General features: G+C 46.4%; 415 protein-coding genes and 10 pseudogenes (1 of these 425 only partly in view). 334 read left to right on the forward strand and 91 right to left on the reverse strand.

The features are described from left to right. Positions 1-331: the 3' end of a serine/threonine-protein kinase gene (locus tag EBB54_RS25790; RefSeq protein WP_125129559.1), read on the forward strand. The gene continues 536 nt to the left of window position 1, outside the view; only the last 331 of its 867 coding nucleotides appear in the window; its start codon lies off the left edge, out of view; its stop codon occupies positions 329-331. Between the two features lie 255 nt (positions 332-586). Here EBB54_RS25790 and EBB54_RS32670 read toward each other — a convergent pair. The 6 genes and pseudogenes from EBB54_RS32670 to EBB54_RS25815 all read right to left on the reverse strand — a co-directional run. After that, positions 587-1040, reverse strand: a pseudogene (locus EBB54_RS32670) (transposase); the annotation flags it as partial. A 177-nt stretch (positions 1041-1217) separates the two neighbouring features. Beyond that, positions 1218-2081 carry an STM4011 family radical SAM protein gene (locus EBB54_RS25795; protein WP_125129560.1) on the reverse strand — a complete coding sequence of 288 codons (864 nt, stop codon included), beginning with the start codon at positions 2079-2081 and terminating at the stop codon, positions 1218-1220. Next, on the reverse strand, positions 2035-3561 hold the full coding sequence (locus EBB54_RS25800; protein ID WP_125129561.1) for a radical SAM protein: 1527 nt from the start codon (positions 3559-3561) through the stop codon (positions 2035-2037). The genes EBB54_RS25795 and EBB54_RS25800 overlap by 47 nt, the downstream gene beginning before the upstream one ends. 8 nt (positions 3562-3569) lie before the next feature. Beyond that, the gene (locus EBB54_RS25805; protein ID WP_125129562.1) at positions 3570-4520 is read right to left on the reverse strand and encodes an STM4013/SEN3800 family hydrolase; all 951 of its coding nucleotides are present in this window, start codon (positions 4518-4520) and stop codon (positions 3570-3572) included. 28 nt (positions 4521-4548) lie between these two features. After that, positions 4549-5748: an STM4014 family protein gene (locus EBB54_RS25810; RefSeq protein WP_125129563.1), complete on the reverse strand. Its 1200-nt coding sequence runs from the start codon at positions 5746-5748 to the stop codon at positions 4549-4551. Next, positions 5745-6602, reverse strand: coding sequence for an STM4015 family protein (locus EBB54_RS25815; protein WP_125129564.1), 858 nt, complete (start codon positions 6600-6602; stop codon positions 5745-5747). The genes EBB54_RS25810 and EBB54_RS25815 overlap by 4 nt, the downstream gene beginning before the upstream one ends. A 307-nt stretch (positions 6603-6909) precedes the next feature. On the opposite strand from EBB54_RS25815, the gene EBB54_RS25820 reads away from it, so the two are divergent. The 5 genes from EBB54_RS25820 to EBB54_RS25840 all read left to right on the forward strand — a co-directional run bounded on the left by EBB54_RS25820 (position 6910) and on the right by EBB54_RS25840 (position 10084). Next, on the forward strand, positions 6910-7401 hold the full coding sequence (locus EBB54_RS25820) for a DUF3990 domain-containing protein (RefSeq protein ID WP_125129565.1): 492 nt from the start codon (positions 6910-6912) through the stop codon (positions 7399-7401). Further along, positions 7401-7640: a hypothetical protein gene (locus EBB54_RS25825; RefSeq protein WP_125129566.1), complete on the forward strand. Its 240-nt coding sequence runs from the start codon at positions 7401-7403 to the stop codon at positions 7638-7640. The genes EBB54_RS25820 and EBB54_RS25825 overlap by 1 nt, the downstream gene beginning before the upstream one ends. A gap of 2 nt (positions 7641-7642) precedes the next feature. Beyond that, a complete protein-coding gene (locus tag EBB54_RS25830; protein WP_205128768.1) occupies positions 7643-7855 on the forward strand; it encodes a DUF3791 domain-containing protein in 213 nt (70 codons plus the stop codon). Positions 7856-8135: 280 nt separating this feature from the next. Continuing rightward, positions 8136-8621 carry an RNA polymerase sigma factor gene (locus EBB54_RS25835; protein WP_004082144.1) on the forward strand — a complete coding sequence of 162 codons (486 nt, stop codon included), beginning with the start codon at positions 8136-8138 and terminating at the stop codon, positions 8619-8621. Then, positions 8618-10084, forward strand: coding sequence for a hypothetical protein (locus tag EBB54_RS25840; protein WP_125129569.1), 1467 nt, complete (start codon positions 8618-8620; stop codon positions 10082-10084). The genes EBB54_RS25835 and EBB54_RS25840 overlap by 4 nt, the downstream gene beginning before the upstream one ends. Positions 10085-10229: 145 nt before the next feature. Here the strand turns inward: EBB54_RS25840 and EBB54_RS25845 are convergent, their stop codons facing one another. After that, entirely contained in the window at positions 10230-11150 is a 921-nt protein-coding gene (locus EBB54_RS25845; protein ID WP_125129570.1) for a hypothetical protein, read from the reverse strand. A 93-nt stretch (positions 11151-11243) separates the two neighbouring features. Then, positions 11244-12341 (reverse strand): helix-turn-helix domain-containing protein, encoded by a 1098-nt coding sequence (locus EBB54_RS25850; RefSeq protein ID WP_125129571.1) that lies wholly within the window; start codon positions 12339-12341, stop codon positions 11244-11246. Positions 12342-12525: 184 nt separating this feature from the next. On the opposite strand from EBB54_RS25850, the gene EBB54_RS25855 reads away from it, so the two are divergent. The 3 genes from EBB54_RS25855 (at position 12526) to EBB54_RS25865 (ending at position 15810) form a co-directional block, all read left to right on the forward strand. After that, positions 12526-13905: an MFS transporter gene (locus tag EBB54_RS25855; protein WP_125129572.1), complete on the forward strand. Its 1380-nt coding sequence runs from the start codon at positions 12526-12528 to the stop codon at positions 13903-13905. Positions 13906-13968: 63 nt separating this feature from the next. Continuing rightward, positions 13969-14355, forward strand: coding sequence for a hypothetical protein (locus EBB54_RS25860; RefSeq protein WP_125129573.1), 387 nt, complete (start codon positions 13969-13971; stop codon positions 14353-14355). 24 nt (positions 14356-14379) lie between these two features. Beyond that, a complete protein-coding gene (locus tag EBB54_RS25865; protein ID WP_125129574.1) occupies positions 14380-15810 on the forward strand; it encodes a family 43 glycosylhydrolase in 1431 nt (476 codons plus the stop codon). Positions 15811-15873: 63 nt separating this feature from the next. On the opposite strand, the gene EBB54_RS25870 is transcribed toward EBB54_RS25865, so the two are convergent. The 4 genes from EBB54_RS25870 to EBB54_RS25880 all read right to left on the reverse strand — a co-directional run bounded on the left by EBB54_RS25870 (position 15874) and on the right by EBB54_RS25880 (position 18755). After that, positions 15874-16677, reverse strand: a complete 804-nt coding sequence (locus EBB54_RS25870) for an SPASM domain-containing protein (protein ID WP_243127814.1) — start codon at positions 16675-16677, stop codon at positions 15874-15876. Positions 16678-17029: 352 nt separating this feature from the next. Then, complete coding sequence (locus tag EBB54_RS30830) at positions 17030-17344, reverse strand: hypothetical protein (protein ID WP_205128786.1); 315 nt, start codon at positions 17342-17344, stop codon at positions 17030-17032. A 4-nt stretch (positions 17345-17348) separates the two neighbouring features. Continuing rightward, positions 17349-17669, reverse strand: a complete 321-nt coding sequence (locus EBB54_RS25875) for a helix-turn-helix domain-containing protein (protein WP_243127815.1) — start codon at positions 17667-17669, stop codon at positions 17349-17351. A 42-nt stretch (positions 17670-17711) separates the two neighbouring features. Next, on the reverse strand, positions 17712-18755 hold the full coding sequence (locus EBB54_RS25880; RefSeq protein ID WP_125129575.1) for a helix-turn-helix transcriptional regulator: 1044 nt from the start codon (positions 18753-18755) through the stop codon (positions 17712-17714). 269 nt (positions 18756-19024) lie between these two features. Here EBB54_RS25880 and EBB54_RS25885 point away from each other — a divergent pair, with 269 nt between their 5' ends. Continuing rightward, the gene (locus EBB54_RS25885) at positions 19025-20404 is read left to right on the forward strand and encodes an MFS transporter (RefSeq protein WP_125129576.1); all 1380 of its coding nucleotides are present in this window, start codon (positions 19025-19027) and stop codon (positions 20402-20404) included. Between the two features lie 70 nt (positions 20405-20474). Then, on the forward strand, positions 20475-21536 hold the full coding sequence (locus EBB54_RS25890; RefSeq protein WP_125129577.1) for a family 43 glycosylhydrolase: 1062 nt from the start codon (positions 20475-20477) through the stop codon (positions 21534-21536). 158 nt (positions 21537-21694) lie between these two features. Here the strand turns inward: EBB54_RS25890 and EBB54_RS25895 are convergent, their stop codons facing one another. Then, positions 21695-22741, reverse strand: a complete 1047-nt coding sequence (locus EBB54_RS25895; protein WP_016297913.1) for a Fic family protein — start codon at positions 22739-22741, stop codon at positions 21695-21697. 308 nt (positions 22742-23049) lie between these two features. Here EBB54_RS25895 and EBB54_RS25900 point away from each other — a divergent pair, with 308 nt between their 5' ends. Continuing rightward, positions 23050-23736: a response regulator transcription factor gene (locus EBB54_RS25900; RefSeq protein ID WP_125129578.1), complete on the forward strand. Its 687-nt coding sequence runs from the start codon at positions 23050-23052 to the stop codon at positions 23734-23736. Between the two features lie 367 nt (positions 23737-24103). On the opposite strand, the gene EBB54_RS25910 is transcribed toward EBB54_RS25900, so the two are convergent. After that, on the reverse strand, positions 24104-25576 hold the full coding sequence (locus EBB54_RS25910) for a DDE-type integrase/transposase/recombinase (RefSeq protein WP_125129068.1): 1473 nt from the start codon (positions 25574-25576) through the stop codon (positions 24104-24106). Between the two features lie 173 nt (positions 25577-25749). Between EBB54_RS25910 and EBB54_RS25915 the strand changes: the two genes are divergently transcribed. Together EBB54_RS25915 and EBB54_RS25920 are read left to right on the forward strand one after the other, a co-directional pair. Continuing rightward, positions 25750-25938, forward strand: a complete 189-nt coding sequence (locus tag EBB54_RS25915) for a hypothetical protein (protein ID WP_004082177.1) — start codon at positions 25750-25752, stop codon at positions 25936-25938. A gap of 132 nt (positions 25939-26070) precedes the next feature. Continuing rightward, positions 26071-27306: a sensor histidine kinase gene (locus EBB54_RS25920; RefSeq protein WP_243127816.1), complete on the forward strand. Its 1236-nt coding sequence runs from the start codon at positions 26071-26073 to the stop codon at positions 27304-27306. A gap of 113 nt (positions 27307-27419) precedes the next feature. Here EBB54_RS25920 and EBB54_RS25925 read toward each other — a convergent pair whose 3' ends face one another. From EBB54_RS25925 to EBB54_RS25945, 4 genes are all read right to left on the reverse strand, one after another. Next, positions 27420-28961, reverse strand: coding sequence for a histidine kinase dimerization/phospho-acceptor domain-containing protein (locus tag EBB54_RS25925; RefSeq protein ID WP_243127817.1), 1542 nt, complete (start codon positions 28959-28961; stop codon positions 27420-27422). Between the two features lie 4 nt (positions 28962-28965). Next, positions 28966-29511 carry a response regulator transcription factor gene (locus EBB54_RS25935; protein WP_243127818.1) on the reverse strand — a complete coding sequence of 182 codons (546 nt, stop codon included), beginning with the start codon at positions 29509-29511 and terminating at the stop codon, positions 28966-28968. 398 nt (positions 29512-29909) lie between these two features. Then, positions 29910-31064, reverse strand: a complete 1155-nt coding sequence (locus tag EBB54_RS25940; protein WP_125128235.1) for an IS91 family transposase — start codon at positions 31062-31064, stop codon at positions 29910-29912. Next, positions 31051-31932, reverse strand: a complete 882-nt coding sequence (locus EBB54_RS25945) for a tyrosine-type recombinase/integrase (RefSeq protein ID WP_125126748.1) — start codon at positions 31930-31932, stop codon at positions 31051-31053. The genes EBB54_RS25940 and EBB54_RS25945 overlap by 14 nt, the downstream gene beginning before the upstream one ends. Positions 31933-32240: 308 nt before the next feature. Here EBB54_RS25945 and EBB54_RS25950 point away from each other — a divergent pair, with 308 nt between their 5' ends. The 9 genes from EBB54_RS25950 to EBB54_RS25990 all read left to right on the forward strand — a co-directional run bounded on the left by EBB54_RS25950 (position 32241) and on the right by EBB54_RS25990 (position 43742). Further along, positions 32241-32432, forward strand: coding sequence for a hypothetical protein (locus tag EBB54_RS25950; RefSeq protein WP_004082253.1), 192 nt, complete (start codon positions 32241-32243; stop codon positions 32430-32432). Positions 32433-32660: 228 nt separating this feature from the next. Next, positions 32661-33344 (forward strand): ABC transporter ATP-binding protein, encoded by a 684-nt coding sequence (locus EBB54_RS25955; RefSeq protein WP_125129580.1) that lies wholly within the window; start codon positions 32661-32663, stop codon positions 33342-33344. Next, positions 33341-35704, forward strand: coding sequence for an ABC transporter permease (locus EBB54_RS25960; RefSeq protein WP_125129581.1), 2364 nt, complete (start codon positions 33341-33343; stop codon positions 35702-35704). The genes EBB54_RS25955 and EBB54_RS25960 overlap by 4 nt, the downstream gene beginning before the upstream one ends. 173 nt (positions 35705-35877) lie before the next feature. Further along, positions 35878-38175 (forward strand): family 78 glycoside hydrolase catalytic domain, encoded by a 2298-nt coding sequence (locus tag EBB54_RS25965; RefSeq protein ID WP_125129582.1) that lies wholly within the window; start codon positions 35878-35880, stop codon positions 38173-38175. Between the two features lie 190 nt (positions 38176-38365). Next, entirely contained in the window at positions 38366-38911 is a 546-nt protein-coding gene (locus EBB54_RS25970; protein WP_004079861.1) for an RNA polymerase sigma factor, read from the forward strand. After that, positions 38901-39821 carry a hypothetical protein gene (locus tag EBB54_RS25975; protein ID WP_125129583.1) on the forward strand — a complete coding sequence of 307 codons (921 nt, stop codon included), beginning with the start codon at positions 38901-38903 and terminating at the stop codon, positions 39819-39821. The genes EBB54_RS25970 and EBB54_RS25975 overlap by 11 nt, the downstream gene beginning before the upstream one ends. A gap of 253 nt (positions 39822-40074) precedes the next feature. Continuing rightward, the gene (locus EBB54_RS25980) at positions 40075-41448 is read left to right on the forward strand and encodes an MFS transporter (protein WP_125129584.1); all 1374 of its coding nucleotides are present in this window, start codon (positions 40075-40077) and stop codon (positions 41446-41448) included. Next, positions 41435-43012: a sulfatase family protein gene (locus EBB54_RS25985; RefSeq protein WP_125129585.1), complete on the forward strand. Its 1578-nt coding sequence runs from the start codon at positions 41435-41437 to the stop codon at positions 43010-43012. Before EBB54_RS25980 ends, EBB54_RS25985 begins: the two co-directional genes overlap by 14 nt. Next, the gene (locus EBB54_RS25990) at positions 42960-43742 is read left to right on the forward strand and encodes a Crp/Fnr family transcriptional regulator (RefSeq protein WP_125129586.1); all 783 of its coding nucleotides are present in this window, start codon (positions 42960-42962) and stop codon (positions 43740-43742) included. The genes EBB54_RS25985 and EBB54_RS25990 overlap by 53 nt, the downstream gene beginning before the upstream one ends. A gap of 59 nt (positions 43743-43801) precedes the next feature. Here the strand turns inward: EBB54_RS25990 and EBB54_RS30285 are convergent, their stop codons facing one another. From EBB54_RS30285 to EBB54_RS26005, 4 genes are all read right to left on the reverse strand, one after another. Continuing rightward, a complete protein-coding gene (locus EBB54_RS30285; protein WP_154677814.1) occupies positions 43802-43948 on the reverse strand; it encodes a hypothetical protein in 147 nt (48 codons plus the stop codon). A gap of 11 nt (positions 43949-43959) precedes the next feature. Continuing rightward, positions 43960-44619, reverse strand: a complete 660-nt coding sequence (deoC, locus tag EBB54_RS25995) for a deoxyribose-phosphate aldolase (RefSeq protein ID WP_125129587.1) — start codon at positions 44617-44619, stop codon at positions 43960-43962. 124 nt (positions 44620-44743) lie between these two features. Then, on the reverse strand, positions 44744-45568 hold the full coding sequence (locus EBB54_RS26000; RefSeq protein ID WP_125129588.1) for a purine-nucleoside phosphorylase: 825 nt from the start codon (positions 45566-45568) through the stop codon (positions 44744-44746). Between the two features lie 30 nt (positions 45569-45598). Beyond that, positions 45599-46960, reverse strand: coding sequence for an MFS transporter (locus tag EBB54_RS26005; protein ID WP_125129589.1), 1362 nt, complete (start codon positions 46958-46960; stop codon positions 45599-45601). 308 nt (positions 46961-47268) lie between these two features. Here EBB54_RS26005 and EBB54_RS26010 point away from each other — a divergent pair, with 308 nt between their 5' ends. Genes EBB54_RS26010 through EBB54_RS26020 form a run of 3 tightly spaced genes read left to right on the forward strand, consistent with a single transcriptional unit; the run spans position 47269 to position 51015 of the window. After that, positions 47269-48009 carry a Crp/Fnr family transcriptional regulator gene (locus EBB54_RS26010; protein ID WP_125129590.1) on the forward strand — a complete coding sequence of 247 codons (741 nt, stop codon included), beginning with the start codon at positions 47269-47271 and terminating at the stop codon, positions 48007-48009. A gap of 33 nt (positions 48010-48042) precedes the next feature. After that, the gene (locus EBB54_RS26015) at positions 48043-49563 is read left to right on the forward strand and encodes a sulfatase-like hydrolase/transferase (RefSeq protein ID WP_125129591.1); all 1521 of its coding nucleotides are present in this window, start codon (positions 48043-48045) and stop codon (positions 49561-49563) included. Between the two features lie 18 nt (positions 49564-49581). After that, complete coding sequence (locus EBB54_RS26020; protein WP_125129592.1) at positions 49582-51015, forward strand: sulfatase family protein; 1434 nt, start codon at positions 49582-49584, stop codon at positions 51013-51015. Positions 51016-51267: 252 nt separating this feature from the next. Here EBB54_RS26020 and EBB54_RS26025 read toward each other — a convergent pair whose 3' ends face one another. Beyond that, on the reverse strand, positions 51268-52854 hold the full coding sequence (locus EBB54_RS26025) for an AAA family ATPase (protein WP_125129593.1): 1587 nt from the start codon (positions 52852-52854) through the stop codon (positions 51268-51270). A gap of 189 nt (positions 52855-53043) precedes the next feature. On the opposite strand from EBB54_RS26025, the gene EBB54_RS26030 reads away from it, so the two are divergent. The 35 genes and pseudogenes from EBB54_RS26030 to EBB54_RS26195 all read left to right on the forward strand — a co-directional run bounded on the left by EBB54_RS26030 (position 53044) and on the right by EBB54_RS26195 (position 88826). Further along, positions 53044-53967: an AraC family transcriptional regulator gene (locus tag EBB54_RS26030; protein ID WP_162307207.1), complete on the forward strand. Its 924-nt coding sequence runs from the start codon at positions 53044-53046 to the stop codon at positions 53965-53967. Positions 53968-54045: 78 nt separating this feature from the next. Continuing rightward, on the forward strand, positions 54046-54909 hold the full coding sequence (locus EBB54_RS26035) for a hypothetical protein (RefSeq protein ID WP_125129595.1): 864 nt from the start codon (positions 54046-54048) through the stop codon (positions 54907-54909). After that, the gene (locus EBB54_RS26040; protein ID WP_125129596.1) at positions 54902-55093 is read left to right on the forward strand and encodes a hypothetical protein; all 192 of its coding nucleotides are present in this window, start codon (positions 54902-54904) and stop codon (positions 55091-55093) included. The genes EBB54_RS26035 and EBB54_RS26040 overlap by 8 nt, the downstream gene beginning before the upstream one ends. Positions 55094-55130: 37 nt before the next feature. Next, entirely contained in the window at positions 55131-56108 is a 978-nt protein-coding gene (locus EBB54_RS26045; protein ID WP_148099406.1) for a ComEC/Rec2 family competence protein, read from the forward strand. Positions 56109-56325: 217 nt separating this feature from the next. Continuing rightward, positions 56326-56793, forward strand: coding sequence for a Na+/H+ antiporter subunit E (locus EBB54_RS26050; RefSeq protein WP_125129597.1), 468 nt, complete (start codon positions 56326-56328; stop codon positions 56791-56793). 1 nt (position 56794) lies between these two features. After that, positions 56795-57334 (forward strand): monovalent cation/H+ antiporter complex subunit F, encoded by a 540-nt coding sequence (locus tag EBB54_RS26055; protein WP_125129598.1) that lies wholly within the window; start codon positions 56795-56797, stop codon positions 57332-57334. Continuing rightward, entirely contained in the window at positions 57321-57860 is a 540-nt protein-coding gene (locus tag EBB54_RS26060) for a monovalent cation/H(+) antiporter subunit G (protein ID WP_125129599.1), read from the forward strand. The genes EBB54_RS26055 and EBB54_RS26060 overlap by 14 nt, the downstream gene beginning before the upstream one ends. Next, a complete protein-coding gene (locus tag EBB54_RS26065; RefSeq protein ID WP_004079880.1) occupies positions 57860-58120 on the forward strand; it encodes a hydrogenase subunit MbhD domain-containing protein in 261 nt (86 codons plus the stop codon). Before EBB54_RS26060 ends, EBB54_RS26065 begins: the two co-directional genes overlap by 1 nt. Continuing rightward, entirely contained in the window at positions 58113-59084 is a 972-nt protein-coding gene (gene mbhE, locus EBB54_RS26070) for a hydrogen gas-evolving membrane-bound hydrogenase subunit E (protein WP_004079881.1), read from the forward strand. The genes EBB54_RS26065 and mbhE overlap by 8 nt, the downstream gene beginning before the upstream one ends. Before the next feature lie 3 nt (positions 59085-59087). Then, on the forward strand, positions 59088-59465 hold the full coding sequence (locus EBB54_RS26075; RefSeq protein WP_004079882.1) for a sodium:proton antiporter: 378 nt from the start codon (positions 59088-59090) through the stop codon (positions 59463-59465). Continuing rightward, positions 59466-60977, forward strand: coding sequence for a complex I subunit 5 family protein (locus tag EBB54_RS26080; RefSeq protein ID WP_125129601.1), 1512 nt, complete (start codon positions 59466-59468; stop codon positions 60975-60977). A 15-nt stretch (positions 60978-60992) separates the two neighbouring features. Next, complete coding sequence (locus tag EBB54_RS26085; RefSeq protein ID WP_125129602.1) at positions 60993-62465, forward strand: complex I subunit 5 family protein; 1473 nt, start codon at positions 60993-60995, stop codon at positions 62463-62465. A gap of 101 nt (positions 62466-62566) precedes the next feature. Continuing rightward, complete coding sequence (locus tag EBB54_RS26090) at positions 62567-64042, forward strand: complex I subunit 5 family protein (protein WP_125129603.1); 1476 nt, start codon at positions 62567-62569, stop codon at positions 64040-64042. A 125-nt stretch (positions 64043-64167) separates the two neighbouring features. Beyond that, the gene (locus tag EBB54_RS26095) at positions 64168-66327 is read left to right on the forward strand and encodes a complex I subunit 5 family protein (RefSeq protein ID WP_125129604.1); all 2160 of its coding nucleotides are present in this window, start codon (positions 64168-64170) and stop codon (positions 66325-66327) included. Between the two features lie 274 nt (positions 66328-66601). Continuing rightward, positions 66602-68284, forward strand: a complete 1683-nt coding sequence (locus tag EBB54_RS26100) for an AAA family ATPase (protein ID WP_125129605.1) — start codon at positions 66602-66604, stop codon at positions 68282-68284. A gap of 101 nt (positions 68285-68385) precedes the next feature. Next, a complete protein-coding gene (locus tag EBB54_RS26105) occupies positions 68386-69513 on the forward strand; it encodes a GTPase (RefSeq protein ID WP_125129606.1) in 1128 nt (375 codons plus the stop codon). Between the two features lie 640 nt (positions 69514-70153). After that, positions 70154-71452 (forward strand): group II intron reverse transcriptase/maturase, encoded by a 1299-nt coding sequence (gene ltrA / locus EBB54_RS26110; RefSeq protein ID WP_004070134.1) that lies wholly within the window; start codon positions 70154-70156, stop codon positions 71450-71452. A 295-nt stretch (positions 71453-71747) separates the two neighbouring features. Beyond that, a pseudogene (locus EBB54_RS26115) lies at positions 71748-72410 on the forward strand (ABC transporter ATP-binding protein); the annotation flags it as partial. 188 nt (positions 72411-72598) lie between these two features. Beyond that, positions 72599-75154 (forward strand): ABC transporter permease, encoded by a 2556-nt coding sequence (locus tag EBB54_RS26120; protein ID WP_125129608.1) that lies wholly within the window; start codon positions 72599-72601, stop codon positions 75152-75154. A gap of 386 nt (positions 75155-75540) precedes the next feature. Further along, a complete protein-coding gene (locus tag EBB54_RS26125; protein WP_125129609.1) occupies positions 75541-76083 on the forward strand; it encodes a GNAT family N-acetyltransferase in 543 nt (180 codons plus the stop codon). A 25-nt stretch (positions 76084-76108) separates the two neighbouring features. Next, complete coding sequence (locus EBB54_RS26130) at positions 76109-77578, forward strand: type I restriction-modification system subunit M (protein WP_125129610.1); 1470 nt, start codon at positions 76109-76111, stop codon at positions 77576-77578. Positions 77579-77665: 87 nt separating this feature from the next. Next, positions 77666-77947, forward strand: a complete 282-nt coding sequence (locus EBB54_RS26135) for a nucleotidyltransferase family protein (RefSeq protein WP_125129611.1) — start codon at positions 77666-77668, stop codon at positions 77945-77947. Beyond that, positions 77937-78140, forward strand: coding sequence for a HepT-like ribonuclease domain-containing protein (locus EBB54_RS31475; protein WP_243127819.1), 204 nt, complete (start codon positions 77937-77939; stop codon positions 78138-78140). The genes EBB54_RS26135 and EBB54_RS31475 overlap by 11 nt, the downstream gene beginning before the upstream one ends. 12 nt (positions 78141-78152) lie before the next feature. Then, positions 78153-78323, forward strand: a pseudogene (locus tag EBB54_RS32575) (HepT-like ribonuclease domain-containing protein); the annotation flags it as partial. Then, entirely contained in the window at positions 78316-78597 is a 282-nt protein-coding gene (locus EBB54_RS26145; RefSeq protein ID WP_125131058.1) for a DUF2442 domain-containing protein, read from the forward strand. The pseudogene EBB54_RS32575 and the gene EBB54_RS26145, both read left to right, overlap by 8 nt. Positions 78598-78622: 25 nt before the next feature. Further along, positions 78623-79744: a restriction endonuclease subunit S gene (locus EBB54_RS26150; protein WP_125129612.1), complete on the forward strand. Its 1122-nt coding sequence runs from the start codon at positions 78623-78625 to the stop codon at positions 79742-79744. Between the two features lie 83 nt (positions 79745-79827). Continuing rightward, positions 79828-79944: pseudogene (locus tag EBB54_RS32385) on the forward strand (DUF3990 domain-containing protein); the annotation flags it as partial. Further along, a pseudogene (locus EBB54_RS32390) lies at positions 79943-80123 on the forward strand (hypothetical protein); the annotation flags it as partial. The pseudogenes EBB54_RS32385 and EBB54_RS32390, both read left to right, overlap by 2 nt. 75 nt (positions 80124-80198) lie before the next feature. After that, complete coding sequence (locus tag EBB54_RS26165; RefSeq protein ID WP_243127820.1) at positions 80199-80492, forward strand: hypothetical protein; 294 nt, start codon at positions 80199-80201, stop codon at positions 80490-80492. Then, on the forward strand, positions 80468-83845 hold the full coding sequence (locus tag EBB54_RS26170) for a DEAD/DEAH box helicase family protein (RefSeq protein ID WP_125129614.1): 3378 nt from the start codon (positions 80468-80470) through the stop codon (positions 83843-83845). Before EBB54_RS26165 ends, EBB54_RS26170 begins: the two co-directional genes overlap by 25 nt. Positions 83846-83964: 119 nt before the next feature. Continuing rightward, on the forward strand, positions 83965-85335 hold the full coding sequence (locus EBB54_RS26175) for a citrate/2-methylcitrate synthase (protein WP_004079903.1): 1371 nt from the start codon (positions 83965-83967) through the stop codon (positions 85333-85335). 36 nt (positions 85336-85371) lie between these two features. Next, a complete protein-coding gene (locus tag EBB54_RS26180; RefSeq protein ID WP_004079904.1) occupies positions 85372-86301 on the forward strand; it encodes an alpha/beta fold hydrolase in 930 nt (309 codons plus the stop codon). Between the two features lie 143 nt (positions 86302-86444). Next, complete coding sequence (locus EBB54_RS26185) at positions 86445-87785, forward strand: sensor histidine kinase (protein ID WP_125129615.1); 1341 nt, start codon at positions 86445-86447, stop codon at positions 87783-87785. After that, positions 87782-88519, forward strand: a complete 738-nt coding sequence (locus EBB54_RS26190) for a LytR/AlgR family response regulator transcription factor (protein WP_125129616.1) — start codon at positions 87782-87784, stop codon at positions 88517-88519. Before EBB54_RS26185 ends, EBB54_RS26190 begins: the two co-directional genes overlap by 4 nt. A 121-nt stretch (positions 88520-88640) precedes the next feature. After that, positions 88641-88826, forward strand: a complete 186-nt coding sequence (locus tag EBB54_RS26195; RefSeq protein WP_125129617.1) for a DUF6440 family protein — start codon at positions 88641-88643, stop codon at positions 88824-88826. Positions 88827-89115: 289 nt separating this feature from the next. On the opposite strand, the gene EBB54_RS26200 is transcribed toward EBB54_RS26195, so the two are convergent. The 3 genes from EBB54_RS26200 to EBB54_RS26210 form a co-directional block, all read right to left on the reverse strand. Continuing rightward, positions 89116-90069, reverse strand: a complete 954-nt coding sequence (locus tag EBB54_RS26200; protein ID WP_125129618.1) for a class B sortase — start codon at positions 90067-90069, stop codon at positions 89116-89118. A 338-nt stretch (positions 90070-90407) separates the two neighbouring features. After that, a complete protein-coding gene (locus EBB54_RS26205) occupies positions 90408-91385 on the reverse strand; it encodes a LysM peptidoglycan-binding domain-containing protein (RefSeq protein WP_125129619.1) in 978 nt (325 codons plus the stop codon). Between the two features lie 249 nt (positions 91386-91634). After that, positions 91635-92180, reverse strand: a complete 546-nt coding sequence (locus tag EBB54_RS26210) for a Uma2 family endonuclease (protein WP_125129620.1) — start codon at positions 92178-92180, stop codon at positions 91635-91637. Positions 92181-92493: 313 nt separating this feature from the next. On the opposite strand from EBB54_RS26210, the gene EBB54_RS26215 reads away from it, so the two are divergent. The 6 genes from EBB54_RS26215 (at position 92494) to EBB54_RS26240 (ending at position 102233) form a co-directional block, all read left to right on the forward strand. Further along, positions 92494-93198 carry a response regulator transcription factor gene (locus EBB54_RS26215; protein ID WP_004079920.1) on the forward strand — a complete coding sequence of 235 codons (705 nt, stop codon included), beginning with the start codon at positions 92494-92496 and terminating at the stop codon, positions 93196-93198. 19 nt (positions 93199-93217) lie between these two features. Continuing rightward, positions 93218-95854 carry a sensor histidine kinase gene (locus EBB54_RS26220; protein ID WP_125129621.1) on the forward strand — a complete coding sequence of 879 codons (2637 nt, stop codon included), beginning with the start codon at positions 93218-93220 and terminating at the stop codon, positions 95852-95854. A gap of 207 nt (positions 95855-96061) precedes the next feature. Continuing rightward, a complete protein-coding gene (locus EBB54_RS26225) occupies positions 96062-96592 on the forward strand; it encodes a DUF6323 family protein (RefSeq protein ID WP_125129622.1) in 531 nt (176 codons plus the stop codon). Between the two features lie 13 nt (positions 96593-96605). Further along, entirely contained in the window at positions 96606-97568 is a 963-nt protein-coding gene (locus tag EBB54_RS26230) for a DUF6179 domain-containing protein (RefSeq protein ID WP_125129623.1), read from the forward strand. 361 nt (positions 97569-97929) lie between these two features. Then, complete coding sequence (locus tag EBB54_RS26235; protein ID WP_125129624.1) at positions 97930-98994, forward strand: helix-turn-helix domain-containing protein; 1065 nt, start codon at positions 97930-97932, stop codon at positions 98992-98994. A 290-nt stretch (positions 98995-99284) separates the two neighbouring features. Continuing rightward, positions 99285-102233, forward strand: coding sequence for a C39 family peptidase (locus EBB54_RS26240; RefSeq protein WP_125129625.1), 2949 nt, complete (start codon positions 99285-99287; stop codon positions 102231-102233). Positions 102234-102416: 183 nt separating this feature from the next. Here the strand turns inward: EBB54_RS26240 and EBB54_RS26245 are convergent, their stop codons facing one another. The 3 genes from EBB54_RS26245 to EBB54_RS26255 form a co-directional block, all read right to left on the reverse strand. Then, positions 102417-102917: a QueT transporter family protein gene (locus tag EBB54_RS26245; protein ID WP_125129626.1), complete on the reverse strand. Its 501-nt coding sequence runs from the start codon at positions 102915-102917 to the stop codon at positions 102417-102419. 180 nt (positions 102918-103097) lie between these two features. Beyond that, positions 103098-103511, reverse strand: a complete 414-nt coding sequence (locus tag EBB54_RS26250) for a type II toxin-antitoxin system HicB family antitoxin (RefSeq protein WP_125129627.1) — start codon at positions 103509-103511, stop codon at positions 103098-103100. Positions 103512-103555: 44 nt separating this feature from the next. Next, positions 103556-103738 (reverse strand): type II toxin-antitoxin system HicA family toxin, encoded by a 183-nt coding sequence (locus tag EBB54_RS26255; RefSeq protein WP_125129628.1) that lies wholly within the window; start codon positions 103736-103738, stop codon positions 103556-103558. Between the two features lie 185 nt (positions 103739-103923). Between EBB54_RS26255 and EBB54_RS26260 the strand changes: the two genes are divergently transcribed. From EBB54_RS26260 to garR, 3 genes are read left to right on the forward strand one after another with little or no spacing between them, the layout of a single operon-like run. Next, positions 103924-104628, forward strand: a complete 705-nt coding sequence (locus EBB54_RS26260) for an amidohydrolase family protein (RefSeq protein WP_125129629.1) — start codon at positions 103924-103926, stop codon at positions 104626-104628. Positions 104629-104639: 11 nt separating this feature from the next. Beyond that, a complete protein-coding gene (locus EBB54_RS26265) occupies positions 104640-105548 on the forward strand; it encodes a dihydrodipicolinate synthase family protein (RefSeq protein ID WP_243127821.1) in 909 nt (302 codons plus the stop codon). Further along, positions 105548-106456, forward strand: a complete 909-nt coding sequence (gene garR / locus EBB54_RS26270; RefSeq protein ID WP_279229983.1) for a 2-hydroxy-3-oxopropionate reductase — start codon at positions 105548-105550, stop codon at positions 106454-106456. The genes EBB54_RS26265 and garR overlap by 1 nt, the downstream gene beginning before the upstream one ends. A gap of 654 nt (positions 106457-107110) precedes the next feature. On the opposite strand, the gene EBB54_RS26275 is transcribed toward garR, so the two are convergent. Beyond that, complete coding sequence (locus EBB54_RS26275) at positions 107111-108874, reverse strand: IS66 family transposase (protein ID WP_125126564.1); 1764 nt, start codon at positions 108872-108874, stop codon at positions 107111-107113. A 24-nt stretch (positions 108875-108898) separates the two neighbouring features. Next, positions 108899-109264, reverse strand: coding sequence for a hypothetical protein (locus EBB54_RS26280; protein ID WP_125126563.1), 366 nt, complete (start codon positions 109262-109264; stop codon positions 108899-108901). Positions 109265-109660: 396 nt separating this feature from the next. Here EBB54_RS26280 and EBB54_RS26285 point away from each other — a divergent pair, with 396 nt between their 5' ends. From EBB54_RS26285 to EBB54_RS26395, 24 genes are all read left to right on the forward strand, one after another. Beyond that, entirely contained in the window at positions 109661-110785 is a 1125-nt protein-coding gene (locus EBB54_RS26285; RefSeq protein WP_162307208.1) for a tyrosine-type recombinase/integrase, read from the forward strand. Positions 110786-110989: 204 nt separating this feature from the next. After that, the gene (locus tag EBB54_RS26290; RefSeq protein ID WP_243127822.1) at positions 110990-112228 is read left to right on the forward strand and encodes a hypothetical protein; all 1239 of its coding nucleotides are present in this window, start codon (positions 110990-110992) and stop codon (positions 112226-112228) included. Between the two features lie 313 nt (positions 112229-112541). Continuing rightward, positions 112542-113963 carry a hypothetical protein gene (locus EBB54_RS26295; RefSeq protein WP_125129632.1) on the forward strand — a complete coding sequence of 474 codons (1422 nt, stop codon included), beginning with the start codon at positions 112542-112544 and terminating at the stop codon, positions 113961-113963. 57 nt (positions 113964-114020) lie between these two features. Then, positions 114021-115118 (forward strand): DegT/DnrJ/EryC1/StrS family aminotransferase, encoded by a 1098-nt coding sequence (locus EBB54_RS26300; protein WP_125129633.1) that lies wholly within the window; start codon positions 114021-114023, stop codon positions 115116-115118. A gap of 12 nt (positions 115119-115130) precedes the next feature. After that, complete coding sequence (locus tag EBB54_RS26305; protein ID WP_125129634.1) at positions 115131-116342, forward strand: ATP-grasp domain-containing protein; 1212 nt, start codon at positions 115131-115133, stop codon at positions 116340-116342. Positions 116343-116372: 30 nt separating this feature from the next. Further along, positions 116373-117323 (forward strand): hypothetical protein, encoded by a 951-nt coding sequence (locus EBB54_RS26310; RefSeq protein ID WP_125129635.1) that lies wholly within the window; start codon positions 116373-116375, stop codon positions 117321-117323. 53 nt (positions 117324-117376) lie between these two features. After that, positions 117377-118441 (forward strand): hypothetical protein, encoded by a 1065-nt coding sequence (locus EBB54_RS26315; protein ID WP_125129636.1) that lies wholly within the window; start codon positions 117377-117379, stop codon positions 118439-118441. A 69-nt stretch (positions 118442-118510) separates the two neighbouring features. Then, positions 118511-119596: an FkbM family methyltransferase gene (locus tag EBB54_RS26320; RefSeq protein WP_125129637.1), complete on the forward strand. Its 1086-nt coding sequence runs from the start codon at positions 118511-118513 to the stop codon at positions 119594-119596. A gap of 63 nt (positions 119597-119659) precedes the next feature. Next, positions 119660-119803: a hypothetical protein gene (locus EBB54_RS30290; RefSeq protein WP_154677815.1), complete on the forward strand. Its 144-nt coding sequence runs from the start codon at positions 119660-119662 to the stop codon at positions 119801-119803. A 105-nt stretch (positions 119804-119908) separates the two neighbouring features. Beyond that, the gene (locus EBB54_RS26325) at positions 119909-120742 is read left to right on the forward strand and encodes an FkbM family methyltransferase (RefSeq protein ID WP_125129638.1); all 834 of its coding nucleotides are present in this window, start codon (positions 119909-119911) and stop codon (positions 120740-120742) included. A 35-nt stretch (positions 120743-120777) separates the two neighbouring features. Beyond that, a complete protein-coding gene (locus tag EBB54_RS26330; protein ID WP_162307209.1) occupies positions 120778-121863 on the forward strand; it encodes an FkbM family methyltransferase in 1086 nt (361 codons plus the stop codon). An 89-nt stretch (positions 121864-121952) separates the two neighbouring features. Beyond that, a complete protein-coding gene (locus EBB54_RS26335) occupies positions 121953-123239 on the forward strand; it encodes a glycosyltransferase family 2 protein (protein ID WP_125129640.1) in 1287 nt (428 codons plus the stop codon). A 34-nt stretch (positions 123240-123273) separates the two neighbouring features. Next, complete coding sequence (locus EBB54_RS26340; protein ID WP_162307210.1) at positions 123274-124452, forward strand: ATP-grasp domain-containing protein; 1179 nt, start codon at positions 123274-123276, stop codon at positions 124450-124452. 15 nt (positions 124453-124467) lie between these two features. After that, on the forward strand, positions 124468-125649 hold the full coding sequence (locus EBB54_RS26345; RefSeq protein ID WP_125129642.1) for a Gfo/Idh/MocA family protein: 1182 nt from the start codon (positions 124468-124470) through the stop codon (positions 125647-125649). A gap of 15 nt (positions 125650-125664) precedes the next feature. Continuing rightward, complete coding sequence (locus EBB54_RS26350; protein WP_125129643.1) at positions 125665-126702, forward strand: 3-deoxy-7-phosphoheptulonate synthase; 1038 nt, start codon at positions 125665-125667, stop codon at positions 126700-126702. A gap of 31 nt (positions 126703-126733) precedes the next feature. After that, positions 126734-128113 (forward strand): radical SAM/SPASM domain-containing protein, encoded by a 1380-nt coding sequence (locus tag EBB54_RS26355; protein WP_125129644.1) that lies wholly within the window; start codon positions 126734-126736, stop codon positions 128111-128113. Beyond that, complete coding sequence (locus EBB54_RS26360; RefSeq protein ID WP_125129645.1) at positions 128114-129247, forward strand: glycosyltransferase family 2 protein; 1134 nt, start codon at positions 128114-128116, stop codon at positions 129245-129247. 5 nt (positions 129248-129252) lie between these two features. Beyond that, positions 129253-130809, forward strand: a complete 1557-nt coding sequence (locus EBB54_RS26365; RefSeq protein WP_125129646.1) for a phosphotransferase — start codon at positions 129253-129255, stop codon at positions 130807-130809. Next, the gene (locus EBB54_RS26370; protein ID WP_125129647.1) at positions 130806-131393 is read left to right on the forward strand and encodes an SIS domain-containing protein; all 588 of its coding nucleotides are present in this window, start codon (positions 130806-130808) and stop codon (positions 131391-131393) included. The genes EBB54_RS26365 and EBB54_RS26370 overlap by 4 nt, the downstream gene beginning before the upstream one ends. Continuing rightward, on the forward strand, positions 131383-131703 hold the full coding sequence (locus tag EBB54_RS26375) for a hypothetical protein (protein ID WP_125129648.1): 321 nt from the start codon (positions 131383-131385) through the stop codon (positions 131701-131703). Before EBB54_RS26370 ends, EBB54_RS26375 begins: the two co-directional genes overlap by 11 nt. A gap of 5 nt (positions 131704-131708) precedes the next feature. Further along, positions 131709-132944 carry a hypothetical protein gene (locus EBB54_RS26380; protein ID WP_125129649.1) on the forward strand — a complete coding sequence of 412 codons (1236 nt, stop codon included), beginning with the start codon at positions 131709-131711 and terminating at the stop codon, positions 132942-132944. Further along, positions 132932-133300, forward strand: coding sequence for a hypothetical protein (locus tag EBB54_RS26385; RefSeq protein ID WP_125129650.1), 369 nt, complete (start codon positions 132932-132934; stop codon positions 133298-133300). Before EBB54_RS26380 ends, EBB54_RS26385 begins: the two co-directional genes overlap by 13 nt. 13 nt (positions 133301-133313) lie before the next feature. After that, positions 133314-133988 (forward strand): ribulose-phosphate 3-epimerase, encoded by a 675-nt coding sequence (locus EBB54_RS26390; protein WP_125129651.1) that lies wholly within the window; start codon positions 133314-133316, stop codon positions 133986-133988. 57 nt (positions 133989-134045) lie between these two features. Then, positions 134046-134783, forward strand: a complete 738-nt coding sequence (locus tag EBB54_RS26395; protein WP_125129652.1) for an IspD/TarI family cytidylyltransferase — start codon at positions 134046-134048, stop codon at positions 134781-134783. 58 nt (positions 134784-134841) lie between these two features. On the opposite strand, the gene EBB54_RS30620 is transcribed toward EBB54_RS26395, so the two are convergent. Next, complete coding sequence (locus tag EBB54_RS30620) at positions 134842-135000, reverse strand: hypothetical protein (RefSeq protein WP_170178108.1); 159 nt, start codon at positions 134998-135000, stop codon at positions 134842-134844. 257 nt (positions 135001-135257) lie between these two features. On the opposite strand from EBB54_RS30620, the gene EBB54_RS26400 reads away from it, so the two are divergent. From EBB54_RS26400 to EBB54_RS26420, 5 genes are all read left to right on the forward strand, one after another. Continuing rightward, positions 135258-136409 carry a PucR family transcriptional regulator gene (locus EBB54_RS26400; RefSeq protein ID WP_004079941.1) on the forward strand — a complete coding sequence of 384 codons (1152 nt, stop codon included), beginning with the start codon at positions 135258-135260 and terminating at the stop codon, positions 136407-136409. 137 nt (positions 136410-136546) lie between these two features. After that, the gene (locus tag EBB54_RS26405) at positions 136547-137260 is read left to right on the forward strand and encodes a FadR/GntR family transcriptional regulator (protein ID WP_125129653.1); all 714 of its coding nucleotides are present in this window, start codon (positions 136547-136549) and stop codon (positions 137258-137260) included. Between the two features lie 288 nt (positions 137261-137548). After that, positions 137549-138907, forward strand: coding sequence for a GntP family permease (locus EBB54_RS26410; RefSeq protein ID WP_004079943.1), 1359 nt, complete (start codon positions 137549-137551; stop codon positions 138905-138907). A gap of 182 nt (positions 138908-139089) precedes the next feature. Then, on the forward strand, positions 139090-140835 hold the full coding sequence (gene ilvD, locus EBB54_RS26415) for a dihydroxy-acid dehydratase (protein WP_125129654.1): 1746 nt from the start codon (positions 139090-139092) through the stop codon (positions 140833-140835). 101 nt (positions 140836-140936) lie between these two features. Further along, complete coding sequence (locus EBB54_RS26420) at positions 140937-142025, forward strand: sugar kinase (RefSeq protein ID WP_125129655.1); 1089 nt, start codon at positions 140937-140939, stop codon at positions 142023-142025. 6 nt (positions 142026-142031) lie between these two features. On the opposite strand, the gene EBB54_RS26425 is transcribed toward EBB54_RS26420, so the two are convergent. Together EBB54_RS26425 and EBB54_RS26440 are read right to left on the reverse strand one after the other, a co-directional pair. Next, positions 142032-142670: a hypothetical protein gene (locus tag EBB54_RS26425; RefSeq protein WP_148099407.1), complete on the reverse strand. Its 639-nt coding sequence runs from the start codon at positions 142668-142670 to the stop codon at positions 142032-142034. A gap of 826 nt (positions 142671-143496) precedes the next feature. After that, complete coding sequence (locus EBB54_RS26440) at positions 143497-144969, reverse strand: DDE-type integrase/transposase/recombinase (protein ID WP_125129657.1); 1473 nt, start codon at positions 144967-144969, stop codon at positions 143497-143499. 173 nt (positions 144970-145142) lie between these two features. Between EBB54_RS26440 and EBB54_RS26445 the strand changes: the two genes are divergently transcribed. Beyond that, the gene (locus EBB54_RS26445; protein WP_125129658.1) at positions 145143-145541 is read left to right on the forward strand and encodes a type II toxin-antitoxin system HicB family antitoxin; all 399 of its coding nucleotides are present in this window, start codon (positions 145143-145145) and stop codon (positions 145539-145541) included. A gap of 98 nt (positions 145542-145639) precedes the next feature. On the opposite strand, the gene EBB54_RS26450 is transcribed toward EBB54_RS26445, so the two are convergent. Further along, positions 145640-147481, reverse strand: coding sequence for a DUF975 family protein (locus EBB54_RS26450; protein ID WP_125129659.1), 1842 nt, complete (start codon positions 147479-147481; stop codon positions 145640-145642). Positions 147482-148145: 664 nt separating this feature from the next. Between EBB54_RS26450 and EBB54_RS26455 the strand changes: the two genes are divergently transcribed. From EBB54_RS26455 to EBB54_RS26560, 22 genes are all read left to right on the forward strand, one after another. Continuing rightward, positions 148146-149273 carry a tyrosine-type recombinase/integrase gene (locus EBB54_RS26455; protein ID WP_016295568.1) on the forward strand — a complete coding sequence of 376 codons (1128 nt, stop codon included), beginning with the start codon at positions 148146-148148 and terminating at the stop codon, positions 149271-149273. Positions 149274-149465: 192 nt separating this feature from the next. After that, complete coding sequence (locus tag EBB54_RS26460; protein WP_125129660.1) at positions 149466-150797, forward strand: zinc ribbon domain-containing protein; 1332 nt, start codon at positions 149466-149468, stop codon at positions 150795-150797. 275 nt (positions 150798-151072) lie between these two features. Then, positions 151073-152521 carry a hypothetical protein gene (locus tag EBB54_RS26465; protein WP_125129661.1) on the forward strand — a complete coding sequence of 483 codons (1449 nt, stop codon included), beginning with the start codon at positions 151073-151075 and terminating at the stop codon, positions 152519-152521. 4 nt (positions 152522-152525) lie between these two features. Continuing rightward, on the forward strand, positions 152526-153896 hold the full coding sequence (locus EBB54_RS26470) for a glycosyltransferase family 2 protein (protein WP_125129662.1): 1371 nt from the start codon (positions 152526-152528) through the stop codon (positions 153894-153896). Between the two features lie 108 nt (positions 153897-154004). After that, complete coding sequence (gene rfbC, locus EBB54_RS26475) at positions 154005-154544, forward strand: dTDP-4-dehydrorhamnose 3,5-epimerase (protein WP_125129663.1); 540 nt, start codon at positions 154005-154007, stop codon at positions 154542-154544. Continuing rightward, positions 154544-155875: a glycosyltransferase family 4 protein gene (locus EBB54_RS26480; RefSeq protein WP_125129664.1), complete on the forward strand. Its 1332-nt coding sequence runs from the start codon at positions 154544-154546 to the stop codon at positions 155873-155875. Before rfbC ends, EBB54_RS26480 begins: the two co-directional genes overlap by 1 nt. Further along, the gene (locus tag EBB54_RS26485) at positions 155872-156876 is read left to right on the forward strand and encodes a radical SAM/SPASM domain-containing protein (protein ID WP_125129665.1); all 1005 of its coding nucleotides are present in this window, start codon (positions 155872-155874) and stop codon (positions 156874-156876) included. The genes EBB54_RS26480 and EBB54_RS26485 overlap by 4 nt, the downstream gene beginning before the upstream one ends. Further along, positions 156876-157892 carry an NAD-dependent epimerase/dehydratase family protein gene (locus EBB54_RS26490; RefSeq protein ID WP_125129666.1) on the forward strand — a complete coding sequence of 339 codons (1017 nt, stop codon included), beginning with the start codon at positions 156876-156878 and terminating at the stop codon, positions 157890-157892. The genes EBB54_RS26485 and EBB54_RS26490 overlap by 1 nt, the downstream gene beginning before the upstream one ends. Continuing rightward, positions 157889-159031, forward strand: coding sequence for a class I SAM-dependent methyltransferase (locus tag EBB54_RS26495; RefSeq protein ID WP_125129667.1), 1143 nt, complete (start codon positions 157889-157891; stop codon positions 159029-159031). The genes EBB54_RS26490 and EBB54_RS26495 overlap by 4 nt, the downstream gene beginning before the upstream one ends. A 13-nt stretch (positions 159032-159044) precedes the next feature. Further along, positions 159045-159947 (forward strand): NAD-dependent epimerase/dehydratase family protein, encoded by a 903-nt coding sequence (locus tag EBB54_RS26500; RefSeq protein WP_125129668.1) that lies wholly within the window; start codon positions 159045-159047, stop codon positions 159945-159947. Then, positions 159944-160681, forward strand: coding sequence for an NTP transferase domain-containing protein (locus tag EBB54_RS26505; RefSeq protein ID WP_125129669.1), 738 nt, complete (start codon positions 159944-159946; stop codon positions 160679-160681). Before EBB54_RS26500 ends, EBB54_RS26505 begins: the two co-directional genes overlap by 4 nt. Beyond that, positions 160678-161463 carry a glucose-1-phosphate cytidylyltransferase gene (gene rfbF, locus EBB54_RS26510; RefSeq protein ID WP_125129670.1) on the forward strand — a complete coding sequence of 262 codons (786 nt, stop codon included), beginning with the start codon at positions 160678-160680 and terminating at the stop codon, positions 161461-161463. Before EBB54_RS26505 ends, rfbF begins: the two co-directional genes overlap by 4 nt. A gap of 95 nt (positions 161464-161558) precedes the next feature. Further along, positions 161559-162899, forward strand: coding sequence for a lipopolysaccharide biosynthesis protein RfbH (gene rfbH, locus EBB54_RS26515; RefSeq protein WP_125129671.1), 1341 nt, complete (start codon positions 161559-161561; stop codon positions 162897-162899). Between the two features lie 27 nt (positions 162900-162926). Next, entirely contained in the window at positions 162927-163982 is a 1056-nt protein-coding gene (gene rfbG, locus EBB54_RS26520; protein ID WP_125129672.1) for a CDP-glucose 4,6-dehydratase, read from the forward strand. Continuing rightward, positions 163982-164923, forward strand: a complete 942-nt coding sequence (locus tag EBB54_RS26525) for a class I SAM-dependent methyltransferase (RefSeq protein ID WP_125129673.1) — start codon at positions 163982-163984, stop codon at positions 164921-164923. Before rfbG ends, EBB54_RS26525 begins: the two co-directional genes overlap by 1 nt. Before the next feature lie 51 nt (positions 164924-164974). Next, positions 164975-166111, forward strand: coding sequence for a glycosyltransferase family 32 protein (locus EBB54_RS26530; protein WP_125129674.1), 1137 nt, complete (start codon positions 164975-164977; stop codon positions 166109-166111). Positions 166112-166188: 77 nt separating this feature from the next. After that, entirely contained in the window at positions 166189-166869 is a 681-nt protein-coding gene (locus EBB54_RS26535; RefSeq protein WP_125129675.1) for a ribulose-phosphate 3-epimerase, read from the forward strand. 77 nt (positions 166870-166946) lie between these two features. Further along, a complete protein-coding gene (locus EBB54_RS26540; RefSeq protein WP_162307211.1) occupies positions 166947-168740 on the forward strand; it encodes a glycosyltransferase family 2 protein in 1794 nt (597 codons plus the stop codon). 42 nt (positions 168741-168782) lie between these two features. Further along, positions 168783-169847 carry a TylF/MycF/NovP-related O-methyltransferase gene (locus tag EBB54_RS26545; protein WP_125129677.1) on the forward strand — a complete coding sequence of 355 codons (1065 nt, stop codon included), beginning with the start codon at positions 168783-168785 and terminating at the stop codon, positions 169845-169847. Between the two features lie 109 nt (positions 169848-169956). Then, positions 169957-171219 carry a hypothetical protein gene (locus tag EBB54_RS26550; RefSeq protein ID WP_125129678.1) on the forward strand — a complete coding sequence of 421 codons (1263 nt, stop codon included), beginning with the start codon at positions 169957-169959 and terminating at the stop codon, positions 171217-171219. 21 nt (positions 171220-171240) lie between these two features. After that, the gene (locus tag EBB54_RS26555) at positions 171241-171540 is read left to right on the forward strand and encodes a glyceraldehyde-3-phosphate dehydrogenase (RefSeq protein WP_125129679.1); all 300 of its coding nucleotides are present in this window, start codon (positions 171241-171243) and stop codon (positions 171538-171540) included. 155 nt (positions 171541-171695) lie between these two features. Further along, a complete protein-coding gene (locus EBB54_RS26560; RefSeq protein WP_125129680.1) occupies positions 171696-172412 on the forward strand; it encodes an IspD/TarI family cytidylyltransferase in 717 nt (238 codons plus the stop codon). Between the two features lie 309 nt (positions 172413-172721). Here the strand turns inward: EBB54_RS26560 and EBB54_RS26565 are convergent, their stop codons facing one another. Next, entirely contained in the window at positions 172722-173690 is a 969-nt protein-coding gene (locus EBB54_RS26565) for an ArsR/SmtB family transcription factor (RefSeq protein ID WP_125129681.1), read from the reverse strand. Between the two features lie 471 nt (positions 173691-174161). Here EBB54_RS26565 and EBB54_RS26570 point away from each other — a divergent pair, with 471 nt between their 5' ends. The 6 genes from EBB54_RS26570 to EBB54_RS26595 all read left to right on the forward strand — a co-directional run bounded on the left by EBB54_RS26570 (position 174162) and on the right by EBB54_RS26595 (position 180846). After that, positions 174162-175940, forward strand: a complete 1779-nt coding sequence (locus EBB54_RS26570) for a glycoside hydrolase family 2 protein (RefSeq protein WP_125129682.1) — start codon at positions 174162-174164, stop codon at positions 175938-175940. 62 nt (positions 175941-176002) lie between these two features. After that, the gene (locus EBB54_RS26575) at positions 176003-176821 is read left to right on the forward strand and encodes an alkaline phosphatase family protein (RefSeq protein ID WP_125129683.1); all 819 of its coding nucleotides are present in this window, start codon (positions 176003-176005) and stop codon (positions 176819-176821) included. A 142-nt stretch (positions 176822-176963) separates the two neighbouring features. After that, the gene (locus tag EBB54_RS26580; protein ID WP_162307212.1) at positions 176964-178124 is read left to right on the forward strand and encodes an extracellular solute-binding protein; all 1161 of its coding nucleotides are present in this window, start codon (positions 176964-176966) and stop codon (positions 178122-178124) included. A gap of 64 nt (positions 178125-178188) precedes the next feature. Then, positions 178189-179043, forward strand: coding sequence for an ABC transporter permease (locus tag EBB54_RS26585; protein WP_004079972.1), 855 nt, complete (start codon positions 178189-178191; stop codon positions 179041-179043). Then, positions 179040-179822, forward strand: a complete 783-nt coding sequence (locus EBB54_RS26590) for an ABC transporter permease (protein WP_004079974.1) — start codon at positions 179040-179042, stop codon at positions 179820-179822. The genes EBB54_RS26585 and EBB54_RS26590 overlap by 4 nt, the downstream gene beginning before the upstream one ends. A gap of 10 nt (positions 179823-179832) precedes the next feature. Further along, positions 179833-180846 (forward strand): ABC transporter ATP-binding protein, encoded by a 1014-nt coding sequence (locus EBB54_RS26595; RefSeq protein ID WP_125129686.1) that lies wholly within the window; start codon positions 179833-179835, stop codon positions 180844-180846. Positions 180847-181136: 290 nt separating this feature from the next. Here EBB54_RS26595 and EBB54_RS26600 read toward each other — a convergent pair whose 3' ends face one another. Then, complete coding sequence (locus tag EBB54_RS26600) at positions 181137-181646, reverse strand: FAD-dependent oxidoreductase (RefSeq protein WP_243127823.1); 510 nt, start codon at positions 181644-181646, stop codon at positions 181137-181139. Positions 181647-181987: 341 nt separating this feature from the next. Between EBB54_RS26600 and purM the strand changes: the two genes are divergently transcribed. From purM to EBB54_RS26635, 7 genes are all read left to right on the forward strand, one after another. Then, positions 181988-183241, forward strand: a complete 1254-nt coding sequence (purM, locus tag EBB54_RS26605; protein ID WP_125129687.1) for a phosphoribosylformylglycinamidine cyclo-ligase — start codon at positions 181988-181990, stop codon at positions 183239-183241. Between the two features lie 66 nt (positions 183242-183307). Next, positions 183308-184237: a helix-turn-helix transcriptional regulator gene (locus EBB54_RS26610; protein WP_125129688.1), complete on the forward strand. Its 930-nt coding sequence runs from the start codon at positions 183308-183310 to the stop codon at positions 184235-184237. Between the two features lie 194 nt (positions 184238-184431). After that, the gene (locus EBB54_RS26615) at positions 184432-184761 is read left to right on the forward strand and encodes a TfoX/Sxy family protein (protein ID WP_125129689.1); all 330 of its coding nucleotides are present in this window, start codon (positions 184432-184434) and stop codon (positions 184759-184761) included. A 35-nt stretch (positions 184762-184796) separates the two neighbouring features. After that, positions 184797-185435 carry a GyrI-like domain-containing protein gene (locus EBB54_RS26620; protein ID WP_125129690.1) on the forward strand — a complete coding sequence of 213 codons (639 nt, stop codon included), beginning with the start codon at positions 184797-184799 and terminating at the stop codon, positions 185433-185435. Between the two features lie 134 nt (positions 185436-185569). Then, positions 185570-185899 (forward strand): hypothetical protein, encoded by a 330-nt coding sequence (locus EBB54_RS26625; protein WP_243127824.1) that lies wholly within the window; start codon positions 185570-185572, stop codon positions 185897-185899. 123 nt (positions 185900-186022) lie between these two features. Beyond that, positions 186023-187054 (forward strand): type II TA system antitoxin MqsA family protein, encoded by a 1032-nt coding sequence (locus EBB54_RS26630; RefSeq protein ID WP_125129691.1) that lies wholly within the window; start codon positions 186023-186025, stop codon positions 187052-187054. A 278-nt stretch (positions 187055-187332) separates the two neighbouring features. After that, complete coding sequence (locus EBB54_RS26635; RefSeq protein ID WP_125129692.1) at positions 187333-189603, forward strand: glycoside hydrolase family 3 C-terminal domain-containing protein; 2271 nt, start codon at positions 187333-187335, stop codon at positions 189601-189603. Between the two features lie 271 nt (positions 189604-189874). On the opposite strand, the pseudogene EBB54_RS32580 reads toward EBB54_RS26635, so the two are convergent. Then, positions 189875-190183 (reverse strand): annotated as a pseudogene (locus EBB54_RS32580) (AAA family ATPase); the annotation flags it as partial. A gap of 285 nt (positions 190184-190468) precedes the next feature. On the opposite strand from EBB54_RS32580, the gene EBB54_RS26645 reads away from it, so the two are divergent. Both EBB54_RS26645 and EBB54_RS26650 read left to right on the forward strand, forming a co-directional pair. Continuing rightward, positions 190469-191932, forward strand: a complete 1464-nt coding sequence (locus EBB54_RS26645) for a sodium-dependent transporter (protein ID WP_125129693.1) — start codon at positions 190469-190471, stop codon at positions 191930-191932. A gap of 398 nt (positions 191933-192330) precedes the next feature. Then, complete coding sequence (locus EBB54_RS26650; protein ID WP_243127825.1) at positions 192331-193974, forward strand: DUF342 domain-containing protein; 1644 nt, start codon at positions 192331-192333, stop codon at positions 193972-193974. 114 nt (positions 193975-194088) lie between these two features. Here EBB54_RS26650 and EBB54_RS26655 read toward each other — a convergent pair whose 3' ends face one another. Genes EBB54_RS26655 through EBB54_RS26665 form a run of 4 tightly spaced genes read right to left on the reverse strand, consistent with a single transcriptional unit; the run spans position 194089 to position 196079 of the window. Next, the gene (locus EBB54_RS26655; protein WP_125129695.1) at positions 194089-194853 is read right to left on the reverse strand and encodes a hypothetical protein; all 765 of its coding nucleotides are present in this window, start codon (positions 194851-194853) and stop codon (positions 194089-194091) included. 2 nt (positions 194854-194855) lie between these two features. Further along, on the reverse strand, positions 194856-195308 hold the full coding sequence (locus EBB54_RS31485) for an ATP-binding cassette domain-containing protein (protein WP_243127826.1): 453 nt from the start codon (positions 195306-195308) through the stop codon (positions 194856-194858). Beyond that, positions 195305-195721 (reverse strand): ATP-binding cassette domain-containing protein, encoded by a 417-nt coding sequence (locus EBB54_RS31490; protein WP_243127827.1) that lies wholly within the window; start codon positions 195719-195721, stop codon positions 195305-195307. The genes EBB54_RS31485 and EBB54_RS31490 overlap by 4 nt, the downstream gene beginning before the upstream one ends. Further along, entirely contained in the window at positions 195693-196079 is a 387-nt protein-coding gene (locus EBB54_RS26665) for a GntR family transcriptional regulator (protein WP_125129696.1), read from the reverse strand. The genes EBB54_RS31490 and EBB54_RS26665 overlap by 29 nt, the downstream gene beginning before the upstream one ends. 275 nt (positions 196080-196354) lie before the next feature. Between EBB54_RS26665 and asnS the strand changes: the two genes are divergently transcribed. From asnS to EBB54_RS26750, 17 genes are all read left to right on the forward strand, one after another. Next, positions 196355-197746 carry an asparagine--tRNA ligase gene (gene asnS / locus EBB54_RS26670; protein ID WP_004074646.1) on the forward strand — a complete coding sequence of 464 codons (1392 nt, stop codon included), beginning with the start codon at positions 196355-196357 and terminating at the stop codon, positions 197744-197746. 94 nt (positions 197747-197840) lie between these two features. Further along, a complete protein-coding gene (locus tag EBB54_RS26675) occupies positions 197841-199175 on the forward strand; it encodes a CCA tRNA nucleotidyltransferase (RefSeq protein ID WP_004074648.1) in 1335 nt (444 codons plus the stop codon). A gap of 181 nt (positions 199176-199356) precedes the next feature. Next, the gene (locus EBB54_RS26680; RefSeq protein WP_125129697.1) at positions 199357-200433 is read left to right on the forward strand and encodes a protein kinase family protein; all 1077 of its coding nucleotides are present in this window, start codon (positions 199357-199359) and stop codon (positions 200431-200433) included. Positions 200434-200512: 79 nt separating this feature from the next. Continuing rightward, positions 200513-202246: a phospho-sugar mutase gene (locus EBB54_RS26685; RefSeq protein ID WP_125131067.1), complete on the forward strand. Its 1734-nt coding sequence runs from the start codon at positions 200513-200515 to the stop codon at positions 202244-202246. Positions 202247-202463: 217 nt separating this feature from the next. After that, on the forward strand, positions 202464-202739 hold the full coding sequence (locus EBB54_RS26690) for an HU family DNA-binding protein (RefSeq protein ID WP_004074654.1): 276 nt from the start codon (positions 202464-202466) through the stop codon (positions 202737-202739). Between the two features lie 110 nt (positions 202740-202849). Beyond that, a complete protein-coding gene (locus EBB54_RS26695; RefSeq protein WP_004074655.1) occupies positions 202850-203089 on the forward strand; it encodes an RNA-binding S4 domain-containing protein in 240 nt (79 codons plus the stop codon). 165 nt (positions 203090-203254) lie between these two features. After that, positions 203255-203539, forward strand: coding sequence for a sporulation protein YabP (gene yabP / locus EBB54_RS26700; protein WP_004074656.1), 285 nt, complete (start codon positions 203255-203257; stop codon positions 203537-203539). Positions 203540-203548: 9 nt separating this feature from the next. After that, a complete protein-coding gene (gene yabQ / locus EBB54_RS26705) occupies positions 203549-203881 on the forward strand; it encodes a spore cortex biosynthesis protein YabQ (RefSeq protein ID WP_004074658.1) in 333 nt (110 codons plus the stop codon). Positions 203882-203935: 54 nt separating this feature from the next. Beyond that, positions 203936-204274: an FtsB family cell division protein gene (locus EBB54_RS26710; RefSeq protein ID WP_004074660.1), complete on the forward strand. Its 339-nt coding sequence runs from the start codon at positions 203936-203938 to the stop codon at positions 204272-204274. A 126-nt stretch (positions 204275-204400) separates the two neighbouring features. Further along, entirely contained in the window at positions 204401-205798 is a 1398-nt protein-coding gene (locus EBB54_RS26715; RefSeq protein ID WP_004074662.1) for a SpoIIE family protein phosphatase, read from the forward strand. After that, positions 205786-206481 (forward strand): hypothetical protein, encoded by a 696-nt coding sequence (locus EBB54_RS26720; RefSeq protein WP_243127828.1) that lies wholly within the window; start codon positions 205786-205788, stop codon positions 206479-206481. Before EBB54_RS26715 ends, EBB54_RS26720 begins: the two co-directional genes overlap by 13 nt. Further along, positions 206462-206878, forward strand: a complete 417-nt coding sequence (locus EBB54_RS26725) for a hypothetical protein (RefSeq protein WP_004074665.1) — start codon at positions 206462-206464, stop codon at positions 206876-206878. Before EBB54_RS26720 ends, EBB54_RS26725 begins: the two co-directional genes overlap by 20 nt. An 85-nt stretch (positions 206879-206963) precedes the next feature. Continuing rightward, entirely contained in the window at positions 206964-207956 is a 993-nt protein-coding gene (locus EBB54_RS26730; RefSeq protein ID WP_125129698.1) for a hypothetical protein, read from the forward strand. Next, on the forward strand, positions 207953-209212 hold the full coding sequence (locus EBB54_RS26735; RefSeq protein ID WP_125129699.1) for an OmpA family protein: 1260 nt from the start codon (positions 207953-207955) through the stop codon (positions 209210-209212). Before EBB54_RS26730 ends, EBB54_RS26735 begins: the two co-directional genes overlap by 4 nt. 219 nt (positions 209213-209431) lie before the next feature. Continuing rightward, positions 209432-209974 (forward strand): phosphodiesterase, encoded by a 543-nt coding sequence (gene yfcE / locus EBB54_RS26740; RefSeq protein ID WP_125129700.1) that lies wholly within the window; start codon positions 209432-209434, stop codon positions 209972-209974. 14 nt (positions 209975-209988) lie between these two features. Continuing rightward, complete coding sequence (locus tag EBB54_RS26745; RefSeq protein WP_125131071.1) at positions 209989-210960, forward strand: NYN domain-containing protein; 972 nt, start codon at positions 209989-209991, stop codon at positions 210958-210960. Positions 210961-211053: 93 nt separating this feature from the next. Next, positions 211054-213099 carry a beta-galactosidase gene (locus tag EBB54_RS26750; protein ID WP_125129701.1) on the forward strand — a complete coding sequence of 682 codons (2046 nt, stop codon included), beginning with the start codon at positions 211054-211056 and terminating at the stop codon, positions 213097-213099. Positions 213100-213194: 95 nt separating this feature from the next. Here EBB54_RS26750 and EBB54_RS26755 read toward each other — a convergent pair whose 3' ends face one another. Then, positions 213195-213458, reverse strand: a complete 264-nt coding sequence (locus EBB54_RS26755; protein ID WP_125129702.1) for a Txe/YoeB family addiction module toxin — start codon at positions 213456-213458, stop codon at positions 213195-213197. After that, positions 213451-213717, reverse strand: a complete 267-nt coding sequence (locus tag EBB54_RS26760; RefSeq protein ID WP_125129703.1) for a type II toxin-antitoxin system Phd/YefM family antitoxin — start codon at positions 213715-213717, stop codon at positions 213451-213453. Before EBB54_RS26760 ends, EBB54_RS26755 begins: the two co-directional genes overlap by 8 nt. A 290-nt stretch (positions 213718-214007) precedes the next feature. Between EBB54_RS26760 and EBB54_RS26765 the strand changes: the two genes are divergently transcribed. The 10 genes from EBB54_RS26765 to EBB54_RS26810 all read left to right on the forward strand — a co-directional run bounded on the left by EBB54_RS26765 (position 214008) and on the right by EBB54_RS26810 (position 227385). Next, the gene (locus tag EBB54_RS26765; protein ID WP_125129704.1) at positions 214008-215201 is read left to right on the forward strand and encodes an MFS transporter; all 1194 of its coding nucleotides are present in this window, start codon (positions 214008-214010) and stop codon (positions 215199-215201) included. Positions 215202-215234: 33 nt separating this feature from the next. Next, a complete protein-coding gene (locus tag EBB54_RS26770; protein WP_125131073.1) occupies positions 215235-216338 on the forward strand; it encodes a Gfo/Idh/MocA family protein in 1104 nt (367 codons plus the stop codon). Positions 216339-216360: 22 nt separating this feature from the next. Continuing rightward, on the forward strand, positions 216361-217815 hold the full coding sequence (locus EBB54_RS26775; RefSeq protein ID WP_125129705.1) for a C-glycoside deglycosidase beta subunit domain-containing protein: 1455 nt from the start codon (positions 216361-216363) through the stop codon (positions 217813-217815). 140 nt (positions 217816-217955) lie between these two features. Then, positions 217956-220364: a GH39 family glycosyl hydrolase gene (locus tag EBB54_RS26780; protein ID WP_125129706.1), complete on the forward strand. Its 2409-nt coding sequence runs from the start codon at positions 217956-217958 to the stop codon at positions 220362-220364. 263 nt (positions 220365-220627) lie between these two features. Then, a complete protein-coding gene (locus EBB54_RS26785; protein WP_125129707.1) occupies positions 220628-221593 on the forward strand; it encodes an ABC transporter permease in 966 nt (321 codons plus the stop codon). Between the two features lie 18 nt (positions 221594-221611). Then, positions 221612-222514, forward strand: a complete 903-nt coding sequence (locus EBB54_RS26790; protein WP_125129708.1) for an ABC transporter permease — start codon at positions 221612-221614, stop codon at positions 222512-222514. Between the two features lie 12 nt (positions 222515-222526). Beyond that, on the forward strand, positions 222527-223522 hold the full coding sequence (locus tag EBB54_RS26795) for an ABC transporter ATP-binding protein (protein WP_125129709.1): 996 nt from the start codon (positions 222527-222529) through the stop codon (positions 223520-223522). After that, a complete protein-coding gene (locus tag EBB54_RS26800) occupies positions 223509-224459 on the forward strand; it encodes an ABC transporter ATP-binding protein (protein WP_243127829.1) in 951 nt (316 codons plus the stop codon). The genes EBB54_RS26795 and EBB54_RS26800 overlap by 14 nt, the downstream gene beginning before the upstream one ends. A 73-nt stretch (positions 224460-224532) precedes the next feature. Next, positions 224533-226140: an ABC transporter substrate-binding protein gene (locus EBB54_RS26805; RefSeq protein ID WP_125129711.1), complete on the forward strand. Its 1608-nt coding sequence runs from the start codon at positions 224533-224535 to the stop codon at positions 226138-226140. An 18-nt stretch (positions 226141-226158) separates the two neighbouring features. Next, on the forward strand, positions 226159-227385 hold the full coding sequence (locus EBB54_RS26810; protein ID WP_125129712.1) for a Gfo/Idh/MocA family protein: 1227 nt from the start codon (positions 226159-226161) through the stop codon (positions 227383-227385). A 134-nt stretch (positions 227386-227519) separates the two neighbouring features. On the opposite strand, the gene EBB54_RS26815 is transcribed toward EBB54_RS26810, so the two are convergent. The 4 genes from EBB54_RS26815 to EBB54_RS26830 all read right to left on the reverse strand — a co-directional run bounded on the left by EBB54_RS26815 (position 227520) and on the right by EBB54_RS26830 (position 231937). Continuing rightward, positions 227520-229418: an ABC transporter permease gene (locus tag EBB54_RS26815; RefSeq protein WP_125129713.1), complete on the reverse strand. Its 1899-nt coding sequence runs from the start codon at positions 229416-229418 to the stop codon at positions 227520-227522. Then, positions 229393-230166 (reverse strand): ABC transporter ATP-binding protein, encoded by a 774-nt coding sequence (locus EBB54_RS26820; RefSeq protein ID WP_125129714.1) that lies wholly within the window; start codon positions 230164-230166, stop codon positions 229393-229395. Before EBB54_RS26820 ends, EBB54_RS26815 begins: the two co-directional genes overlap by 26 nt. An 87-nt stretch (positions 230167-230253) precedes the next feature. Continuing rightward, entirely contained in the window at positions 230254-231252 is a 999-nt protein-coding gene (locus EBB54_RS26825; RefSeq protein WP_125129715.1) for a sensor histidine kinase, read from the reverse strand. After that, a complete protein-coding gene (locus EBB54_RS26830) occupies positions 231233-231937 on the reverse strand; it encodes a response regulator transcription factor (RefSeq protein WP_125129716.1) in 705 nt (234 codons plus the stop codon). The genes EBB54_RS26825 and EBB54_RS26830 overlap by 20 nt, the downstream gene beginning before the upstream one ends. 343 nt (positions 231938-232280) lie before the next feature. On the opposite strand from EBB54_RS26830, the gene EBB54_RS26835 reads away from it, so the two are divergent. The 7 genes from EBB54_RS26835 (at position 232281) to EBB54_RS26870 (ending at position 242733) form a co-directional block, all read left to right on the forward strand. Then, a complete protein-coding gene (locus EBB54_RS26835; RefSeq protein ID WP_125129717.1) occupies positions 232281-234011 on the forward strand; it encodes a phospho-sugar mutase in 1731 nt (576 codons plus the stop codon). Positions 234012-234108: 97 nt separating this feature from the next. Further along, a complete protein-coding gene (locus tag EBB54_RS26840; RefSeq protein ID WP_125129718.1) occupies positions 234109-235839 on the forward strand; it encodes an AAA family ATPase in 1731 nt (576 codons plus the stop codon). A gap of 32 nt (positions 235840-235871) precedes the next feature. Next, positions 235872-238898: an alpha-L-rhamnosidase gene (locus tag EBB54_RS26845; protein ID WP_243127830.1), complete on the forward strand. Its 3027-nt coding sequence runs from the start codon at positions 235872-235874 to the stop codon at positions 238896-238898. A gap of 138 nt (positions 238899-239036) precedes the next feature. After that, on the forward strand, positions 239037-239633 hold the full coding sequence (locus EBB54_RS26855; RefSeq protein WP_004074688.1) for a recombinase family protein: 597 nt from the start codon (positions 239037-239039) through the stop codon (positions 239631-239633). 279 nt (positions 239634-239912) lie between these two features. After that, positions 239913-240359, forward strand: coding sequence for a hypothetical protein (locus EBB54_RS26860; RefSeq protein WP_125129719.1), 447 nt, complete (start codon positions 239913-239915; stop codon positions 240357-240359). Between the two features lie 220 nt (positions 240360-240579). Beyond that, a complete protein-coding gene (locus EBB54_RS26865) occupies positions 240580-240945 on the forward strand; it encodes a hypothetical protein (protein WP_125126563.1) in 366 nt (121 codons plus the stop codon). Between the two features lie 24 nt (positions 240946-240969). Beyond that, positions 240970-242733 (forward strand): IS66 family transposase, encoded by a 1764-nt coding sequence (locus EBB54_RS26870; RefSeq protein ID WP_125126564.1) that lies wholly within the window; start codon positions 240970-240972, stop codon positions 242731-242733. Positions 242734-243031: 298 nt separating this feature from the next. Here EBB54_RS26870 and EBB54_RS26875 read toward each other — a convergent pair whose 3' ends face one another. After that, positions 243032-244357, reverse strand: coding sequence for an IS4 family transposase (locus EBB54_RS26875; RefSeq protein ID WP_125127865.1), 1326 nt, complete (start codon positions 244355-244357; stop codon positions 243032-243034). A 506-nt stretch (positions 244358-244863) separates the two neighbouring features. Here EBB54_RS26875 and EBB54_RS26880 point away from each other — a divergent pair. Both EBB54_RS26880 and EBB54_RS26885 read left to right on the forward strand, forming a co-directional pair. Beyond that, positions 244864-245166 (forward strand): type II toxin-antitoxin system RelB/DinJ family antitoxin, encoded by a 303-nt coding sequence (locus EBB54_RS26880; protein ID WP_125129720.1) that lies wholly within the window; start codon positions 244864-244866, stop codon positions 245164-245166. After that, positions 245163-245579, forward strand: a complete 417-nt coding sequence (locus EBB54_RS26885; RefSeq protein WP_125129721.1) for a putative toxin-antitoxin system toxin component, PIN family — start codon at positions 245163-245165, stop codon at positions 245577-245579. Before EBB54_RS26880 ends, EBB54_RS26885 begins: the two co-directional genes overlap by 4 nt. A gap of 361 nt (positions 245580-245940) precedes the next feature. On the opposite strand, the gene tnpC (EBB54_RS26890) is transcribed toward EBB54_RS26885, so the two are convergent. From tnpC (EBB54_RS26890) to EBB54_RS26910, 4 genes are all read right to left on the reverse strand, one after another. Further along, positions 245941-247599, reverse strand: coding sequence for an IS66 family transposase (gene tnpC, locus EBB54_RS26890; protein ID WP_125129722.1), 1659 nt, complete (start codon positions 247597-247599; stop codon positions 245941-245943). 152 nt (positions 247600-247751) lie between these two features. Beyond that, positions 247752-248105: an IS66 family insertion sequence element accessory protein TnpB gene (tnpB, locus tag EBB54_RS26895; protein ID WP_016294944.1), complete on the reverse strand. Its 354-nt coding sequence runs from the start codon at positions 248103-248105 to the stop codon at positions 247752-247754. Further along, positions 248098-248442, reverse strand: coding sequence for an IS66 family insertion sequence element accessory protein TnpA (gene tnpA / locus EBB54_RS26900; RefSeq protein ID WP_016295406.1), 345 nt, complete (start codon positions 248440-248442; stop codon positions 248098-248100). Before tnpA (EBB54_RS26900) ends, tnpB (EBB54_RS26895) begins: the two co-directional genes overlap by 8 nt. A gap of 390 nt (positions 248443-248832) precedes the next feature. Continuing rightward, positions 248833-250305, reverse strand: a complete 1473-nt coding sequence (locus EBB54_RS26910; protein ID WP_125129068.1) for a DDE-type integrase/transposase/recombinase — start codon at positions 250303-250305, stop codon at positions 248833-248835. A gap of 173 nt (positions 250306-250478) precedes the next feature. On the opposite strand from EBB54_RS26910, the gene EBB54_RS26915 reads away from it, so the two are divergent. The 7 genes from EBB54_RS26915 (at position 250479) to EBB54_RS26945 (ending at position 256159) form a co-directional block, all read left to right on the forward strand. Continuing rightward, positions 250479-250904, forward strand: coding sequence for a UPF0158 family protein (locus EBB54_RS26915; RefSeq protein WP_125129723.1), 426 nt, complete (start codon positions 250479-250481; stop codon positions 250902-250904). Next, on the forward strand, positions 250901-251245 hold the full coding sequence (locus tag EBB54_RS26920) for a hypothetical protein (protein ID WP_125129724.1): 345 nt from the start codon (positions 250901-250903) through the stop codon (positions 251243-251245). The genes EBB54_RS26915 and EBB54_RS26920 overlap by 4 nt, the downstream gene beginning before the upstream one ends. A 261-nt stretch (positions 251246-251506) precedes the next feature. Next, the gene (locus EBB54_RS26925) at positions 251507-252076 is read left to right on the forward strand and encodes a class I SAM-dependent methyltransferase (protein ID WP_162307213.1); all 570 of its coding nucleotides are present in this window, start codon (positions 251507-251509) and stop codon (positions 252074-252076) included. A gap of 75 nt (positions 252077-252151) precedes the next feature. Then, positions 252152-252700, forward strand: coding sequence for a DUF3795 domain-containing protein (locus tag EBB54_RS26930; RefSeq protein ID WP_125129726.1), 549 nt, complete (start codon positions 252152-252154; stop codon positions 252698-252700). A 39-nt stretch (positions 252701-252739) separates the two neighbouring features. Beyond that, entirely contained in the window at positions 252740-253186 is a 447-nt protein-coding gene (locus EBB54_RS26935; RefSeq protein WP_125129727.1) for a GNAT family N-acetyltransferase, read from the forward strand. A gap of 79 nt (positions 253187-253265) precedes the next feature. Next, entirely contained in the window at positions 253266-255791 is a 2526-nt protein-coding gene (locus tag EBB54_RS26940; protein ID WP_125129728.1) for a DUF4268 domain-containing protein, read from the forward strand. Between the two features lie 38 nt (positions 255792-255829). After that, the gene (locus tag EBB54_RS26945) at positions 255830-256159 is read left to right on the forward strand and encodes an alpha/beta fold hydrolase (protein ID WP_125129729.1); all 330 of its coding nucleotides are present in this window, start codon (positions 255830-255832) and stop codon (positions 256157-256159) included. Positions 256160-256286: 127 nt separating this feature from the next. Here the strand turns inward: EBB54_RS26945 and EBB54_RS26950 are convergent, their stop codons facing one another. From EBB54_RS26950 to EBB54_RS26990, 10 genes are all read right to left on the reverse strand, one after another. Then, positions 256287-257219 (reverse strand): HisA/HisF-related TIM barrel protein, encoded by a 933-nt coding sequence (locus EBB54_RS26950; RefSeq protein WP_125129730.1) that lies wholly within the window; start codon positions 257217-257219, stop codon positions 256287-256289. 76 nt (positions 257220-257295) lie between these two features. Beyond that, on the reverse strand, positions 257296-258096 hold the full coding sequence (locus tag EBB54_RS26955; RefSeq protein ID WP_125129731.1) for a hypothetical protein: 801 nt from the start codon (positions 258094-258096) through the stop codon (positions 257296-257298). A gap of 54 nt (positions 258097-258150) precedes the next feature. Beyond that, a complete protein-coding gene (locus tag EBB54_RS26960; protein ID WP_125129732.1) occupies positions 258151-259089 on the reverse strand; it encodes an FMN-binding protein in 939 nt (312 codons plus the stop codon). Further along, complete coding sequence (locus tag EBB54_RS26965; RefSeq protein WP_162307214.1) at positions 259058-260056, reverse strand: FAD:protein FMN transferase; 999 nt, start codon at positions 260054-260056, stop codon at positions 259058-259060. The genes EBB54_RS26960 and EBB54_RS26965 overlap by 32 nt, the downstream gene beginning before the upstream one ends. A gap of 47 nt (positions 260057-260103) precedes the next feature. Continuing rightward, positions 260104-260952 carry an FMN-binding protein gene (locus EBB54_RS30460; RefSeq protein WP_162307215.1) on the reverse strand — a complete coding sequence of 283 codons (849 nt, stop codon included), beginning with the start codon at positions 260950-260952 and terminating at the stop codon, positions 260104-260106. Positions 260953-260958: 6 nt separating this feature from the next. Further along, the gene (locus EBB54_RS26970; protein WP_243127831.1) at positions 260959-261795 is read right to left on the reverse strand and encodes a carbohydrate ABC transporter permease; all 837 of its coding nucleotides are present in this window, start codon (positions 261793-261795) and stop codon (positions 260959-260961) included. Next, on the reverse strand, positions 261792-262715 hold the full coding sequence (locus EBB54_RS26975) for a carbohydrate ABC transporter permease (protein ID WP_125129734.1): 924 nt from the start codon (positions 262713-262715) through the stop codon (positions 261792-261794). The genes EBB54_RS26970 and EBB54_RS26975 overlap by 4 nt, the downstream gene beginning before the upstream one ends. 21 nt (positions 262716-262736) lie before the next feature. Next, a complete protein-coding gene (locus EBB54_RS26980; RefSeq protein ID WP_243127832.1) occupies positions 262737-264119 on the reverse strand; it encodes an ABC transporter substrate-binding protein in 1383 nt (460 codons plus the stop codon). Between the two features lie 415 nt (positions 264120-264534). Next, a complete protein-coding gene (locus EBB54_RS26985) occupies positions 264535-266148 on the reverse strand; it encodes a response regulator (protein ID WP_125129735.1) in 1614 nt (537 codons plus the stop codon). Further along, on the reverse strand, positions 266123-267886 hold the full coding sequence (locus tag EBB54_RS26990; RefSeq protein WP_125129736.1) for a sensor histidine kinase: 1764 nt from the start codon (positions 267884-267886) through the stop codon (positions 266123-266125). The genes EBB54_RS26985 and EBB54_RS26990 overlap by 26 nt, the downstream gene beginning before the upstream one ends. A 944-nt stretch (positions 267887-268830) precedes the next feature. On the opposite strand from EBB54_RS26990, the gene EBB54_RS27005 reads away from it, so the two are divergent. From EBB54_RS27005 to EBB54_RS27285, 57 genes are all read left to right on the forward strand, one after another. Then, the gene (locus tag EBB54_RS27005) at positions 268831-270144 is read left to right on the forward strand and encodes a zinc ribbon domain-containing protein (RefSeq protein WP_125129737.1); all 1314 of its coding nucleotides are present in this window, start codon (positions 268831-268833) and stop codon (positions 270142-270144) included. 307 nt (positions 270145-270451) lie between these two features. Beyond that, positions 270452-271795 carry a hypothetical protein gene (locus EBB54_RS27010; protein ID WP_125129738.1) on the forward strand — a complete coding sequence of 448 codons (1344 nt, stop codon included), beginning with the start codon at positions 270452-270454 and terminating at the stop codon, positions 271793-271795. Positions 271796-271834: 39 nt separating this feature from the next. Continuing rightward, complete coding sequence (locus tag EBB54_RS27015; RefSeq protein WP_162307216.1) at positions 271835-273112, forward strand: glycosyltransferase family 2 protein; 1278 nt, start codon at positions 271835-271837, stop codon at positions 273110-273112. A 9-nt stretch (positions 273113-273121) separates the two neighbouring features. Next, entirely contained in the window at positions 273122-273532 is a 411-nt protein-coding gene (locus EBB54_RS27020; protein ID WP_125129740.1) for a hypothetical protein, read from the forward strand. Between the two features lie 20 nt (positions 273533-273552). Beyond that, positions 273553-274659 carry a CDP-glycerol glycerophosphotransferase family protein gene (locus EBB54_RS27025; RefSeq protein WP_125129741.1) on the forward strand — a complete coding sequence of 369 codons (1107 nt, stop codon included), beginning with the start codon at positions 273553-273555 and terminating at the stop codon, positions 274657-274659. Next, positions 274656-275567 (forward strand): glycosyltransferase family 8 protein, encoded by a 912-nt coding sequence (locus EBB54_RS27030; RefSeq protein WP_125129742.1) that lies wholly within the window; start codon positions 274656-274658, stop codon positions 275565-275567. Before EBB54_RS27025 ends, EBB54_RS27030 begins: the two co-directional genes overlap by 4 nt. Beyond that, positions 275561-276640 (forward strand): nucleoside-diphosphate sugar epimerase/dehydratase, encoded by a 1080-nt coding sequence (locus EBB54_RS27035; protein ID WP_125129743.1) that lies wholly within the window; start codon positions 275561-275563, stop codon positions 276638-276640. Before EBB54_RS27030 ends, EBB54_RS27035 begins: the two co-directional genes overlap by 7 nt. Positions 276641-276686: 46 nt before the next feature. Next, positions 276687-277604 carry a glycosyltransferase family 8 protein gene (locus EBB54_RS27040; RefSeq protein WP_125129744.1) on the forward strand — a complete coding sequence of 306 codons (918 nt, stop codon included), beginning with the start codon at positions 276687-276689 and terminating at the stop codon, positions 277602-277604. Between the two features lie 546 nt (positions 277605-278150). Continuing rightward, complete coding sequence (locus EBB54_RS27045; protein ID WP_162307217.1) at positions 278151-279044, forward strand: 6-hydroxymethylpterin diphosphokinase MptE-like protein; 894 nt, start codon at positions 278151-278153, stop codon at positions 279042-279044. Positions 279045-279075: 31 nt separating this feature from the next. Further along, positions 279076-280242 (forward strand): hypothetical protein, encoded by a 1167-nt coding sequence (locus EBB54_RS27050; RefSeq protein WP_125129746.1) that lies wholly within the window; start codon positions 279076-279078, stop codon positions 280240-280242. A 53-nt stretch (positions 280243-280295) separates the two neighbouring features. After that, the gene (locus tag EBB54_RS27055; protein ID WP_243127833.1) at positions 280296-281351 is read left to right on the forward strand and encodes a nucleotidyltransferase family protein; all 1056 of its coding nucleotides are present in this window, start codon (positions 280296-280298) and stop codon (positions 281349-281351) included. 18 nt (positions 281352-281369) lie between these two features. Beyond that, positions 281370-282245 carry an NAD-dependent epimerase/dehydratase family protein gene (locus EBB54_RS27060; protein ID WP_125129747.1) on the forward strand — a complete coding sequence of 292 codons (876 nt, stop codon included), beginning with the start codon at positions 281370-281372 and terminating at the stop codon, positions 282243-282245. After that, the gene (locus tag EBB54_RS27065) at positions 282242-283309 is read left to right on the forward strand and encodes a radical SAM/SPASM domain-containing protein (protein ID WP_125129748.1); all 1068 of its coding nucleotides are present in this window, start codon (positions 282242-282244) and stop codon (positions 283307-283309) included. Before EBB54_RS27060 ends, EBB54_RS27065 begins: the two co-directional genes overlap by 4 nt. 2 nt (positions 283310-283311) lie before the next feature. Continuing rightward, positions 283312-283998, forward strand: a complete 687-nt coding sequence (locus EBB54_RS27070; protein WP_125129749.1) for a cytidylyltransferase domain-containing protein — start codon at positions 283312-283314, stop codon at positions 283996-283998. A gap of 26 nt (positions 283999-284024) precedes the next feature. Beyond that, positions 284025-284651, forward strand: coding sequence for a PIG-L deacetylase family protein (locus tag EBB54_RS27075; RefSeq protein WP_125129750.1), 627 nt, complete (start codon positions 284025-284027; stop codon positions 284649-284651). A gap of 11 nt (positions 284652-284662) precedes the next feature. Next, on the forward strand, positions 284663-285676 hold the full coding sequence (locus tag EBB54_RS27080) for an N-acetylneuraminate synthase family protein (RefSeq protein WP_125129751.1): 1014 nt from the start codon (positions 284663-284665) through the stop codon (positions 285674-285676). 108 nt (positions 285677-285784) lie between these two features. Continuing rightward, complete coding sequence (locus tag EBB54_RS27085; protein WP_125129752.1) at positions 285785-286765, forward strand: NAD-dependent 4,6-dehydratase LegB; 981 nt, start codon at positions 285785-285787, stop codon at positions 286763-286765. A 67-nt stretch (positions 286766-286832) separates the two neighbouring features. Beyond that, complete coding sequence (locus EBB54_RS27090; RefSeq protein WP_162307218.1) at positions 286833-287753, forward strand: hypothetical protein; 921 nt, start codon at positions 286833-286835, stop codon at positions 287751-287753. Then, positions 287743-288444, forward strand: coding sequence for a WbqC family protein (locus tag EBB54_RS27095; protein WP_125129754.1), 702 nt, complete (start codon positions 287743-287745; stop codon positions 288442-288444). Before EBB54_RS27090 ends, EBB54_RS27095 begins: the two co-directional genes overlap by 11 nt. 1 nt (position 288445) lies before the next feature. Next, positions 288446-288625 carry a hypothetical protein gene (locus EBB54_RS27100; RefSeq protein WP_125129755.1) on the forward strand — a complete coding sequence of 60 codons (180 nt, stop codon included), beginning with the start codon at positions 288446-288448 and terminating at the stop codon, positions 288623-288625. Between the two features lie 97 nt (positions 288626-288722). After that, positions 288723-289385: a class I SAM-dependent methyltransferase gene (locus tag EBB54_RS27105; RefSeq protein WP_162307219.1), complete on the forward strand. Its 663-nt coding sequence runs from the start codon at positions 288723-288725 to the stop codon at positions 289383-289385. Between the two features lie 65 nt (positions 289386-289450). Beyond that, positions 289451-290023, forward strand: coding sequence for an acyltransferase (locus tag EBB54_RS31705; RefSeq protein ID WP_125129757.1), 573 nt, complete (start codon positions 289451-289453; stop codon positions 290021-290023). A gap of 63 nt (positions 290024-290086) precedes the next feature. Continuing rightward, positions 290087-291280, forward strand: coding sequence for an HAD-IIIA family hydrolase (locus EBB54_RS27115; RefSeq protein WP_125129758.1), 1194 nt, complete (start codon positions 290087-290089; stop codon positions 291278-291280). Continuing rightward, positions 291280-292269 (forward strand): GHMP family kinase ATP-binding protein, encoded by a 990-nt coding sequence (locus EBB54_RS27120; RefSeq protein ID WP_125129759.1) that lies wholly within the window; start codon positions 291280-291282, stop codon positions 292267-292269. Before EBB54_RS27115 ends, EBB54_RS27120 begins: the two co-directional genes overlap by 1 nt. A gap of 10 nt (positions 292270-292279) precedes the next feature. Further along, a complete protein-coding gene (locus EBB54_RS27125; RefSeq protein ID WP_125129760.1) occupies positions 292280-293317 on the forward strand; it encodes an NAD-dependent epimerase/dehydratase family protein in 1038 nt (345 codons plus the stop codon). After that, positions 293307-293879 (forward strand): SIS domain-containing protein, encoded by a 573-nt coding sequence (locus EBB54_RS27130; RefSeq protein ID WP_125129761.1) that lies wholly within the window; start codon positions 293307-293309, stop codon positions 293877-293879. The genes EBB54_RS27125 and EBB54_RS27130 overlap by 11 nt, the downstream gene beginning before the upstream one ends. A 25-nt stretch (positions 293880-293904) precedes the next feature. Next, positions 293905-295167: a glycosyltransferase family 2 protein gene (locus EBB54_RS27135; RefSeq protein WP_162307220.1), complete on the forward strand. Its 1263-nt coding sequence runs from the start codon at positions 293905-293907 to the stop codon at positions 295165-295167. A 37-nt stretch (positions 295168-295204) separates the two neighbouring features. Continuing rightward, complete coding sequence (locus EBB54_RS27140) at positions 295205-295867, forward strand: ribulose-phosphate 3-epimerase (RefSeq protein ID WP_125129763.1); 663 nt, start codon at positions 295205-295207, stop codon at positions 295865-295867. Positions 295868-295931: 64 nt separating this feature from the next. Further along, on the forward strand, positions 295932-296657 hold the full coding sequence (locus EBB54_RS27145; RefSeq protein ID WP_125129764.1) for an IspD/TarI family cytidylyltransferase: 726 nt from the start codon (positions 295932-295934) through the stop codon (positions 296655-296657). Between the two features lie 384 nt (positions 296658-297041). Continuing rightward, positions 297042-297341 (forward strand): ATP-binding protein, encoded by a 300-nt coding sequence (locus EBB54_RS27150; protein WP_243127834.1) that lies wholly within the window; start codon positions 297042-297044, stop codon positions 297339-297341. 523 nt (positions 297342-297864) lie between these two features. Further along, positions 297865-298371, forward strand: coding sequence for an antiterminator LoaP (gene loaP / locus EBB54_RS27155; RefSeq protein ID WP_125129765.1), 507 nt, complete (start codon positions 297865-297867; stop codon positions 298369-298371). A 1-nt stretch (position 298372) separates the two neighbouring features. Next, complete coding sequence (gene loaP / locus EBB54_RS27160; RefSeq protein ID WP_125129766.1) at positions 298373-298876, forward strand: antiterminator LoaP; 504 nt, start codon at positions 298373-298375, stop codon at positions 298874-298876. Positions 298877-299249: 373 nt separating this feature from the next. Further along, positions 299250-302084 carry a sugar transferase gene (locus EBB54_RS31500; protein ID WP_243127835.1) on the forward strand — a complete coding sequence of 945 codons (2835 nt, stop codon included), beginning with the start codon at positions 299250-299252 and terminating at the stop codon, positions 302082-302084. A 207-nt stretch (positions 302085-302291) separates the two neighbouring features. Continuing rightward, positions 302292-303098 (forward strand): methyltransferase domain-containing protein, encoded by an 807-nt coding sequence (locus EBB54_RS27170; RefSeq protein WP_162307221.1) that lies wholly within the window; start codon positions 302292-302294, stop codon positions 303096-303098. Positions 303099-303209: 111 nt separating this feature from the next. After that, positions 303210-304172: a CgeB family protein gene (locus EBB54_RS27175; RefSeq protein WP_125129768.1), complete on the forward strand. Its 963-nt coding sequence runs from the start codon at positions 303210-303212 to the stop codon at positions 304170-304172. Beyond that, a complete protein-coding gene (locus tag EBB54_RS27180) occupies positions 304159-305289 on the forward strand; it encodes an EpsG family protein (protein WP_125129769.1) in 1131 nt (376 codons plus the stop codon). The genes EBB54_RS27175 and EBB54_RS27180 overlap by 14 nt, the downstream gene beginning before the upstream one ends. Positions 305290-305298: 9 nt before the next feature. Beyond that, positions 305299-306756, forward strand: a complete 1458-nt coding sequence (locus EBB54_RS27185) for an oligosaccharide flippase family protein (RefSeq protein ID WP_125129770.1) — start codon at positions 305299-305301, stop codon at positions 306754-306756. Further along, on the forward strand, positions 306741-307952 hold the full coding sequence (locus EBB54_RS27190; RefSeq protein ID WP_125129771.1) for a glycosyltransferase family protein: 1212 nt from the start codon (positions 306741-306743) through the stop codon (positions 307950-307952). The genes EBB54_RS27185 and EBB54_RS27190 overlap by 16 nt, the downstream gene beginning before the upstream one ends. A gap of 41 nt (positions 307953-307993) precedes the next feature. Next, a complete protein-coding gene (locus tag EBB54_RS27195) occupies positions 307994-309031 on the forward strand; it encodes an XRE family transcriptional regulator (protein ID WP_125129772.1) in 1038 nt (345 codons plus the stop codon). 81 nt (positions 309032-309112) lie between these two features. After that, a complete protein-coding gene (locus EBB54_RS27200) occupies positions 309113-310270 on the forward strand; it encodes a DegT/DnrJ/EryC1/StrS family aminotransferase (protein WP_125129773.1) in 1158 nt (385 codons plus the stop codon). 8 nt (positions 310271-310278) lie between these two features. Continuing rightward, entirely contained in the window at positions 310279-310812 is a 534-nt protein-coding gene (locus EBB54_RS27205) for a GNAT family N-acetyltransferase (protein ID WP_125129774.1), read from the forward strand. A 34-nt stretch (positions 310813-310846) separates the two neighbouring features. Beyond that, positions 310847-311068, forward strand: a complete 222-nt coding sequence (locus EBB54_RS27210; RefSeq protein WP_125129775.1) for a phosphopantetheine-binding protein — start codon at positions 310847-310849, stop codon at positions 311066-311068. A gap of 21 nt (positions 311069-311089) precedes the next feature. Beyond that, a complete protein-coding gene (locus tag EBB54_RS27215) occupies positions 311090-312715 on the forward strand; it encodes an acetyl-CoA carboxylase carboxyltransferase subunit alpha (protein WP_243127836.1) in 1626 nt (541 codons plus the stop codon). Positions 312716-312779: 64 nt separating this feature from the next. Next, the gene (locus tag EBB54_RS27220) at positions 312780-313001 is read left to right on the forward strand and encodes an acyl carrier protein (RefSeq protein ID WP_125129776.1); all 222 of its coding nucleotides are present in this window, start codon (positions 312780-312782) and stop codon (positions 312999-313001) included. Positions 313002-313005: 4 nt separating this feature from the next. Continuing rightward, positions 313006-313767, forward strand: a complete 762-nt coding sequence (locus tag EBB54_RS27225; RefSeq protein ID WP_125129777.1) for an SDR family NAD(P)-dependent oxidoreductase — start codon at positions 313006-313008, stop codon at positions 313765-313767. A gap of 53 nt (positions 313768-313820) precedes the next feature. Continuing rightward, complete coding sequence (locus tag EBB54_RS27230; RefSeq protein WP_125129778.1) at positions 313821-314696, forward strand: AAC(3) family N-acetyltransferase; 876 nt, start codon at positions 313821-313823, stop codon at positions 314694-314696. Positions 314697-314711: 15 nt separating this feature from the next. Then, positions 314712-316238, forward strand: a complete 1527-nt coding sequence (locus EBB54_RS27235) for an AMP-binding protein (protein WP_125129779.1) — start codon at positions 314712-314714, stop codon at positions 316236-316238. Between the two features lie 11 nt (positions 316239-316249). Next, positions 316250-316480 carry an acyl carrier protein gene (locus tag EBB54_RS27240; protein WP_205128769.1) on the forward strand — a complete coding sequence of 77 codons (231 nt, stop codon included), beginning with the start codon at positions 316250-316252 and terminating at the stop codon, positions 316478-316480. Further along, positions 316480-317550, forward strand: coding sequence for a 3-oxoacyl-[acyl-carrier-protein] synthase III C-terminal domain-containing protein (locus tag EBB54_RS27245; protein WP_125129781.1), 1071 nt, complete (start codon positions 316480-316482; stop codon positions 317548-317550). Before EBB54_RS27240 ends, EBB54_RS27245 begins: the two co-directional genes overlap by 1 nt. 24 nt (positions 317551-317574) lie before the next feature. Further along, positions 317575-318429, forward strand: coding sequence for a formyltransferase family protein (locus EBB54_RS27250; RefSeq protein WP_125129782.1), 855 nt, complete (start codon positions 317575-317577; stop codon positions 318427-318429). A 58-nt stretch (positions 318430-318487) separates the two neighbouring features. After that, positions 318488-319309, forward strand: a complete 822-nt coding sequence (locus tag EBB54_RS27255; protein ID WP_125129783.1) for a GNAT family N-acetyltransferase — start codon at positions 318488-318490, stop codon at positions 319307-319309. Further along, on the forward strand, positions 319293-320042 hold the full coding sequence (locus EBB54_RS27260; protein WP_162307222.1) for an MBL fold metallo-hydrolase: 750 nt from the start codon (positions 319293-319295) through the stop codon (positions 320040-320042). Before EBB54_RS27255 ends, EBB54_RS27260 begins: the two co-directional genes overlap by 17 nt. Continuing rightward, entirely contained in the window at positions 320023-320850 is an 828-nt protein-coding gene (gene fabD / locus EBB54_RS27265; RefSeq protein ID WP_243127837.1) for an ACP S-malonyltransferase, read from the forward strand. The genes EBB54_RS27260 and fabD overlap by 20 nt, the downstream gene beginning before the upstream one ends. A 12-nt stretch (positions 320851-320862) precedes the next feature. Further along, entirely contained in the window at positions 320863-321426 is a 564-nt protein-coding gene (locus EBB54_RS27270) for a GNAT family N-acetyltransferase (protein ID WP_205128770.1), read from the forward strand. 100 nt (positions 321427-321526) lie between these two features. Next, positions 321527-322972 (forward strand): MBOAT family O-acyltransferase, encoded by a 1446-nt coding sequence (locus EBB54_RS27275; RefSeq protein ID WP_125129787.1) that lies wholly within the window; start codon positions 321527-321529, stop codon positions 322970-322972. Positions 322973-322993: 21 nt separating this feature from the next. Beyond that, positions 322994-324196, forward strand: a complete 1203-nt coding sequence (locus EBB54_RS27280) for an alginate O-acetyltransferase AlgX-related protein (RefSeq protein ID WP_125129788.1) — start codon at positions 322994-322996, stop codon at positions 324194-324196. A 59-nt stretch (positions 324197-324255) separates the two neighbouring features. Continuing rightward, positions 324256-325329 carry an NAD-dependent epimerase/dehydratase family protein gene (locus EBB54_RS27285; RefSeq protein ID WP_125129789.1) on the forward strand — a complete coding sequence of 358 codons (1074 nt, stop codon included), beginning with the start codon at positions 324256-324258 and terminating at the stop codon, positions 325327-325329. A 178-nt stretch (positions 325330-325507) separates the two neighbouring features. Here EBB54_RS27285 and EBB54_RS27290 read toward each other — a convergent pair whose 3' ends face one another. Beyond that, positions 325508-325873: a winged helix-turn-helix transcriptional regulator gene (locus tag EBB54_RS27290; RefSeq protein WP_125129790.1), complete on the reverse strand. Its 366-nt coding sequence runs from the start codon at positions 325871-325873 to the stop codon at positions 325508-325510. Between the two features lie 296 nt (positions 325874-326169). Here EBB54_RS27290 and EBB54_RS27295 point away from each other — a divergent pair, with 296 nt between their 5' ends. The 14 genes from EBB54_RS27295 to EBB54_RS27355 all read left to right on the forward strand — a co-directional run bounded on the left by EBB54_RS27295 (position 326170) and on the right by EBB54_RS27355 (position 340159). After that, positions 326170-327069, forward strand: coding sequence for a radical SAM protein (locus EBB54_RS27295; protein ID WP_125129791.1), 900 nt, complete (start codon positions 326170-326172; stop codon positions 327067-327069). 13 nt (positions 327070-327082) lie between these two features. Next, the gene (locus EBB54_RS27300; protein WP_125129792.1) at positions 327083-327970 is read left to right on the forward strand and encodes a radical SAM protein; all 888 of its coding nucleotides are present in this window, start codon (positions 327083-327085) and stop codon (positions 327968-327970) included. A 265-nt stretch (positions 327971-328235) separates the two neighbouring features. Further along, the gene (locus EBB54_RS27305) at positions 328236-328919 is read left to right on the forward strand and encodes a DUF6033 family protein (RefSeq protein WP_125129793.1); all 684 of its coding nucleotides are present in this window, start codon (positions 328236-328238) and stop codon (positions 328917-328919) included. Between the two features lie 105 nt (positions 328920-329024). Beyond that, positions 329025-329303 (forward strand): DUF2164 family protein, encoded by a 279-nt coding sequence (locus tag EBB54_RS27310; RefSeq protein WP_125129794.1) that lies wholly within the window; start codon positions 329025-329027, stop codon positions 329301-329303. A gap of 82 nt (positions 329304-329385) precedes the next feature. After that, a complete protein-coding gene (locus EBB54_RS27315; RefSeq protein WP_125129795.1) occupies positions 329386-329934 on the forward strand; it encodes a prolyl-tRNA synthetase associated domain-containing protein in 549 nt (182 codons plus the stop codon). A gap of 78 nt (positions 329935-330012) precedes the next feature. Beyond that, positions 330013-330297: a helix-hairpin-helix domain-containing protein gene (locus tag EBB54_RS27320; RefSeq protein WP_004079986.1), complete on the forward strand. Its 285-nt coding sequence runs from the start codon at positions 330013-330015 to the stop codon at positions 330295-330297. 387 nt (positions 330298-330684) lie between these two features. After that, a complete protein-coding gene (locus EBB54_RS27325; protein WP_125129796.1) occupies positions 330685-331890 on the forward strand; it encodes an NUDIX domain-containing protein in 1206 nt (401 codons plus the stop codon). A gap of 275 nt (positions 331891-332165) precedes the next feature. Beyond that, a complete protein-coding gene (locus tag EBB54_RS27330) occupies positions 332166-332618 on the forward strand; it encodes a helix-turn-helix domain-containing protein (protein ID WP_125129797.1) in 453 nt (150 codons plus the stop codon). A gap of 201 nt (positions 332619-332819) precedes the next feature. After that, entirely contained in the window at positions 332820-333983 is a 1164-nt protein-coding gene (locus tag EBB54_RS27335) for a substrate-binding domain-containing protein (protein ID WP_125129798.1), read from the forward strand. 10 nt (positions 333984-333993) lie between these two features. Then, complete coding sequence (locus EBB54_RS27340; RefSeq protein ID WP_125129799.1) at positions 333994-337044, forward strand: hybrid sensor histidine kinase/response regulator; 3051 nt, start codon at positions 333994-333996, stop codon at positions 337042-337044. Between the two features lie 33 nt (positions 337045-337077). Continuing rightward, on the forward strand, positions 337078-337461 hold the full coding sequence (locus tag EBB54_RS27345) for a DUF5655 domain-containing protein (RefSeq protein WP_125129800.1): 384 nt from the start codon (positions 337078-337080) through the stop codon (positions 337459-337461). A gap of 115 nt (positions 337462-337576) precedes the next feature. Beyond that, entirely contained in the window at positions 337577-337699 is a 123-nt protein-coding gene (locus tag EBB54_RS31710) for a hypothetical protein (protein WP_279229984.1), read from the forward strand. A gap of 406 nt (positions 337700-338105) precedes the next feature. After that, positions 338106-338834 (forward strand): LytR/AlgR family response regulator transcription factor, encoded by a 729-nt coding sequence (locus EBB54_RS27350; protein WP_125129801.1) that lies wholly within the window; start codon positions 338106-338108, stop codon positions 338832-338834. After that, positions 338831-340159, forward strand: a complete 1329-nt coding sequence (locus EBB54_RS27355; protein ID WP_125129802.1) for a sensor histidine kinase — start codon at positions 338831-338833, stop codon at positions 340157-340159. The genes EBB54_RS27350 and EBB54_RS27355 overlap by 4 nt, the downstream gene beginning before the upstream one ends. Positions 340160-340196: 37 nt before the next feature. Here EBB54_RS27355 and EBB54_RS27360 read toward each other — a convergent pair whose 3' ends face one another. After that, positions 340197-341333: an ROK family transcriptional regulator gene (locus EBB54_RS27360; protein WP_125129803.1), complete on the reverse strand. Its 1137-nt coding sequence runs from the start codon at positions 341331-341333 to the stop codon at positions 340197-340199. A gap of 214 nt (positions 341334-341547) precedes the next feature. Between EBB54_RS27360 and EBB54_RS27365 the strand changes: the two genes are divergently transcribed. From EBB54_RS27365 to EBB54_RS27405, 9 genes are all read left to right on the forward strand, one after another. Continuing rightward, the gene (locus EBB54_RS27365; RefSeq protein WP_125129804.1) at positions 341548-342324 is read left to right on the forward strand and encodes an SDR family oxidoreductase; all 777 of its coding nucleotides are present in this window, start codon (positions 341548-341550) and stop codon (positions 342322-342324) included. Positions 342325-342425: 101 nt separating this feature from the next. Then, entirely contained in the window at positions 342426-344021 is a 1596-nt protein-coding gene (locus tag EBB54_RS27370; protein ID WP_125129805.1) for a xylulokinase, read from the forward strand. An 88-nt stretch (positions 344022-344109) separates the two neighbouring features. Then, a complete protein-coding gene (locus EBB54_RS27375; RefSeq protein ID WP_004080017.1) occupies positions 344110-345450 on the forward strand; it encodes an MFS transporter in 1341 nt (446 codons plus the stop codon). Positions 345451-345483: 33 nt separating this feature from the next. Continuing rightward, positions 345484-346140 carry an HAD family hydrolase gene (locus EBB54_RS27380; RefSeq protein WP_125129806.1) on the forward strand — a complete coding sequence of 219 codons (657 nt, stop codon included), beginning with the start codon at positions 345484-345486 and terminating at the stop codon, positions 346138-346140. Between the two features lie 226 nt (positions 346141-346366). Next, on the forward strand, positions 346367-347410 hold the full coding sequence (locus EBB54_RS27385) for a hypothetical protein (RefSeq protein WP_125129807.1): 1044 nt from the start codon (positions 346367-346369) through the stop codon (positions 347408-347410). A 400-nt stretch (positions 347411-347810) separates the two neighbouring features. Continuing rightward, positions 347811-348665, forward strand: a complete 855-nt coding sequence (gene licT / locus EBB54_RS27390; RefSeq protein ID WP_125129808.1) for a BglG family transcription antiterminator LicT — start codon at positions 347811-347813, stop codon at positions 348663-348665. Then, on the forward strand, positions 348658-349143 hold the full coding sequence (locus tag EBB54_RS27395) for a PTS sugar transporter subunit IIA (protein ID WP_125129809.1): 486 nt from the start codon (positions 348658-348660) through the stop codon (positions 349141-349143). Before licT ends, EBB54_RS27395 begins: the two co-directional genes overlap by 8 nt. A gap of 118 nt (positions 349144-349261) precedes the next feature. Beyond that, entirely contained in the window at positions 349262-350698 is a 1437-nt protein-coding gene (gene nagE, locus EBB54_RS27400; protein ID WP_125129810.1) for an N-acetylglucosamine-specific PTS transporter subunit IIBC, read from the forward strand. A 306-nt stretch (positions 350699-351004) separates the two neighbouring features. Further along, positions 351005-351790 carry a helix-turn-helix domain-containing protein gene (locus tag EBB54_RS27405; RefSeq protein WP_125129811.1) on the forward strand — a complete coding sequence of 262 codons (786 nt, stop codon included), beginning with the start codon at positions 351005-351007 and terminating at the stop codon, positions 351788-351790. A gap of 110 nt (positions 351791-351900) precedes the next feature. On the opposite strand, the gene EBB54_RS27410 is transcribed toward EBB54_RS27405, so the two are convergent. Then, positions 351901-354312, reverse strand: coding sequence for a GH36-type glycosyl hydrolase domain-containing protein (locus EBB54_RS27410; protein ID WP_125129812.1), 2412 nt, complete (start codon positions 354310-354312; stop codon positions 351901-351903). A gap of 29 nt (positions 354313-354341) precedes the next feature. Beyond that, a complete protein-coding gene (locus tag EBB54_RS27415; protein ID WP_125129813.1) occupies positions 354342-357041 on the reverse strand; it encodes a GH36-type glycosyl hydrolase domain-containing protein in 2700 nt (899 codons plus the stop codon). Positions 357042-357322: 281 nt separating this feature from the next. Here EBB54_RS27415 and EBB54_RS27420 point away from each other — a divergent pair, with 281 nt between their 5' ends. The 5 genes from EBB54_RS27420 to EBB54_RS27440 all read left to right on the forward strand — a co-directional run bounded on the left by EBB54_RS27420 (position 357323) and on the right by EBB54_RS27440 (position 365585). Continuing rightward, on the forward strand, positions 357323-358723 hold the full coding sequence (locus tag EBB54_RS27420) for a hypothetical protein (protein WP_016297856.1): 1401 nt from the start codon (positions 357323-357325) through the stop codon (positions 358721-358723). A gap of 60 nt (positions 358724-358783) precedes the next feature. Next, positions 358784-359737 carry a carbohydrate ABC transporter permease gene (locus EBB54_RS27425; protein WP_004080034.1) on the forward strand — a complete coding sequence of 318 codons (954 nt, stop codon included), beginning with the start codon at positions 358784-358786 and terminating at the stop codon, positions 359735-359737. Between the two features lie 4 nt (positions 359738-359741). After that, positions 359742-360587, forward strand: a complete 846-nt coding sequence (locus EBB54_RS27430; RefSeq protein WP_004080036.1) for a carbohydrate ABC transporter permease — start codon at positions 359742-359744, stop codon at positions 360585-360587. A 47-nt stretch (positions 360588-360634) separates the two neighbouring features. After that, positions 360635-363097: a glycoside hydrolase family 3 protein gene (locus EBB54_RS27435; protein ID WP_125129814.1), complete on the forward strand. Its 2463-nt coding sequence runs from the start codon at positions 360635-360637 to the stop codon at positions 363095-363097. Between the two features lie 310 nt (positions 363098-363407). Then, entirely contained in the window at positions 363408-365585 is a 2178-nt protein-coding gene (locus EBB54_RS27440; RefSeq protein ID WP_125129815.1) for a penicillin-binding transpeptidase domain-containing protein, read from the forward strand. Between the two features lie 85 nt (positions 365586-365670). On the opposite strand, the gene EBB54_RS27445 is transcribed toward EBB54_RS27440, so the two are convergent. Continuing rightward, the gene (locus EBB54_RS27445; protein WP_125129816.1) at positions 365671-366102 is read right to left on the reverse strand and encodes a hypothetical protein; all 432 of its coding nucleotides are present in this window, start codon (positions 366100-366102) and stop codon (positions 365671-365673) included. Between the two features lie 371 nt (positions 366103-366473). Continuing rightward, positions 366474-367448 carry a hypothetical protein gene (locus EBB54_RS27450; protein ID WP_125129817.1) on the reverse strand — a complete coding sequence of 325 codons (975 nt, stop codon included), beginning with the start codon at positions 367446-367448 and terminating at the stop codon, positions 366474-366476. A 295-nt stretch (positions 367449-367743) separates the two neighbouring features. Here EBB54_RS27450 and EBB54_RS27455 point away from each other — a divergent pair, with 295 nt between their 5' ends. The 3 genes from EBB54_RS27455 to EBB54_RS27465 all read left to right on the forward strand — a co-directional run bounded on the left by EBB54_RS27455 (position 367744) and on the right by EBB54_RS27465 (position 369885). Next, positions 367744-368502, forward strand: coding sequence for a GNAT family N-acetyltransferase (locus EBB54_RS27455; RefSeq protein WP_125129818.1), 759 nt, complete (start codon positions 367744-367746; stop codon positions 368500-368502). Between the two features lie 82 nt (positions 368503-368584). Further along, positions 368585-369097, forward strand: coding sequence for a P-loop NTPase family protein (locus EBB54_RS27460; protein WP_125129819.1), 513 nt, complete (start codon positions 368585-368587; stop codon positions 369095-369097). Between the two features lie 53 nt (positions 369098-369150). Continuing rightward, positions 369151-369885: a DNA alkylation repair protein gene (locus EBB54_RS27465; RefSeq protein WP_125129820.1), complete on the forward strand. Its 735-nt coding sequence runs from the start codon at positions 369151-369153 to the stop codon at positions 369883-369885. A gap of 199 nt (positions 369886-370084) precedes the next feature. On the opposite strand, the pseudogene EBB54_RS27470 reads toward EBB54_RS27465, so the two are convergent. After that, positions 370085-370408 (reverse strand): annotated as a pseudogene (locus EBB54_RS27470) (DUF4368 domain-containing protein); the annotation flags it as partial. Beyond that, positions 370383-370583, reverse strand: a pseudogene (locus EBB54_RS27475) (relaxase/mobilization nuclease domain-containing protein); the annotation flags it as partial. The pseudogenes EBB54_RS27475 and EBB54_RS27470, both read right to left, overlap by 26 nt. A 198-nt stretch (positions 370584-370781) precedes the next feature. Between EBB54_RS27475 and EBB54_RS30840 the strand changes: the two are divergent. The 4 genes from EBB54_RS30840 (at position 370782) to tnpC (EBB54_RS27495) (ending at position 373582) form a co-directional block, all read left to right on the forward strand. Beyond that, positions 370782-371030 carry a hypothetical protein gene (locus EBB54_RS30840; protein ID WP_125129822.1) on the forward strand — a complete coding sequence of 83 codons (249 nt, stop codon included), beginning with the start codon at positions 370782-370784 and terminating at the stop codon, positions 371028-371030. A gap of 81 nt (positions 371031-371111) precedes the next feature. Continuing rightward, complete coding sequence (gene tnpA / locus EBB54_RS27485) at positions 371112-371450, forward strand: IS66 family insertion sequence element accessory protein TnpA (RefSeq protein ID WP_125126868.1); 339 nt, start codon at positions 371112-371114, stop codon at positions 371448-371450. Then, a complete protein-coding gene (gene tnpB, locus EBB54_RS27490) occupies positions 371444-371821 on the forward strand; it encodes an IS66 family insertion sequence element accessory protein TnpB (protein WP_125128754.1) in 378 nt (125 codons plus the stop codon). Before tnpA (EBB54_RS27485) ends, tnpB (EBB54_RS27490) begins: the two co-directional genes overlap by 7 nt. Positions 371822-371956: 135 nt before the next feature. Then, entirely contained in the window at positions 371957-373582 is a 1626-nt protein-coding gene (gene tnpC / locus EBB54_RS27495) for an IS66 family transposase (RefSeq protein WP_243127744.1), read from the forward strand. Between the two features lie 295 nt (positions 373583-373877). On the opposite strand, the gene EBB54_RS27500 is transcribed toward tnpC (EBB54_RS27495), so the two are convergent. The 7 genes from EBB54_RS27500 to EBB54_RS27530 form a co-directional block, all read right to left on the reverse strand. Further along, complete coding sequence (locus tag EBB54_RS27500; RefSeq protein ID WP_243127838.1) at positions 373878-374405, reverse strand: winged helix-turn-helix domain-containing protein; 528 nt, start codon at positions 374403-374405, stop codon at positions 373878-373880. Between the two features lie 38 nt (positions 374406-374443). Next, positions 374444-375064 (reverse strand): HAD family hydrolase, encoded by a 621-nt coding sequence (locus EBB54_RS27505; RefSeq protein WP_125129823.1) that lies wholly within the window; start codon positions 375062-375064, stop codon positions 374444-374446. After that, the gene (locus tag EBB54_RS27510) at positions 375054-375656 is read right to left on the reverse strand and encodes a sugar O-acetyltransferase (RefSeq protein WP_125129825.1); all 603 of its coding nucleotides are present in this window, start codon (positions 375654-375656) and stop codon (positions 375054-375056) included. The genes EBB54_RS27505 and EBB54_RS27510 overlap by 11 nt, the downstream gene beginning before the upstream one ends. Before the next feature lie 11 nt (positions 375657-375667). Then, positions 375668-376267, reverse strand: coding sequence for an HDOD domain-containing protein (locus tag EBB54_RS27515; protein WP_125129827.1), 600 nt, complete (start codon positions 376265-376267; stop codon positions 375668-375670). A gap of 75 nt (positions 376268-376342) precedes the next feature. Further along, positions 376343-376573: a ribonuclease HII gene (locus EBB54_RS27520; protein WP_125131087.1), complete on the reverse strand. Its 231-nt coding sequence runs from the start codon at positions 376571-376573 to the stop codon at positions 376343-376345. Positions 376574-376670: 97 nt separating this feature from the next. Further along, positions 376671-377582, reverse strand: coding sequence for an AraC family transcriptional regulator (locus tag EBB54_RS27525; protein ID WP_125129829.1), 912 nt, complete (start codon positions 377580-377582; stop codon positions 376671-376673). Between the two features lie 230 nt (positions 377583-377812). Beyond that, positions 377813-378466 (reverse strand): sugar O-acetyltransferase, encoded by a 654-nt coding sequence (locus EBB54_RS27530; RefSeq protein WP_243127840.1) that lies wholly within the window; start codon positions 378464-378466, stop codon positions 377813-377815. 250 nt (positions 378467-378716) lie between these two features. Here EBB54_RS27530 and EBB54_RS27535 point away from each other — a divergent pair, with 250 nt between their 5' ends. Then, a complete protein-coding gene (locus tag EBB54_RS27535) occupies positions 378717-379607 on the forward strand; it encodes an AraC family transcriptional regulator (protein WP_162307223.1) in 891 nt (296 codons plus the stop codon). 149 nt (positions 379608-379756) lie between these two features. On the opposite strand, the gene EBB54_RS27540 is transcribed toward EBB54_RS27535, so the two are convergent. After that, entirely contained in the window at positions 379757-380404 is a 648-nt protein-coding gene (locus EBB54_RS27540) for an L-rhamnose mutarotase (RefSeq protein ID WP_125129836.1), read from the reverse strand. A gap of 398 nt (positions 380405-380802) precedes the next feature. On the opposite strand from EBB54_RS27540, the gene EBB54_RS27545 reads away from it, so the two are divergent. Further along, positions 380803-382074: an L-lactate MFS transporter gene (locus EBB54_RS27545; RefSeq protein WP_125129838.1), complete on the forward strand. Its 1272-nt coding sequence runs from the start codon at positions 380803-380805 to the stop codon at positions 382072-382074. Positions 382075-382130: 56 nt separating this feature from the next. On the opposite strand, the gene EBB54_RS27550 is transcribed toward EBB54_RS27545, so the two are convergent. Together EBB54_RS27550 and EBB54_RS27555 are read right to left on the reverse strand one after the other, a co-directional pair. Beyond that, positions 382131-382814, reverse strand: a complete 684-nt coding sequence (locus tag EBB54_RS27550; RefSeq protein WP_125129840.1) for a P-II family nitrogen regulator — start codon at positions 382812-382814, stop codon at positions 382131-382133. 269 nt (positions 382815-383083) lie between these two features. Beyond that, a complete protein-coding gene (locus EBB54_RS27555) occupies positions 383084-384616 on the reverse strand; it encodes a DUF1538 domain-containing protein (protein ID WP_125129842.1) in 1533 nt (510 codons plus the stop codon). A 381-nt stretch (positions 384617-384997) separates the two neighbouring features. On the opposite strand from EBB54_RS27555, the gene EBB54_RS27560 reads away from it, so the two are divergent. The 4 genes from EBB54_RS27560 (at position 384998) to guaA (ending at position 387697) form a co-directional block, all read left to right on the forward strand. Continuing rightward, complete coding sequence (locus tag EBB54_RS27560) at positions 384998-385285, forward strand: DUF1905 domain-containing protein (protein ID WP_004080059.1); 288 nt, start codon at positions 384998-385000, stop codon at positions 385283-385285. A gap of 64 nt (positions 385286-385349) precedes the next feature. After that, on the forward strand, positions 385350-385781 hold the full coding sequence (locus EBB54_RS27565; RefSeq protein WP_125129844.1) for an iron chaperone: 432 nt from the start codon (positions 385350-385352) through the stop codon (positions 385779-385781). Between the two features lie 101 nt (positions 385782-385882). Beyond that, complete coding sequence (locus EBB54_RS27570) at positions 385883-386233, forward strand: DUF2200 domain-containing protein (RefSeq protein WP_125129846.1); 351 nt, start codon at positions 385883-385885, stop codon at positions 386231-386233. Between the two features lie 171 nt (positions 386234-386404). Beyond that, on the forward strand, positions 386405-387697 hold the full coding sequence (gene guaA / locus EBB54_RS27575; RefSeq protein WP_125129848.1) for a glutamine-hydrolyzing GMP synthase: 1293 nt from the start codon (positions 386405-386407) through the stop codon (positions 387695-387697). A gap of 104 nt (positions 387698-387801) precedes the next feature. Here guaA and EBB54_RS31505 read toward each other — a convergent pair. Further along, a pseudogene (locus EBB54_RS31505) lies at positions 387802-387956 on the reverse strand (ISNCY family transposase); the annotation flags it as partial. Positions 387957-388149: 193 nt separating this feature from the next. Between EBB54_RS31505 and EBB54_RS27580 the strand changes: the two are divergent. The 3 genes from EBB54_RS27580 to EBB54_RS27590 are packed head-to-tail and all read left to right on the forward strand — an operon-like array spanning position 388150 to position 390079. Continuing rightward, positions 388150-389178 (forward strand): SDH family Clp fold serine proteinase, encoded by a 1029-nt coding sequence (locus EBB54_RS27580; protein ID WP_243127841.1) that lies wholly within the window; start codon positions 388150-388152, stop codon positions 389176-389178. Then, positions 389150-389743: a Panacea domain-containing protein gene (locus tag EBB54_RS27585; RefSeq protein ID WP_205128771.1), complete on the forward strand. Its 594-nt coding sequence runs from the start codon at positions 389150-389152 to the stop codon at positions 389741-389743. Before EBB54_RS27580 ends, EBB54_RS27585 begins: the two co-directional genes overlap by 29 nt. Before the next feature lie 18 nt (positions 389744-389761). Then, positions 389762-390079 (forward strand): MAG6450 family protein, encoded by a 318-nt coding sequence (locus EBB54_RS27590; RefSeq protein ID WP_125129852.1) that lies wholly within the window; start codon positions 389762-389764, stop codon positions 390077-390079. A gap of 272 nt (positions 390080-390351) precedes the next feature. Here EBB54_RS27590 and EBB54_RS27595 read toward each other — a convergent pair whose 3' ends face one another. Then, positions 390352-391230 carry a MerR family transcriptional regulator gene (locus tag EBB54_RS27595; protein WP_125129854.1) on the reverse strand — a complete coding sequence of 293 codons (879 nt, stop codon included), beginning with the start codon at positions 391228-391230 and terminating at the stop codon, positions 390352-390354. Between the two features lie 220 nt (positions 391231-391450). Here EBB54_RS27595 and EBB54_RS27600 point away from each other — a divergent pair, with 220 nt between their 5' ends. Both EBB54_RS27600 and EBB54_RS27605 read left to right on the forward strand, forming a co-directional pair. After that, positions 391451-392674: a GNAT family N-acetyltransferase gene (locus EBB54_RS27600; RefSeq protein WP_162307224.1), complete on the forward strand. Its 1224-nt coding sequence runs from the start codon at positions 391451-391453 to the stop codon at positions 392672-392674. A gap of 153 nt (positions 392675-392827) precedes the next feature. After that, positions 392828-393055: pseudogene (locus tag EBB54_RS27605) on the forward strand (type II toxin-antitoxin system HicB family antitoxin); the annotation flags it as partial. 138 nt (positions 393056-393193) lie between these two features. Here the strand turns inward: EBB54_RS27605 and EBB54_RS27610 are convergent. Then, on the reverse strand, positions 393194-394144 hold the full coding sequence (locus tag EBB54_RS27610; RefSeq protein WP_125129860.1) for an EcsC family protein: 951 nt from the start codon (positions 394142-394144) through the stop codon (positions 393194-393196). A gap of 410 nt (positions 394145-394554) precedes the next feature. Between EBB54_RS27610 and EBB54_RS27615 the strand changes: the two genes are divergently transcribed. The 3 genes from EBB54_RS27615 to EBB54_RS27625 all read left to right on the forward strand — a co-directional run bounded on the left by EBB54_RS27615 (position 394555) and on the right by EBB54_RS27625 (position 396192). Continuing rightward, entirely contained in the window at positions 394555-395028 is a 474-nt protein-coding gene (locus tag EBB54_RS27615) for a GNAT family N-acetyltransferase (RefSeq protein ID WP_125129862.1), read from the forward strand. Between the two features lie 192 nt (positions 395029-395220). Then, positions 395221-395649: an NUDIX hydrolase gene (locus EBB54_RS27620; RefSeq protein WP_125129864.1), complete on the forward strand. Its 429-nt coding sequence runs from the start codon at positions 395221-395223 to the stop codon at positions 395647-395649. A 132-nt stretch (positions 395650-395781) separates the two neighbouring features. Continuing rightward, entirely contained in the window at positions 395782-396192 is a 411-nt protein-coding gene (locus tag EBB54_RS27625) for a pyridoxamine 5'-phosphate oxidase family protein (protein WP_125131091.1), read from the forward strand. Positions 396193-396221: 29 nt separating this feature from the next. Here EBB54_RS27625 and EBB54_RS27630 read toward each other — a convergent pair whose 3' ends face one another. The 3 genes from EBB54_RS27630 to EBB54_RS27640 all read right to left on the reverse strand — a co-directional run bounded on the left by EBB54_RS27630 (position 396222) and on the right by EBB54_RS27640 (position 398548). Then, positions 396222-397484 carry a M56 family metallopeptidase gene (locus EBB54_RS27630; RefSeq protein WP_125129866.1) on the reverse strand — a complete coding sequence of 421 codons (1263 nt, stop codon included), beginning with the start codon at positions 397482-397484 and terminating at the stop codon, positions 396222-396224. 109 nt (positions 397485-397593) lie between these two features. Then, on the reverse strand, positions 397594-397959 hold the full coding sequence (locus EBB54_RS27635) for a BlaI/MecI/CopY family transcriptional regulator (protein WP_004080118.1): 366 nt from the start codon (positions 397957-397959) through the stop codon (positions 397594-397596). 118 nt (positions 397960-398077) lie between these two features. Beyond that, positions 398078-398548 carry a flavodoxin domain-containing protein gene (locus EBB54_RS27640; protein WP_162307225.1) on the reverse strand — a complete coding sequence of 157 codons (471 nt, stop codon included), beginning with the start codon at positions 398546-398548 and terminating at the stop codon, positions 398078-398080. A 363-nt stretch (positions 398549-398911) separates the two neighbouring features. Here EBB54_RS27640 and EBB54_RS27645 point away from each other — a divergent pair, with 363 nt between their 5' ends. From EBB54_RS27645 to EBB54_RS27740, 20 genes are all read left to right on the forward strand, one after another. Then, on the forward strand, positions 398912-399709 hold the full coding sequence (locus EBB54_RS27645; RefSeq protein ID WP_125129870.1) for a class I SAM-dependent methyltransferase: 798 nt from the start codon (positions 398912-398914) through the stop codon (positions 399707-399709). Positions 399710-399751: 42 nt separating this feature from the next. After that, positions 399752-401107, forward strand: coding sequence for an MATE family efflux transporter (locus EBB54_RS27650; protein WP_125129873.1), 1356 nt, complete (start codon positions 399752-399754; stop codon positions 401105-401107). Positions 401108-401149: 42 nt separating this feature from the next. Further along, positions 401150-402442 (forward strand): AAA family ATPase, encoded by a 1293-nt coding sequence (locus tag EBB54_RS27655; protein WP_125129875.1) that lies wholly within the window; start codon positions 401150-401152, stop codon positions 402440-402442. After that, complete coding sequence (locus EBB54_RS27660; protein WP_125129877.1) at positions 402426-403094, forward strand: retron system putative HNH endonuclease; 669 nt, start codon at positions 402426-402428, stop codon at positions 403092-403094. The genes EBB54_RS27655 and EBB54_RS27660 overlap by 17 nt, the downstream gene beginning before the upstream one ends. A 224-nt stretch (positions 403095-403318) precedes the next feature. Next, on the forward strand, positions 403319-404698 hold the full coding sequence (locus tag EBB54_RS27665; RefSeq protein ID WP_125129879.1) for a DUF262 domain-containing protein: 1380 nt from the start codon (positions 403319-403321) through the stop codon (positions 404696-404698). A gap of 4 nt (positions 404699-404702) precedes the next feature. Beyond that, positions 404703-405833, forward strand: coding sequence for an AAA family ATPase (locus EBB54_RS27670; protein WP_125129881.1), 1131 nt, complete (start codon positions 404703-404705; stop codon positions 405831-405833). A 130-nt stretch (positions 405834-405963) separates the two neighbouring features. Beyond that, on the forward strand, positions 405964-406809 hold the full coding sequence (locus EBB54_RS27675) for a hypothetical protein (protein WP_125129883.1): 846 nt from the start codon (positions 405964-405966) through the stop codon (positions 406807-406809). 9 nt (positions 406810-406818) lie between these two features. Then, complete coding sequence (locus tag EBB54_RS27680) at positions 406819-407652, forward strand: GNAT family N-acetyltransferase (protein ID WP_125129885.1); 834 nt, start codon at positions 406819-406821, stop codon at positions 407650-407652. Between the two features lie 42 nt (positions 407653-407694). Further along, a complete protein-coding gene (locus EBB54_RS27685) occupies positions 407695-408597 on the forward strand; it encodes an ABC transporter ATP-binding protein (protein WP_125129887.1) in 903 nt (300 codons plus the stop codon). After that, positions 408572-410578: a DUF6449 domain-containing protein gene (locus tag EBB54_RS27690; protein WP_125129889.1), complete on the forward strand. Its 2007-nt coding sequence runs from the start codon at positions 408572-408574 to the stop codon at positions 410576-410578. The genes EBB54_RS27685 and EBB54_RS27690 overlap by 26 nt, the downstream gene beginning before the upstream one ends. 10 nt (positions 410579-410588) lie before the next feature. Further along, positions 410589-411377, forward strand: a complete 789-nt coding sequence (locus EBB54_RS27695; RefSeq protein WP_125129890.1) for a copper homeostasis protein CutC — start codon at positions 410589-410591, stop codon at positions 411375-411377. Positions 411378-411450: 73 nt separating this feature from the next. Continuing rightward, the gene (locus EBB54_RS27700; protein ID WP_125129892.1) at positions 411451-412227 is read left to right on the forward strand and encodes a LytR/AlgR family response regulator transcription factor; all 777 of its coding nucleotides are present in this window, start codon (positions 411451-411453) and stop codon (positions 412225-412227) included. Further along, on the forward strand, positions 412224-413732 hold the full coding sequence (locus EBB54_RS27705) for an ATP-binding protein (protein WP_125129894.1): 1509 nt from the start codon (positions 412224-412226) through the stop codon (positions 413730-413732). Before EBB54_RS27700 ends, EBB54_RS27705 begins: the two co-directional genes overlap by 4 nt. 135 nt (positions 413733-413867) lie before the next feature. Continuing rightward, positions 413868-414557: a response regulator transcription factor gene (locus EBB54_RS27710; RefSeq protein ID WP_125129896.1), complete on the forward strand. Its 690-nt coding sequence runs from the start codon at positions 413868-413870 to the stop codon at positions 414555-414557. A gap of 10 nt (positions 414558-414567) precedes the next feature. Next, the gene (locus EBB54_RS27715; RefSeq protein ID WP_125129898.1) at positions 414568-415524 is read left to right on the forward strand and encodes a sensor histidine kinase; all 957 of its coding nucleotides are present in this window, start codon (positions 414568-414570) and stop codon (positions 415522-415524) included. A gap of 127 nt (positions 415525-415651) precedes the next feature. Continuing rightward, entirely contained in the window at positions 415652-418240 is a 2589-nt protein-coding gene (locus tag EBB54_RS27720; protein ID WP_125129900.1) for an FtsX-like permease family protein, read from the forward strand. Between the two features lie 34 nt (positions 418241-418274). Beyond that, positions 418275-418943: an ABC transporter ATP-binding protein gene (locus tag EBB54_RS27725; protein WP_125129902.1), complete on the forward strand. Its 669-nt coding sequence runs from the start codon at positions 418275-418277 to the stop codon at positions 418941-418943. A 227-nt stretch (positions 418944-419170) separates the two neighbouring features. Further along, positions 419171-419347: a hypothetical protein gene (locus EBB54_RS31510; RefSeq protein WP_243127842.1), complete on the forward strand. Its 177-nt coding sequence runs from the start codon at positions 419171-419173 to the stop codon at positions 419345-419347. A gap of 324 nt (positions 419348-419671) precedes the next feature. After that, the gene (locus EBB54_RS27735) at positions 419672-420571 is read left to right on the forward strand and encodes an RpnC/YadD family protein (protein ID WP_125129904.1); all 900 of its coding nucleotides are present in this window, start codon (positions 419672-419674) and stop codon (positions 420569-420571) included. A 339-nt stretch (positions 420572-420910) separates the two neighbouring features. Continuing rightward, on the forward strand, positions 420911-422329 hold the full coding sequence (locus EBB54_RS27740; protein ID WP_125129906.1) for an MFS transporter: 1419 nt from the start codon (positions 420911-420913) through the stop codon (positions 422327-422329). Positions 422330-422354: 25 nt separating this feature from the next. Here the strand turns inward: EBB54_RS27740 and EBB54_RS27745 are convergent, their stop codons facing one another. Further along, entirely contained in the window at positions 422355-423545 is a 1191-nt protein-coding gene (locus EBB54_RS27745; RefSeq protein ID WP_125129908.1) for a helix-turn-helix domain-containing protein, read from the reverse strand. 116 nt (positions 423546-423661) lie between these two features. Here EBB54_RS27745 and EBB54_RS27750 point away from each other — a divergent pair, with 116 nt between their 5' ends. The 15 genes from EBB54_RS27750 to EBB54_RS27820 all read left to right on the forward strand — a co-directional run bounded on the left by EBB54_RS27750 (position 423662) and on the right by EBB54_RS27820 (position 447228). Beyond that, positions 423662-426145 (forward strand): glycoside hydrolase family 3 N-terminal domain-containing protein, encoded by a 2484-nt coding sequence (locus EBB54_RS27750; protein ID WP_125129910.1) that lies wholly within the window; start codon positions 423662-423664, stop codon positions 426143-426145. 14 nt (positions 426146-426159) lie between these two features. Then, a complete protein-coding gene (locus tag EBB54_RS27755) occupies positions 426160-427962 on the forward strand; it encodes a family 43 glycosylhydrolase (protein WP_125129912.1) in 1803 nt (600 codons plus the stop codon). A gap of 39 nt (positions 427963-428001) precedes the next feature. Beyond that, positions 428002-430521 (forward strand): glycoside hydrolase family 2 protein, encoded by a 2520-nt coding sequence (locus EBB54_RS27760; protein ID WP_125129914.1) that lies wholly within the window; start codon positions 428002-428004, stop codon positions 430519-430521. Positions 430522-430551: 30 nt separating this feature from the next. After that, complete coding sequence (locus EBB54_RS27765) at positions 430552-431880, forward strand: glycoside hydrolase family 1 protein (RefSeq protein ID WP_125129916.1); 1329 nt, start codon at positions 430552-430554, stop codon at positions 431878-431880. Between the two features lie 18 nt (positions 431881-431898). Continuing rightward, positions 431899-433089, forward strand: a complete 1191-nt coding sequence (locus tag EBB54_RS27770; RefSeq protein ID WP_125129918.1) for a GDSL-type esterase/lipase family protein — start codon at positions 431899-431901, stop codon at positions 433087-433089. A gap of 26 nt (positions 433090-433115) precedes the next feature. After that, the gene (locus EBB54_RS27775; protein ID WP_125129920.1) at positions 433116-433460 is read left to right on the forward strand and encodes a hypothetical protein; all 345 of its coding nucleotides are present in this window, start codon (positions 433116-433118) and stop codon (positions 433458-433460) included. A gap of 414 nt (positions 433461-433874) precedes the next feature. Next, complete coding sequence (locus EBB54_RS32395) at positions 433875-434057, forward strand: DUF5597 domain-containing protein (protein ID WP_279230006.1); 183 nt, start codon at positions 433875-433877, stop codon at positions 434055-434057. A gap of 145 nt (positions 434058-434202) precedes the next feature. Then, positions 434203-436632 (forward strand): alpha-amylase family protein, encoded by a 2430-nt coding sequence (locus EBB54_RS27790; protein ID WP_243127843.1) that lies wholly within the window; start codon positions 434203-434205, stop codon positions 436630-436632. A 19-nt stretch (positions 436633-436651) separates the two neighbouring features. Further along, complete coding sequence (locus tag EBB54_RS27795) at positions 436652-438082, forward strand: MFS transporter (RefSeq protein WP_125129924.1); 1431 nt, start codon at positions 436652-436654, stop codon at positions 438080-438082. A 97-nt stretch (positions 438083-438179) separates the two neighbouring features. Continuing rightward, on the forward strand, positions 438180-440501 hold the full coding sequence (locus tag EBB54_RS27800; RefSeq protein WP_125129927.1) for a GH36-type glycosyl hydrolase domain-containing protein: 2322 nt from the start codon (positions 438180-438182) through the stop codon (positions 440499-440501). Between the two features lie 18 nt (positions 440502-440519). Further along, the gene (locus EBB54_RS27805) at positions 440520-443246 is read left to right on the forward strand and encodes a family 78 glycoside hydrolase catalytic domain (RefSeq protein WP_125129929.1); all 2727 of its coding nucleotides are present in this window, start codon (positions 440520-440522) and stop codon (positions 443244-443246) included. A gap of 245 nt (positions 443247-443491) precedes the next feature. Continuing rightward, the gene (locus EBB54_RS30635) at positions 443492-443662 is read left to right on the forward strand and encodes a hypothetical protein (protein ID WP_004080171.1); all 171 of its coding nucleotides are present in this window, start codon (positions 443492-443494) and stop codon (positions 443660-443662) included. A 96-nt stretch (positions 443663-443758) separates the two neighbouring features. Continuing rightward, the gene (locus tag EBB54_RS27810; protein ID WP_125129932.1) at positions 443759-444505 is read left to right on the forward strand and encodes an ATP-binding cassette domain-containing protein; all 747 of its coding nucleotides are present in this window, start codon (positions 443759-443761) and stop codon (positions 444503-444505) included. Next, on the forward strand, positions 444489-445550 hold the full coding sequence (locus EBB54_RS27815) for a hypothetical protein (RefSeq protein WP_125129934.1): 1062 nt from the start codon (positions 444489-444491) through the stop codon (positions 445548-445550). Before EBB54_RS27810 ends, EBB54_RS27815 begins: the two co-directional genes overlap by 17 nt. A gap of 91 nt (positions 445551-445641) precedes the next feature. Beyond that, positions 445642-447228 carry an AAA-like domain-containing protein gene (locus tag EBB54_RS27820; RefSeq protein ID WP_125129936.1) on the forward strand — a complete coding sequence of 529 codons (1587 nt, stop codon included), beginning with the start codon at positions 445642-445644 and terminating at the stop codon, positions 447226-447228. A 91-nt stretch (positions 447229-447319) separates the two neighbouring features. On the opposite strand, the gene EBB54_RS27825 is transcribed toward EBB54_RS27820, so the two are convergent. Next, positions 447320-447775: a hypothetical protein gene (locus EBB54_RS27825; protein WP_004080175.1), complete on the reverse strand. Its 456-nt coding sequence runs from the start codon at positions 447773-447775 to the stop codon at positions 447320-447322. Beyond that, complete coding sequence (locus EBB54_RS27830; RefSeq protein WP_125129938.1) at positions 447772-448233, reverse strand: DUF3990 domain-containing protein; 462 nt, start codon at positions 448231-448233, stop codon at positions 447772-447774. The genes EBB54_RS27825 and EBB54_RS27830 overlap by 4 nt, the downstream gene beginning before the upstream one ends. A gap of 342 nt (positions 448234-448575) precedes the next feature. Here EBB54_RS27830 and EBB54_RS27835 point away from each other — a divergent pair, with 342 nt between their 5' ends. Together EBB54_RS27835 and EBB54_RS27840 are read left to right on the forward strand one after the other, a co-directional pair. Further along, entirely contained in the window at positions 448576-449124 is a 549-nt protein-coding gene (locus tag EBB54_RS27835) for a ferritin-like domain-containing protein (RefSeq protein ID WP_125129940.1), read from the forward strand. Between the two features lie 167 nt (positions 449125-449291). After that, the gene (locus tag EBB54_RS27840; protein ID WP_162307226.1) at positions 449292-449990 is read left to right on the forward strand and encodes a flagellar brake protein; all 699 of its coding nucleotides are present in this window, start codon (positions 449292-449294) and stop codon (positions 449988-449990) included. Between the two features lie 29 nt (positions 449991-450019). Here EBB54_RS27840 and EBB54_RS27845 read toward each other — a convergent pair whose 3' ends face one another. Continuing rightward, positions 450020-450571, reverse strand: a complete 552-nt coding sequence (locus EBB54_RS27845; RefSeq protein WP_125129944.1) for a GNAT family N-acetyltransferase — start codon at positions 450569-450571, stop codon at positions 450020-450022. A gap of 149 nt (positions 450572-450720) precedes the next feature. Here EBB54_RS27845 and EBB54_RS27850 point away from each other — a divergent pair, with 149 nt between their 5' ends. From EBB54_RS27850 to EBB54_RS27900, 11 genes are all read left to right on the forward strand, one after another. Next, a complete protein-coding gene (locus EBB54_RS27850; protein WP_125129946.1) occupies positions 450721-452265 on the forward strand; it encodes a Wadjet anti-phage system protein JetA family protein in 1545 nt (514 codons plus the stop codon). A 126-nt stretch (positions 452266-452391) separates the two neighbouring features. Further along, entirely contained in the window at positions 452392-453027 is a 636-nt protein-coding gene (locus tag EBB54_RS27855) for a DUF4194 domain-containing protein (RefSeq protein ID WP_004080187.1), read from the forward strand. Continuing rightward, positions 452984-456349: an SbcC/MukB-like Walker B domain-containing protein gene (locus tag EBB54_RS27860; RefSeq protein WP_125129948.1), complete on the forward strand. Its 3366-nt coding sequence runs from the start codon at positions 452984-452986 to the stop codon at positions 456347-456349. The genes EBB54_RS27855 and EBB54_RS27860 overlap by 44 nt, the downstream gene beginning before the upstream one ends. A gap of 36 nt (positions 456350-456385) precedes the next feature. After that, positions 456386-456637 carry a hypothetical protein gene (locus EBB54_RS27865; protein ID WP_243127844.1) on the forward strand — a complete coding sequence of 84 codons (252 nt, stop codon included), beginning with the start codon at positions 456386-456388 and terminating at the stop codon, positions 456635-456637. Positions 456638-456697: 60 nt separating this feature from the next. Next, positions 456698-457120, forward strand: coding sequence for a C-GCAxxG-C-C family protein (locus EBB54_RS27870; protein ID WP_125129950.1), 423 nt, complete (start codon positions 456698-456700; stop codon positions 457118-457120). A gap of 53 nt (positions 457121-457173) precedes the next feature. Continuing rightward, positions 457174-457356 (forward strand): hypothetical protein, encoded by a 183-nt coding sequence (locus EBB54_RS27875; protein WP_125129952.1) that lies wholly within the window; start codon positions 457174-457176, stop codon positions 457354-457356. A gap of 438 nt (positions 457357-457794) precedes the next feature. Next, positions 457795-459033 (forward strand): hypothetical protein, encoded by a 1239-nt coding sequence (locus EBB54_RS27880; protein ID WP_125129954.1) that lies wholly within the window; start codon positions 457795-457797, stop codon positions 459031-459033. A 286-nt stretch (positions 459034-459319) separates the two neighbouring features. Beyond that, positions 459320-459691 (forward strand): hypothetical protein, encoded by a 372-nt coding sequence (locus tag EBB54_RS27885; RefSeq protein ID WP_125129956.1) that lies wholly within the window; start codon positions 459320-459322, stop codon positions 459689-459691. After that, entirely contained in the window at positions 459667-459789 is a 123-nt protein-coding gene (locus EBB54_RS32585) for a DUF3795 domain-containing protein (protein ID WP_125129958.1), read from the forward strand. Before EBB54_RS27885 ends, EBB54_RS32585 begins: the two co-directional genes overlap by 25 nt. A gap of 138 nt (positions 459790-459927) precedes the next feature. After that, positions 459928-460317: a cupin domain-containing protein gene (locus tag EBB54_RS27895; protein ID WP_125129960.1), complete on the forward strand. Its 390-nt coding sequence runs from the start codon at positions 459928-459930 to the stop codon at positions 460315-460317. A 49-nt stretch (positions 460318-460366) separates the two neighbouring features. Beyond that, the gene (locus tag EBB54_RS27900) at positions 460367-461257 is read left to right on the forward strand and encodes a helix-turn-helix transcriptional regulator (RefSeq protein WP_243127845.1); all 891 of its coding nucleotides are present in this window, start codon (positions 460367-460369) and stop codon (positions 461255-461257) included. Positions 461258-461373: the final 116 nt, after the last annotated feature.

The following is a 461373-nucleotide window of genomic DNA, read 5'->3' on the forward strand; positions in this document are numbered from 1 at the left end:
GTTTGTGAATGCGGATGAACATTGTGATATAACAGGCGAAAATGAAAAAATTGGTCCTGTTTTTTGGATTAGCCCTGAGGCTGTAAATAAATATTATTTCGGGACGAATAATATAGGCGCATATTCAGATGTTTATCAATTGGGAATGATATTTGCGTTTGTATTAATGAAGAGGTTTCCGGGGGGCATATTGAGTGAGAATGATTTTATAGGGACAGATGAATTTATTGGAAGCGTTATTTTAAAGACTTTAGCTAATGACTATACAAAAAGACCAGAGAATGGTAAAGAATTATTGGAATTGATTAACGATGCAACAATTAATAGATAGTCGTTGAATTGCTTTCACTAAAGGAGCACACAAGTCCCTTTATCTGAATATATAATTTGAATAAGTGTACAGCTTAGCCTGCTTTATAGGAAAATTCGACTTTTTGTGAGGAAGAAAAACGTATCCTTATGGTGGATGATTCATGTATTTTTTTCGTGGCTCCTCTACGGATAGCTGCATGTAAATGTACTCCTTTGTTTTTCTTTTCAGTGTACCACAGACAGAGGAAGCTGTGAAGGAGGCTTGGCATGTAGAAGCCCGCTGATACAGTTCTTCAAAAGAAACTCGCTTATGATTATAATACAGCTCCAGAAGAGCATGGTGGTGCCACAGTCAGGGCATTTTAAAGGGTTGTAGCTGAAAGAAATAAAAATACATTTTCTCCATTCAAGGTAGTCCAGGAAAAAGAGGTGTTTTTCTTTTGAAATGGCATGGTGCAGTTTTTTATCCGATTCACGGTGGCGGGCATAAAGACCGCCATAACGGATCATCTTAAAGTGTTTTTCCGGGATATGTCAGATGAGCCGCTCAAGAAATTCAATAACGGGGAGAGTTTCTTCTACATAAGCATTATCTTCGTGGCGGTTATAATGAAACGTGACAGTCTTCCGTTATAGTGGTCAATGCGTGAGTTGGCGTTGACAGGGCGGCCGAGATATTTAAGAACGGTATTAGGGTCACATTTGTTGGGTTTTGAATAAAGAAAATATGACTCGAAATATCATCAGCCGTTCCATATCTCTGTCATTAGAAATAGAAGAATATATAAAAGTACGGACTAGTTGTATATGGTTTTAAAACAAAAATGTGTAAAAAAATGCCTATCCTGTCTGCAAATGGGATAGGCGGTGTCTGTACCCTGAAAATCAATTCTATTTTCTAAAAATCACTTCATTCTAATACGGAACACCGGATCAGGCCCGAACAGCGCATGATTCACTGCATCCTCCCGTCCCCCGTAAGCCAGATAACAGGAACACCGCTTTCTGCGGCAGGGCATTTCTTCAAAAAGCCCTTGCGGATGTTCATACCAGTTTTTCCCGGAAGCCGCACTGATATTGCATCTGCGGACCGTTCCATCGGCTTCCACAAACAGACGGCTGCGGCACAGGCTTTCATCTGCAGGGACGGGCCTGATCTCCCGGTAAAAATACGGGTCAATGGATGAAAAACGTTGAAACTCATCCTCTGTGTAAGAACGCCCCAGACCGTCCATTGCATTGATCCACAGATAGACTTCCCGGGGAAGCATTTCACGGAGTCTTTGCAGCACTTCCAGATTCTCCGGTACCCCTACGGCGCCGGCGCAGAACAGGATACCTTCCCTTCTGAGCGCGGCACATTTTTCCGCAAATTCCCCGCAGCTTGTCATTTCCGGATGAAATGTGGCCCAGAGACGCAGCTTTTCCCGCACGCCTCCTGCGTGTTCGAAGATTTCCAGGGAACGGACGATGGAAAAGCTCAAGTTGGTCTGGGATCCCGCCGCATCTATGGCATCCAGCTTTGTAAGTGCGCCTAATCCCTCCCAGTACCAGGGGTGGATCAGGGCTTCCCCGTAAGGCACGACCATTAAGGCGCGGATGTTCAGCGCTTCGGCTCTCTCGTTCAGGCTTTCACAGAACCGAAACCAATGCGTCCGGTCTTTTTCCAACTCCCTCTCCGAGCACCGATGCTTGGAAAAAGGACAGTAGCCGCAGTGATAATTACAGCTTTTTAAGCTGCCCCGGTAAAGGATGGTTCGTCTGTCCATGAGCTGCCTCCCATTCCGTCATTTTTTCCCGGATCTGCCGGGACATCAGTTGGGGCCCCAGATAATCAGACAGGCCAAGCCCCGCGTCTGTCAGCGACAGCCAGTCGGCTTCCTTCTTTTCATACGCCAGATATCCCTTCCCAATCCATTCTGAAAGCAGAGGGAAATCTTCCAGCGCATCCGAGCCGAAATGCTTCCGATACCGGTTCGTATCCAGACCCGGACGGATCAGAAGGTGCCGGATCACATATCTGCGCCGCTGTTCCTCGCTGGAAAGTATGATCCCATGGGTGACAGCCGTAAAATCCCGGGTGTTTTCATATGCCCTGAGCTCCTTTAAGCAGTCCTGTCTCGTAATGGCATACGGGGTGCAGAAATGCAGATCGCCCACATAACTCCGCCCGCCGCATCCCAGCGCCAGAGAGCTGCCAAAGCCGCACTCTGAAAATGTCCTGTCGTCGGAACCGCTTTTTGCGCAGCGCTCTGCCAAAGCTCTGTTGCCCGTGCAGTTGTCCGAAAATACGCTGCCGTCTGCGCAGCGCTCTGCCAAAGCTCCGCTGCCCGTGCAGCGATCCGAAAATACACTGCCGTCTGCGCTGCCGCTCTGCCTGCCAACCGATGCCCCTCCCCCAAGACATTTCTCCCGGCGCCGCACAAACCGCCGCATGGAATCCTGCCGGTAACCCTCTGACCGCAGAAAGCTGCTTGCCTCCCGATATTGCAAATAAGCGTTCTCAGGCTCCAGAACCATTCCGGCTCCAAGCTCCTTTTCCAGCCCGGCGCCGTGTTTGATATAAAGGGGATACAGGAAAATCTCCTGGGGCCCGAAGGACACCGCCTTTTTCAAGGATTCCAGAAGAGAACGGGTCTGCTGTCCGGGAATCCCATAGATAAAATCTACATTGACGCACGCAAATCCAAAGGAAAGCAAAAGCTCCAGGGCTTCCAGGGCCTTTTCCGCGCTGTGGCCCCGCCCCAGGGTTTCCAGCTCCCTGCCGCAAAAACTCTGGATTCCCATGCTGACCCTGGTGACGCCTCTGTCCCTTAAAAGACGCAGTTTTTCTTTGTCTGTCTGGTTGGGGGCCGTTTCGATGACAATGCTTCGATTTTCCTCAAAATCCAGATAAGCTTCTGTCATGGAAAAGACCCGCTCCAACTGCGCCGCGGTGAGAAGCAGGGGCGTTCCGCCCCCGATGGTAAAATCCGAAAACCGCGCGCCTGCCGGTTCCAGAATCCGGCGGTACTGGCCGAGCTGACGTTCCACCGCATCCAGATACATTTCCATCTCGTCCGCACCGGCTCCGGTGACGGAAAACAAGTTGCAGTAGCCGCATTTTGTCTGGCAGAACGGGATATGCAGATACACAGAGTGGCCCGGCCCCGAAAACCTGTCGGCATATTCCGAAAGATGAATCCCCGTCAGCGGCCGGTATGCCGTTTTGTGGGGATAACTGTACATATATTGAATATACGGATTCATGGCAGCTCCTACAGAAAGAAATGTTTATAGGGGACCGTGTTGACAATGGGATGATTGATCCCGTGGAACTGGCAGCCATCCTCGCCGTAGCAGGTTCCATGGTCGGAACAGCAGATCACAAAGGCTTCGCCCCGCTTTTCCTTCCAACGGTCAAACAGACGCCCCAGTTCCCCGTCCACATAGCGAAGCGCCGCCCCGTGGCTGGCCGCGGTATCATAAGAACTGCCTTCCAGATAGAAATAGTTGGGATAATGGATGGCATCCACATTGAGGTACATGAAAATATTCTGCTCCGGGTCTGCCCCATCCAGTTTTTTCAATAGAAAGTCTACCTGGTTTTTGGTGCTGTCCTTTACCCCGCAGCCGAAAGACGGGTTCCAGTAGCTTTTCCGGAAATATCCGGGAAATACCTTTCCAAGATCCGACCGTTTATCAAAAAAAGAGACGCCCCCTACACACCATGTATCATAGCCTTCCTTTTCCAGCCCTTCCATGATCGTACCGCCGGAAAAACCGTAAGCTCCCCGGGGGGCTTTTTTGCCCATGCCGATCTGTTTGGGAAAAAAGAGCATCTCCCGGTCAGCCAGATTTTTGGCGTCGCAATCCGCCGGCAGGAACCCGGCAAACATGGCGTGATGGGACGGCCAGGTAAAATTCCCCGGAGCCTGGCATTTTTTCCAGGAGCCATACCGGTTCAGCACCGGAGTCGTTCCCTGGGCTTCCTCCTTAGCAGCCACGTCATACCGCAGGGTATCCAGACAGACCAGCAGGATATCCATCTTCCCCACTACCTGATTCATATCCACGGAAGGCTGTCTCTGCCCCCTGGAAGAGGAAAAGAGCCGAAAAGGAACTTCCCCCGCATTTTCCGCGGCCTTTCCCTGGCCGTTCAAGTATTCTGACTCTTCTGTTTTTGCTGATCCGATTAAGTTTTCTTGAATCTCCATGTTCTTCTCCATCGCTGCTTTCCTAGTTTAGATTAAAGTTCTATATCTGATTTTTATACATCCATTCCTTCATCATCTCCGCCTGATGGCGGTAAATCTTGTTTTTGTCAAAAATATCCTGGTAGATCAGATCCCCCTGGCCGTTCAGCTCAATGATTCTCGGCCGCAGGCTTCCCTTTTCCAGAAGAATATCAATCCCCGCGCTTCTCAGTCCCGGAAAACACTCTGCCGCCCGGATGCACAACTGCTCCACCTCATCCATTATATAGGACGGCAGGCCAAGCTCCTCCCCGCTCAATGGGTGGTTGTTCAAATGCAGATTGGTAATGGGGCCGGAAGAAAGACGGGCCAGAAGAAAATCCATCCGTCCGTCCTGGACGACTGCACGCAGGTCATAAGAAAACCCGTCATGCTCCGCTTTGGCATACCAACGCTCCGCCACACAGTCCAACTCCAGAAGCCGTCCGACCATGGAAAACACCTGATTTTTGTCCGTAAACTTCCGGAGACGTTTTGTATTTACCAAACGCCCTGTCACAGAATCCACCATCCCGCAGGTGTACAGGACCACCCTGCCGGAATGGGGCTGCCAGCGGAAAGCCGCCGCCCCTGCCGCTCCGGAACCGTAAACCGGTTTTAAGAAAACCTGAAAGACACGGTGCCGTTCCATAGCATCCAGAAGCTGCTCCACTCGATTCGCACCCGAAAGTCCGCAGCTATCCGGCATTTCGGCACGTTCTGCACCCGAAAGTCCGTAGCTGCCCGGCATTTCGGCACGTTCTGCTCCTGAAAGTCCCCCGTCCGCATATTTCACTGCCGTATCTGCCTCGGAAACAACGGCATGTTCCGATAGCATTTCCGCCCGGCCCATCCCTTCCAACTCTTCAGTCACCGGAATCCCGGCCATTGCAAGCGTCCGCTTACATCCCCTCTTATCCAGAAGGGCGCGGATCGCTTCCGGCCTGTTGAGAAATGCAATCTGATGCCTGGCCCCCAAATCCGCCAGCCATTGCAGTTTCCCTTCATAATCCCGGGTCAGGGCATTCAATTCGTCCAGACGGCAGCTTTCCCACAGGGGCGGGTCAATTTTCAGAAACAGATTTTCCCATGAAGTTTCCTGCTCAAAGGGAAAATCCTTCCAGTCCAGCAGGCGGAAGACAATCCCTGCCGCCTGTGCGCCTTTTTCCAGATAGACGGTCCGCTTCGTCCCGGGACTGCCGAGAACAACTGCCTGTCTCATTCTGTCAGCATGGCGTTCATCCAGGTCTCGCCCCGATATGTTTCCGGCTCATTGCGCTCCGACGCATCGACCTTGATCGGAAGAGCCTGCAGCTTCTTCACCATGCCCTGTGACAGATAATGATAATGTACGTCCAGCTCTTCCAGGTTTGGACAGGAAGGAAGCTTTTCCAAAAGAAGGGCGCCGCCCTTGTCCGTCAGGGTGCCGTTTGAGAGGTCAAGCACTTTGAGCTGATTCATATATTTGCTGTCCAGCACCGCCTGGGTCAGTTCATCCTGAATCTCGCTGTCCTCAATACCCAGCCACGTAAGGTTCGGAAAATCAGATTTTTCCAGAAGTGTTCTGACTGTATCGGCATCGCCGTCAAATCCATAATATTCGACTCCGATGTACAGGACAAGCTTTTTCAGATTCGGCAGCTTGGCATTCTGGATTTCCTCGAAGATCGACACAGGAAGCCCGCCGCAAATGATGGTGAGGGCTTCCAGCTCCTGATGGCAGATCTCCCCCAGCTTTAAGTCAGTGCTTCCCTTGACCGTCAGCGCCTTTAAATGGGGCAGGGCCTGCCAGAGCCTGCCGTAATCGCCCTGGATGATCCAGGAAACCTCGCATTCCTCGTAGTCCATGTCCCCCACAAACAGGCTCTCGATGTGGGAAAACTCTTCCTTATGCTCCACCATCTGATCCAGGATAGGCTGGCAGCTGCCCTCCCAGGAATCGCCCCAGCATCCGATCACCAGATCCGTTACCTGGGAAAATTCCGGGTCGCTTAAGATATCCTCCACCATGGTTCCGGGTCCCTTGCCGTTTTCAGACTGCTCGTAATCATACACATATTTCTTGCTCCTGCCCATAAAAAAATCCTCCTTGTACCGATTTATAGGATGATTTTATTGTACCAAAATGAAATCATGGTGTAAAGCTTATATTCTCTTATGCAGCAGGCGTGTAAACAGTAACCACAGGTCACCCCCAAATTGACTTTCCTCTGAATTTGAGCAACAATGCATTGATATTATCATCTGTGTTGTGTATGATAAAGATAGGCAGGTAATCGGCTTAAATTTGATATTGCACACAGCCAGGCAAGAAAAGCAAAGGATCGGATATATGCTTGAAAAGTATCAAAGAGAGCTTTCGGATAAAGTAGGAGGGTTCAGTATGATTCTATATCATGGCAGTAATGTAATTGTTTCAAAACCGAAATTGATTGAACAGAATCGGTTTCTTGATTTTGGCTTTGGATTTTATACAACTACAAATAAGGCGCAGGCAATCGGCTTTGCCGGCAAGGTGACAAAACGCCGCAAGGACGGTGAAAAAGCTGTCAGCATTTATGAAATTGATGAAATTCGTGCCTTTGAGGAATGTTCGGTTTTGCATTTTGACAGTGCAAATGAAGCTTGGCTTGATTTTGTGTCGGAGAACCGTTCCGGTAATTATACAGGAAAATCCTACGATTTCATTTTCGGCCCCGTCGCAAATGATGATGTTTATACGACATTCACACTCTATTCTGCCGGTGTACTTACAAAAGAACAGACTTTGGAAGCGCTGAAAATCAAAAAGCTGTATAATCAGCTGGTACTTTCATCTGAAAAGGCGCTTTCCTATCTCAAATTTATCGGGACAGTCCCGCAGGAGGAATTATAATGGGAGAAGAAAAATTTGGTGCTGTTATGGGTGTTCTCGTACCGCAGGTTATCCGCTTGATTACAGAAAATTATTCGTATGATGAAATGACCGCCGCAAATGAATTTTATGGGTCTGATCTGTATGCCTTATTGGAGCAGGAGGACACGAAAATTTGGCATTTCAGCCCGCTTACACTTTTCAATATGTTTGATGAAGAAAAAAAAATGGGTAACTTTGAAATTCCGGAGGAGGCTTGATTATGAGTATTCAAGGCAATTTTATGATATTCTGTGCGGAACAGTACAAAATGGCAAAACACTTGACGGGCAAACAGCTTGCTGAGCTTTTCACCCGTTATCGGGTATGGGAGTATATCTACTCCTGCTATGAAGCCCTGCATACAACGGGTACGAACTATATCATAGAGGATATTGACCTGTATATCGAAGCACGCAAGCCCGCTATGACTTAAAGCAGAGGCAAATTAAAAGTAAGGAACTGCGCAAAAAGGCAAGTTATTTTTGCACAGTTCCTAAGCGGCAGAAAGACGGCGTTACAGACAATCTACCACATACATGGTAAGATCCAGTATAATTACTCAACTGAGTAGTTCCACTGGATCTTTGTATATTATGGTCGGCCATAAGACCGCCCGTACAGTCAAAATTTATTTGTCACCTTTTTCCCCTTCCGTGCATCTAATGAGTATAATAGCTATTATGAATCAAAACAATGACATGGAGACAGTACAAATGATTGAATGGATAAGGCAGGCACAGCAGGGAGATGCCGATGCATACGGCAAACTGATCGGAATTTACCAGGATTGTTTTTACCGGGTTGCGAGAAGCAGGCTGCACAATGACGAAGACGCGGCGGATGCCATTCAGGAAATGCTCCTGACAGGATGGGAAAAGTGCAGCACCCTGAAAGAGCCGAAATACTTTAAAACCTGGATGATTCGGATTCTGATCAACAAGTGCAATAACATACTGCGGAAAAACCGTCCGTTAGAAAGTCTGGATCATATTCCGGAACCCTGTGCGGAAAATATGGAGGACAACATCATGTTTCAGGCGATGATACAGGAGCTAAGCGAGAAAAACCGCATAGTTATGGCGTTATACTACGGCGACAGCTACACGATTCGGGAGATTTCCCAGATCCTTGAGATTTCAGAGGATGCGGTCAAGAACCGGCTTTCGAGAGGACGTAAGGAGGTATTGAAGTTTTTATGAATACAACAGAACAGAACCGTGACCAGAGGATACGTGATATTTACAAAAATGTACAGACACCGGACAGCGTGAAAGAACGGATCAACGAAACGCTGAACGCGATCAAACAGCAGGAAGGCAGCGCTGCAGCGCCGCAGATCAGGAAAAAGCATAAAAAGCCGCTGTCTTTTAGAAAGATAACTGCCATTGCCGCCGCCGCGGCCCTGGGTGTGGGCGGAACGGTATTTGCCGCGGAACGGATCTACCAGATGCATCTGAACCAGAACGGGAAATATCAGAGTGATATCGGCATTTCCACAGAACAGGCTCTGCCGGAGGAGGTCGAAGCGGTGGAAGTGAAAGCCGGTTATATTCCGGAAGGGTTTGCTCTCGACCCGGATAAAGATTATTATGTGAACGAGAGCGAAGACGCCGGTTATTATGTGCATGAGCCTGCGTTAATTGATGAAGCCGACCCGCTTTCTCTGCTCTATGTAACCGATGCAGAAACGATGACCATAGACGGACGTGAAGCCGTTTATCTCAGCATCAGCGAAAGCACCGACAAAGACTGGAGGGGCGACAAGCTGTTTGTCCTGTACGAGGAAATGGATCGGGTGCTTCCGATGGGCATCTGGGGACACGCAGATAAGGACGAGCTTATAAAAATGGCAGAAAATATAGAACTTACCCCCACAGGCAAGAAGACCGCTGTCAGCGGACTGCCCCTTTGGAGCGAGATCGTAAACAGCCCGGAAGGCAAAAAGGCTGCGGAGGAACCGGACGACAGCACTTATTTCAACGAGGCGAGCGAGGAACAGATGGCAAATGTACACCAGGTCGGCGACAGCTTCCAGGCCGAAAGCACCCTCAAAGATGGGGAATCAACGGTAATCCAGTTGGAAGCTTCCGTTAAAAATGTACAGGTGGCGGATGACCTTTCCCTGATCACAAACGAAGAGGCGATCTGGCCGGACACTTATGAATCCTGGAAAGAATTGGTCGGGCCCGACGGCAAGCTGCTCCCGGATACCCTGCTCTATCAGAGGCAGGGGGATGGCGTTGATTCCATGCCGGAGATTGTGCGGACGGAAGAAACGAAGGTGAAACTCGTATATGCTGAAGTGGAATACAAGAACACCGACAGCAAGGCATATCAGGATGTGTGGTACTTTGCGGATCTGATTCCGATCGTAAAGGAAGGCGATACCTATAAGATATTCGACCGCACAGATGAAACCTGTGATTATGTAGACAACAAGAATACCGGTGTAAGACATGAAATGTGCTATGCGGATGTTTCCGGCGGAGGCAGCGGACCGAAAAACTATATACCGGAGCTCCAGCCGGGAGAAAGCGTTACCATCCGCTTTGCATGGCTGGTCAACGAAGATGAGCTGGATAAGCTTTACCTGAATCTGAACGGGAATCTGGTATTTACGGAGAAGGGGCTGGAGATTGGGTTTGTTGATTTGAATTTATAATGGAAAGAGATTCAGATACAGAAAACCTGCCGCTGGCAGCTTTTCGGCATACGATGGTATTCAAAAACTCCGATAATCCTTATTTGGGATTGTCGGAGTTTTTTATGCGGATTTTTCAAGTGCAGACCGCGATTGTTTCTTTAAACTAATGTTTCAGATCCATAACCTGTTCGGGAATTTCGGCTTGGCTCGCTTTATATGCCGCACGAACCTTCGCCCGCTTTACCTTCAGAGCTTCCGGCGTTGTCTCCGCTTCTGCGACGGTGATCCTGCGCTCTTGCAAAACAGCCCTGTCCCTTTGCACGGATTCATGAAGCGAAATCTCCTTTTTGGTATCATCCGGACTCTCTTTCGGCGTACCCTCCGCATGGACTTCCTTCTCGTCATTGTCCGTTTTTCCAATGCTTTCTGCGGAATTGACTTCCTTCTCGTCATTGTCCGTTTTTTCAATGCTTTCTGCGGAATCTTCCATTCCAAGCTCCGCTTCTTTTGCTTCCTTGAGCGTCTTTTCTGCCTCTGCCTTCTCTGCTTCTGTGGGAAGCTGGGCATATCTGCCGCTCTTTACAAATTCCCCAAGGGTCTCTTCCAAAGCCCTGCTTTTCATCAGTTCCTGCCACATGATCCCGAGCTTCGCGCCTTCCGGTATGGCAGGATTATTTTTCACATTGTTCACGGTGCTTAAAGAAGCTGCCGTATGATTCATTTTCACACGCTGGACGTCTTCTTTTGTCCTGCATCTCTTTAGCTCCTCCTCATAGCTTTTCTGCTCTTCTTCGATGGACTTTGCCTTCTGATATGTCTGGGGATCATGCTTCTGCAGATAATCCATTTCCTCCTGCGTTAACTTCTTGCCGGTTGCCAGCTTCGTCCGGATCTGTGCGGAAAGCTTGGATGATCCGTCTGCCTGGGACTTCCGGATCTCTTCCGCCTGACGCGCAATGGAATCACTTATTTTTGTACTTCCGTCAGCAGTGAAATCGCTGTTCGCTTTCTTTCGTTTCCACTTCATCTGCATTTCCATATTTTTTGTATAGTTACCGATTGACTGCATCACAGAAAAATCCAAAACAAACACCTCCTCTATACATTCCGTTCTTTTCTGTTATCATTATATTGCATCCCCGGGAGTAATGCAATACTTGAAATGGGGCGGGTATCTTTACCATTTCCGCCGGGCTGTTCGGTATTCCTGGGGCGGCATGGAAAACCGTTCGATGAAAAGCTTCCGGAAATGGCTGACATTGGAATATCCGACCTGTTCGGAGATCTCACTCACAGACAGTTCACTCCCTTCCAGCAGCGCGGCCGCGTGATTGAGCCGGATCTGCCGGATATTTTTGGAAAAACTCATCCCGGTATAGTCTTGGATCAGCCGGATCAGATGCCGCTCGCTGTAATGGAAAAAATCTGCCATTTCTTTCAGACTGATGCTCTGGTAATTGTGCTCCATATATTTCAGCAGAAACACGAAATCAGGCTCGTCATTTTCTCCGGTTGGATTCGGAATAAATACATCCTTCTCATGGCTGCGGAGCAGAAGGGAAAAGAACAGCTCTGCAATCTGATTTTTTACCGCATTTTTGTATCGTTTATCAGAGCATTCCTCACGATAGAGATATTCCAGGATTCGGAACAGGCTTTCGTCATGCCCTGCATGGAATAAAAGATAGGAATGCTCTTTATTATGATAAAGTGTTTTTCGAAAAAAATCTCCCAGAATCGTTTTGTTGGTCAATGTATTTAAAAATGCCGAGTTAAATGTGCTGGACCGGATCAGAATATTGATCAGCAGGCAGTCGTCATCGGCGGCATGGATGGCATGGATGGTTCCCGGCGCCATGATCAGTATATCCCCCTGAGATAAATGCTGCTGCTGGCCGTTAATGTAGTGACTGCAGGCTCCTTCTACCAGACAGGCAATCTCGAAGAAGTTGTGGGTGTGGAGGAAAGGCGGAAGATAACGCAGATGCCTTGCAATCAGAAGGTCATCCCCGGAAGCGATGAAGGATTCCTCCAGTTTATGGTCAATTTGGAAATGGATGTGAAAGCGCTCCTGAATCTCACGGTTGATCTCTGCCTCATGATTCACCTCCACTTTTTGCCCGGTTTCCGGTGCTTCCGCAATAGAACAGTCCTTATTATGGGACTGCAGATACAATTCTCTGAGATAATCCTCAATTTTAAAATCCATATTGTCCGCACTGCGTGGAGAGTACATAGTGCTGAAGTTGTAGCAGCTCTGTTTATAAGGTTTCATAGCGCGCCCTCCAAAAAAGTTCTGCCTTAATCATACCATGCGTATTCCGGGTTGTCACTTATTTTCGGGCCAATGTCATTTTTCGTGCTGTTTATCGGATGATCAAATTGCTATAGTAATCCTGGGATTTACAGATACATAAAATCCGATACCTGTTTTCTAAAAATGAGAGGAGAGAGAAAGGATGTCAAACAAACCTTTACAGACAACGAAAAAAGAAGCAACCCCGGCATTTACATTTTTTTATGCAACCTCCGCCTACGGCCCGGCAGCTATTATGGCTGCGGTCGCGGCAACTTTTATATCTCCGTTTATGACGGATACGATGCTTCTGCCGGCGGCAAGCTGCTCAGTGATCATGTTTATTTCCAGCTTGTGGGATGCAGTGAATGATCCTATGATGGGCGTGATCGCCGACCGGACCAATACGAAATGGGGGCGTTACCGTCCATGGCTGATTCCGGCACCGGTGCTTCTGACAATCTTTTCCACGCTGATGTGGGTAAACCCAAACCTGCCCACCATGGCAAAGGCTGTTTTTTTCTTAATTGTGTATATGGGCTTCGGCATGACCAGGACCATGTATACCATGCCCCATGTGGCGCTCCTGCCGGCCTGCGTGAAAAGTGACAGTGAGAGAAACCATGTGATCCATTTTGGCGCGATACTGAATACGGCAGCATTTTCTATCGCCTCATCCTTCACTCCGCAGATGAAGGCATTTTTTGAAAATGTATTCCGCATAGATAATGGATATGTACCGATGATGCTTGTATTCGGCCTGATGTCGTGTGTGACCTTCTGGGGATTGTTCAGGACTTCGGAAGAAAAGTATGTCGTGCAGTCGGAAGAAAAAGCAAATGCAAAGGATATCTTCAGAGTGCTGGGGGAAAAAGAACTCTGGCCGCTGCTGATTGTATGGCTTACGTTTTTCATTGGGTACGGACTGAATTTTGGAACAGCGGTATACTATCTCATGTATTATCTGGAAAATCCCGGGTTGATTACCCCGTTTTTTTTAATGCTGACCGTGACCGGATTTATCGCAATCACCTTCCTGTTCCCGCTCATGCTTAAAATCTTCAGGACAGGGCAAAGGGTATATATTTTTACTCTGATTGTAAGCGGAATCCTGTATTTACTGCTGTTTTTCTTTGGAAAATATAATGTGATGCTGATGCTCGTGCTCTCCGGCCTGGTGAATCTGGTGACTACCCCGCAGCTTGCGCTGATGTCAATCCTGACCATTGATGCCATTGACTTTATGCAGTGGAAGACCCGCAGGAGTTCAAACGGAGTGATCGCTTCTATCAAAGGCTTTGCCGAAAAATGCGGAACCACCGTGGTCAATACCGGCATTCTGGCAATCCTGGCCGTATCCGGCTATATACCCAATGCCATCGGGCAGGAACCTGCAAGCGCACTTTTCGCGATCAACGCTACACGATTTGGGATTCCGGTTATTTTCGCAGTAATCCAACTGATCTGTCTGAAAAAGAATCCGGCGGAGGTACACAGGAAAGAGATTGAAGAGATGAAGGCACAGGAAGCTGCCGGGGAATAATACGAACTAAAGTAAAAACCAAAGCGGAGTGCTGCGCCTGAGACTTGTGCAGCACTCCGCTATTTGCTGTTTCTGATCGGGCTGGCAATCGCACCGATGAACCATTTAAAAACAGCGATTTTGGAAAATGTGGGGGGATCGGTTTCAGACCTGGGAATAGACGGGTTCATTTCCGCAATTATCCAGGTGCCTTTTATCGCATGTGCGGATAAGGTGGAAAAGCTTTCGCTCCGGGTCCGTTATCTATTTGTCACGGGGCTGCCGTGTATAGCTTGCCTATTGGCATACTGCGCGGTGTCGCCGGTCATGATTTTTGCGGGTTCCGGCCTGATCAATTCCGGAATCGTGATAGGCATGTTTGGCGTGAAAAATTATGTCATCTTTTATACCGTGTCATGTCAGCTTCTGCACTGCAGTTTTTTTGCGTGGGATGCTATACTATCCTTATGATTACCACAAGGAGGCCGCAAAAAAATGGAACATTTCAAAAACATGAGAAACCCTGTGCTCCCGCCCAAATACCATGTACCGGACAGCGAGGCGCATGTGATGCCGGACGGAAAACTCTATATCTACGGAAGCTTTGACGACCGGGAGGATGTATTCTGCAGTGAAAAATACCACGTAGTATCCACGCCGGACATGGAAAACTGGACGATCCACGAGGTGGCGTTCACCGGGCAGCAGGTTCCCTGGTACAACGATCCCGAAGCGCCCAGATATCCCGGAATCGACTGGTCCAGGCCCACGCCGTTTATTCGGAAAATGCTGGAATCCGCCCGGGAAAACGGAGACGACATGAAAGAAAAATTTGAACAGGAAGGGGAAAAGGAAAAGCCCCCATTGCTGTTTGCACCGGATTGCCTGGAACGCGGCGGAACATATTACCTCTATTTCTGCATGCCGGATGACAGCGAAGGAGTTGCGGTTTCCGACCGGCCGGAGGGGCCCTTTACCGATCCGGTGCAGCTCCCCTGCGGAGGAATCGACCCGGCTGTATTCATTGACGACGACGGGCAGGCTTACTATTACTGGGGGCAGTTATTTTCCCACGGTGTCAAACTGAACGCGGACATGGTGTCATTTGATCCGGAAGAGATCCGGGACAACCTGGTCACGGAGGAGGAGCATTTTTTCCATGAAGGATCTTCCATGAGAAAGATCGGAGATACCTATTATTACGTGTACGCCGATATGGAGCGGGGAAAACCCACGGCCCTCGGCTATTCCACTGGCAAATCGCCCCTCGGGCCTTTTACCTACCGGGGAATTATCATCGACAATGGGGACTGCGATCCCGCAAGCTGGAACAACCATGGTTCGATCGAATGCGTCAACGGGCAGTGGTACGTATTTTACCATCGCTGCAGCCGGGGCGTGCAGCAGCACCGGAGACTTTGTATTGAGCCGATCACGATCCATGCGGACGGAACCATTGACGAGGTGAAAATGACATCCCAGGGGGTCGGAGAACCGTTCGCGCCCGGGGAAACGATATATGGGTATCAGGCATGCGGACTGAAGGGGACGGTGTATATTGGGGTGGAAGATGAGGACGGTAAAACGCAAAACAGCATATCGCCGGAAGGGGCAGCAGTGTCCGGTGGGGTGAAAACAGACGCGTCCCAAGAAAAGCTGACCTGTATTTCACCGGGGGACGAAATCATTTTCCGATATGTGAAACAGGACGCTCCATGGTCTGAGATTGTATGTACCTGCGCCGGAAGCGGCCGGCTTAAGATCCTGCTGGATGATGTGGAAGCGGGAACGCTAGAGACGGCAGGAACACCAGGCAGAATCCGAACGGTGTCTGCCCCAATCTCGGCGCCGGCAGGGGAACGGGAATTGAGATTGAAAGCAGAAGAATCCGACGGGCTGGAAATCATGGAGATCGTGTTGAAGTGATAAAAGTCTTTAAAACCGAACGGGCCAAGCAGCCATGCTTTCATGGGTACTTGGCTCATGAGGTTACACCAATACCGGTTCCTTCCCGTTAAGAATCGTTTTTACTTTTTCAATGCCTTTTTCAGCCACATCCGCAATCGGCTCAAATGTATCCCCTTTGTTCGCAGTATACTGATACTTTTTATCACACAAGACTATTTCCGGCCTGATCGGGCATCCTCCCATACACAGATCCCTCTCCGTACATTCAGGGCAGGACATTTTTAAACGTGAACGGAAATCCTCAAATTCACTGCTCATCCAGGCTTCTTTAATTGTATGGCTTCTTAGATCGACAGCCCACCTCATATCCTCATTGTCGAAGCTGCACGGCATCATTTTCAGATAGGGGGAAATATATGCGGACCACCTGGCTCCTTCACATGTATCAAGACTGTTTAAATCGATATTTCTGGAATTATGAATTAATGCGGGTACTGTACAAGAATCAAATCCTATTTTATATCCTGGATTTCCGGAGCCAGCCAAAGAAATCAATTCTCTGAATTTTATGTTTTCTCCGGTAATCATATTCTCTTCTTTTCCAAGTCCGACTGGTTTATGCAAAAGAAAAACCAATGCATTAATTTCGTCAGGAAAACGGTGAAAAATCAATCCATCCACTGCCTCATCGACAGTATATTTATTCAGGACATAATGTATATTTGTTTTTACTCCCGCATCTGCAAGCCTCTTGATTGCACGCAGTGTATATTCGCTGCGATACCAGCTGATTGCGACTGCTCCGCAGTATTGGCTGCAGAGCGCTGCAAGCTCTTCTGTTATCCCATAGCCAGAGCTTGTAAAATTAGGAACGATGCCTGTCATACGGCAAATTTCAAGGATTTCTCTGAAATGCTCATGCTGATCGGGATCCCCGCAGCCGCCAAGTGCAAACTGATATGTTTTTCCCTGACACTGCTTTGCGATGCTTTCAAAATCCGCCAATGCCATATTGCTATTTTTCTTATATGATCCTCCCTGATAACACTCTATTCCCGCTTTTATGCATAGCCCGGCCTGTCCATGTATGCAGTGCCCCATAATGCCAACGTCCAGCAGTTCCGGAAAAGATGCTGCAAAGGGATCGGCACCTGTCTCCCTGCCATTCTCGATAATACCTGTACGGAGATAATGTCCTGTCTTTTCATCAAATAACGAGATAAAATTCTTTTCTTTCCTAATCTTTAATGTTCTCATTTCTGGCAATAATAAAACTGCTGCTGCTTGAATTTGTTACAAAATCTGTTCTTAACTTCATATAATCCGCTCCTTTCCTCTTACGTTCAGACGGTCCTTTTATCCTGAACAAAGCTGCTGATTTTATTCCTGCGAAGCAATGAGCCAAGTAGCCATGCTTGCATGGACATTTGACTTCATAAAAATTATAATCCATTATCCGGAAATTGTCATTGAATCCAAAATTCAATTTGCTATCCTCCGGAAACAGAATTTCTGCAGGCAATCCACCTCTGAGAGGAAGGAAGCTTCCCACCTATTTAAGCTGCGTCCTTTAATTGTGTGTAATACATCATGAACCGGAATGCTGTTTTGTGCTGAATGGACGTTGATACGATATCCCCATTTCCCACCAGCATGTCGTCAATATTCACCTGAAACAGCCTGCTCAATGCATACAAATGATCCACGCTCGGGATGTTAATGCCCTTGATCCATCGGTATACTGTCTGCACACAAGCCAGTCCAAGATATATCTGGAGGTCTTTTGGCTGCAAATGGTTCCACTTCATAAGTAGTTCAAGACGCTTTTCGGTTTTGTCTTTATTGATCATCGGAAAATATTTCATATTTTTAGTCATTCCTTTCGCTCTGCTCCAGTTTGGCTTTAGATTCCTTGCAGCCTACATCTTCTCCCGGTACTCCGCCGGCGTCATTCCATAATATTTCTTGAAAATATGCCGGAAATTCCCGGAATCCATATATCCCAGTTCTTCCGCTATGGCCGAGACGGACAGATCCGGATTCGTCAGCAGACGGGCGGCCCGGCGCATTTTCAGCTTCTGGACATTCTGGCTGAAACTCATCCCGGTGCAGTTTTTGATGATCCGCTGGATCTGCCGCTCGCTGTAGTTGAAAAAATCCGCCAGATCCTTCAGGGTGATCGACGTATAATTTTCCTGCATATATTTCAGAAGAAATATTACATTTTCATCATGCCCCTGGGAATCCGCCTCCGGTACGATCACGTTGGAGCCGTGGTTGCGGAGCAGAATGATGAAAAACGCGCCCACAATATTATTCAGGAAACGCTCTTTATATTGGTGATTTCTCAAAAATTCCCGGTAAGCATAAAATACAAAATCAAAGACCTCCGGATCGCCGCCTGTACGGAAGAACAGGTAAGGGTGTGTTTTCGAATGATACAAGGTGTGCGTGAAAAAATCAGAGAGTATGTCGTTATCCGAAAGCACGCCGAAAAATACTTTTTCAAACGTACTGGTTCTTAAAACGATGTTGATAATGATGCAGTCATCGGAAAACGCGCTGATGGCATGGACGGTCTCCGGGGCAATGATACAGATGTCGCCCTTGCACATATGCAGCTCCTGTTCCTGAATGTGGTTGACCGCCCGTCCCTCTACCACGCAGACCACCTCCAGAAAAGAATGGGAATGCCAGTTCGCAGGGAGATAGCGCAGATGCCGGTACAGCTCCGTATCAAAGCCGCTGCGGAAGAACAGCTCCTCCTCCAGACGGTTTTCCAGCAGCTTGTCTGGAAAGGAATTGCCGGTTTTTTGCGAGGCCAGCTTTAAAATATCACCTACATATTCACTGGAATGAGGAAGCTGCAGGTTCCGATCCGGAAATTGTTCGTGAAGCTGTTTAAACGTGTTTTCTAAGGGGATCATTTTTATCTGCTGAGAAAACATATCTTTAAATGTCATAGTTCTGCTCCTTTTAACCTGCCTGGGGAATAGTGCAACAATCGATATGCTACAAGTATAAAATACGACATTATAGCTTGTCAATTCTGACATCTGCGGATGTCGCAAAACCCATGTGTACGTGTCGCCGGGAACTCTGTTTTTGGGAGAGATGTCCTGCTATACTTAATCCATCCAAGATAAAACGCAGCACACAGAGAGACGTTTTACAGATTCCATAAGTTAGCTGTATGCTGTGTGATTTAAAAATCAGGAAGAGAGGTAAGAAGATGGAAAAGATGCATAAGGCTACATTAGCTGAAAAACTGGGTTATGGGCTGGGGGAGCTGCCAGGGACAATGAACTCCATCCTGGGAGCAGTGCTGACCATGTTCTATACGGACAGTGCAGGTCTGGCGGCAGGTATGGTAGGAACGATGTTTTTTATTTCTCGTTTATTCGACGGGGTTTCCGACCTGTTGGCGGGAAGCCTGATTGACAGGACGAGAACAAAATGGGGAAAAGCGAGGCCCTGGCTGTTATGGATGAGCGTGCCGACAGGTCTGGCTTTGGCGCTGATCTTCTGGATTCCGGCAAATGGGTCAAACACGATGAAAATGATCTATGCATTTGTTACATATAACCTGTTTATTTCTATTTTGTATACCATTGTAGGTGTGGCGAAAAATGCACTGATGCCGCTGATGACACAGGACGGACCAAGCCGCGGCGCGCTGGCAAGATATTCCCTGATCTTTGGACTGGGCGGTACAATCCTTGGGATTTCCGTGACCTTTCCGTTTTTATTCGCATTAGGCGGAGATATGAAGGCATGGAGGACTATTTTCATCGTTTACGGTATCATTACAACGGTCGGGCTTCTGCTCTCTTTTGCACTGACAAAAGAGCATGTACAGTCTGTAGAATCGGTTGCGGAAAAAGAGGAGAACATGACGTTTGCGGAAAGCGTTAAGAACTTTGTACAGAATAAATATTTTATCTTTGCTCTAGCAATGACTGTGTTTGTAAATTTTGCGGTACAGATTAATTCCGGCTCGCAGACCTATTTTTACACTTATGTGATGAACGATGTCATGCTGACCACGTCACTGAATATGGTCAATCTGATTCCCACGATTCTTGGCATTATGTTCCTCTCCGGCATTTCCTTGAAATTTTTTGGGAAGAAGAAAAGTATCTATATTGGAGCATCGGGGCAGATTATTGGAAATATACTGCGTGGGATTGCAGCGCTGACAGCGAATGTACCGGTGCTTGCAGTAGGAACCGTGATCAGCGCTCTGGCAACAGGCCCTCTGTCTGTACCGATCAATACGCTTGCGGCAGATGCGGTGGACTACGGCGAATATCTGACCAACAAGCGGATTGAAGGAATGGGCTCCGCAATCGTTTCCTTTTCTCAAAAGATCAGCAATGGTCTGGCGGCTGGTATGGTAGGGTGGATTCTTGCCCTGACTGGTTATGTGGCAAATGAAGTGCAGAATTCAGCGACGGTTTTCGGAATTTCATTTATGTTTGCATGGCTTCCGGTTATCCTTCTGGCGTTTGTGATCCTCAGCTTTAAGTTTGTGTACAAGTATGATGAGGAAGAGCCGGAGGTTCTGGCAGAACTGGCAAGAAGAAAAGAAAAAAATGGCCGCGAACAGTAAATGAGGAATCTGTTGATTTTATATCAGGCATCAGGTTTCTGCCAGATGCCGTTATACGAGGAGGAAGTTTATGTATCATTCTATCAAACCCGGCAGGATCTGGCTTGACACAGACGGGAACCGGATTCAGGCGCAAGGGGGCAGTATCATTACCGTAGGGGATACATTTTACTGGTACGGGGAAAATAAGGAAAAGACAACAGGAAAAGATCAAGTATGGCATTGGGGTGTGCGCTGCTATTCCTCAAAGGATCTGTATAACTGGAAAAGTGAGGGGATTATCATTCCGCCGGATACGCTGGACCCGGCATCACCGCTTCATCCTTCAGCTATGATGGATCGTCCCCATATCATCTATAATGAAAAGACAAAAAAATATGCGGCATGGCTGAAGATCATGGGGGAACCTCCGTGTTTTGCAGTATTGACGGCAGATTCTCTTCTGGGACCATATAAAATGGCGAATCCAAAGGTAAATCCCTGCGGGCTGGAGGTGGGGGATTTTGACCTGCAGGCGGACCCTGAGACAAAGAAAGGATATCTCATCAGCCAGAAACCGCATACCTGCATTTATGTTGCGGAGCTCAATGAAGAGTATACAGATGCAGCAGGGACGTATACGGAACATTTCCTTCACACGGCGCCGCCGGATGCACGGGAAGCGCCCGCACATTTTACCCGGAACGGACTGCATTATCTGATTACGTCCGGTACAACCGGATACTATTCCAACCCGTCGGAAGCCGCAAAGGCGGCAGATTGGAACGGCCCTTATGAGATTTTGGGAAATCCCCATGTAAATGACGGCTCAAAAACATCCTTCAATTCCCAGATCACATCCGTGTTCCGTCATCCGGGGAAGAAGGACTTGTACATTGCACTGGCCGATCGCTGGAAGCCGGAGATCGGCCGGATGGAAGGATTCGAAACTGGAGAGTACTCTGACAGGATTCAGGAAAAATTCCGACAGATTTTTGACCCGGAAGTGGAATTTGTATTTACGGCGGAGGATGTGGAAGATATGAACATCAATTCGTCAGTCTCTGATTATGTATGGCTTCCTCTCAAATTCGACGGAGAGCAGGTTCGGATTGAATGGCGGGAGGAATGGACGATAGAAGAATACGAGTAAATGTACGGAAGCAAGGAAAATATCCAAAGGCAAAGCAGGTTTATAACAGTCTGGAGAAATACTAAACAAGAGATAACTGCACCTGACGATTCCCTTAAAAATATATCATTTTTAAGGGAATCGCTGTGCGTTTAAGGGAAAAACTGCTGAGGCAGGACTTATTTTAACCGGATATAGAAGGTTGATTTTCCTGTTCCTTCACGCTTAAATTCACCGGTCTCTACCAATTTCCGCAAAGAGCCTTCAATGGAGCTTACGCTCAAAGCCGGACATAATTCCCGGATATCCTGTTTTGTAAACCTTCCTATCTTATACTGTGCCGCTTTTTTTACCATTTCAATGGCCGGGAGTTTTTCCTCTACAATCGAAAACCGATCTGCAAAATCTTTATATGCCGCAAGGATTGTGCTGAGAATATATTTTATAAATGGGATCACATCCTCGGTTCCTTCGTGCCAGCCGTCCTGCGACCGGCTCAGTGCATCATAGTACAGATCCTTGTCTTTCGCGATTTTTGCTTCCAGTGAGATATACTTTCCTACATAAAATCCGCTGCGGTATAAAAGCAGCGTAGTCAGCAGCCGGCTCATTCTTCCGTTGCCGTCGTTAAAAGGGTGAATACACAGGAAATCATGAATGAACACCGGTATGGCGATCAACGGTTCCAGTTCAAAATTACCGATCACCTTGTTGTATTCTTCGCAGATTTTATCCAGGGCCTCCGGGGTCTCATACGGAGCAAGGGGTGTAAACAAGATTTCCGAATGCCCGTCGGGATAGCTTGCGCTGATATAGTTCTGAACATTTTTCGTCTGTCCGGCCAGAGGATTATTCATATGGCTGTACATGATCTTATGAAGCTGGAGGATATAATTTTTCGTGATCGGAATGGCATCGAAGCTTTCGTGGATGATATTTAAGACATCACGGTAACCGGCAATTTCCTGTTCATCACGGTTTTTCGGGGCAGTCCGTTCTTCCACAAGCTGTTTGATACGTGTATTTGTGGTAATAATCCCCTCGATTGCGTTTGAAGCCTCCGTGCTTTGAATCTTTGCAATCTCCACCAGCTTTTCAAGCTCCTCGGGCCGCTGCTTTAAATATTGCTCCTGCTTTCCGGCTTCCCGGTAGATGGCCGCAATATATCCAAGCATGTCTGAATCCCATTTTTGGTCTTTGATCAATGAGTAATTGAATGGCCTCATTCCCTTAATCACGCTCCTTTCCCTTAAAATATACCACAAATTAAGGGAAAGTTCAACTGATAAGTGAATTTCCCCTTATTTTTGACTGAAAATTAAGGTAAAATATAAAAATCAATGGGATTTGAAGCTATCACATGAAATAAGGTTATTTTTCAGTCTGCACCGATAGAGGAAAGAGTATACCTGTTCTTCCTTACATTTTTGTAAGCCACTATGTTTCAAATATCGTGTATAATAGATTTGAAATACTCAGAATGCGGCAGACATGGTTCAGGTCTGCAGTCAAGTGCACGAAGGGGGCGTTTTATTTGCAGAAATTATTACTTCTCGAGGACGATATCAGCCTGATCGACGGCCTGACCTATTCTTTACAAAAGAATGGATTTGACATCCAGGTAGCCAGGACGGTCTGCGAAGCCGAAAACTTACTTGCGGAAAATACAGATTTCGACCTGTTTCTTTTTGATGTGACACTGCCGGACGGAAATGGATTTACCCTGTGCGAGAGGCTGCGGGAATCCGGGAACCCGGTTCCGATCATATTTCTGACCGCATCCGACGAGGAAACCAGCGTGATCCGCGGCCTGGACTGCGGAGGAGACGATTATATTACAAAGCCGTTCAAGCTGGGGGAGCTGTGTTCCCGCATCCGGGCGCTGCTGCGGCGGAGCAGTATGCGAAATTCCGGAGACGGCATCCTGCGCTCTGGGGAACTGACGGTGAACCTGGCGGAAGGCAGAGTATTCTTAAGCGGGGAGTCCGTAGAATTTACCGGGGCGGAATACCGTCTGCTCTGCCTGCTGCTGAAAAACAGCGGAAGGGTGCTCACCCGCGGGATGATCCTGGATAAGCTGTGGGACGGCGCCGGCAATTTTGTGGATGACAATACACTGTCGGTTTATGTACGCCGCCTCCGGGAAAAGCTGGAAGAAAATCCATCCAGACCGGAACACTTAAAAACGGTTCGGGGGTTCGGATACCAGTGGAAGGAATAAAGTCTTTACACTCATTTTGCCTTTTGATATAATGGAGGTATCTCATAGGACGATATTTTTCATATAGGGTAGTGTCAAGTAATTTATGAAAAACTGAGCTGCAAAAAACAGGCTCAAATGAACCTTGAAAACTGTAGATATCGACTCCGAAAAGCTCTCCGAGGGCTTAGGGCGTTGCCCTAAGAACCCACAAGGGACCAATCCCTTGACCCGGTTTCGGGCTTTGCCCGAACCCATCCTCGCCGGAAGGCAGGAAAAGGGCGCAGTGGCCCCTTTTCTGACAGACAGGATCATCCGTGAGCCTTATGTCAATAGACTTTCGCGGCATATCCTCACCGCCTGACGGCGGCTGCGGTATTCCACGGTTCTATTGACAACAGCTCCGCTCCGGCGCAGAGCCGCCGTTTTTCTGCTGGTTCAGGATGGTCTGCTGGCCAAGGAAGATGAGAAGCTGCCATTTTCCAGGCATGTTGTCAGCGCCCCGCAGCATTTCTACTTCGTTAAGAACTTTGTAGTTCTTGTGTTTATGCGGACGGAGAAAGTTATAGTATGCGACCCAGAGGGCAAGGTCATAGTTGGCACCGTCGATGTGGTCAAAGCCGTTTGTGTGACGGTAAGATGCCTTATAAGTACGGTTGAGCCGTTCAATCATCTGTTTGTAGGGACGGTGTTCTTTGGAAACAGCATCGTCGTTGGTAAGTCCAATCACCTGAGTGATTTTGAATGTAAAATCGTTTCCCAGCTTTTTTACAAATTCCATTGCAGCGAGCGGGTAGGCGCTGTAACCGTCAGCAATGAACTTAAAGTTTTCCGGCAGTTTTGCAAGTCCCCGGAAAGCCATACGCATAGCGAGGATACAGGGGCCGACACCACGGTTATCAGAGATCTGGTAGCCAATGATGGATCGGGATGCGGCATTCATAATGAGCCAGACATAGGATTTGATCCCACGGATTTTGATATAGGTTTCATCGGCAGTAAAAACAGGCCCTTTTTCGTAGGGGTATTGGTCAACAAAAGGTTTCACGCAGATAGCTGCGGTCTTGCAGTAATTAGCGATCTGCTGGTGGGAAATGCCGATGTTGTACAGGTCTCTGAGAGCCTGGGAGGTTTTCCTAAGGGAGAGGCCAAGGTTGACGTGTAGGGTCAGGCACAAGGACATTACGTGGGCATTATGCTTGGTGAATTTCAGGGATGAAGCATTTTTAGGCAGGGTATTGAGATCCATGCTGAAAAAATCCATCGTAAACTCACGGTAGATATAGTGGAGTTTATATTTATTTTTGCCGTAGTCCTGCCTGAGATCTTCTTTATCTACCTTTTTGAGGTTGTAGAGGTAATAAGGACATTTGGGATTGATGCACTTATGGATGATAAAGTGTTTGCGCTCCTTCTTTGGGACCAGGGTATTGCCGCAGTGGGGACAGCGTAGTTTTACAGAGGAGAAGCGGCTTTCATCGGGTGAGAACCTTGCGCTGCAGACTTTGCAGAGAAGCTGTCCTTTGGAACCATTATTTTTATAAAGGAAAGGCTTCGGGGCACCACAGCGGGGGCAGGTACAGCTGTCCGGAATATCGCATTCTGACCGTCGGCTGACAGGGCGTATTTTCTTACCATAACGCTTTTCAAAGTAAGGGATGAGATCTTGATAAGTCCAGTCCTGCCGGAAGTCAGTGACAAGAGGGAGATCGTCAATTTTAAACTTCTGGTACTTTGGAGAATGGGAATCATCAAAAGCCCACTGTTTCAGTGGGATATATCTGCAGATAAAATGAATCAGCCAGCAGTTTTGTTGGTAAAGAGATTGAATGAGAAAGAGTAAATAGGTAATAATATCCATAAGCAATGATTTTCCTTTCAGTGTTTGTGGGATGGTAATAGTATTGACACAAAAAAGGGAGGTCATTGCTTTTTTCTTTGAAAAAGTGGTGAAACCCTTGAAATAATAAGGTTTGTTAAAAAAAATATGGTAGTTAACTTGACACTACCTCATATAGAAGGGAGGGAGATTTTATGAATAATGGCGAAATAATCAAGAATGCCCTTGAAGATTTTGCAAAAGTTCAAAGGCGTATGTTTTTAGCCAAAAAAGAAAATGCGACAGAAACATATGCGGATTTAAGAGAAGATTACATCCTTTTAAAAGCTTTGTTAAATTCTTTAGGTGTGAATCTGACAGAAATTGACAAGATAAAAGAGTAACCATAAATCAGAGTGTAAAGTCTTTATTGAATGATCAAACGGTAATGTTTGATTTTAGAGGCTTTACACTCTTTTAATTCACCGGGGCAGAATACCGTCTGTTCTGTCTACTGCTGAAAAAACGCGGAAGGAGTGAAGATTTTGAAGTTTCTATATGAAAAACAGACCCGGAGGTTTTACTTATTCCTAGTGTGTATCTGCGTGCTGCAGATCTGCATTCTGGGGATCTGCGGGATTTTTCAGGCGCAGGACGTCAGGAGGATTCTGATTCGGCGTGAGCTCGGGGCGGCATCCTATCTGCTGGAGCAGGAAATCCCGCCTGCGCTGGTGGCTTCCGCCTGGAACCACACAGAGGTGACGAAAGCCGGCGAAACGCTCTTGCGGACGATCGGACACACGGAGGATACGCCGGCCTATCTGATGCTCCTTACCGAACAGACGTCCATTCCCCTAATCCTGGTGCTGCTCCTTGCAGGAACCCTGTTTTCCGCAGTCATTCTGACAGGCGCGGCATGTTTTTTTCGGGGCAGGGAGCGTCTATATGAGGACGCGGAAAAGGTGATCCTCCATTATGCGGACAACCGCTTTGAAACGCATCTGCCGTCCGGAGGAACCGGGGCGCTTTACCGGTTGTTCGGCAGTATTGAGCAGCTTGCCCTGTCGCTGCAGGCAAAGAGCGAGATGGAACACCGGGCAAAGGGATTCTTAAAAAATATGATCTCCAACATTTCCCATCAGTTAAAAACGCCCCTTGCGGCGTTAAATATGTATATGGAAATCATCGCAGAGGAGCCAGGGAATGAAGAGGCGGTGCAAGACTTTTCACGGAAATCCATCCAGTCCCTGGAACGGATGGAGCGGCTGATCCAGTCCCTTCTGAAAATGGCCCGCCTGGATACGGGAAGCATAGTCTTCGAGAAACGCCGGTGCTTCGCGTCGGAGCTGGCGGCCCAGGCTGTGGACGATCTGCTGGAACGGGCAAGGCAGGAGGGAAAGAAGATCCTGGTGGAGGGGGATTTAAAGGAGCAGTTGTACTGCGATCAGGAGTGGACCGCGGAGGCGTTGGGAAACCTTGTGAAAAATGCCCTGGATCACACGGAGGCCGGCGGAACCATCCGGATCTCGTGGAAACGATTCCCGGCGGTGTTCCGTCTGAGCGTGGAGGACAATGGGCGGGGCATCGAACAGGAGGATATCCACCATATCTTCAAACAGTTTTACCGAAGCAGCACATCCTGCGACCAGCAGGGCGCGGGGCTGGGGCTTTCGCTGGCAAAATCCATCGCAGAAGGACAGGGAGGAAACCTGTCTGTGGAAAGCAGGCCGGGGGAAGGGAGTATATTTCGGTTGATATTGTTCACGGCTTGATACTGTTCACACGGTGCCGTGCACTTGCTGCACGGCATCCGGTCAATACAGTGATGGGGCGGGTTGGATGCTCAAAGAGCATCCAACCGTACAGGTGGAATTTTTTTACGGATCTATCTTCTGATTTCACTCATGATATTCTCTCTTCCCATCTTCCAGGCAGGGATCATTACTGCCGTCACCGCAATCACCAAATTCAGTACCATAATTCCAACTAAAACCAGATTGGGAACATTGGAAGTCAGATGTAAGAATTGAAGCACATGAGCCATATAATAATCCATCACCCTTCTAAGAACCAGATTATAAAGCAGGAAGATAAACACATCTGCCAGTAATCCATACAGAATACCTGTCTGCAAAATCATTTTATAAAAGCCATTGTCTGTAATTCCCATTGCACGTATGATACCGTATTCCCTTCTTCTGGCGAGAATCGTATGGTTCATACTGTTTACAATATGAAACGAGCTGATGATCAGCAGGATCACTGCAATACTGGAGAAGAATATCTGCTGCTGCCTGAGATAATCTTTCTGTGTTTTGATTGCAGAAGTATAATCTTGCAATACTGCCTTTGGAACATCTCGGATTATCTGCAGCAGCTGATTGCTCACGCTCTCTGAATCCGCACCGTCAGATGGTGACGCATTGATAAAACTGTAATTTTTAATTGTTTCCGGCTGAATCTCTCCCTCCAGAATAAAATCCTGAAGCTGTTCTATCATCGCTTCATCGTAGCCATACACATTATATTTGATTCGATAATTTCCATCTTCCTGCTGATTACAGATCCCATCATATCTCTGGATAAAATACGGTTCCTGATTTTGATATTTGAAGTAATCACTCCAATCTTCTTCTGCCAAAAACTCATTTCTGGAAAGCTGTAATTCTCCCATGGTGTACTTTGTGGCATATACATTTTCTGTTTCCGGCATATTTTGAATCTTATCTGCTGCTGCCTTCGGAATCGTATCTTTCAGCGAATCGGACTTTAAAGAAATACGGTACTCCGAACCAAGTCCGTCATCCGACATCAAAGAAAGTTCTGCATGAACTTTCAAATTCTCTACCATATAAGTAGTACATAAGAAAATACAACCACCGATAGACAAGGATAATAAAATTCCGATCACTTTCCGTTTATGAGAAATCGTATCTACCGCGTCTAAGATCGTCTGCTTTATTCCAATTGCTTTCCCTTCGAAGCCATCGATATTTTGCTCCAACTTTACCATCTTCGATAAAGACTCCACAATCCAGCTCAGTTTGTCAACCTGTCGCTGCATTTTTTCAGAAAACACGGTTTTCCGTTCTGGCGTAATTTCCTCTTTACTCAAAATTTCTGCATAAAGAGAAATATTCGCCAGGGGAGTTTTTAATTGATGAGACATATTGGATACCAAACTTTTCACCTGCTCTTTTTCTTGTTCCGCACTATTCGCGTGCTTGCCAAGCACTTCCTGTATCTGCCTGATTTTACTGACAAGAGCAGAATATTCTCCTTCTTCCAGATCAGAAGCTGCAATCATTTCCCGGCTTAACACACGATCCAACAAACGGTCAATTAAGCGATACGTTTTTCTCTTTTGATATATGTTATTTCCAATCGACAAACACAAAAGCACTGCTAAAATGATCGTAATCCACATCTTTTTATTCCTTCCAGATATATCCGATTCCATGAACTGTTTGAATCCATTTTGGCTTCGATATATCATCCTCTATCTTTGTACGAAGTCTGCTGATATTCACAGACACCGTATTGTTATCTACATACTTCCCATCGCTGTCCCATATTTTCTCTAAAATCTGCTCTTTAGAAAGGATATGGTTCTTATTCTCAACCAAATACAATAACAGACGGTATTCCAATTTGCTAAGTGAAATCTCTTCGCCTCGTTTATATACTTTGCAGACACTCTGATCTATGCTTAATTCTCCTGAGATCATTTTCGTACTTTCAGATTTTTCCTGAAGAATCCGCTTCATTCTTGCCTTTAATACTCCAAGTGAAAATGGTTTTGACAAGTAATCATTTACTCCTAATTCCAAAGCCTTTATCTCATCCAGCTCTGTATCACGAGCTGTCAGCATAATAATCGGAATATTGCTGTAACTCCGAACCTCTTTGCAAAGTTCAAACCCTGTTCCATCCGGCAGGTTACAATCAAGAAGAACCAGATCACTTTCCTTTTTCACGCTTAATCTTCAAAATATCGTTACTGTTCACACCCTTTGGGTGCTCCAGTAACAAATATCTTCTTCGGGAACTCGTGAACAGTAAACATGACTTTACATTCAAAATCCCTTTTGGTATAATTATTAAGTGAAGTATCAGATTCAGAGCAGATTAAAAGAGCAGCTCTGGAAAAACACAGAACTGCTCGGAATCTGATTCTTCGCAATTGTAGCAAGTCGCGGACGTTTAGCCGAAAAAGGTATGGGGATTGTATCCTCCCGGAGAGCCTGAAAATGAAAAAACAATCCGAAAACCTATGAAATCCAACAGGATGCTGAGGGCTCAAAATAAATTTGGGCATGCTTCGCAGACCTTCCCTTGGAAGATCTTAAAAAAACAGTATGGATGGGAAGGCACTTTACCGCGGTTTCGCATAAACCCTTCCCAGGTGCTTCATGTTCATACAGCCGCATTCCGGACAGACCCGTATATCGAAATTCCAGACTGCCTTGAGCAGTTCCGCTATGGACAGATCCTGATACCGGCGTTTAAATCTCTGATATCCTTGCAGCTTGAAGATCAGTTTCAGGTTTTTGGATTTCATCCGGTTGTTGAGAAATCCATAGTATCGGATCCTTTGAAATCCATGAGGAAGCACATGCATCAGGAAACGCCGGATGAATTCCTCATTTTTCAGAGATATCTGCCGCCTGTGTCCTCCGGGGTTCTTTGCCCTGGCGGAAAATGTAGTTTCGGAATCCGTAACAGAAAGGATCCGGCTGTTTGAGATCGCGATTTTATGTGTGTAACGGCCAAGATACTCAAGGGCGTTGCCGAAACCGCGAAAGGTTTCTTTTATAAAAGGGCACCAGTCTTTTCCGTAAAGGAGGTCTTTGAATTCTTTCCATTCGTAAGGATTCCGCAGCTTTTCACAGGAAGCGGAAAACACAAGCTTTCCGCAGCGGTAGTATTCCTCCAGAAGAGAGAGGTATTTCCCTTTGAACTTCTCTCTGAGGACACGTACCGGGATAAAAAATGTGCCCTTTGAAGTTTTGACCTGACGGTTTTTTGTGAGTCCGCCGCCGGAAACAATACAGTGCATATGTACATGGTAGGAAAGCTCCTGGTTCCATGTATGCAGGACCTGGATGATGCCGGGGACTGCCCCGAGGTATTTCGGATTCTGTGACAGATCTAAAAGTGTTTGGGAGCAGCATTTGTGAAAAAGGCTGTATAAAAGTGTCTGGTTACAGTAGAGCAGGGGGTTCAACTCATGAGGAAGTGTAAATACCACATGAAAATATGGGGAATCAATGACCTCCTCCCGGCGCTGATCCACCCAGATCTCGTTTTGTACCGCCTGACAGTTGGGACAGTTCCGATTCCGGCAGGAATTATTGTGGATTTCTATGTGTCCGCAATCCTGGCACCGGGAGACGGAGAATCCCAGGCTGCCGGTCTTGCAGTTCATGATGGCATGTGCTGCCTTCTCCTGAACAGGGAAGGGAGCCGAGGAAGCACAAAAGGATTCCCAGTTTTGCTGAAAGATCTTCTGTATCTTATACTCGGCCACGATATTCACCTGCCAGTCTGTCCAGGGGGCTTACGGCACAGGTTGTACCATTAGAAGCCAGATGGACGTAGATCGTGGTAGAAGTAATAGATTTATGTCCAAGCAGGGCTTTGATGGTAAGCAGATCCGTGCCATTCTCATAGAGGTGGGTACCGAAAGCGTGCCGGAAGGTATGGCAGGAGATCCGGTGTTCCCATCCCAGCCGTTTTTCATGCAGAGCGATATGATGTGGGATATGCTCATGGTTGAGGGGCCTGGTTTTATCCCGCTGCTGTGTGAACAGCCAGTCCCTTGGGCGAGCCCCTGCCGGGAAGGAATACCAGTATTCCAGGATGGTATCCCATGCGGTATCCGAAAGGATGGCATATCTGGAGGAACGGTTTTTGGCCTGCCGTATAAAGATACGCTTGTTGGAATGCTCAATATCAGGGCATTTTAAATTCCGGACTTCGCAGGAACGTAATCCAGCCGAATACAGAAGGGTGACAAAGGCCTTGACCTTAAGATCGGGAATGGTGGAGATAAAAGTCCAGGTGTCTTTCTGGGAGGGGACATAGGGAAGATATTCGTCAAACCTGCGCCTGGGAAGCTGGGAATCATCCCATGTTTTGTGGAGCACATAGATGGTAAAAAAACGGAGCTGTGAGATGACAGCGTTCATGGTTCTGTCCGAAAGGGAACGGACTTTCTGTAGCCAGCGGATAAAATCGCGGAGTTCCTGCCAGGAGACATCTTGAGGGTCTTTGCATAGGAAGACGGAAAGATAATCCAGATAAGCAGAAATATAAGTGGAGTAGGATGTCACTGTGTGGTGTGTAAGGCCGCGTAGGGAAATCATTTCCCGGTAAGAATTCAGATAATTGTCCATAATGGGACCTCCTTTGTAAGATAAAATGTAAAAAGTGACAGTTCATCCAAAGGAGGTGGACGCGAAAAGCAAAAAATGTAGTTGTTAAGAGTAAAGATCCATGATAAACTAAGCATAGCAGTTCCCGTATAATGCGATTGTTTTGGTAGGGGTATCTTAACAATACTACAAAAATATGGAAACTGCTACTTTTTTTGGGAAAATGTGGCGGCTTTATGTAATTGGGGCTAGCCGTCGCGCTAGCGACTTGGTACAATGAAAGCACCTACAGATGGCATTGCTATAGTTCACAAAAGGGAGGTGTCTATATGCCGAACAATCTTGAGATTACGAAAGCTGCAATCGACGATTTCAAAAAGATACAGCGATATATGATTTTGGCTAAAAAGGAAAATGCGACGGAAACATATGCCGAATTGAAAGAAGAATATATTTCTTTAAAAGCAATATTGAATATTGCAGGCGTCAATTTGTCGGAGCTTGACAGGATAAAAGAATAAACATAAAAGGGTGTAAAGTTTTTACCGCATGGATAGGACTTTACACCTTTTTCATACTGCCGTATGCCTTACAGATCTGTAAGCTGCCATTCACCGGATTGTAAGGTGAAGCTGCTATAATGCAATGGATTCGGAACAGCAGACCCGAATCCATTTGACCACGAATGTATGCAGAAAAGCCGCAGCCATCGGTTTTTCCGCACATGGAAGAAAGGCAGGTTATTACAATTGGAAATCTTAAGAGTAGAAAATTTAAGCAGGACCTATGGGCGCGGCGAAGCCCGTGTAGAAGCATTAAAGCAGGCATCCTTCTCCATGCAGAGAGGGGAATTTGGCGCGGTGGTGGGTGTTTCCGGCTCCGGAAAATCCACCCTCCTGAACTGCATCGGCGGGCTGGACAAGGCCGATGCCGGAAACGTATTTATCAACGGGCAGGATGTATTTGCCATGGATGAGAATGAGCGGACCATTTTCCGCAGACAGAATATCGGCTTTATCTTCCAGTCCTTTCATCTGATCCCGGAGCTGAACGTAGAGCAGAACATCATCTTCCCGCTTCTGCTGGATTACAGGAAACCGGATCAGAACCGGGTGGACGAGATCCTGCAGGTGCTGGGGCTGGAAAACCGGCGGAAGCATCTGCCGGGGCAGCTTTCCGGCGGACAGCAGCAGAGGGTGGCCATCGGGCGGGCGCTGATCACGCGGCCGGCGCTTGTCCTGGCTGACGAGCCCACCGGAAATCTGGACTCCCAGAGCAGTCAGGATGTGATGGATCTTCTGTGCCGGGCGGCCCGGCATTACCAGCAGACGGTACTGATGATCACCCACAATATGGATCTGACCGCGGCGGCAGACCGGGTGTTCCGGGTGTCTGACGGCCGGTTGAAGGAGCTGGGAGGTGCGTCAGAATGAAGCATTATCTGGACTTGATCAAAATCTCGGCAAGGCAGAACCGGAAGCAGAACCGGATGACCAGACTGTGCATCGTGCTGGCCGTATTTCTCGTTACTGTGATCTTCGGAATGGCGGACATGGAAATGCGCTCCCAGATGATCCAGGCAGTCAAATCCTATGGAAACTGGCATGCGGCCTTCGTGCTGGATGAAGAGCATGGGACATTGCTGAAAGCACGTCCGGAGGTAAAAAGCAGTGTGCGGTACGGGGTGCTGAATTACCGTTTAGAGGACGGCTATCAGATCCTGGGGGTGGAAACCGCGGTCTGCGGGTTTGACCCGGAGATGATGGAAATGTTTCCGGATGTGGAGATTCTGGAAGGGACGCTTCCGGGGAATGCCGGTGAGGCCGTGCTCAATGAGAGCGCAAAGACCCGCTTTGGGGTGCAGGTAGGAGATACCGTAGAAATGACTATCCCCCAGGGAGACACCCTGCAGTACCGGATTACCGGGATCGTCAAAGAAATGGCATTGATGGCGGAGCATGACGCGTTCGGCATGTTCCTGAACATGGAAGGATTTTCGGCGCTCCGCTCGGAAGAAACCGGGGCGGCCCGGGAAGAGGTTTATTATGTACAGTTTCGTCCCTACTGCAATATCCAGAAAGCAATCGGCGATATCAGCGCGCGGTTCGGCCTGAAGCCGGAGGAGGCGCGGCAGAATGTGCAGGTGCTTGCGCTGATGTTCCAGAGCAGAGATTCCTATATGATGCAGTTTTATTTTGTGGCAGCGGTTCTGGCCGTGCTTGTGATGATCGCCGGGATTCTGATGATCGCCGCAAGCATGAACAGCAACATTGCCCGGCGGACAGAGTTTTTCGGGATGATGCGCTGCCTGGGGGCCACCGGCAGACAGGTGACCCGATTTGTGAGGAGGGAAGCGCTGAGCTGGTGCGGGACCGCAATTCCGGCAGGTGTGATCGCAGGTATCCTGGTAGTCTGGGTACTGTGCGGGATGCTGCGCTTTTTAAGTCCCGGCTATTTTGAAGGACTTCCGGTGTTCGGAATCAGCTTTCCCAGTATGGCTGCCGGGATCCTCGTGGGCCTCCTTACCGTCTTGCTGGCGGCCAGGGCTCCGGCGAAGCGTGCGGCAAAGGTGTCCCCGCTGACCGCCGTTTCCGGAAACGCAGGCACCGTGCAGGCGGCAAAGCATGCGGCGAATACCCGTTTTTTCAAGGTGGATACGGCGTTGGGAATCCATCATGCCTCCGGCAGCCGGAAAAATTTTCTGCTGGTGACAGGCTCCTTTGCGTTCAGTATCATTTTGTTCCTTTCGTTCAGTACGGCTATAGATTTTATGTGCCATGCGATCACGCCGCTGCGTCCGTCGGCGCCGGATATTTATATCGGTAAAGAGGATTACTCGAACCAGATCCCATCAGGACTGGACGAGGAGCTTGTAAACTATCCTGGAGTGAAGCGGGCATTCGGGAGAAGCTACGCGGAGCTTACCATGCCGGCAGACGGGAGGACGCTGGATGTTATTTCCTATGAAGAACAGCAGTTTCAATGGGCAGAGAAATCCATGATGGAGGGCAGTTTGGAGGACGCAATGAATGGAAAAGGAGTGCTGGCCGTGTTCCGGGAGGAATATACGCTGCAGCTCGGAAGCAGTATCCTGGTGTCTGCCGGCGGAAAGGAGCGGGAGGTTCCTGTGGTGGGCGTGCTGGGAGACGTTCCGTTTTCTTACGGAAAATCCGGGGATACGGAAGTATCGGCCGGCATGGTCATCTGTTCGGAGGAATTTTTTCAGAAGCTGACCGGGGAATCGGGTTATGCCGTGATAGACATTCAGCTGGAACAGAACGCGGACGACGCGCAGGTGCAGGAAATCCGGCGGGCATGTGAGCAGGCGTGCGGAGACGGCTTCGTGTATTCTGACAAAAGAATCGGTAACCAGGAGGTCAAAGGAGCCAGCTATTCCATGTCTGTATTCCTCTATGGATTCCTCGGCGTGATCGCCTTGATCTCCTTTTTCAATATCATCAACTGTATCTCCATGGGTGTGTCCGCGCGGCTGAGAGAATACGGCGCCATGCGCGCGATTGGGATGAGCGTCCGGCAGGTGATCCGGATGGTTGCGGGCGAGGCTCTGACCTATACGGCTTTTGGAGTATTGTTGGGCTACGCCGCCGGACTTCCTCTGAACAGGATGCTGTTTACGGCGCTTGTAACTTCCCGCTGGGGGGAGGCGTGGAGCATCCCGGGATGGGAAATGCTGGTCATTTCGGTGATCATGGCCGGCTCGGTGTGCGCGGCGGTTGCGGGGCCGGCCGCGCAGATCCGGAAGATGACGGTGGTGGATACGATCGGGGTGTAGATGCTGCCGGGATTTGGGCCTGACAGATGGCAGGATGTCCGTTACAGTTCGCGGCCGGCCGTGAACTGTAACGCATGTCAGCTTTCCACCTGCCGGATGTCATCTTAGAAACTGTTCATCCGTCCTGGGAAGGTTTATAATGTAGTATCATAATGTACCAGGAGGAAGGAACGATGTTTGAAAAATGGATTACAAATGGAACTGCGAAACCCTTTTACGCAAGAAGGGAGCTGGTGATTGAAAAAACGGTGAAACGCGCCTCGGCAAAGGTCTGCGGGCTGGGGCAGTTTCATTTTTATATCAACGGAAAAAAGGTGAGTGACCACGAGCTGGACCCGGCGTGGACAGATTACCGGAAACTGATCTACTATGTTCTGTTTGATGTGACAGACATGCTGCGCCCCGGGAAAAATGTGATCGGCGCGGAGGTGGGAAACGGCTGGTTTATCAAGTGCGACGAGCATTATACATTTACATTTCCGGGATTTATGCCGCCCAATCCCAACCCCTACCGGCCCTGCGGCGACAGCCTGATCCTGGCAATGGAGCTGTGTCTGGAATATGAAGACGGCACCCGGCAGGTGATCGGCGCGGACGACCGATTTCGGGTGAAGGAGCATCCGGTGGTGATGAGCAATGTCTATGGCTCGGAAAGGATAGACGGCAGACTGGCCCAGCCGGGCTGGTGTGAAACGGGATTTGACGACAGCGCGTGGCAGCAGGCCCTGTACGTGCCGGAGGATGAGGTTCCCCGGGCGGACATCCTGGAGCAGACCATGCCCCCGGTGAAAGTGATCAAATCTTATGAGGGAACGCTGCTCCATCAGGTAAATGGGAAAGACACGGGACAAATCCGGGACATTTACGACTTCGGGCAGAATATGTCCGGCATTCTGGAACTGGAGGTGCGGGGAAACGCAGGCGATACGGTCCGCATCTATCCGGCCGAAAAGCTGGGGAAAAACGGGGATGCGGATCAGGAGGCAAAGGGCTGGTGCACCGTGGATTCCTGTATTACCTGCATCGTCGGCCAGGAAGGTGTCTGGGAAAAATTCCGCATGACCTTTACCTATTTTGCCGGACGGTTCGTGGCCGTGGAGAAGGAGGGCGGAGCCGAGATCCGGAATCTGCGTGCCCACGCCATCACCAGCGCCCACAAGACGGACGGAACCTTTTCCTGCGACGACGAGCGTTACAACCGGATTTACGACATGATCGAAAAGACCGTGGAGGCAAATATGGTGGGCGTGCATACGGACTGCCCGACTATCGAGCGTTTTGCATGGCAGGAGCCCAACCACCTGATGGCGGGTTCTATTTTTTATATGAAGGACGGGAAGCTCCTCTGGGAAAAATTCCTCCGGGATATGCGGTACGCGCAGCATACGAAGGACGATTATTTTCTGAATTACGAGGGGAAAAAGGTCTATCCCGGCGAAGGGCTGATGCCTTCCCAATGCCCCTGTTATATTCCCAACGTGCTGCCGGTGCCGGGAATGGGCAGCTTTTACGACATCATTCCCTGGGGGAGCACCTGCATTCTGGGAACCTATTGGCATTACCTGTTTTACGGGGATGTGAGTATCATTGAGGACAATTACGACGCCGGGATGTCCTATTTCCGGCATTTGCTGACAAAGGTAAATGAGGAGGGCTTTATCAATCACGGACTGGGTGACTGGGGCAATCCGAAAAATGAACTGGCCCGTGAAAATGTCGAGACTGCGTTTCTCTACGCAGACGCGGTGTGCCTTGCGGAATTTGCGGAAGTGCTGAAAAAGCCGGAGGATCGGAGAAGCCTGCTGGAAAAGGCGGAAGAGATCCGGGAAAATTATAATGCAAAGCTGATGGTGCGTCATCCGGAAAAAGGGTTCTGGTGTTACCGGTGCGTTGACAGGGAAGAGACGCTGCTGACCCAGGCGGCGCAGGCCCTTCCGTTGTTCTGGAATATGGTGCCAAAGGAACGGAAAGAGGATGTGATTCAGGCGCTGCGTTATACCCTGGAAAGGGAAGGCGCGTTTATCGCCGGAGAGATCGGGCTGCCGTATATCATCCAGTGCGCAAGGCTCTATGGAATGAATGAGCTGGTCAGCCGCTTTATCCTTCGGGAAACACACCCCAGCTATTATGCATTTATCCTGGACGGGGAAACTACATTGGGAGAATATTGGGAGAGCAATCCGAGAAGCCATTGCCATGACATGATGGGGCATATCATTGAGTGGTATTACAACGGAATCGCAGGAATCATCCCAGAGGAACCAGGTTTCGCCAAAGTCACGATCCGGCCCTGCCTGCCGGAGAGCATACATGAATTTGACTGTACCTACCAGTCGGTGCGGGGGCGGATTCGGGTGCATGTGAAAGAGGCAGAGGAGGAGATCGTGCTGGAGACAGAGGTGCCGGAAGGCGTGGAGATGAGGGTTGATGTGTCTGAGCTGGAGAGAGCGGGGAAGAGAGTGGTGAGCTGAAAACTTTGGAATCATCTTCATAGGTATGTAAAATAAAGTGCGTAATCTGAAACTTTTTCATCCCCCGGATTGTATATAATAGTAAGAGAATACAAAATATATCTTTCCCAATGTACGGACAGGGTGTCGATCCCGCAGCCCTCTGTACTGCATCCGTACAGCGGGACAATATTTGAAAGGGGGATGGGAGATGGCCTGCAGCGAATTGGTGATGCGTTTAAAAAGGAAAGACCAGTCTGCGCTGGAAGAGCTGATCAGAAAATACAACGCCTATGTCGCCGCGATCACTTATACGATTCTCCAGGGGCATTTGCCGGAGATCGACATACAGGGCGTGATCAACCAGGTGTTTTTCCGGCTTTGGGAGCATGCGGAGAACCTTCATATGGAAAAGGACGAGGAAATCAAACCGTACATCGGTGCAATTGCCCGGAACGCCGCGCTCAATGAAAAGAAGAAGATCATTTCCAGTATGCCCCTGGAGGAAGAGATCCTGGGCGAATTTACGGATTCCTTTTCCCAGGTGGAGCTTCGAAAGCTTCTGCTTGACGCACTGAAAGAGCTGAGCACGGAAAACCAGGTTCTGCTTCTGAAATTTTATTTTCAGGGGAAAACGATCCGGCAGATTTCCGAGGAGGAGCAGCAGCCGATATCTACAATAAAAACAAAACTGAGACGGAGCAGAGAAAAACTGCGGTTCATTTTGGAGAAAGGAGGATATACTTATGAAGCTTAGTATGTACGAAGCATTTGACCTGGTTGCGGAGGAAGCGGTCGAATTATTGGCGGAATATGACCGGACGGCAGAAGCGGTTCAGGAATACTCCGCCGAGACAACAATCCGAGCTGTATTAGGCGATGGGAAATCCTTTCCCGGGCATAACAGCAGCATTTCTGACGGAGAATTTTCCGATTTATCCAGATTAGGAATGGGCAAAAAAACAGTGAAAAAGCGTTCACGCAAAATGACCTGGAAGGTACGGCTCCTGGCTGCGGCAATCATTGTCACGGCTTTTTGCTCCGCTTCATTTGCCCGGTTCAGGGGGAATATGCGCAGGATCGACGGCGCCGAGCTGGTGGACGAAACAAACCGGGATCTGGTAGGAAAAGTGGAAACCGGCATTGCGTCCGTTTACGACGCAGACGGGAAGCTCGTCAATGGGGATGAACTGTACGAAGCATACGGCGACCCGGACCCGGATCTGTTCAACTGGAGGATCAGCTCTGTGATACGCCAGGTAGCGGATGGAGTATATATTCCGGCTACTATTGATGAATTTCCTGTCCGGGAAGCGGACGGAGAATACCGAACCCCGGAGGTCATATTCAGAAACGGAGCCATGGTCATTTTTACGAAAGAAGACGGGAGCGGCTGGGATTTGAAAAAAGGGGAGACTCTGAGATTTGAAGTGGAGGAATATCCATCGGAAATCGGATTCGGAAAAGGACAGAATGTGTCATTCGTGTACATTTTTAATGGGCTGATGATGGACGGAGAGGCATATGAAAACCGGGACGAATTGGAAGTGTCCTTTGCGCTGACGGCGGAAAAAGCAGGGGAATACTATGTGGGCGTGATGGGGGTGAGCTCTGATCCGATTACGTTTCGGGAAGGGAAGATACAAGTATCGACTCAGGAGAAGTGAAAAGCTCAGTATCCGCAAGGCAGATACATTCTATTGTTAAATGAAGCCGGAAGCAGCTTACGGAATTTGCGGTAGCAGCGGAACAAAAAATTACTTTGTTGTGCAGGATTCACAAAAAAAGCACATGTAAAATGTGCATTCCGACAAAAATGTATATGCTGTGCCAGATGGCATAGAAAGCATAAACATGGATTGTATATAATGGCATCAATCAATAACTGGCCAGGATATATTCGAAAAAAGGAGAAATGTGATGAACAGCACAAAAAAGGAAAAACCGGATTATTTGAATTTTGGAAAATATGCAATGGGCGGCGCTGGATACAGTATGACCAATATGATCGTACTGACATATCTTACATTTTTTTGCACGGATATTTTTGGAATCAGTTCGCTGACGGTGGCGGGGCTGATGCTTGTTACCAAGGTGATCGATGCCGTGACGGATCCGGTTATGGGATTTATTGCCGACCACACCCGGTCAAAAAAAGGCCGTTACAGACCCTATCTGATCTATGGCTCTCCGGTATTAGGAGTTCTGATTTACCTGCTTTTCAGCGCGCCGCAGCTTTCGGCAGCGATGAAGGTTGTGTTTATTTACGTCGTTTACATTTCGTATTCCTTGGCTTTTACGGTGGTCGGGATTCCGTTTACATCCCTGGTTCCTGTACTGGCAAAGGATTCTACGGAGAGAACCATGGTCGTATCCTGGAAAAACGTGATGATCCAGGTGGGGCGGCTGTTTATTACATCCTTCGCCCTGCCGATCGTGGAGGTGTTCGGCGGCGGCGCTGTCGGCTGGGGACGATTCGGCGCGCTGGTGGGCGTGATCATCACACTGTGCTTCTGGTGCGTTGCATGGGGGCTGAAACCTTATGACACCATCGACATGGCAATCGATAAACCGAAGGTGGATCTGCGGAAAGAAGTGTATCTGATTGCCAAAAACAAGCCGCTGCTCATGCTGATGCTGGCTTTTGGAACGGACATGATCGCAAATTCTACGCTTTTGGCTGTGAATATGTACTATTTTAAATATGTATTGAACCGGGTAGATCTTGTTCCCATTACTTCCATTGCGCTTACGGTGACCGGAGTCTTATCAAACCTTGCGATTCCGTATCTGACAAAAAAAGCAGGGAAAAAGAGGCTCTACTGGTGGGGAAGCCTGCTGTCGATCCTGCCCCTTGCCATTCTGCAGATCAAGCCGGTCGTACCGGGTTCTGCGCTGCTTGTGCTGATTACACTGTTCGGCCTGATTTCAACGGTTCCAAGCGCGCTGGCATGGGCAATGCTTCCGGACTGTGTGGACTATGCGGAATATATAACCGGAGTCAACGGAAACGGTGTGGTCTCCTCTACATTTTCATTTATGAACAAGCTCTGCGGAGCGGTTGGTTCTTTTTTGGCAAGCTACCTACTGGGAATTTTCGGGTTTGTGGCGAATCAGGAACAGACAGAGACCGTGCTGTTTGTAATCGTATGTTTGCGATTCGCAGTTCCGATCCTTGGATACATAGCGTCTTTGATTTCCATGCATTTTTATGAACTGACGGACAAGAGAAATCTGGAGATCCGCAGAGCGCTGGAGGAACGGGCAGGAGGGAAAGAGAATGGATATGCATAAACCCAATATTCTCCTGATCACGACAGATCAGCAGAGATATGATACAATAAGAGCGATGGGGTACGATTTTATGGTCACTCCGAATCTGGATCGGCTGGCGGCGGAAGGGTGCCGCTATCCCAACGCCTATTCCTGCAATCCGGTGTGTATGGCGGCAAGGCATAACATCATCACCGGGCTTCCGGCCAGATATCACGGATTCGATGATAATTATTTTGAGGAAAATCCAAAAGTGATCCCCTATGATCTCCCCACATTTCCGCAGATTCTTTCGGACAGCGGATATGATACGGCCGCGGTTGGAAAGATGCATTTTCAGCCTTGCAGGAGACATAACGGGTTCACGAAGATGGAACTGATGGAGGAGATCCCGAGAAACCTGGACGATGATGAATACGCAAAGTACCTGAAAGAAAATGGATACGGTGATGTGCAGAGTATCCATGGGGTACGCCATCTGCTGTATATGCTGCCCCAGCGTTCTCTGATTGATGAAGCGCATCACGGGAGTTCCTGGGTGTCAGAGCGAAGTATCCATTATCTGAAAGAAAATGCCGGGAAGCGGCCCTTCTTTCTCTGGGCCAGCTTTATAGCGCCCCATCCGCCCTTTGATGTTCCGGACGGCTGGGCGGACCTCTACAAAGGAAAAGAACTGCCTCCCCTGAAGGCGTCGAAGACCCCTGTTTCCACGGCGGCAGAAGGAAAAAAATGTATTGCGGATTATCCGGAGGAAAGGTATTTGCAGAGGGCAAGGGAACTGTACTATGCATCCATCTCATTTGTGGATTATAATATCGGAAAGATTCTCGATTATTTAAAAGAAACCGGTGAATATGACAACACTTTGATCCTGTTTACGAGTGACCATGGGGAGATGCTGGGGGATTATGGGACATTTCAAAAAATGCTCCCCTATGACAGTGCATCCAGAATCCCGTTTATTGCCAGATATCCGAAAAAGCTGGATGCCGGAAGCATAGACGGCCGGTTTGTGGATCTCAACGACCTTCTGCCTACATTTCTGGATATTGCCGGGGCTGTTTATCCCAGACCGGAAATCCTGCCGGGAGAATCTATTTTTATAAAAGGCGGAAAAAAGGAACGTTCGGTTCAATATGTGGAATATGGACATGAAAATAAACGCTGGATCTGTTTAAGGAATAAGCGGTATAAGTATAATTATTATTATGGGGGCGGCCGGGAGGAGCTGTTTGATATGGAGCAGGACCCGGATGAAACGACCAACTTGCTGTATGAGAATCCAGGATCTGAGATCCTCGCGGTAAAAGAGGAACTTCGGTTTTTGCTGACAGAGTATGAAAAACGCTGTGGGTTGGAAGGATATGTTCAGGACGGAAGGTTTGCGGAATTTGAAGAGGGCACGCCGGGCTTTTACCGTGAGAATAATCCTCCGATCTTTCCGGGGAAGCAGGACGGGGAGTACATTAGCCTGGAGGAAGAGGTAAGAAGGGCTGCGGCGAAGGAACCTGTCGTGAATCTGGAAGAGCTGGATGTCTCGTATTTTACGAAACGGGGAACATTGGACGGAAGTATATTGGATTGACGCAGGGGCATTGGAGGAAGCTATGGGAGAAAAAGCATATTCTGATTTGTACCAGATTGTACGTATAGTGGAGGAGAAAAAAGGACGAGCAGACCTGCAGGAGATAGGTCTGCTTCTGAATAGCCAGATGCGTCTCAGGATCGTTCCCAAAGGGGAACGGATCTTCTATATGGAGGATGGAAAAAGCCTGGTATATTTTGTGATCCGTGGGAGCTATATCAATTATCGGATTTCCAGAAATGGAAAGATGAATAATTTGGGGCGGTCAACAGCGCCGGTGTGGAGCGGCGTGGACCGGGCAGTGAATGCATCCAATATCAATTTTACAGAAAACAAAACATTGGAGGAATGCATCGTTTTAGAGATCAAGACAGCATATTTTCTGGAAGCAGTAGAGCATGACGGACGGTTCGGATTATATATGATAAAAAATACGATTGATAAGATGACTGATATCTCAGAGAAATCCGACCGTCTTCTGTTCTATGATGCAAATGAACTTTTTGCCTATTTTATCATAAAATTCTGGGAAGATCATCATGATGCTGCGGGAGACTGCACAATTGAAATGAAAAATGCGAACCTTGCAGAGGAAGCTGGAATCAGCGCAAGGTCTTTATACAGAATTTTAAATGCGTGGCGGAAAGAGGATCTGATCTCTGTAAAGAAGGGAAATATCGCAGTGTCCTCCGGACAGATCAACAGGCTGAAGGAGCGTTTTGATTTTTAGCAGAGGGATCTGCCGGGCGTTCCTTCAGCCTGTGTTTATAGATTTTTTTATCTGATGCCCTAGCACTGCCGAATCCAGATCGGACTGGACCATGCCTGGTGGTCATCCTCCTGGGTGACTCTCAGATAATAGGTATCCTCCTCCTTGCCTGCTTCCCGTGAAAATGTGAAATCACAGGCCCGGCTTCCCGGATCTGGTGGTGGCATATGTAAAGCGGTCATAGAGATTGTTCTGACTTCGCAAGCTTCACAATCCGGCTTGTCCCAAGCCGGGAGGCTCCAAGTTCCATAAACTTTTCGGCATCCTCAAAGGAGCTGATCCCCCCTGCAGCCTTTATTTTCACCTTCGGGCCGACGTGCTTTGAGAATAGCTCCACATCTTCAAAGGTGGCGCCGGATATGGAAAATCCGGTGGATGTCTTGATATAATCCGCACCTGCACTGGTGACAATCTCACACATTTTTATCTTTTCTTCGTCAGTCAGAAGGCAGGTTTCAATAATGACCTTCAAGACCTTCTCTTTGCAGGCAGCCTTGATCTGTCGGACTTCCTCTTCAATCCGGTCATATGCCCTGTCTTTCAGATCACCGATGTTGATGACCATATCGATCTCAGCGGCCCCGTTTGCAATGGCATCCTGTGCTTCAAACACTTTCACTGCGGTGGTCTGGTATCCATTGGGGAATCCGATCACTGTACAGACCGGAATCCTGCCGGCCAGATAATCACTGGCGCGCTTTACATAAGACGGCGGGATGCATACGGATGCCGTCTCATATGTGCAGGCATCGGCGCAGATCTGTTTGATCTCCTCCCAGGTTGCCTCCTGTAATAATAAAGTATGGTCTACTGCAGAAAATATTTTTTTTCTATCCATAGTTTTCTCCTTTGAACTGTTTATGATTGGAGCTGTCTGTCATAGCTTATATCCAAGGGTACCCCATTATGGCCATTCGGCCGTTTCATAGGGTGCCCTTGGGTATGTTTTTTGAAACGATTCCTTACAGCACTTCTGTCAGCGCCGTGTCCAGCACATCTACAAATGCTTTTTTGACGCGGGCCGCCGTCTCCACGACCTCTTCATGATTCAGGGGCTGGTCCAGAATACCGGCGCCGAAGTTGGTGATGCAGGAGATTCCCAATACAGGAATACCGCAGTGCGCGCAGACAATCGCCTCCGGGACAGTGGACATACCAACCGCGTCCGCTCCGAGCGTCCGTGCCATCCGTACCTCGGCCGGAGTCTCATAGCAGGGGCCGGAAAACATCATATAGACGCCCTCTTCCAGGTGAATCCCCTTTGCGCTGGCAGCGGCCTTCAAGCCCTCCCGGTATTCTTTTTTATAGACCTGGCTGACATCCGGGAAACGGGGACCGTCTTCTTCGAAGTTTTCTCCTAGAAGCGGGTTGCTTCCGGAATAATTGATATGATCTTTGAGCATCATCAGGGTCCCGGGTGCAAAATCTTGATTTACGCCGCCGCAGGCGTTAGTGAGTACCATTTTCTTTATACCGAGACGCTTCATAATCCGTACCGGAAGTGTGATCTCTTTCTGACTGTAACCCTCATAATAATGAATACGTCCCTGCATGGCGATGACACAGCGGCCTTTGCACATGCCGATGACAAACTGTCCGGCATGACCTGCTACAGTAGAAACCGGAAAGCCCGGAAGATCACGGTAGGGAATGGCTACCGGATTTTCAATCTGGTCAGCGTAATCCCCCAGGCCGCTCCCTAAGATCAATCCGATCTCCGGTTCGAGACCAGTGCTCTTCCGGATGATTGTCACTGCGTTTGCTATGATTTCCATTTCTTTTTTCATTGTTAACCTCCTACATTTTGCTTGATGGTTTTATTTCTGTGCTACTCCCCGCTTTTCATTCAACTCACTCAAAATTTCAGCATACCGCGTATCCGTCAGTTCATAGAAAGACATGGAGATGACAGAAGCAATATATCCCAGGATCGGTACACCAAAACGGAGGAAGAGGATTGCGCCCAATACGATCTCTGTCTGTTCCTGATTGGCAACAAAACCAACCAAACCTAAAAGGAAACTGGTAAAAAAACCGCCCAGAGCACTTCCCATTTTGTTACAGAACGTAAAAGCTGAAGACACCAGCCCGTTTCCGCGGATTCCGTATTTCCACTCTGCATAATCCACACAGTCCGGAAGCATTGCCCATCCCAGAGCACTCGGAACACTGGAAATCAGTCCGAGGACAGCCATCCATGCGATCAGCATCCAATCGGAAGAATGGGGTTTGATCCACATCAGCGCCAGCGGAATAATGGATAAAAGGCTGGTAAACCAGTAAGTCTGCTTCTTTCCGAATTTTTTGCTGATCAGCGGAATCAGCGGGATGGAAATGATTCCTGTAGCTGTCAGGGCAAACCCGACAACGGCCACCAGATCTTCGCGATGCAGTACATACTTGAAAAAATACATATTGGCAGCTCCCAGAGTCGCGTTTGCGATCATATCCGTGCTGTAGGCAATGACAAGCATGAGAAGCGGTTTGTTTTTCACCAGAAGCCGGATCTCACTTTTGAAATTGACGCGTTCTTTTTTGATTTTCAGATTCATCGTATCATAAGGCTTGCTTCCCCAGGCTGCAATCCAGTAGGAAACGGTCAAAAGTACGCCGATCAGGGCGCCGTAGGCCGCCCAGCCCTGTGCTCCGCTGCCGAAGAGATTGACAAGAGGAAGCGCGAGAACCGTGACAAAAAATTTGCCGGTCTGTGTCATCGCAGATTTCCAGGCGATAATTACGGTACGCTGATAAAAATCATCAGAAAGCACAGGGGTCAGCGCATAATACGGAATATTTACAGCAGTGCTTGCCAGTGAATAGGATATGTAAACAACATAGACATATACCAGCTTCATCGTAGGCGACAGGTTCGGCGCGCTGAAGAGCAGAAAAACAATGACGCCGAGAACCGGAGCCGCAAACATCAGCCAGGGGCGGTAACGTCCGAAGCTGCTGCGGGTATGGTCAGATATCATACCCATGATGGGATCAGTTACCGCGTCAATAAACCGTGAGGCCAGCATAAGCCCGGCTACAGCCATTGAGCTGACTCCGAAGATATCGGTGTAGAAAAATGTTAAATACGACATAACAAGGGTAGATGTCATCTGGACGCCCAGACCGCCGAAAGAGTATTTGAATATGTCCGGGAAAGCTGCTTTTCGTTGCGTTTGTTCCATGATAATGGTCTCCTTTTTCTTTCTTGTAGTAAGTTGTCGGACGAAGTCCACCTGTCTGCGGCCTGACTCACGGCGCCATGAATCATTACGGCCAGGGATCTTTTCATATTTACGTGGACAATTGATGCAGCAATTGATATATTCTATTATAAAGCGGAAATAGTCCCTCCGGCTATGCCATTTGGCACACAATGAAATAAAATGATAAAAATCCGACAGTTGGAAAAAAATATTTTAGATTGTGCCAACTGGCATAGCCTGGAGAAGCCCGGCCCATTATCATAAATATAAGTCTTTGGAGAAAGAAGATGGAAGAGAAAAACAGATTGCTTCAAATTGTATTGCTGGCAAAGGAAAAACAAAAAGAAGGAACATGTTTGAAACAGGAACACGTTGAAAAATTACTGAATGACAGGATGAAGATCCGCAGGGTTTCAAAAAACGAGTACATTACAACTGAATATATGGAAGAGAAAAAAGTGTATTATGTATTGTCAGGATCGTTTTTGATGATGCGCACCTCAAAGGACGGAAAAAACAACGTCATGGATCTGAAACAGGCCCCGCAGTTTCTGGGCATAGACAAAGCAGTCATGCCGGAGGAAGACTATACTTTTTCCGATAATCTGGCAAAAGAAAGCTGTCTGGTATTGGAAATCGACCGGGAATATTTTATCCGGAGCCTGAAGGAAGAGGCCGAATTGGGATTTGAAATCATAAAAGTGCTGTGCCGGCGTTTGGTGAACGCATCATACCGCGCGGACCGTGCACTCTTTTATACAAATGAAGAGCAGTTGATGATCTATCTCATGGTATACTGGTCAAACCATCACGGCGGCCAATCCGAGTGTACGGTCCGGCTGAAGAACTCGTACATTGCGGAGGAAATCGGAATCAGTATCCGCGGCTTTTACCGGACGCTGGATAAGCTGAAAAAGGAAGCGCTTTTGACAGTTGTAAAAGGAAATATCGTGGTGACTCAGGAGCAGATCAAGGAAATGAGCGCACGGTGCGGTGATTTTATGAATTATAAATACCATTTTGAATAGCCCTTGAGATCTTCCCTGAAAAAGGAGGATATCATGTCAAAACAACCCAATATTGTATTTATTTTAAATGATCATCAGGCATATCACGGCCATGAGCGGGCGGGGAGCGCAGGCCCGCTGCGTCCGCATTTTCAAAAGTTTGCGGAAAATGGAATCTCTTTTGAAAATGCCTACTGCGTATCGCCGATGTGCGGCCCGGCAAGAAGAAGCCTTCTTACGGCTCTGTATCCGCATACCCACGGTCAGGTACATAATGAAAATGACCCTGCGTACAGCCACGAAGTGTATCTGGACAATCTTGCGGCAGGCGGATATCAGAACTATTATTTCGGCAAATGGCATGCAGGTCCGGGGTGCGCGTACGACCACCATTGCGAAGGACTGTCAGAGACAGGATACGGCAATCCGTACAATACAAAAGAATATGAGGATTATTTGAAAAAGCGCGGGCTGCCGAGGGCGCAGCACCGGATTGAGAGGGTGTTTGAGCAGGTCGACTTTCAGAAAAAGAACTATTTCCCGAAGCTGAAAGAAGGCGCGCTGTATCAATGCGAAGACTTCTGGTGCGGGGAGCATGCCGTCGGTGTGACGGTGACGCCGAAGGAGACGCATGAATCCTTTTTCCTGGCAAATCTGGCCTGCGAGAAGCTGGAGGAGCTGGCGGCTAAAAAAGACGACCATCCCTTTACCCTGCGGGTAGATTTCTGGGGGCCACACCAGCCCTTTTTCCCGACACAGGAATTTTTGGACATGTACGATCCGAAAGAGATCGCCCAGTATCCGAATTTTGACAACGATCTCCATGACAAGCCCTATACGCTGAAGGAAGAAGCGAACAAGCCGATCGGCGACGGGAAAAATATCATTTATCCAAATCCAATTCCATGGGAGCAGTGGCAGGATATTCTGGCCCATTGCTATGCGCACATTTCCATGCTGGACGCGGCAGGCGGGATGATCGTTGATAAAATAAGAGAGCTGGGGCTGGATGAAAACACTCTGATCATCTGGTCTACAGATCATGGCGATGCTTTGGCCTGCCAGGGCGGACATTTTGACAAGGACTCCCACATGGCGCAGGAGGTGATGCGCATTCCGATGGCAATGAACTGGAAAGACGTGATCCCACCGGGACAGAAGTCGGATAAACTGGTATTTACCTGCGACATTCCCGCCACCATAGCGGACGTATCGGGATGCCCATTCGGAAACCGGGTGGACGGTGAGAGTCTGATGAAGCTAGCAGCTCCAGATGCGCCGGGTGCAGATCACTGGCGAAAATCACTGCTGTGCGAGACTTATGGCCATGGCTACGGGGTGACCATTCTGGGCCGTATGGTGACAGACGGAAGGTGGAAATATGTGGCGACCGAGGATACATTGGATGAACTCTACGATTTGGAAGCAGATCCCTATGAACTGAAAAACCTGGCAGTGCTTCCGGAGTATGACGCGAAAAAGCAGGAAATGCGTAAGCTTTTGACAGAGCAGCAGGAAAATGCAGAGGACCCGGTGCGGCTGGAACAACTGCTGGGCAATCCATCCGCGGAATAAAAAGGGGGCGGAAAGAAAATGAACGGGATGAACGTGCTTTTGATCACGGTGGATGACATGAATTATAATTCCATGGGCTGTATGGGCTGCGAGGTTTCGGATATCACGCCGAATATCGACCGTCTGGCCGCAGAAGGGATGCTGTGCGAAAATTCCTACGTGGCAGTGGGTGTCTGCCAGCCGTCGCGTTCCGTGCTGCTGACAGGAAGATATCCCCACAAAAATGGCGCTCGAGGATTCGAAGAGATTGATTACTGCGTCGAAACACTGACAGAGAGACTGCGGGACTATGGGTATTATAATGGAATTATCGGAAAAGTGGATCATCTGCAGCCAAGAGAAAAATTTGCATGGGATTTTGTGGTCAAGACCTTGAATCCGGAGGAAAACTGGGGGCGCGATCCGGAGAAAATGTATGAGCACACGCGGGATTTTCTGCGTGAGGCGAGAGGACAGGGCAAACCGTTTTTCTTAATGGCAAATTCACATGACCCGCACCGCCCCTTTGCAGGTTCCGTATTTGAGATCCCCTCATATCTCTCCAAATCAGGAAAAAATGTGGATTTTGACCCGTCCATGGAACAGGGGGAATATTATCGTGGAAAATACGTAAAATCCAGCCGGTATTATGAGCCGAAGGAGGTGGACGTACCAGGATTCCTGCCGGATCTGGAGGACGTTCACAGCGAGATCGCAGATTATTATTCCTCCGTCCACCGCGGGGATGAAGCGGTGGGACGGATACTCTGCGCACTGGAAGACGAAGGATTCAGGGAGGACACGCTGGTGATGTTTTTGTCCGATAACGGCGCGGCGCTGCCCTTTGCAAAGACGAACTGTTATGTAAACAGTACAAAAAGCCCGTTTATTTTCCGGCTGCCGGGACAGATACCCGCCGGCAGCCGGACCGGCGCTTTGATCTCATCCATTGATTACACCCCTACGGTACTGGATTATCTGGGGATCAACCCGATCGAAGGCGCTGACGGAACATCTTTGAGAGGGATTTTGTCCGGGGGCCTGCAGCACCAGTATGATACAATTTATACCATGTTCTATAAAACCGCAAGGAACGCAGTAACCGGACGCGAACGGCATTTCCCGATGCGCTGTGTGCAGGGCACGGAGTATTCGTATATATACAATGCATGGGCGGGAAAAGGGGAACCATTTTTGAACGAGTCTACGGCGGGCCTGACGTTCAACGCCATGAAAGCAGCGGGGGAAACGGATGAGGAGATCCGCAAGCGGGTCGAGTTCTTTTTATACCGTACGCCGGAAGAATTTTATGATATCAAACACGATCCGGACTGCCTCCACAACCTGATCGGCAGGAAGGAATATCAGGCGTTGATCGAATCCTACCGGAAGAACCTCTACGGCTATATGATGGAAAGCCAGGACGGGCTGGTGTCTGTGTTTCAGGAAAAGGTTCTGCGTGCATTTTTATAAATAACAAAACGTGGCAGATTTAAGTTTCAATCATGACTATGAGGGGCCGTCGGAAAATAGCTGAATTTCCACAATATATTCCGCAGATCATTGAAGATTTGGCAATAGATTGTGTACAAATCCTATTTACCAATGGCCCCTGTCTACAGTGGTGTATAAACAGGCGTTCATTTAGCTGCCATAAAAAAGCATTCATCTAATTTGTCTGACCATTATAAAGGACTTTTCTAATAAGAATGTAAACGGTTGACTTTACACGTCCTTCGATGCTTCTTCAATCACACAACTATGCCTGCGTACATTCTTTTTCCCATCCTTTTCATAAGAGATCCCGACCAGCAGAATACCGCCGCCGTAACCGGCCAGTGCGGCAGGATATCTTTTTTCTTTAATCTGGTCGATGGCGCCTTTTGCAGACTGATTCCATTTCAATTCAATAACCAGTGCAGGCATGGGGGATGTCTTTTTTGGAAAATAGACAATATCGGCATAACCGTCCCCTGCCGGAAGCTCTTCAAATTTAAGATAATGGTCTTTATAGCTGAAATAGGCCAATTTAATGACACTGCGCAGTGCCTGCTCATCGTTATAATATAGAATGGCGGTTTCCTCGGCATGAATTTTCTGAATTTGCAGGGCAACGGCTTCCGCATTTTTGTGAACCGTATCATAAATAAGCTGCTCGCTTTCACGAACCCGCCGAATTGTATCATCCCGTTTCACTTCCCGGATTGCTTTGGCAAATTCAAGCCGGATCTCTTCATTAGGGATGTGTACCATTTTCGCTGATTCATCATAGGCAAGATAGCCCAGATGAATCAGCAGAGTCAGCACGTCATCCTGATTCCGGAAGGTGACCAGGTCGTTGGAAAATCCGTTGGTATCCACCGGGACATCAATGCCGCCAAGCAGCTTGGCGAGGGCAGACGATAAGCCGTCAAAGCCCAGGTTGATATAGCCCATCAGACTTTTTGCGGCAGAGGTTTCTGTCCAGTAGGAATAAAATTTATTGCTGCGAAGCGCCTTCATGACGGAATTGGGATTATAAACAGATCCAGCAGGATCAAGGGAGTACCCATCATACCACTGCTTCATCAGTGAAAAATCCCGATGATGCTTTGTACAGAGCGTTTGTACATCAGCCTCGGTAAATCCCGCATACTCCGCAAATTCCATTGGACAGACCATGGAAAATTCCTGGAAATCGGAAATTGCGGACTGAGTACCATCTTTTTTTATGGGCAGGATACCGGTTATATATGCGGCAGCAAATATTCTGGCCGTTGTACCGCTGCTTTTAAATAATGTGCGCAGAAAGGAAAGGTATTGCTTCTGAACCGCTGGTGTTTCACGGATCGGTGCATCCCATTCGTCAATGATCACGATGAATTTATTCCCGGTAAGTTTCGTGGCATTGATCAGGGTTGTGGAAAAGGAATCATCTGTTTTCAGCCCGGGATATGCGTCAGAAAGCTCTTCCGTCACTTTGCGTCTGATAAAAGAAGGTAACTCTTCGGTTCCTGCTTCTCCCATGATGTTTGTGATATCCAGGTAAATTACGTCAAATTTATTTCGATATTTTTCATGGCTCTCAATGTCATTCGCGGCAATCTCAAGATCCTCAAAAAGCCCGGATGAATCACAGGTTTTATCATAATATGCACACAACATCTGTGCGGCAAAAGACTTTCCGAAACGGCGCGGCCTGCTGACACAAGTCAGCCTTCGGGGAGTCTCGATCGTGTCGTTGATCAGCCCGATCAGCCCGCTCTTATCTACATAAAGATCATTTCTGATACCGCTGAATCCATGATTTCCGGGGTTCAGATAGGTTCCCATAGGTACTCACCTCCTGGTGACATTATAATATTTCCAGGCAGGTTGCGCAATATAAAAAAGCCTGGATTGTATTCTTCCAGGCGAAAATTTGTTATAAAAAAACAACCAAAAGTGGTAGATTTCAGTCTCAACATTTACTATTATATAGTAAAGATTTATCTTCGACTGACAGACAGGAGGCTTACCCAAATGGATTTTACAGCTCACACAGATCATACCGGCTTTGAAAAAAACCTGCAGGAGGACGTGGACTACGATTCCACCGGAGTTCCGCTGTATATCCGCACCAAGGATCTGAGGGAGTGCCCAAAGAGACGTGTGCCCTGCCACTGGCACGACGATCTGGAGCTGATCTACATCTGGGAGGGGAGGATGCGTTACTGCATCAACGACAGCCACATTGTCCTGCGGGAAAATGATACGCTCCTGGTAAATGCGCGTCAACTGCATTACGGCTATCCCTATGCCGAAAAGGAATGCCGGTTTTCCTGCGTCCGCTTCCACCCGTCCCTGTTTGTGGAAAATAAGCTCCTGCGTGAAAAATACATTACCCCCATTCTGGAAAAAGGGGAACCTCAATACGTCCATTTTCATTCCAGCCAGACTTTGGGCCGGGAGATCTCAGAGCTGATGCGGCAGATCGTGGGCTGCAAGGATTCCGCCGAAACCGCCTATGAAATGGAGGCTGTTGCCGTCATGCATACCCTGTGGTGCAGGTTTCTTCGGTATCAGGAGCTGTTTGCGGACGAGCCTGACAGAGAACCAGGGGAAGCGCGGAATGACAACGACGATCTGGAGATCCAGAAGCAGATGATCACATTTATCCACAGGCATTACGCGGAAAATCTCTCCATTGAGGATATCGCCGTATCCGCCCGCGTCAGCCAGGTCAGATGCCGCCGGATTTTCAAGCAGTATCTGCGGCAGACGCCCCTTCAGTTTTTAAACGCGTACCGGCTGGAGGTCAGCGGAAACCTCCTGCGGGATACGGACCAGACTGTCATGGAGATCGGGGAACGCTGCGGTTATCGCCACAAAAGCCACTTTGCGAAGGCATTTTCAAAATGCTACGGATGCACACCCAGGGAGTATCGGAAGAAATATCAGCATTAAGCTATTAACAAAAAAGCAATAGTAATCGAAGCCCAACTGTGGTACACTGATACTATATTTAACAGGGAGGGCTTCATTGTGACCCGGATAGGTAAAGAAAATAAATACGATATTGTACCAGATCATTTTAAAGCGAACATTTATGATCAGGTAGAGCTGCTTGTTGACTTTCATGGCATTACTAAAAAGGACATTGAGTCTGCCCAGGAAAAAATAAAAAAGATTTTAAACCCGAAAGAGTATAGTATGTCGGAAGAGCCTTTTTCATTGGATGAACTCCAGTATTATGCAGAGCGCCATAATATCAGTATATTTGCACAGAAAAGGATGAAAGACGCGGAGCACGTAATTCGATTTTATTCCAAGGACAGTACGGAATGTATTACAATAAGCCGTCTCTATATTGGGATTACACTTTCATATGAAGCAACGCATAATTTAAAAAGCAATATTATGCTTCTGGCAGAGCTGGTCCGTCTTTTTGCGGAGCAGGAATATTTTGAAGTGGAAAATGTTTATCTTATCAAAAAGGACAGTATTTATTGCAGCTCGTTATACCGTGTATACCAATGCTTTGATAAACAGGCTTTCGGAGATATTGGTTATACGTTAAAGCGAAGACTCCCGGAAGAAATCAGGCCCCTTACTTCAGAGATTTATAATGTATTTGAGTACAATGGGGCAGAAGTGAAATTATATAAGTCTGTAATCCCGGGAACGATTGCCAGGTCGGATGAGGAAATCTACGAAGCAACATTGCTGACAATTGTTGTATTTGATACGACAAATGCAGATGAAGAAATTGATATCGTAAACACACTGGAAAAGCTGAATCAAATTTCTTTTAAAGTGTTCATTCATCATATAACGGAATCATTTGCGGAGGATTTGGTAAAAGGGTTTTCTGATAAAGTGAAGGCTGGGGTGAATAAAAATGAGTAAGTTAAAATCTGCTGTAAAAATGACAAAAAACCAAAGTGCAGTAAAAGCAAGAGGAAGAAAAACAATGACTATGCCGAAGCAAAAGGTGGAATTTCACGCATCTGCCGCGCGCATTTCTACATTTTCACATTTCGAGGAAAGATCTGAAGCGAAAGAGCTGATCCGATTTCACAGGGCGGATTAATATGCTAAAGAGACTGGTAATCAACAAACAGGAAAAGATGAAAATAGCAGTTTATCATATTGGGTATTCCAGCGAAGGGGAGAGCAGCATTTTTATCTTGTATGGAGAAGATAAAGACATATATTACTCGATGGCCATAGACTGCTATGAAGAATCCCAGTGCAATATAACAGATAGTATATTGGAGGAATGGGGAATTGCTGAGAAGAAATTAGATATGCTTATCTGGACACATCCTCACGATGACCATTCGGCTGGCCTTGTTCAGCTTGTTAAAAAATACTGCAGCGCTGAGAAAACTAAGATATGTACTGCTAACATATTTGGCGAGGCAGAAAGAGTTTCAGATGTCTGCAGGGAAAATATCTTCTTTTTGGGTTCTCTGCTTCAGCGTAAAAAAGCAATGAATAGAATAAACCTGCATCCCATGCATTGCTATCCAGATATTATGGATGAGATTGCGTTTTTAGGATATGGAAAATTTGACAGAATGGTGCTCAAATGTATTGCACCAATGCCTAACATAGGCGGGATTCAAGGTATCAATAAAACTTTTGACGGTAATAAAATATGCCTGGGGTGTGTTGTGAAGCTGGAAGGCATTGCCGGTGAGATCAATCTGATGTTTGCCGGTGATGTTGACAATATGACGTTTGAAGAACTGGCCTATGATTCTGATTCCGAGATATCCGCGGCTTATAACTACATAAAAATACCGCATCATGGAAGTGAGAAGGGAAGAAAACTGATGGAACTTCTGCAGAAAAGCGGTGATACAAGCGAGTATGCTTCAACATCGGTGAATCTGAGAAATCATTTACCAAACAGGAAAGTGATGTCAGAATATGGCAAGGTTGTGGAAACTTTGATCTGTACGTCAGATATCGTTGATCACCATTATGGTAAGGGAGTTGTATATCTGGATTTTGATTTGGAGAAAAAAACAATAAAAACACAGCTTTATGGAACTGCAGCAATAATAAATAAAGACAAGCTAAAAAATGACGCTGCCTGACAATCAGTAAAGAAATAAAAAGTTATAAAAAAAATCTGAAAAAAGTCGAAAAATCTGTTATAATAGACAACAGCATTGTTATACTTAAGCTCAGACAAACCTGTCGCTTAGTATAACAGGATGTACACAGCCGTATCAGGATATATGCCGCTTTGCGGCTGCGGCCAGTATTCAGAGCAGCAGGCCGGCCTGTCTGCTGACCAGGGGAGAGAAGATCATGCTGTTGCTGTTTTTTTGTGTATGGATCATATTCAACGGGACAATTACTGCGGAGATTGCCGTGATCGGCGCAGTGATTGTCCTTTTCATGTTTGCGTTTATCTGCAGGTTTATGGATTACAGCGTAAAGCAGGAGATTCTTCTGTATAAAAGGAGCGTCTGCCTGCTGCGTTATACCTTTGTACTGGTTATGGAGATCGTCAAGGCAAATATGGCGGTGATCCGCCTGATTACTTCCAGCAGCGAGGTGGTGGAGCCAGTGATGGTGTGTGTCCGCACGAATCTGAAATCCAGATTCTGCCGGGTGCTTCTGGCCAATTCGATCACCCTGACGCCGGGAACGATCACGGTGTCCATGGACGAGGATGAGTGCGTGGTGCACTGCCTGGACAAGTCTCTGTCCGAGGGGATGGAAGATTCCGTATTTGTAAAAATGCTGGAAAAACTGGAAAGGATTGGTGATTGATATGAGGATTATCTGGGAACATCCGTGGATTTTTATATCCATTTTCATATTTCTTGCCATCCTTCTGCTTTTCTGCCTGATCCGCGCCATCAAGGGCCCGACCATCGCCGACCGGGTCGTGGCGGTGAATATGATGGGAACCATTGTCATGGTCGTGATTGCCATGCTTGCCGTATATATGGGAGAGGGGTATCTGCTGGATATCTGTCTGATCTACGCGATGATCAGTTTTCTTGCGGTAGTGGTGCTGACGAAAATATACAGCGGCGTACACTTAGAGAAGCTTGCCAAGAATAAAAGGCAGCAGCAGAAGGCAGTACAGGCCGAAAGCATCCGGGAAGAAGCCATGACAGGACATAGCGGAGCAGAAACAACAAGAACTGAAGAAGAAAGAACCGAAGAAACAAGAACCGAAGAAATAAGAACAGAGAAAGTAAGAGCACAAGTAATAAGAACAGAAGAAATAAAAACAGAAAGAAATAAAGATACAAATACACAAGAAAAAAACAGGAAAGGAGCGGTGCACCATGATCCTCATTGAATGGCTGCAGTTTATACTTGGCGTTTCGTTTCTGCTGGCAGGGCTTGGAGTCTTTACCGTGCAGGTATTCGGCGTCTTTAAATTTGATTATGTCCTGAACCGGATGCACGCGGCGGCAATGGGGGATACTCTCGGTATCGGGATTTCCCTGGTGGGTCTGATCATCCTGTCGGGATGGAATTTCGCATCCCTGAAAATGGCGCTGATCATAATATTCCTGTGGAACGCGTCGCCTGTGTCCTCCCATCTGATCGCACGTCTGGAGGCCACCACCAACCCCCATCTGGAACGATGCTGTGAGATGGAGGAAGGAATCACGGAGCACCTCTGGGACGAAGACCAGCGGGAAATCATCTATGCAGACCGGGACAAAGCGGATCGCAACAAAACAGATCGGGCTCAAATAGACCGCAGCAAAACAGACCGGGACAAAGCCGATCAGGCTCAAACAGACCGCGGCAAAACAGATCAGCACAAAGTCGATCCAGTGAAATCGAATCGGGACAAAGCAAGGGAGGAATCGTAATGGCCATATTTGAATATATCCTGATGGGGTTTCTGGTGGTCTGCGCGATCTCCGTCAGCTTTTCCAAAAATCTGCTTAATTCGATCCTGATCTTCATGTCCTACAGTCTGGTCATGTCGATCATCTGGATTCTTCTGGAATCTCCGGATCTTGCCATCACGGAAGCTGCGGTGGGGGCCGGGGTGACCAGCGTGCTGTTTTTTGTGACACTGAAGAAGATCCATGCCCTTGGAGAGGAGGACGAGGAGACAGATGAGTAGAAAAATCTCAGAGGAAGAATACAGACGCCAGCGGATCGTCCGCATGAAGCGATGGCTCAGCGGGGAAAAGGATCTCTACCTGGATAATATGGAAGTAATCCCCCGCAGCGAATACAAACCGGACCGGAAGCAGATGGAGCGGTATGAGCATGACCTGGACGAAGTGATGTCGCGGACTTATGATACGGAGCACAACCGGGTATACCGCTTTTTTCAGAGGTTTTATAAAATGGCGGCAGTGCTCTGCTGTATCGTGCTGATCCTGATTCTGATTGTGGAGGTCTCTTACCTACCGCCCGTCGGGTCTGCCAGCAATCCGGCCAGCAATGAGGTGGCGGCAAAATATATCGAGGACGGGATGCAGGACACCGGAGCCGTGAACATCGTGACGGGCATGATTCTGGACTACCGCGCCTTCGATACGTTCGGAGAATCCAACGTGCTCTTCATCGCCACCTGTACGGTGCTGATTCTGATGCGGAATGACAAAAAGAAAGGGAAGGGCAGCGCGGAAGACGAGGAGCGGCGGGACAGCTTCTATGAACCGAAGAAGGACGCCATCCTGCAGATGGGAGCCAGAATCCTGGTGCCGGTCATCATGCTTTTCGGCATTTATATCATTCTCAACGGGCATCTCTCGCCGGGAGGGGGATTTTCCGGCGGAGCCATCATCGGGGCAGGGCTGATCCTGTACCTGAACGCGTTTGGTTTTGAGAAGACGGAACGCTTTTTTACGGAAAAAACCTACAAGACGGTCAGTTTCGGGGCGCTGCTCTTTTACTGCCTGGCAAAAAGCTATTCCTTTTACACCGGGGCACATCATCTGGAAAGCGGGATTCCGCTGGGAACGCCCGGGGCGGTCATCAGCAGCGGGCTGATACTGCCTTTGAACATCTGTGTCGGACTGGTGGTTGCATGCACGATGTACGCGTTTTTCGCGCTGTTTCGAAAAGGAGGATTCTAAAGAATGTTTGGTTCCAATCTGCTCCCCAACCTTGGGGAGGTCGTTGCCATGATTCTGTTTGGGATCGGGTTCGCGAACCTGCTGCTCCAGAAGAATCTGATCAAAAAAATCATCGGCCTGAACATTATGGACACGGCGGTGTACCTGTTTCTGGCGATCAAAGGATACATTGAGGGAAGGACGGCCCCCATCGTGGTAAATGGAGTGCAGGAGGTAGAAGCCTACATCAACCCGATTCCAAGCGGCCTGGTGCTGACCGGCATCGTAGTATCCGTCTCCGTGACGGCTCTGATGCTGTCACTGACGGTGAGGCTGTACAGGCGGTATCACACACTGGATCTGGACGAAATCTCTTCCCGTCTGAAAAAGGAGGGCATCTAAATGGCATTTGTACAAAATGTACCGTTTTTTTCCATTATGCTGTCCATGTTTTCCGGGATCGTGTCCTCCATTCTTCCGGGAAAAGCGGCGAAAAGGCTGAACGCGGCGGTAATCCTGATCATCGGGGCCGCGTCCGCCTGGCTTCTGGCCTGGCTGATGCAGACCGGGGGCAGTTACACCTTTATGATGGGCCATTTTCCCGCGCCCTGGGGAAATGAAATCCGCGCCGGGGCATTGGAAGCGGGAATGGCCCTGTTTTTCTGCATCATTATGCTGCTGTCCATGCTGGGCGGACGCAAAAAACTGTTCGATGAAGTGGAAGTGACAAAGCACAATATTTACTATATTCTGACGGATCTGCTGCTGAGCTCTTTGCTGGCGCTGGTCTACACAAACGACCTTTTTACGGCGTATGTGTTCGTGGAGATCAACACCATCGCCGCCTGCGGATTGATCATGATCCGCCAGAACGGAAGAACCATCGAGGCGGCGGTGCGCTATATGATCATGAGCCTGCTGGGCTCCGGTCTGCTGCTGATGGGGATCTGCATGCTGTACGACCTGACGGGACACCTCCTGATGTCCAACATTAAGGAGAGCGTGGCGGCCATCATGGCGGCGGGGACATACCAGATTCCTCTGACCATCACCATCGGGCTCGTGACGGTCGGCCTGGCCATCAAAAGCGCGCTGTTTCCGTTCCACGCCTGGCTTCCGGACGCATACGGATACTCCACGGTTTCCTCGGCGGCGATGCTGTCCAGCCTGGTGTCCAAGGGATATATTTTCCTGCTGATCAAAATTTTCTACCGGGTGGTAGGGTTTGAGATCATCTGCGCAAGCAAAATTCCGAACGTGCTGTTTCTGTTCGGACTGAGCGGCATGATCTTCGGTTCCATCAGCGCAATCTGGGAAAAGGACATCCGCCGGATGATCGCGTTTTCCTCGGTTGCCCAGATCGGATATATTTATATGGGGTTCGGCCTGGGGACGACGGAGGGAATGGTGGCAAGCATTTTCCATATCCTTGCCCATGCGGCCACAAAATCCCTGCTGTTTGTCTCGGCCATCGGACTGACCGACGTATCGGCGGGAAGCAGGAATTTCTTCGACCTGACGGGGTCCGCCTACCGCAACAAAGCGGCGGGAGTGGGATTTTCCGTAGGGGCCATGTCCATGGTGGGGATTCCGCTGTTTTCCGGATTCGTCAGCAAGCTGCTCTTCGCGGAGGCGGCGGTGGTGCATCCCACCCACAAAATGATGCCCACGCTGATTGTTCTGGCAGTCAGCACCATCCTGAACGCCATTTATTTCCTGAAAACCGTGGTGCGGATCTACGTGCCGGAGAAGCGGGAGACTGAAGCGGAAAAGGGATATTTTCGGATAAAGGCGGGGCAGCAGAGACTGTACACGCTTACGCTTATTTTATTTATTTTCATCAATCTGGTGCTTGGAATGATGTCGGAGCCGATCATCGGCATCATCGAGAGCGGACTGAATCATTTTGCATAGGAAGGAGACGCATACATGAACTCAAATATTTGGCTGCTTTCGGCAGTGTTTTTGCCGATTGCCTGCGGGGCCGGAGTCCTGTTTTTCCCGGGCCTGAAAAAACGGAACGTGCTGCTGGGCGTATCCTTTCTTTCCCTGGTGCTCTCCATGCTCTCTGCCCTCGCCGTGATTGCGGGGGAAGGGGTGGAACTGCATCTTCTGCGGTTCGGAGGCAGCCTGGAGGTGTACTTTCACGTGGATCCGCTGGGAAGGGTATTTGCCGCGGTGATCACGGTGGTGTGGCTGATGGCGGGGATTTTTTCCTGCGAGTATATGAAGCATGAACAGGAAGAAAAACGGTATTTCGGATTCTATGTGCTGGTGTACGGCGTACTGATGGCACTGTGCTTTTCCGGAAATCTGGTGACCTACTATATGTTTTACGAAATGATGACGCTGACCACGCTTCCGCTGATCATGCACAACAAATCCAGGGAAGCGATCATGGCGGGATTGAAGTACCTGTTTTATTCCCTGTGCGGCGCCTATATGGTGCTGTTCGGAATCTATTTTCTGAACCGTTACGCCGGCACGCTGGACTTCATTCCCGGAGGGAGCGGACTGGAAGGGGCAGAAAACCATCTGGGGCTGCTGCTTGTGGTGGTGTTTTTGATGATTCTCGGATTCGGCGTGAAGGCAGGTATGTTTCCCATGCACGCGTGGCTTCCCACGGCCCATCCGGTGGCGCCTGCCCCGGCAAGCGCGGTGCTGTCGGGCCTGGTGGTGAAGATGGGGGTGCTGGGGATCGTCCGTGTGATCTTCTATGTGACGGGGCCGGAAGTGATCCGCGGAACCTGGGTGCAGACGGTCTGGCTGACATTGACGCTGATCACGGTTTTCATGGGTTCCATGCTGGCTTACCGGGAAAAGGTGATGAAGAAACGGCTGGCCTATTCCACAGTCAGCCAGATTTCCTACATTTTGTTTGGGCTGGCTTTATTGAATCCAGAAGCTATGGCCGGATCACTGCTGCATGTAGTATTTCATGCCTGCATCAAGTCCTGCCTGTTTTTGAGCGCAGGCGCGATCATTTATAAAACCGGAAAGACCCGTGTGGACGAGCTGACCGGGATCGGCAAGGAAATGCCGGTGACGATCTGGTGCTACACGTTTGCGTCCCTTGCGCTGGTGGGAATCCCCCCGGCAAGCGGATTTATCAGCAAATGGTATCTGGCGGGCGGTTCGCTGGAATCCGGCATTCCCATATTTTCCTGGCTGGGCCCGGTGATCCTCCTGGTCAGCGCCCTGCTGACGGCGGGATATCTGCTGCCGATCACAATCCGGGGCTTTCTGCCGGGAGCGGATTATGATTACGCGGGACTGGAAAAAAAGGAACCGGTTTTGACTATGCTCATTCCGCTGCTCATCCTGGCCGGACTTTCCCTGTTACTTGGAGTATTCCCCAATCCGCTGACACAGTATCTGAATGAAATTATTCAGAGTTTATAGAAGGAGGAAGGCAAATGCGGAGCATTTTTAAAATGCCTTCCGACGACTTGCCCTCGAACGAAAGTGAGGGGGCGCTACATTATAGTTAGGAGGAAGGCAAGATGAGTCTATATTGGATTGTAGCAGCCATTCTGCTTCCGATACTGGGCGGCGCACTTACGCCGGTGCTTCCGTTCCGTTCCAGAAAAGGGATGCTTTTGTATCTGGAGGCGCTGACTCTGGCGGCTTCCGCCATTGTCCTGTCGCTTCTGGCGCATGGAACTACCGGGACGCTGCATCTGGTCTACTTTGTGCGGGGGCTTTCCATTTCATTCAGAATTGATGGGCTGGCTATGCTTTTCGCGGGACTGGTATCGATTCTCTGGCCCTTTGCCATGCTGTATTCCTTTGAATATATGGAGCATGAGGGGCATGAGAAAATCTTCTTCATGTTTTACAGCATGACTTACGGAGTCACCCTTGGAGTGGCATTTGCGTCGGACATGCTCAGTATGTATCTCTTCTATGAGCTTTTGACGCTGGTGACGGTGCCGTTGATCCTGCACACACTGGTCCGGGAGGCGATTCTTGCGGTGCGGCAGTATCTGTATATGTCGCTGGGCGGCGCGGCCTTTGCCCTGATCGCCATTGTCTTTCTGATGGTTTACGGGGAGACTCTGGAATTTACCCTGGGGGGTGTGCTGAATCCGGCGGTCATCGGCGGGGAAACCAATCTGCTGTTGTTTGTGTATCTGCTGGCGTTTTTCGGATTCGGCGTAAAAGCGGCTATTTTCCCTATGAGCGCATGGCTTCCCCAGGCCGGTGTTGCGCCGACCCCTGTCACGGCGCTGCTGCATGCGGTGGCGGTGGTGAAGGCGGGGGTGTTTGCCATTCTGCGACTGACCTATTACAGCTTTGGCGCGGAATTTCTGAAAGGAACGTGGGTGCAGCCGATTGTGATGGGCTTTGCCATGTTTACGATTGTATACGGATGCAGCCGGGCTGTGAAAGAGCAGCATATCAAACGTCGGCTGGCTTATTCTACGGTCAGCAATCTGTCCTACATTATCCTGGGTGCGTCGATGATGACTCCTGGGGGACTGGTGGGGGCGATGGCCCATATGATCTGCCACGCGTTTATGAAGATCGGCTCGTTTCTCTGTGCAGGCGCCATCATGCATCAGACGGATAAAAAATATATTTACGAACTCAACGGGTTCGGCCGGAAAATGCCGGTGGTATTCGGCTGCTTTACCGTGTCGGCCCTGGGATTGATGGGAGTTCCCGGTCTGGCGGGCTTCATCAGCAAATGGAATCTGGCGAAGGCGGCGGTGGAGAGCGAGAATGTGATGGCATATTTTGGAGTCGGATGCCTTTTGATCTCCGCTTTGCTGACCGCGATCTATATGATGTCGATCGTGATCCGAGCCTTTTTCCCGGGAAGGGAATTTGACGCGCAGAGCGTAGAAGGCGTCAAAGACCCGGGCTGGAAAATGTGCTTCCCGCTGGTCTGTTTTGCGGCAGCGGTCATCGCCATTGGAATGTGTTCTGATCCGCTTATATCCTTTCTGCAGGATATTGCGGCTGGGAGGTATTAGAGGAAGAAGGCAAAAGCGAAGCTTTTCTTAAAATGCCTTCTGACGACATGCACTCGAACGAAGGTGAGGGGGCGCTGCCTTAGAGGAAGAAGGCAAAAGCTACCTTATTGAAGGAGGTAAAGTAGATGGAACAAGAGAGGATGTTACTTGCCGCGGCAGTATTTTTTCCAATGGCTGCCGGTATTGTCTCCTATCTGATCGGAAGAAAACATAAAAAACTCCGGGATCGATTTGTCGGTCTTGCGGCAATGTTCGAATTGATTTTGACAGTGGCAGTGGCGGCCGGGCTCGGCACGGGCGGCGGTGTTTGCACCATTCCCGGTATCTGCGGGCTGGGCCTGCATTTTACGGCGGACGGTTTTCGGGCGCTGTACGGGGTGGTTGCTGCTTTTATGTGGATGATGACGAGCTTCTTTTCCGAAGAGTATTTTGCCCATTACCGAAACAGGAACCGGTACTATCTGTTTCAGCTAATCACGCTGGGAGCGACGGAGGCGGTCTTTCTGTCGGCGGATCTGTATACCACCTTTATTTTCTTTGAGGTGATGTCCTTTGCCTCCTATGTCTGGGTGGCCCAGGATGAGCGGAAGGAGTCGCTGCGGGCGGCGGCCACCTATCTGGCGGTGGCGGTGATCGGCGGACTGGTGATGCTGATGGGGCTTTTTCTGCTGTACCATCAGGCGGGAACCCTCACAATCAGCGAGCTTTACGATGCATGCCGGGGAAAAAATGTGTATCCGGCGGCGGTCTGTCTGTTCTTCGGATTCGGAGCCAAGGCAGGGGCATTTCCGCTCCATATCTGGCTTCCCAAGGCCCATCCGGTAGCTCCGGCTCCGGCCAGCGCACTGCTGTCTGGCATTTTGACGAAAACCGGGGTGTTCGGTATTCTTGTGATCACCTGTCAGATTCTGTTTCACGACGGAGTGTGGGGAACGTTCGTATTGCTGACCGGCGTTCTGACGATGGCAGCAGGGGCGGTGCTTGCCCTGTTTTCCATTGATTTCAAGAGGACGCTGGCATGCTCTTCAGTATCCCAGATCGGATTTATCCTGACAGGCATCGGGATGCAGGGGCTTCTGGGAGAGGAAAATGCGCTGGCGGTGCAGGGAAGCTTCCTGCATATGATGAATCATTCCCTGTTCAAGCTGGTGCTCTTCATGACGGCAGGAGTCATTTACATGAATCTGCACAAACTGGATCTGAATGACATCCGGGGATTCGGGAGAAAGAAACCGCTTCTGATGGGAATTTATCTGTGCGGCGCGCTGGGAATCGGCGGGATTCCGCTTTTTTCAGGATATGTGAGTAAAACGCTGATTCACGAGAGCATCGTAGAATATATAGAACTTCTGAAAGAGGGGGCAGCGGCGCCCGTGCTTCTGGGGGCGGCGGACATGAAGCTGATCGAGTGGGTATTTCTGGTCAGCGGCGGTTTTACCGTGGCCTACATGTGCAAATTATTTTTCGCGGTGTTCATTGAGAAGAACCGTGACCCGAAGGTGCAGGCGGAGTATGACGCCATGGGCGGAAATTATATGAACCGAAAGAGCGCGTTTGCACTGACGGCTGGCGCAGTGCTGTTTCCGGTGATGGGGATTTTTCCGCATTTCACGATGGACAAAGCTGCTGAATTTGTAAAAGGGTTTTTCGGGCTGGAGCATATCCATGAGGTATCCTATTTTAGTTTTGTAAATCTGAAAGGCGGCCTGACTTCGATTGCCATCGGGGCCGTGGTTTATCTGGTGCTGGTCAGGCTCTGGATGATCCGGAAGGAAGAAAACGGAGCTGCGGTCTATGTCAATTGCTGGCCGAACATGCTGGATCTGGAGGATTTTCTGTATCGGCCGATTCTGCTGAGGATGCTTCCGTCCATCTGCGGAGCCATATGCTTTGTGCTGGACCATGCCGTGGATTTTATTGCGAAAATCCTGCCGATTGCGGGAAGCGTGGAAGCCAGCTTTTTCGATACGCTTGTGGATACGATAGTTGTATTTCTGCGCAAAACGATTTATAAGGATAGTCCCCAGCCTCAGGAATTGCTGGAAGGAAATGCACTCACATACCGTCTGGGATGTTTTGCAAACCGGATTGTGTGGGTTTTGAATAAGACGGCCTGGCGGGAACGGCCGGATGAGAAGGATTATACGCATCAGTATGCGCTGGCATATACAAGCTTTAAAGAGAATACAAGTCTGATCGGGCGGAGCCTTTCCTATGGGCTGATTTTGTTCTGCGTGGGACTCCTGGCGACGCTGGTGTATCTGCTGCTGGTGCTGGCGGGGTGAGACATTTTGGGTGACCTGTAACCTTTTTGGTTACAGGTCACGTTGCCTTGTGCCTTGCTGCTGGGCGTCCGGTCAGTAAAATAGAGACTGCGGACATCTGGTCTCTCGCCGTCAGGGGATGTATCAACGGGCTGGATGCGTTACAGTTCGCAGCCGGTCAGGCCGCAGCCTGTAATCCTTTCCGGCGGAAAGATATGTTTAAGGATACGGCGGTATTGATTGAATATCTGCCAAAAGAATGGTAAGATACAGGAAAAGACAGGGAGGTGCAGCGATGCCAAGAACAGTGGGAATCGGCCATCAGGATTTTGAACAAATGATTACAACTGAAAATTTCTATATTGATAAGACCATGTTTATCAAAGAATGGTGGGAAAACAACGATGCTGTAACTCTGATTACCCGCCCCAGGCGTTTCGGAAAGACACTGAATCTGGATATGACAGAACATTTTTTCTCTGTGAGCCATGCGGGAAGAAGTGATTTATTTCAAAATCTGTCTATCTGGCAGGAAGAAAAATACAGGGAACTGCAGGGAACCTATCCTGTCATCTTTCTGAGCTTCGCAGGTGTGAAGGCAACCTCTTTTCCAGAGGCACGAAAAAGTATCTGTCAGATTATAAAAAAATTGTATAATAAATACGATTTTCTTTTAGAAAGCAGCCATTTGAATGAAGATGAAAGAAAAATGTACAATCATATTTCTATCGACATGGAAAATCATATAGCCGCCAATTCCCTGAGCGCATTGTCGGATTATCTGATGCGTTATTACGGAAAAAAAGTGTTGATTCTGCTGGATGAATACGATACCCCGATGCAGGAGGCTTATGTGCATGGCTATTGGGATGAACTGGTTTCCTTTATCCGCAGCCTGTTCAATTCTACGTTTAAAACGAATCCGTTTCTTGAAAGAGCTATTATGACAGGGATTACGAGGGTCAGCAAGGAATCCATATTTTCAGATTTGAATAATCTGACTGTAGTTACAACTACTTCAGACTTGTATGCGGACAGCTTTGGATTTAGTCAGTCGGAGGTTTGGAACGCTCTGGAGGAGTACGGTCTGTCAGACAAAAAGGATGATGTTAGAAGCTGGTATGACGGATTTACATTTGGAAATAAGACAGATATCTACAATCCCTGGTCTATTATAAACTACCTGAAATATGCAAAATTTTCCCCATATTGGGCCAACACCAGCAGCAACAGCCTGATCGGAAAGCTGATCCGTGAAGGAAGCGCGGATACAAAAATGGTGATGGAGGATCTCCTTTCCGGAAAAGTACTCCGCACGCAGATTGACGAGCAGATCGTATTCAGCCAGCTAGGGCACAAAGAGACTGCTATCTGGAGCCTGTTGCTTGCAAGCGGTTATCTGCGGGTGAAGCATTGGAGCATGGACAAAAGAGACCGGATCATCTATGAACTTGTGTTAACCAACCGCGAAGTCTCTCTCATGTTTGAGCAGATGGTAGAGGATTGGTTTTCCGATTTTACACCGGCATATAATCAGTTCATCAAGGCGCTGTTATTAGATGATAAAAAAGCGATGAACCACTATATGAACCGGGTAGCCTTCACCACGTTCAGCTACTTCGACACCGGAAAACAACCGTCCGAAGCAACAGAACCGGAACGCTTTTATCACGGCTTTGTCCTTGGCCTGATGGTGGATCTGGGTGAACGATATACCATCACTTCCAACCGTGAAAGCGGATTCGGAAGATATGATGTGGTTCTGGAACCCCTTTCGGACAGGGATGATGCTATCATTCTGGAATTTAAGGTTCATGATCCGGATGAGGAAGATACGCTTGCAGACACGGTGCAGAAAGCGTTAGATCAGATCGAACGCAAGAAATATTCCGCGGTTCTGGAAGCAAAAGGCATTCCACAGGAACGAATCCGAAGATATGGGTTTGCGTTTGAAGGGAAAAAGGTTTTGATAGGATGAGAGGAATTTTTCAGAATCCGGCGGGGATTGAGGTTTGACTGTGACTATTATTGTGCCATCTGAATTAAAAGGCTTTTAATATAGGGTAGAGGGAAAATGATATGAAAACTAAAGCAAATATATTGGTACTGGGGACTTCAGGAGCCGGAAAATCAACTTTGATTAATTCAGTAATAGGGAAAGAAGTAGCAAAAGTAGGACATGGACAACATGAAACTAAAAAATTGCAACCATATGTATCGGAAGATTTGAACTTTCAGTTAATAGATAGTCGTGGCTTTGAGTACAGTAGTTGGAATACACACAAAGCTGTCAAAGATATGAAAACATGGATAAAAAATGGTTTGAAAGATGAAAAAACAAGAATTCATATGCTGTGGTTTTGTGTAGATGCAACTTCAAAGAGATTTACAAAACAGACAATCAAAACAGTAGAAGATGTGAAAAAGGAATGGAAAGATGTTCCCATTATTGTTATATTAACTAAATCTTTTTTCAGAGCTGAAGATGAAGACAATATTGAAATGGTAAGGAATACTTTTTGTAAAGTAGCAAAGAAAACAGGAATGCCATTGGCAATTATTCCCATTTTGGCACAACCGCCAAAAGGAGAAAATATAGTTCCCAGAGGTATTGAAGAATTAATTCAAGTAACTCAAATTAATCTTGATTCAGCAGTAAGAGCATCTGATGAGGCGGTAAAAAAATACGATTTAAAGTGTAAAAAAATTAAGTCACAGACATTGACAGTTGGTGCGGCGACATCAGGTGTTGTTGTAGGTGCAATCCCAATAGATTTTCCAGATGCTGCTGTCTTAACACCTCTTGAAACAATGCTAATTTCAGGTATTGCGAGAGTTTACAAACTAGATCAATCTGATGAATTGGTAAAAAAGATAATTGCTCGGATATTAGAAGCTGGAACAGTAAGTATGGTAGCTAAGGCAGCAATTAATAAGTTAAAATTAATTCCAGGGATTGCAAATATTGCGGCTGATGTATTGAATGCAATAGTCGCAGGCTTAATTGTTTTTGGGATTGGACAGGCTGCTTCCATAATAATGGAAAAAGTGTATATTGGAGATATGGATTCCTCAGAGTTGGATTGGATCAATGCAATTGTTGAGAGTAGTATGGGGAATGTAATTAGAAAAGTTACAGAGACTATTTCGATGAACCATGGGGAGTATAATGTTAAGGATATTATCAAGGCGCTAGTATCTGAGTAGCTGTGATAATACGAGTATGGGTAATAGGTAAGTTTATAATAGTTAGAGAAGATTAAAATAAATACATTTAAAAATAGTACAGGCACAAATGATAGGTGTAAGAATGCTTCAATACATTTTTCTAAATATAGGGTGCGCCCAGCTAAGGGTTTGGAATTCGGTGGGTGAAAGTCCTACGGTGTAAGGTACAAGCTATACCGCACCAAGCGAGTCTTGGGTGGACAACAGAGATGCTGTCCGCTAAGCGTAGACAGCGAGATTGCAGGGCATAACTGCACATAGCTTCGATATGAAAATGAAAGAGGGAAGGCAGAGGTGCTCCTATACACTGAAAGCAACATAACTGTAGTCATTAAGAGCGAGAATACAGTTGCTTCCCCGGAGTTTTGAGGTTGGTCATGCAATCAAGGATTTCAAGTCAACTGGAGGAGGTCTGTCTGGTTCCAGATGAGTTGCGTACATCTGGTATGCGGAACAACTGTCGAAGGGAGAACCGCAAATGGCCAGCAGAAGTCGGATGGCCGAATAGTACACGGTAAAACATACAGTGGAAGTCGAGAAAATGCCTGTCCTCGCAGGCTAGCCATGCAAAGTCATATCAAAGAGGAAACATAGACTGTACGCAGAGACAGGAGGAGCTATGGAAACGAAATTGGCGAGAATATCACAACTATCAGGCGAACATCCAGACATGGTATTTACGTCCATAGGGCATTTGATAAATAAGGAATTATTAAAAGAGTGCCACAAGGAAATGGACGGAAAGAAAGCAGTAGGAACCGATGGGATAACCAAAGAGGAATACGGGGCAAGGCTGGAGGAAAATCTGGAAGAATTAGAGGAAAAGCTTAAGAAGAAAGCATACAAGCCCAAGCCAGCAAAAAGAGTGGAGATACCGAAAGAAAACGGAAAGACACGGCCGCTCAGTATCTATTGCTATGAAGACAAACTGGTGCAGGAAGCATTGAGACGAGTACTGGAAGCAGTGTTCGAACCGCATTTCTATGATGAAATGATGGGATTCCGACCAGGGAGAAGCTGTCATAAGGCATTAAGAAAGCTGAACGGAATGCTGGAAAAAGAAAAGACAAACTGGGTATTGGATGCGGATGTAAAAGGATTTTTCGACCACTTGGACCATGAATGGATAATAAAGTTCATAGAATCAAGAATAAAAGACCCAAATATCATCAGGCTGGTACGCCGGATGTTAAAAGCCGGAATCATGGAAGATTACAGATATGAAGAGACAGAGGAAGGAGCCGGACAGGGTTCGGTCTGCTCACCAGTAATCGCAAACATATATATGCACTATGTACTGGTGTGGTGGTTCAAGGAGAAAATGCAGCCGATCATGAAAGGGTACGCAGGGCTGGTGGTATATGCGGATGATTTTGTAGTCTGCTTTCAATACAAAACAGACGCAGAGATGTTCTATGAATATTTAAAGCGCAGAATGATGCACTTTGGACTGGAAATGGAGGAGAAAAAGACGAGGCTGATAGAATTCGGCCGATTTGCAGAAAGGAACCGGAAAGAACGTGGAGACGGGAAACCGGAGACCTTTACATTCCTCGGATTCACGCATTACTGTTCGCATGGAAGAACGGGAAAGTTCAGAGTGAAGAGGAAGACCAGTAAGAAAAAGCTAGCAAAGAAAAGCAAGGAAATAAATGCTACGATAAGAGATATGAGATTTCTACGCATAAACCAGATAGTAAAGAAGCTGAATGAAATCTTAACTGGTTACTATCATTACTACGGAATTACTGACAATTCAAGAAGCCTGAACTCATTCTATAATGTAGTATGGTTCCGGTTATTCTACTGGCTGAATAGAAGAAGCCAGAGAAGAAGCTATACAAAGGAAGGATATAAGGAATTGATGAGACAATTCCCACTCGTCCGACCACGTATCTATGTCAGTATATACGGATAGTTGTAGATGTATTAGCTTTGCAGGGAGCCGGATGCGGGAAAGCTGCACGTCCGGTTCTGAGAGGGGTAAGCCCCGTAAGGGGCTTACCTACTTACCAAGATATATAAGCACCGGAGAAAAGCATTCACTGTGAATGCCAGTTGATTTCGATAATTCTTTCTATAAATAATTCCTCCATGGTTTACTTGTAAGATAATTTCAAATAATCACAGGATTGTGACATTGCTGTGAGGAGATTGTTACATTTCTCTGCTACACTGAAAATGAACAAAATCCTATCAGGAGGAATCAAGTCATGAGATCCATTGTTTTAAAGGCCCAGGGCCTGAAAAAATATTACACCTCAGGGGAAAATGTAACAAAAGCCCTGGACGGAATCGACCTGGATATCTATTACGGGGAATTTGCGGCAATCGTGGGCACATCCGGGAGCGGAAAATCCACCCTGCTCCACATGCTGGGCGGCCTGGACACCCCCACCGCGGGAACCGTCCGCGTAGGAGACAAAGAGCTCTCCCGCATGGATGATGAAGCCCTCGCCGTATTCCGCAGGCGCAGTATCGGGTTCGTCTTTCAGCAGTACAACCTGGTGCAGACTCTGAATGTCCGGGAAAATATCGTGCTGCCAATTCTGCTGGACGGGGGAACGATTGACGAGGACTATTGTCGGGAGATCGTCACCCTCTTGAAAATCGAGGAAAAGCTGGAACAGTTTCCGAACCAGCTTTCCGGCGGACAGCAGCAGAGGGTGGCCATCGCCCGGGCGCTTGCCGGCAAACCTTCCATCCTTCTGGCCGACGAGCCTACAGGAAACTTGGACAGCCGTACCAGCCAGGACGTGATCGCATTTTTAAAAGCCAGCAACCAGCGGTTTCAGCAGACCATGGTCATGATCACCCACAATCCCGAGATTGCCCAGATGGCAGACCGCATCATCCGCATCGAAGACGGCCGGATCAAAACCAGCGTCCCCGGATACGCCGAAGATGAACATGCGAAAATGAGCGGTCCAAAGACGGCGGATCAGGAATCTCCCGCAGATATGCAGACGAGATCCACAGCAGCCGGCCGGACCGAAACCAGCCGGACCGAAGCCAGCCGGGGCAAATCCGCGTCCGGCCATTCCATGGAAGGAGGCGCCGAACAATGTTCCAGGTGAGAAATAAAGAGGTCCTCCGCCTTCTTGCGGACCGGCAGATGAAGAAGAGCAGACAGCGAAACGGCATTGCCATCGGCGCCATCGTCCTGACCACGATCCTGTTTTCAGCCCTGTTTACCATCGGCGGCGGCGTTCTGGAACAGATGCAGCAGGCCATGATGCGTATGAACGGAGGTGTGGGCCATGCATATGTCAAATTTCTGTCCATGCCGGAGTACGAGACGCTAAAGGCGGCCGGGGGATATGAGGACATCGGCTATTCCATCATCACCGGAAGCGGAGCGGATGAAAGCCTGCAGAAGCTGAACACGGAAGTGCGGTACGGGGAAGCGTATGCGGCCCGGGATTTTCGGGCATTTCCCACAGAGGGCAGGATGCCGGAAGAGAAAATGGAGATTGCCGCATCACGGCTTGTTCTGGAAGCGATGGGGCTTTCCGATGCGCTTGGAAGCCGGATACCATTTTCCATCCGTGTCAACGGCACGGTATATGAGGACACATTTACCCTGTGCGGCGTGTGGGACGGGGACCCGATCGCCCCCGCGCAGGAAATCTGGGTGTCTAAAGCATACTGCGAAGAAACGGCGCCGACTCTGATGACTGCGTTTGGAGAGGGCGTGCCTTACGAGGGAACTGTGATGGCCGCCATTGATTTTTCCAATACATGGAACATTCAGGGAAAGCTGGATGACCTCCTTGCCCGGGCCAAAATGCCGGGGGACACGAGGGGCGGAGTCAATCCGGTGTACGCCCAGCCTGCGGCGGAGCCCGGCCTGATTCTGACGGCCATGATCCTGCTGGGCGCCACCCTCATTTCCGGATACCTGATCATTTACAATGTATTTTACATTTCCGTGACCCAGGACATTCAGTTTTACGGACTGCTCAAGACCATCGGGGCTTCGGGAAAACAATTGCGCAGGATTGTCCTGCGGCAGGCCATGAAGCTGTCCGCCAGAGGTATTCCTGCGGGGCTGCTGGCCGGATATGCTGTGGGAAAAGGGCTGCTGCCCTTTGTGGTGGGGCAGTTCAGCATTGACGGGTTCGGAGAATACAGCGTATCTCCCCTGGTACTGCCCGGGGCGGCGCTGTTCAGCCTGCTGACAGTTTTCATTAGTTTCCGGTCGCCCGGTCGGACAGCGGCGCGGGTTTCACCTGTTGAAGCAGTGCGCTATACCGGAGAGCATCGGATCAAAAGCAGCAGGCGAAAACCGGGCATTATCAGGAAAATGCGAAAATCGGCCTTCCGTCAGCAGAACAATTGGTCTGTATCAAAAAAAGACGCCCCCAGAACACTGGCCCTCCGCAGCCTGCGCCGGGACGGAAAAAAGGCGGTGCTGGTCATTCTTTCCTTGTTCCTGAGCCTGACCCTTTTGAACACCACCTGCACGATTCTCAGAGGTTTTGACCTGGAGCGATATGTGGAAACACAGACCAACGCCGATTTTGAAGTGACGGACTGGACGGTGGCAGCGGCCGGAGTCTATGAAAAAAACCTGGAAGGCATAGATCCGGAATTTGAGGAGTCAGTCCGCCGGATTCCGGGCCTGACGAGACTGGAAAAGGTCTATTGTGAGGAGGGAATGATGGATCTTTCGGAGGATGCGCTGGAATGGCTTGCGCAGCAGGAGGCGCAGGGCAGAGAACTTCCCGGCATGGGAAGCGAAAACGGCCAGGAGTTTATGCAGGCTTACGCGGCCACGGGTTCGATCCTGGAACACGGGGAATACGATGCAGGCACATTTGATGCGGAAAAATGGGCCGGGGGAGGGTATGTGATCTACAATGACTCTATGGTTGGATACGGACTGCGTTCCGAGCCGATGTACCGGCCCGGCGACTCCATCACGCTGGAAGGCAATGACGGGCAGAAAAAGGAATATACGGTGATGGCACAGGGAGAGCTTCCTTACACCATGACTGCCCGCAAAACCATCAATCTGGGGATCACCGTGATCCTGCCGGAACAGGAATTTGCCTGGCTGTACGGAGAAAAACAACCCCTCTGCGTGGTCTATGATGTGGAAAAATCCCACTGGGAGGAAGCGGAAAAAATCACCGCAGGACTGCTTGAGGATTCCAACAAGGTGTGCATTTCCTTCGAAACGCTGAAAGCAGAATTTCAGCAGACAAAGCGGGCCTGCTCCCTGATCGGCGGGATTTTGAGCCTGATCCTGGGAGCCATTGGAATTTTAAATTTTATCAATCTGGCAGTGACCGGAATCCTTACCCGGCAGAAAGAGCTGGCCATGCTGGGCGCCATCGGCATGGGAGGCCGCCAGATGAAGCGGATGCTGATCTGGGAAAGCACGGCATATGTCGGCAGCGCCGCGCTGCTGAGTGTCACGGCGGGCAACCTGCTGGGCTGGCAGATCTGCCGTGACCCGATGATACGAAACCAATGGGCATTCACGTATCATTTCACCCTTGCGCCTGTGGCGGTCTGCCTGCCCATCCTGCTGCTTGCAGCTTCGGCGGTGCCCCTTGTATTTTATAAGAAACTTTGCAAAAAGAGTATCGTGGAAAGACTGCGGTGCTGCTGATATTGGCCAACAGCTTTGTGCACAGGCCAAAGCCAGCTGCCGTTTCATGGCGAAGGCGCAGTACAGCACCTGTCCGCCGGTGGCAGAGCCGATGGTTTCGGGAAGGAATAGAGCCTTTCCGGCCATCGGCTTTTTGTTCTATAGATTCGGATGCTTCTGATCCTCGTCGACTGTCTGCCCAGATGCCGAAATAAAATAGAGACAAACCTTTGCTGATTATGCTATACTGCATATAGGTTATAATCTAAGAAATCGCCAGAAAAGAATCACCGGATGGCAGTCGGAAGCCATTCGGCAGGCAATCAATTTGCTGCGCAAGTGGCTGCATTCAGTAGGCAATCAATTTGCTGTGCAAATTGGTTACAAAAAGACGGGAGGAATCATTTATGGAATTATACACGCATCGGGTGATACTCCGCCCCTGGCTTTTAAGCGACGCGGAAAATTTGTACCAATATGCCAAAAACCCAAATGTCGGTCCGGTGGCTGGATGGCCGGTACACACAAGCGTTGAAAACAGCCGGGAAATCATTAAGACCGTGTTTTCCGAAAATGAGACATATGCCGTATGCCTGAAAACAGACCATTTGGCCATTGGATGTGTCGCAATTACAATCGGCGCACGAAGCAGTCTGAAACTTCCGGATGACGAAGGCGAAATCGGATATTGGATAGGAGAGCCGTTCTGGGGGCAGGGGCTGATTCCGGAAGCGTGTACAGAATTGATACGCCATGGTTTTGAGGATTTGAAACTGAACAGGCTGTGGTGCGGGTATTTTGAGGGAAATGAAAAGTCCAGGCGCGCACAGGAAAAATGTGGGTTTGTATACCACCATACGAAAAAAGATATGCATTGGGAACTGATGGACGATATCCGTACGGAATATGTCACCGTATTGGAACGGGCGGCTTGGCAGGTTTGCCGCTGAAAAAAATAAAGGAACAAAACAAGAGATGATTACAGGTGAATTAAAGAACAAAGTCGATAAAATATGGGAGGTTTTCTGGACCGGCGGAATCACAAATCCGCTGGAAGTAATCGAGCAGTTTACCTACCTTCTTTTTATCAGGCAGTTGGATGACGTGGAGACAACGAAAGAACATGAGGCCGGCTTTCTGGGGCTGGAATATCAGGGAATATTTCCGCCGGACTGCCAGGAGTACCGCTGGAGCAGGTTCAAAAACCTGGGGGATGCACAGGAGATTTACAACATTGTTTTAAACGGTGTGTTTCCATTCATCAAAAGTCTGCATCAGGACGGAGACTCCGCATACAGCAAATATATGGGCGACGCGATTTTCAAGGTGCCTACCCCGGCCATGCTGACAAAACTGATTGACGGGATTGATGCGCTGGATCTGGGAGACTCAGACAGCAAGGGCGATCTGTATGAATACCTTCTGTCAAAAGTGGCTACGGCAGGTACTAACGGTCAGTTTCGGACACCGCGGCATATCATCAAGATGATGGTGGAGCTGGTCAGGCCGAATCCGACAGACCGGATCTGCGATCCGGCTATGGGCTCCGCCGGCTTTTTGGTTGAGGCACAGACCTATTTACGGGAACACGAAGAAAAATTGTTTTTCGATGCGGAATTGAATCGGCATTTTCACAGGGAAATGTTTACCGGCTTTGATATGGACCGAACCATGCTGCGCATCGGGGCGATGAACATGCTCCTGCATAGGGTGGACAATCCTGTGATCGAGTACCGGGACAGCCTGTCGGAACAAAATACGGACTCTGAGAAATACACGCTGGTACTGGCAAATCCCCCCTTCAAGGGCAGTCTGGATTATGAGGGCGTGTCTGCGGACCTGCTGAAAGTGACCAGAACGAAAAAGACGGAATTACTGTTTCTCGCGCTGTTTCTGCGGATTTTGAAAAGCGGAGGACGGGCAGCGGTCATTGTACCCGACGGCGTTCTGTTCGGCAGCAGCAAGGCACATAAGCAGATTCGGAAAGAATTGGTAGAAAACCACAAGTTAGAGGCTGTGATCTCCATGCCCTCAGGCGTTTTCAAGCCATATGCCGGCGTGTCTACGGCGATTCTGGTATTCACAAAGACAGGTGCGGGCGGAACAGAGAAAGTCTGGTTTTATGATATGAAAGCGGATGGACTCTCTCTTGATGATAAACGCCAGCCCGTACAGGAAAACGACATTCCGGATATCATCCGCAGATACCATAACCAGGAAGAAGAGTCGGACCGAAAACGGACAGAGCAGAGCTTCTTCGTCGATCTTGCAGAGATCCAGGAAAATGACTACGACCTGTCGATCAACAAGTATAAGGAAATTGAGTACGAAGCGGTGCATTATGACCCGCCGCTGGTGATATTGGATCGGATTGAAAAGCTGGAGGAAGAGATACAAAAAGGGATGGCGGAATTGCGGAAGCTGTTGAGTGAGGAGCAGGAGTGAGATGACAGTATTATAAGGACTCTCAGAAAATTGATAAAAAGAAAAATGCGGAAGCTGCCGCATGAAAAATCTGACAGGAGGATGCGGATGACAATAGATAGTTTAAAAAAAGTGATTTTGTCCATTGCAAATAAATATCCGATAAAAAAGGTATTTCTGTTCGGATCAAGGGCAGAAAAAACGGATCATGAAAATAGTGATGTGGATCTGATTATGGAATTTTTCGTTCCTATTTCATTGCTGACGCTTTCAAAGATAAAATTGGAATTAGAAGAAATCTTAAAATTGAAAGTTGATATTGTACATGGGCCTGTTCGAGAGACAGATCTGATTGAAATCGGCAAGGTGGTGGAAGTCTATGCAGCATAGGGATAAAATTATTCTTCAGAAAGTGATTTCGGAGATAGATATTGGCTTTCAAATGTTAGGAGACGCGGCATTAGAAGAATTTTCCTCTGATGAAAAATTAAAGCGTGCAATTAGCATGACGGTTATTAATATTGGGGAATTGATTAAAAATGTTACAGATGACTTTAGAAAAAGTTATCCCGGAGTTCCCTGAAGGGCAGTAGCAGGAATGAGGGACATTGCAGCGCATAAGTATCAAACTTTGAGAATGGAAGATGTATATATCACGGTAAAGGAAGATTTTCCGAGTTTGAGAAAACAGTTGGTATATATATTGGAGATTGAAGCAGCACTGTCAGGTGAAGGAGCAGAAGGGAATAAAAGGGAAGATGAATAGGTTTCTTAAAGTTGTGCGAGTGGTTCCAACAGAGGAATATACGGTATATGTCTATTTTGAAGATGGTAAAATCGTATGTTATGATGCAAAGCCATTATTAGGGAAAGAGGTATTTGCTGCATTGAGAGAGATTACTTTCTTTAAAAAATCTTGTACAATTATGAATGATACTTTGGCGTGGGATGTATCTGGTATGAGGGATAATTCTGAGTGTATTGACATTGATCCAGATACATTGTATGAGTTAGATGCAATTGTAGAGAAAATGGTGTGATTATGCAGATTTGTGAGGATGAATCATGAGTTATTTAAGGTTAGATGAGGTATGCAACTTAAAGATGGGACAGTCTCCGGATTCTGGTTCATATAATCAGGAAAGAGATGGTATTCCCTTTTTTCAAGGAAATGCAGATTTTGGAGAAATGCATCCAGTCACAAGAACATGGTGTAATAATCCTACAAAGGTAGTGGATAAGGGGACTTTACTGATTTCTGTAAGAGCGCCAATAGGCGCACTTAATTTTGCTGTAGAGAAATCATGTATAGGAAGGGGATTGGCTGGCATTACAGCAAAAAATGAGTATGACCTGAAGTATATATATTATGCACTAAAATATAAAAATAGGGAGCTTAAAGATAAAGGAACTGGTAGTACATTTAAGGCCATTTCAAAATCTACTCTTGGAAAAGTTTTAATTAGAGATATGACAATTGAAAACCAAAGAGAATGCATAAAAAGGCTTGATTTGATTTACAAAATTTTTGTGTTGAAAAAGGAAAAAATTAGGCAATATGATGAGTTAATCAAATCACGGTTTGTAGAGATGTTTGGCGATCCCACCGATAATCCCTTGAGATGGGATAAATTTCCTTTGGGAAAACGCTGTAACATTATTACTGGCAATACCCCACCACGAGCAGATGCTGAAAATTACGGGACTTTTATTGAATGGATAAAATCCGATAATATCAACACCCCAGATACATACCTCACTCCTGCAGAAGAATATCTGTCTGAACGAGGATTTGAAAAATGTAGGTATGTTGAAGCAGGTAGTGTATTGATGACCTGCATAGCAGGCAGTATCGGATGTATTGGAAATGTTGCCGTGGCAGATAGGCGAGTAGCATTCAATCAACAGATTAATGCAATCGTTCCAGTAGCTGATGAGACATTATACGTTTTCTGGCTCATGCAACTGTCAAAGCCATATATACAAAGCACTATCAATATGGCTTTAAAGGGTATCTTAAGTAAAGGCCAATTATCTATTTTAGAGTTTCCTTTTCCACCGATACCTAAACAAACAGATTTTGCCGCCTTCGTCCAGGAAATCGACAAATCGAAATTTGCAACCCAAAAAGCTCTCACTGAAACCCAACAGCTTTTCGACAGCCTCATGCAAAAATATTTCGGATAGAGGAATAGCTATGAAAAAAATATAGATATACCACGGAAGTTCACACATTGTCCCAGAGTCGGAAAGCAGAATCGCAAAATTAAAAAATACTCCGCTTCGAGACAATGACGGAGGAATGGCTGGACTTTATCGCAAACTGCCGTACAGGGCATCCTCACATCTACGACATTGTAGAGGGACCAATGGCAAATGACACGATATCGTTACGCAGACATTTTCCATTGCGAACCGATTGAAAAAATAGCGGATGATTTCATTCAAATATACTATTCCGGATTATTGGGATATTGGCGAAGTGTTTGAGCGGCTGATAGAAGATACCTTTGAGGTAAATGATGTCATAGAAGGTATTTTTGAAGTATACCATTCCTGGATAGAATGTAATAAAAAAATATGATTTTTTGTTGCAGGAGATTATTGAATAAATAGACAGTGAGGAAAGAAGGTGCAGGATATGAAGAGAGAAGAATATATGTCTGATGAGACAGTGATCAAGCGTGCGAATGCGGCAGTAAGAATTGAGTTAGAGAAGAACAGAGCATTAGGAGTTCCAGTGGTTATATATGACAGGGAAAGCCAAATCATATATCGGGAAAATGAGGATGGTACCCGAACGGAAGTAGGAAAAAGGATGAGAAAGGAGCGGTATGGTGAAAGAGTTTCAAAAGATTTGAGAAACTGCCATAACATAAATTCCACCACAAAAGAACAGGAGGTCTCCCCATGTCCACGAATTTTGATTTCCTAACCGCCGCCCCCGCATTTTCCTCCTTTTCCACCCAGGCCATTGAAGCAGAAAAAAGTCTGGTCATTTCCCCGGCAACCTCCGCCATCCTTTCCAGGCGGGCCCTGGAGCTGGCGGTGCGTTGGGTCTACGTCAGCGACGACGGCTTGAAACTTCCCTACCGGGACAACCTGTCCGCCCTGATCCACGAAGAAACCTTCCGGGACATTCTGGAGCCCCGTCTTTTTCCTATGCTGAAATACACGGTCAGGCTGGGCAACACTGCCGTGCACACAAACCAGAAGATCAAACGGGACGATGCCATACTGTCCCTGCGCAATTTATTTGAATTTTGCAAATGGATTGAATACTGTTATTCGACCCAATACCAGGACTATGAAGACGCGGTATACGACGAATCCCTCCTCGAATCTGCGGTTTCTGCGGAAATCCGCAGGGAGACGCAGCCCCGTCCGGAGGAGCTCCAGGAGTTATACGCAAAGCTTGGCAGCAGGGATAAAAAGCTGGAAGAGATTCGCCTGGAAAATGAATCCCTGCGGGTGGAGATGACGAAACTGCGGGAGAAAAATACCACCGAAAATACATTTCAAGTGGATGCCTTTACCGAGGCACAGACACGCAGAAAATACATTGATATAGAACTGATGGACGCAGGCTGGAGGATCGGAACCGACTGCCGGGAAGAAGTGACAATTTCAGGAATGCCTACCCCCACGGAAACGGGCCGTGCAGACTATGTCCTGTTCGGCGACAACGGCCTGCCTTTAGCGGTAATCGAGGCGAAAAAGACAGGCACAGATCCAATCGCAGGCAGCCGTCAGGCAAAATTATATGCGGACTGTCTGGAAAAAGAGTATCACCAGCGGCCCTTTATTTTTACGACAAACGGATTTGAAATCGAGTTTACAGACGATTACGGCCAATACCCCAGAAGACGGGTTTCCGGGTTTTTTACGAAAAAAGAACTGCAGTTGAACATGGATCGCCGCAGGAGCCGGAAACCTCTGGATACGATAGAGATCAATGACCAGATCACCAACCGCCCCTATCAGAAAGAGGCGGTGGCGGCAGTCTGCGACGCCATCCGAAAAAAACACCGGAGGATGCTGATCGTGCAGGCCACGGGTTCGGGAAAAACCAGGGTCAGCATCAGCCTGGTGGATGTCCTGCGCCGTCACAATTATGTGAAAAATATCCTGTTTCTGGCAGATCGGAAAGCCCTGGTACGGCAGGCGAAAAAAAGCTACGGAAATCTGCTGCCGGATCTGACGCTGTGCAGCCTGCTGGACAACAAAGACGACCCGGAACAGAGCCGGATGATATTTTCCACCTACCCCACCATGATGAATGCCATTGACGAGACACAGGGAAAAGAAGGCGGCCGGCTGTTTACGCCGGGGCATTTTGACCTGATCATCGTGGATGAGAGCCACCGGAGCATTTACAAAAAATACCAGGATATTTTCGAGTATTTTGATGGAATGCTGCTGGGGATGACGGCCACGCCGAAGGAGGAAATTGACCGCAATACATACAGTATTTTTGATCTGGAGCGGGGCGTTCCCACCTTTGCCTATGAGCTGGATCAGGCGGTTGAGGAAGGGTATCTGGTGGATTACAGCACAAAGGAATATAAGACAAAGATCATGGAGGAGGGCATCCATTACGACCAGCTTTCCGAGGAGGAAAAAGAGGAATTTGAGGAAACCTTCGGTGATGACGAGACGATCGACAAAGACATTTCCGAAAATGCGGTCAATGAATGGCTCTTCAACGAGGATACCATCTGCAGGGTTTTAAGCGCCCTGATGGAAAACGGGCTGAAAGTGGAGGGCGGCGACAAGCTGGGAAAAACAATTATATTTGCAAAAAACAGTCCCCATGCAAAAGCGATCGTAGACTGCTTTCAAAAATATTACCCGGAGTACGGGTCGGATTTTATCTGCCAGATCGACTACAGCATTTCTTATGCGGACACGCTGATCGACGATTTCAGTACAAAGGACAGGCTGCCGCAGATCGCGGTTTCCGTGGACATGCTGGACACCGGGATCGACATTCCGGAGATTTTAAACCTGGTATTTTTCAAAAAAGTTAGAAGCTGTTCCAAATTCTGGCAGATGATCGGCCGGGGAACCCGTCTCTGTAAAGACCTGTTCGGCCCAGGAATGGACAAAGAAGCATTTTTGATTTTTGATTTCTGCAGCAATTTTGAGTATTTCCGCGCAAATAAAAAAGGAAAGGAAACCAAAGCCCAGGAAGCCCCGGCAGAGAAGATCTTTAACTGTAAGGTTCATATTGCCCGGGAGCTGCAGGCGCCGCAATTCCAGCGTGAAGAGAAATATGCGCAGTACCGGGCGGACCTGGTAAACGGACTGAACGGCCAGGTGGCAGAGCTGAATGACGGGAGCTGGCGCGTCCGGCAGCATCTGCGTTATGTGGAAGCCTATCGAGAAAAATCGGCATGGCAGAATCTGGAGACTGCTTCCGTATCGGAGCTGAAAGAGCACATCGCGCCATTGATCGTGCCCGGATGCGAGGATGAGCTGGCAAGGCGGTTTGATTATCTGCTGCTGAGTATGGAGCTGTCCCTGCTGCAAAGTAAAAATATGACCCGGAATATGGGAGTTGTCATGCAGACGGCGGATCAGCTTTCCCGTCTTTATACGATTCCCCAGGTCAGGGCGAAGCAGTCGGTGATCGAACGCGCGCTGTCGGAGGAATTTTGGGAACATGCCGGAATTCTGGATATGGAGCTTGTCCGGGAAGCTTTGCGCGGCCTTTTAAAGTTTATTGAAAAACAGCGGACCGCGATTTATTATACGGATTTTGAGGATCATATTATAGAAGAAAAAGAGGGCGGTGCGATCTACATTTCCCACGATCTGAAAAATTACAGAAAGAAAGTAGAGTACTATCTGAAAGAGCACAAAGACCATCTGGCAGTGTACAAGCTGCGCAGGAACAAACGCCTGACAGCAGAGGAATTTGCGGAGCTGGAACGGATTTTGTGGGAAGAACTGGGAACAAAAGAGGAGTACCAAAAAGAGTACGGAGAGACCCCGGTGGGCCGGCTGGTGAGGAAGATCGTGGGAGTGGACCGGGAGGTGGTCAACGCCGCCTTCAGTGCGTTCATGGGCGAAGAAAAATTAAATCTGAACCAGATGCGTTTCGTGCGTCTGATGATGGATTACATTACGGTTAATGGAAATATCGAGGATAATCAGGTCCTGATGAGAGACCCGTTCCGGAGCGTGGGGAGCATTACAGCGCTGTTTAGGGACGACCTGTCAGTCGCCCAGGAGATCATGAAGGTTGCCGAGGATTTCCGAAAAAATTCCGAAGTGACCGCATAAACATCAGGACAGGAACAGACCATTCATAAATTTTTAATATACATTTCATTGTATAACAGTCGATTTTTTAGTATAATGGAGGGGTATATTATGAGAATTTAGAGAAGGAGGAGAGGTTCATGCGGAAGGATATTGATAACATTTTTTTCGAAAACAGCCCGCGGATTCAGGAGCTGGCCCGCAAGTGTGAAGAGAACAACACGATCGACAAGGAACTTTATACAAAATACGAGGTAAAGCGCGGACTACGTGACTTAAACGGAAAGGGTGTGCTGGCCGGCCTGACCAACATATCCGATGTCTGTGCAAAAAAGGTCGTCAATGGGGAAGAAGTGCCTTGTGCAGGGAGCCTCTACTACCGTGGATATAATATCAAAGACATTGTAAAAGGATTTTTGGATGCGAAGCATCCGGGGTTTGAGGAGACCGCTTACCTGCTCCTGTTCGGGGAGCTGCCCAGTGCACAGGAGCTAAAAGATTTCCAGGTGATGCTGGCGGAGCGGAGGAGACTCCCGCCCAACTTTTTCCGGGACGTCATCATGAAGGCGCCCAGCCAGGACATGATGAACAACATTTCCCGGTGCATTCTGCAGTTATATTCCTACGACCACAAGGCGGATGATACCACCATCCCCAACGTACTGCGTCAGAGCCTGAATCTGATCAGCCAGTTTCCGATGCTGATGGTATACGGATACCATGCGTACAATTACCGGCAGGGCGAGGACTTGTTCATCTATGCGCCGAACCCGGCGCTTTCGGCTGCGGAGAATATTCTGATGATGCTTCGGGAGGACAGAAAGTATACCAAGCTGGAAGCCAGGATACTGGATATGGCCCTGGTGCTCCACATGGATCACGGCGGCGGAAACAACTCCACATTTACAACCCACGTGGTCACATCGTCGGGAACCGATACATACTCCACCATCGCGGCGGCTATGTCATCCTTAAAGGGGCCCAAGCACGGCGGAGCCAATGTCAAGGTGACCCAGATGTTTGAAGATATGAAGAACACGCTGACAGACTGGACGGACGAGCAGCAGATCCGGAAGTATCTGGAAGACCTCCTGGATAAGAAGGCATTTGACAGGAAAGGGCTCATCTATGGAATGGGACACGCCATCTATTCCATTTCCGACCCCCGTGCAGATATCTTCAAGCGGTTTGTGAAGCAGCTTGCAAGAGAAAAAGGACATCAGGACGAATATGCATTGTATGAAAAGGTGGAGCATATGGCTCCCGAGATCATCGGGGAGAAGCGCCGTATGTACAAGGGCGTCAATGCGAACGTAGACTTTTACAGCGGGCTGGTCTACAGCATGCTGGATCTGCCGCCGGCGCTGTACACGCCGATCTTCGCGGCGGCACGTATCGTAGGCTGGAGCGCGCACCGGCTGGAGGAGCTGACGAATGTAGACAAGATCATCCGTCCGGCATACAGGCCGCTTGCGCCGTACCGCAGTTATGTGAAGCTGGAGGACAGATAATCCGTTATTGTCAATGTGGAAGGGATATTCAGGGGCATGAAAAGCGAATTTTATTTTCCGTCAAAGGATGGAAATACGGAGATCCATACGATCGAATGGAAGCCGGAAGGCGAAGTAAAAGCGGTACTTCAGATGTGCCACGGTATGGTGGAGTACATCGAACGCTATGATGAGTTCGCGCAGTACTTATGCGGACAGGGAATCTATGTTGTGGGAAATGACCATCTGGGACATGGGAAGTCCATACAGAGCAAGTCAGAGTACGGGTTTTTCCATGAAAAATACGGCAATGCCTGTGTGCTTTCGGATATCCACACGCTGCGCCAGCGTACCATGAAAAAATACCCGGAGGTTCCATATTTTATGCTGGGGCACAGCATGGGTTCGGTCTTTCTGCGCCAGTATATCCAGACCTACGGCAGCGGGCTGTCGGGCGCGCTGCTGATCGGCGTTGTGGCGGAGCAGCCTCGGGCTGCGCTGCGGTTCGGGCAGTTTCTGTGCCGCGCCATTGCGATGATACGGGGCTGGCATTACCGCAGCAAGCTGGTGGATCAGGTGGTGACGGGTTCTTTCAACAAAAAATACAAACCTGCCCGCACCCGTGCGGATTGGGTGACAGGCGATCAGGATAAGCTGGACGCTTATGTGGCGGACCCGCTTTGCTCCTTTGTATTCACGGTAAACGCATATTACCATTTGCTGGAAGGGATGCTGAAGATGCAGAAAAAAGAGAGCGTTTTCATGATCCCCAAGACGCTGCCGATTCTGTTTGCAGCCGGGACGGACGATCCGGTGGGCGGATTTGGAAAAGGCGTGCGGAAGATCTATGAGAAATATAAAGCGGCCGGGATTCGGGATGTGTCGCTCAGGCTGTACGCAGGCGACCGGCATGAGCTGCTCAACGAACGGGACCGGCAGCAGGTAACAGAAGACCTGTACCACTGGGTAGAGGAGCGGGTGAAGTAATTACACCTGTATAAGACAAGGGGCTTCGAAGCCCCTTGTTCTTCTTATAGGGCGCTTCGTCTCCTATAAGAAGAAAAAACCTTATATTATAGAAGATACAATTGGTACTGAAAAGCAAAACTACTTGAAAAGAGACTTAGAATATGGAGCTTTCATTCAGCAACCTTTTCGTTGGATATTTAGACTACTTGACAGGGAATTTCGCACTGGGGATTTATTTGCTTGCCGTGACAGATGAACGGGCGGTACTGAGGCGGCTGAAAAAATTTCTGCCTTTGTTCCTGTTCCCGATCATTGAAATTCTGCTTGTTATAGGAATGTATTCTGTCCCGGAATTGAGAAGGTTTCAATACTACATCCTCTCGTTTATCATTCTTCTCATGTGCACCTTCTGGGCACGGTGGGCATGGCAGTTCGGGTTTTGGCAGGCATTGGCCGCCACCTGTATGGCTGGTATTTTCCAGGTGTGTGAGTCCACGCTGTCCAGGGTATTGATCTGGGAAAACACACTGGACGAAAGTACCCCGTTTGCGGTGGTAATGCTGCTGTATCTGGGCATCAGCACGGCCGCCGTCCTGCTGCTGTACAGGCTGCAGTTTGGAAGGTGGTTTCGTCTGCTGCTGGACAGCAAATCCGCGGTTCGGCGTACAGCCTTCCTTCTGTTCGCGCTGGAAGTGGTTATGGAGATGCTTCTCCGAATGGTATTCGGCGTTAAGCCCCAATTTCTGGGGTTCTACTACGTGGTGGTGGCGGTGATGGTAATCATGACAGCAATGTTGATGGTCTATCTGGCTCAGCGGTTTGACGCCGCCCGGAAAATGCAGGCGCAGCAGGATGTGATCGCCCAGCAGCGGCTCTACGAGCAGGATCTGGAGGCGATACGCCGTGAGGTGCGCACATTCCGGCACGACTATAAAAATCTTCTGGCAGGCTTGGCCCAACAGGCAGGGGAAGGGGAACTGGAGGGGCTGTGTCATACCCTGTCCGAGCTGGACGCCGGGTTTGACCAGCGGCTGGGAAAGAAAATCCAGGCATCCACCCAAATCGGGAACCTGCAGATTCCCGAAGTCAGGAGCCTCCTTTTAAGCAAACTTACCGCTATGCGGGAGAAGGGAGTGGAATGCCGTCTGGAGGTGCTCTATCCGGTCACAGCGGTGGACATGGATGTATGGGATTTTGTCCGCTGCCTGGGCATTTTGACAGACAATGCCTGGGAGGCCGCGCTGGATCTGGAAGAGCCCTGGGTGGAGATCGTGCTGCTGGCCCAGGAAGGCCGGGTATTTCTTCGGGTATCCAATTCCTACACAAATACCATTGAACCAGGAAACATGTGGAACGATGGCTGGTCCACCAAGGGTACGGGCCGGGGGCTGGGCCTGTCCAGCTATCAGAGGATTCTGGAGGGCTATCCCAATACATCCCATGGAACCAGTTGGGAGAACGGCGTATTTGTTCAGGAGCTGACTGTGGAGGGCAGGCTATGATCGAAATTTATCTTTGCGACGATGAGGACGCCGTCCGCCATCAGATCCAAAAAGCCCTGGAATGGAAGATTTTTGTGGAAAACTACGATATGAAAGTGGTGCAAAGCGCAGCCAGTGCCCGGGAACTGCTGGATGCGGTGGAAAACGGCAGACGGGGCATCTACTTTCTGGATGTGGAGTTAAAAGACGAGAAATGGGACGGTTTCCGGCTGGGGTGTGAGCTTCGGCGGCGGGATCCTCACGGTACGCTGGTCTATATTACCAGCTATGGAGACCTGGCCTGGCGCACATTCCAATATCATCTGGAGGCGTTTGACTACATTGTTAAGGGGCCGGAGCCGATTGGGCCGGCAGCGGCACAGTGCCTGGAGGAGATACACGCGCGTCTGCTGGAGGAGCATCAGGACCCGGCGGAAATGTTCACCCTGCGGATCGGAGAAATGGTGCGCCATGTCCCTATGCGGGATATTCTTTTTTTTGAAACTGCCTCCGCGCCCCACCACGTCTTTCTTCATACGTCCGGCAGCCGGATGGATTTTTTAGGCAGTCTCAAAGAATTGGAAGCTCAGTTGGGAGATTCATTTATCCGTACGCACCGGGCCTATCTGGTGGCGGCGGATAAGATCGAGGCAGTAGATCTAAAACACAATAAGCTGTGGGCCGGCGGCCGCGAGTGCCTGATTTCCCGTGCGGGAAAGGCAAAGCTACGTAAAAAACTGGGAGGGGACCGATGAGGTTCCCTCTCATTCCATTTAGGAAATTTTGCTGCTCATTCAGGAAATTTGCCCCACCGGGCTTTTTTTATGTGGTATAGTTGCAATGTCGAACGGCAGAACAAAAAAAGGAGGTGAGCTTATGGCGAAAGGGAAAGATCGTTTTGTGGAAGTATACTCCCAGGGCATCATGAATGTGGCAAAGATCATTGTTGATACGGAAACTGGTGTGAATTACCTGTTGGCTTCCCATGATCTGAGAGTGGGGACCGGACTGACGGTTATGATGGATCAGGACGGAAAGCCTGTTGTCACCCCCATCAAATAAGAAAAAAATAGTTTTGAATCGCAACAAAAACAGGGGCTGTCTATTTCACGACAGCCCCGTAAATTGCTCAATATCCTTAAAATTTTTCCAGCTGTGCGGTTGCGATTCGATAGGTCATTTTCATGCAATTTATTGCAATGAAAATGACCTGTCGAATCAGCAACCCACTTATTAATGAGCAAAAAGCGGCTGCGTTAGCAGACGTAAGAGTGCGTCAGCACGATTTTTGCGAATGGATAAGTGGGTTGGATGCTCCTTGGAGCATCCAACCGCACAGCTGGAAATTTTTTTACGGCTGAGGAGCTTCCGGCGTGCCTGTATTTCCCGGATTTGCTGCCGGATCTGCCGCAGCGGGGTCCGCTCCTGCCGGGGCTGCGGCTCCTGGATCTGCTGCTGCCGGGTCTGCCGGATTCTCCGCAGGCTGGTCTGCAATCAGCTTTTCATTGACCAGCTTCGCCACGATCAGGCGGCGGTTGTTGGGCCTGTCCCCGATGCAGGTGGACAGGGTGACCAGACGATCCTCGGGAGTCACGGTCATATCCTCCGCAAACTGGTTCTGGGGCTCCGGTATGCCCTGCAGCTCCTGGATAAAGGCCGGCACGGAATCCGGCACTTTCAGGTCATGGGTGGCGGAGATCAGCGTATCGTCATGCACTACCTCCGCAATGATCTTATATTCGAACTGCCGCTCCGGCGTATAAATGTACATGTCACGGTATGTATCAAAAAATCCCCTGTCTATGTAATTTTTCAGATCTCCGAAGTAAGAACCGTCCAGCATGTCATGCCCGTAGATGACGGTGATCGGGTCGGTAAAATCTTTCGCGTTGACCATACGTGAGTAGATGGAGCCGGGCAGCGCGGCCACGCCCTCGAAGGTGACGTTCAGGTAGTAGTCCTCCTCCTGAGTGGAACTCTGCATGACAGGATAATTGACCTGGGTGCCGGGAATCTCGATGAACGCATAGGCATCTGGGTTGATGGCCCACAATCCCTGGAAATCTATTTTCCGCGGTACGGTCTCCAGGACAGGCTCCGGTTCCGGCTGTACTTCGGGTTCATTTACTTTTATGGAGGCTGCCTCCGCTTCTTTTTTCACAGGCTCTTTGACTTTGTCATCTTTGGATTTAAACATTCCAATTCCGATCACAATTCCGATGACACAAAATGCCGCTGCAAGGATGCCGACAAGAACCAAGATTAAAGTTTTATCATTTGTATGTCTTTTTTTGTTCTGATTCATAATTGTATGCTCCTTTCTAAAGAGATATATTATCACTAACGGAGGGAAAAGGCAAATGAAAGTTGCAGTGGGTGCCGGGGACGCTCAGCCGCATATAATTGTTCGCGTCGCCGCGCTTTCGCTTCGCAAAAAACGCAGCGGAACTAAACTCGAAAAGACCTCGTTAAGTGCCGGCGTTTTTTGAGAGGCTCCTTTGAACAATTATATGCGGCTGAGCTGTTTTCCGGGACCGGGGGCCTGCAGGGGAGGGGAGAAAGGGGAGCGCTCCAGCCGGCCTTTTTTGGGGGGCCGGCTGGGGAAGTGGAATAATCGTTAGGGCGTAGCCTTGAGTAGGGGGGTCAGGAGATGCGGAGTTTGTTTCCAGCGTAGATCAGGTTGGGGTCGGAAATGCCGTTGAGGGACATCAGGGTGTTGACGGATGTTCCGAAACGCTGTGCGATCTCGCTTAGGGTGTCTCCGGATTGGATGGTGTAGTATTGGGAGGCGGAGGAGGAATTTTCCGGGATTCGTATGGTCTGGCCGGGGTGGATCAGGTTGGGGTCGGAGATTTGGTTTAAGGAGGCCAGGGTCTGGTAGGTGGTGCCGTAACGTTCTGCGATCTCGCTTAAGGTGTCGCCGGACTGGACCACGTAGGTGATATAGTCGGCGGAAGGCGGAGTGGGTTTCGGCGGGGGCGTGGGTTTGCTGTCCAGGTGGTTCAGGCCGGCTTTGCGGATGACGGAAGCGTAGTCTACATAACCGGTGTCCAGGTCCACATTTCCAGCGATTCCCGGGACGCTTCCGGTGCTGGTATACTGCCAGATCCCATAATCCAGGCCGTCATAGCGGCTGCCGTAGCGGGCGAACCACAGTGCATACTGCTGCGTCATTTCCAGGGGAAGATAGGTCTCCAGGAAATTCTGGTTGCTGTAGTACATTGCATAGTATCCCCGTTCCTGAATCCGGCTGCAGAAGGCTTTGACAATCTGCGTGGCCAGCGCGGGCGTGATCGTGACGCCGTTTTGTTCGGCATAGGTTATGGAGGCTTGCTCAATATCATAGCAGATGGGATATTCCAGGCGGTAGGGAGCGATCACTTCCAGGCATCCGTCCGCCTCCTTTTTGGCGTCCTCCGGGCTGAGGGCGTAGCAGAACCAGTATGCGCCGGCGGGAATACCGACACGGCTGCATTCGGACGCGTTTCTCTGGAACTGCTGGTCCGGCGTCCGGAATCCGTACCCTGCCCGCAGCATGGCGAACTGGTATCCGGCATTTTTCACCTGTGCCCAGTCCACATTTCCTTGAAATTCACTGACATCAAGTCCTTTTATACTCATAGAAGCTCCTCTTTCAAAATAAAAATCTATCAATTTTATTATATGAAAAAAGAGCCGAGCTGCGCATGATATTTATCATTTTATTTTATAAAAAATAAAGATTGCAAGAAGAATGATATAGACCTTGTTTGTAATACCTGGCTTTTGCAGGCCGTCACCAAAGATGATACAATCATTTTGCTTTGTTATAAGGTATCATCTCCGGATGAATCTGAAAGCCGTTCCTATTGGCGCAGGGGCGGTTTTCATTTATTGCAGTAAATCACATATTCTGATAGTCAGGCCGTTAAATATGTGAACCGGTATTTCGTCAATAAAAGAAAGCTGGCTGGAATCTTCTTCGCCGTCAAAAGAATATGTTTGAACAGTTTTTGTTACCGGATTGACGATCCAGTATTCCCGCACCCCGGCAGTACGGTATTTGAACAGTTTTACGGAATAGTCCATTCGCTGTGTGGATGGAGAAACGACTTCCACAATCCAATCCGGAGATCCATGGCATCCCTTATCATCTAGTTTACTTTTATCACAGATAACAGATATATCAGGTTCAACATAGTTTTTATCGTCAGCATTCAAAAACACTGCGTAAGGGGCAAGATAGATTTTACAGGTTCCTTTGTTTTCATCAATATAGTCAGCTATTTTTCTTGACAATGAGAAAATAATGTCCTGATGCCTTGCATTTGGCGGCGCCATCATATAAATCTGGCCGTCGATCAGTTCCGCCCGTTGGCCCTCCGGCAGAGAATAAATATCTTCAATTGTATAAATCTTTTCCTGCAGCAGTGCCATAATATCACTCCTTTTCATGCTACCTTTGAATCATCAATTATGGAGATTTCATGCTGATTTTGGCATCCGGCTTCATATGCCTTGACAATCCCCATCAGTCCGATACTTTACACTACCTGATTGTCTTGATTTTACAACATAAGGTATAATGATGCAAGAAATTTCAGTGGAAATGTCTTAAATAGATAGAAATGTAATTGACAAAAATTAATTGTCCTCCGACCGAAAAAATTTAATAATTTCATAAGAAATTTCCTTCTTCGTTATTAAAATTTCCCCGGTATCATGTATAATACAAGGGAGGTGATAAGGAATGTATAATATTTTAGTATGTGACGATGACAAAGAAATCGTAGAAGCAATCGAAATATATCTGTCCCAGGAAGGCTATCATATCCTGAAGGCTTACGACGGAATGCAGGCATTGAAGATCCTGGAGACGGAGGACGTCCATCTGCTGATCCTGGATGTGATGATGCCCAGGCTGGACGGAATCCATGCCACATTAAAGATCCGGGAGAAGCACAGCATCCCGATCATTATCCTGTCGGCAAAGTCGGAGGACGTAGACAAGATCCTGGGGCTCAACGTGGGAGCCGACGATTATGTAACAAAACCGTTCAACCCGTTGGAGCTGGTGGCCCGGGCAAAATCGCAGCTCAGAAGGTACACCCAGCTGGGCGGCACGGCAAAGGAGGAATCCGAGACCATCTATGAGACAGGCGGCCTGCGGATGAATGACGACCTGAAGGAAGTGACCGTGGACGGGGAACCGGTGAAACTGACCCCCATCGAGTACAATATTTTAAAGCTTCTGATGCGCAACCAGGGAAGGGTATTTTCCATCGGCCAGATCTACGAATCCATCTGGAACGAGGAAGCCATCGGGGCAGACAACACGGTGGCCGTACATATCCGCCATATCCGGGAGAAGATTGAGATCAACCCGAAAGACCCCAGATATTTGAAAGTCGTGTGGGGCGTAGGTTATAAGATAGAAAAGCTGGAAAGGCATTGAGTGAAAGGATGATAGAGTTATGAAGAAATGGTATAGACATCCGATTGTAAAGACACTGCTGATACTGACCGCGCTGGTGACGCCGGTGATTGCGGCGCTGAGCTTTGTACTGCTGGCCGCTTCTCCGGACACCATGTCGGTGGAGGATATGCTCCGAAAAGAGAGAAGACCCTATGAGGAAACAGATACTTTCCAGGGACACATGGTATCCGCGATTGCAGAGAAGCTGAATATGGTGGATGCGGCCCATCTGCTGGAGACCGACGGGGAATATGATCCGGATAAGCTGATTGATGTTCTGGAATATGCCAGGACGGAGGGATATGCTGACAACGATCTGTCCGGCCTCTCCTACAGGCTGGGGGATCTGGTGGAGTGGGGCAGGAAGGCGAACCATGGGGGCCAGCCATATCTTTCGGCTATTTCGAATGGAGGGAGCAGCATCGTTGTCTGCGAGAAAACAGACGGCACCTATCACTACTATACGGTGAAGGAGCTGAAAAAACTGCTGTTGGAAGACAGCCTGCGTGTGGACGGCATGGACGGCAGCACGGACGAGAAGGAACTGTTTTTGGAAGAGCTGGAAAACGGTTATCTTCTGATGGGAGAGAATAGCCGGCTGCGGAACGAGGAAGGGGAACTCATATATACAGAGGTATGGAGCTTTGACGGAGGGCAGTTTGAGGAAAAATATGCCCCTGAAGGCGCAAAGGATATCCTGTCGGTTGTGAACAGCACCCCGGAGCTCAACGGAAAGCTCACAGAGATATATGACTGTCTGCAATATACGATCAACAGCCTGTATTCTGCGGATCTCAATTACAAAGATGAATCCAGCCCCTTCAAAGACGGAAAAACAAACCTGACCTATCTGTTTGTAAATGAGGGCAAAAAAACGGTTTACACAAATCATGACGAGTTTCGGAACTACGAAGACGTGAAAAAGAGTCTCGAGTCCATCAAAAGCGATGGGAATATGCGGTACATGATCCAGAAACCGGATGCAGACGCGTGTGAAGATAATCTGAATCTGGACAGAAGAACCGTGTCATATTGGAGCGCACATGACGAATGGTACACGGAGGTGCTTGGAGAGGACTATCTCATAGCGGCGGCGGTGGATACGTCTTACCCGGTGGATGATATTTTCCGCAGGGCATCGGACAATTATAAGCAATATGCGCCTTATGTCAATAAAGCGGCAAAAGCATTTCCCATATCCATCGTTCTGTTTCTTGGGGCGGTGGTCTGGCTGACCGTGATCGCGGGACGCAGGGCAGAGGAAGGAAATGAACTGTACCTGCATCCCTTCGACCGGTGGAAGACGGAGCTGTCCGCAGCGCTGGCCGTGATTCCCTGGATATTTGCCACCATGCTGCTGAGTGCCGGCTGGCACCGGTTCGATGTGGGAGAATATACTGCTGACGGAAGCTTCTATTCTTATGGAGTTTCCATGACGGCAGGAGAGACGGTTGTCATCTCGGCCTATGCTTTGCTGACGGCCACCTGTTTCCTGGTGGGATATTTGTCCCTGGTACGCCGGATCAAGGGCCGCACCCTCTGGAAGGACAGCATCCTGAGAATGCTGTACCAGTGGAGCAAAGGCGTGATCACAGGAGGCGGCAGAATGGCTCTGGCTTTTTGGCGTCAGCGCCGGGTACTGTGGAAAACCATGGCGGCTTATCTTGCATTTTTAGTGTTTCAGTGGTTTCCTGTTTTGACGTCATGGGGCATAGATAAATTGCCTATATTTCTTATGGCGGCGGCGGACATTGCGGCGGCAGTATTCCTGATCCGGAACGCCCTGGAGAAGCAGCAGATCAAGGACGGGATCAAAGAGATCGCCGGAGGCAGCCTGGACTACAAATTTCCCGTCAAAAAATTCCAGGGGGGGGATTATCAGGATATGTCAAAGAATCTTGAAAATATCGGCAGCGGCCTTCAGAATGCGGTGGAGAAAAGTATGCGGGACGAGCGGCTGAAAACCGACCTGATTACCAACGTGTCCCACGATATCAAGACGCCCCTGACCTCCATCATCAACTATGTGGATCTTTTGAAACGGGAAAATTTTGACGACCCGAAGGTGAAGGGATATCTGGATATCCTGGAAATGAAAGCCCAGAGACTGAAAACGCTGACGGAGGACGTGGTGGAGGCCTCCAAGGTGAGCAGCGGCAGTATTACGCTGGAATTTATGGATGTGGATCTGGTGGAAATGCTGAACCAGACCATTGGGGAACTGTCGGAAAAGATGGAGGCAAGGCAGCTTACGGTTGTGGCGTCCCTGCCCGAGGAACCGGTCATCGTCCATGTGGACGGGCGGCGCATGTGGCGTGTGCTGGAAAATATTTTCAATAATGCCGCAAAATACGCCATGCCGGGAACCCGCGTCTATGCGGATCTGAAAATAGAGGGAAACCAGACCAGCTTTTCCCTGAAAAATGTCTCCGACCAGCCGCTGAATTTTTCTTCGGATGAGCTGACCGAACGCTTTATCCGGGGCGACGTCTCCCGGAGCACCGAGGGCAGCGGTCTGGGGCTCTCCATCGCGAAAAGCCTGACGGAGATGCAGGGCGGGAAGTTCGAGCTGTATCTGGACGGGGATCTGTTCAAAGTGACGATCCTGTTTGAAAAAGTGCAGCCGGTTTCGTGACCGCACCTTATGAAACGGAAATATCAAAAGAGCTCTGCGGAAGCAGAGCTCTTTTTCTGCTATTATAATACCACAAAAATGCCGAAAATTCAAGACTGGTAACTATCCGGGCCGGGTGTTATAGTAATACGTTGTTACTGTTCACACGGTGTCGTGCATTCGCTGCACGACATCCGGCCAGTATTATATATAGTAGGAGGATTGCCCATGGAACAGAACTGGATGGTATTGCTGCAGCAGGAAAATCAGTTGGCAAAGGTCATGGAAACGAATCGGATGACGGAGAAGTACGGGCTGGTCTTAAGCGAAGAGGACGCAAAGCTGATCGTGGCGGAGCGGGCCAATTCCCTGCGGGAACAGAAGCGCGTGGAGTTCGGTGAGGGGATCGTTTCCAGGATCATCGAGACATTTTGCGATTCGGATTTTATTGACCAGAATAACTATGTGGAAACCATGATCCGCCTGCAGGAAATATTTTATCTGTACAAGAACGAGATGCAGGACGAGATCTCAGACGACGAACTTCTCCAACTGATGAAGGAGCAGTTTGAAACCCTCTGTTTTGGGGATCTGGACTACCTGGAGGGAACCTGCCTGAGTATTTTTTCACAGGCCATACGGGCAGGCTACAGAGGGTATAAGACTTCCGGGGGACGGGGGGAAGCCTCCCGGTTCGACGAAGTGAAAAGATGGGATTACGACCTGTATATGGAAGCGTTGAGTGAACTGTTCGGATAAGCGGAGGTAGATTATGCATTATGAAATGGAAGAACTGGTGCCGATCGTCGGCAGGCTGGCGCAAAAATATACGGCCAATGAGAGCACATCCGTAACCTATGAAAAGGCGGAGCAGCTGATGGGGGCCGTTTTGTATTGCATCCATGAGGCAGAGCTTGGGGAACCGCAGGAGCATACATTTGACTGGGACGAAGGCCGTTCCCGGGGGGAACTGGCTGTTTCCGGAAAGAAGCTGTCCGCGGAGCAGGCATATAAAATGGGGGCGGACTGCGTGGAAAAAAAGACCCGGAAGGCGTTGAAGCTCTACCACGAAATTCTGCCCGAATTTTCCTGCTATGAAAATACCTGCCTGCAGGACACCTTTATAAAAGGGCTCCCCGAATTTTTCAAATGGTATGACGTGGTATTTTGCCCGCAGGACACGATATTGACGCTGGACTATCCGGTTTTGAAGGACATTTCCCGGCTCTCCGGCATCGACCGGGTGTATGAATTTATAAACTGCATCCGGCTGGAGCAGGTCTTCTTGAAAAAATTTCCTCAGGACTATGTGGTGGAAATTCTGGAGCAATATACCCGTAGGGTGAGCCGGAGTATGGAATCCGGAGGGACAGACGGGGATTGGGACGGATTTTACGCGTATTCCAGACAGGAAATCATGGAAAACCTCTGTGAAATCGTATTTACTTCGGTCCTCATGCACATTCTGCTTCGGAAACCCCTGTCTCAGCAGGAATTTCAGGAAGAGGAACGTGTCCAGCTGCAGGAACTGTTTTCCCGGGCGGAGGTACCGGAGATCCGGGACCGGCTGAGGGAGGCGGCGGAGGTGCTTTTTCAGCAGTACGACCAGGAGGCGGCGCAGGGACAGGCACGAATGGGCGGGGCATTGTCCGGATATCTGGCCGATTACCTCTCAGGAGCCATTGACGGGCTGGCGGTAAGGCTGAAACAGTTACTGTTCACACCCTTTGGGTGATCCAGTAACAGTATCCAGCCTATTTTAAGTCGCCTTCGGCGAGAGGCTGGATATTATGGCAAATGTTACTTTATTGGCCGGACGACGTGCAGCGGGGTGCACGACGCCGTGTGAACAGTAACCTGAAACATGCAGTTGGGCGCGAAGGAATATAACTCACGGTTATGTTTTATGAATATTTTTTAAATACGGTTCAATTGTGAAACCCTGTGACGCGTGGTATGATGGAGTCAGCAAACGGCCGATGCAGATACAATACACGTTTGGAGCATTTCCCGCGCCGGATTTTGAAGGCGCAGAGAGACTACGGCATACGGGCAGTGTAAAGTATCGTATAAAACAATGACAGGGAGGCTTTATCATGCAGATAGGAGAAGTGATACGGAAACACAGGAAACTCAAAAATCTGACTCAGGAGGAGATGGCCGTGCGTCTCGGCGTGACCGCTCCGGCGGTGAACAAATGGGAGAACGGCAATTCCTTTCCCGATATCATGCTGCTGGCCCCGATTGCCCGGCTGCTGGGGATTACGGTGGATACGCTGCTGTCCTTCCGGGAGGAGCTGACGGCCCAGGAGATCGGGAACATCATATACGAAATGGAGCGTAAACTGAAAGAAGAAAGCTACGAGGACGTATTTCAGTGGGCCAGGAAAAAAATTGAGGAATACCCGAATTGCGAACAGCTCATCTGGCAGACCGCCGTATACCTGGACACCTGCCGTTTCACAAAGCAGGCTGCGGATCAGGAAAAGTATGACGCGTATATTCTGGACTGCTACAACCGGGCGCTGGGCAGCAGGGAGGAAAGCATCCGGAATCAGGCGGCAAATTGCCTGTTCGGATTTTACATGCGGAAGGAACAGTATGAGAAAGCGGAAGAATACCTGCAGTATTTTTCGATCCAGAGCCCGGAGCGAAAGTGGAAGCAGGCGCAGATCTATGAAAAGACCGGCCGCCCCGGGGAAGCTGCCAGGGTGTATGAAGAGATCCTTTATGGGGAATATATGATCCTCAGCGGCGTGCTCCAGGGACTGTGCGGCCTGGCGATGGGGGAGGAGGATATGGAACGTGCGCATATGCTGGTGGATAAGCAGAAAGCGCTGGCCCGGCTGTTTGAAATGGGGAAATATCAGGAGGTATTCTGCGGCCTGGAACTGGCAGCCAGGGAAAAAGATACGGAGGCGGTGCTCGGGATCATGGAAGAGATGCTTGCCGATGTCGGAGAAATGGGAAGCGTCTGCCAGGCCCCGCTCTATGCGCATATGACTTTTAAGGAAGCACGGGAAGAATTTTTGACTGAGATGAAGGAAAATTTGAAAAAAGGGTTCCGGGAGGATGAATGCTTTGCCTTTTTAAAGGAAGAACCCCGGTATAAAAAGATGCTGGATACTGTTACTGGAGCACCCGTAGGGTGTGAACAGTAACTGATTCGGACCTGCTGGAAATTTTAGATGTATTTTTTACCATACTATGTTATACTTGTCCCATATACGCCTGGAGACCCGGGCGGATCAAACGTGCATTGACGCAGTTATGCAATGCACGATCAGGAGTTGTAAAACCGAAGATTGCGTCCCGCTCACCAGTGGACCCAAAACCTTTAGCAGGCGGAAACGTGCGCCGGCACAGGTTTTGCAGACCGGTGGGCAGGCCGGATGATCCCGGGACTATCCGGTCTTGCAGGCGGCAACATTTTTAAGGGGATAGATATAGCATGAAAAAAGATAAGCCAAATGAAACGGGATTGGCGCCGGAGCAACGAAAGCCGGAGAAACCGAAGAAGGAGCGGATAAAAAAGAAACCGCAGAACATAGATGCACCAAAGAAGACACGGGTCTCACAGGACTCGCGGAACATAGATAAAGTGAAGAAATCCAAAAGTGTCAAGTCTCCGAAGGAGGCCGACCAGCCGAAAAAATCCAAGGGCGTCAAGCCCCCGCAGGAGGCCGGCCAGCCGAAGAAATCCAAGGGCGTCAAGTCTCCGAAGGAGGCTGTCCCGTCGAAGAAATCCCAGGCGCCGCAGGATAGATCGGGCGCCGACAAAGCGAAAAGTGCACGGGCGAAGGAGGCCCTGTCGTATATTGACCAGCCCAGGAAAACCCGCTTAAAAAAGGAGCGTTTTATCGACCAGCCGAAGCGGGACAAGTGGAAAAAGGTGGGCATTCTGATCGCGGTATTTGTTCTGGCGATCCTGATCAGCAGCCTGATCTTAAACCAGGGGACCAGGGATATCACGGTGGGATTCAGCGATCCGGCCCTGCCCAGGGTGGCATTTGACGTGAGGAATCAGCGGGTCAATGCGCTGGAAGGCTATGTGGATGAGATGGACATTACCGCCATGCGGGATACCATCACGCCCATCGCGGATAACGGGCGGCTGGACATGTATGTGGAGGCGGACGGGCAGAAAATCGCGGGAATCCGCTATGAAGTATATTCTCTGAACGGAGAGGACGTCTATCTACAGAACGCGGTAAAAGACCTGTCCGGGGAGCAGGTCACGCTGGAGCTGGGCAATGCCCTGCCGGAGGACGTCCAGGAAGGGGTGCTGCGGGTTGCGCTGCGGGTCGGCTCGGATGAGGAAAAGGAGACGTTTTACTATACGAGAATCGAGCGGCAGGACGAACTGTCCGTGAAGGAATGCATGGATTTCGCAAAAGATTTCCACGAAAAAACATTTACCGGGGACGAGGAGCTCGGCTGGTATCTGGAACCGGATGCGACGGCGGACAATACCACCCTGCAGACCGTCAATATCCATTCCAACCTGTTCCATATCTGCTGGGGCGACATGGCGCCGGAGGTGTCCACGGAGGTGGAGTGGAGCATCAAGGAAAGCAACACGGTCTACACGTCCCTGCTGGCCAAATACCAGGTTACTGCCGTTGGGGACCGGGAAGAAACGGAAACCTACAATGTGAGGGAATTTTTCCGGGTCAGGTGCAGCGGCGGCGAAATGTACCTGCTGGATTACAACCGCACCATGAACGAGGTGTTCAACGGGGATCTGAAAGTGCTGGACAAGGACGGGATCGTGCTGGGGCTTTCCGAGTCAGAGGTGGCCTACGAGGCAAATGCAAAGGGCACGGTGGTTTCCTTCGTCCAGGACCGGGATCTGTGGACATACAACCGGAAAACCAACGAACTTTCCCTGGTGTTCAGCTTCGCGAATATGGAAGGCTATGACGCGCGCAGCCGGAACGATGAGCACCAGATCCGGATCATCAGCGTGGATAACAACGGAAATACCACATTTGCGGTTTACGGATATATGAACCGGGGCGAGCATGAAGGCCGGGTGGGCGTAGACGTCTATTACTTCGACATTGCGAAAAATGCGGTTCAGGAGAAGGCGTTTATCCCCAGCACAAAAGCATTCGCCATTGCGGAAGACGAGCTGGGAAAGATGGTGTATTTCAACCAGGAGCAGCAGCTTCTGTATGTGCTTGCGGGCGGCGTGCTCTACCAGGTTGATCTGGAAAAGGACAAGCAGGAGATCCTGGCCGAAAACCTGGAGGAAGGCCAGTATGTGGTATCGGATGACGGCCATTTGATGGCATTTCAGCCCTCCGGGGAGCTGAATACGGCCCAGGAGGTGCGGGTGCTCAACTTGGCAAACGGCGAATCCTACACCGTGAATGCTTCCCGCGAGGAGGATGAGAAGGCGGACAAGGGCTGGCATTTCTCAGGCTTCGGCGGCAGGGGCGATCAGGAGGAAACGCCCGCCGAGGCAGTGCGGCCTCTGGGCTTTATATACAATGATTTTGTGTGCGGATACCTGTACACGGAGGATCAGGGAACGACCATTGCGGGGGACGCGATTTCTCCCATGTATGAGCTGGAGATTCGGGATACCTCCAATAAGGTGAAAAAGAATTATAAACAGGACGGGGTATATATTTCCGATGTGCTTATAGAAAAAGGCTTTATGACGCTGAACCGGCTTTCAAAAACCGACGGCGTTTATACCGGGATTCCCCAGGACTATGTGACCAACAACGAGGAGCGCAAGGAATCCAAAGTGACGGCGGAGGTATTTTCCACGGTGCTTAAGGAAAAACAGATGCGTCTGACATTTGCCGATGAGATCGAGGACTTTTCCCCAAAGATTCTGCGGCCGAAAAAGGTGATGGAAACCCAGCCGATCACCATTTCCTTTGACGACAAGGTGAAGACGGATAAGTTCTATGTATACGGTGTCGGTAAGCTCTCGGCGGTCTATGACAAGGCGGCCTATGCGATTCAGAAGGCCGAGCAGATCTCCGGCGTGGTGATTTCTTCGGAGCAGTCCTACATCTGGGAAAAAGGAAACCGGGATCTGGTGTACTATACGGAGGCGGCGGCATTTCAGAAGGCGGAAGGGCAGTCCTCCACGGAGGCGTGCATGCAGTATATGGAGCAGTATGCCGCGCAGTATGGCGGCGGGGCGAAGAAAATCGACCTGACCGGATGTACGCTGAACCAGGTGCTCTACATTATCAACAAGGGGATGCCGGTGATCACCATGACAGATCCCAGCCATGCAATCCTGCTGACCGGGTACGATTACAATACAGTCACTTACATGGACCCGGACAACGGGCAGGAGCTTACGGTGCCTATGGAGCAGATGGACGCGATTGCCGCCGGAGGCGGGAATACGTTTATCGGATTTGTGAAGTGAGTGTGATGCTTTGGAAAGGGGACAGGTGATCAGGTCGTCTGTCCCCTTTTGCTATACCGCCCTATAGAAAAAGGGCTGCCGCCGGCTGGGGTTATACCATATATGCACAAAAAAAGCTGCCGTCGGCAGCTTTTTTTTGTGTGGTCGTTATGTAAAGGCGTTCAGATCTCTGAAGCCGGGGATTCAGGAAATGGGTTTGAAAATCAGATTCTTATATCTGTACAATGCCATATACAGGATCATTCCAAGGACGCCGCAGGAAATCACTTCCCCGATCCCCACGGTCAGCATCATAAATGGAATCGGGAGCGGCACCTGGTATCCGAATCTCAGGACAAAAGGCACGATCAGGGCATTGGACAGGATCGGCGGAAGCGGCGCCAGGAATCGGTTCTGGCTGCGCAGCATGTAAGTAAATACGGCGCCGATCAGCGTAGCAAGGCTTCCGAAAATAATATCCGGTACAATGCATCCGCCCAGGATGTTGCTGAGCAGGCATCCTACGAAAAGCCCTGGAATCGCCGCCGGGGTAAATACCGGAAGGATGGTCAGCGCTTCTGAGAGACGCACCTGGACTTCTCCGTAAGCAAACGGTGCAAAGACAAGGGTCAGCACCACGTAGATGGCAGCGATCATAGCCGCCTGTGCAAGGAACTGCACATTGAGTGTTTTGTTTTCTTTCATAGTTTTCTTCTCCTTTAGTTTTGTTTTACGTGTGGAAGGTCTCGAACACACGGTATTGATAGTCTGAATATGCCTGATTTACAAGTATTTCAGCCTTTGCTACTATAGCACAAGCCGGGAGAAGATGCAATAGATGTACCAAAAAAGTACCAAATTGGAAAAAGGCAGCAGGGCAAGGGCTTATTGTCTGCCAGACATGGGTATTTGCAGATAATCAATCAGGGCAGTTTCCAAAAGCCGGGAATAGTTTACCTTTTGTTCTTCTGCAATCCTTTTCAGCCATGCCGGGAGAGTGATGTTTGTCTTAATACGTTCGTTGTCACGTTTTGCCCTATAAAGGTCAGGATGAATTGTGATTGGCATAACAACCATACCTTCAATGTCACCTTTTGGGAGTGAGAGTGAGGGTGTCGGGATTTCGTCCCCATCCTGTTCCAGGCCGTAAACATGCAGGCTTGCGGCTTCTGCTGCCATTTGTCCTGCATGTGCGAGATTCTCACCGTAGCTGAAACATCCAGGGAGGTCAGGGAATGAAATGCCATAACTACCATCTTCCCCAGGTTCCAATACTGCGAGATAGGTCATACTTAACATAGTCTGTTGCTCCTTTCTATAATAGCGTTGCAGGTATGGGGCTGTTAAAGCCCAGCCTGCTTCCATATTTTGCTGAGTGTTCCCGGTGGTATGTCCCTATTGCCATGTATTGCAACGGTTACCTTTCCGGGTTTTGAGGGGGGCTTAAGCTGCATGTGCGAGCCTTCCTGGTCAACTTCATACCATCCATCTTTATGAAGTATCTTTAGTACCTCACGCGCTGTCATGTCTTAACCTTACATTATATATTATGCTCCTGTTTTGTGCGTATGTCAATAGGGATGCGTATAAAATGAAAGGCATTGGATAGATAGAAGATTGGTAGCTGTGCGGGTGTATCCATCAGGAAAACCATGATCCGGAGGATTTTCATGAAAGCGAGATCAAAAAAGTATTTCGCAGATATCCAGGTGTGCTGAAGGGACTAAAGGTCAGGATGTGCAGGGAAACACTTGGAGATTGGGGGATAGAGACACTGAAGAGAGCCGTAGAGATTGCTGAGGGGATAGAAGCAGAGGGGTTATTCTGTAAAGTGGCCGTGCATGTCCACGACTTGCCAAATCATGTTACGATTGAAGCTATCCTTAAGACATTAAGGCCAGGAGATATTTTTGTACATGTATTCCAGCCGACAGGGGAGACGGTGTTTGACCAAGATGGTTCGATCCGCCAGTGTGTCAGGGAAGCCAGGGACAGGGAAGTGCTGTTTGACTGTTCAAATGGAAGGCCGCACTGGACATTTGATACGCTAAGGCGGGCGGCAGAAGATGGATTCTATCCGGATATGATTAGTTCAGACGTGATTCGTTTCAGCCAGTTTTTGAGTCCGGGTTTCTCTCTTCTTCATGCGATGGCAGTATGTTCTGCCGCCGGGTGGGATACGTTGGAGATCTTAAAGCTGGTTACGTACAATCCGGCAAAATATCTGGGGATTCTTGACGAGGCGGGAACATTGGAATGCAATAAGGCTGCGGATATCTGCATTATGGACATCCAGGATACAGATCAGGTTTTTTATGATATGCATGGCGGAAAATGTAAAGGAAACAAATTATTCGTCCCGTTACTGACTATGAAGGATGGAGAAATTGTTTTCAGGCAAATATATTATGTTTAAGGAGAAGAATCATGTTTGACAGGAATTGTTTAAAAAAAATGAGAGGCATCGTTGTTCCGATATTGACTCCGATTGATGAAGAGGAGAAGATTGACGAAGCGAAACTAAGAGAGCAGGTAGATTTTGTCATTGAAGGCGGTGTACTAGGAATCCTGGCGTTCGGGAGCAACGGAGAATTTTACATGGTGGAAGAGGAAGAGATGCTTAGGGCGTTGGAGATCATGCTTGATCAATCAAAAGGCAGGGTGCCGGTTTTTATGGGGATTGGCGCCGTTAATACCCGTATAGCCGCAAGAATCGCAAAAGCTGCGGAAAAAGCGGGGGCATTTGGTATTTCTGTCTTGCAGCCAATGTTCCTGAAACCAACAGAAACAGAATTATATCAGCATTTTAAGGAAATTGCGCAAACAGTTCCGGATATGCCGATGCTCTTATATAATAATCCGGGGCGTACAGGGTATACCATGAGCGCCGATCTGGTAGAACGTCTGGCCGGTGAAATAGAGAACATTGTCGGAATCAAAGATTCCTCCGGAGACATGACCCAGACAGAAGAGTTTATCAGAAGGACAAGAAAGATGGATTTCAAGGTATTCGGAGGTAAGGATACCTTGATCTATGGGGCATTGGCTCATGGCGCGGCAGGATGCGTGGCGACAACGGCGAATTTTGTTCCGGAAATGGTTGTGTCGATATATGATCATTATGTTTCAGGTGATGCTGAAAGTGCAAGAGAGGCGCAATATGCGTTGAATCCGATTCGGCTTTTGATGGATAAGGCGAGTTTTCCGGTGGCGACCAAAGATTTTGCCAATCTTGCCGGAAGAGAGGTAGGCGTTCCATATCGGCCTAATTTGCCGACATCCGGGCATACGTTGGAATTAATGAAAAAGGCAATGGAAGAAGCAGGCGTTATCTGATGGAAAAGAAAGGAGAATCAGAGAAGATGAAACTAGGGTTTATTGGACTCGGGATTATGGGAAAGCCAATGGTGAGGAATCTTTTAAAGGCAGGATATGAAGTAATTACATATGATATCATTCAAGAAAATATCGACAAAGCTGTGAGCTGGGGGGCGGTCGGCGCGTCTTCACCTGAAGATGTGGCAGGAAAATGTCAGACAATCATCACGATGCTTCCTAATTCTCCACATGTCAAGGAAGTGGTATGCGGAGAACACGGCGTGCTTCAGGGGGCCTCGGAAGGGACCATATTGATTGATATGAGTTCTATCGCTCCGATCGTATCTCAGGAAATCTGTAAAGCATGTCTGGAAAAAGGGGTGCGGATGATCGACGCCCCTGTTTCTGGAGGCGAGCCAAAGGCAATCGACGGGACGATGGCAATCATGGCAGGAGGAGACAGGGCCGTATTTGACGAAGTGTATGATACCTTGATGGTGTTGGGCGGCAGTGTGGTATACTGTGGAGAAATTGGCGCAGGGAATACGACAAAGCTTGCGAACCAGGTCATTGTTGCACTGAACATCGCGGCAGTTTCCGAGGCATTTGCATTGAGTACAAAAGCCGGGGTAGATCCGGAAAAAGTGTTTGAAGCGATCAAAGGCGGTTTGGCAGGCTCGACAGTTATGAACGCTAAGATACCGATGATTATGGAAAGAAATTTTAATCCTGGGTTTAAAGTGGATCTGCACATTAAAGATCTCAATAATGCGTTGGCGACAGGGCATGGAGTGGGGGCATACCTTCCACTGACAGCAGGAGTCATGGAAATACTGCAGAACCTGCATGCTTCAGGCTTCGGGGGAGACGACCATTGTTCCATTGCCAGATATTACGAAAAACTTGCGGGTGTGGAGATAAAATAGAAACATGCAATACTCATTGTTCTGGTCTGTAGAGGAGCCAGGACAGTGAGCTTTTTTGTGAGGAAATTATCATCTAAAAGTCAAAGGTGTCAGAAGAATTCAGTCTTGCTGATCACGAAGGAACTGTGGACCTGAGTAAGAATACCGTGTATCTCTATCTCCACAATCTATAAAAGCGGACTCAATAGTTCAGTATAGCGAAAAAAGAGGTGATCCATCCCGATAGATTCTTTTAGGAATGAAAAACGGGGAATGAAGAATGAATAGGTATACAATATAGAAGTTGAATCTACGAAACATCTACCGAATCTGTCTTGCCGAATACAGGTGTACCTGAGACAGATTACTCACAACAGCGGCAACCGATGATACCGGAGGCCGCTGTTTTCTTTTATTCTGTAATCGCGAAAAAATTCATTTTATAATTGGGATGTACCTTGACAGGATTTCGTAGAAAGTTAAATTCTACGAAAATGAATTAATTGAAAAACACTAAAATTATTATATAAAACCCCTGATTTTTTGTCAATTACTTTTGGGATTTATTTTGAAATGTTTTGAAATGGCGTTACTATTCACAGTCCAAATGGCTTTTTTGCAACACAAATGGACCGGTATTTCGCCGGCCATTTGTTTCAAACAGGCTGAATGCTTTTATGGCTGGGATGTTTGAGAGAATATTTCTTCTATAGTATAAGGATTCCCGTTACACAACCTCGTCAATGCGCTCATCTCATTGATCCCATTCCTTCTGCATGTTTCTATATAAGTTCGGATTGCCGCATAATTGTCTGCTGTCCTAGCTGAAGCGAACTGGCCTGACACCTTCATTTTTGTCTTCACACCACGCAACGCCCTCTCACTCAAATTGTTGGTTGTGGGCAACGAAAAATCTTCCACCCATGCAAAAAAATTTTCCCGGTAATCTATAATCCTCGCAATAAGGGCACGCTCAAATGGCCCGGAATAATCGGATGTATTGGCTGCGGCCTCCCCCTCTGCTTTCCCCAGCAGTTCCGTCATCTTTTTGTTAAAGTTTTCTATATACGCCTCCCCAAAGCTTTCCTCCCCCGACAGGATCCGGTCATTTCTGTCCCTGATCGTGCCGGAGACCAGCTGTTTGATCTCAAGTAATACCTTATGCCCTGTTTCGTCCGCACTCTTTTGGAGGTCCCTCTGCAGGTGTGCATTGCATTCCAGATTCATGAATACAAACCTGCTGTTGTAATTGATGGAATTGTGGTCATGCATGACACTTGTCATTTCTGTGAGCGCCTCCAATATCCCGTCTGCCAGTATGCCATCCATGTCCTTTTTGTTATGGGCAACATAATAGGCGGCTGTCTCATCCCCGTAAAAGCGCAGGCATATCCTGGACTTGTCAGCCATCACCACAGTGTCATCCCAATAGAGGATGGGGCGTGTGACCAGGAGCCGGAAAAGATCCTCCCTGAATTGTTTTAAGCCCCTGGCCGCCCTTGGCTGGAGTTTCGCGATATACCCTTCACTGGGACATACCTCCCCATCCGTCAGGCCGCTGATCAGGAGGGGAACCTTGTTGATGGCCGCGTTTGTGGTGTTCATCAGCGAGAGGGACAGCGCCTGGAGAAACGCCCCATACTGGCACTCGGCCCGTAAGGCCGGGTCAATCCCAGTACGGACAATCTGCCCGCAGTTTCTGCACTGGTACACCCAAAATTTATGGAGCCGCTTTATGACTTTGACCTCGATATCAATCTCGTATTTTTCCTCACATTCACCGGTAAAGGTAAAATCCCCGCAGCCGCATTCCGGACAGAATTCCCCGTCGCCCACCGGATGGCTTACTTCCTCGTCCACCTCTTCCGGCCCAGGCTTTTCCAGGGTATGGCGCTCGTGTCCGCGCTGCCCGCCTTTCGGCTTCCCTGTATTCCTGCGGCTGTTCGGGATATGCCTGTCTTTCCACGGGGGTGTCTGGCCGGTTGGGGTGGAAGTATTTGTGCTATCCCTGCCGAGCAGGGCTGCCGCATGGGCGAGCTCTGCCGCCAGCCCATGGATCACGGCATCCTTTTCCGCAAGCTGCCCCTCATAATCCTGGATGATGGCGGCAATCTTATCATCGGATGCTTTCAGGATCTCCCAGTTTTTATCCATCAGTTTTTGGATCTTCTGTTCTTTCTTATTCAATTCGGCCTGGTATTTTTCCCAGTCTGAGTCACATTCCCCAAACCAGATGTTCCGGATGGTAACCGTGGCGGCATGGGCCTTTGCCAATTCTTTTTTTAACCGTTCAATCTCCTTGATATACCCGGCAACCACCTTGTGGTGGTCTGCCTGCAGCTTTTTATATCTTTCCCCGTTCCGGAAAGCTTCTAATTCCCGGCGCATGGCCTTATTCTGGTATTGGAGTGTGGTATATTCTGAAAACAGACGGTCCATGGCTGCCTCCTATAGGTATCCTGTTTACGCTTCCGGTATATGGGAAGCGATTTCTTTTATACGTTCCAAACTGGAACGCAGCAACTGGTTGCGGTGTTCTAAAACTTTGATCCTGGCATCTTTTTCCGCGCATTCCTTTTTTAATGTTTCAGCAAGGAACCGGTAGTCGGTTTCTGGTTTTTTCTTTTTGCTATGGCTGGAATTGTCATCCGGTTCCTTTTTTCTGCCGCGCTTTCCTGACGACGGGATCAGTTCACCTGTCTCCGGATCTTCTGTGCCAAGATATTTCCGGATCGGCCTGGATTGTTTTGTTTCCGGGTCATAATGGGAAGTTGATTCATAGAGGGCAACCCGACCTGTTTTTTTATTCACATATCTTACGATTGACATTTTATCTTCCCCTTTCTACATATTGGTACTATATATTATAACACATACCAATAAAAATATCAATATGTTATTGGTATGTTTTTCAAAAAATACCAATAAACTAACAGGGATGCTGGTTTAATAAGCCAAAGAGGGCCCCAAACCATAGATAAACACTAGGTTTGAGGCTCTCTATTATAATTGGATTTTATACTTTAACCAGACTGTGAATAGTAACGAAATGGCATTCGAAATGGCAAAATAGAATGGAATATCGGAAAAAATATCTCTGTCATCTCTTAATAGCGATAGTGCATGTTAGTTTGTGTAGACATCCAAAATGCTTTTTGCTCAAAAGAAATGTTTAGGGAAATTAATTACCGTCAAAAATCATGTCAAATCAGGAGGGATTGGATTATGCCAAGAACAGGCGAAAATATTTACAAACGGAAGGACGGGCGTTGGGAAGGTCGTTATATCAAGGAAAAGAATGGAGGAAAAGCAAAATATGGTTCCGTCTATGCGAGGAGTTATAAGGAGGTAAAAGGAAAGCTGGAGGAAGCAAAAAAAGAACTGGATGGCAAGAAGTCGTATTCTATTCCGGGAAAAAAAATGGAAGATATAGGGAGAAATTGGCTTTCTGAAATATCAGTATCTTTGAAAGAATCGTCTGCAAATAAATATGAAGATATTCTTCGATGTTACATATTTCCAGAATTTGGGGAAAATGAGCTGTCTGAGATAACAAATCAGCACCTTATGAATTTTGTGAACAATTTACTTGTCAGCGGAGGCGTAAACAAGCAGGGACTAGCATCCGCAACAGTAATTGAGATTATGTCAGTTATGAACAGAATCAGAATTTACGCAATGAGGAAAAGTTATCCTGTGGCCTTTTCTGTAGAATGCATCAGTCTGAAAAGGGAATATAAGAATATCCGGGTATTCAGCCTGGAAGAAGAGGGGAGGCTTCTAAATTATTTACAGAAACATATGGAACTTCCGGAATTAGGTATTTTGCTTTGTCTTTTTACAGGAATACGTGTAGGAGAACTGTGTGCGATAAAATGGGACGATATTGATATTTCTGAAAAAAAACTGTCTGTCCGCAAAACATTGCAGCGGCTTCGTACCAGCAAACCGGAGGGATGTAAAACAGAAGTTAAGCTGCTGGAGCCAAAGAGTAGCAGTTCTGTACGTGATATTCCCCTGCCTGATGCCCTAATGGAGTTACTTGAAAAATTCTATATATCAGGAGCATTTTTACTGACAGGAGAAAACAGTCGGTTTATAGAGCCTCGAACTATGCAGAACCGTTTTAAAAAAATAATTGCGGCCTGCGGTATCCAGGATGCAAATTTTCATACTACCCGCCATACCTTCGCAACCAGATGTATCGAGTTGGGATTCGATGTAAAAAGTCTAAGTGAAATTCTGGGTCATGCGAATGTCGCCATCACTATGAACCGATATGTTCATCCATCTATGGAGTTAAAAAGAGAAAATATGAATCGTTTTTCAGATCTATTTACCGTCAAATAAATGGTTCTGAAAATCAAATCGTACGTCAAATATAATTTTTCGTGGTATTTTCGTAGAATTTAACTTTCTACGAAAATTTATTCTGTCAAGGTATGAATATAGCGATTGGCGGGAGATTCATTTTGAAGGAAGAAAAAGATGCCGCTGGAGAAGATATATAAAACGATATTCCAGTTTAACAAAAAACAGATTCCTACCAGAGATATGGAAAAACTTAAGGAAATTGCGGAAGACTGTCAAAAGGTACGCAACTATGTATATGAGCGTTACGGGGGAATCGGCGGACTTACAAAGATTTATCCAGGTTATACTGTGCAGAATGAGATGACGAAAAGCGGGCTGAGAGAACGTCTGGGACTTCCGTCAGTATATTTCCATCTCGCAATTTTCGATGCATTGGGGGATATCAAGAGCCAGTGGACTCGTACAAAGAAAAACATTGAAAAAAATATTCGTGCCAACGAATTAGTTACCCCGGAAGATAAACATTATCTGCGTTTTGTGATGAAGCAGAGCCGCTGCTTTGAAGCAATTCTGAATAACAGAAAGGTTGTTTTACAGGGAGGATGGACAGAGGCCTATCATTCTGCCTGTACAGGCGTGGATATGCATCGGTTGAACCAGTATCTGCGTAGACAGGTGAGGAGACATCTGGTCAAGCCGTATACAAAAATTGCTGAGGGCTTCACGGTGTCGCCGAAAGGATACCGCTATGCAGATCATGGGATATATCTCTCTATGAAGGAAAGCCGAAAGCGGCTTTTTATTATGCTGACGGACAATAACTGCTATAACAGGCAGATATATATACGGCTTTTTCCGGAGGAGGGAAATATTTCCATAAATGTGCCTGTAGAGGTAAGACAAAAGCATCCTGTGGGATATGAGGGTGAGATTGGCCTGGCACTTGGAATGCACTGTATGTTTGTGACAGACCGGGGGACTGTTTATGGGGAACAGTATATGAGATACCAGTCTGCTCTTACGGATTATGTGAGAGAGAAGCTTTCCGGTCATCGCAGAAATGCCAGGTACAATCCAGGTATGAAAAAGTATAATGCCGGAAGGATGAGGCTGGAAGCTGCATTGCATAATTATGTAAATGCGCAGATTAATCGGATGCTAGATATTGAGAAACCGAGGATTGTGTATTTCCCCAAGCTGCCTGCAGTATCAAAAGCAGGAGTAAATAAAAAGGTGAATGCATCTGTAGGCATGTGGCAGAGAGGGTTTATAAAAAGCAGACTTGTTCAGAAATGTTGGGAGCGGTCTATTAAGCTGGTGGAGGTGTTTGCTGGTGGAATCAGTACAGAATGCTGCGAATGCGGTGCTGTTGGAACGAAGGATGAGAATGTTTTCTGCTGTGAGACATGCGGAGCCAGGAAACCGGAAAGGCAGAATACGGCAGCTAATGTATTGAAAAGAGGAAGACTTGGTTCATAATGAAATTTTCTATGGATGAATGTGACGTATGGAGCATTTGACCAAAACTGTAAGCAGGAGTAGGACTGTGGAAGATTTGTTTTGATATAAAAAACAAGGACGGCATTAGAAGCTGTTTCTTTAGGGAGACAGGTATTAGGTATGCCAGGACCTGTGGGAACTTTCAGGCAGCAATGCGTGGAAGAAGTACCGGGAGCGAAGCAGGCAGGCCGGATGTGCGTTTCAACGCGTGCGGAAAGCATGTCGGCATCACCTGAAAAGGTGACAAAATATGCCTTATTTATTAATGAGCGCAGAAAAGGAAGAAAAAAGCATGAGAAAAGCGCAAAAGAAGCAGGCAGATGACTTCATGAAATTGCTGGGACAGGCCCATGAAGAAATTATAAGATCAATTGAAAAGAAAAATATCCAGACAGCACTGAACCTATTGGCGGACTGTCAGGAAGGCGCGATTTCTCTGGGGAATTTGATCGAAAAAACAGAAGGAAAGGATACAGCAGTAATTCCGTTACTGGAAGAATATTGTGAGTTGCTTTACCAAATTCACGAGGAACTGTCCGGTCGGGAATATGCATCGAAGAATTTGCCGCAGGCAGAAACTTTTCAGGAAGGTGATGGACAGTCTGCTTTAATTCCAAAGGGGCAGGCCGAAAAGGGAGGCAAACAGCTCCGTCAATTGTTTGCGTCTATCACGAATAGTATTCACCAAATCAAGGTGCGCCGTGAGGTGGTTTTTCTTCCCTATAAAGCATCTATGTGGGACAGTTTAGAAAGCGTCTGGAAGGCGGCGGATGAGGATCCGGATTGCGATGCCTATGTAATACCGATTCCATATTTTGACAGGAATCCAGATGGTACTTTTCGGGAAATGCATTATGAAGGCGGGCTTTATCCAAAATATGTACCAGTGACCAGATATGAGGACTATGATTTTGAAACCAGACGTCCGGATATCATATTTATACATAATCCTTACGATAATACAAATTTTGTGACCAGTGTTCACCCCTTTTTTTATTCTACCAATCTGAAAAAGTATACAGAACAATTGGTGTATATTCCATATTTCATTTTAGAAGAGATTGAACCGGAGGATCAGAAGGCAGTAGATAAAATGAAACACTTCTGTACGGTTCCAGGCGTGATCGCTGCAGATCGTGTGATTGTTCAGTCGGAAAAAATGCGGCAGGTATATATTAATGTATTAACAGAATTTCTGGCAGATCGAGGTATGAGGAGAAAATACTGGGAGAAGAAAATACTGGGACTTGGCTCACCCAAAATAGCTAAGGTGTTAGCCACACGACGGGAGGATCTGGAGATTCCGAAGGAGTGGAAAAAAATTATTCAAAAACCAGACGGGAGCTGGAAGAAAATTATTTTCTATAATACAAGCGTGGGGGCGTTGCTGGAACATGGACAGAAAATGCTGGAAAAGATGCGCTGTACATTCCGGATTTTAAAGGAAGATAGGGAGAAAGTTGCACTTCTTTGGAGACCTCATCCGTTGCTCCAGGCTACGGTGGAATCCATGAGACCGCAGATCCGGGAAGAATATCAGGAGATTGTAGAGCAGTATCAGAAAGAAGGATGGGGGATTTATGACGATTCGGCAGATATGAACCGTGCCGTGGCGCTGAGTGATGCTTATTATGGGGATTGGAGCAGTATTGTTCATCTATATCAGAAAACAGGAAAACCTGTGATGATACAGGACGTGGAGATATTGCGGTGAATATATGATAAAAGGATTGCTGGATGAAGACGTGAAGGGAGACGTAAGAACTTAAATATGGATAAAGAGATATTTGTTACCAGGTCGTCAATGCCGGATTATGTAGAATATATTGAAGCAATAAAGCCTTTGTGGGAAACGCATTGGCTGACAAATATGGGAGCATATCATAAGCAATTGGAAAGTCAATTAAAAAAATACTTGAAAGTTCCCGACATATCGTTAACAGTGAATGGACATATGGCTTTGGAACTTGCAATTCAGGCATTTGGCTTCCCAAGGGATGCTGAAGTGATAACAACTCCGTTCACATTTATTTCAACGACCCATGCAATTGTCAGAAATGGTTTAACACCTGTGTTTTGCGATGTTAAGCCGTATGATGGAACAATTGATGAAACAAAAATAGAAAATTTAATTACAGAGAAAACAGCCGCGATCATTCCGGTGCACGTGTATGGCCATGTATGTAACATAGAAGAAATACAGAAAATAGCTGAAAAATATAACATTAAAGTTATATATGATGCGGCACATGCATTTGGAGTAGAGTATGGGAGCAAAGGAATCGGAGCATATGGGGATGCTTCTGTATTTAGTTTTCATGCAACGAAGGTATTTAACACGGTTGAAGGTGGGGCCGTCACCTTTAGTGACCATAAGATATATGAAAAACTCTATAACCTGAAAAACTTCGGGATACGTGGCGAAGAGCTGGTTACCGAGGTTGGCGCAAACGCGAAAATGAATGAATTTTGTGCGGTCATGGGGTTATGCAATTTAAAACATATCCATAATTCAATGCAGAAGAGAAAACGTGCTGCTGAACATTATATCAGGCGATTCAGTGAAATGGAAGGGATTATGACTTTTAGGGGAAATGACAAAGCGACAAAAAATTATGCATACTTCCCAATATTAATTACTGATATATATAAAAGCAGCAGAGATGAAATATACAAAAAACTAAAAGAGCATGGTATTCATGCAAGGAAATATTTCTTTCCTGTGACATCGGATCAAGCATGTTTTAAGAATAAATACAGATACATCGAGATTCCCTGTGCAAGATCATTAGCAGAGCAAGTTCTTACTTTGCCGTTATACGAGGAGTTATCGGATGAAGATGTTGATAAAATTGTGGACTTGTTTTAAAGGAGGGATTTTGTGAAAAAATTAATGTTACTGGGAGGAGCACAATATTTGCTTCCAGTGATTAAAGCAGCGCATGATTTAGGAATATATGTAATTACCTGTGACTATTTACCGAACAATATTGCTCATAAATATTCGGATGGATATTGCAATGTCAGTGTGGTAAATCAGGAAAAAGTGCTGGAAAAAGCAATAGAATTGAAAATTGACGGAATCATGTCGTTTGCGTGTGATCCGGGAGTGACCACAGCTGCGTATGTGGCAGAACGTATGGGGCTTGCCTTCCAATGCTCTTATGAGTCTGCGGTTATTTTACAGGATAAGGGAAAGTTTAGAAAATTCCTTGATGATCATGGATTTAATTGTCCTCATGCAAAAAGATATACGGATAAAAAGAAGCCATTTGATGACATTGATTTCTTCGATTGGCCTGTGATCGTAAAGCCGGTTGACTCTGCGGGGAGTAAAGGCGTGACAAAGGCTGAATCTGCCGCGGATTTGAGCGCAGCAATAGATTTAGCGATTTCAAAATCTCTGGGCGGGGCTTTCATTATTGAAGATTTTCTAACCTTTGAAGGGTTTCACTCAAGCACGGATCCATTCGTAATAGATGGAGAGATAAAGTTTAATACTTATTCTGATCAGTTGTTCGACGCAGGCGCTGAGAATCCATATACACCGTCTATGATTATCTGGCCGACGACAATGCAAAAAGATTATCAGGATATATTGAGCTCTGAGATTCAAAGGCTCATGGACCTGCTGCATATACGAACGGGGATATTTAACATAGAATCATGTGTCGGCAGGAATGGAAAGCCATATATTATGGAGGTTTCACCAAGGGGAGGAGGATGCAGGATAGCAGAACTTCAGGAGATGGCATATGGCATAACATTAATTGAAAATGAAGTACGAAAAGCAGTGAATTTGCCATTGAAGGAGATTATGAAAAAAAATATTGACGGTCATTGGTGTGAGATGGTCATACATGCGCATAGCGGCCAGCATGGAAGATTTAAAAACATTGAATTGGATAAACAAATTCAAGACAAATATGTCAGATTACTTGGTATATCTGCTAAAGGTGGAGATATAGTAAAACCATTTACCGGCGCGGATATGTCACTTGGTGATATTTTTCTGAAATTCGATAGCCGCTGTGAGTTAGATGATGTGATGTCTAAATCAGGTGAATGGCTCTCTGTCGAACTTGAAAGCTGATAGGAATAAAAAGGAAAGGCGGTTTGATCCATGGAATACGGTGGTTACATAGAACTTGAAAGATTCGAAGGGGATATTCTTCACTCGGATGGGATTGCTCTGAACTGCGGAAGAAGCTGCCTTGGATATATATTCGAAGCGAAAGAGGTCAAGAAGATATATCTGCCATATTTCCTGTGTGAAACGGTTAAGCATACGGCAGAAAAATATAATGTAGAAACAGACTTTTATCATATTGACAGGGATTTTAAACCAATAATTGATTTTGAAATATATGATGATGAATTTCTGTATTTAGTTAATTATTATGGACAGCTTACGGAAGAATATCTTAGACAGAGTAAAAAAAAATACAGGAATCTTATATTGGATAACGCACAGGATTATTTTTCTGCTCCGATAACGGGAGTTCATACGATATATATATGCAGGAAGTTTTTTGGAGTAGCGGATGGAGCCTTCCTGTATACATCCATTCACAATACCAATGAATATGAACGAGATATTGTTAACAGCAGGATGCAATTTCTACTGGGCCGCTTTGAAGAAAATGCTTCAAAATTTTATGAAGGATATAAATATAATGATGAATATCTTATAGGCAGACCGGTCAGGCGAATGTCGCTTATCACCGAGAATATCCTTAGGGCATTGGACTATGAGGCTATCAAAATAAGACGTAATGAAAACTGGAAATATGTATCAGACAGATTATCTAAATATAATGGTCTGACACCCTTAAAATCAGAAGGTCCATTTGCGTATCCGTTACTCATTCCAGACGGAATGAAAATCAAAAAAAGGCTTTCCGAAAAGTTTGTATATTTGCCGACACTCTGGCCGAATGTTATGGAAGAGTGTGCAGAAGGAACAGTTGAAAACGAATATGCGTCAAATATTCTGCCAATACCGATAGATCAAAGATATTCGCTGCAAAATATGGAAATGATGTGTGAAATCATAGAGAATGAAATTTGTTGAAGACTTGTTGCTAAGCTAAAAATATTATTTATCAAAACAGGATTGGATTGAAAATGAACAGGAAAGAGAAGTATCCGCAGATAGTTGCAATTTCGAATGTTGATGGAACTTTATATTTTAAAGGTTATAATTCTCCAGGCACATTTATGCTTAAAAAAGGTTCAGAGTCTCTTTGCGTGATCCAGGAAATGAACAAGCCATATATCTGGCATCAATACATGTACTCGGATTGCGCACGATATAAAAATATGCTGGTCTTTGTTCCTTATGTCGATGCTGAATTTATCACAATTTTAGACACTCAAAGTTTCAAATTTTCATATGTAAAGAATACTGGAGGATATAGATATAAAAAAGCCATTGCTTATAATGACCAGATATATATGTTCGGCGAGCATTTGGATGGCGGCAGGAGGATGCTGCTGGACATGGAATCAATGAATGTAACAAGTATAACATGGAAGGGGAAAAAGGTAGAACCGGCCATCACTTTTGACAATGGATGCAAAATCAATCACAAAGTATATTGGCCTAATTTTGGAAATGGTACAATATGTGTTTTTGATTTTGAAAATAGGACTACGGATAAAATTAAAATAAAAAATACAGATGTCCCTATATTAACTGTAACTTTTGATGGAGAATATTTTTGGCTGTCAGGAATTGGAGACGAGGTGTTGATATGGGATGAAATGGAAAACAAAATAATTGATGTTATACAACTGAAAAAAATAGATAGGGAGTGTCCATGGGATATGAGATTTTCGGCTTCCAGGATAATGGGTGAATATGTTTATTTTTCACCTGTATATTATAATAACATAATTAGGATCAATCGGAAATCGAAAAAGGCTGAATACTTATTTGAGGTTGGAGATGATGAAGTCTGCTGGAATATGTGTGAAATCGAAAAAGATAGAATTTACATCGATATTACAAATTATAAAAAGGATAACTCACGAAATTGTATAATCTCGGCTGACGGAACAATAAGAGAAAAATGTACAGAGTTTTCGATTCAAAACTGTTATTTTCAGGAAAACTTATTTGAAAATCTGGATAATAATATTGAAGTTCTGATAAATTACTTGGCTTCAGACCATGACCAAACTATATGAGAGATTAGCAAAGGAGCAGTAATCGGGAAGCCGATGGTCTTATAACAGAACCAAAGGGGGATAGAAAGCATGAAGATGAGCGAAATCGAAAAAATTTCAGAACTGATAGAAGGAATTGAATGCAGGCTGGCGGATGAGTTGTCAAAAGATTTATTTCATGCCAGACTTAAAAATATGATTAATAGAAATGTTGATGAATTGAGAAATGATATTCTCGACATTGCAGAGAAATATAACTGGGAATGGGAAGTATACCAGATGGATCGTATGTGTGCTTCTTTTTCAGATATACCAGGTATCGTGATCTTCGGATGCGGTATTAATGGTAAACAGGTCTGTCGCCTTTTTAAAGGATCCAAATATAGGAATTTACCTATTCTTTTTTGTGACAACAATAGGGAGAAGTGGGGAAAGGAAGTGCTTGGGTACAAAGTGATATCTCCTGAAGAGCTCAGGACAGGATATCGAGATTATATTTGTGTGATAGGAAGCAGCAAGTACAGGCAGGGTATACTTGAGCAACTTCTGCAGGAAGGATTTCCAAACCCAAATATATTATCCCCATACATAGGAATTTTGTTTGGGACAAGCGGTTGGCAGTATTTCGACTATTTCATACCTGGGGATAATGAGATTTTTATTGATGGAGGCGTGTATGGGGGAGAATCGTCAGGCGATTTTGTAAAGTGGACCGGCGGAAACTACCAGGCTATTTATGGATTTGAAGCAAATCCATATTGTATTGAACGCTGTAAAAAATATTATATCGATAATGACATACATGATGTTGAATTTATAGAAAAATGCATGTGGAATGAAAGAGCAAAAATGATCTTTGCAAGTGACCATTCTGGTGCATCGAAGATTTCCAATGAAGGAAATACTGTGGTTGATACAGATACGATAGATAATGTACTTGACGGGCGAAGCGTTACTTTTATTAAGATGGATATCGAAGGGGCTGAATATCGTGCTCTGCTGGGAGCGGAAAAGACAATAAAGAAATATCATCCGAGAATGGCATTGAGTGTGTATCATAAGCCGCAGGATATCATTGAGATTCCAACATTATTACTTGAATATAATGACAGCTATAGATTTGCTTTAAGGCAATATAGTTCACTTGCTGACGAAACAGTGCTATATGTTTTTTGAATTTTTATTTAGGATAGTTAAAAATGTAGCTAAAAATAAGTAAAGTAATGGAGGTGTGAAAACATGATTGATACAAAAATTATATATGATATGTTAAAAAACACCGGTAGTGTTCGTGAAAAATTACAAGATAATGAGTCCAAGAAAATATATGATTTACGAATGAAAGCTTTTATGTATAAAAGCGAAGAGGAATTTCTTGACTAGATTCCATTTCTCTCTGCGAATTGGAGAATAGCTTCGGTTGACCGTTTTTTTAGTGCATTTAAGCAAATAAACGGTATTGTGATTTGTGGTGCAGGAAAATATGGTATGCGTACCTATAACATATTAAAAAATTCGGTTTATAAAGACCGTGACATCATATTTTTTGATAATGATCCAAAGGTGAGAAAAAGCCTTGAAGAAAAGGGCTGCTGTGCCATTGATATGACAAAGCTAATAAAAGATTATCAGGATAGTATTGCAATTCTATCAACACCAATGTACAGACAAGAATTATATGATCAAATTGTTTTCGCGGGGTTTCCTCAGGAAAGGATTCTTAATCCGTTTGGAGGAAGTATAATTGGTGTGTGCGGCAACCAATACTTTGATTATTTTCAGTCGGACACGGAAGAAGAAATTTTTGTAGATGCAGGATGTTATGATGGCAGTACGTCTATTGACTTTATCAAATGGGCTAAAGGATGGAAGAAAATATATGCATTTGAAGCAAATCCAAGTTCAGCAAAGAAATGTAAACGCCGATTTGCCGAAATGGGAATCATGAACAAAGTGGATTTGTTTCAGAAGGGGACATGGAGCAATAAAGACTCCCTGCCATTCAATGGAGATGATTTTAACGAAGGGGCAATGATAACAAATAATGGTAATACAATCATTGAAACCATTCCTATTGACGATGCTATCAGGGGGGGAGTAACTTTTATTAAAATGGACATTGAAGGGGCGGAATATCAAAGCCTTTTAGGTGCTTCGGAAATGATTAAGAAGTACAAGCCGAAACTTGCAGTATGTTTATACCATAAGCTAGAGGATATTATTGAGATTCCATATATTATCTTATCAATGAATCCGGATTATAAGCTGGCAATCAGACATTATACTACTTGCAGCTGGGAGACGGTTTTATACGCTTATTGAGTATTAGATAAGTATATATGAAGGAAGGAAAAAGTATGAAATTACAGGATATGCATAAAATTTCTAAATTAATATCAGAAATTGAAAATAGATTGGCAGATGAACTTTCCAGGGATTTATTTTATATCCGACTAAAAAATATGATTTATAGAAATGAGAATGAACTGATACATGAGATTTTTAATATTGGCGAAAAGTACGGTCGGATGTGGGAAATTCCAAAACTGGACGAGGTATACGAGTCAATTACGGATATTGCAGGTATAGTAATATTTGGATGCGGTGTTGTGGGGAGACAGGCGTACCGCCTCCTCAGGGCAAGCAGATATAAAGATGTCCCGTTATTTTTTTGCGATAATAAAGCAGCCAATTGGGGAGAAGGAATATCGGGATGTAAAGTGATTTCACCGCATCAGCTTATATCCCACTATAGAGATTGCATTTGTATTGTTGGCAGCAGCAGATACCGACACGATATATTTGAGCAGCTTTTAGAGGAGGGCTTCCCAAAAAACCGTATAGTATATTCTGGTGCAAGTGCTGTATATGGAACTATTGGCTGGCAGTATTTTGATTATCTAAGCCCTGAGAAAAATGAAGTATTTATAGACGGCGGAATTTACGACGGTACTTCCTCAGGAGACTTTGTAAAGTGGACAAATGGTAAATATGAGGCTATATACGGATTTGAGGCAAATCCATACTGTATAGAAAAATGCAGAAGATTTTATACAGATCACAAAATACATAATGTGGAATTTATAGGCAAAGGTTTATGGGATAAGAAAGCAAAATTGGGATTTGCCGGTGACTTTTCTCAAGCATCCAGACTTTCGGATGAAGGCAATGAGGTTGTTGACCTCGATTCTATTGATAACGTGTTGAAGGGGAGAAAAGCTACTTTTATTAAGATGGATATTGAAGGTGCAGAGTACAGGGCGCTGTTGGGAGCAAAAGAGACAATAAAGAAATACAGACCGAGAATGGCGCTTAGTGTGTATCACAAGCCTCAGGACATTATTGAAATCCCGGCATTATTACTTGAATATTCTGGAGATTATAAATTCGCATTGAGGCAATATACATCAATTGCCGATGAAACTATATTATATGTATTTTGACAGAATGCATTTGATTTGGATTAGAAAATCAACGAGGATGCGAGAGTTTCAAAAAAGAAGATTTCAAGACAATGAAATGAGGAAGTATTATGAATGATCATGAGGTTATGGTTTCCGTATTCTGCATGACATATAATCAGGAAAATTTTATCAGGGACACATTGGAAGGCTTCCTGATGCAAAAGACGGATTTTGCGTATGAAATATTGATCCATGAAGATGCATCTACGGACAGTACCGCGGAGATTTTGAGAGATTATGAACAGCACCATCCTGATATTATAAAAGTGGTTTATGAGGAAGAGAACAAATATGGCAAGGGAATTGACTACTATTATGATATTTTAGCGCCTGTTTCAAAAGGGAAATACATAGCGCTCTGTGAAGGTGACGACGCATGGATTGATGAGGACAAATTGCAGCTTCAGGTTGATTATATGGAAAAACACCCGGAATGCTCCCTTATCGGGCACAAGGCCTTTTTGCAGTATCCGCCTAATTGGACAGGAGAAAGAGATGCCAGATCCATGGGATACAGGTATGAAGGCAATGTTCCATATGAATCCATGTTCACGAAGTGGGAAATTCCAACCAGTTCATTTCTATTTAGGAAAGACTTATATTTGGAAATGCCTCAGTTCTTTAGAAATGCTCCAACCGGGGATGAACCATTAGAATTCTATCTTGCAGGAAGAGGAAATGTATACTTTTTGAATCGTGTGATGTCAGTTTACAACAAAATGACAGCGGATTCGTGGTCGGTTAGATTTTTGAAAAACGATTTTAAGAGAATGGCAGCGTATTATGGTGGTTATATAGATTTATTCCGAGAAATCGACAGGCATACCCATTATGTGAAACATGATTTTTTCAATGATTGTATCAAAGAAAGAATACGGAGAGCATCTATCTACATTCTTTCCAATTCAAAAACTTATTATGAGGCCGGAGAACTCCTGCAGCAGCTAGCGGATGCATGCTGTGATGAATGGAAAGATTATATATTGAGTCAGAAAAGAGAACGGTTTTATTTCTGGGATGCAGAGGGGATGTATTGGGAGTGTGCAAAAGGTAAATCCGTATACATCTATGGGGCGGGAAGACTTGCGACCAAATTTTTGATTGAAATAGTTCCTGATGATATAAAAATAAATGGCGTAATTGTTTCAGATGGTCAACAGAGAGAAAACTCTTTTAGAGGTTTAAGTGTTATACCTTTATCTGAATTTATGAATGCACATGAGACGGACAGTCTTATTGTAATTGCTGTAAAAGATGACTTTGTTTCTGAAATAAAAGAAAAACTTAATTTATTCAATTTTCATAATTATGTGTGGGTGTATGAAAGTGTATACGAACCTGTATTTCAATCTTAGTTAAAAATGAATGCGGTTTGCGAAAGGAGCATTTATGAAAAAAATGTTAATGCTGAGTGCCAGCATATTTGAAATACCGTTGATACGGGCGGCACAGGCGCAAGGCTATTATGTGATAACCACCGGAAACAATGCAAATGCTCCGGGACATAAGACATCGGACGAATATGCAGCGTTTGATTATTCGGACTATGAAGGAATGGTAAAACTTGCAAAAAAATTAAAAATTGATGCGATTAGTCAGGGCTGTTCAGATAATTGCGCACTTGTTGCCTCCTATATGGGTGAAATGCTGGGGTTGAAAGGACATGATACCTATGAAAATGCACAAATCATTCACCGAAAAGATAAGTTTAAACAGTTCGCCATAGAAGCTGGAATAAAATCACCTGTCGCACATTATTATGCGGGTGTAGATGAAGCGCTGGCGGAGGAGATGAAAGAGGATATCCCGCTCATAGTAAAGCCGTCAGACCAGGCGGGAGGAAAAGGTGTTTCCACTGTCTATGGCTCAGATGCTTATCAGAAAGCAGTTCTGAAAGCATTTAAAATGTCAAGAGACGGCAGGATCGTTGTAGAGCCGTTTATAGAAGGTACATTACATAGCTTAAGTACATTTATCATTGATCAGCGTGTGGCGGCATATACCACGTTGAATGACTATTCCTATGCAAACAGATATCTGACCAATACCGGTGTTTCACCGGCTGACAATTGGGAGAGGGCAATAAAAGTTCTGATTCCGGAAACGGAAAAAGTGGCGCAGAAACTGGGGCTTGTTGACGGTTTGCTGCATATGCAGTACATAGAACGTCAAGGAGAATTCTGGATCATAGAGATGATGCGCAGGATGCCGGGAAACAACTGTACGACGGCGGCATCGAGAGCGTCCGGTATTGACTGGAGAGACTGGATCATACGTGCGGAAGCCGGAGAGGACTGCCGCGGGATTCCAAGTTCAAAAACGCCGGATAAAATATACGGATACCATGCGATCATGAGCAATCGTAACGGAATCTATCAGGGCTATGACGTATCAGATGATTTTAAGAAGAGGATCATTGATATCACAGAGTACGAAACATCTGGAACCGTCGTCGATGACTACATGTACCAAAAGTTTGGATTAGTACAGTTTTATTTTAACAATAATGAAGAAAAAGAAAAATATATAAAAAAAATGAATGCTTTAATAAGATGCGTAGTCGATTGAAAGGAGTGTGGAATCATGAATGCAAAAGGGGAAATATGTCTCGGAGTGGCAGGTGCCGGAAGAGCTGCTGAGTTACATATGAATGCTTTGAAACGCTTCGGCGGTGTGCCTGTATGTTATAAGCACATTACGGCACGCCGTTTTGAACAGATGAACGAAATGAAGGAACGATATGGTTTTATAAATGCATCCCTTAACTTTGATGATTTGCTGGAAGACCCTGAGATTGACGTGATTGATATATGTACGCCTCCCTATATCCACGAGGAAATGATAGAGAGGGCAATGCGGGCAGGGAAGCATGTGATCTGTGAAAAACCGCTTAGTGGTTACTTTGGAGTAAAAGGAGATGTGGACCCCATAGGAAAAACGGTATCAAAGACACAGATGTATGATGCTGTAATAGAAAAACTTAATTACCTTCGGGATATAGTGAATCACGCAGAAGGCAGTTTTATGTATGCCGAGAATTTTGTTTATGCACCCGCAGTTTTAAAGGCAGCGGAAATAATAAGAAAGAAAAAGAGCCGGGTATTATTTGCAAAAGGTGAGGAAAGCCTGAAAGGTTCCAGCTCACCTGTAGCCGGAGAATGGAGCAAAACAGGAGGCGGAACATTTATCCGTACGGGAGCACATCCTCTTACAGCGATCTTATGGTTGAAATCCGTTGAAGCTGAGGCGAGAAATACAGAGATAAGGGTTACAAGCGTTTATGCAGATATGGATACAATTACAGCACAACTGTCGGAATACGAGCATCGTCATATTGCGGCAAGGCCGAATGACGTTGAAGATTTTGGCGCGATAATATTAACCTTTTCAGACAGATCAAAAGCAGTAGTCATGGCCACTGATACACTGCTTGGCGGCAGTAAAAATTATATTGAGCTATATTGCAACGATGCAGCTATTAACTGCAGGCTTACAATGTCAAATCTGATGGAAACATATTTTCTGGATGAAGACAACCTTGACGATGTGTATCTGTCAGAGATGCTGCCTCAGAAGAATGGATGGAATTATCCGTTTTTAGAGGATGAGATCATTCGTGGCTATACGGACGAAATGAGAGATTTTATAGAGTCGATATATTATCACAGAGTGCCAAAATCCGGATTTGAATTGGCTTATGATACCGTAAAGGTCATATATGCCGCTTATAAGTCTGCTGAACTTAAAGCACCGGTAGAATTGTGAAAGGATGCGTATCGAATGAGGTTGATTCAGAGAATCCCGCAAGTAGAAGAATTATGTGGTAAATATTCTATTTCAAAAGAAGAACAGAAGAAGAGAGAAAACCTGCTTTTTGAGATCCGTAAAATACTTGCAGGGAAATCCGAAAAAAAAATAATAATTATAGGACCATGTTCAGCAGATAGGGAAGATGCTGTTGTTGAATATGTATATTTACTGGCAGAACTTCAAAATCGTGTCAAAGACAGATTCTTGTTGATTCCGAGAGTTTATACCGGAAAACCAAGGACGCGGGGTGACGGATATAAGGGGATGCTTCATCGTCCTAAACCATCCAGCAGGCATGATGATCTAGTATCGGGAATCATTGCGGTCCGGGAACTTCATCAGCACATAATTAAAGAAACTGGGATGTATGCCGCAGACGAATTGCTGTACCCGGGTTTATGTTCGTATGTGTCAGATTTACTTATCTATATGGCTGTCGGCGCACGGTCGGTTGAGGATCAGGAACATCGGCTCGCGGCAAGTAGTTTGGACATTCCTGTCGGAATGAAAAATCCATCCAGCGGAGATATCTCGGTGATGCTGAATGCTGTTTCTGCGGCCCAGCAGGGGCATAGGATTCTGGTCAATGGATGGGAAGCTCAAACTGATGGAAATAAATATGCGCATGCGATATTACGTGGCTATGTCAATACTGCTGGGGAAAGTGTTCCCAATTATTATTACGAGAATTTAATAAAACTGCATGACCATTACTGCAGACAGAATCTTAGAAATCCATCTGTTATCATAGACTGCAACCATTCCAATTCAAACAAGCACTACATGGAACAATGCAGGATAGCGGAGGATGTGTTTGATTCATGCAGACGGAACAAGTCGATCAACCAACTGGTTAAAGGGCTTATGATTGAAAGCTACCTTGAGGATGGCGCGCAGTTGATTGGTGAGGATGTTTACGGTAAATCTATAACGGACCCCTGTCTTGGGTGGAAAAGAACGGAGTCATTAATCGTGGGGTTGCAGGATAAAATAGCAGGATACATGTAAATATAAAGTAATATTATAGGGAGCTGTGAGTATGAGGTTATGTGAACGTGCTGTTAATTTTGTGCAGGTGATGAATGAGGATGGTGCAGTAAGATTATGCAGTTGGCTTAGAGACGGCGGCGTCATTGGCTATCTTACAAAAAATACATTAGAGGAAATTTATCATAGCGAAGAGGCCAGGCTGATACAGGAAATGCATGCCTGCGGCGATCATTCGAATTGTAATCCGAATCAGTGTCCCTATGTGGCTAACAATACCGTTGACACGGCTTCTGTTGATATGGATGAGATTCCAAGATTTCCGGAAGCTTTGTATCTGGCCTATGAGAATATATGTAATTACCGCTGCTTGATGTGTGGTATTCCCGATTGCATGACGAAAGCGGACGCAAAATTACTGGAAGATAAATATACAAAGATTGACAGGGAACTAAAAAAAGCGTTGCCTTATGTAAAACACATAAGTGCAAACGGACTTGGAGAGTTGTTTGTAAGCAAACATACGCTTCAACTTCTTGCGGAGTGGGAACCTTTGGCCGAGCCGGAGGAAGTGTCTGTAATGCTTGAAACGAACGGCTCTCTGTTTGATGAAGCCCATTTCCGCCAGATAGCAAATCTTGGAAAGTATAAACTTTCAGTGGCAATTACGGTACTAAGCTTTGAGGATGAAATATATCGAGAATTGTCAGGAACGAGGCAGTCAATAGATAAGCTGATAGAGAATCTGCGGTACGTCAGATCACTACGTGAAAAAGGAATTATCAATTATTTAGAATTAGCCACTGTTTATCAGGATAAAAATTATAGGCAGCTTCCTGAATTTTCCAGACGATGTATTGAAGAATTCGGGGCCGACAGTGTTCGTCTTCGTCCATTTGACCCATGGGGAGAAGCAGGCATGAATGAATGGCTTATGGATGTACGAAATGTCTATCATCCGCACCATAAAGATTTTCTTCAAGTGATGAAGAATCCCGTATTATCCCATCCAAAAGTTCATGATTGGGGCGGTGGAAAAGAAAGCGGTTTGGGACCGGAACCATATGTGAAAACCAGAACCATGTTTTCGATTATGAATGGAATTTTCTGCGATGATTTCTTTTTAAGCAGGGTAAAAAAATATTGTGACGGAACGAAACTCGTCATTTATGGTATGACAGTTGTAGGAAAGGCACTTGCAAGCCGTCTCAAAAATGACTATGAAGTTGTGTATTGTCTTGACAGAAAGATGGATGGAATGAATTATGCGGGTATCCCTATTTATGGGATTAACCATTTTGAGGATCTCGATAAGGATGTGACAGTGATCATTGCACTGCATTGGAGTGAGGATATGATCAAAACAATGCTTATTAAAGCAGGATACAGCAATAATATTTTGAAAATTATGGATTTGACTGGAGAAGTATAAGTGGAAAAATTATATGAGGTCAGTATAATATGTAATACATATAATCAGAAATCCTATTTGGAAAAGGCTGTTAAAAACATGCTTGCGCAAAGAACAACCTTTGATTACGAAATCATCATTCATGATGATGTATCAACAGACGGGACGTGCGACATAATCAGGAAATATGCGGAGGCTTACCCTGATAAGGTCAGAGCAATTTACGAGCGGGATAATCAATATTCCAAAGGCGCGGATTTTATAACACCTATAGTTAAGGATATAGCAAAAGGAAAATACATCGCCATGTGTGAAGGCGACGACTTCTGGATTGATGAAAATAAACTTCAGCTGCAGAGAGACACTTTGGAAGATCATCCGGAGTGTGATATGTGCGCATGCTGGGGATGTACAGTTACAGAGGATGGAAAAAGAGAGATAAGCCAGATACGCCCCAGGATAGGAAATGGTATTTTATCTGTAGAAAGTGTGATTTTAGGCGGAGGGCAGTATCTTGTAACGGCCGGGCTTTTCTTTAGAAAACAGATGTATGAAAATATGTTGGAATTTGAAAAGATTATTTCGCTGGATTATGCAATACAGATAAAAGGTTCTCTGCGGGGTGGAATATTCTATATAGATAAAAAGATGGCTGTTTACAGAAGATATGCCGCTGGGTCATGGACGAATGACGTACTGAAAAACAAAGAGAAATTGGAGGCTCAATGGGAGATAGAAAAGAAACTGCTTGAAACGCTGGATTTAGATACGAATGGAAAATATCACAAAACTATCATAGAGAGAATGAAGGCATATATTCCATTTGAACAACAGATGGAATCCAGGCAGGACGACATATTGCGGTTAATGCAGAAGTATAACCAGCCATGTTATATCTGGGGAATGGGAAGAAGAGGAAAGAGTCTTGAAAATTTTTTCGGCAGACATCATATAAAAATTGATGGTATATGTGATGCCGTTAATACTGATATAGGAAAAATTACCGAATATGGTAATAAAATTTTCCACACAGAAAATGTACTTGAAAACGCGGGAGTGATTCTTGCTTCAACAAGATGGGCATATGAAGATCTTATCAAAGCAGATTTTGCAGGAGATATCATTGATTTTCAGCAATATATGCCCTATGGGTAACAGCTATGTTTGATTATATCATTGTCCAGGCCGGCGGAAAAGGAACACGGCTGGGATATTTAACAAAAAATAAACCTAAGGCACTTGTACCGGTGGAGAATCTGCCGATGATATTTCATCTCTTCCGGAAATACCCGGATAAGAGATTTGTGATCATTGCGGATTATAAGAAAGAGGTTTTTAAGCGGTATATGGAGTGCTTCGCAGATGTGAAATACAGAATAGTGGAAGCATCCGGAACAGGGACAAGCTCAGGCGTGAGAAAGGCAATAGAGCTTATTCCCTGCAATGAGCCCTTTGTGCTGATTTGGTCGGATCTTATTCTGCCGGATGAATTTGAATTTACTGGAGTGGATCTGGATTCAGCAAATATTACAGCATATGATAGAAAAAAAGAGGATCACGCAGCGGTAACGGGCGATTATATCGGCATTTCTTCGACGTTCCCCTGTAGATGGAGGTACGAGGACAATACATTTTCAGAGAAACGTTCTGTAGAGCACGGTGTTGCAGGCTTTTTCCTTTTCCACGATAAATCATCCTTGTCAGATATTCCGGAAAGTGGAGAACTGGTTCGGTGGATGCAGGAGAAAGGAATGCGTTTTGCAGAAGTCAGCCTTGCAGGAACAAGAGAATTCGGAATTTTAGAAGAATATGAAGAACTTGAGAATCTTAAAACTAGGCCATTTAATAAGATCACGGTGGATGGTAGTGTACTGACAAAAGAATCCGTGGATGCACAGGGAGAATATCTTGCTAAAAGAGAACGCGCTTGGTATGAAAAAGCCAGGGAGAAGCATATAACAGGGATTCCAGATATTTATGAGCTAAATCCTCTGAGGATGGAAGTGATCCGTGGAAAGAACATCTATGACACGGGAGCGGATCATGATGAAAAATATCAGATTTTGAAAGAGCTCGTAGACATTTTGAAGAAATTGCATACTTCAGAAACTGTTCCGGCAGACAGCTTTAGTATAAAAGAAGCATATTTTAACAAGACTATGGACCGGCTTTCCAAAATTGAGAATCTTCTTCCATTTGGCCGGGAAAGATATATCCGAGTAAACGGACGGGTGTGCCGGAATGTATTTTTTTACAGGAATAAATTGGAAAAGGCGTTGGAACAATTGAAATGCAGTAATTTTTGCTTTATTCACGGCGACTGTACTTTTTCAAATCTAATGCTGAGAGAAAATGGCACTCCGGTACTGATAGATCCGAGAGGCTATTTCGGTTTCACGGATCTATATGGAGATGAACGTTATGACTGGGCCAAGCTGTATTATTCCATTGCCGGGAATTATGATAAGTTTAACCTGAAGAAGTTCACTTTGGATATCGGAGAAAATGCAGATGAAGGCGTGAAGCTTTCTATTGAATCAAACGGCTGGGAGGATATGGAAGATGAATTCTTTGAACTGACCGGTGCTGACAGACATGAGATTAAGCTGCTCCATGCTGTTACCTGGCTCAGCCTTACAACATATGCATGGCAGGACTACGATTCAATTTGCGGAGCATTTTATAATGGACTGTATTACTTGGAGGAAGTGCTGTGATTTCTTATTTTGAAAATGAATTAAGGGAGATAGATGCTTCGATACATTCACTTGATGAAGTCATGTTCAGACGTTGGGTGGAAGAAGGGACGCGAACGATTGATTCAGGTCATAAAGTCATTGTATCCGGTCTGGGGAAGAACGTGCCAATATGTGAGAAGTTTGTCGGTTCCATGGTAAGCCTCGGTATGGATGCGGCATTTCTTCATACGAATTCGGCAGTACATGGTGATATGGGAATTGTAAAGGATGGTGACATGGTCGTAATCCTTACGAAGAGCGGAGAGACATCAGAATCCATTTATCTTGCAAGATTTTTAAGGAAGAGAAGGGTAAATATGTGGTTGCTTACCTTTGAAGCAGTGAGCACGCTTACAAAAGAGATTCCCAACTGCATTATCCTAAAACTGAAGGATGAGGGCGATATGTGGAATATTATGCCGAACAATTCTACCACGATAAACTTGATCATTCTACAGGGATTGTGTATGCAGATTGCAAAAAAGCGAGGACTTCAGATAGAAGATTTCAGAAAAAACCATCCGGGCGGACATATTGGGAAGGTATTGTCAAATGGCTTATGATATAAAAGAGAAAATCAAAAATGATCTTAATACATATGACCTGATTTTGCTGGTGGACAGCGATGATTCATTGTCTGATGGCGGGCTTATGGGAAAGCTGCTAAATTCTCAGGCATATCGCAGGTCAGAAAAGAAAATTCTGGTCCTTCCGGCTGAAAAGCACATGGATTTAGTTTCCCTGTACCATACATATGAATTTTCAGATCGTTTCAGAGTTATTGGAAGAAGCAGTCAATATGGTGGGCTTTTTAACTATGTAGATAATGGACTGCTTACGGAGCAGGAAGTTTTTGAACTGATATTACGGTGATAACGATGGACGGGATATATGAGGAAGAATTGAAAATAAATCTGAGAAAATGTGTTGAAAACGGGGTACTGAAAGATAGGAAAGTATATCTGTTCGGACATTGCAGCACCACCCTTGCCCTTGCTGACATGCTGTTTGAAAATGGTATTAAGCCTGTGGCAATCATGGACAACAATGACATAAAATATGGAATCTTGTATAAGGGAATTCCGGTACAGAAACCGGATTTGATTTTAAAGGAAGATTCAGAGAAAGCAGTTGTTCTTATTGTCACAAGGTTCTATGAAGCTATGAATGCTCAGCTTAGAAAACTAGGATTTACAGGGACAGTCCGAAAACTCGTGGATTACAATACATATGCGGAATATTCACTTTCCGAGGAGGTTTTTTTGAGGAAACAGGAAAGGCTGCACCATGGCGAAGAGATTCTTGCATCCCTGCGAAATAAATACCCTGAACATTTTCTGGTATTTTGTCCATTCCAAGCATTGGGTGATATTTACGTTTGTATGTCTTATCTGCCGGATTTTTTGAAAAGACGAGGTGTGGATCGATGTACCATTTGTGTTGGCGGAAAGGGATGCAGTGCCGTGGTATCTTTGTTTGGTAATTATCCTGTGGAGATATTTGAGCAGAAGAAACTGGATGCGGCTGTACAGGCATGTTTGTATGAAAACAGAAAAGATACCTTTATAGCTCATCAGGACAGGCCTTATGTAGTGGATTTGAACAGAGCGCTTTATCTGAAGAAAATACCGTTTGAAAAAATTTATTGCTGCGGCGTATTTAACCTTCCGATAGAAACGAAACCGATTTATCCTGTATACTGGGAGGAATTTCCTGAAAATAATAGGGTAAAAAAAGGAAAGGCTGTGATCCTTTCGCCATATGCAAAATCAGTGACGGCACTTTCCGATAATATATGGAAACAAATCATTGAAAACTATAAGGAAAAGAACTATCAGGTTTTTACAAATGTGGTGGGAGATGAAAAGCCATTGGAGGGCACGGAGCCGATCTGTCCGAAGCTATCAGAAATAAGATCCCTGGTGGAGCATGCAGGTACATTCATAGGAATCCGCAGCGGGCTTTGTGATGTGATCCGCACGGCAGATTGCAGAAAGATAGCCCTTTATCCGGATTATCAGTATTGCGATACAAAATGGAAATCAATAGATATGTACTTCATAGATGGGTTTGAAAATATTGTTGTAAAGGAAGGGATTAAGTGGGAAAAATAATCTTATCAACACTTCCAAAGACATGGATATTTGATCTGGACGGAACGTTGTTGAAGCATAATGGATATAAGATTGACGGCTTGGATACGGTTCTTAACGGAGTAAAAGAATATTTAGACAATATTCCGGCAGAAGACAGAATTTTAATTTTAACATCCCGGACAAGCGAGTATGAACAAAAAACATTGGATTTTTTGGAAAAACAAATGATTCGATATGATGAGATCCTTTTCAATATGCCTGTGGGAGAGCGGATTGTTGTAAATGACAGGAAGCCCTCAGGGCTTGATATGGCTGTCGCTGTCAATGTGGACAGGGATCAATTTGTTGTGCCAGAGATTCAAACTGAATTATAGACAGGAGCATGAAATGAATTTTGAATTAACAGCCTCTATGATGTGTGCAGACTATGGCCATCTGGAACAGGAAATTAAGGAGTTGGAGGAAGGCGGAATAGACTCATTCCATATTGATATTATGGACGGGCGGTATGTACATAATTTTGCTATGTCGTTAAATGATATGCGGTACATAGCAGGCAGAGCACGGAAGCCCATAGATGTTCATTTGATGATTGAGCATCCGAATAATAACATTGAGTTATTTTTGGGGAGCCTTCGAAAGGGAGACACGGTTTACATCCATCCGGAGGCGGAATACCATCCCTCCACCACTTTACAGAAGATTATCAATAGAGGAATGATACCGGGAATTGCGATCAATCCGGGAACCAGTGTGGAGAACGTGCGTATGCTGCTGCAGATTGTGAAAAAGGTTCTGGTGATGTCTGTGAACCCGGGAAATGCTGCTCAGATGTTTCTGCCGTATGTGGGAGAGAAGTATGACCAACTGCTTAGACTCAAGGATAGGATGAATTTTGAAATATACTGGGACGGAGCTTGTGGAGCTGACAAGATCAGGGAGTTTGCACCTAGGGGGGTAAAGGGTTTTGTGCTTGGAACCACCCTTCTGTTTGGAAAGGGAAAGCCATATGGAGAAACTCTGCGCAGGATTCGGGATATGGAATTTGAGAAGTTTGTTTGATAGGGGATATTAAAAAGGCTGATGTAAAAAGAGTATTTAGGAGGAGTCAGAGAACGTATGAATGCAGCACTATTATTATCTGGAGGAACAGGAAGCAGGATTGCTTCAGAAGTATCCAAACAGTATATCCGGGCAGGAAACAGGATGCTGATCACGTATGCTCTCGAACCATTGTTAAAATCCACATACATTGATTTAGTGGAAATTGTGGCAGATCCTGGATGGCAGGAGGCTATTTTGAAGGATGCGGAGCAGGCAGGAATGGATGTGGACAAGATTGCAGCATTTGCTCATCCTGGGGAATGCAGACAGGAATCCATTTGGAACGGGCTGGAGGATATTGTGTGTCAGAGAGGAGGCATGTGGAATTGGAATGTTAGTACTGAAGGGCGTCTGGCAGACACCATTTTAATCCATGATGCAGCACGTCCTTTTCTGAAAGAAGAACTGATCGAGAGGTGTTTTCAGGCGCTTCCAGGTCATGAGGGGGTAATGCCGGTACTTCCTATGAAAGATACGGTGTACAGCAGTGAAAGTGGGACAAGGGTGGATAGCTTGTTGGATCGGAATCAGATTTATGCCGGACAGGCACCAGAATTATTTATTCTTGATAAATATTATCTGGCAAATCAAGTGCTTTTGCCGGAGGAGTTCATGAAGATCAGCGGCTCGGCGGTGCCTGCGGTAATGGCAGGGATGGATATTGCTATGATACCAGGGGATGAGGAAAACTTTAAGGTGACCACGGATTCGGATCTGCGCAGATTCTGGAAATATGTGGAAAAACAAATTTAATGGTTCAGTTCAACAAAAAAAGGGCTGCCTCTTAGCAGCTCTTTTTTACACGCCCATTTTATAAAAATATCTTTTTGATCCGCTCCAAAATCTTGAAATTCCTAACCGAATACTGATCCCCAGCCGACTGGTCACAGTACATGTAGCGCTCTTCACGCATCCATTCCGGAATTTCTGTACGTCTCGGGGTTTCCATTGCCGCACTAAATGTAATCATAAAAAACGCCTCCTTTTGATTGAATTTTTTGATTCTTTTCCGTTCCTCTTCTTATCTGTATCATAGCATAATCACAGAATTTTCCAATGGATTGTAAATCTAAAAAAAGAATAAAAATATGTGCTCTTAGTACAAAGAATGTTATAATCATAGAAAGATAAACTGAAAATTCATCAAAAAAGTGATCGTTCAGTACAGCTATGCGCAGTTGCGGTGCCGTCCATACGAAAACACAGTGAACACAAAGGAGTGAAATAATGGGTTTTACAATACAGGACATGATGCTGATTTCACAGGAGCAATACAAGATGCAGTTCATAGCCGGCGAACAGGGATGGTCCAACTCCATCAGCTGGGTTCATATGGTGGAAGACACGGTGATCATCCGGTATTTTTGGGGAAAAGAGCTTGCGGTCACAACAGGGCTTGGATTCGACACGACGGAAAAGCTGCAGAAGCTGATTGAGGACCTGATTCGCCGCCATGCGGCCGGGCTGATCATCAACACGGGAAATTACATTTCCGAGATTCCGCGTCATCTCATTGATTACTGCAATGAAAATGATTTTCCGCTCCTGACCATCCCCTGGGAAATCCATTTGACAGATGTGATCAAGGACTTCAGCATCCGGATCTTCATGCAGGGAACCGCGGATAAGGAGATCTCCGGCGCCCTGATCCAGGCCATCGAGCAGCCGGCGAACCAGGAGGAGTACCGCCAGAAGCTGCTGCCCTATTTTGATGAGGACGGAACCTTTCAGGTGGTGCTGATTACGACTGACCGCCTGGACGAGATGGATACTGTGGAGCGGCAGAAATTGTCCTACCGGGTGCAGGTATATCTGGAACAGATCACCCACAACGGGAATTTTATGTACTATGATTCCAACTTTATGCTGGTGGTCAACGATATCACGGAAGAAGTATTGGATGAGATCGTCACAGGCATGGTGCGCCGGGCAAAGCGGCGTATGCCGGAGACGCCATTATATGTTGGGGTCGGAAGCTGTATGACCGATATTTCCAACCTGCATACAGGTTATTCCCGGGCAAGGGCGGCGGTACAGATGGCAAAAAAACGGAAACAGGATCTGCTCTATTTTGACAAAATGGGCCTGTACCGACTGCTCTACATGGTGGACGACAGCCGCCTGCTCAAAGAGATGTCGGAGGAACCCTTAAAGCCCCTGCTGGAATACGACAGGAAGCACAATGCAAACTATGTGGATACGCTGGAATTGTACTTAAAGCACAACGGAAGCATCCAGGCCGTTTCGGAGGAAATGTTTACCCACAGGAATACGGTGATCTACCGGATGAACAAAATCAAGGAATTGCTGGGAACGAATCTGGAGCAGACTGAAGAGCGGATTCCGTATCAGATCGCGTATCATATCCGAGCAATGTGAATCCCGGCAAATCTCACCCAAAGCCTTGAAACAGCCCAGGTTTATTAGTATACTAAAGATGCGATTCGCAGCGGTTGGACAGTGGAACCGCTGCGTATGGCAGAAGCAGTAAAAAGATCAGACAGCGGGAGCAAGACATGTACAATTTTGATAAAATGGCGAAAAAGCCTCTCGGGGCCAGGATCGAGGATGAACTGATGCACTATATCCTCCAGGAGCCGGTGGAGCCCGGGCAGAAGATTCCGAATGAATTTGAACTTGCAGAAAAATTCGGCGTTGGGCGGAGTACCATCCGGGAAGCGGTAAAAGGGCTGGTTTCCCGGGGGATACTGGAAGTGCGCAGAGGGTCGGGGACCTACGTGATCAACACCAGTTCCCTGGACGAGGACCCGCTGGGGCTTGGAAAGATTGAGGACAAATATAAGCTGGCCCTGGACCTGTTCGATGTGCGCCTGATGATTGAGCCTGAGATCGCCGGACTGGCCTGCAGAAATGCCACGGAAGAAGATCTGAAAAGGCTCAAACGGCTGTGCGACGAGACAGAGCGGCTGTATGTGAGCGGCAGCAACCATATCAGCAAAGACATTGAGTTTCACACCTGCATCGCGCGGTGCAGCAAAAATCAGGTCGTAGAGACCCTTGTCCCGGTCATCAATACAGCGGTTTTTACCTTCGCGAACCTGACCCACCGCCTGTTAAAAGAGGAAACGCTGGAAACCCACCGGGCGGTCACAAACGCGATCCTGAAGCGGGATTCCGTAGGCGCCAGATGCGCCATGATGATGCACCTGACTTACAATCGCCAGACGATTCTGAAGATCATGGAAGAGCAGAATCCGGGAAAAGAATGATGCAAACATCAGACGAATGCAAAAATATTCAAACGTCTTTTCAAACCAAGTGGATATAATGTACAAAAGAAATGGATTCTGACTCTCGGAAACCATTCTTTTTTTGTGGAAAAGGTAGAAGTAGAAATAAATACATCAGATGTATTGAAGAAAAAACAACGAAATGATATGATGAATCCACGATAACATAAGACGTCAGATGTTAAGTGAAGTGTTCAGTGTAATAACCCAAAGCAATATAAGAAGAGAATTAGAAAAGAGTATAAGAGAATTGAGGAGGTACACATTATGGCTGGAGAGGCATTGGCATTGAATCCAACCAGACTGGTGATAGCCGCAATTGCAGGGCTGGCAGTCTTACTTTTATTAATCATCAAATTTAAGGTACAGGCAATGGTTTCCATCCTGGTAGGAGCGATCGTGATCGGCCTTGGGGCGGGCATGCCCTTTGAAAACATTGTAACTGCGGTGAACGACGGTATCGGCAACACGCTGAAGGGAATCGCGTTGCTGGTGGGGCTGGGCTCCATGTTCGGCGCCATTTTGGAGGCTTCGGGAGGCGCCCAGACGCTGGCCGTCAGTATGGTAAAATGGTTTGGCGATAAAAAAGCAGCCTGGGCGCTTGGCATTACAGGACTGGTGATTGCAATGCCGGTATTCTTTGACGCCGGGCTCATCATCCTGATTCCCCTTGCATTTTCCCTGGCAAAAAGAACCAACCGTTCTTCCCTGTTTTACGCAATCCCGCTTCTGGCAGGACTTGCGGTAGGACATGCGTTCATTCCGCCCACACCGGGGCCGGTTCTGGTAGCGACTATGCTGGAGGTAGAGCTGGGCTGGGTAATCATGGTAGGTGTTCTGTGCGGAATCTGTTCCATGATCGTGGCAGGCCCGGTATGGGGAGCCATCTGCGGGAAGAAGTATATGGTTCCGGTTCCGGAGCATGTGGCAAAACAGGAAGACATTGACGAATCCAAGCTTCCGAATTTCTGGACCATTGTGGGCATCATCCTGATCCCGCTCGTATTGATCATCCTGGATTCCGTGGCTGGAGTCGTTCCGGCGCTCAGCGGCCTGGCACCTATATTCGGATTCCTCGGAGAGCCCTTTGTGGCGCTGCTGATCGCGACGATTGCGGCAATGATCATTTTAGGACTCAAGCACGGCTATAATATGGAAGAACTGGAAAAAATCATGACAAAGTCACTGGAACCGACAGGGCTGATCCTTCTGGTAACCGCATGCGGCGGCGTCCTTCGGTATATGCTCCAGTATTCGGGCCTTGGCGACCTGATTGGAAATGCGGTCTCCTCCGCAAATCTTCCCATCGTTGTGGTTGCATTTATCGTAGCCGCTCTGGTTCGGATCTGTGTCGGTTCCGCAACGGTGGCAATGACTATGGCAGCAGGCATTATCGCAGCTATGCCGGGAATCGCGGAGCTGTCCCCTCTGTATCTGGCCTGTACAACGGCGGCAGTGGCAGGCGGGGCTACCGTATGCTCACACTTTAACGACTCCGGCTTCTGGCTGGTGAAGTCCCTGGTGGGAATGGATGAAAAGACGACGCTCAAGACCTGGACAATCATGGAAACACTGGTAGGCGGAACGGGTTTTGTTGTAGCCTTGATCATATCATTTTTTGCCTAAAAAATTGAAACTTGCGGACTATTTTTCATGCATCGCACGTAAGCGGCCAAAAGACACCCGCTAAGTGCTCATAGCTATAAAAATAGTAACGCTCGAAAAGACCTTGCGAACTATTTTTCATGCATCGCACGTAAGCGGCTAAAGGACACCCGCTAAGTGCTCATAGCTAGGAGGAAGGAATTATGGAATTGAGAAGTCAGGAAATGCGTAAGAATGCTCCGGAACTGGACCCGCTGCGTATCGGGACCGGGTGGAAGCCGGAGGATCTGTCGAAGCCCCAGGTGATGATCGAGAGTACCTTCGGCGACAGCCATCCAGGCAGCGGACACCTGGATATTCTGGTGGAGGAAGTGCGCAAAGGCATTGAAGAGGCCGGAGGACACGGCGCGCGCTATTACTGTACAGATATCTGCGACGGGGAAAGCCAGGGAACCGACGGCATCAACTACAGCCTGGCCAGCCGCGAAATGATTGCAAACATGATCGAGATCCACGCCAACGCAACCCCCTTTGACGCAGGCGTCTATCTGGCAAGCTGCGACAAAGGGATGCCGGGCAATTTGATGGGGCTGGCAAGAGTCGATGTACCCTCTGTGGTAGTACCCGGCGGCACGATGAACGCGGGCCCGGAAATGCTGACCCTGGAGCAGCTCGGCATGTACAGCGCAAAATACCAGCGGGGCGAGATTGACGAAGAAAAACTGAACTGGGCAAAATGCAATGCCTGTCCAAGCTGCGGAGCCTGCTCCTTTATCGGCACGGCATCCACCATGCAGATTATGGCCGAGGCTCTGGGCCTGGCCCTTCCCGGGAGCGCGCTGATGCCGGCTACCAGCCCGGATCTGCTGGCATTTGCCAGAGAAGCAGGCGCACAGGCGGTAAAGCTTGCGACGATGCCGGGCATGTGTCCCAGCGATATTGTGACCATGGACAGCTTTGAAAATGCGATCCTCGTGCATGCGGCGATTTCCGGAAGCACAAACTGCCTGCTGCACATCCCGGCGCTGGCCCATGAATTTGACATTGAAATCACCGGGGACACCTTCGACCGGCTCCACCGGAACGCGCGCTACCTTCTGGATGTCCGCCCGGCAGGACGGTGGCCTGCGGAATGCTTCTATTATGCAGGAGGCGTTCCGGCGATCATGGAGGAAATCCGGGAACACCTGCACCTGGACGCCATGACCGTTACAGGAAAGACGCTGGGAGAGAATCTGGACGAACTGAAGAAAAACGGTTTCTATGAGAGATGTGAAAAATGGCTGCAGGATTTCAATGCCCGCTATCATGTTTCCCTGAAAAAAGAGGACATCATCCGGCCCTATGCAGACGCCATCGGAACCGACGGAAGCATTGCCATCCTGAGAGGAAATCTTGCCCCTGAGGGTGCGGTTATCAAGCACACCGCCTGCCCGAAGGAAATGTTCAAGGCCGTTCTGCGGGCGAGGCCCTTTGACAGCGAGGAGGAATGTCTGGACGCGGTGCTGAACCACAGGGTGGAAAAAGGAGATGCCGTATTCATCCGCTATGAAGGGCCGAAGGGCAGCGGAATGCCGGAAATGTTCTACACCTCCGAAGCCATCAGCAGCGATAAAGAGCTTGGAAGAAGCATTGCGCTGATCACAGACGGACGATTTTCCGGGGCATCCACAGGACCGGTGATCGGACACTGCAGCCCGGAAGCCGTGGACTGCGGCCCCATCGCCCTTGTGGAGGAAGGCGACCTGATCGAGATTGATGTGGAAGCCCGGAAGCTGAACATCATCGGGATCGGAGGAGAACGCAGATCCATGGAGGAAGTGGCGGCCGTTCTGGAGGAACGCCGCAAAAACTGGAAACCCCGTGAACCGAAGTACAAAAAAGGCGTCCTCCGCCTGTTCAGCGAGCATGCGGCAAGCCCGATGAAAGGGGCATATCTGGAATATTAAGTATGCCGGGGGCATCCCGTTATGGCCACGCGGTCATTTCATAATATATAGTCTGAGCAGCAGACGTGTTTAAAGTCTGCTGCTCATGGAGGGAGATTTCTATGGAACATAGCAATCCATTGTTGACAGAAAATCAGAACAGCCACCGTTTTATGACCATCGGTGAGATCATGCTGCGCCTGACGCCGCCGAACTACGAAAAAGTCCGCATGGCTTCCAGCTTTGAGGCCAGCTACGGCGGAAGCGAGGCCAATATCGCTCTGGCGCTGGCAAACCTGGGGATTGATAGTACATTTTTCACGGTAGTGCCCAACAACAGCCTGGGAAAAAGCGCGGTTCGGATGCTGCGCAGCAATGACGTACACTGTACGCCGGTGATCCTCAGCACCCCGGAGCAGACTCCCACCCATCGGCTGGGAACCTACTATCTGGAGACCGGCTACGGAATCCGCGCCAGCAAAGTGACTTATGACCGCAAACACAGTGCGATCACGGAATACGACTTCGATACCTATGATTTTGACGCATTGCTGGAAGGGATCACATGGCTGCATTTGAGCGGAGTCACGCCCGCACTTGGGGAAAATTGCCGGAAAATGATTCTGCAGTGTCTGAAAGCGGCCAGAGAAAAGGAAATGACCATCAGCTTTGACGGAAATTTCCGAAGCACGCTCTGGACCTGGGAGGAGGCCAGGGATTTCTGTACGGAATGCCTGCCGTATATCGACGTACTGTTTGGAATCGAGCCCTACCATCTGTGGCGGGACGAAGCGGACCGCAGCAAAGGAGACTGGAAAGACGGCGTGCCGCTCCAGCCGGGCTATGAGCAGCAGGACGAAGTGTTCCGCGCATTTATCCGGAGATATCCGAACCTGAAATGCATTGCCCGGCATGTCCGCTATGCCCACAGCGGCAGCGAAAACAGTCTGAAAGCGTATATGTGGTATGAAGGGCATACCTTCGAAAGCAAGCAGTTTACCTTCAATATTCTGGATCGGGTAGGCGGCGGGGATGCATTTGCCAGCGGCCTGATCTACGCCATGATGAATGATTACAGGCCGATGGACATGGTAAATTTTGCGGTTGCGAGCAGCGCGCTGAAGCATACGATCCGCGGGGACGCCAATATCACCGACGATGCGGCGGCAATCCGAAATCTGATGAATATGAATTTTGATATCAAGCGTTAATCAGGCTCAAAGCTGCTCCGATACATCTTCATTCGGACTCTTACAGGCCAGATTGGTTAAAAACCGCTCCCTTACGGCGCAGGCGCAAAGCTCCAGGTTGTTTCTGCCATTTGCTGCATTGCACCCCGCCGTATTCGAAGCGGTAAGATTTTTTTCATCGTTCAGCAAAAAATCAATATATTCCTGGTACTGTTCGGCCTGTTTTGTATATCCTAGACTTCTTAAGACAGGGATAGCAGAGCTCAGGCTGGAGAGGGCAGGAAGGCCGTTCAGTGCGGCCAGGCTGGAGAGGGAGGAAAGGCTGCTCAGCCCAGCCAAGCTGGTGAGGGCAGAAAGTCCGTTCAGCCCGGCCAGACTGCCAAGTGCTGGATAACCATTCAGCCCGGCCAGACTGCTATATGCTGGATCACCATTCGCTCCGGAGAGACTGCCAAACGCAGACGATCCGTAGAGTCCTGCAAGATAACTAAGCGTGTTATAGCTGCCCGTCCCGCGATATCCGGCCCGCGCCATTGCATTGCTGAATCGGGCGGTCCCGTTTAGTGAAGAAAAGCCGTTTTGTTCGGAATCGCTCCTGGCTCCCACGGCGCTGTTGGATTTGCCGGAACTGCTGAGTTTTGCGGTCCTGTTTTTCGTCTTATACATATTCACAGTCTGAAATCGCGGCAATCCAGTCCTGAAAGAATCATTTGCATGATAAACTTCTGTCATTTTTCGTATCCCCTTCCACACATAGAATTTATCCCCGCGAAGCAGCGAGCCAGCACACTAGGCGGCCATGCCTGCTGCGGGAACTTAGACTTGTACGTTTGCTTTTCTGCGGATGAAAGCAGATTTTTTTCCTGTGTGCAAAGTATACTAAAAAAGCAATTCTGCGGCAAGCATATGGGAGGAGCAAAGACGGTTTAAACAGAATGTGAGTTACTGTGGGCATCCGAACCGGGGCTCACAGTAACGAATGTGCGCTGCACAATCAATGGCCGGCTGCATTCATAATTTTCTTTAATCCTTTTTTCAGCCTCACGGAAACAGTTTAAACGGCATGGCTCAGACCATGATGTCTATACAAAAGGCGCAGAGCGTGAAAGCGTTCCAAGACACAAAGAGATAAAAGAGAATTTGGCAAAATCTATTATCAAAAGGCGTGGTCTAAAATAAAGCACGCAGAATTGGTAGTGTCAAGTAATTTATGAAAAACTGAGCTGCAAAAAACAGGCTCAAATGAACCTTGAAAACTGTAGATATCGACTCCGAAAAGCTCTCCGAGGGCTTAGGGCGTTGCCCTAAGAACCCACAAGGGACCAATCCCTTGACCCGGTTTCGGGCTTTGCCCGAACCCATCCTCGCCGGAAGGCAAGAAAAGGGCGCAGTGGCCCCTTTTCTGACAGACAGGATCATCCGTGAGCCTTATGTCAATAGACTTTCGCGGCATATCCTCACCGCCTGACGGCGGCTGCGGTATTCCACGGTTCTATTGACAACAGCTCCGCTCCGGCGCAGAGCCGCCGTTTTTCTGCTGGTTCAGGATGGTCTGCTGGCCAAGGAAGATGAGAAGCTGCCATTTTCCAGGCATGTTGTCAGCGCCCCGCAGCATTTCTACTTCGTTAAGAACTTTGTAGTTCTTGTGTTTATGCGGACGGAGAAAGTTATAGTATGCGACCCAGAGGGCAAGGTCATAGTTGGCACCGTCGATGTGGTCAAAGCCGTTTGTGTGACGGTAAGATGCCTTATAAGTACGGTTGAGCCGTTCAATCATCTGTTTGTAGGGACGGTGTTCTTTGGAAACAGCATCGTCGTTGGTAAGTCCAATCACCTGAGTGATTTTGAATGTAAAATCGTTTCCCAGCTTTTTTACAAATTCCATTGCAGCGAGCGGGTAGGCGCTGTAACCGTCAGCAATGAACTTAAAGTTTTCCGGCAGTTTTGCAAGTCCCCGGAAAGCCATACGCATAGCGAGGATACAGGGGCCGACACCACGGTTATCAGAGATCTGGTAGCCAATGATGGATCGGGATGCGGCATTCATAATGAGCCAGACATAGGATTTGATCCCACGGATTTTGATATAGGTTTCATCGGCAGTAAAAACAGGCCCTTTTTCGTAGGGGTATTGGTCAACAAAAGGTTTCACGCAGATAGCTGCGGTCTTGCAGTAATTAGCGATCTGCTGGTGGGAAATGCCGATGTTGTACAGGTCTCTGAGAGCCTGGGAGGTTTTCCTAAGGGAGAGGCCAAGGTTGACGTGTAGGGTCAGGCACAAGGACATTACGTGGGCATTATGCTTGCTGAATTTCAGGGATGAAGCATTTTTAGGCAGGGTATTGAGATCCATGCTGAAAAAATCCATCGTAAACTCACGGTAGATATAGTGGAGTTTATATTTATTTTTGCCGTAGTCCTGCCTGAGATCTTCTTTATCTACCTTTTTGAGGTTGTAGAGGTAATAAGGACATTTGGGATTGATGCACTTATGGATGATAAAGTGTTTGCGCTCCTTCTTTGGGATCAGGGTATTGCCGCAGTGGGGACAGCGTAGTTTTACAGAGGAGAAGCGGCTTTCATCGGGTGAGAACCTTGCGCTGCAGACTTTGCAGAGAAGCTGTCCTTTGGAACCATTATTTTTATAAAGGAAAGGCTTCGGGGCACCACAGCGGGGGCAGGTACAGCTGTCCGGAATATCGCATTCTGACCGTCGGCTGACAGGGCGTATTTTCTTACCATAACGCTTTTCAAAGTAAGGGATGAGATCTTGATAAGTCCAGTCCTGCCGGAAGTCAGTGACAAGAGGGAGATCGTCAATTTTAAACTTCTGGTACTTTGGAGAATGGGAATCATCAAAAGCCCACTGTTTCAGTGGGATATATCTGCAGATAAAATGAATCAGCCAGCAGTTTTGTTGGTAAAGAGATTGAATGAGAAAGAGTAAATAGGTAATAATATCCATAAGCAATGATTTTCCTTTCAGTGTTTGTGGGATGGTAATAGTATTGACACAAAAAAGGGAGGTCATTGCTTTTTTCTTTGAAAAAGTGGTGAAACCCTTGAAATAATAAGGTTTGTTAAAAAAAATATGGTAGTTAACTTGACACTACCGCAGAATTTTAGGAGGTGTTTTCTATGAAAAATTCTTATCCGATTATTTTAATGCCAGATAAGGTTGGTTATGTAGTATATGTTCCTGATTTCAATATAAATACAGAGGGGGATACACTTACAGAAGCTATTGAAATGGCAAGGGACGCAATAGGGGTGGTCGGCATTGATATGGAAGACGATGGGGAATCCCTGCCAGAGCCAACAGCAGTATCAGAGGTAAGGGCTGATTCTCCGGCAGATATTGTGACGCTTGTTGATGTGGATTTTGGAGAGTACCGCAGAAAGAACGATATGAGGGCAGTCAAGAAAAACTGCACAATACCATCATGGCTGAATTTTGAAGCTGAAAAAGCAGGAGTGAATTTTTCTGCAATATTGACGGCGGCACTCAAAAGCGAGCTGAAAATTCAAAGCCGATAATGAACGGAAGAAGCAGAGCGCTGCCCGACCGCCAATCGCGCAAACGCTCTGCACTTACATGTACGAAAAAGCTGCATCCAATTAGGATTGCAATATAATTAAAAATCAAAAATATTGACGGCTGTTCCGCTTACGGTAACCTCCTGAAAATCCGTGATCCCCTTCCCTTCATTGGGATATTTCAGAGAATACACCTGATCCACCGCGAAGGCCGCCGACAATATGCACGCCGTTATAATCAAAGCCCTGACCGGCAGCTTTCGGAATAGTCCGTCGAGAAAGGGAACCAGCACATACACGATTGCCATGCCGCCGATGCCGAAGGTGAGCAGACCCTCCGCACAGATCCGGCCCTGCAGGTTCAGGAAATACCCGGTATAATCCCACCATCTGGTGCCGCCGTGTAGGGATTCCAGGAAAAGGGAAGTGAAATACTCCACGCATCCGCAGAGAAGCATAGCAAGTACAAATTCCACCGCCGGTTTTCTGCGGAATTTATTTAACAGCAGCAGGATCATCACGCTTCCGCATCCATAGATCGGCAGCCAGGGCCCGTGCATAACCCCGCGGTTGGCAAATTCGCCGTCTGTGATCAGGTGAAGGCTTACTTCCCACACCCACCCGGCAAAGGACAGTGTAAAGAAGATCAGGATCACGGACCAGACGGAATAATACCGGAGGTAATTCTGGCTTGCAATCCATTTCCGTTTTTTGTGTTCCGGGATCGGGTACAGCCTGGTCGGATAAACCAGGCTTTCCGATGCCTTCTTATCGTATTCGAGCTGGAACCGGAGGCTCTGCTCTGTTTCCAGCGTCTCGATTGCCTGGCTTCGGCGGACGGTCACGCCGAATACCTCCGCCAAAATCCGCTGGATGCCTTTTAACTGCGCGGTATCCGGTAATTTTCTGCCGTACTCTTCATACACATCGGAATATGTAAATTCCAGCATCAGAGGATCCGCATTTTCAAATAAATATGTATCGTTCAGCAGGTCAATATGTTCCGTTTCTCGTTCCCGGCCCAGGCGGCGGAGCTCCGCGTAATATTCCGCCAGCACCGCGGCTTTGTACGGGGCGGTGAAAAAGATATTGGAAAGCCCCAGAGTAAGGACTCCCAGCAGATCCCATCCAAAGAAGGAGAGCTCAAGCACAAAGCATTCCCATTTATGCCCGTTCATCAGTTTCCTGGACAGGGTGATCGCATCCATGGTTTTGATTCCAGGATTTTCCGCCAGGATATAGGGAACCAGATAATAGGAATAAGCTTTGATGATGCCGCCGACCAGGGTCAGCCCCCACAAAAGCGACAGGATGCCGGTCACAAAACGGGCGATTCCCACATGGCACCATTTTTTGACCCGCAGCAGGAACCACAGTCTCTGCGCCGGAACCTTTTCATAACAGCGCCCTTCCAGAAACATCCGCAGCATCACGGTTCGATAGACGCCGACCACAAAGATTTCCAGCAGGAACATCAGGGCCAAAGCGCCGACCAGCAAAATGATGACCGTGCCGCTGTCCGTTCCGGCCAGAGATCGGATGCCCAGCACCAGGGTCATCAGGTATGCGCCCGAGGAAACCTTATTGACGACCGAAGCCAATACGCCCCGGCTCCGCCCCAGGACGGCGCGGGGATTGATCAGCGAATCCTCCACATACCGCGCTTCAGTTTCTCGGATCTTCTGCTCCTGGCTTTCCACACTGTCCTCCGTGATCTCCACCATAAATTCCAGGAAAGAGGTGATGACGGCGCTGTAGGAGGTGGCGGTTGTCAGGGAGGCATCTGCCTCCGGGTCATTCATGCCGGACGACGTCAGGACGGAACCGCCTCCGAGTATGGACGAGACGATGCAAAGCAGTAAAAACAGCCAGTAGTGCTTTTTTAATATTTTTTTGGCGCGTGCCTTTAAATTTTTTCGGATTTCTTTTCTTGTACGCAATCTGGTTCTCCAATCATTTGGTTTTTGTAACTGCTGAAAACATGGGCAAACACAAAGGGCTTTATTACGCTTTCAGTAATTGCATGTTTGAAAAAATGTATCCAGATAATCATACCTTAAAAACAGTGGCGTGGCAAGAAGGGGATGCACTCGGATCAGAATAGGCGCGTTCCTATAAACACCTGCTCGATGTCTGATGAATAAGCTGTATTTTAATACTCCTAAATTAAAAAGCGCTTAAATGGCAGACTAGGGCATCTGATGATATCATGATTTTAATGTCCAGTTCAAACTTTTGTACGAAAAAGAGACTGCGCACGAAATTGTAGTGCGGCAGCCTCGTCATATTTATGGATCATTCTATCCATTTCATTATTTTCACAGATTACCTCAATCTGCGAATTTCTCCATAAACAAAAGTATTGATCTTCAAACGTAAAATCTATTTTCAACCCAATTTACAAACGTAATTATAATGGAGTCATTTCGATTTGTCAACCAGATATTCCTGTTTCTGCGCCATTTCCATGGTTTTCCTTCCGGCAGTCCCGGCCCCAGAATACCATAGAATACAGATATGAAAGATAAAATTTTATGAGAAACGTTCTTTTTCCCTGAATCTATTTTATTATGGGTCAAAAAAGTGGTCAGGAGGAACGTTAATATGTCAAGGCGCGGAGAAAATATCAGGAAGAGGAAAGATGGACGCTGGGAGGGGAGGTATTCTGCATTTGAGCCGCATTCCCAAAAGAATGTAGTCCGTTCCATATATGCCAAAAGCTACAGCGAAGTAAAAGAAAAATTATCTGCGGCAAAAATGGATACACAATCTATGTCAAAAAGACAGAAATGTGCAGGAAACGTCCTTTTTTATTTGGTGGCGGACGAATGGCTTGCCACAGTTGAAAACACGAAAAAGCATGCTACTTTTATCAAATACCGTTTCATTTACCAGAAACATATTAAGAAAAAAATGGAAAATCTGGTACTGGCGAGGATTAATGAGGACATTTTGTCACAGATATTTCAGGATGATAACAATGAGGCGCTGTCGGACAGCCTGCAGAAAAGTATTTCCTGTGTCATGAACCAGATTCTGTCCTATGCGGCATTGAACTATCACACAGAAAAAATCAAATATTCAAATCAGCGGCCGAAAACAGGAAATAAGCCGGTCGAGATATTGAGCCAGACAGAACAGACCCGGCTGCTGCACCATCTGTATGACGGAATGGACGTTTTTAAGCTGGGGATTGTGATCTGCATTTCCACCGGTCTCCGTCTCGGTGAGATCTGCGCTTTAAAATGGCAGGACATTGATCTGGAAAGGAAACTGCTGTATGTGAACTCTACGGTGCAGAGGATTACTATGGACGGAAAGAAAACCCGGACAGTTCTTTTGGAAGGAGAACCCAAAAGCGTATATTCTAAGCGTGAAATTCCTTTATCGGACGAATTGGTTAAGCTGATCCTTCCATATTACAAAGGTGAGGGAAAATATATGCTGCATAGAAATAAGCCGCTGGATCCAAGAACGTATCAAAATAAATTTCAAAAATATCTGCAGATTGCAGACATAGGTCATAAAAATTTCCACAGCCTGCGGCATACTTTTGCAACAAACTGTATCAACAGCGGAGCGGATATCAAAAGCTTAAGTGAGATATTGGGACACTCAGATGTAAAGATCACCCTGAATCGTTACGTGCACCCTAGCATTGAAACCAAACGGCAACATATGAACTCATTAGCAGCTATTTATGGTCAATATCTGGGTCAGAAACGATCATAAATATTGTATTTTAGAAAGAAGGACGCCATTTTTCGCAGATTGAGGTAATCTGCGAAAAAACCATAGCGTAACCTTCGGGGGCCATATTGAGATTAAAATAAGCCGTGAATGCCGCGGTGGGCAGATCAGCGGAGTATACGAAAGCAGCCGGCGTCTGGCCGGGCTTATCCGGAATGGAAGGGCCGAATCAGTATGAAAGGGCATAAAGATTCAATATATAAGACCGTTTATCAATACAACCAGATTCCGATTTCTGCCGCCGATATAGAACGTCTGCAGGAAATCGCCAGAGACTGCCGGGAGGTCAAAAATTATGTTTATGACCGCTATAGCGGGATTCGCAGTCTCCCGAAGATCCATCCGGGCTATACCGTTCAGAATGAGATGACAAAAAGTGGGCTGCGGGAAAAGCTGGGGCTTCCGTCCGTGTATTTTTATCTTTCTATTTTTGATGCACTGGGGGATATTAAGAGCCAGTGGGCACGCACGAAAAGCCGGGTGGGACAGAACATCAGGAACAATCCGAACCTGTCGGCAGAAGACAGGCATTATCTGCGGTTTATCATGAAGCAGAGCCAATGTTTCGAGTCAGTGCTGGCGGGAGGGGAGCCGGAACTTGCGGGCGTCTGGAAAGAAAAATATGCAGATGTCCGGAAAGGTGTGGATACCCACCGGCTGGACCAGTACCTGCGGAGGCAGGTGCGCCGCTGTCTGAACAAGCCCCATACCGACGCGGCGTATGGTTTTCCGGCTTCCCCAAAGGGATACCGGTATGCAGATCACGGAATCTACCTTTCCATGAAAGAAAGCCGCAGGAGGCTTTTTATCCCGCTGACAGACAACAATCAGTATAACTGCCAGATTTACGTTCGCCTTTATCCTGAGGAAAGAGGGATTACGCTGAATGTGCCCATAGAGGTAAAGCAGAGGCATCCTGCGGGATACAGCGGGGAGATGGGGCTCGCGGTAGGGCTTAAATGTATGTTTGTGACAGATCAGGGCAGGACTTACGGAGAAAAATATTTGAAATACCAGTCCGCACTTACAGACTATGTGCAGAAAAGGCTGCCCCGTCACCAGAGGAACGCAAAAAACAACCCCGGCATGAAAAAATACAATGCAGGCAAGGTAAGACTGGAAGAGACGATGCACAATTATGTGAACGGTGAGATCAACCGGATGCTGGACACAGAAAAGCCGGGGACGGTCTATTTCCCGAAGCTGCCGCCAAAGTCAAAGGCAGGTTTCAACCGGAAGGTGAACGCTACCGTCAATATGTGGCAGAAAGGCTTTGTAAAAAGCAGGCTGCTTCAAAAATGCCGGGAACGGTCCATCGAACTGGTTGAAGTCTTCGGCAAAGGAATCAGCGTCCAATGCAGCCGCTGCGGAGCGGACGGGGTGAAAGAAAATGATATGTTCCGCTGCCCGTCCTGCGGGGCAGAGATGCCGGAAAGGCAGAACACCGCAAAGAATGTCCTGAAAAGGGGACGTGACATGCGAAAGGAAAGGGAGTATGGAGAATGATCCCTTAAAAAGAAGTTCATTAAGAAAAATTCCGTGGATGAACGCATCTGAGGATACGTTTGACCAAAACCGGAGACGGGAATAGGAACGCGGGAGGACTCTATTGATAGAAAAAACAAAGACGGCATTAGAAGCCGGTTCCTGCGGGAGCCGGGTATTGGGTAGGCCAGGACCTATGGGAACTCAAGACGCGGAACCTCCGCGCATGAGAAGTACCGGGAGCGAAGCAGGCAGGTCGGAAAGATCCTGCCGGCATCACCCGTGAGGGTGACAAAATGTGCCTTATTAAAAATAACGATGAGTCGGTGGAGATTGTCATGAGAAGTGCTCAAAAAAAGCAGGCCATGGAATTTGCAGAATTACTTGGCGAGGCGCACAAAGAGATAAAAAAAGCCATGGAAGGAAAAAAACAGGCGGCGGCTATGAAATTGCTGGAGCAATGCCAGGAAGGAGCCATCGAACTCGGAAATATGATTGAGGAGTCAGAAGGGGAGGGCTTTGCCACAGTCCATTTATTAGAGGATTATTGCGAACTGCTCTACCAGCTGCATGAAAAAAACGGGTCGGATAGATCCTCAGACGCGGGACGGGACTATAAACTCCTGCAGAAGGCCCTTATACAGATAATAAACAGCGTCCGAAATGATATTCCTGTGCGCTTGGAAGTCGTATTTCTTCCATATAAGGCGTCCATGTGGGATTCACTGGAGAGTGTGTGGAAGGCGGCGGATTCAGACGAGAATACAGACGCGTATGTGATTCCGATTCCATATTTTGACAAAAATCCGGACGGTAGCTTACGAGAGGAGCATTATGAGGGCGGACTGTATCCGGAATATGTCTCTATTACAAGATATGACGAATATGATTTTAAAAACCGCCGTCCGGATGTGATCTATATACATAATCCTTATGATGACTGCAATTTTGTAACCAGCGTGCATCCATTTTTCTATTCTAAAAATTTAAAACAATTTACAGATAAACTTGTCTACATTCCTTACTTTATATTGGGGGAAATCTCTCCCGATAATCGAGAAGCGGTAGAGGGCATAAAACATTTCTGCACCACGCCCGGTGTGATCAATGCGGACAAGGTGATCGTACAGTCTGAAGCGATGCGGCAGGTTTATGTCAATGTTCTGACGGAAGAGACGCTAAAAAGCCAGAGCCGCAGGAATGAAAAGGATATCAGAAGATATTGGGAGAATAAGATTGACGGAAGCGGATCGCCGAAGTTTGAGAAAATTTTAAATACAAGAAAAGAACAAATAGAAATCCCGGAGGAATGGAAAGGGGTTATCGAAAAGCCGGACGGTACATGGAAAAAAATTATCTTATACAATACATCGGTCACGGCATTGCTGCAGAATAATGAAAAAGCGCTGCGGAAGATGGAAGATGTATTTCGGATTTTTTATGAGAATAGAAATGACGCGGCGCTGCTTTGGAGACCACATCCATTGCTGGAAAGCACATTGAACAGTATGCGGCCGCAGCTGCTGGAAGAATATAAGAGAGTTCGCGACCGTTATATAGGAGACGGGTGGGGGATTTATGACGACACGGCGGATCTGAACCGGGCGATCATATTGAGCGATGGGTACTATGGGGATGGCAGCAGCCTGGTGGAACTATGCCGGAAAATGAAAAAACCGGTCATGATACAGAACGTAGAGATCTGTTCGCAGTGCAAAAAGGTATGTAAGGAAGGGGAAATATAAGGAGATGTGCAGCACAAAAATAACTGCATATGGCAAGGACTTTTCATTTCTTCAAAACTTAGCATATGATGACAGTGCTAAGCTATGCGTCTATGGCTGCGGAGTGAATGGAGAGATCATCTGCAGGTATCTAAAAGTTTTAGGCAGGGATATTGAATATTTTGTGGACCGGCAGGCAGACAGCAGGGAATTTACCGTTCTCGGTAAAAAGGTTATTTCGCCGGATACATTTTTGAGCCGGGCGGATGATATTCAGGTCATTGTTTCTCCTGATAATCAGGCTCCGGTGATACAGTATCTGACCGAGAACGGCATCAATGAAAACAATATCATAAATCCATTCAGAAGAGTAGATAAAGAGATAAGGATTCTTGAGGATGTTTATGATCCGAAATACTTTTTGAAAGCTAGTAAGAGAAACAGAGAAAAACAGGCGGACGATGCTCCGGTGGCGACTATTTTTACAATCCTGTACAACACGCCGAAGGGAATGCTGTGCAGAACCATAGAAAGTGTTTTGAACCAGAGCTTTGAGAACTTTACTTATCTAATAATTGATAACGGCTCGACAGATGATTCGGCAGATACGATCAGGCAATATGCGGAAGCAGACGCAAGAATTACATATATCCGTCTTGAGAAGAATGTTCCGTGGACGGAAAAGGGACTGCTTACAAAACTGAAAGACAGCATAAGCACAGACTATGTAGCTATGGTGGATTCTGACGACTACTATGAGCTGGATTTTTTAGAGAAGACCATAAAGATTTCCCGTGCTGACGGTTCAGACATGGTTCAGGTCAATACGCTGACATATGCGCATAAGGGCTTTAGATACAGCTATTTTACACATTATTTAGGAAGGGATATCTGCATTAAGGGAGAAGAGAAGGAACGCTGTTTCATGCTCCGCATCCTGTTTGTCCCTGTGTGGGGTAAGCTGTATAAATCGGGCCTGTTTAAGCAGCTTATAGATCTGATGCTGACCTACGAAACAGAGTATGACAGAGACTGCAATTTCTGTCTTGATATATCCTGGATGACCTATATGGCTCTTGCCTGTGACCGGGTTTCTCTGTGCGATGACTTATTGCATATCCGTACCTGGAGGCCGGGAAGCAGCGAGCATTCCGACAACCACAGTTCGAAGTGGCTTTCATCTATCGTCTGGTCATTTGAACATTTACGGAAAAACAATGTGGAATATGAGGCTGCGCAGGTATTTGAGGAATCGGCGCTGATGTGGTTATTCAGCTTGCCGAGAGAGGAATACAGTTTATCGGATTTCAGGAAAGAGGATATGGACAATAAAAGGGTTGCAGATTTTTTAAACAGGCCTGTTTGTGATAAATATAGAGGGGATCAGCATGGATAAGAATAAGGATATCGCTTCATATGACGTATATGAGTTAGATTTTTTAACAGATGCGGAGCAGGAATTCTATGAAAAAGTATATGCTATGTCCGAAAGGAGAGATGCAAAATGACGTTTGAGAAAATGCCTGTAGACGGCTGCTGTCTCATTAAGCGTAATATACCCTGGGACGATAGAGGATGTTTTTCGAGACTTGCCGATATTGAAGAATTTAAGGCAAACGGATTGAATGGAAGATTTGTACAGATTTCCGCCTCAAAGAATTACAGAAAGGGAACGCTGCGGGGAATGCATATGCAGGCTGAACCTTCGGCAGAAGAAAAACTTGTATGCTGTGTGGATGGTGAGGTTTACGATGTCTGTCTGGATTTAAGGAAGGACTCGCCTACATATTTAAAGTATTGTTCAGCCGTCCTTTCTGAGGAAAACGGCCAGGCTTTTTATATACCGAAAGGATGTGCGCATGGGTTTGTGTCACTGAAAGATAACTCACAGCTGATCTACTTTATGACTTCGGCATATGACCCGATGTCCGAGAGAGGATACAGATGGAATGACCCGGCGTTTTCGATCGAGTGGCCGGTGCATCCAGCGGTCATTTCCGAAAAGGACAGCAAATGGCCGATGATAGGAGACAGGGATAGCTGATGAAGATACTTCATATAGCCGCACATATGGGGGCGGGCGCAGGAAAAGCGATTTCGGGGATGGCCATATCAGATAGGGAGAATAAACACAGAATCATTCTTTTGGACAGGCCGGAGAAATCAGATCATATCATAAGGTGCCGGCAGAGTGGAATAGAGGTTCTGATCTGTACCGAAAAAGAACAGATAAAAAGGGAAGTGTCAGAAGCGAACGTGGTGGTAGTGAATTGGTGGCACCATCCCCTCACGTACAAAGCTCTGACGGAGATCTCAGAAATTCCTGCCAGGATCGTTTTGTGGAGCCATGTAAATGGGCTCAATTATCCTGTGCTGAAGCCGGAATTTGCAGCAGGCTTTGATGCCTGCATGTTTACGTCAGAAGCGTCTTTCCATAATCCTGATTGGAAGGATGCAGATAGGGCAGGCATACAGGAACACTCAGATCTGGTATATGGAATGGGAGATTTTCAGCCGCAGGGCTTTCCGGCAAAGCAGCGCTATAATATAACGCATAAAATAAGGATCGGATATGTCGGTTCGCTGGATTATGCCAAACTCCATCCTGATTTTGCCAGTTGGCTTAAGGCGGCCGTAGAATGCGATAAAAATATCAGATTTGAGATCGCAGGAGACTTGTCACAGGCGCTGTCAGATGATGTGGAGAAGATGGGAATATCAGAATACGTGCAGTTTCTCGGATTTCGGACGGATATACAGGAACTGCTGCCCTCATGGGATATTTTCATATATCTGCTGAACCCTTTCAATTTTGCTACCACAGAAAATGCCCTGCTTGAGGCTATGGCAAGCGGACTTCCTGTTGTGGCGAGCGACGGGGCCGTTGAGAGAACCATTATTGAAGACGGAGAAAACGGACTCTTTGCTTCAGATCAAAATACATTTGCACAAAAGATACAAGAACTGTCAGAAAATATGGAACTTAGAAAGGCCTTGGGGCGGAAGGCAAGAGAGGATATGATTGAAAAATATGATTCTGAAAGAAACCGATTCCGATTCGACGCCGTGATCAATACAGTCATGAATAATCCCAAAAAGACGCATGATTTTAAAACAGTTGTTGGAGAGGATGCGTTGAGGTGGTTTCTGTCCGGCTGCAGCAGAGAAGATGCTGAGAGATTGGAAGAATTATCTGAATACAGTAAAGAAAATTCAGATTGGAAGGAAGCAGTTTTAAGCGCCGGCGGATTTGAGGGGATATATAAGGGACGGTCAAAAGGCTCCGTAGAACAGTTCAGCAGATATTACCCCGAGGACAAGAGACTGAAGAATTTGGCAAGGATTATGAAAGAATCACAGGAGGCGTTTATATGAAAGCAAAAATAGGAACCAGATACCATAAGAACAGGACAGAACTTCAAACGGTTATTCCATTAAGTACGCCGTTTATACTTTATCTGGACCCGTCAAGCGCGTGCAATCTGAGCTGTAAATTTTGTCCATGCGGAGGCGCCCACAAGGATCTCTGGACGGAGGAGAAACGCGGCAGCATAGGGGTTATGGATTTTGACCTGTATAAAAAAATCATTGACGACTGTCAGGGATTTCCGGAAAAGGTCAAGGTCTTGCGCCTGTATAAGGAAGGGGAGCCTCTTGTAAATAAGCGGCTGCCGGAGATGATCGAATATGCGCACAAATCCGGCAAATTTGAAACAATAGATTTCACCACCAACGGAACACTGCTCCATCCGGAATTAAACAGGAAGCTGGTGGATGCGGGATTATCCAGGATCAATATTTCCGTGGAGGCTCTTGATGCCGAGGGATACAAGGAAATAAGCGGCGTGGAGCTGGACTATGGCAAATTTATCGACAACATAAGAGATCTGTATGAACATAGAGGAAACTGCCGCATTTTTATAAAGACAATGGCAGATCATATTGACAAGGATGCGGAACAGAAATTTTACAGCCTGTTCGGCGATATCTGTGACGAGATAGCTATGGAGCACATTGCGAACTGCTGGCCCGGGTTTGAAAATACTACGGAGCAGGTAAACGTATACCATGGCGAAGGCTATAAGGAGTATGTAGTCTGTCCCAGGATCTTTTATATACTTACGGTAAATGCCAACGGTACTGTGTCGCATTGCATTGTGGACTGGAACTATAAGGGGATTATAGGAGACGCCAGAAAACAGAGTGTCGTGGATATATGGAACAGCAAGGAATATCAGGATATCAGGCTGGCGCATCTGAACTGCAGACGCCGGGAAGTCCTTTTGTGTAAGGACTGTATGGAGATTGAATCTGCAGCGGTTGACAATATAGACGAATACAGGGAAATGCTCCTTGAAAGGATGACGGGTAAGTAATGAAAGTTTTATTGATAGGCGGAAACGGGAATATCAGCTGGTGGTGCGCAGAGGAGGCCATTAGGCGCGGAGATGAAGTCTATGAGCTCAACCGCGGAATGACAAGGGCGACCAGAAGAGAGGTTCAGCCAGAGGTACATGAAATTATTACAGACATCCGTAATGAGGAGGCTGCAGTTAAAGCGCTTTCCGGTATGCACTTCGATGTGGTATGTGATTTTATCTGTTTTAACGATACCCAGGCAAGGCAGGCGATAGAGGTCTTTCAGGGGAAAACAAATCAGTATATCGTTATTTCCTCGGAGGCTGTTTACAAACGAGAGAGCAGATATCTGCCGTTTCGTGAAGATACGCCGCAATATGACGAGGAGGTAGAGGATTCCTATATAGCCGGAAAGATTAAGATGGAAAAGGTTTTCAGGCAGGCATACAGGACGGATGGATTCCCTTCAACCATCGTAAGACCTGGATATACCTACGATACGATCATTCAGGCGCCGGTAGGACAGAACTGCTTTACGGCTCCCAAGAGGTGGATCACGGGCTATCCGTTTTTGATGCCTGGGGATGGGGAAAATCTTGCTGCACCGATGCATTCCAAAGATTTTGCAAAAGCTTTTGTGGGCTTGATCGGGAATCAAGAGGCGATAGGAGAAGATTATCATATAGCCGCAGAGCAGCTTATCACATGGAATGAGATGGCAGGGACGATCCTTACAGCGTTGGGGCTTGATGCAGAGAATATCATTCACATACCGCGTGACGAGGCGGTCAGGATAACGGATTTTTACAGTGTCATCGTGAACCGGCAGCATATGTGGCATTATATCTTTGATGATGCGAAGATCAAGTCTGCCGTACCGGGATGGGAACAGAAGATCAGTTTTTCAGAAGGCATGGAAGAAACGGTTTCCTGGCTGCTTGCTGACAAGGTGAGACAGCGCATCAATCCGGAGTATGACAGGAGACTTGAGAACATATACAGCAGATACTGGAATGGAGGAAAACTACATTGAGCTGCCCGATTTGCAAAAGTAATGAAAAAAAGATTCTGTACAGGCTCTGCGACAATATGAAGATCATGGGGGCGGACTTTCCGGAGACACCCAGCTTTATTGCAGCATGTAAAAAATGCGGTCTTTTATATATGGATACGAAGGCTTCGCAGAAAGATTTCTTATCTTATTATATGTATGGCGCTGCTGCCCCGAAATATTATGACATGTTTGGACAGGAAGATACGGATGATTACTATGAGCATTTGCATGAATTGATGAGACCGTACATAAACACAGACAGCAAAATCCTTGACATCGCAGGAGCGTGGGGAGAATTTGCAGGATATATGAGTGCGTCGGGATATAGGGATGTTACGGTTCTGGATTCCAATGAGACATGCATCTCAAATGCAAAAAAACTCGGGGTAAAGACTCTGCTGACAGACAGTACGGACATGGGAGAGGCTGCAGATGACAGCTTCGACATGGTGATTCTGAACCATTCATTGGAACACATACTGGACGTAGACAGCACCATGAAAAATATTTCCAGAGTCCTGAAGGATGAGGGGTATCTGTTCATCGAGGTTCCTGATGCAGAAGGCTATGCCGGTGAAGCGGCTTCTCCTTTTAATTTTCTTACATATGAGCATGTTTTACATATGTCCATGAATGACATGGAGAATCTTGCAGGCGAGTATGGATATGAGATTCTGGACAAGGGGCGCTATTACAAAAAGGTGAGCAATTATCCATCCATATATGCCGTATTGAGAAAAGGAGCAAAACAGGCGCTGGCTTATTCGGATGAGCCGGAAAAGGCGATGCTCAGATATTTAGAAAAAAGTCAGAAGACGCTGGAACGTTTTCTTGATCCGTTAAGGCGATCAGGAAAAAAACTGATCCTATGGGGGATTGGAGCGTCTACTGCGATACTGATCGAGTCCTTTCAGGGATGCAATGTGACGGCTCTTATAGACAGAAATCCGGGCCGCCAGGGATTGGTTTTCAATATCAACGGCAGGAGATATACGGTCGGGCCTCCGGAAAGCGTCGGAGACGGAACGATCCTGATCCTTTCGATTCCGTACCATGACTCTATCGAAAGACAGATTCGGGAAATGGGGCTCACGAATGAGATTGCCGCACTGAAATAGAGGTGACAGACAGATGAGATCAGCCATAGTAACCGGAGCAACCGGTTTTATAGGAACACATCTCTGCGGGGAACTGAAAAGAAATAATATCAGCGTAACGGGACTGGCCAGGCACGACAGCCTGAATACAGGGAGACTGGAAAAGGATATCGATATCGTGTGGTGCGGCATGGATGGTTACGATTCGTTTTCGGGGGCGCCCGCAGATACATTTTATCATCTGGCCTGGGATGGAGCCACCGGAGCCGGACGGGATGATGAAGAGCTGCAGGCAAAGAATATCGCGCGGACGGTTGCTGCATTAAAAGCGGCAAAACGTGTGGGGTGCAGGAGGTTTGTAGCGCTGGGGACGGTATATGAGAATCTGGTCCCCCAGGTAGTCTTAGAATCAGGGCACAGGAAAGCTGACTTTTATCTGTTATCAAAGCAAAGTTCCCATTATATGTGCCTGAAGCTTGCGAGGAAACTTGATATAGAATTTGTCTGGGCAACAATATTCCAGCCGATAGGAAGATATATCAAAAGAGAACAGGTGATGACCTATACCATAAACGGGCTTTTAAAGGGCGAGCCGCCGGAATTTGGACCTGCAATGGAGCCGTATGACATTACGGCAGTGGAAGATATTGCGTATGGCTTGAGGCTCCTTGGGGAAAGCGCTTTAACAAAGCAGGAATACTATATCGGGAGCGGCAGTCCTATGCTTATGAAAGAATACCTGGAAAGGACAAAGGAAGTTCTGAGTGTGGACACAGAACTTAAAATCGGCTGCCGTCCTGACGACGGTCTGCGTTTTTCGTTTGATTGGTATGACATATCGACAATTCAAAAAGATACAGGATATTCCGCCCGGGTGGGATTTGACCAGGCGGTGTTAAATGTGGCGGAGTGGGTAAGATCAGGTGAAATGATATGAAGATGATTATATTGGCAGGCGGCCAGAAAAGCACGATCAGCGGAGAATCCGAAGGCATGCCGAAACCCATGCTTTCCATAGGAGGGAGGCCGCTTCTGTGGCACATCATGAAGCACGCTTCATTATGCGGGATAAAAGAATTTATCGTATGCGGCGGTTATAAGATAGATTCGATCAAGGATTACTTTCTGGATTTCTACATATATCAGTCCGACATCCAGGTAGATACAGGAAGCAATACGGTAAAGATTCTCGATAAAAATACGGAGGACTGGGTTGTTACCGTTGTGGATACAGGTATAAAGACCATGCCTGTGGAGCGTATAAAAAAAGTGTTGGATATAGCAGGGGAAGAGTTTCTGATATCTTACGGAGACTGTCTGTCTGATATTTCGCTTGAAAGGCTGCAGGATGTTCACAGGACAGAAGAAAAATCTATCACGGTTGCTGTTGCAAGGCCGTCCGGACGTAAGATGCCTTTGCATTTTATGAGGGAAGAAGCGGAATGGATGAGCAGTGACAAGGCGTGGACAAGCGCAGGTGTATTTATGGCGGGAAAAGAGGCTTTTGCCGGCGAATGCTGCGGGGGAGATATAGAGGACATGCTGTCCCAGTCGTCCACGGCAGTATATAGGCATGAAGGTTTTTTCAACACAATAGAGACACTGAGAGATAAAGCGGCTGCGGAAAAATTGTGGGATAAGGGGATAGCACCTTGGATGGGGATTGTATGAAAGTTGTGATTTTAGCAGGCGGAAAAGGGACAAGGATAAGCGAAGAGTCGTCCCTGCGCCCCAAACCTTTGGTAACGATCGGAGGACATCCGATCCTCTGGCATATCATGAAAATCTACAGCAGCTATGGATTTCATGACTTCATTGTGTGCTGCGGATATAAGGGCGAATACATTAAAAGATATTTTGTCAGATACGGATTACAGCATGCATCTGTGAAATTTAGCTTATCACATCTTAAAGAGAACGGACAGACAAAAGATATTACGGATAAAGAGAAGACTGAGAACTGGAAGGTGATATGTGCCAATACGGGGCTTGAGACTCTGACTGCCGGACGTATTTTAAAAATAAAAAAATATATCGGTGAAGATGAGGAATTTATGATTACATACGGTGACGGCGTAGCGGATATCAATCTGACGGAGCTGATCGGATTTCACCGGGAGCGCGGGAAAATCCTTACGATATCTACAACCCGTCCAGAGGGAAGGTTCGGAGCAATCAGCATTGATCAAGAGGGTAATGTAGATAGCTTCAAGGAAAAGGCAAGAAGGAGCCAGTCCTATGTCAATATAGGTTTTATGGTAGCAAATAGAAAGTTATTTGATTATCTTGGGGATGGAAACGAAATGCTTGAAAGAGGGCCGTTTGAGCGTCTTGTAGCGGACGGGCAGATAGCGGCATATAAGCATACCGGGTTCTGGTCGCCCATGGATAATATACATGACAGAGAGTATCTTGAGAAACTTTGGGATAGCAATGCGCCTTGGAAAATATGAATGTCAAATTACTATAAATATGAATATTAAAAATCCAATATGAAGTTATAGTGATTTAGACTATAGAGTAATAGTTATCATTTAGGAGAAATACGATGCAAAAACCATTTAATGAGCAAAAAATTAAAGATAATATACTGGCTCAAGTAAAAGAATACGCCCATTTATACCACCAAAAGACCAATTCATATACTCCGGGAGACCATATTCCCTATGCATCACGAGTCTATGATGAAGAAGAGCTATGTAATCTGGTGGATTCGGCGCTGGAATTTTGGCTGACATCAGGCCGGTATACGAAAGAGTTTGAGAAGAATTTTGCAGAGTACCTTGGAGTGAAATACTGCTCGTTGGTAAATTCGGGATCATCTGCAAATCTGCTTGCCCTTATGGCTCTTACATCACCGCTTTTAAAAGAAAGAAGGTTAAAGCCGGGGGATGAGATGATCACGGTTGCGGCGGGATTTCCGACAACGGTATCTCCTGCCATTCAATATGGCGTCATACCCGTGTTCATAGATATTACAATTCCGCAGTACAACCTTGATGCGGCTATGCTGGAGGAAGCTCTGTCGGAAAAAACTAAGGTCGTGATGGCGGCGCATACCCTGGGGAATCCATTCGATCTGAAAACGGTAAAGGAGTTTTGCGACAGGCATAATCTGTGGCTGATAGAGGATAATTGTGATGCACTTGGTTCTGTTTATGAGATGAACGGGGAAAAGAGGCTGACCGGAACAATCGGAGATATCGGTACATCATCCTTTTATCCGCCTCACCATATGACCATGGGAGAGGGAGGGGCTGTTTATACAAATAACCCGCTTCTTCATAAGGTTATCCGGTCTATGCGGGACTGGGGAAGAGACTGTGTATGTGATTCCGGTGAAGACAACCGCTGCGGGCATCGCTTTGACGGTCAATATGGGGAACTGCCGGAGGGGTATGACCATAAATATGTATACTCGCATTTTGGGTACAACCTGAAAGCTACTGATATGCAGGCGGCAATCGGCGCGGCGCAGCTGAAAAAGCTTCCAGGATTTACAGAGAAGAGAAAGGAAAATTTCAAAAAACTTTATACGAGTCTTTCGGATATAGGAGACAAGCTCATTTTCCCGGAAAAATGTCCCGGCTCTGAGCCGAGCTGGTTTGGGTTTCTCATGACATGCCGCGACGGTATGGACAGGCGGAAAGTGATTTCCTATATAGAGGGACATGGAATACAGACCAGAATGCTTTTTGCGGGGAATCTGATCAGGCATCCCTGTTTTGATGGGATGGGGGAAAAGGGAACAGGCTACCGCGTTGCCGGAGATCTGACGAACACAGATCGTATTATGAGAGATTCTTTTTGGGTAGGCGTATATCCCGGAATGACAGATGAAAAGCTGGAATATATGTCAAAAATAATCAAGGAAGCCGTTGATCAATGATGATTCATCGATAAGAGTGTAAGTGATATGAAGAATTTTTATAGAAACAAAAAAGTTCTGATTACGGGGAATACCGGATTCAAAGGGAGCTGGATGACACAGATGCTCCTGCTCCTTGGCGCAGATGTGGCCGGTATTTCGCTTCGCCCGGCGACAGATCCGAGTCTTTACGAGATCTTGCATCAGGAAAGCAATATTCATGAGTACATCGTTGATATCCGTGATTTTGAACAGGTGCAAAATATTTTTCATGAGGAAAAGCCGGAGATCGTATTTCATCTTGCGGCACAACCCATAGTAATTGATTCCTACAGAGATCCAAGGTATACATACGATGTCAATGTTATGGGGACGGTCAATATTTGCGAATGCGTCCGAAAATCAGATTCTGTAAGGTCGTTTATAAACGTTACGACGGATAAAGTATATCGGAATAATGAGTGGGAGTTCCCCTACAGGGAGACGGACCGTCTGGATGGCTTTGATCCATATTCAAACAGTAAATCATGCAGTGAGCTTGTAACAGCCTCTTACGTCAGATCCTTCTTTACGGGAAGGGACGTTGCAGTATCGGCCTGCAGGGCAGGTAATGTGATAGGGGGCGGAGATTTCAGCGGCTTTCGTATTATTCCTGATTGCTACAGGGATACGGTGTCCGGCAAGGGGATTGCGGTGAGGAATCCGGACTCAGTAAGACCATATCAGCATGTTCTCGAAGCGGTGAGTTTTTACCTCTTAGCTGCAAAGATGCAGATGGATGACGGTTCTCTTGCCGGAAATTATAATGTGGGTCCGGAATATTCAGACTGCATCAAGACATCCGAGGTATGTAATCTTTTTTGCGGCTTCTGGGGAGAAGCGGCAAGGTGGGAGGCAATCGAAACCCAGGGACCGCATGAGGCAAATCTGCTGAGACTGGATACGTCAAAGGCAAAGTCAAGGCTTGGATGGAGGCCTGTATGGGATGTAAAGCGGGCTATTAAAGAAACGGTGCACTGGTATAAAGCATTTTCTGAGGATGGAGATATGACAGGCGTTACCGAAGGGCAGATAAAAGCATACCTGAGTGAAGGGAAACTGTGATGGAAGACAGGATGTTTATCATATATGGGGCAGGAAATAAAGGACGGGCATATCTTCAGCTTTTGCGACGATATAACCTGGACAATCGAATACGATGTTTTTGCGACCGTGATGCTTTGCTCATAAGAAATATAGATGCCATACCGGTAGTTTCTTATCAAGAGGCGGTATCTATGGGGATTCCGTTCATCGTTGCCGCTCGTAAAGAGAAGGCGGAAGAGGTCGTGAGCCGGTTGAAAAACGACAAAAAGGAATTTTACGCAGGGCTGGACAAATTGCTTGTGGACGAGCTGCATCTGATGCCAAGGATTGATTATGAACGAGAGATTTGTGCCATATCGCATATAGACACGATGGATCAATACTTCGAGATTGCAGAAAGCGAGGGCGCGCTTGATTTCTTTTGGAGTGCCGGGGGCATTTGCCGCGGGCTTTTTGACAAATTAGATTTGCAGAATACAGTCGAACTGGCGTGTGGAAGAGGAAGACATGTGCCGCGTTATATAAATTCTGCAGGCCATATTACATTGGTTGATATCCTTGAAAAAAACATAGACCTATGCAGGATGAGATTTTCGGATACGGATAAGATTTCCTATGTTGTTAACAACGGATGTGATCTGTCTGCGCTTCCCAGTGAGTATTATACATCGCTGTTCACCTATGATTCCATGGTGCATTTTGAACTGTTGGATATATCAAATTACCTGAAAGAAACATACAGAATACTCAGGCCGGGAGGGAAAGCGCTCTTCCATCATTCCAATAATGATTCAGATTATAAGGCTTCTTATGACAATGCGGCTGAATCAAGAAGTTTTATGAGTAAAAACATTTTTGCTTATCTGGCGTATCGCGCCGGATTTGAAATAGAAGATCAGCGAATTGTCGATTGGGTTGAACCGGAGATAGATTGTCTGACACTGGTTGTAAAAAGGTAGGATACAACGTATTTACCCGGCAGCCGTACTGAAAAGCAAGGAAGTGGATAAATGAAATTACAGTGCTGCTCATTTGAGGAATTAAATAAAAAGATCAGAGAGGGACATCATGAGATTATCATGTTTGGAGCGGGTGTGCTCGGGCAAGTGACAATGCCGCAGATTTTATTAAAATATGGTCTTCTGCCATTCATCAGATGTTATCTGGACAATGATAAAGCCAAATGGGGGAGCAGGATTGAACTTTTCGGCAGATCAGTTTCTGTTAATTCACCGTCTTTCTTAGAAAAGTGTAAGAAAAATACAGTGATCCTATTGAATATCAGCAGGTTTCCGGACGTGATCGAACAGCTTCAGGGAATGCGGTGTACTGAAGAAATGGAGTGCTATATCACGCCGATGCTGTGTATCTATAATTTTTGTTCAAGTCCATCCAAGGGAGAACCGAAACTTTTAGAAAAACCCGTCATACCGAAAAAAATTCATTATATGTGGCTTGGAAGAAAGCCTGTTCCCGGAGAATTGCAAAAATGCCTTGACAGTTGGAGACGGTTCTGTCCTGACTATGAGATTATCGAATGGAATGAAGATAACTATGATATTACTGAAAATTCTTATATGAAGCAGGCATATGAAGCCGGAGCGTATGGTTTCGTGCCGGATTATGCAAGGCTTGATATCCTATACCATCACGGAGGGTTTTATCTGGACACGGATGTGGAAATCAAGAGAAGTATTGAGGAGCTCAGATACCAGGAGGCGTTTTGCGGAGTTGAAAAATGGCAGACGGTTAACTTCGGGGGCTTAAGCGGGGCAGTAAAAGGAAACCCAATGATCAGACGGTTTCTTGATGCGAGAAAAACGATAGATTTTATTGATAAGAACGGCCGGATAAATAAAAATACCTGCGGATTTTATGACACCCGGGTTGCTCTGGACGCAGGGTATGTTGTTGACGGTACGACTCAGAATATCTGTGGAATGAATATTTATGCCTATGATTACTTTCAGCCTTATGATTATATGTCCGGAATGCTGAACAGCACAGTACATACATATTCTGTCCATTGGTTTCATGAGGGGTGGATTGACGAAAAGATGAAGAAAGCAAACGAAGAAGCAGCGGAGTGTTATACTGCCCTTTTTGAGGAGTGCAGGAGCAACAGTACCATATATAGCGCGATGTAAGAAATAAGCAAAGCGGCATCCTGCTGCAAAACCGCCCGATGGGGATTCAAAAATGAAGGAACGGTAGGAAAATGTACATGGAGAATTTACAGAAGAGACATTTTGAACTTACAGCCTCTATGATGTGCGCCAATTATGGAAATCTGGAGAGGGAAGTAAAAAATCTGGACGAGGGAGGGATCGACTCCTTCCATATAGACATCATGGATGGTCGTTATGTCCCGAACTTTGCAATGTCATTAAATGATCTGCGTTATATAGCCGGCGCTACGGATAAGCCGTTGGACGTGCATCTGATGATAGAACATCCTATCAATAATATCAAGTTATTTTTGAAAAACCTCCGGAAAGGAGATACCGTATATATTCATCCAGAAGCGGAATACCATCCGTCAACCACATTGCAGGTGATCATCAACTCTGGGATGATACCAGGGATTGCCATCAATCCGGGAACTTCTGTCGAGACGGTTATGGAGATGCTCCGTATAGTGAAGAAAGTCCTTGTGATGTCCGTGAACCCGGGAAACGCCGGACAGATGTATCTTTCCTATGTAGGGGAGAAGATCACAAAGCTGCTTTCCATGAAAGAAGATATGGATTTTGAGATCTATTGGGACGGAGCCTGCAGCGCCGATAAGATTCTGGAGTTTGCACCTAAGGGAGTGCAGGGGTTTGTCCTCGGGACGACTCTTTTGTTTGGAAAGGACAGACCGTATGGGAAGATTCTGCAGGATATACGGGAACTGAGGTTTTAGCAACTGTGTAGGTTATTTTCTGCAGTTTCCTACTTTATTTTAAATTGATGGCTGTACGCATAAAAAGAGAGGTAAATATGAAAAGAAATGTGATTTATGATATCTATGAGCCGGATTTGGAAAAACTATGTCAGGCAGTATCCATGTTAAACATAGATAAATGTATAGTATACGGTATTGGTGGAAATGGCTCATATTTTTCTAAATGCTTAAACGCAATGGGAGTGAAAATACAGTTTTATGTAGACGTGAAGGCGGAAAGTAATACATATTTTAAAGGGAAAACTGTTATTTCACCTGAAAATTTAAGGAAACAATATAGAGGTGAATATATTGTGGTTTCTCCAAATATACATGCCAGTATTGTTGAGTTTTTAAAGGAAATAGGTGTTGCAAAAGACAGAACAATTTTACCCTTTTATAAAAGAGAAAGTGTTCCTGTGGATTATGGTTATCATTTGAAAGAGGCATCCAAGGATATAGATTATGAAAAATCAGTCATCACATCTCCTCTTGTTACAATTACTTCTATAATTTATAACACGGAAGAATATTTGCTCCGAAGAAGCTTTGAAAGCATCCTTAGGCAGACGTATAGAAATTTTGTTTTTGTAATTATTATTAATGGAGCGACTGACCGCTCATATGAAATTGCCAAAGAATATGAGCAAATGGATGTAAGAGTTAAAGTTATCAGATTAGCCAGTAACTATGTATGGACAGATTTAGAATTTATAAAAACAATAAGAAATAATCTCTATGGAAAATATTGGTGCCAGTTGGATGGGGACGACTATTATAGCGAAGGTTTTCTTGAATACGCTGTAAAAGTAGGGGAAAAAAATAAGACGGACATGGTTGCAGTACGGACAATGGCTATAGCTGCGGATAGTGAATTTGATCTCATGAAAAAAGACATATCATTTGATGGAAAGGATAAATTCTGGTTTTATCATAGTGATCCTTTATGCCATGCTTTTTCGCAAAATCATATTATGGAAGAATTTGCTATCGGAAGATTGTCAGGAACATGGTGGGGGAAATTATGGGATATGAAAGTCACAGAGCAGTATTTCGATGACTTGATAGATATGAATGATGAAATTAGAGGATGCTATTTTAGACTTGATACAGCTATGACATATAAAATGCTTACATTGTGCGAGAGAGTTTATTTTAGTGATGAAGTCTATCATTTTCAAAGCTATTCTCCAGGGAGGACATCATATTCGAAAGCTCCGACAGAGTGGCTTATGTCGTTATGGTACGTGTATAAAGATTTGAAATTACGTTTTTTCAGATGGTATGACTATGACACTGCTATGCGCTATACTAAGAGTTTTTTGAAGATATTTACAAAATGGATGTTTGCAAGAAGAGGATTATTAGATGATATAGAATTAAGTCCATACAAAAATATGATTAAGCATAATCTCCAAGAAATATATAACGATGATATTTTCATGAGTTTTATAATTGACAAATCCAGGACAGATGAAATATATAGATTATTTTATAAAAGAATATGTGAGATCTGTGTGGGAACGGTGAACCAAGAGAAGATAGGACTACATGTTGGTAATGAAAAATACAATCGTATAATAGGCTACGGGGCCAAAGGAAAAAATGCCGGTATTGTGATAGGAATGCTAATGGATACAGTCATATTTCCGACAGAATTATGGGATCAAAACGGAGATGATAAGTTGATAAAAAAACCAGATCCAAATTCTCTTTCAAAAGACGATTTGGTGTTAATATTGCCTTCAAGTGCATTGGCCGTTAGTTCAATAAAAAAAGATTTAGAATATTGCAAAGCAAAAGTTGTCGAGTATGAGGAATTACGACAATGGATATTGGAATGTAGATAAATAACTTCAAGAGATTTAGAACAATGAGAGGAAGGTCGAAGAATGAAGAAAATTGTACTATACGGAGCAGGAGCGGTGTCAAAAAATATTATAAAGATGCTCAATCCAGGAAAATGTCAGGTGATTGCAATTGTCGATAAGAATAAAAGGGGGAGATATGACCCGCCGAAAAAAGGATTGTGGTGGGATATTCCGGTGTCTTGGGGAGGTGATATACTGTCTCCCCAGTCTCTTAAGGATATAAGCTTTGATTATGTGCTTATCTGTAGTGATTTATATCAATGTGAAATGAGACAGACTTTACAAAAATTGGAAATACCAAATGAGAAAATAATCAATGCTTCTAACAATGATTTCGAATTTGATTATAGGCATTTCTACATGTCATCGCTGTATACAAGAAATGCTTCGCCATCACATGAGGCACTCGTAGAACTTACGGACTGTGAAATATTTGATTATGTTATATGCAGAGAATTGATGCTCAGAAGAAAAAGATATATTGAGGATTTTCAAATGCAGATAAATGACGATTATGTGAGATTGTCGACAATCGAGCTGATTTCAGCAAGAATCCGAAATATGGGGCTTGATGGCAGCATTGCGGAAGCAGGGGTATATAAAGGCGATACGGCAAAATATATAAACGAGATGTTTCCAGAACGAAAATTATACTTATTTGATACTTTTGATTCCTTTAATAAGGATGTAATGTCCAAAGAGAATGGAAATGTTTCTGACTCCTTTATCGATACATTTAAGGATACATCTGCTGAGCTTGTTATGAACAAGATGAAATATCCGGAGCATTGCATCATAAAAAAAGGAGTATTTCCGGATACGACAGCGGGTTTGGAAAATGAGGAGTGGGCTTTCGTCAGTCTGGATATGGATTTGTATGAGTCCACATACTCAGGGCTTAGATTCTTTTGGCCGAAGCTGCAAAAACACGGCTATATTATTATACATGACTGTTTACATCATCAGGAGACTGCCGGACGAAATGCTATGCCGGCTGGAAGAGCGGTGGATAGATTCTGTGAGGAAGAAGGAATTAATTATGTTCCGGTTACGGATGTATATGGCAGTGTAGTTTTAACTAAATAACTTAGATTATATAAGTATGAAATGTGGAAAAGTATTTGAATGTAAATGGAGTGTGGATTTTACATAATACGAATTTTAAACGGGATAGAAAAGGTCAGGATAATTTAAAATGGTTCAAAATGAAATTTTCAAGTCTGATGTTATATATATGGGTACGAGATTAGTGCCTATAGGAGAATTAAAGAACATTTTTCCTGAATGGTACGAATCGTTAAAAAAAATGTATAAAGAGCATTTGCCAAGAGAATATCATTATATAACTGATTTTAACTATGGAATATCTACAACATTAAATGCTGTGTATACTATCGATTTTGAAAGAGCTCAAGCGAGATATTTATGTTCGTTTGAAGAAACTCAAAATGAAGGCGGAATATATCATCCTCCAATCAGAATTGATAACGAATTGTTTTTTGCACCATCTGGCGCAAGAAAATGGGCGTTCTACAATTTGAATACAGGATTGTGGTCATATGAGGATATTCCGAAGAGGTATACAAAAGGAGAAGGTTCATTTATAAAATTTTGGATTATTGTGAATGATATGATCATATATCTGAGTGGACAGACGGATCATATTATAAGCATGGATTTAAAGACTAAAAAAATCGTATACCATGATTGTTTTGGTGAAATATTCGGAATAGACGAGCAACGTCCCTTTTTTTCATCGATAATTGAATTTGGAGATTCTATTCTCCTTTTTTCCGAGATAGATAATAATGTATATAAGTTAGATATAGATCATTGGAAGTTGTTTAAATTAAAAAGATTGGATTCAGAAAACAATGGAATAAAGGCAGCTTTCTTTGTACCCAATACAGATTATATTTTTTTGATAAAGAATTATACTGGCAAGAATATTGGGAGCAGAGTTATGAGGTGGAATACGACGACAGGGCATACTGAGGATGTTATATGCAGTGATGAGAGTACTAGCGATAGCCTTTTTGGTGATTTGCTTGGAGAATTTTGCTTTTATAATGATAGTTTATATATCACGTCTCAAAAGGAGAGCTGTATAATTAAAATTGATTGGGAAAGGAATATAGCTCACAGGATACAGTTGAAAGCGGACTTTAATCTTTTATGCAGGAAAGATGACTTTTATAGAAGATGGGGAGAAGAATTAGCATATACAGTAGTTGCATATGGCTGGCCGAGAAGGAAATTTACCATTTTTCTTCCATATGATTATTCTATTGCAGATATTGATTTTGAGAAGGGAGAGCTGGATAATAAAAGAAAATGGATAGTGCATGGGATTGAAAAACTGATGAGACAAAGTTTAAAGCTAAAATCTAATGGAGTATATATAGAAAATAATTTTTTTTCCGTGAAAGATTTTTTGGATGAAATAGCAAGGAAATAGAATAATATTGTGGAGGTATTCATGAAAAAGCTGGCGATTTTTAGAGCAGGAGATATATCTGCCGACATGTCAGTTGCTTTATCCAAGGAATCATCAAAGAGTGAGATTATAGAGTTGTTAAATCAAATCGTTAGCCAGGTTGTATCCCTGAATACGGAAGATATCATATCGATTGATTGTAGAAAATCAAGTTTTTCATCCATTGTTGAGAAACGATGGGTTACGGTAGAGGGAAATAAATTAAAGTTGATAACTTGGTATGACAATGAATGGGGATATTGCAGCAGAGTCATTGACTTGATTTCAAGAATGGATTTTTAAAGTTGCAATAAAAGTCAGAAGCAAGATTGATTTTATAAGATATATATGGATTATTCAAAATATGAATTTTATGAGTATTTTATTCGGCCGGTATACCAAAGGTCCACTACTATGGCCGTTCGGCTATTTAATAAAGTACGGAAAAGGAAAATAAAATGAACATCGCTCTTTTATTATCAGGAGGGACGGGCGTCCGGCTTGGAGAAAGCATCCCGAAACAGTACCTCAGCGTGGAAGGCCGGCCGGTTATTGCCTATGCCATGGAGAAGCTGTTTTACCATGAGAATATAAATGCGGTTCACATTGTAGCAGAGCCTGCATGGCAGGGAGAGATCAGGAAATGGATTTCTCTTTATGACCATGCAGAAAAATTTCAGGGCTTTTGTCTGCCGGGGGCAAATCGCCAGCTTTCCATTTTACAGGGGTTAGAGGATATCAAAGGTTATGCAGATAATCGGGACTGCATTTTTATACATGACGCTGCCCGGCCATTGCTTTCAGAACATCAGATTACAGAATGTCTGAAGGCAGTCCGGGGGCATGACGGAGTAATTCCGGTACTTCCTATGAAGGATACTGTTTATACCAGCAAAGATGGAAAGACGATTTCCGCGCTGGTAAAAAGAAACGAGGTATTTGCGGGGCAGGCGCCGGAAGTGTTTCGGCTGGGAAAATATTATGAAGCAAACAGAAGGCTTCTGCCGGATAAGATTCTGCAGATCAACGGTTCTACAGAGCCAGCAGTTATGGCGGGGATGGATATTGCTATGATTCCTGGGGACGAAGGTAATTTTAAGATAACGACAAAGATGGATCTGGAGAGATTTGAGTGCGTTGTTAAAGGCAAAAGTAGCATTGTGCTCTGTGATTGACAATGAGGTCTTAGATTTTATATGGAAAGCAACCTGATTATGGAAGGCGAAAAAACAGTATGTCCAGTTGATAAAGAGTGATCTGGAGGGACAGCAGGGGGGCTATGCCAGCGGAAGTGATTAAGAGCAATATTTGGTACCGCCCTGCCTTTTTTTGTAAACATTATAGACAGAAGGTGATCCTGTGCTGATTGATGAGTACGATGTGCAGAAATGCAAGGTAATAAAGGCAATAGAAAATCTGTAAATATATAAATTTTAATAACGCGGTAAAAGAAGGGGGGCTGTCAATTGGCAGCCCTCTTTTTTTCAATATACAGCTCTCATACAAATCCCCTGTGGATGATCCCCGTACTTTTCCCCAAAAATATTCACCCCGCCGATATTCACAGCGTCTGACTTAATACAGACCTTAAAGGAGATAAAAGGATGCGCATCCAATCCCACCGTGCTTAAACTGACTGCAGGGTTGACAGGCGACTCGTTGATATAGCCGCCGTCCTGCCGCAGCGAGATGGAGGTCAGAAGCCCGTACTGGGTGCGGCCCATGGGCCAGATGTCGGGCGTGCATTTTCCCCTTCTGACGCCGAAATCCCCGGGGCAGGTGTAGGTTCCGACTTCCTGGTCATTGATGTAAAATGTGATATCCGACGGCCAGTCCTCGCTGTAGCCCGGCGCTTCGGAGCATAGCTCCAGAGAAAAGGAAAGCTCCTGCAGGGTCAGCAGCCGGTTGATCTTGTTCGGAAAACGGTATTCCAGAAATCCCTGGCTGAACCAGATAAGCTGTGCATTCTGGCGCTCTGCGGAATAGAAGGAAACCGGGTTGTCGAAGCAGTCTATGATCCCTTCCATGCCGGCCAGGCCGCAGGTGGGGCTGACGTCAAAATTATAATAGCTGCCGACGGGCATCTCATAGAGATAGGAATGGTCGGCGGCATCGATTTCGGTATCATACGCTTCCAGGTGGAAGGAAAGGATATGGCACATGCATACCCGCATGGAGCCCCGGATTCCCGGCTGGTTCTCCGTGATGATCAGGCCCGCGTCTTCCAGGCAGCGGATATGCATAGCTGTGGAGGACAGAGGGATCTGCAGGAGCCTTGCAATCTCCTGAAGGGAGAGGGGCTTGGTCTTGATCAGGTTCATGATGTCGATCCGGACAGGGGAAGACAGGGCCTTGCCGATGGCGACCAGATGCTCCTTGTGGCTGGCGGCAGCCAGGTTGAGTTCCAGATTTTTTTCTCCGATTATTTTGGGGGTACTTTGGATTGCTGACATAATCGTATTTCCTTTCTATAAAAGTGTAGTAAATAATACAGAAATATTGCAGGATAAATATTATGAAATAAATATATAAAATAAATTTGCTACATTATAAATGAAATAAAGAGGAATGTCAAGGAATATTGCACAAAATGACAATAAACAAATTGTGAAAATGAACTGAAATTGTAATTTTGCATAAAAAGCCATTGCTTTTGGAAAAAAACAGGAGTATAGTTTAATCATGGAACACGCTAAGAAAGACATGAAAAAGAGAAAAAAGCAAATAAAATAATAGAAATAAAGAGTGGATTGAGAAAAACTGAAACTAAAATAACGAATAAATTTCAAAAATAATGAAAACAAAATGAAATATATCAAAATGATAATTTCAGGAAAAAAGTCACGAACTGGGAAGGGGCGGGCCGGACAGCCTGCCGATCTGGCCGGTTACACAAAAATATGATAAAGGAACAGGTGGGGCATATGAGAAATGAATATCCGCGTCCGGATTTTGTTCGGGAGCAGTGGAAGAGCTTGAATGGAACATGGGATTTTTATGAAGGGCTCAGGGCCGGAAAGCTGCAGATCGAGGTGCCTTTCGTACCCCAGAGCAGGCTGAGCGGCATCGGCAGGACGCTGACCTCCGACGAGATCCTGTATGAGAGGCAGTTTACGGTGCCCCGGGAATGGGAAGGAAAACGGATTCTGCTGCATTTCGGGGCGGTGGATTACCGCTGCAGCGTATGGGTGAACGGGCAGTGCGCAGGTACCCATCAGGGTGGACAGACTCCGTTTACATTTGACATCACAGATTTTTTAAATGGGGTCGAAGAACATCTGCGGGTGTCGGCGGTGGATTACCTGTCGGACGAAGGGATTCCCCGGGGAAAGCAGTTCTGGAAGGACAGGGGAGAGTTTATCTGGTATACCCAGTCCAGCGGAATCTGGCAGTCCGTCTGGATTGAGCCTGTGGAGAGCGCCCACATGGAATGGATGCATTTTACACCGGATATTGACAAGGGAACGGTGGAGATCACGTACCAGGTATCCGATCACACGCCGGCCCCCTTTCTGATCGAGCTGGATATCCGGTTCCGGGGCAGCCAGGTGCATACCGGAGTCGTGGAAGGAAAAGGCAAACGGGGGAAGATCATCGTAGATGTGTTCCACAACAAAGCGCTTTGCGGCGCATTTCATTTTACAGGCTGGTACTGGTCGCCGGAGCATCCCTATCTGTTTGATGTGAGTGTGAAGCTGAAAGATGGGGAATGCTGCTGCGACAGCGTTGAGACGTATTTCGGAATGCGCAAGATCCATGTCCAGGACGGAAAAGTTTATCTGAACAACCAGCCTTATTATCAGAAGCTTCTGCTGGATCAGGGATATTGGAAGGACGGCCTGATGACCGCGCCGGACCAGGAGGAATACGCCGAGGACATCCGCAAGGCCAAGGCGATGGGATTCAATGGCTGCCGGAAGCATGAGAAGGTGGAGGACCCGGTATTTCTATATTGGGCGGACAGGCTGGGATTTCTGGTGTGGGAGAGCATGGCCAGTTTCTGGAGTTTTACACCCCAGGGAGGAACGGCCTTTGCGGAAGAGTGGAGCCAGGTGATCCAGAGGGATTACAACCATCCCTGCATCGTGCTCTGGAATATGATGAATGAAAGCTGGGGGGTGCCGCGCTTATACGACAACCGGCAGCAGCAGCATTTCGCAAGATCCATGTACCATATGGCGCGGGGACTTGACGACACCAGGCTGGTGATCGCCAACGACGGCTGGGAAATGACGGAAAATGACATCTGCGCGTTTCACACCTACAAGCACGGGGAACAGGATGAACCCAGGCAGCAGGAGCGTTTCCGCGCAGGAGTCCGAAGCCTGGAGGGTCTGTCGGGACTGGTGGAAAGACCCCTCTTTGCGGAAGGATTTTCCTATGAAGGGCAGCCCGTCCTGCTCACCGAGATCGGGGGCATTGCCATCCGGGCGGAGCATACCGGAGGCGGCGCGGCCGAAGAAAGCTGGGGCTACACAGGCGCCGACAGTCCGGAGGCATTTCTGGAGGTGTACGAACGTCTGATCCGGGATATCTACGATTCGGATCTGCTCTGCGGATTCTGCTATACCCAGCTGACAGATATCGAGCAGGAGCAGAACGGCCTGCTTGACGAGATGCACCAGTATAAGGCGGATGCCGATAAAATTCGAAAGATCAACGACAGCAAGGCAACAACCGGCTCATTTTCAACGGTAGATTAGGCACACAGTGCAGACATAGAAGACCTGCTTTTCAGACAGGTGATTCTTCAAGGGGGATGCTTATGAGAAAAACGATATTTGTGCTGCTGGACGCATGCCAGTATGATGCGGGGACAAGAAATCTGGGATACCTGGAGCACCTGATTGATTATGGAAAGGGGGCGAAGTACAAGGTTCGGGGCGAACTGCCCTCCCTGTCAAGGCCCATGTATGCCACGCTGCTGACAGGGCTCCCGGTTTATAAGCACGGCATTGCGGCAAATGAAACCGTCCGGGTGCTGGGCTGTGACAATCTGTTTTCCATGTGCAAGTCCCAGGGCGGGGTTACGGCGGCCGCGGCCTATCTGTGGGTCAGCGAGCTGTACAACCATGTACCGTTTCATTTGGACAAAGACAGGATTCAGATTCATTCGGGCGGCATGATCGACGCAGGGATCTATTACTGGGAGGATAGTTACCCGGATTCCCATCTGTTTGCCGACGGGGAATATCTGAGAACACAGTACGACCCGGATTTTATCCTGTATCATTCCATGGGAATCGACAACCAGGGGCACCTTAAGGGCGCAGGGAGCAAAGAGTATGAGGGGGCTATTGCAGCGGCAAATAACATTCTCTCCCTGCTGATGGAAACCTGGATGCAGGAAGGATACCAGATCGTCATCACCGCGGATCACGGGATGAACGAACTGGGGATTCACGGCGGCACCGACGCGGAACAACGGGATATTCCACTGTACATTTTCAGCAGCGCGGTGAAGGCCGGGCGGTTTGAGGAGGATTATATTTCCGAATTGAATGTGGCGCCGCTGCTCTGCCGGCTGCTGGATATTCCGGTTTCCCCGGAAATGATAGACCTGGCAGAAATCGCGCTGGCGTGAGGAGAAAGAGCAGCGGTGAAGCAAAAAAAGACGTGTATCCGGCTGCAGCCTGCGCATACGGAAGAAAAACAGGCGGAGAGTGATCTGCATGTAATAGAAACAAATGACAAAGCTATGAATGTACGCAAAGGAGGAGGACGCAATGAAAAAGAGAGCAAGATTATGGAGCATATTATTGGTATCGGCAATGACCGTATCCATGCTGGCAGGCTGCGGCGGCGGAGAGGAAAAAAAGAATGACGCGCCTATGCCCGAGGTGGAGGTAGACCCGGACGCGAAGGTGGAGCTCAACGGTGAGGAAATGTCCCTGGCCGACCTGGTTTCCAAAGCCCAGGAGGAGGGGGATATCCAGTCTGTGGGTATGCCCGATGACTGGGCCAACTGGAAAGGCTCCTGGGAAGGGATCAACACCACATACGGCCTGACCCACGGGGACGTGGACATGACATCCGCAGAGGAATTGTCGCAGTTTGCGGCGGAAAAAGACGATCCCACAAAGGATATCGGGGACATCGGACTTTCCATGACGCCGGAAGCCATCAAGCAGGACGTGATCGGTTCCTTCAAAGCCTCCACCTGGGATCAGTTTCCGGATTGGGCGAAGGATCCGGAAGGCCGCTGGGTGATGACCTACACCGGTTCCCTTGCATTTATCGCAAATACGGAATTTACCGACGGTAAATGCCCGGCTTCCTGGGAAGAAGTGAAGGACGGCGACTACCTTGTATCTGTAGGAAATGTTCTTGCAGGCGCGGCGTCGCAGGTGGCGGTTTTATCCTGCGCGATTGCAAACGGCGGTTCCCTGGATGACGTTCAGCCGGGTATCGATTATTTTAAGGAACTGGCAGAGGCCGGAAGGCTGGATACGGGGGACACCTCCTCCGCAAGGCTTGCAAGCGGCGAGATGGTTTGCTGCGTGGGCAATTATGACTATTCCGTCCTGTCATGGCGGGACAATATCGTGGCAGAAAATCCGGACATGAAGCTGGACATCACGATCCCTTACGACGGTTCTGTAACAAACGGATATGCGCAGATCATCAACAAATACGCGCCCCATGCCAACGCGGCAGGGCTTGCCATCGAATATCTCTGCAGCGACGAGGGAGCCATCGACCGTGCGAAGGGGTATGCAAGACCGACGAAGGAGGGCGTAGAGCTTCCGGAGGAAGTGGCGGATATACTGCTGAGTGACGACCTGTATGAAAACTGCACCAATATTTCCGACGTGGAAAGCCTGAACAGCGCATGTACAAAAATCGCGGAGCTGTGGGAGCGGGAAGTGCTTCCTCTGGTTCAGTAAGGCGGCTTTAAGGCAGAGGGGTCCGGCAATGGGGCGGGCTCCTCTGACCAATAGGGAGATCTATATGAAAACAAAATACAAGATCAAAAATCTGTGGACGATGGTTCCGCTGCTGGTTCTGGCCGCTCTGTTTATCTTTCTGCCGATCCTGAGTATGATCAAACAAAGCTTTACGATGCCGGAGGCCGGGACCTTCACGCTAAACAATTATAAGACGATATTTACGGACTCTGTTTACAGGGTTGCCACGGAAAACAGTTTATACTTGTCATTTCTTTCTACGATCATCGGGCTGATCCTTTCATTCCTGATTGCGTATTCCGTAAATGAGCTGGGGCAAAAAGGCCAGGGACGTATTTTATCCCTGCTGAATATGGTGTCAAACTTCGCAGGTCTGCCATTGTATTTTTCCTTTGTTGTTATATTAGGCAATACCGGGATTTTCGTGCTGGCGCTCAAAGCCATCGGGATCGAGCTGGCGACGGTGTTCAAACTGTATTCCATGCAGGGGCTGATGCTGATGTTTATTTACTTCCAGATTCCGCTGGGAAGCCTGATGCTGGTTCCTGCATTCCAGGCGATTCAGCCGGCATGGAAGGAAGCGGCGGAACTGATGGAGGCGTCTTCCTTTCAGTTCTGGACCAGGATCGGGATTCCGGTCATGCTTCCAAGCCTTTTAGATACCTTTGCGCTTTTGTTCGCCAATGCGATCACTGCGTATGCCACCGTGCTTCTGCTGGTGACCACCAGTATCCCGCTGCTTCCGGTCAAGATTACGACCATGTTCACCGGGGAAATGACCCCTCAGCGGGAGATGGGATCGACGCTTGCAATCTGGATGATCGTGATCATGCTTGCCGTGATCTGCGGCTGCAACCTGTTGAAAAAGCTGCTGTATAAAGGAGGGAGCGGATCATGAAACGCAAGAAAACATTTCCCTATGTTGTGCTGACACTGACGTGTATTTTTCTGCTGATTCCCTTTCTGGCAACCCTGGTGTACTCCTTTACCGTCGGCTGGACCAAGCTTCTTCCTGCGGGCTGGACGTTAAAATACTGGGGCCAGGCATTTACGGAGCCGGAATTGTGGCCCGCGATCCTGCGGGGCGTGCTGATCAGCATCCCGCCGATCCTCATCTGCAATGTGGTGGTGATCCTGGCGCTTTACACATCAGTGGTCTATTATCCGAAGCTGGAAAAATACATCCAGGCCATTTGTATGGTGCCAAATTCCTTAAAGGGCGTTATTATCGCGATTCCGGTACTGGCGCTTTATGCGGGAACACCCACGATTTTTTCCAACAGAATGGTTATGCTGGTCTGCATTTACAGTATTTCCATCCTGCCCTTCGTGTACCAGGGAATCCGAAACAATCTTCATGGGATCAACGTGACGCAGCTCCTGGAAGCGGCCGAGATCCTTGGAGCCGGCAAGCTCTACGCGTTTGTGCGCATCGTGCTTCCCAGTATGCTGTCGGGGATTCTGGTCTCCTCACTGCTGGCGCTGTCCACCGTGTTCGGAGATTTTGCGATCATCAAGATCATTGCAGGAAATAAATTCGAAACCGTGCAGATGCTTCTTTACAACAGCCGTGTGATCGTGCTCCAGTACCAGTGCGTGATCGTAATTATCATGTTTACCGCTACACTGGTTATTTCGCAGACGGTATTCAGGTTTCAGAATAAGAAAAGGGGTTAGGTGAAAATAGATGTCATACATAGAATTTAAAAATATCCATAAGCGGTTTGGCGACGCCCATGTGTTACGGGGGATTGATCTGCACATCGAGCAGGGGGAATTTGTGACACTGCTGGGGCCGTCCGGCTGTGGAAAAAGCACGCTGCTCCGCTGTTTTTCCGGACTTGAGACCGTCAGCGAAGGGGAGATCTACCTGGACGGCGTGAACATCACGAACTTTACGCCGAAGCAGAGAAAGATCGGAATGGTCTTCCAGCAGTACAGCCTGTTTCCCAATATGACGGTGCGCCAGAACGTGGCCTTCGGCCTTCAGATCCAGAAAAAGGAAAAATCATATATAGAAGAAAAAGTAAAAGAAGTGCTGGACATTGTGGGCCTGTCGGAAAAGATCAACCAGTATCCGAGACAGCTTTCCGGCGGACAGCAGCAGAGGGTGGCTCTGGCAAGGGCGATCGTCATGGAGCCAAAGGTGCTGCTTCTGGATGAACCTTTAAGCGCCATCGACGCGCTGCTGCGGCGCAACCTCCAGATCGAGATCCGCAAGATCCAGCAGAAATTGAAAATCACAGCTATTTTTGTAACCCATGACCAGGAGGAGGCCATGGTGATGTCGGACACGATCCACCTGTTTAACGTGGGGCAGATCGAGCAGTCCGGCTCGCCGGAGGAGATCTACGCCTGCCCGAAGACAAAGTTTGCGGCAAATTTCATCGGGCACTACAATATCCTGGAAACGGCGGCCATGAAGAAGGTCGTGACCGTGGAGAGCGGAAGCGAATTTGTGGCGATCCGTCCCGAGGCGGTCCGCATTTCCGCAGAGGACGGCGGCAGCGATGGGCAGGCCGTTCGGATGAAAGGAAAGATCACCGGGGCCATGTCCAGGGGAACCACCGTTGCCTACACGGTAGACTGCGGCGGCCTGGAGATCAATGCGGACGTCCTGTTCAGCCCAAACGGAAGGCTGGGAATGGGAGAAGAAGTGTATCTGCAGATTCCAAAGAAAGATATTTTGGAGCTTAGATGAACATATGATTTTGGAAGTTACCGGCTGTAGATTACATGGAAAGACTTATATGTAAAAAAACACCAGACCTCCTTATCTTCCGATACCTGCCAAACCAGCAACTGCCGGAAAATAACATAGATAAAAGAGAACCCGTTATTTTCCGGCAGCTATTTCCTTGACAGACCCTGAGACCTGACGACAGAAAGTCTGGGTATAAATGCAGAAAACCGATTATGGTACTTTCTCGGATTTTCTATGCTACCCTATCAAGAAACAGGGTGCTTGTAAATAATATTCGCTGGTATGTCCTACAAACTCGCAGCCGCATAAAACCCTTCCCTCACGGCATCCCCAATCTTCCCAAGCTTCTTGCTGTCTCCTACGACCCGTGTCTTTGTATGATATTTTGTCTTCACGGCCTCCACCGTCGTAAGGTCTGGCTTTATGCCAAATGCGGAGATTACGGTATCTGCCTTCAGCACTTCCTGCGTTCCGTCCTGTTTCTCGACGGTCACGCCGTCTTCCTGGATAGAAACGACCTTTGTATCGGTCAGAATCCGAACCTGGTTCTTTGCAAGTCCGTTCATCAGGGAAAACTTATTGATGAACATGGCGTCTCTGGCAACCTCCGGCAGCATTTCCACGATGGTCACCTTTTTACCCATCTCGGCAGCCATCTCCAGGGCGCCGTCACAGCCGGATACACCGCTGTCGCATACAGAGGTCAGCGACGGAAGTACGGTATATGTATCCAGATAGCCCTCTATGGAGCCCTGCGCGATCTGTTCATTGAGCATTTGGCACCCCATGATGATCATCTGATGCCGCCTTTCGCGCGCTCGATAAAATAATCAATTTCCTGTGAGTCTTTTCTTCCGTTTGTAAATGCGGAGTTTGTTCTGATCGCAAACTAAAAATATTTATGTGTATGAAGGGGTGTTATTTTAGACGAAAGCCATTCGCTCAACTTCGGGTTGAATGATACTGGGGATTTCAAATATCTGGTGATTGCGGATTCTGCTTCGCTCAGGTTAATATAAAGTAAGAATCTGGAACAGAAGCTATAGAAAGAACAGCCGTTTTCTGCGAATCTGCAAAGCGTTAAGTAAGGGGCTCCAGGAGCGGCCGCAAAACGAAATTCAAGATCGGAGGTCACAATATGCTGGACAACAAGAAAATAGCCGCGTTTATTTCTGAGAAGAGGAAGCGTCTGGGCATGACACAGGCGGAGGTTGCCGCCAGACTGAACGTCTCCTTCCAGGCCGTTTCAAAATGGGAAAACGGTACGCTGCCGAATGTGGAGATCCTGGTGGGATTGGCCGGGCTGCTGCACACCTCAGTGGATGAGATCCTTCAGGGCCGGGAGAAAAACAGCGAGAGTTTTTCGTACAGCAAAGCCGGGGTGGATATTTCCTACACCGATGCACTAAAACGGGAAATGGCGGTCTATCTGAACACAAATAACCCGCGGGTACTGAACGGACTGGGGCCTTTCGCGTCCCTGTACGACATTGGATTTTCAGGGATTGATGAGCCTGTACTGGTTCTGAAATCCGAGGAGCCGGGCTCCAAGCAGAAGCTGGCGATGGAATATGGGTATGTAGAATCCATCTGTCATGACATGATCAATCATCTGGTAAATGATATTGCCGTCATGGGCGCAAAGCCTCTTGCGGTGCTGGATACGATTGTCTGCGGCAAGGCGGAAAAGGAAACCATGAAAGCCTTTATCAAGGGAATTTCCGAAGCGTGCAGGGAAAACGAATGCGACCTGGTGGGCGGCGAAACGTCTATCCAGCCGGAGGTGGTGAATCCGGGGCTGTATATTCTGACGTCAAGCATTGCCGGGATCGTTCCCAGGGGAAGAATCATCGACGGATCAGACATTTCCGAAGGGGATAAGGTTCTGGCGGCTGCATCCAACGGTCTCCATACCAACGGCTATACCCTGGTCCGCCTGTTGATGGAGAAGATGCCGCAGATCAAGCTGGACAGGATACAAGGGGAGACATTCATCGAACAGATCATGAAGCCCCATACGCCTTATTACCCGGCGATCAAAGCGCTGCTTCGGGGAAACGGCGTCCGCGGCCTGGCGCATATCACCGGGGGCGGCATCAAGGGAAATCTGTGCCGGATCATCCCGGAGGGACTGAGTGCGGAGATCAACTTAAATAAGCTGAAAACACTGCCCATATTTGCGTATATTCAAAAGGCAGGTAATATAGAAGAGCAGGAAATGCTTTCCACGTTCAACTGCGGCGCCGGGCTTCTCATTGTGGTGAAAAAGGAGCATGCCAAGGAGGCGGCGGAGTGTATGAAGCGGTATCATGACTGCTATGAGATTGGGGAGATCAGGAAGGGGAAGGATAAGGTTATTTTCCAAAATCATATTTTATTCGATATTCACTAGAATATTTAAAACATGACATACAGTTGTCTTGTTTCCTGTGTTATACTGTATTTCGAAGGAGTGCATATGAAGATTGATCGACTGATTGGAATTTTATCTGTTCTGCTGCAGCAGGACATGGTGACCGCCCCCTTTCTTGCGGAGCGTTTTGAAGTGTCCAGAAGGACCATCAACCGGGATATTGAGGACCTGTGCAGGGCCGGAATCCCGATTGTGACCATGCCCGGGGCAGGCGGCGGGATCTCCATTATGGAAAATTATAAAGTAGACAGGACGGTATTCACTACCCGGGAAATGCAGGACATCCTGGCCGGGCTTCGAAGTCTGGACAGTGTCAGCGGCACCAGCCAGTACAGCCTGCTGATGGAAAAGCTTTCCGCAGGCGGATCGGATTTTATGGCAGGCAGCCAGTCCATCCTGATCGACCTGTCCTCCTGGTACAAGGAGGAGCTGGCCCCCAAGATCGACAGCATCCGGGCGGCCATAGACGGCAGGCGGGAACTGGAATTTCTTTATTTTTCACCGAAGATGGAAGGAAAAAGAAGGATTGAAGCCTATTATTTGATTTTCCGGTGGTCCAGCTGGTATGTCTGGGGATGGTGTACCCGACGGCAGGATTTCCGGCTGTTCAAGCTGAACCGCATGGCGGAGCTGCGGCTCTTGGATGCTCGTTTTGAGCCGCGGAAAGTCCCGCTGCCGGATTTGAAAAATGAGCGGATCTTTCCGGGCGGCATCCGGGTAAAAGTGCTTTTCGAGCCGGAATGCAAATGGCGTCTGGTGGAAGAGTTCGGCCTGGACTGCTTTGAAGAGCAGGAGGACGGAAAGCTTTTATTCCATGCGGATTACACGTATCAGGATAATCTGCTCAGTTGGCTTCTGACCTTCGGAGACCGGGCAGAGCTGCTGGAGCCGGAGAATGTCCGGGAGGAACTGCAGAAGATCATCGAAAATATGCGGTCAAAATATATTCCACCTGTACGTTTGGATGCTCTTTGAGCATCCAAACCACCTCATTCATTCGTAAAATCCGTGCTTCGCACTTTTGTGCCTGCTAACGCAGTCACATTTTACTCATTCATGAGGTGGGTTGCTAATCCGAAGTCGCACTTTCATTGCAATAAATTGCATAAAAATGTGACTTCGGATTGCAACCGTACAGGTGGAAAATATACAGGGGAAGGTGATAAGATATGGCAAGCAGTCCGGAATTTGTACAATATGTGGCAGACCAGCTTTCCGGCGCTGGAACGATCAGCTATCGGAAAATGTTTGGGGAATATGGATTATACTGTGATGGAAAATTTTTTGGATGCATCTGTGACGACCAGTTTTTTGTGAAAATGACAGAGGCGGGAAAACGTCTGGCGCCGGATATGGATACCGGTTCGCCCTATGAGGGAGCAAAGCCCCATTTCCTGATCGAAGAACTTGAAAATACGGAATTTCTGGCAGAATTTGTGACAGAGACATGCAGGGAGCTGCCCATGCCCAAGCCGAAAAAGAAAAAGGTGAAGGAGTGAGCTGTCAAAAAACAGACGAGAGGAGAGGAAATTTCATGCCGTTTGATTACAAAAAGGAATACAAGGAATTTTATCTGCCGCCCAGGAAACCGGGGATCATCGAGATTCCGGAGATGAATTATGTGGCTGTCCGCGGAAAAGGAAATCCAAATGAACCGAACGGGGAGTACAAGGCTGCGATGAACCTGCTGTACGGGATTGCATTTACAATAAAAATGAGCTATAAGGGGAGCCATAAGATCGACGGATATTTTTCTTATGTGGTGCCGCCGCTGGAGGGGCTCTGGTGGCAGGAGGGAATCAAAGGGGTCGATTATTCCCGCAAAGAAGATTTTCAATGGATCGCCATGATTCGGCTGCCGGATTTCGTGAAAAAAGAAGATTTTGACTGGGCAGTGGCGGAAGCGTCTGCGAAAAAGAAGACAGATTTTTCGAAAGTGGAATTTTTCACCTACGGGGACGGGGCCTGCGTCCAGTGCATGCACATCGGCAGCTACGACCATGAGCCGGAGACGGTCCGTAGGATGGAGGAATTTGCTGCGGAAAACGGATATGAAATTGACATTTCAGAGTCCAGATTCCACCATGAAATCTACCTCAGCGACCCCCGGCGGGCGGCGGAGGAAAAGCTGCGGACTGTGATTCGGCATCCGGTGCGGCCTTGTGAAGGATGAGTTACTGTTCACGCCCTGGCCGTGTGAACAGTAATCACACAGCAGACAGGCTATAATCGACCTTGGATTCTATTGACAAAATGGAATATAGGATATATTATAAAGGTATCAATTGATACTAAGGGAGCGTGGGTTTGATAAATGAAGCAAATGCAAGAATTGAAAGTAAATTAGAAGTAAAAGCTTATTTACAGGATTTAAAATTTGCTCTCAATAATGGAGCTAAAATAGAATTTCAGGCTAAAAGGTATATAGATTATAATAGAAATGAAAAATATACGAATCAATATACCGTTAATACTTTATTTCCGGATGAAAATCCGGTGGATGCATTGAAAAGAGAATTATTATCGCTGACTTCAGAAGACTATATACAGACAGTTAAGGATATTCGTTTTCCAAAGAGAAGTGAAATGCGCGTTTTTGGTAAGGTCTATAATGGAATAGATGACGTATATATATAAATAAGAGTGGAGACATTGGGAATATATGGTAATACTGCAGCATTTGTAATGTCTTTCCACTTTGCAGAGAATGCATTCATACCGGGGAGGTTTCCATATAGAAAGAAATAGGGAGGTGTTTTCATGGATATGAAAATTATTAAAAGCGAAAAACGTTTGTGCACATGTTGCATGGAAGAGCATGAAGTGAAAACAGTTCTTGTTAATGACCAGGCTGCCTTTAAGAATGTGAAGGTTGATTATGATGCATTTTATTTGTACTGTGATGCAGCAGGAGAGCTGTACATGGATGAACAGCAGATACAGGAAAATGATGTAAGACTTAAAGATGCCTATAGAAGGGCAGAAGGATTTTTAACGTCTGCAGAAATCAGCGGTATCCGTACAAAGTATGGAATCAGCCAGAGTGATCTATGCATTCTTCTTGGATGGGGCGGAAAGACAATCACAAGGTATGAGAGCCATCAGGTACAGGATAAGGCACATGATACGATACTAAAGAAGATTGACCTGGATCCGGAGTGGTTCTTGTCCCTATTACATGATGCGAAAGATAATCTGCCGGCAGAATCTTATCAAAGGTATTTAGATACGGCAACCGCTTTATATGAAAAAGATTGGGATTCATATTTGCGTAAGGCGATTGAGGCCAATTATGCAAAATATCAAGGGAATCAATTGCTTCATGGAAACACAGGGCTTTCCTTAGATAAGGCAGTAGACGTAATTCGCTATTTTGCAGCATCTGTAAAGGTCACAAGCCTTTATAAAGTAAAACTTATGAAGCTGATGTGGTATGCCGATGCTCTTTCATATAAAAACAGAGGATTTGCCATAACCGGTTTGATATATCAAGCTTTGCCGATGGGAGCAGTGCCGGTAGGCCATAATTCAATTATTGATCTTAAGGATGTTCCGTGTGAAGAAATAGATATGGGAGAGACGAACGCATATCACTTTTCATTAAAAAATACGTCTGAATTTCCGGCTCTTTCGGATGCAGATAAAAGTATTCTTGACATTGTTATTGATAAACTCGGCAAGATGACAAAAAGCGAGATTATTACTTTTATGCATAAAGAGCTGGCCTATACTGAGACTGCACCAAGGGACGCGATTTCATTCAAATATGTGGAAAAAAGTCTGCAGATATAATGAGAAAAGAACAAGGCGAAATTATCTATACCCGTGAAGCGAAGAGACAAGTGGACAGGGCTGTATGTACATTTGTCTTATCTTTTCCTCACCAGCTCTCCTCCTCCCGATAATACTTCCGATACTGCGCTGGAGTCATTCCGGTATGCATCCCATTATGACACGGCAACTTATAGCAAGATTTTACTATAATTCGCAAGATATTGCTATATTTTTTTCTAAGCACATGCTATCCTTTTTAATAGAAAAAACTACATCATAAAAAGGAGTGTACACTTATGGAACGTAATCTGAAAGAACTGATTTCCAAAATGACTTTGGAAGAGAAAGCGGGCATGTGCTCCGGCCTTGATTTCTGGCATCTGAAAAATGTGGAACGGCTGGGGATTCCCAGCGTCATGGTCAGCGACGGCCCTCACGGACTGCGCAAACAGGATGACAAAGGCGATCATCTGGGGATCAATGACAGCATCAAAGCGGTTTGCTTTCCGCCGGCCTGCCTGTCCGCATGCTCTTTCGACCGGGAACTGATGACGGAGCTGGGCGAGACCATCGGAAGGGAAGCCCAGGCCACAGACGTGTCAGTCGTCCTCGGTCCGGCCGTCAACATCAAGCGTTCTCCGCTGTGCGGGCGGAATTTTGAGTATTATTCCGAAGATCCCTACCTGGCAGGGGAGACCGCAGCGGCATTTATCAATGGCGTGCAGTCTCAGCATGTTGGCACGTCCATCAAGCATTTTGCAGCAAATAATCAGGAATACAACCGTATGAGCAATTCTTCGGAGGCAGACGAGAGAACCCTGCGGGAAATTTATTTCCCGGCCTTTGAGACGGCGGTGAAAAAATCCCGGCCTTATACGGTGATGTGCTCCTACAACCGGGTCAACGGCGTTTACGCTTCGGAAAATCCCTGGCTGCTTACGGACGTGCTCCGCGGGGAATGGGGCTTCGAAGGGTATGTGATGTCCGACTGGGGCGCGGTCAATGAGCGCGTGCCTGCCCTCAAAGCCGGACTGGAACTGGAGATGCCCACTTCCGGAGGAGCAGGCGACCAGGAGATTATAAAGGCGGTAAAAGACGGCACGCTGGATGAAGCTGTGCTGGATCGTGCCGTAGAGCGGATCCTCCGCATTTCCTTCAAATGGCTGGACAACCGGAAGGAGCAGCCCTTTACCATGGAGGAGGATCACGAGTTTGCCCGCCATACTGCAGAGCAGTCTATGGTTCTTTTGAAAAATGAAAACGTACTTCCGCTGAAAACAGACGAAAAAGTTGCATTTATCGGCGGATTTGCAAAAAAACCGCGTTTCCAGGGCGGCGGAAGTTCCCATATCAACAGCTTCCGCGTCAGCAGCGCATTAGATGCCGTTTCCCGGATGGAAGAGATTTCAGGAAACGTCACCTATGCCGAAGGGTTTGCGGCGGACAAGGATGTATATGACGAGACGCTTGCGGCGGAGGCCGTAGAGGCGGCAAAAAATGCGGACAAAGCGGTGATCTTCGCCGGGCTTCCGGACAGCTTCGAGTCGGAAGGCTATGACCGGGCGCACATGGGACTTCCCCAGTGCCAGAACCGTCTGATTGCGGAAATCCTAAAGGTGCAGCCGAATACCATCGTGGTTCTCCACAACGGTTCCCCGGTGGAAATGCCCTGGCTCGCTGATGTGAAGGGCCTTCTGGAAGCCTACCTGGGCGGCCAGGCCGTGGGAGAGGCCGAGGTCAGCCTGTTATACGGAAAGGTCAATCCATCCGGAAAGCTTGCGGAGACAATCCCCCTGAAGCTTTCGGACAACCCGTCCTATCTGAACTTTGGAGAGGGAGAGAAAACCGTTTACCATGAAGGTGTATTCGTGGGATATCGTTATTACGACACCAAGGAAATGCCGGTGGCGTTCCCCTTCGGCTACGGACTGTCTTACACTACATTTGCATACAGCAATCTGAAGCTGGACAAGGACGAGCTGACGGAAAAGGATACTCTGACGGTCAGCGTGGATGTCACCAACACGGGAAATGTGCCTGGAAAGGAGATCGTTCAGCTCTATGTCCGTGATAACAGCGGCGCCTGCCGACGCCCGGACAAGGAATTAAAGGGCTATGAAAAGGTTGCCCTGGAACCAGGCGAGACAAAGACCGTGACCATGACCCTGGATCACAGAAGCTTCGCATGGTACAATACCGACATGAAGGACTGGTATTCAGCCAGCGGAACATATGACATCCTGATCGGCGCATCCTCCCGCGATATCCGCCTGACATCCGCCGTACAGATGAAGTCCTCCGTCAAACCGCCGCTCAAGCTCCACCTGAACACCACCCTGGGCGAGCTGCTCTCCGATGAGCGGACCATGGAGTACGGAAAATATCTGGCGGACAAGATGACCTCCTTCTTCGGCGGCTCATCCGATGAAGCAAGCGAAGCCATCACCGACGAGATGAACGCTGCCATGGCAACATCCATGCCGATCCGGAATGTGTTTTCCTTCGGGGCCTGCTCCAAAGAAGAAGTGCTGGAAGGGCTGAATAAGCTGATTGAAGCACAGAAATAAAGAAAGAGGGCTGCCGGAACATATGCTCTTTGAGCAACTAATTCCAGGCAGCCCCTGATCTATTCCGGTTTACCTGCGGCCTGTTGCCGGGCCGCTATTTTAAACGCCGGTTTTTATTTCCCCATTTCTTAAACTTATCCCACGGATCTCTCATACCAATTCCAAAATACCCGTCTATTATAAGTATAAAAAGTGTATACACACTAAATACCAGTCCCCATTTTCCAATATTTTTCATAGAATGCTTCAAAATATAATCACCTCCCGCTTTTTATAATGCATCCCGCAGAACTTCCATTTTACAGGTATGCACCTTGGTCTTTTTATTATACGCGATTCCTACACCCAAAATCCGTCCGGTATACTTAGTGTAGTGACCGCATTATATTCCAACACACCTCCTTGGCTAATTTTCCATCGGACTGCGTTGACTTCAATCGGCGTAGCTGCCGGCTACGCCTCATTCAGCCGTATGATCAACCTTTAGTTCCAGAATAATTCCATCCGCCCTTTTATCTGTTTCCGGATAGAAAATAAAGTCTACATATCCAATTCCGGCTTTATCCTCCCGCTCCATCCGCTCCTTTCTACAGTGAACTGAGCCTGTGACCTCTCTTTTTTGTAAATCAATTATATACATAATATTTACATACGTCAACAAACCATAATCAACTTGCGGCTGGTTATACCATAAATTGTAACGCCTTATTTTTGGATGAACTTGAATAAATTTTTACATTGCCGACCTTTAGCATCCTATGATAAAATAGGAATACCTTGCGAAACGGCCGAACGGCCATAGCGGGATGACCTTAGGCATATCTAAAGGCATCCCTTACCAAGGAAACATGAGGAGGAAATCAAAGTGAAGAGAGAAAAATTTGGTTCCAGGCTGGGTTTTATTCTGGTATCTGCCGGATGTGCAATCGGCATTGGAAATGTATGGAAGTTCCCGTACATGTGCGGGGAATTTGGGGGCGCGGCGTTTATTGTGATCTACCTGATATTTCTTTTGGTATTGGGAATCCCTGTGCTCACCTGTGAATTTGCCATCGGGCGTGGCAGCGGCCGCAGTGTTGCGGCGGGCTTCGAACGGCTGGAGCCCCAGGGGACAGGCTGGCATATCACAAAATGGGTCGGCATTGTCGGAAGCTATCTGCTGATGATGTTCTACACCACGGTAGGCGGCTGGATGATGTACTACTGCTTCCGCAGCTTTTCAGGAGAATTTGCGGGGGCATCTACAGAAGAGGTGACGGCGGGATTCTCGGACATGCTGGGCAATGCCCCGATGATGGCGTTCTGGACGACGCTGATCTGCATCATCGGCTTCGCGGTCTGCCAGTTCGGAATCCAGAAAGGGATCGAGCGGGTTTCCAAGTTCATGATGAGCGCGCTTCTGATTATCATGGTGGTGCTGGCGGTTCATTCCATTTTCCTGGAAGGGGCCGGGGAAGGAATCCGTTTCTACCTGGTGCCCGATTTTGCCCGGATGAAAGAGATGGGCATCGGAAATGTGATCTTCGGGGCCATGAGCCAGGCGTTTTTCACGCTCTCCATCGGCATCGGCGCCATGATGATCTTCGGCAGCTATATCGGAAAAGAGAGAAGCCTGATGGGAGAAGCCATCAGCATCACGGCGCTGGATACCTTTGTGGCGCTGATGGCCGGATTTATCATCATTCCCTCCTGCTTCGCCTTCGGCATTGAACCGGGAGCAGGGCCGAGCCTGATTTTTATTACCATTCCGAATATATTTGCCCAGATGCCGGGAGGACAGGTGTGGAGCGCGCTGTTTTTCCTGTTCCTGACATTCGCGGCATTTACCACCATTGTAGCCGTATTTGAAAATATCATTTCCTTTGATATAGATATCTTCGGCTGGTCCAGAAATAAAAGCGTGCTGGTGAGCGCAGTCCTGATCATCGTCCTGAGTATGCCCTGCGTGCTGGGCTTCAATGTGCTGGCCGGCTTTGAGCCGCTGGGGGCGGGGACAAACGTTCTGGATCTGGAGGATTTCATTGTGTCAAATAACCTCCTTCCGCTGGGAAGCCTGGGGTATGTGCTCTTCTGCACCAGAAAAAACGGCTGGGGCTGGGCTCATTTCCTGGAAGAAGCCAACCACGGCAAAGGTATCCGATTCCCGGAATGGCTGGAGGGCTACATGTCCTACGTCCTGCCCCTGGTCATCACCGTGATCTATCTGAAAGGATACTATGACAAATTTGCGGGACAGGGGGCCGCGGCTCTGACCGGATGGATGATTGCCGCCGTACTTTTCCTGGCATTTATCATAGCGTGCGCGGTCGTGCGTAGGCAGGAATCGTGACATGCAATCAATGCGTCGCGGCCATTCACAGCAGTTAAGCCCATTCATCACACAAAAAACAGGAATCTATTGGAATCGGATATTTATTGCTTGCTAGTTCAGCCTGTCACAGTGTATAATAAAATTACAGAACTATACACTGTGAACTCCATGTAAAGGAGGTGAAATGCATGGGTTTCAAAAATCAAAAAATCTGGTCTCGTTTTTTCGGATCGAAATCAGAGCAAGTCAGAGACAAACAGGTTCCGGAGCATTTGTTGCAGGAGAGTACTGAAAAGAAGGAGGAGCAAGCCGCCGCAGCGCCGCCGCCACCACCTGCCGCCGAAGTGGAGCTGGAGTTACCTCGGGAGCATGCATTGCATACGTTGTGTGGAATGCGGGTTCAGCGGGCAAAAGGTTTGTCAAGTCCCAGACTGCGGCTGGAAGGCCGTGAAGATTTTTCCCAGTCTGAACTGAGGAAGGAGCTGGGACGCCTGCAGAGGGTGCTTACACTGGCTGCCAATGCCCGTCTCAAAGAGATAAGGGCCTGGGAAGCCAAGGTACAGGAGAAGGCGGACGCTCAGAAGGCTTTATCAATAGAGCAGGGCACGCAGTCCGCAGCAAAAAAAGACACACCGCCAGGTCAGGACGCGCAGTCCCAGGCAGCAAAGAACGTATCAGCAGAACAGGGTACACAGCCGGAAGAACAGGCGCCGCCGCCGATCGTGATGGATGCGCTGCCGATTATCCACATTTCGGCCGACAAGCTTTCCGCCTGGCTGATGGTATTTCCGCCGGTGGGAGAAGGAAAAGAACTGGACCGGGAGATGCTGGACAAAGCGCTTGAGGTCAGCAAAGTTACATTCGGAGTGGACGAAGGGCTGCTCGGACGTCTGCCGGGGGAACAGAACCCTTATTTTTCCCTGTTTACACTGGCAAAGGGAATACCGGCGCACAACGGAAAAGACGGCCAGATCATCGAGCGCTTCGAGAAGGTCGTGGAACGGAAGTTTGAAGTGGATGAGCATGACCGGGTGGACTATGCGTCGCTCCATTTCTTCCAGAGCGTAGAAGCAGGGGACGTGATCTGCGAAGCGATCCTGCCGACAAAGGGCGAACCGGGCCGGACAGTGCTCGGCCAGGAGCTTCCGGCCAAGGACGGCAAGGAAGCGCCGCTTACCAAAGGACAGAATACGGAGATCAGCGAGGACGGGACCAAGCTGCTGGCAACCCAGGCCGGACACGTGGAATACGTGGGCAGGAGTTTTCAGGTCAGGGCCGTGCTGGAGATCGCCGAGAACGTAGATTATTCTACAGGCAATATCAACTATATGGGAGACGTGCATATCCACGGCAGAGTGTGCAGCGGTTTCAGCGTACAGGCGGCGGGGAATATCACGGTAGACGGAGTCGTAGAGTCAGCCACTGTTGAGGCAGGAGGAGACCTGATCGTAGCCAAGGGGATTGTAGGCAATACCGATTCGGTCGTCAGGGCAGACGGCAATGTCTTTGCAAAATATCTGGAAAACAGCATCGTCCATGCGCGGGCGAACCTGCAGGCCGACTGTATCGTCAACAGCGAAGTATACAGCGACGGGGAGATTGAAGTCCGGTCCGGCAGGGGCATCATCGTAGGCGGACGGATTCGGGCGGGAAAGAAAGTCAGCGCCAAAGTCATCGGATCAAAATCCGAAAGCCAGACCCGCATCTATTTAGGCGGCGAGCCCTGTATGGAATACGAGCGGCAGGAGCTGGCAGCGGTGATCGAGGAAGCCGAAGACGAGCTGGAAAAGCTGGAAAAACGTCCCAACAGCCCGGATAAGCTGGAGCGTATGAAGCGGCTTCAGTTTGACCTTTCCGTCAACCGGATCAAGCTGGAACAGATGGACGAAGAGCTGGCAAAGAAGCAGGAGGAGATCGAAAACCTGGGCGGATGCAAGCTGGTTGCGGACATTGCATATCCGGGGCTGGTGCTGACCATCTGCGATATCAAGGCCCGCTTGAAGCAGGTTACATCCATGTGCAACGCAAGGCTGTCTAACGGAGAGATCAGATTCTCATAAATACTGTAATACCCAGGGGGAGGGGCGAAGCAGGAGGAAAGTTCACAAAAAAAGTACCACGGAGAATGGGGGTTCTCCATGATACCATCCACAATACGTTCGTTTTATCCCATGTTATTCTAAAGAAAATAGACTTTTCGCGGCAGGGTCATTGATTTCCGCGCGGCGTATGAACAGGTAGGAGCAGACGTTCAGCAACCCGGCATACAAAAGCAGCAGGAAAAGCGGGTATACCAGCCGTATCGTGCCGTCGGCCATGAAGCCGAAGCTTTTTGCCGCAAGCGCAGCAAACCGGTGCTTGAAAGAGTCCCACGGTCCTGTTCCGAAGAGGACGGAGGCTCCCAGAATCAGGAGGACCCCGGCGGCAGCCCCGATAAATATGGAGACTTTTTTGGGCATCCGGTTTAAGGCCAGGGCGAAGAAGAAACACAGGCTGCTGAACAGCAGGTAGACCAGAAACAGCCAGAGCCAGCCAAGTACCGCCGGGTGCCCGTATCCGTACAGGCTGCCGAATATGGTCTGATAATTGCAATAGCCGGACAGAAGTACCCGCAGTGCGGTTCCCAAAAGCGTATCCACAAGGGACATCAGGCCGGATATAAAGACAAACTGGGCCATGGTGCCGAGGAAAATATACGTCCTTGTAAAGCCGTTTTGCATCAGCATCCGGAAATCTTCTTTCATCTGCAGGATACCGACGATGCTGACAAAGATGATGGAATTAAGCTCCAGGCAGTTTATGCTTCCGACCTTAGAGGCCAGAAGAAAAATGATGCCGGATATAGCCGGGATGATACAGGCCAGCGCCAGGTAAAATACCCAGATGTATTGGAAGGAAGTTTCACATTCGTATCGGATCACTGTAAGTAGTTTTTTCATAGTTACAAGCCACCTTTCTCAGTCAGTTTTACGAATAATTTCTGTAAATTCATATTGGAGATCTGCAGCGGACTGCCATGGGGCAGTTCTTCTTTTTTGCCCAGGATATAAGCCAGCTTCATGGCGCCTAACTCATCCCTGCCGATCACATGCCGGCCCCTGCAGTAGTCCTCCAGCGCGTCCTCGGGCCCGCAGACGCAGTACCCCCTCTCCAGCAGGCTTTCCACCGGCTCCTGGAGAAGGAATTTTCCGCGGTCAATGAGAACCACTTCCTCGATGATATTGGCTACCTCTTCGATCAGGTGGGTTGCCAGGATGATCGTCCTCTGGCGTTTTTCATAGTCCCTCAGCAGGAAATGGTAGAACAGCTCCCGGTGGTTCGCGTCCAGGCCCAGCACCGGCTCGTCGAAAATCACATAGGGAACGTCCAGCGCCAGCGCAATGGCCAGCTTCAATATAGACTGCTGTCCTTTAGACAGGGCCGGAAACCGTTTCCGCGTATCCAGGGAAAACGTTCCGCGATCTCAAAGGCCAGATCCTTCTGGAAATGGTCATAAAACCGGTCGGTCCATTTGAAAATATCCCGCACCTTCAGGCTGCTGTCGTACAAATCCTGAGCAGACATGCAGAAGAGCTTCTCATGCACCGCCATATTTTCCTTTGCGGGCAGCCCGTCGATCAGGATCTCCCCCTCATCCGCAAAGCTCCGGTTTGCGATGAGGTTGATCAGGGTGGACTTGCCGGCGCCGTTTCGCCCCAACAGCCCGTAGATCTTGCCGTGCTCGAATGAAAAAGAGACATTCTCAAGCGCGGTTACACGGCCGTAGCGCTTCATAACATTATTGATCTGGATTGCATTCATCTTCATAACCCCTTTCTATCAATCTCATAAGCTCCTCCTTTGACATCTCAAGCTTCACCGCTTCGCGGACCATGGAGGCGACGTACTGGCTGAAAAACTGGCCCTGCCGCTTCCTGCGTATCCGCTCCACCGCCCCTTCCCTCACATACATTCCAAGTCCCCTCCTTTTATAAATGACCTCCTCATCCACCAGCAGGTTCATGCCCTTAAGGACCGTATGGGGATTGATGTTCAGAAGAACGGAGATCTCATTTGTGGAGGGGATCTTTGTTTCCTCCGGGAACGTCCCGGTAAAGATCGAGTCCTCCAATTGTTCTGCGATCTGGATAAAGATGGGCTTATCCAGGTCCGGATTGACATACAATGATATCACCTCACTTATCTAGTTAGTTAGTTGAGTAACAAACTATATTACGTGTTCAGTATAGAACTTCAAAATGGTTTTGTCAATTCTTTTTTTGATAAAATATATCTTCGGGCAGGAACAATAAAATTTTTGGGATACTGGCGGACGAAGAGGTTGATTTTATCCGTGGAAACAGATATACTGTAAAGCGTGAATGAAATTGCCGAAGAGACGCGGACGGGCGATCCGGCTGCCGCGCAGACAGGCGACAGTAAATAAAGGAGTATTTTGAGATGGAATTAGTGACAATTCGGGAGTTATTTAAGAACAGGGACGGCTATCTGGACAAGCAGGTGACAGTCGGAGGATGGATTCGCAGTATCCGGGATTCCAAGACATTTGGCTTTATCGTAGTAAATGACGGTTCTTATTTCGAGCCGCTGCAGATCGTGTATCATGATAAAATGGACAACTTCCAGGAGATTTCAAAGCAGAACGTAGGCGCGGCGATCATCGTGACCGGTACCCTGGTGGCCACGCCCCAGGCGAAGCAGCCCTTCGAGATCCAGGCGGAAGAGGTGACGGTGGAAGGCGCCTCCGCGCCGGATTACCCCCTGCAGAAGAAGCGTCACAGCTTCGAATATCTCAGGACGATCTCCCATCTGCGGCCCAGGACCAATACATTCCAGGCCGTATTCCGGGTGCGGTCGCTGGCGGCCTATGCCCTCCACAGATTTTTCCAGGAGCGGGGCTTCGTCTACGTGCATACCCCGCTGATCACAGGCAGCGACTGCGAGGGCGCGGGCGAGATGTTTAGGGTGACTACGCTGGACATGGAGGATCTCCCGAAAAATCCGGACGGAAGCGTAGATTACGCGCAGGACTTCTTCGGAAAAGAGACCAGCCTGACGGTCAGCGGCCAGCTCAACGGCGAGACCTATGCCCAGGCGTTTCGGAGCATATATACGTTCGGTCCCACCTTCCGGGCGGAAAATTCCAACACCACCCGGCACGCGGCGGAGTTCTGGATGATCGAGCCGGAGATCGCCTTTGCGGATCTGGAGGACAATATGGAGCTGGCGGAGGCCATGCTGAAATACGTCATTTCCTATGTCATGGAGCAGGCGCCGGAGGAGATGAATTTCTTCAATTCCTTTGTGGACAAGGGGCTGCTGGAGCGGCTGAAAAACGTGGTAGAGTCGGATTTCGCGAAGGTGACGTATACGGAAGCCATCGACATTTTAAGTAAAAACAACGATCAGTTTGAGTATAAAGTATCCTGGGGATGCGACCTGCAGACCGAGCATGAGCGGTACCTCACCGAGCAGGTATTCAAGCGTCCGGTCTTTGTGACGGATTACCCCAAGGAGATCAAGGCGTTCTATATGAAGCAGAACGACGACGGCAAGACCGTTGCGGCAGTGGACTGTCTGGTGCCCGGAATCGGGGAGATCATCGGCGGAAGCCAGAGGGAGGACGACTACGACAAGCTGCGCGCAAGGATGAAGGAACTGAATTTAAAAGAAGAAGACTACGGGTTCTATCTGGATCTGAGGAAATACGGCTCCACCCGCCACGCGGGCTTCGGGCTTGGCTTTGAGCGCTGCGTGATGTATCTCACCGGCATGGCCAACATCCGTGACGTGGTGCCGTTCCCGAGGACCGTGAAGAACTGCGAATTATAAGCTAGAGGCCTCGCCTTGGCCAAGGAGCGGCCCGCAGCAGGTATAAAACGCGGAAACAGGCAAATCGGCAGTTATTTCAAAAGGATGTGTTGGTGTGAAGATTGTATTGCCAAATAAAGTACTGATGATTATTCTGAATCTCCAGATGCATGGGTATGACGCCTATGCGGTGGGCGGCTGTGTCCGGGATTCGATCCTGGCGAAGAAGCCCCAGGACTGGGATATCACCACTTCGGCAAAGCCGGCGGATATCAAGCGGATGTTCCGCAGGACAGTGGACACCGGGATTGAACATGGAACCGTGACCGTGCTTTTGGGAAGGGAGAGTTTTGAAGTAACCACATACCGGATCGACGGAGTCTACGAGGACAACCGCCACCCAAAGGAAGTCCGGTTTACCAACAATCTGGAAGAAGACTTAAAACGACGGGATTTTACCATCAACGCCATGGCATACAATGACGATGTGCGCCTGGTGGATGCGTTCGGCGGGATGAAGGATCTGAATTACCACCTGATCCGGTGCGTCGGAAATCCAAAGGAACGGTTTTCCGAGGATGCCCTGCGGATTCTCAGGGCCGTCCGTTTTTCGGCCCAGCTTGGCTTCTCCATCGAGAAGTCTACGGAGGCGGCCATCAAAGAGCTGGCGCCTTCCCTGCGGCATGTCAGCGCGGAGCGTATCCGGACGGAGCTTTTGAAGATCCTGGTTTCCAACCATCCGGAGCAGCTTCGGGAGGCGTACCGCCTGGGGATCACGAAGGTGATCCTGCCGGAGTGGGACGACATGGAGGGAGTGGCGCAGAATACCCCGCACCACAAATATGATGTGGCGGAGCACACCATCCATGCCATCAAAAATGTAAAACGAGACAAGATCCTCCGGCTCACCATGCTGTTTCACGACATGGGAAAGCCGGCCATGAAGTCTACGGATGAAAACGGGCGGGATCATTTCAAAGGGCACGCGATTGTGAGTGAGGAGCTCACAAACGTGGTGATGCGCCGGCTCAAATTTGACAACGAGACCATCAAAAAAGTGACCCGGCTGGTGTGCTACCACGATTACCGTGTGGAAGCCACGCCCCAGAACGTGCGCCGGGCCATGAACCGGATCGGCGTGGAGCTGTTCCCCTACTATCTGGCGGTCCGCCTGGCGGATGTGAAGGCCCAGAGCGTCTACCAGAAGCGTGAGAAGGTGGAAAATATCATCAAGATGCGGGAACTGTATCAGGAAGCACTGGTACAGGAGAACTGCGTGACATTGCACGACCTGGCCGTGACTGGGAAGGATCTGATGGAGATCGGCATGGAGCCCGGACAGAAGCTTGGCAGCATGCTCCAGGAATTGCTGGAATGGGTCATCGACGACCCGGACTGCAACAAAAAAGAAATTTTGTGTGAATACGTAAAAGAAAAGCTTGGACTTTAGCATACCCGGGCTCTTTCTCTCATAGATATAGAAAAGCTGGTGATCAGCGAATCATTCAGGTAACTGTTCAGTACAATGGCTGCGGAAGCAGGCCACGCTGCCTTCGGCAATCTGCGCGGGCCTGCAGCCGGATACGCGGGGGTACTGAACAGGTACAAACATCGAATATGAGGGGGCAGCCATGAGAGAGTACGAGCTGGAAGTCTTGGAGCAATATGACGTCGAAGTGATGAGCACCCGCAAGATCAGGGGTGCATTTTTTTGCGAGACAAAAGAAGGAACAATGGTGTTGAAGGAGGCGGCAGTATCTGACCGGCGTGCCCTTTTACTGTATACATTGCTGCGCCATCTGGAGTCGGCGGGGTACCCGGATGTGGATACTCCGGTTCGGAACAGGGAGAAGGAGCTGGTCAGCGTTTCCCGCGGCCAGGCCCGGTATATGCTGAAAAAATGGTACGCAGGGCGGGAGTGCGACGTGCGCCGGGAAACGGATGTGCTGGAAGCGGTGAGAAACCTGGGGCGCCTTCATCAGAAAATGTGCTGGCGGGATATTTCCGGACATTCTGCAGGCGACAGCTTCCGGATACAGGACGCCGCCGTAGATCCGGACTTTGACCCGGAGCTGTGCCCTCCCGCGGGAAGGCATCTGAAGGAGGAATTTCTCTGCCATAACCGGGAGCTGAAAAAAGTGCGCAACTACATTCGGAACAAGGTAAACAAAGGGGAATTTGAATATCTGTTCCTGAAATATTTTGAGAACATGTATCAGCTTGCGTCGAAGGTGACGAAACGGCTGGAGGACTCGGAGTACGAGGGCATCTACCGGAAGAGCCTGGAAGAGGGTCTGATGGTGCACGGGGATTATAATTACCACAACATCCTGATGCTGCCGGGACAGGAGCGGATCGGCGTGCCTGCCATGGCCACCACCAATTTCGACCATTTCCACCGGGATGTGCAGGTTCTGGATCTGTATTATTTCCTGCGCAAGGTCATGGAAAAGCATAAATGGAAGGAATCGCTGGGCCGCGCCATGCTGGAGGCGTACGCGGAGGTCAGGCCGATGTCGCCGGGAGAACTGGAGGTCATCGCGCTTAAAGCCGCCTATCCGGAGAAATTCTGGAAGACCGCCAACACCTACTACCATTCCAACAAAGCGTGGATTCCCGAAAAAAGCGTAGAAAAACTGCAGACCTCGGTTTTGCAGACAGAAGAAAAAATTCGGTTTTTGCAAAAGATATTCACTTTCTTTTTATAAAAAGCTGATGTATAATAAGTACAGCATATAACTGATACAAGGTTATATAGAGGATATAATCATATTAGGAGGTACTATGATGGAGTACAAAGAAAGATACCAGGAATGGCTGTCAAACCCTTATTTTGATGCGGACACCAAGGCCGAATTGGAAGGCATCAGGGAGGATGACAACGAGATCAAAGAGCGTTTTTACATGGATCTGGAATTTGGTACGGCCGGGCTGCGGGGGATCATCGGAGCAGGAACAAACCGGATGAACATTTATACAGTCAGGAAAGCGACTCAGGGACTGGCAAATTATATCATCAAGAACGGAAGCGCTGACAAAGGGGTTGCGATCGCATTTGATTCCCGCCGCATGTCGCCCGAATTTGCAGAGGAGGCGGCGCTTTGCCTGGCGGCCAACGGGATCAAGGCTTATGTGTTCGAATCCCTTCGTCCCACTCCGGAGCTTTCCTTCGCAGTACGCAAGCTCTCCTGCATCGCCGGGATCAACATCACCGCAAGCCACAATCCGCCGGAGTACAACGGATACAAGGTATACTGGGCGGACGGCGCGCAGATCACACCGCCCCATGACAAGGGGATCATGGACGAGGTAAAGGCCGTTGAGGACTATACCACCATGAAGACCATGTCAAAGGATGCGGCAAAGGAAGCAGGGCTTTACGAGTCCATCGGGGCAGCCATTGACGATGCATACATAGCGGAGCTGAAAAAGCAGGTGAAGCATCAGGACGCCATCGACGCGGCTGCAAAGGACCTCAAGATCGTCTACACGCCTCTCCACGGCACGGGCAATATCCCGGCGCGCCGGATCTTAAAGGAGCTGGGCTTTGAAAATGTATACGTGGTAAAGGAACAGGAACTGCCGGACGGCGAATTTCCGACCGTGTCTTACCCCAACCCGGAAGCAGAGGAAGCATTTGAGCTGGGCCTGAAGCTGGCAAAAGAGATCGACGCGGATATCGTGCTGGCTACAGATCCCGACGCGGACAGGCTTGGTGTCCGTGTAAAGGACAAGAACGGCGAATACCACACCCTCACCGGCAATATGTCCGGGTGTCTCCTGGCAGATTATGAGATCGGCGAGAAGAAGGAGATCGACGGCGGCCTTCCGGCGGACGGAAAGTTTATCAAGACCATTGTAACGACCAACATGGCAGATGCCATTGCAAAATATTACGGCGTGGACCTGATCGAATGCCTCACCGGATTTAAGTTCATCGGACAGCAGATCCTTGGATTTGAGACAAGCGGCAAGGGCGAGTACCTCTTTGGATTTGAAGAGAGCTACGGATGCCTGATCGGAACCCATGCAAGGGACAAGGATGCCATTGTGGCTACTATGGCGCTCTGCGAGGCGGCGGCTTTCTACAAGACACTGGACATGACCCTCTGGGATGCGATGATCGCTATGTATGACCGCTATGGATACTACAAGGACGACATCCAGTCCATCACCCTCAAGGGAATCGAAGGGCTTGCGAAGATCCAGGAGATCTTGGAGACTCTCCGGAAGAATCCTCCGACAGAGATCGCAGGCTACAAGGTGCTCAAGGCAAGGGATTACAAGGCGGATACGATCAAGGATATGGAGACCGGAGAAGTGACGGGAACCGGGCTGCCTTCCTCCAACGTGCTGTACTACGACCTGACGGACGACGCATGGGTATGTGTAAGACCTTCCGGCACCGAGCCCAAGGTAAAATTCTACTACGGCGTGAAGGGAACCTCCATGGAGGACGCAGACGCGAAATCCGCAGCAATGGGCAAAGAAGTCCTGGCGATGATTGATAAGATGATGTAAGGGGATACTCCTGGAATCCGAAGGCAAAGTTACTGCGGATAGTAACAAGAAATAGCCAAAATACGAGGAAATACCTTGACAAACATCATAGAAACAGGTATAACAGTACGTAAAGGCAATTAGCACAGGCATGTCGGCTGTGGGCGTGCGGGCTTTGTCTTCACATTAATCTATAGAATGAATGTTGTTCTAGTACAATAAAGAGGAGGAAACATCCATGAACAAAACAGAATTAGTAGCAGCAATCGCAGAAAATGCAGAGATTTCCAAAAAAGACGCCGAGAAAGCCGTAAAAGCTTTTGTTGAAGTTATAACGGAAGAATTAAAGAAGGGTGAGAAGGTTCAGCTTGTTGGATTCGGTACATTTGAAGTGACTTCCAGAGCAGCAAGAGAAGGAAGAAACCCGCAGACCGGCAATACAATGAAGATTGCTGCCTGCAAGGCACCGAAGTTCAAAGCAGGCAAGGCTTTGAAGGATGCTGTGAATTCATAATCAGGATGTGCGGTAAAGCCTGCATGATCAGATCATGCAGGCTTTTTGTATATCATCGTATGCAAAAACCCTCCGGGGGATGCGCACACTTTATTCCATAGGAGGAACTTATGAGACTGGATAAATTTTTAAAAGTATCACGGCTGATCAAACGGCGGACCGTGGCAAATGAAGCCTGCGACGCCGGGCGCGTCCTTGTGAACGGCAATGTGGCAAAAGCCTCCGTGAAGGTCAAGGTGGGGGACGTCATCGAGATCCAGTTCGGTACCAAGACGGTGAAGGTCGAAGTGCTGGACATCCAGGATACGACAAAGAAGGAAGAAGCAAAGGATTTGTTCCGATATCTGTGATCATTTTGGAATCCCCTTTGTTCTGAATCCATGAATGGGTAACCGCACAGCTGGAAATTTTCTGCAAACAGGCATAATATAAAACAACCCCTCATATATATAAAAAGGTGTATGGAGCCGGAATTGGGTTACAGGATCAACAGATATGGCAAAGGGGGAACAGATATGGAGGAACGGCAGCCTGTAAAGGCACATAAGCTGGTGGTAAACAACCGGAAGACAAGTATGGTCACAGGAGTGCTGGATGTGCTTTCCTTTGACCTGAATGAAATTCTACTGGAAACGGAACAGGGGATGCTGATGGTCAAGGGGACGGATCTGCACGTGAACCGGCTCAGCGTGGAGAAGGGCGAGGTGGATCTGTCGGGAAACATTGACAGCATCGCATATTCCAGCGTGAGCCAGGCGGGACACCCGAACGATAACTTTTTCGCAAAATTATTCAAGTAGGTCAGCCCCATGATGCTGGGAATCGGAAAAGAGGCCGTGATTTTCGTGTATGCGGGCCTGTCGGGGATCGTTACATTTTCCTGCTATCAGATACTGCTGCTGCTGAGAAAGCTTGTCCCACATTCCGCGGCAGCGGTCAGTACGGAGGATTTTTTTTATTGGATCGGAATCAGCGCTTATCTGTTTCGGCAGATGTATCATACAACTTATGGGAGTGTCAGATGGTTCTTCATACTAGGACTAGTGGTTGGGAATTTTCTGGCATTTTTTTGTAAAATCCTGTTGAAAAAAACATCCGCAAAGTGGAAGAATAAACTTGAAAAAAGAAAGAAAAGCGAATAGAATAATAAGAGGATACTTTATGAAACGGCCGAATGGCCATAATGGGGAATGCGTATGAGTCAAAGGAAAAAGGCGCCTGCGGGCAGGAAACACAGCCGAAAGGGTACGTCCATCTTCCGGCAGCATAAAAGAAGCATTGTGATCATTTACACCGTTTTGGGAATGCTGGCGGCCATGCTGGCGGTTAATTCGGTCAGCCTCTACGCGCGCAACCAGATCTACAAGCAGCAGGAGGCGGAGCTCAAGGCCCAGATCGAAGAGCAGAATACCCGTTTCGACAAGCTGAAGGAATACGAGGAATATGTAAAAAGCGACGATTACATCAGGGACGTGGCAGAGGAAAAGCTGGGGCTGGTAGATCCAAATGAGATCCTGTTCCGGCCGGAGGAGTAGCAAAGCCGCGCTGCAGCCCGCGTCCGGGCAGGCATAAAACTGTAAGGGAATATCGGATACGAAAGAGAAACTCCAGGGAGATACCTGGAGTTTTTTGCTGTCTTGCGGCAGTCAGGAGGGATAGAGATGGAGGATGGACAAGTATTGCACACCAGTCCTTATGTGACACAGATTGAGAGATTTGCGGATTCCCTGAAGCAGCTTTCCCATGCGTTTCTGCAGATGGGGGAAAAGAAGCAGTCATTTACAAGCGAGGAGATCGACGGGATGTTCGACTGGGTGAAGGAGAAGGTCTGCAAGGGCTGCGAGAAATGCGCCTGGTGCTGGGGGGAGAACTTTGTACATACATACCAGATGGGTTATGAGGTGCTCTCCGCGGTGGACACCTATGGAAATGAACTCAATACCGAGACGAAACGGAAGCTGAAGCAGTGCTGCATCATGGCGCCGCGTTTCCTGCGGGAAATGCTGGAGGCGTTTCACAGCGCCAGGCAGAATATGATGTGGCTCAACCGGATGGCACAGAGCAGGGAAGGCTGCGCGATCCAGATGGACACCTTCGCGGATATGATCCGGGTGACGGCAAAGGAACTGGAGGACAGCCTGTTTATTGACGACCGTCTGGAAAAACGGCTGGTTGCCGCTTTGAAAAAAAGGGGCGTCCGGGTATTGTATACCAATTTCTTTATGAACCGGGAGGGAAAGTATGAGGTTCATGTGACCGCCCGGGCTATGCAGGATGTGAATATCACCTGCAAGGAACTGGTCAGGACGGTTTCCGAGGTCATGGGCCGCCGGCTGGTGCCGGAGGGGATATACGCCCAGACAGTGGGACGGGAATACACCACCATCATCTGTCAGGAAGGGCCCACCTATTATACCCTGCAGGGGGTTGCCAGGATCGGAAAAGACTGCAGCCAGATTTCCGGGGATAATTTTATGATGCTCAATCTTCCCAGGGGAAGGCTGGCCGCGGCCCTGTCCGACGGCATGGGCTCCGGGGAAAAGGCGTGCCAGGAGAGCACGCTGGTCATTGAGCTTCTGGAGGAACTCTTAGAAGCCGGATTTCCGGAAAAAACAGCCATCCAGATGATCAACACCACCCTGGTCATGGGGCGGGAGGAGATCCATTATTCGACGGTGGACATGAGCGTGTTCGATCTCTATACAGGCACCTGCGAGCTGATCAAGGCCGGGGCCTCATCCACCTTTATCCGCCAGAAGGACAAGGTGGAGCACTTAAGCTCCACCAGCCTGCCTATCGGGGTACTCCACCAGATCGAGATCGATTCCGTGGAGCGGCAGTTGTCCGACGGGGACTTTGTGGTGATGGTGACGGACGGCGTGATGGACGCGCTTCCGGTGGGGGAGCAGGACATCCTCCTGGAGACGATCATCCAGGGCACCCTTCTGGTGAACCCAAAGGAGATGGCCAACCACATCCTGGAACAGGTGCTGAACTGGACCGGGGAGCCGCCCCAGGACGACATGACCGTGCTGGTGATCGGGATATGGGAAAAATAACAGGTACAGATACGAAAGGATTTTCTATGAGAGACTATAGTTTGCCATGCCGTACGGCGCGGTTAAAAGGAATACATACCCCCCGGTTTTTCGTATTTTTTTCGGGCTGGCTGCACGCCAGGAAGGGGTTTATTAAGGTTGACGAATGGGGCTGTATGCAGTCCGGGTTTATCAAGAGGAAACAGGAAGACTTTGAATATTATTCCGCCAAGCTGATGGAGCAGATGGAGGAGGCGCTGTCCCCGTCCCGGGTGGAGCTTAAGCGGCTGCTCATGGACTACACGGCCCTGAATCAGAAGGGCGCGCCTTCCAAATCCGCCCCAAATAAAGCGGCAAAATCCATCCGGGAGATCCGGGCGGCGGAATCCGGGAAGCAGGAGGACAAACTCCGGGAATCCAGGCGCAGGGAGCTGTTCGGTGAGATCGTCCGGGTGCAGAAGGGGCTGGAAACAAAAGAGGTGATCATGGAGGAAGAGCTTCTGGCCGCGGCGGCAAGGCTTCGGGCGCTGCTCTCCTGCTACTGCCACGGCGCGCTGTACAACTGGGGAAGGCGGGAGTGGGACGCCAGGGCGGTGCCGGAGGTCAGCATCGACAACCGGGCCTACCAGCTATACCGGAACTGGCACAAGGAGGACGACGATTATGTGAAGGAGGTCATCCGATATGCGGGAAAGGCTAAATAAACTGTTCAAAAGGACATTGAAGCCGGTAGGGCTGCCCCGGGGCTGCAAGGAACTGGACTTCGGAGCCATGTTTTGCCACGCATCGAAGCATGTGGGAATCCGCCCGGTTACATATGAATTTCCCCAGCGGATCTATGAATTTTCCAAATCGCTGGACGAGGAGATCGATACATTTCTGGCCAGCGTGGACTGCGACAGGTATAACGAGAATTATTTTGACCCGGTGATCAATATCACCTGCAATCTGGGGATCACCGACATCGACCGCCAGGCCCAGGCCCATAAGCGGGCATGCCTGGGAATCCGGGAGATCCAGAACGTGGAGCTTCAGCGGCTGAGGCTGGAAAAGCAGGAGGTGGAGGTGCAGATCGAGAAAAACAGGCGGGAGGAAATGTGAAAGGGAACGGGAAAAAGTACCCGGAGGAGGGGCATGGATCGGGAGTGAAAACAGGCAGAGAAGAAGCAGAAAAAGGAGGAGGAAAATGTTTTATAATGCACGGCGCGTCCGAAAGAGACAGAATCACGCAATGGTCAAGGCGGAAATAGAAAAGCAGAATGCGGGGCAGAGCTTTCTGCAGAATCCCTATGTGAAGAACGGCATCATTGTGGTCTGTATGATCGCAGACATGGCAACACTGTACAGTATATTTGAACTGCAGATGACAGAGCAGCAGATTTTGACGGTCATTATCACCATCGTGATCGCGGGGGCTTTGAATATCGCCCCGGTGCTTTTGGCACTCTGTCTCAACGACCAGGAGGATCGGTCCGGACTGAAAAAAATGCAGATGGCGGCGTTTTCAGGGGTGTTCCTGATCCTGTTCATCTCCACGGCAATCCTGCGGTGGACCTCGCGGCAGGATCTGTTCGCATCCGAAACCGGGATCGTCATTTCCGGAGTCCGGGACACAGAGAGAAATGGTTCGGCGATGACGGACGGGGGGCTGCAGGGCCAGCCCTTTCAGGATCTGGAGCCGGAAAATATAGAGCTGCGGGAAGTGCGGCCGAAGAATACAGACCCCCAGGCCGTATGGCTCCAGAATATCCGGCCCCGGAAGACGGCGGTTCAGGAGACGGATATTCAGGGGGTTACCATGGCGCAGAACGCATGCGCCCTGATCCTGCTGCTGGAACCTTTGGCGACCAGCGCGGTCTGCTTTGGACTGAGCTATGAAAAAGACCCGGAAAAAAAGAAACGCCAGCTTCTGCGCCTGCAGAATGTCCGTCTGAGACAGCAGCGGGACGAATACCAGGTTCAGATCGCGGAGCTGGAGCAGGAGCTTTCGGAGTGCGACCTGGAAGAATATGACAGGGAGCAGTACGAGACCATGCGGCAGCAGATCGAACTGTACAGACAGTATTTCAAAATCCACGCCCGCAGAAGGCTTGCGGAAAAAGACGGAACCGCCAACGCAGCCACGCTCCTTCTGGAGGAAAGCAAACTGGTACAGGCAATAGGAGGGATGAAGCTGTGAGAAAACAAGGAAACCGAATCCGTGTGAACAACATCTGCCGCTTTGTGTTTCTGGCTCTGGCAGTACTGGCATCTGCCGTGGGCTGCGGCGCATCAAAAAAGGAAGAGGAGCAGGCGGTTCATCTTGCGGTCATTCTGGGTGCCCACGCCAACGCACCCAGGGCAAATACCTCCCTCATCTATGATTCCGTGCTGGAAGCCTGCGGGCAGAGCGGCTCAAGCATTTCCCTCATTGTAAACGACGGCGCCCCCTATGCGTCGGTAGTGGACATTCCGGAAACAAAGGCCGGGCTGAGCCGTGAAAAATACAGATCCATTGCGGAGGATCGGGCGCGGCAGATCCTGGAACTGGCAGACCAGATGCTGGCCCGGACAGGAGAAAGCGACCTGCTGTCCGCGGCGGCTCTTGCGGCCCGGCATCTGAACGCGGAGGAGGGCGGCAGAAAGGAACTGGTCATCCTGGATTCCGGCCTGACCACCGTTCCGCCGCTGGACTTTACGGAGAGCACGCTGGATGGGATACAGACGGAACAGATTTTGGACGCGCTGGAGGAACAAGACGCGGTTCCGGATCTGAAGGGCATAGAAAGCGTCTGCTTTTACAATCTGGGAGACGTGGCCGAACCCCAGTCGCGGATCACAGAGGGAGACCGGAAGCGGCTGACCGAGATCTGGAAGGGGATCTTTGACAGGGCAGGCGCGAAGCGGGTGGAATTTCGGACAGACCTGCCCCTGTCCGCGGTTTATGCAGAGGGGGAGGTGCCGGCGGTATCCGTCATGCCGGTGGTGGAACAGGCTTCCGCGCTGGTCTGGGAAGAGATTGATCTGGATGAGCTGGACGCGGTCAGCTTCGGAGAGGAAACCATTGCCTTTCTGCCGGATACGGACGAGCTGGTGGACAGGGAAGCCGCAAAAAAGGTGCTGGAGGGTGTGGCCGGGTATATGAAAGAGCACCCCCAGTTTCAGGCCATGCTGGTGGGAACCACAGCCAAAACAGGGGATCTTGAGAGCTGCATCAGCCTTTCAGGAAAACGGGCGGAGGCGGTGCGGGAGCTGCTGATGGAACAGGGGATCGACGGGATAAGGCTGGAAACGGCCGGAACCGGATACGAGAATCCGTTTTACATCAACGACCAGAAGGACGGCGCGCTGGATGAAACCGCGGCGGCAAAGAACCGTTCCGTTATCCTTCTGGACGCCTCCGGGGACATGGCGTCGCAGATCCGGGGACACGGGTATCTCGTCCGGGGGCAGTAGGAGCGGTATGTTTTCGGAGATGCCCGGGAAGCAAAATGGCAGTGCCTGTCTGGTCAGGGCTGCAGCTCTTCTCCCGCCGGTATCAGGGAATGTGATTCACAGAAAAAGAGGGAATTTCCAGGCGGTTTTGGAGAGAAAATGATTTGACGCTGGGTCGGTTTTTGGGATATACTAGAGAAGGAAAAATTAGGAAAAGATACATGGAAAGGAAGAGGAACGATGAAGCTGATGATCGCGTCGGATATACATGGCTCCGGGTACTACTGCCGGCAGATGCTGGGGGCATATCGGAGGGAACACGCCGACAGGCTGGTGCTGTTAGGAGACATTTTATATCATGGACCGCGTAACGATCTTCCCAGGGAATATGAGCCGAAGGAGGTTATTTCCATGCTCAACGGCGTAAAGCAGGAGCTGCTTTGCGTAAGGGGGAACTGCGACACGGAAGTAGACCAGATGGTTCTGGAATTTCCCATTCTGGCAGATTACTGTTTTTTGGAAATCGGCGGGAAGACCATGTTCGCGACTCACGGCCATGTATTCAACCCAAACCATCCGCCCATGCTCAAGGCAGGGGATATCCTGCTGAACGGACATACACATATTCCGGCATGTGAGGAGACAGGGGCGTTCTGGTATCTGAATCCGGGCTCCGTATCCATTCCCAAGGAAGGCTCCCCGCACGGCTATCTCACGTATGAGAACGGGATGTTTGAATGGAAGGACATGAAAGGAGAGGTCTGGAAAAAGAAATTACTATAGAGGAGGTAAGAATGATAGAGGATAGAATAGCTCTTTTGATTGACGCAGACAATGTCTCTGCGAAGTACATCAAGCCGATCATGGACGAACTGTCCAAGTACGGCAATATCACATATAAAAGGATTTACGGGGACTGGACAAGCCCGTACAATCTGAGCTGGAAGGAGGTCCTGCTTCAGAACAGTATCACGCCGATCCAGCAGTTCAGCTATACATACGGAAAGAATGCGACAGACTCCGCGATGATCATCGACGCCATGGACATGCTGTATACCAGCGAGCTGGAAGGATTCTGCCTGGTTTCCAGCGACAGCGATTTTACGAAGCTGGCCAGCCGTCTCAGGGAAAACGGCAAGCTGGTGATCGGTATGGGAGAGGACAAGACGCCCATCCCCTTCCGAAAAGCCTGCGACATTTTCACGGTACTGGAGCTTCTTCTGGAAGACAGCACAATGGAAAATACAGAAAAAGCGCCTGCGGTATCTACGTCTGCCAAGGAGCTCAAGCGCAGCAGCGTGGATGTGGTGAAGAATCAGATCGAAGAAGCTGTGATCAAGATCATCATGGAAAACCAAAACGACGACAAGGAGACCGGCCTCGGCGAGGTGGGAAGCCGTCTTTTGAAGCTGTATCCTGATTTTGACGTGCGGAGGTACGGATACAGCCTGCTGTCCAAATTTCTTGAGACGTTTCCCAAGCTGAAACTAAAGCAGGACGGAACCAAGGTTTCCGTGATGCTGTATGAGGACAAGAGCCGGAAGGACCTGCTGGAGGAATACATACTGCAGCAGATCAAATATGCGGGAAAACAGGGAGTTTCCCTGGGAACGCTGGGCAACCGGATCCGGAACCGGTTCGGGGATTTCAAGGTTCATGACTACGGATATTCCCAGTTCAAATCTTACATCCAGAGCTTCGAAGACGTGAAGATCGAAGACGACGGAGAGCAGAATTGGGCGATCTATGTTAAGAACCAGGAGTCTTAGATCCATATACCGCGGCAGTCAGAACGACCGGACGCAGACCCGCCTTCTGTTCTGATTTGCTGGAATATTTTCACTAAAAGAAGAGGAATAACGATGAGAGAGATCATAAACGGAGAACGTTTTGTAATGGGGACCTGCTACTATCCCGAGCACTGGGATTCCTCCCTGTGGGAGGATGATCTGGAGCGGATGCTGCAGGCAGGCATTGAGGTGATCCGCATTGCGGAATTTGCATGGAACAAGATCGAGCCGGAGGAAGGTGTGTACACCTATGAATTTTTTGACTCCTTCCTGGAGCTGGCGCAGAAAAAAGGAATGAAGGTCATTTTCTGTACGCCCACGGCAACCCCGCCGGTATGGCTGACCGAGAAGTATCCGGAGGTGCTCAATGCGGACCAGGACGGCCTGCTATACCGCCACGGCGCAAGACGGCACTACAATTACAACTCCCCCGTATATCAGAAGCTGTGCCGCAATATCGTGGAAAAGTCCGCATCCCACTACGGCGGACACCCTGCCATTATCGGATGGCAGATCGACAATGAGGTGAACTGCGAGCTGGACGAATTTTATTCCGAAAGCGATACACTGGCGTTCCGGCATTTTCTTCAGGAAAAATACAAAACCATAGACGGACTGAACCAGGCATGGGGAACCATTTTCTGGAACCAGACCTACAACTGCTGGGAGCAGGTATATGTGCCCCGCAAGACGGTTCACAACACCAACAACCCCCACCATTTGCTGGATTATTACCGTTTTGTCTCAGACAGCGCCCGGCGTTTTGTAAGGATGCAGTCCGAGATCATTCGGAAATACTGCAAAAAAGAGGATTTTATCACCACCAACGGCATCTTCGGCAATCTGGATAACCAGGCGATGCAGAAGGAAAGCCTGGACTTTATGACCTACGATTCCTACCCGAATTTTGCGTACTGTTTGGACGATTATCAGGCGGAGGATCCCATCAAGGACCGCAAATGGAGCCGGAATCTGGCGGAGACAAGAGCCATTTCCCCCATCTTCGGGATCATGGAGCAGCAGAGCGGCGCAAACGGCTGGACCACCCGGATGGAAGCGCCCACGCCCAGGCCCGGGCAGATCACCCTCTGGACCATGCAGAGCATTGCCCACGGAGCGGATTTTGTCAGCTATTTCCGCTGGCGGACCTGCACGGTGGGGACGGAGATGTACTGGCACGGTATCCTGGATTATTCCGGGCGGGACAACCGCAGGCTTCGGGAGATCCGTGAGATTGCCCGGAAGATGGAAGGCATGAAGGAAATCGCAGGCGCGCGCTATGCGGCGAAGGTGGGGATCTTAAAGGACTATGACAATATCTGGGACGCCCGCCAGGACAAGTGGCATGAGCGGGTGGACAAATGCAGCCAGAAGTCCCTGTTTGCCGCGCTGCAGATGACCCATACGCCTTTCGATTACGTCTATCTTGACGATGAGACCGACTGGGAGGAGCTGCGGAAGTATGAAGTGCTGTTCTATCCTCATGCATCCATTCTGACGGATGCCCGGATGAAGGCGCTGGAAACCTATGTGTCCGAAGGCGGGAAGCTGGTCATGGGCTGCAGGACCGGCTACAAGGATCTCTGCGGACGGTGCGTGATGGACAAGCTGCCGGGAAAGGCGGCGGAGCTGACCGGAACGGATATCCCGGAATACTCCTTTGTGGCGCCCGATGACGGCAGAGTGCTGGCGGACTGGGACGGAACGAAGGTGGAAGCCGCGGTATTCAATGATCTTCTGGAACCTGCGGGAGAGCAGGCGGAGGTTTTGGCCCGTTATGCGTCCAGCTATTACGCGGGGACGCCGGCATTGATCCGCAACCGGTATGGAAAGGGCGAGGCCTATTACTTCGGCGGAGCCTTTGCGCTGGATACGGCGAAGGTATTTTTGGACAAGCTGGGAGTGGGGACACCCTGGAGGGAAACGCTGAAGCTGCCCGAGTGCTGCGAGCTGGCTGTCCGGGAGAAGGACGGCAGGAGATATTTCTTCGTGCTGAACTATGCTCCGGAGAGCGTGAAAGTGGAAGTGAAAAAGGAGCTGCGGGAACTATTCGCAGGAGAATTGATCAAAGGCGAAGCGGAGCTTGGGGCTTATGAGGTGAAGATTTTCGCGGAATAGGTGATGAGCGAAGCTGATGAATGCAGCGGTACGGTAAAAAATGGAAAAGAAATGAGCTCTGTGGAATGAGAACCATGGCGCTCATTTTTTTCATGCTATTGATCTCCATAGTGATAACGACATGCCAGAATATAGATATTGCTTTCATCTATTCTGTAAATCAAACGGTCTTTATCGTTAATCCGTCTGCTCCAATATCCGGATAAGTTCCCTCTTAATGGTTCTGGTTTTCCAATTCCGCTATTGCCATTCCTAACAATATCATTGATTAACTGATTGATCTTTTTCAGTGTTTTACGGTCCTCTGTCTGCCAATAAAGATAATCTTCCCAACCAGTATCTGCAAACACCTTATTCATTATCTTCTGCCTCGGATAACTCATGTACAGAATATTGACCATTCTCCAACTGAGCTTTGCCTTTCATCAGCCAATCATAATTTTCTTTATTGCCCATGACATAAATGTTTTCCATAAGGTTATTATAAGATTCTTCTGATATCATAACGACATTCTTGTTATTTTTTCTTAAAACGATCATAGTCTCATAATCATCTGTTACCTTATCCATATACGTTTTCATATTATCCCGAAGATTTGTATAATTTACTGCTAACATGATGAAATACCTCCCACATACAAACGCGAATTTCTATATTTACATTATAGAGTACAGTTTTCTGTACGTCAAGGATAGGCTTGTTATTCATATAATTCTTCTGATATAAAAATCTTTCGTTTCAGGCATAGAAAATGGATGTCAACGATCAGGTTCTTCTTTTGCTGTAAATATAAGCAAGACAAGTCTGCAAAGTCAAATGCAATTAAAAAAACAGCCAAATAAGATAAAAGCTTTTCCGCAATAAAACTTCTAAAATAATGCTATGAAAGAGAGAAGGAAGTGAAAAGGTGAAAAGTGAGGAGAAAATTTTTAACTGCTATTTTTTTGTGATCGCATTTACAAATCTGTGTGTTTCCACAATTATACAGATGTTTAATTCTACAATTACACTGCATATTGACCAACTGGACTATTCTGCATCAATTTCAGGAACGATCATTTCCATAGGGGCGATTGCGGCAACTGTATATCGTTTTTTTGGAGGAAAGCTGTGTGAAAAACGGGGAAGGCGTCTGTTGATCATTTGGGGAACCGTCTGCCTGGGAGTTTCTTCCTTTATTATGGGGAACGCGGCATCGCTTCTTCTGATCTATTTTGTACGCATCTTTCAAATGGTTGGATATTCTATGGTCTCAACAGCCGTTTCCGTAGCCGTTATTGATGTCATTCCGTCCGGGAAGGTAGGACGGGGCATAGGGTATTTCAGCCTTGCAACCTCGGTTTCACAGGCATTTGGCCCGTCGGTTGCTCTGATGATGTACGAAGGAAAAGGCGGATTTGGGACAGTTATGACAGGTGTGGCAGTGATCAGCCTGCTTTCTCTGATGATCGTTGTGATATTTTTAGATTATGAGAAAAAAATCGGACAGAAAAAGGAGAACGCGGCGGAAAAGCCGGTAGAGACGGAAAAGGGGCTATGGAAATATATTGAGAAGCATGCGCTTCCGGCGGCAATGATCAATTTTTTCATTATATTTTCCGGCGGACTGATTACGATGTATCTGACGCTATACGCGTCTAAAATGGGAATTGCAAATGCGGGAATGTTCTTTTCTGTTTCCGTAATCTTTATGATAGGGGCAAGAGTGCTGTCGGGAAACATCAGCGATAATTACGGAGTGCTGGTAGCCCTGATACCAGGAGCGATTTTACTGATTGCGGCCTATATTCTGCTGATATTAAGCGCAGGAAATTCCATGCTGTTCTATATAGCCGGCGGATTTTATGGTTTGGGAGGCGGCCTGACGTCACCTGCGTTAAATGCGGAGGCAGTCAGGGGTGTGCCGAAGCACAGAGTCAGTATTGCATCTTCGACTTTTTTCCTGCCGCTGGATATTGCATTTGTAGTAAGTTCTGTGATCTGGGGAATTGTGATTGACTCATTCAGCTTCCGGGCGGCGTTTGGAATAGCAGCAGGATTTGTGGGGGCGGCAATGGTATTGGGAGCGGTTATTTTTTCTGTAAAGAGACAGAAACGATAATAAAAAAGTGTTAGAGGAGGATTTTAGATGGGCATGAAAAAATTAAAAATCGGGATAATCGGATGCGGAGGAATTGCGAAACAAAAGCATTTGCCGGCACTGAAGGAGAATGCGGACTTAAATGAAATGATTGCTTTCTGTGATATCGTTGAAGAGAGAGCTTTGGAAGCGGCGAAAAAATTTGGAGGAGAAGACGCAAAGGTTTACACCGACTACAGAGAGCTGCTTGCAAATCCGGATATAGACGTAGTACATGTATGTACGCCGAATGTATCCCACAGTGAAATTACAGTGGCTGCATTTGAAGCAGGAAAGCACGTATACTGCGAAAAACCGATGTCGCACAGCGGAGAAGAAGCTGAACGGATGGTGGAAGCATGGAAAAAGTCCGGAAAAAAATTTACGGTTGGATATCAGAATCGTTTCCGCCCGGAAGTGCAGAATCTCCATAAAGCCTGTGAAAAAGGGGAACTGGGAGAGATTTATTATGGGAAGGCGCATGCGGTCAGAAGACGGGGCGTACCGACCTGGGGCGTTTTTCCTGACAAATCACAGCAGGGAGGCGGACCTCTGATTGATATTGGAACACATGCGCTGGATATCACTTTATGGTGTATGGGGAATTATGATGTGGATACAGTAACCGGATCTGTATTCTACAAGCTGGGAGGTTTTAAACAGGCAACAGAGGGAAATCTGTTTGGAGCATGGGACCCGGAAACGTTTGAGGTCGAGGATTCCGCAATGGGATACGTCAAAATGAAGAATGGAGCGGCGATTGCGCTGGAAGCAAGCTGGGCATTGAATATTCTGGAGTCCCGGGAAGCTTCGACTACGCTTTGCGGGACGCTGGCAGGGGCGGAGATCCATTCCGGCATGAGCCATTCTAAAAATGAGTTGATTTACAATCGGGGAAGAAACAACCAGTTGATGGAGGAGACGCTTTCACCGATCGGGGGAGTCGCTTATTTTGGCGGAGGAGGCGGCGCAGAAGGCGTTGTAGATAACCGGCAATGGCTGGAAGCGATTATCAACGATACACAGCCGCTGGTAAATCCGGAAGAAGCTCTGGTGGTAACAAAAATTTTGGAGGCCATATACAGATCTGCGGAAACGGGAAAGGAAATAATTTTTTAAATCATAAATAGGAGGTTTTTTCATGGGACATAATATTAAACGAAGCGTTACGATTTACAGTTGGCATCGACAGGTAGAGGCGGGAAAGCTGACATGGGAAGACTGCATCAAAGCAGCAGTGAAGATGGGCTGCAGCGGATTGGAACTGCTGGGGCAGTTATATTTCAGATATTGCCCGGAAGCTCTTCAGGAGGATATTGATTCCTGGGAAGAAATGATGTGGAAATACGGAACAAAAACGATTGCGCACGACTTTTTTGTAGATAAGACAATGTATGCGCATCGAAATCTGACGGTAAAGGAAAGTGTTGACATTGTAAGAAGACACGCGCTTTTTGCAAAATCCATCCATTGTCCGGTAATGCGGATCGGCGGACAGGTAGATCCGGAAGTGTTCCGTCAGTCAGTTCCGATTCTGGAAGACCTGGGAGTTAAGATGGGGTTGGAGATTCACAGCGGTTCTTCTTCCTTCTGTCTGCCGCAGGTACAGGACGTGATTGAGGTCATCCGGCAGTCAGGGTCAAAATATATCGGGATTGTTCCGGATATGAGTATGTTCTGTAAGGAAGTAAGCCAAAGCCAGCTCGCACTGGCACGCTCAGAGGGCGTAGATGAGAAGCTGGTGGAAGAAGTGGAAAATCTGTATAAACAGGTGGATAATGTCCAATTCCGCAGTTTCTGCAATGAGCAGATGGAGCTGGCAAAGGACGAAGCGACAAAGGGATTTCTGGCAAGGATTCGCAGAACGGAATACTATGATCCAAAGGTTTTGCTGGAGCACATGCCATATATCATCCACTGCCACGGCAAGTTTTACGAAATGACAGAAGACTGCGAAGAGTCAACCATTGATTATCCCGGAATCTTAAATGTATTGGTAGAAGGCGGATACGACGGGTATATTTCGGCAGAATATGAAGGCCGCCCGATTAATGGAGATACGTTTGAACCATTCCGGCGTTATCAGAAGATGCTGGATAAATATCTGGGGCATTATCCGGAAGCAAATTATCCGGAGTGGCCGAATGCAGAGCCTGTGAAGGGCGGCGGCTTTGGAGTTCCCAATCAGGCATTGCTGCCGAAGGGCTTCCAGAATCATTATGAAAATGGCGAGTGCACCGGATTTGAAGTTCAGGTATCCAGCTATTATTACAGGGGAGTGCCGCTGAGTCTGTTTGAATCCTGTTATGTTGAAGTGAACGGGAAAATGTATGGACCGGAAAGCATGCGCGTGAAGGTAGACGGTGAAACCTTCCGATTCAAAGATATGTGCGATGTGACGCTCCATTACTGGAATAAAGGGTATCCGGCAACGATCATTATTGATGAGCCGGGCGGGTTGGAAGTAGGAAAAGAATACCGGGTATCTGCGGTTGTCACGATACGGGCATACTACATGAGAGAAGGGATCGCTGCCCAGCTTGCCGGGACACAGGTGAAAATGCCCTCTGCGGAAAAGCGTATACTCGAAGCATAGGAAGCAGAATATAAAAAGATTAGAAGCGGTCTGTAAGCAGGCTGCTTCTTGTTGCTGTTATCCCCTGGTCTGTACATTCTCTGAAATCCGAAAGGATGTGTTACTATAAAACATAGTCTACATAAAGGAGGAATTTAAAGATGGACAGGCAGAAAAGACCATATTTACAGATTGAGGTTGTAGAGACAGAACCCATTCATTTTCATGAAGAACTGGAATTGCTGTTCTTGCTGGAAGGGCGGGTTTCTATTGAGGCAGGCTGTGATAAATGGCAGATAGAAAAAGAAGATATCTTAATGATCAACAGCGGAATCCGGCACTCACTGCATGCATTGCGGGAGGGAAGCATCATTTGCAAGCTGATGATTCCGCATCAGTTTATCGGCAGTTATATTAACAACAGTTTTTATTTGATCTGGTGCAATTCTGTTTCAGATAAAGCAGATGATTATGGAAAAATCCGGAAGATGCTCAAAGAGCTTGCGCGGCATTGCCTGATCAAAAAAGACTTCGATTTCTATTATCAGGGGAAAATCTATCAGTTGTTGTCCTGCCTGATCGAAGAATATTTGATTACAAATGAAGATATCCGTTATCATGACCGGATCAGCAAAGAAGACGAGCGCATTTCTCAGATTTTATCTTATATACAGGAAAACTATAACAAAGAAATATCCTTAAAAGACCTGGCAAAAAAATTGTATCTGACAGATGCCTATTTATCACGGTTTATCAAAAAAGTACTGGGCAGAAACTTCTGGGAATATCTAAACTCCGTAAAGCTTCATTATGTGGTTGAAGATCTGCTGTATTCGACAAAATCAATAACCCGAATCGCAATGGACAACGGTTTTGCAAATATGGCAACATTTAATAAATCTTTTCGAAATATGTACCATATGACCCCATCCGAATATAAAGCATCATCAGGCCCGAAAAAACAAAAGGAATGGAAAATCAAGCAGGAAAAAGAAAAAAGACTGCTCCAGGAACTGGAAGATTTTCTGAATGAGCCAGCCGAATTGGCGGGACAGGAAGGCATTGAAAAGTATAACGTGGAAATTGACGCGAACCAGAAAAGGGAATATCCAAGGCCATGGAAAAAATTACTAAATGCAGGCTCGCTGGAGATGCTGCGGGATCACCGCATCCGGTCAGATCTGCTGAGAGTCAACAGCGCCCTGAAAATAACGCATGTCCGTTTTTGGAATGTATTATGTGATTCTACGGGATTGGGGATGTATAAGTCAGACAATCTGCAGGATTATGACTGGGGCATACTGAATGAATGCCTGGATTTTTTGCTGCAGAACCATATGAAGCCGGTGTTCCATATGGGATACAAAAAGGGCAGGTCGGGGGAAGGCGGATATACGTATGTGGATCAAAATTTTTCGTTTCAGTCGCTCTGGGAAATAGAGAAGGTATTTGAATTGCTGCTGCGGCATATGATCATGCGGTATGGAAGGGAAGAGGTAGATACGTGGTGCTTCGAATTGTGGTATCCGAATATCTATTACAGTCTTCCAAAGTTTCTGGAGATAGACAGGGCATTTGCCTATACTGCTGAAATATATAAAACAATCCGGCGGATGCTTCCGGAGGTAAGTATAGGACTTGCAGAGTTTAGTCTGCTGACAGACAGTAACAGGCTATATGAACGAATGGCTGCTTTTGAGAAAAGAGGAATCATCCCGAACTTTGTTTCCTGTGTCTCCTACCCTTATAAAGTGGTGCAAAAGGAAAATGTAGTGGTTCGGGAATGGCAGTTTAAGGATGAATTTATATTAGAGGAAATAAAAAATCTGAAGCATATTATGAACCAGGTTGGCTGGGGGCATCTGCCGATTTGGATGACAGAATATAATTTTACGCTTTTGAACGGGAACCCTCTGAATGATTCACGTTTTAAAGGGGCGTGGATCTTAAAAAGCATGGCCGATGTTGCGGAACATGTCGAAGTGGTTGGACACTGGCAGCTTTCTGATCTGTGTGCTCTGCCGGCAGATGCGGATCATAACCGATTACTGTATGGCGGCAAGGGACTGATCACAAAAGACGGGATCAATAAACCGTCTTATTTTGCATTGTATTTTTTGTCTTTGCTTAAGCCTTTTTTGGTTGATAAGGGAAAACACTATATGCTTACCATGGACAAGCAGGGAACGTATGCGATGGTTGTTTTTAATATGAAATTGCTGGGCGCCGCGGCATACATGAAGCCCGAAGGGGAGATTACAACGGATGATATGGAGCATATTTTTGAGAACGAAAAACCGGTTCAGATGCAGCTTCATTTGAATGGGATAAAGCCGGGAAAATACCGGATTAAAAGTCTGATTATTGATTCGAAGCACGGAGGAATCCAGGATTGGTTAAACAAGAATAAACAGATAGAGGTTTTGAAGGGAAATGAAATCTGGCATCTGCAGCAAATGTGCATGCCGGATATGCAGATCTATATCAAATCGGTGGATCAGATTCTGGATATTGACATTACATTGGGCGCAAATGACTTTATGTTTTATGAGATTGAACGGGTAAACTGAAAGCTGGTTTTAGTAAGAGGAGGCATCCACGGGAAAAGCTGCTGCGGCTGCCTCATTTTTCACATTTCTCATCGGCGCAATAATTGAAGTCAGAATTTGATTTTTAGAAAACAAGGAGTCAAAGTATGTCAAAAAGATTAAAGGAAGAGGTCGTGAGAATAAAAGTAGCTTTTGGTGAAAATGATATAATATAACCAATAAAAACAAGAGATTCATCATGAATGTGCACAAAATGGATTCTCTGATTTGGAGGGTAGGGAAATATGGTAAAGTACATTTTAAAACGGATACTGTATGTGATTCCTGTTATGTTCGGGGTATTGATCATCGTATTCGCATTGAAAAGCATTATGCCGGGAGATCCGGTAGATATGATACTTTCCTCAGATGCTTCTGCGGAAGAGAGACAGGCGAAGCGTGAAGAATTGGGGCTGGATAAACCGATTGCCGTGCAGTTTGCGGTTTATGTGAAAGGAATTGTGACAGAACTGGACTTTGGCACGTCGTATAAAACAAACCAGCCTGTGTTTAACGAGTTGATGCAGAGGTTTCCGATTACATTTATTTTGGCGATCGGTTCTGTCTTTGCAGGAACATTGCTTGCGATTCCTCTGGGGATTCTCTCTGCGATCAAACAGTATACCTGGATTGACAGCCTGGTATTGGTATTTTCCATGCTGGCAGTCTCCATTCCAAGTTTTTGGTTCGCACTGATGTGCCTGTCTTTATTCAGCGTGGAATTGGGACTCCTGCCTGCAATTTATGACGGAAGCCTGGGAAGCTGGATTATGCCGGTGCTTGTTATTGCGCTGGCTTCCATGTCAGGTCTGACCCGTATCACACGTTCCAGTATGCTGGAGGTGATCCGGTCAGACTATATCCGTACCGCCCGGGCTAAGGGGCAGACAGAGTGGAATATCGTGATCCGGCATGCGTTTCGGAATGCGCTGATTCCAATACTTGCGGCAATCGGCAATTCACTGGGAGCACAGTTAGGCGGCGCGCTGATCATTGAAACCATTTTTGGAATGCCGGGAATCGGAAAATATATCACAGACGCGATCAGCCAGAGAAATTTTCCGGCTGTACAGGGCGGAGTCATTCTTCTTGCATTTACATTTACCATTGTGAATTTACTGGTAGATTTGAGTTATACGTTTGTCGATCCCAGGTTGAAGGGAACGATTATAACCGCGCCGAGGCAAAAGAAGAAAACAGCAGCGGTATAGAGGACAGGGGGAAAAGGCATGGCAAAGATGGAAACACCCGCGATGAAGCGGATCAATAAAAAGAACAAAAAAGGGGCGGGCGGGGCTTCCCCGGCAAAGGATGCGTGGAGAAGGCTGCTGCGGAATAAAATGTCGATTGCAGGTATGGCAGTGATCTTCTGCCTGATCCTGATTGCGGTATTTGCGGATATGATCGCACCTTATACCTACCAGGAGCAGAATTACAGTGCAATCAGCCAGGGACCGAGCCTGGAACACTTATTTGGGACTGACAATATGGGAAGAGATATATTCAGCCGCTGTGTATACGGCGCACGCTGGTCACTGCCGATTGGGCTGCTGTGTGTGGTTGCCGGGATGGCGTTGGGCGGAAGCCTCGGTGTGATCGCAGGATATTGCGGCGGAAAGGTGGATAATGTCATTATGCGGGTCATGGATGTCTTTCAGGCAATTCCTCCGATCCTGATGGCGATTGCGATGGTTGCGGTTCTGGGCAACGGGATTACACAGCTGGTAGTGGCAATGTCCGTGGCGTTTATGCCCAATGTAGCAAAGACATGCAGGGCGGCGATTTTTACGGTGAAAGACAGTGAGTATGTGGAGGCGTCCAAAGCAATTGGGGTTTCCCAGGCAACGATCATTGTCCGCCATCTGGTTCCAAATGCAATCGGCGTAATCGTGATTAACGCTGTAGGGATGGTTGGCGCCGCGATTCTTATGGTTTCCACCTTAAGTTATATCGGTGTGGGAATTGTACCTCCGACTCCGGAATGGGGGGCGATTCTGTCAGCCGGGAAAGAGTATATCAGAAGCGGTGTACACATGGTTCTGTTTCCGGGGTTGATGATCATGCTGACAGTGATTTCATTCAATCTGTTTGGAGACGGCTTGCGTGACGCGCTGGACCCAAGGCTGAAATAGGAGGGAATAAAGTTGGATAAGAAGCTGATGGATATAAAAGGACTGGTTGTACATTATGAGACAGATGACGGAGTCGTCGAGGCAGTCAATGATGTATCGCTTGAGATTGAAAAAGGGGAAGTGCTGGGACTGGTAGGGGAAACCGGAGCCGGAAAAACGACGATTGCACTCAGCATCATGAACCTTTTGCCGAAACCGCCTGCGCATGTGATCCAGGGGGAGATACTCTTAGAAGGCGAAGACCTGCTGAAAAAGAAAAAGAGAGAGCTTCAAAAAATCCGAGGCAAAAAGATCAGCATGGTATTTCAGGACCCGATGACAGCCTTAAATCCTGTACAGTCTGTAGGAGACCAGATCGCGGAAGTGATCCGGCTGCATGATACGGGCTTAAGTGACAGTGAAGTGGAGAAGCGGGCATCAGATATGCTGGAGACAGTAGGGATTCCCGGTACCCGCTATCATGATTTCCCGCATCAGTTTTCCGGAGGGATGAAGCAGAGGGTGGTAATCGCCATTGCTCTGGCCTGCAAGCCGGAATTGATTATTGCGGATGAACCGACGACGGCTTTGGATGTGACGATCCAGGCACAGGTATTGGAATTGATGAAGAAGCTTCAGAAAGATTTTCATACGGCAATGCTTCTGATCACGCATGACTTTGGAGTCGTTGCAGATATCTGCAATAAATGTGCCGTGATCTATGCCGGACAGATCATTGAATATGGAACGGTAGAGCATATTTTCGACCATCCAGCACACCCTTATACGATCGGGCTGTTTCAATCACTGCCGAGTCTGGATAAGGACGTAGAACGTCTCCGGCCGATTAAGGGAAGTGTGGCAGATCCTACGGACCTGCCCCCGTACTGCAGTTTTTATGATCGGTGTGATGACTGTACGGAAGCATGCAGACAGGCAGACCCGAAACTTCTGGAATGTGAGGAAGGACACTGGGTTCGCTGTATACACAAATGGAGAAAGGGGGAACCGGGCGGTGAATCTGATTGAGGTAAATCATTTAAAGAAATATTTCAATACGGCAGGAGGTATCCTGCATGCAGTAGATGATGTTTCACTGTCGATCCCATCCTCTAAAACCATGGGGGTGGTCGGAGAATCAGGCTGCGGGAAGTCAACACTGGGAAGGACGATCATACGCCTGCTGCAGCCGACAGCCGGGGAGGTCCTGTTTAAGGGAGAGAACATTACATCGTTGAGCAGCCGGGAGTTTAAGAAAATGAGGGCCGGCATGCAGATGATCTTTCAAGATCCATACGCGTCGCTTGACCCAAGAATGAGTGTATTCCAACTGATTGCCGAACCGATTGTGACCTATAAGCTTGCGGCAGATAAACGGGAATTGGAATCCCGGGTAAAAGAGCTGATGGATACAGTGGGATTGGCGCAGCGTCTAAAAGGCAGCTACCCGCATGAGCTGGACGGAGGAAGACGCCAAAGAATCGGGATCGCACGGGCGCTTTCGCTGAATCCGGAGTTTATCGTATGTGACGAGCCGGTATCCGCATTGGATGTATCCATCCAGGCACAGGTATTGAATTTGCTGCAGGATCTTCAAAAAGAAAAAAATCTGACGTATATGTTTATTACACACGATATGTCTGTTGTAAAGCATATATCGGATGAAATCTGCGTCATGTATCTTGGGCAGATTGTCGAACGCTGTGAAGCAAAGGAATTGTTTGCAAATCCGCTGCACCCGTACTCACAGGCACTGCTCTCGGCAATTCCGGTGCCGAATATACATTTGAAGAAACAGAAGATTGCGATGAAGGGAGAGCTTACATCACCGATTGATCCAAAACCCTGCTGCAGATTCGCCCCAAGATGCCCCTGCGCGTCTCAGGAATGCTTTGCGGCAGAGCCGGAAGGAACATACTGTGAGAATGGTCATTATGTGCTGTGCCACAAAGCTGCCGGCGCATAAGATAAATTGTGTTCGCAGAATGACTTACAACAAGATACTGTGAACGCACAGCAAAGAAAAGGAGGAGAAAGACATGAAGAAAAAGGTAGCATTATTCATGGCGGCTGTTCTTTCAATGAGCATGCTGTCCGGTTGCGGAGGAAACAAGGGCGGTGAAGAAAAGAAACCGGATGCGGTGCCGGAAAAGCAGGAGCAGCAGGCAGAGGTAGAAGAAACCGGAGTAGAAGGAACATCGGACGATACGCTTGTGATCGCGCTTGCACTGGAACCGTCCACACTGATGCCGGCAAGCTCCAGCGGAAAAGAGTCCAGTATGGTAGTGAACTGTATGGCTGAAACCTTGTTTAAATGGGATCCGGAAACCGGAGAGATCCTGCCGGGAATGGGGGAATATGAGTGGATTGATGATACACATTTCCGTGTGACTTTAAAGGAAGGCATCTATTTCCAGAACGGGGAAGAGCTGACAACCGAAGATGTCCTTTATACCTGTGAGGTGAAAAGCAGCTTTAACGCGGGAAGCTTTGCGGCTTACAACCTGCCTGAAACAGAGATTGAAGATAAATACAACATGGTATTTGAGACAAACGGTATATGGGTCCAGGCGCCGGAACGTCTGGTACAGGACGGCTTTGCGATTTTGAGTAAAAAAACACTGGAAGCAATGGGCGGAGCGGAAAATACAGACTTATATCCTATTGACGGCTATGGAACCGGAAAATATGAGTTTAAGGAATGGGAATCCGGTCAGTATATTTTACTGGAACGAAATGACAATTACTGGAATAAAGATGACATGCCGTATTATAAAAACCTGAAATTTGTATTCGTAAACGATGCGGCGGCGCGTGCAATGGCTGTAGAAAGCGGCGACGCAAATGTGGGTTCGGATCTGCCCACCTCACAGGCAAACATTTATGAAGGAAATGACAAGGTAAAGATCAACTATCTGGATACTATGCAGACAGGGACATTGTTCATGAACTGTTCAAACGGCCCGCTGCAGGATGAGCGTGTCCGTGAGGCAATTTATAACCTTGTTGATGTAAATGCGCTGAACCAGCTTGTAGGAAGCGGGCTTGGAGCAATATGTGAGACGACGATTTCGCCGTATTCTATCGTGTATGATCCTGTACCGGACGGAACCGTGCGCGAGGTGAATGTAGAGAAGGCGAAAGAGCTGCTGGAAGAAGCCGGCTATGGAGACGGACTGACTCTGGAAATGAGCAACATGGCGACACAGCAGGCGCAGGGCGAGATCATTCAGGAGAATCTGCGTCAGGCAGGAATTGAAGTCAACATTACGATAAATGAAACCCCGACGCACTTTAAATGGCTTCGTGAGGGAACCTACGACATGACTATTTCCAATTTAAGCCCGATGTATTATACGGAGAACCTGCGCCTGGTGGACGGCCGGATCTCGACGGCTGATGTGGCAGGCGGAGCAAATTATAAGGATGAGGACTTTTACCCGATTTTGGATAAAGCATATGCGGCGTTTGATATGGATGAGCGTATCGAAGCGTATAAAGAATGCCAGGACTATATGAAAGAACACTTCGTATGCGTTGGGACGCACACGACGGTAAAGCTGGAGCTGACAACAGCAGGTCTGACGAAGCCGGGACTGACACCGATGGGATATGCAGAGTATACGCAGATCCGGCCGACGGAGTAAAAGGAGAGGATCATATTCATGAAAGAGATACGTGTAGCAATCATCGGTACAGGAGCGATTTCAAACCGGCATATGAAGGTGTGGGAAAACATTCCGCAGGTGCAGGTGGTTGCGGCGGCAGAAATCGATCAGAAGAGATTGGATAACTGGTCGCTGCGGTACGGGGTGAAGGATGTATATACAGACTTTAGAAAAATGCTGGAACGGGATGATATCGATGCGGTAGACGTCTGCGTACATAATAACCTGCACGCCCCGATCTGCATGGCTGTCATGAAAGCGGGAAAGCATTGCTATTGTGAGAAACCAATGTCGGCATCTTATTTTGACAGTAAGCTGATGTATGATTGTGCAAAAAAATGTAATGTGAAATTTGCGGTTCAGATCAGCTCGCTGTTCACAGAACAGACAAGGACTGCGCGCAGACTGATTGAGGAAGGACAGCTTGGAGAAATATATCATGCGCGCTCTGTGATCGCAAATTACCGGAGAAGACCGTCTATGGACGGGCCGTTCAACGGCGGAACCCCGGACTTTATGAGGGCAGCCATGGCAGGCCGCGGGCAGATCATAGATACAGGGATATATCATCTGGGGCAGATGTTATATCTGCTGGGATTACCCGAGTTAAAATGTGTATTTGGAAAGTCGTATCATAAAATAGCAAGTTCGGTGCCGGGGCGTGCCGTAGAGGTGGAAGACATGTGCGTCGGACTGGCGGAATTTGAACATGGATTTACCTTGGATATTCAGGAAGCAAACGCCTGCAACGCGGACGTGCCGCCAATGTCCTATATTACAGGAAATAAAGGGGGGCTGATCTACTGGAATATTGACGAGGTAGGAGGCGACTGGTCCATGGGACAGGGACCCGCAAAACTGATGCCTGAACATATGCGGCACGGCATGCGTTTTACCGGGGAATGCCAGGGCATTCATGTAGACTGCGATTTGAAAACATATTACAATCAGATGCAGAACCGCTGTTATAATCCGGATATGATGACATGGTATGATAATCAAATGCACTGGTATAAATATTTGATTGATGAGCTGACCGAGGAAACCAGATATCATACCCCGGAAATTGCGCTGCAGGCATCTCTCCTGGCAGACGGCATATTCTTGTCACAGCAGGAGGGCAGGTCTGTGACAGCGGAAGAAATTAAAGAAAAGTCACAATCTCTTGCAATCTGGCATCAGGAAACACCATGGGGTATTTTTGACTACGACAGCCAGATTTAATGCAATAAAACATATAAACCCGAAACGAAAGCACCCTGGAAAGGAATCTGACCTTTTCAGGGTATTTTAGTTTCACGGCGTCTCGCTCCCTGCAGCAAGGCATCGGGCCGAACAGGCAGTGGTTTCAGGCGTTATCATATTTTCTCCCCAAATTTTCTCCGATAGATACTGTTTACGAAATGATAGAAAATAAAATATACGACAATGAATATAGAACTATATTTTATCGATATTCCAAAGCTGCTGACAGCACTTTGTGAATCAATATAAAGGACTCCCGCCCACATGATCAAAATTGCGGTTATAAATGGTATCCATAACAGTACCTGTATTTTGCATCTTATTGTCTGGTACATTTCCTTTTGGGAAAATCCCAGTTTATACATAGAATCATATTTTTTCTGTTCTCTTTCCAAAGAAGTATAAAGTCTGAAATAAATAAGGCTTATTGAAGCGATAAGAAAAATTAAACTCACTGAAAAGCCGACAAAAGTACACAATTTTCTCATCAGGGATTCTGTATTATAATAATTCCCAAGGGTGGTAAACGCATAAGTATAATCGTAATCAACATCATCATGTGCCAATGTCTTTTCCAACTCGTCAGCCTTGCTTAAATGGTTAAGCCATTCGGGGTCTTCGTAACCTGTATAGGCTTCCGGATAGAAACCTTCTGCATTTTTCTGATAAAGTGTTTCCCAGCTTTTATCATCTAAAACATAAACTTCCTGAAAGCCTCCAGAGATACTGACAATCTGCTTATGCGGCCTCACAGTTATTTCAGAAACGGAAATTGTATCTAATAGCTGCTCTGCTTCTTCCCGAATAGAAAGCTTGTCTATATCCGTATTAGAATTTCCCGGCAAGATGAGAACATCATGCTTCCCTAAATTCACAGCTTCTTTTCCTTTGGCAGAAAGAATTTTATTAAAGTCACTTTCGCTTAAAAAGCCATATGTGAATTTTTTCCTCAGAATCACGTAACTTATTTTTTGGATGGAACGATCTGATAAAAGTTCCTTATCCAAATATGAAATATCCCGCCCGGCCCGCATGTTTTCCGGCCTTTCAATATAGGTGTAGGCAAACGGAGTAATATGTTCTACATCTTCTATAACATTACTTTGCATAGAACCCAGCGCACAGATTGCTAAGAAAGACATAGTCAGCAGAACTGCGTTCAGCGACATCATATGCCCGTTCTCCTTTAAGGCCGTTGAAACCTCTGAATCAGCAAAAAGATTCACTCCTTTTAAATGATTTTCCGAGCATTTTCTTATTTTAGCATATACGGCTCCAATCTGCGGCACAGCAAGAAAAATGAAACCAATTACGCAAAGGAATACGGAATATGTCCATAAATCTCCTAATCTGTTTCCGACCTGCGGATGCATAATGCATATGGTCATTCCCAGCAATATAACGGATAAAAAAATCTTTCCTGCCGACATTTCTATATTTTCCGCATAAGATTTATCACTTTTCAGAAACCATAAAACCTTTTTATGCGATATAAAGCAGGGCGTTATAAAACTTATGATAAGAAACATAGCAAGAAATAAGCCGATCGTAATAAGCAACGGAAAAACAGGAAGATAGATTTCAAATGAAACCGTAACAAAAATATTACGAATTAATTTAAAAAATAATCCTGAAAAAAGGACGCCGCTGATTAAACCTGCAATGAGTGAACTGATTCCAATCAACATATTTTCTCCAAATAACATTTTTTTCATTTGCTTTGGAGACATTCCCAAAATTGTATAAATTCCTAATTGCCTGCCCCTTGAGCCAAGAAAAGCCCAGGAAGAATATCCTATGAATAAAAATGCAAAGACATAAATAATAAAGTTTCCTGCTCCAAGAGCAAGAGCCAATGTAGAACCATCTTGTATTTTATTCAAATTCGGATGCATGGCGGCAGCTGTAAAAAGATAAAACAGTAAAATTGTAACCGTACTGCTGATGAAATATGAGAAATAAGTATGCTTATCTCTGCTGATATTTTTAAATGCGATTTGAAGCAATGTCATTTTGTCCACCTCCGAGAAAGGTCAGCATATCTAAAATATTTTGATAAAATTGTGTCTGGCTGTCTCCTGCAGTCATTTCCTGATAAAGCCGGCCGTCTTTGATAAATAAAACTCTGCCGCACATACTTGCAACATATGCGTCATGCGTAACCATAAGTATGGTGCTGTCCATCTTTCTATTTAATTCCTTCAACAGCTTCATTACATCATTTGTTGCTTTTGAATCAAGATTTCCTGTCGGCTCATCCGCTAAGATTAGAGAAGGATTATGCACCAACGCACGGGCAGCCGCCACACGCTGAGCCTGTCCGCCTGAAATCTCAAAGGTTCTTTTCGGAAGTAATTTGGAGATGCCGAGATACTCAGCAATTTTTTTTGTGCGCTTCCTGACCTCTTTTGCAGGTACATTTTCCAAAGACAATGGAAGCATAATATTTTCCTCAACAGTCAATGTGTGGATCAGATTAAAATCCTGAAAAATGAATCCCAGCTGATTTCTGCGAAAAGAAGCCAGCTCTTCCTGTGAAAGTGTATGCGGATTCTTTCCGTTGATATATACATTTCCGCTGGTCGGAGAATCTATTGTAGAAATCACTTGCAATAAAGTTGATTTCCCGCTTCCGCTTGGTCCCATGACAGCGGTAAATTCTCCTTTTTCCATATCAAAGCTCACATTGCTTAATGCCGTATGGGACATTTTTCCTTCATAAATTTTTTGAAGATTTTTAACGCTTAAAATTTTATTCATTATGAATACCTCCTGTTTCTGCTCCTACTATACAGGTTTCTGATATGATGTACTATCTATATAGATGACAAAAAGATGACATTTCTGTCACCTTTCAGTATTACCTGTGCGCATATAAATTTGAAATGTCGTTCCTTTTCCCTGTTCTGAACGCATTACAATCTCATGTTCTAAATAATCTAATATATTCTTGGCTATATACAGCCCCAGCCCGGAGGATTCTTTCTGTTTTTCTCTGCCGTTATTGCCTGTGTAACAAAAATTAAATATTCTGGGCTGGTCTTCCGCACATATTCCAGAACCAAAATCCTGTATTTTTAAAATCGCATGTTCATTTTCACAACTGCCGGCAATCTGAATACTTTGACCGGAACTGCTGTATTTTACTGCATTATTCAAAAACTGCTGAACTGCAAAGGAAAACCACTTTTTATCCGTATAGACATAAATAGAATCATGAATGTCCATTTTAGGAAAAACTTCGTTTTGAATAAAATAATTTTTTTGCTCGTTTACAACCGATTTTACAAGTGAAGCAAGCTGACATCGTTCCACTATAAAATCATTTTTTATATTTTCCATTCTTATCAAATGGAGAATCTGATTCAGTAAATATTCCATTCTGTCTAATTCCTCAATCAAATCCTCTGACGAAACAGACGGATTTTCCTGTGTCATCAGATTCAGGACCGAAAGAGGTGTTTTCATCTGATGCACCCACCTGCTGATCACAAATCTATAATTATCATTTTCGTTCTGCAGCCGGTTTACCTCTTCCTTATAAACGCTGCGTATCTTTTTCAGTCTGTTTTTTTCTGCTCTTGCCAGCGGGGAAGATCCCGATACGAAAAAATCTTCTTCTGAACCAACCTCTGATAATATGCTTTCATACAACGAAATACTCTTATAAAAATGTACCACCATACCCACAGAAAACACAAAAAAATATAAGATACCCAAATATAAATAATCGAAATCCTTTTCCAGCCATGCAAGGCTTCCGCTGATTGCGAAAGCAGAAAGAAGTACAGCGCTTATCAATGAAATATGTTCCTCTATATAAAGCTTAATGATTTTTTTCATCATTTATTTTCTCCAAAACATATCCCACGTTCCGTATGGCTTTTATTTCTAAAGGACACTCTAATTCCCGAAGCCTTTTTCTTGCCCTGCCGATATTTACATTCAATGTATTTTCTTCTACAAACATATCCGTATCCCACAATAATTGAAGCAATTCGTTCCGTTTCACATGATTTGGGTATGCGCGGAATAAACGTTCCAAAATATCTTTTTCGTTTTTGGCTAAAGATATTGCTTGCTCATGGTATTCTAATTTGAGCGTCTCCAAATTTATGGTTACATGCTCTAACTCTACTTTTTTTGTTTCCTGCAAAGCATATTCCCCATAACTTCTTCTAAGATGAGCATTGATTTTTGCGGTTACCAGATCATAAGAAAACGGCTTCGTTAAGTAATCGTCTCCGCCGCATTCTATTGCATAGATCTGGTCTAAATCCATGCTTCGTGCAGATAAAAAAATAATAGGAAGCGTACTGTGCCGGCGGATTTTTTTGCACCAGAAAAAACCGTCATAACAAGGTAAATTGATATCTAATAAAAGTAATTGCAAGTGATGTTTTAAAACATGCTCCGCCACATTTGTAAAATCATTGCATATCCATATTTCAAACCCATATTTTTTCAAATGCGCTTTTAATAATTCCGCTATTTTTATATCATCTTCAACAATCCCGATTTTATATTTCATAAGCAGATCTTCCTCTCACGGCTGCATTATAATTGGCAGGAAATATTATGTGATCCCGAATAATTTATTTTGTTTTCATAGGATCTCTTGGTTCATCTAGGATTTTATAATATCAAATTTTCTTTTTCAGAACAATGGATTTGCTGTTAAATTTTAATCTTGTTCATGACAAACGCGGCTTGCTCCGGGAGAATCAATTGAAATTATGGGGATATTTGTGATATGATAATCATGAATTTGAAGTGCATACTGTCAGGGTAGATCCTGATATGGTTAACGTAAATCATGGTTTTGATCTGTAAGGGGAGAAAGCACTACCCCAATCTATAAGGAGGATTTGAACATGGACGCAAGAGAGACCTATGAATTTTGGCTGGAGGACGCATATTTTGACGAGGATACAAAGGCGGAGCTGCGGGGAATTGCAGGAGACGCGGATGAGATCGCGGAACGCTTCTACCGCGACCTGGAGTTCGGCACCGGGGGACTGCGGGGCATCATCGGGGCGGGCACGAACCGGATGAATATTTATACCGTGCGGAAAGCGACCCAGGGGCTTGCCAATTATATTATCAAGGAGCAGGCCCAGGAGAAGGGCGCTGCCATTGCCTTTGATTCCAGGAACATGTCTCCGGAATTTGCGGAGGAGGCCGCACTCTGTCTGGCTGCAAATGGGATCAGGGCGTATATTTTCCCGTCCCTGCGTCCTACCCCCATGCTGTCCTTTGCGCTGCGGGAGCTGGGCTGCGCGGCAGGCATCGTGGTGACCGCCAGCCACAACCCGCCGGAATACAACGGCTACAAGGTCTACTGGGAGGACGGCGCGCAGATTACATTTCCCAGGGATAAGGAAATCATCGGGGAGGTCAACGCCATCACGGATTTTGGTCAGGTGAAAACCATGAAACGGGAAGCGGCGGAGGCAGCAGGGCTTTACCGGGTGATCGGCTCGGAGATGGACGACAGATACATGGAAGCCCTGAAAAAGCTGGCCATCCACCCGGAGATCATGAGGGAGGAAGGGAAGGATCTGAAGATCGTCTACACCCCGCTCCACGGCACCGGCAATCTTCCGGTGCGGCGTATCCTGAAAGAACTGGGATTTACCAATGTCCATGTGGTAGAGGAGCAGGCGCTTCCGGACGGCAATTTTCCTACCGTATCTTATCCGAACCCGGAGGATCAGAACGCATTTTCCCTGGCATTGAAGCTGGCCAAAGAGGTGGACGCGGATATCGTGCTGGCCACGGATCCGGACGCGGACCGTCTGGGCGTCTACGCGAAGGACAGCCGTACCGGGGAGTACCAAAGTTTTACCGGAAATATGTCCGGCATGCTGATTCTGGAATACATTTTATCCCAGAGAAAGGCCCTGGGAACATTGCCGGAAAAGGGCGCGGTGGTGACCACCATTGTATCCGGAAAAATGGCGCGGGAGATCGCCGGAGCCTATCAGGTGGATCTCATCGAGACGCTGACCGGCTTCAAATACATCGGCGAGCAGATCAAGTTCTTCGAGCAGAATGGGGAGCATGAGTACGTATTCGGATACGAGGAAAGCTACGGCTGCCTGGTGGGAACCCATGCCCGGGACAAGGACGCAGTGGCTGCGGTGATGGCCCTCTGCGAGACGGCGGCATTCTGCAGGCACCGGGGGATGACCCTGTGCGATCAGATGGAAACGCTCTTTGAAACCTATGGATATTATCAGGAGGGCTTGTGTACCGTGACCCTGAAAGGCCAGGACGGGGCGAAGAAGATTGCTTCCATGATGGAAGGAATCCGGGGAAATGTACCCAAAACCGTGGGTGGGCTGGGAGTGACCCAGTTCCGGGACTATCAGGAGGATGTGCTTCTGGACTTTGTAAACGGAACAAAGACCGCCACCGGCCTGCCGAAATCCAACGTGCTCTATTTTGAACTGGAAGAGGGGGCGTGGTGCTGCATCCGTCCATCCGGAACGGAGCCGAAGATCAAATTTTATATCGGTGTAAAGGGAACATGCAAAGAAGACGCGGAACAGAAGCTTGCGGAACTGACAGAGGGTGTGAATAGAAGGCGGCCGCCATTCTGAAAAGTCACAGTTTTTTGATAAGCGGAAAACTCCCGGGTTTGAAGAACCAGGAGAAGGATTCATTATAGAAGCTTGAACAGAGAGGAGGATATCCTGTATGATAAATAAAGAGGAGAAAGGAACGGTGCTGCCTTTAAAACTGCCTGTCGGTATTGAGAATTTTGAGGAAATCCGTACAAAAGGCTTCTACTATGTCGATAAAACGGGACTGATTAAGGAATTGCTTCATAACTGGGGAAAGGTGAATTTGTTTACACGCCCAAGAAGATTTGGCAAAACTCTGAATATGAATATGCTGAAAGCATTCTTTGAATATAAAACCGACAGATCGCTTTTTGACGGGCTTGAGATTGCTGAAGAGACAGAACTGTGCAGGGAGTATATGGGAAAATATCCTGTAATCTCTATTAGTTTAAAAGATATAGATTCCAGAGAATTTGAAGGTGCCAGAGCAGCGATGTATTCTGTAATCGGCAACGAAGCTCTTAAATTCTGGTTTTTAACGGAGAGTGACCGGCTTAATGAAGGAGAGAAGGCACAGTTTAGCCAGTTAATAAAAAGTGATTCTGGAGGCCGGCTCAAGTTTGACATGTCAGAAGAAATACTAAGAGACAGTCTTCTGACATTAACGCAGCTATTGTATAAGCATTACGGTCAGAAAGTGATCTTGCTGATTGATGAATATGACGTGCCATTGGATAAGGCACACAGGGCAGGATATTATGAAGAGATGGTCGGCCTGGTCCGGAACCTGTTCAGCAGGGTACTTAAGGGGAATGACTGCCTTCAGTTTGCTGTGCTCACAGGATGCCTGCGGATAGCAAAAGAAAGTATTTTTACCGGATTGAATAACTTTAAGGCGTACTCTGTTGTTCATGCATGGTTTGATGAATATTTTGGATTTTCAGACGATGAAGTAAAAGCAATGCTGAAGTACTATGGATTTGACAATGCCTATGCTGCGATAAAGGAATGGTATAATGGCTACCGTATCGGCAATGCAGACATATATTGTCCTTGGGACGTGATTAATTATATTGATTTGCTGAGAGCTGAACCGGCCGCTGCACCAAAAGCTTTTTGGATCAATACAAGCAGCAATGATATTATCAGAAAATTTCTCCGGATGGCGAAGCAAAGTACGCGGAGAGAGATTGAGCGGCTGATCAATGGCGAGAGCATCGCAAAAAAGGTGAAGGAAGAACTGACTTACCGAGATTTGTATAAGAGTATTGAAAATGTCTGGAGTGTGATGCTTACCACAGGCTATTTGACAAATCGGGGTAAGGCGGAGGGGAATACTTACCTTCTTGCGATACCAAACCAGGAGATAAGGCAGATTTTTGTTGAACAGATCCAGGAATGGTTTCAGGAAGAAACGCAGAAAGACCAGATGAAATTGGATACATTTTGTGAGGCGCTGGTAAGTGGGAATGCAGAAGCTGTTGAGAGGCAGTTTACAGCTTATTTGAAGAAAACAATCAGTATTCGGGATACGGCTGTTCGGAAAGAGAAAAAGGAAAACTTCTACCATGGCATTTTACTTGGCTTGCTGAGTTCGCGTGAGAACTGGGATGTGAGTTCAAATGCAGAATCCGGAACAGGATACAGCGATATTCTTGTAGAGACGGAGGACGAAATTGGCATTGTGATAGAGGTAAAATACGCAGAGGGCGGAGATTTTGATGCGGGCTGCAGGACCGCTTTGAAACAGATTCAGGATAAAGACTATGCTGCTGGACTTGTAGAGGATGGAATGGAGAAAATTGTCAAATATGGGATCGCCTGCTACAAGAAGAACTGCAGGGTTGTATATGCTAAAGGATAAAATTATTTTAAGACAGAAAGGAACCCCCAACTATGGAAATCGTACATTTAAAAGTGAATCATCTTGTCAACCCCATTGGCTTTGACCTGGGCCGGCCCACCATCTCCTATGTGGTCAGAGGCACATCGGCAAGAAAGCAGGAAAAAGCCCGGGTACTGGTCTCGCTGGACGAGAATTTTTCCGATCTGATCTATGACAGCGGGGAGACAGACGCAGTCGTCAGCACCGCGTTTTTGCTGCCCATTGATCTAACGCCGGAGACACGCTATTACTGGAAGGTTCGTGTCTGGGCGGACAACGGCGAATCGGCGGAAAGCCCGGCAGCATGGTTTGAAACAGCCAAAGGCGGGGAATGGAAGGCGGACTGGATCACCCCCTGCGCCCCAAAAGAGCTGCAGATGTCCGTCATGAAAACATTTACCATTACAAAACCGGTATCCCGCTGCAGAATGTACGTCACAGGCGTGGGTCTCTATGAACTGTACATCAACGGCGAGAAGCAGGGGGACGAGTGCCTTCTTCCCGGTTTCTGCGATTACGACACCTGGATTCAGTACCAGACCTATGAGGTGGATTTGCGTGCCGGTGAAAATGAGATCGAAGTTCTGCTTGGGGACGGCTGGTACAAGGGCTGGTACGGCCTAAGGCAGACGGAGGAAAATTATGGGGACCGCCTGGCGTGCATCGGGGAGCTGCACATTTCCTATGAGGACGGGACAGAGGAAGTGATCTCCACGGACGACACCTGGCAGGCAAAAAAAAGCAAAATCGTTTCCAGCGGCATTTACCCGGGAGAGGTCTATGATGCATCTCTGGACACCAGTGAAAGGTTTCCGGTAGAGAAGATTGACCTGGACAAGAAAAAGCTGTCCCCCAGGCTGAGTCCGCCTATACGGATTCATGAGCGGATCACGCCTGTGGAGCTGATTTACACTCCGGCCGGGGAAACGGTGCTGGACATGGGGCAGAATATGGTGGGCTGGCTGGGCTTTCACTGCAGGGCTTCAAAGGGCACGAAGCTTTGTTTCCAGTTTGGTGAAATCCTCCAGGACGGAAATTTTTACAATGAAAATCTGCGGACGGCAAAGGCAGAATTTACATACATTGTGGACGGAAATGCGTGCGATGTGCGGCAGCATTTTACCTTTTACGGCTATCGGTTCGTCAAGATCACCGGTTGGGAAGGCGAGCCGGATGTGAATGATTTCCGAGGGCTGGTCATCCACTCTGAGATGGAGGAACTGGGAGATATCGAGACCTCTGATCCGCTGGTGAACCAGTTGATTCACAATGCAAAATGGGGCCAGAAGGGCAATTTCCTGGACGTGCCTACGGACTGCCCCCAGCGGGACGAGCGATACGGCTGGACGGGGGATGCCCAGATCTTCAGCGGTACGGCCTGCTTCAACATGGATACTTATGCATTTTATACGAAATACGGACGGGACGTCTATGGGGAGCAGAAAAAGCTGGGCGGCAGCGTGCCCGATGTGGTTCCGGTGGCCAATTATCCCGGCGACGCTTCCACTGCCTGGGGCGAGGCTGCCACCGTGATTCCCTGGAATGTGTACCTGCATTACGGCGATAAAAGCATCCTGGAGCGGCAGTACGACAGCATGAAGGGATGGGTGGATTACATGAAGGGCGAGGATGACAGATACGGCGGTAAACGCCTGTGGCAGAGCGGTTTCCACTACGGCGACTGGCTGGCCCTGGACGGAAATGTGCCCGGCGGTGTGTACGGAGCCACCGATCCCCACCTGATCGCATCCGGGTATTATTACCATTCCGCGGTTATTGTGGCAAAGACGGCCAGGATTCTGGGAAATGCGCCGGATGCGGAGTATTATGAAACCCTTGCGGAGGAAATCCGAACCGCCTTCATCCGGGAGTATTTCACCCCGGCGGGAAACTTAAGCGTGGATACCATGACGGCCTATGTGGTGGTGCTGTACATGGGACTGACGCCGGATTCTGCCCGCGAAAAGGTATGCAGGGGGCTTCTGAACCGGCTGAAAAAGAACCGCTACCATCTGGACACGGGATTCGTAGGCACCCCCTACCTGTGCCGGATGCTGTCCGAAAACGGCATGAACGACCTGGCATACCATCTGCTGCTGGAAAAAGGCTATCCCGGCTGGCTCTATGAGGTGCTCATGGGCGCGACCACCGTATGGGAACGGTGGGATTCCGTGCTTCCGGACGGGAAGATCAGCGGTACGGAGATGAACTCCCTGAACCATTACGCGTACGGCTCCATTGTGGAATGGATGTACCGCAACATGCTGGGCATCCAGCCCATGGAAGAGGGGGCCGGCTTTAAGAAATTCCGGGTTGCCCCTGCGCCCAATTATCAAATATCCTGGGCTAAGGGCTGCCTGCGGTCGGCGGCAGGGATGATCGAAAGCTCATGGAGAATCGACGGGAAAAAGCTGAAAGTAATTGTGACCGTGCCCTTTGACGCAGAGGCCCGAATCGTGCTGCCGGACGCAGACGCGGGGGAGATTGAGAAGGCGCTGGGAATGGGAGATGGACGCGGGAAGAGCGGCGAAGGTGCAAAAAGAAATTATTGCCGCTGCAGCGGAGCAGGAGCAGATTCCGGCAGAGAGACAGGAGAAGAATGCGGCAATACTGCAAAGGCGGATTGCGGCAGAGAGATAGGAGCAGACCGGGGCGGCGCTGCAAAGGCGGATTGCGGCAGAGAGACAGGAGAGGACTGCGGGAGCGCAGCAGGAACGGATTGCTGCAGAGGAGTCCGCGCAGTCACACAGATGGGAAGCAGTGTCGCGGTGGAAGTGGAGGCTGGAACGTATGTTTTTGAATACGAGCCGACGAAACCCTACCGGAAGGTCTACAGCATCGATTCTCCAATGGAAGAGCTGATGGAGAATGCAGAGACCAGGAAGATTCTGGAGGAGGATTATCTGTGCCGGTTCAAGAATCTGCCCTTTGAGAAGGAGCTGTTTACGCTGGAAGAACTGATGAACGGGCCGTTTACCAGCCTGCCGCGGGAAGAGTGGGAGGCGTTGGACAAGAGGCTGCGGAGTGTGGTGAGCTGACAGAAGGAGGTTTGCAGCAGGCTCTGTAAATCGCATTGAGATTTATTGTATAGAAGTTCATTCTCTGACAATAAGAACTAGAGTTTCCTCTATAATAAAAACATAATATACTTATGGGTTACAAAGGAGGAAACCGTTATGACGGGAACAATGTATGGTTACATCAGGGTCTCTACAAAGGATCAGAACGATGACAGGCAGCGCATTGCCATGAAAAAATACGGCGTGGCAAAAGAAAACATTTTCGCTGACAAGCAGTCCGGCAAAGATTTCGAACGCCCCGGCTACAAGGCGCTTCTGAAAAAGATCAGAGAATGCGATACCCTTATCATCAAAAGTATCGACCGCCTGGGACGGGATTTCAACGAGATCATTGAACAGTGGAGGCACATCACCCTGGAAAAGAAATGCGGCATTGTGGTGCTGGACATGAAGCTTCTCAACACCGGTCTGGACCGTAGCCTTCTGGACCGCCTTGTGGCAGAGATCATGCTGATCGCCCTTTCGTATGTGGCAGAAACTGAGCGTGAAATGATGCGCCAGCGAGTCGTCGAGGGGATCGCCGCGGCAAAAGCAAGGGGCGTGGCCGTGGGCAGAAAGCCCATCCAGCTCCCTCACAATTTTGAATTTATCTGGGATCTCTGGGCGCAGGGAGAACTGTCCGGCCGGGAAGCCGCCAGGCAGTTGGGGGTGGATAACCATACCTTTGCGAAATGGGCGAAGGAGATTGGGTGATATAGTTTTTTCTATCATTATAGTAATTGTGAGTTGCCCCGTCCTGTGCTATAATTCATACCTAAGGGCACCCCATTATGGCCATGCGGCCGTTTCACAAGGCATAGAAAGCATCTGCCATAACCAGATGTTACTGTAAATAGTAACAGCCATATACTTTCAGAATAAAAATAGAGTATATATGATGGCAAAACCGTTCAGCATAGGAATACCGGATTTCAAAAGTCCCGGTTCAATCCGCGATATGCAGGAACGAAAAGAGAAAGGAAACGTAACACTATGGACATACAAGAACAAACCACGACCCAAATCCCCACCCTCTCCCCCCAGGAGATCCGCTCCATGAAAACCAAACTCAACCAACCCAACCGCACCCAAAAAGACTGGGACTTCATCAAATCCCTTTTACAGTCCCGAAGTCTCTTCACCGTGTGCCCCGGGGATGAAAACCTGCGCAGCCGCTTCACCATAGACGGCGTGCTGTACGACCAGGGCGTGCTCCTGGCCTTTTCGGATGAGGAATTTTGCGAGGAGTACGGAAAAAGATTCGCCGCGATACGGATCGGCAGGGAGTTCACCATCGTCACCGTCCCGTATGAACAAGTGCTCAGCATTGCGGCGGATCATGAAAAGGACGCGTATATTGACTTTAGAAAAGAAAAAGACGAGCGTTTTCTCGTATATGACGGAAAAGCAAAGACGCTCCACCTCTGCATCAACCAGTGAACAGTTACTATTCACAGTCTGGTTAAAGTATAAAATCCAATTATAATAGAGAGCCTCAAACCTAGTGTTTATCTATGGTTTGGGGCCCTCTTTGGCTTATTAAACCAGCATCCCTGTTAGTTTATTGGTATTTTTTGAAAAACATACCAATAACATATTGATATTTTTATTGGTATGTGTTATAATATATAGTACCAATATGTAGAAAGGGGAAGATAAAATGTCAATCGTAAGATATGTGAATAAAAAAACAGGTCGGGTTGCCCTCTATGAATCAACTTCCCATTATGACCCGGAAACAAAACAATCCAGGCCGATCCGGAAATATCTTGGCACAGAAGATCCGGAGACAGGTGAACTGATCCCGTCGTCAGGAAAGCGCGGCAGAAAAAAGGAACCGGATGACAATTCCAGCCATAGCAAAAAGAAAAAACCAGAAACCGACTACCGGTTCCTTGCTGAAACATTAAAAAAGGAATGCGCGGAAAAAGATGCCAGGATCAAAGTTTTAGAACACCGCAACCAGTTGCTGCGTTCCAGTTTGGAACGTATAAAAGAAATCGCTTCCCATATACCGGAAGCGTAAACAGGATACCTATAGGAGGCAGCCATGGACCGTCTGTTTTCAGAATATACCACACTCCAATACCAGAATAAGGCCATGCGCCGGGAATTAGAAGCTTTCCGGAACGGGGAAAGATATAAAAAGCTGCAGGCAGACCACCACAAGGTGGTTGCCGGGTATATCAAGGAGATTGAACGGTTAAAAAAAGAATTGGCAAAGGCCCATGCCGCCACGGTTACCATCCGGAACATCTGGTTTGGGGAATGTGACTCAGACTGGGAAAAATACCAGGCCGAATTGAATAAGAAAGAACAGAAGATCCAAAAACTGATGGATAAAAACTGGGAGATCCTGAAAGCATCCGATGATAAGATTGCCGCCATCATCCAGGATTATGAGGGGCAGCTTGCGGAAAAGGATGCCGTGATCCATGGGCTGGCGGCAGAGCTCGCCCATGCGGCAGCCCTGCTCGGCAGGGATAGCACAAATACTTCCACCCCAACCGGCCAGACACCCCCGTGGAAAGACAGGCATATCCCGAACAGCCGCAGGAATACAGGGAAGCCGAAAGGCGGGCAGCGCGGACACGAGCGCCATACCCTGGAAAAGCCTGGGCCGGAAGAGGTGGACGAGGAAGTAAGCCATCCGGTGGGCGACGGGGAATTCTGTCCGGAATGCGGCTGCGGGGATTTTACCTTTACCGGTGAATGTGAGGAAAAATACGAGATTGATATCGAGGTCAAAGTCATAAAGCGGCTCCATAAATTTTGGGTGTACCAGTGCAGAAACTGCGGGCAGATTGTCCGTACTGGGATTGACCCGGCCTTACGGGCCGAGTGCCAGTATGGGGCGTTTCTCCAGGCGCTGTCCCTCTCGCTGATGAACACCACAAACGCGGCCATCAACAAGGTTCCCCTCCTGATCAGCGGCCTGACGGATGGGGAGGTATGTCCCAGTGAAGGGTATATCGCGAAACTCCAGCCAAGGGCGGCCAGGGGCTTAAAACAATTCAGGGAGGATCTTTTCCGGCTCCTGGTCACACGCCCCATCCTCTATTGGGATGACACTGTGGTGATGGCTGACAAGTCCAGGATATGCCTGCGCTTTTACGGGGATGAGACAGCCGCCTATTATGTTGCCCATAACAAAAAGGACATGGATGGCATACTGGCAGACGGGATATTGGAGGCGCTCACAGAAATGACAAGTGTCATGCATGACCACAATTCCATCAATTACAACAGCAGGTTTGTATTCATGAATCTGGAATGCAATGCACACCTGCAGAGGGACCTCCAAAAGAGTGCGGACGAAACAGGGCATAAGGTATTACTTGAGATCAAACAGCTGGTCTCCGGCACGATCAGGGACAGAAATGACCGGATCCTGTCGGGGGAGGAAAGCTTTGGGGAGGCGTATATAGAAAACTTTAACAAAAAGATGACGGAACTGCTGGGGAAAGCAGAGGGGGAGGCCGCAGCCAATACATCCGATTATTCCGGGCCATTTGAGCGTGCCCTTATTGCGAGGATTATAGATTACCGGGAAAATTTTTTTGCATGGGTGGAAGATTTTTCGTTGCCCACAACCAACAATTTGAGTGAGAGGGCGTTGCGTGGTGTGAAGACAAAAATGAAGGTGTCAGGCCAGTTCGCTTCAGCTAGGACAGCAGACAATTATGCGGCAATCCGAACTTATATAGAAACATGCAGAAGGAATGGGATCAATGAGATGAGCGCATTGACGAGGTTGTGTAACGGGAATCCTTATACTATAGAAGAAATATTCTCTCAAACATCCCAGCCATAAAAGCATTCAGCCTGTTTGAAACAAATGGCCGGCGAAATACCGGTCCATTTGTGTTGCAAAAAAGCCATTTGGACTGTGAATCAATGTCATTTAGTTAAACAAAGCCAGACCGGTGTTCTATAAATTATTAGATATAAAGTGGACTTGTTTTCACAGCACAAGCCAGAACATATGTTTTTGCTTGTGTCTGAGAGACTGTTCGGATCATAATGAAAGAGGTGAAAATTATTTTTGGGCATGACGACTAAGCAGATCCGCATCTGCTTAAAAAATATCTATATTTAAGGTAAAAATGCTTTCAGGCTGCCCGGTATATAAGATATCGCGGCCTCCGGAAATGGGCTGTCTTTAGCCTGTGATACTGCCGTTCATTTCGGATCGGGATCAACCTGCGCTGAAGCAGGGCGGTTACATTGATTGAGCCTTCTTTCACAGAAGGACGTAGGAACACCCTGCAAATATGGGCTGCTGTACCAAAATGTATTTTGTAATCATGCTTTGTCTTCTTTTGATGGACCACAGCAGTATGGTTGATGATACTTTCTGTCAAGTTGTAGACGATGAGTTTTGCCCATATTTCCTGTTTGACAAAGTCCGGCTTATAAGAATGGAAATTGATCAATCCGATGGTATATTTCAGTTTCCGAAATGAGGATTCCACGCCCCACCTGGAAAAATAAAGCTCTTTTAGACGCTTTGGCGGAAATTCCTCTTCCGGGAGATTGGTAACCAGGCACTCATAAGTGGACTCTGATATGGGAAACCTGACAATGCGGAACGTAAGCTGGTAGGTATCCCGTGTCCCGTACTCAATAAAATCAAAGGAGGTTGCCTTATCGACAAAACGGCGGTATCCCTCTACAGCAATCTTTTTTGACTGGCTGCGTACCAGGGTGACCCGAACCCGGATGTCAAAGGATTCCTTGTCAGGAAAATCAAAACCGGAAAGAAGGCCTTTGGAATGGATATCCTTTGCGCGGAAGAGGAAAAACTGCCCTTTTTTGAGCACATGGGCCATATTATTATAGGAGCAGTAACCACGGTCACCGATAAAAATAGTCTTTTTCCAGGGGGAAGTCTGATGGCGGTCCACCAGGGTGGCAAAGGCCCGGTATTCATCCTTATTGTGAATCGGCTGGATCAGTGCATCGGTATAGATGTGCTTGTCCAGATTGTACAGGGCATTTAAATGCAAACTGTAAAATCCTTTGGCAGAATGCCCTTCGGAAACAAAGTAGTCAGGGGAAGCAAACGTGGGCTTACTGAAAAAGGAAAAGGTAGAGCCATCCGCAGCAATGGATTCATAGCCGTCTGCGCCTTCCAAGGAAGAGAGTGAGGAATGGAAGTGATGAAAAACGGCTTCCATGGCTTCCGGTTTTAACTTTGCCCGTTGCTGATTGAGTGCGGAAACGGAAGGGGCATCTGCATCCAGATCAAAAAACTCCAAAAGTTCCTCGGAAGTGGAGGAAGAGCCCTGGGAAACCAAAAACGTAATGAGCTTATCCGGTGGAAGCTTTTTCTGGCGGGTAAAATCCTTGTCTGGGTGGACGGAGTATTTTGAGATTGTGGACGCAACGCTGTCCACAGCAGAAGAAAAAAGAGCCTTGATTTTTTCATGAAACATAACGAATGTACCTCCTTGGATTAGAATCATATATCGCTCTAAATCCAAGGGCCGCGCTCGCTACCTCTAAAAAGAGGATCAGCAGCGAGCGCGGCCGCACATTTTGTTTGATTTGTCAAGTACTAATATAAAATTCCGCAAAAAAATCAAAAAGAATGGTTAGACCCCCACTTAAAAAAGGCTCTACCCCATCCATCTGAGTTTTCTGCTGAAAAAAACAATAATTTCCATGAAAATGGATTTTCAGATGCAAGGTTTTCAGATAGAATAACCCCAGTAATATCGCGGGTTGAAGCCAACAAGACGGGTGAACACCGGTGAGTGGAACATCGGATTTCGTCCATATATTAACTAAATGACATTGGACTGTGAATAGTAACGAAGGAAGTTCCGTTCTCGTAAATAAAATCCCAAAAGGTTGATTTTTTTCTCTGAACGGGCTATATTATAATTACAAAACAAATATTTTTGTATTTGATTTGTATTTGAAATATGGAGGTGCTAATATGGCTGAACAGGTTTTAAATCAGTTTCGCTCAGACAAAGAGCTTAGAGAGGATTGTGTCGCAATCTATGAAGCGCTTGGTATGGATCTGAATACGGCATTCCGTATGTTCATGGAACGCACACGGATGGTAAGAGGACTTCCTTTTCCGGCTGTATTGCCTGAAACTCGTATGACGAGAATTGAGGCACAAAGGGCAATTGATGATCTCCGGGCAGAAGCGGCAGACCTTCCGGAGATGTCACTTGATGAGATCAATGCCGAAATCCGCGCATCGAGGGCGGAAAGGAAGCCAAGGGAATGAGGTATTACGCAGTTTTTGATACGAATGTCCTTATTTCGTCTCTCCTGACCAAAAGAACCGACACAGCAACGGCGCAAGTTGTGGATGCGATTTCATCAGGGCTGATTATACCCCTGTATAATCAGGAAATCCTGGATGAATACACGGACGTTTTGCATCGCGCAAAGTTTTCATTTAGCGAAGAACGTATTGGTCGGCTAATGGCTATGATCCGCCAATATGGACTGGCGGTAAATCCAAGCCCGACAGGGGAAATCCTTGTGGACATGGATGACCTTGTGTTTTATGAAGTCGTTATGGAGAAGCGAGAGGATGATGCTTATCTGATTACTGGCAATATCCGTCATTTTCCAGAGAGAGATTTCATTGTTACGCCTGCAGAAATGATGGCCATTATCGAAAAAAACAAATAAGAGAATCAAATGAGGCCGAGGTATTTTCTGAGCACTTTGGCCTTCTTTCTGACTGAATTTTTTGTGCTCTTTTGTGTTTGCATGAAAGTGCAATGACACTGTGTTGAACAGTTTCCGCAAGCGAAAAAGGTCGAAAGTATCGTGTTACTTTCAAAATTTCATACAAAACAGAGTATAGAATTGGAATTGGAAATGCTAAGATGGTTTTTGTAAGTTTTACCAAAGAAAAGTAAGCAAGAAATAATCCGTACCTATTCAAAATCACCAATATTTGCTAAACTGTGCCTTAATGAGAGTTGATCTTTTATATCATCACCAAGTTATCTGCACTTTGACAAAAAAAACCACCCAGCAGTTTCTGCTAAGTGGACGCACCTGGACGATTTGTACGACAGGACTCCGGTATGGATTCTGACCATGGTAATAGTTGCTGGAGATCTTCTTTTGACGGGAATGGCCCCAGATCTTTCATACGTTCCAGTATGTAAGCCACATAGTCATATGGCTTAAGCCCATTCAGTAACGCCGTCTCCGTGATGCTGTATACGGTCGCGCTGGCCTCCGCGCCTTTGATGCTTTTGGAGAACAGCCAGTTGCGGCGGCCAATGGCAAAGTTCTTGACCGCCCTCTCCGCGGCCGAGTTATCGATACTCAGATGTCCGTCTTCCAGATAGGCTTTGAGGTATTTTTCCTGATTTAAAGCGTATAAAACGGCCTCTCCTATTTTAGAAGACCGGTTTACAGAGCCTTCCAAAGTATGCAGCCATCCGAAGAAAGCCTCTAAAAGCGGTTTTGACTGCTTCTGACGCTCAGCATATCTTTCCTCAGGAGATTGGTTACGGATCAGTTCCTCTATTTTATAAAGCATGCCAATCCGTGCCATTGCCTGGTATGCAGTTGTTTCTTTCAGCTGTTCTTTGGTAAAGCCCTTTTTCAAAGGGGTCAGGGCTTCATCAAACCGCCGCCTTGCGTGTGCCATGCACCCTGTCACGGTGATCTGCTCCGGGAGGCCGTGGTAAGCCTGGTATCCATCACAGGTCAGATAGCCACGGAACTCATCCCCCAGGAATTCCACCGGATGGTATCCACCCCTGGTCCTTTCATATTGGAAGAGGACCATCCGTGGGGATCCGCTGTATTCATCCGTAAGATACACCCACATCCAGTTCTGGGTTGTCCCTTTTTGCTCGGGCTCATCGATCACCTGGAGTCGGGTTTCATCACAGTGGATATATCTGCTGCGCAGGAATTCTTCCCTCATCAGGTCATAGATCGGCTGCAGGTACCGTTTTGCGCACAGGATGATCCAGTTGGCCATGGTCTTTGTTGACAGGTTCAGGTTATATCTTGCGAACTCCCTCTCCTGTCGCGCAAGCGGCATCCCGTTCACATATTTCGCATTCATAATGCCGGCAACGAGGGATGGTGTCGCAACACTGCCTTTGAGAAGTGACGGATCTTTCTGCGGGCGCTTCATCATCCCGCATTTGGGACAGGCATAAACATAGGTGGTCTCCTCCACCACTTCAAATCGGGCAGGGATGAATTTCAAATATTTTACGGTCTCCGTAGTCACCACTTTATATTTTGTCCCACATTCAGGGCAGAATCTGTCGTTTCCTTCTAATTTATGTTTGATCACCTCTGTGGTTTCAAAAGCGGAAAGGTCCTCTTCCTTTTTTCCGGTTGGTTTTTTACGTTTATAAGATTTTGGATGGATCTCCTCCATCTCTGGCTCGGCTGCATTGGGATCGGCCTCCTGCTCCGCCTCATTGAACAGGTCCATCTGCTCATAGCCTTCCGCGTATTTTTCGCTGGAAGAGCCAAACTGCTTCCTCTGCGCAAGTGCCAGCCGATCCGAAAGCAGTGCATTCATAAACTCCAGTTCCTTCGTTTTTTCTTTCAGGAGCTGGATCTCTGTTTCCTGTTTTTTCTGATGCACCTGCATGGCCTGTATCAATGTGATGATATTCTCTTTGCCCATATCCTGCAATTGTTTTTCAGAAAAAAGCGGTTCCATGATCCAGCCCTCCTATCTCTTGTGGTCTGAGAAAAGTATATCATGAAACCGCTCTGTTTTCGAGAGGAAACCGGATGGAAAAACAGAGGAAAATTCATTGAAAACTGCCACTTTTTCAGCTTTTTGCGAATTGACAGGAAAATCGGTGTAGATTAGATTGTGATCTTCGGATGATGTTCCTCAAAAGCGCCTTTTGGGTCGAGGGACAGTCCATCACATAACCAATGAATTTCCTTTAAGGTCACTTTTTTCAACTCATCCGGCGTATCCGGCCAGCGGAAGTAATTGCGGTCGAGCCGCTTCATCAGGATCCAGAAACCGGATCCGTCCCATTGAAGGATTTTGATGGATGTCCGTCTGCGGTTACAGAAGGCGAACATGCAGCGGGAATACGGATCCAGATGGAATTTTAGCTTTATGATCGCGGCCAGGCCGTTATAGCTCTTGCGCAGGTCTGTACTGCCGCAGGCCAGGTATACGGTGGTCCCGCCTGCCAGGTCAAGCATAATTTTTTAGTGTGTGGATCAAAGAGGCCATCAGTTCACACGGGCAACCGGTGCTGACCTCTATCCGGATACTTTCTGGAAGATGGATCGTTATGGGAGGATACTCCGACAACGGTTGGGAGGAAACCTCTAACTCAGAAGGGAGTCTGGCAAAGACTGGTTCCATCCCTTGATCCAATTCGGAAGGCTTCTGCATTTGTTTTCTGATCCAATAACTGAAAGTCGACAGGGGGACTTGATTTTCCTGACACCATTCTTTTCTTGACAATCCGCTTTTTTGGAAATCCTGAATTCGCTTCATCCAGAAATCTTCTTTTGTAAGGTTCGTTTCATTCATAGGCAATACCTCCTTGATTTGGAGCTATTGTATCAAAAATGATGGAGGATTCATAGATACGGATTATTTCGTGCTTACAAAGAAAAAAAGGGTAGTGTCAAGTAATTTATGAAAAACTGAGCTGCAAAAAACAGGCTCAAATGAACCTTGAAAACTGTAGATATCGACTCCGAAAAGCTCTCCGAGGGCTTAGGGCGTTGCCCTAAGAACCCACAAGGGACCAATCCCTTGACCCGGTTTCGGGCTTTGCCCGAACCCATCCTCGCCGGAAGGCAGGAAAAGGGCGCAGTGGCCCCTTTTCTGACAGACAGGATCATCCGTGAGCCTTATGTCAATAGACTTTCGCGGCATATCCTCACCGCCTGACGGCGGCTGCGGTATTCCACGGTTCTATTGACAACAGCTCCGCTCCGGCGCAGAGCCGCCGTTTTTCTGCTGGTTCAGGATGGTCTGCTGGCCAAGGAAGATGAGAAGCTGCCATTTTCCAGGCATGTTGTCAGCGCCCCGCAGCATTTCTACTTCGTTAAGAACTTTGTAGTTCTTGTGTTTATGCGGACGGAGAAAGTTATAGTATGCGACCCAGAGGGCAAGGTCATAGTTGGCACCGTCGATGTGGTCAAAGCCGTTTGTGTGACGGTAAGATGCCTTATAAGTACGGTTGAGCCGTTCAATCATCTGTTTGTAGGGACGGTGTTCTTTGGAAACAGCATCGTCGTTGGTAAGTCCAATCACCTGAGTGATTTTGAATGTAAAATCGTTTCCCAGCTTTTTTACAAATTCCATTGCAGCGAGCGGGTAGGCGCTGTAACCGTCAGCAATGAACTTAAAGTTTTCCGGCAGTTTTGCAAGTCCCCGGAAAGCCATACGCATAGCGAGGATACAGGGGCCGACACCACGGTTATCAGAGATCTGGTAGCCAATGATGGATCGGGATGCGGCATTCATAATGAGCCAGACATAGGATTTGATCCCACGGATTTTGATATAGGTTTCATCGGCAGTAAAAACAGGCCCTTTTTCGTAGGGGTATTGGTCAACAAAAGGTTTCACGCAGATAGCTGCGGTCTTGCAGTAATTAGCGATCTGCTGGTGGGAAATGCCGATGTTGTACAGGTCTCTGAGAGCCTGGGAGGTTTTCCTAAGGGAGAGGCCAAGGTTGACGTGTAGGGTCAGGCACAAGGACATTACGTGGGCATTATGCTTGGTGAATTTCAGGGATGAAGCATTTTTAGGCAGGGTATTGAGATCCATGCTGAAAAAATCCATCGTAAACTCACGGTAGATATAGTGGAGTTTATATTTATTTTTGCCGTAGTCCTGCCTGAGATCTTCTTTATCTACCTTTTTGAGGTTGTAGAGGTAATAAGGACATTTGGGATTGATGCACTTATGGATGATAAAGTGTTTGCGCTCCTTCTTTGGGACCAGGGTATTGCCGCAGTGGGGACAGCGTAGTTTTACAGAGGAGAAGCGGCTTTCATCGGGTGAGAACCTTGCGCTGCAGACTTTGCAGAGAAGCTGTCCTTTGGAACCATTATTTTTATAAAGGAAAGGCTTCGGGGCACCACAGCGGGGGCAGGTACAGCTGTCCGGAATATCGCATTCTGACCGTCGGCTGACAGGGCGTATTTTCTTACCATAACGCTTTTCAAAGTAAGGGATGAGATCTTGATAAGTCCAGTCCTGCCGGAAGTCAGTGACAAGAGGGAGATCGTCAATTTTAAACTTCTGGTACTTTGGAGAATGGGAATCATCAAAAGCCCACTGTTTCAGTGGGATATATCTGCAGATAAAATGAATCAGCCAGCAGTTTTGTTGGTAAAGAGATTGAATGAGAAAGAGTAAATAGGTAATAATATCCATAAGCAATGATTTTCCTTTCAGTGTTTGTGGGATGGTAATAGTATTGACACAAAAAAGGGAGGTCATTGCTTTTTTCTTTGAAAAAGTGGTGAAACCCTTGAAATAATAAGGTTTGTTAAAAAAAATATGGTAGTTAACTTGACACTACCAAAAAAAGACAGGGGGTTTTAGGAATGAAAGTAAAATTAGGTGTCATTTTGGACGCGATTGAGATGGCAGATGATAATTATACATATTTTTTGGATTTAGAAACAGGAGATAGTGTGTTCCTTGCAGATGAACTGATTACTGGTCTGGATAATGAAGGGCTGGAAGATGAAATTGAAGAAAACCTGGAACGCTATTTAAGGCTTCCGACGAAATTCGAAATTCACGAATACCACATTATGGAAGAATTTATCTGGACTTTAAAAGGTGAAAGGGCGGATAAACTGGATTGTGCCATCCGGGGGCGGGGAGCATTCAGGAGATTTAAGGATTTGGTAGACAGAATGGAGATTTCACAGCAGTGGTATGATTTTCAGGCAGAATATTACAGGAAACTGGCGATTGACTGGTGCCAGGAGCATGGGCTGGAGTATGAGGAGGAGAGCATATGAAAGAATGGAAAAATGTAACCGACAGCTTTTCAGAGGAACAAAGGCATTACAAGAATACATACATGGAAATATGCGAGGTATTTGATGAAGCTGTAGAAGTAAGCCTTTTTTCCTCCAGGACAGACCCATATGAAATCTATTTTTCCTATGGCTATATGTATGGCATTATTTATGTGGAGAAGGAGGACGCAGATGCAAAGCGTGAGGAAATAAAGAAAGAGCTTCAGGCAGAATATCGAAAAAACAGGGAGCCCTCTGATGAATTTGCTGATTCATTTACGAAAAAGCATCATGTGTGTTTTCCAAACGATATCGTTTTTGACACAGATGCATTTTTATAATTTATGTACTCAAACTTCGCACCTAACCTTGGAAAGAGTGGATTTATCCAAAGTAAATCTATATGAAAATTTAGCACCAAATTTTTGGAAGATAAGTCATGGCAATGAGTGTATTACTGAGGCAGAAGCAATTGCTTTTGAAAAACGATGTACGCCAGGAAAGAAATTCAGAGCAGTGGCTGAATGTTTTGTTTCGTAAAATTTTGTGAATCTAAAAAAGCATACAGGGAGATTTCCTCTACAATAAGGAGACGGGACAAAATGAAACATACAGCTTTTAAAGCGGAAGAATATGATAAGAAAATAAGACAAACACTCCCTTATTACGAAGACTTTTACAAACAGATTTTGGATATTTTGTCCGTTATGGGAAAGAATGACGCAGTATGGCTGGATATTTCAAAAAACAGATTTCAAAAAGCAGGAAATCGTTTTGAGCAGACAGCCGTCCAGGAGATTGAAGAATACGAGAAGTATGATGTCATTACGGCCGTCCAGGTGAATCATTATCTTTCGGAAAAAGACCGAGAGTCGGCTGTGAAAAATTGTTATCAGGCATTGAAAAAGGGCGGGATTTTCTTTTCATTTGAAAATATTGCTCCCAATAGTGAAAAAGGGAAACAAATTGTTTTGCAGAGATGGCAGAATTACCAGATTGCAAACGGAAAAGATCCAGCAGAAGCCGATGCACATATCAGAAGATATGGAACAGAATATTTCCCGATTACTGTGAATGCACATTTTGAAACGATGCAAAAAGGCGGGGTTCAAAATGTAGAATTAATCTGGATGTCCTATATGCAGGCGGGCTTTATGGGGATTAAGGAATAAATGGACAGGAGCATATATTGCATAGTGGCATGCATTAAAAATGAGCGGTGTGTTTCATGATTGGAGGAAATTTTTTTGAAAAATTTTACAAGATCAGATTTATTATTTTCTTTGTGCGGATTAAATTGCGGATTATGCCCCATGCACTTGGGTGGCCATTGCCCCGGATGCGGCGGCGGTGAAGGAAACCAGTCCTGCAAAATAGCAAAATGCAGCCTGCAGCGCGGTAAACTGGAGTATTGCAGCCATTGCCAGGAATTTCCCTGCGAGAAATACGAGGAGATTGATGCGGTTGATTCATTTATCACGCATCAGAATCAGAAAAAGGATTTAAAGAGACAGCGGGAAATCGGCGTGGAGGCTTATGGGGCAGAACAGGAAGAAAAAATCAGTATCTTGGAATGGCTGCTGCAGAACTGCAACGATGGCCGGAAAAAGACTTTTTTCTGTTTGGCTGTAAATCTTTTGGAATTGGAAGATGTGAGAAAAGTGATGGAACAGACAAAATCAGACGGAACATTTGCAGAACTTCCATTAAAAGAGAAAGCAGCCTATGTGACCGGGCGGTTTCAGAAGGCGGCAGATGAGCAGGGGATTTTGTTAAAACTGAGGAAAAAAAGATGATTCAGCCTGGGCGTTTGCCGATGGTATAGAAAAGCGGGAATGGAATACATAGATATATTGGTAAAAACAAGAATCGAGGTATTGCGGGCTGCGAATTGTTTAAGCGATGAGGCGAATATGGCGTTTGTGGAAGCACAGTCACGTGAATATTATGAAGAGTCTCTGCAGGCGGAAACACATACGGCATATCTTGCTTTTGATGGAGAGAGAGTTGCCGGGGCAGGGGGAATCAGCTTTTTCCGGGTGATGCCGACCTACCATAATCCTACAGGATGGAAAGCTTATATTATGAATATGTATACAAGCCCTGACTACAGGAGAAAAGGAATTGCATATCATACTTTGGAACTTTTGATAAAGGAAGCAAAGAAAAAGAACGTGAGTTACATATCGCTGGAGGCAACGGACATGGGGCGGCCGTTGTATGAGCGGTACGGATTTGTGAAAATGAATGATGAGATGATTCTGCCGCAGGAGTATCTGTAAATGGGAGATATGAATAGTATTTCACAGAAAAAAACAGAGAAGCCCGGCCGAAAGCATTGGATTAAGGAGATGAGACAGAATGAAAGGCTCAGAATGCAGATTGATCGAATATATGGAAGGATCGAAGAAACGCTTCATTATTCCTGTTTATCAGCGTAACTACGACTGGAAGACTGAAAATTGCAGACAGCTTTACGACGACCTTATAAAAGTAGTTAAAAACAATAGAAGAAGCCATTTCTTCGGAAGCTTAGTTTCTGTTTATGAGCCTTCCGGAAGAAATACCCAATTCCTTGTGATTGATGGACAGCAGAGATTAACGACAGTGTCATTGCTGCTTTTAGCAATGTATCATTTAATTTCAAATGACATCGTCATACCGGAAGATCTCTCTCTCGGAAAGCAGATTTATGAAGATTTCCTTGTTGATAAATATCAGCCGCAGGAAACGCGTATCAAATTGAAGCCGGTTAAAAATGACCAGAAGGCACTTGGAAAGCTGTTTGCTTGTGCGGATGAGCACATCAGAGGATCGAATCTGACTACGAATTACAACTATTTCTACGACAGGATCCAGAAGCAGGAGATCACGATTGATGAGCTGTTTGACGCTGTCTGCAGTCTGGAAATAATCAATATTATTTTAAATAATGAAGATAATCCACAGCTGATTTTTGAGAGCCTCAACTCCACAGGTCTTGACCTGAGTGAAGGTGATAAAATAAGAAATTTCATTTTAATGGGTCTTCCGGCAAAAGAGCAGGATGAGTATTACGAAAAGTATTGGAACCGTATTGAAGAATGTACCAAGTATGATGTGAGTTCATTTGTGAGAGATTACCTCAGTATTAAGCAGCTGACTATTCCGTCTCAGAAAAAGATTTATACCAGTTTCAAGGGATATGTGGAGCCGTCCTCTTTGAGCACAGAAGAACATCTTAAGGATTTGCTGGCTTATGCAAAGCGTTATAAGATCTTGCTGAATGGCAGTGCCAGGGATAAGACACTGGATGCCTGTATTAAGAGATTGAACAGATTGGAAACAACTGTCACCAGACCATTTTTCCTTGAGGTGCTGCGTTTATGCGACGAAGGTAAACAGGACATTTCTCAGGCAACCGATGTGTTTTTGATCACTGAAAGCTACCTGTTCAGAAGAACTATTTGCGATCTGCCTACAAATGCACTGAATAAAATATTTTTGCTGCTTCATCGAGAGATCATCCGATACGATGGTACTGATGCAGACTACGTTGAAAAGTTCAAATATGCGCTTCTCTCCAAAAAAGAAAGGACTCGATTCCCGGATGACGATGAATTTGCTGCTCACTTTATTGAGAGGCCGGTTTATCAGATGAACAGCAAGAACAAGATTTACATTTTAGAACGCCTGGAGAATTACGGCACTGCGGAAGATAAAGAGGTATACAGCCACTATGATGACGGAATCTATTCGATTGAACATATTATGCCGCAGCATTTAACGCCGGCATGGGTAAAAGAATTAGGCGATGATTTCCGGCAGATTCATGAGACATGGCTGCACAGAATTGCAAATCTTACACTGAGCGCCTACAATTCCAAATATAAAAACAGCACATTTGAGGAAAAGAAGACCATGAAAAATGGCTTCGAAGACAGCGGCATTCGTATGAATACGTATATTGCGAGGAAGGAAAAATGGACACTTGCAGAAATGGAAGAGCGCAGTCAATACCTCAAGGGACGTGCTCTTGAAATATGGGCGGAGCCATCAACAGAATTCAGGCCGGAGGAAAAGCAGCTGGATTCCTATACGCTTGATGATGATATGAATTTAAGCGGAAGATTGATTACACGATTTAGCTATAAGAATATAGAACAGCCTGTAGCAAGCTGGGTGGAAATGTTCCAGAAAGTATTACAGATTCTTTATGCTGAAGAAAAGAGTGTCATTACAAAGCTTGCAGTATCTGCGGATGATAATATCGCCCAGCATTTCAGCATGAATGAATCCGATTTTTTGAAGAGTGCTGAGATTGGCGACGGCATTTATGTGCTGACAAACACAGATACACAGAGCAAACGGTCTGTGTTAAGCAGAGTGTTCAAATTGTATGATGCGGATCCGACAGATTTGCTATTCTACCTCCGTGATGAAAATGAAGGCGCTGAGGAAGAAGCTGGTACAAGATACGAACTTCGCAGAAAATATTGGACATATGCATTAGATTTCATCAAGCAGGCTCACAGAGACGGCGGCTCGTTCAGCAATGTGAATCCGCCAAAAGGAAACTGGATAGGCGGATTTTTTGGGATCAGTGGATTCAACCTGTGCTGTGTTGCAAATTATGATTCAGCCAGAGTTGAGCTGTATTTTGGCAGATCAAAGAAGGAAGAAAATAAGAAAGCTTTTGATGCTGTCATCCGGCACAAGGACGATATCGAAAAGGCATTGGGCGTTCAATTGCTTTGGAGCCGCGGAGATGATATTAAGGCATCAAAGATTTCATACCAGATTAACGAAGTCAGCATTGAAAACGAAACAGACTGGCTTCAGATGGCAAAATTCCATGCAGAGTGGAGCAAGAAGTTTTATGATGTCATCGTGCCATATTTACGATAGTCCGAAATATAGACGGGGACTTAGGGAGTGATTTCAACATGGATATTCAGCATTTTTTCATAGAAAAGGGCCAGGGCGATCCGATCATCCTGCTTCACGGAAACGGAGAGGACTGCAGCTATTTCCAGGGGCAGATCGGTGAGCTTTCCAGGCACTATCACGTATATGCGATCGACACCCGCGGACATGGAAAAACGCCGAGAGGGAGCAGGCCGTTCACAATACGGCAGTTTTCGGAGGATCTGCTGTATTTCATGGATGAACACGGAATCCATAAGGCGCATCTGCTCGGCTTTTCAGACGGCGGGAATATTGCCATGGTTTTTGCAATACAGCATCCGGACCGTGTAAACAGAAAAGAACAATAAAGGCGGCTCATGCAGTGCCTCATTCATATTTCGTCAAAATAACTTGCCTGAAAGTGAATGAGACACTACATGAGCCGCTGCCGCGAGTTTCGCAAGCGAAACTCTTTGTTCACTGGCAGATCCGGACTCAAGAATATTTTGCGCACCCCCGGATCTCATCCAGGGATTTAATATTCATCTGATCCATCAAAGCCTCCAGCTCCTCCAGAAGCCGTTCCATAAAATCAGGCCGCATCAAGTTGGCGGAACCGATCTGTACGGCATGCGCGCCGGCCATGATATATTCCAGTACATCTGCGGCACATACGATCCCGCCGCCGCCGATGACCGGGATCTTGGCGTGCTTGCTGGAATTATGCGCGCACATCAGGGCATAAGGTTTGATGCCGGGACCGGAATATCCGCCGCCGCCCCAATTGCCGCATCGGAATTTGCGCGTATGAATGTCAATCGCATATCCGCCGATCGCATTGAAGCTTACAAAAGCATCCCCGCCGTTTTCCTGTACGATCGAAACGATCTCGTCCGGCGGATACTCTGCGGTAGGCGCCTTAAACCACAGAATCTTATCTCCGGCGGCAGCTTTCACCTTTCTTACCATTTCTTCCAGACTCTCCCTGGTTTTCCAATAAGACGGAACGGAAGGGTTGCCATACGGACAGTTCAGATTGATCTCCAGGCCGGCCAGTTCCTTTACTTCCGAGAGAATAGATACAAATCCCGTCAATTCATCCAGGTCATATGCTTTCAGATCCAGAAAGACCGGTGTTTCCTCATAAGGCAGACGGGGTAGTATTTCGTCCAGAAATGTCTGATACGGCAGATTATTTGCTCCGAAAGAACTGATAAAACCATGTTCTGACTGGTAGAAGCGTTTTGCCGTGCTGGGCTGTCCGTCTGTAATCGCCATGGAATTTGGTACGATCGCCCCAAGGTGCTTTAAGTTTACTGCTTTTTCATATTCTGCGGCATAGCCGAATGTTCCTGCCGCTGACATGATAGGATTTTTCAATACGAGTTCCCCATGCGGTATGGGTAATCTCACGTTTAAATTTGCCATTTTTACCTCCCTGTAAGAAATAGAGTATTTCCAGAAGCCTTCTAGTATATCCATGCAGGTATGGCTGCTGGGCTCGTTACTTCGCGGAAATAAATTCCTCCAAACTTTTTCCGTCTTTTTCAAAATCAATCATGCTTAACGGCATAAATGGACCCTTACAGCATACGTTGATTCCCATGCCGCCGTCCCTGTCGTGCAGGTAGCAGCCTTTACAGCTATCGATTCCGCATGCCTTCTTATTGCTGATGTATAAAAAGACGGAATCTTTTTGCCCGTCAGGTGTATGCTCAGCAAAGGCTTCCGCATTTTTGGGATTCAGGGCAAGGATGACGCGCCCCGGTTCTTTCAACGCGGCTTTTGCAGTCTGGATGAGATCCGGAAAGCATTCCACGGAAAATTCGCCGGAAATTTTTTCCTGCTCCGAACAGGGGATATTCAAAAAGCGCATTGCGGAGATTTGATCGTCTGGCTCAAAGGCATTTCCATCGGTGTCAAAAATCAACAGCTTTCTGCAGAGCCCTGCAGTCAGGAAGGGATACAAAAGAAAATATGCGGCCGGTTCGGCGGCCAGTACGGGCAGAGAATCTTTTTCTGCCGGTGAAGTCCCGCGCGGCCCCCAATATTGTATGGTATCTCCTTCCCAGCACTGGTACAGATCCTGGCGGGTATCCGCAAGCACTGACGCGCCGTGTTCTGTTTTTCGGATCAGAGGATACGGACAGGGCCATGCATGTTTACAAGTATTTGTTCGGAGCATCAGGTACTGGCCCGGTTCAAAAGTGATGTCTCCGGCAATTTCAAATTCCGCGTAGTTTCTGCCTGCAAGAGAAATCTCAGTCCTACTCAAGATCCTGCTTTCTGTCACAAAATTTTTCACATTCTTACCTCCTGATTTGTAACTGATCTGCACAGTATACTCAAGGGAATCCCGTTATACTGTCTTTTTTATATTGTTCTGAATCTGCTCTGCGAGCTTTAAATAATTATCCCAGACCGGATAGCGGACTGGTGCACCGCAGCCGCCGACCGGCCGTTCATTTTCTGCGTGCCGGTCCCAGACCGCGCCGATATTCTGGCCGTCCGTATGTTTTAATCCGTCGATGTTCAGAAGATCCTGGCTCTCTGTAACACGCTCGTTGAGCATGTCCATCAGTTTGCGGAATCCGATAAAAAATCCATGATTCTGCCATCCTGGTATATTGGGCTCTTCAAAACAAGGAGAATGATATTTTGACTGGCGGTAATATCTCTTCAATTCCGGATACCAGATATCTTCTTGTGTATCTGCAAAGATTTCATCATAGAAACAGGAGACGATCTTTCCGTTTTTGACGACAACCTGCAGCCATCCGGTGATCCCGTACCCAAAATCTTCCGCGGCGCTGTAGTACCGGCTGTCAGAATCCATGTCAATTTTTCCAGCCAGCTCTTTTACAAGGGGAAGCAGTCCGCGCATACTGTTGGACGCTCCGGTCAGCATGTCAAAATCCCCTCGCAGTGACTGCCGGGACAAAATCTGCTTTTCAACATGCAGCAGTCCGTCTGTTAAGACAACTCCGGCCGCCGCCTGCCTTGGTACGGATGCCTGCCAGATCCCATAATCGGAACGCCTTTTATCCGCGCCTTCAAAATAACGGTTATAATAACCTTCCATCGTGGTTTCGTTAAATTCCGCGAATAGGATGCTGCCGTCATCCCCTTTTACTACGGTCAGTTCCCCCAGATGCCCGTCGGACCAGTCTGTTTTGCCGAATCTCCTTTCGGCATGGTAATAACTGCCTTCTAAATATCCCAGGGGTGGCTGTACCGTATATTTGAGCCATGATACCTCTTCCCGTTCATTCCATGGCATAATCTGTTGTGTTTCCATTCGTGTTATCCTCCTCATTTTTTTCACAGGTCATCCGCCGCTCTTCCGGCTGAAAACGCCCTTTTACATTCTCGGACAATATGACCGAACCGTCTTTTTTAACCAGAACATATCCTGCATTGACGTCCACACTCCTGCATATCTGCCCGGCAGACTCTTCACCCGCAATAAAACAGGCGGTTGACAAAAGATCCGTATAAAATGCATTTTGGGAGATGATAGTTACGCTGTCCAGCGTATTGTCCGCCGGATATCCGGTCCTCGGGTCGATCAGGTGGTGGTATACTTTTCCTTCTTCCGTAAAAAATCTGTCATATCCGCCGGAAGTTGCCGCACCGCAGTCCTCCAGACTCAAAGTCCCCAGGTTCCTGGCATAGTGCTTCCACGGGGACTGGATTCCGATTTTCCACGGCCTTTCAGCGCCGTTTGCAGAAGGCTTCCGGCCAAGGACAAAAAGATTTCCGCCGAAATTCACAGCCGCCGAACTGACACCGCAGCTTCTCAGATATTCCACCGCTTTCCCGACCGCATACCCCTTCCCGGCGGCGCCGGCATCCAGCTGCATTCCCGGTTTCCAGAAGGTGACCGTACATTCCTTCTCATCACAGGATATATGAGAGGTTCCAGTCTGCTTCATAACCCGTTCGATCTCCTGCTTTTTTGGAACATGGGGATTTTGCGACGGGATATTCCATAACTTGACAGCCGGACCCACAGAGGGGTCAAAGCATCCGCCGCTTTTTTCGGAAAAATCCAGTAAATGCATAATGAAGGTACAGAGTTCCTTTGATACCCTTTTCGGGATTCCGGTGCGGTGCCCGCGGTTTAATTTCCCAAGCTCGGATTCGGGATCATAAAAATCAAGCATTCTGCGTATGTCCATGGCCCGCTTTTTGATTTCACGTAAAAGCATTTCAGCATCGTCCCGCTCATCATAGATGGCGGCGGAACAGATCGTATTATACAAAAAGAAAGTATGGCTTACCGGTTTCATTTCTGTGATATACCTTTCTTTTACGTAGTCTGTTTCAGAGCGCAGTCTTTTTCCAGCTCCGCCCACATTTCTTTCGCCAGCTTCATGTAATTTCCCCAGGCACGCCTGAAAAATTCGCCTTCGGAAAAACGCAGTCCGTTCAGGTCGAGCAGATCCTGGCATTCGATCACATGCTCTTTCCACATATCGAACAGAGCATTAAAACCGCATGGATAATCAGACACATAATCCAGGGAATAATATTTGGACTGCCTGTAATATGGCTTTAGTTCCTCTTCTTCTATATCATCCGGGGAATCCGCGAAAATCTCATCATAGAAGCAGGAAACGATCCGCCCATTTTCTATGACGACCTGCAGCCTCCCCGTGATCCCGCCCCCGACGGGACGGGCGAGCCCGTAGTAATCTCCGTTTGAATGTGTGCCGAGCCTCCTGCTGATCTTTTCGGCCAGGACCAGCATAGATTCCCGGATGCTGTTGGACGCTCCGGTCAGCAGGTCGAACTGTCCGTCCAGGCGGTTTTCGCGCAGCATCTGGTCCTCCATATGTCTCATTCCATTAACAAGCACGACCCTGGTAGAAGCCGTGCGTTCGCGTGACGCCTGCAGAAATGCGTAATCAGAATACCGTTTGTTTGCATTTTGATACTTGCGGATGTAATAGACCGGCGAATTAAATTCATTAAATTCGACCATCTGCAGACTGCCGTTTTTCCAGACCGCCTCCATGACTCCATAAAAATCCTTCGGGCCTCCCGGATGCGGCGTAAACCATCCTTCTTCCCTGTAATATTCCCCTTTGACCAGCCCCGGCTCAGGCTGGACGTTCCAACTCAACGAATCTAAAATCGATATTGTCTTTTCTCTCATGTTTCACTATCCTTTCACGGATCCCGATGTCATTCCCTGGATCAAATACTTCTGCGCCAAAAGCAAAAACAGGATGGAGGGAATGATCCCTATCGTAGATGCGGCCATCATCTGCCCCCAGGAATTTGAATTTTGGGAGAGATATTCCTGCAGCCCGACGGTAAGCGTTGCCAGCTGCGGATTTTTTACAAAGGTATTTGAAAATGTATATTCATTCCATACATTTAAAAAAGTAAAGATACCAGATGTTGCGATTCCGGGAAGCGACACCGGAATAATGATCTTTACCAGCGTGTGAAATCTTCCGCCTCCGTCTATGTACGCCGATTCCTCAAGCTCATAGGGCACAGTGTCAAAAAAGCCTTTCATCAGCCAGATTGAAAACGGCAGGTTCAGACACGTATAGCTGAGGATCAGAGACATATGTGTATCGATCAGGTGCAGATTTTTATAGATCAGGAACAGCGGAATGATCATCAGCATCATGGGAAACATCTGCAGTACCGTGACGCCGCTTCCATACAGTGCGAACAGCTTTCCCCTGCACCGGGAGAGTGCGTACCCTGAAAAGCAGGCCAGAACCACACAGATGCAGGAAACGATCACCCCGATCTTCAGGCTGTTCATGGTCGTCATAATAAAATCACCTTCCAGGACCTTTACGAAAGAATCCAGTACAGGCTTCGCAGGAAGCAGCGAAGTATTGGAAAGCGCCTCGGCGTCTCCTTTAAAAGCAGTTCCGACCATCCCGATGATCGGAAGACAATACAAAAGTGCAAACAGGGTCAGTACAATATAGAGTACGGCATCGACGGCGGTTTTCTTTCTTCCTCTGTGCATCATATTGAAACTTCTCCTTTCCGGCCTTCCCTGCTGCATATCCGGCGTATGAGCAGAAAGACCGCGGCAGTAAGCAGCATACAGATGATCAGCGTTGTGGCGATGGCTGCCGCATAGGACAGGTTCTGCCGGTAAAACGCAGTATAATAGGAATAGATCGGCAGGGTAAATGTATGCCCGTTCGGACCGCCGCCGGTCAGAAGCCAGATGTTTTCAAAGTTATTGATCGTCCAGATAAAATTCAGCGTGACGGATATAAAAGAAACCGGCCATATAAGCGGCAGCGTGATGCTTCTCAGCATCCGTATGCTTCCGGCCCCGTCCATGCATGCCGCCTCATATAATTCTTGCGGCACACTCTGCAGCCCTGCAAGCAGCGTGATCATCATAAACGGCATCGCCTTCCAGACAGAGATCAGGATGACCATCGGCCGGATCCACCGGTAGTCCGCTAAAAATAAAACAGGATGGTCGATCAGATGCAGTTTTTCCAGGCAGGTATTGATAAATCCAAACTGGTCATTTAAGATCCATGACCAGTTTGTCATTGCTACAACAGAGGGGATGATCCACGGCAGCAGAAAAATCGTCCTGTAGACCGCGCGTCCATGGATATCCCGGTTTAAGGCAAGCGCAAGGGCCAGCCCGATAACATAGGATATCAATACCACAAGCGTTGTGTATACAAGTGTAAAAGCCAGGCTTCCTAAAAATTCACTGTCGCGGAACAGCTTTATATAATTCTCCAGGAAAACAAATTTCGTCTGCTCCGGCCGCATCAGGTTCCGGTTTGTAAAACTCATCCAGATCCCGTTCAGCAGCGGATACACGCTGATAAACAGAAACAATACTGTGGATGGAAGCAGGAGCTTATATCCAAACAGGTTTTTCTCCCGTTCTCTTCGGTTTGATTTGTTTTTCATATCTCCCTCCGATGATACGGCCTAATTGCTGTTATAGCTTTCGAACACGTTATTTATAGCTTCCTGTGCTTTCGCCAGGTCTCCCTTGGGGTCTGAGGACCCCATCAAAAGTGCTTCTACCGGCTGGCCGATGATATTTTCCATCAGGATCTGGTCTGTTGCTGCTGGACTGAAGGGCGAAGGCCAGATCAGCTCTTCATAATAATCCGTATACTTCGAATATTCTCCGATCTCCCAGTCTGTTTCAAAAAATGGATCTTCAAAGTAACTCTGTCTTAATGGAAGCAGTCCGCCGTGCCCTTCTGTAAATACGCCAAGATTATTTTTCGTAAACCACTCAATAAATTCTTTGGTCTCCTCAGGATATTTTGTCTGAGCAAATCCCATGATGCCTCCGGTACGCATGACATAACGGGGGTCATCCGCGCTTGGTCCTACAATAGGTCCCATCATCCGGGTCTTTGACATCAACTCCTCATTTGCCGCCACATGAGAGGCGGGGGCGTTCCACACCATTGCGACTTTTCCGGACTGATACAGTTTTTCTAGATCAGCCTGATTGTAAGTGACCATTCCTTCCGGAAAATATTCGTTTTCCTTCATCGTCTTAAAAAATTCCATACATTCCAGCGCTTTCGGATCATCCAGGGCGCCGCCGGTTCCTTCCTCATTGATCCAGCTTGTGCCATTGGAAAAGAGGACATTGATCATGGCATTGCTGCTGTTCTGATCCAGAGTGCAGAAAGAAAATGGGATGATATCGCCGTTGTATTTCTGTTTTATGGCTTCGCACATCTCAAACAGCTTTTCCCATGTGACCGGCTGATCCAGGTCGTTGAATCCAAGCTCATCCTCCAGGATGTCAGTCCTGTAGTAAACGGTAGTTCCGTTGGTAACGTAAGGAAGTGCATAATATCTGCCGTCTTTTTTTCCGATATCGATCGTTCCGGGCAGAAAATCATCCAGAACCTCGTCGTCCTCCTGCTCCCATTTTTCCACGATATCTGTAATGTCCAGTACCTCTCCGGCTTCGATCCAATTTGCGATCCGGTAAGAGATAGAAGATGTGATATCCGGAGGCGAACCGGCTGCGATCGAGGTCTGGTACTGCTCCATAAATCCGCTCCAGCTCAGCATCTGCAGTCTGACTGTAGCGCTGTGTCCGCCGGAATTATACTCATCAATGATTTTCAGCAGGGCAGGCTCATACGTATCAGCCGGCCCGTATGGAAGTTCCCAGAATACCAACTCTGGCTTTTCCTGCTTTTCGTTATCTTCCGCCTCGTTTCCCTGCGTTTCCTTCTGTGCATCCCCGGTCTGGGTATTTCCGCATGCTGCCATTCCAAGACAGAGCAGAAGGCTCAGCCCTGCACTTATGAAACGTTTTCCTTTTCTTCTCATCATGTTCCTCCTTTGCGTGTGAAATTTTTTCCACCTGTACGGTTGCAATCCGCAGTCACATTTTTATGCAATTTATTGCAATGAAAATGCGACCGCGGATTAGCAACCTACCTCATTAATGAGTAAAATGTGACTGCGTTAGCAGGCACAAAAGTGCGAAGCACGGATTTTACGAATGAATGAGGTGGGATGGATGCTCAAAGAGCATCCAACCGCACAGCTGGAATTTTTTTTGCTTTGATATAGTTATTTTACCTGTCTGTCACTTTTTATAAAACCTATAATTTTACTGATAATATCTTTAAAACCATATTTTTTATTCCTGCATTCTGTTTTTCGTTGATCATTGATACCTCAATTCAACACTTTATCCTAAAATTCAATACCATACTGTATATAATAGAAAAAATGAAGCCGGTTAACTTCCGGCTTCACTTTCTTTGAAAGGGTTTTTATATTTATTTCTGTAATCGCGCGCGCTGCAGCCGGTATATTTCAGAAAACAGACGGAGAAATATTTATAGCCGCTGAACCCGACCTCTTCCGCGATCTCATAGGTTTTTTTATCCGTGGAAACCAGGAGTTCCTTTGCACGGCCTACCCGATACCGGTTAAGCCAGTCTCCCAGCCGGCAGCCCACATCAGAAAAAAATACGCGTCCAAGATAGTTGGGTGAGGCAAATACGATCTTGGAAAGTGATTTTAAAGTGATATCCTCCGAATAGTGGGCCTGCATATATCGAATGGATTTTTGGGTCAGCTCTGAATATTGCGCGGCAACCGGTTCCTGTCCGCTGAACTTTCTCTGCAGAAACTGCAGCATCCAGCTTTTCAGCTCCATGGCGTCCCGAAATTCATCAACGACCGGAACCTGGGCCGTTTCTTTGGCGGATTCTCTGGAAGGAAGATGCATGGCAAACAGACAGAGCTGATCACAGAACTTCTTTACCTTCCGAAAATCCATCCGTAATTCTTTGTAGCTTTCAAACAGATTTTCAAAACCGGCCAACGCCTTTTCGTAACGTTCGGAAGCCAGATCCGTGATGATCTCCCTCTCTTTTCCGGACAGGTATTCCGGCGTTTCATCCATGGACGGCTTTTCAGAAACATAACAAATGTGTCTGTCTGGTTCCCAGGCGGATAACAGAACCGCATTTTCCGCAGAGATAAAGGACTTGCAGAGATCCACAGGAGATTCTACAGGCGATCCGATTCCGATGTAAACCTGCTCTGTGCCGCAGGCTGTGATCGTGCCCAGCAGTTCCAAAGCCAGAGACTGGCACTTTCCTGCGGAATCGTCCTGGTTTTCGGCATTCACCAGAAAAAGAAAAGGGGCGTCTCCGGTTTCACACCAGAAAACATCGTTATAATTCCGGATCACCTGATTGATCTTCTGCATAAACTGCCAGAAGTTCATATCCAGTTCCTGCCCGGACCGGTATCCGTCGTCAAATAAGGTGCCTCTTGTATCTGCCAGCATTACCCTATAGACGGGGCCGGACATCGGAATCTCCAGAAGCTGCGATTTCTTTTGGATCTGTTTCAGCTCTGTGATGCTGCCGTTCATAAGCTCATTGATAAAATGCATCTGGATGATGGGGATATTTTCATCCAGGAAGGCATCACGCTTCAGATTTTCCTGCCATTTCTGACGTTCGTCCAAAAGCTCCTTTTTTGCTTTCAGGACAGCTTCAATGATCTTATCTGCCCCCGCAGGCTTCAGCAGGTATTCTACGGCTTTTAGCCGCAGTGCGGCCTGCAGATATGGAATGTCGCTGTATCCGCTCAGAAGGATTACTTTCAGTTCAGGAAGCATTTCCTTCAGCCGGCGGGTCATCTCGATTCCATCCATCCGGTCCATCCGTATATCTGTCAGCAGGATATCCGGCCTGACATGCATTGCGATACGCAGCGCTGATTCCGCATTTTCCGCCTCGGCGGCCAGCTCGATCTCCCATGCGTCCCAGGAAATATACTCTCGTAATCCTCTGCGGATATTAACTTCATCATCTACGATCATCAATTTGATCATGTGGCCCGCCCTCCTTTCCAGGCTGAATGACCGTCACCTTCGTACCGCCCTCAGGGATATTTTCAAAATGGATTCCGTAATCTTTTCCATAGATCAGCTGAATGCGGTCATTGATATTTTTTATGCCGAATCCCCGGTTGTCTTTTCCGGTATGCATCAGCAGCAGATTCATGTCCAGGATGTCCACTCCCCGGCCGTTATCCGTGACGGTATATACGATATCCTCTCCGGATGCAAATATTTTCACCTCGATCTTTCCATGCTCCATATCCTGTATGCCATGCAGGATCGCATTTTCCACTAAGGGCTGCAATACAAGCTTAACGACTGTGCGGGAAAGAAGGCCCTCTTCTGCGTCCAGGCTGAAATCAAAAGGCCGTTTGCTCTGCCGCCGCAGTATGATATAATACCGGAGATGCTCGATCTCATTTTCCACGGATGTAAATTCATCCTTTCCGGAAAGAGCCTGCCGGAAAAAGCAGGACAGCGAACTGATCATATCACTTGTTTCCGGTGCGTTTTCCATTTTTGCGGTCCAATAGATCATGTCCAGAGTATTATAGAGAAAATGCGGATTCACCTGTGCATGGAGGGAACGGAGTTCCAGTTCTTTTCTCCGGAGATTTACCAGGTAAACCTCCTCGATCAGAGACTGGATCTTTTCTGCCATGGCATTGAACTGGCGGGCAAGAAAGCTGATCTCATCGTTCCCATCTACCCGGACCCGAGCGGAGAACTGCTGATCCTCCAAAAGCTTCATGTGTTCTGCAATATTTTCCAGGGGCCGGCTCATCTTCCTTGAAATGATGCGTGCTATCAAAAAGCAAAAGGTAAAGCAGAGTACGGCCAGGATGAGAAGCTGGCTTACGCTGTCCCAGAGCTGGGCTTTTACCGCAACAGGTTCTGACAGGCTGTAAACGATCCAGCCGCTGTCTCCCAGATAATGCGGGGCGGCGAAAAGCTTCGAGTGATTTTCTCCATAGACTGTTAAAATGCCTCCATTTTGCCGGTACAACTGTTCATATGAGACCAGGTCTTCAGATAACTCCGGCCCACCCTCTGAAATGGATGCATAGCGTATCTTTTCTTTTTCGTCTATGATAAAATAGCTTGTTGCGTTCATCTCGCTGTTTAAAAAGAGTTCTTTCAATGCGGATGTATTCAGATAGACTTTTACCAGGCCGATCGTCTCCTGGGTATTGTCCGGATTTCGGAGCAGCCTGCACTGGTAAATCCTTTTTTCCAATGCTCCATCCACGATGCCTTCACTTTCTTCCACGTCCCAATAGGACTGCCCGTTTAACTGCCGGGCCTTTTCCCAATCCTTGTCCGTGATGTTCTGCGGAAAGTAGCCGTTTGCCAGAATCTGGCCGTTTTTGCCTGCGATCTGAATCGACTGGATGGAATCGTTTGTATTTTTCAGATAGTTCAGGCTGTTGTAGATCTTTCCCATCTGCACAGAGCTTTCATATGCATTTTCACTGCCGGTCTGTCCCTTCAAAAACTTTTTGATATCCGGGTCTACGAGTATGAACAGGGAGGCTTCATCGATATCATCAAAGACCATCTCCGTTACAGAGCCGATTTTTTTCATTCCGAAGATCAGGCTGCTGCGGTAATTTTCTTCTACTTTTTTTACGGAAGTGAAGATGTTGAAGGCGGTAAATGCGATCAGAGGAATCAGCATAAAGAATAAAGACAGTATAAAGATTTTCTTCTGGAGGCTGTATTTATGCATGTGTTTCTCCTATTTTTTCTATCCTGGCCGGAGATTTTCCATCGGTTTCCGGTTCGGTCTGATGCCATCATTATATCATCCTCTAAACGTATTCACAAGAAAATGAAACATGTACCGTCTCACTTACGACTTCTGGACCACGAAATGCTTCGTGGAGTCTAAAAATTCCTGTATCAGATTTTTCGTGCGTTCTGGAGACTGGCAGGGCTTGCAGAATGAAGCAAGACAGTGGTATTCCCGGATGATGGATAATCTGGAATCCGATTATTATACATTGTATAAAAATGAATAACGATTCAGACGGACTATGTCCATACGGAAAAGGAGGGGAATTTAAAAAGAAAGCATTATAAAAACGGCATATTCTTTGAGAAGATGCCGTTTTTCGTAGATTGCCTTAATCTGCGAACACACTTTTGAACACAATAATATCAATTCTAATAGCAAAAAGCTATCATCCAACTTTACACGGAAAATTATACTCGTCATATCTATATTTGTCAATTAAATATTCAAAATTACCTTATAATCCCAACTATCGATTTATAAATTTCCGAATGAAAGCTATCCCAACTTTATGAGTTTATTTTATTATGGGTCAAAAAAAGGGTCCGTTTCTTATGTTGAGGCGCACGATGAAATTGCAGCCTGCCGTTATTCTTTCCTAAAGGGAAATCAAAAGTCCGAACGCGGGCATAAAAATATATTTTCTATTATTTATGGTCAATAAATGGGTCAGTGATCTCCGCAATGAGCATATTCTTCAAATGAAAAGCCACTTTTCGCAGATTAAGGCAATCTGCGAAAATTTGTGTTTCTTCCTCCTTTAGTTCAATACCTTGTTAGCTGCAGCGAGGGGCATAAAAATAGAAGTGAAACCTAACATTTATTTCTAACCTTTTATATTTATAAATATAGACTTTATGCAAGAAAGGGAATATGATATGCCGCCGGAGACAATATGTAAGACGGTCCGACAGTATAGCAGCGGGCGGATTCCAGAGCAGGATATGAAGAAGCTGCAGGAAATCTCGGAGGACTATCGGAAGGTAAAGAATTATGTATATGCACGTTACGGAGGAAAACAGAGCCTGTCAAAACTTTATCCCGGATATACTGTTCAGAATGAAATGACAAAAAGCGGGTTGCGGATCGATCTTAATCTGCCGGCTGTATATTTTTACCTTGCTGTCTTTGACGCTTTGGGAGATATTAAAAGCCAGTGGACGCGGACAAAAGCGAAAATCCTGAAATTAGTAAAACTGAATGATCATTTATCAGAAGAAGAAAAACATTATATTCGTTTTGTACTGAAAATAAGTAATGCGTTCGAAGCCGTACTGAATCAGAAACCCATCAGACTGCCATGCAATATGCAGGAAAATTATGATAGGATCGCAGTACAGGTAGATACAGAGAAATTGCATCGTTACCTGTGCAGACAGGCACGGAAATATTACGTAAAGCAGCACACAGACAAAACAGCAGGCTTTGCGATTGCAGAAAGAGCATATCGTTATGGAGACCATGGTATCTATATTTCTACAAAAGAAAAGAGAAAACGTGTCTTTGTACCATTGACAGACAATAATAAGTATAAAAATCAACTTTATATTAAGCTGTACCCCGAGGAAAACCGGATTGAGATAAAAGTTCCGGTCTATGTGGCGGTCCGTTTCCATGAGGATTATAAAAATCAGGTGGGTTTAGCAGTGGGGATGTTCATAATGCTGACAACAGATACAGGGCACTCTTATGGCAGAGAGCTGGGAAAATATCAAATGACATATGCAGAATGGATGCGCAAACAGACAAAGGAATACAACCACAATCGCGCTGAAAATCCGGGGAGGAAAAAATATCACGCTAAGAAAAAACGGTATGAAGAGCAGATGCATAGTTATATCAATCATGAGTTAAACCGTTTTTTAAAGACTGAACAGCCAAAAACAGTTTATATTGTTAAACTGCCGAAGCCCAAGATGGGAGGCGTAAACAAGAAGATCAACTACTCCGTATCTATGTGGCAAAGAGGATATATTAGGAACCGACTTACGCAGAAATGTAAGGAACAGTCAATAGAACTTGTAGAAGTTCTGGGGAAGAATATCAGCAGTGAATGCAGCTGCTGCGGAGCTTCAGGATATAAGAAAGATGGAAACTTTTTCTGTGAGGCATGCGGGTATCATGCAGAGGAAAAGACAAATACAGCACAAAATGTGCTGAAACGCGGCAAAGCGGGAAAAATTGTAAGATAACAGGATCATAGCAACGGCATTCCAGATAAATTTCGGTGAAGAACCGGGTTTTACCAAGACTGATTTGGACTGGAAAGGGCGATTATGATAAATAAAAATAGTACGGCATTAGAAGGCAGACTTCTTAAAAACAGAGAAGCTGCGTATTGGGTATGCCAAGACCGCGGGAACACGGCAGACCGTGATGTACCGGGGAGCGAAGCGGAAATATCCGCATCATCCGAGGCTTTTTAATACTGCCTTTGTGATGACCAATATGCCTTATTTAAAAAATGCTTGAATTAAAAAAGACAGGGAAGCGAAAAAAATGAGAACGGCTCAAAAAAAGCAGCTTGAAGATTTTATGGAACTGCTTGAACAGGCACAGGATGAAATTAAAAATGCCATAGAGCAGAAAAAAATTGAAAACGCATTAAGACTGTTGGGGGACTGCCAGGAAGGAGCGATTTCGGTAGGAAATCTGATAGAAAAAACAGAAGGTGAAGATGCGGCGGCGATTCAGCTCATAGAGGATTACTGTGAACTGGTTTATCAGATTCATGAAAAACTTTCAGAGGGAGCAGGCATCAATGTGACCAAAATCTATAAACTGCTGCGACAGTCATTTTTTAAAATCAACCATGAGATCCGTCATAATATTAAGGTTCGGCGGGAAGTGGTATTTTTACCATATAAGGCATCGATGTGGGACAGCCTTGAAAGTGTGTGGCAGGCAGCAGATGATGACCCGGATTGTGATGCCTTTGTGATACCGATTCCTTATTATGATAGAAAATCGGATGGGAGTTTTGATGTTCTTCACTATGAGGCGGACTTGTACCCGGATTATGTACCGGTGACAAAATATGAAAACTATGATTTTGAGAATCGAAAACCGGATATGATTTTTATACATAGCCCATATGACGACTGCAATTATGTGACAAGCGTACCGCCGTTTTTCTATTCTAAAAATTTAAAACGATTTACAGATTGTTTAGTATATGTACCGTATTTCATTTTAAGCGAGATTGACCCGGAGAATCAGAGAGAGGTAAAAGGAATGGAACATTTCTGTACGGTTCCGGGGGTTATGAATGCGGATAAAGTTGTTGTACAGTCAGAAGATATGCGTAAGATATATGTCAATGTACTGACAGAGGCAGCAGGGACAGACAGCAGGAAATATTGGGAAGATAAGATATTGGGACTGGGTTCGCCGAAGATAGACAAAATACTTGGCACAAAGAAAGAAGAATTGAAAATCCCGGAGGAGTGGAGGAAGATCATTCAAAAACCGGATGGGAGCAGGAAGAAAATTATTCTTTATAATACGAGTGTCAGTGCGCTGCTGCATTATGGGGAAGCAATGTTGGAAAAAATGAAAAGTGTTTTTGATATCTTCTATAAAAATCGAGAAGATGTGGCTTTTTTCTGGAGGCCCCATCCATTGATCGAGGCAACGATCAAATCTATGAGACCGGGATTATGGGCTGATTATCAGCAGTTGGTGAACAGGTATCTTGCTGACGGGTGGGGGATTTATGATGATACGCCAAACATTGACAGAGCGATCCTTCTAAGCGACGCCTATTATGGAGATAGAAGCAGCGTTATACAGCTTTGTCAAAAAATCGGGCTGCCCATTATGATACAGAATGTGGAAATGTGATAAATGAAAAAGGTATATGTTAATAATAAAGATCAAGCTTTGATATCTGTAATTGTTCCTGTTTTAAATACTGCGGGCTATATCAGGGAATGCCTGGAGAGTATTAAAAATCAGACATATAAGAATCTTGAAATTCTGTGTGTGGACGGCGGGTCAACAGACGGCACTTTGGAAATCCTTGAAAAATATGCGTTAGCAGATGACAGGATTCAAATTATCACGGATGTAAGAGGAAGCTACGGAAAACAGATCAACCGCGGGATTCATACGGCTGCGGGAGAATATGTAGCAATCGCGGAACCAGATGATCACATCGCTTTGGATATGTATGAAAAACTGTATGAAGAGGCTTTTTATACAAATGCAGATATCATCAAAAGCGACTATATGTTATTCATCGGAGATGGCCGGAATAGATCGTATATGCCGAAGTGCGCTGCTGACGCACAATGGTATGGAACAGATCTATCGGCAGCGGTCAGGACAGATCTGTTTGACTACGGGCCGGCCAACTGGTCTGGCATATACCGGAGGCAGTTTTTGCTTGAAAATCATATTTGCCATAACAACTCAGCGGGAGCTGCTTTTCAGGATATCGGCTTTTGGTTTCTGGCATTTGCCCTGGCAGAAAAAATCCGCTTTATCAGAGGCTATGGTTATCATTATCGTTTAGACAATCCGCTTTCCTCTGTTCACAGCCCGGATAAAATGTTAGGTCTTTTTGATGAATTTACATATCTGGAAGATCAACTAAAGAAACATGGGATCGCTGAAACATATGAACACCAATTCCTTTGGCAGAAATGGATCCACTATGTATGGGGATTTTACAGGACAGAAGATTCATTACGCTGTAAATATTTAAAAAGAGTTTCGGATGAGTTCGCAGAAAAAATGAGTGATCCTGGGACAGCAGCGAAACTGAGTGAGTATCAGAAAAAAGAAATAAGCAGATTAGTCGATCCAGATCAAAAATTTTTAGAGCAGTACTATGAAAATAAAAGCACGATATTAAAAATATTGAAAGAGGAAAAAGCATGTATCCTGTTTGGATGCGGCCTGGATGGGATTAATTTTTTGCTGATGGTCAGGCAGATGGGACTCTTAAATTCCATAAAAGGAATCATTGATAATGATAAAAGGATGTGGGGAAAGCGAGTTCTGGGCATAGAAGTCTTTTCAGTAAAAGAAGGATCAGAGAGTTTTCAGGATGCCTTTTATGTGATCGCGAGTGCGAGATATGGGGAGCAGATGCACAGACAGTTGGTGGATTTAGGGATTCATCAAAAAAATATTCTGATAGAAAGGATCATTTAACAGAGGTAAATGAATAGAGAACTGAGAAAGGCAAAAAATCTGTCGGATAAACATCTGATGCTCTTTTTGCTCATGAATGAGTGGTTGAAAGCAAAGCAGCGGGACAGATCGGTAGAGGAATACCTGCTGAAAGCAGGCTATAAAGAAATTGCCGTATATGGAGTAAGCTACGTAGGGCAGAGATTTTGCGATGAACTCCAGGGAAGCCGCAGCATTAAGATCAGATATTGCATAGATCAAAAGGGAAGCGGTTCGTATAAAGGGTATGATATACGTCCGCTCACTGGGAAAAACGAAGATGTGGATGCAGTCATTGTAACACCGATCTTCTATTTTGAAGAAATTAAATCTCAAATAGAAAAAGTGGTGACAGCAGAGGTGATCTCGATAGAAGAGATCATATATGGATTAGTCGGCTGACAGGTGAGAATGGTTTGTTTATGAAAAAGGAATTGTGGCTTATATCGAAACATGGAAATGATGTGGGGGATAATGCATTTGCGCTTTTTAAATATGTGAGAGAAAAGCATCCGGAAATAAGAAGTGTGTATGTGGCAGATAAAGAACAGTACAAAGCATACAAGACAGCAAAAGAAGTCGGACCGATTGTTCAATATAGAAGCTTCATGCATAAGATCTTATATTTTTTGGCTGATAAGATCGTGACTTCGCATGTGGGCGATTCAGAGCCATGGGAATATGAGAACATATTGGAATTGCGCCGCCGCTTTCCGGGATGGTCAGTGAGACAGAAGACGATCCATCTGCAGCATGGCGTTATAGATAAAAATGTGGCTCACATTTATGACATCAGTAAGAGACCTGTAGATCTGTTTATATGTTCGACATTAGCCGAGAAGGATTATATTATGGAAACCCTGCATTATCCTTCTGAACGGCTGGCATGTACCGGCCTGGCACGGTTTGATGCTCTGATGGATGCGGAATGTGAGAAGAAGATTCTTGTGATCCCAAGATACCGCAGGGATGTTATGGTCCAGTTGAGAGAGAATAAGCAGAAATTAAAATATCACTTTATGAAGAGCAGATATTATAAGAACTATCAGACGCTTATTTCAAATCAAACACTGGTCAGGAAATTAGAAGAGAGCGGATGGCAGCTGATATTCTATCCGCATTATGAAGTACAGCCTCTTATATCGTGTTTCCATGCAGAAAGCAAAAATGTAACGGTTGCGGATATGGAAAGGGAGGAACTTGACCAGCTCCTAAAAGAGTGTGCGTTGCTGATCACCGATTATTCCAGCGTGGCATTTGACTTTGCATATATGAGGAGGCCTGTGATCTATTATCAGTTCGATAAAGAAGAATTTGACTGTGAATACGGAGGAAGCTATTTTGATCATGAGCGGGACGGATTCGGCCCGGTAGTGGAGAGAGAAGACGATGTAGTAAGGTGTATTGAAAGCTTTATTGACGGCAGATTCGATAGAGACCATCAATATTACGATCGTTGTGTAAATACATTTTTATATCATGACGACCAAAATTGCAAGAGGATATTTGAGGCGATAGAGGAGGTATGATGTTGAAAGTAGTACCGGCATTTTCTGAAAAAAATATTCCTATCATGTTTGCAGCTAGTGATGCGTATATTCCACATTTAGCAATAACGATAAAATCGATTCTAATAACGAGGGATGATATACACAACTACGATATTATTGTTTTTCATCATTTGATCAAAAAAGAACGGCAGGAAAAAATAATAGACCTAGCGGATGGACCAAATATATCAATTCGTTTTTTTGAGATGGGTGAGAAACTGGAGAACTATGATTTCAGTGTACGGGAAGGTTATGGGGCTGAAAGCTTTTATAGAGCAATAGTATCAGATGTGTTACAAATGTATGAAAAAGTAATTTATCTTGATTGCGATTTAGTTGTCCTTGAAAATATTGCAAAGTTATTTGAAATAAAAAATCCTGAGGGAAAGTGTATTGCAGCTGTACGTGATATTAATGGAATTTCAGCCACATATATCAATTATGAGAGCCGGAAAGAATACATGTATAAATATTTGAAGCTGAATCATATACGAGATTACATTCAATCTGGCGTGATGGTTTTTTTTATCCAAAATATTAGGAATAAATATAGCGTTGAGCAAATTATCAAAGAGTCATGTAAACGGGAGGTCATGTTCGGCGACCAGGATGTTCTAAATAAGTTATATGTTGGGGACATTTTGCTTTTAGATATGAAATGGAATGTAATCGTAAATGTGGATAGAGTAAAATTTGAAAACCAGTATCTGCTTGCTCCGAATGAAATTGTAATGCAATATATGATGTCCAGAAAAGAGCCATACATTATACATTACGCTGGAACAAAGCCATGGAAAATACCCGATGGAGATTTTGCGGAATTATACTGGAATATAGCGAGAAAATCTTTTTTTTATGGTGAAATAATGAAGGAGTTAATATGTTAAAACAGACAATGAATGGATTCGTTATGGAAAAGCCTATTTTGGATGGGAAGGTATTTGTTTTTGCATCTTCGACAAATTCGCTGCCGATAAATGCGGTTTCTTTGGAGTCGCTGGTTACTGCTGCAAAAGATGATATTGAAGTTATTTTTTTTACAAAAGGATTTGATGGCTTGGATTATGAGCGTATAGAAAATATTGCAAGAAAGAATGACAAAGTTAAACTGTCAATCTTTTCAATAAATAATCGAAAAGAACTTCCTTATATTATTTTTTCAATGCTTTCGTTTGATAGTGATATTGCTTTTTTTATACCATTCATGCTGAAAAAATATGTAGAAGCGTATTTTGTTCGGCCAGGTACAATATTTTGTCAAATGCCCATGTTCGATTCAATATCAGAAACCTGTAAATGTATTACCGATATGCAAAATTTTGAAACCATATATTTATATAATATTCCCAAATATGTAGAGACAGTTACATTAAAAAAAATAAGAGATACTTTAATGGAAACAAATGAGACAGAAAATGGAAATATACTGAACGAAATTTTATCAGACTTTAACAAAGAACAGGTGGATTATACGGAATTTGGAAAGAGGGAAGATGGATATACAAAGAGTTTTTTATTAAATGCCGAAAAAACTTTTTTTTATGAAAAATTAATTTTCGATTCAAGTAAAAGAACGCAGGAGAGAAAAAATGTGATAAATAGTAGGTTGCTTGTTCATCTATTCCCGTTTGAAAAGATTCCGAAAGGATCAAGAATAGTGATATATGGATATGGGGATGTTGGAAGGCAATTTTTGGCTCAAATGAATGTATCTGGATTTTGTAAAGTGGTAGGAATTGTAGATAAAAACGCAAAGCTTTTAAAACGGCGAGGATATGATATACAGGCTATCGAAAAAATAGTTGATATGGATTATGAATATGTAATCATTGCAAATGCAAGTAAGACTATACAGAGAGAGATAAAAGACGGATTAGAGAGTATAGGGGTGCCCGATCATAAAATCATTTCTGTGGTTGAGAGAGAATATCAAATAGATAATGGTAGGACGATAAAATAGGCTTTTAAAGATAATAACATTACAAAAGAAATGAGAGGAAAAAAAGATGGTAGATTTATTGCCGGCCTATAAAGAAAAGAATATTCCTGTGGTACTTGCTTCTAGTGCGTATTACGCTCCGTATCTGTCTGTTACGCTGAAGTCGCTGATCGATACGGCATCTGATGAGTATAATTATGACATTCTTATTTTACATAAGGAAATTGAGGCGGATATACAATCGAAAATTAAAAGTTTAAAAAGCAGCAGTAAGAATATTTCCATACGTTTTATAGAAGTTGATTCTGCGATTAACGATAAGAAATATAATTTCAGGCCAGGATATTCAGCAGAAAGTTTTTATCGTGTTGTTATGATGAGTATATTAAATCATTATGATAAAACAATTTATCTGGATTGTGATGTGATCGTAAAAAAGAGTATTTCAGAACTTCTGACAGAATATGAGATCAGTGAATACTATGTGGCGGCCGCAAGAGATATTGATGGAATTGCAAGCTGCGTCAGTGATCATGAGAGACGAAAAAAATATATGTTTGAATTTATTAAACTGTCTCGATTGGAAGATTATTTTCAGTCCGGGGTTATGATATTTAATTTAAAGAAGATCAGAGAAGCGTTTACGATTGAGAAAATATTGGATGTATCCTGTGCATCTGAAGTTATGTTTGGAGACCAGGATGTACTGAACGCTCTTTTTCATGAAAAAACAAAGCATATAGATATGTCATGGAACACCATTATCGATCATCAAAGAAGCTGGCTGGAAACGCTGCTGCTTTTGGCGCCTGTGCAAATCGTTGATGAATATTTAGAAGCCAGGAAACATCCCGGAATCATCCATTTTGCAGGAACAAAACCATGGGATGTACCGGATTGTGATATGGCGGAGGAATATTGGAAGGCAGCGCGGCAGACACCATTTTATAATGAGATTATAAAACGTTGGCAGAGAGGGAAATAAGAAAGTTATGGTAAATGAGAGGACCAATACTGACCATTATCAATACATGAGATTTTTTGGGAGCTGACTATGAGATATGTAATCTACGGTGCGGGTGAATTAGGAAAGAAAGCTCTTTTTTTCTTAGGCTGTTTCAGGGTTTATAAATTTGCAGATAACAAAAAAGCAGGATCAAACTGTGAGGGAAAAGAAATTATAACCTATCGGGAGATGAAGGAATTATATGACAGAGAAAATGACATTATTGTCGTCATTGCGTCAGAAAAATTCTGTAAACAAATGGAAAAACAGGTCCGCGGAGATGAAATAAAACGATATTTCGTATTTCACAAAAATGATATCGACGAGATAAATGGAGTCTTGCCATCCTACTGGCTGTACCATCAAGTCGTAACGCTGTCTTATCTGCAGAGCCTGTCCAGATACTATATCGAAGAGTGCCGGTATATCGGGATATATGGGACAAATAAGTTTTTGCCTTATCTGCTTGCAGAGGTAATGGAACAGAGCCCTTTCGCAGAGCTTGTGGTGATATCAGACGGCTGTATGGATGGAGTAAATACACTGGGGATCAAGACAGCGGACTTAGAGCAATGCATTAATAATTTAGATTGCCTTATTCTGAATGTGAAGCACTGTGATGATCCTGTCAGAGAGAGATTGTCCGTGTTAAATCTTAATTTTCGTATTGTTGATCTGGCTGAACTGGAAACCTTTGAACCGGCTTATCAGCATAAAGAACTTGCTGTATATAAGGATATACACAAGGGGAAACGGATTTTTGTGATCGGCAATGGGCCAAGCCTCCGGATCGAGGATTTAGAAAGGCTGCATGAAAATGGGGAGATCTGTATAGGCGTTAATACGATTTACAGAGTATATGACAGGACGAGATGGCGCGCGGATTATATCGGGATAGGGGACTTGATGGGAATCTGCTATGAAGATATTGTCCGGCTAAAAGAAAAAATATTTCTGGCGGATAATGATCATCATATTCCATCAACGGGATGTGAGCGCGTTCCAAATATATGTTATTTTCACCAAATCCGTGAACTGTTTTATCCAAATCGTTCACGCTTTTCAGATGATCTTACAAAGGGGTTTTTCAGCGGAGCAACGATCGTATATGATTTTGGAATCCAACTGGCCGCATATATGGGGGCAAAAGAGATCTACCTTCTGGGTGTAGACAATCATTATCCAGAAGGAGATAACTGGAAGACCAGTCATTTTATTGAAGACTATTATAGTGAAGTTCAGATAAAAAAAATGAAAAATGCGGGCTTGCAATGGGCATCTATACAAACAGAAAAAACGATCAAACAATATGAAGCGGCGGAGCGCTATTCAAAAGCGCATAGTTTCAGGATTTATAATGCCACAAGAGGAGGCGCTCTTGAAGTATTTGAAAGAGTAAAATTTGACAGTTTATTTTGATAGCCATACATATACTATTGAGGGATTTTATATGCAGGATTTTATTTTAAACCATACCACCTGCGGAAAAATAATTGGCGAGAAAATGTATTTTTCTGACGGAGGTTTTAACGGTCTGTTTTGCATGGATCTGCAGTCAGAGCAATGTGGATTTATTGATTTTTTTAAAGGAGAGGAGATTGATGAATATCATCTTCATAAAAATTGTGTTTTATATCGGGAATGGCTTTTTTTCCTGCCCCAGAGAAGCCGGTTTATCCATGCATATAATATAAAGACGGGAGAACAAAACAATATTTTTATGGATAGGCAGGAGGACAGAAAACAGCGCTTTCTCTATGAAACGATGCAGTGCGGCTGCTATCTGTATCATGTCCCGATCGATACAGATACGCCGCTGCTCCGCTTGAATATGGACAGGCAGATCTTGGAGGAGGACCATAGGTTTTCGGATTGGTGCAGGAAACATATGCCGGATATTGACAGGAAGCTGGGGGCAAGATGGGCGTTTAAAGGAGAGGACATCTATGCCGTAGTGTTTGATTCCGATCTGGTCATCCGATGGAATATCACCTTAGGAGAGGGACAGATCTATCATACAGCAGAGCATTTATTCGGAATTAGTAATGCGGCAGACGGTTTCTGGCTTCTGACAATGACATCTGGCAGCATCTTTTTCTGGGCTCCGGATCAAGGGATCAAGGCTTATGCCGGGACTCAGGAAGCATTTGAGATAAAACCGTATAACCATATTATTGACACAGGAAGAATAACGGTTGCTGTCCCCACAAAAGGAGACGATCTGCAGATCAGGACAAAAGATGGATTGTTCAAAAGCTATCATCTGAGACAATACCTGTCATTTGGATTTCAAGAAGAAATGGGTTTTTACGGTTTTGATTCTGATGATAGGAGGATATGCTTGTTTTTATCATCTGGACAGGGCGCAGTAGTCTTAGATATCGAGAATCAGAAGATCAGCTGGATATCAATGCGGCTGGAAGATCCGGAACAGGTAGGACGGATAGAAACAGAAAGAATAAAAAAGCGGGTCCGCAATGGAGAGATCATAGGGGAATGTAAATGGTGGTCTTTGGAAAATCTGATTGCGGATGTAAAAGAGTACGAGCCGGATCATATGGAAACAAATATGGAATTTGGCAAAACCATCTATAAGGAGCTGTGCAAAAGGACATAAAAAGAGTTTTGCAATAAGGAATGCCGGACAGGAAGAGGACGAGGAGCAACAGAATGGATGATCTGGAAAAGATTTGTGTCGAAGAGGGCGTCTCAATATCAGAAGGTATCAAAAAATTAGATAGATCTGGGAAAAAAATCTTATTGGTCACAAAAAATCAGAAATTGACAGGCATTATAACTGACGGTGATGTAAGACGGTGGGTATTGCGGAAAGGATCTTTTGAAGAAAACGTTAATAAATTGATGCATGATCGTCCGCAAGTAGTGAAGAAGGGAGAACTGGATCAAGCAAAACGAATGATGCTGGATCTTCGTTTAGAAGCAATTCCTGTTGTAGATGAAAATAATATACCATTAGACGTTGTATTTTTAAGAGACCTGGTAACCTCTGGACAGAGACGGTATGAACAGGTCGATGTGCCGGTCATCATCATGGCGGGAGGGAGAGGAACAAGGCTGTATCCATATACAAATATTCTGCCGAAACCACTGATGCCGATTGGTTCTGTCACTATTTTGGAACGAGTGATCGATTCCTTCCAAAAAAATGGATGCAGACAGTTTTGGCTTATTTTAAATTATAAAAAAAATTTGATCAAAGCGTATTTAGATGAAACGCAAAAGACGTATCAGGTGCAATATGTAGAAGAAAAAGATTTTTGGGGAACATGCGGAGGGATCAGGCTGGTACAGGGGAAAATAAAAGATACGTTCTTTGTCAGTAATTGTGACGTTCTGCTGGACATTGATTATGCTGATCTGCTGCGTCATCACCAGATGAATCAAAATGAGATTACGGTTGTAACTTCATTAAAACATATTCAGATACCATATGGAGTGATTGAATTGGAAAAGGGCGGGGAGATCAGGAATCTATCGGAGAAGCCATCTTTTAATTATAATATGAATACCGGGATTTATGTTATGGAGCCGTCAGTAATAGATGATATACCATCGAATCAAATATTTCATATGACAGATCTGATGAACAGGCTGCTGGAGAAAAAAAGAAAAGTCGGAGCCTATCCTATCATGGAAAAATGCTGGCAGGATATGGGAGAGCCGGGTGAGATGCGCAAGATGATCGATCATTTTCAGGAGATATAGACATGCAGACCGTCTGCAATGAAGGAGAATATAAAAATGCAGAAAATACTGATAACCGGCGGAAGCGGCTTTATTGGAAACCACATAGCAAAATATATAAGTCAATGCGGCCATGAGGCTGTCATGCCTTCATCGAGAGAGCTCAATGTAATGCAAAAAGAAGATTGGGATGCATGGAAAGGACAGAATATCAAACATGTTCTTCATCTTGCCGGAAAGACATTTGTCCCTGAAAGTTGGGAAAAGCCGGAAGAGTTTTTCAGAACGAATGGGATAGGAACTTTAAATGCAGTCAGTTTCTGCAGGGATGAGAAGATAGGTATGACCTACGTCAGCGCTTATATTTACGGGCAGCCCAAAGAGAACCCGATACCTGAATCAGCAGAAGCCAGACCAGACAATCCGTATGCCAAGTCAAAGTATATTGGGGAGGAGATATGCGAATTTTTTGGTAAGCATTTTGATCTAAATATTACGGTATTAAGGCTCTTTAATGTATATGGTTCAGGACAAAATAAACGCTTTTTGATCCCTTCTGTCATAAGTCAGGTTCTGGGAGAAGAAACTATGATCATTGTAAAGGATTTAAAACCTAAAAGAGATTACGTATATATTGACGACGTGTGCAGGGCGATCGCATTATCTATACAAAAAACACAGGGATATCATCTGTTTAATATAGGTTCGGGAAAGTCCTACTCGGTGCATGAGATCATAGAGAAGGTGCAAAAGGCAGCAGGTACAAGCAAGACGGTCATTTCGGAAAAAAGCTGCAGAAAAAATGAGGTAAATGATGTGACCGCGGATATAAAGTTGATCAGGGATGCCTGGGGCTGGAAGCCGGAAATTACGATAGAGACAGGACTGCTTCGGTGTGTGGAGGATGTAAGATGATCAGAAACGTTCCAATTAATAAAGGAAACTATGATATGGATACGAAGGAAAGGCTGGATCTATTTGAATCTAAGAGAGCAGCAGGGTGGGAAGAGGAATATAAAAGGTATCGGAATCATTGGGAAGAATATCCGAAACAGCAGTATGTGGCAGACTATCCGATCTTAGTAGATATAGAACTTTCTTCAGCCTGTAATCTGAAATGTCCCATGTGCTATACGATCACAGATGAATTTAAGAAAAACGTCAGCATTCAGCTAATGGATATGGAGCTTTTTAAGAAAGTTGTGGATGAAATAGCAGGAAAAGTGACCGCTGTCCGTTTGAGCCTGAGGGGGGAACCGACGCTTCATCCTGAATTTATAAAATGCATCAGATATTGCAAAGACATGGGAATCCAGGAAGTATCATTTCTGACGAATAGTTCAAAATTAAATAAAGAATATTTTATTCAGGTGGCAAAAGCCGGAGCAGATTGGATTACAATTTCTATAGACGGGATCGGAAAACAATATGAGAATATCCGAAGGCCGCTAAAATTTGAAGAAACTTTGAAAAAAATAAAGGATATCTGTGAGATCAAGAAGAAAAACAATTGGAATAAACCAGTCATTAAAGTACAGGGAATCTGGCCTGCGATCCGTGACAACCCGTCAGAATACTATAATATATTTGCCCCATATGCAGATTTGGTGGCATTTAATCCTCTTATAGATTATCTGGATCAGGATGAAGATATCGTATATGAAGAAGATTTTATATGCCCGCAGATGTATCAGCGTCTGGTGATCGGTTCTGACGGACAGGCTCTGCTCTGTTCAAACGATGAAGAAGGCCGTTATATTCTGGGGGATGCAGCTGCGGATAGTATCTATGATATCTGGCATGGCGAAAGACTAAATAAAGCCAGAGAGCTGCATAGAAATGGGCAATTTAATGAAATGGAAGTGTGCAGAAAATGTTATCTGCCCCGTGCGACGGAAGACAGCGAACGGGCCTGTGTAAATGACAGGGAGATCATTATAAAAAACTATATCAATAGAGATCAGACGATAGGAAGATAAAAATGACAGGGATTATTATTCAGGCAAGAATGGGGTCCCACAGACTGCCGGGAAAAATATTAATGGATTTTAACGGGAAGACTTTATTGCAGCATATTCTGGACAGACTGGAAAGGGCTGCTGGTCCGGTGAGTATCGTGATCGCTTCTAGTGATCAGAAACAGGATGACGTGGTAGAAATATTTTGCAGAAAACAAGGTGTATGCTGTTTTCGCGGGGAAGAACAGAATGTGCTGAAACGATATTACGACTGCGCGGTAAGGTATGGCTTTGACACGATCATCAGGATGACAGGAGATAATCCTTTCCCTGATATTGAAGAACTTGACAGGTTGATTGCGTTTCATTTCAAAGAAAAGCTGGATTTTTCGGAAAATTTTTCGACGCTCCCTGTAGGAGTTGGAATGGAAGTGATCTCATATTCCGCATTAAAAGAAAGTCTCGAAAACGCGTCGCTTCCAAAGCACTTTGAACATCCAGACGAGTATATATTGGATCATTTAACACAGTATAAACATGGCACATTGTCAGCTGCGCCTGAAAAAAGCAGGACAGATGTCAGGTTAACGGTTGATACATTTCAGGACTATGAGAAGGCCTGTTATATTCTGAAACATGCACATACGGATCATGTGACTACTCTGCAGGCCATTGAATTAAGTGATAAGTATGAAAGCGGCAGAAAATAACATATTTAGTATAGGAGAGTTTATTTGTGAATGTATTGGCGATCGGAGCACATTTTGACGATATAGAACTGGGATGCGGAGGAGCGCTGGCAAGGCATGTGAAAAATGGCGACAGGGTGATAGGCTTTGTGGCGGCAACTTCAGAGTTCAGCAGCTTAAATGGGACCCTTTTGAGGAAAAGCCATGAGGCATTAAAAGAGGCCCGGCATGCCAGTGATATTATCGGGTATCAGCTTTTGCAAGGAAATGTCCCTACCTTTTATTTGGAATATGGTGAAGATGTACATGTTATGCTGTTAAAGATCATAGAAGAAAATCATATAGACATCATATATACACATTGGACTCATGATGTACATCATGACCATAGGAATCTTGCGCTGTGTACCTTGCATGCGGCAAGGCATGTCAAAAATCTTTTGATGTACAGAAGCAATTGGTATATTTCAGACAAAGTCTTTCATGAGAATTTTTATGTAGACATAACAGATACGTGGGAAATAAAAGAGAGGGCAATTCAGGCATATGGCTCAGAGATGAAGAGGACGGGCGATTCGTGGCTTTTATATTTCAAAAATGAGGCTGTAAATAATGGCCTGAAGATAGGCGTGAAGTATGCGGAAGCATTTCAAAATGTAAGATGGTTGATTTAGGGAGGTTTTTTATGTTTCATAACATGGATAAGACGTACATAGTGGCAGAAATAGGCGGAAATTTTACGGATTATGATACAGCGGTGCGCCTGATCGATCTGGCAAAAGACAGTGGAGCAGACGCTGTAAAATTACAAACATACCGTGCAGATACGATCTCAAGCAGGCAGGCAATATTCGATATGGAGAATACAGGGATGGTTTCGCAGGCCGAACTGTTTAAAAAATATGAGATTGATAGTGAGCTGCATCAAAAAGTATTTCGGTATGCAAAAGAAAAAGGACTGGATATTTTTTCAACGCCATCTCATTTTACAGATATTGAACTTCTGGAAGAGCTTCATGCGGATCTATACAAAATCGGGGCAGACGATGCAGTGAATATCCCGTTTTTGAAAGCTGTCGCAAGACTGCAGAAGCCGGTTATGCTCTCTACAGGAATGTGTACATTGGACGAAGTAAGAGAAGCTGTTAATGCCATTCTGGAAGAGGGAAATAGTAATATAATCATTATGCATACCGTAAGCCTGTACCCTACAGGCTCTCAGTATGTCAATCTGGAAGCCATCCGGACACTGCAGAAGGAATTTCCCCAATTTACAGTGGGCTATTCCGACCATACGCTTGGCATCGATTCATGTGTTTTTGCGGCGGTGATCGGAGCAAAGGTAATAGAAAAGCACTTCACATACGATAAAGATGCAGACGGGCCGGATCATCGATTGTCTGCAACGAAAGATGAAATGAGGAGCTTAGTAGATAAGATCAGGCTTTATGAGCAGATGCGGGGCGATGGGATCAAGAGGCCGATAGGCGATGAGGTGAAGAACCGTAAGAATAACAGAAAAAGCATTATATGTACAAATGCTGTCAAAAAAGGTGATGTTATAACAGAAAATGATATAGATATCAAAAGGCCGGGATTTGGGATACAGCCGAAATACAAAGAAGCGCTGATCGGAAGGAGAGCGGCGAGAGATATCGAAGAGGACACCGTGCTCTGCTGGCAGGATGTCAGTTTTTAATAGAAAGACACCCTATGAATGGTCAAAGTATAGAGAAAAATTGGAAAAACAGAAGACATGATCTGGATGCTGGAAAGATCATATTCGAAAGATTAAGGGATTGACGCGATCATGAAAATATTAGTAACAGGTTCTGATGGGTTTATTGGAAGCCATTTAACAGAGGAATTGGTAAAAAAGGGATACCAGGTCAAGGCGTTTGTATATTATAACTCCTTTAATAACTGGGGCTGGCTTGATATGCTGCCCAGAGACATTATGGATCATGTGGAAGTCTTTCAGGGGGATATCCGCGATCCAAATGGCGTGGAAGAAGCAGTTAAGGATATGGATGCAGTATTCCATTTAGCGGCCTTGATAGGAATCCCATTCAGCTACCATTCGCCGGATACATATGTGGACACCAATATAAAGGGTACATTAAATATCCTGCAGTCAGCAAGAAAAATGGAAACAAAACGTGTGCTTATCACATCTACCTCAGAGGTATACGGGACGGCGCAGTATGTTCCGATTGATGAGAAACACCCGTTTCAGGGACAGTCGCCGTATTCTGCAACGAAGATAGGCGCAGACAGGCTTGCGGAAAGCTTTTACCGTTCCTTCCAGCTGCCGGTGACCATTGTAAGGCCATTTAATACATACGGCCCCAGGCAGTCGGCGAGGGCGGTCATTCCTGCGATCATTACGCAGCTGCTTGCAGGAAAGACAGAAATAAAGCTTGGATCATTGACGCCGACAAGGGATTTTAATTATGTAAAGGATACGGTGGGCGGCTTTATATCAATCTATGAATCTGATCAGACGATAGGAGAGGAAATCAATATTGCCGCACAAAAAGAGGTTTCAATAGGGCATCTTGCAAAGGAACTGATCCGCCAGATAAATCCGAAAGCACGGATCGTCTGCGATGAGGAGCGTATCCGGCCTCAAAAGAGCGAAGTGGGCAGGCTTCTGGGCTGCAACGAAAAAATAAGGCGGCTGACTGACTGGACGATACAATATTCTCTTGAGGATGGACTAAAAAATACGATCGAATTTATGAAAAATAATATGGAGAAATATAAGACGGATATTTACAACTTTTAAAGTAAACCGAAAGAAGGAATTATTTAAGATGACAGTAATTTGTATAGAATGTTCACATAAAAGGGGAATGGGGCATTTTTACAGGGCTCTGAATATTCTGCATTATTTCGGGAAAATAGGAGAAACAGCAGTCGTCGTCATCAATCATGACAAAATAGCTGTTCAGTTATTGAAGAACGGCGCTGTGCCGTATGAAACTGTAGATTATACGGATATCATAAGTAATTGGGAAAAAAATATCATACATAAGTATCAGGCAGACGTCTGGCTTTTGGATAAGTTTGAAACAAGAGCAGAACTGGCATGGCATGTAAAGAACGAAGGGGTGGTCTTAGCTGCGATAGACGACTGCGGCGAAGGGGCTGATCATGCAGATCTGCATTTCTGCGCAATGCAGTTCCATAATTTACGTGGAAAACATATCTATGCGGGAAAAGAATATATGGTTCTAAATCCAGAGATCGCAAAATATAGGAGGCAGCGGACTATACTGAATAAAATCCTGATCACTATGGGCGGGAGTGATACATACGGCGTGACAGTGAAGGTAGTAAAAATATTGAAAGAAAAAGGGCTGAAAGCAGATATTGTTACGGGGCCTGCTTTTCAGCATAAAGCTCTGCTGGATCAGGAGTTAGATGACGGTTTTACAGTCTTTGATACAGTTCCTTCACTGATCGAAAAATTTTATGAGTATGACCTGGCGGTCACCGGCGGCGGAGTCACCTGTTTTGAGGCGAATGCATCAGGGCTGCCTTGTATTGTGATTGCAAATGAAATGCATGAAATAGAGACTGCGGAATATATCGCGCGATTTGGCGGTGCAAGATTTGCAGGATACTGCCAGGACATTTCTATAGAAACCATGGATATAGATCATATCAATATAGAAAGAATGAGTGCAGCGGCTTTGCATGCATTTCCGCTAAATGGGGTGGAGAACATATATCATGTCATAGAAAGGTACAGGAATCGTTATGAAAGATAAGATCGTGGTAATCCATCAGCCGGATTTTATGCCGTATCTGGGGTTCTTTGACAGGCTTTTAAAAGCGGACGTGTACGTAGTGTTTGACAATGTGCAGTATGTTCGGGGCTGTAGGTCATGGACAGCCAGAGATAAGATAAAAACGCTGAGTGGTGAAAAGTGGCTGTCGATCGGTATAAAAAAACCTCCATTCGGGACGGCAATAAATGAAGTGATGATGAGGAAGGATTCTGAGTGGAGAACAGATCATCTGAATCGGATCCGGGAAAATTATAAAAAGTCAGAATATTATGATGAGATCCTGCCGTATATAGAAGACCTATATGCTTTTCAATGTGAACGTATGGTGGATTTCAATATGAGATCGATCAGGATGCTGATGGGGCTTTTCGATATCCAAATAGAAACCATTATGGCAAGCGGACTAAAGGCAGAAGGAAGGAGTAATGAGTTGATCATAAATATTGTGAAGGAACTTGGATGCCACCGTTATCTGTCCGGGATAGGGGCAAGAGATTATTATGTGCCAGAGTTATATGAGCAGGCTGGGATCGAGGTGATCTGGCAGGCGTTTGAGCATCCGGTCTATCCCCAGCAGTACGGTGGTTTTATTCCCTATCTTAGCAGTATAGATCTGCTGTTCAACTGCGGCATAGAAAAATCGAGAAGAATATTAAGAGGAAGAGAATAAAATGAAGGATGTATTAAAGAACTTTTTAAATGCTTATTGGCTGAGGCCGGAAACGGCATTATGGAGAACACTTGATGTGGAATCCATGAAAGGTTTTGAATTTGCCGCACCGTCGCTTGACCTGGGGTGCGGCGACGGTACATTTTCTTTTATACGCGGGGGGGGGAGTATACAGGGATGATTTTGATGTCTTTTGGGATGTAAAGTGCCTGGACGAATACTGGAGCAACACAGACGTATATGATTCTTATGATACGCAGATGGAAAAAAGAGAGGCTGTGGAAAAGAAAGCAGATCATGTGATCGACGCAGGAATGGATTTTAAGGGGAATCTGTTGAGAAAGGCTGAAAAGTTAGGATTGTACCGCCGATTCATCAATGCAGACGCAAACGAAATACTGCCTTTTGAAGACGAGAGCTTTCAGTCTGTATTTTCTAATATTATTTACTGGCTGGACGATCCAGAGAAGGTATTTAAGGAAATTTACAGGATTTTGAGGCATGATGGAACCTGCTGTGTAATGCTTCCAGATATTACTTTTTTAGAAACTTCATTTTATTATTCGCTCTATGAAAAAGCTGGGCTGAAACAATTTGAATTTTTACGATTGATAGACCGGGGCAGGATAACTGAGAATATCAAAGTCGTAAAATCATATGCCGAGTGGAAAAATATCATTGAAAATGCAGGGCTCGAGATTCAGGATTGTATTCCGCATTTATCAAAAACACTGCTCCGGATATGGGATATAGGTCTGCGTCCGATTTTTCCTATGTTAAAAAAGATGACGGCTCAGATTGAGAAAAATAGTCTGATGGAGATCAAAAAAGAGTGGATAGATCTTTTCCTGAAAATAGGATATCCGATCATCGAAAACGATAGGATGCTGGCTCATGACAGCGAGTTCTGCTTTTTTTGTTTCATTTTACGAAAAAAATAAAATTAAAATGATCTACAGCAGAGTCATGGAGGATTCATGTCTTGGGAAATAGCGGAGGAGAGAGAATGAGGGATTGGAAGAAACAGGAAGATAAAGCTTCTTATCGGAATAAAGGGGGAGTCGTGCAGAAAATAAGGAACCTGTACTATCAGTTAAGATACTGCAATTATGCGGGGGGGGGTATTTCCGTAAGGAAGCATGTGGAATTTGCACTGACAGACAATGCATTTGTAGCAATAGGAGAGAACTGCGTGATTCGGGAATATGCCTATTTTCAATTAACGAAACCGGCACCTAAGCTGATCATTGGAAATGGAGTGGTTATAGGAAGAAACTGCATGATTACGATCAAGGATGAGCTGCAGATAGGGGATCATACGATCATCGGCGGATATGTCCAGATTATTGACCATAATCATTCCTGCCGAAAAAATGAACTGATCAAAGAACAGAAGGCAGAGATAAAACCGATCCGGATCGGACGTGATGTATGGATCGGCTCTGGCGCAAAAATTTTATGCGGCGTGACGATCGGAGACGGAGCTGTGATCGGAGCAAATGCAGTTGTGAACAAAGATATACCGGCATATGCGGTGGCGGCAGGAGTTCCGGCTAAAGTGGTTAGATATAGAACGTAGCGTTTTATGGCGGTTATAGCAGGGAAAAAGCAATTTAGAGGAAATGTGAGGAGAGGAACTACGATGAACCAGATAAATCAGGCTGTTATTTTTGCAGGAGGATATGGGAAAAGGCTTGCTCCTTTTACAGACAGTAATCCAAAACCGATGTATCCGGTCGCAGGCAAGCCATATATAGAACACCTGATAGAGCAGATCAAAAATTTCGGGATCTGCCATGTTGTCTTACTGTTAGGTTATCTTCCGGAAATGATCATGGATCACTTTGGTGATGGAAGCAGATTTGGTATGAAATTTAGTTATGTGGTGACAGACCCAGAGTGTGAAACACAAAAACGGATTCTTGCTGCAAGGGATATCCTTGAAGATTATTTTTTGATGATGTACTGCGATAATTATTGTCCGATTGATTACCACAGGCTTGTTCATGATTTTTTTGAAAATGATGCCTGGATACAGATTACAGCATATTCAAATAAAGACGGTTATACAAAAGATAATCTTCAGATCGGTCAGAACGGACAAGTCCTGATCTACGACAAAAGGCGTGAGGCGGAGAACCTGGCCGGGGTGGATATTGGATATGCAGTCATAGATAAAAGGATTCTGGATTTGACTGATGATACAAATGGGAACTTTGAAGGGATCGTATATCCCAAGGTGATCGAGAAGCAGAAAATGTTCGTGTCTGTAACAGATCATAGATACTATTCTATTGGTTCCTATGAGCGTATTAAGCTTACTGAGGAGTTTTTTAGGCAAAAGAAGGCCGTATTTCTTGACCGTGACGGGACACTGAATGTAAGGCCTCCTAAGGCATGTTATGTAGAAAGACCAGAAGAGTTTATATGGCTGGATGGGGCGGTGGAGGCTGTAAGATTACTAAATGAGGGCGGATACCTGACCATATTGATTTCGAACCAGCCGGGGATAGCCAGAGGAAATCTCACAGAAGAGGCGCTGCAGGATATTCATGATAAGATGAATCTGGATCTGCAGAATGCTGGAGCGCATATAGATAAGATTTACTATTGCCCTCATAATTGGGACGAGGGATGCGGATGCAGAAAGCCCAGACCAGGAATGTTATATCAGGCACAGAAAGAGTTTTCGCTCAATTTAAGAAATACATATCTGATAGGTGATGATGAGAGAGATATCGAGGCAGGAGAAAAAGCCGGATGCAGGAATCTGCTTGTAGATGAAGATTATACAGTATTGGATGCTGTGAGAGATATATTGGGAGGAGTGGTCTGATGGTTATCTCAAAAACGCCCCTTAGGGCATCCTTGTTCGGAGGCGGAACCGATTTTCGTGAATATTGGAAAAATTCTAAGATGGGGTACGGTACAGTGATCAGTGCGGCGCTGGATATGCATGTGTATATTACGGTGAATCAAAAATTTGATGACATGATCCGGATCGTATATAACGGAAACGAACTCGTATCCAGTGTGGATGAGGTTAAACACAATATTATCAGAGAAGCATTGAAGATGACAGGTATTGAAAAAGGAATCGAAGTCATCTATATGGCAGATCTTCCTTTAAGCGGGGCAGGGATCGGACTGGCTTCCTCTTCGGCTCTTTCCGTGGGGGTACTGAATGCGCTCCATGCATTTAAAGGGGAGTACGTGACCCCGGAAGCGCTGGCAAAGGAAGCATGTGAGATAGAAATTGGCAGGCTGGGGCAGCGGATCGGGATACAGGACCAATATGCAGTTGCTTTCGGAGGGCTTCATCAGTACAGATTTTATCCAAATGAAAGAGTCTCAGTGAATCCGATCGTCTGTGATCGGGATGTTCTGAAAAAACTTGAAGAAAATCTTTTGTTGTTTTATACAGGGCTGACCAGGGACTCCAGAAAGATCCTTGCGGAACAGACAGAAACGATGGAAGAAAAATCGGCCTTGCTGGATGAACTGGTTGAAATTACTGACAGGATCTATCAAGAAGCTTTTCGCGGCGACAGACTGGATATGTTAGGAGAAAGATTGGATCACACCTGGGAGATCAAAAGAAAATTTGCTTCAGGTGTAAGCAATGGAATGATCGATGATATGTATCGGAAGGCAAAAAAAGCAGGAGCGCTTGGCGGAAAGGTACTGGGTGCCGGGGGAGGCGGTTTCCTTTTGTTTTATGTTCCGGCAGACCGTCAGGAAATGGTCAGAGAAGCTTTAAAAGATTTCAGAGAAGTGGATTTTTGTATCGATCCGCAGGGAAGCAATATTATTTTTTCAGATTGAGAGGAAGACGATGAGTAAGATATTTATAACAGGGGCTGCTGGATTTATAGGTTCTCAATTGGCGTATTATTTATGGAAGAGCGGCGATGAAGTGGTATTATTGGATAACTTTTCTTATGGAGCCGATGACAACCTGATTTTTGAGGATCACGATTTCAGGGCGGAGGTGATTCACGGCGATATCAGGAATACAGAATTATTGGATTTTTTATTTCAAACAGAAAATTTTGATTATGTATATCATATCGCGGCAATCACTCCGCTTCCGGACTGTCAGACAAATCCCTCTCTGGCGACGGAAGTCAACGTGCAGGGAACAGTCAACATATTGGAAGCTTCAAGAAAATATGGCATCAAAAAGGTTATTTTTGCCAGTACGTCGGCTGTCTATGAAAATAATACAGAGTTTCCTTTAACAGAAGATAATACAGCTCCTCCAACCCTGATCTATCCAAGTACGAAATATGCCGCAGAACAATTCTGCAAAGCGTATGTAGATTGCTATGGCATGAATGTGGCCTGCATGCGGTTTGCGAATGTATATGGTCCGCACCTGGACTGCCTTAGAACCCAGCCCCCGGTCGTCGGCTATATGATTCGTGAACTGTATCAGGGGAAGCTTGTTCAGCTGCATTCGAATGGCAGCCAAAGGCGGGATTTTGTATATGTGGACGATCTGGTAGAACTTCTTAAACTGGTTCGGGAAGGGGATGGCTACGATGTAGTCAATGTATCTACAGGGGAAACAGTCTCTATCAATGAATTATTTGAGGTCGTTGCAAGGCTGATGGGATGTTCAGGAACAGAACCGGAATTTTTCGGATCAGAACACTTCTGGCACCGATATCCAGATCTTTATAGGGGAGGATATCGGATTTTAGATAAAGTATTGGATCATGAAGTAAAAAAATATACACAGCTATCGAATCGCCATGCATTTGAGAGATATGGATGGAAACCAAAGGTCAGCCTTGAGACCGGTATACGGCGGACCATAGATTTTTCAGTGAAAATAATGAAAGAAAAGGGACTTGGGGATGGGGTATGAAGCAGAAGTCCGCAGATATCTTGACAAAGAGCGGGAAGTTTTATCGGCATTGGATGAACGTGAGATAAGTAAGGTAATGGAATTACTGGAAAATGCCAGATTATCCGGAAAGAAAATCTTTGTTTGCGGAAACGGAGGGAGCGCGGCAACGGCGTCTCACTTCGCATGTGATTTTAATAAAGGAATCAGTATGGCGCATGAAATAAAATATAACTTTGAATGTCTGAGCGATAATGTGCCGACGATGATGGCGATCGCAAATGATATCAGCTATGATGAAATTTTCACGGAACCTCTCAAAAACAGAATTTCAAAAGGGGATGTGCTGATCGCGATATCAGGAAGCGGCAATTCCGAAAATGTAGTAAGGGCAGTGAAATATGCCAACGAGTCGGGTGCGGCGACCGTTGGAATCGTTGGTTATGATGGAGGCAGGATCAAAAAGATGGTGCAGAAATGTATCCATGTAAATATCAATAATATGCAGATCGTTGAGGATGTGCATATGGTAATGGACCACGTGATGATGTTTATATTATCTGGACAAGTTATCAATGAGTGAAATATTTCGGGAGCAGAAGAGCTGTATGAAATTATCGATTATCATATCTGTATATAATATGGAAGATTATATTGAACAATGCCTTGCATCTGTTGCAGGCCAGTCCTGCCAGGATTTTGAAGTAATATTGATCAATGACGGTTCCACGGACGATACATTGAGCAGATGCAGGGATTGGGAGAGATCGGATTCGCGCATCAGAGTGGTGGATCAGCCCAATATGGGGCTGGGAAACAGCAGGAACAAGGGAATTGAAATGGCTTCTGGAGAGTATGTAGCCTTCCTTGACGCAGATGACAGGATTGAAAAGAACTTTGTAAAAGAGATGCTCTCTGGGACACGGGAAGGCCAAAATGATATTGTTATCTGCGACATGCGCTATGTGGAAAAGGCGGATGGAAAAGAAATACATAAAATATCTGCTGTGAGGCTTTTGGGCGGCGAGGTATGTATCGGTATGGAAAAATTCCTTTTTTGTAAGTGCAGGACATTCCTGTGTGCGAAGCTGTTCAAGAGAAGTCTGTTCACTGAAAATAATGTGAAATTACCGCCGCATGCCTATGAAGATATTTCGGCAGTACCTTATCTGATATCGAAAGCAAAAAGTATTTATTATGTGCAGGAGGCAATGTACTGCTATTTAAGAAACCGGGAGGGAAGCATAATTAATGACGCTTCAAAACTTCCATTTATAATAAGATCATTAAGAGAATTAGCGGAACGTTTCAAAAAGGATGGGAGTTTTGAAACATATCGAGATGAGCTAAGAAGCCTGTTCTGGAGTCAGGTCTGCCATCTATGGAATTTGACAAGAGACAGATTTTCTGATTTAGACAGAGCAAAGCTTCAGAGAATAAAAGCAGATTCTGTGAGCTGTTTCTGCCAGTTTTTTCCGGAGGGTGAGAGACTGTTTTTCAATAAATATTATGTATGCAGTATACAGATGCTGGCTGATGCTGTAAAACATATTGTTGTAACAAAAGAACAGATCGTTGATCATGATTCTCAGGCGGACTGCATGATCCTGCCAGCTGATTGTATCCGGGGGGCATCCTGTAACTTATATCCTTGTGGGGCGGCCGGCTCCAATGAGGGAATATATCCCGAAAAGTCACACATGGTCTGTCCTTTAAACTGTGAACTCTGCATGGCAGGATATAGAGAAAAAGAAGATGCCGCGGAAAAACCGAAAATAGTTTATATTGATCTGTCAATTTATAATGATATTGACAATAAAGAAACAATATCCTGGAACATAGCCGATGAAATATTGGATAAACTGGTATGATCATGCTTTATTTTACATGAAAAGAGAGGACTAATCTATGCAATTTGAACTTATGGCCTCCATGATGTGCGCGGATTACGGCAACTTGGAAAAAGAGGTGAAAGAATTAACCGCAGGCGGAATTGACTCATTTCATATTGATATCATGGATGGACGTTATGTGCCTAATTTTGCCATGTCATTAAATGATATGAAATATATAGCCAAGGAATCTCCAAAACCGTTAGATGTTCATATGATGATCGAACATCCAAACAACCGGATCGATCTGTTTTTATCCAATTTACGAAAGGAAGACACGGTTTATATCCACCCGGAAGCAGAGTACCATCCGTCTACGACTTTGCAGAGCATCATCAATGCGGGCATGATCCCGGGGATTGCCATTAATCCAGGGACATCTGTAGAAACGGTCATGGAGATGCTCCGTATTGTGAAGAAAGTTCTTGTTATGTCAGTGAATCCGGGAAATGCCGGGCAGATGTATCTTCCATATGTAGGCAGGAAGATCACGAAACTGCTGGCTTTAAAAGAGGATATGGATTTTGAGATTTATTGGGATGGAGCCTGCAGTGCAGATAAGATCATAGAGTTTGCTCCGAAGGGAGTAAAAGGTTTTGTGCTTGGGACAACATTGCTGTTTGGCAAGGACAAGCCGTATGGAGAAACACTGAACAATATACGGGAATTAAAATTTTAAAGGCATAACCATAAAACAGCAAAGCTATATTTGAATCAGAGCGTAAAAAGGGTGGATGATCATTTTGAATATTGCAATCATTTTAGCAGGAGGAACGGGGAAACGTTTAGGCGCGGAGATTCCCAAGCAATACATAGAAGTGCAAGGCAGGCCGATCATTTCTTATTGTCTGGCAAAGTTTGCGGAACATGAAAGAATTGATGGAATACAGATTGTAGCTGATGTAATGTGGAGGAGATTTATTCAGGACAAAATGGACTTGGAAAGAGAAAAAGAATCCTATCGAAAAAAATTTCTGGGCTTTTCTGATCCTGGAAAAAATCGGCAGCTGTCGATCCTGCAGGGGCTGAAAGATATCTTATCTTATAGAGATCATACGGTAGTAGTGATTCATGATGCCGTGCGCCCTTGTGTAACAAAAGAATTAATTTCAAACTGCTTGGACGCTGCTGAAGATCACGAGGGGGCTGTGCCAATTTTGCCGATGAAGGATACGATGTATTATAGCAGTGATAAAAAGAAAATAACATCTTTGCTGGAACGAAGCAAAATTTTTGCAGGCCAGGCGCCGGAGGCATTCCGCCTCCAGCCCTATTATGAAGCAAACAGAATTTTAATGCCAGATCAGATTCTGCGTATTAATGGTTCAGCAGAACCGGCGGTCATGGCAGGCATGGATATTGCCGTTATACCCGGGGACGAAGAGAACTTTAAGATTACGACCAAAAAAGACTTGGAAATGTTTTCTGCAATATATGGCAGTCAGATGAATCAGCAAACTTCTGAATAAAATTGATTCACGAATGGGGCTGCCGGTTAATACCGCAGAAAGTTTTTTCCTAGCATAGCAGCACCATTATAAAGGCTTCCAGGAGTATCTTCATATTTTCCCAGGAAGGCTTTTACATGGGGGGCAGATAGAGCGTCTATTCCCAGATCTGCGCCAACCTTTTTCAATTAATCCATTTAGTGCTATTTCGTTACCCTTCATCTTTAGAAACCTCTTTTTCTTTCTATGATGAAGGATATTTTTATTGTAAGTAGGAAATAATCCGTACCTGTTCATAAATCTATGCATTTGGTAAAATAATCCCTAAATATGAAAGAATAGAAAAATGTAACCGATAGTTTTTCAGAGGAACAAAGGCATTACAAGAATACATAGAAGGAATTTATGGAAGCTTTTGATGGGGATATATATCATGGATGGGCAGAGTACGTTGTTTATGGAGGACTTCCTCTTACGGTAACAATGAAGACAGAAGAGCAGAAGATCCATTATCTGACGAACCTTTTTCAGGAGACCTATTTAAAGGATATCGTTGAGAGGCATCAGATTGAAAAAACGCAGGAACTGGAGGATATGATCAATATTCTGGACTCCGCGGTCGGTTCACTTACCAATCCGCTAAAGATCGAAGCCACGTTTAAAAGTTCGATTCAGTCCAATATCAGTCAGAATACAATCTTTTAAAAAGCTCATTGTTGTGAAGGATGTTGTAAATGTTACGAGAGATGAAGAAGGGATCATAACAATGAGCGTCTATGATTTTCTGCTGAAAGAAAACAGTCTGGAGCTTTAGAGACGGCAAAAAGCAGGTACGGCTATTATCTTCAGAAAAATGGGATAACAAGTGCATAACATTAGGTGAGAAATATCTCACCAGATATTTACAGAGAAAAATGGGGAAAAAACTATGGTTTTTTCCCCATTTTTTTTAATGATAAAATATCAGATAAAATCAAAAAACAAATCAAATAATCTGCGTTTTTAATTGGAAACAGAAAAAAATGAATACTATTTCCTGCAAATCATCGAAAATTATCTTAGCACATCAAATATATTTTTTCAAGACCTTTTGGGGAATAAACCATGGTTATTTCCCCAGCCAAATTCCTTGAAAACACTGGATTTACAAGGATTCTGGAGACTGCACGAACCGGAGAAATAAAGGGAAAAGCAGGAATAAAATCCGAGTAAAAAGGAGCTGGCAGAAATGTGGTATGTGATACAGACAAAAACCGGCCAGGAAGAACCCATGCGACAGCGTGTCGAAAAGATGCTTCCGGACAATTCTTACGAGGACTGCAAGATCCTGTATTACGTAAAAAAGAAAAAATATCTGGGTGAATGGCACGAAGAACGGGAAAGACTTCTGCCCGGCTATATGTTCCTGATCACAGATGACCCTCAGCCTGTCTCCGAAGCGCTCGAACGCATGACGGAATTTACAAGGCTCCTAGGAGCCGGCAGCAGCTTCTGTCCCATCAGACCGGAGGAGGAAGAGCTCCTGACCAGGTTGACAAACGGAAAAGACGAAATCGGAATGTCCTATGGCGTCATTGAAAAGGGAACTCTCAAAGTCAGATCCGGTGTGCTGGCCGGAATGGAATCCAGGATCAAAAAGATCGACCGCCACAAACGAAAAGGCTTCATCAGCATGAGACTGGATGGCAGGGAAAAGCTGGTAGGCATAGGTCTGGAAATCACGGAGAAAAGCTGATATGTGGTATGTCATACAGGTCTATACCGGACGTGAACTGGAGATTGCCCGGCAATGCCGCGACAGGGTAATGGAGGACGGCGAGGATGTGTTTGTTCCGCTGGCAGAAAGATGGACAAAGGTTCGCGGGGAGAGGACGCTGATAACATCCAGGCTCTTCCCGGGATATGTGTTTATTGAGACCGAGCGAATTGAGGATTTCCACAAACGTCTGAGCAGAGTTTACGCCATGACAAAAGTGCTGAGGACTGGAGAAGAAATGACACCGATTCAAAAGGAAGAGGAAGAATGCCTAAGGCGGCTCGGCGGGGATGATCATGTGGTAAAGTACTCGGAGGGGTATATGGAAGGGGACAAGTTGGTGGTAACTTCAGGGCCGCTGAAGGACTTCGCGGGGAAGGTGAAGAAAGTTTTGCGGCATAAGAGACTGGTGGTGATGGAAGTTCCGTTGCTGGGGAGGACGGTGGAAGTTACTTTGGGGATGGGGGTTGTGGAGAGAAAATAGTAGTACAAAATTTGGGCTAAATGTATTTTTAGAAATATTAAGCAACAGGCAGGGGCTGGATCAGCAAACAGATAATTTGTAAGTATGTTGGGGAATTTCCTGCCTTTATTTATTAATCAGAAGAAGTTGCTGAAAGCATTTGACGCTTCGCGCGCTGTGCAGGAAGTGACGGACAGAGTGCTACGCTATTTCAGAGTTTAAAATAACCCTGAGATGGCGAAGCATGCCTTAATACATATAAGTTTTTCTTTGAGAGGAAATTGAGAAAAAGTTGAAAAGGGAAAAGCGTTTCATACAAAATTTAATAACATGCATTACTGTATTTACAGGCATTTATGTATTTATGCAGAGGATTGCAAAGAAAAGTTCTGAGATGGAAAGATTAGATGATAGTGTGCATTTAGTTAAGAGCTGCGACGGTCAAAATAAATTGGGAATTTACGAAAATAAAGTAAAATTAGTCATAGATAAAATTCTTTCATTTGTGAGCTTGATTTTGCTGTTTCCTATTTTTGCTATTATTTGCGGGGCTGTTTATCTTGATGATCCAGGTCCGATTTTTTTTGCACAGAAAAGAATAGGAAAAGATAAGCAGCCATTTATCCTCCATAAATTTCGCACCATGAAAATGTCAACACCGCATGACGTGCCGACACATATGCTTATTCATCCAGAGAAATATATAACACGAGTCGGCAAAGTGTTAAGACAGACGAGCCTTGATGAATTGCCGCAAATTTGGGATATATTCAGGGGGAAAATGTCTATAGTTGGCCCGCGTCCGGCACTTTGGAACCAGGATGATCTGGTGGCTGAGAGAGACAAGTACGCTGCGAACAGCATCATGCCTGGCCTTACTGGACTGGCTCAGATTAGCGGCAGAGATGAGCTGGAAATAGTAGATAAGGCTAGAATAGACGGTGAGTATACAGCTACACTTCGCAAAGGTGGTTTTAAAGCGGCTCTTCAGGACATACGCTGTTTATTAGGTACGCTGGCAGGTGTATTGAAGCATGATGGTATTGTAGAAGGGGGGACAGGAGAGATACATAGGAAGGAGAAATATGCAGAAGAGAATAATTTTAAGGTGAACCTACTACAGAAGAGTCATATAGATCACATAGAAGACTATGGATATAAAAAGAAATTCAATATAGACAAAAGTATATATAATCAAAAGAAGGTACTTATTACAGGGGCTGGAAGCTATGTAGGAGAATCCTTTAAAGGCTATGTGGAAGAGAATTATAGTAAAAATATTAGCATTGATATATTAGATATGACTAATCAAAATTGGAGAGATTATGATTTTTCTGTATATGATTCTGTTTTTCATGTGGCGGGAATTGCACATGCAGATGTAGGTGATGTAGATGAGGAAACCGAACGTAAATATTATTTAGTAAACACTCAGTTGGCAATTGAAACAGCAAAAAAAGCACAGAAATCAGGGGTCAAGCAATTTGTCTTTATGAGCTCTATGATTGTTTATGGTGATGCAGCCCCTTATGGCAAGAAAAAAATAATAGACGAATTTACAGCGCCATCACCATCTAATTGCTATGGTGATAGTAAATGGCAGGCAGAAATAGGGATAAAAAAACTAAATAGTGCTCAATTCAAAGTGGCATTTTTAAGACCCCCAATGATTTATGGGAAAGGAAGTAAGGGAAACTATCCAATATTAGCTAAATGGGCGAAAAGGCTGCCGATTTTTCCAAATGTGGAGAATTACCGCTCAATGCTTTATATTGAGAATCTATGTGAATTTTTAGCATTACTTATACTATCCGGGGAAGGAGGACTTTTTTTTCCACAAAATAAAGAATATGTAAAGACTTCGGAGATGGTGAAGGAAATCAGCAAAGTTGCGGGTGGAAATACATACCTTACACATATACTTAATCCCTTTGTCTTTTTTGTGGGCAGGATTCCAGGAAAGATTCGAAAAATAATAGATAAGGCATTTGGATATTCGATTTACAGCCACAAAATATCAGTATATGACGGAATCGATTACCAAGTGAGGGATTTTAAAGAATCAATAGAGGCTGCTGAGGGAAGAAAAAAAGAATCAAAAACAGTATTGATTCTTGTAAATCATGATGTGGTTATTTATAATTTTCGTCTGGAATTAGTAGAACGGTTATTGGAAGAGGGATATGAAGTACATATATCTTCTCCTTATGGAGAAAGGATTGACGACCTTATTACAATTGGAGCCAAATATCATGAAATTTTTATTGACCGCCATGGGATGAATCCCATAGCGGACTTTTTTGTTTTGCAAGAATATAAAAAACTTATCGCGGATATCCGGCCCACTATTGTACTGGGGTATACGATTAAACCTAATATATATGGAGCTATAGCAGCAAAAGAAGCGCATATTCCATTTGTGGCAAATATTACAGGCTTGGGTACTGCTGTAGAAAATGGCGGTGTCAAGCAGAAGCTTACACTTCTGCTTTATAAAATTGCATTCACTAATGTTAAAACAGTATTTTTTCAAAACAGAGAGAACGAAGCATTCTTTAAAGAAAAGAAAATTGCTCTTGGAAAACATAAATTACTTCCAGGCAGTGGTGTTAATTTAGAGCGTTATCCAATTACCCTCTATCCGGAATGTGGAGACGGAAGAACCGGAGAACCTGTTAGATTTGCTTTTATTTCCAGAATCATGAAGGAAAAAGGAATAGAGCAGTATCTTGCAGCAGCTGAAGAAATTCGAAAAAGATATCCGGCAACGGAGTTCCATGTCTGCGGTTTTTGTGAAGCTGAGTACAAGGGTACACTAAAAGAAATGGAAGAAAAGGGTGTAGTCATTTATCATGGAACGATAAGGAATGTTGCGAAATTTATTGGCGAGATGCATTGTGTGGTACATCCAACGTATTATCCAGAAGGATTAAGTAATATTTTGCTTGAAGCATGTAGTTCCGGACGGCCAGTTATAACTACTGATAGAGCTGGGTGCCGTGAAGTAGTGGATAAGTGGGTGAATGGATATTTAATTCCGGAGAAGGATACAAAAAAGCTTATACTTGCTATTGAGCAGTTTATAGAATTAGAATTTGAGCAAAAAAGAATTATGGGATTAGAAGCAAGGAAGTTAGTAGAGGAACAATTTGACCGCCAAATAGTAGTTGAAGCTTATATGAGCGAAGTAGAAGTAAATGAAAGTGATTCAAAAATGGTGAAATGCTAATGTAGTAGCAATACATATCGGTTAAGTGATCGGGTTACAGGAAAAAGAAAAATAAACTGTAATTGAAAATTTTAGATCACAATATTAAGCTGAAAGGGATATGATATTTGACTAACGAATATCATGCAGGAATAGGTTAAAATGAAAATACATGAGGCATTCAAAAGGTCTATAAAATCTCGCATTCCTTGGAGATTGCGTTATTTTATGAAACTACAGGAGGCAAAAGGAAATTTAAAATTGACAGAAGGCATTAAGCAGTTTCGAGAAATGGAGGAGTATAATAGCGAACTCTATGAGGCTCTAGAAAATTTGAAAATTACTGAATTCAAAGAAAAAACCATATGTGAACTTGGACCAGGGCAGCACCTGTCACATGCATTCCTTGAATACCAAATGGGAGCTGAGAAAGAAATACTTCTTGAGATCGCCGACTTTGCACAGGTTGATTCACCTGCGGTTCTTACAGATCTAAAACTTGAGAGAGAGTATATGGCGCAGCGGCTGCTTCCCCAGATTAGTACAGACGAAACATGGAAATCTTATCTCAAAAAAATCAACGCAGTCTATAGTATTGATGGGATGAAAGGTTATAAGAAAGTTCCTGATAACAGTGTTGATTATTGTTTTTCTTTTGCGGTGCTTGAACATATCCGTAAAAATATTTTTTCCGAAACTATTCAAGAAATTTACCGTTTTATGCGTGAGGGTGGGACATCTTATCATACTGTGGATTTTACAGATCATATGGGAGGCAGAAAGAATCAACTACGATTTCCGGAATCTGTATGGGAAGATGATATTCACTATAGAATGGATAATTACACTAATCGTATATCGTGTTCCGCAATGTGTAAAATGATAAGGGATGTTGGATTTAACGATGTGAAAGTAAAACATACCAGAGTATTTAAAAAGCTGCCAATTAAAAGGGAAGACATATCGTCGGATATCGGCTATATATCAGATGACGATTTGAAAATAGCAATGGCAATTATAGTGATGAAAAAATAAGATATGCTTGCCGCCGCCTATATCCTGGGTTGGGCAATAATAATTGAAAATGAAGATTGGGAATAGGATTACGTTTAGAAGAGTTGACCATACTAAAATAGGAGAAAAGGATTGAAAGAAGAATCTGAATTTAACAAAAGTGAAATATGCTTTATTAGACCTTGCTTAAGGCAAGGGGATTACTGGCATAATGCAATGAAAAAAGAAGGATATAATACAGTGATTCCATATAAAGATTATAATCTTTTTATGAGGATTATTCGTGAAATCTGGTTTGGATTAGATTTGCCTAAAAAAAATTTATGGTATAATCCAGATATTAAAAAAAACAATGCAAAAATATATTTTGTAAAAGATCCGTTAATGACAGTGGATTTCCTTTTATGGCTTAGGAGAGAAAAAAAGGATGCGCGTATTTTGCTTGACTTTGACAATCGTGTAGGAGCAAATATTAATCCAGACGATCTACAAGACAGTTCCATTGAAAAATGGTCTTACGACCCTGATGATTGCTATCAGTATAATATGAAACTTAAGCCAAATGGATATTTTGACTGCTACAAAATCAAAGAAAAGAAAAAAATTGTTTATGATATTATTTTTGTGGGACGGGATAAGGGAAGAGCAGAAAAATTGTTTCAATTAGAGAACACTTTGAATGAGTTAGGATTAAAAACGTATTTTCGAATAAGCCCAAATAGAAGCTATCTAAAATTTAAGAAAAAGTATTATAGACCTGTTATCACATATACCGAATATTTAGAATTACTTGCAAAAAGCAGAGCTGTTCTAAACTTAATGCCAGACGGGCAAACTGCAATAACAATGAGAGATTACGAAGCCATATTTAATGGAATTAAATGTATTACAAATAACTCGGCAATTAAATCATTCAGACTGTATCATCCAAGTCGATTCTTTATTATAGGTATTGATGATATAAATAAAATTAATGATTTCCTTGAGAAAGAATTTAAAACAATATCAGACGAAGAATTGGACGAATATAAACTAGATAAGGTGATTTATAAAATGGTTAACACAGAAAAGGAATTTTGTGATGCAAGAAATTAAATTGATTCTGTTCATTTTGATATGGCTTGCAATTACTATTATGGGCTTTTATTTCAATAAATCGAAAAAATGCTATACAATTATTATATGTACTTTTTTATGTTTAATGTTGCTCTGTAAAGATTCTTATGACATTGCAAATTATCGTAGAGCATATGATGAACATATTTTTCATTCAAAAGAATGGTTCTTTGACTATATTAGACAATTATCTTGGGAAAATGGTTTATCATTCGACTGCTTTAGAAGCATATGGTGTATAATTATAGTAATATTACTATATAAGGGAATAAAAAAGTATAGTAATTATGCGGCGCTAGTAAGCGTGTTTTTTTTTATAGTACCATTTCTGTCAGGCTTTATTACGCAGATGAGAAATAGCCTTGCAGGGGCGATTATAGTATATGCACTGCCATTTTTAGTCAGTGATAAAAAAAACGATTATATGAAATATATTATTTGTGTAATCATAGCAAGTTTTGTTCATATAATGTCGATAATTTATTTGGTTCTTTTGATTCCACGATTGGTAAATGTCAGCTATAAAAATTTTCATATATTTTGTATTATAGGAACATGTGTTTCTGTTATTTTTATATTTAATATTACTGATATTATGAGTCTATGGATAGAAGCATATGCAGGGAGAATCCCTAATGAGTTTGTTGCAAAAAATCTTTTGCGTTTTAGACTATATTTTCAAGAAGGAATGCGTTCAAATGCTACAGGATTTTTTTTCGCAGCCGGACATCAGCTAATAGTATACTATTATTCGTTGAAAGCATATAATAGATGTTTTCAGAGCCGAGAGTATGTGTTTTATAATAGAAATTCCATCGAAAAATTAGGTGAAATTATGGATCTTTTGTTGTTTATAATACCTTTATATGCTATAAGTATGCAGATGCAAAGAATTTTTTTTTACTGCTCTCCTTTATTTTACGGAATAATTGTTCAAAGTAATATGGAATTGCATAATAAAAAAGGAAATAAAAAAATTATGGTGCCCAGCGATTTGCTTTATCTGTTAGGATTTTTAATTGGTATATATATAATAAGTATATACCATACATCCGAAGATTTTTTGCGTTGCATTAATGGAATGTACATTTGGTAAAATTTAAAGATGAAAAATATTTCAAAAAGTAGTTTTGTCAGAAGTTTACTATGGAAAACTTTGAATTTAATATTAGGGCGTGGAGTATCTCTTGCCTTTAGCATATATTTTGTGAGAAAACTAGATCCTGATTCATATGGATTGATGGCAGTATGGTCAGTTGTTCTTTCACTAGGAAATATAGTTGTTAATTGTGGCTTGGATACAGTTTTAATTCAAAAACCAAATATAAAAAATGAGGATTGGGATATTGCATTCTCATCTTGTTTCTATAGAGGGCTTTTACTGTTTTTTCTGTTACTAATTAGTGCCCCTTTATTTTCGAACTTTTATGGTTCTAATACATTAGGCGAATTGCTTCGTATAGCTGGGTTAGATTTTATTAGTCAAAGTATTATTACTGTCTGTTTGGCAAATGCTATGCGAAATATGAATTTTAAGAGAATATTTATTGCAGATTTATCAGCTGCATTATTAGGCGGAATAGGAGCATCTATATGTATGCATATTATTGATCTTAAATGGACTCTTTTAGTAAACACAATTGTCCATAGAGCAGGATATGCATTATTACTTTTACTTCTTCAAAAAGAAAAAATACATTTTTCTTTTAAAATATATGAATTGTATGAAATTTCAAAATGTGGAATAAAAGTTATGACTAATGGATTGTTAGACATTTTAACCTCATCCGTATCCAGTTTATTTTCTGCAAAAAAGTGGAATCAAACAGATGTTGGATATTCTCAACAAGCAAGTAAGCTTACGATGCTTCTAGGTGTGGAGACATACAATGTTATATCAAATTTACTTTTGCCTACTTTTTCGTCTTATCAGAAAGATAGAGATCAACTAAAAAAAATAAGTCGTTCCATAATGAAATGTAGTTGCTACATTATGTTTCCTCTAATGATGGGATTGTGTGTATGTGCACCGGAAATTACTGTTTTATTATATACTGATAAATGGTTGCCTTCTGTTCCTATCATAAGAGCATTGTGCATTTATTATGCTTTAAATCCAATTAGACAGCTCTGTATGAACTTAAACTATTCTGTCGGAAGATATCGTAAAAATATGCAAATTGAATTTTATAGATTGGTCTTTGTTATATTTGCAATAATAATTTTTTCCTTTATTAAGAAAGTAGATATTACAATTTTTGCTTTGGCACAAAGCAATATAGCTTTTCTTACAAGTTTTCAATATTTATCTTCATTAAAAGAGAGTGTAGATTATAAGGTAAAAGAAATATTGACAGATATAATACCAATACTTTTGATTACTTCTATTTCTATTCTACCCGTTTTTCTGTTAAAAGTAATAAAAATGCCAGTTGTTCTATTCCTTTTTTTGTCAGTGAGTATAGCGGTTATACTATATTTTTTCTTTTCCTTTATATTCAAATTGGATATTTTCAACTATGCTGTTAATTATATCAAGGAGGGAATATGGAAAAAAGAATAAAAACTAATATATTAATTGAATTTGATAATTTTACAGAAACAGTTAATGGAATGATGCAATTTGCAAATACAATAAAAGATAAATATCCGATAAAAGTTAGATGTGTTAATTCATGTAAAGTAAGTATAAAATTAATTGAGTGGAGTGATGTAGTTCTTTCTATAAGAAGTACTAATCAAATAACTGCTCGTATTTCTCAAATATGTAAGAAATATAACAGATTTTTTATATACCAATTAGACGATAATCTGTTTTTACATAAGAATGATGAATTGTTTAAAAAGATAAGAATTAAATATCTAAAGCAAACCATAGAAAACGCTGATGTTTTTTTGTCTTCTAATCCAAATTTAAATACATATGTCTCCGAAAAATGCAATATACATCGTTTTGCTAGAATGGATACCGCCGCGAATGAAGAAGAAATTCACAAATGGAGGATAAGTGGAAATAATAAAATTAAAATTGTCTTTTATTCCAATGCGGGTAACGGACAATGGTTTAGGGATATATTGATGCCTATATTACCAAAATTGACGAAGATGACAAATAAAAAAATAGAAATACAACTACTTGGTATCAATGAGATGGATTGTTTAGGAGAGTGTAAGATAAAATACGTACCGCATATGAGTTTGAAAGAGTTTAAAACATATCTATGGAAACAGAATTTTGACATAGGCGTAGCACCTCTTCCTGATAATGATGAATTTTGTAAATGCAAATATTTTAACAAGTTTATGGAATTTACAATGGCAGGTATACCAGGGGTCTATTCCAATTGTATCCCATATACAACAGTGGTAGAAAACGGAAAAAATGGTTTTTTATGTAATAGTAAAGAAGAATGGTTGAGTGCTTTATATAAACTTATTGAGGACTATAATTTGCGACAAAAAATTGTGGAAAATGCACAAGAACTATTGAGGACGACTTTTTCATATGCGAATATTGAAAAAAGAATAATAGAAGACATTCCAGAGTTAATTACATTTAAAGCAACAGAAAAGGTTCGGGGATGTCTGCTGCCAGTTAAATGGAATTATATAATACTTCTTTTTATGGATAAAGTAAATGCATCATATCGCTATTTGCGAAATGGTGGAATTAGAGCATTTTGCAGACGGATAAAAGAATATACTATAATAATGATGCAAAGAAAAGAAGAAAAAGCGAGAAATGAAAATAGTGATTAACTGGTACATGAGAAGAGAAAAGACTATTTTGGAGTGATTATTTGGATATAAATGTAATAGGAAATGCAATACAATATCTTAGAAAGAGAGCTGGATATACTCAAAAAGAATTGGCGGACAGAGTAGGTGTAAGCGACAAGGCAGTATCTAAATGGGAAAGAGGAATTGGCCTACCTGATACTGCTATAATCGGGAAAGTAGCAATTTTGCTTGATACAGATACGGATAGTCTGCTTACCGGAGATGTAATTCATCATAATACAGAATGGGGCGGATTGCTTGTATTAGAAGAAAATTACATTGGTATAGGTGCAGACACCATTATTTATGATAAACCTCTGGTTTACTTTTTGCTAAGTTATTTCATGCTTATGGGTATTAGAAACGTTGATATCGTATGCGGAGAAAAGGACCGGAAATATATTTTAGAAGAATTTGGGGACGGAAAACGTCTTGGGCTGCATATTGCCTGCTCAGGTGTTTTTCCGGCAGGACAATATACTTCCGGCAGCGGTAGCCTGATGATCGTTTCAGGTAGGTCAATCATTTATGGAGTTGATCAGACAAGATTCTTCCAAAAGGCAATGCTCCACAGAGAGCATATTACCATTCTGTCTCTTCCCAAAAAGAGAATGGGGTATCCATCAAGAATATACTTTGACGCTGATAAGAAAATTGTTTCAGAAGAAGACGAGGATCACTTGGTAACACAGTATGATTACCATCAGATCCCCGTTATTTTTTGTCCAAAACAGGTGATAGGTCATGTGGAGCAGTGTGATGGTGTGCAGCTTCAATCACGAATTTCGTCAATGCTGGATCAAGAAAAGATATATACTGTTACACTGGACCGCGGCTTTGTGGAGATAGCTATAGATAACTGGGACGATGTCATGAATGCGTCCATGTTAGTAAAGTCAATTCAAAATGCCTGCGGTATGCAGATTTATTGTATTGAGGAAATCGCATGGCGCAGAGGATTGATTACCAGTGCCGAACTCAGGAAGTGCGCGATGGAAAAAGCAGGTACGGATTATGGGGAATATATTAGCAGCCTTCTGGAAGATATGAAACAGTAAACAGGTAAACGGTAAGTAGATAGGCTTTTGAGGAAACAGCAATTATAATAAATAATGATTACAGGGAGAAGGAGAAATGATATGGCAGGAATCCAACTTTTTAAAGCGAAATATGAAGTAGACGAGTGCTTGCAGGAAATTCGTGAGTGCCTGGAGGCCGGATGGACCGGGCTTGGATTTAAGACGGTTCAATTTGAGAGTGCATGGAAAGAGTATACCGGACTTCCATTTGCTCATTATACAAATTCGTCTACAATTGGATTATATATGGCAGTAGATATTCTGAAGGAAGAGTATGGATGGGCAGATGATGACGAGATAATCACGACTCCGATTACATTTGTTTCCTCTAATCATGCAATATTAAAATCTAAGATGAAAGCAGTTTTTGCAGACATTGACGATACGATGTGCTTAGATCCAAAATCGGTAAAAGAACATATTACAGAGAAAACCAGAGCAATTATGTATGTGGGACTGGGCGGAAATATGGGGAATTATTATGAGATTGTTAAAATCTGTGAGGAACATAATCTGAAACTAATTTTGGATGCGGCACATATGGCAGGTACGAGATATAAGGGAGAAATACCAGGCCGTGAGGCAGAGGTTGTTGTTTATTCATTTCAAGCGGTAAAAAATCTTCCGACAGCAGACAGTGGAATGATCTGCTTCAAAAGAGGGGACTTTGATGAAATTGTAAGAAAGAAATGCTGGCTCGGAATAAATAAAGACACATACTCCAGATCTTCAGACAGTGGAAATTACAAATGGAAATATGATGTGGAATATATTGGAGATAAAGGCCACGGCAATTCCATTATGGCATCAATCGGGCTGGTTCAGTTAAAGTATCTTGACCGGGACAACGCCTATAGAAGACAGCTTGTACAATGGTACAGGCAGTGCTTGGAAAAGTGCAGTGATAAAATAAAATTTGTACGGATGGAGGAAGGATGTGAAAGTGCCTGCCATCTTTTGCAGATTTTGGTTGATAAAAGAGATGAACTGATGGTTGTTCTTAATTCTGAGGAAATCTATCCGGGAGTACATTATGCAAATAATATTAACTATCGGATGTATGATTATGCAAAGGGAAGCTGCCCGTATGCAGAATATGTGAGTGAGCACACGATTTCGCTTCCGATGAATATGTATTTGACATATAGTGACATTCAAAAGATTTGCAGTGTAATTGCTGGATTTTTGAATCGACAGAATGCGTACTCAGGAAGATAGGAGAAAAAATGGTATATGACGATGTACTTAAAGGCAGGTATGTAGATTTAAGAGCTGTTTCTGTAGAAGATGCGGAATTTACACTTAAGATTCGGCAAAATCCAAAGAACACAAGAGGAATCCCAAAGCTAAACAATACCATCGAAGAACAGCAGGAATGGATTAGAAATCAACGTAAAAAAGAAGGCGATTATTTTTTTCTGGTGGTTTCGAAGAGTGGAGAGAAGCTCGGAACAACAAGTATTTACAATATTGAAGGTGATGTCGGAGAAGGAGGGCGATTGATTTTAAATGGAGATGCCTTTCAGATTTTTGAAGCATCCCTTTTGCTCAACAGATTTGCATTTGATAATTTAGGATTAAACAAGATTGTTGGCTTTACTTTTGCATCAAACAAAAGGGCAATAAGATTTAACAGAAAAATGGGATATGTAATCTGCGAACCGGAAAAAGATGAAAAGGGTATAGAAATATGCAGATGCTGTCTTACAAAGGAAAGAAATAAAGAAACCCTTTCATCTTTAGAACGAATTTTGTATTAATAAAGATAAATCGCAATAGGAAGGATGAGATGAAATGGCAGATGATGACATTATAAAATTACATAGAATAGAAGAAATTATGGATCTCGAGGAAGGCTCGCTTACTCTGGAAGTTCATTTATCAGATTTGGAGGAATGGGATTCTTTGGCCGCAATTTCTTTTATGGCATTGGTAGACAGCGACTACCATAGGACTGTGAATTTAAGTGAATTGAAAAAAGCGATAACAGTTCAAGATTTGATTGGGCTGATATAAGTTGATAGGTGGTAATAGACTGTGAAGAAATGTAAGGTATGCGGAACGGAGTATGAGGAGGGAAATTTAAGGAAAAAAAGATATATCTGTACTTCGTGCGGCTATCATTTTAGGATTCCGGCCAAGGAAAGGATTCGTATGATAGCAGATAAAGGTACATTTGCAGAATGGTTTGAAGATTTGGACTTGAAAATCCCGATAGAGGAAACTTATGCAGAGAAGCTTGCGATTGCAAGAGAGAAAACAGGCATTAGAGAAGCTGTTGTTGTTGGAGAGGCCAAGGTACTGGGGGAAAAGATTGCAATAGGTGTCTGCGATAGTTTTTTTATCATGGGTAGTATGGGACATGTTGTAGGGGAAAAGATTACACGGCTTGTGGAAGCGGCGACGGAAAATAAACTGCCGGTATTCATTTTTTGTTGTTCCGGAGGCGCAAGAATGCAGGAAGGCATCATATCTCTGATGCAGATGGAAAAGACGGCTGCTGCGTTAGGCAGGCACGATAGAGAAGGATTATTTTCATGTACTATTTTGACGGATCCGACAACAGGAGGTGTCACAGCAAGTTTTGCTATGCTTGGAGATGTCATCATGGCAGAACCAGGAGCTACAGTTGGATTTGCTGGAAAAAGGGTTATCAAGCAGACGATAGGAGAAGAATTACCAAAAGGATTTCAAACATCTGAATTTATTGAAGAACATGGAATGATAGATGGTATAGTGCAAAGGAAACGGCTCCGGCAAATGATACAGTTTCTTTCAGTTGTAAACAAACAGAGCGGAAGCTTTGCTTCATTTACAAATGGATTGAACAGCCGGTTTTATCAGCTTTCTCAAAGCTATGCTGTAAGCCTGGCCTGGTCGAAAAAGACACCATGGGAAAAAGTAAGAGAAAATAGAAAAATTGGCAGGCCTGCTACTGTGATGTTTATCAGAAATATATTTGATGTGTTTGTAGAATTGAAAGGGGATAGACTTTATAGGGATGATCCTTCTATCGTAGGCGGTATCGCATTACTTGATGGCCAACCAGTCACTGTGATTGCAGAATACAGGGGTATCACTGTCGAAGAAAATCTGCGAAGAAACTTTGGTATGCCAAATCCAGAAGGATATCGGAAAGCGCTCCGCCTGATGAAGCAGGCAGAGAAATTTGGAAGGCCGATTATATCTTTTATAAATACACAGGGTGCATATTGTGGTGTCGGTGCGGAAGAAAGAGGACAGGGAACTGCGATTGCCAGGAATCTTTTAGAGATGTCCAGGCTCAAGGTGCCGATACTTGCGATTATTGTCGGAGAAGCAGGAAGCGGAGGCGCGCTTGCGACTGCGGTTGGTGATGAGGTATGGATGTTTGAAAATGCGACATATTCCATTATTACCCCGGAAGGCTATGCATCCATTTTATGGGGGGATTCATCCCGGGCTCCTGAGGCGGCAGAGAAAATGCATATTACGGCACAAGATTTAAAGAAAAAGAAAATTATAGATAAAATTATACCGGAGTATGGCGGGGCTAATATGCACAATGTGAGAAAAATTTCAGAATATATAAAGGTGCAGATGAAAAATTTTTTGTTAAAAAAGAACAGTATGGATAGAAATGAAATGGTAGAAGAACGATATAAGCGTTTTAGAAAGTATTAAATTAGAAAGTATTAAAAATGAGAGAACACGATTGAAAAAATGATTTAAAGAAAAGGAGAGAATTATGAGTAACGAGAAAAAAATGGAAATGTTGGCAGAGATTATGGAGCTGGATGTATCAGAAATTCGGGAAGATGCGGAGTTATCGGATTATGACGAGTGGGATTCGATTACTGCATTATCTGTTATTGCGCTTGTTGACGAACAATTTCATAAAAATCTGTCAGGAAATCAGGTTAAAGAGTTTCGGACAATAAAAGATGTTTTGGATGTAATGGAAGAATAAGAAGATGCGGGATCATTATTTTGATTTTTCAGAACATTTATACCTTGTCACAGGGGCTTCATCCGGGATTGGAAAAGCGATTTCGATCGCACTGTCGGAATGCGGCGCGAGGGTTGTATTGATTGGCCGTAATCAAACCGGACTTGAAGAGACAAAAACAATGCTTCACGGCAATGACCACTTGATCATTCAAAAAGACCTGGCTGATGAAAGCGACTATTCCAGTCTTTTTGATACGGCAATTGAACATGGCGGACGTATAAATGGGGTTGTACATTGTGCAGGGGAAGCTCCGGTTCTTCCGCTGGCAATGCTTACAAGGGAAAAGATGGAGCATTGCATGTCGGTAAATTTTTATGCGTTGATTGAGCTGTCAAGATGTCTTGCCAGAAGAAAGTACAGGGCGGATAAAGCGTGCATATTGGAGATATCTTCTATTAATTCGCTTTATCCGGATAAATGCCAAACTATTTATGCCGCATCAAAAGCAGCAGCAAATGCCGCAGTTCAGGCGCTTGCGTTAGAACTGGTCAAAAACCATATCAGAATCAATGCAATTCTGCCAGGAAGTGTGGATACGCCTATGTCAAGACAGGCATTTATACAGATGGGAAATGAAAATAGAGAAAAGAAAATCAGCAAGCAGATTCTTGGTGTGACATCATTAGAAGAAATTGTAAATATAGCCCTTTTTATGATGAGTGATCTGTCATCTGCGATAACTGGACGTACAATATTCTCTGATGGAGGATATATCAATTTTTAGCAGTATACGATTATATTTTAGCAGCTCAATCAGGTTGTTTGGAATATTGGAGAATGGATGGGGATAAAACAGTGAACGAACTTTTTATTGATTCGGATGGAAAATCATATGGAGCAGAAGATATACGGCAGTCTCTGCTGGATATTGGCGCTGATGATTGTGATACGCTTTTTATTCATTCCGATGTGATGTTTGGAAAGCCGCCGACAGGATTTCGAAGACAGGAGTATCTGCGTATTTTGTATCAGATCATAGAGGATTTGGGAGTCAGAAATATAATTGTACCGACATTTACTTATAGCTTTTGTAATCATGAAGACTATGATGTGTTAAATAGTAAGACATCTATGGGGGCTTTTAATGACTATATAAGAAAACAGAATGGCAGATATAGGACACTTGATCCGATTTTGTCTTTATCTGTTCCGGAAAATTTGAAGTGTAAGTTTGAAAATCCAGGAGAACATTCTTTGGGCGAAAATAGTGGACTAGATATATTGCACCATATGGATGGAGTAAAATTTTTATTCTTTGGTGCAGATATAGCAAATTGCTTTACATTTGTTCATTATGTAGAAAAAATGATGGATGTCCCATATCGTTTTAATATGCCGTTTGTAGGAAATATTATTGATTATGCAGGAAACAGATTTATGAAAAAGCAATTTATCCATACACAATGCTGCGGGGTTAAGGTGCCTGAAAGATATGGTTATTTTGAGATGTTTTTGAAAGATAGAAGGTTTTTGAAAGATAAAAGGCTTGGAGATAAATTCATTTCGTGTATAAGTGAGACCACCGCATATCGTGAAATTAGTGGATTGATACAAAAAAATATATATTATTTTGTTGAAGAACCGTTTAAACCAGAAGATTTAATATTTAAGTATACATATGATTATACGAAATCGAAAATAACACATTGTTAAAAAGGCGGATAAATCATGAACATAAATTTATTGGATCATTTTGAAAATACTGTATCAAAGAATAGGAACCGGATTTCCGTTAAGCACAAAGAAGAAAGTATAACATTTGCTGAATTGGAAAGTAGGGCGAAGATTGTAGGTGGAATAATAACAGATATTGTGCCGGACGCATTAAATAAACCAATAGCGGTATTTCTTCCAAAGGAAATAAACACGGTTATCGCTGATTTGGGAATTATGTATTCGGTAAACCCTTTTATGAATCTTGATATAAAAATGCCTGAAGAACGGATTAAAAATATATTCGGGCTAATAAAGCCAGTGGCTGTAGTAACAAGCAGGAAATATCAGATGAAGCTTTCACAAATATCTGTTCCGATGATACTCATTGACGAGATTGAATGGGAAAATAACTGTGAAGTAGATGAAAGGCTTTCTGAGCGAAGAAATAGTATGATTGATACAGATCCATTTTGTATTATCAATACATCAGGTTCAACAGGCACGCCTAAAGGGGTGATTTTAAATCATAGGAGTTTTTTTGACTTTATGGAAGTCTCAAACAAGAAATTTGGCTTTAACGGAGCGGAAATAATGGGCTCTCTTTCTCCGGTTGTGTTCGATATTTTTGATTTTGAATTATGTATGTTGATGTTAAACGGATCACAGCTCATTTTGCTGGATGCATTTCTTGCCTCCTTTCCTGCAAGGCTTTTAGAAACGATGGCTCAGGAAAAAGTATCGTTTATATTTTGGGTTCCGTCGATCATGGTTAATATAGCGAATATGCATCTGCTAGAAAAAATTCCGTTATCGGATCTTAAGCTGGTATGGTTTGCTGGAGAAGTATTTCCTACAAAACAATTTTGCTATTGGTTTGATAATCTGCCAAATACAAAATTTGCGAATCTTTATGGTCCGATTGAAATTACGCTTGATTGTACATATTTTGTTGTGGAAAAAAGACCGGATGAAAGAGAAGCCTTGCCAATAGGAATACCATATCGTAATACAGACATCTTGATCTTAAATGAAAATAATCAGAGGTGTGCAGTTGAAGAGGAAGGCGAACTGTGTGTAAGAGGAACATCCCTTGCCATGGGATATTATAACAATCCTGAAAAAACTGCAGTTGCATTTACTCAAAATCCTTTGAATAGGGCATATCCGGAGATTATATATCGTACAGGAGATATGGCCTATATACGTAAAGACGGGAATATTATGTTTAAAGGACGTAAGGACAGTCTAATAAAACATATGGGGTACCGTATTGAGCTTGGAGAAATAGAGCATGTTATTGAGAATGATTTGAAGCTAGTAAAATATTGTTGTGCGGTCTATCAATATGAAAAGAAAGAAATTGTTTTATATTACGAAAGCGATAATGAAATAACGGATAAAAATTTTAGAACTGCGTTGATGAAGATATTTCCGTCATATATGATTCCAGGAGTGTTTGAAAAAATGGATGAACTGCCAAGGAATACAAACGGAAAAATTGACAGACTTTTGTTAAAAGAAAAAGCAAATATGATATAGGAGGCGTAATTTTGGAAGCAATATTATGTATGCTGGACGAGATTCGGCCAGAATTTGATTATAAGGAAAGCAATAATTTTATTGAAGATGGACTACTAGATTCTTTTGACATCATTTCGTTGGTTAATATGATAGAAGAAAAATATGATATTAAAATTGACGGATTGGATATTATACCGGAGAATTTTTTCGATGCGGAAGCTATTGTTAGATTAGTAAAAAAGAGTGGAGGTAATATCTGATGCAGACATTCTTTTCCGGGAAAAAAATATCATCAATGCTTGGAGTACTACCTGAGAAAGAAGGATTTTTTGATGATGAAGCAGAAAACTATTCATTTCCGGTAAAACAAACAATGCGATTGAAAAAAGTGATGGGATTCAATAAGCACAGACTATCTAAGAGCACATCGACAGTTTCTGATTTCGCAGTATACGGGATAAAACATATAATTGAGAATGGATGGATCAGAAAGGAAGAAATAGGTGCCATAGTAGTAGTTACGCTATGTCCGGATCATTTTGTTCCTCATATAAGTAATATTATACAGGCGCAATGCGGATTTGATTGCAACACTTTGTGCATTGATCTGGCGCAGGGATGTTGTGGGTTTCTACTAGGGCTTATGGAATCCTTTCTTTTACTCGAACATATGGGCAGAAAAAAGGTGCTTCTTGTAAATGGAGATGTCGTAAGTCAGAAGGTATCTAAACGGGACAGAAATGATTTTCCATTAATAGGAGATGCAACAACAATTACCATAGTCGAAAACAGTGATGAAAATAAATCCATATATTACGAAATGCATACGGACGGAGCAAGGGGAGATGCATTGAAGATACCGGCAGGCGCTTTTCGTATGCCAAGTTCTCCAAATACAGCACTTATGAAGGATCAGGGAGACGGTAATTTTCGCAGCCTTGATAACATTCATATGGATGGAAGTGGTGTGTTTAATTTTGTGCAGACAGAAGTTCCTCCTATGCTGGAACATGCATTTAAAGTGTCGGAAGAAAATGTAGATGGAATAGATTATTTCCTATTTCATCAGCCAAATAAATTTATGCTGCAAAAGCTGGCGGAAAAAGCAGGGTTACCAGTTGAAAAGCTACCCATGAATTTGGTGGAAAATTTTGGAAATCCTAGTGGGGCTTCAATCCCGCTCACTGCAATATACAATCTAAAAGACATTCTTCAAGAAAAAATATGTCATTGCTGTTTATCTGCATTTGGATCAGGATTGGCGTGGGGTGTTATGTTTATGGATATCGGTAGATTGGAACATTGTGAATTAATACAATCAGAGCTTTAATTGATTTAAGAAAGGATTATCAGGATGGGAAAATTTGAAAAGGTGTACCTTGTTGGGAATGGAAGGGTTGCAGATGAATGTCTGAAAGAGCTTCATACCAGAAATATTCCCGTGACTTATATAGAAATATTTCCTGAAAAATTTAGTTTTACAAAGAAGCTTTGCGAGAGATTAGGTATTGAATTTCTTAAAATAGATAAAAAAGAGTTCAAGGAATTTTTACTGGAAATAAGAGAAGAAATTCTAATTATAAGTGCGCATAACTCATATATATTTCCGGCTGCCGTGGTTGAAAAGGAGAATTTTACTATTATCAATCTTCATATAGCTTTTCTCCCCCAATATAGAGGAATGAACCCCTCTACATGGGCAATCTTTAATGAGGAAAAGTATGCTGGTGCAACCTGGCATGTAGTTGGAATTGGTATAGATAATGGCGGAATCATTGTGCAAAGAAAAGTTCCGTTATTGGAAGATGATACTGCAATGAAATTGATGCTCAGATGCTTCCAGGAAGGCATTGACCTTTTTCGGGAAAATTTAGATGTATTTTTGAAAAAAGAATATATTGTGAGTATACCGACTAAATCCGATACAAAGCTTTATTTGTCAAGGGAACTTCCCAATGATGGATTTATGGATTTGAAGTGGGGATTTAATAAAGCATATGCCTTTTTGCGGTCGATGGATTATAGCGGTGCGGATTTAATGCCGATGCCTAAACTGAAAATAAATGGAAAAATATATAATATTAAAAAATATAAGAAGGAGATATCTTCGGATGTGAATAAAAGTACAAATGTAATAATAAGCTGGGCTGAAAATGATATTCTCAAATTAAATTGGGGGGGGGTATTGCATAATCTGCTGGCTTCATAATACAGGGGTTGTACATGAGTATATTTGATATTGGGAGATCAATGTACGATTACAGATTGTGTTAGATTATATGTACTTAGAAATAAATAAGAAAATTGCTAAATTAAAAGATCATTGCAGACCAATCACAAATGGTTATACAGATGATATTTGCAGCATTGTAGAATCCATATGGGAAGAAAAAGAATCGTTTATGTTTTCATATGATGACCATGGGGTGAAAAGACTGATATATTACGCTTCAGATGAAGAAACATTGGAAAAACTTTTATGTAAAGCTGGCAACGAAAAGGGTAAAAGAGAGTATGTTGTTGAATTTTTGTCACGCAATGTAAATGAAAATAAAGAAGTATTCGAGAGGGCCGGCTATGTGGGCCTTGCACGGATGATGCGAATGTCAACATCTGATTGTGGAAATGTATTTGATCATGTATCTATGAGTGAAAGCAAAATTGATTCAATGGGGAAACAGGCTGGAATTACCGACACTGAAGTGATTAACAGGAAACTGTGGTCCGTGTTTGATACGAGGATCAGTCATTTGGTAAGCGATGATGAATTGAAAGAAATGATAAGAAAAGGGGAAGTGTACATACACAAGGGAAAAATGGGGAATGTGGATGCGATACTGCAAACCCATATGCAACCACGTAAACTATATATTAATCAGGTGTTTAATGGAGCTGAAAAGCGGGTAATACACGATATGTTGCAGCGCAGAATACGCGAATATATACAAGCAGGTGGAAAGTATATGTATGCGTGGGTAGAAAAGGATAATATTGCATCTTTGAAGTTTCATCAAAAATATGGGATGCGGCATGATGGAATGTGGGATTTAGTATATGCATCTGGGAAAAACAATGTCGAAAGAAAATAAAATCGGAGGGATAACTGTACATCAATTCGTTTGGGATTTCATAGATTCGAATGCTTATATATTAATAGACAATGATAATGCATTGATTGTTGATCCGATTAACTCGAACGAATTTTGGCAGTTTATAAATGAGAAACGAATAGAAGAAGCAACCGTTATATTAACGCATGAACATTTTGATCATATCAGCGGTCTGAACAGATTGAGAGAAAAATTGGATTGCCATGTATATGCAAGTAAATGCTGCAGTAGAAATATTGGAGACTGTAAAAAAAATCTGTCTAATACTGCAAATATATTGTCATATTTTAATAAAGAGATAGAGAAAAGTCATGTCCACATAGATGCATTTACCTGTAAAAAAGCAGACGTGGAAATAAAGGATAAAATAGAAATTATATGGAATGGCCATATTTTAGAGTTTGTATTGACACCAGGACATTCGGAGGGAAGCATTTGCGTGATTCTTGATATGTATATGTTATTTTCCGGTGACAGTTTTATGGAAATTCCTGTTATAACAAGATTTCCTGGAGGGAATAAGAAATGTTATCAAAGTGATACAATTCCATTTCTAAGAAGCCTTTTTGGAAAAATCAGTGTGGTTTTTCCAGGACATGGAGATATGTTTAGCATGAAGAATTTTGAAAACAGAGGAGTAGGTAATGACGAATGCTTTTTTATTTCCGGGACAGGGCTCCCAGGAAACAGGTATGGGAAAAGAGATTTATGATTCAATCGGGAAAGCAAGGATAAGGCTGGAGGAAGCGTGCGACTTTTTAAACTATGACCTAAAGAAATTGATGTTTGAGGAATCAGATGGAAAATTGAATCTGACGCAATATGCACAACCTGCAATCTATGTTTGTTCTGCAATGTATCTGGAAAAAGCTATACAGAGCGGACTCTCATATAACTATGTAGCAGGTCATAGTCTGGGTGAATATGGTGCGCTGTATGCAGCTGGCGTTTTTTCGTTTTTAGATGGCTTGGCACTAGTCCAAAAGCGGGCGGAGGTTATGTCTAAACAAAATGGGAAAGGATCAATGGCCGCTGTAATGGGAATTTCAGAGAAGGAATTACTGGACATGATTTCGAAAACTCATGGAGCGGTAGTTGCAGCAAATCTTAATTCACCTATGCAGACGGTTATTTCCGGAACGGATGAAGGAATCAACATGATTGAAAGAGAACTGTCTAAAAATCCATCTATTATCTTTCGGAGGCTGTCAGTAAGTGCGGCATTTCACAGTCCGCAAATGGAAGAAGCGTATGATGTCATGCGTACGGAAATAGAGAAAATGAGTTTTAATGAGCCCATATGTGATGTTGTTTCAAATGTCACAGGAAAAGCAACAAATGATTTAAAGATAATGAAAGAAAATCTGATACAGCAGATGACGGGGCAAGTCAGATGGAATGATAGCGTAAAGGAAATGAAAAGGCTTGGTGTAGAAGTGTTTTATGAAATTGGACATGGAAGAGTATTAAAAAAATTAAATAGGATGATTGTAGCATCGCCAAAATGTTTTTCTGTTTAATTCAAAGCTAATTTGAATAAGAAGTATATGTTTATTTCTGGAAAGGAAATTATTATGAGAATTTTTTTGCGTCCAATAACAGAAGCTGATGGAAAGAAAATAGTAAAATGGAGAAATGCGCCCCAGGTCGTAAGACATTGCTTTAACCGGGTTCTGGTTACAGAGGAATCAAATCGAGATTTTTATAAAGCTCATGTCGAAACAGGTCATTATAAACAATATATTGTTGAGCGTGTTGATGAAGATTTTGGTGTGGCATCGTATGCTATAGCAACAGTCTATTTAAAAGACATGGACATAATAAATAGACGATGCGAATTATGCATTTTTACAAGTGACGATGAAGAATGGAATACGGAAAGTCAGAGTATTGCCATAAAATTGCTTTTAGAGAAAGCGTTTTGTGAATTTGGAATGCATAAGGTTTATTCCTATGTATTTTCAGAATTCCAGGACGAAATTGAACTGCTGAAAAGCGCAGGATTTGAGGAGGAAGCAATCTTAAAGAAAGAAGCATTATCAGTAGATGGCAGCTATGTCGATGCATATCGTATGGTAGTATTTTCTGAGGTCTAGTACAGCATTTCTTAATTATGTATACACTAAGCGCATTATGGAAATGCTGTACTAGGTATTATTGCAGGTTAATACGAGAAAAAGCCATGAAGGGGATCATATGATATTTTCCAGCACAACTTTTATTTTTGTATTTCTGCCGTGTGTATTGGCAGCTTATTATTTGCTGAAAGAAACGTATAGGAATGCTTTTCTGCTCATTGCCAGTTTATTCTTTTATGCATGGGGGGAACCGAAGTTTGTATTTATCATGATCATTTCGATTGTGATCAACTATCTGACAGCACTTGGCATTTCATATTTTGCTGACAGGGGGGGGAGATACAGTATCAGAAAGCTTCTGTTAGGATTAGCTGTATGCCTTAATATTGGTCTCCTGTTTATATTTAAGTATCTTAATTTTACAACATCATATCTAAGCAAACTGATTCCATCGCTCCCTGTGACAAGTATTGCCCTTCCGATTGGAATTTCGTTTTTTACATTTCAGGGGCTGTCATATATTATCGACATTTACAACAAGCAGGAACGGGTACAAAGGAATGTAATAGACTTAGGTCTTTACATTTCTTTTTTTCCCCAGCTGATAGCAGGCCCGATTGTAAGATATAAAACAATAGCAGCAGAAATCAAAGGCAGGAAGTCAGAGTGGCCTGATTTTTGTCAGGGTGTAAAGCGTTTTATCATTGGTATATCTAAAAAAATCATATTAGCCAACAATATGGCATTGGTTTCGGACAAAGCTTTTTCCCTTAACGTAGGAGAACTAACTGTTGTGATGGGATGGCTGGGAATGATTTGTTATACCTTTCAGATTTATTTTGATTTTTCAGGATATAGCGATATGGCAATCGGTTTGGGGCGTATGTTCGGATTTCATTTCAATGAGAACTTTGATTCTCCATACACTTCCAAAAGTATTACAGAATTTTGGAGAAGATGGCATATATCGCTTGGCTCCTGGTTTCGGGACTATGTATATATTCCTCTGGGCGGTTCGCGGGTGAAAAGGGAGAGACATATCTTTAACCTTTTTGTGGTCTGGCTTTTGACGGGGATATGGCACGGAGCAAGATGGAATTTTATTGTTTGGGGATTTTTGCATTTTGTACTGTTGATAATTGAAAAATATTTGATACACCCCGAAAAATTAACAAGGTTGAAAGGAATTTTATGGCGAGTGTTTTCTATTTTTTGTATTGCATTTGGCTGGGTTATCTTTCGGGCAAATGGGCTGCATGGCGCTTTCAGGTACATAAAAGGAATGTTTGGATTAAATGGTAATGAATTTATTAAAGCTCAAACAGTTTTCTATGGTCGGGAATACATTTTTCTTATTTTGATAACAGCGTTGTTCAGTGTACCGCTGTCAGACTGGATAAAAGATAGATTGTCCAAATTGCAGGAGAATGGAAAAGCAAGCTTTTTGATCAAAATAGCTGCTTCGAGTGGAATTGAAATTATGTTATACTGTACTTTATTTCTTTTTTCAGTTTCATATCTTGTAATGGGTGCGCATAACCCATTTATCTATTTTAACTTTTAAGCTAAGCAAGGTGAAAAAATTATGAAAAAGAAAGAAAAAATCAGCAGTGCAGATACAGTTATTGCAATCTTATTTCTGTTGTTTTTGATATATGTTTTCAGCTCAAATGTAAAGATACCGTTTGCGGCAGTTCACAATCTATTACAAGGTGCTGCCGGATTTAGTTCAGTTACTGAATCATTTGAAAAAGGATATTGTGAAGCATTTCCGAATAAGACTGTGTTTATTGATATAAATGGGCTGGGACATCGTTTATTCGCACAGAGAGAAGTGAACGGTGTGGTTAAACTGAAGAATGGTATGCTGTCAGAGGGAGTGCCTGCATTACCAGAAAACTCAGGATTTGTCAAAAATGCTGACAATGTTAAAGTATTTTCAGATTGGCTCAGGGACAGAAATTCTAATTTATTATATGTTCAGGCGCCATGGAAGCATGATATATACGAGGATACAAATTGGCCGACAGGTATTGAAGATTACAGCAATACAAATGCGGATATATTTTTGAAGGAATTAGAAATAAGAGATGTGAACTACCTTGATCTTCGGGAAAAATTTCATTTAGAAGGGGGCTTTTATTCCAAGTTTTTATGTACGGAGCATCATTGGAATGCCAATGGCGGTTTTGCAGCATTCCAGTACATATGTGAGTATTTAACCGATATATACGGAGAAGAAATAGAAAAAGAAGTATTTGATATTCAAAATTATCAGATTGACACTTATAAAAATGGATCATTAGGATATTATGGGGGCAGGACAGGATATCTGTTTTCCGGCTTTGATAATTTTAGTATCATTTATCCTAAATTTGAGACAAATCAAACTTGCGAAATTGTACACAAACAGGTATTGAGAAGCGGCTCCTTTTATGAAGCAATCTTTGATCAGAGCTTCAAAGAATTACCATGGAGAGAACGTGGAATGTATGGGATGTATATAGGCGGTGATTTCCCTTTGGTACTTCATAAAAGCGAAACAGCAAAAAATGATGGAACAGTTATGCTATTCATTGATTCCTTTGGAACAATGGTGGAATCTTATCTGACTACTGCATATCAAAATGTAATTGCGGTAGATTTGAGATGGATTCTTAGAAATCAGATGAATGTCACGGCAAAAGAACTGGTTGAAGAATACGATCCTTCAAATGTTATTATCATGTTCAATCCAAATCAGTTGGGGTATGCTGAGAGTGAACAATTTCGATATGGATTAGAATAAATGATGCAATATGGGTGTGTAATATATAAAAGAAAAAGACCAAAGTGAAGAGAGGAATTATGCAAGAAATAAATATAAATCAAAAAATATTTTTGATAACAGGAGCAGCAGGCTTTATAGGCGCCAATTTAATTTGTAAACTATTATCCAGTACAAAAAACAGTACAATCATTGGAATCGATAACCTTAATAATTACTATGATCCCATCTTAAAACAATATCGGCTCAAAAGCATTCGTTCTGTGGCAGTCTCTAACCCTTCCAACAAATTCAGCTTCATAGAGGGCGATATATCTGATAGAAAGACGGTTCAATCTTTATTTTCCTCTGTCAGCCCTTCCATTGTGGTTAACCTGGCAGCTCAGGCTGGAGTCCGATACTCCATTATCAACCCGGATGCCTACATCAATTCAAACGTGATAGGGTTCTACAATATATTAGAAGCCTGTCGAGGCTTGGAAGATCACCTGGAACATCTGGTCTATGCCTCCAGTTCTTCAGTCTACGGCGGCAATCATAAGATTCCGTTTCAGGAATCCGACTTTGTAGACCGCCCGGTTTCCCTGTACGCAGCTACAAAAAAATCCAATGAACTACTCGCACATTCCTATTCTAAGATCTACAATATACCAACGACCGGACTTCGATTTTTCACGGTTTATGGTCCGGCCGGCCGGCCCGATATGGCCTATTTTGGATTCACGGACAAGCTGCGGAGAGGAGAGAAGATACAGATATTCAATTATGGAAACTGTAAGCGTGATTTCACTTTCATTGATGATATCGTTGAAGGTGTGATACAGGTAATGGGCGCTCCGCCGGAAAAAGCGTTGGGAGAAGACGGTTTACCGATTCCACCGTATAGCATCTATAATATTGGAAATTCCAATCCGGAAAGTCTATTAGATTTTGTACGGATCTTATCGGAAGAATTGATACGTGCCGAGGTACTGCCAGATTCCTTTGATTTTGAAAGCCATAAGGAATTGGTTCCGATGCAGCCGGGAGATGTACCCGTTACATATGCGGATACGGGCAAACTAGAAGCGGATTTTGGATTCCGTCCGTCTACGGACCTCAGAACAGGGCTTAGAGCATTTGCTGAATGGTATAAGGGATATTATAAATGCTGATCTAAAACCGGAAAAATAGTCTGGATATCTACGGGCGGCATCTGCAATCTCTGTAATGTTGTTCTTGATGCGGCGGAACTGGTATGGATGTCCTATATGCAGGCGGGTCTCATGGGAATCAAGCAGCCCCTTTGGTATAAGCAGCAGACCCGCCCCGCCGCCGTCCTCCTGCGCTATTTCACGTTTTATATGGATTTTTATAATCCGGGCAGAGGTAAGCCTCGCTCCATGCCATCATTGTCTGCAGGACAGGTATAAAACTCTCCCCAAATTCCGTCAGGGAATACTCGACCTTCGGCGGAATTTCCTTATAAACCTCTCTGTGGAGAAATCCGTCGCCCTCCAATTCCCGGAGCTGCCTCGTCAGAGTGGACTGGGTAATTCCGTCAAGACGGCGCATCAGTTCGCCGAATCTCTGAACCTTGTAAAATGAGATATACCACAGGATCAGGATTTTCCATTTTCCTCCGATCACAGACTGCAGCCTGCTCATAGGGACGCAGCGGGCGATCACATCGGTTTTGCTAAATTTATTTTCAGCCATATCATTTTCACTTCTTTCCAAAATCAAACATAAAGGCTATGAACTATCCTTATTTTGCAGGCATGGATGGAAAATGTCAAGCGGAATTATGGAAGTACGCTGCCGAGTCATTACTATTTAGGTTACAGTTTACGGCCTGCCCATCCGGGAACTGCAACCTATTTATTACTATTCACAGCCAATACTATCCAAAATCATACTACCACCAAAAAAAGTCAGTACTTGCCGAAACAAATTTTCAGCAGTATCTTATATTCGTAAACGGATATCCGCAGAACTACGAGGAGGAACAAATCATGCATTATACAGGAACCATCTGGAGGCCGCCTTACGAGGCATCCTCATTACTTTTAGAAGTGACCGCAGGCTGCACGCATCACAAGTGCAAATTCTGTACGCTTTATGCGGATCTGCCGTTTTCATTCCGGATGTCGCCGCTGGAAGATATCGCTGCGGACATCAAGGAAGCAAGCGAGATGTACCGCCGTCTGCAGGGGCATCAAATAACCCGGACCTTTCTCACAGGGGCAAATCCGTTTGTGCTCCGATCCGACAGGCTGACGGAGATCGCGAACCTGATCCGCGCAGGCTTTCCGGAAATGGAGACCATCGGCAGTTTCGCAAGAATCACGGACATTTCCACAAAATCGGACGCGGAACTTGCCGGACTGCGCAAAGCGGGATATGACGGTCTGACCATCGGCATCGAGACAGCGGACGATGAAGCCCTGCGTTTTATGAATAAAGGGTATCTTGCGGCGGACATATTGGAGCAGTGCGGGCGGCTGGATCGGGCAGGCATCCGCTACAGCTTTTTTTACCTGACGGGCATATCCGGCGCGGGACGCGGGGAGGCTGGGGCAAAAGCCACCGCCGCCGTCTGCAGCCAGCTTCATCCCACATTGATCGGGGCAAATATGATGACGATTTATCCCGATTCCGAGCTGTACCAGGAGATTCAGCGGGGCGCCTGGGCGGAGGAGAGCGAAACGGAGAAATACAAGGAGGTCAGGACGCTGGTGGAAAATCTGAACATCCCTACAGTGTTTGCCGCGCTTGGCGCCTCCAACGCATTTCAGATGCAGGCCAAGCTTCCAAGGGACAGGCAGAAGCTGCTGGATTTTCTGGATCATGTGATAGAAAATGTGGGCGAGGACGAGCTGCGGCGCTACCGCGAGAGCGTTCATCATCTGTGAGGAGGTGCCTGAGATGCATTTTACAGGAAGGACATGGCGTCCCCACTATGAGGCGCATTCCGTCATTATACAGGCGTCCTCCGGATGTACCTGGGGAAAATGCCGTTTCTGCAATCTTTACAGGGACGAATGCTTCCGCATGTCCCCGATGGATGAATTTGAGGAAGACCTGGCGGAGATCAAACGCTGCCAGCCCAATGCACGGCGCATTTTCTGGACCGGGGCGAATCCATTTGCCATGAGCTATGAAAACCTGAAACTCCGGGCGCTCACGGTGCGGGATTATCTGATCAAATGCCGGACCATGGCCATGTTTGCCAGCATCCGGGATATCATGGACAAGGACGTGCGGCAGCTGAAAAAACTCCGTGCCATGGGGATTAACGGATTGAGCATCGGAACGGAAAGCGGGGATGACGATACGCTTGTGCTGGCGGGCAAGGGGTACACGGCAAAAGATATTGCAGAGCAGTGCAGGAAGCTGGACGAGGCGGGGATTGAATATTATTTTGTCTACATGACCGGGCTGGCGGGACGGGGAAATGGATACCGCAACGCCGTAAACAGCGCGGAGCTGTTCGGCAGCCTCAACCCGTATTTCATTTCCGTGGACTCCCTCACCCTGTTTCCGGGCACAGGGCTGTACCGTATGGCGCAGGAGGGCAGGTTTTTTCCGGCCGGGGAGAAGGAACGTATGGAGGAGCTGCAGGTATTCATTCAGAAGCTGCAGCTTCGAACCCACCTGTTTGCCGATTCCGTTTCAAATTTTTATCCGGTCACGGCGTATTTGCCGAAGGAACGGGAGTCCGTGATCAGCGAACTGCAGTATATCATGGATACGGTGAGCGAGGAGGAAATGGCCGAATACCGCAGAAATCTGAAATCCTTGGAGCGCCTTTGAAACAATACCTCTGAAATAATGCCCCTGAAAACGGAAGCTTTTCCGTTTGTTCCTGAAAACCATGCATTTCGTTCCATTTCCCTGAAAAACGGAAAAATTCTGCCGATATATGGAATGAACTGTATGCCCGGGATCTCTCCCGCGCCTGCCTCTTAAGATCAAGCAAACGCAGGAGAAGGTTTCCAGGGTGTAATACCCAAGGGCATCCCATTATGGCCATGCGGTCATTTCACAAGGTATAAAAAAGAGGAGGAGACAGGTGGTAATGAACTTTTCAGGTGTAGGCAGGGAGCTGACGGCAGTTTCACGGTATGCCCGCAAATCGCGGGAAACGGCAGACATCGGGAGTGGTTTTTTGAAGCTGCTGGAAAAAATGGGGAAGGCAGAGAACCCATCCGGGGCAGAAGCCAATCCAGGAGTGTCTGCGGAAATGTCAAAGTCCGACATTTACCGGCAGTATTTGAAACAGAAATACGGCAATGTGATGATCCAAAATGTGGAAAATAATCAGAAAAGCATAGACAAGATCGGCGCAGGAACGGCAGGAACGAATAACGTAGTAATCGCGCCGAACATTCTGGAGCAGATGGCAAATGACCCGAAAAAGGCATCTTATTATGAGGGACAGATCCGGCATTATTTTGACACGCTGCCGCAGTGCAGCGCACAGCTTTCTCTCCTGGGCCACGAAATCCACTCCTCTGGTATTGTGATCCACCCAGACGGCACCGTAACCCATTATATCAGCGGCGACTTAAAGCCGGAGGTGAGGGCCAGGATTGAGGCCCGGATAAAAGCCGAGAGCGAGGAAAAGGCAAGAAGAAAGAGGATGTATCAGAAACGCAGTGAGGAATCCGCCAGACTCCGTGCCATTGCCGAGAACTCCCGTGCCATGCACGATGCTGCACGGCAACAGGTCAATAGCTGCGGGCTGATCCTTGACCAGTAACGGCAATACAGTATTAGTGCCGGCCCCTGCAAAGCTCTGATTGATAAGCACCGTCTTTTCTGCTATGATAAATGCAGAGAAAAGCAAATTTGACGGAGGTGCATCATGGAATCACGCAGAGGCAGAAATAAGAGGGAACCGCTGTCCCAGATCAGATTATCAGATTCCCAGAAGGAAAAACTAAAAGCCGAGATCAGGGCATTTTATCTGGATGTGCGGGGCGAAGAGATCGGAATGATCGAGCAGATGCAGATGCTGGAATTATTCGAGCAGAACATGGCGCCGATCATCTACAACAGGGCGCTTGACGACGCGAAGGCATGGTTTACCCAGATGATGGATAACCTGGATTCAGATTTTTACGCACTCTATAAAAACGACTGACGAATCAGGAAATACATTTTGGCAGGAGCAGCAAAATACATTGGCTGCTCGTAAGCTGACAGATCAAAAACTAGGAGGAACCATGGAAACAGAATTGATTTTACAAAAAGGCCGTCCTGCAGACTGGGAGGACAGGAAGGAAACGGAGAGGGCGGTATACGACCTGCTGGATTCTCTACAGATCGGGTATGACAGAGTGGACCATGAAGCCGCATTTACCATGGAAGCATGTGCGGCCATTGACCGCGTATTGGAACCTGCCGCAATCTGCAAAAACCTTTTTCTATGCAACGCGCAGAAAACAAAATTCTATCTGCTGATGATCCTGGGGGACAAAAAATTCAAGACAAAGGATCTTTCGCATCAGATCAACAGCTCACGTCTTTCCTTCGCGCCGGAGGAATTTATGGAAAAATACCTTGGAACCACGGCCGGTTCTGCCAGCGTGATGGGGCTGATGAACGACCGCGGTAACCAGGTGACGCTTCTGATAGACGAGGATGTGATCCGGGAGGAATATGTGGGCTGCCATCCCTGCATCAATACGTCCAGCATTCGCATGAAGATGGATGACCTGCTGCAAAAATTTCTGCCGGCGGTTCGTCACGAGTATACATCGGTGCATTTGTGAGACTGTATCAGGCGGGATCTGCCGGCGAATGCATTTTGCGGCAGGAAAGACAATCCAAGAGTGAAGGAGAAATCAAAGATGAAGATGCGGGAGAAACCTTTGGCCAGCGATCTGCAGAAGATCCCGGGGGTGGGGGCCAATATGGAACGCCACCTGCACAATATCGGGATTCGGTGCATTGCCGATCTCAAAGGGAGAAAACCGGAAGAGCTGTACCATCTGGACAGCGTGAAAAAAGGATTTCAGGATGACAAGTGCGTCCTGTATGTATTCCGGTGCGCAGTGTATTTTGCAGAGCATGAACAGCATGATTCGGAAAAATTAAAATGGTGGTACTGGAAAGATAAAGACTATCCGGAATAAAAAAGGGCTATCCCGGCACAGCCCCTGCTTTTTCCTTAAATCCAACAGCTTTTCATTAAATTTCATTAAAATCCTCCTCCATGTTCAGTTTGGCCGTTTCCCCGATTAATTTATATGAAGATTCAGCAAATTTGTGGGAAATGGTTTGATGTCATGAGTATACCTTCTTTCGCATTTGAGGGCAACCAACGATGGTTGGCAATTTGTCAACTAAGGCTGACATCGTTACTGTGAGCGGCCGGTTGGGCCGTGAACTGTAACCTATTGTGCAAATCCTGACTGGGAGCTCACAGTGTTTCGTTGCTTTTCAGAATAGTCAGGCTTATAATATGGTTGAATAAAAGTGGTATACATGCCAAAAACAATATAGGGAGGGGAAATTTGAAGATGAAGCCGCTTTTTAAAATGGATATCAAAAACTATGCAGAGTCCGATGCCCGCATCCGAAGGCCGTCCGCCCGGGCGATTATCCGAACAGAGGACGGCCGTCTGGCGATGGTTTACAGCAGAAACGGCCAATATTATAAATTTCCCGGCGGTGGAATCCGGGCCGGCGAGAATCCGGCGGAAGCGCTGGCAAGGGAAGTTCGTGAGGAGACGGGGCTGCTTATAAAGAAGGATTCCATTCGGGAATACGGCAGCGTGCTTCGCCTGCAGAAAAGCAGCGCGCAGCAGAACACCGTATTCGAGCAGGAAAATTTTTATTATACCTGTTCGGCTGAGGAAACGGCTGGAGAGCAGATCCTGGATGATTATGAAAAAGAAGCCGGATTCGAGCTGCGGTATGTATTTGCAAAGGATGCGGCAGCAGAAAATAAAAGAACTTCCGGCGGCCGCCAAATGTGTATACAGGCAAGTCCATCCTCTCGGCTGCCCGGCAAGCCCCGGGCAGGTTCGTCCGGCCCGCACTTTTCCGAGTCACGGGCGTACCCGCTCAGGAACGATTTCGACTTGGTTATGATTGCAAGAGACACGGCAGTATTGGAGATTCTTGGCGGCACGATCCCGGAACCCTCCGTTGAAATGGCGGAATTTTTGCTCAGAAATGCGGTGCAGTTCAATCCGGGGCCGTGGGAGCAGCACAGCAGGAACGCCGCAGAATGCGCCGAAAAGATTGCAGCGCGCTGCCCCGGCCTTGACCCGGAACGGGCGTACGTCTACGGCCTGCTGCATGATATCGGGCGAAAATTCGGAATCACCGGCCTGGCCCATGTCTATGACGGATATCGATATTTGTCGGAGATGGGATATGCCAATGCGGCCAGAATTGCCCTGACCCATTCATTCAATATGAAAGACATCCATGATTATATCGGAAAATTTGACGTCACCGAATCCGTGCAGGATGAGATCCAGGCTCTTTTGGCAGGGATGGAATACAATGACTATGACTGCCTGATCCAGTTGTGTGATTCCCTCGCAAAGGCCGACGGGATTGTTTCTGTTGAAGAAAGGATGAACGACGTAAAAAGCAGGCACGGCTATTATCCGCAGAAAAAATGGGACATGAATCTCCGGTTAAAAGAATATTTTGAGGAAAAAATGCAGGAGGAATTATATCAGGTTGTATGCATATCCGGGGATGTGATGTAAAAGAAGCGCGAAACCTGAATTCCGTACGTGGTGTTAGTTACTGTTACTGTAGCACCCGTAGGGTGTGAACAGTAACTGGTGTTAAGAAAACGTGCATATTTGCCAACGAAAACTGGTAGATATTTCCCACGTAGGATTCTATACTTGTCTTATGGAAAACAGCGGACATGCAAGCCCCCTGCGGAGTTCCATACGCTGTATCCAGGCGGTTTCCACAAAACCGCGAAGTACCCGCAGCAACGAAAATCAGATTCTCAACAGAAAAGGCGGATTCTATGAATTTAGGAAACAGTTTATTTCATGCGAGGAAAAAATGCGGACTGTCACAGGAGGATGTGGCGGAAAAATTGGGTGTCAGCAGGCAGACGATCTCAAAATGGGAAACAGGAGAGACGCTTCCCGATATCCGTCAGTCGAAGCAGATGTCGCTGCTGTACCATGTGTCTCTGGATGAACTGATCGAATTTGACATGGACGTAAAGGAAATCCAGGATATCATCGACCGGACAAGCGAGGAGACAGAAGAAAAGATCGACTGGACAAAGGCGTGGGGAAAAAAATATCCCATCCTGGTCAGATACCAGAAAGAGGTAAACACCCCAAACTACGCCGTGAGATTAGGTGCAATGGTGGACGAGCTGAAAGAGGAATATAATTACTCAGATCTGGACGCCTTCCTGGTACTCAAAGACATTCTTGCAAAGGTATGGCAGAGCAGGAAAAAATGATCACATGAAAAGAAAAAAGACCGGCAGAGGCGGAAGCAATTCCGCCCCTGCCGGCTCTTTTTTCTGTAATAAGAAGTAGAGATTTTGTGATCCTTGTGGTATAATATAATGCGCTGATGCACAGGATGTCACCAATTTTCTGACGAAAATCAACGGCAGATTTTAACAACACCCCTATTTATGAGAGGAGTCGATAGATCCATGTTTAGGAAGATACTTGAAGGGGACAACGAACCAAAAAAATTGCGGCATAAGGTCAGGAATATGCTGGAACTGGCAGCTTTTTTCAGCATTTGCTGTCTGGGGATGCCGGGCTGCGGGCGGAAGGCGAATACGGAAGCGCTGAACGCGCCGGATGAAGTCTCTGCTTTGGAGGATGAAAACAACAAGAAAGACGACAATATCACGGAGATCGTCCGCTTTGATGACAAGCTGGACGACTACAAGCCTTCAAAAGGAAAATACAATTTTTATTTTACATATAAAGTGGATCATCCATGGTGGGACGCGGTGGCCATCGGGATTGAGGACGCGGCGAAGCAATTTGAGGAAAAGGGGATCATCATTGATTATGAATACCTGGCGCCGAACGCTGCTTCCGCCCAGGAGCAGATCCGGCGTTTGTCCGATGCTTCCAACCGGGATTTTGACGTGATCGGCGTGGATGTGGCGGATGTGGATATGGTCACGCCGGCCATCAACGATTTGATCAGGGACGGACGGAAAGTCATGACATTTTCCAGCTCGGACGCGGCAAAGGAGGACGGCTGCGAACGGATCGCATACGTGGGAAACACCCACAACTACGAAGACGGCGCCGATCTGACCGAAGCGCTCTGCGAAAAGCTGGGATACCGCGGCAAGGTTGCCGTTCTGGTGGGAACCAAGGGTGCGCCCTGCCATGAGGATCGTGCTCTGGGCGCGCAGAATGTGCTGGCCAAATATCAGGATATGGAGATCGTAGAAATAGTATATGACGAGGATTCTGTGGAAAAATCGTACCAGCTTACACAGAAAATTCTTGCAGGACACGAGGACATTGCCGGGCTGATCTGCTGCAATATGAGCAATCCGGTGGGGGCCGCGAGGGCGGTCATCGAAGCCGGCCAGGAGGATGAGGTGGTGATTGTGGGAATGGATCACGACCAGGAAGCGCTGGAATACCTCAGAGACGGGATTATTTACGCGCTGGGGGTTCAGGACTGCTATTCCATCGGTTTTGACACCATTCAGGTGGCTGTCAAGATTGCGGACGGCTGTCTCCCGGGGGATGCCTATCCCGAAAAAACAGAAGAGATCACAACAATCATTTACCAGGACAGTGCCCGGTCAATGCTGCAGACACTGTACGGGGGAATGGACTGAGGAGCATAAAATGGGACAACAGGTTAAAATCAGAGATAATGAGAAAAAAAAGACGATCACATCCGCCGTGTGGGGCGGACTGCTCATTGCGTCGATTCTTCTTATAACGACGCTCTGGGTGTCCAACGGCGCGAGAGTAGGAACAAGCCAGGCCGTAAACCGGGTCAGTGAATTTTATCTGGAAGAGCTGGCAGGCCGGAGGGCACAGGTGGTCTCCGAAGAACTGAAAAGCAACATTGCTTATATGGAAAATGCGCTGGCCATAATGGAAGAGTCCGATCTGGCATCCCAGGAGTCGCTGCGCCGTTTTCTGGGAAGGGTCAAACGACTTTACGGGCTGGATAAAATTGCCCTGGTTGATGAAAATGGAATCGTCTACACGGAGCACAGCACCACCTCCGGACTCAGCAGGTACAGCTTTCTTTCGGAGGAAATGACAGGGCCGGTGACCAGTACGGCAAATCTTTACGGGGCAAGGAAGCAGGTCGTTCTCGCAATTCCGGTGGAGGGGATTTCCTTCCAGGGCTCCCGGGTGACGGCCAGCTTTATTCAGATCAATATAGACGAAATGCTCAGCTCCCTGACATTGCAGGCCAGCAATAACGAGACTTACTGCAATATATACCACCGAAGCGGAGAAAGCCTGACAAATGATAAATTTGGAAATATGGAACCGGGAAGCAACCTTTTTTCTGCCGTCAGGGACGCGGACAACGCAGACAGTACCGACCACCAGCAGCTGATCCAGGATTTTGAAAACGGGAATCCCGGTCAGATTACATTTAACTACCAGGGCTTTCAGGAGGATCTCTGCTATGTTCCGGTGGAGGGGACGAACTGGATGCTGGCAATCCTGATCCGGGACAATGTAATCAGCGAGCAGATCAGCTCCATCAGTTCCGGAATGATGACCCGCGGAATTATCCAGATCATCATTACGGTGCTTGCCATGCTCCTTGTATTTCATGTGCTGACCAATCAGTCCAAGAAGCATTCAAGAATCCTTTTGGAACAGGAAAAGGAGGACGGAAACAGGATTCGGGCCGCCTATGCACAGATCGAGAAGGAGCAGGCCGCGATGAGAAATATCCAGGCTGCGATGGGGTCCGGCCTTTGGAGCATGGAGTTCAATGAAAAGGCAGAGATCATTTCCTGCAACTGGTCGGATACATTTCGGAATATGCTGGGGTATCACAATGAAGCAGATTTTCCAAACCGGCTGGAATCCTGGTCGGATCTGCTCCATGCAGAGGAACGGGATAAGGTGCTCGGGGAATACTGGGAAACGGTCAAGGATTATACCGGTGTAAAAACATTCGACGTAGAGTACCGCCTGCAGACCAAACATGCCGGGTGGAGGTGGTTTCACACGGCGGGCCGGCTGTCAAGGCGGGAGGACGGCTCACCGATCACATTTGTCGGGTTATTTATGGATATAGATGATGAGAAAAAGATGGAAGAGCGTTTGGAGAAGCAGACCATCGACCTTCAGGACGCGCTTGCGGCGGCGCAGCATGCCAACCGGGCAAAGACCACATTTCTCAACAATATGTCCCACGATATAAGGACGCCGATGAATGCGATCATCGGATTTACGTCGCTTGCCGCGACCCATATTGACAATACGGAACAGGTTCAGGATTATCTGGCCAAGATCACCACCTCCAGCAACCATTTGCTGAGCCTGATCAATGACGTCCTGGATATGAGCCGCATTGAGAGTGGGAAAGTCAAGATTGAGGAAAAGGAAACGTCCCTTCCCGAGATCATGCATGATCTGAAAACGATTGTCCAGGCAGATATTTCATCTAAGCAGCTGGAATTTTTCATTGATACTGCGGATGTGGTCAACGAGCATGTCCTCTGTGACAAACTCCGTTTGAATCAGGTTCTGCTCAACCTTCTGAGCAACGCGATGAAATTTACCAAGCCCGGCGGCATCGTGAGCGTCCGCATCCTGCAGAAAGGGAATGCGGCGGAGGGATGCGCGTCCTACGATTTTCAGGTCAAGGATACCGGGATCGGAATGAGCAAAGAATTTCTGGAGCATGTATTTGAGCCGTTTGAGCGGGAGCAGACAAGTACGGTCAGCGGAATCCAGGGAACCGGACTTGGCATGGCCATCACCAAAAATATCGTGGATATGATGGGCGGCACCATTTCCGCAGACAGCGAGGTGGGAAAGGGCTCTACATTTACCGTGTCGCTGCAGTTCAAGACCTGCTCCGGTTCCGTCAGACAGGAAGTCATTCCGGAGCTGAACGGGCTCCGGGCGCTTGTGGCGGACGATGACTTCAACACCTGCTCCAGCGTGACCAAGATGCTCTCCACCATCGGCATGCGTCCCGACTGGACCACCTCCGGCAAGGAAGCGGTGCTTCGGACCAAGCTGGCGGAGGAGCAGAATGATTCTTATGCAGCCTACATTATTGACTGGCTGATGCCGGATATGAACGGCATTGAGGTCGTAAGGCGGATTCGCGGAATCATCGGTGAGGAGACGCCGATCATCATTCTCACCGCTTACGACTGGTCGGATATCGAGGAAGAGGCAAGAAACGCAGGCGTCACCGGATTTTGCTCAAAGCCAATCTTTCTGTCCGAGCTCCGCGAAGTTCTGGAGTCGCCTTTCGCGAGTCCTGACAGCGAACCGGATGAACAGGAAGAGAACGGCTCCTTCGAAGGAAAGAAGATCCTTCTGGTAGAGGACAACGAACTGAACCAGGAGATTGCCGTGGAAATCCTGCAGGAAGCCGGCTTCGTCCTGGATATGGCCGACGACGGCGCGGTCGCCGTAGAAAAAATGAAAGCGGCCGAACCCGGCCAATACGACCTGATCCTGATGGATATCCAGATGCCGATTATGGATGGATATGAAGCCACGGGACAGATCCGGAAGCTTGAAAATCCGAACCTTGCCCGGATACCGATCATCGCCATGACGGCGAATGCCTTTGACGAGGACAGGAAGGCGGCGCTGGATGCAGGTATGAACGGACATATTGCGAAGCCCATTGATGTTCCGAAATTGATGGAGGTGCTGGGGGAGATTTTGAAGTAATAAAATAAGAACCTCAGAAAGGAATGCCAAAAAATGACCCAGGATACCCTGCTTTTTTTCAACAGCCGCCCACAAGCCCTGCCGCTATACGAATGTTTTGAGCAAAAGCTTCTTTCCGAACTCGGCAGCGCAAATATAAAAGTACAGAAAACCCAGATCGCTTTTTCCAATAAGCACAACTTTGCTTTTGTCTCTTTTCTGCCTGTGCGCAAAGCGAAGGAGCGGCCGAAAACATATATCGTCATCACATTTGGTCTGGGGCGCCGCGTAGAGTCGCCCCGGATCGATGCGGTTGTGGAACCCTATCCGAACCGCTGGACGCACCATGTTCTGATTTCCGATCCGGATGAGATCGATGAGGAGCTGATGGGATGGGTGAAGGAAGCAGCCGCCTTTTCCGATGCAAAGCGCCGATAGACAGGTCGGAGAAATCCAGCCGAAAGGCTTTACACCCCAGACTCCTTTTGATATAATAAAATTGTAATTATTCAATAAGTGGTTCCTTTGTTGAACAGAAAGGAAAGGTGAATACATGACAGGTAAAGAGGTTGTAAATCTTATAAGAAAGCTAAAGGAAAAGGGTCTGAGCAGTGATGAAATACTTGAACTTATTGAATACATCGAAACCCACGATCCGAAAGAGCAGGAGAATTAAATCTCACTGTGGAACTCTATCCGAACCGCTGGACGCACCATGTTCTGAGCAGCCGAAAACAGAACTCCAGAAGCGTGACTGAGGTACATTGCTTGAGCATCTGTCCGAAATCGACCAAGTCTGCAATCAGGGGAAAGAAATCACATTAAACGAACTCATATATGCATAATGAATGCCCTCACAGCTTACGCAATCGCTGTGGGGGCATTTTGTCACATATTCTGCTTAATAAAAATTTTTGAGGGATAACAGTTGAAGTATATGCCGGATCTTCAGAGATAAGGGCTCGAACAGCAATCCCTTCACATCAAAAATCCGCCCGTTCAGACAATCGGCTTGTATCCGCCCCGCATTTTCATTATAATAAAATCATATCTGAAAACAAAAGCAAGGGAGGTTTTTGCCGATGATCCGGATTGCAGTCTGCGAGGACGAACAGGTTCTGCTAGATGAGCTGTCAGGCAAGGTATCAAAGATATTGGAGCAACATTCCATAGCATACAATATAGAATCCTTTCGGAACGGCAGCGCCCTCCTGGCGCGGGAGGCGTACGATATCCTGCTGCTGGACATTGAGATGGAACCCATGGACGGCCTGGAGCTGGCAGGAAAGCTGCGTATGCGGGGGGACGACAGCCGCCTGGTGTTCATCACGGCTCATCAGCAATATGCGGTTGACGCATACGAGGTGCATCCCTTTCACTATCTGGTAAAACCAGTGGATTCGGAAAAATTGGAGACGGTACTCCTGCAGCTCTGCGATTCCCTGCACAGGGAACGGGGGCGTGCGGTCATTGTCCGTCAGGGGACGGCGGTTCGGCGGGTACCCCTGGAACAGATCCTTTACCTGGAAGTCCTGGATCGGAAAATTTATCTGCACACTGTGGAAGAGACGGTTCCGTTTTACGGAAAACTGGAAGATCTGGAGCCTGCGCTGACCCGGCCGGAGCTTGTGCCCGACTCATTTTTCCGGTGCCACCGCAGCTACATTGTAAATCTGCGCCACGTACAGCTTTATGATAAGAACGAGATCCGCCTGGACAACGAGGACTGCATCCCGCTGTCGAAGCGCAGATACAAATCCTTTGGCCTGGCGTTTATGCATTATCTAAAGGAAAGAGGGGATGTATTTTGAGCGCGTGGATCTGGGAAGCCGTCCGGATTTGTTTCCTGGGGCTGGTGGACTTGTTTTTTGAATATCGCTTTCTGAAAAAAATGTGCGGCGCGAAATACCGCTGCACCTTTGTCTGGTTTTACCTGGGATCTTTCATTTACGGATATGCGAACCGGACTTTTACGCTGGCAGGCACGACGCTGGGGAATTTTATTTACCTGTCGCTCTGCGGGCTTGTACTCAATATGCTTTTGTTCCACGGCAGCACGGTGAAAAAGATTTTTTTCACATTGTGGATGTACTGCGCGCCGGAGATTGCGTTCTGTGCGGTATTCCCGCTCATTCATGCAGCGGCGGCAGCCGATGGATCGGGGTATTGTTCGGAACAGGCGCTCAGCGCGGCAGGCTTTGCAGTCTGCCTGGTACAGTATTTGATGATGGAGGTTCTGCAGCGGAAGCTCCATCTGCTCCGGCGGGATTTCTCGGAGAAGGATGCTTTTTACCTCATGTATATTATTGTATTTATCTATGCGGCGGTCACTTTGCTGCTGGATCTGTTTACCGGAATCGGGGAGTGGGCGGAAGGGACGCTGTTTCCGACGGCCCTGTGCTGCAGCCTGATTGCCGCGGCCGGAACAGGGCTTCATCTGTTCTGCGTCATCATGCTGGAGCGGCGTCTGCTGGAACGTCTGGCAGAGCAGCAATACGCAATGCTGAGCAGCCATCTGGAATCTGCCGGGGAACAGTACGAGCAGCTCCGCAAAATGCGGCATGATATGAAAAATCACGGTCTCTGCCTTGCGCGTCTCCTGGCAGACGGCAGGACGGAGGAGGCGGTCCATTATCTGGAAGAGCTGGATATTCGGGCAGACCAGGGGCAGTCGGCGGTGCAGACCGGCTCCGCCTATGCGGATGCGCTGTTAAATTCCAAATATCAGCAGGCACGAAAGCTTGGAATCGACATTTCCATCCGAATGTCCGCACCGGGAGAAGACAGGCTTGCGGCTGCGGATCTCTGCTGTATTCTGGCAAATGCACTGGATAACGCGGTGGAAGCCTGCGAGCGGGGAATCCATGCAGGGGCGCCGGCGGGATGGATCAGGATACGCTCCCGGACACACCCAAATTACTGGATGCTGGAGATCCGCAACAGCATCCACGAGCCGGTAGCCGTGGAGCAGGGGAGAATCCGCTCCTCCAAACGGCGGCATTTCAGACAGCAGCCGGCATACGGGGTGGGACTGCAGAATATCCGGTCGGTGGTGGATCGGTACGAGGGCGTCATGGAAGTGGAGAGCGAGACAGAATTTTCACTCAATATCATGCTTCCCGTGGCATCCCGATGATTCCGGTTCACAGGGGGCAGTCCGGCCTCCTTTTTGATTACTGCCGCGCCGTTTCGTTCAAAAAAGCCTGCACAAAGGGCAGCGCGGCGCCGATCGTGATATTATGGCGCGGCATTTTGCTGATTCGGAGGAAATCCTGGGCCTCGGAGAAGGGCGTCAGATCCCGGATCTTTTCATAGAGCGCAGCCAGGTCGTCCTCGCGCAGGTATTGGGCAAGATATCCCCCAAGGATAAAATCCGTGTCATAGATCAGGTGGAGGAGATTTACCGCTCTTGCCAGATTCCCAAGAAATTCGTCCCACCTCCTGAGAAAATCCGGCTCCTTCCCACGCACTTTTTCAAAAAAATCATCCGGGCTTTCCTGTTCCTCCAAAAGCGCGCTCAGTGAGCAGAGCGTATCCATACACCCGCGCCGTCCGCAGTAGCAGAGCGCCCCGTGGGGTTCAAGCTGGATATGCTCGATGGTAGAATTGTGCCCGTGCTTTCCGGTCAGGATCTCTCCCCTGGAAATGACGGCGGCGCCCAGATGCCTGCTCAGGGAGAGATAAAAGGCGTCGCTCAGCTCCGGAGACACCCACATCTCAGAGACGGCCGCGCTGTCCGCATCATGGATAAATGCGCAGGGATAGGGGAGATGTCTTGTAAACTCCTCAATGGAAAGCCCGGTGCAGGAGAGGATCTCGCCGTAAAGAACCTTCTGCCGGTTCGGCGAAATCAATGCCTGCATGGCAAATCCGATCCCCAGGAGCTGCCCCTCCTCTATGTCCAGCGAATCCTTAAATTCCAGTATATTCTCACATACAGCTTTGAAATAAGAGGCTGCATATTCATAGGCGATTTCAGCCGCAGCGCGGGCCATCTGCCTGCCGTACAGATCCACGGCGATCATCTTCACTTCTTTTCGCAGAATTTCCACACCAATGCTGATCCGGTGATTGGCAACGATGGAATAGGCGGAAGCCTTTCTTCCCACAAACTCGGTATCAATCTGCCCGTTTTTACAGATCAGCCCCTCCTGCTCCATGGCGTTTAAATTGGCTGTAACCGTAGGCCGGCTCAGGCGCAGGTCATAGGAAATATCCTGCTGGGACACCTTTTCATTCTTATAAATATAGTGGTAGATCAGGCTGCGGTTATTCTGTTTGATCTGATTGGGAGTAATGCTTTTTTTCATGATATACCTCGAGAAACTTTGATTTGTAAAATAAATTTGCAAAATAATATTATAACATGGCCGGACTTAAAAAAGCTACTGTGCATGTTGCATAATTTTGATGTGAAAAAGTTGTGAACAATTCCGAGTTGACTCTGGTGTATTTGAGGTTTATTATGTAATCATAATTTGATAAATCATTTTACAAAATTAAATTCAAAAAAGGAGAATGGTCATGGGAATTATCGAAAAAATGAGACTGGATGGAAAAAAAGGATTTGTAACAGGAGCGGCAAGAGGGATCGGAAAGAGTACGGCGGCTGCATTTGCGGAAGCAGGCGCGGACGTGGCGATTGTGGATCTGGACATTAAGGAAGCAGAAAAGACGGCTGCCGAGCTGGCAGAAAAGACCGGCAGGAAGGTCATCGCGATCCGGACGGACTGCACGGACCCGGAGCAGGTGGACGCCATGGTGGCTCAGGTGGTACAGGAACTGGGAGGACTGGATTTCTGCCATAACAATGCAGGCATCTGCATCAACGCGCCGGCGGAGGAGATGACCTACCAGCAGTGGAGCAAGGTGATCAATATCAACCTGAACGGCATTTTCCTGACCGATATTGCGGCCGGAAAATACATGCTGGCACATGGAGGCGGCTCCATCATCAACACCGCGTCCATGTCCGCCCATATCGTCAACGTACCCCAGCCGCAGTGCGCGTACAACGCTTCCAAAGCAGCGGTGATCCAACTCACGAAGTCCCTTGCCATCGAGTGGGCGAAGCGGGGCGTGCGGGTAAACAGCATCAGCCCGGGATACATCGGAACCGAACTGACGCTCAATTCCCCGACGCTGATCCCTCTGATCGAAACGTGGAACGAGATGGCGCCTTTGGGAAGGCTGGGAAAACCGGAAGAACTGCAGTCGATCTGCGTATACCTGGCAGGCGACACCAGCTCATTCACAACCGGATCTGACTTTGTCATTGACGGGGCATTTACCTGCTTCTAAGACGGGCGGCATGGAATCCCGGAAAGAAGCCGGGCGGAAGCGGCCTGCTTTGGCCCGGCGGGGCTTCGGGGTTCCCTTCAAGAAAGGAAAAGAGAACACAAATGAATAAAAAAGAAAGAATCATCAGCGGAAAAACCGCGCTGGGCATCGAACTTGGCTCCACCAGGATCAAAGGGGTGCTCATCGACCTGCAGGGAAATGTCCTTGGGGTGGGCATCCACGACTGGGAAAATTCCCTGATCGACAACATCTGGACCTACAGCCTGGAAGAGATCCACACAGGCATCCAGAACTGCTACGCTTCTCTGAAGAAAGCCGTGCAGGATACATACGGAGTCACGCTCCAAACCGTGGGCTCCATCGGCATCAGCGCCATGATGCACGGATATATGGCATTGGACAGGGACGGAAACCAGCTTGCCCCGTTCCAGACCTGGAGAAATACAAACACGCAGAAGGCAGCGGATGAGCTGACGGAGCTCTTTGACTTCAATATCCCCCTGCGCTGGACCGCGGCCCACCTGTACCAGCGGATTCTGGACGGGGAGGAGCATACGGCAAGGCTGGATTATGTATCTACGCTGAGCGCCTACATTCACCGGAAACTGACCGGAAAGCGGGTCATTGGCATCGGGGACGCGGCGGGGATGTTTCCCATAGATTCGGATACATGCGATTACGATGCAACCATGCTTGAAAAGTTTAACAAGCTGCTGGAGCCCTACGGATTTTCCTGGAAGGCGGAAGAGATTTTCCCGAAGGTTCTGGTGGCCGGGGAAGACGCGGGAGCGCTTACCCCGGAGGGCGCCGCCTTTCTGGATGTATCGGGAGAGCTTAAGGCCGGGATTCCTCTGTGTCCGCCGGAAGGGGACGCGGGAACCGGAATGACCGCCACCAATTCTGTGGCGCCCCGGACAGGCAATGTCTCCGCGGGCACCAGTACATTTGCCATGATCGTGCTGGAAAAGAAGCTGGGCAGGGTGTACCGGGAGATCGATATGGTGACCACGCCGGCGGGATTTCCATGCGCCATGTCCCATGCAAACAACGGCACTTCAGACTTAAATGCCTGGGTCGGGCTGTTTGGGGAATTTGCGGAGCTGATGGGCATAAAGGCCGCTCCGGGAGAGCTGTTTGAAAAGCTGTACACGGAATCCCTGAAAGGAGACCCCATCTGCGGCGGGCTTCTGGCCTATGGCTATTATTCCGGGGAAAATATCACCATGCTGAACGAAGGGCGGCTGGCGTTTCTGCGCACACCGGAAAGCCGGTTCAGCCTTGCCAACTTTATGCGCGTCCATCTGTATACCTCCCTGGGGGCTGTGAAGCTGGGGCTGGATATCCTGATGGAGGATGAAAAGGTAAAGGTAGAGCGGATCATGGGCCACGGCGGATTTTTCAAGACCAGAGGAGTGGGGCAGAGGTACCTGGCGGCTGCGGTCAACGCGCCGGTCACGGTGATGGATACGGCAAGCGAAGGCGGCGCGTGGGGAATCGCGCTTCTGGCGGCTTACCTCATCGACCGGAAACCAGGGGAGAAGCTGGAGGAGTATCTGGAAAACAGGATCTTTACGGGGCTGTCCGGGGAAACCGTGATGCCGGACGCGAAAGACACAGCGGGCTTCCAGATTTTTATGGAACGTTACAAAACAGGGCTTTCAGTGGAAAAGGCCGCAATTGAAGCGATGAACTGGTAAATGGGAAGACAGACTGCAAAGGCTGCCTTTCGGTGAATGTCTGCCGGACCTCAGACGAGAGGCGGTACACATATAGGAGGAAACGATCATGGGAAAATGGGGAAAGCGTATAGGGTACGGTATCGGAGATTTGGGGTGTAATCTGGTATTCAGTACCATGGCTTCCTATCTGATGGTATTTTATACGGATGTATTTGGAATTTCAGCAGCAGCGGCAGGGACGATGATGCTGGTCACAAAGTTTATTGACGCGGTTACAGACACCGGGATGGGGCTGATCGTGGACAGGACGCATACAAAATGGGGACAGGGAAGGCCGTATTTTCTGTTCGGGGCAGTGCCCTTTGCGGTATTTACATTCATGACATTCCTGATTCCGGATTTCGGAAGCAGCGGGAAACTGATCTGGGCGTATGTGACCTACTGCCTGCTGTGTACCGCTTACACAGTGGTAAATATCCCGCTGAACACCATTGTTCCAAGGCTGACCTCGGACATCCATGAAAGGGATGTGCTGGTCTCCACCCGGATGGTCTGCGCCATGCTGGGAACCGCGGTGGTTATGTCCATCACCGCGCCGCTGGTGGAATTTTTTGGAAAAGGGGATTCCGCAAGGGGCTATCTTGTCACTATGACGATCTATGGGATCGCTGCTATGTGCATTTTTTTCGTAACCTTTGCAAGCACAAAGGAAGTGGTGCCGCCTACGGTCAGCCAGCAGCATTCCTCATTGAAAGAGGATTTTAAGGGGCTCACCGGGCAGGCGTGGATCTTGTTTTTGCTGAACCTGTTCTATTTTTCGCTCTATGTGGTTCGAAGCACCACGGTGATCTATTATTTCCAATATAACCTGAACCGTCCGGAATGGCTGTCGCTGGTGGGGCTTCTGGGAATCCTGTCGGGGCTTCCGATGCTGCTCGTCCTTCCGGCGCTGGAAAAACGGTTCAGCAAAAAGAATCTGATGTTTTTCAGCATCCTCCTGTACATCGCAGGCGATATGCTGATCTTTGCAGGAAGAAATTCCGCCGCATGCCTGCTGATCGGGCTGGTGATCACAGGGCTTGGGATCTACGGCATTTTTGGAATTACATTTGCCATGCAGCCGGACGTGATTGACTATTCGGAGTACAAAAAGAACGCCAGCGTGGCCGGACTGATCGCCGCTTTCCAGGGCTTCTTTGTGAAAGGCGGAATGGGGCTGACCAGCTTTGTCATCGGCGCATTTCTGGAAAAGGGCGGCTATGTGGCAAATGCAGCCCAGACGGAGAAGGCGCTCTCTTATATCGAAATCTGTTTTATCTGGATTCCTGTGATTTTGTGCTTGCTCATTGCGGCCCTGACATATTATTATAAATTAGACGGCCTGCGTGACGAAATGACCCGGGAGCTGGAAGCGCGCCGTGTAAACAGTAACGGGAAAATCATGTAAGGGCGCAATCGAATGCAGGGAGGAAAGAACAGTATGAACTATACGGGAGCGATTTTTGATATGGACGGGGTGCTGTTTGACACGGAGCGGATCTATCAGCAGACCTGGCATGAACTTGCAGAGGAACACGGGATCAAGCTTGGCGGCGGATTTTTGAAAGCGATCACAGGGACAAACGGGGAACGTATGCGCCGGGTAGTGGAAGAGTATTACCAGGTCTCCGACGGGGCGGCCGTTGCGGAGGAATGTATGAAACGGATGCAGGAAAAGCTGTCCGAATGCGTCCCGGTCAAAGACGGGGTGCGGGAAATCCTTGCGTTCTTCCGGGAGCAGGGCGTGCGGATGGCGGTGGCCAGCAGCAGTTCTCTCCGGCAGATCGAAGCGAACCTGGCGGGAGCGGGAATCCGGGCGTATTTTGAGGCGGTGGTCAGCGGCACGGAGGTAGAGCGGGGAAAGCCGGCGCCGGATATCTTCCTGCGCGCAGCGGAGCAGATCGGATGCAGGCCGGAGGAGTGCTTTGTGTTCGAAGACAGCGAAAACGGCGTCCGGGCAGGCCATGGGGCAGGCTGCATCACGGTGATGATCCCGGATTTGATCGAACCGTCCGACCAGGTCAGGCCGTACTGCTCCTGGATATGCAGGGATTTTTTTGAAGTGCGGGAGCGTGTGAATACTAATGTTCTTTCGTAATATTCTTACGTAAAATGTTCTTACCGTCTTGACAAGCGACGATGCATTTGCTACTATTAACTATAAGTTTATAAATTGACTGGGTTGTTACTCACAGCAGGCAAAACCAGATTTTAAAGGGATAAGATTTATTTTATGTCTTTAAAATCTGGCTTTTTTTTCAAGTGGATACTCCGCTGCTGTTTCTGTAAGGCAGGGGGCGGGAGTGCGGAAAGAGGGAAAGACAATGAAACAATGGATCAAAAATCACCCGCGGGCGGCGTTTTTGACAGGAGCGGTTTTTTTGAGCCTGCTGTTTTTGACGTACATGATGCGGCAGCAAAACATCGCGGCGGCGGTGGAAGGCGCCCTGACGGATGAGCCGAGAAGCGGCGGGGCGGTTTCTTCGGATTTTTATGTGATGCAGCTCACAGGAAAAGAGACGGAAATATACAATCTGCTCCGGGATCGTTTGGATCGTATGCAGGGCGGCATCGTGGAGTTTCCGGAGATGCTCAGCGGAGAAGAATACCTGCGCGTGACGACGGCCCTGGAGGATGAGGGCTATGACTATTTTTACGGATTTGTAGATATCCCGATGACGGAGAACGGCGTTTATATCAAGCACGGCGGAACAGATCTGGCGGATGTGAAGGGAAAAACCATTGCCAAAGCGATCCTGTTTCTGTCCTGCGCGGAGGGAATCCATTTGTCCGGAGAATACGCGGACGACGGCAGGGTGATGAACCTGGAGGAAGTGGGAGAGGCCCTGTCTGCGAATGAGCAGGAGGAAGAAGAAAAGATCAGGGACATACAGCAGAAGACCGAGGAGATCCTGGATGGGGTCATGAGCGGCCTTCCCGAGGAATACGGGGAAAAAAAGACGGCGGATTATTTCCTGAAATGGATGGATGAAAACCTCGCCTTCACCACCGGGGCGGACGGGGATAACGTTTCCTATTCCGGGATGAAAGACGTGTTCGAGGAGCTTTATATTTACAATAATCTGTCCGCGGTGACCAGAGAAAAAGCCACTGCGCTGGGATATGCGAAAATCCTGTCGGAGCTGTTCAACAGGGCCGGAATGGAATCCCACATTGTACGTGGAGTCTGGGGACGGAGCCAGTTCCGCCAGGAGGGGTATGTACTTACGGCCGTGGAAATGAACGGGCAGACCATTTATATTGACGCAGGCGGCGGGAAAAGCGCGGAGCTTGGCGGACAGCGCTATCTGAGGGAACAGGAAGCAAAAAACCATATGAAGTTCGTGGAGTATTTTGATTATTCATAATCATTTTAGGCGGTGCAAAAGGGCAGATGCAAAGTTCTGTCCAAAGTGAATGCTGATGTTGTGCTATTTGCACAAAATGTTAAACAAATATAAAAAGAATAATCAAAAAATAAAGTAAAAATAACTAAAAAATAAACAAATAATAAAAAAACATTGACTTTTTGCGCAGGTTTGTTATACTAAACAAAGAAAACAAAAGATAGACAGCAGATGGGTTGTTACTGTTTGGCAGGCAAAACCAGGTTTTATAAAAGACGTTTCCGCGTCTCTTTATAAACCTGGTTTTTTCTATTAGAAAACTCTTTTGCTCTTAGGCTGTCTGTAAAAAACACTCAGAAGAAAGGTTAATGGCTGTGGTCTGTTTTTGCTTTGTGGTTTTACGAGGGGGAGCAAGAGGCGCATGATTATTGAAAAGATTATAAATAACAACATTATTTCTGCCTATGATGAAGCCGGCGCAGAGCTGGTAGTCATGGGACGGGGAATCGGTTTTGGCACGAAGCCGGGAAAAAAGGTGCCGGAGGCGAGAATTGAAAAAGTCTTTGAGATTAAGAGTGCGAGCGTGGCAAAAAAGCTGAAGGAGCTGCTTGCCGATATGCCGCTCGAGCATGTGGAGATCTCCAACGATATTATTTCTTACGCAAAAAATAATTTAAAGCTGAAACTGAATCAAAGCATTTATGTTACACTTACGGATCACATTAATTTTACACTGGAGAGGTACAAGCAGAAGATCCAGCCGAAAAATGCGCTGCTGTGGGAGATCAAGCGTTTTTATCCGCAGGAATTTCAACTGGGGCAGTACGCCGTACAGTTGATCGGCAAAAGGCTGGGCATCAGGCTTCCCGAGGATGAGGCCGGTTTTATCGCACTGCACTTTGTCAACGCGGAATACGGCACGGATATCCGGGATGCCCTCAAGTTCCCGAATCTTTTAAAGGATATTCTCGATATCGTGAAGAACGAGCTGAAGATTGAGCTGGACGAGGATTCCCTTCACTATGAGCGGTTCGTTACGCACGTGAAGTTTTTGCTTCAGCGGATTTACAGAAAAGAGCTGCTACCGGATGAGGAGCAGGAGCTTGTGCAGATGATGAGGAAAAAGTACCCGCAGGAATATATCTGCAGTCAGAAGGTCGCAGAATATATAGAAAAGGCAACAGGCAGTAAAATATCCGGGGAGGAGGTCATGTACCTGTCCATCCATATCCGGAGAGTCACAATGTCAGAAGAAGAGGAGGAAAAAGATGTTTGATTTTTTGAAGAAAAAGACAGAAACATGGATGCTGGGAGCGCCGGTCAAGGGAAGGGCGGTGCCTCTGCAGGAAGTGAATGATCCTACGTTCAGCGACGGCCTTCTGGGCAAGGGCGTGGCGGTTATCCCATCCGAGGGAAAGGTATATGCCCCGACAGACGGTGAGATCGCGATGGTATTTGAAACGCTGCATGCGGTGAGCATGAACGCTGATTTTGGGGCGGAGATCTTGATCCATGTGGGGCTGGACACCGTTTCGATGAAAGGCGAGGGCTTCAAGGGCCATGTAAAAGCGGGCGACCGGGTCAAGAAGGGGGATCTTCTTCTGGAAATGGATCTGGATAAGATCAAAGAAGCGGGATACGATACGATCACGCCGATGCTGATCTGCAACACGGATGCATATGCGGATGTGGAAGGGCTTGCCGGAAAGGAAGTGGCTCCGGGGGACGACGTTCTCGAGATCAAAAAGAAATAAAGATGTGCAGGCCCGCAGCGGGCCGCAGAAAAGACAGAGATATTTTAGCCGGTACAACGCCGGCATAAAATAGACAAAGGGATTTCAAAAGGAATATGAGGTAGAAGGAGGATAATGTATGAAGTATTTACAGAGATTAGGAAAATCCTTGATGCTCCCGGTAGCGTGTCTCCCGGTAGCGGCGATCCTGCAGGGGTTTGGTTACTGGATCGACCCCACAGGCTGGGGTGCAAACAGTGTGATTGCGGCATTCCTGCTGAAAGCCGGCGGTGTATTGATTGACCAGATGGCAATCCTGTTCGCGATCGGTGTCGCGGTAGGTATGGCGGATGACAATGACGGAACAGCAGGTCTTGCAGGTCTCGTATCCTGGCTGATGGTTACGACGATCCTGTCACCGGGCGTAATCTCGATGCTGACCAAGGTAGCGGTAGAGGAAGTAGATCCGGCATTTTCCAAGACTCAGACACAGTTTATCGGTATCATGTGCGGCTTGATCGCGTCTTCATGCTACAATAAGTTCAAGAGCACGAAGCTTCCGGACGCGTTTTCATTCTTCAGCGGAAAGCGCTGTGTGTCGATCATAACATCGGCAGTGTCCATTTTTGCTTCATTGATTTTGTTCTTTGTATGGCCGGTCATTTACAATGCGTTGATCGCATTCGGTGAATTTATCATGAGCCTGGGAGCAGTAGGAGCAGGTCTGTACGGATTCTTCAACAGACTGTTGATTCCATTTGGTCTGCACCATGCGCTGAACTCCGTATTCTGGCTTGACGTGGCGGGCATCAACGACATCGGTAAGTTCTGGGGAAGCATCGAAGGCGGTGTGATGGGACAGACAGGTATGTATATGTCCGGTTTCTTCCCGGTTATGATGTTTGGTCTCCCGGCAGCGGCACTGGCAATGTATCATACAGCAAAAGACAGCAAGAAGCAGATCGCTGCAGGTTTGTTATTCTCCGCGGCGCTGGCATCATTCTTTAACGGCGTTACGGAACCGTTGGAATTTTCCTTCATGTTCCTTGCACCGGTTCTGTATTTGATCCATGCTGCATTGACAGGTATTTCCCTGGCAGTTGTATCCCTGCTTCCGGCACGTGCGGGCTTTAACTTCAGTGCAGGTCTGATTGACTGGATCTTGAGCTTCAAGGCTCCGTTCGCGATCAATCCGCTGTTACTGCCGGCAATCGGCCTGGTAGTTGCTGTGGTTTACTATGTACTGTTCCGGGTTGTGATCGTGGCGTTCGACCTGAAGACACCAGGAAGAGAGGACGATGATGACGAGACAGCCGTACAGCTTGCAAACGACGATTTTACAGAAGTAGCAAGAATCGTCCTGGAAGGCGTCGGCGGAAAAGACAATGTAGCCAGCATTGACAACTGTATTACAAGGCTTCGTCTGGAAATCAAAGACTACACGGCAGTGGATGAAAAGAAAATCAAATCCGCAGGCGTGGCAGGCGTGATCCGGCCGAGCAAGACAGCGGTACAGGTTATCATCGGTACGAAGGTACAGTTCGTGGCAGATGAATTTAAGAAGCTTTGCAAATAAAACAGTATCATTTCATAAAGAATCCCTTTTTCGAAAAGGCCGCATGTATGTGCGGTCTTTTTGAGTACCATCGTATGCAGAAAAGCTGACGGCGGCAGGTTTTCTGTATGCTTATCTGGCGAAATGACTGTGAACAGCGGGCGATATTTACTGTTACAGAACAGAACCGAAGTCTGAATCATTTGCAAAACCTCCGCTTTGTTGATATAATAAAAAAGCATCATTCGGCAAACGCTGTTTTACTGGCCGGATGCCTTGCGGCAAGGTGCAGGGCGCCGTGAACAGAAACCGAAGGAGGACTATACTATGGGATATCAGGATGAATGGCTTCTCTTAGAAGCGGAAGATGATATTGATGAAGCAGAACACAGGCCGCCGACAGAAGAATTTTTGTTCTATCAGGCAGTAACGAAAGGCGATATAGAAGCAGTCAGGAAGAACTGTGAGCAAGAGCGGTTTTTGGACAGCGAAGGAGTTGGAGTGCTGTCCAGAAACCCAATTACAAATTTGAAATATCATTTTGTCATTACCACGGCAATGATTACCCGATTATGTAAGCAGAAAGGTATGGAACTGGAGCAGGCTTTCCGGATGAGTGATTTCTATATTCAAAAGCTGGATGACATACATACGGTACAAGGAGTACGGAATCTTCATGATGAGATGGTTCTGGATTATACAGAGAAGATGCGCAGGTTTTGCCATAGTAATACGAATTCCAGGCATATCAGTGTCTGTAAGGAATATATTTATTCTCATATAAAAGAGCGTATTACGATTGAGGATCTGTCAGATGAACTTGGTGTGTCTGCAAGCTACTTGTCACGATTGTTCAAGAAAGAAACAGGTGATTCGGTCAGCGCCTATATACGCAGTCAGAAGATTGATATGGCCAAGAACCTTCTGCAGTACAGTGAATATTCTATGATCGACATTGCAAACCGCCTGTCTTTTTCTTCACAGAGCCATTTTATACAGCAGTTTCGGGAATACGTGGGTATGACGCCTAAAAAATATCGGGACTTGCATCACACGATTCATTGGGAGATTGAATCGGAAGCAGAGAATCCTAAGTTAGAAGAACAGCATTAAAAAAGAAGCAAAAGGACGCAAAGTAATATGACACTGCGTCCTTTTATGATATTTGTTCTATATAGAAATCCCGCCGATCATCCGTTCTTTATATGGGACGAGTATCTGTTTTAGAGAATCAGCCGAATTTCATTTGTGTCTGTAAGAAAGCTGGCAGGTATATAATTACTGGTCATTTCATTTCCATTCAGCATCAGCTTTTCACATCCGGCTTCCCGTCCGTTTGGATTCTCAATGAGGATATGCAGATGTTTCCCACGGAAATCCTTTTCTATCTCCAGGCAGGTCCAGTCCTTTGGAATCGCCGGCGACAGGGTGATACCGTTCAGATCAGGGCGGAGTCCCAGAATCCCCTCTACGCATCCGACCATCATAGTAGAAGCAGTTCCGGTCAGCCAATGTACATGAGAACGTCCCTGGTGCTCACTGGCGTTTCCTTCCGTAAATTGTCCGTAACAGTAAGGCTCCAGACGGCGGAGTTCCGCCTGGTCATTCCATGCGGCAGGTGCATTTTCCATAAAATATGTAAAGGCACGCTCTCCGTGTCCGCACAGGGCTTCTGCGAGAACCAGCCATCCCTGGGACTGTGAGAAGATACCGGAGTTTTCTTTTGTCCCTTGATTGTATATCACAGCCAGAGCGCCGTCAAAAGCGTCGGTGTGATAGGGAGGATTCATCAGAAGGGCGCCATATTCGGTATTTAACTGTTCATAGACATTTGTAAGCGCCGTCTCGGCCTGTTCGGCGCCGGCAAGTCCGCTGATGACAGCCCAGCTCTGTGGATTCAGCCACAAATTGGCTTCCGGGTCACCGGCGGCGCCGATCCGTTCCCCTGCTTCTGTATATCCGCGGATAAACCGATCCTGATCCCAACATAGTTTTTGAATTGCGGCGCCCGTCTCTTCCTGCTTTTCTTCAAGATATTTTACGTATTCTGCATCATTCCTGCATTTGGCGAATTGCTTTAACACGGTCATTGCGTAATAGAACTGCATCGCAACGAATGAGGACTCGCCGTCTGCACCCAGACGCAGGCAGTCGTTCCAATCTGCATAGAGCCCTGCCGGCATTCCGTGAGGGCCGAGATGAGCCAGTGAAAATGCGACAGCCCGTTTCAGATGTTCATAGACACTGGCTTTTTCCTTATCCGCAAAGGGAATGGTTTCATTTAAAAATTCCAGATTGCCCGTCTCAGCAATATATTTATAAACGGTCGGAAAAAGCCACAGTGCGTCGTCGGCACGATAAGCAGGGTGTCCGGTATCCTGCCGGTAAGAAGCATCGTCCGGCGTATCTTCGTGTCCCGGATTATGTGTGAATTTTACCAGGGGAAGTCCACCGCCATTACTTACCTGCGCAGAAAGCATAAATCGGATCTTTTCCGCGGCCATTTCCGGCGCAAGATGGATGATTCCCTGGATGTCTTGTACAGTATCACGGTAACCATAACCGTTGCGGAGTCCGCAGTAAATGAAGGAAGCGGCGCGGGACCAGATAAATGTCATAAAGCAGTTATAAGCATTCCAGGTATTTATCATTGTATTAAATTCCGAACTGGGCGTGTTCACCTTCAGATGGTCAAATTTTTCGTACCAGTATTTTTTTAGCTCCTGCAGCTCTTGTTTTATCATTTCCTCCGGATCGGCATAACCGTCAAGAAGGACAGACGATTCAGTAAAGCCGCCTGTGCCGAGCAGGAAAGCGATGGTCTTCGTCTCGCCTGGAGCCAGGGTGATGCTGCAAGAGAGTGCGCCGCAGGAATTTTCATTGTAGCTGGTCATATTTCCGAGATCGCCCGATAGAATCCCCTGCGGATTTCCATAACCATGATATCGGCCAAGGAACTGTTCTCTGTCTCCGCAATAGGAGGATACACAGGCGCCGGCAAGGCCGAAGAAACGCTCGGTCACGTTCTTTTCATCGACTGTTTCATCTTCTGGCAGGGCATCCAGATTGCCGTGAATCTGCTGAATGATCTGGTTCTGTTTAAACAATGTTCTTGTAATAAACAGAGAATACTGCAGATTCACCTGGTCCTGTTCGTAATTTCCATGATTGGTAAATTCTGCATAACCGCTTAAGGTCAGGTTTCTGACATGTGCTGAGTCATTTGTTACAGTGAGTCCCCACACCTCATAGGATTTCCCCAGAGGAACATAGTAGAGAGCCTCCGAGCTGATACCGTCATAGCCGGCGGTCATTCTGGTATAGCCCATGCCATGACAGCATTTGCTTTTATAATTGTTCAGATCTTTTCCTACCGGCTGCCAGGAAGCGGACCAGTAATCCCTGGAATCGTCGTCCCGGATGTAAATGTATCGTCCGGGCTGGTCAAAGCTGTTGAAAATGTAGCGGAGGATTCTTCCGTTTGCGCCTGACCTTGCAAAACTATAGCCTCCTGCATTATTGGAAATGATTGCGCCGTATTCCGGGGAACCCAGATAATTTACCCATGGCGCAGGCGTATCCGGCCGGTCAATGACATATTCCCGGTTTGTATCATCGAAATTTCCATATTTCATATTAATTATCCTTTCTTTTCTCTGTGAGATTACAGAAGATTTACGGTAATGGTGTGTGCATCGTCCGATAATGCAGTGAGCATTTTTCGGGAAATGCTGACAAAAGAGTCTTCGTTTACGGTAAGCTCAGTTCCATCGCATGAAGCAGAATCAATGATATAGGCTCCAAAATCTTTGCAGTTTATGTTTCTATAAATAACCGTAAAGTTTTTTCCGGCGAAAGGAACGCTGATGGAAGCGGTTTTGTCCGCGTCAAACTGGCAGGCCAGCAGCTTTGGATATAGGATCAGATCTCCGGCTTCTCCGCGGACGCCAAAAACTTCTGTTATCATCGTCAGCATGAACCAGCTTGCGGCGCCTGTCAGATAGTGATACATTCCACGCCCGTCAGAGCGAAAATATTCAGGAATCCCCGGGTAAATATGGCTGGTATCAAAATCCAGAGCCGTATCGGCAAGTGTGCGGAGCGCTTTCCATCCTTCTTTTACAAATCCTCTATGATACAGGGCATTGGCGTACATAACCGTCATATGGGAAAATACTGCTCCGTTTTCTTTTTCCCCGTAGGCAAATCCAAACATGCGCCCCATATCGAATTTCAATTCATGAAAATCCGTATTCAGACGGTAGCCGCCGATGGCTCTCCTGTATAAATAATGGTCGGCGCTCCTCGTGATTTTTTCGATCTGGCCGTCTTCTGCGGTACCGCTCATGATCGCAAAGACCTGACCGGTCAGCATCATTCGTACATGATTTCCAAAGAATCCTTCAACGGCGCGTCCGTGGTCATCGTAATAGCTGTTAAACCATCCTTCTCCGTCCGGGCCTTCGATCCATTCCTGCGTTCTCAGACGTTCCATGAGCCGGTCTGCCTTCTGAACCAGATTGACAGCGAGAGCGGAAAGGGAAAACTTCACACGCCTGCCGCTGATGGTATGCCGGCATCTGCTTACATAATCGGATAGTATTTTGTGCTTTTTGCTGATATCGTCAAATGCGTCTGTGTCATTTTCCAACAGAACCGTGATTTCCTCCAGAAGTTCGGTCATATGAGTGGAAGAACGGCTGTCCAGAAGACGAATCATTGCTGCAAGATTCAGCAGGTTGCCGGCATAAGCGCAGGTGAAGGCAACGCTTTCGCCGTGTTCGGATGCCATATCCAGAGCGTCATTCCAATCGGCTCCGCGAAGCCGGCAGATATTATGATCTCCTGTCTCATAAAACGCAGTGAGCTGCTGAATGAGAAGATGCTCTAAAATACTTCCGGTATAGATCTCATTTCCGGCAGTACGCTGTCTGTCTCCATATTCTGGATTCCACATGGCGTCAACATCCGTTCCGCGCATGGTCTGTGCATCTTTAAAATAAGAAACCTGTTTATTTAAGATGTCTGCGTCGCCGGTCTGATCGATATAAAGCTTTGTAGTCATCAATGGCCAGAGGGCGTGATCCATCCAGACCCGGGCAATCCCGTTCCGGTCTGCAATGAAATGACCGTCCCCGCTTCCGATGATTGTTGCATTGGTTCCGTCAATGCGGACGCCGCCGTAATTCAGGGCGATCATATGTCCGACGCTTTCAGGGTCCATCAACAGCAGAGAAAGACAGTCCTGCCACAGATCCCGCCATCCGCGCCCGCCCCGTCCATAGTCATGGTGCGGGAGAAAAGAGCAGCCGAATAAACGGCGGAGGAACGGCTGAAAGCAGACCCATTTCATCAAGTGGTCAAAATCAGATTCATTCGTATGAAAATTCACATTTACCTGATTCTGCCAGTAAGATTTTGTATCTGAAAATGCCTTCTGAACTTTACCGGCGGTGTTATATTTTTCAAACAGTTCCAGGATTTCGCTTTCCGTGTCTTCCATGCCGATGAGAATGATATAGTCTGCCGTTTCTTTGGGAGCAAGGGAGACGGGATCAAAGCGGAAGGCTCCCATTGCCTCCTTTCCGGCCGCAGCCGCAGATGCCGGATAACCGGGATATTGTTCATATACGGCGCGGGGATGTGTAAAAGTTCCGCCCTCGCCGATAAAATCCTCCACAGTGGGATAGAAGCTCTTCGGTGAACTGCCGTCTCCCGTACATCCCATGACATAATAGATATGCTGATTTGGACGGTGCCCTTTTTCGTCAAAGGACATGGTCGGGCAGACAAGGACTCCGTTTTTATCCGTGCGGATCCTGTGAAGCATGGAGGTGACATTCCGGTGGTCGCGGATGTTGTCTGCGCTGCGGCCATAGATGGGAACGGCGGCATATGCAGTAAATTCCTGCGTAACCTCTGATTGATTCTGCACGGTTATATACATGATTTCCACATTACGGTCTTTGGGAATAAAAGAAGTAACCGTGGAGGTCAGCTTATGGATTTTGGAAGATCTTGTCAGTGTCTGCCACATAAATCCTGCTGTCAATCTGCTTTCATCCTGCATTGCAGTAAATTGAGAGTTTTCCTGATCTGCTGAGGCTCCGGTAACGGAATATGCATCCGTGCCGTTTTTTAAAAGCCAGAAGTTCCGGGCAGAACGGTTGTTATGTAAGTCTTCAGAACTTACGGGTTCTAATAAGAAGGTCTCCTGATCGATCTTGGCGTCTCCCCCGAGATTTGGTGTGACGGCGCTTTTTAATCCCGTTTCAGATGCAAGAGGAAAGTATAAATAACTTGTATTTTCCGGTTGCTCTATCAGAAAGCTGCCATGCTCATCAATAAATTTTAAGTGATACAATCTTTTTGCCCCTTTCCTTTATATGTATAGATAAAGAATATCATAAAGGAAATCATGCCTGAAAAAAATAAAAAATATGCGAAAAATACCAGAATCATGACCTAAATTAAAGGAAGCAGCTCCCACAGGTTTTGCCGTGAATGGAAAAGATTTAAAAAGTGTCATGAATCTGATATTTTGGTAAGAACTCTAGTATAACTGAAAAATGATTTACGCTATAATCCGTTCATCAATAAACGTGAAGCCTGCGCTTCACAAAGTATAGAAGGAGGATTTTTCAAATGAAAAAGAGAGTAGTTAGTATCCTGTTAATTGCAGCGATGACGGCAAGTCTGGCTGCGGGCTGCGGGAAGCCATCTGGTTCTGAAGCGGGAAACAGCGGTTCTGAAGCGGGAAGCGGCGGTGAAGAAGGAAAAGTGATCAATATCTATAGCTGGAATGATGAATTCCGCGAACGTGTGGAGGCAGTTTATCCGGAAGTAAAGGAAACCTCTAAAGACGGTACGGTGACTACTTTAAATGACGGTACAGAGATTCACTGGATCATCAATCCGAATCAGGACGGCGTCTATCAGCAGAAGCTGGACGAGGCATTGATGAAGCAGGCGGATGCGGCGGCTGACGACAAGGTTGATATCTTCCTGTCAGAGACAGATTATGTCAATAAATATACGGATGCGGACGCAGATGCGGCTATGCCGCTTAAGGATCTTGGTATCGATCCGGAGGCGGATCTGAGCGAGCAGTATGATTTTACGAAGGTTACAGCTTCTGATACGGACGGCGTCCAGAGGGGCTCTACCTGGCAGTGCTGTCCGGGATTGTTAGTATATCGCCGTGATATTGCCAAAGATGTATTCGGGACGGATGATCCGGAAGAAATCGGCAAGAAAGTAAAGGATTGGGATACCATGGAAGCAACGGCAGAAGAATTGAAAGCAAAAGGCTATTATACATTTGCTTCTTACGCAGATACGTTCCGCCTGTATGGCAACAGCATTGACGAATCATGGGTAAGTCCCGGAGAGACAACGATTAAAGTGGATCAGAAGATCATGGATTGGGTAGACATCTCCAAAGAATGGCTGGAGGCCGGCTATCTGGATAAAAATGTAAAAGGCCAGTGGAATGATGACTGGAATAAATCAATGGGTTCTGCCTCCAAAGTATTCGCGTTCCTGTTCCCGGCATGGGGAATTGATTTTACATTGAAGCCGAACTGGGACGGTGAAGCCGGCGCATGGGCTGTCACGAATCCACCGCAGGAATATAACTGGGGCGGTTCCTATGTACATGCATGCACGGGTACGGACAATGCAGAGCATGTAAAAGACATCATTCTCGCGGTAACGGCAGACAAAGATAATCTGCTTAAAATTTCAAAAGACTATTCAGATTTTACAAACACAACAAGCGGGATGAAGGAAGCTGCAGAAGACGACGATACTTTCGCTTCAGAATTTCTTGGAGGACAGAATGCGTTCAAATATTTTGCACCGGTTGCAGAAAGCATTGAGATCGCGCCCCTTTCCGCCTATGACCAGGGCTGCGTAGAGCTGATCCAGAACTCGTTCAGCGATTACCTGCAGGGGAAGGTTGATTATGATAAGGCGAAAAAGAATTTTGAGACAGCAATTATAGAACGTTATCCTGATATTACCGAAATTCAGTGGCCGGAGTAAGATATACGGCGGGGTATTGATTACCCCGCCGTCACATGAAAAAGAAAGGAATGACAGTTTATGAAGCAAAAAATTAAAAAAGTTGATTATTCAAAATGGGGTTATATTTTTATCCTTCCGTTTTTTATTAGTTTTTTCATTTTTTCCTTTATTCCTTTGGTGGACACTATCCGGTACAGCTTTTTTGAGTATTATCGTTCGGGAATTAAAGAAATCGGACCGAATTTTGTCGGTATGGAAAATTATATCAGCCTTTTAGGATCAGATATGCTGAAATATGCAGCAAATACCTTGATTTTATGGATTATAGGATTTATTCCGCAGATTGTGATCGCTTTGGTGCTTGCAGAGTGGTTTGTAGATGCAAGGCTTAAGATTCATGGAACACAGTTTTTTAAGGTTGTGATCTATCTGCCGAACCTGATCATGGCGTCTGCATTTGCAATGTTATTTTTTACCATGTTCTCTACCAACGGACCGGTTAATTCTATTCTCATGTCCATCGGGTTAACCAGCCAGCCCATTGATTTCCTTGGTTCTGCGCTGGGAACCAGATCGCTGGTAGGATTTATGAATTTCCTGATGTGGTTTGGAAATTCAACGATTATGCTGATGGCGGCGATCATGGGAATCAGCCCGGATGTATTTGAGGCGTCCGAACTGGATGGGTGCAACAGCTTCCAGAGGTTTTTCTACATTACTCTGCCGCAGATACGGCCGATTCTTGCATATACGCTGATCACAGCCATTATCGGCGGCCTGCAGATGTTCGATGTGCCGCAGATCCTGACAAATGGGCAGGGAACTCCGGACCGTACATCTATGACTTTGATCATGTTCCTGAACAGTCATTTGAAGAGCAGAAATTATGGTATGGCCGGCGCGCTGTCTGTTTATCTGTTTATTGTCAGCGGTATCTTATGCTTCTTTGTATACCGGATGACGAATAATGATGATCCGGACGGTTCAAAGGCAGCAGCGAAAAAAGCCAGAAAACAGCAGAGGAGGGGATAGGTTTATGAAATCAAAACAGCCAAGCCATTTACGGAGTATAGTTGCGCATATTGTACTGATCATCCTGTCATTTATGTGCTTGTTTTTCTTCTATATTTTGTTTATCAATGCAACACGGTCGCATGCGGACTTACAGAAAGGATTTTCCGCGCTGCCAGGGAGTTATTTGCTTAAAAACCTCAGTAATGTTGCCAATGACGGAACCTTTCCGATGTTCAGGGGGATTTTAAACAGCCTGATCGTCTCCGGCTGCTCCGCGGCAATCTGTACATATTTCTCGGCGTTAACGGCATATGGCCTGTATGCATATAACTTTAAATTGAAGAAGATTGCGTTTACCTTTATTATGGCGATCCTTGTAATGCCGACACAGGTAACTGCAATGGGATTCCTGCGGCTGATAACGAATATGGGAATGTATGATACTTTACTTCCTTTGATTATTCCTTCGATTGCATCTCCGGCAGTATTTTATTTTATGCATAGCTATCTGCAGTCATCGCTTCCGCTGTCACTCGTTGAAGCATCAAGAATTGACGGCTGCGGGGAGTTCCGTACTTTCAACCAGATTGTACTTCCAATCATGAAACCGGCGATTGCGGTTCAGGCAATTTTCAGTTTTGTAGGTTCCTGGAATAACTATTTTGTTCCGGCTCTGGTGATTCAGTCTAAAGACAAAATGACAGTGCCGATTCTAATCGCAACGCTTCGGGGCGCCGACTATATGAACTTTGATATGGGTAAGATCTATACAATGATTCTGGTAGCAATTGTGCCGATAATTATCGTATACCTCTGCCTTTCCAAATTTATTATTGCCGGCGTTACCCTTGGCGGTGTAAAAGAGTAATAAAACAGGTTTTTTGACGACTGCTGCAGGAGGAGATAAGAAAAATTATGAATCACAATCATAGTGGTACGCTGAAAACAAAACGTTCCAGGCGTGAGCTGAAACATGCCGGGTTCGCAAGAAGGGCGGCGGCTGAAGGCATGGTTTTGCTGAAAAATGACAGGTTGCTTCCGCTGGAACTTCCAATGTCTATTGCATTATTCGGCGGCGGCGCTGTCCGGACAGTCAAGGGAGGAATTGGTTCAGGCGATGTCAATAACCGGGAGAGTATATCCATATACAGAGGTTTAAAGACAGCAGGCGCAGTGATTACAAGCGAGGACTGGCTTACGGATTATGAGAATCGTTACGAAGCCGCCAGAACTGGTTGGAAGGAAAAAGTTTTGGAAGCTGCCAGGCATGTAGAAAATCCATTTGACGCTTATTCAGCCAATCCGTTTTCCATGCCGGAGGGTCGAAAAATTATGCCGGAAGATTTGGGAAATGCATCGGCGGCAGTATATGTGATCAGCCGCATAGCAGGAGAGGGGAAAGACCGCCGGAAGATAGAAGGAGACTATTATTTAAGCAAAAAAGAGTGGGAAGACATTTTAGACTTAGATCGGGCCGGTATACCAATCGTACTGCTCTTAAATGTGGGAGCGCCAATAGAACTGACCGATGTTCTGCAAAGGGCCGGAAATATAAAAGCGGTTTTAAATATTTCTCTTCCCGGGCAGGAGGGAGGCCATGCGGCTGCGGATGTTTTGTTTGGCCGCGCGGCGCCGGGAGGCAGATTGACTGCCACCTGGGCCAGGCATTATGAAGATTATCCTTCGGCAGACAGTTTTGGTTATTTGAACGGAAATTTAGAAACAGAGGAATACAGGGAAGGAATTTATGTGGGATATCGGTATTTTGACAGCTTCGGTATACAGCCATTGTTTCCATTCGGTTATGGCCTGTCATATACGGATTTTTCTATAGAATATGAAGGGCTTCAGAGAACAGAGAGAGGCATGGATATCACAGTCACTGTAAAGAATACTGGAAAAATGTATTCTGGACGTGAAGTGGTGCAGGTTTATGTGACGCCTCCGCAGACGGGCTGTGCAAAGGAGTATCAGCGGTTAGTCGGTTTTGCAAAGACAAATACGTTAAAGCCGCAGGAAAAACAAACGCTTATGATTTCTGTTGACCAATCGGATCTTGCCGGCTATTCGGAACAGCTCCGCGCGTGGTTCATGGAAGCCGGAACATATGGTATATGGATCGGGAATCATTCAGCGTCACTGCAGCTTGCGGAATTGTTTACCGTTCATAAACAGACCATATTGGAACATGCAAAGGGCTCCTGTCAACCCAATGCAGTGATGGAAGAACCTGGCATAGCGGAATTTGCCAAGAATAAAGCCGGGGAATGGCTTTTGACGGCGGAGGAGCAGAAGATTCCGGTTTCTTCATTTATACCGCGGGAAGAAAGGGAGAGGATATACCAGATATCACCTGCAGAAGAACCGTCTGCTGCAGAATTAATACCGCTTTTGTACGGAAACATTACGCAGGGCGCCGGCACGCTTGGATCGGCCGGAATCCGGGTGCCCGGCTCAGCCGGCGAAACAACAGAAGCTCTGGAAGAAAAGTATGGAATCCGGACTTTGATTATGGCGGATGGTCCGGCAGGACTTCGTCTAAGGCAGAGCTATGAAGTAGACCGTAAAACAAATTCCGTATACGGCGTCGGTGTTTTAGGCGCTTTAGAGAATGGTTTTTTGGAAGAAGCAGAGCATCATGAAAATGCAGATACTTATTATCAATATTGTACTGCATTTCCGGTGGGAACAGCATTGGCACAGTCATGGGATACAGATTTGATGCGGGAGTTTGGAGAAGCTGTTGCCGCAGAGATGCAAGAATTTCACGTGGATCTGTGGTTAGCGCCCGGTATGAATATTCACAGAAATCCATTATGCGGGCGTAATTTTGAATATTATTCAGAAGATCCTTTTCTGTCCGGAATGATGGCGGCGTCTGTAACAACCGGCGTACAAAGTCACAGAGGATGCGGCGTCACTATTAAACATTTTTCCTGCAATAATCAGGAGGATAACAGAATGGGGGTGAACATCTGTGTTTCTGAGCGTGCTCTCAGAGAAATCTACCTGCGTGGATTCGAAATTGCGGTAAAAAGGAGTAAGCCGATTGCTATGATGTCTTCTTATAATCTGGTCAATGGTGTTCATGCCGCTAACAGCAAAGCTCTTTGCACGGCAATTGCACGCGAAGAATGGGGATTTGAAGGCGTTATCATGTCTGATTGGAATACAACCGTTCCGGAAAATGGAAGTGTGCCGTGGCAGTGTATTGCTGCCGGAAACGATATCATTATGCCCGGAAATCATAAAGATGCCGAGAATATTTGTGAGGCTTATGAACAAGGAAAGTTATCGGAAGAAACGATACGGTGCAGTGCGGGGAGGATACTTAAGATGATTCAAAGACTGTCGGATCAGGGAAAAGAATGTTCCTAAAGAAGCAGGTAAAAAACGGTTACTGTTCACACGGCATCTTGCACTGCGCTGCAAGGTGTCCGACCAATGACGTGATGACAGCGATATATCCAGCCCCTCGCCGAAGGCGACTTAAAATGGGCTGGATACTGTTACTGGAGCACCCGTAGGGTGTGAACAGTAACAAAAAATGTATATGCGGATATTCTGAAAGCAATCCATGCTTGACATAAAAATACTACGAATGTAAGATATAGGATATAATAGATTGGAAACTGCGGGCGCCGGCATCCGCCTGCCCCGCAAATGACTTCAATTCGGAGAGGAAAGCATGGAGAGAACACAGAGACATAAACGGAAGGGCAGCGGTAAAAAGTTTCCGCGTGCCGCTGCTGCGGGACTGGCGTTTGCGGCAGCAGGCATCGCGGTCTGTGCAGCTTTATTTTGGATAAAAAGAGACAGCCGGGAGATTCCGGAGGAACTCCTTGTCCGATACGTGGATTTGATCGGGAAGCAGGAGTATGAAAAAATGTATGAGATGACGGATCCTGAAAATTCCGGATACAAGGATCAGCAAGCTTTTATTCAGCGAAATTCCGCCATCTATGAGGGAATAGAAATCGCAGATATCCAGGTCGAGATTCTGGAAAATGACCGGAAGAAGGATGAGGGAACGGACACGGTGGCCTACCGGATGTCCTTTGACACGGCTGCCGGCAATCTGCATTTTGAAAATGAAATGCGTTTTTCGGACACGGAGGAGGGATATAAAATCCTCTGGCATGACGGTCTGATTTTTCCGGAGCTGACTTCTGAGGACAAGGTGCGCATTGAGTCTGACCCTGCCCTGCGGGGGAAAATATTGGACCGGTACGACCGGATGCTTGCCGGACCGGGAACCGCCTCCTCCGTGGGGCTGGTGCCGGGAAAGCTGGAAGACCGGGAAACTGCGTTTCGGCAGTTATCCGAGCTGCTGGACATGGACAAGGAAACGATTCAAAACTGCCTGGACGCGGCCTGGGTGAAGGAGGATTCCTTTGTCCCCATCAAAACCATCCCGAAAGTCAGCGAGCTGGATTTGATGGCGCTGGAGCCGGAGGAACAGGTGCTTGCGGAAAAAGCGCGGCAGGATGCGCTGCTTGCCGTTCCGGGGGTCATGATCAGCGACGTGGAGGTGCGGAGCTATCCATTTGGGGCAGCGGCGGGACACCTGACCGGCTATGTGGGAAATGTCACCGCCGAGGATCTGGAGGAGCACCCGGGCGAAGGGTACAACGAAAACAGCGTGATCGGAAGAAGCGGCCTGGAAGGGCTGTTTGAAAAGGAACTGAAGGGCCGGGACGGCTGCAGCATTTATATAGAAAGCGGGGACGGCAGCAAAAAATCCGTGCTGGCTAATCTTCCGGTACAGAACGGACAGGATATCCGGCTGACCATCGACGCGCAGCTTCAGGACGCTCTGTACCAGCAGTTCCGGGAAGATCCCGGCTGCTCCGCCGCGATGGACCCTTACTCGGGAGAGGTGCTGGCGCTGGTCAGCACACCCTCCTTTGACAGCAATGACTTTATCCTGGGACTGTCCGATGCCCGGTGGAACGCACTCAATGAGGATGAACGGAAACCGTTGCTGAACCGTTTTCGTCAGACCTGGTGCCCTGGCTCTACATTCAAGCCCATTATTGCCGCCATCGGTCTGAAAACAGGCGCCCTGGACTGGCAGGAGGATTTTGGAAATGTGGGGCTGAGCTGGCAGAAAGACGCTTCCTGGGGGGATTACTTTGTGACCACCCTCCACGCGTATGAGCCGGTGACCATGGAAAATGCGCTGATCTATTCGGACAATATTTATTTTGCCAAGGCGGCCCTCAAGATCGGCGCGGACGCATTGGAGCAGGAACTGGATGCTATGGGATTTGGGGAGCAGATGCCCTTTGAGATCGTGATGCCCCCGTCGCAGTATTCCAATACAGAGCAGATCGAGTCGGAGATCCAGCTTGCGGACAGCGGCTACGGCCAGGGGCAGATCCTGGTCAACCCGCTGCACCTGGCCGGTTTGTATACGGCTTTTTGCAATGGAGGTAATGCGGTGAAACCGTGGCTGGTATATGAAAATGAAGCTGGTGGGGCAGACGCAGATGCGGATAGAGGAAATGAAGCCGGTGCCGGTGCGGAAATCTGGCTTCCGCAGATTTTTTCGGCGGAAACTGCGGCGCAGGTTCTGGAAGGTATGAAAAAGGTGGTGAACAACCCGGAAGGTACCGGTTTTGCGGCGCGCCGCGAAGACGTCGTGCTGGCCGGAAAAACGGGAACAGCAGAGATCAAGGCGTCCGTGGAGGATACCAATGGGACGGAGATCGGCTGGTTCGCGGTATTCACCGCGGAAAAGGAGGCAGAGAATCCGCTGCTGATCGTGAGCATGGTGGAGAATGTAAAAGAAATCGGCGGCAGCGGGTATGTAGTCAACAAAGACAAGAACGCGCTGGAGACATACTGGGGAAGCGGGCAGTAAAGAGATTTACTGCCCCCACAGACAGCTTTGCCGGCTGCTTTTGAACATGTGTGTGAAGCAGCTGTGAATAGCCTCCCCCGCCAGCTTATAGCCTCTTTTCCAAAACACGGAATGCGACGGTTCCCGCACCCCAATGAAAGATAGAAAGCACAAACACCATTCCAATGACCCAGCCGTCCGCGCGGAACAGTGCGAGAGCCCATGCAAGCAGGAGTAAAACAAAAAACATGAGCTGATATATGATATAACCAGACTTCATCCGCAGAAACTGCTTCCGCTCATCAATACTGTTGATACGCGCCTCTTCCTTTCTGGATTCGTATTCCTTCTGCCTCTTCGGATTTTTCCAGTACAGGAAGCGGAATATATGAACCAGCGCACCACATGCCAGCCCGAATCCTGTTGCAAAAATTAACTTTGAGTAATAGTCAAAATGTGTTGCCAGCCCGATTCCTGCCAAAATAACTCCGGCTGAAAGGTTGGTTAAAAGTGGTCTCAGTTCTTTAATGTTATTCATAATCTTTTACCTCCTGTATATTAGAATGGAAAGCTTGCTTTACTTATTATTATAGCAGACCAAAGAGAAATGTCAAGTAAACTTTCCTGAAAATAGTTGGGCATATTGCCTTTGCGTTGCTGCTTTCGCGCAATGATATGTTTTTTGCCATTGGTGCACAGCAGTTTACTATTTACAGAGTTTATATAAAAAAGCGGGACGGTATAAAACACAGAACAAAGGGCTGCCGGGAAATAGGATTTGTACACAATATATCGCTGCATTTTCAATCATCTGCGATATGTATTGCGGAAATTCAGCGATTTCCCGACACCCCTTCTGAAATTCCATGGAATCAAGAAAAGCTGTCAGAGACAGGTTTTTGGAAATGGTTATGACGTTACCGGAATATGATATTTCTCCAATAACGCCTGCATGCGGGCAATTTCAGCGTCTTTATCAGCAAGCTTGGCGTCTTTATCAGCAAGTTTAGCGTCCTTATCGGCGATTGCCGCATTCTTATCAGCTATAACTGCATCCTTCTCAGCAAGCAGACGTTTTTCACGGACACTTGGAAGTTCAATCAATGGTTTCGTCACACGATCTACCTCCTTTCGAAAGTGGGCATGTTTTTCAAATATTTTTTCAGCGGCATGGCGGATGAGACTGATATAATCATCAAATTCCCTGTCAGTCAGATATCCCTGTTTCACTTCATCTTCTAATATTAATATAACCTTGCGGATAAAGTCTGTCAATTCATTTCTCGTCAGCGGAAATTTCCGTTTCGAGTTTAACCTGGGGCGCAGGCGGAGCAGCACATAAGGGAGAAAAAGAGTCAGGTGCTTTTGGTGGATTTCTTCCAGGGAATAGGCTTGTATTCTGACGGTAGGAATCCGGTAAATATGTTCGCTGCCGTCCTGGAAGATGATGCGACAGCTCAGAAATTCCGGAAGATGTTCATTCTTGGCAGGATAAATGACGGCAGAATGAGGAAAATGCATGGTAAGCCGATCGTTCGTTTTATCCTCGCGAGTCGTATACTGCATAGCGAAATGCAGATCATATGCGATCATGCGGATGACCATCTCCTTATCATTGCGCATCTGACATTCCAGATGATAATAGTCTGTGCCGTTTACCAAAAGCGCAATATCGGACAGGCGGGAGCCGGGCGGCGCGTTCGGATCGTCCCGGTAGGTGGAGGATTCCGTGGCAAGCAGCGTGATCGGAGTTCCTTTTGGATAAGATTTTCCATAAACTTCTCTGAAGAGCGGAAATAGCTGTTCCGGCATGGCGTCCACAATCGCTTTGAGGATGCCGTCCCACAGTTTGCTGTTGTCGAGTACAACCATGTTTTCTGTCATAAAATACAAATCCTTTCTTAGGTAGAAGAAAAGTTAAAGCTTTCGCGGGAATCAATAAGTTTCAGTTACTGTGAAATACGGCGAGACGCCAGAACTGCCGGACTGCCCGAGCGGCATATCCGATATGTATTCACAAAGTCAGTATAGCAGATACCGTGGAGAAAGTAAACAATTTTTCGCGGCCCATGAAAAGTAGCCATTACACTTCCGAGAAAAAGCATCCCCCAAAATTGACAGATGGTATGTTCATCAATATAATACAACATATAAGAGAAAAATTCAGAGGGCACGAAAAATGAATACAAAAATAGAAGCATTGCTTTCGAAGGAATATGCCTGTACCTCGGAAGAACTGAATAGCAGGGAGACCATATTTTCGATCCGCGCAGACACAAAACGCCCATTTATCAAGATCCTGGCATACAGGCATTGTGTCGTGGTCTGTACTTCAGAGGAGCTGCACGAAAAAATCCGAGGAATTTTAAAAGGAAAGAGCAGGGATGAAATATTCGAACTTCCCTATGTATATGGACAGACTATACATTATATTCCAGATCTGAGCCCTGCGGATACCACCATGACACCGCGGGATCTGAGCCCTGTGAACACTGCCGCTGCATCTATGGGCCTTGAATGGGGATTTCTTTTTGAAAAGGAAGTTTTATCGCTGCGGGGTCTGACCGGATTTGGAAATTCCCTGGAATTTGCGGCTGACGGCTCTACGCCCACCCGGGCGGTCTGCATCATAAAGGACCGGGGGAAGGTGGTCGGTGCGGCAGGCGCCGCGGCTTCCTCCGTGGAAGGTATGTGGGAGGTCGGCGTGGATGTGCTGGAAGGCTACAGGAATGCCAGGCTGGGAACATGGATGGTCAGGCGTCTGACAAAGGAGCTGACAGACAGAAATATCCTGCCGTTTTATTCCGCATCTGTAACAAACATCGGCTCCCAGATGGTCGCATCCCGGTGCGGATACATTCCGGCCTGGGTGGACACGTTTGGAACGACCCTCGACGGAAGCTCCGTATACCAGGAAATTGTCAGTAGGATGACTTGAGTATCCCCCTGTGAAAAGGCCGAATGTCCATAATGGTGCGCCTTTCGAGTATACTGTCTTACAGAAATCAAGGAGAAAAGCAATGAAAAAAGTAATCGTAATCGGTTCCCCGGGAGCAGGAAAATCAACATTTTGCAGGAGCCTGCAGAGCATCACAGGATTGCCGCTGTTTTACCTGGACATGATCTTCCACAGGCCCGATAAAACCACCTGCCCTGCGGAAGAATTTGACGAAAAGCTGAGCCAGATCCTGGAGCAGGATCAATGGATCATCGACGGAAACTACGCAAGGACGCTGGCGGCGCGGCTGGCACAGTGCGATACCGTATTCTGGCTGGACTATCCGGAGGACGTCTGTCTGCAGGGAGTTGAGTCACGTTTCGGCAAACCGCGCTGTGATATGCCCTGGATCGAGGACGAATGGGATGAAGAGTTTTTGGAGTTTGTAAAAAGCTTTCGCTCTGAATACCGCCCTGAGCTTCAGAAACTTCTCGGAGAGTACCCGGAAAAGAAGGTCATTATTTTTGAATCCAGGGAAATGGCGGAGAACTTTTTAGAAAGAGAAAGGGCGTTATCCGGTGAAAAAGAGGTTTAATATTGTCGGAATCTTCACTGCGCAAAAGCACTATTTTAAAGGAGAAAGCAATTATGAAGCATAAAGACTATTATAACGACGATTACATTTTTGAACTTTCTCGGAAACTACATTCAGTCATGCCGGACTTCGATGAAAAAAAATTTTCCGGCTCCCTGGTCGGCAGGCTGGATGACAAGGAACTTTTTGCAAGGCTTGATTTTATTGTAGACGCCATGCAAAAAAGCATGGCCGATGATTACACAAAAAATATAGAGGCATTTTTCAATATGCTTGGGCCGGAATTGGAGAAGCCAGAGGGCATGTTCAATTTGGGCTGGTGGCTATGGCCTGTCGGCAGATATGTGGAACATCATGGAAATGAGAATTGGCGTTTATCTCTTTCCTTTTTGAAAGAACTGACGAAAAGATTTACCGGAGAGTTCGCTGTCCGTCCGCTGCTGCGGGAACATCCCAAAGAAGTGATGGATGAGTTGATCGGCTGGAGCCTTGATGAAAACGTCCATGTCAGACGGCTTGCGAGTGAGGGCGTCAGAATCCGGCTGCCCTGGTCGAAAAAATTATTTGTCGCGTTGGAGGAGTTTGAGCGGTATACAGCCATTCTTACAAACTTAAAAGACGCACCGGAAAAATTTGTACAGAAAAGTGTTGGGAATAATCTCAATGACCTGTATAAAGAGGCTCCGGAAAAAGCAGATTTGATTATTTCACAATGGGAAAAAACAGGGCAGAGCAAGGCGCAGGATTGGATCATGAAACACGGGAGGAGAAATCAAAAGCAGACATAGAGGGAAGGCAGAAGGGCCTCCGGGAAATTAAACGCATTTGCACAATAAATCGCAAGCTATGGAAGATTCCGCAATAGATTGTGATTATGGCGTATTTCCCGACAGGCCCTCTCTTTTTGCTCATGTGAGATAAAGAAGTAAAAGAAGTGTAAAAAATTTTGCCGTTCCCTGTCCGGCTGACTGCCGGACGGGTCGGGCTTTAGTCGGGCAATTCTACCTTGCCGACAAAAGAGTAATAGATTTCGATTTCCTGTCTGCGGAGCTTCCCCCGGCGTTTCTCGTCAAGGGCTTCCGATTCGTGGATTACGATTTTCTCCACAAACTCCCGCAACAGGGTAGGGGTGAGTTCCTCAAAGCTGGTGTACTTGCGTACCACTTTCATAAACTTTTCAGCGTTTGCCGTGGCTTCCAGCGTCTTAGAAAGCTCGCTCTGTAAGGCGGCGGCTTTCTCTTTCAGTTCCTTTTGCTCGGCTTCGTAGTCTGCCGACAATTCCGTGAAACGCTCGTCCGATATGCGCCCGGTCTACGGTCAAGCCGTTGTCGGGTGCGTCACGGGGGTCAAAACTGATAATATAGTGGTGGCTCTTTACGTCCTCCTGCTTTTGGTTCTTGCCGTATTTCAGATTGGAACGCATACACGCTATGGCAAAATCTTCATCACCGCAATTCAGAGAGGAAATGCGGTAATCGTCACGGATAACAAGCCGCCCATTTTTATCAAGCGTGTCTTGATTACCCGGTGGCGGTGGGGCGTGTTGTATTTTTTCATGGCTGTGAACCTCCTTTCGTGGGTGGATTTTTTCAAGCGGCGCAAGCCGCAAAAAGGCGGGCTTGGGGTGGCAACCCCAACAAGATTCCCATAGGACAAAATGAGCCGGTAGGCGAAATTTGGTACTGTGGTAGAATCTTGCTCTAAGAAAGTGGCGGCTTCCTCTGTGTGGGCTTTTGCTGATACCCTCGGCTTGCGTGGCGTGGATTTTGCCAATTTTGCGGCGGTGTTTCTCCCTCTATTACTTACTACGCACGGCAAGGCAAATCTGGCAAAGTTCCCCGGAATTTCTTTTCGTGTTTTCACAACAGCATTTGACAAAAACGGAAAACAGGAAGCCTTTTTGGGGTTGAAATCAGTTCCGTTTTGTAGGTAAGCGATTCAAAACCTACCGTAGTGCATAATCTCTCTTTCCCTGCTATACTGCTTCTAAAAGAGCAGAAGGAGGAATCAGTCAGTGAATGTACATTACAGCCATGAGGAATGGAGGATGATCTTTAGCCAGCGGCTCCAAAGTGGTCTCTCCGTTCGTAAGTGGTGTGAGAAGAACAACTTCAAATATGATACCTATAAATACTGGGAGAAAAAGATCCGGAGGATGGACACCGAACCAGAATCCTTTCCTGTTGCAGAACAGCCTTTCATAGAGCTCCCGCTCTTCCACCAGGAATTGCCAACGATACCGGAATCCCTTTCCCTAGAGGTCCGATACCACGAATTTCATGTGGGCATCCACAAAAACGCAGATATGGGACAGGTTTCAGGAGTACTGCGGCTCCTGCAGTCCCTATGCTGAGCATGATCACCCAGGGGGCGGAACATATCTTCCTCGCCTGTGGTGCGACGGATTTTCGAAAACAGATTGAGGGGCTCGCAGCCCTCGTTACTTTGAAATACCATTTGGATCCCTATTCCCCGGTCTGTGTATTTTTGTTCTGCAATAAAAAACGAGATTGTCTGAAAGCACTCCGTTTTGAAGGTGGAAACGGATTCCTCCTGGCAACAAAGAAGCTCCTGCCGGACATGCGTTTCCAATGGCCCAGGACACCTGACGATATCAAAGACATCACTGCGCAGCAGGTACGCTGGCTCCTGGAGGGGCTGTCTATTGAACAGAAATATGCGCATAAGCCGGTAAAGATACAGCCGGAGGATACCTGCTTCTGAGCAGAAAAAATGACGGATAACCCACGGATTATCCTTAAAAAATCAGCATTTTTCAGGTCAAAAAAAAGCCTGGAATGCTGATTTTTTCATAAAAAGATGTTAAAATGAAGGAAATGCGGGGAGGGAGGAAGAGCCATGCAGACAGCAGCACAACAGGAAGAAGTAACCAGACTGCGGGAACAGGTGGAATCTCTGAAAAAGATGCTGGGAGAACGGGATGCACAGATCGAAAGACAACGTATCCAGATCGAGAACCTGACCCAGGCAGTTTTGCATGCGCGTAAAAAGATGTATGGCCCATCCAGTGAGGCCACCCAGGTTACAGGACAGCTGAACCTGTTTCCGGAGCAGGAGCAGCTCCTGCAGGAACTGGCAAAACAACAGAAAGAGATCACAGTACCGGAGCATACACGGAAAGTACGTCAGGCAGGTGTGCGCTCAGAAATGCTCTCTTCTCTTGAAACAGAGATCGAACGCTGCGTAGTAAGTGAAGAAGAAACCTGCCCTGTATGCGGTGCACAACTGACAAAAGTAGGAGAAAAAGTAGTACGGACCGAAGTGGTATATGAACCAGCGAAGCTGAAAGTAAAACAGTATGTGCAGGAGATAAAAAAATGTACAAAATGCGGCAGCCAAGACAGTGAGAAGCTGTCCCCCACATTCGTAGCGGCCAGAGTCCCCAAAGGTTTGCTCCCACATTCGATCGCAAGTCCATCCCTGGTTGCAGGGATCCTATACCAGAAATATGATATGGGAATCCCCCTGGCAAGGCAGGAGCGGGACTGGTACCGCATTGGGCTTAGTATCTACCGTTCCACCATGTCGCATTGGGTGATCCGATGCAGTCAGGAATGGCTGGAGCCGATCTTCCTGAGGATGCACCAGGTCATCATGGAGACCTGCTCCGTATTGATGGGTGACGAAACCCGGATCCAATGCAACAAGGAACCGGGAAAGAAGGCCAGCAGCGAATCCTTCATGTGGGTGGTGCGGACCGGAAGCTTTGAAAAGATCCGCGCAGTGCTCTTCCACTATGCAAGGACCCGTTCCGGAGCAGAAGCAAAACGGCTGTATACCGGATTTGCTGGATATCTGGTAACAGATGCCTGCGACAGCTACGAAAAAGTAGAAGGAGTCAGCCGGGCTCTGTGCTGGTCGCATCTGCGTCGCTACTATATAGAGAGCATCCCGCTGGACTCTGCGGGAAAGGAGCTAAAGGGGAGCAAAGGAGCGGAGGCGCGAGAATGGTGCGACCAGCTTTTTAAAATCGAAAAAAAGATTCAGGGCCTAGAACCGCAGGAGCGGCTGGAGAAACGCAAAGAACTGAGCCAGCCGGTACTTGAGGCTTTTTGGTCATGGGTAGAAGAAACGAGCGAAAAATATACTGCCAACGAATCTTTGAAAAAGGCGCTGCAATACAGCCGGAACCAGAAAAAATATCTGAATACCTTCATGGAGGATGGAAGGCTTCCGATTTCGAATAATGAGTGCGAAGCCTGTATACGTCCCTTTGCAACCGGCCGTAAATCCTGGCTGTTTGCGGACACACCGGAAGGGGCGAGAGCCAGTGGGATTGTCTATTCACTGGTAGAATCATCGAAATTGAATCAATTGGATGTATTCCGATATCTGTCTTATCTGTTGGAAAAGATGCCGGAAATTGATTACCAGTATCAAAATGATCCAAGTATTTTGGATCCATATCTGCCATGGTCCAGGGAACTCCCGGAATACTGTAGAATTCAGAAAAAGATGAAATGATCTGTTATGGAAGTATTACCATAGCAGATCATTTTTTACAATACGGTTTCTTTTGCATCGCTTACGTTTTGTAGTGATATACGGACGGTTTCAAAAAACGAAACTTCCTGGAAATTATTTTTCCCCTTACTACCTACTACGGGAAAAAAGGAAATTTTGGCAATGTTTTCCGAAAGTTTTTAAATTATTTTACTGCGGCGTAAAATCCAGCTTTGTTTCGGGCGCAAAAAAACAGGAAACCTTTTCTTGATTTCCTGTCTTTGGCTGCCGCTGATGGGCGGCGGTTATTCTGTTATCATTCCCCGGAAGCGAACTTGTAGCCCACACCTAAAACGGTCTTTATGTAAGTGGGCTTGCCACTGTCCGGCTCTATCTTTTTCCGTAGATTGCATATCACATTTGCCACGTTTGACTGGCAGCTTTCGCTTTCCATGCTCCACACGGATTCAAAGATTTGCGCCTTTGTAAATACCTGCCCCGGACTGGCGGCAAGGTAGCAGAGTGTGCCGTACTCTAAACGTGTGAGAGGAATGTCTGCCCCGTCTTTCAGTACCCGGCGTTGGTGTAATCTGATTTCCAATCCCGGAAAAGTAAGTGCCGGGGAGTGGGGCGGCTGTATGGCTTCCAGCGGTATTATATCGGCAAGGGCGGCTATGGCTTTCTCAACCGCTTTTTCTTCTGTGAGGTATTCAAAAGATATTTCCCTTTGCCGCCGCTTATCCCTGTCACGCCATGCGTTGATTGCTGCATAGTGTATAACAATTCTGTAAAAAGCGTTAAATGTGTATTCGATATGTTCTTTGTATGCTTCCGAAGAAGTCACTGACAATTCCCACTTTCCACCACAATAGGAACTGTTATTCAAGCTATAAAAGATAACAAGTCGGCAGGTCTTTCCAAAAAATAATCTGCCCGTATGTGCTTATTATGGCTGCCCCATACTGCCAAAGCAAAATCAATTCCAGCATTTTCCGCACTTATACTGTCATATTTGCTATCTCCGATATAAAGCACTTTCCTATGTTCTGTTTTTGATAATTCCACATATTTCAAAAGCGGTGCGGCATTGGGTTTATGTTCCTGTGTATCGTCCGCACATATGATTGTTTTAAAATAATGGCTGATACCAAACTGGCAAAAATCATGTGTAAATTCTTCCCTTGTCTTTGAGGTGACAATTCCCATTTTATAATCCAGACTTAGAAGATTTTTCAATAGTCCGGTTATTCCGTCAAATACTTTAATAGTATCTGCATATTTACACATATTTTTATCCCAAAATTCTGTCGCATAGGAAATGTCTTTTATCTCAAGTTTTTTCAAAGCGTCTATCCCGGTAATCCCTAACGCAAATTTTAGTTCAGAGCATGGTATCTCTCTCCCCGACAATGCCCTTATGGTTTCCTGTAAGGAATGTAAGACAGCATATTCCGTATCAATCAGAGTACCGTCAATGTCAAAAACGATATGCTTATATTTCATGTAGCCGCCTTTCTTTGTCTGTATCAAAATGACGTATCACCCTGCATGGATTCCCTACTGCAATACAATTAGCCGGGATAGGGCGGTTTACAACACTTCCAGCCCCTATTACGCTGTTTTCTCCTATGGTGACTCCCGGCAGAAGAATACAGCCGCCGCCAATCCAGACATTATTTTCTATCTCTATCGGACGTGCATAGGTTCTAAAAAATGTTGTCTGGCGTTCCCTCCAATCCGGCACAAGCCTTTCCACTGGTAAAACAGGGTGTGAAGATGTATAAATCTGCACATTTGAAGCAATCAAAACTCTGTCACCAATTCGGATAGTTTTGTTATCCACAAAGGTACAATTCATATTGATTATCACATCATTTCCCAAAAAAATATTTTTCCCATAGTCACAATGAAAAGGTGTGTCGATTGCCACATTTTCCCCTATTCCACCTAACAGCTCCCGAAGAATAGAAGTGCGTTTTTCCATATCTCCATAATCAGAGAAATAATATTCCCGTGTTAATTCCCTTGTGCGGGCAATCTGCTCTAAAGTAACGCTGTCCGCAGTTTCTAAAAAATCGCTTGCTTCGTAATACACAATATCCCTCCCTAACGAAAACTGTTTTCCACAACGCCCGGAAGCAGAGTATAAACAGAGCAGCCAATCTGTTCTTCAAACAGTTCTTTAATCTCTAAAATTTTTTTCCACCTGTCTATTGTCGCCGGGTGGATGCCGTACCGTATTGTCACATCTACGAATCTCTTTTCCAAAAGGCAGAACCCCGTAGGCATAGCCAATGCGTCACATAGCTGTACCAGACGGTCATAATCATCATATACCGCATTTGCAACAAAATCTTTCATAAACAGGTAATCCTCATCACTGACATCAAACTCTCCGATAGAAGTATCAATATCCTGTATCATAAATGCATGGGATATACATATCTGTGCAGCTTTTCCCCACCCACGCTCCATACAGTAACGATAGCCGTCTATCAAATGCCTTTCCGAACTCACTCCGGCATAACGTCCAATATCATGTAACAGCCCGAAAAGATACGCCTGTTCAGAAGATAAATCTTTACAGTGTGACGCAATATTTTTACAGGCTTTGGCTACATACCGGGAATGGTCTGCCCATGCCCCCGGATTAGACTGCGCCGCTTCCGTTAATGCCATTTCCACGGTCTGAATGTTTAGTTCCATTTTAACTCCTTTCAAAAGAGCGGGGCTGGCAGATAAACCGTCCAGCCCCTTTATGATGAAATATTTACAGACAAATCAACAATCCCCGGCATAGTATGAAACAATGCTCATATAGTCCGTTGGATTAGGAATTTCTAAAACAAGCCGCAGGCAGTTTTTGCTTTGGCGGTACTGCCGCCACAAACTGTCCTGTACCCTTTCTTCCCCATTGATATTTCGTTTTTTACCGTCCGGGCAGAGCATATTTACTTTGCCGGTACAGGCATTGACCGTATCTAAAAAATTTTTCATGTTCAGAATGTTCATTTTTACCACCTTGAACCCACCTCCTGTAAATTGCTGATTTACTTTACAGGTATCATTATAATGCAGGAAGTGTAGGAAAAATATTTCATTTCTGCCTTTATCTATCACTATTCTGCCATTTCTTCCGATATTCTGTTGGTGAGCAATGTGCGTACTCCCGAAAAACTTTTCCAAAATAACTGCTGCTCCCCAAACCGCAGTCATGGCTGATAACTGTAACAGGTTCCTGCCCCTTAGCCAACATCTGACAGGCGGCTTGCAGACGGTAAGCCTTTATATAGTCTACGGGAGTCATGTGCAGACAGTCATGGAACACTCTGTAACATTCCCTTTCGCTTAGATATGCTGCCGCTGCAAGCTCCGGGATAGAAATTTTCTCCTTATAATGCTCGTGAATGTATATCATCATCAACTTTATTTTATCGTTGCTCTTGTTATGTTCTCCCGCCTTTTCACGCATAGGGCGGGATAGTTCAAAAAGCATTAGCCATATTTCCGTTAGGATTTCCCGAAGTCTTATTTCATACCCAAATTCATCACCGGAAAAATGAAATGCTTTAAGAATAAGTTTCAAAATATTTTCTTCTGCTGCATTGCCCGGAAAAAAAGGAATTAGTTCAATCTGCGGGGCAGTTATAACAGGGGCGATATACTTTTGCTCAATCCTGTTTCCCTGTTCTCCGGCAAGTAGGGAAACATCAAAAATATGAAGTAGTTGTATATTCTTTTCCCGCTGTGACATTGCTTTTGTCATATGGAGTACGTTGGAATTTACCATGCCGCCGCTTCCGGCAGGAAACAATAGCTTTCCTCCCGGCGTATCATATTCAATGCTGCCGCTTTCCATGTAAAATAGTTCCACCGTTTTATGCCAGTGCCACGGAACATAACGCCCTATATACTTGTCAAGCTCCGCTCTCGAAGCGATATAGGGAAAATCCTTTTCAAAATCGGGAAGCAATTCTTCCTTGCTTCCAGTATAAAATTCAATGCTGTGTATATTTTTCATGTCTATTCACCTGTATATCTGCGGTTTCGTCTGTTTTATTAAATATACTGGAATAGCTCTGTGATTGTCAATCAATATAGCGTGTTCTTTAACATCAAAAAAGAAGGAATGAGAGGGATTCCGTAGTAGTCGGCATTGATTTCTTTGGTTCGGAATAGTGTGGTGCTGGCGGTCTGTCTCTTGTTTTCGGTTGCTTGCTTCTTTGCCGTACATGAGCATTGAGCCAACGCTTATTTCCCGTTTATGATTCCCCAGACTTCCTCGTCAAATCTGCGGTCTTTGTAGTAAAATGGCCTGTCCGCCTCTGTGATTTCCCGGATCACCCTGCAGGGATTGCCTGCCGCGCACACATTGTCCGGAATGTCTTTTGTCACCACGCTGCCAGCCCCGATCACCACATTATTCCCGATTTTGACACCCGGAAGGATAACGCAGCTTCCGCCGATCCAAACGTTGTCTCCGAGGGTCACGGAGATACCGTATTCGTAGCCGGAATTTCTGCTTTCCGGGTGGATTGGATGCCCCGCCGTATAGATGGAGACATTGGGCCCGAACAGTACATTTTTCCCGATCGTGATCTTTGCTACATCCAGCATGATACAGCCTGTGTTTGCATAAAAATTTTCCCCCAGCTCAATGTGGCTGCCGTACTCGCAGTGGAAGGGCGGCTCGAAATACACATTCTTCCCGTGCTTCATTCCGGTTCGGTCAAGACACTGCATCCCCTTCTCCACCTCAAAAGGCATTACAGTATTGTATTCGCGGATCGCTTTCTTCACAACAAGCTGTTCTGCCATCACGTTTTCATCCGAAAAGTATGCCATTTCATGATCTCTGCGGTATCTGTTGTCCATTTTCATATCCATAAATTCCTTTCTGTTCATATTTTTATGTATGCTGCTGTTATTCCCACGACGTGCACTTGACAAGGAAGCATATTTTCAATACTATATTATTTTAAAAGGGACATGTATTCAACCACAAAACGTTCGAAATGTTATAACTATATTTCGCGAAGCAGTTCCGAACGGCAGCAATATGAAAAAACAGACCGTGCAAGTTTACTTGCAAAGGGATGCTTTCCCACGCAGCCATCCAATACAGAAAAAATACGAACCCTTAAAGGACAGTACAATGGACACAAGAGTATGGATCAATCCGGATAATTCCGAAAAGGTACAATATAATACGGACGATTATCCCGTCTATGTTAGGCGGGACGTTTTGTCAACCTATCCCAACTACACAGCCGTCAGCCACTGGCATGACGATGTTGAGCTGATCGCCATCCTTTCCGGACATATGATTTACAATGTGAACGGAGAGGCCACCCGGCTTGACGCGGGAAACGGCATCTTTGTCAACGCCCGGCAGCTTCATTATGGTTACTCAGATGACCGGAGCGAATGCATTTTTATCTGTGTGATATTCCACCCCATGCTGCTCTGTGCCTCCCGGTATCTGGAGCAGAAATTTGTCGCCCCCATTCTGTCTGACAGCAGCCTGCCCTGGCATTTTCTGGATCAGGGCATCGGATGGGAAGCGCAGATTCTGGAGGATGTCCAAAAAATATATGGGGTTCTCCCGGAAAATACGGCGGAATTGAAGATACAAAGCCTGATCAGCGATATCTGGAGCCGGCTCTACCAAAACAGGAAGGTATGCGAGGATGCGCCTCCGATCCGCAACCACCACCTGTCCGCACTGAAAGAAATGGTCGCGTTTATACAGGAGCACTACCGGGAGAAGATCAGCCTTTCCGATATCGCCCGTGCCGGAGGTGTCGGAAAAACAAGCTGCTGCGCCATTTTCCGGCGCTTTGTCAACCAGACACCAAATGCCTACCTCACCGATTACCGCCTGCGCAAGGGTGCGGAGCTGCTTCTGTCTACAAATCTGACAGTTACGGAGATCTGCTATGAGGTCGGATTTTCCGGCGGCAGTTATTTTACAGAAACCTTCCACAGATGTCTGGGGTGCAGTCCAGGGGAATACCGAAAAAATTCCGCCTGTACGGCAGGATAATCTTTGGATGGCAGCCGTTTAGATGAAAAAAATATCCGGCAGCCTGATTAAAACAGATCTGCCGGACATCTCAGGAACTGCAGAAAAATATCCGGTGCAATCGGCGCAGGTTATTTTTCCAGGTTTCTTATATGTAGTTACAATTCGCTCTACGCATGCCACGCCAGCCGTACGCTTGCCGCATGATGCTCTCCCGTGAGCCAGTCCACATCGTTGGTGATCCAGTCCATGATCTCAAGCTGGCGCGTTTCCCATTCCACGGTAAATGCCCTGTCCGCCTCGGTAGGCTCCTTCTCCATAGTCGTATCGATCTCGTCATATCCGAAGATATAGCCGCCCGCGCACCAGATGCTGAAATTACTGTCCGGCCCCTGGGTCACCGTACCGCCGCGTTTTTCAATCAATCCGTCGTGCCTTTTCTTGTACTCCTCCTCGCATCCCGGTTTCAGCCTGGTCATGAACATCCGGTGCCGGATCAGCTCCTTACTTTTCCGCACAATGCCGAAGTCATGGTACATCAGCCGCATCGCTTCGCCCGGGACAGAGATCCAGTCAAAGGTATCTTCCATTGTTCCGGTGAGTCTGCCTTTGACCGCTTCCTCTTCCGGGGAAAGCGCCCTGACGCCGTCAGTCTCGTAATACCCGAAAATCAAATCCTCCGCATTCCAGATGCTGAAATTCCTCACCTGGTTCCGATCCAGAAATGAGGTCAGCTCCGGCCAGATTTCTCCCAGCCTTTTGCGGTATTCATCCATCTGTCCTGTTTTTACTTTCATTGCAAATGTGTGTCGCTCCATGATTTTCTTCCTTTCTGTATTTCCTGCAGCCCATTTATATATCAGCAAGTTTCTTTTATGATAATACATTTTGAAGGATTCGTCCACTGCAAGGTCATTACTGAGCGCAATTCGTTCACACCATGGTTACTGTTCACACGGCGTCGTGCACCCTGCTGCACGGCGTCCGGCCAATTCAGTGAGGGGGCCCAGCCTGTTAAAAATCAGGAATTGTGCGATCATACAAAAACAAACCGCATAAAAACAGGAAATCAGGCTTGGGCACAATGATTTCCGGCAGAAAATTTCCTATAATATACACAATATAAAACCACATCTGCTGCGCTATTTGCCCTGTACGGAAGTACAGGTACAGAGCCTGCATTGCATCAAAAAAGAAAACAGGGGGATAAAGACTTATGGAAAAGCACAAAGAAACCCATTCCGGCATCAATTATACAAAAAGACGCTGGCTGGTTCTGCTGGCAAGCTGCGTGATCAATCTGTGCATCGGCGCGCTGTATGCATGGAGCGTATTTGCGGGACCGATGGCGGCGTACCTTTCAGATATATCAGGAACTGAGCTGACGGCAGCAGACCTGGCCATTGTATTTTCCGTGGGAAACGGGCTGGGCTTCATTACCATGATCGGCGGCGGATTTCTGAATCAGAAAATCGGCCCCAAATGGGTCATTTTCTGGGGAGGAGTCCTGTTTGGACTGGGGTATGTGATCTGCGGATTCGCCGCAGATACGGCCATGCTTGTCGTTGGATACGGGCTATTCAGCGGGCTGGCTATGGGGCTGGCATACGGATGCACCATCAGCAATTCCGTAAAATTTTTCCCTGACAAGGCCGGGCTGGTAGGAGGGATCGCCACCGCATCGTACGGAATTTCCTCCGTGATCATCCCGCCGATTGCCAATGCGCTGATCGACAGCCTTGGAGTCAACCGGGCATTCATGACCATGGGTGCGGCGATCATCCTGGTGGTAGGCGTATTTTCCCAAATGATTGTCAAATGTCCGGACGGATTTGTGCCGGATGGCTGGACGCCGCCTGCAAAAAAAGAAGAAAGCGGCGCGCAAAACACTGCGGCAGACATGGATTGGAAGGAAATGCTGGCGGCCCCGGTGTTCTATGTAATGCTCGTTATGCTGTTTTTCGGGGCAGTCCTCGGCATGATGGCCATTTCCCAGGCGTCTAATATTGCCCAGAGCATGATCGGAATGACTCCGGCGGCAGCGGCAATTGTAGTCTCGATCCTGGCGCTGTTCAATACATTCGGACGGATACTGGCAGGAATGGTTTCCGACCGGATTGGCTGTATCCAGACGCTGACCGGGGTATTTGTCATTGCGATTGCCGCGATGGGCATCCTCTACATCAGCGGAAATGGTTCCGCGGCATTGTTTTATGTGGGCATCTGCCTGATCGGAGTCTGCTTCGGTTCTTTTATGGGTGTGTATCCCAGCTTTACCGCCGGACAGTTTGGAAGAAAAAATTCCAGCGTCAATTACGGCATCATGTTCATCGGTTTCAATATCGCCGGGCTGCTGGGCCCTATGATCGTGAGCCGGGTATTTCAGCAGACCGGGGATTATGGAAACGCGTTTCTCATCGCGATGGCATTTGCGGCGGCAGGGCTGGCGCTGTCATTTGTGTATAGAAGGTTTCAAAAGGCCGAATAGACGTGAGCAACATAATCAGATAAAAAACAACTGTGCAGCAGGCTGGAGGGCAGGGATTAGTCCTCTTCCTCCAGCATCCGCAGCCCAGCGGTAGCCGTCACCGGCAGGGAAAAAATGATCCCCCCGGCGGGACTTCCGGTTCCGGCCTGTTCCATGATGGCGCGCATGATCTCGTTTTTATGCTTCGAGCGCACCACAATAAAAATCATTTCCTTTTCTTCCGCAAGGGAGATCCCCAGGAACCGTTTGGCATGCTCCATGCCGGTTCCCTTCGCATGGATGACCGTGCCCCCCGGCGCGTGGGCGCTTCTGGCGGCATCCATGACCGTCTCGATATGTCCGCCGTTTGCAATGGTGATCAGAAGTTCATATTCCGTGTCTTTCAATGTGCTTTCCTCCTCAACGACAACTTCCTGCTCCATGGTGATATACTGCAGCGCTTTTTTTCCTCCGATACTGCTCATGGGAATGAGAAATGCGATTCCCCTTCCGGCAATATCGATCTTCATCTTACTGTATAGCTCTTTTTTAAATGATTTCCATGTCTCCATTGTGACAAACGCAAAATAAATAGTCTTTTCCGTGGCCTCCATTCCCAGATAATCGAGAATGGCGCTGTTTGCGGTGCCCACGCCCATGGTGGAGAGGGTGACATGGATATGGTTTTCCTTAAAAAACGGGATCATCTTATTGCGGATTCCCCGGTTGGTGATCATTCCCATCACATAAAGTTCATTCATGAAAGACTCCTTTCCGTCTGAGGTCTGCGGGCATGCGCCCAATACCAATCAGAAAATCCAGTCCTTGTAAAGTAAACTTGCCCGTCCAGCCTTTTCTGATTGCTGCTGAAAACCAGAACAGCAGACCTCAGCCCCGTCTGCTGCGCAGCCTATGCGCTGCTGTCGCAGCTCCTGACTGAGGTTTATGGGCGTGCGCCCAATATCAATCAGAAAACCCAGTCCTTGTCAAGTTAACATGCCCGTCCTGCCTTTTCTGATTGCTGCTGTTCTTAAAGCTCGATAATATCATCGTCGCCCCAGGTGTCTAGGTAGGCGGCGCTGACGGCTGCTCCGGCTTCTGCGGTTCTGGACTTGTACTGGTAGACGGCGCCTAAGATCTGGATGGCGATCAGGGGCGTCATGGCGACCATGGCTACGATCCCGAAGGCGTCCCGGACGATGTTGCCGCCGATGGCCTGGCATGCGCCCATGGCAAAGGGCAGCAGGAAGGTGGCGGTCATGGGGCCGGAAGCAACCCCGCCGGAGTCGAACGCAATGGCGGTAAATATTTTCGGTACAAAAAAGGACAAACAGATCGCGATCACATACCCCGGTACGATAAACCACAGGATTGATATCCCGGTCAGCACCCGGATCATGGCGATTCCCACGGACGCGGCGACGCCCAGCGACAGGCTCAGCCCCATGGCCTTTCCGGGAATTGCGCCGGAAGTGATCTCCTCCACCTGGTCCATCAGCACGTAGACCGCAGGCTCCGCTTTTACGATAAAGAAACCGATCACCATACCTATGGGAATCAGCACGAAGCAGAACGGAAGCTCTGCGATCATCTGCCCCAGGTAATTTCCGGCTGGCATGAATCCTACGTTTGCGCCGGTCAGAAACAGCACCAGGCCGATATATGTATCTGCGATTCCAATCAATATTTTATACAGCGTTTTTTTCTTCAGCTTCAGGGAAATAATCTGAAATGCACCGAAGAAAGCAACAATCGGAAGCAGCGAAATGGCGATCTCTTTGATATATTCCGGGAAACTTTCTGCAAAATGCTTCCACAGCTCGACCGAATCCTGGATGTTCGGCAAAGGCGTGGGCACATATCCGGTATCCCCGGGATGATACAGCAGTCCAAGAAGGAGCACCGCGAGGATAGGTCCGATGGAACACAGGGAGATCAGACCGAAACTGTCATCCTCTGCATGCTTATCGCTTCGGACTGCGGCAAAACCGATACCCAGCGCCATGATAAACGGAACCGTCATAGGCCCGGTGGTTACCCCGCCGGAGTCAAACGCCACTGCAGTAAAGTCTTTCGGGACAAACAGCGTCAGGACTGCCACGATGGCGTAAAAGAAGATCAGCAGTGTGGAAAGGGATTTGGAAAACAGCATACGCAGCATTGCCACCACCAGGAAAAAACCCACGCCGCAGGCGACTGCCAGGATCAGCGTATAATTGGGGATGGAGGGAACCTGTTCAGCCAGCACCTGCAGGTCAGGCTCAGAAATGGTGATGACAAAACCCAGCAGGAAGCAGAGGAAAAGGATCGTTCCGAGGTGCATGGTCTTGGCCATTTTCGTTCCCACCTTTTCCCCCATGGGGGTCATCGACAGTTCCGCACCCAGCGTAAAAAACATCATACCGACGATCAGCAGCACCGCCCCGAATAAAAACAGGAGCAGGATGCTCGGTGGAATGGGTGCAATGGTAAAACTCAAAAGCAGTACGATCCCGATGATCGGCGCAACCGCTTTTAAGGCTTCTTTTAATTTTTCAGAGAATCTCGTCTGATAATAATTCATGAAGCAAACAGTCCTTTCTATGGCTGGAGTTATTCAGGAACAAAAAAATCCGGCTGTTTGTTGTTGGAAAATAATCGGGAACAAACGTGGAAAATAGCTGCCTGCAGACGGAGAGCAGGCGATGCTCTATAAAAAGTATTATAAAGGGTTTTTGTGATTTTTACAACCTTTTCATGATGATTTAGACGCAGTTTGCCAGATGCCCGTTACTGTTCACACCCTTTGGGTGCTCCAGTAACAGTATCCTGCTTGTTTTAAGTAGCCTTCGGCGGGATGCATTTCACTTGACAGTTGGAATGAGAAAGATTATGATACGGAATAATAGAAGAATATATAATGAAAGAAATCAAATAGCAGAAAAGCAGCATAGAGGTGCAGTAAATGAACGATAAGATTTATGAATACGCGTCTCAGATTTACAGTGCGGAAAATAAGGGAGGCGCATACGTGACTTTTCCATATGATATCCGGGAGGAGTTTGGAAAAGGAAGAGTGAAGGTGCATGCCACCTTTGACGGAGAGCCATATGACGGCAGCATTGTAAATATGGGAGTCAAAAATGCAGACGGCAGCATTTGCTATATCATCGGTATCCGGAAGGATATCCGCGCCCGGATCGGCAAGCAGCCGGGGGACACTGTACAGGTGACGGTAAAAGAACGGGAGTGATGTTTTCAAGGCAAATCCCGGGAGCAGCAGCTACAGAACACTATGGAACAGGAGGAGCACAAATATGTGGACATGTCCAAAATGCGGACGCAGTTTCAAAAATCAGAACCAGGGTCATTACTGCGGCAAACCGCCGGAAACCATTGACGAATATATCGAAGGACAGACGGAAAATGCGCAGCCCTATCTGCGGGAAATAAGGGATGCCATCCGGGGGGCGCTGCCGGAAGCGGAAGAACGCATTTCGTGGAGTATGCCGACATTCTGGAAAAAGTATAATATCATCCAGTTTGCGGCGGCCAAAAAGCACGTCGGACTTTATCCGGGGCCCGAAGCTGTGGAGAAATTCCGCGAACAGCTCAAGGACTATAAGACCAGTAAAGGGACGATCCAGCTTCCTTATGAAAAGCCGCACCCGTTGGAACTGATCGCGGACATTGCCAGATGGTGCTATGAAGGAGACAAAGAGGAAGAGCCCGATTGCACCAAAGAGTAAACAGAAACGCTTCATAATTTTATTTACAAAAAAAGCAGGATGACCGGACACAGGGACGGGCGGCTTGCTGTCAGACGGTAGTTTATGTGAGGAAAAACAGAATGGAAAATAATAAAGTATACGGGATGGATTTTTCAAAAATATATCAGCTTCTTGTCAATAAAGCCCTGAGAAAAGGGAGGACAAAAGAAGAGGCAGACGAGATCATCCGATGGCTTACCGGATACAGTCAGGCAGAGATCGAGGACATGCTTGAAAAACCAACATCATACGGAGATTTTTTTCGAAATGCCCCGGAATTGAATGAAAACAGGCATCTCATCAAGGGCGTAGTCTGCGGAGTCAGAGTGGAAGACATTGAGGAGCCGCTTATGCGGGAAATCCGATATCTGGACAAACTCATCGATGAGCTGGCAAAAGGAAAAGCAATGGATAAAATACTGCGGAAGTAAATCCGAGGATTGTGAAAAGTACGATTGCTGCTGTCCGCAGTCATTTTATTCACATGTTACAGTTCACATGCGCAAAAACAGCCGGCATACAGCGGCGCTTGAAATCAGCCAGAAAATGTAGTACACTGAATTACATTACTGAAAATAAAATACAGAAGAAGGAGAGAACCTATGAAGCAGGATATGATTGTCATTTTGGACCTGGGCAGTACGGTAAATACGGAGGTTGCCCGCAAGATCCGCGAGATGGGCGTATACAGTGAGATTCATCCCCATGACATTTCTCTGGAAGAACTGAAAAAGCTGGAGAATGTGAGAGGGATCGTACTAAACGGCGGAGAAAACCGGATCGTGGACGGCGCTGCCGTTGAGATCAGCCCGGAACTTTATGATTGCGGCTGCCCGATGATGGCCATTGACCACCCTACGGCAAAATGTGACAGAAAGCTGGATGCATTGCCGGAGGACGCGGTTTTGCGGGAGTTTGTATTCGACACCTGCCAGGCGCAGGCAAACTGGAATATGAAAAACTTTATTGAAGACCAGGTAGAACAGATCCGCAGGCAGGTAGGCGACAGAAAAGTGCTTCTGGCCCTGTCCGGCGGCGTAGATTCCTCTGTGGTCGCAGCCATGCTGATACGCGCCATCGGAAAGCAGCTTACATGTGTCCATGTCAATCATGGCCTGATGAGAAAAAATGAATCCGAAAGTGTGATTGAGGTTTTCCGCGACCAGCTTCATGCAAACCTGGTTTACGTGGACGGCACGGAGCGCTTTTTAGGAAAGCTGGAAGGCATCTCCGATCCGGAAGAAAAGCGCAAGATCATCGGCAGCGAATTTATCCGTGTGTTTGAAGAAGAAGCCAGAAAGCTGGAAGGGATTGATTTCTTAGGACAGGGAACCATTTATCCGGATATCATCGAAAGCGGGACCAAGACCGCGAAAATGGTAAAATCCCATCACAACGTAGGCGGCCTCCCGGAAGACCTGCAGTTTGAACTTGTGGAGCCGTTAAAGCAGCTCTTCAAAGACGAAGTACGTGCCTGCGGTATCGAATTAGGGCTTCCAGCTTCCATGGTTTACCGCCAGCCATTCCCCGGCCCGGGACTCGGCGTGCGCTGCCTGGGCGCAATCACCAGGGACCGGCTGGAGGCGGTGCGGGAATCCGACGCCATCCTTCGGGAAGAATTTGCCAATGCCGGCCTGGATAAAAAGGTATGGCAGTACTTTACCGTAGTACCGGATTTCAAGTCAGTGGGTGTCAAAAACAATGCCAGATGCTTTGAATACATGGTGATCATCCGCGCCATCAACACAATAGACGCCATGAGCGCAACCATCGAACGGATCGACTGGGACGTGCTGCAGAAGATCACGGACAGGATTCTGGAAGAGGTGGAGAATGTGAATCGGGTATGCTATGACATGTCGCCGAAGCCGCCTTCGACCATAGAATTTGAATAAAGTGAAAGATTGTGCAAATCCAGTGTTTATGTCTTTTCACGGGCTTTGGAAATGACTTTTGATAACAAATTGATAACTCAAACTTCGCACATAATTTTTATCTTTGCACCATAAAAATGGGAAATAAAAGGCGCTGGAATAATTTCATCCAGGTTGACGGTATTTTCGAGGAGCTCCAGGAAGGGATATTTATCGTGATTAAATTTATTTTGGCAATCAGAGAAATATCTGCTAAAGAAAGCTGTTTGTATGGTATCATATGAGTTACAACTCCTTTACTGGTGGATATGGTTAATTGTTACTGGGAATTTCAATTGTACCATAAATCAGTGAGGAGTTGTTCTAATTTTTAATAAAAAGATTCCCTTATTATGCGGGTTTTGAAGTTTTGAAAATACCTAAATTCGATTATATTGATGAAAGGATGTAATATGTACCAAGAGCGGTTAGAATTGTATAGAAAATTAGAAAAGGAATACAATAGTAAAGTGCTTGTTTATATTACAAGTGATAGAAATAATATGGGTGCACAGATTGCTCCTGACGTAATTGATTTTTTTATTGGTCACTTAGATAAAATAGGAATTTCTAAAAAAATATCTTTATACTTATATACACGTGGAGGCGATACAGCAGCGGCATGGAATATAGTAAATTTGTTGCGGATGTATTGTGACGAATTGCAGGTAATTGTTCCTCATAAAGCACATAGTGCAGGGACTATAATAAGCCTTGGTGCTAATGAAATTATTATGACAAAGCAGGCGACATTAAGTCCTATTGATCCGAGTATTAATACTGCATTGAATCCTTCGATACCCAACGGAATGGGAAATACTTTTCCGGTTAGTGTTGAAGCTGTAAAAGGATATTTGGAGTTTGCAAAAGAAGAGTTAGCAATAAAGGATGATGTTGCATTATCTAACATTTTAATTAAATTGAGCGATTATGTTCACCCGTTGGTTTTGGGACAGGTATATAGGTCAAGAGCTCAGATTCAAATGTTAGCAGAAAAACTATTGCAAAATCAAGTTACGAATAAAGAAATAACAAAAAAAATCATTGCCTTTTTATGTAGTGAATCGGGAAGTCATGATTATACTATTAACAGACGTGAAGCAGAGAATGATTTGGGGTTAAAAGTGTCAAAACCAACAGATGTGCAATATAGTATTATAAAGGCGATTTATGATGATATTAATAATGAATTACAATTTAATAAAGCTTTTAATCTAGCTGAAATAAATGGCGCTTACGCAGTAAGGAGATGTTTAGTTGAGAGCTTGAAAGGGGGAGCAGACTATTTTGTTACTGAAGGCGAGTGTATTCATGGGCAGGATACTAATGGGCAGCATGTTGTCCAAAATAGAGCGACATTTGAGGGGTGGCGCCATGAAGATAAAGAAATAAAGGTTTTAGAAGTAAACGATTTGGAAAATGAGGAGGTGTATTATGAAAAAAGTGATGAATTTCAAGTATAATGATTCAATAAGTACTGGCAGTACCAATTATTATACTACGGTTACCTCTGCAATTCCTAATAATGATGATAGAGTTGTTATTGTGGATTCTTACAACGAAATTGAGAAGTTGGGGGATGTAGGAAAGTACTCTATTTTTGATATTGCTAATTGGTTTTTAAATAAAGGAGATATGACACAAAAAAAATTACAAAAATTGTGTTATTATGCGCAAGCGTGGTGCTATGCTCTAAAAGAAAAAAGACTAATTAAATCGGATTTTCAGGCTTGGGTACATGGACCAGTTTCGCCAGCGTTATATGACAGATTTAAACAGTTTGGATATGATACTATTAAGATAAGTGGAACATATAAATGTAATATTAGCAAAGAAGATGTTAGCTTATTGGAGGATATATGGGAGACTTACGGAGATAAAACAGGAAATGCATTGGAGGCGCTTACACATCGAGAATTGCCTTGGATTGAAGCTAGACGCGGTTATGCTGAAAACGAAAGGTGTACTGTAGTTATTTCGCCGGAGGCAATGAAAATGTACTACAAGTCTATTTATGTAGGCGAATAATTTCCCGGAATAACAATTATGGCAAAAATATTAACTAACCAAAGAGATGTGCCGTTTGAATTGAGTTTTAAATATCCGCTTGAAAAAGGATATACTTTTAAAGAAATGAGTATGAAAAATATTAAAGAATTTCAAGGATTTTTGGATAAAGTATCTCGTATGACAGTACAACAAGTGGATAATTTATATGCAAGAAAGCCGTATGCGAATGATTGTTATAATGGTATGCAGGTTTATCATTATGGAGTGACTGAGACTTTTAGAATACATGTGGTATTAGAAGCTGGTTATTATAAAATTATTAGACTAGATCCAAATCATAAAGTACATAATTGAAAGTGGATTGTCTGTTGTTTTTAATTATCCATATTTTTACATAAATAGACATTGAAATTGTTATCAATGCCGATAACAAATTGATATCATGAGCCCATATAGGCTGGATAATATGGAGAAATCAAATAATCAAAACAACTATAAACACGACAATGAATAATAAATAAAATTGATTAGTAGTTGTCGAGTTCGAATGACGGACAAAACGCCGGAAATACCGATAAAATGGGTGTTTCCGGCGTTGTTTTATACCGTTTGGCTCTAAAATGGTGCTAATTGTTTTCGTAAGCGTTATTCTCCGAATAATAACGGAACGCCTTTACGATATAATCAGAAGCCCCTTTTCCATATTTGCCATCAGTCATATTTTTTATATAATCGCTTGAATATGTGTCGATGAGAACATTGATACAGGGCTTATCGAGGAATACGCTGGTGCTGTTTTTCTGTATAAACTGCAATAGTTCATATACAATAGATTGTATTTTCGGGGAAGAAACATCTTCTGACAAATCGGCGGTTAGTCTGCCATACAGTATATCAGACTGTTTTCCAATTTCTTTCACGTCTTCCGTTAATTGTGTTTTCATAAATTCAGAGAAATGCTCTAAATTGTATTTCATGGTTTCAGTGTATTTTTCAATACTGCCGAATTGCTGGATGGCGAGTTTCGCTACCTCGGATTCGTCATCTTTGATTTTCCGAATAAACATATCAAAATTTTCAATGCTTCCCCAGTGCTTGATAACGTCATCGGTGCTGTTGTCTTTAAAATCCTCTAATGCGGTAATGTAATCAGACAGGTCAAATTCTTTAAAACTCATACATTGTTCTCCTTTCTCTAAGCGGCTGAGAAGCTGTATAAGTCTGTCTGTCCGATTGCGTTTCAGCAAAAGCATCTCTTTTTGCTTTTTGAAAGCCTTAATCCTATCAAAGTCTGGTTTTTGCAGAATTTCTTGAATCTCTTTCAGCTTAAAGCCCAATTCCTTAAAAAACAGAATTTGCTGCAGCTTTTGCAAGGCTTCATCATCATATAGACGATAACCGGACCTGGTCAATTCACTTGGTTTTAATAGTCCAATCTCGTCATAATATTGTAATGTGCGGGTGCTTATGCCTGTTAGTTCAGCAACCTGGCTTATAGTGCGCATTCTTATCAGCTCCTTAAATTTGTGAAGAAGAAGGGCAGTGACTGCCGGCTTATATCTATTCTGCTCCTATGAGAAAAGAATACAGTATCACGTTACGTGGAAGTCAATACTTTTTGTTCAAAATTTTTATTATTCTTTCATTAGTGCAAGAGTAGTCCGGGAAATTGAAAAATCTGATCATTTCGTGTATACTTAGAAAAAATTAGTAGGAGAAATGGATATGGGACAAAAACAGGCATATGAACCTCTGGTTATTCAGGCAAACATGGACAGGCTTTCGGATATATATGAATTGATTCATATGACGATTAAGGCTATATACACAAAGTATTATTCGGATAAGGCGGTCGAGTTCTTTCTGGAACTTCACAGTAAAGAAAACATCGCAAACGATATTTCTGCAGGAAAAGTATATGTGGTTATCTTTCAACAGGAAGTGATTGGAACAGGTACGTTGGACGGGAATCATATTATGCGCGTATTCGTATCACCTCAGTTCCAAAGGCAGGGGATTGGTACGCTTATTATGGATTTTCTTGAAGCTGAAATCATAAAGGGACATGGTGCTGCATGGTTGGAATCTTCGCTTCCCGCAGGGAAATTTTATCACAATCGCGGGTATATTACAAAGGGATATGAGGAATATCCGCTAGGAAATGATAAAGTGCTGGCATATGCGATCATGTGCAGAAAAAATTTCCCGATTGATCCCAAGGAATTTAATGCACCGTCTCAGCTTGTAAGACGTGAAATGGAATTACAAGGGATTGATTTAGACGAATTGAGAACGGTTTTTCCAAAGAGGTTATACCTTCTCGCAGACAGCCTGTACGACACGATGCTTGAAAAAAATGCAGGAACACTTACCTATCATGTGGGCGGCGGGGTGTATGTTATGGATCATGACAACTCGGTCGGATTTGTAAAGGGGGAGATGTGTTCGCCGGGAATCGCAGCTCAGGCTGAAGATCTGATCGCCGCAGGAGCGAAAGAGCTGATTCATGTAGGATTTGCGGGAGGATATCCGGGAACAAAGATCGGAGACGTGGTGATCACTGACGGAGCATTCCATGATACGGCTGTTGCAGGCTTGTACGGCTGTAATGGAGAGATTGTCCGATCAACAAAGGAACTCACCGATTTGCTCTGCAGGGAAATGGACGCAAAAGGGATTGCATACCGCAGGGGCTGTCATCGGACTACCGACGCTGGGTATGTTCAGCCATATTGGAGTGCAAAATATTATGAGGACAAGGGTGTGCTTTGCGTTGAAATGGAAGGCGCAGGTCTGTTTTCGGTAGCAAAATTCCGCTCTTGCCGTGCAGCCGGAATCTATGTAATATCGGATTCCGGTTCCGGAGACGATTGGAATCTTGGATGGGGTGAGAAGGCTTTGGAGGCAAGTATCAGCAAAGTGATAGATGCAATTACGAACAATGGATAAACGGATACATGTTCACTTAATATTTCGGAATATTAAGTACTAAATGAATTTAAATAATTATAAAATATGAGCCGATTAAAAAAGTCTATGTTGAGATGGTGAAATAGATTGTAGAAAGTGAGGCAGAAAACGCAGAAAACGCTGAATGATTATATGGCAATTTCTTATCGGATGGAGATTGTGGAGGACAAGGGAGGAGGGGGCTTTGTTGTTTTCTATCCTGATCTTCCGGGGGGCATTACTTGCGGTCAAACGGTAGAAGATGCAGTAGCAAATGCGGCAGATGCTAAGAGGGCGTGGATAGAAGCTGCCCTTGAAGAAGGGATTGAGATCAATGAACCTAACAGCCTGGAAGACTCTTCCGGCCAAATCAAAATGAAAAATACAGCATGGTATTGAAAAACTCCAGTAATACGGCAACATAAAATCAATTTTAATAACGGATAACAATCCCGGAAATGCTGATAAAATAGATGTCTCCGGGATTGTTTTATGACGTTTGTTATTGAAATAATGAGATTATATTTCTTCTATTTCGATTGCATCAACAATAATGGCTTCTTCTTCGGTAGTATGATGATAGGGATTGCTCAATAGAGTATCCTGTAAAGAAGCTTTCAGTTTGTCGCAGCATGGCTTGAAAGAGAGATATGTGATACCGCCTCCGATTACACCGCCGACAACAGGAATCGCCTTTTTAAAGAAACCAGAAAATACTTGCTTGGTCATATTTACTCCAAACCATTTTGAGACACTTTTTACAATAGGGTAGATTGTGCCTTTGGTTAAAGCTGTTTTCATCAGTTTCTTTTCTACGCCTTTTCCTAAAGCGGTTGCCATTGCCTTGAGAGCAGCATTTGTGCCTTGTACTCCATACATAACACCGAGACAAATGATTAAAAGATTCATGGTTTCGGAATCGAATCTATGCTCTTTTTCTGTGGTGTCAATTTCCGGGAATCCATATAAGTACATTAGTTTTTGCGTGGCTCGAAGCATATAACCATAATATTGTACCAAATCAGCAGGAATCGTGGCGACCATAGCTACGCCGCCCGGCGCACCAAGTGCAGCAGAGATTCCAGAAACACAGTTCCGTTCAAATTTAATTACTTCATCAGCAATTTTGTCAACTTCACTGGACTGAATTTTTGCGTAAGCTGGATTGTGTGAAATTGCGAGGTCAATCACTTCTTGCGGGTGATTTTTCATCAATTCTTTCTGCAGAAAATCTGCCCGGTTTACTTTAATGCCGGGTGTCTGTAAACCAATAATGATAAAATCTTCAATATCAATTTCGCCATTGCCGTTTGCGTCTATTGCGCTAACAATGGAATCTTTGGATTTTGTAACAACGTTTTTGGCTTTATCTGTTGCGTTTGAGAGCGTTGTACCCGCATTTTTTACTACGCTGTTTAAATTTATTTTCTTAGATGCTTTTGTGTCATTTGATTCATTTGTATTTTTCATGGTTCATTCTCCTTCCAAAATAGGACGTGTATTTTTCGCGAGAAGTTAATTTTAAACTATCCCGTATATTTCATTTTTATATGATCCGCTACTAAACATTTTCCTCTGGCAAATAGAGAGTCTGAGCGCTAAAAACAGATACAGTATAACAATATTTTACTGAAAAATCTATACTTTTACCTGCATTTTAAACTTTCAAAAAACCCTTTTCGTAGATAAAAAGCAGATAATTATATCTTATACTCCCTATACTTTTTCGAAACATCAGGTTTCGTAACGTTATGGAAAAGCTTTGTTGACTCTCCTCATTGCGCCTGCTAGAATAAAGTTACAAAGAAAGTTTGCCCCTTCGTCGCAAAGTGAAGGATTTTTCCATAGCATGGGTGGAATCTTTGAGAGGAGCTGTGAGAATGGATTATCAAATTCGAGAGATCAAAAAAAGCGAATATCCGATTTTATCTGATTTCCTGTATGAGGCGATCTTTATTCCGGAGGGGATGAACCGTCCCCCAAAGTCTATCATAAACCGGCCGGAGCTGCAGGTATATACTGCAGATTTCGGAAAACCGGATGACTATTGCCTGGTGGCTGAAACAAAAGAAAAGGTCGTGGGAGCGGTATGGGCGCGCATCATGGACGACTATGGCCATATAGATGATGCCACGCCCTCGCTTTCGATTTCCCTTTATAAGGAATACAGACATTCAGGAATCGGAACCGCACTGATGGAAGCCATGCTGCGGCTGCTGAGAGAAAACGGATACAGGCAGGTATCGCTTTCTGTACAAAAAGAAAATTATGCGGTCGGTATGTATAAGAAAGCAGGATTTCAGGTTGTTCGTGAAAATCAAGATGAATATATTATGGTCTGCCGGCTGCAGTAAGGAACTGATCATCAGGCTGAAAAAGTCTGAACAAAAATGCATCGGAACTACCGGACGAATCACAGGAAAAACAAAAAACGCATACCGCGAAATTAAATAATAGGAAGGTTAAAAGTCTTCGGAAAGCTCTGGATCTTTTAAACTATTTTGCGGAGAAGTTTTTGATGGAGGAATAGGAGAAAGGACAAAGCCATGGTGAATTTTTACGACGAAGCAGAGGAACATTTATTAAAATTTGCAGTCATTTTTGCCGAAACGGAAGGAAAGTATGTCTTCTGCAAACACAAACAGCGGAATACATGGGAAATACCCGGGGGGCACAGGGAGCCGGGAGAAGACATTTTGGACACAGCAAAAAGAGAACTGTACGAAGAAACAGGAGCTGTTGATTTTGATATTAAGCCAATCTGTGTGTATTCTGTTGCAGAAGAGGGGCTTTCCGGCAGCAAAGAAACATTTGGAATGCTGTATTATGCAGAGATTCGGAAATTCGAAAAAGAACTGCATAGTGGAATTGAGAAGATACAAATCACCGATCAGCTGCCGGACGAATGGACGTATCCTGAAATACAGCCTGTATTGATAAAGGAAGCAAAGAAGAGAGGATACCGGAAATCCTGACAGAACATCTGCATACCAGCGGGATATTTTGAAACAAGCGGAACAGAAAGAAGGCAAAGGCGGAACATTTTTAAAAAATATATTCCAACGACAACGCCGCAAGGAGGAATTTTGGTGAAAACAAAAAATGAGATGAGAGAATTTATCCAAAAACAAAAAGTTGCGTTTATCGCTTCCATAGATGAGGACGGCTTTCCCAACATGAAGGCGATGTTTATGCCGCGCAAAATAGAGGGGGACTGCTTTTATTTTACAACCAATACATCTTCGATGCGTTCACAGCAGTTTATGAAAAATCCGAAGGCAAGCATTTATTTTTACAATAAAGGGCGGTTCAAGTATGAAGGACTGATGCTGACAGGAACCGTGGAATTATTGCAGGATGAGAACATAAAGAAAGAAATCTGGCAGGTCGGAGATGTCATGTACTACAGGCAGGGCGTCGCGGACCCGGACTATTGCGTATTAAAATTCACAGCAGTCAGGGGCAGGCACTATTGTAATTTGAAAACAGAAAGCTTTATGGTGGAGGAGCTGCGGTAGGAAAATCAGACATTGGGGGGCATGCCGCCTTACGAAAGGCGGCTCCTGGTGAAGCTGACACGCCCCCTTGCATGTTCTCCGGTCACCTCTACCGTATAGATTCCGCTTTGCGCAATCTCAAGATCAAATGTCTCGGAAAAGAGAAGCTCTTGGTTATCATAAATGACCGCATCCCCATATCGGATTTTCACTGCCATGCGTCCGTCATCCAGGATGATTGCGGCGTTTAATACGTCCCCGGCTTCCAGGGTCAGATTCTGCGAATCCGTTGCGTTAAATTTCCGAAAAACCATCACAAATTCACTGTCATTCCCGTTTCTGCTTCCGGTAAATTCGGAGACGGGCGGGTCGGTCAGGAAACAGAGGGCCAGAAGGAAACAGAGGACCGTCGCCGCCGCAGTCACGCCGGGGCCCGGTTTTTTATAGTTCAATATGGTTTTTACCCGTTCTTTTACATCAATTTCACCGAAAGCAAGCGGACAGGACAGCACTGTTTTACGCTGCATACCGCAGGAAACAAGCGCATGGGCGTAGGCTTTTTTCTCAGCCCCATCAAAATCACGCACCACCTTTTCGTCACAGGCCAGCTCCAGATCGCGGCAAAACAGAACATACGCCGCCCACACCAGCGGATGAAACCAATACACTGTCAGGAGGAGATAACCCAGCCACTTCCACCAGTGGTCTTTTCTCTGCAAATGCGCCTGCTCATGGGCGGTCACGTAGGCTAACTCGTCAGCGCCAATCCCGGAGGGCAGGAAGATCCGGGGCTTCAGAAGGCCGAGGATAAAGGGCGAACTCACCGCGTCGCAGAGCCAGAGGTTTTTCGAAGGGGAAAATTCCTCAAAAGGAACCGCCTCCCGAACCTTGATGCGAAGCCGCAGATACCGGAATATGCCATAGCACAGCAATAGGACAGCTCCGACAGCCCATAGGATTCCGGCGGCAAATATCCAGACATGCAGGGGATTGACGCTGGCTCCGGGGGCCTGGGAGAGGGTGCGGCTGATGATCGGATTTAAAGTCCGGTTGATCAGCAAAATCCCGGTGTTGACCGTAGGACGCCGGGCATATTGAACTGTATGCGCGTTCAGGATTTCCGCGCTGGGGATCAGGCTGAACGGCGCGCGCAGAGAAAGGGGGCAGACCAGCCGGAGGGCGGCAATTCCCCAGAGCACGCAGCAGACCCTCTTGGGCGCTTTTTTCAGTAGAATACGCAGAGGAAGGATTGCCAGGATCAGCCAGCCGGCCGCAAGGCCCATATTCAGAAGCTTCAAAAAAATCATATCCATTGTCAGACCTCCCGGTATATCACCAAACTAAGAAGCAGATGGGGCGATCTCCGCATCTTTTCTTCAAAAACATTCCTTTGTTCTCACATTATAACCGGTCTGTTCCCGTTTACCGGGGATCAGCGGCGCGGTCGATCATCGCCCGGATTTCTGCCGCTTCCTCCTGCGATAAAGGGGCATTTTTTGTAAAGGCGGCGATAAATGCAGGAAGAGAACCGTCAAAAGTATCTTCCACAAATCTTCTGCTCTGCAGGGAATAAAACTCCTGCCGTGAGATCAGAGAGGTAACGGTTCCGCCGTCATTGCGGAACAGCCCCTTGTCGCAGAGACGCCGCAGTACATTGTGCGCAGTCGTGCGCTTCCAGTGAAATTCTGCTGCAGTAAGCTTCACCAGCTCCGAGGATGTGACCGGCTCGCGCTCCCAGATCATATCCGCATAGCGGGCTTCGATTATACCCAATTGAATATCAGCCATTGTCAATCCTGCCTTTTTTCTGTTTTTTGCAGAGACTATTCTTTGTAGTCTCTATCTACAGACTACAACATGTGGTCTTGTTTGTCAAGAAAAAAATAAGAGACAAACATTCGTAACATTACCGCAATGACAAAACCGATTCCGCATATTCCACCAGCGGACGGATGCTTTCCCGGTTCGTAAAATCCAGGCATTGCCCATAGGTTTCCAGGATCAGCCGATCCTCTTCGCTGCGGCTGTGTTCCTCTTTTTTTAGGAGCATTTTGCGGAGCATGGACATCATGGAACGATGCACAACATTCAGCCGGGCATAATCAATTCCGCCCTGCAGGTGAAACAGCCGGATCTGTTCCGGGATTTTGCCGGAAAATGCTTTCTCAAGGGATTTGCGGATATTGGAAATGTTGTTGGGGTTGTCCGGGGCCGCAAGGCCGCAGGTGAATAAAAGGATCTCTTTTCCCGGCAAACGCTTTAAGCTTCGGCAGATAAAACGGATGCCGTTGATCCCGCCTGCGTAAAGGCCGCCTCCGAAAATTACGGCTTCATATTGTGAAAAATCATGGGGGCAAAAGGCTTTTTGTTCAAACACAGGGCAGGACAGCGCCTCCACGATCCACTCGGCATAACGCTGGTATAACCATATTTCGATTCATAGATCACAACGATCCGATTCATAAAAATTCTCCTCCAAAGAACCAAATCCGGGCTGCCGTTGCGGTTCACACTCCGGCCGGATACACACAGTAACGCTGTTTCCAATAATCGTTAGTGTTCACACGGTGTCGTGCACCCTGCTGCACGGCGTCCGGCCAATCGGCGCTCAGAAAAAATGTCGCGCTTGTGACGGTTACTTTTTTATAGTATACTGTTAGACAGGAAAAAGCAAGACAGCGATGAAAGTGCTGCAAAAAGCCAAAACTATGCCGGAAAAAATGGAAGGATTTTGAAATAGATGGAAATCAAAAACAAAGCAATCGACGGCGGCCGCCCCTTCGACTGGGGAAAGGCTTCTGCGGATTATGCAAAATACCGGGACATCTACCCGCCCATATTCTACCGAAAGATCGCGGATCGAAAACTGTGCGTTTCAGGCCAGACAGTGCTGGACTTAGGCACCGGTACAGGCGTTCTTCCGCGAAATATGTACTGTTTCGGAGCGCGCTGGTACGGCGCCGACATTTCCGAAAACCAGATTGCCCAGGCAGACATGCTTTCCCGCCGGATGAATATGAAAATCCAATACCAGACGGCAGCGGCGGAGGACGTTGATTTTCCGGATCAGACCTTTGACGTGATCACGGCCTGCCAGTGCTTCTGGTATTTTGACCATGAAAAGGTCGTCCCCAGGCTGTCGGCGATGCTGAAGAAAAACGGGCGTCTCCTGCTTCTCTATATGGCGTGGCTGCCTTTTGAGGATCAAATCGCAGGCGCAAGCGAACGGCTGGTATTAAAATACAACCCCCACTGGAGCGGCGCAGGTGAGACAAAAAAGCCGATTCAGGTGCCGGACTGCGTATATGAACGATTTGAGCCGGTGTACCACGAGGAATACGAGCTGGAAGTGCCCTTTACGAGAGAAACATGGAACGGAAGGATGAAAGCCTGCCGGGGCATCGGGGCCTCCCTGCGCCCGGAAGAGATTGAGGCATGGGAAAGGGAGCACCGGGAGCTTTTGCTGGAAACCGCGCCGGAGGAATTTACGGTCAGGCATTACGCGGCCATGCTGGAATTACAGAACCGCGGGCGGTAAGGAGACCGTTTTACAAAAGATATTATAGTAGGAGATTTATGTATGGAACAGACATTTATGAAGGAAAAAAAGATACTTCCGCTTGTGTTGTCGATGTCCCTGCCCATGGTCATTTCTATGGCAGTGAACTCGCTCTACAACATTGTGGACAGCTATTTTGTGGCAAAGCTGAACGAAGAAGCCATGACAGCTTTGTCCCTGGTTTACCCGGTGCAGAATATGATCAACGCCATTGCCATCGGATTTGCCATCGGGATCAACGCGGCCGTGGCTTATTATCTGGGCGCTGGAGACCAGGAACAGGCGGACAAGGCGGCCACCCAGGGGATGCTCCTGAACATAGTTCACGGAGCGGTGCTGATGGTCATTTCCATTGCCGTCATGCCTGCGTTTCTGCGGATGTTTTCCAAGGACGAAACGGTCATTCGGATGGCGCTGGAATATTCCAACAGGGCGTTTCTATTCGCTGTGGTTATCGCAATGACCCTGGTCTATGAAAAAGTATTTCAGGCCGTGGGAAAGATGAAGGTGTCCATGTTCAGCATGATGTGCGGATTTGTGGCAAATATCATTCTGGACCCGTTGATGATCTTCGGAATCGGATTTTTCCCGGCCATGGGGATTGCCGGGGCCGCTTACGCTACCGGAATCGGCCAGGTACTCACGCTGGTGGTTTATCTGATCTTCTGCAGGATCGACCCGCTTCCTCTGAACATGACGAGGAAATATGTCCGGCTGGATCGAAATGTAGCTGCCAGGCTGTATTCGGTGGGACTTTCCGCCACGCTGAGCCTGGCGCTGCCGTCCCTTCTGATCTCCGTTCTGAACGGGATTCTGGCAGGATTTTCAGAAAAATACGTCCTCGTGCTGGGCGTCTACTATAAGCTGCAGACCTTCATTTACCTGACGGCAAACGGAATCATACAGGGAATCCGCCCGCTGATGGGATACAATTTCGGCGCCGGGGAAAAAGAGCGCGTGAAGCAGATCTTCCGGACTACCCTGGTGCTCACCATGGGCGTAATGGTGGTGGGGATGATCTTGTCGTGGCTGATTCCGGAAAAGCTGATCGGCCTGTTTACCACCAGCCCGCAGACCGTCCAAAGCGGTGTGACGGCGCTTCACATCATCAGCCTCGGCTTCGTGGTATCCGCAGTCTCCGTGACCTGCTCCGGGGCGCTGGAAGGGCTGGGAAAGGGGCAGCCGTCCCTGTATATCTCGTTGTTCCGGTATGTCTTTGTGATCATGCCCGCGGCCTTTTTGCTCAGCCGGGTAATGGGGGTAAACGGGGTCTGGACTGCGTTCTGCGTGACCGAATTTGTGACGGCAGGGGCGGCGTATCTGATCTACAGGAAGTATGGGGTGAATGGCAGCCGGTCACATGAGCATTATAATTAATGGATTTTTAATCAAGGATTTGTTAATACGGTGAGGTGGAATATGAAACTCAAATCGATTACATTACAAAATTTCAGGGGCATAGAGAAGCTGACCATTTTTCTGGATGGAAAAACAACGGTTTTTTTTGGCATAAATGGTGTAGGCAAATCTACGATTCTTCGGGCTGTTGACTTGCTATATGCAAATATTATTGCAAAACTTATAGGGGCTGGTAAAAGAAGGACGGCAGAACTGAATTGTGAAGATATTAGTTATGGTAAATCAAAGGCAGGTATCAATGCAGTATTTTCCTTTGAAGATGGAACGGAAATGAAATATAGTCGTTCTATTGACAGGGCAGCAGGAAAAAAACACGATATAACGGAATTGAAATTATTAGTAGAAAAATTTGAAGATTCCTATCTTGTAAAAGGGCATGACGATGGTAATGGAAATTGGATAGAGCAAGTTGATAATAAAAATATGCCTGTTTTTGTCAATTACGGTGTGAATAGAATTGTGTTGGATGTTCCTCTGCAGGCGTCTAAAGAACAGTTTGCAAAATTAGATGCGTTTGATAAGGCAATGGAAAGTACAATAGATTTTCGAAATTTGTTTCAATGGTTTAGAAATCAGGAAGATATAGAAAATCAGGCAAAAGTACGGGAAAATGCAGAGTATGAAGACAAAAGCTTATCCGCTGTAAAGCGGGCAATGCTGGCAATGTTGGATGGATTTGAGGATATTCATATCGATAGAAATCCATTAGCAATGAAAGTGAGAAAAGAAAGTAAGTATTTGACAATAAATCAGTTATCTGATGGAGAAAAATGCACGATTGCGCTATTTGGTGATTTGGCACGCAGAATGGCATTGGCAAATCAGGGAAGGGAGAACCCATTAGAGGGAACAGGAGTTGTATTGATTGATGAATTGGATTTGCATATGCATACTTCATGGCAGCGTAAGGTGCTGAGTGTATTAAAGAATACATTTCCGAATATACAATTTATAATTACCACACATTCCCCGCAGATTCTGGGCGAAGGAGATGATACATTTAATTTGATGTATATGTTTAAGGATGAAAAGAAGATATCTCTGAGATCATATAAATCATTTATAGGTTGGGATACAAATGTAATTTTAGAAGAAGTGATGAATACGGCTTCCGTAAATCAGGATATAAAAAGAATGATTAACAAAATGTATGCACTTATTGAAGAAAAGGAATTTGATAAAGCGGAAGAACTGGCCGATATATTAGATGACAAATCAAATGGGTATGCTGAAGGAGTTGCAAAAGCAAGAGTTCTGATTTCCAGGGGGCGTAGATATGAAAAGAATAAATAAACAAGAGTCTCCGCAATGGTTTGAAGACTGGAAGAGAAATTTTAAAACAGAGAATAATAGAAATGCCCATTATAAAAATGATTTTTCTGCTGATGATGCAGATGGAATAAATAGAAGACGGAGATTGAGAGAAAGTCTTGTAAATGAACAGGGGAAAATATGTTGCTATTGTATGAGAAGAATATCCACAGATTCTTCTCATATTGAACATTTTTTACCTAAGGATTTTTTTGCAGATCAAGATTTATCTTACGAAAATCTGCTCGCTTCCTGCAATGGGGAAGGAACCATGACAGCAAAAGATGAGCATTGTGGACATAGAAAAGATAATTGGTGGAGAGAGGACATGATTTCCCCTACAGATATAGAAGTAGAAAAAATATTCGAATATCTTCCGAATGGGAAAATGAATAGTGTTAGAGGAAGGGCAACATCCAATATTGCACAGGAGATGATACACAATTTAGGATTAGATAGTTTTCATCTTGAAAGAGATAGACGTCAGGCCATAGAAGCATCGGAGGTATTTGATGATGTAGAATATTCAGAGGAAGAAATAAGAAGTTTTATAGAATATTACTCCAATAAAGATAATGGGGTTTATGTACCGTATTGTAAAGCTATTATTGATTGCCTGGAAGAAATGTTATGAGTTTGCTCCATTCAGGTCAGAACTTGACCAGATGTGACCCGCAGGGGGCAGCAGTCACGGACGAAATGCCGAACGCCGACACGCTGGAAGCGTGTTATAATAAATTGCGTTAAAGCGCAGGCAGTTTCTCAATTTCCTTACGAAAATCGGTGACAGCATGTACTGAAAAAAACAGGATACCATTTGGGTACACTAGCTGAAATATACGGAAGAGGGTCAATATTATGCAAGATAAAGAGAGGGTAATAGAAAAGATGCAGATCAGCCTGATTGACATCGAGAATAATATCAACACGTTTGAATTGGAACGCGCAGATCATGGCAAGGAGATTTTCTGGAAATGTGCAGATGAAGCATTTCCGTTGGAAATTATGACAGATGATGAAATAAAAAATACAGAGATCCTGAGAAAGCCTGAAAATCTCGCGGAGTCAGATGAAATCATAAAACAAAAGTTTTCTGACGCCGTATTTGAATATAAAATGGGACTTCTGATCAATAGGGAAGACGGATTTGACGATGCGGAGGATGAAGAGGGGGATGAGAAAACAGAGAGATTCAATCCATATGATCCCAAATTAATCCGCGTGGATACGAAAACATTTTCAATCAGCCAGGTGAATCAGATGATCAATGACGGCGAGATCGATTTGTCCCCAGATTTTCAGCGGGGATTTGTATGGACAGATATTACCCGAAAGTCGAGATTAATAGAATCTCTGCTTTTGAGGATTCCGATTCCGGTATTTTATTTTGCACAGGATGAAGAAGGCTTGTTTCAGGTGGTAGACGGTGTGCAGAGACTGACCGTGATTAACTCGTTTATGAAAAATGAGTTCAAGCTGAAAAATCTGGAATATCTCAGTGAATGCAATGATAAATGGTTTAAGAATGGAAAGGCGGCGAAAGAAGAAAGCCTGGACAGTATGTTTGTACGCCGCATTCAGCAGACGCAGCTCTTCATTAATGTAATTGATCCGCAGACACCCGGAAAAGTAAAATACGATATATTCAAACGGATCAACACCGGCGGAAAAGTGCTGAATAACCAGGAAATCAGAAATTGCCTGGCCTGCCCAAGCACAAGAAAGCTTCTGCGGGAGCTGTCAGGCTCACAGCATTTTCAGAGGGCTACAAGAGGCAGCATCAGTTCTACCAGAATGGCGGACGATGAATTAGTTCTGCGGTTCATTGCCTTTTACCTGCTTGACACAGACCAGTCGCCTGCAAAGGAATACAAAGGCGGAATGGATGCCCTGCTGGATGAGACAGTGGAGTTTTTAAATCAGGCAGATCTCGGGCTTATGAAGGAACTGAGAAGTAAATTTTTCCTGGCTATGGATCACGCGTATTATTTGTTTGGCGACAGGGCTTTCCGAAAAGCGATTTATATCAATAAGGCGCTGTTTTTGGGGATCTCCAGAGTCTTATGCCGTTTTTCGAAAGAACAGATCAGAGAAAAAAACAGGGATGAGATTACAAAAAATCTGAACGAGGCCATTGAACGGGAAGGGGAGCTCAGAGGGGCGCTGTCAATGGCTACAAATAACGCGAAGAATATCAAAATCGTATATGACACCGTAAGCAAAATAATAGGAGAATAGTCGGATGCATAAAAAGCTTATTATAGAAAATTTTAAATGTTTTTCAGAACAGACCCAGATCACTCTTGGAAAGATCAATATCTGCCTGGGAAGCAATTCAGTGGGCAAGTCGTCGGTCATTCAGAGCTGCATCCTGTTCAGACAGATTTATGAACAGGCAAAATTGTTCAAGGATACCCAGATTAAGAAATACAATATCCAGTTGAATGATATTTACGGCCTGCAGTTAGGCGATTCGGAGCATATCAAATCCTCCAAGGATAAAGAGGATATCACATTAAAGCTGGATGAATATGAGTATAAGCTGACATCAGTCAGTGAAAGTCCTGCGGAAATGGAAGTGAAAAACAGATATGATGTTTCCGAAATGTCAGCAAAAAAGGGCATCTTTTCGGAAAATTTTTACTACTTAAACGCGGAGAGAAAAGGCCCCAGGAATTACCAGCTTATTGATTCCAAGGTGATAAACAACTGCGGTGTATACGGCGAAAATGCGATCCACCTGCTCAATGTATTGGGGGCCGGGAAAGTGGATACGGAAAGGTGCTTTCACCTGGATGAAAATAAAAAAGTAAATACCCTGAGCAAGCAGGCAGAATATTGGATGGACTATATCATACCCGGGATTGAGATGCGTACGGACGATCTTATGGAACTGAGAATAAGCAGGATGTCGTTGCGTCAGCCTGCATTGGATACGGATTTTATGTCGCCGTATAATTTTGGATTTGGAATTTCTTATGTGCTTCCGGTTATTCTGACCGGGCTGACCGCAATAAAAGGAAGCGTGTTTCTGGTGGAAAATCCGGAGGCACATCTGCATCCGAAGGGACAGTCGCATATCGGATATTTTTTGGCAGCTATGGCATGTGCGGGCATTCAGGTCATTGTAGAGACGCACAGCGAGCATGTGCTGAACGGTATCCGGATTGCTGCTCTGAAAAATGCAATGAAGCCGGAAGACATCAGCGTCAATTTTTTTTCAATAAAAGAAACAAATGGAAATGTCCGGCATACGGTAGAGAAAATCAATTTAAACGACAGGATGGATCTGGAAAGCTGGCCGGAAGGTTTTTTGGATCAGGAAGAGGAGGATCTGCGGACATTGAGGGAACTCAGGAGAAACTGTCTGTAGATTTGGAAGATATCCAACCGGCAGTAAAAATGTATATTTCGTGCGGACGGGCCGGATGGTAAGAAAAGACTTAAGACTATATTTGTAAAGCTATGCGCCTGTACCGCCGAAAAGCAGATTGAGAGGAATAATGGAAAAACGTATACTTTGGGATAAAGAAATCAGGAAGTGTTTCATCGAATTTGATCAGAAACATTTGGAAGATTTTATGGAACTGCTGGATCATATTGGAGATAATCATATTGAAAACATCATTTGCGCAGACACCCAGGAAGATGCAGCACTGTGGGAATGGCTGTACTCGAAGGACCAGATTGAGCTGAATGATCTGAAAAGAGAATTGAGCCGAAAGATAGAGAGGGCAAAATGTGCTGCGGCCGATCTGTTTGACAAAATGTCAGAGCTCGTCGGGAAATTAGCAGCTATCAAAACATTGATACTTTTGTATGATAATGAGAATGTTTTTTGTATCTCAACAAAACAGGAGTATTATACGGGGCTGCGCAAATATCTGATTATGGAAAAAAAGGACTCATTTTGCAAAGATCTGCCGGAATGTTTTCCGAACATATATTTTTCCGAGGATATAGACACGACTGTCAATACGCTGAATAGAAAGTTTGACGAGATCCGCGGAGACCTTGTAAAACATTTGACAGGAATTGATGATTTCCAGAGTACTTTTCTGCAGTTGCTTCGGGAAAATGCGTCCTATCAAAAGCTTGCCGAATGCTTCACCGCCGGTACGGGTATAGAGTGTTCTCCGCAGGCGGGACGTGACAAGGTACAGGTATTGAAAGAAACGCATTTTAATAAAAAAACCGGACAGGAAGAAACCGTGATATGCGAACTGCATACAAAATTTAAGAGATTCAATATTGACAGAGACAATCAGGATAGAATTTATTTTTTCCCGGGAAAAGAAGGGATACTGGATGGAAAAGCGATTGTAAAATATATTGGAGGGCATTTGTGAGGAAAGAATATGGTCCATGAATTAAACGACACAAAAAAAGCGTCCCCGCTCTTTAAGGGCTCCCAGGAGTCAATGATCTGGTCCTGCCTGCAGAATGTCATGGGAAGGATCTACGCAGACTCCCCGGAGCACCCCGTCTCCGCCATGGCTCTCCTGGCGGACTTCTGCTTTTTTGCAGGGAAGCCTGACGCAGAGCTTGTCCGGTACTGGGCCGGGATGTGCGAGGCAGATAGGGCGGCTGGCAGCGCGGCACAGAGTACGCAGTCTGGGGAAACCTCAAATTCCCTCCCGCCCAGGTTCATCATCATGGTTCCGCAAAACCGCGCATGGGGGGAACTGATTGAAGAATGCTATGGAGAAAATGCCAAAAAGGTGACAAGGTACGCCATAAAAAAAGAACCGGATATATTTGACAGGGCGAAGCTGCAGGCGGCTGCGGAGTCCATTCCGCCGGGTTACACAATGAAAATGATAGATGAAGCGTTATATTTACAGTGCCGGCAAATCCCCTGGTGCCGGGACTGGGTATCCAATTATACAGATTATGCCATGTACCGGAAGTACGGCCTGGGGGCGGTGATTCTAAAAGACGGAGAACCGGTATCCGGGGCTTCCTCTTATACCAGTTATAAGGGAGGCATTGAGATTCAGATTGATACCCGCAAGGACTGCCGGAGAAAAGGGCTTGCCTGTATCTGCGGCGCCAGGCTGATCCTGGAATGTATGGAGCGGGGCTGGTACCCGAGCTGGGACGCGCAGAACCAATGGTCGGTTGCGCTGGCCGAAAAGCTGGGGTATCGTTTTGACCATGCGTATACGGCATATGAAGTTTCGCGGAAATAGGAAATAAATACTTTACCAAAAGAGAAGAAGGTGGACGATCCCATGATCACAATCAGCAACCTGACAAAATATTTCGACGAGATCTGCGCAGTGAACCAGGTGTCCATGGAGATTCCGGACGGCTCCATGTTCGGACTGCTGGGTACGAACGGGGCGGGCAAGACCACGCTTCTGCGGATGCTGGCCGGCATTCTGGAGGCGGATTCCGGAGAAATCCGGATTGACGGGGAGGAGGATTCCTTTTCGCCGCAGTGCCGGGAAAAAATCTTTTATCTGCCCGACGATCCGTACTATTTCCCAAACGCGTCGATCCAGGTGATGCTGGATTTTTACAAAAAACAATATCCGGAGCTGGAAATGGATGCGGCCGTTTACATGGCCCAGTCCCTGAACCTGGATCAAAACCGCCCCATCCGCACATTTTCAAAAGGAATGAAACGGCAGGCGTTTCTCATCCTTGCGCTGTGCTCGCAGACAAAATACCTGTTCTGCGACGAGGTGTTTGACGGCCTGGATCCCATTGCTGCGGAGATTATGAAAAATCTGTTCCGCCAGGAAATGAAGTCCCGCGATTTCACAATTCTCGTGGCCTCCCACAAGCTTCGGGATCTGGAGGACATCTGCGGAAATATCGCCATTCTCCACAAGGGCGGCGTGGTGACTGCCGGTGACTTCAAGAACCGGGCGGAGCATGTCCGCAAATTCCAGTGCGTGTTCCCGACAGAAGCCGACCTGGACAGCCTGAGAAACCATCCGGCGGTGCTGCGTTTCCATGAGGACGCCCGGTTTATCACGCTGATCACGGGGGGAAATCCCGGGGAGGTCAGAAAGGCGCTGGAAGAGCAGAACCCGATTTTTCTGGGGGAGGTTCCGCTGAGCCTTGAGGAAACGTTTATTGCGGAAATGGAGGGCGCAGGCTATGACATCAGAAAAGTACTTCAGTAAATGGGTCAGGGAAGCAGGGCGGGGGCATCTTACGGCGCTGCTGGCCTGGGGAAGCCTGCTGCTCTATGGGATCATCACCGCGGCGCAGCTGAGGTTTAAGTCGGACTATTTCTTTTTCGGCATGGGCAGCGGGGAACTGCTGCGGATCTGCGCGGGACTCGGCGCGGTTATTTCCTTTCTGGAGTTTTTTTACCTCCTGCAGCCCAAAAAACTGGATTTCTATTACAGCCTTCCGGTGAGGAAAAGCACCGTATTCTGGAGCAGGTATGTACACGGGCTGATGCATGTTTTCATTCCGCTGTGCCTGGTGATTACGGCCTGCGGACTGTATGAAAGCAGTTTTGATATAGACTTTCTTCCCTGTGCGGCCGGTTACACGGGGCGCAGCATCCTGACCTTTGCCGGGGTATTTCTGATCTTTTATCATGTGGGGATTTTGCTGCTCACCGTCTGCGGAAATGTCCTTCCGGCAGTTCTTGGGTATGTCCTCTGCCTGTTCTACGGCCATATCCTGGTGGGATATGCATTGACCCCATGGGCGGCAAATTATTTCCGCACATATTACAGGATTCCGACATTTGAAAAACTGGATATTATGCTGGCGCCCTTTTCACTGGCTCGGGAGCTGACGGGGAGCAATCTGTTCGACAAGTTCGAGGTCTTTGCGTATGTGCCCTCCGGGTCTGTCATTCTGGCGGCTTCGGAATGGATCATTCTTCCGCTTCTCCTGTTTGCGGCAGCCCAGAAAAAGAGGAAGACGGAACGGGTTGGGAAGCTGTTTGCCATACCGCTGGCGGAACGGGCGGCGGAATGCCTGCTTACCTTTTTGGCCGGAGTGTGGAGCGGAATTTTTTTGACGGAGCTGACCGGGCTTACAGATCGGTCGCCCGGGGCAGCAGGCGCGGCGGGGATTGCGGCGGGGATCGCAGCGGTAGCGGCGGTGCATTTCCTGCTGGAGCTGGGCGCAGGATGCGGGATCGGACAGAAGCCGGGCTTCCTGCGCGGAGGAATTTTCCGCCGGAAATGGCAGCTTGCCGCAGAGTGCGCCGCGGTCGTGTTCACAGGCATGGCATTTCTGGCAGGTGCGTCCGCCTTTGATTCATATTTGCCGAAGGAAGGACAGGTCGAGAAGATCGGCGTCAGCATCGACGGCATCGGCATGAGCAATGAGAGCTACAGGCAAATCCGCATGGGCGGGGAGAGATACGAAACGGTTCTTCAGTTGGAGCGGTATCTGCTTGCGGACGAAGGAAAAACCGCGGCTGCGGCCTGGATCAAGTCACTGGCTGAGAAGAACCGCCTGACGGAAATGCCTTCCACCCATGCGGTCATATGTTTCCATATGAAAAACGGAGGTGAAATCTACCGTCTGTATCCGGTATACGAAGAGGAACTGGCGGCATTTGCCGCGGTGTACGAGACAGAGGAGTACAAAAGGGCGGCATACCCCGTGGCTGACAATGAATTTGCAGGGGACGCGCGTTTTTCCTGGACGGACGGGGTGACGGAAAACTTGATGAAGCTGGAAAAACACGAGAAAGAAGCTCTTCTGGATGCCTGCCGGGAGGACATCAGCGACATGAAAATGGACAGTCTCAAAGAAACGCTTTTGCTTGGAACCGTGGAAATCGACTCGGACCGGGCGATGCTTCCGGGCAGCATTCCGGTCTATCCATGCTTTACCCGGACATGCAGCCTGCTGGAACAGTACGGAGCGCCGATTGACCGGACGTTGGCGGATTATTTCGTGCGCTCGGTCAGCGTAAGCACAGAAAAGGAAAATGTCTGGGGAAAACGGAGTTCGGAATATGTGGACGATCCGGAGGAGGTCGAACAGTGGAAGCAGAAGGCGGTGCCGAAAAGCTTTGATCTGCAGCCGCTCTTTTACCCGCTGGATTATTCGAAGGAAATCCAGGCAGAAGTGGAGGACGAAACGACAAATTCGATCATACATGTGAATTGTTATTCACGGGAGGAGTGAACAGGAAAAAATGAGGACAAGATTAGAAGTATGTATTGATTCTGTGGAATCCGCGATGATCGCGCAGGAGGGCGGCGCGGACCGTCTGGAGATCTGCTCCAACCTGGTGATTGGAGGAACCACGCCTGGGGTGAGCCAGTTTAAACAGATCCGCAAGGTCTGCGATATCGATCTGAATGTATTGATCCGCCCGCGGTTTGGAGATTTTTTGTATACGGACGCGGAATTTCAGATGATCGCGGAAGATATCCGGCTGTTTCGGGAGCTGGGGGCGGACGGCGTGGTTGTCGGCTGCCTGAAAGCGGACGGAAGCCTGGACTCAGAACGGATGAAATTTCTCCGGGAACAGGCCGGCCCGATGCAAATGACCCTGCACCGGGCATTTGACGTGTGCCGGGACCCCTACCAGACACTGGAAGAAGCGGTGTCGCTGGGAATCGACACCATCCTGACCTCCGGCCAGGCGCCGGACTGCATCAACGGGAAAGCGGTTTTGAAAAAACTGCTCATCCAGGCGGACGGACGAATCGAGATCCTGGTGGGAAGCGGGGTCAATGCAGAGGTCATCCGGCAGTTGGCAGGAGAAATCCATGCCTCCAGTTTTCACATGTCCGGGAAAAAAATGATCAGCAGCGGTATGGAATACAGAAATCCGGAGGTGCATATGGGGCTTCCGGGAATCGGGGAGTTTGACATTTTCCGGACGGATCAGGAGGAGATTCGGAGGGCCAGGCTGGTATTAGAGCAGCAGATGAATCAAGACTTGATTGCGATACCAGAAGAAAGGGAATCGGATTGAATCGGATCTGCTGGGGGAGGATTTTAAATATGTGCAGATCCGTCTTGGCGGATCAGGAGAAGGAGGCTGCAATATGGTACGGATCGCAATATGCGACGACGAGCGGGACTCGGTAAAACTGCATGAGGAAATCACAAAGGAAACCCTTCAGAAATGCGGAATCGGCTGCGAGATCACGGTTTATACAAAGAGCAGCAACCTGCTGTGGGACATTACGGACGATCATTTTTTCTACGACCTGCTCCTGCTGGATATTGAAATGCCCGGGATCACCGGGATGGAGCTTCCCCAGAAGATCAAGCCATTTCTGCCGAATGTGAAGATTATTTTCATCACCTCGCATCTGGAATATGCGATTGATGCCTACGAGCTGTCCATCTTCCGCTATGTTCCCAAGGACAATCCCAGGGAGCGTCTATCCGCCGCCGTGGCCGATGCCGCCAGGATGATCGAGCTGGAGGCCGGGCAGGAATACATCATAAAGACCAGCCGCCGGATGGAAAAAATTCCGTATCGGGATATTTTTTACATTGAGCGGGACGGCGGAAAAAATTCCGTGATCTATACGCAGAAAAGTCAAGGATACGGCGGGGAGAATGAAACACTTTCGTCCGCTCCGGCAGGGATGGGGACGACAAAGGTGCGGAAGCCGCTGCAGCAGATCTATTCGGAGCTGGACGCGCCTGAGTTTTTGTTTATCGACCGCAGTTATATTGTCAACATCATCCAGATCATGAAAATAAGCGACGGAATGGCCGTCCTGAAAAACGGCGCAGAGCTTCCCATAAGCCGTGCGCATCTGCAGGAAGTAAAACAGGAGATCAACCGGTTTTGGGGGGCGCATATATGATGGAATGGTATCAGATCCTTTCATATTTTCTGACAAACGGGATTCGGGGATTTGCGGGGCTGTACCTGGTATGCGCTCTGCTTTTGGGACGGAAGGATGTCCCCAGGATGGGCGCGCTCTCAGCCGGAACGGCCGCAGTCATTACGGCGTTGCTGGTGTGCCCGGTTTCAGACGCCGGGGTCATCGGGGCGGAAATTCTGCTTCTGGCCGTCGGGGTGCGTATGCTTGTACCTCGGGATCAGATCCGCATGAGCCTGTTCATACTCTTCTTCTATGAAATTGCAGCGGCCCTCTGGGAATTTATCATATCCTGTGTCTTTGCCATTGCGTTCCGCGTGGGATATCTCGCAAGGCAGTGCGTCTCCCATCAGGCCATGGATGCCTTCTGGCCCTGCCTGACCGGACAGGAATCCGCGGGCGTGCCGGGGGGATATGCGGAATATCTGACCGGACAGGGCGGATTTTTGCTGCCGGAGGATCAGCTTTGGCTGCGTTTCCTGGACACCGGGGCGCCGGAGCATCTGCTGGCCGTCTGGACGGTCCGTCTGTTCATGCTGGTGTTCCTGGCGCTTCATCTGGCCGGAAACCGAACCTCTGAACGGTCTGCTTCGCGCCACTGCCGGGGGAGAGAAACGCGCGGTTCCGGCGGGGGAGACGTATTTCGCGGGGCATCGGTGATCGCGGTGGCGGGGATGATCTGCGTCGTGACCCTTGGCTCGCAGACGGTCATTTCCCTTCCCGAGGATGAACTGGGCATGTGGAATCTTTTCTCCGTAATCCTGATGTTTTCGGTTCTCATCTTTCAACTGAACCGCCATTATGAGGCGGAAAAGGAGATCGCCCGGCTGAAAGCGGAGCAGGCGGAGCTGCTGGACCGTGATTATCAAAGCCTGAACCGCCTGTATTCGGAACATGCCCGGTTGTTTCATGACCTGCACAACCATATAGAACTTCTGCACCGCCATCTGACCCGGGGAAATGTGGACGATGCCGTACAGTATCTGGAGGACCTTCGCGGCCCGGTCCGGGAGATCACGAGGGCTGTGTGGACTGGGGATGAGGCGGTCGATTATCTGATCGGAAATAAGGCTGCCGACGCGGAAGAACAGCAGATCGCCGCAGAGGTCAGCATGGAATTTCCGCGGCACACCAACATCCGCAGCGCCGATCTGACCGCAATCCTGGGAAATCTGCTGGACAATGCCCTGGAGGCGGCAAAGCAGGCCGAAGGAAACCTGCGTTTTATCCATCTCACGGTTCGCCGGATCAACGACATGCTCGTGATCAAGGTGGAAAACGGCTGCAATACCGCCCCTGTCTCAAAGGACGGCCAACTGCTTACCACGAAAACCGATGGCGGACTGCATGGCTGGGGGCTGAAAAGTGTTCGGGCCGCCGCGGAGAAATATGATGGGATCGTGGAAACCGGATACGTGGAAAATGTGTTCCGGGCGGTCGTTACGCTGTCTTTTGAGGCGGTCAATACGGGACAGATGAAGGAATAAGGGGCTGTCGGTACAGCCTCTTCTAAATACCGTCGTATGCAGAAAAGCAGCCGGCGGTAAATAGCAAGCCGAGAAAAGCAGCCGGCGGCAGGTTTTCAGTATAGAGGGATCGTATTTACGAATGGGGGGATTTTCATGGAAGAATGTCGTATTTTAATCGTAGAGGATGATGAACCGGTAGCCAGAGGATTAACAGATATTTTAAGCGGGAGCGGCTATCAGACGGAGTGGTGCGCACAGCCTGAGAAGGTTTTGGAGATTCTGAAAAAGCAGCGGCTGGAGCTGATCATACTGGATGTGAACCTGGGGGAGGAGAACGGATACGACCTGTGTAAGAAAATCCGGGGGCTTTCCGATATCCCGGTCCTGTTCCTTACCGCATATAAAAGCGAGATGGACGTGGTGCGGGGCTTTAAAGTGGGAGGCGACGACTATATCACAAAACCCTTCCGTATGCAGGAACTGATTGTCCGGGTACAGGCGCTTTTGCGGCGCGGAAAACGGTTTGACGGGCTGCGGCTTTTCTGCGGGGAACTGACTTACGACATAGGAAAGCATCAGGTCTATCGGAATCAGTCCGCGCTGGAGCTTACCCCGATCGAATTGCAATTAGTGCAAAATCTTCTCATGGGCTGGCCGTATACACTGAGCCGGGATAAGCTTTTTTATGAGGTCTGGGATAAGGATGCGTCCTTCGTAGATGAGAATACCCTAAGAGTCAACATCAGCCGGCTGAGAGACAAGCTGGGGACTTTTCAGGGGGACGATTACATAGAAACCGTGCGGGGAATCGGCTACCGCTGGGCAATACATGTACAGAAATGAGAGTGGGAAGATGGAAGAGAAAATGATAGCCCTGGCAGGATTTATAATCATATCAGGGCTTTTTGTGTTGGAAAGGTACAGGCGTTACGCGCTGGAGAAAAAAATCGACCGGCTGGTACAGGAACTGGATTGCTTTTTATTAAGAGGGGAAAACAATCTGGAGGAAACGCTAAAAGAGGGAAGGGTGGAGAATCTGAGAAATGAGCTGGCGGCAGTGACGGCTCAGGCACAGCACCAGATTCAGCACCGGGAAGCGCGGGAAAAGCGCCTGAATCAGTTTATGGAAAATATGGCCCATCAAATGAAAACAACGCTGACCGCCCTGCAGATCCGCATTGACCTGGCACAGTCCAAGGCATCCCTCTCTGATGTGCAGACAGAATTGGAGGAATGCCAGAGATGCATGGGAAGGCTTACCGGGGAAGTGGACCGGATTCTGGAATGCAGCCAGCTTGGGGAGCAAAAGATCAACATGTGGTTAGAACGCTGTGATGTGAGCCGGCTGATCCAGAACACCATCACCGTGCTGGAACCATTATGGAAGAAAAAGGGGGCCAGAATCGTATATGAATCCTCGGATATTTCCGGAATTTCTGAGATCTATCTTGACAGCTACTGGTTTTCACAGGCGTTTGAAAATGTTTTGAAAAATGCGGTTGAACATACCCCGCCCGGCTCTGCGGTCACCATTCAGGCCAGCGACCGCGTCCATAGCCTCGTGTTGGAAATCAAGGATGAAGGCCCTGGCATCGGGGAGGACGAGCTGCCCTATCTGTTTGAACGGTTTCACCGGGGATGCTATGGGAAGACAGGGTACGGGATCGGGCTGAGCATGGCGGCAGATATCCTAAAGGCGCACCACGGCAGCATACAGGCGGAAAACAGAAAAGACGGCGGGGCATGCTTCCGGCTGGAGGCGCCCATCCTGGAGGGCAGAAGACCTTACGAGCTGCAGAAAAATAACTGACATATCCGAAGATATATTCCGCGCAATCTGCATTCACTATTTTCCTGCAACCCTTACGAAATCGTAAGGGAAATTGTAAGAGAATCGTAAGGTTTGAGTGCTACAATAAAACCGGAGGTGAGAAAATATGCATAACTATTTATGTGATATTGCGCTGAAAGGTTTGAAGGGGAAGAAGAGGAGCAGTCTCTATCTGTTCCTGGTATGCTTTTTATCTGTCGCGTTTGCGGTAGTCAACGTCAGCATTACGGGGAGTCTGAACAAGACACGTGAGGAGCTGCGCTATGATACATACGGGGAATGGGATGCGGCCATTTACAGTCCGGAGCCGTTGTCTGTATCAAAGGATGAACACATTCAGGACTGCGGAACCGCCCAGGTATACGGAAAGCTCCTGGACGGCGGTGAAACCGTTCTTACGGGAATCGGAACCCTGGATGAATCCCTGCTTGCGATCGGGCGTATTGCTGTACAGAGCGGGAAGTTCCCCACAGAGGACGACGAGATTGCCATAGAGGCGGACATCTTAAGCAGCCTAGGATACGACTATGAGCTGGGACAGACCCTGACACTGCGGATTTTGAACAGAGAGGAAGAGGTGGTGGACAGGAAGTATACCCTTTGCGGCGTGCTCCGGGAGTATACGGATCTGTGGAGCACCGGGACGGAAAAAGTGACGCTGGCAGGGGCCTGTGTGACTGCGGATGCGGCAAAGGAGATCGGAGAGGTATGCTCCTACCAGTATTTTTTGTCTGCAGAGGGAGAAGAAGGCTATCCACTTTACAAGGAGCTGAAGGGAAGCTATGCGCATGTTGTGGAAAATACGGCTGCCAATGGGCAGATTGCGGAGGAAGAATATCATTACTTCAATCTTGTCCTGATTTTATTCACAACTCTGGTTGCTGTCATTGTCATCTATTCCATACAGATCAAGGAGCAGACGCGTTCCATCCGGCTGTTCCGTATTATCGGAGTAACAAAGAAGCAGCTCTCCCAGATCATTTTTTATGAAACCATGGTGATCTTGCTGCCGGCCGCAGCCGGAGGAGTTGCGGCTGGAAGCCTGGCTACCTGGGGATTGCTTCGGGTTCTGATGGAACAAAGCACAGGGGACTTTTATATCTCCATTCCCGCTGTGCTGATCGCAGGGATTTTGATGCTTTGGTTTGGGGCTGTTTTCGGCACCCGGTTTCTGATTTTCCATTATGCTCTGAGGGGACGCCTGTCCGCGCAGGAACGTTTTTTACTCCGGGCGGACAGAAGGCAGAGAAAACAGAAGCAGCTGGGATTGCTGATGCTTTCCTCAGCCAGTGTATTAGCGGTGCTTTTCTGCTATGGAGAATCATTGGCGCCTGTTTATATTGATGATACCTGGTCAAAAATGAGTTCCTATGGCATTACCAAGGGAGAACAGAACGACTATATCTCAGATGAATATATAAAGAACGTCAGGCGCTTTCCTGGAATCGAAGAGGTTGTAGCATGGCGGAATCTGGCGGTCACATTGGAATTTCCGGATATGGAGAAGAATCCGTTTCGTGCTCTGCTGGCACAAAATTTTTATGGGCCGCGGCCATGGGAAGGTGCAGAGGATTCATACGGAGAAAACATGTCAGCAGCCGGTTCGGAAGGGCTGTGGTGCTATGTCTATGGAGTAGCCGAGGACAATTGGGATTCATTTTTCCGGTATGTGGATGATGAGATTGACCGGGAGAAATTCAGGAACGGAGAAGTGGTTCTCCTTTACATTCCTTATAACCAGGAAACAGGTGTGGATCTGGCCGGAAGATTATATCAGGATTTTGGTGTGGAACCAGGGGATGTGATCACCGCGGTGAATTACGGATTGGGAGAACTGTCGGAGGACGGTACGGGGCAGGTATGGACGGAGGATGGGGCTAAGCCCTATGAGCCCTATGAAAAACTGACTGCGGTCAGCAGGGCGGAGGCGGAGGTCGCAGGGATCATTACAGCGGATTTATTTCAGGATCCTTATCTGATGATACCGGCAACCAATTATTATTCCATAATCGCCTCCGATGCATTTGCGAAAAGGCTGACAGAGACTGACAAGGATGGAATTCATCTGATTGACGGAAGCTGGAGCAACCAGGAATATGGGTATTCGCGTGCAAGTGTTTATACCGGAATGGATGCAGAATATCTCTCCACAGATTACCTGATGGCCAAGTCAGCGGCGGACAATCACCTGAATTTTGATAACAGCCGGGAACGGAATACAGCACTTCGCCAGGAGGCCATACAGTCCCTGCTCCATATCTGGATCTGCGGTATCGGTATCTTCCTGATCCTGATGCTGATCCAGCTGAATATCGAAACACTCCGCGGCCTGACTCAGAAGCGTTCCTTTGCTCTGCTGCAGGTCATAGGGATGTCCCGAAGGCGGCTCCGGGTACAGCTGGCGGCAAAAGGGCTTCTTATGAGTGTGTATTCCTGCCTGCTGGGGCATCTGGGATATGCCTTGTATTTTGTGATCAAGCACATCGGAACCTACCACAGGTATGTGGAGGAATTTGAGTATACAGACAGCTTTATCCAGTTGCTGAAATTACAATTGAATGAGTATTTGACTGTAGGCTGGAGCCTGCCGATGCATCTTGCGTTCTGCGCATTTGGCATGGCCTGTGTGTTCCTGCTGTTCTTCTGCACCCAAAACCGGGTATTGAAGGAAAATATCAGAGAAAGCCTGTCTTAAAGGAAATGCTGAAAATAAGAAGGAGGGAAATGGGATGGATACGATTTTAAAAACGGAAAACATCCGGAAGACCTATGAGTCGTCTTCTGTAAAAGTAAACGCATTGAACGGGATCGACCTGGAGTTTGCAAAGGGAAGGTTTTATTCCGTGATCGGGAGGAGCGGCTCCGGAAAATCGACCCTGCTGTATATATTGAGCGGGCTGGATCAGCCTACCGAAGGGAAGGTCTGCTTTGAGGGGAAGGATCTGTCGGAATACTCGGACGGAGAGATGGCCATTTTCCGGAGAAGGCATATGGGCTTTGTATTCCAGCAATATAATTTGATGGAGGAGTACAATGTGCTGGAAAATATCTGTATGCCGGTGAAGCTGGACCAACGGAAGCCGGACCCGGAGTTTTTGCATACGGTATTGGAAACCCTTGGACTGGAAGATAAGCAGAAGAAATATGCCTCAGAGCTGTCCGGCGGGGAGCAGCAGAGAGTGGCCATCGCCCGGTCCATTTTGTCAAAGCCGAAGATCATATTTGCGGACGAGCCAACCGGAAACCTGGATAAGAAGACTGCGCTGGAGACGCTGGAGCTTTTGATAGAAAGCGCGAAAAAATTCGGACAGACCTTGATCATGGTGACCCATGACCTTGAGGTGGCAAGGATGTCGGAGGTAGTTATAACGATTGAGGATGGAAGGGTAATCGGCTAAATAAGTATAATGAAGAAAAGAATCTTTGAAAGCTAACACATAATCAGCGGAAACTCGATCATACTTACACAGTGCTTCCAGATATTCAATGGGCATGGGGCGTATGCGATTGAAAGTAATGGCAGAAGAAATGAGGGATGAGGAAGTTACATTGGTTTTACTTGACACAGGCGGGAAAAACATAGATTTTGGTAGTTCATTTGATACAGGATCATAGCGAAAAGAAAATGTATAAGGCAAAACTGCATGACGGAGAGGTGGAAGTGATGATTCTTGCTCAGGAACAGAAAGCGGATCTGATAATTCTGGATGACAATGCAGCAAAAAAGACTAAGGAAATCGAAGAAGGAGGAAAGGTAGATCATAGATCGCTTTACAGAGTGCAGAGTTACCGCGGTTCATAATATGTGTCCGAAAGTTCACACACTGTCCGACGATTTGTATTGACATTTCCTGCCATCCGACTTAAACTTATTTTACGCGGAGAATGATTCAATATAGAGAAACCGTTCCTTTTCAAATATTATGCCCGGGGGATATCATAACCCAATCGGGACAACTTCTATTGTCTGGTTTTATCTTTCCTGCTATTCGGGAGATTTTCAAAACTACTATAGAGAAAAATAATAAAAAATTTTAGTAAAACCGCATTGTCCGCAAAGGCTATTTTTGATATAGTGATAGTAAAGAACGTTTCCCTATCTGGTTTTACGGAAAGGATCAATGATATGGGTACAGAAAAATTAAAACCGGCCCCGGAGGCTTTGAGGCCGGAACCACAGGAGGCGATCCAGCATGAAGACGCGGCCTTAAAGACAGCATTCCGGTATTTTTCGGATGTGCTGCTCCCATACTTTGGGATTCAGAAAAAGGCTGTGGATCTGGCAGCTACGGAACTGGTGCATTTGGATGTAAAAAAGTTTTATGAAGATTTTAATCTGGTCATGGAGGACAAATCCTGGGTGCATTTTGAATTTCAGAGCAAAAACGAAGGGCTGGAGGGTTTAAAGAGATTCCGCATCTACGAGGCTCTGGCCAGTTACCAGCATAAGGTTTCCGTTACTACGTATGTATTGTACTCCGGCAGAATCAAAAATCCGATGACGCAGTTTACAGAGGGCGTAAATACATTTAAAATTGTACCGGTCATTATGCGGAGATATGATGCGGACCAGATGATCGCGGATCTGAAAAGAAAGCAGGAATGTAAAGAGAAACTTACAAAAGAAGATATGGCTTTGCTGACGATTTGCCTTTTGATGGAAGGAAAAATGCCGCTAAAGGATCGGGTAAAAGCGGCGTACCAGATCACAAAGGAAGCTGCATCTGCCGGCCAGGAAGAATTAGATAAGGTTGAAACTGTATTATATGTTATGGCGGACAAATTTTTGGAGTCCGCGGAGATGGATGAATTGAGAGAGGTGATTGGAATGACACGGTTGGGACAGATGCTGGTAAATAGAGGAATTGAACAGGGAATCGAACAGGGAATAGAGCGGGGAAAATTGGAAATTGCCCAAAATCTGATCGGACTTCTGGATGACCATACTATTGCAGAAAGGACGGAACTTCCGCTGAAAACGGTACTGGAATTAAAAGAGAAAAAGGAATCAGAACCTATGGTGTAGTATAAATATGGTACTTGAAAGCCACGGACTTCTAAAAAGAGGTCTGTGGTTTTTCTTTTGGCAGGAGATACAGGAAATCTGTAGGCGGCGGATTTTCTTGTGTTTTTCAAAAGCAAAGAGATGAAAGAGAGGCAGACTGCTTAAAAACTGATTCTGGCATTCACGTGCAAGGAGCCTTTGATAACAAATTCTATCAATAAAAAAGTGCTAAAATTTACAAATCCATATAATATTTTACAATATTTCGTCTCCCTTTTTTCCTATAATATTCCTGAAAACACGGCAGCAAATATATACAGGCATGTAATATGAGCACTCGGAAGACAGGAGGAGCATGCTATGGGCAGAAAACCATTGGGAAAAGATAAATACGGCGTTCAAAAGGTCATGCATCTAAAGGATTACTTTGGGGACGCAATGGGGCAGTTTGCACTAAATGCAATGTCAACACTGGCAGGACAGCTTACTTATTTTTATACGGATAAGATTGGAATGGCTGCCGGGGCTGTTGCTATGATGTTTCTGATCTGCAAAATAATAGACGCATTTACGGGATTGGTCATGGGAAATATCGTGGATCATACAAAACCGGGAAAGGAAAGATATCGTCCATGGATCTTGAAAGCCGGGATTCCGGGAGGGATCATGGTGGTTCTGATGTTTACCGTGCCAAAGACAGGAAATACAGTTGAACTCGTCTATGCCATGATTACAAATATTCTCCTGACAGCCGTATTTTATACTGCAATGGCAATCCCATACAGTGCACTCATGACAGTCCGTACAAACAGCCAGGAAGAACGGAGCATTATGGGAACGTGGAGGACAGCCGCCGGATACATTGCAGGTTCCATTTTTGTAATCGGAATTATTCCGATCACAAACGCACTGGGCGGAAATCAGAGCGCATGGATCAAGTTTGGATTTGTAATTGGAATTTTGGTCATTCTTGCTTCTGCCATCGCATATGCAACAAGCCGCGAAACGGCAACGGAGTCAGGAACGGCTGTGGAAGTGACAGAGCAAACGGAAGAAGAAGTGGTCCCTTTTCTGGAAGCAATTGGGAAACTCTTTCATAATAAATACTGGGTAATTGTTCTGGTAATGAATCTGACGGCGTCTGTTATTTATGGAGTTGTGGCCGGGTCCGGTGCTTATTATTGTAAATGGATTTTTGGAAATGACAATCTGGTCGGAATCCTGGGTGCAATCGGAATGATACCTACCGTGTTGGGATTTATACTGGTTGGACCAATGATTAAGAAGCTGGGTGTTGTAAAAACATTGCTGCCGAGTTTTGGATTAGGAATCGGCGCAAATATCCTGCTTCTTTTTACCAGAGAAAGTTTTTTCTGCTATGCGTTATTTGGAAGTATCACAACCTTTGCGACCATCCCTGTGATGTGTCTGACCGGTGTGATGACTGCAATGAGTATTGATTACAACGAATATAAATATGGAGTGAAAATGGTAGCGACTTCAAACAGTGCATCAGGCTTTGGCGGAAAGCTGGGGAGCGGGATTGGTACATCCCTGATCGGCTGGCTTCTTGCTGCCGTAGGGTATGATTCAACACTTGCGGCAGCGACAGAAGCCACCAAAACGGCGATTTATGGATTTGCGATTGTGATACCATTTGTTTTGTTTATATTTTTGTGCATCCTTGTCAGTAAATTTGATCTTGAAAAGTTACTCCCCGGAATGAAAGCGGAAGCTGCAGCAAGGAAATCTGACATGGCAAAGGCTGTACGGCAGTAAACAGAGTACAAAAAAGGCAGTCAGACTATATTTTTGTCTGTTTCCTATACTGAAGAGGCGTCATGCCGTACTGCTTCTTGAATACATTTTGAAAATAGGACTGGCTGGAAAAGCAGAGATAACTGCTGATTTCTGCCAGGCTTTTCTGGCTGTAGGTCAGAAGACTTTTCGCTTCTTCCAGCTTGCAGCGCATAATATAAGCGCCCATGCGGATTCCCAGTTCCTCTTTGAAATGCTTCATCATATAGGAGCTGCTCCTGTTTACATAGGCGGAAGCATCTTCGATGGTGATCGCCTCATTCGTGTGCTCACGGATAAAGGACATGCATTTGTAGACGTCGGGTGAAATGCCCTCCGGAATATGGACTTCTCCGGCACGCTGGCAGAAGTCCAGAAGCATAATGTACATCAGCTGCCGGATTCGTTCAATCGTCTGAAGCTGTTCGCATTCCTGAATATAATAATCTATGAGCCGATACGTCTTTTCTATGTCTATCCCCCCGGGGATTGCCCCCATGATCCCTGCTTTTGTTACTGTGCCGATAAACAGATTCTTTTCATTGCGCAGGGGGGAGGATGCCAGTGTCCCTTCTTTCAGCTGGGGACGTGTGGCAGAGAGAAATTTCTTTAATTTATTGACGTCACCATCTCTGATGAGCTGGTATAATTCCTGTTCAAAATAATAGGTGTTGTGCTCCTTCTCCTCTTCCTGTGCTTCTGCCATTCGGTTCGTGTGCCTCTCTTTACGCGTCCAGGTAATCATGTCTTCCTCTGAGAAAAGCTGATCCAGATCTGCCGGTTTGCGGTTCAGGCACTGATATAAAAACGCAAGGTACTGGGCGAACTGTATTTGGCTGAGCCGCGGAATGGTATAAAGCATTTCAATGAACTGCTCCCGGTATTCAAGAGATACAGACGCCTCCTTTACTGTCTGGCGGATAATATCATCTGTGAGCGGCACGTTGAAAACCGGCCCTAAGACCAGGTTATATCCGGTATCTTCAATGAGAATCCGTCCATACTCAAGATCGGGAGAATCTCCGCAGAAGCAGGGATTGTTCTGCTCTATGGGGGGCAGGTCGCGGTAATACAAAAGCGGGATGTCCAGGATATCGTTTAAGGATGAGTAGACAGCCTGGTTGTCTTTCAGCAGGGTGGCTGGGATATTTGTTGCGGAATAGAAACTCTTGCAGAGAGCGATGTAATCCATGTCCATAAATCCGTCTCCTTCTTTCCTGTGATATATCCTTTATTCTACAATTATAAGAAGAATTTTGCAATATCTAAACCCTTTGTGATGCTATGATAACTCAAAAACCAGGAGGACATAGAATGAACAAAGAAAGTGAAAATCAACAGGACACTGTTTATACAGACATTTCGAAAAGCCCGGCAGAGAGGGCGGCGGCTCTTCTACAAGAATTGACGCTTGACGAGAAGATGGCGCAGCTCGGATGTATCTTTCCTTTTGGCGAAAATTATGATGATATGGAGCGGCAGGCGGCGGAGATGCCATACGGAATCGGTCAGGTCAGCACACTGGAGATGCGGAGGATACGCACGCTGGACGAGGCGGCTGCCTGGCAGAGAAAGATGCAGGAGACGGTGATGCGGCAAAGTCCCCATCGCATCCCGGCAATCTTTCATATGGAAGGATTATGTGGCGCATTTATTCAGGAAAGTACCAGTTTCCCCGCGGGAATCGCCCGGGGGTCTGGTTGGAATCCGGAACTGGAAGAAGAAATTGCCCGTGTGGTTGCCAGACAGGAAGCGGCCTGCGGAATCACCCATATTCTTGCGCCTGTGCTTGATATCTCCAGAGATTCCAGGATGGGCAGACAGGGAGAAACCTATGGGGAGGACCCGGCGCTTGCGTCAGCCCTTGGAGCAGCGTATACAAGAGGGATTCAGACCACGCAGACGGATGGAAGAAAACCGGAAAGCGTGGCCAAACATTTCCTGGGATTCCACAATTCTCAGGGTGGAATCCACGGAACCAACAGCGATACGCCGCCCCGGCTTTTAGAGGAAATTTACGGCAGGCCGTTTCAGGCGGCGATTGCCTGTTCCGGTTTGAAGGGAATCATGCCCTCTTATAATTCCATTGACGGAGAACCTGTGTCTGTCTCCAATCGTCTGCTGACAAAGCTTCTGCGGGAACGTATGGGATTTGAAGGTCTATGCGTCAGCGATTACGGCGGTATCAGCAATGCCCACGAAGTACAGCATATCGGAGAGAACATGGCAGAGGCAGGGCTTCTTGCCATGGAGGCAGGGATGGATATGGAGATGCCCAGGGCAGCAGGATACAGTGACGAACTGAAAGAGCGGTTTCGGACCGGGCAGGCGGATATGGAAATCCTGGATCATACTGTACGAAAAGTCCTAGAGGCGAAGTTCAGGATGGGGCTCTTTGAGCATCCGTTTGCCATGGAAGGAAGGGCGCTCCGCGAGGTCTTTGAAAATGAACAGGGTGTCCGGCTTTCCCTCAGGTCTGCAAGAGAGTCCATGATCCTTCTGAAAAATAACGGAGCGCTTCCTCTTTCCGGCGGAATCCGGAAACTGGCTTTGATCGGCCCACATGGAAACTGCGCCCGGAAATTTTTCGGAGGATATACGCATCTGTGTATGATGGAATCTGTCTACGCTGTGTCAAGTTCCATTGCAGGCGTGGAAGGGAGCCAGGAATCCGGCAGAATCGCAGGACAGGAGCTGCCGGACGGGGAGCCGGTGAGATACGTGCCGGGTACGAAGATCCAGTCCGATGAGGCGCGGTTGTTTGACGAGATCCTTCGTCTGCAGAAACCGGGATGCAGAAGCCTTCTGGATGAATTAAAGATACGGATGCCGGATACCGAAATCATTTATTCTTATGGTTATCCCGTGGCAGGCAGGGACGAGAGCGGATTTGAGGAAGCACTAAAGGCAGTACAGGACGCAGACGCAGTGATTCTGACTCTCGGCGGGAAACATGGTACCTGTTCCATGGCTTCTATGGGGGAAGGAATTGACGCAGCGGATATCAACCTGCCAAAATGTCAGGAGAAATTTATACGGGCGGCGGCAGAGTACGGAAAGCCTCTGATCGGAGTGCATTTTGACGGGAGACCCATTTCCAGTGACGCGGCAGATGAATGTCTGGACGCAATCCTGGAGGCATGGAGTCCGGCAGAGGCAGGAGCGCAGGCAGTGGCGGATGTTTTGCTGGGGGCATATAATCCGGGCGGGAAACTTCCGGTGTCCGTAGCTTACAGTGCCGGACAGATTCCGGTTTACTACAATCATCCAAACGGTTCTGCATGGCACCAGCAGGAGAGTATCGGATTTGTCAACTATGTGGATCTGCCCCATACGCCGCGATATTATTTCGGCCATGGGCTTTCTTACACCCGCTTTTCTTATACGCATTTGGAGATCTCAAAGGCAGAACTGGGTGCGGAAGAAGAATTGTACATTGGCTGTACCGTGGAAAATACCGGAGACCGGGAAGGCGACGAGGTAGTGCAGCTTTATCTAAGCGACCGCTTTGCAAGCATGACAAGACCAGCGAAAGAACTTGCCGGATTTAAACGGATTCATATTATGCCAGGGGAAAAGGTCCGGGTGAGATTCACAGTCCGGGCAGACCTGACGGCGTTCCTTGACAGGAGCATGCGGTGGAAAGTGGAAAGCGGAGACGTGGATGTGGAGATTGGAAGTTCCTCTGCGGACATCCGCTTAAAAGGAGAATACCGGATTACGGAAGACCGGTGGCTGTACGGTTCGGAAAGGGCTTTTTGTGCAGAGATCCAGACATATCATTTAAAAGACAGATAAAAAGGAGAATGAACATGAAATATTATTGCAATCCACTGAATGTAAATTATCGTTATCAGTTTAACTTGGAGCCGGATCGTCAGATCCCATCTGTTTCAAGGGAGGCGGCAGATCCAACGCTTTTGTATTATCAGGGAAAATATTATATATTTGCTTCTATGACATTGGGCGTGTGGGTATCCGAAGATCTGGTGACATGGGAGAACCATCGTCTGCCGGACAATCTTCCGCTCTATGATTATGCACCGGATGCGCGGGTGCTGGGGGACTATGTGTATTTCTGTGCTTCCAGAGCCAGCCAGAACTGTGATTTCTATCGGACGAAGGATGTACTCAACGGCCCTTACGAAAAAATTCCGGGGAGCTTTGCGTTCTGGGACCCCAATCTGTTTGCTGACGAAGACGGAAAAGTGTATTTTTACTGGGGATGCTCGAATGAAACACCCATCTGGGGAACAGAACTGGACCCTGAGACGATGCAGCCGGTGGGGGAAAAGAAAGTATTGATTACAGGAGATCCATATACCAGAGGATACGAACGCTTTGGAGAAAATCACTGCAAGATGCCTTGCTCAGAAGAAGAGATTGAAGTTCGCTACCAGGAATTTTTAAAGCAGGTCCATGCATCCGGGAAACAGATATCGGCGGAAATGGTTCCTGTCATTAAGGGGATATTTTCAGATAAGCCATATATCGAAGGCGCCTGGATGGACAAACATCATGGAAAATATTATCTCCAGTATGCCTGTCCCGGCGCGGAAATGAATGTCTATGCAGACGGCGTCTATGTCTCAGATCACCCGCTGGGACCATTTGAACCGGCAAAGAATAATCCATATTCCTATAAACCGGGCGGATTTATACCAGGAGCCGGACATGGCTCTACCATGACAGACGCCCAGCATAATCTGTGGCATACATCCACCATGAGAATCAGTATGAACCACAAATTTGAGCGGCGTGTAGGACTGTGGCCGGCAGGGTTGGATTCGGATGGGGAATTATTCTGCAACCAGAGATATGGCGACTGGCCCATCGCTGTGGAGGAAGGACAGATGGACCCGTGGCAAAATCCTCAATGGTATCTGTTAAGCTATGGGAAAAAAGCGACGGCTTCTTCCTGCCAGGAGGAAAAAACGCCGGATCTGGCCGTTGATGAAAATGTGCAGACATGGTGGCGGGCAGCCACGGCAGAAAAAGGAGAATGGTTACAGGTTGATCTGGGATCATGTAAGGGGGTTCACGGAGTTCAGATCAACTTTGCGGATGACCAGATTGACGTGCCGATTTCAGGAACGCTATCCGGCGAGCAGAGGAACCGCTATATTGAAGAAAAAGATGATGTGACGCGTTGGTTTTTAGAAGGCTCCAAAGACGGCGTGCACTATGAGATGATTGAGGATAAGTCGCAGGCAGATACCGATTTGCCCCATGATTTTATTGTGTTGGAAGAGGGGAAAGAGTTCCGCTATGTCAAACTGACAGTCCTGGAAGTGCCCTATCATCAGCCAGCATGTATATCCGGCCTGCGTATCTTCGGAAAAGGACACGGGGAAAAAGCACAGAAACCGGAATTTCAGGCTGTGCGGACGAGCGATTTGGATATGATGGTTACGATCCATCCGCAGGAAAATGTGGTTGGATACAATATCCTCTGGGGGACAGATCCGCAGAAGCTGTATCACAGTTATATGATCTTTGATACAAAGCAGAATATCGGCGCTTTGGTAAAAGGGGAAACATACTACGTGCGTGTGGACGCGTTCAATGAAAATGGAATTACGGAAGGGACAGTACAAAAAGCAGATAAACAATAAAACAGATAAACAATAAAACAGATTCAGAAAGGAGATCCAATGAAAAAACAGTTATTTCATACCGGGTGGACGATTTCGAGACAGCCGGGAAAATCCATGGTGGAGGCGATGATGTCTTCTGAGGAGGAGAAAGAGCCGATTGTTCTGCCATACGACGCAATGATCCACGAAGCGGTGGCAAAGGACACCAAAAATGCAGGACAGACCGGCTATTATCCGGGAAAGATGTACTATTATACGAAAGAATTTGAGGCGCCGCAGGATTGGGAAGACAAGCTGGTACAGTTGGAATTTGAAGGCTCTTACGGCAAAACACTGATCTATCTCAACGGAGATTATGTAGGAGAACAGAAATACGGATATACCAACTTTTATGTCACCTTAAACGACTCTCTGAACTATGGAGGAAACAATCATCTGGAGGTAGTCGTCAACAATGAACAGGAAAAAAATTCCAGGTGGTACAGCGGAAGCGGACTTTACAGAAATGTACAGATGTATGTGGCAAATGAAGTCTATGTTCCGGCAGACGGCGTGCGAATCCAGACACCGGAAGTTTCCGGGGATGAGGCGGTCGTAGATGTACAGATCGAGCTGAATAACCGGGGGCTGAAAAAACATGCTGTCAAAGTGGAGGTCACGATATCAAACCAAAACGGAGGGATGGAAGCAAAGCGTGTATGTCCGGTTACACTTTTTGCGGACGGAACAGAACACATCGAGCAGCGTCTGGTGATTCAGAATCCAAAGCTGTGGAGTGTGGAAGAACCCAATCTGTATCAATGCAAAATTCAAATTCTGGATGGAAATAAGGTCTGGGATGAAGCAGAGGATACGTTTGGAATCCGGACACTTCGTTTAAACCCATATTCCGGACTTTGCGTAAACGGAGAACCTGTAAAATTAAGAGGAGCCTGCATTCATCACGACCACGGCATCATCGGAGCCGCAGAGCTGAGGGATGCCGAAACGCGCAAGATCAAAAAGTTAAAAGAGGCGGGCTTTAACTGTATTCGAATGGCGCATCATCCTGCGGGAAAGACACTGCTGGAGGTCTGCGACCGTGAAGGAATGCTGGTGATGGACGAATTTTCCGACATGTGGACCCGCACAAAAAATGCCAACGATTTTGCCAATGATTTTCATGAAAACTGGGAACAGATCATAGAAGCCATGGTTGCCAAAGACTATAATCATCCAAGCGTCATCCTGTATGGGATGGGAAATGAAATTCAGGAGGCAGGAACAGCGAAAGGAGCGCAGACAGGACGGAAAATTCACCAGAAGATCAAGAGCCTGGATCCTGCAAGATATACCACAAACGCTGTAAATGGTATCTTTGCGTGCGGGGACCGGTTCATGGAAGTAGTCGGCCAATCCATGCAGCAGCTGGGGATTCCCATTCCGGACATGCAGCAGGCAGCACGAGACGGGCAGCAGAGCAGTGAACAGCAAAGCAGTGCGCAGGGCGGAAGCGACGCTCTTAATTCTATGATGAGCGTTATGGTCGGACCGCTTGCAGACGCCATTGCATTGCATCCGATCATGACAGAGATGACGGAAGAATTTATGGAGACAATGGATGTTGCAGGATATAACTATCTGACCGGAAGACATGCTAAGGAGCATGAACTTTATCCGCATCGTGTTGTTCTGGGAACAGAGACATTTCCCGGTGATATCGCGAATCTCTGGAAAACGGTACAGGAAAACACCCACGTGATCGGCGATATGACATGGACGGGCTACGATTATCTGGGAGAAGCAGGTATTGGAATTTTCCATTATGACGGTGGAGTGAACTTTCAGGCCATGTATCCGGAGCGGGCGGCTTATATTGGCGATCTGGACATTCTTGGAAACCGCAGGCCGATCAGCTACTATCGGGAAATAATATATGGATTGCGGAAAACACCCTATATCGGCGTGGAACGTGTGAACCGATATGGAAAAAACATCGGGCAGACACCGTGGATGTGGAAAGACAATATTGCAAGCTGGACCTGGAACGGATATGAAGGAAAAACGGCGGTCATAGACGTGCTGAGTGATGCCGATGAAGTGGAGTTATTCTTGAACGGCGTTTCCAAGGGAAGAAAAGCAGCCGGAAAAGCCAACGACTATATGGCTGTATTTCAAATCACATACGAACCCGGGGAATTAAAAGCCGTTGCAGTGCGGGATGGAAAAGCCTGTGAAAGTTTTGCTTTGAACACAGCAGGAAAGGCAGAAAAACTTTCCATTGACACAGACCGGACAACTATGGAAGCAAATGGGCAGGATCTTGCCTATGTCATGATCGGACTGCAGGATGAGGCCGGAAACCAAAACTTATGGGAAGAAAAGGAGATTGCGGTACAGATCGAGGGAGCCGGAAGCCTTGCCGGATTTGGAAGCGCAGAGCCATCCTGCGAAAGAAGCTATTTTGATACCGTATGTAAGACTTATGACGGTTATGTCATGGCTGTAATCCGCGCGGGACTGGAACTGGGAACCACCACCCTCACGGTATCAGCAGAAGGCTTGGAACCGTTAACGATCAGTATAGAGGAAATATAAAAAATACAGAAAAAGCAGGAGGATATGACAATGGGATTTCCGAGAGATTTTCTATGGGGGTCAGCAAGCTCTGCCTATCAGATTGAAGGAGCCTATGATGAAGACGGGAAAGGAATGGGAATTTGGGACGTCATGTCTGAAGGTCATACTGCCCATGGCGAAAATGGAAATGTTGCGTGCGACCACTATCACCGCTATAAAGAAGATATTGCACTGATGAAAAAAATGGGGTTGAAATCCTATCGTTTTTCCGTGAGCTGGCCGCGTATCATGCCGGAAGAAGGAGTCGTCAACCAGAAAGGGGTTCAGTTTTATCAAAATCTTGTAAACGAACTAAAAGAAGCCGGGATCGAACCGCTCTGTACGCTGTTTCACTGGAATCTGCCAATGTGGATACAGGAAAAGGGAGGCTGGCGCTTTAAAGGGATCAGCGATGCATTTGCCGCATACACAAAAATTGTGGTAAAGGCGCTGTCCGGCGAGGTTGCTTACTGGATGACAGTCAACGAGCCTGCCGGATTTGTGGGAAACGGCTATGTGACGGGAGCGCATGCACCCTTTGAGAATCATCTGTCCGATATTGACCAGATAGGAACGATTCTCCCTCCGATCTGCAAAAATGTATTGTTGTGCCACGGTAAGGCAGTACGGGCCATTCGAAACAATGCGGTGAGGAAACCAAAAATTGGAATGGCATTGAACGGTTCTCTGATCCTTCCGTGGGAAAAGAGCGACGCAGGAATTGAGGCTGCGAAACAGGCGACGTTTTCGGATGAAACTGGATTTTCAGGGATTGATTTCTGGGCAGGGCCGATGATTCACGGAACGCTTCACCCGATGCTGGCGCCGTTTATCAGTAAAGAGGAACTGGAAATCATCCGGCAGCCTCTGGATTTTATGGGATACAACTGTTACAACGCCGATAATTACAGCGAGTATGCAGGTCCAAACCCTGCCGTTTATCCGGGCATGCCGCGGACCGCAATGGAATGGCCGATTACGCCGGATGCACTTTACTGGGCAATGAAATTCTTCTATGAAAAATATCAGCTTCCTTTGCTGATCACAGAAAACGGCATGGCCAACATTGACTTTATGATGTCCGATGGCTGCGTACATGACCCGCAGCGAATCGAGTATCTGAAAATGTACTTACATGGATTAAAGCGGGCAGTAGAGGAGAATATTCCGGTTATCGGATACCAATACTGGTCTGTCCTCGATAATTTCGAGTGGGCAGAGGGATATGACAAACGCTTTGGCCTGATTTATGTCGATTTCCAGACACAGAAACGAACCATGAAAGATTCCGCATATTGGTATGCAGATGTGATAGCAGGTAACGGAGAGAATTTATAAAGAAAGGAAAGAAATCAGATGAAGTGGATACCTATTTTTACAATGTGCCAGACAACCCAGAGAAAGATTTATGAACAGATGCGTTCCCAAATGGGAGAGGAACAGATGAATGACCAGTCCGCTGCCCGTACTGTTCGTCTGATCCTGCCGGTCAGCGTGACAGGGAGCAGACTGCGGCTTTGCTTTAAAAACGCGGATCTCCAGACAGGGGAGATCCAGAGGATCGTCATTGCAAAATGCACAGAAAGCGGCCAGATCGCAGAAGGGACGGCTCAGACGGTCACTTTTCAGGGGGAGAGCTATCTGACGGTAGAAGGGCAGGGAAGAAAAACAAGCGACAGTCTCCGTATAAATGTAAAAGCAGGAGAGTATCTGGCAGTATCTGCATATAGTGAAAGCATGAATCTGAGCGTCAATTCGATCGAGGCTATGATGATCCAGTCAGAGCCGGGAGATCTCTGCGATGTGACATTTCAGAACGTTGATCCGACCCCGGAGTTTATGCGTCAGAGAGGGTTGTATATGTCGCCTCAGTTTCCGATGCTTTCCATGATTGAAATAGAAACCGAAGAAGCGGAGCCGACGGTGATCGGCTGCCTTGGCGACAGTATTACACAGCAGGGATATTGGTTTTATCCTTTGTTAAAAAGGATATGCCGGGAGATACCGGAAAAAGCGGTTCTGCTGAACGCAGGGATAGCAGGAAACCGTCTTTGCAAAGACTCGCCTGAAAATTACGGTACACTGTTTGGATGTGCAGGTGTTAAGCGGATCGAGGAGGACATCTTTGAGATCCCATATATAAATACAATCATTTTCGCATTGGGAATTAATGATCTGATGAGCGGGGAAAGTGAGTACGATTCTAAACCTTCGCCCTCTGCTGAGGAATTTGGCCGGGCATGCCGGCAGGTGGCAGAACGTGCGGGGAAAGCAAACATCCATACGGTGGCGTATACACTGTATCCGGCTTTTATCGATTCGGATACTGAAATAGGAAAGAAAAGAGAAGCTCTGTTCCATGCGTACAATGATGAGATCCGAAGGGCCGGATTCGATAAAGTGATCGAACTGGACCCGATCCTGAAAGATCCGGACGGATGTCAGAGATATAAGGAAGGCATGTCACAGCCGGACGGACTGCATTTAAGTGATAAGGGAGGAGCTGTGTTGGTTGAGACGCTTTGCCTGGAGGATCTGGAGCATTGATTTGAAACGGATGGGTGAAAAGTGAAATGGCACAAAAATTTTTTACAATGAGTTTTGACTTTCCGGATGATCCGTTAAAGTACCAGCCAACGGTATGGATGATTGAGAAAAATCTGTTTGACTTGGCGGATCAGTTTCTGGAATCAGAGCCGGACGAGGATCAGCTATTTTATGTATGGGGACATGGATATGAATTAGATTTTGGAACCCGAAGGAGTAACTGGTACTGTTTTGAAAAATTTTGTGACCGGATAGCGGGAAGAAAAGACATTCTTTATTGTGATAATAAAACAGCATTTCGGATGCATGAAGAACAAAAAAGAAGAATATCGGAGGTGGAAAATGAAAAATCTGACGCAGATCAGAAATGATAATGGTATTCGTTTTTAGAGAAAAGATAGAAGAATAGAAAATAATATGGTATAATTCTTATGTTGCTCACCGACACCCGCAACAGGGAGGAGGTGTCAATGTTGGAATTTCTTACATCTTTTTGCCTATAGGCATTATAGCATATGCAGAAATCTTTATCAATATACTTTTAACAATTTAAAAATTTATCCTTATCTGGCATTAACCAAGAAAGACAGTAAAACTTATTTCCGGGCGGAAATGTACGGCGGGGAAAAGCTGAATACGATCTCTCCATTGTGTACAGCGGCAATAGAAAGGGATGCGGATGCTTTTTCTGCTTTGATGGAGCATATCAGAAAAACAGACCAAAATACAACGGTTATTATGGTTCAGGTAGAGAATGAAGTTGGGCTGTTGGGGACAGAGAGATTATTGTCCGCAGTTTTCATACAAAGCCGGGTGATCATAGAAAAATTGATTTTCTCAGAAAAGAATCAGGAACCTTTCAGGATGGAAAATGGGTATTCGCCCAGAGGCAGAATGGAGATGAAAAGATCGTGTCAATTTTGTACGATCTGCCGGGATGTTTTGAGATAGAGGTATTTAGATACTAAATGAATCAACATTTTGAAAACGAGGAAATAAATTAAAACATAAAACGCTATATTACAATATGGAAACGAATATTACAATATAAATCGAGAAATCCGTATTAAACTTCTCTTATAACCTGAATCACAAAAAAAGGAGGAGATAAACGTGAGACAGAAATTTCGGATTCACAAGGCGGAATCGAACAAGGGGGTGCTGGATTTCTCACATCTTCTGGATGCGCCGGCCGGAAAGCACGGGTTTGTTGAGTCAAGGAACGGACACTTCTATTTTGAAGACGGGACCCGCGCCAGGTTTATAGGATTTAACGTAGCAGCACGGTCTAATACACCGGATCATGTGACTGCGGATAAAATGGCAGAGCGTTTTGCCAGCATGGGCGTCAACATTATCCGTCTGCATGCGGCGGACGGCCCCATCGGGGACGAACCGGGAAGCTGGAGCAGCTGCAGGGAGGCGCCGCTTATCGATTATGAAAGCGGCAGCAGCAGGAAATTCCATAAGGAAGGTCTGGACCGTTTTGATTATTTTGCCGCAAAGCTCAAGGAGAAGGGAATCTATCTGCATATTGACCTGATCGTCTCGAGAGAATTTATGGAAGCAGATAAACTGGACTATCCGGGCGGCGCGCCTTCCTGCATCAAACGGCATGCCATGTACAACGAGCGGCTGATCGAACTGCAGAAGGAATATGCGAAGGCCCTTCTGCACCATGTGAACCCTTATACGGGCCTGGCTTTGATCGATGATCCGGCGGTGGTGACGGTACAGATCAATAACGAGGATTCCGCCATTAAGTGGCCGATGGAGGCCGATGCGGGAGAACAGATGAAGCCTTACCGGGATGAGGTTCAGAAAAGGTTTAATGAATATCTTTTGATGAAATATTATACCCGTGAACGTCTGAAAGAGGCATGGACCTATGAAGGTGTATGTGCATTGGGAGAAGAGGAAGATCCGGTACAGGGAACCGTGCGCGGAGTACAGGGCGGCTTCTATCAGCCGGAGAACGATCCCAACGGCCCATGGGATGGAGAATGCGGCCCTGCCCGGTATGCGGATTTTATGGAATTTGGCATTTCTATGAATCGGAAGTTTTATCAGATGATGAAGGATTACCTGCATTCCATCGGAGTAAAGGTGCCCATTGTCACAAGCAACCTGATCGCGGGAGCGGCAGACGTGTATGGACATACAGACGGAGATCTGATGGAAAATAACAGTTACTTTAATCATCCGCTTCTTCCGGTGGAGGGAAATACCTATCTGACAGTAGGGCCTTCGGAGTACGTTTCTACAAATCCGCTGACGATGCAGAAAGGCGTAGGTTCTATGTCTACAACACTTTTAAGCCTGGGTTCTGTGGCAATCGTGGGAGGAAAGCCTTTCATGCTCAGCGAGTGGAATGAATACGGGCTGCATCCGTTTCATTCGACTGCATTTGTACATACCATTGCCTATGCCTGCCTGAATGACTGGGACGGGCTGATCCTGTACAATCACCATACATCGGAAAACTGGGACGACCAGCCGGCAGATGAGGTCCTGAATGTATTTGATGTTTATAACGACCCGGCGGTAATCTGCCAGTGGGGATTTTTGGCCTCGGTATTCTTAAAAGGGCTTGTATCGACCGCAAAAAATCTCATTGATGTGGTCTATACTCAGAATGACCTGCGCACTTTGCCGAAATTCCATTCCATGCCGTCCACGTTTTTCCCGTATATCTCGGCAACGCGCAACGTATTCCTGGACGGCGGGGATGCTTATCAGGGACATGCGGATATTGCGGTCAATGCCGGATTTTTAAACGGGGCTGATCTGCGTGATGCGAAACACGGCGTTTATTATGCATGGTCTGAGTACCGTGATGCGCAGCGCAGGTTCAAAGAGGAAAACCGCCTGACAAGAGCGGCAAAGGGAACCCGTGAGATCCAGGCGGGAGTACACCTTGGAGAGCAGGCAGTTGTGTTTGATGATATTGCCTCCATTGCCGGGGATGGCGATTACCGTGCCTTTGCAAAGCTGATGGATCAGGCGATGAAGGAATGGGGTGTTTTGCCGGAAGGCACGGGTTATGTAGACGGAAAACTGATATCGGATACCGGAGAAATGGTATTTGACCCGGAACACTCCAGATATACCATCCATACGCCGCATTGTGCATATTTCAGCGGGGCGCCGGAAGAAACGATTTTGCTTTCTGATAAAGTGAGCATACAGTCCAGGAATGAAAGAATTTCTATCTCACTGCTGCCGGTAGGAGAAGGCGGGCTTAAAGAGGCGAAAGAATATGTCCTGACTGCGATGGGCGTGTCAGGTATGGACGAAGCAGCCTGCAGCGCCGGACCGGAAATGATGGGCATGACATTTACGGCAGTGGAGTTTAAAGGAAAATTGTATGCGGAAACTCTGGAAGGAGTTCTATGTGTGAAAGCAAAGGAGGCTGTACTTGAGATTTTAAATCCGGTTGGGGATGTTCTTGCAGAGCTTAACGGAGAGCAGGCAGGAGAACAGGTACGTTTTGCTTTGAACGGGGAAGTCCCGGGCGTACAATATCACTTAATTATAAAATAAGAATACGGGAGGCTATATCATGGCTAAGGATAAGAATGAGGTCCGCTATGATGCGGACGGTGCAAGACGCGTAATGCGCGCAGGGGATTATATGGCTGATCTCAGCGGCCAGCTTGCGCTGGGGATCATGGCAAATATTGTTGGGCAGCTGACATATTTTTATACAGACAAAGTCGGCCTGGCGGTAGGCGGAGTCGGAATTGTTATGGCAATTGCAAAATTCATCGACGCCTTTACGGATGTGATCTTCGGAAACATTGTGGACCATTCCAAGGGAGGCAATAAGAAATATTACCAGTGGATGCTGCGTATGGCGGTTCCGGCGGCAGCCATTATGATATTGATGTTTACCGTGCCAGTCCAGGCCGGGCAGATTCCGGCTCTTGCCTACGTGCTGATTACAAATCTCCTTTTGACGGCGGTTATTTATACAATGATCGCAACGCCGTTTTCTGCTGTCATGGTAGTCCGCACCAACAGCCAGAGTGAACGCGGCAGTATGGGAGTATTCCGTGCCGTAGGAAATTACGGTGCAGGTACGATCATTTCCATCGCAACAATCCCTGTGACGAATATTCTCGGAGGGACCCAGAGCGCCTGGATCAAGTATGGCGCTGTACTTGCGCTGGTAACCTTATTGCTGTTCCTGATCTGCTACAACAACGGACGAAAGGCTGTATTTGTTTCTGACCTTGATTCAGGAGATACGGCGGCAGGAGAAGCAGCGGATGAAGAAGCGGTTCCTTTTAAAGATACGATGGGGATGCTGCTGAAAAATAAATATTGGGTGATCGTGCTTTTGTTTAACCTGATCACATCCGTCACAAATGCAATTTCAGGGGCTTCAGGGGCATATTACTGCAAATGGATCTTTGGAAATGACACCCTTGTAGGACTCTTAGGCGCTGTAGGTATGCTTGCTACTGTAATTGGCTTTATTTTATCCAAACCGGTCATTGCGAAACTGGGTGTTACCAGAACGATCAATGTAGGTCTGCTCGGAGCGGCGATCACGGCGGCTGTCCGCAGTTTGATCCCTACGAATTTTACGGTTTATATGGTAACAGGACTTTTGGGAAGTTTTATCCAGATTCCTCTGATGTGCTTATATGGAGTATTGCTTGCCATGGCGGTGGACTATAATGAATGGAAGTACGATAAATCACTGGTGGCAACGGCCTCCGGAGCTATTGGTTTTGGAAGCAAGGTTGGAAATGGACTGGGTTCTCTGCTGCTGAGTCTGTTCCTGGTGCTTGGTTCCTATGACGCGTCACTGTCTGCGGCTACAAGTTCTATGAGGATTTCTATCTATGGGTTCTCAAATTACCTTCCGGTTGTGATCAATCTTCTGATGTTCTTTATCTTTCGGAAATTTGATCTGGAAAAGAAACTTCCGGCTATGCGTGAAGAGGTAGCGGCAAGAAAGGCGGCAAAAGAGAGTAAAAACTAATGCAGAATTAGCATCGGAATGAAAATCGGTACATGAAAACAATTGCTTTTTGTGTACCGATTTTTATACCCAAGGGCTTCCCATAAGGAGGAGAAATATGGTAAAACAAAAAATAACAGACAAATTATATGAATTTTCCCAGGACGGCAATTCATGTACCATTCTGGAACCACGGCCCCCCAGATACTGGTACAATTATCTGTGGAATGAAAATAGATATTGCGCCCAGATTTCCCAGATCGGACATGGGCGGAGTTATTATCTCAGCGAAAAGGCAGATATGTGCATGATCAATCAAAATGACGCCAGATATGTATATCTGCGGGATGAAGAGGATCATTCCTGCTGGAATATCGGGGAAGGACCGCTGAATACAAAAGTAGAGGATTATCAGTGCATACACAGTATCGGCTGCTCTTTGCTGGAATCGAAGTATCGGGAAATCAAGAGCTCCTGGAGGATTTTTGTACCCTGCGAAGGTTTTCATGAGGTATGGAGCCTGAAAATAAAAAATACCGGAAAGACAAAGCGTATATTGAGTGTTTTTTCAGCAGTCAGTTTTTATCTGGAAGGATTTCAGTATCCAAGATATTATGAAATGTATCGGTGTATGAAAACGGGATTTGATCAAGAACTGAATGGAATTTACTGTGACTCCTCACATCCCTTTGCGCCCCACGGCAAATATCATGGTTTTCTGGCATCCTCGGAGCCGGTGTTCGCTTACGATGGAGACCTGGCCAGATTTTGCGGCTCTATCAATACGCTGACACAGCCGGACGCGTCTGCCTGCGCGCTGTTCCAGCGTCCGGATGTGCTGATGAAAGGACTGGACTGTACCAATTCAGAGGCAGCGCTTTTTATCCTGGGCGGAGTATTACAGCATAAATTTACTTTGGAGCCGGGAGAGGAAAAGGAGATCCATCTGATATTTGGGATCAGTGAATCACTTGCGGAATCAAGGAAGGCGTCTGCAGGCATACAGGATTTTCAGGCAGTGGAGCAGTCATTCGAAGAAGCCCAGGAATACAATTACCGGAAAATACAGTCCCTTTCCGTACACACACCGGATGAAAAAATAAACCATAGGATGAACAACTGGGTAAAAAAGCAGGTGGACTTCTGCATTGTCGGAAAGAAGGGAGTCAGGGATAACCTGCAGATTGCAGCAGCATTGCTGGATTACAGGCAGGAAAAGGCAAAAGATGAGATCATGGAATGCCTCAGCCATCAGTTCCGGGACGGACATGCGGTGCTCACCTGGTATCCTTATGACGATACCCGTTACTCAGACCAGCCGTTCTGGATCATCTGGGCAGTCTGCCGCCTGATCAAAGAAACAGGGGATATTTCCCTGCTGAATGAAAAGGTATTCTGGCAGGACGGCGGCCAGGCAACAGTTCTTGAACATGTCAGGGCAGCAGTGGACAGACTGATCGCAGATAAAGGAAAAAACGGTTTGGTGCGTATTTATTTTGCGGACTGGAATGATGCATTAAATATAACTACAGATCCAGAAGCAGAATCTGTCATGCTGTCCCATCAGTTTTGTCTGGCATTAAAAGAACTGCGGATTTTGATGGAGAAGACAGGGCGCACAGACTATGCCGGATTTTTAGAAAAGGAGTATGGGATTTTAAAGGACAGCATTAATGAGCATGCATGGGACGGAAAATGGTACATGCGGGCGCTGAGTACAGTAGAAAATATTGGATCAAAGAACAGCCAAGGAAGTAAGATTTATCTCAATGCACAGACATGGGCCATTCTGGCTGATGTGGCGGATGGAGAGAGACTCTCTTTGACACTGGAAGCAGTAGACGGCATGGAACATGATTTTGGGTTCCCGCTGAATATGCCTCCTTATCCAGAGTATTCTCCCAATGTAGGAAGGATGTCGGGAATGCTTCCGGGATTATTTGAAAACGGCGGTATATACTGTCATGCAACCGGATTCAAAATTTTGATGGACTGTAAGGCCGGGCGGGGGAACAAAGCGTTGGAAACTTTAAAAAAAATCATGCCGGACAGTGAAAAGAATCCATCTGTACAGTCCGGAGCCGAGCCGTATGTGTTTACAAACTGCTATTCTGCGAATCCCGGATATTATGGAAAGTCATATCAGTCCTGGACAACAGGAACTTCCGCATGGTGCCTGATGGGGCTGTATGAGGGAATCCTGGGTGTGAAAGCAGACTATGACGGACTGCGGGTAGAACCTTGTTTTCCGGCAGCGTGGGAGTCCGCAGAGATGACAAGGATATTCCGCGGCGCACGGTATCATATGATGTTTAAAAATCCGAAACAACTGGAAGGAGGCGCAGCCACTATCACAGTGGACGGAGAACGCCTTTTGTCACAGGTCCTGCCGGATTTCCGGGATGGACGGCAGCATGAGGTTCAGGTAGAGATCGGATAAAAAAAGGAGTCGAACGAGATGAAGATCTATGATTTTACGATAGAATATCAAAGAGAGCCAAAGGGTTTAGGAGTGAAAAAACCACGTTTTTCGTGGAAACTGGAATCTGAGGAGAGAAATGTGCTGCAGGCTGCGTATCATCTATGGGTATTTAGCGATGGCAAACCAGTATGGGACAGCGGCAGGATGGACTCTGCTCAGTCTGTTCTGATCCCTTACGGGGGCTTGGATCTGATGGAGGAAACGGAATATCAGGTCCATCTGGCAGTGGAAGACAATCATGGCAGTCTGGCAGAAGCCGATACCCTATTTTCCACAGGGATTTATGAAACCGCACATTTTCAGGCAAAGATGATCACCCATGATTTCAGCGGGGAAGAAACTGCCTGTCCCGTGTTCTGCCGTTCTTTTACAGCGGCAAAACCGGTTGAAAAGGCCTGCCTTTATGCCACAGCCCATGGAGTTTATGAAATCACGCTGAACGGGAAGCGGGTCGGGGATGCGTATATGTGTCCCGGCTGGACGGATTACCATAAACGGCTGCAGTATCAATACTATGATATTACCGATGGACTGTGCTCGGAGAATCAACTGGAAATGGCAGTCGGGAATGGATGGTATAAAGGGATCTTAAGTTTTGACTGTAAGCCTGACCGTTATGGGAACCGGGTGGGGGCATTTGCGGAGATCCATATTTTCTATACAGACGGCAGCAAGGAAGTCATTGTCACGGATACAGACTGGAAAGTAAGGACAGGACAGATCCGTTACAGTGAAATCTATATGGGAGAAACGCTGGATACATATGATGCCGAAATAAAGGAAGGAACAGTATCAGAGTCGCCGTTCGACCCCTCAGTTTTGGTTCCGCAGGAAAATGAACCGGTGCGCGTCACCGAGCGTATTGCCGCAAAGAAGATTTTTACAGACCCAAAAGGGAATCGGCTGGTGGATTTTGGACAAAACCTGACCGGTCTGGTGGAGTTGAAAATAAAAGGGGAAAAAGGACAGAAGGTGACCGTGCGCCATGCAGAGGTTTTGGACAAGGACGGTGTATTCTATACGGAAACGCTGCGTACAGCAAAATCTACGGATACCTATATCTTAAACGGAGAAGAACAGGTTTTGATGCCCCACTTTACATTCCACGGATTCCGATACATTGCCGTAGAGGGAATCGAAACACTGCGTGCGGAGATGTTTACGGCCTGTGTGATGCACTCAGATATGAAAAAAACAGGATCTTTCCACTGCTCCAATCCGGCCGTCAATCAATTACAGAGCAATATTGAGTGGGGGCTTCGGGATAACTTTTTTGATATTCCTTCCGACTGTCCCCAGAGGGATGAACGGCTTGGATGGATGGGGGACGCTCAGGTATTCTCGTGGACTGCGGCGTTTAACCGCAATACGGCTCTGTTTTTTTCAAAGTGGATGAAGGATGTGGCGGCAGCTTCATCTCTGGAAAAAGGAGTTCCCCATATTGTGCCGGATATTCAGGGAACCTACAGCTCTGCCGGATGGAGCGATGCCGCGGTGATTATTCCCTGGGTGATATACCAGACCTACGGGGATGAGCGGATTTTGGAGGAATCCTGGAAGTGCATGCATGAATGGGTAGATTATATCCATAATAGGGTCAATGAGGACGGCCTGTGGATGACCAATTACCAGTATGGAGACTGGCTGGCTCTCGACCGGGAACAGGGAGATAAGAGTGTGGGGGCAACAGATGTATATCTGGTTGCAAACGCGTACTATCTATATGTCACCAGTCTCGTGGCACAGACCGCCAGAGTGTTGGGAAAGGAAGAAGATGCAGAGCATTATGAGGAATTGTATGCAAAAACACTGGAATCTTTTCGTGAGGAATACTATACATCACGAGGCAGAATTGTCAGCGAGACGCAGACAGGGTGTGTGTTGTCTCTGTTTTTCGGACTGGCCAGGGAACAGGATCGGGAGAAAATTTTGAATACGCTGGTTGCAAATATTGAGGATCATAAAAATCATTTAACTACAGGTTTTTTGGGAACACCTTATCTGTGCCATGCCTTATCGGATAACGGCGCTCACCAGATGGCTTCGATTCTGTTTATGCGCGATGACTTTCCGTCATGGCTTTATGCGGTAAAGATGGGAGCCACTACCATTTGGGAGCGGTGGGATGCAATTATGCCGGACGGTACCATGCTGCATCCGGGATTAAATTCCATGAACCATTATGCCTATGGTTCGATCGGAGACTGGATGTACCGGAAGATCGGCGGTATCAATCAGATGGAAGCAGGATATCGCAGATTTTATGTAAGGCCCATGTTTGTACAGGGAATTGAGGAAGCAAGGACCGAGCTTGAAACACCCTATGGGAAAATTGTTTCCGCCTGGAGCTGCAGAAATAAAAAGATCCATGTGGAGATCCAGGTTCCCGCAAACACGTCGGCAGTAGTCTACCTGCCGGAGAAGGAAGAGGCAATTAACGTCGGCTCCGGTACGTATGCTTATGACTATGCTACAGAGACCAGCCTAAAGGAGCTTCGGTTCAGCCTGGACAATACATTGGGCGAGATTATGGCAGAACCTTTGGGAAAGCAGATGCTGGACCAGATGGTGCCGGAATTGATGGCAAACCCGATGATCGAATATGCGAAACAAATGACTCTTGCAGAAGGAATCAGTTCAGCGCCGGATATCCGGCCTGCATATGAGGCTGTCATTCAGGCACTGAATGAGCAGGAGGTATAGGATCAGGGAGGCGCTTTTCTGTATGAAAGCGTCTCCGATTTTTCCGGCAAATATTCTGTTACGGACAAAAACCCGCCGTTTATGGACAAAACGGCAGAAACCTCAAATTTGTATTATCCTGTCAATGTAATCAAACAAACAGAACACCGCAGACAATGCGGAAATATGTATTTGGTATAAGCTCACTCTCCGCAGCCGGAAACAAAGCTGTGGGGAGAAGGTGTTTCAGAAGGAGGTACAAATTAATGCGTCACTTTTATTTGAGAATGGTAATGGGAATCATCTGGCTGCTTGCGGCAGCGGTTTCTTTGATCATGCTGAATATTCCGAATGTGATTCTGTATATTGCATTGGGAATCGTGTTTTTCCGGTCAGCCTATTCTATACGGGACAAGGAAAAAGATAAAAGAAAATGATCCGGTACGGGGCGAAAGCGTCTGAAACCTGAAACAATATCTTGGTGACAGTATTGAGACAAGAGAGGAACAGTCCATAGAACAGAGGTAAGTGTCATGAATATTTTTACAAAAAAATCGGATCCATCAGGAGAGGCCCAAAAGCTTCTAATCCTAAAAAATTTAAGCGCATGGTATACACCGGAAAAACACGTCCTTTCCGACGTTTCCCTTGAACTGGGTTCCAACGAGGTCGTGGGACTGATTGGTTTGAACGGAGCGGGAAAGACCACATTTATCAAGACCATTTCCGGGCTGCTTACCCGGTTTCAGGTGGAAACAGCCGTCTGGAACGGACGCGGTTTTTCGTTTCGGGATAAGGCTTTCAAGCAGGCGCGCTATACGGTTTTCGCGGAAGACCGTTCGTTCCAGTACTTTACCTTCCGCGAATACATTTCCTATGCGGCCGCGTCCTACGGGAAGAAGCTGCCGGATCTTTCGGAACTGATCCGGGGGTTTGGCTTTGAAGCATACACGGATGTGCTTCTCAAAGAATTGTCCACAGGAAATCTGAAAAAAGCATATCTGATCACGGCATTTGCGCTGCGCCCGGAACTACTGCTGCTGGATGAACCGGTTAACGGTCTCGATTTTCAGAGCACCGAATACCTCTACCGGCAGATCAACGGATACCGGCAGTACGGAACGGTTTTGTTTTCCTCACACATTTTGGAAAGCATCTGCCTGACCTCTGACCGGGTGCTGGTACTGGAACAGGGACGGATTTCGCGAAGCTTTGCGGGGCAGGAGATTCAGGCGGATCGGATTCGGGAGGTGCTTGGAGAACATGAAACCACTTTTTGAAAGTTATGGAAAAAATACCCTGTTTTCTGCAATTGCAAAGCAGTTATTCGGGAAAAAATATGAGCGGATTTCCCGGAGTCTGGCTCTGTGTATGATTCTTTTTACAGCGGTTTATGGGGCCGGGTTTCGGATACAGGTTTCCCCGGCAGTTCTGTTTCTGACGGCGTTCGTATTCTCGGCGGGGATCATGTGGCAGGTATTAAATTCTTCCCAGAACGGGGAACTGTTTATGGGGCTGTTCATGCTGCCTTTTGACAACAGGAAAATGCTGATTTCCTATGTACTGGCATTCGGCAGCTATACTCTGATTACGAAAACGGCTGTAGTATTTGCGCTGTTTTTCGCTCTGTCGCGGTGGGGCGCGGCGGAGATCGGGGCGGCGGTTCTGCTGGCCTGCGCAGGATGTCTGGGGTCAGCCGGATTGTACATTGCAGCGCATATGGGGAAGGGCGTCCCTGGAAAAAGAATGGATGCCTATATATTTTACCAGCCCCCGGCGTCACAGGGAAAAAAGAGGCGTATCGGGAGAAGGGGCGGCATCCTTTGGTACCTTCTGCGGTACGTCACGTCAAATAAAAATTATCTGGCAAACACAGCGGGCCTCTGGCTGATCGCCTGTTTCCTCCCGCTGATGCTGGGGCAGTTTGAAGGGCTGGACACGCTGCCCATGGGCTTCGCGATTCTCAGTATGAATACCCCGATCTGCATCCTGCTGTCATGCGATCCCGGGCTGGAACAGGCGGTAAGGCTTCTGCCCGGGCAGGCGGTTCGTTTCTGCGGGGCGTATGGCCTGTTCATCGCCCTCGTAAATTTCACGGAGAGCAGCGTGTACCTGGTTAGCTGGCAGGCGATTCGCGGAGGGATCGGATGTGCAGATATTCTGACGGCAGCGGTATTTGCCATGGCCAGCGCCGCCATGTCGGTATTTCTGGAATGGAGACATCCGATCCGGGGCTGGAAGATTGAAAATGACCTGTGGCATCATCTGCGGAAATATATTGTACCGCTGGTGATGCTGCTGGCTGGGGCATGGATTGGGATGTGAGGAAAGGAGCAGAGGACAAAGTATTGTTTTTTCCGTGCGCAGGACATATACTATAGTTAGTAAGGGAAAAACGTAAAGGAGACCGTATGAGATGCGTAAGTTTAACATAACTGCGGCATGCAGTCCGGATGTTCATTATATGGTGGATCTTCATTCCAGACTTTGTGACATTAAAGGCATGATTGATGAGGGGCAATATTTTGTGATCAGCCGTGCCAGACAATACGGAAAAACTACGATACTGAACGCGCTGGAGAAATTTTTAAGCAGCGATTATATTGTCGTGAGTTTGGATTTTCAGTTTTTGAGCCGTGAAGATTTCCAGGACGCTTCAAGCTTTGTGGCCGCGTTTGCGCGTGAACTGTGGCAGATAAGGAGCTGCCGGCCTTATATGAGTAATGAAATACAGGATCGTCTGAACGCACTGAGAAATACACAGGAAAAAAGGTATTTACTTGCAGATCTGTTTGAATGCCTGAGTGATTGGTGCGATGAGGCCGAGAGGGCGGTTGTGCTGATGGTTGATGAGGTGGACAGTGCCAGCAGCAATCAGGTATTCCTTGACTTTCTGTCACAGCTTAGAGGATATTATATTCATCGGGACAAACGTCCGACATTTCAGTCGGTCATTCTGGCAGGGGTGCATGATATTCGGAACCTTCGTCAGAAAATCCGTCCGGATACAGAGCATAAGCATAACAGTCCGTGGAATATCGCATCCCGGTTTGACGTAGATATGAGCTTTTCTGTGAAAGACATTGCAGGTATGCTGAGCGATTATGAAAGCGACTGCCATACGGGAATGAATATTTCTGAAATTGCGCAGACCCTTTATGAGTATACTTCTGGATATCCGGTTCTGGTTTCTAATATGTGTAAGCTGATGGATGAGGAGATTGCCGGATCAAAGCGTTACCCCACAAGGACAGACGCCTGGACAAAGAACGGAATTTTAGAAGCGGAAAAAAGGATTTTGGCAGATAGAATCCCCTTGTTTGAAAGTATGATCAATAAGCTGGAAGACGATGAAAAGCTGCGAAAACTGCTGTTTTCACTTTTGTTTGAAGGACGGAATATACCATATAATCCATATGACGCATCAATCCATTTGGCAGCGGTATATGGTTTCCTGAAAAATCAGGGAGGCGCTGCAGCGGTTGCAAATCGGATATTTGAAACAATGCTGTGCGACTGGTTTCTCTCGCAGGAAATTACAGAGAGCGATCTATCAAAGGCAGGAGCTTTGGAAAAGAGCCAGTTCATCCGAAGCGGATACTTGGATATGGAGTTGGTTCTCAGGAAATTTGTCGAGCATTTTCACGATTTGTACGGCGACAGGCCAGAGGTGTTTTTAGAAGAAGATGGAAGGCGTTTTTTCCTGCTGTATCTTCGCCCAATCATCAATGGAGCGGGAAATTATTATATGGAAGCACAGACAAGAGACCAGAGGCGCACGGATGTGATTGTGGACTACAACAGTGAACAATTTATCCTGGAAATGAAGCTCTGGCATGGAGAGGAATATAATGCCCGCGGAGAAAAGCAGCTTTTAGAATATCTGGATTACTATCATATTCAGAAGGGATATATGTTAAGCTTTAATTTTAACAAAAATAAGCAGATTGGTGTAAAAACGATTCGGGTGGAAGGAAAAACGATTGTGGAGGCTGTTGTGTAGAGGTGCAGCATTTGGAGGAGCGAACCAGAAAAACAGTTTATAAACTACGGATGCCGTGCGCCTGCCGCACGGCATCCGTCCAGTCCATCCGTCACTCAATCTTACCGTCTAAAAACGAAATCAGGATATTTTGAGGGCTATCGTAATAAAAACTGCTGTTATAATCATCAATTTTGTCGCTTACAAAGGAATGATAAGCAAGAAAAAGGGCCTCTATGATAGAAACATGCTTCTCCCTTGCGATTCCCAGGATCAAACGCTTGTATACCTTCCCGATATCCCAATGGGTAGGTATCGAATATCCGCATTCCCCTACATTGTCAAAGCAGCCTTTCGTAATTCCTGCTTTTTCGATAAAATAATCGCTTACATGATCTATATTGTCGCTGTGATAAACGTCTGCAAGTTCATACATTTTCTGGATTGCGTTGGTACCAAGCGCATCCACAACGTCCCGTCTTTTGTTATATGTCTTCCGCGCGATATAGTCGATCAGGCTGCATACAAAAAACAGATCATTTGAAGACTTCTCTTCTCTTCCTGTCATTTTAATTCCTCCGCTTTTCGAAATTCCAGACATTTTAATGCCGCTTTCGTACTAAAACAAATCTGATGTGTGGGATACTTGAATTTTGCCAGAACCCAGAACTGTTCCCGCGTAATAATACCATCTATATAATCAGCAATAAAGTTATAAATCTGGTCATCTGCCATTGCGCCGATCACAATATCGTATTGATGCGGTTTTCCGTTCCGGCAGCCTATGATAAAATCCAGCCATTCCTCGGTCATTTCTTCAAATTCCAGAATCTTAAGAGAAGTATCCATATGCACATCATAAAGATTTACCACAGGCGTATCAAATCTTTTGGCCCAGCGGACGGCCTGTTCCTTGATCAATGTACAATAAAAACCTGTTCCAAAGTCTTTGGTATGCTTCCCTTTTATGATTTTTGGAGAAGGAATTTCCTTATATCCGCCGTGGTAGACTGTCATTTTACCCATAATAACCTCCCTGGTCTTTGAAACCAACCCTCCGGGGGATGCGCAGCTACGCGCGCGGAACAAAAGCTGCGCTGCTAAAAAATGTAACAACACGGGAATGTGCGAAGCGCACTTTCGTTCGAAGCCGGAATCATCCGTATAATTCTTTATACCTCAGTATAGACCACATCCTCTGAAACGGCAACCTGAATTTAGAAGTATTGTAAAAAAGGTAAATATGCGGTTACCGTTCACAACCTTTGGGTGCGTCAGTAACAGCATCCAGCCCAGCCTGAACAGTAATATTTTTACGGCGCCGGCATATCATCAAGTAAAGAAGATATTGAGGAGACATTGTATAAAATGGAACAAAATAAAGCCTGTCTGACCAATACCTGCAGCTTTGCAGGCATAAAACCGATCATGATGGATCTGCCTTATCCGCCGATCCAGGTGAGGAGGGAGAACCCCGCCTATGCAAACCTGCTGGGGATGGATTACTGCGGCCCGGTGTCGGAGCTGTCCGCGATTACCCAGTACATCAACAATGAAAACCGCATTTCCCATGAAAGATGCCCCATGGCAAAGACGCTTCTGGGAATCGCGGTTGCGGAAATGATGCACCTGCAGAAGCTGGGCGAGCTGATCTGTCTGCTGGGCGGGAAGGTAGATTTTGTGGCAAGGCCGTACAACGGGCGCCCCAGGATGTGGACACCGGAATACCTGACCATCCCGGAGCATGCGGGGAAGATGCTGCAGGCCGATATAGAGGCGGAAGAGGACGCCATCAAGCAGTACCATATGCATATCAAAATGATCGACGACGACTGCGTGAATGCAGTGCTGAGGCGGATCATACAGGATGAGGAGTACCATGTGATGCTGCTGCAGGCATTGGTGCGGGCCGGCTGATATTCTATCGGACTGCGGATTTTTTGCTTGCGCTGCAGCAACATTTATGTTTTAATACTTATATTCAAGGGCATCCCATTATGGCCATGATGGGGTGCCCTTAGATGTATTATAATGAAGAAATCTGCTGCGGGCCGGCATGGCGGCTGCGGATTCCAGGAGGTTTTATGAAGTTATTTGATTTATTTGGGAAATCTGCAAAAAAAGAGCCAAAGCCGGCTCAGGAACCGGAGAGGGAGATTTCTCTGGAAGAGCACGGAGTGTATTCCGGTATGCGCGTCGAGGTTATGGACGCGGAGAACCATCTTCTCTTTATCGCTAAGCTGATGTCCCTCAGTGGAGACAGAGCAAAGCTGCATCCATATTCGGAAGCAGAGGTTTCTTTCGAAGAGGAAATGAAAATCAAGATCCGCGGTTACAGCGATATGGATAAAAAAGTGGTCCATCTGGAGGGAAACTTAAAGCAGGCGGACGACGGCATCTGGCCCGTGGAAGGGCTGGTCTTTATCAAGTCCGGAAATGACCGCGCCTTTTTCCGCCTGAATACGGATATTGACGGCAGCATGGTGATTATCGGCAAGGTGGGCGCAGGAGAAGAACCCTGCAAGCTCCTCAATATCAGCGTAGGCGGCGCATATGTCAGGGCGGAGCCGGCGCTGGAGCTGGGGGAAAGGTTCCTGCTGCAGGTAAAGCTGCACCCGGATCGGGACATGTCCCTCATCTATTCCGAAGTATGCCGTATCATTGAAAAAGAAGATGAGGTATTTGAGTACGGTTGTCAGTTCGTTGAGCTGAACGAGGCCGACCAGAAACAGATCATCCAGGCTATATATGAACGGCAGCGGAAGAAAAAGCATGGTTCGTGATCCGTCATATTGTGTCAGTATGCTGCGGCTTACTTCAAAGCCAGCACCATAAGCAGCTCATCCGAATAATTTCCATCTTTCAGCCGAAAAGACCGGGGACGCTCTCCATACACAGAAAAGCCCAGCTTTTTGTACAGATTGATTGCCGGAGTGTTGGAAGAGACCACCTCCAGCTCAATCTGTTCGTATCCGGCCTCCCTGGAAAATGCGGTCAGTCCGGATACGATCTCATATCCCAGCCCCTGCCCCCACACAGATTTTAACAGGGCAACACCGAAGGAGGCGCGGTGCCTTGTCTTCTGTTTGTTCAGGACGCAGGTCAGGCTTGCGCTTCCTACCAGCGTCTCCCCTTCAAATACAGAGATCATCAGACTGCCCGGATCTTCCGCGTATTTTGTGATAAAATCCATCTCCTCCTGTATACTGAAATCCATCTCCTCCGGGTAACTGATGCCGTATTCCGTTTCCATAGCGGTGCGCTTCAGATAGCCAATCATCTGCTCAGCATCTTCCGGCCGCGGGCTGCGCAGCGTATAGTGGGTCCCATTCTTTCCGGTAAATATTTTCTCTTTGAATATCATGAGTTCATTCCTCACTTTTTTAAAATAATACCTGATTATAACATGAATTTTCTGAATTATCCACCAGGAATTGAAGCTCTCGAATAAATATAGTATACTAAGGGTTGCTGTTTACGCCTATTCCAATACAGCATAAAAGGAGCCGACCTATGAATTTGATAAGCAAGATTCCAAAAGAATTTTACAAGCTTTTTGCAAGCAAATATACGGAATACTACCAGCGTTTCCTGATTGCGATCTATGAAGAATCCGGCCGTTCCAGTTCCCTGCTCGGACTGACGGAGCGGGAGTGCCGGTTTGTCATGAATGAGCAGATCGCTGCGGAGACGCTGGACTGGAGCGAGGAGCAGTTTGACGAGGAGGGGGAGCTTCTGACCAGAAGCAACATGGCCTCCATCTGCTTAAAGCATCTGGAAGACTGGGGATGGCTGAGACGGGATTACGATGAAGTGCTGGACAGCTACGTGGTATCCTTTCCGGAATACAGCCAGATGTTCGTGGAGCTGTTCGGCCGCCTGTACAGCGAGGACAGCACCCGGGAGCGGGAGAGCGTGCTGGCGGTCTACAGCTATCTCTACACCTACGGTTCAGACCGGGAAAAAAACAATGAAATACTCAAAAGCGCGCTGCAGACCTCCCGCTCCCTGCTGCAGATGCTTTCCAACATGCAGGAAGGCATGAGAGGGTACTTTGACGAGCTTTCCCGGCAGAGGTCCTTTCTCGGCATCCAGGAAGTGCTGGTAAAGGAAATGAACAACAACGAAAGCCGGAAATATGCGATCCTCACCACAACCGACAGCTTTTACCGATACAAGGAAGCAGTCAAAGAGTTGATCGACCGGAACCTGAGTGAAAATGAAGTGCGCAAGCAGGAACTGCTCTCCAGGCAGCGCGAACTGAAGCTGCGGGCCGAGCTGGAAGGCGGGGAGCATACCGGGACAGCCGGAAAAAATCGGATCGAAATCACGGCCCATGGAAACCAGGCAGCGCCGGACAGCCGGACACACCCGGCAATAAGCCGCTCCCCGGAGGAGAAAAACGCTGCCCGCGATTACGGAATCGAATACCGCCGTCTGGAACATGCCGTCCATCTCGCGGACGAGGCAATGAACATCATCTGCCGGATCGAACGGGAATTTGACGCCATTGAGCGCAGATACAATAAGCTGATCGAGCAGAAGACCCTGTTTGCCAGCCGGGCGGCGGCCCGGATACGCTATATCCTTATGGAAGGCGCGCTGGAGGAGGACCCTGCGGCTGCGCTGGCCAATCTCCTCAGCAAAAGCAAAAACAGCGCCGAGATACTGGAAAAACTCTCGGAGCGGATGCATTTGACAGAGCCCTTCCGCGCGGTGACCGGGCAGAGCATGTTCCGACGCAGGAATACGGAGAAAACCGCGTTTACCCCTCAGGCTGTGGTTCAGCATACAGAGCAGCAGGAGGAATTGGAGGAATTTGTATTAAAGCCCCTTTACAGCAGGCAGGAGATTGCCGAATTTCGGAGAAAAAATGAGCGGAACGGGACGTTTACAGTCACCAGGGATACGGTGCGTTCCGCGGAAGACCTGGAAAAATTATTTTTTGTATGGCAGGACGCGGTGGAGATTGCGGACGACGCCAGAAGGATCGAGATTGGGCAGGAGCTGGAGAATCAGGATGGCTGCCGCTTTTCCGAGCTGACGATCCATGAATGACCCGATCTGGCAGCATGGATGGGGGAGCCAAAGCGGAAACAGAAGCAGTCCGCCGGATCGTCTGCCGGATTGCTGCTGTTTCTCCTGATATGCCGTTTACATTATATAATGAAAGGAATTTTACGAATGATTACATACATGGAAGAATTATCCGCGGCCGAAGCGGAAAATCTGAAAAAAACAATTTCCAGATTGTTCCGTCAGACCTGCATCCTGCAGCTTCGGTATGACCCGGTTACCCTGACGCCCCGGGACAACCCGGACTATGAAACCTGCATCCGTCACAGGCATTTTATTGAAAATTATCTTGCCGTGCTGGGCTGCGAGATGGAGCACGATCCCCAGGAGCACATTTTCCGGCTGAAAGGGGAAGGGACGGAGACGGAGCGGTTCAGTCTGACTACAACCAGGATCATCCTCCTCGTCCGGATGATCTACCGGGACAAGATCCTGGGGGAAGGGCTGGGCGCGACGGTCACGAACCTGGGGGAGATCCGGGAATACGGGGCAAATACCGGTCTGCTGGACCGGAAGCTGACGGCCGCGGAGTGGCGGGATGCGCTGTATATGATGAGCAGGCACCAGATGATCGAGCTGCCTGGGGCGGTCCGGGATATGAAGGATGAGACGCCCATTTATCTGTACAGCACGCTCCTTCTCTACGTGAGCGCGGCGGATATGAACGAACTGATTGAAGAGTACAGGGAGGAGGCAGACGATGAAGCAGTCCAAGAAAATCTTCCGGCGGATGCTGATCAATAACTGGGGAGGCATCAGCCATAAAATCATGGAATTTCACGAGTATGTGAACCTGTTCAGCGGTAAAAGCGGTTCCGGAAAATCCACCGTTATGGACGCCATTCAGGTGATTCTCTACGGCAGTGTGTCCGCAGCCTTTTTAAATAAAGCGGCGGACGATGCGAAAAATAAGAGAAGCGTCCTCAGCTATCTGCGGGGCGCCCAGAAGGACGGAACCTCAAACCGGGAAAATGTAGATTTCTGTTCCCAGATCGTGCTGGAACTGGAGGATACAGGAAGCCGCGTCTGCACCTGCATCGGCGCGGTATTTGAGGTGGGAAGCCAGGACACGGAACTGAGGAAATACCATTTTTTCAGCCATTCTGGACATCTGCCGAAAGACGGCTATCTGACGGAGCAGGGGGTGCCCTACACCTCCGCTCAGATGAAAAAACTGATCGAAGCGAGGAGCCGTTCGGAGGAAAACCGGGGACGGGTGGATGTGAACCGGATGTACCCTTCACGGGAAGCCTATCTGGGGGCTTTGTATGATTCCATTTTCGGATATCTGGACCCGGGACGGCTGATGACCATGGAAAAAAGCGCCATCGCCCTTCGGATGGCGGACGGCACCGGACAGTTTATCAAGGACTATATGTTTCCCAAAAGCAAGGAGGACACGGTGTCCGCGATCAGCCGGCAGTTAGGCGCATACCGGGAGATCAAGGAAAAGGTGGACGACCTGGAACGGCGCATCGAAATCCTGGATGAGGTGCACCATGCCAATCAGGAGTTGGTTCGGATTCGCGCGGACAGGCTGCGTGCGGAGTCGGTGCTTCGGATCGTGGATCTGGAAAGCTGCAAAACCCGCCTGGAAGCAAAGCAGGAAGACCTGGAAGGAATTTCTGCAAAAATTTCCGAACTGGAGGAACGGTACAAAATCCTGGATGCGGATAAAAAAGAAAAAACGGAAGCACTGATTGAGGTCAAGGCAGAGCTCCATTCCAGCGATTACGGCGTGAAGCAGAAGGAAATGGAAGAACTGAAAAATACCATCAGCCTTTTGAAGGGAAACGCCAGGCAGTGGCAGGAGATCTTACAGGGACTCAGGGAATGGGAGACGGATGAGGAGATCAGCGGCTATATCAGCAACCCCACCCTTCAGTGCCTGGAGGAGGTTTTAGAAGGCGGAGTATCGGAGCATGTCCTGGACAAGCTGCGCAGCGGCATTCAAAATGGATTGGAAATGATCGGGGAGGAGCTGGCGGAGCTCAACGACGGTATCCGAAGCACGGCCAGGGAGCTGAGTGAGAAAAAGGAAATGGCGGAGGATCTAAAGCATGACCGCAAGCCATACAGGAAGGCGCTCAAAAGCGCCAGGGCGCAGCTTCAGAGCGAATTGAGCAGTCAGTATGGCCGGACCATTCATGTGGAAATCTTTGCCGATCTGTTTGACATTGTGGATGAAAAATGGAAAGAGGCCATCGAGGGAAGGCTGGGCCGCATCAAGCACAGCCTTGTGACCGAACCCCAGTACGCCCTGGATGCCGCAAGGATTTTCCGCAGAATGAAACGGAAGGAATATGAGGAGATTGACCTGATCAACACGGCAGCCGTAAAACGGGACGAGCCGGGAGCGGAGGAAGGCACGCTTTACGAGGCGGTTCAGGCAGGCGAGCCCTATGCGGATCTGTGCCTGAAACGGTATCTGGGAAGGATCTGCAAATGCGAGACCGTGGAAGATCTTCACCAGGTTCGAGACGGAGTGACGCCGGATGGCTATTCTTACAGCAATTACGTGTTCCGCCATCTCAGGGAGGACGACTGCAGACGCTACGCCTGCATCGGAACCCGGGTTTCCAAGGCAAAGCTAAAGGAGCTGGAGGAGGAGATCTATGAGCTGGAGCAGCGGCAGATCGCAGACATCCAGATGCGGGAAACACTGGGCAGGGCGCAGAAGCTGGAGCAGTTGAACCAGAAGACCGAGCAGCTGCTGCGGCTGTCAAAAGCCGCGGAGGAGCTGGAGCATTATCTGGATAAACAAGAGCAGCTTGCGAGGGAACTGAAAAATTTGGAAGACGGTACTCTGACCGCAGAATTAAAAGGCCAGAAGGAAATTTTGGAGCAGGGGATCGCAGAGCTTGCCCGTATCCAGGAGCAGGTCAACAAGGAGCGGATCAGCCGGGAGGGGGATCTCCGGGCAGCCCAGAAGGAATACAGAGATTTTCAGGACAGGCTGTCCGGGCTGCAGGAAGGATTTCGGGCAGACGAGCAACTGCTTGCGGAGGTTCGGGAAAATCTGGGAGTTCAGACAGAGGCCGCTTACCGCAGAAAGCAATATGACCTGTGCCAGCGGCTTGCGGGGCAGGAGGAACAGTCGGCGGAAGAGCGGATACTGGCCCGGAACCGTTTTAACAGGGAATATCCGGCCTATGGATTTACCGGGGTGGAACACGAAAACGACGTGTACGATAAGCTGCGGGAAGACCTGAAGCGGGACTATGAGCCACGGTATCAGGAGGAATTTGAGAACCAATACCGCCTGGTCTACCACTCCCTCCGGGAAAATGTGATCGCCACCATCCACGGCGAGATTAAGGCGGCGTACCGGCACAGGCGGGAGATCAACCGGATGCTGTCCAGAATCCGGTTTTCCGACAGCACCTACCAGATCGACATCCTTCCGGCCGAGAATGAGAACGGACAGTTTTATGAAATGCTGATGGCACCAGAATTGGACAGCAAGGTGCTGGACAACGATGGATTTGAGGGACAGCTCAGCATCGGAGAGGACGCATTTTTTCAAAAATACGAGCAGCAGATCTGGCGGCTGACGGAAAAATTCATGCCGCCGAGAGACGGGGAAGCCGAAAACCGCTCCCGCCACCATCAGGAAATGGAGCGTTTTGCAGATTACCGCAACTATCTGACATTCAGTATGTACGAGCGGGTGGAGGATGAACAGGGCAATGTGAAGAAAAACGCGGTGGACGAAATGGCCGGGCGGGATTCCGGCGGGGAGGGCCAGAACCCCAAGTATGTTGCCCTGCTGGCCGGCTTCGCCATGCTCTACATGCAGCAGAGCAGCCGGGATTCCAAGATCCGGCTGGTACTTCTGGACGAGGCGTTTTCCAAGATGGACAAGGAGCGCAGCGAGGTATGCCTGCGCTATGCAAGGGAGCTGGAGCTGCAGCTCATCGTCTGCGTGCCGGATGAACGTCTCCAGTCGCTGATCCGCAACGTGGATTGCGTGTACGGATTCCGCCGGCACCAGAACCAGATTTCCATGATGCATATTGATAAGGGAAATTATCTGGAGATGATGGAAATGGGCGGAAGAAATTGAGTCATTGGATAAACTGGAACTGACCAGGAGGTAAAAATGGAATTTTCAAGAGAAGATTTAACAGAAGCAAAAAGACAGATTGATTCTACACTGCATAAGTTAAGGGAAACAATAAAGACGTTCGAATCTAAAGAAAACCCGGAAAGATACAAGTCGCAGATTACACTGGCAAAGAGACGGGTAAAAGCTTTTGAAATCGCAAATTGGTTCATTGAACAGGAAAGAAATGCAAAAGAAGAGATTGTGCCGGAGAATGGTCCTTATCCTGAGAACACCGCCAGGAACTGAGTGAAATGACACTTCTGGTTGTGCAGGCTAAAAAACAGAAGTATATGGGGAGATCACATCATGAATGAATACATAAAGAATCGGGTACACGAATTGTACTGGAATGAGGATATCAATTGTGCGAGGACGGCAATCATCTGTTTGAGCGAATTATTTGAAACAAAAATAGAACCGCAGACAATCTGGTCTGCGGTCGGACTGCACGGCGCCGGCGGATACAGGGCGCAGTGCGGTTTGGTCGAAGGTGCGCTTATGTTTATAGGAATTTACCTCCATGTGCTGGGAAAAACAGAAGAGGAAATCGTATCTGCCTGTTATCATTTTGCGTCTGCCTTTGAGCAGGCGTTTGGTTCATTAAGCTGTTCAAAACTGCGTCCGACAGGTTTTTTAGAAAGCGACCCGCCGCATTTATGTGAAAATCTGACTTGCAGAGGAATTGAATTTGCGTACCAATATATTTTAGAACATTCCAAACCCTGTTAATATCCGAATAATATTTGCTTTTGAATTGGAACTATGATAAGGAGGATGATCTTATGTCAGCATTAGCGCAATATTTAGAAGCTAATAGAGAAAAAGCATATTCTTTTGCAACAGAGAATACGAAATATAACAAACAAGGTCGTCCTGTTATCTCAGAAAATGATGAATGGATGGATGAGTCAGAATGGGATGATGTATTTGAAATATTAAAAAAACAGAAGCATACGGAGAAGTAAGATGGAAAACTTTAACGAAGGAGAGGTTTGGTTTTGGAATTGCACAGGAGGCAAAAACGGAAGAAAATCCCATCGTTTGTGTGAATTTTACAATCAATATTTGTGTGTAACCGGGGGATATAAAACGATCCCAACCGGCAGCAGGAGCCAGATTTTACAAGCATCCGGCTCTTTTTTGTGTGCGCAGGGATCAGAAAAATTTTCCTGAAAAATAAGACAGGAGCTTTGAATTACTGCAGCAGCCCGTGACCGTTAAAATGGAAAAGGATTGACAATTTCAGAGCGGGGGGGGGTAAAATATACTTGACTTGAAAAGAAGCCGCAGAGGCGATTGGCAGGAGAAACAGGGAGGTATTAAATCTCTGATTTCAGGGATTTAATATAGTCCGCACAAAATAATGGATCATCGTATCACATAAGCAGGAGGAACAGAAAAAAATGAAAAAAGTAAAAAGGCTTGCTGCCATATTGGCGGCAGCCGTGCTGTGTATGGGAATAGGGATGCCGGCGTTGGCAGCGCCGGACGGTTCCAATGATATATTTTGGAGTCCGACAGGTTTGCCGGGCGGAAAAATTGACGGGGCCGTTGATGCAAATGGAAACAAAGTGGATTATACGGAGCGGGATATTCCGGAAAAGACAAAAACGGCGTTGTCAGATGAAGGCAAGGTAAGGGAGATTTTTGAAAAATGTGGATTTGATGTAAATGACCAGATGGATTTCCTGCCCGTTTATTCGGGGAATATTTCCGTGGCCGGAGGCGGCTTGGCAGTAGCGGTTTTTTCGGCTGAATCGGAGAACCTTATGCCGGGTGACGGCGTATATGCGCTTCGTGAGACAGCTCCAGGATCAAGGGTGTTTGAGGTATATACAGGTGAAGTCGGCGCCAATGGCAAAGTGCGCTTCAACATACAAGGGTCCGCAAACTATGTTCTCGTCAAGGTACTCAGCGATGGAAGCGTCGTGACCTTAGACAAAAAGACAGACGGAAATACGGATGTAAATACGGATGAGAATACCGGCCTTACCGTTGATTCAGAAGTGGCGGGGAATAAGGATAATAAGGTGACTATAACAAATGCCACACTCGGTAAAGATGCGGATGGAAACGTAATAGAAGTAGGAGTTCATGTGAGCGAGCTTGAGTCCGACATAGAGCAGCTTATATATGAAAACTATGAAGCGATTTTTGATTCAAAGTATACTTATCCGAAAAACGAAAACTTTAGTATTGAGCTGGTTTATAAAGGGGAATTTGACCGTACGGACGATGGAACCGGAACCGTAAAAATGTATTTTACTGTGAAAGATGAAAACGAAGATACATATTATTATGCGCTTCATGGAGTAACCAATGCAGATGGACAGGTGGAAAGCTGGGAGATCATTGAATGTAAGAAGGATGATACGACCGGAGAGCTGTATTTTGAACTGGATAGTTTTTCGCCTGTTGCGATTATCAGAGTAACATCGGATCAGAAACCGATTCTGAAGATTCCGACAAAACCTTCCAAGCCATCCAGACCGGGGGCAGGAGGAAGCAGTTCCTCAGCAAACAAAACGGGTTCTACGACCCAGCAGGAAATTCCAACACAGCTAGGAAACGCAGGACAGTCTGAAACGATGGTGCAGATCCGCTCTTTAGAAAAAACATCTCCGAAAACAGGAGAATTTTAAGCTGAAATTTTGCTGGCTGAGACAAATAAAAAATTTGATTAAAAAATAATTTATTATTTTGTGTGGAGGATTGAGGCCCCGTTTATTCCCTATGGATAAATGGGGCCTTCGTTACTGTTCGCATCTACGGTGCTCACAGCGACACAGCACATGTTTACATTATCGGAGAACCGTGATTCCATGTCATACCACGCAAATTACCATGTTTTCGTGAAACCAGCCAGAGGAATAGGACATGCTGATGTCCCATTCCTGATGTTAAAATGGAACAAAGGAGGATGAAAATATGCCGTTTACAGAAATATGTATTTATCAGGTCAAGCCGCAAAAAACAGAGGAATTTGAAGCGCTGATGCTGGAAGCGAAGAGCCTTTTGGAAAAACAGGAGGGCCTGCGTTTGCTCCGTCTCGTCAAACGGGGATACCGCATCGACATGGAGCAGATCAGAGAGGGGCTTCCCCCTCTGGAGATCAAACGGATCGTTAAAAGCGTCAAGTACATGCTTTACTGGGAATTTGACTCAAAGGAAAGCTACGGCGCGGCGCAGAAAAATCTTTACGACAGCTACTGGAAACCAATCGAAAAATGTCTGATCGTTCCCCATGACAAATATTTAGGAGAGGCGGTGTTTGAATGGAATCAGCATACTGCGGATTGAAATGTAATGAATGTCCCGTTTATCAGGCGTCTGTCAGCAGGAATACAGCCGAGCAGCAGAAATTTTATTGGAATACCAGAGGATTTGTGATAGGATGATTATTGGGAATTGGACAAACGGGCAAAATCTTTTGAAATCGCAAATGGGTTTATTGAACATGAATTTGAAAAATAAACCAATCTTTTGAAAAGCAGCAGAAACAGCCGCTATATTTCAAAGAAAGAGGAGCATCGACTATGGCAGATCTGGAAGTAATCCGCGAAGAGGATTCGATTCATGTAATAAAGGAGACAGGCACAGAAGTCAGGTATTATATTTTCGATGAAGCGGAAATTCACTTGAACAATATCATGCCGCATACGATTCAGGAGTGGCATTTCCACGAGAAGATTGATGAGAATATCCTGATTACAAAAGGAAAATTACTCTGCAGATATATTGACGGAAGCGGGACGGAAAAGTCCTGCTATGCAGCAAAGAATGATATTGTAAGAGTCCACAGCAGCGTTCATACGTTTGAAAATGATACCGATGAAATAACGGAATTTGTTGTTTTCAGATATGTGACGGACGGAACAAATAAAAGGGAATTGATCAAATGCGATAAAACAGTCGTAAGCCGTTAAATTTCGGTACTGCGCGGAAAGGCAGAGTGATGATATGCAGATAGACAGATTGATTCAAATTGTATTTCTCTTGTTAAGCCATGAGAATATAACCGCAAAACAACTGGCCGGGGAGCTTGGAGTTTCCACACGCACGATCTACAGAGACGTCAATATCCTTTCGATTGCGGGCATCCCGATCCTCTCCCGGAAGGGGTACCGGGGAGGGCTGTCTTTGCTGCAGGGCTTCTCCCTGGACAAATCGTATTTTACACAGGAAGAGCAGAAGAACATCGTGCAGGCGCTGCAGATTTTAAAGTCCTCCAATTACCCTGACGCGGAAAAGGCTTTGAACAAGGTGGCCGGACTGTTCAGCCACAATCTGCAGTCCGAATGGCTGGAAATCGATTTTTCCTATTGGGGCAGCCCTGAAAAGGAACGGAACAATATTACGGTTTTAGAGCGTGCGATCATCAACAAGTATGTAATCACATTCACGTATTTTAATTCGGAGCTGACGGTCACCGACCAGATTGCGGAACCGCTGAAATTGCTCTTCAAATCACACGCCTGGTATCTGGTCGCCTATTCTAAGCGCAGAGAAGCAATCCGCACGTTTCGAATGTCCCGCATACGGGATCTGCAGATCACAGACCAGATATTTGACCGAGAACTGCCGGAGGATTTTTCCATCACTCCCGTTTACAAGGAAGAATATAATATCCCCATTTTCGTACTGCATTTTTCAGAAAAAATCGCCTATAAAGTCTATGATGAATTTCCGGAAAAGAATATCAAAAAATTAGAGGACGGCAAGCTGGAAGTAACATTCCGCTACCAGCTCAGCGACTGGACGTTTTTGTATCTGCTTTCCTTCGGGGAGTATGTCGAAATTATTGAGCCTGCCGAGGCGAGAGAAATTTTAAAAGAAAAGGCGAAAAAAATATGTTCTATGTACTGAGGACTGGTGCGGATCAATAACAGCCAAAAGGAAAAATGTGATATGATGAGTTGAATGGACTGGAAAAATGTGATATCCTTAGTTCAAAATAAAGAAACATATATGACTTTATTCTT

Source organism: Schaedlerella arabinosiphila, from assembly GCF_003885045.1.
GTDB classification, from domain to species: Bacteria; Bacillota; Clostridia; order Lachnospirales; family Lachnospiraceae; genus Schaedlerella; species Schaedlerella arabinosiphila.

Bases quoted from the DNA above. Each gene is read 5' to 3' on its own strand.
- EBB54_RS25795 (WP_125129560.1), bottom strand. From the start codon at position 2,081: ATGGACAGACGAACCATCCTTTACCGGGGCAGCTTAAAAAGCTGTAAT.
- EBB54_RS25800 (WP_125129561.1), bottom strand. From the start codon at position 3,561: ATGAATCCGTATATTCAATATATGTACAGTTATCCCCACAAAACGGCA.
- EBB54_RS25805 (WP_125129562.1), bottom strand. From the start codon at position 4,520: ATGGAGAAGAACATGGAGATTCAAGAAAACTTAATCGGATCAGCAAAA.
- EBB54_RS25810 (WP_125129563.1), bottom strand. From the start codon at position 5,748: ATGAGACAGGCAGTTGTTCTCGGCAGTCCCGGGACGAAGCGGACCGTC.
- EBB54_RS25815 (WP_125129564.1), bottom strand. From the start codon at position 6,602: ATGGGCAGGAGCAAGAAATATGTGTATGATTACGAGCAGTCTGAAAAC.
- EBB54_RS25820 (WP_125129565.1), top strand. From the start codon at position 6,910: ATGATTCTATATCATGGCAGTAATGTAATTGTTTCAAAACCGAAATTG.
- EBB54_RS25825 (WP_125129566.1), top strand. From the start codon at position 7,401: ATGGGAGAAGAAAAATTTGGTGCTGTTATGGGTGTTCTCGTACCGCAG.
- EBB54_RS25830 (WP_205128768.1), top strand. From the start codon at position 7,643: ATGAGTATTCAAGGCAATTTTATGATATTCTGTGCGGAACAGTACAAA.
- EBB54_RS25835 (WP_004082144.1), top strand. From the start codon at position 8,136: ATGATTGAATGGATAAGGCAGGCACAGCAGGGAGATGCCGATGCATAC.
- EBB54_RS25840 (WP_125129569.1), top strand. From the start codon at position 8,618: ATGAATACAACAGAACAGAACCGTGACCAGAGGATACGTGATATTTAC.
- EBB54_RS25850 (WP_125129571.1), bottom strand. From the start codon at position 12,341: ATGAAACCTTATAAACAGAGCTGCTACAACTTCAGCACTATGTACTCT.
- EBB54_RS25855 (WP_125129572.1), top strand. From the start codon at position 12,526: ATGTCAAACAAACCTTTACAGACAACGAAAAAAGAAGCAACCCCGGCA.
- EBB54_RS25865 (WP_125129574.1), top strand. From the start codon at position 14,380: ATGGAACATTTCAAAAACATGAGAAACCCTGTGCTCCCGCCCAAATAC.
- EBB54_RS25870 (WP_243127814.1), bottom strand. From the start codon at position 16,677: ATGACAGGCATCGTTCCTAATTTTACAAGCTCTGGCTATGGGATAACA.
- EBB54_RS25875 (WP_243127815.1), bottom strand. From the start codon at position 17,669: ATGACTAAAAATATGAAATATTTTCCGATGATCAATAAAGACAAAACC.
- EBB54_RS25880 (WP_125129575.1), bottom strand. From the start codon at position 18,755: ATGACATTTAAAGATATGTTTTCTCAGCAGATAAAAATGATCCCCTTA.
- EBB54_RS25885 (WP_125129576.1), top strand. From the start codon at position 19,025: ATGGAAAAGATGCATAAGGCTACATTAGCTGAAAAACTGGGTTATGGG.
- EBB54_RS25890 (WP_125129577.1), top strand. From the start codon at position 20,475: ATGTATCATTCTATCAAACCCGGCAGGATCTGGCTTGACACAGACGGG.
- EBB54_RS25895 (WP_016297913.1), bottom strand. From the start codon at position 22,741: ATGAGGCCATTCAATTACTCATTGATCAAAGACCAAAAATGGGATTCA.
- EBB54_RS25910 (WP_125129068.1), bottom strand. From the start codon at position 25,576: ATGGATATTATTACCTATTTACTCTTTCTCATTCAATCTCTTTACCAA.
- EBB54_RS25915 (WP_004082177.1), top strand. From the start codon at position 25,750: ATGAATAATGGCGAAATAATCAAGAATGCCCTTGAAGATTTTGCAAAA.
- EBB54_RS25925 (WP_243127817.1), bottom strand. From the start codon at position 28,961: ATGTGGATTACGATCATTTTAGCAGTGCTTTTGTGTTTGTCGATTGGA.
- EBB54_RS25945 (WP_125126748.1), bottom strand. From the start codon at position 31,932: ATGGACAATTATCTGAATTCTTACCGGGAAATGATTTCCCTACGCGGC.
- EBB54_RS25950 (WP_004082253.1), top strand. From the start codon at position 32,241: ATGCCGAACAATCTTGAGATTACGAAAGCTGCAATCGACGATTTCAAA.
- EBB54_RS25960 (WP_125129581.1), top strand. From the start codon at position 33,341: ATGAAGCATTATCTGGACTTGATCAAAATCTCGGCAAGGCAGAACCGG.
- EBB54_RS25965 (WP_125129582.1), top strand. From the start codon at position 35,878: ATGTTTGAAAAATGGATTACAAATGGAACTGCGAAACCCTTTTACGCA.
- EBB54_RS25970 (WP_004079861.1), top strand. From the start codon at position 38,366: ATGGCCTGCAGCGAATTGGTGATGCGTTTAAAAAGGAAAGACCAGTCT.
- EBB54_RS25975 (WP_125129583.1), top strand. From the start codon at position 38,901: ATGAAGCTTAGTATGTACGAAGCATTTGACCTGGTTGCGGAGGAAGCG.
- EBB54_RS25980 (WP_125129584.1), top strand. From the start codon at position 40,075: ATGAACAGCACAAAAAAGGAAAAACCGGATTATTTGAATTTTGGAAAA.
- EBB54_RS25985 (WP_125129585.1), top strand. From the start codon at position 41,435: ATGGATATGCATAAACCCAATATTCTCCTGATCACGACAGATCAGCAG.
- EBB54_RS25990 (WP_125129586.1), top strand. From the start codon at position 42,960: ATGTCTCGTATTTTACGAAACGGGGAACATTGGACGGAAGTATATTGG.
- EBB54_RS30285 (WP_154677814.1), bottom strand. From the start codon at position 43,948: ATGCCACCACCAGATCCGGGAAGCCGGGCCTGTGATTTCACATTTTCA.
- deoC (WP_125129587.1), bottom strand. From the start codon at position 44,619: ATGGATAGAAAAAAAATATTTTCTGCAGTAGACCATACTTTATTATTA.
- EBB54_RS26000 (WP_125129588.1), bottom strand. From the start codon at position 45,568: ATGAAAAAAGAAATGGAAATCATAGCAAACGCAGTGACAATCATCCGG.
- EBB54_RS26005 (WP_125129589.1), bottom strand. From the start codon at position 46,960: ATGGAACAAACGCAACGAAAAGCAGCTTTCCCGGACATATTCAAATAC.
- EBB54_RS26010 (WP_125129590.1), top strand. From the start codon at position 47,269: ATGGAAGAGAAAAACAGATTGCTTCAAATTGTATTGCTGGCAAAGGAA.
- EBB54_RS26015 (WP_125129591.1), top strand. From the start codon at position 48,043: ATGTCAAAACAACCCAATATTGTATTTATTTTAAATGATCATCAGGCA.
- EBB54_RS26020 (WP_125129592.1), top strand. From the start codon at position 49,582: ATGAACGGGATGAACGTGCTTTTGATCACGGTGGATGACATGAATTAT.
- EBB54_RS26025 (WP_125129593.1), bottom strand. From the start codon at position 52,854: ATGGGAACCTATCTGAACCCCGGAAATCATGGATTCAGCGGTATCAGA.
- EBB54_RS26030 (WP_162307207.1), top strand. From the start codon at position 53,044: ATGGATTTTACAGCTCACACAGATCATACCGGCTTTGAAAAAAACCTG.
- EBB54_RS26040 (WP_125129596.1), top strand. From the start codon at position 54,902: ATGAGTAAGTTAAAATCTGCTGTAAAAATGACAAAAAACCAAAGTGCA.
- EBB54_RS26045 (WP_148099406.1), top strand. From the start codon at position 55,131: ATGAAAATAGCAGTTTATCATATTGGGTATTCCAGCGAAGGGGAGAGC.
- EBB54_RS26050 (WP_125129597.1), top strand. From the start codon at position 56,326: ATGCTGTTGCTGTTTTTTTGTGTATGGATCATATTCAACGGGACAATT.
- EBB54_RS26055 (WP_125129598.1), top strand. From the start codon at position 56,795: ATGAGGATTATCTGGGAACATCCGTGGATTTTTATATCCATTTTCATA.
- EBB54_RS26060 (WP_125129599.1), top strand. From the start codon at position 57,321: ATGATCCTCATTGAATGGCTGCAGTTTATACTTGGCGTTTCGTTTCTG.
- EBB54_RS26065 (WP_004079880.1), top strand. From the start codon at position 57,860: ATGGCCATATTTGAATATATCCTGATGGGGTTTCTGGTGGTCTGCGCG.
- mbhE (WP_004079881.1), top strand. From the start codon at position 58,113: ATGAGTAGAAAAATCTCAGAGGAAGAATACAGACGCCAGCGGATCGTC.
- EBB54_RS26075 (WP_004079882.1), top strand. From the start codon at position 59,088: ATGTTTGGTTCCAATCTGCTCCCCAACCTTGGGGAGGTCGTTGCCATG.
- EBB54_RS26080 (WP_125129601.1), top strand. From the start codon at position 59,466: ATGGCATTTGTACAAAATGTACCGTTTTTTTCCATTATGCTGTCCATG.
- EBB54_RS26085 (WP_125129602.1), top strand. From the start codon at position 60,993: ATGAACTCAAATATTTGGCTGCTTTCGGCAGTGTTTTTGCCGATTGCC.
- EBB54_RS26090 (WP_125129603.1), top strand. From the start codon at position 62,567: ATGAGTCTATATTGGATTGTAGCAGCCATTCTGCTTCCGATACTGGGC.
- EBB54_RS26095 (WP_125129604.1), top strand. From the start codon at position 64,168: ATGGAACAAGAGAGGATGTTACTTGCCGCGGCAGTATTTTTTCCAATG.
- EBB54_RS26100 (WP_125129605.1), top strand. From the start codon at position 66,602: ATGCCAAGAACAGTGGGAATCGGCCATCAGGATTTTGAACAAATGATT.
- EBB54_RS26105 (WP_125129606.1), top strand. From the start codon at position 68,386: ATGAAAACTAAAGCAAATATATTGGTACTGGGGACTTCAGGAGCCGGA.
- ltrA (WP_004070134.1), top strand. From the start codon at position 70,154: ATGGAAACGAAATTGGCGAGAATATCACAACTATCAGGCGAACATCCA.
- EBB54_RS26120 (WP_125129608.1), top strand. From the start codon at position 72,599: ATGTTCCAGGTGAGAAATAAAGAGGTCCTCCGCCTTCTTGCGGACCGG.
- EBB54_RS26125 (WP_125129609.1), top strand. From the start codon at position 75,541: ATGGAATTATACACGCATCGGGTGATACTCCGCCCCTGGCTTTTAAGC.
- EBB54_RS26130 (WP_125129610.1), top strand. From the start codon at position 76,109: ATGATTACAGGTGAATTAAAGAACAAAGTCGATAAAATATGGGAGGTT.
- EBB54_RS26135 (WP_125129611.1), top strand. From the start codon at position 77,666: ATGACAATAGATAGTTTAAAAAAAGTGATTTTGTCCATTGCAAATAAA.
- EBB54_RS31475 (WP_243127819.1), top strand. From the start codon at position 77,937: ATGCAGCATAGGGATAAAATTATTCTTCAGAAAGTGATTTCGGAGATA.
- EBB54_RS26145 (WP_125131058.1), top strand. From the start codon at position 78,316: ATGAATAGGTTTCTTAAAGTTGTGCGAGTGGTTCCAACAGAGGAATAT.
- EBB54_RS26150 (WP_125129612.1), top strand. From the start codon at position 78,623: ATGAGTTATTTAAGGTTAGATGAGGTATGCAACTTAAAGATGGGACAG.
- EBB54_RS26165 (WP_243127820.1), top strand. From the start codon at position 80,199: ATGAAGAGAGAAGAATATATGTCTGATGAGACAGTGATCAAGCGTGCG.
- EBB54_RS26170 (WP_125129614.1), top strand. From the start codon at position 80,468: ATGTCCACGAATTTTGATTTCCTAACCGCCGCCCCCGCATTTTCCTCC.
- EBB54_RS26175 (WP_004079903.1), top strand. From the start codon at position 83,965: ATGCGGAAGGATATTGATAACATTTTTTTCGAAAACAGCCCGCGGATT.
- EBB54_RS26180 (WP_004079904.1), top strand. From the start codon at position 85,372: ATGAAAAGCGAATTTTATTTTCCGTCAAAGGATGGAAATACGGAGATC.
- EBB54_RS26185 (WP_125129615.1), top strand. From the start codon at position 86,445: ATGGAGCTTTCATTCAGCAACCTTTTCGTTGGATATTTAGACTACTTG.
- EBB54_RS26190 (WP_125129616.1), top strand. From the start codon at position 87,782: ATGATCGAAATTTATCTTTGCGACGATGAGGACGCCGTCCGCCATCAG.
- EBB54_RS26195 (WP_125129617.1), top strand. From the start codon at position 88,641: ATGGCGAAAGGGAAAGATCGTTTTGTGGAAGTATACTCCCAGGGCATC.
- EBB54_RS26200 (WP_125129618.1), bottom strand. From the start codon at position 90,069: ATGAATCAGAACAAAAAAAGACATACAAATGATAAAACTTTAATCTTG.
- EBB54_RS26205 (WP_125129619.1), bottom strand. From the start codon at position 91,385: ATGAGTATAAAAGGACTTGATGTCAGTGAATTTCAAGGAAATGTGGAC.
- EBB54_RS26210 (WP_125129620.1), bottom strand. From the start codon at position 92,180: ATGGCACTGCTGCAGGAAAAGATTTATACAATTGAAGATATTTATTCT.
- EBB54_RS26215 (WP_004079920.1), top strand. From the start codon at position 92,494: ATGTATAATATTTTAGTATGTGACGATGACAAAGAAATCGTAGAAGCA.
- EBB54_RS26220 (WP_125129621.1), top strand. From the start codon at position 93,218: ATGAAGAAATGGTATAGACATCCGATTGTAAAGACACTGCTGATACTG.
- EBB54_RS26225 (WP_125129622.1), top strand. From the start codon at position 96,062: ATGGAACAGAACTGGATGGTATTGCTGCAGCAGGAAAATCAGTTGGCA.
- EBB54_RS26230 (WP_125129623.1), top strand. From the start codon at position 96,606: ATGCATTATGAAATGGAAGAACTGGTGCCGATCGTCGGCAGGCTGGCG.
- EBB54_RS26235 (WP_125129624.1), top strand. From the start codon at position 97,930: ATGCAGATAGGAGAAGTGATACGGAAACACAGGAAACTCAAAAATCTG.
- EBB54_RS26240 (WP_125129625.1), top strand. From the start codon at position 99,285: ATGAAAAAAGATAAGCCAAATGAAACGGGATTGGCGCCGGAGCAACGA.
- EBB54_RS26245 (WP_125129626.1), bottom strand. From the start codon at position 102,917: ATGAAAGAAAACAAAACACTCAATGTGCAGTTCCTTGCACAGGCGGCT.
- EBB54_RS26250 (WP_125129627.1), bottom strand. From the start codon at position 103,511: ATGTTAAGTATGACCTATCTCGCAGTATTGGAACCTGGGGAAGATGGT.
- EBB54_RS26255 (WP_125129628.1), bottom strand. From the start codon at position 103,738: ATGACAGCGCGTGAGGTACTAAAGATACTTCATAAAGATGGATGGTAT.
- EBB54_RS26265 (WP_243127821.1), top strand. From the start codon at position 104,640: ATGTTTGACAGGAATTGTTTAAAAAAAATGAGAGGCATCGTTGTTCCG.
- garR (WP_279229983.1), top strand. From the start codon at position 105,548: ATGGAAAAGAAAGGAGAATCAGAGAAGATGAAACTAGGGTTTATTGGA.
- EBB54_RS26275 (WP_125126564.1), bottom strand. From the start codon at position 108,874: ATGGACCGTCTGTTTTCAGAATATACCACACTCCAATACCAGAATAAG.
- EBB54_RS26280 (WP_125126563.1), bottom strand. From the start codon at position 109,264: ATGTCAATCGTAAGATATGTGAATAAAAAAACAGGTCGGGTTGCCCTC.
- EBB54_RS26285 (WP_162307208.1), top strand. From the start codon at position 109,661: ATGCCAAGAACAGGCGAAAATATTTACAAACGGAAGGACGGGCGTTGG.
- EBB54_RS26290 (WP_243127822.1), top strand. From the start codon at position 110,990: ATGGAAAAACTTAAGGAAATTGCGGAAGACTGTCAAAAGGTACGCAAC.
- EBB54_RS26295 (WP_125129632.1), top strand. From the start codon at position 112,542: ATGAGAAAAGCGCAAAAGAAGCAGGCAGATGACTTCATGAAATTGCTG.
- EBB54_RS26300 (WP_125129633.1), top strand. From the start codon at position 114,021: ATGGATAAAGAGATATTTGTTACCAGGTCGTCAATGCCGGATTATGTA.
- EBB54_RS26310 (WP_125129635.1), top strand. From the start codon at position 116,373: ATGGAATACGGTGGTTACATAGAACTTGAAAGATTCGAAGGGGATATT.
- EBB54_RS26315 (WP_125129636.1), top strand. From the start codon at position 117,377: ATGAACAGGAAAGAGAAGTATCCGCAGATAGTTGCAATTTCGAATGTT.
- EBB54_RS26320 (WP_125129637.1), top strand. From the start codon at position 118,511: ATGAAGATGAGCGAAATCGAAAAAATTTCAGAACTGATAGAAGGAATT.
- EBB54_RS30290 (WP_154677815.1), top strand. From the start codon at position 119,660: ATGATTGATACAAAAATTATATATGATATGTTAAAAAACACCGGTAGT.
- EBB54_RS26325 (WP_125129638.1), top strand. From the start codon at position 119,909: ATGCGTACCTATAACATATTAAAAAATTCGGTTTATAAAGACCGTGAC.
- EBB54_RS26330 (WP_162307209.1), top strand. From the start codon at position 120,778: ATGAAATTACAGGATATGCATAAAATTTCTAAATTAATATCAGAAATT.
- EBB54_RS26335 (WP_125129640.1), top strand. From the start codon at position 121,953: ATGAATGATCATGAGGTTATGGTTTCCGTATTCTGCATGACATATAAT.
- EBB54_RS26340 (WP_162307210.1), top strand. From the start codon at position 123,274: ATGAAAAAAATGTTAATGCTGAGTGCCAGCATATTTGAAATACCGTTG.
- EBB54_RS26345 (WP_125129642.1), top strand. From the start codon at position 124,468: ATGAATGCAAAAGGGGAAATATGTCTCGGAGTGGCAGGTGCCGGAAGA.
- EBB54_RS26350 (WP_125129643.1), top strand. From the start codon at position 125,665: ATGAGGTTGATTCAGAGAATCCCGCAAGTAGAAGAATTATGTGGTAAA.
- EBB54_RS26355 (WP_125129644.1), top strand. From the start codon at position 126,734: ATGAGGTTATGTGAACGTGCTGTTAATTTTGTGCAGGTGATGAATGAG.
- EBB54_RS26365 (WP_125129646.1), top strand. From the start codon at position 129,253: ATGTTTGATTATATCATTGTCCAGGCCGGCGGAAAAGGAACACGGCTG.
- EBB54_RS26375 (WP_125129648.1), top strand. From the start codon at position 131,383: ATGGCTTATGATATAAAAGAGAAAATCAAAAATGATCTTAATACATAT.
- EBB54_RS26380 (WP_125129649.1), top strand. From the start codon at position 131,709: ATGGACGGGATATATGAGGAAGAATTGAAAATAAATCTGAGAAAATGT.
- EBB54_RS26390 (WP_125129651.1), top strand. From the start codon at position 133,314: ATGAATTTTGAATTAACAGCCTCTATGATGTGTGCAGACTATGGCCAT.
- EBB54_RS26395 (WP_125129652.1), top strand. From the start codon at position 134,046: ATGAATGCAGCACTATTATTATCTGGAGGAACAGGAAGCAGGATTGCT.
- EBB54_RS30620 (WP_170178108.1), bottom strand. From the start codon at position 135,000: ATGATTACATTTAGTGCGGCAATGGAAACCCCGAGACGTACAGAAATT.
- EBB54_RS26400 (WP_004079941.1), top strand. From the start codon at position 135,258: ATGGGTTTTACAATACAGGACATGATGCTGATTTCACAGGAGCAATAC.
- EBB54_RS26405 (WP_125129653.1), top strand. From the start codon at position 136,547: ATGTACAATTTTGATAAAATGGCGAAAAAGCCTCTCGGGGCCAGGATC.
- EBB54_RS26410 (WP_004079943.1), top strand. From the start codon at position 137,549: ATGGCTGGAGAGGCATTGGCATTGAATCCAACCAGACTGGTGATAGCC.
- ilvD (WP_125129654.1), top strand. From the start codon at position 139,090: ATGGAATTGAGAAGTCAGGAAATGCGTAAGAATGCTCCGGAACTGGAC.
- EBB54_RS26420 (WP_125129655.1), top strand. From the start codon at position 140,937: ATGGAACATAGCAATCCATTGTTGACAGAAAATCAGAACAGCCACCGT.
- EBB54_RS26425 (WP_148099407.1), bottom strand. From the start codon at position 142,670: ATGTATAAGACGAAAAACAGGACCGCAAAACTCAGCAGTTCCGGCAAA.
- EBB54_RS26440 (WP_125129657.1), bottom strand. From the start codon at position 144,969: ATGGATATTATTACCTATTTACTCTTTCTCATTCAATCTCTTTACCAA.
- EBB54_RS26445 (WP_125129658.1), top strand. From the start codon at position 145,143: ATGAAAAATTCTTATCCGATTATTTTAATGCCAGATAAGGTTGGTTAT.
- EBB54_RS26455 (WP_016295568.1), top strand. From the start codon at position 148,146: ATGTCAAGGCGCGGAGAAAATATCAGGAAGAGGAAAGATGGACGCTGG.
- EBB54_RS26460 (WP_125129660.1), top strand. From the start codon at position 149,466: ATGAAAGGGCATAAAGATTCAATATATAAGACCGTTTATCAATACAAC.
- EBB54_RS26465 (WP_125129661.1), top strand. From the start codon at position 151,073: ATGTGCCTTATTAAAAATAACGATGAGTCGGTGGAGATTGTCATGAGA.
- EBB54_RS26470 (WP_125129662.1), top strand. From the start codon at position 152,526: ATGTGCAGCACAAAAATAACTGCATATGGCAAGGACTTTTCATTTCTT.
- rfbC (WP_125129663.1), top strand. From the start codon at position 154,005: ATGACGTTTGAGAAAATGCCTGTAGACGGCTGCTGTCTCATTAAGCGT.
- EBB54_RS26480 (WP_125129664.1), top strand. From the start codon at position 154,544: ATGAAGATACTTCATATAGCCGCACATATGGGGGCGGGCGCAGGAAAA.
- EBB54_RS26485 (WP_125129665.1), top strand. From the start codon at position 155,872: ATGAAAGCAAAAATAGGAACCAGATACCATAAGAACAGGACAGAACTT.
- EBB54_RS26490 (WP_125129666.1), top strand. From the start codon at position 156,876: ATGAAAGTTTTATTGATAGGCGGAAACGGGAATATCAGCTGGTGGTGC.
- EBB54_RS26500 (WP_125129668.1), top strand. From the start codon at position 159,045: ATGAGATCAGCCATAGTAACCGGAGCAACCGGTTTTATAGGAACACAT.
- EBB54_RS26505 (WP_125129669.1), top strand. From the start codon at position 159,944: ATGAAGATGATTATATTGGCAGGCGGCCAGAAAAGCACGATCAGCGGA.
- rfbF (WP_125129670.1), top strand. From the start codon at position 160,678: ATGAAAGTTGTGATTTTAGCAGGCGGAAAAGGGACAAGGATAAGCGAA.
- rfbH (WP_125129671.1), top strand. From the start codon at position 161,559: ATGCAAAAACCATTTAATGAGCAAAAAATTAAAGATAATATACTGGCT.
- rfbG (WP_125129672.1), top strand. From the start codon at position 162,927: ATGAAGAATTTTTATAGAAACAAAAAAGTTCTGATTACGGGGAATACC.
- EBB54_RS26525 (WP_125129673.1), top strand. From the start codon at position 163,982: ATGGAAGACAGGATGTTTATCATATATGGGGCAGGAAATAAAGGACGG.
- EBB54_RS26530 (WP_125129674.1), top strand. From the start codon at position 164,975: ATGAAATTACAGTGCTGCTCATTTGAGGAATTAAATAAAAAGATCAGA.
- EBB54_RS26535 (WP_125129675.1), top strand. From the start codon at position 166,189: ATGGAGAATTTACAGAAGAGACATTTTGAACTTACAGCCTCTATGATG.
- EBB54_RS26540 (WP_162307211.1), top strand. From the start codon at position 166,947: ATGAAAAGAAATGTGATTTATGATATCTATGAGCCGGATTTGGAAAAA.
- EBB54_RS26545 (WP_125129677.1), top strand. From the start codon at position 168,783: ATGAAGAAAATTGTACTATACGGAGCAGGAGCGGTGTCAAAAAATATT.
- EBB54_RS26550 (WP_125129678.1), top strand. From the start codon at position 169,957: ATGGTTCAAAATGAAATTTTCAAGTCTGATGTTATATATATGGGTACG.
- EBB54_RS26555 (WP_125129679.1), top strand. From the start codon at position 171,241: ATGAAAAAGCTGGCGATTTTTAGAGCAGGAGATATATCTGCCGACATG.
- EBB54_RS26560 (WP_125129680.1), top strand. From the start codon at position 171,696: ATGAACATCGCTCTTTTATTATCAGGAGGGACGGGCGTCCGGCTTGGA.
- EBB54_RS26565 (WP_125129681.1), bottom strand. From the start codon at position 173,690: ATGTCAGCAATCCAAAGTACCCCCAAAATAATCGGAGAAAAAAATCTG.
- EBB54_RS26570 (WP_125129682.1), top strand. From the start codon at position 174,162: ATGAGAAATGAATATCCGCGTCCGGATTTTGTTCGGGAGCAGTGGAAG.
- EBB54_RS26575 (WP_125129683.1), top strand. From the start codon at position 176,003: ATGAGAAAAACGATATTTGTGCTGCTGGACGCATGCCAGTATGATGCG.
- EBB54_RS26580 (WP_162307212.1), top strand. From the start codon at position 176,964: ATGAAAAAGAGAGCAAGATTATGGAGCATATTATTGGTATCGGCAATG.
- EBB54_RS26585 (WP_004079972.1), top strand. From the start codon at position 178,189: ATGAAAACAAAATACAAGATCAAAAATCTGTGGACGATGGTTCCGCTG.
- EBB54_RS26590 (WP_004079974.1), top strand. From the start codon at position 179,040: ATGAAACGCAAGAAAACATTTCCCTATGTTGTGCTGACACTGACGTGT.
- EBB54_RS26595 (WP_125129686.1), top strand. From the start codon at position 179,833: ATGTCATACATAGAATTTAAAAATATCCATAAGCGGTTTGGCGACGCC.
- EBB54_RS26600 (WP_243127823.1), bottom strand. From the start codon at position 181,646: ATGATCATCATGGGGTGCCAAATGCTCAATGAACAGATCGCGCAGGGC.
- purM (WP_125129687.1), top strand. From the start codon at position 181,988: ATGCTGGACAACAAGAAAATAGCCGCGTTTATTTCTGAGAAGAGGAAG.
- EBB54_RS26610 (WP_125129688.1), top strand. From the start codon at position 183,308: ATGAAGATTGATCGACTGATTGGAATTTTATCTGTTCTGCTGCAGCAG.
- EBB54_RS26615 (WP_125129689.1), top strand. From the start codon at position 184,432: ATGGCAAGCAGTCCGGAATTTGTACAATATGTGGCAGACCAGCTTTCC.
- EBB54_RS26620 (WP_125129690.1), top strand. From the start codon at position 184,797: ATGCCGTTTGATTACAAAAAGGAATACAAGGAATTTTATCTGCCGCCC.
- EBB54_RS26630 (WP_125129691.1), top strand. From the start codon at position 186,023: ATGGATATGAAAATTATTAAAAGCGAAAAACGTTTGTGCACATGTTGC.
- EBB54_RS26635 (WP_125129692.1), top strand. From the start codon at position 187,333: ATGGAACGTAATCTGAAAGAACTGATTTCCAAAATGACTTTGGAAGAG.
- EBB54_RS26655 (WP_125129695.1), bottom strand. From the start codon at position 194,853: ATGAAAAAACTACTTACAGTGATCCGATACGAATGTGAAACTTCCTTC.
- EBB54_RS31490 (WP_243127827.1), bottom strand. From the start codon at position 195,721: ATGAAGATGAATGCAATCCAGATCAATAATGTTATGAAGCGCTACGGC.
- asnS (WP_004074646.1), top strand. From the start codon at position 196,355: ATGGAATTAGTGACAATTCGGGAGTTATTTAAGAACAGGGACGGCTAT.
- EBB54_RS26680 (WP_125129697.1), top strand. From the start codon at position 199,357: ATGAGAGAGTACGAGCTGGAAGTCTTGGAGCAATATGACGTCGAAGTG.
- EBB54_RS26685 (WP_125131067.1), top strand. From the start codon at position 200,513: ATGGAGTACAAAGAAAGATACCAGGAATGGCTGTCAAACCCTTATTTT.
- EBB54_RS26690 (WP_004074654.1), top strand. From the start codon at position 202,464: ATGAACAAAACAGAATTAGTAGCAGCAATCGCAGAAAATGCAGAGATT.
- EBB54_RS26695 (WP_004074655.1), top strand. From the start codon at position 202,850: ATGAGACTGGATAAATTTTTAAAAGTATCACGGCTGATCAAACGGCGG.
- yabP (WP_004074656.1), top strand. From the start codon at position 203,255: ATGGAGGAACGGCAGCCTGTAAAGGCACATAAGCTGGTGGTAAACAAC.
- yabQ (WP_004074658.1), top strand. From the start codon at position 203,549: ATGATGCTGGGAATCGGAAAAGAGGCCGTGATTTTCGTGTATGCGGGC.
- EBB54_RS26710 (WP_004074660.1), top strand. From the start codon at position 203,936: ATGAGTCAAAGGAAAAAGGCGCCTGCGGGCAGGAAACACAGCCGAAAG.
- EBB54_RS26715 (WP_004074662.1), top strand. From the start codon at position 204,401: ATGGAGGATGGACAAGTATTGCACACCAGTCCTTATGTGACACAGATT.
- EBB54_RS26720 (WP_243127828.1), top strand. From the start codon at position 205,786: ATGGGAAAAATAACAGGTACAGATACGAAAGGATTTTCTATGAGAGAC.
- EBB54_RS26725 (WP_004074665.1), top strand. From the start codon at position 206,462: ATGCGGGAAAGGCTAAATAAACTGTTCAAAAGGACATTGAAGCCGGTA.
- EBB54_RS26730 (WP_125129698.1), top strand. From the start codon at position 206,964: ATGTTTTATAATGCACGGCGCGTCCGAAAGAGACAGAATCACGCAATG.
- yfcE (WP_125129700.1), top strand. From the start codon at position 209,432: ATGAAGCTGATGATCGCGTCGGATATACATGGCTCCGGGTACTACTGC.
- EBB54_RS26750 (WP_125129701.1), top strand. From the start codon at position 211,054: ATGAGAGAGATCATAAACGGAGAACGTTTTGTAATGGGGACCTGCTAC.
- EBB54_RS26755 (WP_125129702.1), bottom strand. From the start codon at position 213,458: ATGAATAAGGTGTTTGCAGATACTGGTTGGGAAGATTATCTTTATTGG.
- EBB54_RS26760 (WP_125129703.1), bottom strand. From the start codon at position 213,717: ATGTTAGCAGTAAATTATACAAATCTTCGGGATAATATGAAAACGTAT.
- EBB54_RS26770 (WP_125131073.1), top strand. From the start codon at position 215,235: ATGAAAAAATTAAAAATCGGGATAATCGGATGCGGAGGAATTGCGAAA.
- EBB54_RS26775 (WP_125129705.1), top strand. From the start codon at position 216,361: ATGGGACATAATATTAAACGAAGCGTTACGATTTACAGTTGGCATCGA.
- EBB54_RS26780 (WP_125129706.1), top strand. From the start codon at position 217,956: ATGGACAGGCAGAAAAGACCATATTTACAGATTGAGGTTGTAGAGACA.
- EBB54_RS26785 (WP_125129707.1), top strand. From the start codon at position 220,628: ATGGTAAAGTACATTTTAAAACGGATACTGTATGTGATTCCTGTTATG.
- EBB54_RS26790 (WP_125129708.1), top strand. From the start codon at position 221,612: ATGGCAAAGATGGAAACACCCGCGATGAAGCGGATCAATAAAAAGAAC.
- EBB54_RS26805 (WP_125129711.1), top strand. From the start codon at position 224,533: ATGAAGAAAAAGGTAGCATTATTCATGGCGGCTGTTCTTTCAATGAGC.
- EBB54_RS26810 (WP_125129712.1), top strand. From the start codon at position 226,159: ATGAAAGAGATACGTGTAGCAATCATCGGTACAGGAGCGATTTCAAAC.
- EBB54_RS26815 (WP_125129713.1), bottom strand. From the start codon at position 229,418: ATGACATTGCTTCAAATCGCATTTAAAAATATCAGCAGAGATAAGCAT.
- EBB54_RS26820 (WP_125129714.1), bottom strand. From the start codon at position 230,166: ATGAATAAAATTTTAAGCGTTAAAAATCTTCAAAAAATTTATGAAGGA.
- EBB54_RS26825 (WP_125129715.1), bottom strand. From the start codon at position 231,252: ATGATGAAAAAAATCATTAAGCTTTATATAGAGGAACATATTTCATTG.
- EBB54_RS26830 (WP_125129716.1), bottom strand. From the start codon at position 231,937: ATGAAATATAAAATCGGGATTGTTGAAGATGATATAAAAATAGCGGAA.
- EBB54_RS26835 (WP_125129717.1), top strand. From the start codon at position 232,281: ATGGACGCAAGAGAGACCTATGAATTTTGGCTGGAGGACGCATATTTT.
- EBB54_RS26840 (WP_125129718.1), top strand. From the start codon at position 234,109: ATGATAAATAAAGAGGAGAAAGGAACGGTGCTGCCTTTAAAACTGCCT.
- EBB54_RS26845 (WP_243127830.1), top strand. From the start codon at position 235,872: ATGGAAATCGTACATTTAAAAGTGAATCATCTTGTCAACCCCATTGGC.
- EBB54_RS26855 (WP_004074688.1), top strand. From the start codon at position 239,037: ATGACGGGAACAATGTATGGTTACATCAGGGTCTCTACAAAGGATCAG.
- EBB54_RS26860 (WP_125129719.1), top strand. From the start codon at position 239,913: ATGGACATACAAGAACAAACCACGACCCAAATCCCCACCCTCTCCCCC.
- EBB54_RS26865 (WP_125126563.1), top strand. From the start codon at position 240,580: ATGTCAATCGTAAGATATGTGAATAAAAAAACAGGTCGGGTTGCCCTC.
- EBB54_RS26870 (WP_125126564.1), top strand. From the start codon at position 240,970: ATGGACCGTCTGTTTTCAGAATATACCACACTCCAATACCAGAATAAG.
- EBB54_RS26875 (WP_125127865.1), bottom strand. From the start codon at position 244,357: ATGTTTCATGAAAAAATCAAGGCTCTTTTTTCTTCTGCTGTGGACAGC.
- EBB54_RS26880 (WP_125129720.1), top strand. From the start codon at position 244,864: ATGGCTGAACAGGTTTTAAATCAGTTTCGCTCAGACAAAGAGCTTAGA.
- EBB54_RS26885 (WP_125129721.1), top strand. From the start codon at position 245,163: ATGAGGTATTACGCAGTTTTTGATACGAATGTCCTTATTTCGTCTCTC.
- tnpC (WP_125129722.1), bottom strand. From the start codon at position 247,599: ATGGAACCGCTTTTTTCTGAAAAACAATTGCAGGATATGGGCAAAGAG.
- tnpB (WP_016294944.1), bottom strand. From the start codon at position 248,105: ATGCTTGACCTGGCAGGCGGGACCACCGTATACCTGGCCTGCGGCAGT.
- tnpA (WP_016295406.1), bottom strand. From the start codon at position 248,442: ATGAATGAAACGAACCTTACAAAAGAAGATTTCTGGATGAAGCGAATT.
- EBB54_RS26910 (WP_125129068.1), bottom strand. From the start codon at position 250,305: ATGGATATTATTACCTATTTACTCTTTCTCATTCAATCTCTTTACCAA.
- EBB54_RS26915 (WP_125129723.1), top strand. From the start codon at position 250,479: ATGAAAGTAAAATTAGGTGTCATTTTGGACGCGATTGAGATGGCAGAT.
- EBB54_RS26920 (WP_125129724.1), top strand. From the start codon at position 250,901: ATGAAAGAATGGAAAAATGTAACCGACAGCTTTTCAGAGGAACAAAGG.
- EBB54_RS26925 (WP_162307213.1), top strand. From the start codon at position 251,507: ATGAAACATACAGCTTTTAAAGCGGAAGAATATGATAAGAAAATAAGA.
- EBB54_RS26935 (WP_125129727.1), top strand. From the start codon at position 252,740: ATGGAATACATAGATATATTGGTAAAAACAAGAATCGAGGTATTGCGG.
- EBB54_RS26940 (WP_125129728.1), top strand. From the start codon at position 253,266: ATGAAAGGCTCAGAATGCAGATTGATCGAATATATGGAAGGATCGAAG.
- EBB54_RS26945 (WP_125129729.1), top strand. From the start codon at position 255,830: ATGGATATTCAGCATTTTTTCATAGAAAAGGGCCAGGGCGATCCGATC.
- EBB54_RS26950 (WP_125129730.1), bottom strand. From the start codon at position 257,219: ATGGCAAATTTAAACGTGAGATTACCCATACCGCATGGGGAACTCGTA.
- EBB54_RS26960 (WP_125129732.1), bottom strand. From the start codon at position 259,089: ATGGAAACACAACAGATTATGCCATGGAATGAACGGGAAGAGGTATCA.
- EBB54_RS30460 (WP_162307215.1), bottom strand. From the start codon at position 260,952: ATGAGAGAAAAGACAATATCGATTTTAGATTCGTTGAGTTGGAACGTC.
- EBB54_RS26970 (WP_243127831.1), bottom strand. From the start codon at position 261,795: ATGATGCACAGAGGAAGAAAGAAAACCGCCGTCGATGCCGTACTCTAT.
- EBB54_RS26975 (WP_125129734.1), bottom strand. From the start codon at position 262,715: ATGAAAAACAAATCAAACCGAAGAGAACGGGAGAAAAACCTGTTTGGA.
- EBB54_RS26980 (WP_243127832.1), bottom strand. From the start codon at position 264,119: ATGATGAGAAGAAAAGGAAAACGTTTCATAAGTGCAGGGCTGAGCCTT.
- EBB54_RS26985 (WP_125129735.1), bottom strand. From the start codon at position 266,148: ATGATCAAATTGATGATCGTAGATGATGAAGTTAATATCCGCAGAGGA.
- EBB54_RS26990 (WP_125129736.1), bottom strand. From the start codon at position 267,886: ATGCATAAATACAGCCTCCAGAAGAAAATCTTTATACTGTCTTTATTC.
- EBB54_RS27005 (WP_125129737.1), top strand. From the start codon at position 268,831: ATGCCGCCGGAGACAATATGTAAGACGGTCCGACAGTATAGCAGCGGG.
- EBB54_RS27010 (WP_125129738.1), top strand. From the start codon at position 270,452: ATGAGAACGGCTCAAAAAAAGCAGCTTGAAGATTTTATGGAACTGCTT.
- EBB54_RS27020 (WP_125129740.1), top strand. From the start codon at position 273,122: ATGAATAGAGAACTGAGAAAGGCAAAAAATCTGTCGGATAAACATCTG.
- EBB54_RS27025 (WP_125129741.1), top strand. From the start codon at position 273,553: ATGAAAAAGGAATTGTGGCTTATATCGAAACATGGAAATGATGTGGGG.
- EBB54_RS27030 (WP_125129742.1), top strand. From the start codon at position 274,656: ATGATGTTGAAAGTAGTACCGGCATTTTCTGAAAAAAATATTCCTATC.
- EBB54_RS27035 (WP_125129743.1), top strand. From the start codon at position 275,561: ATGTTAAAACAGACAATGAATGGATTCGTTATGGAAAAGCCTATTTTG.
- EBB54_RS27040 (WP_125129744.1), top strand. From the start codon at position 276,687: ATGGTAGATTTATTGCCGGCCTATAAAGAAAAGAATATTCCTGTGGTA.
- EBB54_RS27045 (WP_162307217.1), top strand. From the start codon at position 278,151: ATGGATGGAGTAAATACACTGGGGATCAAGACAGCGGACTTAGAGCAA.
- EBB54_RS27050 (WP_125129746.1), top strand. From the start codon at position 279,076: ATGCAGGATTTTATTTTAAACCATACCACCTGCGGAAAAATAATTGGC.
- EBB54_RS27055 (WP_243127833.1), top strand. From the start codon at position 280,296: ATGGATGATCTGGAAAAGATTTGTGTCGAAGAGGGCGTCTCAATATCA.
- EBB54_RS27060 (WP_125129747.1), top strand. From the start codon at position 281,370: ATGAAGGAGAATATAAAAATGCAGAAAATACTGATAACCGGCGGAAGC.
- EBB54_RS27065 (WP_125129748.1), top strand. From the start codon at position 282,242: ATGATCAGAAACGTTCCAATTAATAAAGGAAACTATGATATGGATACG.
- EBB54_RS27070 (WP_125129749.1), top strand. From the start codon at position 283,312: ATGACAGGGATTATTATTCAGGCAAGAATGGGGTCCCACAGACTGCCG.
- EBB54_RS27080 (WP_125129751.1), top strand. From the start codon at position 284,663: ATGTTTCATAACATGGATAAGACGTACATAGTGGCAGAAATAGGCGGA.
- EBB54_RS27090 (WP_162307218.1), top strand. From the start codon at position 286,833: ATGGGGCATTTTTACAGGGCTCTGAATATTCTGCATTATTTCGGGAAA.
- EBB54_RS27095 (WP_125129754.1), top strand. From the start codon at position 287,743: ATGAAAGATAAGATCGTGGTAATCCATCAGCCGGATTTTATGCCGTAT.
- EBB54_RS27100 (WP_125129755.1), top strand. From the start codon at position 288,446: ATGAAGGATGTATTAAAGAACTTTTTAAATGCTTATTGGCTGAGGCCG.
- EBB54_RS31705 (WP_125129757.1), top strand. From the start codon at position 289,451: ATGAGGGATTGGAAGAAACAGGAAGATAAAGCTTCTTATCGGAATAAA.
- EBB54_RS27115 (WP_125129758.1), top strand. From the start codon at position 290,087: ATGAACCAGATAAATCAGGCTGTTATTTTTGCAGGAGGATATGGGAAA.
- EBB54_RS27120 (WP_125129759.1), top strand. From the start codon at position 291,280: ATGGTTATCTCAAAAACGCCCCTTAGGGCATCCTTGTTCGGAGGCGGA.
- EBB54_RS27125 (WP_125129760.1), top strand. From the start codon at position 292,280: ATGAGTAAGATATTTATAACAGGGGCTGCTGGATTTATAGGTTCTCAA.
- EBB54_RS27130 (WP_125129761.1), top strand. From the start codon at position 293,307: ATGGGGTATGAAGCAGAAGTCCGCAGATATCTTGACAAAGAGCGGGAA.
- EBB54_RS27135 (WP_162307220.1), top strand. From the start codon at position 293,905: ATGAAATTATCGATTATCATATCTGTATATAATATGGAAGATTATATT.
- EBB54_RS27140 (WP_125129763.1), top strand. From the start codon at position 295,205: ATGCAATTTGAACTTATGGCCTCCATGATGTGCGCGGATTACGGCAAC.
- EBB54_RS27150 (WP_243127834.1), top strand. From the start codon at position 297,042: ATGGAAGCTTTTGATGGGGATATATATCATGGATGGGCAGAGTACGTT.
- loaP (WP_125129765.1), top strand. From the start codon at position 297,865: ATGTGGTATGTGATACAGACAAAAACCGGCCAGGAAGAACCCATGCGA.
- loaP (WP_125129766.1), top strand. From the start codon at position 298,373: ATGTGGTATGTCATACAGGTCTATACCGGACGTGAACTGGAGATTGCC.
- EBB54_RS31500 (WP_243127835.1), top strand. From the start codon at position 299,250: ATGGAAAGATTAGATGATAGTGTGCATTTAGTTAAGAGCTGCGACGGT.
- EBB54_RS27170 (WP_162307221.1), top strand. From the start codon at position 302,292: ATGAAACTACAGGAGGCAAAAGGAAATTTAAAATTGACAGAAGGCATT.
- EBB54_RS27180 (WP_125129769.1), top strand. From the start codon at position 304,159: ATGCAAGAAATTAAATTGATTCTGTTCATTTTGATATGGCTTGCAATT.
- EBB54_RS27185 (WP_125129770.1), top strand. From the start codon at position 305,299: ATGAAAAATATTTCAAAAAGTAGTTTTGTCAGAAGTTTACTATGGAAA.
- EBB54_RS27190 (WP_125129771.1), top strand. From the start codon at position 306,741: ATGGAAAAAAGAATAAAAACTAATATATTAATTGAATTTGATAATTTT.
- EBB54_RS27200 (WP_125129773.1), top strand. From the start codon at position 309,113: ATGGCAGGAATCCAACTTTTTAAAGCGAAATATGAAGTAGACGAGTGC.
- EBB54_RS27205 (WP_125129774.1), top strand. From the start codon at position 310,279: ATGGTATATGACGATGTACTTAAAGGCAGGTATGTAGATTTAAGAGCT.
- EBB54_RS27210 (WP_125129775.1), top strand. From the start codon at position 310,847: ATGGCAGATGATGACATTATAAAATTACATAGAATAGAAGAAATTATG.
- EBB54_RS27220 (WP_125129776.1), top strand. From the start codon at position 312,780: ATGAGTAACGAGAAAAAAATGGAAATGTTGGCAGAGATTATGGAGCTG.
- EBB54_RS27225 (WP_125129777.1), top strand. From the start codon at position 313,006: ATGCGGGATCATTATTTTGATTTTTCAGAACATTTATACCTTGTCACA.
- EBB54_RS27230 (WP_125129778.1), top strand. From the start codon at position 313,821: ATGGATGGGGATAAAACAGTGAACGAACTTTTTATTGATTCGGATGGA.
- EBB54_RS27235 (WP_125129779.1), top strand. From the start codon at position 314,712: ATGAACATAAATTTATTGGATCATTTTGAAAATACTGTATCAAAGAAT.
- EBB54_RS27245 (WP_125129781.1), top strand. From the start codon at position 316,480: ATGCAGACATTCTTTTCCGGGAAAAAAATATCATCAATGCTTGGAGTA.
- EBB54_RS27250 (WP_125129782.1), top strand. From the start codon at position 317,575: ATGGGAAAATTTGAAAAGGTGTACCTTGTTGGGAATGGAAGGGTTGCA.
- EBB54_RS27260 (WP_162307222.1), top strand. From the start codon at position 319,293: ATGTCGAAAGAAAATAAAATCGGAGGGATAACTGTACATCAATTCGTT.
- fabD (WP_243127837.1), top strand. From the start codon at position 320,023: ATGGGAAAAGAGATTTATGATTCAATCGGGAAAGCAAGGATAAGGCTG.
- EBB54_RS27275 (WP_125129787.1), top strand. From the start codon at position 321,527: ATGATATTTTCCAGCACAACTTTTATTTTTGTATTTCTGCCGTGTGTA.
- EBB54_RS27280 (WP_125129788.1), top strand. From the start codon at position 322,994: ATGAAAAAGAAAGAAAAAATCAGCAGTGCAGATACAGTTATTGCAATC.
- EBB54_RS27285 (WP_125129789.1), top strand. From the start codon at position 324,256: ATGCAAGAAATAAATATAAATCAAAAAATATTTTTGATAACAGGAGCA.
- EBB54_RS27290 (WP_125129790.1), bottom strand. From the start codon at position 325,873: ATGGCTGAAAATAAATTTAGCAAAACCGATGTGATCGCCCGCTGCGTC.
- EBB54_RS27295 (WP_125129791.1), top strand. From the start codon at position 326,170: ATGCATTATACAGGAACCATCTGGAGGCCGCCTTACGAGGCATCCTCA.
- EBB54_RS27300 (WP_125129792.1), top strand. From the start codon at position 327,083: ATGCATTTTACAGGAAGGACATGGCGTCCCCACTATGAGGCGCATTCC.
- EBB54_RS27305 (WP_125129793.1), top strand. From the start codon at position 328,236: ATGAACTTTTCAGGTGTAGGCAGGGAGCTGACGGCAGTTTCACGGTAT.
- EBB54_RS27310 (WP_125129794.1), top strand. From the start codon at position 329,025: ATGGAATCACGCAGAGGCAGAAATAAGAGGGAACCGCTGTCCCAGATC.
- EBB54_RS27315 (WP_125129795.1), top strand. From the start codon at position 329,386: ATGGAAACAGAATTGATTTTACAAAAAGGCCGTCCTGCAGACTGGGAG.
- EBB54_RS27320 (WP_004079986.1), top strand. From the start codon at position 330,013: ATGAAGATGCGGGAGAAACCTTTGGCCAGCGATCTGCAGAAGATCCCG.
- EBB54_RS27325 (WP_125129796.1), top strand. From the start codon at position 330,685: ATGAAGCCGCTTTTTAAAATGGATATCAAAAACTATGCAGAGTCCGAT.
- EBB54_RS27330 (WP_125129797.1), top strand. From the start codon at position 332,166: ATGAATTTAGGAAACAGTTTATTTCATGCGAGGAAAAAATGCGGACTG.
- EBB54_RS27335 (WP_125129798.1), top strand. From the start codon at position 332,820: ATGTTTAGGAAGATACTTGAAGGGGACAACGAACCAAAAAAATTGCGG.
- EBB54_RS27340 (WP_125129799.1), top strand. From the start codon at position 333,994: ATGGGACAACAGGTTAAAATCAGAGATAATGAGAAAAAAAAGACGATC.
- EBB54_RS27345 (WP_125129800.1), top strand. From the start codon at position 337,078: ATGACCCAGGATACCCTGCTTTTTTTCAACAGCCGCCCACAAGCCCTG.
- EBB54_RS31710 (WP_279229984.1), top strand. From the start codon at position 337,577: ATGACAGGTAAAGAGGTTGTAAATCTTATAAGAAAGCTAAAGGAAAAG.
- EBB54_RS27350 (WP_125129801.1), top strand. From the start codon at position 338,106: ATGATCCGGATTGCAGTCTGCGAGGACGAACAGGTTCTGCTAGATGAG.
- EBB54_RS27360 (WP_125129803.1), bottom strand. From the start codon at position 341,333: ATGAAAAAAAGCATTACTCCCAATCAGATCAAACAGAATAACCGCAGC.
- EBB54_RS27365 (WP_125129804.1), top strand. From the start codon at position 341,548: ATGGGAATTATCGAAAAAATGAGACTGGATGGAAAAAAAGGATTTGTA.
- EBB54_RS27370 (WP_125129805.1), top strand. From the start codon at position 342,426: ATGAATAAAAAAGAAAGAATCATCAGCGGAAAAACCGCGCTGGGCATC.
- EBB54_RS27375 (WP_004080017.1), top strand. From the start codon at position 344,110: ATGGGAAAATGGGGAAAGCGTATAGGGTACGGTATCGGAGATTTGGGG.
- EBB54_RS27380 (WP_125129806.1), top strand. From the start codon at position 345,484: ATGAACTATACGGGAGCGATTTTTGATATGGACGGGGTGCTGTTTGAC.
- EBB54_RS27385 (WP_125129807.1), top strand. From the start codon at position 346,367: ATGAAACAATGGATCAAAAATCACCCGCGGGCGGCGTTTTTGACAGGA.
- licT (WP_125129808.1), top strand. From the start codon at position 347,811: ATGATTATTGAAAAGATTATAAATAACAACATTATTTCTGCCTATGAT.
- EBB54_RS27395 (WP_125129809.1), top strand. From the start codon at position 348,658: ATGTTTGATTTTTTGAAGAAAAAGACAGAAACATGGATGCTGGGAGCG.
- nagE (WP_125129810.1), top strand. From the start codon at position 349,262: ATGAAGTATTTACAGAGATTAGGAAAATCCTTGATGCTCCCGGTAGCG.
- EBB54_RS27405 (WP_125129811.1), top strand. From the start codon at position 351,005: ATGGGATATCAGGATGAATGGCTTCTCTTAGAAGCGGAAGATGATATT.
- EBB54_RS27410 (WP_125129812.1), bottom strand. From the start codon at position 354,312: ATGAAATATGGAAATTTCGATGATACAAACCGGGAATATGTCATTGAC.
- EBB54_RS27420 (WP_016297856.1), top strand. From the start codon at position 357,323: ATGAAAAAGAGAGTAGTTAGTATCCTGTTAATTGCAGCGATGACGGCA.
- EBB54_RS27425 (WP_004080034.1), top strand. From the start codon at position 358,784: ATGAAGCAAAAAATTAAAAAAGTTGATTATTCAAAATGGGGTTATATT.
- EBB54_RS27430 (WP_004080036.1), top strand. From the start codon at position 359,742: ATGAAATCAAAACAGCCAAGCCATTTACGGAGTATAGTTGCGCATATT.
- EBB54_RS27435 (WP_125129814.1), top strand. From the start codon at position 360,635: ATGAATCACAATCATAGTGGTACGCTGAAAACAAAACGTTCCAGGCGT.
- EBB54_RS27440 (WP_125129815.1), top strand. From the start codon at position 363,408: ATGGAGAGAACACAGAGACATAAACGGAAGGGCAGCGGTAAAAAGTTT.
- EBB54_RS27445 (WP_125129816.1), bottom strand. From the start codon at position 366,102: ATGAATAACATTAAAGAACTGAGACCACTTTTAACCAACCTTTCAGCC.
- EBB54_RS27450 (WP_125129817.1), bottom strand. From the start codon at position 367,448: ATGACAGAAAACATGGTTGTACTCGACAACAGCAAACTGTGGGACGGC.
- EBB54_RS27455 (WP_125129818.1), top strand. From the start codon at position 367,744: ATGAATACAAAAATAGAAGCATTGCTTTCGAAGGAATATGCCTGTACC.
- EBB54_RS27460 (WP_125129819.1), top strand. From the start codon at position 368,585: ATGAAAAAAGTAATCGTAATCGGTTCCCCGGGAGCAGGAAAATCAACA.
- EBB54_RS27465 (WP_125129820.1), top strand. From the start codon at position 369,151: ATGAAGCATAAAGACTATTATAACGACGATTACATTTTTGAACTTTCT.
- tnpB (WP_125128754.1), top strand. From the start codon at position 371,444: ATGCTGAGCATGATCACCCAGGGGGCGGAACATATCTTCCTCGCCTGT.
- tnpC (WP_243127744.1), top strand. From the start codon at position 371,957: ATGCAGACAGCAGCACAACAGGAAGAAGTAACCAGACTGCGGGAACAG.
- EBB54_RS27505 (WP_125129823.1), bottom strand. From the start codon at position 375,064: ATGAAATATAAGCATATCGTTTTTGACATTGACGGTACTCTGATTGAT.
- EBB54_RS27515 (WP_125129827.1), bottom strand. From the start codon at position 376,267: ATGGAACTAAACATTCAGACCGTGGAAATGGCATTAACGGAAGCGGCG.
- EBB54_RS27520 (WP_125131087.1), bottom strand. From the start codon at position 376,573: ATGAACATTCTGAACATGAAAAATTTTTTAGATACGGTCAATGCCTGT.
- EBB54_RS27525 (WP_125129829.1), bottom strand. From the start codon at position 377,582: ATGAAAAATATACACAGCATTGAATTTTATACTGGAAGCAAGGAAGAA.
- EBB54_RS27530 (WP_243127840.1), bottom strand. From the start codon at position 378,466: ATGAACAGAAAGGAATTTATGGATATGAAAATGGACAACAGATACCGC.
- EBB54_RS27535 (WP_162307223.1), top strand. From the start codon at position 378,717: ATGGACACAAGAGTATGGATCAATCCGGATAATTCCGAAAAGGTACAA.
- EBB54_RS27540 (WP_125129836.1), bottom strand. From the start codon at position 380,404: ATGGAGCGACACACATTTGCAATGAAAGTAAAAACAGGACAGATGGAT.
- EBB54_RS27545 (WP_125129838.1), top strand. From the start codon at position 380,803: ATGGAAAAGCACAAAGAAACCCATTCCGGCATCAATTATACAAAAAGA.
- EBB54_RS27550 (WP_125129840.1), bottom strand. From the start codon at position 382,814: ATGAATGAACTTTATGTGATGGGAATGATCACCAACCGGGGAATCCGC.
- EBB54_RS27555 (WP_125129842.1), bottom strand. From the start codon at position 384,616: ATGAATTATTATCAGACGAGATTCTCTGAAAAATTAAAAGAAGCCTTA.
- EBB54_RS27560 (WP_004080059.1), top strand. From the start codon at position 384,998: ATGAACGATAAGATTTATGAATACGCGTCTCAGATTTACAGTGCGGAA.
- EBB54_RS27565 (WP_125129844.1), top strand. From the start codon at position 385,350: ATGTGGACATGTCCAAAATGCGGACGCAGTTTCAAAAATCAGAACCAG.
- EBB54_RS27570 (WP_125129846.1), top strand. From the start codon at position 385,883: ATGGAAAATAATAAAGTATACGGGATGGATTTTTCAAAAATATATCAG.
- guaA (WP_125129848.1), top strand. From the start codon at position 386,405: ATGAAGCAGGATATGATTGTCATTTTGGACCTGGGCAGTACGGTAAAT.
- EBB54_RS27585 (WP_205128771.1), top strand. From the start codon at position 389,150: ATGAAAAAAGTGATGAATTTCAAGTATAATGATTCAATAAGTACTGGC.
- EBB54_RS27590 (WP_125129852.1), top strand. From the start codon at position 389,762: ATGGCAAAAATATTAACTAACCAAAGAGATGTGCCGTTTGAATTGAGT.
- EBB54_RS27595 (WP_125129854.1), bottom strand. From the start codon at position 391,230: ATGCGCACTATAAGCCAGGTTGCTGAACTAACAGGCATAAGCACCCGC.
- EBB54_RS27600 (WP_162307224.1), top strand. From the start codon at position 391,451: ATGGGACAAAAACAGGCATATGAACCTCTGGTTATTCAGGCAAACATG.
- EBB54_RS27610 (WP_125129860.1), bottom strand. From the start codon at position 394,144: ATGAAAAATACAAATGAATCAAATGACACAAAAGCATCTAAGAAAATA.
- EBB54_RS27615 (WP_125129862.1), top strand. From the start codon at position 394,555: ATGGATTATCAAATTCGAGAGATCAAAAAAAGCGAATATCCGATTTTA.
- EBB54_RS27620 (WP_125129864.1), top strand. From the start codon at position 395,221: ATGGTGAATTTTTACGACGAAGCAGAGGAACATTTATTAAAATTTGCA.
- EBB54_RS27625 (WP_125131091.1), top strand. From the start codon at position 395,782: ATGAGAGAATTTATCCAAAAACAAAAAGTTGCGTTTATCGCTTCCATA.
- EBB54_RS27630 (WP_125129866.1), bottom strand. From the start codon at position 397,484: ATGGATATGATTTTTTTGAAGCTTCTGAATATGGGCCTTGCGGCCGGC.
- EBB54_RS27635 (WP_004080118.1), bottom strand. From the start codon at position 397,959: ATGGCTGATATTCAATTGGGTATAATCGAAGCCCGCTATGCGGATATG.
- EBB54_RS27645 (WP_125129870.1), top strand. From the start codon at position 398,912: ATGGAAATCAAAAACAAAGCAATCGACGGCGGCCGCCCCTTCGACTGG.
- EBB54_RS27650 (WP_125129873.1), top strand. From the start codon at position 399,752: ATGGAACAGACATTTATGAAGGAAAAAAAGATACTTCCGCTTGTGTTG.
- EBB54_RS27655 (WP_125129875.1), top strand. From the start codon at position 401,150: ATGAAACTCAAATCGATTACATTACAAAATTTCAGGGGCATAGAGAAG.
- EBB54_RS27660 (WP_125129877.1), top strand. From the start codon at position 402,426: ATGAAAAGAATAAATAAACAAGAGTCTCCGCAATGGTTTGAAGACTGG.
- EBB54_RS27665 (WP_125129879.1), top strand. From the start codon at position 403,319: ATGCAAGATAAAGAGAGGGTAATAGAAAAGATGCAGATCAGCCTGATT.
- EBB54_RS27670 (WP_125129881.1), top strand. From the start codon at position 404,703: ATGCATAAAAAGCTTATTATAGAAAATTTTAAATGTTTTTCAGAACAG.
- EBB54_RS27675 (WP_125129883.1), top strand. From the start codon at position 405,964: ATGGAAAAACGTATACTTTGGGATAAAGAAATCAGGAAGTGTTTCATC.
- EBB54_RS27680 (WP_125129885.1), top strand. From the start codon at position 406,819: ATGGTCCATGAATTAAACGACACAAAAAAAGCGTCCCCGCTCTTTAAG.
- EBB54_RS27685 (WP_125129887.1), top strand. From the start codon at position 407,695: ATGATCACAATCAGCAACCTGACAAAATATTTCGACGAGATCTGCGCA.
- EBB54_RS27690 (WP_125129889.1), top strand. From the start codon at position 408,572: ATGACATCAGAAAAGTACTTCAGTAAATGGGTCAGGGAAGCAGGGCGG.
- EBB54_RS27695 (WP_125129890.1), top strand. From the start codon at position 410,589: ATGAGGACAAGATTAGAAGTATGTATTGATTCTGTGGAATCCGCGATG.
- EBB54_RS27700 (WP_125129892.1), top strand. From the start codon at position 411,451: ATGGTACGGATCGCAATATGCGACGACGAGCGGGACTCGGTAAAACTG.
- EBB54_RS27705 (WP_125129894.1), top strand. From the start codon at position 412,224: ATGATGGAATGGTATCAGATCCTTTCATATTTTCTGACAAACGGGATT.
- EBB54_RS27710 (WP_125129896.1), top strand. From the start codon at position 413,868: ATGGAAGAATGTCGTATTTTAATCGTAGAGGATGATGAACCGGTAGCC.
- EBB54_RS27715 (WP_125129898.1), top strand. From the start codon at position 414,568: ATGGAAGAGAAAATGATAGCCCTGGCAGGATTTATAATCATATCAGGG.
- EBB54_RS27720 (WP_125129900.1), top strand. From the start codon at position 415,652: ATGCATAACTATTTATGTGATATTGCGCTGAAAGGTTTGAAGGGGAAG.
- EBB54_RS27725 (WP_125129902.1), top strand. From the start codon at position 418,275: ATGGATACGATTTTAAAAACGGAAAACATCCGGAAGACCTATGAGTCG.
- EBB54_RS31510 (WP_243127842.1), top strand. From the start codon at position 419,171: ATGTATAAGGCAAAACTGCATGACGGAGAGGTGGAAGTGATGATTCTT.
- EBB54_RS27735 (WP_125129904.1), top strand. From the start codon at position 419,672: ATGGGTACAGAAAAATTAAAACCGGCCCCGGAGGCTTTGAGGCCGGAA.
- EBB54_RS27740 (WP_125129906.1), top strand. From the start codon at position 420,911: ATGGGCAGAAAACCATTGGGAAAAGATAAATACGGCGTTCAAAAGGTC.
- EBB54_RS27745 (WP_125129908.1), bottom strand. From the start codon at position 423,545: ATGGACATGGATTACATCGCTCTCTGCAAGAGTTTCTATTCCGCAACA.
- EBB54_RS27750 (WP_125129910.1), top strand. From the start codon at position 423,662: ATGAACAAAGAAAGTGAAAATCAACAGGACACTGTTTATACAGACATT.
- EBB54_RS27755 (WP_125129912.1), top strand. From the start codon at position 426,160: ATGAAATATTATTGCAATCCACTGAATGTAAATTATCGTTATCAGTTT.
- EBB54_RS27760 (WP_125129914.1), top strand. From the start codon at position 428,002: ATGAAAAAACAGTTATTTCATACCGGGTGGACGATTTCGAGACAGCCG.
- EBB54_RS27765 (WP_125129916.1), top strand. From the start codon at position 430,552: ATGGGATTTCCGAGAGATTTTCTATGGGGGTCAGCAAGCTCTGCCTAT.
- EBB54_RS27770 (WP_125129918.1), top strand. From the start codon at position 431,899: ATGAAGTGGATACCTATTTTTACAATGTGCCAGACAACCCAGAGAAAG.
- EBB54_RS27775 (WP_125129920.1), top strand. From the start codon at position 433,116: ATGGCACAAAAATTTTTTACAATGAGTTTTGACTTTCCGGATGATCCG.
- EBB54_RS27795 (WP_125129924.1), top strand. From the start codon at position 436,652: ATGGCTAAGGATAAGAATGAGGTCCGCTATGATGCGGACGGTGCAAGA.
- EBB54_RS27800 (WP_125129927.1), top strand. From the start codon at position 438,180: ATGGTAAAACAAAAAATAACAGACAAATTATATGAATTTTCCCAGGAC.
- EBB54_RS27805 (WP_125129929.1), top strand. From the start codon at position 440,520: ATGAAGATCTATGATTTTACGATAGAATATCAAAGAGAGCCAAAGGGT.
- EBB54_RS30635 (WP_004080171.1), top strand. From the start codon at position 443,492: ATGCGTCACTTTTATTTGAGAATGGTAATGGGAATCATCTGGCTGCTT.
- EBB54_RS27810 (WP_125129932.1), top strand. From the start codon at position 443,759: ATGAATATTTTTACAAAAAAATCGGATCCATCAGGAGAGGCCCAAAAG.
- EBB54_RS27815 (WP_125129934.1), top strand. From the start codon at position 444,489: ATGAAACCACTTTTTGAAAGTTATGGAAAAAATACCCTGTTTTCTGCA.
- EBB54_RS27820 (WP_125129936.1), top strand. From the start codon at position 445,642: ATGCGTAAGTTTAACATAACTGCGGCATGCAGTCCGGATGTTCATTAT.
- EBB54_RS27825 (WP_004080175.1), bottom strand. From the start codon at position 447,775: ATGACAGGAAGAGAAGAGAAGTCTTCAAATGATCTGTTTTTTGTATGC.
- EBB54_RS27830 (WP_125129938.1), bottom strand. From the start codon at position 448,233: ATGGGTAAAATGACAGTCTACCACGGCGGATATAAGGAAATTCCTTCT.
- EBB54_RS27835 (WP_125129940.1), top strand. From the start codon at position 448,576: ATGGAACAAAATAAAGCCTGTCTGACCAATACCTGCAGCTTTGCAGGC.
- EBB54_RS27840 (WP_162307226.1), top strand. From the start codon at position 449,292: ATGAAGTTATTTGATTTATTTGGGAAATCTGCAAAAAAAGAGCCAAAG.
- EBB54_RS27845 (WP_125129944.1), bottom strand. From the start codon at position 450,571: ATGATATTCAAAGAGAAAATATTTACCGGAAAGAATGGGACCCACTAT.
- EBB54_RS27850 (WP_125129946.1), top strand. From the start codon at position 450,721: ATGAATTTGATAAGCAAGATTCCAAAAGAATTTTACAAGCTTTTTGCA.
- EBB54_RS27855 (WP_004080187.1), top strand. From the start codon at position 452,392: ATGATTACATACATGGAAGAATTATCCGCGGCCGAAGCGGAAAATCTG.
- EBB54_RS27860 (WP_125129948.1), top strand. From the start codon at position 452,984: ATGAAGCAGTCCAAGAAAATCTTCCGGCGGATGCTGATCAATAACTGG.
- EBB54_RS27865 (WP_243127844.1), top strand. From the start codon at position 456,386: ATGGAATTTTCAAGAGAAGATTTAACAGAAGCAAAAAGACAGATTGAT.
- EBB54_RS27870 (WP_125129950.1), top strand. From the start codon at position 456,698: ATGAATGAATACATAAAGAATCGGGTACACGAATTGTACTGGAATGAG.
- EBB54_RS27875 (WP_125129952.1), top strand. From the start codon at position 457,174: ATGTCAGCATTAGCGCAATATTTAGAAGCTAATAGAGAAAAAGCATAT.
- EBB54_RS27880 (WP_125129954.1), top strand. From the start codon at position 457,795: ATGAAAAAAGTAAAAAGGCTTGCTGCCATATTGGCGGCAGCCGTGCTG.
- EBB54_RS27885 (WP_125129956.1), top strand. From the start codon at position 459,320: ATGCCGTTTACAGAAATATGTATTTATCAGGTCAAGCCGCAAAAAACA.
- EBB54_RS32585 (WP_125129958.1), top strand. From the start codon at position 459,667: ATGGAATCAGCATACTGCGGATTGAAATGTAATGAATGTCCCGTTTAT.
- EBB54_RS27895 (WP_125129960.1), top strand. From the start codon at position 459,928: ATGGCAGATCTGGAAGTAATCCGCGAAGAGGATTCGATTCATGTAATA.